The sequence below is a fragment of the Paenarthrobacter sp. TRD_SC_7 genome, from assembly GCF_056156245.1.
In genome coordinates this window covers 3,007,166-3,466,626 of record NZ_CM149587.1, presented here as the reverse complement: position 1 = coordinate 3,466,626, position 459,461 = coordinate 3,007,166, and the positions used below count along the sequence as shown (strand labels likewise).

At 62.5% G+C, this 459,461-nt stretch carries 411 protein-coding genes, 11 tRNA genes, 3 rRNA genes, 2 pseudogenes and 2 riboswitches (2 of these 429 running past the window's edge); of the genes and pseudogenes, 288 read left to right on the top strand and 139 right to left on the bottom strand.

What is annotated here, in order from left to right; all coding sequences use genetic code 11:
- The 19 genes and pseudogenes from AC0J5Z_RS16650 to AC0J5Z_RS16560 all read left to right on the top strand — a co-directional run.
- Positions 1–561: the 3' portion of an SDR family oxidoreductase gene (locus AC0J5Z_RS16650; RefSeq protein ID WP_475034350.1), read on the top strand. Its footprint begins 330 nt before the window's first position; the window shows 561 of its 891 coding nt (coding positions 331–891); its start codon lies beyond the left edge, outside the window; its stop codon occupies positions 559–561.
- 68 nt (positions 562–629) lie between these two features.
- Positions 630–1,580 (top strand): biotin--[acetyl-CoA-carboxylase] ligase, encoded by a 951-nt coding sequence (locus AC0J5Z_RS16645; RefSeq protein ID WP_475034348.1) that lies wholly within the window; start codon positions 630–632, stop codon positions 1,578–1,580.
- Positions 1,573–2,166, top strand: a complete 594-nt coding sequence (locus AC0J5Z_RS16640) for a PH domain-containing protein (RefSeq protein WP_475034346.1) — start codon at positions 1,573–1,575, stop codon at positions 2,164–2,166. The genes AC0J5Z_RS16645 and AC0J5Z_RS16640 overlap by 8 nt, the downstream gene beginning before the upstream one ends.
- Complete coding sequence (locus AC0J5Z_RS16635) at positions 2,156–3,334, top strand: adenylate/guanylate cyclase domain-containing protein (protein WP_475034344.1); 1,179 nt, start codon at positions 2,156–2,158, stop codon at positions 3,332–3,334. Before AC0J5Z_RS16640 ends, AC0J5Z_RS16635 begins: the two co-directional genes overlap by 11 nt.
- A gap of 352 nt (positions 3,335–3,686) precedes the next feature.
- Complete coding sequence (locus tag AC0J5Z_RS16630; RefSeq protein ID WP_475034341.1) at positions 3,687–9,776, top strand: Ig-like domain-containing protein; 6,090 nt, start codon at positions 3,687–3,689, stop codon at positions 9,774–9,776.
- Positions 9,777–9,841: 65 nt separating this feature from the next.
- Positions 9,842–10,813 carry an AAA family ATPase gene (locus AC0J5Z_RS16625; protein WP_475034339.1) on the top strand — a complete coding sequence of 324 codons (972 nt, stop codon included), beginning with the start codon at positions 9,842–9,844 and terminating at the stop codon, positions 10,811–10,813.
- A 63-nt stretch (positions 10,814–10,876) separates the two neighbouring features.
- Positions 10,877–12,280, top strand: a complete 1,404-nt coding sequence (locus AC0J5Z_RS16620) for a DUF58 domain-containing protein (protein ID WP_475034337.1) — start codon at positions 10,877–10,879, stop codon at positions 12,278–12,280.
- Positions 12,277–14,778: a transglutaminase-like domain-containing protein gene (locus AC0J5Z_RS16615; RefSeq protein ID WP_475034335.1), complete on the top strand. Its 2,502-nt coding sequence runs from the start codon at positions 12,277–12,279 to the stop codon at positions 14,776–14,778. Before AC0J5Z_RS16620 ends, AC0J5Z_RS16615 begins: the two co-directional genes overlap by 4 nt.
- Positions 14,768–16,183, top strand: coding sequence for an RDD family protein (locus AC0J5Z_RS16610; RefSeq protein ID WP_475034333.1), 1,416 nt, complete (start codon positions 14,768–14,770; stop codon positions 16,181–16,183). The genes AC0J5Z_RS16615 and AC0J5Z_RS16610 overlap by 11 nt, the downstream gene beginning before the upstream one ends.
- On the top strand, positions 16,180–17,106 hold the full coding sequence (locus AC0J5Z_RS16605) for a PP2C family protein-serine/threonine phosphatase (RefSeq protein WP_475034330.1): 927 nt from the start codon (positions 16,180–16,182) through the stop codon (positions 17,104–17,106). Before AC0J5Z_RS16610 ends, AC0J5Z_RS16605 begins: the two co-directional genes overlap by 4 nt.
- Positions 17,093–18,787: an FHA domain-containing protein gene (locus tag AC0J5Z_RS16600; RefSeq protein WP_475034327.1), complete on the top strand. Its 1,695-nt coding sequence runs from the start codon at positions 17,093–17,095 to the stop codon at positions 18,785–18,787. Before AC0J5Z_RS16605 ends, AC0J5Z_RS16600 begins: the two co-directional genes overlap by 14 nt.
- On the top strand, positions 18,784–20,508 hold the full coding sequence (locus AC0J5Z_RS16595; protein ID WP_475034323.1) for a serine/threonine-protein kinase: 1,725 nt from the start codon (positions 18,784–18,786) through the stop codon (positions 20,506–20,508). Before AC0J5Z_RS16600 ends, AC0J5Z_RS16595 begins: the two co-directional genes overlap by 4 nt.
- Positions 20,509–20,556: 48 nt before the next feature.
- A complete protein-coding gene (locus tag AC0J5Z_RS16590; RefSeq protein WP_475034321.1) occupies positions 20,557–21,261 on the top strand; it encodes a hypothetical protein in 705 nt (234 codons plus the stop codon).
- On the top strand, positions 21,258–25,700 hold the full coding sequence (locus AC0J5Z_RS16585; RefSeq protein ID WP_475034319.1) for an FtsK/SpoIIIE domain-containing protein: 4,443 nt from the start codon (positions 21,258–21,260) through the stop codon (positions 25,698–25,700). Before AC0J5Z_RS16590 ends, AC0J5Z_RS16585 begins: the two co-directional genes overlap by 4 nt.
- Positions 25,701–25,787: 87 nt before the next feature.
- Positions 25,788–26,396, top strand: coding sequence for a hypothetical protein (locus AC0J5Z_RS16580; RefSeq protein ID WP_475034316.1), 609 nt, complete (start codon positions 25,788–25,790; stop codon positions 26,394–26,396).
- Positions 26,397–26,438: 42 nt separating this feature from the next.
- Positions 26,439–28,727, top strand: a complete 2,289-nt coding sequence (gene ligA / locus AC0J5Z_RS16575) for an NAD-dependent DNA ligase LigA (protein WP_475034314.1) — start codon at positions 26,439–26,441, stop codon at positions 28,725–28,727.
- Positions 28,724–29,548, top strand: coding sequence for an inositol monophosphatase family protein (locus AC0J5Z_RS16570; RefSeq protein ID WP_475034312.1), 825 nt, complete (start codon positions 28,724–28,726; stop codon positions 29,546–29,548). The genes ligA and AC0J5Z_RS16570 overlap by 4 nt, the downstream gene beginning before the upstream one ends.
- Positions 29,549–29,558: 10 nt before the next feature.
- Positions 29,559–29,720 (top strand): hypothetical protein, encoded by a 162-nt coding sequence (locus AC0J5Z_RS16565; protein ID WP_475039849.1) that lies wholly within the window; start codon positions 29,559–29,561, stop codon positions 29,718–29,720.
- Positions 29,680–29,853: pseudogene (locus tag AC0J5Z_RS16560) on the top strand (AAA family ATPase); the annotation flags it as partial. The gene AC0J5Z_RS16565 and the pseudogene AC0J5Z_RS16560, both read left to right, overlap by 41 nt.
- Here the strand turns inward: AC0J5Z_RS16560 and AC0J5Z_RS16555 are convergent.
- Entirely contained in the window at positions 29,852–31,219 is a 1,368-nt protein-coding gene (locus AC0J5Z_RS16555) for an LLM class flavin-dependent oxidoreductase (RefSeq protein WP_475034310.1), read from the bottom strand. The pseudogene AC0J5Z_RS16560 and the gene AC0J5Z_RS16555 overlap by 2 nt on opposite strands.
- A gap of 298 nt (positions 31,220–31,517) precedes the next feature.
- On the opposite strand from AC0J5Z_RS16555, the gene AC0J5Z_RS16550 reads away from it, so the two are divergent.
- Entirely contained in the window at positions 31,518–32,030 is a 513-nt protein-coding gene (locus AC0J5Z_RS16550; protein WP_475034308.1) for a GNAT family N-acetyltransferase, read from the top strand.
- Between the two features lie 57 nt (positions 32,031–32,087).
- On the top strand, positions 32,088–32,468 hold the full coding sequence (locus AC0J5Z_RS16545) for a RidA family protein (RefSeq protein ID WP_475034306.1): 381 nt from the start codon (positions 32,088–32,090) through the stop codon (positions 32,466–32,468).
- A gap of 69 nt (positions 32,469–32,537) precedes the next feature.
- On the opposite strand, the gene AC0J5Z_RS16540 is transcribed toward AC0J5Z_RS16545, so the two are convergent.
- Both AC0J5Z_RS16540 and AC0J5Z_RS16535 read right to left on the bottom strand, forming a co-directional pair.
- Positions 32,538–33,197 (bottom strand): response regulator, encoded by a 660-nt coding sequence (locus AC0J5Z_RS16540; protein ID WP_475034304.1) that lies wholly within the window; start codon positions 33,195–33,197, stop codon positions 32,538–32,540.
- Entirely contained in the window at positions 33,190–34,881 is a 1,692-nt protein-coding gene (locus AC0J5Z_RS16535; protein WP_475039750.1) for a sensor histidine kinase, read from the bottom strand. The genes AC0J5Z_RS16540 and AC0J5Z_RS16535 overlap by 8 nt, the downstream gene beginning before the upstream one ends.
- Positions 34,882–35,079: 198 nt before the next feature.
- Here AC0J5Z_RS16535 and AC0J5Z_RS16530 point away from each other — a divergent pair, with 198 nt between their 5' ends.
- The 5 genes from AC0J5Z_RS16530 (at position 35,080) to AC0J5Z_RS16510 (ending at position 41,213) form a co-directional block, all read left to right on the top strand.
- Complete coding sequence (locus AC0J5Z_RS16530) at positions 35,080–36,582, top strand: CitMHS family transporter (protein ID WP_475034302.1); 1,503 nt, start codon at positions 35,080–35,082, stop codon at positions 36,580–36,582.
- A 603-nt stretch (positions 36,583–37,185) separates the two neighbouring features.
- Positions 37,186–37,482 (top strand): Asp-tRNA(Asn)/Glu-tRNA(Gln) amidotransferase subunit GatC, encoded by a 297-nt coding sequence (gene gatC / locus AC0J5Z_RS16525; RefSeq protein ID WP_017199363.1) that lies wholly within the window; start codon positions 37,186–37,188, stop codon positions 37,480–37,482.
- Between the two features lie 5 nt (positions 37,483–37,487).
- On the top strand, positions 37,488–39,041 hold the full coding sequence (gene gatA, locus AC0J5Z_RS16520; protein ID WP_475034300.1) for an Asp-tRNA(Asn)/Glu-tRNA(Gln) amidotransferase subunit GatA: 1,554 nt from the start codon (positions 37,488–37,490) through the stop codon (positions 39,039–39,041).
- Complete coding sequence (gene gatB, locus AC0J5Z_RS16515) at positions 39,041–40,549, top strand: Asp-tRNA(Asn)/Glu-tRNA(Gln) amidotransferase subunit GatB (protein ID WP_089594286.1); 1,509 nt, start codon at positions 39,041–39,043, stop codon at positions 40,547–40,549. Before gatA ends, gatB begins: the two co-directional genes overlap by 1 nt.
- Before the next feature lie 106 nt (positions 40,550–40,655).
- Positions 40,656–41,213 (top strand): DUF5666 domain-containing protein, encoded by a 558-nt coding sequence (locus tag AC0J5Z_RS16510; RefSeq protein ID WP_475034298.1) that lies wholly within the window; start codon positions 40,656–40,658, stop codon positions 41,211–41,213.
- Here the strand turns inward: AC0J5Z_RS16510 and AC0J5Z_RS16505 are convergent, their stop codons facing one another.
- Positions 41,214–42,224: a formylglycine-generating enzyme family protein gene (locus tag AC0J5Z_RS16505; protein WP_475039748.1), complete on the bottom strand. Its 1,011-nt coding sequence runs from the start codon at positions 42,222–42,224 to the stop codon at positions 41,214–41,216. It lies immediately after the preceding gene.
- A gap of 244 nt (positions 42,225–42,468) precedes the next feature.
- On the opposite strand from AC0J5Z_RS16505, the gene AC0J5Z_RS16500 reads away from it, so the two are divergent.
- From AC0J5Z_RS16500 to AC0J5Z_RS16480, 5 genes are all read left to right on the top strand, one after another.
- Positions 42,469–43,503 (top strand): ABC transporter permease, encoded by a 1,035-nt coding sequence (locus AC0J5Z_RS16500; RefSeq protein ID WP_475034296.1) that lies wholly within the window; start codon positions 42,469–42,471, stop codon positions 43,501–43,503.
- 30 nt (positions 43,504–43,533) lie between these two features.
- Complete coding sequence (locus AC0J5Z_RS16495) at positions 43,534–44,457, top strand: carbohydrate ABC transporter permease (protein WP_475034294.1); 924 nt, start codon at positions 43,534–43,536, stop codon at positions 44,455–44,457.
- A 94-nt stretch (positions 44,458–44,551) separates the two neighbouring features.
- Positions 44,552–46,210, top strand: a complete 1,659-nt coding sequence (locus AC0J5Z_RS16490; RefSeq protein ID WP_475034292.1) for a type 2 periplasmic-binding domain-containing protein — start codon at positions 44,552–44,554, stop codon at positions 46,208–46,210.
- Between the two features lie 55 nt (positions 46,211–46,265).
- Positions 46,266–47,309, top strand: coding sequence for a LacI family DNA-binding transcriptional regulator (locus AC0J5Z_RS16485; RefSeq protein ID WP_475034290.1), 1,044 nt, complete (start codon positions 46,266–46,268; stop codon positions 47,307–47,309).
- A gap of 16 nt (positions 47,310–47,325) precedes the next feature.
- Positions 47,326–48,519, top strand: coding sequence for a Gfo/Idh/MocA family protein (locus tag AC0J5Z_RS16480; RefSeq protein WP_475034287.1), 1,194 nt, complete (start codon positions 47,326–47,328; stop codon positions 48,517–48,519).
- A gap of 10 nt (positions 48,520–48,529) precedes the next feature.
- Here AC0J5Z_RS16480 and AC0J5Z_RS16475 read toward each other — a convergent pair whose 3' ends face one another.
- Positions 48,530–49,456: a LysR family transcriptional regulator gene (locus tag AC0J5Z_RS16475; protein WP_475034284.1), complete on the bottom strand. Its 927-nt coding sequence runs from the start codon at positions 49,454–49,456 to the stop codon at positions 48,530–48,532.
- A 108-nt stretch (positions 49,457–49,564) separates the two neighbouring features.
- Between AC0J5Z_RS16475 and tdh the strand changes: the two genes are divergently transcribed.
- A complete protein-coding gene (tdh, locus tag AC0J5Z_RS16470) occupies positions 49,565–50,611 on the top strand; it encodes an L-threonine 3-dehydrogenase (protein ID WP_475034282.1) in 1,047 nt (348 codons plus the stop codon).
- 47 nt (positions 50,612–50,658) lie between these two features.
- Positions 50,659–51,852, top strand: a complete 1,194-nt coding sequence (locus tag AC0J5Z_RS16465; RefSeq protein WP_475034280.1) for a glycine C-acetyltransferase — start codon at positions 50,659–50,661, stop codon at positions 51,850–51,852.
- Positions 51,853–51,965: 113 nt separating this feature from the next.
- On the opposite strand, the gene AC0J5Z_RS16460 is transcribed toward AC0J5Z_RS16465, so the two are convergent.
- Positions 51,966–52,682, bottom strand: coding sequence for an AAA family ATPase (locus AC0J5Z_RS16460; RefSeq protein WP_475034278.1), 717 nt, complete (start codon positions 52,680–52,682; stop codon positions 51,966–51,968).
- 121 nt (positions 52,683–52,803) lie between these two features.
- On the opposite strand from AC0J5Z_RS16460, the gene AC0J5Z_RS16455 reads away from it, so the two are divergent.
- Positions 52,804–53,901, top strand: coding sequence for an NAD(P)/FAD-dependent oxidoreductase (locus AC0J5Z_RS16455; RefSeq protein ID WP_475034275.1), 1,098 nt, complete (start codon positions 52,804–52,806; stop codon positions 53,899–53,901).
- Positions 53,902–53,912: 11 nt separating this feature from the next.
- On the top strand, positions 53,913–55,145 hold the full coding sequence (hutI, locus tag AC0J5Z_RS16450; RefSeq protein WP_475034272.1) for an imidazolonepropionase: 1,233 nt from the start codon (positions 53,913–53,915) through the stop codon (positions 55,143–55,145).
- A gap of 65 nt (positions 55,146–55,210) precedes the next feature.
- On the opposite strand, the gene AC0J5Z_RS16445 is transcribed toward hutI, so the two are convergent.
- Complete coding sequence (locus tag AC0J5Z_RS16445) at positions 55,211–59,608, bottom strand: endo-alpha-N-acetylgalactosaminidase family protein (RefSeq protein ID WP_475034270.1); 4,398 nt, start codon at positions 59,606–59,608, stop codon at positions 55,211–55,213.
- 275 nt (positions 59,609–59,883) lie between these two features.
- Between AC0J5Z_RS16445 and AC0J5Z_RS16440 the strand changes: the two genes are divergently transcribed.
- From AC0J5Z_RS16440 to AC0J5Z_RS16420, 5 genes are read left to right on the top strand one after another with little or no spacing between them, the layout of a single operon-like run.
- The gene (locus AC0J5Z_RS16440) at positions 59,884–60,801 is read left to right on the top strand and encodes an SIS domain-containing protein (protein ID WP_475034268.1); all 918 of its coding nucleotides are present in this window, start codon (positions 59,884–59,886) and stop codon (positions 60,799–60,801) included.
- Between the two features lie 9 nt (positions 60,802–60,810).
- On the top strand, positions 60,811–61,746 hold the full coding sequence (locus AC0J5Z_RS16435; protein ID WP_475034265.1) for an ROK family protein: 936 nt from the start codon (positions 60,811–60,813) through the stop codon (positions 61,744–61,746).
- On the top strand, positions 61,743–62,711 hold the full coding sequence (locus AC0J5Z_RS16430; protein ID WP_475034263.1) for a 1-phosphofructokinase family hexose kinase: 969 nt from the start codon (positions 61,743–61,745) through the stop codon (positions 62,709–62,711). Before AC0J5Z_RS16435 ends, AC0J5Z_RS16430 begins: the two co-directional genes overlap by 4 nt.
- Positions 62,693–63,547 (top strand): class II fructose-bisphosphate aldolase, encoded by an 855-nt coding sequence (locus AC0J5Z_RS16425; protein WP_475034261.1) that lies wholly within the window; start codon positions 62,693–62,695, stop codon positions 63,545–63,547. Before AC0J5Z_RS16430 ends, AC0J5Z_RS16425 begins: the two co-directional genes overlap by 19 nt.
- Before the next feature lie 23 nt (positions 63,548–63,570).
- Positions 63,571–64,362: a DeoR/GlpR family DNA-binding transcription regulator gene (locus AC0J5Z_RS16420; protein ID WP_419201601.1), complete on the top strand. Its 792-nt coding sequence runs from the start codon at positions 63,571–63,573 to the stop codon at positions 64,360–64,362.
- 26 nt (positions 64,363–64,388) lie between these two features.
- Here AC0J5Z_RS16420 and AC0J5Z_RS16415 read toward each other — a convergent pair whose 3' ends face one another.
- A complete protein-coding gene (locus AC0J5Z_RS16415) occupies positions 64,389–65,069 on the bottom strand; it encodes a histidine phosphatase family protein (RefSeq protein ID WP_475034259.1) in 681 nt (226 codons plus the stop codon).
- An 88-nt stretch (positions 65,070–65,157) separates the two neighbouring features.
- Between AC0J5Z_RS16415 and AC0J5Z_RS16410 the strand changes: the two genes are divergently transcribed.
- Positions 65,158–65,931, top strand: coding sequence for a CPBP family intramembrane glutamic endopeptidase (locus tag AC0J5Z_RS16410; RefSeq protein WP_475034256.1), 774 nt, complete (start codon positions 65,158–65,160; stop codon positions 65,929–65,931).
- Positions 65,932–66,049: 118 nt separating this feature from the next.
- Here AC0J5Z_RS16410 and AC0J5Z_RS16405 read toward each other — a convergent pair whose 3' ends face one another.
- Positions 66,050–66,688 (bottom strand): VOC family protein, encoded by a 639-nt coding sequence (locus AC0J5Z_RS16405; protein WP_026005588.1) that lies wholly within the window; start codon positions 66,686–66,688, stop codon positions 66,050–66,052.
- Between the two features lie 202 nt (positions 66,689–66,890).
- Here AC0J5Z_RS16405 and AC0J5Z_RS16400 point away from each other — a divergent pair, with 202 nt between their 5' ends.
- Together AC0J5Z_RS16400 and metX are read left to right on the top strand one after the other, a co-directional pair.
- On the top strand, positions 66,891–68,231 hold the full coding sequence (locus AC0J5Z_RS16400) for a bifunctional o-acetylhomoserine/o-acetylserine sulfhydrylase (protein WP_475034254.1): 1,341 nt from the start codon (positions 66,891–66,893) through the stop codon (positions 68,229–68,231).
- Between the two features lie 162 nt (positions 68,232–68,393).
- Positions 68,394–68,510: riboswitch (SAM riboswitch) on the top strand.
- Between the two features lie 15 nt (positions 68,511–68,525).
- Positions 68,526–69,647: a homoserine O-acetyltransferase MetX gene (metX, locus tag AC0J5Z_RS16395; RefSeq protein ID WP_475034252.1), complete on the top strand. Its 1,122-nt coding sequence runs from the start codon at positions 68,526–68,528 to the stop codon at positions 69,645–69,647.
- A gap of 38 nt (positions 69,648–69,685) precedes the next feature.
- Here the strand turns inward: metX and AC0J5Z_RS16390 are convergent, their stop codons facing one another.
- The 3 genes from AC0J5Z_RS16390 to AC0J5Z_RS16380 all read right to left on the bottom strand — a co-directional run bounded on the left by AC0J5Z_RS16390 (position 69,686) and on the right by AC0J5Z_RS16380 (position 72,245).
- On the bottom strand, positions 69,686–70,120 hold the full coding sequence (locus AC0J5Z_RS16390) for a hypothetical protein (RefSeq protein ID WP_475034250.1): 435 nt from the start codon (positions 70,118–70,120) through the stop codon (positions 69,686–69,688).
- Positions 70,121–70,182: 62 nt separating this feature from the next.
- A complete protein-coding gene (locus AC0J5Z_RS16385; protein WP_475034246.1) occupies positions 70,183–71,358 on the bottom strand; it encodes a winged helix DNA-binding domain-containing protein in 1,176 nt (391 codons plus the stop codon).
- Positions 71,359–71,402: 44 nt separating this feature from the next.
- Positions 71,403–72,245 (bottom strand): SGNH/GDSL hydrolase family protein, encoded by an 843-nt coding sequence (locus AC0J5Z_RS16380; protein ID WP_475034244.1) that lies wholly within the window; start codon positions 72,243–72,245, stop codon positions 71,403–71,405.
- Positions 72,246–72,315: 70 nt separating this feature from the next.
- Here AC0J5Z_RS16380 and AC0J5Z_RS16375 point away from each other — a divergent pair, with 70 nt between their 5' ends.
- Positions 72,316–72,966 carry an alpha/beta hydrolase gene (locus tag AC0J5Z_RS16375; protein ID WP_475034242.1) on the top strand — a complete coding sequence of 217 codons (651 nt, stop codon included), beginning with the start codon at positions 72,316–72,318 and terminating at the stop codon, positions 72,964–72,966.
- 8 nt (positions 72,967–72,974) lie between these two features.
- Here the strand turns inward: AC0J5Z_RS16375 and AC0J5Z_RS16370 are convergent, their stop codons facing one another.
- On the bottom strand, positions 72,975–73,202 hold the full coding sequence (locus AC0J5Z_RS16370; protein WP_062067368.1) for an RNA-binding S4 domain-containing protein: 228 nt from the start codon (positions 73,200–73,202) through the stop codon (positions 72,975–72,977).
- A 23-nt stretch (positions 73,203–73,225) separates the two neighbouring features.
- Here AC0J5Z_RS16370 and AC0J5Z_RS16365 point away from each other — a divergent pair, with 23 nt between their 5' ends.
- The 9 genes from AC0J5Z_RS16365 (at position 73,226) to AC0J5Z_RS16325 (ending at position 83,281) form a co-directional block, all read left to right on the top strand.
- Positions 73,226–74,230 (top strand): DMT family transporter, encoded by a 1,005-nt coding sequence (locus AC0J5Z_RS16365; RefSeq protein WP_475034238.1) that lies wholly within the window; start codon positions 73,226–73,228, stop codon positions 74,228–74,230.
- A gap of 113 nt (positions 74,231–74,343) precedes the next feature.
- Complete coding sequence (locus AC0J5Z_RS16360) at positions 74,344–75,729, top strand: glycine--tRNA ligase (RefSeq protein ID WP_475034236.1); 1,386 nt, start codon at positions 74,344–74,346, stop codon at positions 75,727–75,729.
- Between the two features lie 2 nt (positions 75,730–75,731).
- Entirely contained in the window at positions 75,732–76,694 is a 963-nt protein-coding gene (locus AC0J5Z_RS16355; RefSeq protein ID WP_475034234.1) for a GNAT family N-acetyltransferase, read from the top strand.
- 147 nt (positions 76,695–76,841) lie between these two features.
- Positions 76,842–78,347, top strand: coding sequence for a YibE/F family protein (locus tag AC0J5Z_RS16350; protein ID WP_475039746.1), 1,506 nt, complete (start codon positions 76,842–76,844; stop codon positions 78,345–78,347).
- 113 nt (positions 78,348–78,460) lie between these two features.
- Positions 78,461–79,642, top strand: a complete 1,182-nt coding sequence (dusB, locus tag AC0J5Z_RS16345) for a tRNA dihydrouridine synthase DusB (protein WP_475034231.1) — start codon at positions 78,461–78,463, stop codon at positions 79,640–79,642.
- A 65-nt stretch (positions 79,643–79,707) separates the two neighbouring features.
- Positions 79,708–81,024 (top strand): deoxyguanosinetriphosphate triphosphohydrolase, encoded by a 1,317-nt coding sequence (locus AC0J5Z_RS16340; RefSeq protein ID WP_475034229.1) that lies wholly within the window; start codon positions 79,708–79,710, stop codon positions 81,022–81,024.
- A 58-nt stretch (positions 81,025–81,082) separates the two neighbouring features.
- Entirely contained in the window at positions 81,083–82,966 is a 1,884-nt protein-coding gene (gene dnaG / locus AC0J5Z_RS16335) for a DNA primase (RefSeq protein ID WP_475034227.1), read from the top strand.
- A gap of 53 nt (positions 82,967–83,019) precedes the next feature.
- A tRNA-Asn gene (locus AC0J5Z_RS16330) sits at positions 83,020–83,092 on the top strand.
- A gap of 116 nt (positions 83,093–83,208) precedes the next feature.
- Positions 83,209–83,281: transfer RNA gene (locus AC0J5Z_RS16325), tRNA-Asn, on the top strand.
- Positions 83,282–83,329: 48 nt separating this feature from the next.
- On the opposite strand, the gene AC0J5Z_RS16320 is transcribed toward AC0J5Z_RS16325, so the two are convergent.
- From AC0J5Z_RS16320 to AC0J5Z_RS16300, 5 genes are all read right to left on the bottom strand, one after another.
- Positions 83,330–83,737, bottom strand: coding sequence for a hypothetical protein (locus tag AC0J5Z_RS16320; protein WP_475034224.1), 408 nt, complete (start codon positions 83,735–83,737; stop codon positions 83,330–83,332).
- A gap of 44 nt (positions 83,738–83,781) precedes the next feature.
- Entirely contained in the window at positions 83,782–85,065 is a 1,284-nt protein-coding gene (locus AC0J5Z_RS16315; protein ID WP_475034222.1) for an alpha/beta hydrolase, read from the bottom strand.
- 22 nt (positions 85,066–85,087) lie between these two features.
- A complete protein-coding gene (locus tag AC0J5Z_RS16310; protein WP_475034220.1) occupies positions 85,088–87,598 on the bottom strand; it encodes a bifunctional lysylphosphatidylglycerol flippase/synthetase MprF in 2,511 nt (836 codons plus the stop codon).
- Between the two features lie 123 nt (positions 87,599–87,721).
- Entirely contained in the window at positions 87,722–87,901 is a 180-nt protein-coding gene (locus tag AC0J5Z_RS16305; RefSeq protein WP_017199401.1) for a glycine zipper domain-containing protein, read from the bottom strand.
- A gap of 23 nt (positions 87,902–87,924) precedes the next feature.
- Entirely contained in the window at positions 87,925–89,154 is a 1,230-nt protein-coding gene (locus AC0J5Z_RS16300) for a multidrug effflux MFS transporter (protein WP_475034218.1), read from the bottom strand.
- A 172-nt stretch (positions 89,155–89,326) separates the two neighbouring features.
- Between AC0J5Z_RS16300 and AC0J5Z_RS16295 the strand changes: the two genes are divergently transcribed.
- From AC0J5Z_RS16295 to AC0J5Z_RS16270, 6 genes are all read left to right on the top strand, one after another.
- Entirely contained in the window at positions 89,327–90,175 is an 849-nt protein-coding gene (locus AC0J5Z_RS16295; protein ID WP_475034216.1) for a phage holin family protein, read from the top strand.
- Between the two features lie 46 nt (positions 90,176–90,221).
- The gene (locus AC0J5Z_RS16290; protein ID WP_475034214.1) at positions 90,222–90,845 is read left to right on the top strand and encodes a CDP-alcohol phosphatidyltransferase family protein; all 624 of its coding nucleotides are present in this window, start codon (positions 90,222–90,224) and stop codon (positions 90,843–90,845) included.
- Positions 90,845–91,750: a DMT family transporter gene (locus tag AC0J5Z_RS16285; RefSeq protein ID WP_475034212.1), complete on the top strand. Its 906-nt coding sequence runs from the start codon at positions 90,845–90,847 to the stop codon at positions 91,748–91,750. Before AC0J5Z_RS16290 ends, AC0J5Z_RS16285 begins: the two co-directional genes overlap by 1 nt.
- 106 nt (positions 91,751–91,856) lie before the next feature.
- The gene (locus AC0J5Z_RS16280) at positions 91,857–93,053 is read left to right on the top strand and encodes a glycosyltransferase (RefSeq protein ID WP_475034210.1); all 1,197 of its coding nucleotides are present in this window, start codon (positions 91,857–91,859) and stop codon (positions 93,051–93,053) included.
- A gap of 85 nt (positions 93,054–93,138) precedes the next feature.
- Positions 93,139–93,212: transfer RNA gene (locus tag AC0J5Z_RS16275), tRNA-Ile, on the top strand.
- A 191-nt stretch (positions 93,213–93,403) separates the two neighbouring features.
- Positions 93,404–94,594 (top strand): acyl-CoA dehydrogenase family protein, encoded by a 1,191-nt coding sequence (locus tag AC0J5Z_RS16270; RefSeq protein ID WP_475034207.1) that lies wholly within the window; start codon positions 93,404–93,406, stop codon positions 94,592–94,594.
- 23 nt (positions 94,595–94,617) lie between these two features.
- Here AC0J5Z_RS16270 and AC0J5Z_RS16265 read toward each other — a convergent pair whose 3' ends face one another.
- Positions 94,618–95,112 carry a M23 family metallopeptidase gene (locus AC0J5Z_RS16265; protein ID WP_475034205.1) on the bottom strand — a complete coding sequence of 165 codons (495 nt, stop codon included), beginning with the start codon at positions 95,110–95,112 and terminating at the stop codon, positions 94,618–94,620.
- A gap of 407 nt (positions 95,113–95,519) precedes the next feature.
- On the opposite strand from AC0J5Z_RS16265, the gene rpsB reads away from it, so the two are divergent.
- The 6 genes from rpsB to AC0J5Z_RS16235 all read left to right on the top strand — a co-directional run bounded on the left by rpsB (position 95,520) and on the right by AC0J5Z_RS16235 (position 100,406).
- Positions 95,520–96,389, top strand: coding sequence for a 30S ribosomal protein S2 (rpsB, locus tag AC0J5Z_RS16260; RefSeq protein WP_475034203.1), 870 nt, complete (start codon positions 95,520–95,522; stop codon positions 96,387–96,389).
- A 121-nt stretch (positions 96,390–96,510) separates the two neighbouring features.
- Positions 96,511–97,347 carry a translation elongation factor Ts gene (tsf, locus tag AC0J5Z_RS16255; RefSeq protein WP_011774217.1) on the top strand — a complete coding sequence of 279 codons (837 nt, stop codon included), beginning with the start codon at positions 96,511–96,513 and terminating at the stop codon, positions 97,345–97,347.
- A gap of 121 nt (positions 97,348–97,468) precedes the next feature.
- Positions 97,469–98,206: a UMP kinase gene (pyrH, locus tag AC0J5Z_RS16250; RefSeq protein ID WP_014921238.1), complete on the top strand. Its 738-nt coding sequence runs from the start codon at positions 97,469–97,471 to the stop codon at positions 98,204–98,206.
- A 102-nt stretch (positions 98,207–98,308) separates the two neighbouring features.
- Entirely contained in the window at positions 98,309–98,866 is a 558-nt protein-coding gene (frr, locus tag AC0J5Z_RS16245) for a ribosome recycling factor (RefSeq protein WP_419202457.1), read from the top strand.
- Complete coding sequence (locus tag AC0J5Z_RS16240) at positions 98,866–99,801, top strand: phosphatidate cytidylyltransferase (protein WP_475034200.1); 936 nt, start codon at positions 98,866–98,868, stop codon at positions 99,799–99,801. The genes frr and AC0J5Z_RS16240 overlap by 1 nt, the downstream gene beginning before the upstream one ends.
- Positions 99,802–99,821: 20 nt before the next feature.
- Positions 99,822–100,406, top strand: a complete 585-nt coding sequence (locus AC0J5Z_RS16235; RefSeq protein ID WP_475034198.1) for a DivIVA domain-containing protein — start codon at positions 99,822–99,824, stop codon at positions 100,404–100,406.
- Positions 100,407–100,417: 11 nt separating this feature from the next.
- Here the strand turns inward: AC0J5Z_RS16235 and AC0J5Z_RS16230 are convergent, their stop codons facing one another.
- From AC0J5Z_RS16230 to AC0J5Z_RS16210, 5 genes are read right to left on the bottom strand one after another with little or no spacing between them, the layout of a single operon-like run.
- Complete coding sequence (locus AC0J5Z_RS16230; protein ID WP_475034195.1) at positions 100,418–101,116, bottom strand: hypothetical protein; 699 nt, start codon at positions 101,114–101,116, stop codon at positions 100,418–100,420.
- Between the two features lie 48 nt (positions 101,117–101,164).
- Positions 101,165–102,631 (bottom strand): sodium/solute symporter, encoded by a 1,467-nt coding sequence (locus tag AC0J5Z_RS16225; RefSeq protein ID WP_475034192.1) that lies wholly within the window; start codon positions 102,629–102,631, stop codon positions 101,165–101,167.
- Positions 102,628–102,990 (bottom strand): DUF485 domain-containing protein, encoded by a 363-nt coding sequence (locus tag AC0J5Z_RS16220; protein ID WP_475034190.1) that lies wholly within the window; start codon positions 102,988–102,990, stop codon positions 102,628–102,630. The genes AC0J5Z_RS16225 and AC0J5Z_RS16220 overlap by 4 nt, the downstream gene beginning before the upstream one ends.
- The gene (locus AC0J5Z_RS16215) at positions 102,987–103,706 is read right to left on the bottom strand and encodes a LytR/AlgR family response regulator transcription factor (RefSeq protein WP_475034187.1); all 720 of its coding nucleotides are present in this window, start codon (positions 103,704–103,706) and stop codon (positions 102,987–102,989) included. Before AC0J5Z_RS16215 ends, AC0J5Z_RS16220 begins: the two co-directional genes overlap by 4 nt.
- A gap of 20 nt (positions 103,707–103,726) precedes the next feature.
- Positions 103,727–104,926 (bottom strand): sensor histidine kinase, encoded by a 1,200-nt coding sequence (locus AC0J5Z_RS16210; protein WP_475034185.1) that lies wholly within the window; start codon positions 104,924–104,926, stop codon positions 103,727–103,729.
- A 209-nt stretch (positions 104,927–105,135) separates the two neighbouring features.
- On the opposite strand from AC0J5Z_RS16210, the gene AC0J5Z_RS16205 reads away from it, so the two are divergent.
- Together AC0J5Z_RS16205 and AC0J5Z_RS16200 are read left to right on the top strand one after the other, a co-directional pair.
- Positions 105,136–105,516, top strand: coding sequence for a DUF485 domain-containing protein (locus AC0J5Z_RS16205; protein ID WP_017199418.1), 381 nt, complete (start codon positions 105,136–105,138; stop codon positions 105,514–105,516).
- A complete protein-coding gene (locus AC0J5Z_RS16200) occupies positions 105,513–107,132 on the top strand; it encodes a solute symporter family protein (RefSeq protein ID WP_475034182.1) in 1,620 nt (539 codons plus the stop codon). The genes AC0J5Z_RS16205 and AC0J5Z_RS16200 overlap by 4 nt, the downstream gene beginning before the upstream one ends.
- Before the next feature lie 70 nt (positions 107,133–107,202).
- Here AC0J5Z_RS16200 and AC0J5Z_RS16195 read toward each other — a convergent pair whose 3' ends face one another.
- From AC0J5Z_RS16195 to AC0J5Z_RS16175, 5 genes are all read right to left on the bottom strand, one after another.
- Positions 107,203–108,222 carry a PHP domain-containing protein gene (locus AC0J5Z_RS16195; RefSeq protein WP_475034180.1) on the bottom strand — a complete coding sequence of 340 codons (1,020 nt, stop codon included), beginning with the start codon at positions 108,220–108,222 and terminating at the stop codon, positions 107,203–107,205.
- 73 nt (positions 108,223–108,295) lie between these two features.
- Positions 108,296–108,901 carry a hypothetical protein gene (locus AC0J5Z_RS16190; protein WP_475034178.1) on the bottom strand — a complete coding sequence of 202 codons (606 nt, stop codon included), beginning with the start codon at positions 108,899–108,901 and terminating at the stop codon, positions 108,296–108,298.
- 43 nt (positions 108,902–108,944) lie between these two features.
- Complete coding sequence (locus AC0J5Z_RS16185) at positions 108,945–109,352, bottom strand: DUF4383 domain-containing protein (protein ID WP_475034176.1); 408 nt, start codon at positions 109,350–109,352, stop codon at positions 108,945–108,947.
- A 146-nt stretch (positions 109,353–109,498) separates the two neighbouring features.
- A complete protein-coding gene (locus AC0J5Z_RS16180) occupies positions 109,499–110,221 on the bottom strand; it encodes a hypothetical protein (protein ID WP_475034174.1) in 723 nt (240 codons plus the stop codon).
- 144 nt (positions 110,222–110,365) lie between these two features.
- Entirely contained in the window at positions 110,366–110,836 is a 471-nt protein-coding gene (locus AC0J5Z_RS16175) for an Lrp/AsnC family transcriptional regulator (RefSeq protein WP_475039744.1), read from the bottom strand.
- 195 nt (positions 110,837–111,031) lie between these two features.
- On the opposite strand from AC0J5Z_RS16175, the gene pdhA reads away from it, so the two are divergent.
- The 3 genes from pdhA to AC0J5Z_RS16160 are packed head-to-tail and all read left to right on the top strand — an operon-like array spanning position 111,032 to position 114,653.
- Complete coding sequence (pdhA, locus tag AC0J5Z_RS16170; protein ID WP_475034172.1) at positions 111,032–112,201, top strand: pyruvate dehydrogenase (acetyl-transferring) E1 component subunit alpha; 1,170 nt, start codon at positions 111,032–111,034, stop codon at positions 112,199–112,201.
- The gene (locus tag AC0J5Z_RS16165) at positions 112,201–113,211 is read left to right on the top strand and encodes an alpha-ketoacid dehydrogenase subunit beta (RefSeq protein WP_475034170.1); all 1,011 of its coding nucleotides are present in this window, start codon (positions 112,201–112,203) and stop codon (positions 113,209–113,211) included. The genes pdhA and AC0J5Z_RS16165 overlap by 1 nt, the downstream gene beginning before the upstream one ends.
- Positions 113,208–114,653: a dihydrolipoamide acetyltransferase family protein gene (locus AC0J5Z_RS16160; protein WP_475034168.1), complete on the top strand. Its 1,446-nt coding sequence runs from the start codon at positions 113,208–113,210 to the stop codon at positions 114,651–114,653. Before AC0J5Z_RS16165 ends, AC0J5Z_RS16160 begins: the two co-directional genes overlap by 4 nt.
- Before the next feature lie 94 nt (positions 114,654–114,747).
- Here the strand turns inward: AC0J5Z_RS16160 and AC0J5Z_RS16155 are convergent, their stop codons facing one another.
- From AC0J5Z_RS16155 to AC0J5Z_RS16145, 3 genes are all read right to left on the bottom strand, one after another.
- Complete coding sequence (locus tag AC0J5Z_RS16155) at positions 114,748–115,620, bottom strand: NAD-dependent epimerase/dehydratase family protein (RefSeq protein ID WP_475034165.1); 873 nt, start codon at positions 115,618–115,620, stop codon at positions 114,748–114,750.
- Positions 115,621–115,984: 364 nt separating this feature from the next.
- Positions 115,985–117,766 (bottom strand): HNH endonuclease signature motif containing protein, encoded by a 1,782-nt coding sequence (locus AC0J5Z_RS16150; protein WP_475034163.1) that lies wholly within the window; start codon positions 117,764–117,766, stop codon positions 115,985–115,987.
- 78 nt (positions 117,767–117,844) lie between these two features.
- The gene (locus AC0J5Z_RS16145) at positions 117,845–118,477 is read right to left on the bottom strand and encodes an SACE_7040 family transcriptional regulator (RefSeq protein WP_475034161.1); all 633 of its coding nucleotides are present in this window, start codon (positions 118,475–118,477) and stop codon (positions 117,845–117,847) included.
- 140 nt (positions 118,478–118,617) lie between these two features.
- Between AC0J5Z_RS16145 and AC0J5Z_RS16140 the strand changes: the two genes are divergently transcribed.
- The 7 genes from AC0J5Z_RS16140 to AC0J5Z_RS16110 all read left to right on the top strand — a co-directional run bounded on the left by AC0J5Z_RS16140 (position 118,618) and on the right by AC0J5Z_RS16110 (position 126,556).
- On the top strand, positions 118,618–120,228 hold the full coding sequence (locus AC0J5Z_RS16140) for a carboxyl transferase domain-containing protein (protein WP_475034159.1): 1,611 nt from the start codon (positions 118,618–118,620) through the stop codon (positions 120,226–120,228).
- A 2-nt stretch (positions 120,229–120,230) separates the two neighbouring features.
- The gene (locus tag AC0J5Z_RS16135; RefSeq protein WP_475034157.1) at positions 120,231–122,435 is read left to right on the top strand and encodes an acetyl/propionyl/methylcrotonyl-CoA carboxylase subunit alpha; all 2,205 of its coding nucleotides are present in this window, start codon (positions 120,231–120,233) and stop codon (positions 122,433–122,435) included.
- Positions 122,432–123,595 carry an acyl-CoA dehydrogenase family protein gene (locus tag AC0J5Z_RS16130; RefSeq protein ID WP_475034154.1) on the top strand — a complete coding sequence of 388 codons (1,164 nt, stop codon included), beginning with the start codon at positions 122,432–122,434 and terminating at the stop codon, positions 123,593–123,595. Before AC0J5Z_RS16135 ends, AC0J5Z_RS16130 begins: the two co-directional genes overlap by 4 nt.
- A 20-nt stretch (positions 123,596–123,615) precedes the next feature.
- Positions 123,616–124,398, top strand: coding sequence for a CoA transferase subunit A (locus AC0J5Z_RS16125; protein WP_475034152.1), 783 nt, complete (start codon positions 123,616–123,618; stop codon positions 124,396–124,398).
- A gap of 2 nt (positions 124,399–124,400) precedes the next feature.
- Entirely contained in the window at positions 124,401–125,153 is a 753-nt protein-coding gene (locus AC0J5Z_RS16120) for a CoA transferase subunit B (RefSeq protein ID WP_475034150.1), read from the top strand.
- Positions 125,150–125,635, top strand: coding sequence for a MaoC family dehydratase (locus AC0J5Z_RS16115; RefSeq protein ID WP_475034147.1), 486 nt, complete (start codon positions 125,150–125,152; stop codon positions 125,633–125,635). Before AC0J5Z_RS16120 ends, AC0J5Z_RS16115 begins: the two co-directional genes overlap by 4 nt.
- 66 nt (positions 125,636–125,701) lie before the next feature.
- Positions 125,702–126,556 (top strand): HpcH/HpaI aldolase/citrate lyase family protein, encoded by an 855-nt coding sequence (locus AC0J5Z_RS16110; protein ID WP_475034143.1) that lies wholly within the window; start codon positions 125,702–125,704, stop codon positions 126,554–126,556.
- Positions 126,557–126,614: 58 nt separating this feature from the next.
- On the opposite strand, the gene AC0J5Z_RS16105 is transcribed toward AC0J5Z_RS16110, so the two are convergent.
- The 6 genes from AC0J5Z_RS16105 to AC0J5Z_RS16080 are packed head-to-tail and all read right to left on the bottom strand — an operon-like array spanning position 126,615 to position 132,826.
- Complete coding sequence (locus AC0J5Z_RS16105) at positions 126,615–127,736, bottom strand: Gfo/Idh/MocA family protein (RefSeq protein ID WP_475034141.1); 1,122 nt, start codon at positions 127,734–127,736, stop codon at positions 126,615–126,617.
- A complete protein-coding gene (locus tag AC0J5Z_RS16100; protein WP_475034138.1) occupies positions 127,721–128,422 on the bottom strand; it encodes a ThuA domain-containing protein in 702 nt (233 codons plus the stop codon). Before AC0J5Z_RS16100 ends, AC0J5Z_RS16105 begins: the two co-directional genes overlap by 16 nt.
- A gap of 9 nt (positions 128,423–128,431) precedes the next feature.
- A complete protein-coding gene (locus tag AC0J5Z_RS16095) occupies positions 128,432–129,652 on the bottom strand; it encodes a Gfo/Idh/MocA family protein (RefSeq protein ID WP_475034135.1) in 1,221 nt (406 codons plus the stop codon).
- A 12-nt stretch (positions 129,653–129,664) separates the two neighbouring features.
- Positions 129,665–130,564 carry a carbohydrate ABC transporter permease gene (locus AC0J5Z_RS16090; RefSeq protein WP_475034131.1) on the bottom strand — a complete coding sequence of 300 codons (900 nt, stop codon included), beginning with the start codon at positions 130,562–130,564 and terminating at the stop codon, positions 129,665–129,667.
- The gene (locus AC0J5Z_RS16085) at positions 130,564–131,502 is read right to left on the bottom strand and encodes a carbohydrate ABC transporter permease (RefSeq protein WP_475034127.1); all 939 of its coding nucleotides are present in this window, start codon (positions 131,500–131,502) and stop codon (positions 130,564–130,566) included. The genes AC0J5Z_RS16090 and AC0J5Z_RS16085 overlap by 1 nt, the downstream gene beginning before the upstream one ends.
- Before the next feature lie 4 nt (positions 131,503–131,506).
- Positions 131,507–132,826, bottom strand: a complete 1,320-nt coding sequence (locus tag AC0J5Z_RS16080) for an extracellular solute-binding protein (protein ID WP_475034125.1) — start codon at positions 132,824–132,826, stop codon at positions 131,507–131,509.
- A gap of 281 nt (positions 132,827–133,107) precedes the next feature.
- On the opposite strand from AC0J5Z_RS16080, the gene AC0J5Z_RS16075 reads away from it, so the two are divergent.
- Positions 133,108–134,175: a LacI family DNA-binding transcriptional regulator gene (locus tag AC0J5Z_RS16075; RefSeq protein ID WP_475034123.1), complete on the top strand. Its 1,068-nt coding sequence runs from the start codon at positions 133,108–133,110 to the stop codon at positions 134,173–134,175.
- Here the strand turns inward: AC0J5Z_RS16075 and AC0J5Z_RS16070 are convergent.
- Positions 134,147–135,607 (bottom strand): lipase maturation factor family protein, encoded by a 1,461-nt coding sequence (locus tag AC0J5Z_RS16070; protein WP_475034121.1) that lies wholly within the window; start codon positions 135,605–135,607, stop codon positions 134,147–134,149. The genes AC0J5Z_RS16075 and AC0J5Z_RS16070 overlap by 29 nt on opposite strands.
- Before the next feature lie 103 nt (positions 135,608–135,710).
- Here AC0J5Z_RS16070 and dxr point away from each other — a divergent pair, with 103 nt between their 5' ends.
- From dxr to AC0J5Z_RS16045, 5 genes are read left to right on the top strand one after another with little or no spacing between them, the layout of a single operon-like run.
- Positions 135,711–136,895, top strand: a complete 1,185-nt coding sequence (gene dxr / locus AC0J5Z_RS16065; RefSeq protein ID WP_475034118.1) for a 1-deoxy-D-xylulose-5-phosphate reductoisomerase — start codon at positions 135,711–135,713, stop codon at positions 136,893–136,895.
- A 32-nt stretch (positions 136,896–136,927) separates the two neighbouring features.
- Positions 136,928–138,259, top strand: coding sequence for a M50 family metallopeptidase (locus AC0J5Z_RS16060; RefSeq protein WP_475034116.1), 1,332 nt, complete (start codon positions 136,928–136,930; stop codon positions 138,257–138,259).
- Positions 138,260–138,302: 43 nt separating this feature from the next.
- Positions 138,303–138,596 carry a YciI family protein gene (locus AC0J5Z_RS16055; RefSeq protein WP_475034114.1) on the top strand — a complete coding sequence of 98 codons (294 nt, stop codon included), beginning with the start codon at positions 138,303–138,305 and terminating at the stop codon, positions 138,594–138,596.
- Positions 138,597–138,645: 49 nt separating this feature from the next.
- A complete protein-coding gene (ispG, locus tag AC0J5Z_RS16050; RefSeq protein WP_011774258.1) occupies positions 138,646–139,812 on the top strand; it encodes a flavodoxin-dependent (E)-4-hydroxy-3-methylbut-2-enyl-diphosphate synthase in 1,167 nt (388 codons plus the stop codon).
- Positions 139,775–140,653, top strand: coding sequence for a GNAT family N-acetyltransferase (locus tag AC0J5Z_RS16045; RefSeq protein ID WP_475039741.1), 879 nt, complete (start codon positions 139,775–139,777; stop codon positions 140,651–140,653). The genes ispG and AC0J5Z_RS16045 overlap by 38 nt, the downstream gene beginning before the upstream one ends.
- Positions 140,654–140,666: 13 nt before the next feature.
- Here the strand turns inward: AC0J5Z_RS16045 and AC0J5Z_RS16040 are convergent, their stop codons facing one another.
- Genes AC0J5Z_RS16040 through AC0J5Z_RS16030 form a run of 3 tightly spaced genes read right to left on the bottom strand, consistent with a single transcriptional unit; the run spans position 140,667 to position 142,797 of the window.
- The gene (locus AC0J5Z_RS16040) at positions 140,667–141,278 is read right to left on the bottom strand and encodes a TetR/AcrR family transcriptional regulator (RefSeq protein ID WP_475034112.1); all 612 of its coding nucleotides are present in this window, start codon (positions 141,276–141,278) and stop codon (positions 140,667–140,669) included.
- Positions 141,275–142,018, bottom strand: coding sequence for an ABC transporter permease (locus AC0J5Z_RS16035; protein ID WP_475034108.1), 744 nt, complete (start codon positions 142,016–142,018; stop codon positions 141,275–141,277). The genes AC0J5Z_RS16040 and AC0J5Z_RS16035 overlap by 4 nt, the downstream gene beginning before the upstream one ends.
- A gap of 8 nt (positions 142,019–142,026) precedes the next feature.
- Positions 142,027–142,797: an ABC transporter ATP-binding protein gene (locus tag AC0J5Z_RS16030; protein ID WP_475034106.1), complete on the bottom strand. Its 771-nt coding sequence runs from the start codon at positions 142,795–142,797 to the stop codon at positions 142,027–142,029.
- Positions 142,798–143,285: 488 nt separating this feature from the next.
- On the opposite strand from AC0J5Z_RS16030, the gene AC0J5Z_RS16025 reads away from it, so the two are divergent.
- Together AC0J5Z_RS16025 and AC0J5Z_RS16020 are read left to right on the top strand one after the other, a co-directional pair.
- The gene (locus AC0J5Z_RS16025) at positions 143,286–145,097 is read left to right on the top strand and encodes a proline--tRNA ligase (protein WP_475034103.1); all 1,812 of its coding nucleotides are present in this window, start codon (positions 143,286–143,288) and stop codon (positions 145,095–145,097) included.
- On the top strand, positions 145,094–145,891 hold the full coding sequence (locus AC0J5Z_RS16020; RefSeq protein ID WP_475034099.1) for a sulfite exporter TauE/SafE family protein: 798 nt from the start codon (positions 145,094–145,096) through the stop codon (positions 145,889–145,891). The genes AC0J5Z_RS16025 and AC0J5Z_RS16020 overlap by 4 nt, the downstream gene beginning before the upstream one ends.
- Positions 145,892–145,912: 21 nt before the next feature.
- Here the strand turns inward: AC0J5Z_RS16020 and AC0J5Z_RS16015 are convergent, their stop codons facing one another.
- From AC0J5Z_RS16015 to AC0J5Z_RS16005, 3 genes are read right to left on the bottom strand one after another with little or no spacing between them, the layout of a single operon-like run.
- Entirely contained in the window at positions 145,913–146,920 is a 1,008-nt protein-coding gene (locus AC0J5Z_RS16015; protein ID WP_475039738.1) for an aminoglycoside phosphotransferase family protein, read from the bottom strand.
- A 49-nt stretch (positions 146,921–146,969) separates the two neighbouring features.
- Complete coding sequence (locus tag AC0J5Z_RS16010) at positions 146,970–147,698, bottom strand: VIT1/CCC1 transporter family protein (protein ID WP_475034097.1); 729 nt, start codon at positions 147,696–147,698, stop codon at positions 146,970–146,972.
- 51 nt (positions 147,699–147,749) lie between these two features.
- Positions 147,750–148,919 (bottom strand): DUF4439 domain-containing protein, encoded by a 1,170-nt coding sequence (locus tag AC0J5Z_RS16005; protein WP_475034094.1) that lies wholly within the window; start codon positions 148,917–148,919, stop codon positions 147,750–147,752.
- A gap of 30 nt (positions 148,920–148,949) precedes the next feature.
- Here AC0J5Z_RS16005 and AC0J5Z_RS16000 point away from each other — a divergent pair, with 30 nt between their 5' ends.
- Positions 148,950–149,561, top strand: a complete 612-nt coding sequence (locus AC0J5Z_RS16000) for a ribosome maturation factor RimP (RefSeq protein WP_475034091.1) — start codon at positions 148,950–148,952, stop codon at positions 149,559–149,561.
- A complete protein-coding gene (gene nusA, locus AC0J5Z_RS15995; protein WP_475034087.1) occupies positions 149,561–150,541 on the top strand; it encodes a transcription termination factor NusA in 981 nt (326 codons plus the stop codon). Before AC0J5Z_RS16000 ends, nusA begins: the two co-directional genes overlap by 1 nt.
- A 101-nt stretch (positions 150,542–150,642) precedes the next feature.
- On the opposite strand, the gene AC0J5Z_RS15990 is transcribed toward nusA, so the two are convergent.
- Complete coding sequence (locus AC0J5Z_RS15990; protein ID WP_475039846.1) at positions 150,643–150,906, bottom strand: hypothetical protein; 264 nt, start codon at positions 150,904–150,906, stop codon at positions 150,643–150,645.
- Between AC0J5Z_RS15990 and AC0J5Z_RS15985 the strand changes: the two genes are divergently transcribed.
- The 4 genes from AC0J5Z_RS15985 to AC0J5Z_RS15970 all read left to right on the top strand — a co-directional run bounded on the left by AC0J5Z_RS15985 (position 150,826) and on the right by AC0J5Z_RS15970 (position 155,246).
- Positions 150,826–151,080: a YlxR family protein gene (locus AC0J5Z_RS15985; protein WP_238324636.1), complete on the top strand. Its 255-nt coding sequence runs from the start codon at positions 150,826–150,828 to the stop codon at positions 151,078–151,080. The two genes, AC0J5Z_RS15990 and AC0J5Z_RS15985, sit on opposite strands and share 81 nt — an antisense overlap.
- A 152-nt stretch (positions 151,081–151,232) precedes the next feature.
- Positions 151,233–154,094 (top strand): translation initiation factor IF-2, encoded by a 2,862-nt coding sequence (infB, locus tag AC0J5Z_RS15980; RefSeq protein WP_475034083.1) that lies wholly within the window; start codon positions 151,233–151,235, stop codon positions 154,092–154,094.
- A gap of 77 nt (positions 154,095–154,171) precedes the next feature.
- Positions 154,172–154,675, top strand: a complete 504-nt coding sequence (rbfA, locus tag AC0J5Z_RS15975; protein ID WP_475034078.1) for a 30S ribosome-binding factor RbfA — start codon at positions 154,172–154,174, stop codon at positions 154,673–154,675.
- An 88-nt stretch (positions 154,676–154,763) separates the two neighbouring features.
- Positions 154,764–155,246 carry a nucleoside deaminase gene (locus tag AC0J5Z_RS15970; protein ID WP_475034074.1) on the top strand — a complete coding sequence of 161 codons (483 nt, stop codon included), beginning with the start codon at positions 154,764–154,766 and terminating at the stop codon, positions 155,244–155,246.
- A gap of 13 nt (positions 155,247–155,259) precedes the next feature.
- Here AC0J5Z_RS15970 and AC0J5Z_RS15965 read toward each other — a convergent pair whose 3' ends face one another.
- On the bottom strand, positions 155,260–156,414 hold the full coding sequence (locus tag AC0J5Z_RS15965; protein ID WP_475034070.1) for a pyridoxal phosphate-dependent aminotransferase: 1,155 nt from the start codon (positions 156,412–156,414) through the stop codon (positions 155,260–155,262).
- A gap of 34 nt (positions 156,415–156,448) precedes the next feature.
- Between AC0J5Z_RS15965 and truB the strand changes: the two genes are divergently transcribed.
- From truB to AC0J5Z_RS15925, 8 genes are all read left to right on the top strand, one after another.
- Entirely contained in the window at positions 156,449–157,372 is a 924-nt protein-coding gene (truB, locus tag AC0J5Z_RS15960; RefSeq protein ID WP_475034066.1) for a tRNA pseudouridine(55) synthase TruB, read from the top strand.
- Positions 157,373–157,374: 2 nt separating this feature from the next.
- Positions 157,375–157,728, top strand: coding sequence for a hypothetical protein (locus tag AC0J5Z_RS15955; protein ID WP_475034062.1), 354 nt, complete (start codon positions 157,375–157,377; stop codon positions 157,726–157,728).
- A gap of 2 nt (positions 157,729–157,730) precedes the next feature.
- The gene (locus AC0J5Z_RS15950; RefSeq protein WP_475034060.1) at positions 157,731–158,174 is read left to right on the top strand and encodes a hypothetical protein; all 444 of its coding nucleotides are present in this window, start codon (positions 157,731–157,733) and stop codon (positions 158,172–158,174) included.
- Positions 158,175–158,262: 88 nt separating this feature from the next.
- Entirely contained in the window at positions 158,263–159,246 is a 984-nt protein-coding gene (locus AC0J5Z_RS15945) for a bifunctional riboflavin kinase/FAD synthetase (protein ID WP_475034057.1), read from the top strand.
- A gap of 159 nt (positions 159,247–159,405) precedes the next feature.
- Complete coding sequence (gene rpsO / locus AC0J5Z_RS15940) at positions 159,406–159,675, top strand: 30S ribosomal protein S15 (protein ID WP_017198030.1); 270 nt, start codon at positions 159,406–159,408, stop codon at positions 159,673–159,675.
- Between the two features lie 241 nt (positions 159,676–159,916).
- Positions 159,917–162,169, top strand: coding sequence for a polyribonucleotide nucleotidyltransferase (locus tag AC0J5Z_RS15935; RefSeq protein WP_475034054.1), 2,253 nt, complete (start codon positions 159,917–159,919; stop codon positions 162,167–162,169).
- Between the two features lie 89 nt (positions 162,170–162,258).
- Entirely contained in the window at positions 162,259–163,602 is a 1,344-nt protein-coding gene (locus AC0J5Z_RS15930) for a M16 family metallopeptidase (RefSeq protein ID WP_475034052.1), read from the top strand.
- An 88-nt stretch (positions 163,603–163,690) separates the two neighbouring features.
- A complete protein-coding gene (locus AC0J5Z_RS15925; RefSeq protein ID WP_475034050.1) occupies positions 163,691–164,152 on the top strand; it encodes a DUF1579 family protein in 462 nt (153 codons plus the stop codon).
- A gap of 17 nt (positions 164,153–164,169) precedes the next feature.
- Here AC0J5Z_RS15925 and AC0J5Z_RS15920 read toward each other — a convergent pair whose 3' ends face one another.
- From AC0J5Z_RS15920 to moaA, 3 genes are all read right to left on the bottom strand, one after another.
- The gene (locus AC0J5Z_RS15920; RefSeq protein ID WP_475034048.1) at positions 164,170–164,463 is read right to left on the bottom strand and encodes a hypothetical protein; all 294 of its coding nucleotides are present in this window, start codon (positions 164,461–164,463) and stop codon (positions 164,170–164,172) included.
- A gap of 96 nt (positions 164,464–164,559) precedes the next feature.
- Positions 164,560–164,826, bottom strand: coding sequence for a MoaD/ThiS family protein (locus tag AC0J5Z_RS15915; RefSeq protein WP_475034043.1), 267 nt, complete (start codon positions 164,824–164,826; stop codon positions 164,560–164,562).
- 4 nt (positions 164,827–164,830) lie between these two features.
- On the bottom strand, positions 164,831–165,970 hold the full coding sequence (moaA, locus tag AC0J5Z_RS15910; protein ID WP_475034041.1) for a GTP 3',8-cyclase MoaA: 1,140 nt from the start codon (positions 165,968–165,970) through the stop codon (positions 164,831–164,833).
- Between the two features lie 134 nt (positions 165,971–166,104).
- Between moaA and AC0J5Z_RS15905 the strand changes: the two genes are divergently transcribed.
- Genes AC0J5Z_RS15905 through AC0J5Z_RS15865 form a run of 9 tightly spaced genes read left to right on the top strand, consistent with a single transcriptional unit; the run spans position 166,105 to position 173,747 of the window.
- Positions 166,105–166,875, top strand: a complete 771-nt coding sequence (locus AC0J5Z_RS15905) for a response regulator transcription factor (RefSeq protein WP_475034037.1) — start codon at positions 166,105–166,107, stop codon at positions 166,873–166,875.
- A complete protein-coding gene (locus AC0J5Z_RS15900; protein WP_475034034.1) occupies positions 166,862–168,115 on the top strand; it encodes a sensor histidine kinase in 1,254 nt (417 codons plus the stop codon). The genes AC0J5Z_RS15905 and AC0J5Z_RS15900 overlap by 14 nt, the downstream gene beginning before the upstream one ends.
- A complete protein-coding gene (locus tag AC0J5Z_RS15895) occupies positions 168,112–169,692 on the top strand; it encodes a molybdopterin-dependent oxidoreductase (RefSeq protein WP_475034032.1) in 1,581 nt (526 codons plus the stop codon). The genes AC0J5Z_RS15900 and AC0J5Z_RS15895 overlap by 4 nt, the downstream gene beginning before the upstream one ends.
- Positions 169,693–169,751: 59 nt before the next feature.
- Positions 169,752–170,978, top strand: a complete 1,227-nt coding sequence (locus AC0J5Z_RS15890) for a molybdopterin molybdotransferase MoeA (protein WP_475034028.1) — start codon at positions 169,752–169,754, stop codon at positions 170,976–170,978.
- Entirely contained in the window at positions 170,966–171,505 is a 540-nt protein-coding gene (gene moaC / locus AC0J5Z_RS15885) for a cyclic pyranopterin monophosphate synthase MoaC (protein WP_475034025.1), read from the top strand. Before AC0J5Z_RS15890 ends, moaC begins: the two co-directional genes overlap by 13 nt.
- On the top strand, positions 171,502–171,999 hold the full coding sequence (locus AC0J5Z_RS15880; RefSeq protein WP_475034021.1) for a MogA/MoaB family molybdenum cofactor biosynthesis protein: 498 nt from the start codon (positions 171,502–171,504) through the stop codon (positions 171,997–171,999). The genes moaC and AC0J5Z_RS15880 overlap by 4 nt, the downstream gene beginning before the upstream one ends.
- Entirely contained in the window at positions 171,989–172,444 is a 456-nt protein-coding gene (locus tag AC0J5Z_RS15875; protein ID WP_475034019.1) for a molybdenum cofactor biosynthesis protein MoaE, read from the top strand. Before AC0J5Z_RS15880 ends, AC0J5Z_RS15875 begins: the two co-directional genes overlap by 11 nt.
- 51 nt (positions 172,445–172,495) lie before the next feature.
- A complete protein-coding gene (dapB, locus tag AC0J5Z_RS15870; RefSeq protein ID WP_475034017.1) occupies positions 172,496–173,254 on the top strand; it encodes a 4-hydroxy-tetrahydrodipicolinate reductase in 759 nt (252 codons plus the stop codon).
- A 4-nt stretch (positions 173,255–173,258) separates the two neighbouring features.
- A complete protein-coding gene (locus AC0J5Z_RS15865) occupies positions 173,259–173,747 on the top strand; it encodes a hypothetical protein (RefSeq protein WP_014921283.1) in 489 nt (162 codons plus the stop codon).
- Here AC0J5Z_RS15865 and AC0J5Z_RS15860 read toward each other — a convergent pair.
- Positions 173,723–174,958 (bottom strand): heparan-alpha-glucosaminide N-acetyltransferase domain-containing protein, encoded by a 1,236-nt coding sequence (locus AC0J5Z_RS15860; RefSeq protein ID WP_475034015.1) that lies wholly within the window; start codon positions 174,956–174,958, stop codon positions 173,723–173,725. The genes AC0J5Z_RS15865 and AC0J5Z_RS15860 overlap by 25 nt on opposite strands.
- An 89-nt stretch (positions 174,959–175,047) precedes the next feature.
- Between AC0J5Z_RS15860 and AC0J5Z_RS15855 the strand changes: the two genes are divergently transcribed.
- The 8 genes from AC0J5Z_RS15855 (at position 175,048) to AC0J5Z_RS15820 (ending at position 183,643) form a co-directional block, all read left to right on the top strand.
- Positions 175,048–175,383: a hypothetical protein gene (locus tag AC0J5Z_RS15855; RefSeq protein ID WP_475034013.1), complete on the top strand. Its 336-nt coding sequence runs from the start codon at positions 175,048–175,050 to the stop codon at positions 175,381–175,383.
- Between the two features lie 23 nt (positions 175,384–175,406).
- Positions 175,407–176,267 (top strand): carbon-nitrogen hydrolase family protein, encoded by an 861-nt coding sequence (locus AC0J5Z_RS15850; protein ID WP_475034011.1) that lies wholly within the window; start codon positions 175,407–175,409, stop codon positions 176,265–176,267.
- A 58-nt stretch (positions 176,268–176,325) separates the two neighbouring features.
- Positions 176,326–177,258, top strand: a complete 933-nt coding sequence (gene dapA, locus AC0J5Z_RS15845) for a 4-hydroxy-tetrahydrodipicolinate synthase (protein ID WP_475034008.1) — start codon at positions 176,326–176,328, stop codon at positions 177,256–177,258.
- 6 nt (positions 177,259–177,264) lie between these two features.
- Positions 177,265–178,956, top strand: a complete 1,692-nt coding sequence (locus AC0J5Z_RS15840; protein ID WP_475034006.1) for a ribonuclease J — start codon at positions 177,265–177,267, stop codon at positions 178,954–178,956.
- Positions 178,957–178,968: 12 nt separating this feature from the next.
- Positions 178,969–181,920, top strand: a complete 2,952-nt coding sequence (locus tag AC0J5Z_RS15835; RefSeq protein ID WP_475034003.1) for an FtsK/SpoIIIE family DNA translocase — start codon at positions 178,969–178,971, stop codon at positions 181,918–181,920.
- Positions 181,921–181,959: 39 nt separating this feature from the next.
- Complete coding sequence (gene pgsA, locus AC0J5Z_RS15830) at positions 181,960–182,562, top strand: CDP-diacylglycerol--glycerol-3-phosphate 3-phosphatidyltransferase (RefSeq protein WP_475034000.1); 603 nt, start codon at positions 181,960–181,962, stop codon at positions 182,560–182,562.
- On the top strand, positions 182,559–183,071 hold the full coding sequence (locus AC0J5Z_RS15825; protein WP_475033996.1) for a CinA family protein: 513 nt from the start codon (positions 182,559–182,561) through the stop codon (positions 183,069–183,071). The genes pgsA and AC0J5Z_RS15825 overlap by 4 nt, the downstream gene beginning before the upstream one ends.
- Before the next feature lie 137 nt (positions 183,072–183,208).
- Positions 183,209–183,643, top strand: coding sequence for a helix-turn-helix domain-containing protein (locus AC0J5Z_RS15820; protein WP_014921288.1), 435 nt, complete (start codon positions 183,209–183,211; stop codon positions 183,641–183,643).
- A gap of 87 nt (positions 183,644–183,730) precedes the next feature.
- Here AC0J5Z_RS15820 and AC0J5Z_RS15815 read toward each other — a convergent pair whose 3' ends face one another.
- Positions 183,731–184,270 carry a MarR family winged helix-turn-helix transcriptional regulator gene (locus AC0J5Z_RS15815; protein ID WP_475033991.1) on the bottom strand — a complete coding sequence of 180 codons (540 nt, stop codon included), beginning with the start codon at positions 184,268–184,270 and terminating at the stop codon, positions 183,731–183,733.
- A gap of 41 nt (positions 184,271–184,311) precedes the next feature.
- Between AC0J5Z_RS15815 and AC0J5Z_RS15810 the strand changes: the two genes are divergently transcribed.
- From AC0J5Z_RS15810 to dapF, 6 genes are all read left to right on the top strand, one after another.
- Complete coding sequence (locus AC0J5Z_RS15810) at positions 184,312–184,536, top strand: DUF3046 domain-containing protein (RefSeq protein ID WP_475033987.1); 225 nt, start codon at positions 184,312–184,314, stop codon at positions 184,534–184,536.
- Between the two features lie 259 nt (positions 184,537–184,795).
- Positions 184,796–185,839 (top strand): recombinase RecA, encoded by a 1,044-nt coding sequence (recA, locus tag AC0J5Z_RS15805; protein ID WP_011774305.1) that lies wholly within the window; start codon positions 184,796–184,798, stop codon positions 185,837–185,839.
- Entirely contained in the window at positions 185,829–186,371 is a 543-nt protein-coding gene (locus AC0J5Z_RS15800; RefSeq protein WP_475033982.1) for a regulatory protein RecX, read from the top strand. The genes recA and AC0J5Z_RS15800 overlap by 11 nt, the downstream gene beginning before the upstream one ends.
- A complete protein-coding gene (gene miaB, locus AC0J5Z_RS15795; protein ID WP_475033978.1) occupies positions 186,371–187,954 on the top strand; it encodes a tRNA (N6-isopentenyl adenosine(37)-C2)-methylthiotransferase MiaB in 1,584 nt (527 codons plus the stop codon). The genes AC0J5Z_RS15800 and miaB overlap by 1 nt, the downstream gene beginning before the upstream one ends.
- 19 nt (positions 187,955–187,973) lie before the next feature.
- The gene (gene miaA, locus AC0J5Z_RS15790) at positions 187,974–188,900 is read left to right on the top strand and encodes a tRNA (adenosine(37)-N6)-dimethylallyltransferase MiaA (protein WP_475033975.1); all 927 of its coding nucleotides are present in this window, start codon (positions 187,974–187,976) and stop codon (positions 188,898–188,900) included.
- A gap of 46 nt (positions 188,901–188,946) precedes the next feature.
- Positions 188,947–189,915, top strand: coding sequence for a diaminopimelate epimerase (gene dapF, locus AC0J5Z_RS15785; RefSeq protein ID WP_475033970.1), 969 nt, complete (start codon positions 188,947–188,949; stop codon positions 189,913–189,915).
- Here the strand turns inward: dapF and AC0J5Z_RS15780 are convergent.
- Positions 189,896–190,510 carry a class I SAM-dependent methyltransferase gene (locus tag AC0J5Z_RS15780; protein WP_475033967.1) on the bottom strand — a complete coding sequence of 205 codons (615 nt, stop codon included), beginning with the start codon at positions 190,508–190,510 and terminating at the stop codon, positions 189,896–189,898. The two genes, dapF and AC0J5Z_RS15780, sit on opposite strands and share 20 nt — an antisense overlap.
- A gap of 522 nt (positions 190,511–191,032) precedes the next feature.
- On the opposite strand from AC0J5Z_RS15780, the gene hflX reads away from it, so the two are divergent.
- Entirely contained in the window at positions 191,033–192,595 is a 1,563-nt protein-coding gene (gene hflX / locus AC0J5Z_RS15775; protein WP_475033965.1) for a GTPase HflX, read from the top strand.
- Entirely contained in the window at positions 192,588–194,648 is a 2,061-nt protein-coding gene (locus tag AC0J5Z_RS15770; RefSeq protein ID WP_475033962.1) for an ATP-dependent DNA helicase, read from the top strand. Before hflX ends, AC0J5Z_RS15770 begins: the two co-directional genes overlap by 8 nt.
- Positions 194,649–194,697: 49 nt before the next feature.
- Here the strand turns inward: AC0J5Z_RS15770 and lexA are convergent, their stop codons facing one another.
- Positions 194,698–195,441, bottom strand: coding sequence for a transcriptional repressor LexA (gene lexA, locus AC0J5Z_RS15765; protein WP_141283908.1), 744 nt, complete (start codon positions 195,439–195,441; stop codon positions 194,698–194,700).
- 348 nt (positions 195,442–195,789) lie between these two features.
- Here lexA and AC0J5Z_RS15760 point away from each other — a divergent pair, with 348 nt between their 5' ends.
- From AC0J5Z_RS15760 to AC0J5Z_RS15725, 8 genes are all read left to right on the top strand, one after another.
- Complete coding sequence (locus AC0J5Z_RS15760) at positions 195,790–196,149, top strand: LysM peptidoglycan-binding domain-containing protein (RefSeq protein ID WP_017197998.1); 360 nt, start codon at positions 195,790–195,792, stop codon at positions 196,147–196,149.
- Positions 196,150–196,227: 78 nt separating this feature from the next.
- Positions 196,228–197,346 (top strand): histidinol-phosphate transaminase, encoded by a 1,119-nt coding sequence (locus AC0J5Z_RS15755; RefSeq protein WP_475033960.1) that lies wholly within the window; start codon positions 196,228–196,230, stop codon positions 197,344–197,346.
- A 46-nt stretch (positions 197,347–197,392) separates the two neighbouring features.
- Complete coding sequence (gene hisB / locus AC0J5Z_RS15750; RefSeq protein WP_024820376.1) at positions 197,393–198,019, top strand: imidazoleglycerol-phosphate dehydratase HisB; 627 nt, start codon at positions 197,393–197,395, stop codon at positions 198,017–198,019.
- Entirely contained in the window at positions 198,016–198,759 is a 744-nt protein-coding gene (gene hisH, locus AC0J5Z_RS15745) for an imidazole glycerol phosphate synthase subunit HisH (protein WP_475033956.1), read from the top strand. The genes hisB and hisH overlap by 4 nt, the downstream gene beginning before the upstream one ends.
- Complete coding sequence (locus tag AC0J5Z_RS15740; RefSeq protein ID WP_475039844.1) at positions 198,760–198,918, top strand: hypothetical protein; 159 nt, start codon at positions 198,760–198,762, stop codon at positions 198,916–198,918.
- Positions 198,919–198,966: 48 nt separating this feature from the next.
- On the top strand, positions 198,967–199,710 hold the full coding sequence (gene priA, locus AC0J5Z_RS15735) for a bifunctional 1-(5-phosphoribosyl)-5-((5-phosphoribosylamino)methylideneamino)imidazole-4-carboxamide isomerase/phosphoribosylanthranilate isomerase PriA (protein ID WP_475033953.1): 744 nt from the start codon (positions 198,967–198,969) through the stop codon (positions 199,708–199,710).
- Positions 199,710–200,621, top strand: coding sequence for an SseB family protein (locus tag AC0J5Z_RS15730; RefSeq protein ID WP_475033950.1), 912 nt, complete (start codon positions 199,710–199,712; stop codon positions 200,619–200,621). The genes priA and AC0J5Z_RS15730 overlap by 1 nt, the downstream gene beginning before the upstream one ends.
- A gap of 51 nt (positions 200,622–200,672) precedes the next feature.
- Positions 200,673–201,977 carry an MFS transporter gene (locus tag AC0J5Z_RS15725; protein ID WP_475033948.1) on the top strand — a complete coding sequence of 435 codons (1,305 nt, stop codon included), beginning with the start codon at positions 200,673–200,675 and terminating at the stop codon, positions 201,975–201,977.
- A gap of 99 nt (positions 201,978–202,076) precedes the next feature.
- Here the strand turns inward: AC0J5Z_RS15725 and AC0J5Z_RS15720 are convergent, their stop codons facing one another.
- Positions 202,077–202,475 carry a DUF1844 domain-containing protein gene (locus AC0J5Z_RS15720; protein ID WP_475033946.1) on the bottom strand — a complete coding sequence of 133 codons (399 nt, stop codon included), beginning with the start codon at positions 202,473–202,475 and terminating at the stop codon, positions 202,077–202,079.
- A gap of 350 nt (positions 202,476–202,825) precedes the next feature.
- On the opposite strand from AC0J5Z_RS15720, the gene infC reads away from it, so the two are divergent.
- The 5 genes from infC to AC0J5Z_RS15695 all read left to right on the top strand — a co-directional run bounded on the left by infC (position 202,826) and on the right by AC0J5Z_RS15695 (position 206,985).
- Positions 202,826–203,920: a translation initiation factor IF-3 gene (infC, locus tag AC0J5Z_RS15715; RefSeq protein ID WP_475039736.1), complete on the top strand. Its 1,095-nt coding sequence runs from the start codon at positions 202,826–202,828 to the stop codon at positions 203,918–203,920.
- A gap of 117 nt (positions 203,921–204,037) precedes the next feature.
- A complete protein-coding gene (gene rpmI / locus AC0J5Z_RS15710) occupies positions 204,038–204,232 on the top strand; it encodes a 50S ribosomal protein L35 (protein WP_011774324.1) in 195 nt (64 codons plus the stop codon).
- A 119-nt stretch (positions 204,233–204,351) separates the two neighbouring features.
- Positions 204,352–205,020 (top strand): 50S ribosomal protein L20, sunset domain variant, encoded by a 669-nt coding sequence (gene rplT / locus AC0J5Z_RS15705; RefSeq protein WP_475033943.1) that lies wholly within the window; start codon positions 204,352–204,354, stop codon positions 205,018–205,020.
- Positions 205,021–205,046: 26 nt separating this feature from the next.
- On the top strand, positions 205,047–205,958 hold the full coding sequence (locus tag AC0J5Z_RS15700; protein ID WP_475033940.1) for a TrmH family RNA methyltransferase: 912 nt from the start codon (positions 205,047–205,049) through the stop codon (positions 205,956–205,958).
- A gap of 100 nt (positions 205,959–206,058) precedes the next feature.
- On the top strand, positions 206,059–206,985 hold the full coding sequence (locus tag AC0J5Z_RS15695; RefSeq protein WP_475033938.1) for a cation diffusion facilitator family transporter: 927 nt from the start codon (positions 206,059–206,061) through the stop codon (positions 206,983–206,985).
- Between the two features lie 105 nt (positions 206,986–207,090).
- Here AC0J5Z_RS15695 and AC0J5Z_RS15690 read toward each other — a convergent pair whose 3' ends face one another.
- Positions 207,091–208,299 (bottom strand): MFS transporter, encoded by a 1,209-nt coding sequence (locus AC0J5Z_RS15690; RefSeq protein WP_475033936.1) that lies wholly within the window; start codon positions 208,297–208,299, stop codon positions 207,091–207,093.
- A gap of 134 nt (positions 208,300–208,433) precedes the next feature.
- Between AC0J5Z_RS15690 and AC0J5Z_RS15685 the strand changes: the two genes are divergently transcribed.
- Positions 208,434–208,868: a (deoxy)nucleoside triphosphate pyrophosphohydrolase gene (locus tag AC0J5Z_RS15685; protein ID WP_475033934.1), complete on the top strand. Its 435-nt coding sequence runs from the start codon at positions 208,434–208,436 to the stop codon at positions 208,866–208,868.
- A 57-nt stretch (positions 208,869–208,925) separates the two neighbouring features.
- On the opposite strand, the pseudogene AC0J5Z_RS15680 reads toward AC0J5Z_RS15685, so the two are convergent.
- Positions 208,926–210,015 (bottom strand): annotated as a pseudogene (locus AC0J5Z_RS15680) (Rv2578c family radical SAM protein).
- Between the two features lie 92 nt (positions 210,016–210,107).
- Between AC0J5Z_RS15680 and pcp the strand changes: the two are divergent.
- Positions 210,108–210,749, top strand: coding sequence for a pyroglutamyl-peptidase I (gene pcp, locus AC0J5Z_RS15675; RefSeq protein ID WP_475033932.1), 642 nt, complete (start codon positions 210,108–210,110; stop codon positions 210,747–210,749).
- Here the strand turns inward: pcp and AC0J5Z_RS15670 are convergent.
- Together AC0J5Z_RS15670 and AC0J5Z_RS15665 are read right to left on the bottom strand one after the other, a co-directional pair.
- Positions 210,746–211,375 (bottom strand): SIMPL domain-containing protein, encoded by a 630-nt coding sequence (locus AC0J5Z_RS15670; RefSeq protein WP_475033930.1) that lies wholly within the window; start codon positions 211,373–211,375, stop codon positions 210,746–210,748. The genes pcp and AC0J5Z_RS15670 overlap by 4 nt on opposite strands.
- A gap of 2 nt (positions 211,376–211,377) precedes the next feature.
- Positions 211,378–211,824 carry a hypothetical protein gene (locus tag AC0J5Z_RS15665; RefSeq protein ID WP_475033928.1) on the bottom strand — a complete coding sequence of 149 codons (447 nt, stop codon included), beginning with the start codon at positions 211,822–211,824 and terminating at the stop codon, positions 211,378–211,380.
- A gap of 98 nt (positions 211,825–211,922) precedes the next feature.
- Between AC0J5Z_RS15665 and AC0J5Z_RS15660 the strand changes: the two genes are divergently transcribed.
- From AC0J5Z_RS15660 to AC0J5Z_RS15640, 5 genes are all read left to right on the top strand, one after another.
- Entirely contained in the window at positions 211,923–212,777 is an 855-nt protein-coding gene (locus tag AC0J5Z_RS15660; protein WP_475033925.1) for an LppM family (lipo)protein, read from the top strand.
- A 155-nt stretch (positions 212,778–212,932) separates the two neighbouring features.
- The gene (gene pheS, locus AC0J5Z_RS15655; RefSeq protein ID WP_475033921.1) at positions 212,933–213,994 is read left to right on the top strand and encodes a phenylalanine--tRNA ligase subunit alpha; all 1,062 of its coding nucleotides are present in this window, start codon (positions 212,933–212,935) and stop codon (positions 213,992–213,994) included.
- Between the two features lie 2 nt (positions 213,995–213,996).
- The gene (gene pheT / locus AC0J5Z_RS15650) at positions 213,997–216,540 is read left to right on the top strand and encodes a phenylalanine--tRNA ligase subunit beta (RefSeq protein WP_475033918.1); all 2,544 of its coding nucleotides are present in this window, start codon (positions 213,997–213,999) and stop codon (positions 216,538–216,540) included.
- 185 nt (positions 216,541–216,725) lie between these two features.
- On the top strand, positions 216,726–217,592 hold the full coding sequence (locus tag AC0J5Z_RS15645; protein WP_475033916.1) for a trypsin-like serine peptidase: 867 nt from the start codon (positions 216,726–216,728) through the stop codon (positions 217,590–217,592).
- A 131-nt stretch (positions 217,593–217,723) separates the two neighbouring features.
- A complete protein-coding gene (locus AC0J5Z_RS15640) occupies positions 217,724–218,377 on the top strand; it encodes a 4'-phosphopantetheinyl transferase family protein (protein WP_475033913.1) in 654 nt (217 codons plus the stop codon).
- Positions 218,378–218,380: 3 nt separating this feature from the next.
- On the opposite strand, the gene AC0J5Z_RS15635 is transcribed toward AC0J5Z_RS15640, so the two are convergent.
- The 4 genes from AC0J5Z_RS15635 to AC0J5Z_RS15620 all read right to left on the bottom strand — a co-directional run bounded on the left by AC0J5Z_RS15635 (position 218,381) and on the right by AC0J5Z_RS15620 (position 225,933).
- The gene (locus AC0J5Z_RS15635; RefSeq protein WP_475033908.1) at positions 218,381–219,715 is read right to left on the bottom strand and encodes a M1 family metallopeptidase; all 1,335 of its coding nucleotides are present in this window, start codon (positions 219,713–219,715) and stop codon (positions 218,381–218,383) included.
- Positions 219,716–219,727: 12 nt separating this feature from the next.
- Positions 219,728–223,639, bottom strand: coding sequence for a Pls/PosA family non-ribosomal peptide synthetase (locus AC0J5Z_RS15630; protein ID WP_475039734.1), 3,912 nt, complete (start codon positions 223,637–223,639; stop codon positions 219,728–219,730).
- A gap of 154 nt (positions 223,640–223,793) precedes the next feature.
- Complete coding sequence (locus tag AC0J5Z_RS15625) at positions 223,794–224,759, bottom strand: quinone oxidoreductase family protein (RefSeq protein WP_475033905.1); 966 nt, start codon at positions 224,757–224,759, stop codon at positions 223,794–223,796.
- Positions 224,760–224,844: 85 nt separating this feature from the next.
- Complete coding sequence (locus tag AC0J5Z_RS15620) at positions 224,845–225,933, bottom strand: fatty acid desaturase family protein (RefSeq protein ID WP_475033903.1); 1,089 nt, start codon at positions 225,931–225,933, stop codon at positions 224,845–224,847.
- 167 nt (positions 225,934–226,100) lie between these two features.
- Here AC0J5Z_RS15620 and argC point away from each other — a divergent pair, with 167 nt between their 5' ends.
- From argC to AC0J5Z_RS15575, 9 genes are all read left to right on the top strand, one after another.
- Positions 226,101–227,132: an N-acetyl-gamma-glutamyl-phosphate reductase gene (gene argC, locus AC0J5Z_RS15615; RefSeq protein WP_475033900.1), complete on the top strand. Its 1,032-nt coding sequence runs from the start codon at positions 226,101–226,103 to the stop codon at positions 227,130–227,132.
- On the top strand, positions 227,129–228,295 hold the full coding sequence (argJ, locus tag AC0J5Z_RS15610; protein WP_475033898.1) for a bifunctional glutamate N-acetyltransferase/amino-acid acetyltransferase ArgJ: 1,167 nt from the start codon (positions 227,129–227,131) through the stop codon (positions 228,293–228,295). Before argC ends, argJ begins: the two co-directional genes overlap by 4 nt.
- 10 nt (positions 228,296–228,305) lie before the next feature.
- A complete protein-coding gene (argB, locus tag AC0J5Z_RS15605; RefSeq protein WP_475033895.1) occupies positions 228,306–229,250 on the top strand; it encodes an acetylglutamate kinase in 945 nt (314 codons plus the stop codon).
- Positions 229,247–230,587: an acetylornithine transaminase gene (locus tag AC0J5Z_RS15600; protein ID WP_475033892.1), complete on the top strand. Its 1,341-nt coding sequence runs from the start codon at positions 229,247–229,249 to the stop codon at positions 230,585–230,587. The genes argB and AC0J5Z_RS15600 overlap by 4 nt, the downstream gene beginning before the upstream one ends.
- Positions 230,584–231,591: an ornithine carbamoyltransferase gene (gene argF, locus AC0J5Z_RS15595; RefSeq protein WP_475033889.1), complete on the top strand. Its 1,008-nt coding sequence runs from the start codon at positions 230,584–230,586 to the stop codon at positions 231,589–231,591. Before AC0J5Z_RS15600 ends, argF begins: the two co-directional genes overlap by 4 nt.
- Positions 231,591–232,127, top strand: coding sequence for an arginine repressor (locus AC0J5Z_RS15590; RefSeq protein ID WP_011774347.1), 537 nt, complete (start codon positions 231,591–231,593; stop codon positions 232,125–232,127). Before argF ends, AC0J5Z_RS15590 begins: the two co-directional genes overlap by 1 nt.
- Before the next feature lie 71 nt (positions 232,128–232,198).
- Positions 232,199–233,404, top strand: a complete 1,206-nt coding sequence (locus tag AC0J5Z_RS15585; protein WP_091466547.1) for an argininosuccinate synthase — start codon at positions 232,199–232,201, stop codon at positions 233,402–233,404.
- Complete coding sequence (argH, locus tag AC0J5Z_RS15580) at positions 233,401–234,816, top strand: argininosuccinate lyase (protein WP_475033887.1); 1,416 nt, start codon at positions 233,401–233,403, stop codon at positions 234,814–234,816. The genes AC0J5Z_RS15585 and argH overlap by 4 nt, the downstream gene beginning before the upstream one ends.
- Positions 234,817–234,902: 86 nt before the next feature.
- Entirely contained in the window at positions 234,903–235,640 is a 738-nt protein-coding gene (locus AC0J5Z_RS15575; RefSeq protein ID WP_475033885.1) for a maleylpyruvate isomerase family mycothiol-dependent enzyme, read from the top strand.
- A gap of 111 nt (positions 235,641–235,751) precedes the next feature.
- On the opposite strand, the gene AC0J5Z_RS15570 is transcribed toward AC0J5Z_RS15575, so the two are convergent.
- Positions 235,752–237,320 carry an AlkA N-terminal domain-containing protein gene (locus AC0J5Z_RS15570; protein WP_475033883.1) on the bottom strand — a complete coding sequence of 523 codons (1,569 nt, stop codon included), beginning with the start codon at positions 237,318–237,320 and terminating at the stop codon, positions 235,752–235,754.
- 83 nt (positions 237,321–237,403) lie between these two features.
- Between AC0J5Z_RS15570 and AC0J5Z_RS15565 the strand changes: the two genes are divergently transcribed.
- From AC0J5Z_RS15565 to xerD, 15 genes are all read left to right on the top strand, one after another.
- The gene (locus AC0J5Z_RS15565; protein WP_475033881.1) at positions 237,404–238,069 is read left to right on the top strand and encodes a DNA-3-methyladenine glycosylase; all 666 of its coding nucleotides are present in this window, start codon (positions 237,404–237,406) and stop codon (positions 238,067–238,069) included.
- Between the two features lie 132 nt (positions 238,070–238,201).
- Complete coding sequence (locus AC0J5Z_RS15560; protein WP_475033877.1) at positions 238,202–240,430, top strand: HelD family protein; 2,229 nt, start codon at positions 238,202–238,204, stop codon at positions 240,428–240,430.
- Between the two features lie 37 nt (positions 240,431–240,467).
- The gene (gene tyrS, locus AC0J5Z_RS15555; RefSeq protein ID WP_475033873.1) at positions 240,468–241,778 is read left to right on the top strand and encodes a tyrosine--tRNA ligase; all 1,311 of its coding nucleotides are present in this window, start codon (positions 240,468–240,470) and stop codon (positions 241,776–241,778) included.
- A gap of 840 nt (positions 241,779–242,618) precedes the next feature.
- Positions 242,619–244,141: ribosomal RNA gene (locus AC0J5Z_RS15550) — 16S ribosomal RNA — on the top strand.
- Between the two features lie 559 nt (positions 244,142–244,700).
- A 23S ribosomal RNA gene (locus AC0J5Z_RS15545) occupies positions 244,701–247,856 on the top strand.
- Positions 247,857–247,997: 141 nt separating this feature from the next.
- Positions 247,998–248,114 (top strand): 5S ribosomal RNA (rrf, locus tag AC0J5Z_RS15540).
- Together the 16S, 23S and 5S rRNA genes form the textbook arrangement of a ribosomal RNA operon.
- Positions 248,115–248,440: 326 nt before the next feature.
- A complete protein-coding gene (locus tag AC0J5Z_RS15535; RefSeq protein WP_475033869.1) occupies positions 248,441–250,300 on the top strand; it encodes a hypothetical protein in 1,860 nt (619 codons plus the stop codon).
- Positions 250,293–251,279 (top strand): HAD-IIA family hydrolase, encoded by a 987-nt coding sequence (locus AC0J5Z_RS15530; RefSeq protein ID WP_475033866.1) that lies wholly within the window; start codon positions 250,293–250,295, stop codon positions 251,277–251,279. Before AC0J5Z_RS15535 ends, AC0J5Z_RS15530 begins: the two co-directional genes overlap by 8 nt.
- Before the next feature lie 9 nt (positions 251,280–251,288).
- A complete protein-coding gene (locus AC0J5Z_RS15525; protein ID WP_475033862.1) occupies positions 251,289–251,573 on the top strand; it encodes a hypothetical protein in 285 nt (94 codons plus the stop codon).
- Positions 251,574–251,576: 3 nt separating this feature from the next.
- Positions 251,577–252,389 (top strand): TlyA family RNA methyltransferase, encoded by an 813-nt coding sequence (locus AC0J5Z_RS15520; RefSeq protein WP_475033858.1) that lies wholly within the window; start codon positions 251,577–251,579, stop codon positions 252,387–252,389.
- A 12-nt stretch (positions 252,390–252,401) separates the two neighbouring features.
- Complete coding sequence (locus tag AC0J5Z_RS15515; protein ID WP_475033854.1) at positions 252,402–253,442, top strand: NAD kinase; 1,041 nt, start codon at positions 252,402–252,404, stop codon at positions 253,440–253,442.
- A 3-nt stretch (positions 253,443–253,445) separates the two neighbouring features.
- Positions 253,446–255,185: a DNA repair protein RecN gene (recN, locus tag AC0J5Z_RS15510; protein ID WP_475033851.1), complete on the top strand. Its 1,740-nt coding sequence runs from the start codon at positions 253,446–253,448 to the stop codon at positions 255,183–255,185.
- A gap of 128 nt (positions 255,186–255,313) precedes the next feature.
- Positions 255,314–257,059, top strand: coding sequence for a CTP synthase (locus AC0J5Z_RS15505; protein WP_402937540.1), 1,746 nt, complete (start codon positions 255,314–255,316; stop codon positions 257,057–257,059).
- A gap of 27 nt (positions 257,060–257,086) precedes the next feature.
- Positions 257,087–257,749, top strand: a complete 663-nt coding sequence (locus AC0J5Z_RS15500; protein WP_475033847.1) for an NUDIX domain-containing protein — start codon at positions 257,087–257,089, stop codon at positions 257,747–257,749.
- A gap of 2 nt (positions 257,750–257,751) precedes the next feature.
- A complete protein-coding gene (gene xerD, locus AC0J5Z_RS15495; RefSeq protein ID WP_475039732.1) occupies positions 257,752–258,711 on the top strand; it encodes a site-specific tyrosine recombinase XerD in 960 nt (319 codons plus the stop codon).
- Positions 258,712–258,754: 43 nt separating this feature from the next.
- Here xerD and AC0J5Z_RS15490 read toward each other — a convergent pair whose 3' ends face one another.
- On the bottom strand, positions 258,755–259,519 hold the full coding sequence (locus AC0J5Z_RS15490) for a hypothetical protein (RefSeq protein ID WP_475033845.1): 765 nt from the start codon (positions 259,517–259,519) through the stop codon (positions 258,755–258,757).
- Positions 259,520–259,575: 56 nt separating this feature from the next.
- Here AC0J5Z_RS15490 and AC0J5Z_RS15485 point away from each other — a divergent pair, with 56 nt between their 5' ends.
- A complete protein-coding gene (locus AC0J5Z_RS15485) occupies positions 259,576–260,070 on the top strand; it encodes an 8-oxo-dGTP diphosphatase (RefSeq protein WP_475033843.1) in 495 nt (164 codons plus the stop codon).
- Positions 260,071–260,154: 84 nt separating this feature from the next.
- Here the strand turns inward: AC0J5Z_RS15485 and AC0J5Z_RS15480 are convergent, their stop codons facing one another.
- From AC0J5Z_RS15480 to AC0J5Z_RS15445, 8 genes are all read right to left on the bottom strand, one after another.
- Complete coding sequence (locus tag AC0J5Z_RS15480) at positions 260,155–261,294, bottom strand: bifunctional 2-methylcitrate synthase/citrate synthase (RefSeq protein ID WP_475033841.1); 1,140 nt, start codon at positions 261,292–261,294, stop codon at positions 260,155–260,157.
- 77 nt (positions 261,295–261,371) lie between these two features.
- Positions 261,372–262,277 (bottom strand): methylisocitrate lyase, encoded by a 906-nt coding sequence (prpB, locus tag AC0J5Z_RS15475; protein WP_475033838.1) that lies wholly within the window; start codon positions 262,275–262,277, stop codon positions 261,372–261,374.
- Complete coding sequence (locus AC0J5Z_RS15470) at positions 262,278–263,798, bottom strand: MmgE/PrpD family protein (RefSeq protein WP_475033380.1); 1,521 nt, start codon at positions 263,796–263,798, stop codon at positions 262,278–262,280.
- A gap of 40 nt (positions 263,799–263,838) precedes the next feature.
- Positions 263,839–264,495, bottom strand: a complete 657-nt coding sequence (locus tag AC0J5Z_RS15465; protein WP_475033377.1) for a GntR family transcriptional regulator — start codon at positions 264,493–264,495, stop codon at positions 263,839–263,841.
- Positions 264,496–264,564: 69 nt separating this feature from the next.
- The gene (locus AC0J5Z_RS15460; RefSeq protein WP_475033834.1) at positions 264,565–265,653 is read right to left on the bottom strand and encodes a class I SAM-dependent methyltransferase; all 1,089 of its coding nucleotides are present in this window, start codon (positions 265,651–265,653) and stop codon (positions 264,565–264,567) included.
- Positions 265,654–265,788: 135 nt separating this feature from the next.
- Complete coding sequence (locus tag AC0J5Z_RS15455; protein ID WP_475033830.1) at positions 265,789–267,429, bottom strand: LuxR C-terminal-related transcriptional regulator; 1,641 nt, start codon at positions 267,427–267,429, stop codon at positions 265,789–265,791.
- A gap of 57 nt (positions 267,430–267,486) precedes the next feature.
- A complete protein-coding gene (locus tag AC0J5Z_RS15450) occupies positions 267,487–268,200 on the bottom strand; it encodes a response regulator (RefSeq protein ID WP_475033826.1) in 714 nt (237 codons plus the stop codon).
- A complete protein-coding gene (locus AC0J5Z_RS15445; RefSeq protein WP_475033823.1) occupies positions 268,197–269,843 on the bottom strand; it encodes a sensor histidine kinase in 1,647 nt (548 codons plus the stop codon). The genes AC0J5Z_RS15450 and AC0J5Z_RS15445 overlap by 4 nt, the downstream gene beginning before the upstream one ends.
- Before the next feature lie 139 nt (positions 269,844–269,982).
- Between AC0J5Z_RS15445 and AC0J5Z_RS15440 the strand changes: the two genes are divergently transcribed.
- The 10 genes from AC0J5Z_RS15440 (at position 269,983) to AC0J5Z_RS15395 (ending at position 279,743) form a co-directional block, all read left to right on the top strand.
- Entirely contained in the window at positions 269,983–271,329 is a 1,347-nt protein-coding gene (locus AC0J5Z_RS15440) for a cation:dicarboxylate symporter family transporter (protein ID WP_475033818.1), read from the top strand.
- Positions 271,330–271,580: 251 nt separating this feature from the next.
- Complete coding sequence (locus AC0J5Z_RS15435) at positions 271,581–272,480, top strand: ParA family protein (RefSeq protein ID WP_475033814.1); 900 nt, start codon at positions 271,581–271,583, stop codon at positions 272,478–272,480.
- A gap of 6 nt (positions 272,481–272,486) precedes the next feature.
- The gene (locus AC0J5Z_RS15430; RefSeq protein ID WP_475033810.1) at positions 272,487–273,404 is read left to right on the top strand and encodes a segregation and condensation protein A; all 918 of its coding nucleotides are present in this window, start codon (positions 272,487–272,489) and stop codon (positions 273,402–273,404) included.
- Entirely contained in the window at positions 273,397–274,053 is a 657-nt protein-coding gene (scpB, locus tag AC0J5Z_RS15425; protein WP_475033806.1) for an SMC-Scp complex subunit ScpB, read from the top strand. The genes AC0J5Z_RS15430 and scpB overlap by 8 nt, the downstream gene beginning before the upstream one ends.
- 152 nt (positions 274,054–274,205) lie before the next feature.
- Positions 274,206–275,417 (top strand): pseudouridine synthase, encoded by a 1,212-nt coding sequence (locus AC0J5Z_RS15420; RefSeq protein ID WP_091466587.1) that lies wholly within the window; start codon positions 274,206–274,208, stop codon positions 275,415–275,417.
- 3 nt (positions 275,418–275,420) lie between these two features.
- The gene (locus tag AC0J5Z_RS15415; protein ID WP_475033802.1) at positions 275,421–276,527 is read left to right on the top strand and encodes a prephenate dehydrogenase; all 1,107 of its coding nucleotides are present in this window, start codon (positions 275,421–275,423) and stop codon (positions 276,525–276,527) included.
- On the top strand, positions 276,527–277,240 hold the full coding sequence (gene cmk, locus AC0J5Z_RS15410; RefSeq protein ID WP_475033797.1) for a (d)CMP kinase: 714 nt from the start codon (positions 276,527–276,529) through the stop codon (positions 277,238–277,240). The genes AC0J5Z_RS15415 and cmk overlap by 1 nt, the downstream gene beginning before the upstream one ends.
- Positions 277,230–277,964 carry a lysophospholipid acyltransferase family protein gene (locus AC0J5Z_RS15405; protein ID WP_475033795.1) on the top strand — a complete coding sequence of 245 codons (735 nt, stop codon included), beginning with the start codon at positions 277,230–277,232 and terminating at the stop codon, positions 277,962–277,964. Before cmk ends, AC0J5Z_RS15405 begins: the two co-directional genes overlap by 11 nt.
- Before the next feature lie 10 nt (positions 277,965–277,974).
- Positions 277,975–279,525 carry a ribosome biogenesis GTPase Der gene (gene der / locus AC0J5Z_RS15400; protein ID WP_091466594.1) on the top strand — a complete coding sequence of 517 codons (1,551 nt, stop codon included), beginning with the start codon at positions 277,975–277,977 and terminating at the stop codon, positions 279,523–279,525.
- A gap of 141 nt (positions 279,526–279,666) precedes the next feature.
- Positions 279,667–279,743, top strand: a tRNA-Pro gene (locus AC0J5Z_RS15395).
- Positions 279,744–279,796: 53 nt separating this feature from the next.
- On the opposite strand, the gene AC0J5Z_RS15390 is transcribed toward AC0J5Z_RS15395, so the two are convergent.
- Entirely contained in the window at positions 279,797–280,288 is a 492-nt protein-coding gene (locus AC0J5Z_RS15390; RefSeq protein WP_475033791.1) for a tyrosine-type recombinase/integrase, read from the bottom strand.
- Between the two features lie 21 nt (positions 280,289–280,309).
- Between AC0J5Z_RS15390 and AC0J5Z_RS15385 the strand changes: the two genes are divergently transcribed.
- The 4 genes from AC0J5Z_RS15385 (at position 280,310) to AC0J5Z_RS15370 (ending at position 282,454) form a co-directional block, all read left to right on the top strand.
- Positions 280,310–280,750 carry a hypothetical protein gene (locus tag AC0J5Z_RS15385; RefSeq protein ID WP_475033789.1) on the top strand — a complete coding sequence of 147 codons (441 nt, stop codon included), beginning with the start codon at positions 280,310–280,312 and terminating at the stop codon, positions 280,748–280,750.
- Positions 280,751–280,875: 125 nt separating this feature from the next.
- Positions 280,876–281,268: a hypothetical protein gene (locus AC0J5Z_RS15380; RefSeq protein WP_475033786.1), complete on the top strand. Its 393-nt coding sequence runs from the start codon at positions 280,876–280,878 to the stop codon at positions 281,266–281,268.
- Positions 281,269–281,357: 89 nt separating this feature from the next.
- A complete protein-coding gene (locus AC0J5Z_RS15375; protein WP_475033783.1) occupies positions 281,358–281,492 on the top strand; it encodes a hypothetical protein in 135 nt (44 codons plus the stop codon).
- A 638-nt stretch (positions 281,493–282,130) separates the two neighbouring features.
- Positions 282,131–282,454: a hypothetical protein gene (locus AC0J5Z_RS15370; protein ID WP_475033778.1), complete on the top strand. Its 324-nt coding sequence runs from the start codon at positions 282,131–282,133 to the stop codon at positions 282,452–282,454.
- Between the two features lie 318 nt (positions 282,455–282,772).
- Here AC0J5Z_RS15370 and AC0J5Z_RS15365 read toward each other — a convergent pair whose 3' ends face one another.
- The gene (locus AC0J5Z_RS15365; RefSeq protein ID WP_475033775.1) at positions 282,773–283,219 is read right to left on the bottom strand and encodes a MarR family winged helix-turn-helix transcriptional regulator; all 447 of its coding nucleotides are present in this window, start codon (positions 283,217–283,219) and stop codon (positions 282,773–282,775) included.
- Positions 283,220–283,393: 174 nt separating this feature from the next.
- On the opposite strand from AC0J5Z_RS15365, the gene AC0J5Z_RS15360 reads away from it, so the two are divergent.
- Positions 283,394–284,602, top strand: a complete 1,209-nt coding sequence (locus tag AC0J5Z_RS15360) for an MFS transporter (RefSeq protein ID WP_475033773.1) — start codon at positions 283,394–283,396, stop codon at positions 284,600–284,602.
- 73 nt (positions 284,603–284,675) lie between these two features.
- Here AC0J5Z_RS15360 and AC0J5Z_RS15355 read toward each other — a convergent pair whose 3' ends face one another.
- Entirely contained in the window at positions 284,676–285,257 is a 582-nt protein-coding gene (locus tag AC0J5Z_RS15355) for a hypothetical protein (RefSeq protein ID WP_475033771.1), read from the bottom strand.
- A gap of 117 nt (positions 285,258–285,374) precedes the next feature.
- Between AC0J5Z_RS15355 and gcvH the strand changes: the two genes are divergently transcribed.
- The 5 genes from gcvH (at position 285,375) to AC0J5Z_RS15330 (ending at position 288,442) form a co-directional block, all read left to right on the top strand.
- Positions 285,375–285,761 carry a glycine cleavage system protein GcvH gene (gene gcvH / locus AC0J5Z_RS15350; RefSeq protein ID WP_017200815.1) on the top strand — a complete coding sequence of 129 codons (387 nt, stop codon included), beginning with the start codon at positions 285,375–285,377 and terminating at the stop codon, positions 285,759–285,761.
- Between the two features lie 138 nt (positions 285,762–285,899).
- Complete coding sequence (locus AC0J5Z_RS15345) at positions 285,900–286,376, top strand: FHA domain-containing protein (protein WP_011774388.1); 477 nt, start codon at positions 285,900–285,902, stop codon at positions 286,374–286,376.
- Positions 286,377–286,396: 20 nt separating this feature from the next.
- Entirely contained in the window at positions 286,397–287,113 is a 717-nt protein-coding gene (gene ftsR / locus AC0J5Z_RS15340; RefSeq protein ID WP_475033769.1) for a transcriptional regulator FtsR, read from the top strand.
- The gene (locus tag AC0J5Z_RS15335; protein ID WP_214822604.1) at positions 287,113–287,613 is read left to right on the top strand and encodes a bifunctional nuclease family protein; all 501 of its coding nucleotides are present in this window, start codon (positions 287,113–287,115) and stop codon (positions 287,611–287,613) included. The genes ftsR and AC0J5Z_RS15335 overlap by 1 nt, the downstream gene beginning before the upstream one ends.
- A 235-nt stretch (positions 287,614–287,848) precedes the next feature.
- Positions 287,849–288,442, top strand: a complete 594-nt coding sequence (locus AC0J5Z_RS15330; protein WP_011774391.1) for a MerR family transcriptional regulator — start codon at positions 287,849–287,851, stop codon at positions 288,440–288,442.
- Between the two features lie 93 nt (positions 288,443–288,535).
- On the opposite strand, the gene AC0J5Z_RS15325 is transcribed toward AC0J5Z_RS15330, so the two are convergent.
- Entirely contained in the window at positions 288,536–289,345 is an 810-nt protein-coding gene (locus tag AC0J5Z_RS15325; RefSeq protein ID WP_475033767.1) for a ParA family protein, read from the bottom strand.
- A gap of 302 nt (positions 289,346–289,647) precedes the next feature.
- Between AC0J5Z_RS15325 and AC0J5Z_RS15320 the strand changes: the two genes are divergently transcribed.
- Complete coding sequence (locus AC0J5Z_RS15320; RefSeq protein ID WP_475033765.1) at positions 289,648–293,043, top strand: pyruvate carboxylase; 3,396 nt, start codon at positions 289,648–289,650, stop codon at positions 293,041–293,043.
- Positions 293,044–293,125: 82 nt separating this feature from the next.
- Here the strand turns inward: AC0J5Z_RS15320 and AC0J5Z_RS15315 are convergent, their stop codons facing one another.
- A complete protein-coding gene (locus AC0J5Z_RS15315; protein ID WP_475033763.1) occupies positions 293,126–294,937 on the bottom strand; it encodes an AMP-dependent synthetase/ligase in 1,812 nt (603 codons plus the stop codon).
- A 187-nt stretch (positions 294,938–295,124) separates the two neighbouring features.
- Between AC0J5Z_RS15315 and AC0J5Z_RS15310 the strand changes: the two genes are divergently transcribed.
- Positions 295,125–296,183, top strand: coding sequence for an ROK family protein (locus AC0J5Z_RS15310; protein ID WP_475033760.1), 1,059 nt, complete (start codon positions 295,125–295,127; stop codon positions 296,181–296,183).
- Positions 296,184–296,213: 30 nt separating this feature from the next.
- Here the strand turns inward: AC0J5Z_RS15310 and AC0J5Z_RS15305 are convergent, their stop codons facing one another.
- From AC0J5Z_RS15305 to AC0J5Z_RS15295, 3 genes are read right to left on the bottom strand one after another with little or no spacing between them, the layout of a single operon-like run.
- Positions 296,214–296,768 carry a hypothetical protein gene (locus AC0J5Z_RS15305; protein WP_475033757.1) on the bottom strand — a complete coding sequence of 185 codons (555 nt, stop codon included), beginning with the start codon at positions 296,766–296,768 and terminating at the stop codon, positions 296,214–296,216.
- On the bottom strand, positions 296,755–297,558 hold the full coding sequence (locus AC0J5Z_RS15300) for an alpha/beta hydrolase (protein WP_475033755.1): 804 nt from the start codon (positions 297,556–297,558) through the stop codon (positions 296,755–296,757). Before AC0J5Z_RS15300 ends, AC0J5Z_RS15305 begins: the two co-directional genes overlap by 14 nt.
- The gene (locus AC0J5Z_RS15295; protein ID WP_475033753.1) at positions 297,555–298,343 is read right to left on the bottom strand and encodes an alpha/beta hydrolase; all 789 of its coding nucleotides are present in this window, start codon (positions 298,341–298,343) and stop codon (positions 297,555–297,557) included. Before AC0J5Z_RS15295 ends, AC0J5Z_RS15300 begins: the two co-directional genes overlap by 4 nt.
- A 110-nt stretch (positions 298,344–298,453) precedes the next feature.
- Between AC0J5Z_RS15295 and AC0J5Z_RS15290 the strand changes: the two genes are divergently transcribed.
- Positions 298,454–299,245, top strand: a complete 792-nt coding sequence (locus tag AC0J5Z_RS15290; protein WP_475033751.1) for a lysophospholipid acyltransferase family protein — start codon at positions 298,454–298,456, stop codon at positions 299,243–299,245.
- Positions 299,246–299,311: 66 nt separating this feature from the next.
- On the top strand, positions 299,312–300,715 hold the full coding sequence (locus AC0J5Z_RS15285) for a class II 3-deoxy-7-phosphoheptulonate synthase (protein WP_475033749.1): 1,404 nt from the start codon (positions 299,312–299,314) through the stop codon (positions 300,713–300,715).
- A 79-nt stretch (positions 300,716–300,794) separates the two neighbouring features.
- Here AC0J5Z_RS15285 and pknB read toward each other — a convergent pair whose 3' ends face one another.
- Both pknB and AC0J5Z_RS15275 read right to left on the bottom strand, forming a co-directional pair.
- Complete coding sequence (pknB, locus tag AC0J5Z_RS15280) at positions 300,795–302,867, bottom strand: Stk1 family PASTA domain-containing Ser/Thr kinase (RefSeq protein WP_475033747.1); 2,073 nt, start codon at positions 302,865–302,867, stop codon at positions 300,795–300,797.
- A gap of 74 nt (positions 302,868–302,941) precedes the next feature.
- Positions 302,942–304,279, bottom strand: a complete 1,338-nt coding sequence (locus AC0J5Z_RS15275) for a lytic transglycosylase (protein ID WP_475033745.1) — start codon at positions 304,277–304,279, stop codon at positions 302,942–302,944.
- A 257-nt stretch (positions 304,280–304,536) separates the two neighbouring features.
- On the opposite strand from AC0J5Z_RS15275, the gene AC0J5Z_RS15270 reads away from it, so the two are divergent.
- Positions 304,537–304,890 (top strand): Rv2175c family DNA-binding protein, encoded by a 354-nt coding sequence (locus AC0J5Z_RS15270; RefSeq protein WP_475033741.1) that lies wholly within the window; start codon positions 304,537–304,539, stop codon positions 304,888–304,890.
- Positions 304,891–304,992: 102 nt separating this feature from the next.
- Here the strand turns inward: AC0J5Z_RS15270 and AC0J5Z_RS15265 are convergent, their stop codons facing one another.
- Both AC0J5Z_RS15265 and AC0J5Z_RS15260 read right to left on the bottom strand, forming a co-directional pair.
- The gene (locus AC0J5Z_RS15265) at positions 304,993–306,087 is read right to left on the bottom strand and encodes a polyprenyl synthetase family protein (RefSeq protein WP_475033738.1); all 1,095 of its coding nucleotides are present in this window, start codon (positions 306,085–306,087) and stop codon (positions 304,993–304,995) included.
- Positions 306,084–306,374 carry a hypothetical protein gene (locus AC0J5Z_RS15260; RefSeq protein ID WP_475033735.1) on the bottom strand — a complete coding sequence of 97 codons (291 nt, stop codon included), beginning with the start codon at positions 306,372–306,374 and terminating at the stop codon, positions 306,084–306,086. Before AC0J5Z_RS15260 ends, AC0J5Z_RS15265 begins: the two co-directional genes overlap by 4 nt.
- Between AC0J5Z_RS15260 and AC0J5Z_RS15255 the strand changes: the two genes are divergently transcribed.
- The 24 genes from AC0J5Z_RS15255 to dnaE all read left to right on the top strand — a co-directional run bounded on the left by AC0J5Z_RS15255 (position 306,373) and on the right by dnaE (position 333,796).
- Positions 306,373–306,642: a hypothetical protein gene (locus tag AC0J5Z_RS15255; protein ID WP_475033733.1), complete on the top strand. Its 270-nt coding sequence runs from the start codon at positions 306,373–306,375 to the stop codon at positions 306,640–306,642. The two genes, AC0J5Z_RS15260 and AC0J5Z_RS15255, sit on opposite strands and share 2 nt — an antisense overlap.
- 92 nt (positions 306,643–306,734) lie before the next feature.
- Positions 306,735–307,997, top strand: coding sequence for a DNA polymerase IV (gene dinB / locus AC0J5Z_RS15250; RefSeq protein WP_475033731.1), 1,263 nt, complete (start codon positions 306,735–306,737; stop codon positions 307,995–307,997).
- A 238-nt stretch (positions 307,998–308,235) separates the two neighbouring features.
- A complete protein-coding gene (locus AC0J5Z_RS15245; protein WP_017200835.1) occupies positions 308,236–308,604 on the top strand; it encodes a DUF3040 domain-containing protein in 369 nt (122 codons plus the stop codon).
- Positions 308,605–309,048: 444 nt separating this feature from the next.
- The gene (mraZ, locus tag AC0J5Z_RS15240; protein ID WP_144652803.1) at positions 309,049–309,480 is read left to right on the top strand and encodes a division/cell wall cluster transcriptional repressor MraZ; all 432 of its coding nucleotides are present in this window, start codon (positions 309,049–309,051) and stop codon (positions 309,478–309,480) included.
- Between the two features lie 167 nt (positions 309,481–309,647).
- The gene (gene rsmH / locus AC0J5Z_RS15235) at positions 309,648–310,646 is read left to right on the top strand and encodes a 16S rRNA (cytosine(1402)-N(4))-methyltransferase RsmH (RefSeq protein WP_475033729.1); all 999 of its coding nucleotides are present in this window, start codon (positions 309,648–309,650) and stop codon (positions 310,644–310,646) included.
- Positions 310,643–311,299: a cell division protein FtsL gene (ftsL, locus tag AC0J5Z_RS15230; RefSeq protein WP_475033727.1), complete on the top strand. Its 657-nt coding sequence runs from the start codon at positions 310,643–310,645 to the stop codon at positions 311,297–311,299. Before rsmH ends, ftsL begins: the two co-directional genes overlap by 4 nt.
- Positions 311,300–311,341: 42 nt before the next feature.
- Complete coding sequence (locus AC0J5Z_RS15225; RefSeq protein ID WP_475033724.1) at positions 311,342–313,138, top strand: peptidoglycan D,D-transpeptidase FtsI family protein; 1,797 nt, start codon at positions 311,342–311,344, stop codon at positions 313,136–313,138.
- Between the two features lie 102 nt (positions 313,139–313,240).
- Positions 313,241–314,887, top strand: a complete 1,647-nt coding sequence (locus tag AC0J5Z_RS15220; RefSeq protein WP_475033719.1) for a UDP-N-acetylmuramoyl-L-alanyl-D-glutamate--2,6-diaminopimelate ligase — start codon at positions 313,241–313,243, stop codon at positions 314,885–314,887.
- A gap of 6 nt (positions 314,888–314,893) precedes the next feature.
- Complete coding sequence (locus tag AC0J5Z_RS15215) at positions 314,894–316,384, top strand: UDP-N-acetylmuramoyl-tripeptide--D-alanyl-D-alanine ligase (protein WP_475033717.1); 1,491 nt, start codon at positions 314,894–314,896, stop codon at positions 316,382–316,384.
- Entirely contained in the window at positions 316,381–317,490 is a 1,110-nt protein-coding gene (gene mraY, locus AC0J5Z_RS15210; protein ID WP_475033715.1) for a phospho-N-acetylmuramoyl-pentapeptide-transferase, read from the top strand. Before AC0J5Z_RS15215 ends, mraY begins: the two co-directional genes overlap by 4 nt.
- Positions 317,472–319,061: a UDP-N-acetylmuramoyl-L-alanine--D-glutamate ligase gene (gene murD, locus AC0J5Z_RS15205; protein ID WP_475033713.1), complete on the top strand. Its 1,590-nt coding sequence runs from the start codon at positions 317,472–317,474 to the stop codon at positions 319,059–319,061. The genes mraY and murD overlap by 19 nt, the downstream gene beginning before the upstream one ends.
- A 2-nt stretch (positions 319,062–319,063) precedes the next feature.
- Positions 319,064–320,365 (top strand): putative lipid II flippase FtsW, encoded by a 1,302-nt coding sequence (gene ftsW / locus AC0J5Z_RS15200; RefSeq protein ID WP_475033709.1) that lies wholly within the window; start codon positions 319,064–319,066, stop codon positions 320,363–320,365.
- Between the two features lie 6 nt (positions 320,366–320,371).
- A complete protein-coding gene (murG, locus tag AC0J5Z_RS15195) occupies positions 320,372–321,490 on the top strand; it encodes an undecaprenyldiphospho-muramoylpentapeptide beta-N-acetylglucosaminyltransferase (protein WP_475033707.1) in 1,119 nt (372 codons plus the stop codon).
- Positions 321,487–322,857 carry a UDP-N-acetylmuramate--L-alanine ligase gene (gene murC / locus AC0J5Z_RS15190; RefSeq protein WP_475033705.1) on the top strand — a complete coding sequence of 457 codons (1,371 nt, stop codon included), beginning with the start codon at positions 321,487–321,489 and terminating at the stop codon, positions 322,855–322,857. The genes murG and murC overlap by 4 nt, the downstream gene beginning before the upstream one ends.
- Positions 322,850–323,716 (top strand): cell division protein FtsQ/DivIB, encoded by an 867-nt coding sequence (locus tag AC0J5Z_RS15185; RefSeq protein WP_475033703.1) that lies wholly within the window; start codon positions 322,850–322,852, stop codon positions 323,714–323,716. Before murC ends, AC0J5Z_RS15185 begins: the two co-directional genes overlap by 8 nt.
- A gap of 216 nt (positions 323,717–323,932) precedes the next feature.
- Positions 323,933–325,153: a cell division protein FtsZ gene (gene ftsZ / locus AC0J5Z_RS15180; RefSeq protein ID WP_011774419.1), complete on the top strand. Its 1,221-nt coding sequence runs from the start codon at positions 323,933–323,935 to the stop codon at positions 325,151–325,153.
- 25 nt (positions 325,154–325,178) lie between these two features.
- Positions 325,179–325,916, top strand: coding sequence for a purine nucleoside phosphorylase YfiH/LACC1 family protein (locus tag AC0J5Z_RS15175; protein WP_475033701.1), 738 nt, complete (start codon positions 325,179–325,181; stop codon positions 325,914–325,916).
- Positions 325,909–326,667 (top strand): YggS family pyridoxal phosphate-dependent enzyme, encoded by a 759-nt coding sequence (locus tag AC0J5Z_RS15170; RefSeq protein WP_475033699.1) that lies wholly within the window; start codon positions 325,909–325,911, stop codon positions 326,665–326,667. Before AC0J5Z_RS15175 ends, AC0J5Z_RS15170 begins: the two co-directional genes overlap by 8 nt.
- Positions 326,668–326,753: 86 nt before the next feature.
- Positions 326,754–327,290, top strand: a complete 537-nt coding sequence (locus AC0J5Z_RS15165; RefSeq protein WP_011774422.1) for a cell division protein SepF — start codon at positions 326,754–326,756, stop codon at positions 327,288–327,290.
- Between the two features lie 107 nt (positions 327,291–327,397).
- The gene (locus tag AC0J5Z_RS15160; protein WP_475033696.1) at positions 327,398–327,685 is read left to right on the top strand and encodes a YggT family protein; all 288 of its coding nucleotides are present in this window, start codon (positions 327,398–327,400) and stop codon (positions 327,683–327,685) included.
- Positions 327,686–327,841: 156 nt separating this feature from the next.
- Positions 327,842–328,540, top strand: a complete 699-nt coding sequence (locus AC0J5Z_RS15155) for a DivIVA domain-containing protein (protein WP_475033693.1) — start codon at positions 327,842–327,844, stop codon at positions 328,538–328,540.
- 113 nt (positions 328,541–328,653) lie between these two features.
- On the top strand, positions 328,654–329,262 hold the full coding sequence (gene lspA / locus AC0J5Z_RS15150; protein WP_475033689.1) for a signal peptidase II: 609 nt from the start codon (positions 328,654–328,656) through the stop codon (positions 329,260–329,262).
- The gene (locus tag AC0J5Z_RS15145; RefSeq protein WP_475033684.1) at positions 329,255–330,181 is read left to right on the top strand and encodes an RluA family pseudouridine synthase; all 927 of its coding nucleotides are present in this window, start codon (positions 329,255–329,257) and stop codon (positions 330,179–330,181) included. The genes lspA and AC0J5Z_RS15145 overlap by 8 nt, the downstream gene beginning before the upstream one ends.
- Positions 330,182–330,238: 57 nt before the next feature.
- Positions 330,239–333,796 carry a DNA polymerase III subunit alpha gene (dnaE, locus tag AC0J5Z_RS15140; RefSeq protein WP_475033681.1) on the top strand — a complete coding sequence of 1,186 codons (3,558 nt, stop codon included), beginning with the start codon at positions 330,239–330,241 and terminating at the stop codon, positions 333,794–333,796.
- A 33-nt stretch (positions 333,797–333,829) separates the two neighbouring features.
- Here the strand turns inward: dnaE and AC0J5Z_RS15135 are convergent, their stop codons facing one another.
- On the bottom strand, positions 333,830–334,330 hold the full coding sequence (locus AC0J5Z_RS15135; RefSeq protein WP_475033677.1) for a flavin reductase family protein: 501 nt from the start codon (positions 334,328–334,330) through the stop codon (positions 333,830–333,832).
- A 113-nt stretch (positions 334,331–334,443) separates the two neighbouring features.
- Here AC0J5Z_RS15135 and AC0J5Z_RS15130 point away from each other — a divergent pair, with 113 nt between their 5' ends.
- The 3 genes from AC0J5Z_RS15130 (at position 334,444) to nrdR (ending at position 337,020) form a co-directional block, all read left to right on the top strand.
- Complete coding sequence (locus AC0J5Z_RS15130; RefSeq protein WP_475033675.1) at positions 334,444–334,977, top strand: hypothetical protein; 534 nt, start codon at positions 334,444–334,446, stop codon at positions 334,975–334,977.
- Positions 334,978–334,981: 4 nt separating this feature from the next.
- Positions 334,982–336,346, top strand: a complete 1,365-nt coding sequence (gene hisD, locus AC0J5Z_RS15125; RefSeq protein WP_475033673.1) for a histidinol dehydrogenase — start codon at positions 334,982–334,984, stop codon at positions 336,344–336,346.
- 173 nt (positions 336,347–336,519) lie between these two features.
- On the top strand, positions 336,520–337,020 hold the full coding sequence (gene nrdR / locus AC0J5Z_RS15120) for a transcriptional regulator NrdR (RefSeq protein ID WP_475033671.1): 501 nt from the start codon (positions 336,520–336,522) through the stop codon (positions 337,018–337,020).
- A gap of 61 nt (positions 337,021–337,081) precedes the next feature.
- Here nrdR and AC0J5Z_RS15115 read toward each other — a convergent pair whose 3' ends face one another.
- The 3 genes from AC0J5Z_RS15115 to map all read right to left on the bottom strand — a co-directional run bounded on the left by AC0J5Z_RS15115 (position 337,082) and on the right by map (position 339,626).
- The gene (locus AC0J5Z_RS15115) at positions 337,082–337,861 is read right to left on the bottom strand and encodes an SDR family oxidoreductase (RefSeq protein ID WP_475033669.1); all 780 of its coding nucleotides are present in this window, start codon (positions 337,859–337,861) and stop codon (positions 337,082–337,084) included.
- Positions 337,862–337,871: 10 nt separating this feature from the next.
- Entirely contained in the window at positions 337,872–338,675 is an 804-nt protein-coding gene (gene ppgK, locus AC0J5Z_RS15110) for a polyphosphate--glucose phosphotransferase (RefSeq protein ID WP_475039730.1), read from the bottom strand.
- A gap of 72 nt (positions 338,676–338,747) precedes the next feature.
- Positions 338,748–339,626: a type I methionyl aminopeptidase gene (map, locus tag AC0J5Z_RS15105; RefSeq protein ID WP_475033667.1), complete on the bottom strand. Its 879-nt coding sequence runs from the start codon at positions 339,624–339,626 to the stop codon at positions 338,748–338,750.
- Positions 339,627–339,734: 108 nt separating this feature from the next.
- On the opposite strand from map, the gene AC0J5Z_RS15100 reads away from it, so the two are divergent.
- Complete coding sequence (locus tag AC0J5Z_RS15100; protein WP_011774435.1) at positions 339,735–339,899, top strand: SPOR domain-containing protein; 165 nt, start codon at positions 339,735–339,737, stop codon at positions 339,897–339,899.
- Here the strand turns inward: AC0J5Z_RS15100 and panB are convergent.
- Positions 339,896–340,801: a 3-methyl-2-oxobutanoate hydroxymethyltransferase gene (gene panB / locus AC0J5Z_RS15095; protein ID WP_475033663.1), complete on the bottom strand. Its 906-nt coding sequence runs from the start codon at positions 340,799–340,801 to the stop codon at positions 339,896–339,898. The genes AC0J5Z_RS15100 and panB overlap by 4 nt on opposite strands.
- A gap of 190 nt (positions 340,802–340,991) precedes the next feature.
- Here panB and glnA (AC0J5Z_RS15090) point away from each other — a divergent pair, with 190 nt between their 5' ends.
- Positions 340,992–342,332 (top strand): type I glutamate--ammonia ligase, encoded by a 1,341-nt coding sequence (gene glnA / locus AC0J5Z_RS15090; RefSeq protein WP_309074347.1) that lies wholly within the window; start codon positions 340,992–340,994, stop codon positions 342,330–342,332.
- Between the two features lie 9 nt (positions 342,333–342,341).
- Complete coding sequence (locus AC0J5Z_RS15085; protein ID WP_475033659.1) at positions 342,342–345,353, top strand: bifunctional [glutamine synthetase] adenylyltransferase/[glutamine synthetase]-adenylyl-L-tyrosine phosphorylase; 3,012 nt, start codon at positions 342,342–342,344, stop codon at positions 345,351–345,353.
- On the opposite strand, the gene AC0J5Z_RS15080 is transcribed toward AC0J5Z_RS15085, so the two are convergent.
- Complete coding sequence (locus tag AC0J5Z_RS15080; protein WP_475033656.1) at positions 345,350–346,831, bottom strand: arylsulfatase; 1,482 nt, start codon at positions 346,829–346,831, stop codon at positions 345,350–345,352. The two genes, AC0J5Z_RS15085 and AC0J5Z_RS15080, sit on opposite strands and share 4 nt — an antisense overlap.
- Before the next feature lie 64 nt (positions 346,832–346,895).
- On the opposite strand from AC0J5Z_RS15080, the gene AC0J5Z_RS15075 reads away from it, so the two are divergent.
- The 4 genes from AC0J5Z_RS15075 to AC0J5Z_RS15060 all read left to right on the top strand — a co-directional run bounded on the left by AC0J5Z_RS15075 (position 346,896) and on the right by AC0J5Z_RS15060 (position 349,507).
- Entirely contained in the window at positions 346,896–347,465 is a 570-nt protein-coding gene (locus AC0J5Z_RS15075) for a GNAT family N-acetyltransferase (protein WP_475033654.1), read from the top strand.
- An 81-nt stretch (positions 347,466–347,546) separates the two neighbouring features.
- A complete protein-coding gene (locus AC0J5Z_RS15070) occupies positions 347,547–347,762 on the top strand; it encodes an AsnC family protein (RefSeq protein WP_475039728.1) in 216 nt (71 codons plus the stop codon).
- Positions 347,763–348,107: 345 nt separating this feature from the next.
- Positions 348,108–348,458, top strand: a complete 351-nt coding sequence (locus AC0J5Z_RS15065) for a hypothetical protein (RefSeq protein ID WP_475033650.1) — start codon at positions 348,108–348,110, stop codon at positions 348,456–348,458.
- Positions 348,459–348,961: 503 nt separating this feature from the next.
- Positions 348,962–349,507, top strand: coding sequence for a hypothetical protein (locus AC0J5Z_RS15060; RefSeq protein WP_475033646.1), 546 nt, complete (start codon positions 348,962–348,964; stop codon positions 349,505–349,507).
- A 4-nt stretch (positions 349,508–349,511) separates the two neighbouring features.
- Here AC0J5Z_RS15060 and AC0J5Z_RS15055 read toward each other — a convergent pair whose 3' ends face one another.
- From AC0J5Z_RS15055 to AC0J5Z_RS15045, 3 genes are all read right to left on the bottom strand, one after another.
- Positions 349,512–349,655, bottom strand: a complete 144-nt coding sequence (locus tag AC0J5Z_RS15055) for a hypothetical protein (protein WP_475033644.1) — start codon at positions 349,653–349,655, stop codon at positions 349,512–349,514.
- A 710-nt stretch (positions 349,656–350,365) separates the two neighbouring features.
- The gene (locus AC0J5Z_RS15050) at positions 350,366–350,758 is read right to left on the bottom strand and encodes a hypothetical protein (protein WP_475033642.1); all 393 of its coding nucleotides are present in this window, start codon (positions 350,756–350,758) and stop codon (positions 350,366–350,368) included.
- A 119-nt stretch (positions 350,759–350,877) separates the two neighbouring features.
- The gene (locus tag AC0J5Z_RS15045; RefSeq protein WP_475033640.1) at positions 350,878–352,899 is read right to left on the bottom strand and encodes an alpha/beta hydrolase; all 2,022 of its coding nucleotides are present in this window, start codon (positions 352,897–352,899) and stop codon (positions 350,878–350,880) included.
- A 96-nt stretch (positions 352,900–352,995) separates the two neighbouring features.
- On the opposite strand from AC0J5Z_RS15045, the gene AC0J5Z_RS15040 reads away from it, so the two are divergent.
- On the top strand, positions 352,996–353,217 hold the full coding sequence (locus tag AC0J5Z_RS15040; protein ID WP_475033638.1) for a helix-turn-helix domain-containing protein: 222 nt from the start codon (positions 352,996–352,998) through the stop codon (positions 353,215–353,217).
- 12 nt (positions 353,218–353,229) lie between these two features.
- Here AC0J5Z_RS15040 and AC0J5Z_RS15035 read toward each other — a convergent pair whose 3' ends face one another.
- Complete coding sequence (locus AC0J5Z_RS15035; protein WP_475033636.1) at positions 353,230–353,838, bottom strand: HEPN domain-containing protein; 609 nt, start codon at positions 353,836–353,838, stop codon at positions 353,230–353,232.
- A gap of 1,157 nt (positions 353,839–354,995) precedes the next feature.
- Here AC0J5Z_RS15035 and AC0J5Z_RS15030 point away from each other — a divergent pair.
- Positions 354,996–355,244: a hypothetical protein gene (locus AC0J5Z_RS15030; protein ID WP_475033634.1), complete on the top strand. Its 249-nt coding sequence runs from the start codon at positions 354,996–354,998 to the stop codon at positions 355,242–355,244.
- Between the two features lie 108 nt (positions 355,245–355,352).
- Here AC0J5Z_RS15030 and AC0J5Z_RS15025 read toward each other — a convergent pair whose 3' ends face one another.
- Both AC0J5Z_RS15025 and AC0J5Z_RS15020 read right to left on the bottom strand, forming a co-directional pair.
- Positions 355,353–355,619 (bottom strand): hypothetical protein, encoded by a 267-nt coding sequence (locus AC0J5Z_RS15025; RefSeq protein ID WP_475033632.1) that lies wholly within the window; start codon positions 355,617–355,619, stop codon positions 355,353–355,355.
- Between the two features lie 157 nt (positions 355,620–355,776).
- The gene (locus AC0J5Z_RS15020; protein WP_475033630.1) at positions 355,777–356,001 is read right to left on the bottom strand and encodes a hypothetical protein; all 225 of its coding nucleotides are present in this window, start codon (positions 355,999–356,001) and stop codon (positions 355,777–355,779) included.
- Between AC0J5Z_RS15020 and AC0J5Z_RS15015 the strand changes: the two genes are divergently transcribed.
- A complete protein-coding gene (locus tag AC0J5Z_RS15015; RefSeq protein WP_475039726.1) occupies positions 355,912–356,193 on the top strand; it encodes a tyrosine-type recombinase/integrase in 282 nt (93 codons plus the stop codon). The two genes, AC0J5Z_RS15020 and AC0J5Z_RS15015, sit on opposite strands and share 90 nt — an antisense overlap.
- A 121-nt stretch (positions 356,194–356,314) precedes the next feature.
- Here AC0J5Z_RS15015 and glnA (AC0J5Z_RS15010) read toward each other — a convergent pair whose 3' ends face one another.
- Positions 356,315–357,739, bottom strand: a complete 1,425-nt coding sequence (glnA, locus tag AC0J5Z_RS15010; RefSeq protein ID WP_090825712.1) for a type I glutamate--ammonia ligase — start codon at positions 357,737–357,739, stop codon at positions 356,315–356,317.
- Between the two features lie 312 nt (positions 357,740–358,051).
- On the opposite strand from glnA (AC0J5Z_RS15010), the gene AC0J5Z_RS15005 reads away from it, so the two are divergent.
- Complete coding sequence (locus tag AC0J5Z_RS15005; protein WP_475033625.1) at positions 358,052–358,489, top strand: RDD family protein; 438 nt, start codon at positions 358,052–358,054, stop codon at positions 358,487–358,489.
- A 75-nt stretch (positions 358,490–358,564) separates the two neighbouring features.
- On the opposite strand, the gene AC0J5Z_RS15000 is transcribed toward AC0J5Z_RS15005, so the two are convergent.
- The gene (locus tag AC0J5Z_RS15000; RefSeq protein WP_475033620.1) at positions 358,565–359,326 is read right to left on the bottom strand and encodes a DUF4191 domain-containing protein; all 762 of its coding nucleotides are present in this window, start codon (positions 359,324–359,326) and stop codon (positions 358,565–358,567) included.
- A 313-nt stretch (positions 359,327–359,639) separates the two neighbouring features.
- Between AC0J5Z_RS15000 and AC0J5Z_RS14995 the strand changes: the two genes are divergently transcribed.
- The 3 genes from AC0J5Z_RS14995 to AC0J5Z_RS14985 are packed head-to-tail and all read left to right on the top strand — an operon-like array spanning position 359,640 to position 364,379.
- The gene (locus AC0J5Z_RS14995) at positions 359,640–361,664 is read left to right on the top strand and encodes a CDP-glycerol glycerophosphotransferase family protein (protein WP_475033616.1); all 2,025 of its coding nucleotides are present in this window, start codon (positions 359,640–359,642) and stop codon (positions 361,662–361,664) included.
- Positions 361,664–363,538, top strand: coding sequence for a hypothetical protein (locus AC0J5Z_RS14990; protein WP_475033614.1), 1,875 nt, complete (start codon positions 361,664–361,666; stop codon positions 363,536–363,538). Before AC0J5Z_RS14995 ends, AC0J5Z_RS14990 begins: the two co-directional genes overlap by 1 nt.
- Positions 363,522–364,379, top strand: coding sequence for an acyltransferase (locus AC0J5Z_RS14985; RefSeq protein ID WP_475033612.1), 858 nt, complete (start codon positions 363,522–363,524; stop codon positions 364,377–364,379). Before AC0J5Z_RS14990 ends, AC0J5Z_RS14985 begins: the two co-directional genes overlap by 17 nt.
- A gap of 51 nt (positions 364,380–364,430) precedes the next feature.
- Here the strand turns inward: AC0J5Z_RS14985 and lipA are convergent, their stop codons facing one another.
- Together lipA and lipB are read right to left on the bottom strand one after the other, a co-directional pair.
- On the bottom strand, positions 364,431–365,438 hold the full coding sequence (gene lipA, locus AC0J5Z_RS14980; RefSeq protein WP_475033610.1) for a lipoyl synthase: 1,008 nt from the start codon (positions 365,436–365,438) through the stop codon (positions 364,431–364,433).
- Positions 365,435–366,103, bottom strand: coding sequence for a lipoyl(octanoyl) transferase LipB (gene lipB / locus AC0J5Z_RS14975; RefSeq protein ID WP_475033608.1), 669 nt, complete (start codon positions 366,101–366,103; stop codon positions 365,435–365,437). The genes lipA and lipB overlap by 4 nt, the downstream gene beginning before the upstream one ends.
- A gap of 149 nt (positions 366,104–366,252) precedes the next feature.
- On the opposite strand from lipB, the gene AC0J5Z_RS14970 reads away from it, so the two are divergent.
- The gene (locus AC0J5Z_RS14970; RefSeq protein ID WP_475033606.1) at positions 366,253–367,881 is read left to right on the top strand and encodes a serine/threonine-protein kinase; all 1,629 of its coding nucleotides are present in this window, start codon (positions 366,253–366,255) and stop codon (positions 367,879–367,881) included.
- 24 nt (positions 367,882–367,905) lie between these two features.
- Here the strand turns inward: AC0J5Z_RS14970 and AC0J5Z_RS14965 are convergent, their stop codons facing one another.
- A complete protein-coding gene (locus tag AC0J5Z_RS14965; protein WP_475033604.1) occupies positions 367,906–368,805 on the bottom strand; it encodes a TIGR01777 family oxidoreductase in 900 nt (299 codons plus the stop codon).
- An 85-nt stretch (positions 368,806–368,890) separates the two neighbouring features.
- Here AC0J5Z_RS14965 and AC0J5Z_RS14960 point away from each other — a divergent pair, with 85 nt between their 5' ends.
- The gene (locus tag AC0J5Z_RS14960) at positions 368,891–372,412 is read left to right on the top strand and encodes a S41 family peptidase (protein WP_475033602.1); all 3,522 of its coding nucleotides are present in this window, start codon (positions 368,891–368,893) and stop codon (positions 372,410–372,412) included.
- Between the two features lie 98 nt (positions 372,413–372,510).
- Here AC0J5Z_RS14960 and AC0J5Z_RS14955 read toward each other — a convergent pair whose 3' ends face one another.
- A complete protein-coding gene (locus AC0J5Z_RS14955) occupies positions 372,511–372,939 on the bottom strand; it encodes an OsmC family protein (protein WP_475033600.1) in 429 nt (142 codons plus the stop codon).
- A gap of 133 nt (positions 372,940–373,072) precedes the next feature.
- Here AC0J5Z_RS14955 and AC0J5Z_RS14950 point away from each other — a divergent pair, with 133 nt between their 5' ends.
- A complete protein-coding gene (locus tag AC0J5Z_RS14950; RefSeq protein ID WP_475033598.1) occupies positions 373,073–373,456 on the top strand; it encodes a VOC family protein in 384 nt (127 codons plus the stop codon).
- A gap of 110 nt (positions 373,457–373,566) precedes the next feature.
- Here the strand turns inward: AC0J5Z_RS14950 and AC0J5Z_RS14945 are convergent, their stop codons facing one another.
- From AC0J5Z_RS14945 to AC0J5Z_RS14930, 4 genes are all read right to left on the bottom strand, one after another.
- Positions 373,567–373,920, bottom strand: coding sequence for a hypothetical protein (locus tag AC0J5Z_RS14945; RefSeq protein ID WP_475033596.1), 354 nt, complete (start codon positions 373,918–373,920; stop codon positions 373,567–373,569).
- 149 nt (positions 373,921–374,069) lie between these two features.
- Entirely contained in the window at positions 374,070–375,800 is a 1,731-nt protein-coding gene (gene sucB, locus AC0J5Z_RS14940; protein WP_475033594.1) for a 2-oxoglutarate dehydrogenase, E2 component, dihydrolipoamide succinyltransferase, read from the bottom strand.
- A gap of 111 nt (positions 375,801–375,911) precedes the next feature.
- The gene (gene lpdA, locus AC0J5Z_RS14935; protein WP_475033592.1) at positions 375,912–377,294 is read right to left on the bottom strand and encodes a dihydrolipoyl dehydrogenase; all 1,383 of its coding nucleotides are present in this window, start codon (positions 377,292–377,294) and stop codon (positions 375,912–375,914) included.
- Positions 377,295–377,592: 298 nt separating this feature from the next.
- Positions 377,593–379,116 carry a leucyl aminopeptidase gene (locus tag AC0J5Z_RS14930; RefSeq protein ID WP_475033589.1) on the bottom strand — a complete coding sequence of 508 codons (1,524 nt, stop codon included), beginning with the start codon at positions 379,114–379,116 and terminating at the stop codon, positions 377,593–377,595.
- Between the two features lie 333 nt (positions 379,117–379,449).
- On the opposite strand from AC0J5Z_RS14930, the gene AC0J5Z_RS14925 reads away from it, so the two are divergent.
- From AC0J5Z_RS14925 to AC0J5Z_RS14910, 4 genes are all read left to right on the top strand, one after another.
- Positions 379,450–380,388, top strand: a complete 939-nt coding sequence (locus tag AC0J5Z_RS14925; protein WP_475033586.1) for a proteasome assembly chaperone family protein — start codon at positions 379,450–379,452, stop codon at positions 380,386–380,388.
- 35 nt (positions 380,389–380,423) lie between these two features.
- Positions 380,424–381,779, top strand: coding sequence for an MFS transporter (locus AC0J5Z_RS14920; protein ID WP_475033583.1), 1,356 nt, complete (start codon positions 380,424–380,426; stop codon positions 381,777–381,779).
- 89 nt (positions 381,780–381,868) lie between these two features.
- Positions 381,869–383,122 (top strand): DUF4192 domain-containing protein, encoded by a 1,254-nt coding sequence (locus AC0J5Z_RS14915; protein ID WP_475033581.1) that lies wholly within the window; start codon positions 381,869–381,871, stop codon positions 383,120–383,122.
- Positions 383,123–383,367: 245 nt separating this feature from the next.
- Complete coding sequence (locus tag AC0J5Z_RS14910; RefSeq protein WP_475033576.1) at positions 383,368–384,681, top strand: RNA polymerase sigma factor; 1,314 nt, start codon at positions 383,368–383,370, stop codon at positions 384,679–384,681.
- Between the two features lie 166 nt (positions 384,682–384,847).
- Here the strand turns inward: AC0J5Z_RS14910 and AC0J5Z_RS14905 are convergent, their stop codons facing one another.
- Positions 384,848–385,069: a DUF7455 domain-containing protein gene (locus AC0J5Z_RS14905; RefSeq protein WP_018778705.1), complete on the bottom strand. Its 222-nt coding sequence runs from the start codon at positions 385,067–385,069 to the stop codon at positions 384,848–384,850.
- A 257-nt stretch (positions 385,070–385,326) separates the two neighbouring features.
- On the opposite strand from AC0J5Z_RS14905, the gene AC0J5Z_RS14900 reads away from it, so the two are divergent.
- A complete protein-coding gene (locus AC0J5Z_RS14900; protein ID WP_475033571.1) occupies positions 385,327–387,435 on the top strand; it encodes a DNA gyrase/topoisomerase IV subunit B in 2,109 nt (702 codons plus the stop codon).
- Here AC0J5Z_RS14900 and AC0J5Z_RS14895 read toward each other — a convergent pair.
- The 3 genes from AC0J5Z_RS14895 to AC0J5Z_RS14885 form a co-directional block, all read right to left on the bottom strand.
- Positions 387,432–388,643: an MFS transporter gene (locus tag AC0J5Z_RS14895; protein WP_475033567.1), complete on the bottom strand. Its 1,212-nt coding sequence runs from the start codon at positions 388,641–388,643 to the stop codon at positions 387,432–387,434. The genes AC0J5Z_RS14900 and AC0J5Z_RS14895 overlap by 4 nt on opposite strands.
- A 121-nt stretch (positions 388,644–388,764) precedes the next feature.
- Positions 388,765–389,769 (bottom strand): M56 family metallopeptidase, encoded by a 1,005-nt coding sequence (locus tag AC0J5Z_RS14890; RefSeq protein WP_475033563.1) that lies wholly within the window; start codon positions 389,767–389,769, stop codon positions 388,765–388,767.
- A gap of 5 nt (positions 389,770–389,774) precedes the next feature.
- Positions 389,775–390,161, bottom strand: coding sequence for a BlaI/MecI/CopY family transcriptional regulator (locus AC0J5Z_RS14885; RefSeq protein ID WP_011774471.1), 387 nt, complete (start codon positions 390,159–390,161; stop codon positions 389,775–389,777).
- A 280-nt stretch (positions 390,162–390,441) separates the two neighbouring features.
- Between AC0J5Z_RS14885 and AC0J5Z_RS14880 the strand changes: the two genes are divergently transcribed.
- The 4 genes from AC0J5Z_RS14880 to AC0J5Z_RS14865 are packed head-to-tail and all read left to right on the top strand — an operon-like array spanning position 390,442 to position 397,621.
- Positions 390,442–392,046 (top strand): cytochrome ubiquinol oxidase subunit I, encoded by a 1,605-nt coding sequence (locus AC0J5Z_RS14880; RefSeq protein WP_475033560.1) that lies wholly within the window; start codon positions 390,442–390,444, stop codon positions 392,044–392,046.
- A gap of 18 nt (positions 392,047–392,064) precedes the next feature.
- A complete protein-coding gene (gene cydB, locus AC0J5Z_RS14875) occupies positions 392,065–393,147 on the top strand; it encodes a cytochrome d ubiquinol oxidase subunit II (protein WP_475033558.1) in 1,083 nt (360 codons plus the stop codon).
- A 7-nt stretch (positions 393,148–393,154) separates the two neighbouring features.
- Positions 393,155–396,601 (top strand): thiol reductant ABC exporter subunit CydD, encoded by a 3,447-nt coding sequence (gene cydD / locus AC0J5Z_RS14870; RefSeq protein WP_475033555.1) that lies wholly within the window; start codon positions 393,155–393,157, stop codon positions 396,599–396,601.
- 9 nt (positions 396,602–396,610) lie between these two features.
- On the top strand, positions 396,611–397,621 hold the full coding sequence (locus AC0J5Z_RS14865) for a GNAT family N-acetyltransferase (protein ID WP_475033553.1): 1,011 nt from the start codon (positions 396,611–396,613) through the stop codon (positions 397,619–397,621).
- A gap of 3 nt (positions 397,622–397,624) precedes the next feature.
- Here the strand turns inward: AC0J5Z_RS14865 and AC0J5Z_RS14860 are convergent, their stop codons facing one another.
- Entirely contained in the window at positions 397,625–398,143 is a 519-nt protein-coding gene (locus AC0J5Z_RS14860; protein ID WP_475033550.1) for a DinB family protein, read from the bottom strand.
- Positions 398,144–398,272: 129 nt separating this feature from the next.
- On the opposite strand from AC0J5Z_RS14860, the gene AC0J5Z_RS14855 reads away from it, so the two are divergent.
- Positions 398,273–398,656, top strand: a complete 384-nt coding sequence (locus tag AC0J5Z_RS14855; protein WP_475033548.1) for a VOC family protein — start codon at positions 398,273–398,275, stop codon at positions 398,654–398,656.
- Positions 398,657–398,744: 88 nt separating this feature from the next.
- Here the strand turns inward: AC0J5Z_RS14855 and AC0J5Z_RS14850 are convergent, their stop codons facing one another.
- On the bottom strand, positions 398,745–401,261 hold the full coding sequence (locus AC0J5Z_RS14850) for a DNA gyrase/topoisomerase IV subunit A (RefSeq protein ID WP_475033546.1): 2,517 nt from the start codon (positions 401,259–401,261) through the stop codon (positions 398,745–398,747).
- 55 nt (positions 401,262–401,316) lie between these two features.
- Between AC0J5Z_RS14850 and AC0J5Z_RS14845 the strand changes: the two genes are divergently transcribed.
- The 4 genes from AC0J5Z_RS14845 to AC0J5Z_RS14830 are packed head-to-tail and all read left to right on the top strand — an operon-like array spanning position 401,317 to position 406,764.
- Positions 401,317–404,004 carry a bifunctional acetate--CoA ligase family protein/GNAT family N-acetyltransferase gene (locus AC0J5Z_RS14845; RefSeq protein ID WP_475033544.1) on the top strand — a complete coding sequence of 896 codons (2,688 nt, stop codon included), beginning with the start codon at positions 401,317–401,319 and terminating at the stop codon, positions 404,002–404,004.
- A 57-nt stretch (positions 404,005–404,061) separates the two neighbouring features.
- On the top strand, positions 404,062–404,787 hold the full coding sequence (locus AC0J5Z_RS14840) for a DUF5998 family protein (protein WP_475033542.1): 726 nt from the start codon (positions 404,062–404,064) through the stop codon (positions 404,785–404,787).
- Positions 404,784–406,013 carry an alkaline phosphatase family protein gene (locus tag AC0J5Z_RS14835; RefSeq protein WP_475033540.1) on the top strand — a complete coding sequence of 410 codons (1,230 nt, stop codon included), beginning with the start codon at positions 404,784–404,786 and terminating at the stop codon, positions 406,011–406,013. Before AC0J5Z_RS14840 ends, AC0J5Z_RS14835 begins: the two co-directional genes overlap by 4 nt.
- Positions 406,006–406,764, top strand: a complete 759-nt coding sequence (locus AC0J5Z_RS14830) for a thymidine kinase (protein ID WP_475033537.1) — start codon at positions 406,006–406,008, stop codon at positions 406,762–406,764. Before AC0J5Z_RS14835 ends, AC0J5Z_RS14830 begins: the two co-directional genes overlap by 8 nt.
- Positions 406,765–406,787: 23 nt before the next feature.
- On the opposite strand, the gene sepH is transcribed toward AC0J5Z_RS14830, so the two are convergent.
- Complete coding sequence (gene sepH, locus AC0J5Z_RS14825) at positions 406,788–408,134, bottom strand: septation protein SepH (protein WP_475033535.1); 1,347 nt, start codon at positions 408,132–408,134, stop codon at positions 406,788–406,790.
- Between the two features lie 302 nt (positions 408,135–408,436).
- On the opposite strand from sepH, the gene AC0J5Z_RS14820 reads away from it, so the two are divergent.
- On the top strand, positions 408,437–408,736 hold the full coding sequence (locus AC0J5Z_RS14820; protein WP_011774483.1) for a DUF4193 domain-containing protein: 300 nt from the start codon (positions 408,437–408,439) through the stop codon (positions 408,734–408,736).
- Positions 408,737–408,775: 39 nt separating this feature from the next.
- On the opposite strand, the gene AC0J5Z_RS14815 is transcribed toward AC0J5Z_RS14820, so the two are convergent.
- Positions 408,776–409,273: a DUF3093 domain-containing protein gene (locus AC0J5Z_RS14815; protein ID WP_475033533.1), complete on the bottom strand. Its 498-nt coding sequence runs from the start codon at positions 409,271–409,273 to the stop codon at positions 408,776–408,778.
- A gap of 147 nt (positions 409,274–409,420) precedes the next feature.
- On the opposite strand from AC0J5Z_RS14815, the gene dut reads away from it, so the two are divergent.
- The 4 genes from dut to AC0J5Z_RS14795 all read left to right on the top strand — a co-directional run bounded on the left by dut (position 409,421) and on the right by AC0J5Z_RS14795 (position 411,942).
- Positions 409,421–409,915 (top strand): dUTP diphosphatase, encoded by a 495-nt coding sequence (gene dut / locus AC0J5Z_RS14810; protein ID WP_475039723.1) that lies wholly within the window; start codon positions 409,421–409,423, stop codon positions 409,913–409,915.
- A 119-nt stretch (positions 409,916–410,034) separates the two neighbouring features.
- A complete protein-coding gene (locus AC0J5Z_RS14805) occupies positions 410,035–410,793 on the top strand; it encodes a DUF3710 domain-containing protein (protein ID WP_475033531.1) in 759 nt (252 codons plus the stop codon).
- Positions 410,794–410,896: 103 nt separating this feature from the next.
- The gene (locus AC0J5Z_RS14800; RefSeq protein ID WP_475033528.1) at positions 410,897–411,163 is read left to right on the top strand and encodes a hypothetical protein; all 267 of its coding nucleotides are present in this window, start codon (positions 410,897–410,899) and stop codon (positions 411,161–411,163) included.
- Positions 411,160–411,942: a DUF3159 domain-containing protein gene (locus AC0J5Z_RS14795; protein WP_475033526.1), complete on the top strand. Its 783-nt coding sequence runs from the start codon at positions 411,160–411,162 to the stop codon at positions 411,940–411,942. Before AC0J5Z_RS14800 ends, AC0J5Z_RS14795 begins: the two co-directional genes overlap by 4 nt.
- On the opposite strand, the gene AC0J5Z_RS14790 is transcribed toward AC0J5Z_RS14795, so the two are convergent.
- Both AC0J5Z_RS14790 and AC0J5Z_RS14785 read right to left on the bottom strand, forming a co-directional pair.
- Complete coding sequence (locus AC0J5Z_RS14790) at positions 411,909–412,646, bottom strand: potassium channel family protein (RefSeq protein ID WP_475033524.1); 738 nt, start codon at positions 412,644–412,646, stop codon at positions 411,909–411,911. The two genes, AC0J5Z_RS14795 and AC0J5Z_RS14790, sit on opposite strands and share 34 nt — an antisense overlap.
- A complete protein-coding gene (locus AC0J5Z_RS14785) occupies positions 412,646–413,317 on the bottom strand; it encodes a potassium channel family protein (protein WP_475033521.1) in 672 nt (223 codons plus the stop codon). The genes AC0J5Z_RS14790 and AC0J5Z_RS14785 overlap by 1 nt, the downstream gene beginning before the upstream one ends.
- A 114-nt stretch (positions 413,318–413,431) precedes the next feature.
- On the opposite strand from AC0J5Z_RS14785, the gene AC0J5Z_RS14780 reads away from it, so the two are divergent.
- From AC0J5Z_RS14780 to AC0J5Z_RS14745, 8 genes are all read left to right on the top strand, one after another.
- Positions 413,432–415,408 (top strand): APC family permease, encoded by a 1,977-nt coding sequence (locus AC0J5Z_RS14780; protein WP_475033519.1) that lies wholly within the window; start codon positions 413,432–413,434, stop codon positions 415,406–415,408.
- Positions 415,405–416,772 carry a class I SAM-dependent RNA methyltransferase gene (locus AC0J5Z_RS14775; protein WP_475033516.1) on the top strand — a complete coding sequence of 456 codons (1,368 nt, stop codon included), beginning with the start codon at positions 415,405–415,407 and terminating at the stop codon, positions 416,770–416,772. Before AC0J5Z_RS14780 ends, AC0J5Z_RS14775 begins: the two co-directional genes overlap by 4 nt.
- Positions 416,773–417,012: 240 nt before the next feature.
- Positions 417,013–419,820 carry an aconitate hydratase AcnA gene (gene acnA, locus AC0J5Z_RS14770; RefSeq protein ID WP_475033514.1) on the top strand — a complete coding sequence of 936 codons (2,808 nt, stop codon included), beginning with the start codon at positions 417,013–417,015 and terminating at the stop codon, positions 419,818–419,820.
- A gap of 185 nt (positions 419,821–420,005) precedes the next feature.
- Positions 420,006–421,979, top strand: coding sequence for a 1-deoxy-D-xylulose-5-phosphate synthase (dxs, locus tag AC0J5Z_RS14765; RefSeq protein WP_475033512.1), 1,974 nt, complete (start codon positions 420,006–420,008; stop codon positions 421,977–421,979).
- Positions 421,976–422,545, top strand: coding sequence for a DUF402 domain-containing protein (locus tag AC0J5Z_RS14760; RefSeq protein ID WP_475033510.1), 570 nt, complete (start codon positions 421,976–421,978; stop codon positions 422,543–422,545). Before dxs ends, AC0J5Z_RS14760 begins: the two co-directional genes overlap by 4 nt.
- A complete protein-coding gene (locus AC0J5Z_RS14755) occupies positions 422,542–423,102 on the top strand; it encodes a hypothetical protein (protein ID WP_475033508.1) in 561 nt (186 codons plus the stop codon). Before AC0J5Z_RS14760 ends, AC0J5Z_RS14755 begins: the two co-directional genes overlap by 4 nt.
- Positions 423,103–423,132: 30 nt before the next feature.
- On the top strand, positions 423,133–423,351 hold the full coding sequence (locus tag AC0J5Z_RS14750) for a helix-hairpin-helix domain-containing protein (protein ID WP_475033506.1): 219 nt from the start codon (positions 423,133–423,135) through the stop codon (positions 423,349–423,351).
- 62 nt (positions 423,352–423,413) lie between these two features.
- Positions 423,414–424,397, top strand: a complete 984-nt coding sequence (locus tag AC0J5Z_RS14745; protein WP_475033504.1) for an aldo/keto reductase — start codon at positions 423,414–423,416, stop codon at positions 424,395–424,397.
- Between the two features lie 92 nt (positions 424,398–424,489).
- Here the strand turns inward: AC0J5Z_RS14745 and AC0J5Z_RS14740 are convergent, their stop codons facing one another.
- The 9 genes from AC0J5Z_RS14740 to AC0J5Z_RS14700 all read right to left on the bottom strand — a co-directional run bounded on the left by AC0J5Z_RS14740 (position 424,490) and on the right by AC0J5Z_RS14700 (position 434,655).
- A complete protein-coding gene (locus tag AC0J5Z_RS14740; protein ID WP_475033502.1) occupies positions 424,490–426,634 on the bottom strand; it encodes a 3-hydroxyacyl-CoA dehydrogenase NAD-binding domain-containing protein in 2,145 nt (714 codons plus the stop codon).
- Complete coding sequence (locus tag AC0J5Z_RS14735; RefSeq protein WP_475033500.1) at positions 426,631–427,902, bottom strand: thiolase family protein; 1,272 nt, start codon at positions 427,900–427,902, stop codon at positions 426,631–426,633. Before AC0J5Z_RS14735 ends, AC0J5Z_RS14740 begins: the two co-directional genes overlap by 4 nt.
- Before the next feature lie 196 nt (positions 427,903–428,098).
- Positions 428,099–429,460 (bottom strand): HRDC domain-containing protein, encoded by a 1,362-nt coding sequence (locus AC0J5Z_RS14730; RefSeq protein WP_475033497.1) that lies wholly within the window; start codon positions 429,458–429,460, stop codon positions 428,099–428,101.
- Positions 429,461–429,540: 80 nt separating this feature from the next.
- Positions 429,541–430,197, bottom strand: coding sequence for a DUF3000 domain-containing protein (locus AC0J5Z_RS14725; protein WP_475033495.1), 657 nt, complete (start codon positions 430,195–430,197; stop codon positions 429,541–429,543).
- A 70-nt stretch (positions 430,198–430,267) separates the two neighbouring features.
- Positions 430,268–431,341 carry a threonine aldolase family protein gene (locus tag AC0J5Z_RS14720; RefSeq protein ID WP_475039721.1) on the bottom strand — a complete coding sequence of 358 codons (1,074 nt, stop codon included), beginning with the start codon at positions 431,339–431,341 and terminating at the stop codon, positions 430,268–430,270.
- Positions 431,342–431,384: 43 nt separating this feature from the next.
- The gene (locus tag AC0J5Z_RS14715; RefSeq protein ID WP_475033493.1) at positions 431,385–432,113 is read right to left on the bottom strand and encodes an SDR family NAD(P)-dependent oxidoreductase; all 729 of its coding nucleotides are present in this window, start codon (positions 432,111–432,113) and stop codon (positions 431,385–431,387) included.
- Positions 432,113–433,480, bottom strand: coding sequence for a DUF6421 family protein (locus AC0J5Z_RS14710; protein ID WP_475033491.1), 1,368 nt, complete (start codon positions 433,478–433,480; stop codon positions 432,113–432,115). Before AC0J5Z_RS14710 ends, AC0J5Z_RS14715 begins: the two co-directional genes overlap by 1 nt.
- Positions 433,481–433,690: 210 nt before the next feature.
- Positions 433,691–434,149 carry a peptide-methionine (R)-S-oxide reductase MsrB gene (gene msrB, locus AC0J5Z_RS14705; RefSeq protein WP_475039718.1) on the bottom strand — a complete coding sequence of 153 codons (459 nt, stop codon included), beginning with the start codon at positions 434,147–434,149 and terminating at the stop codon, positions 433,691–433,693.
- 14 nt (positions 434,150–434,163) lie between these two features.
- Positions 434,164–434,655, bottom strand: coding sequence for a hypothetical protein (locus AC0J5Z_RS14700; RefSeq protein WP_475033489.1), 492 nt, complete (start codon positions 434,653–434,655; stop codon positions 434,164–434,166).
- 123 nt (positions 434,656–434,778) lie between these two features.
- On the opposite strand from AC0J5Z_RS14700, the gene AC0J5Z_RS14695 reads away from it, so the two are divergent.
- A complete protein-coding gene (locus AC0J5Z_RS14695) occupies positions 434,779–436,047 on the top strand; it encodes an alpha/beta hydrolase family protein (RefSeq protein ID WP_475033487.1) in 1,269 nt (422 codons plus the stop codon).
- 39 nt (positions 436,048–436,086) lie between these two features.
- On the opposite strand, the gene ybaK is transcribed toward AC0J5Z_RS14695, so the two are convergent.
- The 3 genes from ybaK to AC0J5Z_RS14680 form a co-directional block, all read right to left on the bottom strand.
- The gene (gene ybaK / locus AC0J5Z_RS14690) at positions 436,087–436,593 is read right to left on the bottom strand and encodes a Cys-tRNA(Pro) deacylase (protein WP_475033485.1); all 507 of its coding nucleotides are present in this window, start codon (positions 436,591–436,593) and stop codon (positions 436,087–436,089) included.
- 34 nt (positions 436,594–436,627) lie between these two features.
- Positions 436,628–437,089, bottom strand: a complete 462-nt coding sequence (locus AC0J5Z_RS14685) for a SufE family protein (protein ID WP_192812000.1) — start codon at positions 437,087–437,089, stop codon at positions 436,628–436,630.
- Between the two features lie 91 nt (positions 437,090–437,180).
- On the bottom strand, positions 437,181–438,107 hold the full coding sequence (locus AC0J5Z_RS14680; RefSeq protein ID WP_475033483.1) for a sulfurtransferase: 927 nt from the start codon (positions 438,105–438,107) through the stop codon (positions 437,181–437,183).
- 208 nt (positions 438,108–438,315) lie between these two features.
- Here AC0J5Z_RS14680 and zapE point away from each other — a divergent pair, with 208 nt between their 5' ends.
- Complete coding sequence (zapE, locus tag AC0J5Z_RS14675; protein ID WP_475033481.1) at positions 438,316–439,356, top strand: cell division protein ZapE; 1,041 nt, start codon at positions 438,316–438,318, stop codon at positions 439,354–439,356.
- A gap of 19 nt (positions 439,357–439,375) precedes the next feature.
- On the opposite strand, the gene AC0J5Z_RS14670 is transcribed toward zapE, so the two are convergent.
- The 9 genes from AC0J5Z_RS14670 to AC0J5Z_RS14630 all read right to left on the bottom strand — a co-directional run bounded on the left by AC0J5Z_RS14670 (position 439,376) and on the right by AC0J5Z_RS14630 (position 443,340).
- Positions 439,376–440,593: a benzoate/H(+) symporter BenE family transporter gene (locus AC0J5Z_RS14670; RefSeq protein WP_475033479.1), complete on the bottom strand. Its 1,218-nt coding sequence runs from the start codon at positions 440,591–440,593 to the stop codon at positions 439,376–439,378.
- Positions 440,594–440,712: 119 nt separating this feature from the next.
- Positions 440,713–440,946 carry an antitoxin gene (locus AC0J5Z_RS14665; RefSeq protein WP_309076278.1) on the bottom strand — a complete coding sequence of 78 codons (234 nt, stop codon included), beginning with the start codon at positions 440,944–440,946 and terminating at the stop codon, positions 440,713–440,715.
- Positions 440,947–441,042: 96 nt separating this feature from the next.
- Entirely contained in the window at positions 441,043–442,497 is a 1,455-nt protein-coding gene (locus AC0J5Z_RS14660; RefSeq protein ID WP_475033477.1) for an amino acid permease, read from the bottom strand.
- A gap of 178 nt (positions 442,498–442,675) precedes the next feature.
- A tRNA-Gly gene (locus tag AC0J5Z_RS14655) sits at positions 442,676–442,751 on the bottom strand.
- 57 nt (positions 442,752–442,808) lie between these two features.
- Positions 442,809–442,883: transfer RNA gene (locus AC0J5Z_RS14650), tRNA-Val, on the bottom strand.
- Between the two features lie 23 nt (positions 442,884–442,906).
- A tRNA-Gly gene (locus AC0J5Z_RS14645) sits at positions 442,907–442,979 on the bottom strand.
- A 57-nt stretch (positions 442,980–443,036) separates the two neighbouring features.
- Positions 443,037–443,111, bottom strand: a tRNA-Val gene (locus AC0J5Z_RS14640).
- 39 nt (positions 443,112–443,150) lie between these two features.
- A tRNA-Cys gene (locus AC0J5Z_RS14635) sits at positions 443,151–443,221 on the bottom strand.
- Positions 443,222–443,267: 46 nt separating this feature from the next.
- Positions 443,268–443,340: transfer RNA gene (locus AC0J5Z_RS14630), tRNA-Gly, on the bottom strand.
- Between the two features lie 249 nt (positions 443,341–443,589).
- Between AC0J5Z_RS14630 and AC0J5Z_RS14625 the strand changes: the two genes are divergently transcribed.
- The 16 genes from AC0J5Z_RS14625 (at position 443,590) to hisF (ending at position 455,547) form a co-directional block, all read left to right on the top strand.
- Positions 443,590–443,664, top strand: a tRNA-Val gene (locus AC0J5Z_RS14625).
- A 131-nt stretch (positions 443,665–443,795) separates the two neighbouring features.
- Entirely contained in the window at positions 443,796–443,963 is a 168-nt protein-coding gene (locus AC0J5Z_RS14620; RefSeq protein WP_475033475.1) for a hypothetical protein, read from the top strand.
- A 12-nt stretch (positions 443,964–443,975) separates the two neighbouring features.
- Positions 443,976–444,869 (top strand): cytochrome, encoded by an 894-nt coding sequence (locus tag AC0J5Z_RS14615; protein ID WP_475033473.1) that lies wholly within the window; start codon positions 443,976–443,978, stop codon positions 444,867–444,869.
- Positions 444,870–444,919: 50 nt separating this feature from the next.
- The gene (def, locus tag AC0J5Z_RS14610) at positions 444,920–445,492 is read left to right on the top strand and encodes a peptide deformylase (protein ID WP_178995478.1); all 573 of its coding nucleotides are present in this window, start codon (positions 444,920–444,922) and stop codon (positions 445,490–445,492) included.
- On the top strand, positions 445,489–446,409 hold the full coding sequence (gene fmt, locus AC0J5Z_RS14605) for a methionyl-tRNA formyltransferase (protein ID WP_475033471.1): 921 nt from the start codon (positions 445,489–445,491) through the stop codon (positions 446,407–446,409). Before def ends, fmt begins: the two co-directional genes overlap by 4 nt.
- A complete protein-coding gene (locus AC0J5Z_RS14600) occupies positions 446,406–447,974 on the top strand; it encodes an RsmB/NOP family class I SAM-dependent RNA methyltransferase (protein WP_475033468.1) in 1,569 nt (522 codons plus the stop codon). The genes fmt and AC0J5Z_RS14600 overlap by 4 nt, the downstream gene beginning before the upstream one ends.
- A gap of 71 nt (positions 447,975–448,045) precedes the next feature.
- Positions 448,046–448,720 (top strand): ribulose-phosphate 3-epimerase, encoded by a 675-nt coding sequence (gene rpe, locus AC0J5Z_RS14595; protein WP_475033466.1) that lies wholly within the window; start codon positions 448,046–448,048, stop codon positions 448,718–448,720.
- Between the two features lie 78 nt (positions 448,721–448,798).
- Positions 448,799–448,955, top strand: a riboswitch (FMN riboswitch).
- Positions 448,956–449,044: 89 nt separating this feature from the next.
- Positions 449,045–449,749, top strand: coding sequence for a nicotinamide riboside transporter PnuC (gene pnuC, locus AC0J5Z_RS14590; RefSeq protein ID WP_475033464.1), 705 nt, complete (start codon positions 449,045–449,047; stop codon positions 449,747–449,749).
- Between the two features lie 41 nt (positions 449,750–449,790).
- Positions 449,791–450,885: a bifunctional diaminohydroxyphosphoribosylaminopyrimidine deaminase/5-amino-6-(5-phosphoribosylamino)uracil reductase RibD gene (ribD, locus tag AC0J5Z_RS14585; RefSeq protein WP_475039716.1), complete on the top strand. Its 1,095-nt coding sequence runs from the start codon at positions 449,791–449,793 to the stop codon at positions 450,883–450,885.
- Positions 450,885–451,514 carry a riboflavin synthase gene (locus AC0J5Z_RS14580; protein ID WP_475033462.1) on the top strand — a complete coding sequence of 210 codons (630 nt, stop codon included), beginning with the start codon at positions 450,885–450,887 and terminating at the stop codon, positions 451,512–451,514. The genes ribD and AC0J5Z_RS14580 overlap by 1 nt, the downstream gene beginning before the upstream one ends.
- Positions 451,511–452,203 (top strand): 3,4-dihydroxy-2-butanone-4-phosphate synthase, encoded by a 693-nt coding sequence (gene ribB, locus AC0J5Z_RS14575; protein WP_475033460.1) that lies wholly within the window; start codon positions 451,511–451,513, stop codon positions 452,201–452,203. Before AC0J5Z_RS14580 ends, ribB begins: the two co-directional genes overlap by 4 nt.
- Positions 452,200–452,904 (top strand): GTP cyclohydrolase II, encoded by a 705-nt coding sequence (ribA, locus tag AC0J5Z_RS14570; protein WP_475033457.1) that lies wholly within the window; start codon positions 452,200–452,202, stop codon positions 452,902–452,904. The genes ribB and ribA overlap by 4 nt, the downstream gene beginning before the upstream one ends.
- Before the next feature lie 17 nt (positions 452,905–452,921).
- Positions 452,922–453,407 carry a 6,7-dimethyl-8-ribityllumazine synthase gene (ribH, locus tag AC0J5Z_RS14565; protein WP_475033455.1) on the top strand — a complete coding sequence of 162 codons (486 nt, stop codon included), beginning with the start codon at positions 452,922–452,924 and terminating at the stop codon, positions 453,405–453,407.
- Between the two features lie 107 nt (positions 453,408–453,514).
- Entirely contained in the window at positions 453,515–453,778 is a 264-nt protein-coding gene (locus AC0J5Z_RS14560; RefSeq protein WP_018778638.1) for a phosphoribosyl-ATP diphosphatase, read from the top strand.
- A gap of 85 nt (positions 453,779–453,863) precedes the next feature.
- On the top strand, positions 453,864–454,724 hold the full coding sequence (gene hisG, locus AC0J5Z_RS14555) for an ATP phosphoribosyltransferase (RefSeq protein ID WP_017197405.1): 861 nt from the start codon (positions 453,864–453,866) through the stop codon (positions 454,722–454,724).
- Between the two features lie 46 nt (positions 454,725–454,770).
- Positions 454,771–455,547 (top strand): imidazole glycerol phosphate synthase subunit HisF, encoded by a 777-nt coding sequence (gene hisF, locus AC0J5Z_RS14550; RefSeq protein WP_475033453.1) that lies wholly within the window; start codon positions 454,771–454,773, stop codon positions 455,545–455,547.
- Positions 455,548–455,603: 56 nt separating this feature from the next.
- Here the strand turns inward: hisF and AC0J5Z_RS14545 are convergent, their stop codons facing one another.
- On the bottom strand, positions 455,604–456,248 hold the full coding sequence (locus tag AC0J5Z_RS14545; RefSeq protein WP_475039711.1) for a TIGR03085 family metal-binding protein: 645 nt from the start codon (positions 456,246–456,248) through the stop codon (positions 455,604–455,606).
- A gap of 89 nt (positions 456,249–456,337) precedes the next feature.
- Here AC0J5Z_RS14545 and hisI point away from each other — a divergent pair, with 89 nt between their 5' ends.
- The 5 genes from hisI to trpC all read left to right on the top strand — a co-directional run.
- Positions 456,338–456,754 carry a phosphoribosyl-AMP cyclohydrolase gene (hisI, locus tag AC0J5Z_RS14540; protein WP_475033451.1) on the top strand — a complete coding sequence of 139 codons (417 nt, stop codon included), beginning with the start codon at positions 456,338–456,340 and terminating at the stop codon, positions 456,752–456,754.
- 58 nt (positions 456,755–456,812) lie between these two features.
- Positions 456,813–458,396, top strand: a complete 1,584-nt coding sequence (locus tag AC0J5Z_RS14535) for an anthranilate synthase component I (RefSeq protein WP_475033449.1) — start codon at positions 456,813–456,815, stop codon at positions 458,394–458,396.
- A complete protein-coding gene (locus AC0J5Z_RS14530) occupies positions 458,393–458,998 on the top strand; it encodes a Trp biosynthesis-associated membrane protein (RefSeq protein ID WP_475033447.1) in 606 nt (201 codons plus the stop codon). Before AC0J5Z_RS14535 ends, AC0J5Z_RS14530 begins: the two co-directional genes overlap by 4 nt.
- A 133-nt stretch (positions 458,999–459,131) precedes the next feature.
- On the top strand, positions 459,132–459,404 hold the full coding sequence (locus tag AC0J5Z_RS14525; RefSeq protein ID WP_475033444.1) for an HGxxPAAW family protein: 273 nt from the start codon (positions 459,132–459,134) through the stop codon (positions 459,402–459,404).
- Between the two features lie 2 nt (positions 459,405–459,406).
- Positions 459,407–459,461: the 5' portion of an indole-3-glycerol phosphate synthase TrpC gene (gene trpC, locus AC0J5Z_RS14520; RefSeq protein ID WP_475033440.1), read on the top strand. 764 nt of this gene lie beyond the right edge of the window; the window shows 55 of its 819 coding nt (coding positions 1–55); its start codon is at positions 459,407–459,409; the stop codon falls past the right edge of the window.

Below are 459,461 nucleotides of genomic sequence, written 5' to 3'. Positions count from 1 at the left end.
CGTTTCGGGGGAATCGACGTCGTCGTTAATAACGCCTCGGCGATCGACCTTTCCCGCACTGACGCCGTGGACATGAAGCGCTACGACCTCATGCAGGACATCAACGTCCGCGGCACGTTCCTGCTGTCCAAGCTGGCGCTGCCCGCCTTGCGGGAGTCCAGCCACGGCCACATACTCACGCTGTCCCCGCCCCTTAACCTGGACCCCAAATGGGCAGGGATGCACTTGGCCTACACCATGGCCAAGTACGGTATGAGCCTCACCACCTTGGGGCTCGCCGAAGAGCTGAAGAACGACGGCGTGTCGGTTAACTCGCTCTGGCCATGCACACTCATCGACACGGCCGCGATCCGGAACATGCCTGGTGGGCAGCAAATTGTGCAGGCCGCACGCGGACCGGAAATCATGGCTGATGCCGCCCATGCAGTGCTTACGGGTTCGGGTGCGACCGGCAATTTCTACACGGACGAAGAGGTCCTGCGCGCTGCCGGCGTGTCGGACTTCGCTCCTTACAGCCTCGGCGCGCCCGAAGACCGCCTGGTACCGGACATCTTCCTCTAAGCGGATTCCCAGCCGTTTTTTCAGGGCAGCCATCATCCGGGGGCGCCGCAACTGGATAGGATTCAGCTATGGATGCCGACAAGCCAGACAGCAGCGAACCCAAGGCCCCGTCCGGGCAGTCCCGGTCTTCGGTGCACCATGAGGCGTTGGGCCGTGGGGCGCTCGACCGTGAGGCGTTGCTCCAGCCGGACTTCCTGTCGGCCACGGGCATCTCCCAGCTGAACATTGTCGAATCCACGGGCTCCACCAATCAGGACCTCGTCCGGGCTGTGACGGTGGAGCCGAAGAAGTGGGCCGACCTTGCCGTATTGACCGCCGAACACCAGACAGCGGCGCGCGGACGGCTTGACCGCCACTGGGAATCACCCGAGCGGTCGGCGGTTTCCGTCTCCATGGTGCTGCGTCCCGTCACGGCAGAGGGCATGCCGGTCCCAACGCAGAGCTACTCTTGGCTTTCCCTGCTTGCTGCAGTTGCCTTGCGGGAGGCCCTGCAGGAAACGGCTGGCATTACCGCGGAGATCAAGTGGCCCAACGACGTGCTGGTCAACGGCAGAAAGGTCGCCGGCATCCTGGCACAGATGACTCCTTTGGGCGACGGCTCCGTGCCGGCGGTCATTCTGGGCGTTGGCCTCAACGTGTCTTTGGCCGAGGACGAACTTCCGGTTCCCACGGCAACCTCGCTCGCCTTGGAAGGGGCCGCGACGACGGACCGCACCGCGCTGCTGAAGAGCTACCTTTCCCGCTTCGCCAGGCTTTACCGCAGCTTCTGCAACTCCGAAGGAGACCCTGCGGCAGGATTGGTGGGTGGCCCTTCGCTGCACAAGCGCGTTGAGTCTGCCATGGTGACGTTGGGCCGCGAAGTGAGGGCGCACTTGCCGGGGGACCACGAACTCGTGGGGCATGCCTCGCGCTTGGACGAGCACGGCTCGTTGCTGGTGGTGGACCATGGTGGCAGGGAACACGTAGTTACAGCCGGAGATGTGGTGCACTTGCGCGCCACAGAAAGCGGTTATGCGTAAAGAGTTACTTCCGGGGGAGCAGGTCATCACGATCACCCGCCAACAGGCCCGGTCGCTGTTCTTTCCGGTGCTGGCCCTCATTGCCGTTCCTGCTCTAGCCGGCTTCGCCTGTGCATGGATCGTCAGGGAAAACCCCCAGCGCCTTGCGCCGTTCATTACGGCGGAATGGACGCCGTGGCTCATAGGTACTGTGGTTGTGGTCGCAGGATGGTTCCTCGCCGTGTACAGCCTCAAGCGAGTGTTGCGGTGGCGGTCGATCAAGTACATCCTGACGAGCAGGCGCGTACTTGCCAAGAACGGAATGTTTCGGCGGAGTGATTGGCAGGTATCGCTGATGGCCATACGCAACGTGGGTGTCCAGCAGAACATGCTCCAACGGGCATTGCACTCCGGGAATATATCCTTGGATACCGGGCACTCCGGAATAGCCGTCCTGGTCGATGTTCCCGAAGTAGGAAAGTTCCGGGGCTTCATTCTTGACGCGATGGACGAACTCCCGCAAGGTGAGGTTTTTGAGGGTGAGGTACTGAGGGATTTTGAAGAGTTGCCGTGGGAGTTGAGAGAAGGTGGAAGAGATGAGCGTTGAGGATCAGCAGTCCGGCGAGGACCTGGACCAGGAGTTCGACGCCGTACCGGAGCCTTCCGTGGACGAGGACACTGAGGCCGGGCCTGCTCCGGCGTCGGTGCAAACAAGTCCTCCCACTGGTGTGATGTCCGCGGAGCGCTTAGCTATTAAAGCGCTTGAGGCGAAGCTTCTTGGCGGCGAACGCAAGCTCCGGCGTCGTGAAGTTGCAGCCGGCGCGGGCGTGTCCATACTGTCCGCACGCAAAATTTGGCGCGCGCTGGGATTCCCGAACTTTGGGGACGAGGATGTCGCCTTCACCGAACGCGACCAGGCTGCCTTGTCCAGCATCCTGGACCTGGTCCGGGCCGGCCTCCTGACAGAGGAAGCTGCCATCTCGGTGACGCGTTCCATCGGGCAAATGACGGACCGCATGGTGGTCTGGCAGATCGAAGCCTTGGTGGAGGATATGGTTTCCGAGCAGGGAATCCCTGACGCCGTCGCCCGCAAACAACTGGTGGGGCAGCTGCCCGCACTGGTGGATTCCCTCGAAGAGATCCTGGTCTATTCCTATCGCCGCCAGCTCAATGCGGGTGTCCAGCGCCTTGCCGTTCGGGCGGAAGCGGGGCTGCAGGCCAGCGAGGAAGGCCGCGAGGGCGACGAAGACGATTCACCATTGCCCTTGGCCCGGGCCGTAGGATTCGCCGACCTTGTTTCCTACACCAGCCTGTCGCGCCGCATGAACGAGAAAACGCTCGCCCAGCTGGTGCAGCGTTTTGAGAACAAATGCGCCGAGATCATTTCCGTGGGTGGCGGCCGGCTGGTTAAGACAGTGGGCGACGAAGTCCTGTATATCGCCGAAACCCCTGCGGCCGGAGCCGAAATTTCCTTGGCCTTGGCCCAAGCCTTCACTGAGGATGAGATCCTGCCGCAGTGCCGCGTATCCATGGTGTGGGGCCGCATCCTGTCCAGGCTTGGCGATATCTATGGGCCCACCGTCAACCTCGCAGCACGGCTGACCACGCTGGCTCAGCCCGGGACGGTGCTCGTGGACGCTATGACCGCCGCTGCCTTGGGCCAGGATGACCGCTTCGTCCTGGTTCCCCAGAAGTCGGAGAACGTCCGTGGCTTCGGTGAGATCCATCCCGTGATGCTCGCCCGAGGGCGCGGCAAGGGTTTGGTTCTGGACTAAGCCCCTGCACGCCCTGAGAACTGCACGCTCCGAGAACTGGCGTCACGACTTAGCAAAACGATGGATTAACCCGGTACGCTGCACAACTGTATGTTCCTCTCGCCGGCTGAGCGCGAGCGGGTCCGGGTAGTTGTCCCCATCGCCCTCTCGTTACTGAGGCCGTAGGCTGTCAACGCCAAGGGATAGCCCGGTCTCGGGTTTCCTTGGCCGGCCGTGGGGCGCGTGGGATAGTCTTAGGGACTGAAATTCCGCCGCCGTATGGGGGTACTGCGGAATGTACGGCCGCCGGCAGATGCCGGTTGGCCTGGAAGCCACCGGGGGCGGCTGAAAAACAAAAGGGAATTCTGGGACTGTGACAACTTTCTTCGGCAAGCTGGGGCTGAAAAAGCGTCAAAACAAGAAATTCATAGCGGGGACTGCTGCGACTGCGGCAGGCGCTTTGCTGATTACGGGGGCAGTGCTGTACCCGGGGTTCAAGACCACCGAGGTGGACTTGAACGACGGCGGCGTGTGGGTTGTGAGCAAAACCAAGAACGCTGTGGGTCGATTGAATTACCCGTCCCGCGTCTTGGACGGCGCGGTGACGCCGGCAACTACCACTTTCGACGTCCTGCAGCACGACGGCAACGTCTTCGTAGACGATGAGTCGGGTTCCACCATCAATCAGGTATCGGCCGCCAACCTCAAGCTTGGCGGTGACAAGCAGCTGCCGTCGTCGTCGCAAGTCAGCTACGGCTCCACCGTACTTTCGGTGACTGATCCCGCACGCGGCAAAGTGTGGGCATTGTCGCCTTCCACGGTCAACGGCTTCGACGAAGAGGGTACAGAGCCGGTACTGACCGGCGACCCGGGCATGGTGTCGGCCGTGGGACCTGACAACCGGATTTATACGGCGGACCCTGGCAAGGGCGAAATCACTGTCACCACTGTGGACGCCAATGGTGAACGGACTGATTCGCAGGTCAGCAAGATTGACGAGCTCAAGGGCGCCGGCGACCTTCAACTGGCCGTGGTGGGCGATAAGCCCGTGGTCCTTGACGCCGCCTCCGGAAACCTCTTCCTGCCGGGCGGCCGCAAGCTGCAACTTCAGGATGCCCGCGAAGCCAAGCTCCAGCAGAGCAGCGAAGACAGCAGCTACGTGGCCGTCGCAACCCGGAAAGCCCTGCTGAAGCAGCCCCTGGACGGGTCCACTGCTGCAACGGTTAACGCTGACGGCGAAGGCGTTCCCGCGGCTCCCGTTCAGGTCAGCAAGTGTGTTCACTCAGCGTGGTCCGGCGCCAACAAATACGTCCGCGACTGTGACAACGACGCCGACGACAAGAAAAACGACGTCCCCAAAGCCAGCGCCTCCCCAAGCTACGTTTTCCGCGTGAACAGGGACTTGGTTGTCCTCAACGACGTGAACTCGGGCAGCGTGTGGCTGGTCAACCAGAACATGCAGCTGGTGAACAACTGGGACGATGTTGTCCCGCCCAAGAACCAATCCGATGACCAGGACCAGGAGTCCGCGGACAACAACACCATCAACGTTCTCCCGGACCGCACCAAGCCCAACCGTCCGCCCGAGACCAAACCGGACGAGTTCGGTGTCCGGCCGGGCCGGACCTCCATCCTGAGCGTGCTGGATAACGACTCAGATCCCGACGGCGATGTCCTCACCGCGTCGGTGGGCGCCAACGGCCCCAAAATAGGAGCGCTGGAGAATATCTACGGAGGCTCCGCCTTCCAGATCAAGGTCCCGGCAGATTCCAAGCCGGGAACGGAAGTCTTTGACTATAACGCCGCCGACGGCCGTGACTTGTCCTCCGGCGGCAAGGTCACACTGCGCGTTGTACCCCCGGAAGAGAACAAACCGCCGTTCTTCAAGCGAGGCGAGCCCACCACCATGCTGGTGGAGCAGGGCAAGTCCGTCAGCCAGAACATCCTGACCGACTGGATGGACCCCGACGGCGACGACCTCGTCCTGTTGGATGCAAAATCCGACAACGACCAGGACCAGGTGAAGGTTCGCCGCGACGGCCTGCTCACTTACCAGGATTCCGGCGCAGCGCCGGGCAAGAAGAACGTCACCATCACGGTGTGGGATGGCAGGGCCACAACCACTGGGCGCATCGTGGTCAACGTGCAACCGCCGGGTGCCCTCGCACCGGTAGTCAATGCGGACCACGTCACCGCGGTTGTTGGCCAGGACCTGGTCATCGCACCTTTGAAGAACGATGTGGACCCCAACGGTGGCGCCCTTCGCGTTGCCCACGTTGAGGCTGCCGGCCCAGCAGAGCTCGGTCCGGTAACCGACGGCGGTACCTTCACCTTCCGTAGCACCACCCCCGGCCCGATCTACTTGACGTACATCGCCAGCAATGGACCCCAGAGCAGCCAAGGCCTCATCCGTGTGGACGTGGAGTCCGGCAAGGACGCCGGAGCTCCTGTAGCCGTCCATGACGTCGCGCTTCTCCCTGTGGGTGGCAGCGTGCTGGTTGATCCGCTGGCCAACGACTCCGATCCTTCCGGCGGCGTGCTGGTCCTCCAATCCGTTACCGTGCCCGATGGTTCGTCGGCCTCGGTGAGCGTGATCGACCACAGCGTCCTTCGCGTTACCGACGTCCTCGGCGCCAAGGAACCGTTCGTCTTCAGCTACACCATGTCTAACGGCCGCGCCTCAGCCACCGGCACGGTGGGCGTCGTCCCGGTGCCGGCTCCCGCCGTCGTCGAGGCTCCCCAGCCCAAACCAGACGAAGTCAACGTCCGCGTGAACGACGTCGTGACCATTCCGGTCCTGGACAACGACACCCACCCGCAGGGCGAGGAACTGTCCGTGGATCCGGTGCTGGCGCAGAGCATTCCAGAGGAAGACGGAAAGGCGTTCATTTCGGAGAAGACACTTCGCTTCATCGCTGGGCCCACGCCCAAAACCGTGCGCGCCATCTACAACGCGGTGGATCCGCAGGGACAGAAGAGCGCAGCAGCGGTGACCATTCACATCCTTCCGTTGGAAGGTACGCAGAATTCGCGTCCGCAGCCGCAAAACCTGACGGCACGCGTCGTAGCCGGTGGCAGTGTCCGGATCCCGGTTCCGCTGGACGGCATAGACCCCGACGGCGACTCGGTCCAGCTCACCGGCATCGACAGCACACCCACCATGGGAACCGCGACGGCGGGAAGCAGCTTCATCGATTTCGTCGCCGCTGGTGATGGCGCGGGTACGGACACGTTCCGCTATAAGGTGATCGACCGCCAAGGTGCGGTCAACACGGGAACGGTGACGGTCGGCGTCGCGCCCCGTGGGGAAGACAACCAGAAGCCTGCTCCCGTGGATGACGAGGTCAAGGTTCGTCCGGGCCGCCAGATCGCTGTGGACGCGACCGCGAACGACACCGACCCCGATGGCGACATCATTCGGATCCTGACGGACAGCATCGAGGCTGATGCAGGTCTCGACGCCAAGGTCAGCCAGACCAGTGGCCGCATCCTGGTGACCGCTCCCGCCGCAGAGGGCACCGTCAACGTCCGTTACTCCGTAGCTGACGACCGGGATGCGGTGGGGCAGGCCAGCATCAGGGTGGTGGTCCAGAACGACCTACCGCTCCAGGCACCGATTGCCCGCGACGACCGCGTGACATCGGCGCAAACACTCGGTAAGACGGCTGTGGATGTTCCTGTCCTGAAGAACGATGAGGATCCGGACGGCGTGGGGGAGAACCTCAAGGTCGCTACCGGTCTGGACACGGCACGTCCTGGTCCCGATGGCAACGTCATTGTTGACCTTACCGAGCAGCCGCAACTGGTGCCCTACACCGTGGAGGATGTGGATGGCCAGAAGTCCACAGCCATCATCTGGGTTCCCGGTATAGGCCAGCAGGTCCCCACGCTCGCCAAGGATGAAGTGGTGGAGCTTGTCTCAGGTCAGTCCGTCACGGTGAACCTCGCGGAGTGGGTCAAGGTCCGTGAGGGACGCTCACCACGCCTGACCCAGACGGACCGCATCAAGCTCATCGGTGCCGACGGCAGCGATCCCGTAGCCAACGGTGGCACTGCCCTGAAGTACACGGCCGGTGCGGAGTATGTTGGCCCCGGTTCCATCAGTTTCGAAGTTACTGACGGAACAGGTCCGGACGACCCCAACGGCCTGAAGTCGACGCTGAGCATCCGAACCAAGGTTCTGCCCGACCCCAACAAGAACAACCCGCCCGTCCTGTTGGGGAGCGACGTGGAAGTTCCCAAGGGTGACTCTGCAAGCCTTGACCTGGAGAAGCTGACGTCGGATCCGGACGCGGATGACGTGCAGAACATGAGCTACGAGCTGGTGGGCGCAGCCCAGGGCGGCTTCAAAGTGAACGTGGAGGGCAAGACGCTCAAGGTCTCGGCCGAGGACTCCGTACAGATCGGGCAGTCGGGCACCGTTCAGGTGAAAGCAAAGGACCGCCGCGGGCTGGAAGCCGTGGCCTCCTACAAGCTTTCCCTGTTGGCGTCCAACAGGCCCAAACCGGTGGCGAACGATGATCTCGAGCCTGAAGCACAGTCGGGGAAACCCGTGACGGTCAACGTGTTGGCAAATGATTCCAATCCGTTCCCGGACACCCCGCTGAAAATCGCCTCCGCGGTTACTGAGACGGGCCAAGGTACTGCTGAAATCAGCGGAAGCGATGTGACCGTCACCCCAGCCGGGGGCTTCACGGGCACCATGGTGGTTGCTTACACCGCAGAGGATAAAACCGGCGAGATCTCCCGGTATGCCACTGCCCGCATCCGTTTGACGGTCAAGGACAAGCCTGCAGCGCCTACAACGCCACTAGCGCAATCTGTGGGCGACCAAACTGCCCTGCTCACATGGAACGCCCCCGCTGATCGTGGCTCGCCCATTACCAAGTACACGGTGTATGGCGAGAACGGCTTCAAGCAGGACTGCCCCGCGAATACCTGCACGTTGACCGGCCTGACCAACAACGTGAAGTACCACTTTGCCGTCACGGCCACCAATGCCATCAACGAGTCTGAGCGCTCGCCGGTTTCGGCCGAAGTCCGTCCGGACGTCAAGCCCGACACACCGGTTGCACCGACGCTGAAATTTGGCGACAAGCAGCTGTCCGTGGCGTGGGTTGCTCCGGCAAGCAAGGGCTCGCCCATCAAATCCTACGATCTTGAGATCTCGCCTGCTCCTGCTGGCCAGAACCCGCAGATCCAGAACCTCACTGGCAACAGCCACGTGTGGACGGGCCTGACTAACGGCGTGGCCTACAAGGTCCGGGTCCTGGCCAGGAATGACGCCAAGGAACCCTCGGAATGGAGCCCTTACTCAGCTGCGGAGACGCCGGCCGGTGTTCCGGCCGCGCCTGCCGCTCCGTCGGTTTCTGGCGCTGGGTCAGTTGGCACGCAAAGCCAACTGCAGGTCAGCTGGAAGGCGCCGAACAATAACGGTGACGCTGTTTCTGCCTACACCTTGACCACCTACCGGGGCGGCGCCGTGGTGGGTACCCAGTCGGTGGGAGCAACCTCGCAGAACGTCACCGTTGCTAATGCCGAAGCGGACTACACGTTCACGGTCTCAGCGACGAACAAGGCCGGTGTCAGCGGTGTCAGCCAGCAGTCCGCGCCCATTCGGGCCGCAGGAAAGCCAGGCACCGTGGGCAGTGGTTCGGTGACAGCAACCGGTGCAAGCGGACAACTACGGGTGACGTTCACGCCACTCACCGCCGCTGAACGTAACGGTTCCCAAGACAACGAAATTACCTATCGCTGGCAGACCGCCAATGGTTCCGGCCCCATCGGACGCGGGGGCGGCGACATCGGCGGCCAGCCGAACGGCACCAACGTCGTCGTGAATATCATTGCGACGTCCGTGAAGAACGGAATGTCCGGCGATGCGAAGAATATCGGACAGGCGAACCCCTACGGTCCGCCGAACGCACCGAACGTCAGTGGAGGCAAGTCGGGTAAGGGTGACGGCCAGGTGCACTGGACTTGGAACAACCCGAATATGAACGGGCGTCCCCTGGACCACTACGAGGTAAGCCTGGACGGCGGCGGATGGACCGGCGTGGGTCAGGCAAACAGCTTCGATGCACCCGGAGGAGGCTGGGAGAAGACCCGCCAAATCCGGGTCAGGGCCGTCACGGTCGTGGCTGGGCCCAACAGCAGCCCAGTCAACTCAACCAGCGGCGTCGATCCCACTCCGCCGCCTCCGCCGCCCGCACCGTCCCAGATCCAGGCGCACAACAGCACCTGCCCGGGAAAGCCTGGTCAAACGGATAGCTACAATCCGAGCGGCCCCTCGTGTGGAGTCGGCTGGGTGGAGCGTTCCTGGGGCAGGATTGACGTCACCTGCAGGCAGGACATCTACCGCAACGGGACGGCTTGGTACAAGCTCAAGGGCTCACCAAAGGATGGCTGGTTCGTCAAGCCCATCACGGTGGATCTTTACGGCCCCGTTCCGCCGCCCTGCTGAGCCATCGGCAAAATCAAACGATTACTTCAACCCACACCCCGAATATCCAAGGAACAGGATCACCGATGACCATGACAAACGAGCAGGCCGCGTGGTTTGCAGAAACGTTCGAGAAGCTCGTTGCCAACGTTGGCAAGGCCGTGTTGGGCAAGGAACACGTCATCCGGCTGACGTTCACGGCGATGATGGCAGAAGGCCACGTCCTGTTCGAAGACGCACCGGGTACGGGCAAGACCTCGCTGGCCCGTGCCCTGGCCGCAACTGTCCAGGGTTCGCACAACCGTATCCAGTTCACGCCTGACCTCCTGCCGTCTGACGTGACGGGTGTGACCATCTACGACCAGAAGACCCAGAAGTTCGAGTTCCACAAGGGCCCGGTGTTCAACAACATCGTCCTGGCCGACGAAATCAACCGTGCCTCCCCGAAGACGCAGTCCGCGTTGCTGGAAGTCATGGAGGAATCCCGTGTGACCGTGGACGGCACCACGTACGAGGCCGGCCGCCCGTTCATGGTCCTGGCTACCCAAAACCCCATCGAACAGGCAGGCACATACCGTTTGCCGGAGGCGCAGCTTGACCGCTTCCTCATCAAGACTTCCATCGGCTACCCGGACCACGCTTCCACCGTTCGGTTGCTGGGCGGGGCGAACCTGAAGGATCGCTCGAAGGACCTCACACCGTTGATCACCACCCAGGCAGTGGCTGACATGGCGGACCTGGCAGCCACCACCCACGTGGACACAGCGGTACTGGAGTACATTTCGCGCCTGTGCGAGGAAACGCGCAATGCCAGCGAAACGCGCCTTGGTGTTTCCGTCCGTGGCGCCCTAGCCATGGTCCGCGCCGCAAAGGTGTGGGCAGCCAGCCAGGCACGCAACTTCGTGCTTCCGGATGACATCAAGGAACTCGCCCCCGTGGTGTGGACGCACCGCTTGGTGATGGACCCCGAAGCTGAATTCTCCGGCGCAACACCCGAGGTGGTACTCACTCGCGTCCTCGCCGACGTCGCCGCCCCGCAGCAACGCGCCAGCGCGTAGCACGGCGCCAGCGCGTAGCACCACGAAGCCCCACCGGACCCCAGCTCAAACAAAGGCCTCCACATGTCCTCCAGCACACCCCTGAACAGGGCTGCTGACTCGTTCAAGCGCGCTGCGTCTGCGCTTGGCGGCAAGATGCGCTCCCTGCGCGGCCCTGGCAACGAACAGGGCAACCGCCCCGGCCCGTCAAGTAAACGCGGCAACGCCGGCAAGCTCCACCCCGCAGCGGTATGGTCGGAAGCCGCCGGGACCGCCGGCGATTTTCTCGCGCCGGTGTGGGACAAGGTCCGGGCTGTGTGGCTGAGGTTCGTCTGGCCCGTCCTCGCGGTGGTGAGCCTGCTCGGCTGGGTAGTGCTGGCTGCTTCGATCGGGCTCTGGTGGGCAGGGCAGGCCTGGGGTTGGCAGGAAGCCAAGTCCGCTGCCTTGGTGGCTTTTTTGCTGTTCCTCCTGGCTATCGGCTTCATCGTGGGCCGCTCGGCATATGGCGTAGTTCTGGACCTTGCCCGCACCCGGGTGGCCGTGGGGGACGATGCAGTGGGCAGCATTGCAGTATCCAACGTTTCCACGCGGCCACTGTTGCCCGCGGCGCTGGAGCTGCCCGTCGGTTCCAATACCGCCGTTTTCCATTTGCCCCGAATGAAGCCGGCTCAGGTCCACGAGGACCTGTTCACCATCCCCACGGCCAGGCGCGCAGTGATCGTGGTGGGTCCGGTCCGTTCCGTGCGCGCCGACCCCCTCCATCTGCTGAGGCGTCGCGTGATGTGGACAGAACCCGTGAACCTGTTCGTCCATCCCCGCACGGTATCGCTGGGCAGTTCGGCCGCGGGCTTCATCCGGGACCTTGAGGGCATGCCCACCACCGAGCTGTCCAGCGCGGATGTGTCCTTCCACGCCCTGCGCGACTATGTTCCCGGGGACGATCGCCGCCACATCCACTGGAAGACGACGGCCCGCACCAACAAGCTCATGGTCCGCCAGTTCGAGGAAACCCGCAGGGCGCACCTTGCCATTTCGCTCTCCATCAACACGGATGAGTATGGCTCCGAGCCGGAGTTCGAGATGGCCATTTCAGTGGCGGCATCCATTGGCCGGCAGGCCATCCGTGAACAGCGCGAGCTGGACGTCCTGACCCAAAAGGGACCGCTCCGCTGCGAAACCGGACGCAACCTGCTGGACGACACCACAAAGATTGTCGGGGCACCCATGCGCAAGACCGCCGTCGACCTGGCCCGCACCCTTTCAGACACGGTCCCCAACGCCTCCGTGGTGTTCTTCGTGGTGGGAAGTCACGTAACGGCCACGCAGCTCCGGTCGGCAGCCGCGTCCGTGCCTCCCGGTGTGCGGAGCTTGGCCGTCCGTGTCCAGCCCGGTGCCGCGCCGTCGAGGGCCAACATCGCGGACCTGACGGTCCTCACGGTCGGGGACCTGGACGATCTCGCCATTGTTCTTCGAAAGGCGGCAGCATGAGCACCGCGCCCAACCTCCGTGTGCGTCCCCGCGCAGCTAGGGGAACCCGCGCAGCTAGGGGAACCCGGTCCGCCGCCCGCGCCACCGGAGCGATTTTCGACGACGGCCGGCCACTGTGGCATTTCGCCATTGACTGCGGCGCGCTCCTGGTGTTGCTGTTCCTTGGCCTCCTCGGTTTCACCCTGAGCTTTGGGGCAGACGCTCATTTCCTTGTGGCAGGTCAGGGTGGTGTGCTGCTGGGGCTTGGCATCGCTGTGCTTAACGCGCGCTTCCGCCTGGGGCTGCTCATCACAACTGCGCTGGCCTTCGGTGCCTATATGGTCTTCGGATCGGCGCTGGCCGTGCCGGATTCGGCAGTGTTCGGTATCCTGCCCAGCCTCGACTCCCTGCGCACGCTACTGCTGGGCATCGTGTTTGCCTGGAAGGACATGCTGACCGTTGGTGTTCCCGTGGGGACAGCGAACGGCATGCTCATTGTGCCGTTCCTAAGTTCACTCGTGGCTGCGCTGGCCGCCGGTCTGCTCACCTGGCGTCTGAAGAGCCCGTACTGGCCGCTTCTTCCAGTGCTGGTCCTCTTTGTCACGGGCATCGCCTTCAGCACCAGCGCCGGGTTCCTCAACGTGGAGCGCGGCGTCTCGCTGACCATTGTGTCCATCGTCTGGGCAACGTTCCGCCGCGACGTGCTGCGGCAGAGAAGCACCAGGACCGTTTCGGCCAACAGGCCGGGTTCCGACGCCGCCACGGCCCGCCGCGGCCAGCTCCGCCGTCTGGGGACTGCTGCAGCCGTGATCGCCGTCGCAGTGGGCGTCACTGCCATCGCGTCTCCGCTGGTAACCGCCAGCGACGACCGGAAGGTTCTCCGCAACACCATCGTTCCGCCTTTCGACCCCCGCGACTTCATCACCCCGCTGGCGAGCTTCCGCAATTTCGTCAAGGACGAGAAGGACAGCACGCTGTTCACGGTCAAGGGGCTGCCCAAGGACGCCCGTATCAGGCTGGCGGCCCTGGATGCCTTCAACGGCGTGAACTACACCATGGATCCCAGCAGCTCCGGCAACTTCAGCAAAGTGGGCGATGCCCGCTCACTGAACACGCTGGCAGACTCGGGAAGCCCGGTGGAGGGCACCAACTACACGCTGGACATCACCATCGAGGACTACCATGGCTACTTTGTGCCGGGCGGCCGGCACACTACAGGTATGAGCTTCGCGGATGCTTCCGGCGCAGCGTCCGGCCTCTACTTCAACGCCGGTACGGACACCGCGGTGACCACCAAGAGCCTGGTCATGGGTGACAAGTACACAGTGCAGGTCTCGGACCCCGGGACTCTGGAGCACGGTCAGCTCACGCAGTACGACTTCGCGAAACTGACGCTGCCCGAGGCGGAAGAAGTGCCACCAATCGTGGCTTCGCAGGCGAACCAGCTTTCGGCGGATGCACCTACGGCCATTGACAGGGTCCGGCAGATCGAGGCCCACTTCCAGAAGAGCGGTGCTTTCAGCAACGGTTTGGTAACCGAAGGGCAGCTACCGAGCCTGCCCGGTCACAGTGCCGCCCGCGTCCGCAACATGCTCTCCGCCAAGCAGATGCTGGGCGACGACGAACAATACGCCGTGTCCATGTCCCTCATGCTCCGCCACCTTGGCATTCCGTCCCGTGTGGTCATGGGGTTCTATCCGGACCCCAAGAGCCCCGAAAACGGCGCGGGCGACATCAAGATCACGGGTAAGGACGTCCACGCCTGGGTTGAGGTGGCGTTCGACCGAGTGGGATGGGTTGCCTTCGATCCCACCCCGCCCAAGGACAACGTTCCCATCCCTCCCGACCCGGAGAACAAGTCCAAACCCAAGCCGCAGGTGCTCCAGCCGCCGCCCCCGCCGCAGGAACCAGCGGACCTGCCGCCGGACTCCACACCGGACGCACTGGACGCTGACGAGAAGAAGAACAACCCGTGGCTCTTCTGGGGTCCGCTGCTGGCGGCCATTGGCGTGGCGCTGATTCCGCTGGGGATCCTCGCCTTGCCGCTGCTGCTGATCCTTCTGCTGAAATCACGACGCCGGAAGGCGCGTTTCCGTGATGGCCACCCCGCCCAGCGGGTCGGCGGAGGGTGGAACGAAGTGCTGAGCCTGGCCACCGACATGGGTGCCTCGATCGACACGAAGTCCACCAGACGCGAATCGGCCACGGTCATCGCTGATGCGTTCCCGACTACCGGGACTACCACCACGATGCTTGCCCACCGTGCCGATGCCGCTGTGTTCGGCGCGGGCCAGCCCAGCGAACACGAGGTCAAGGAGTACTGGGAGATCGTGGATTCGTCGCTGACCGAGATTACTGGAAGCGTCGGATTCTGGAAGCGGCAGCAGGCACGGTTCTCGCCGCGCTCCTTGCTGTCCGATGGCCGTGTTGCCCTACGTTACCGCCAACAGGCGCCCCCAGACCCAGCCAAGCGCAGCTTCACGTTGCCATTCAAGAAGGACACCACCGATGAGCAATGAGAGAGAACTTTGCCCGGCATGCCGGCACGGGGTCCGTCCAGGCGCTACGTTCTGCACTCAGTGCGGTTCACCGCTGAACAACCGTGGTGCCCGCAAGGAAGGCAACATCAACCATGCCCGGAAGGCCGCCTTGGAGTTCGCCAACCGGCAGGGCCTGCCCGATCCCGGTAGTATCTCGGTAGTGTCGGCGCCGGCGTCGCCGGTGCAGCACGGAACAAAAACCACGCCGGACCGTATGCCGGGGCCAGGGGGAGGGACCACGATGACCACCAAGCTCGAATTGGCGCCCGCCTCTGCCGGGAAGCGCCTGGGCGCAGCTGTGCTGGACTGGTTGGGTCCCGTTGCCGTGATCGCCACCACTTTCGCCATTGGTGTTGCCGGCATCACGCAAACCCGCAGGAGTGGCTTCATCGTCTATGACACGGGTCTTCTGGTCCTCTTGGGCAGCATCGGCCTGGGCCTGACGGTCGTTTACACCTTTGTCCTCCTTGGAATTGAGGCAAAGTCCGGAAACACCATCGGCAATCAGCTCATGGGCATCCGGAGTGCGGACTCCGACGGCTACGCGCCCGGCGCTGGTGTAGTTTTTGTTCGTGGGATCCTCACTGGTGGCCTCTTGGTGCTGGGGTCGATCGTTGCCGTCATCCTGTCGGCGCTCGGATTAATCGGACCGGTTCTGCGGATCGCCTTGCCGCTGATGTTCCTCGGTGTTGTTTGGGCCTTCCTTGTGGTCATCTCCAACGCTTGGGACAGCAACGGCAAGCTGCGGGGCTGGCACGACAAAGCGGCGAAGGCCTTGGTGTTCGATGTGAACGCCGGTCGTAATCCGGTTACCACGGGAGGTATCCAGGGCCCGTACAGTTTCGCACCGATGGATCTCCCGCCCGTTCAACCCGTCGCTTCGCCGGTCCCTTCCGGACCCGCACCGGGCGCCCGTCAGAACGCGACCGTACAGGTAGCTCCGGCACAGACCGCAACCGTGACGGTCGCACCACAGCAGGCCCCCGAGGCTGCAGCCCACCCGGACGACGACGTGGAACGCACCCAGATGCGTCCCGGCGCAGCCCGCGCCCAAGCCGTCCTGCGGCTCCGGATTGACGATGGCCAGGACATCCAGCTGGGCGGGTCAGTCCTCCTCGGCCGCAATCCGGCGCCGCAGCCCGGGGAATCCGTGGAACAATTGCTGCCCGTGTCAGACCCCGGCCGGTCCATTTCCAAAACGCATCTGCATCTGCGCGTCGATGGCGACGGCGTCTGGGTCACGGACCGTAATTCCACCAACGGCAGCGCTGTCACCACCCCCGACGGCATCCAGACCAGGCTCAACCCGGGCGAAGCAAGCTTTGTCCGTCCCGGTTCCACCGTTCACTTTGGGGACCGTTCCTTCCACCTAGGACAAGCATGAACTCACAGCCGGCCACCCCCGCCAACGCCGAAGCCGGTCCCGACGCAGGCGGATCCTCTTTTCGACTCAGTTATGGATACGGAACGGACCGCGGACTTCGGCGCGAACTGAACGAAGACTCGTTCATTGCATCGGACCCCGTCTTTGCTGTAGCTGATGGCATGGGCGGACATGAGGCGGGGGAGATTGCCAGTGGCATGTGTGTCCGGGCCTTGGGCAGTTCCCCTGAATTGGCTGCCGGCGTGCGCACCGCTTCAGCTTCGGACCTTCAGTCATGCCTGTTGAAGGCCGATGCCGCCATCCGCAACGCAACTGGAGCCCGCGCGGGGACCACGCTGTCCGGGGTTGTGGTGGTGGAACAAATCGGACTGCCCTACTGGCTTGTGATGAACATCGGTGATTCCAGGACTTACCGCCTCAGCCAAGGGGAGTTCACTCAGGTGAGCGTTGACCACTCCGAGGTGCAGGAGCTGGTGGATTCCGGGGATATCACCGCGGAGCAGGCTACCGTCCACCCACGCCGCCACGTTGTTACCCGTGCCCTGGGCACCGGCGACGAAACCGAAGCTGATTTCTGGTTGCTTCCCATCCAGGAAGGTGACCGGATCATGGTCTGCTCGGACGGTCTCAACGGCGAACTGGGTGACGACCATATGTTCCGCGTCCTCAGCACAGTCGCCCATCCGCAGGATGCCGTGGACGCGCTGATCCAGGCCGCCCTGCGTAGCGGTGGCCGAGACAACGTCACAGTCATAGTCGTGGACGCCAAGAACGTCTTGAACGACGCCGGCATCGCCACCACTGCGCCCCGCCCCGAGGTTGCGTCCGAGGTTGAAGAAGACACCCTTCCCCGGGCCTGGGTGAATGGCACGGAAGAGGTTGCCGGGGCTGACCAGGAGGAAGGCGTCGATGGCAAGCAGTAGCCACCTTTCGCTGACCCGCTACCAGCAGGGTGAGTGGTTCGGCATTGTGCGGAACGGAACCGTGGTGCTCCTTGGCCCCGACACCCCGCCCGCACTGATAGACACCGTCTGGGAGTTGCTGGCATCTGCGCCTGAGGCCCACGAAGTCCTCCATGTGGTGACGGACGCCTTTGGCGTTTCCCTCAGCCGCATCCCGCCCTTCGGAATCATCGACTCAAAAGACGCACTCCGTGTGTTCCTTCGGGGAGACCTCGAACTGCATGCGCAGTTGGGTGCGGGCGAGGAACGCCTCACGGGGCGGGACGTCACCACTTGGACTGAACGCCGGCTGGCGGATGCCACGTCCTACAACGTCCGGATCGGGAACAGCTCCGCCTCGCAGCACGGTATTCCGACGTCGGGTGGAAGCCTGCCGCTGAACGGCTCGCCCTTGAACAGTCTCCCCTTGGGAGAAGGCGTGGTATTCCTGGCCTCGCTCGAGGCTTCGGCCCGAGCTGCCGGCCACACGGACAGCGAACCTGAAGTCCGGCCCGTAGCCGTGTCCGACGAGACCATGATCGGCTACGCAGAGGCAGACATTGGTCTGACGATCGCACCTGGCCACATGATTCTTACTCCCGAGCCTCCCCTTCCGGAGGAACCGGCGGCAGAGGAACCGGCGACATCCGGGGTGCCCGGCCACACGAGTACCCCCGACCCGGTACTTCCCTCGCTGGAGAACACCACGAACTATGACCATTTGTGGGACAAGACGGTGATGCGCAACATTGAGGACGCCGCCGTTCGCACGGACGAAGGGTCTGACGATCACGACTCACCTGCTTCGACGACGCCGGAAGCCCCATCACCTTCGGCATCGCCTTCCCAGGCACCGGAGCCACCGTCTCTGACTTCGCCAGCTGAAGCAACAGGCAACGAACCCTCCCAGGGAGGGTTCGCCGTCGGACCACCGCAATCGAGCGGTCTGATCGAGTCCGTCCCGTGGGTGCGCAGCAGTTCCTCCACCGTTGAACCGGGCAGTGACCAGGAAGCAGTTCCGCCCAAGCCCGTTGGCGATTCCGCGGCCCAGGTACCGGCCGCTTGGTTGTCGGCTCCCGCCGCCTTGGCAGTGGCCGAGGACTCAGACCATGACGGACAGACCATCATGAAGAGCAGCCTTCGGGCTGAGGACGAAGCGGGCGCCAAAGCTGTTGTTGGGCGCGTGGAAACCCCCGCCGTCAACGGGCCGAGCGTTCTGGCACGGATGTGCTCCCAAGGGCACGCCAATCCGCCGACGTACCCGGAGTGCTCGGTGTGCGGGGTTGCGGTCTCCGGTGACGCCGTCCACGTCCCACGTCCTCGCTTGGGCAGGATGCGGCTATCCACGGGTGAGTTGATTGATCTTGACCAGTCGCTCATCATCGGCCGGCAGCCGTCGGTTTCCCGTGTGCAAGGCGGCACCATGCCGCGCCTGGTTCAAGTGGACAGCCCCGGAGGGGACATTTCCCGCTCCCATGTGGAGGTCCGGCTTGAGGGTTGGCACGTCATGTTGTGCGACCTTAAGGCAACCAACGGAACCGTGCTCATCCGGGAAGGCCAGGCACCCCGCCGGCTTGCCCAAAACGAGATGGCCATCCTGCTGGACGGCGATATCGCCGAGCTGGGTGACAACATTTCACTGCGTTTCGAGGAGATTCTTTGAGTTCCAAGAGGCCCCCCGCGCCGCCTCCACCCATCCCGGGTTTCACGTACATCAGCCTGCTCGGCTCCGGTGGCTTCTCGGATGTGTACCTTTATGAGCAGGACCGGCCGCGCCGAAAAGTAGCGGTCAAGGTGCTGTTGTCCGACCTCAAGACTGAAGGGGCCCGTCGCCGCTTCGAGTCCGAAGCGAACCTCATGGCACAGTTGTCGTCGCACCCTTACATCGTGACGATCTTCGAAGCCGAGATTACCGAGAGCGGACACTCGTACCTCGCCATGGAGTACTGCTCCCGGCCGAGCCTCGACGTCCGCTATCGTCGCCAGCGATTCAGCGTCGATGAAGTCCTGGCCGTCGGGATCCAGGTGGCTTCCGCCGTCGAGACCGCACACCGGGCCGGCATAGTCCACCGGGATATCAAGCCTGCCAACATCCTGGTCACCGATTACAACCGGCCTGCCCTGACGGACTTTGGCATCTCCGGAACCATCGGCGCGGACACCGAGGACGACGCCGGCATGTCCATCCCTTGGTCTCCGCCCGAGCAGTTCCGCGGAGGTGCCGTAGATGGCGTTCCTGTTGATATTTGGGCACTGGGCGCTACGCTGTACACGCTGCTGGCGGGTCGTTCGCCGTTTGTACTTCCAGGACAGGACAACTCGCAGCGGGAACTGATCTCCCGCATTACCAACTCACCCCTGCCCAGGCTTGGCCGTGCCGACGTTCCGGAATCACTGGAACTGGTTCTGGCCACCTCCATGGCGAAGTCACCGGAATCACGTTATTCGTCGGCCCACGCTTTCGCGTTGGCGCTCCAGCGGATCCAGACTGAACTGAACCTCTCCGTCACGCCTTTCGAGGTGCTTGAAGAGCCAGGGCACGGCGACGATCAGCATCCAGACGACAACTTCGAGGAAACCCGGGTCCGGAGCATCGCCTCTATCGATCCTGATGCTTCGGGAACGGCCACCACAGGATCGGCGCCCACGTTCCCTGCACGCACCTTCCCGTCCACCGTTCCGAGCAGCCCTCCACAGCCCACCAACCCTCCGCAAACTGTCCAGTCCCAGGCACCACAGGGGGCTCCGCCAGGGTTCCACGCACCTGCGCCGGGATCGTACACGGCCCCCGGAAGTCGTACCGCTCCTGCCGAGCCTGACACGGCAGAGTCCACTGTCCTGCGCGGCTGGCAGCCTTCGCGTGCACAGGACTATGTAGGCGCGACGATCAGCCGTTCCAACGTTCCCACCCAAGGCTCAGGTGCCACGCAGGAGAACGCCCTGCCGGTGGATCACAGCAAACGGAATCTTTGGCTGGCCGCAACCGGTGCAGCCGTGCTGGTGGTCGCCATTGTGGTGGGCGTGGTGTTGGGCGCGCAGGCGCAGCCGAAGGTATCACCTACGGAAACGGCGTACCAAGAGCCGGCCGACCCCTTGGACGACGGCGGCGTTCCGGACGTGGAAGGCCTGGTGGGCACGCGGGACACCGACAAGCCAGACTTCGCTGATTTCCGGTGGAAGAACCCGCAACCCAAGCCCGGCGACACGTACAAGTGGCGTTACCGGACCGTCCTCATCCCGGAAGGCGAATACGACTCCGTAACAGAGCCCCACGCACGAGCCTATTTTGGCGGGGAGGAGCAACTCTGCGTCCAGGTAATTATTGTCCGTGCTGACGGTACTGCCTCGCCCGGAGGCACGGGATCAATCGGCTGCGTGGACTAGGAGCCGGTACATGAGACTTATTTACCGCCGACTGAGGAGGCACAGATCATGGGGGATCTAGCAATAGATTTCTGTGGGGAATGGTACGAACCATCCGACGAGGACATCTTCGACATTGGTCGCGAAGGTGACCTGGAAGTGGACGACAACCCCTACCTGCACCGACGCTTCCTGCAGATCGCCCGCTACGACGGCATGTGGTGGCTCAGCAACGTCGGGAGCATGCTATCCGCCACCATTGCTGACGGCTCCGGCGGCATGCAGGCCTGGTTGGCGCCCGGGGCAAGGATCCCGTTGGTGTTCAGCCACACCAACGTGATTTTCACCGCCGGCCCAACCACCTATGAGTTCGCTGTTCACTTGAAGACGCCCTCCTTCCGGCACGAAGCACGCGACGACGACCAAGCGGGGGACACCACCATCGGGCCCGTGGTCTTCACCGATTCGCAAAAGGCGCTCATCGTTGCCTTGGCCGAGCCAATGTTGCGACGCGATGGAACCGGCTTCAGCTCCATCCCGTCCTCCGCCGAGGCTGCCAAGCGACTTGGCTGGGCACTGACCCGTTTCAACCGCAAGCTGGACAACGTCTGCGACAAACTGGACCGGGTAGGCGTAGTGGGCCTGCGCGGCGGGGTTGGAAAACTCGCCACCAACCGCCGGGCGCGTTTGGTGGAACACGCCGTGACGTCGCATCTTGTGACCCCGGCTGACCTGCATCTCCTCGAAAAAATGAGTGGAGTCGACGAAGGATGAAGTTCCGCCTGACCTTGCGGCGTGACCCTGCGGAAGCAAAGAACCTCGCCGTAACGGTGGACGGTCGTGCCACCGTGGCTGACATTGCCACCGAACTTTGGGCTGCCGATCCAGCACGAAAGGGGACTGAACCGCCGTCGAACCTGTCCATCAGCGTGGACGAGGCGTTCGTTGGCGGCGGGCTCTCAGGGCACGTCCTCAGGCCGACGGACAACCTGCTGGAGTCCGGGCTGCGGCCAGGTTCCAAGGTCTCGCTCGCGCAGGTCAGCGAGCAGTTCGCGTCCAACGGCCACAGCAGGGGCCCGGCAGCGGCGACGTTGCGCGTGATGTCAGGGCCCGACGTCGGACGCGAATTTTCACTGCCTTTCGGCACCAGCTACATCGGCCGGGACCGTGACGCCGACATCCGTTTGTCGGACCCGCTGACGTCCAAGCGCCATGCGCGGATCACGGTGGGCGAAACCGTGGAAATCGTGGACACGAACTCCGCCAACGGCCTCCTCATGGACGGGCTGCCGGTAACCCGGGCAACACTCGAATCCTCCGACACCGTTACTTTGGGCGATACTTCCGTGGGCGTCGTTGCCCTGTCCCGAAACCACAGCGGTGCTCCGTCGTCGCCGCTGGTGGATTTCAATCGCTCGCCGCGTGTGCTGCCCAGGTTCGAGTCGCCCAAGCGCGTGCCGCCTGCGGGTCCGAAGCGCCCGGAACACCAGCCCTTCCCTTACATCATGCTGATCGCGCCGCTCCTGATGGGCGGCGTGCTCTTCGCTTTCACGCAAAACCTGCTCTCCGTGATTTTCATGGCGATGATGCCGCTGTTCATTGTCGGGCACTATGTGGACCACAAAATGCAGAGCAAGCGACAGGCCAAGGAAGGCCACAAACAGTTCAAAGCCGCCATGCTGGCGTTCCGTGAGGACATCGACAAGCAGCAGAACATTGAGCGCGCTGTCAGGCTCCAGGAAGCACCGTCCGTGAGCGATACGGTTGATGCGATTTACAAGCTCGGGCCCCTTCTGTGGACCCACCGCCCGGAGCATCAGCACTTCCTGGGGGTTCGGTTTGGACTGGGCTCCGCACCGTCGCGCATCCAGTTCGACGAACCAGGCGCCAACGAAACCGAACCGCAGTACATGCGGGAAATCCAGGAGTGCCTGCAGCAGGTCCGGGTCATTGAAGGCGTTCCGATCGTGTCGCAGCTGCGCACCTCGGGTTCCTTTGGCGTGGCGGGGGACCGCAGCGTGGTGGACGACGTGGCCCGCGGCATGGTGCTCCAGTTGGTGGGACTCCATTCGCCGGCCGAAGTTGTCCTCACGGCATTGACCTCGGCACGTTCCCGTGAGCGCTGGGACTGGCTGCAGTGGCTCCCGCACGTTGGTTCAGGCCACAGCCCCCTATCCGGCGATCATCTAGCTGCCGGCCCCGGTGCCGGTGCTGCCTTGTTGTCCCGACTCGAAAACCTCGTGGAAGAGCGCGAATCCTCGGCCAGGGAGCCGGGCCCGCATCCGCGTCCCGGACTCAAGAACGAGCAAGAAGAAGTTCCGGGGCCCGTGGTTCCAGCCGTCCTGGTGATCGTTGAAGACGATGCCCCTGTGGACCGTGGCCGCCTCACGCGGTTGGTGGAACGCGGCCCCGACTACGGTGTGCACATTATGTGGGTGGCGGCCAATGTGCAGTCACTTCCCGCAGCATGCCGTGATTTCCTCTCGGTGGACGGTGATCACGGCACCACCACGGGCCAGGTCCGCTTGGGCCGCCACACGTACCCGGTGAGCTGCGAAAGCCTCGATGCGGACCTCGCCACGCAGCTGGCGCGCATGATGTCGCCGCTGGTGGATGTTGGAAACCCGCTCGACGACGACTCCGACCTCCCGCGGGCCGTCTCCTATGCCACGTTGATCGGCAAGGAACTGATGGACAACCCACAGGCCGTGGCCGAGCGTTGGCAGGAGAACAACTCTGTCCACGCCACGGCCGTGCCCAACCGGAAGGACAACGGCAGCCTCCGCGCGCTGGTTGGTTCCAAAGGTGTGGAGCCGTTCTACCTCGACCTCAAGAACGAAGGTCCGCACGCACTGGTCGGCGGAACCACGGGTGCCGGTAAATCCGAGTTCCTCCAGTCCTGGGTGATGGGCATGGCGGCCGCCTACAGCCCGGACCGTGTCAGCTTCCTGTTCGTGGACTACAAGGGCGGCGCCGCATTCGCCGACTGCCTGCACTTGCCGCACACCGTTGGCCTGGTGACCGACTTGTCCCCGCACCTTGTGCGCCGTGCGCTGACTTCGCTTCGCGCTGAGCTGCACTACCGCGAAAGGCTCCTGAACCGTAAGAAAGCCAAGGACCTGCTGGCGCTGCAACGCGAAGCCGATCCCGAGGCGCCCCCGTACCTCATCATCATCGTGGACGAATTCGCGGCGCTGGCCACCGAAGTTCCCGAGTTCGTTGACGGTGTGGTGGACGTCGCCGCCCGTGGCCGTTCCTTGGGCCTGCACCTGATCCTGGCCACGCAGCGGCCCGCCGGTGTCATCAAAGACAACCTACGCGCCAACACCAACCTCCGTGTCGCTTTGCGCATGGCCGACGAAGTGGACGCTACTGACATCCTGGGTGTTCCCACCGCGGCTTACTTTGATCCGTCCATCCCGGGCCGCGGTGCCGCGAAGACCGGCCCCGGCCGGATCCAAGGCTTCCAGACCGGGTACGCTGGCGGCTGGACGACGGAAAAGCCGCAGCGTCCCCGGATCGACATCGTGGAGATGGCGTTCGGATCCGGTCCCACGTGGGAACCGCCCGTGGTGTCTCAGGTGGAAGAAGAACCTGCCGGACCGAACGACATTGCCAGGATGACTGGAAACATCATCCGGGCAGCTGACGTACTGTCCATTGAGCCTCCCCGGAAGCCCTGGCTCAACGAACTCGCCACTACCTACGATTTCTCCAAGCTTCCCAACCCGCGGACCGATGTGCGGCTCCTGCTGGGCGTGGCAGACGACCCCGCCCACCAGGACCAGCCCACTGTGTTCTACGAGCCGGACAAGGACGGCAACATGGCCGTCTACGGCACGGGCGGATCCGGTAAGTCGGCGGCGCTGCGCGGGATTGCCATCGCCGCGGCTGTCACGCCGCGTGGTGGGCCGGTGCACGTTTACGGCATCGACTGTGGTTCTTCGGGACTCAAGATGCTTGATGGCCTTCCCCATGTTGGCGAGATCATCAACGGCGACGACGTGGAGCGCGTTGGGCGGCTGCTGCGCTGGCTCAAGGAAGTGGCGGATGACCGGGCAGCACGGTTCGCTGAGGTCCGGGCTTCCACGATCGTCGAATACCGGCAGTTGGCCAACCGGCCGGAAGAGAAGCGGATCTTCATCCTGGTGGACGGCATGTCTTCCTTCCGTGAATCCTACGAGTACAGCAATTTGTCCGCGCTGTGGGACATCTTCCTGACGCTGGCAACTGACGGCCGTCCCCTCGGCATCCACTTGGTTGTCAGCGGCGACCGCACCAACTCCGTTCCGGCGTCGCTCCTGGCTTCCATCCAGAAGCGGCTTGTGCTTCGCCTCAGCTCCGAAGACGACTACATGACCCTGGACGTCCCCAAGGATGTCCTCAACGCAGCCTCGCCTCCCGGGCGTGGTCTGTTGGACGGGCTCGAAGTCCAGCTCGCCGTGCTGGGAGGGAACTCGAACCTCGCGCTCCAGGCCCGGGAAGTGGCCAAGCTCAGTCAGGCGATGCTGCGCCAGGGCCTCGAGCAGGCGCCGCAGATCCAGCGGCTTCCGGAGCTGGTGGACCTGGACATCCTGCCCACCGGCGCTCCCGACAACCCTGTGATAGGCGTCGACGACGAGACGCTGGGTTCGGCGGCCATTGCGGCCAAGGGTTCGCTCCTACTCGCTGGTCCTCCGGGTGCCGGGCGAACAGTAGCCCTGGTTACCCTGGCGTACGCCTTGAGGCGTTCCAACCCGCGCACGGACCTGATCTACATCGGTTCCCGCCGCTCGGCTGTGGCGTCACTGAATATCTGGAGCAGGTCACTGGTGGGTCCCGACGAGGTCTCGGACGTGGTGGATGACCTGATCGACAAAGCCTCGGACAACCCTGGCACCATGGCCATCTTCATCGAGGGCCTGACAGAGTTCACTGACACCCTGGCGGAGTCTGGCGTGGGACGGCTGGTCACTGCCGCCATCAAGGCCGATCAGTGGGTGGTGGGCGAGTCCGAGACCTCTACATGGTCTCAAGCCTGGTCCCTTGCGCAGCCGTTCAAATCCGGACGCCGCGGGCTCTTGCTCAACCCCGGAGATGTGGAAGGCGACAGCCTCCTCAACACCTCCTTGGGCCGCATCAGCACTGACTTCATTCCGGGCCGTGGATACATCGTGGGACGTGGGAAGGTACGCAAACTGCAGATCGCGATGCCGCCGGAGAACCGAAGCTAGGATTTGCGGCGGTGCGGGCGATATAGGAGGATTCTCGAAACACCCCCAAAATCGGGACGCCCCAACGTCCCAGCTGAGGTTGACTTCATGCGACACCCCGTTGTGCCTGCCTTTCTCTTGGCCGCTGGCTTGCTCCTTGCGCCAGCTGCCGCTGCCCACGCTGCTCCGTGCGCGGAAGGTAAGGCCACGTGCGCTCCGGTGGACGCTCCAACGGATCCTACGCCCACCCAGCCCAGCCTGGCTCCGGAAGCGGACAAGAAACCCGCGCCGCAACCGGAGCCAACCCGGGTCCGTGAAACCGGGAAAGCGCCGGCGCCAGCCGCGCCGCAGCCCACGGTCGAAGCGCCACGGCCTGTGGTCACCCAAGCCCCTGTGACCGTGGTACCCCGGTCGGCCGCTCCGGCGTCGAGCTCGTCCGAACCAACCCCGGCCACAGAAACCACGGTGGCGTCAGCCACGCCGTCGGCTTCCCCTTCGGCCAGCCCCAGCTCCGCGAGCCCCAGCCCGTCCAAGTCGTCCAACTGGAATACTCCCGTGGATAAAGGCCAGGAGACGCAGGCCGCCGTGATGGCCACCAACTCCATCGAGGGGCCCAACATGCTGGGCCTGTTCGGCGTCCTGGGCGGCGTCCTGGTGGTGGGCTTGGGCGGACTGGCGTTCGCGCTGTGGAGCAAGAACAGGCTCTCGTCGCACTAGCCGCACCGCAATAATGTCGTTGGCTTGCGGCAAGATAGACATGTGAGCACACCAGAAACTGCGAATCCGGTAGAAACCACAGGTGAAGAGGCGGCTGCAGCCGTCGTGGAAGCAGAGGGGACTCCGCCGTCGGAGTCGCTGCGCGATGAGTACGAGCAACTGGCCGACCTCGTCCGCAAGTACCGCTATGCCTACTACCAGGAAGACTCACCCACGGTATCCGACGCCGAGTTTGATGAACTCTATCGGCGATTGGAGGAGCTGGAAGCACTTCACCCGGAACTTGTCTCGAATGACTCTCCCACGCAGGAAGTGGGCGGCGAAGTCTCCTCGGCGTTCGCTGCAGTGGAGCACTTGCAGCGGATGTATAGCCTGGATGACGTCTTTTCGCTGGACGAGCTGGAAGCGTGGGTCCGGAAGGCCGAAGCATCCGTGGCGAAGCTCGGAGATTCCGTCCCGCCCATCGCCTGGTTGACCGAGTTGAAGATTGACGGCCTCGCCGTAAACCTGCTCTACCGGGATGGCAAGCTGGTCCGCGCGGCCACTCGCGGTGATGGCACTACTGGGGAAGACATCACCCACAACGTCCTGACCATTAAAGAGATCCCGAGGGAACTCAGTGGGACTGGATACCCGTCGGAAGTGGAAATCCGGGGCGAGGTATTCATCCCTTCCAAGGCATTCGTTGAGTTCAACGAAACCCTCGTGGCCGCCGGCAAAGCTCCACTCGCCAACCCCCGCAACGCAGCAGCCGGTTCGCTGCGCCAAAAGGACCCGGCAGAAACCGCCAAGCGGCCCCTGAGCATGTATGTGCACGGCATCGGTGCCCGCGAAGGACTGGAAGCCAAGAGCCAGTCCGAAACGTACAAGCTCCTGGAGGCCTGGGGGCTGCCGACCAGCCCGTACCTCAAGGTTTTGGACTCTTTTGAAGCCGTCCTTGAGTTCATCGCGCACTACGGCGAGCACCGGCACGACCTCGCTCATGAGATCGATGGCATCGTGGTCAAGATCGACGACTTCGCCACGCAGCGCGCCCTCGGCTACACCTCGCGGGTCCCCAGGTGGGCCGCTGCGTATAAGTACCCGCCCGAAGAAGTCCACACCAAGCTCCTGGACATCGCCGTCAACGTTGGCCGCACCGGCCGGGTGACTCCTTTCGGCCTGATGGAGCCCGTGAAGGTGGCAGGCTCCACGGTGGGCATGGCTACGCTGCACAACCAGGATGTGGTCAAGGCCAAGGGCGTCATGATCGGCGACATCGTGATCCTGCGGAAGGCCGGCGACGTCATCCCGGAAATCGTGGGCCCCGTGCTGGCCCTGCGCGACAAACAGGACCCCCCGGTCCGGGAATTCGTCATGCCCACCGAATGCCCGTCCTGCGGTACCCCGCTGGCGCCGGCCAAGGACGGCGACGTCGACATCCGGTGCCCCAACGCGAAGTCGTGCCCGTCACAACTGCGGGAGCGTGTGTTCCACCTCGCGGGGCGTGGCGCTTTCGATATTGAAGCGTTGGGTTGGGAGGCGGCCATTGCGCTCACTCAGCCGGCAGAGCCCCGGACGCCCCCTCTGACCAGTGAGGCCGGTCTGTTCAGCCTGACACGCGAGGACCTGGCTGACGTCCTGATCCGCAGGGAGAAACGCTCCAAGGGTGTGGGCACGGGAGAGTACGAACTTGTTCCGTACTTCTACACCAAGGGCACGGCCAAGTCTCCGTCCAAGCCAACGGCAACCACGGAGAAACTGTTTGTGGAGTTGGAGAAAGCCAAGAAGCAGCCGCTCTGGCGTGTGCTCGTAGCGCTCTCCATCAGGCACGTCGGACCTACGGCTTCGCGGGCACTGGCCACGGCTTTCGGCAGCATGGATGCCATCCGTAACGCCACGGAAGAGCAGATGGCCCATGTGGACGGAGTTGGCCCCACCATTGCGGTGGCCCTCAAAGAGTGGTTCGCCGTGGACTGGCACAACGAGATCGTGGACAGCTGGGCTGCTGCTGGTGTGCGGATGGAGGACGAACGGGACACCTCCATGCCGCGAACCCTTGAAGGCCTGACAATCGTCGTTACCGGTACTTTGCCCAACTTCAGCCGCGACGAAGCCAAGGAAGCCATCATCATCCGTGGGGGGAAGGCCTCAGGCTCTGTTTCCAAGAAGACCAGCTACCTGGTGGCCGGCGAAAGCGCTGGAACCAAGCTGGATAAGGCGGAGCAGTTGGGTGTTCCCGTGCTGGACGAGGACGGTTTCCGCGAACTCCTTGCCAACGGACCGGCGCAGTCCGGGACGGAATCCGAAACGGCAGCGGATGAAGCAGCAGTGGAAGCGGCCTCCGAATGACGGACGTGAACGAGCTGCTGGCCGTAGCCAAACGTGCTGCTGCCGCGGGTGCTGCCGTGCTCGCGCAGCGCTCCGTCAGCGGTACAGGCGGCGATGGGTTGGAAACTACCAACAAGGGAGAGGCCGGAGACTGGGTCACGGCTTTCGATGTCGCGGCGGAGAACGCGGTCCGCGAAGCCATTCTTGCCGAGCGGCCACATGACACCATTACGGGGGAGGAGCACGGCACGACTCGACCCGAAGAGCCTTCGGGGTACCGCTGGTCCATCGATCCCCTGGATGGAACCACCAACTTCATCCGCAACATCGTCTACTACGCCACCTCGGTTGCCGTGGCGGATGCCGACGGCGTCTGGTTGGCCGGCGTCGTTCACGCTCCCGCGCTGGGACGCGTCTACTTGGCGGCCCGCGGACAGGGAGCCTGGCTTGAGGTTGGCGGCCCTGCCACCAGGCTGGCAGGTCCCGTCCCGGGACGCACGGGACTGATTCTAGCCACGGGATTCAGCTACGATCCCACTACCCGCGCAGACCAGTCAGCCGGGCTCGCAGAGCTCATGGACGGATTTGCTGACGTCCGGCGTCTGGGCTCCGCGGCCTTGGATCTCTGTTTGGTGGCAGACGGCACCTTCGACGCCTATGGGGAGCGCGGCCTCAACGAGCACGACTTCTCTGCAGGCGCCTTGATTGCAGAAGAGGCGGGTTGCTGGGTGCGCCGGCCGCGCTTGGAGAGCCCACTTGATGGCGGTCCAAGCACCGAGGACCGTCTGGCGGCGTGGATGTGCGCCGGGGCCTTGGAACTGTCCGGCAAATTCCCCTTGTGAATACCAGACAGTGACCAAAGCACTCGCGATCACCAACTACCGTTCCATCCGGGATCTGGCAGTCGAGCTGCATGGCCTGGACATCGTGACCGGAGCCAACGGAAGCACAACTTGGAACACGCACCCCTGTGCTGCGGCAGCCGGGCATGCTCCGGCCCATGAAAGCCGCTGAACTTTCGGATGGAACGCTTCGCTTCCTTCTGCTCACCGCAGCATTGCTGACGCCGCGGCCCCCGGAGCTCATGGTCCTGAACGAACCCGAGACCAGCCTCCACGTTGACCTGATGCCGGCACTGGCCGGACTCAGAATGCGGAGCCGATGGACGTGAGCTCCTGCGCGGCGCTCCCGGCGTAGCGGTTCTCCGGACGCGCAAGCCCGTAGTGTCCCCGCAGTGTGGACGCCGTGTATTCGGTCCGGAAGAGCCCACGCCCCTGCAGGATGGGCACCACGTGGTCTACAAAGATTTCAAGACCGGAAGGAAGTACGGGCGGCATGATGTTGAAACCGTCAGCGGCGCCGGCGTGGAACCAGTCCTGGATAGCATCGGCCACCTGTTCGGGCGTGCCGGAGAAGGTCCGGTGACCGCGTCCGCCGCCCAAACGCCCAATCAACTGCCGGACAGTGAGCTGTTCGCGCCTGGCCAGCTCCACAATCAGGGTGTAGCGGCTCTTGGCTCCCTCGATCTCATCCTCTGAGGGCAGGTCAGCAGGTAGCTGGCGGTCCAACGGAAGGTCCTCGGGAGATAAGCGGAGAGTCTTGGCCAGCTGCTCCCGCGCATACTCGGGCTTGATGAGTTGGTCCAGTTCACGCTCGAGTTTGAGGGCTTCAGCCTCGGTGGAGCCGATCACCGGAACTATTCCCGGCAGGATCTTGATGCCCTCCGGATCGCGTCCGGCAGCCGCAGTGCGTGCTTTCAAGTCGTTGTAGAAGGCTTGGGCGTCGGCCAGCGTTTGATGCGCTGTGAAGACGGCTTCCGCGTACTTAGCCGCCAGGTTTTTGCCGTTTTCCGAGGACCCCGCCTGCACGATCAACGGGTGGCCTTGCGGGGAGCGGGGGACGTTCAGCGGACCGCGGACACGGAAGTGCTTCCCTTCGTGGTCAATGGTGCGGATCTTGGTATCGTCACCCCAGACGCCGTCGGCTTTGTCCGCCAGGATGGCATCGTCTTCCCAGCTGTCCCACAGTTTTTGGGCCACTTCAATAAACTCTGCGGCCCTCTCATAGCGGACTGCGTGTGCTGGCTGGTCATCCACGCCGAAGTTTCGGGCGGCGTCGGGCCCGGCCGTGGTGACGACGTTCCAGCCGGCGCGGCCTCCGCTGACCCAGTCAACGGATGCGAAGCGGCGGGAAAGGTTGAAAGGATCGTTGTAGGTGGTGGACGCGGTGGCGATCAGGCCTATCTTTTGAGTCGCTGCGGCGAGGGCTGTCAGCAGCACAGTGGGCTCCAACTTCCCGGCCGGGCGCCGGCCCACCTCTCCGAAGAGGACGGGGGAGTCCGCGAAGAAGATGGAGTCCAGCTTTCCTCGTTCGGCCGTGCGGGCGAGATGCTGGTAGTGCTCTACCTTGGTGGGGGCAAGGGGGTCGCTCTCAGGAAGACGCCACGATGCTTCGTGATGCCCGGTGCTCATCAGGAACGCGTTGAGGTGCAGATGGCGGTCTGGCGGGGTCATGGTTTCTCCTCGGAGTCAGGACAGTTTGGGGCCGGTGTGTGGCAACTCAAGCACGCGTCCAAGGACGTCCGCCAGCAGCCCGACATGTCTCCGCAACAGCACGAAACCGGGGTTCACCGCGAGCAACGGAACTCCATCCGACGCCACGGGAGGCAACACAAAAGCCGCCCCACGGCACCGCACGTGAACAGCGCAAGGCAACCATCCGGCGTCGTGCGTTCCCAACGTGACTGATAGTTCCATCACGGAAAGGGGCATTTGGCGCCGTTGGTGGGTGAAGCCCGACTACCATTGGTAGGTGCTTTCGCCGATTACCGTCCGTCCTGCCCTGCCCGAAGACTACGACGCCGTTGCCCGCATTACGCAGGACTCCTACGTCACCGCGGGGTACTATGGCGACGCCGATCACCCGTACCTGCAGAAGCTCCAGGACGTGGCCGGACGCGCGGAGCACGCAGAGATCCTGGTGGCAGAGCGCAACGGTGAGGTCATCGGCTCTGTGACGGCAGCCCCTGCAGGTGGTGGCTTCTCTGACATTGGCCTTGATGACGAACTGGAGCTCCGAACCCTGGTGGTGGACCCGGCAGTCCAGCGCTCGGGGGCGGGCCGCGCCTTGGTGCAGGCCGTCGTCGACCAAGCCAAGGCCATGCACGGAATCAACGCCGTGTCCCTGACTACCGGAGCCACGTGGGAAAGCGCCAACGCCCTCTATGCCCGGACAGGTTTCGCCCGTGCCCCGCACCGCGACTGGTTCGTTCCCGGCACCGACATAAAGCTGTTCGTTTACCGGCTGGACCTCCCGCAGTCATAAAGTTTCCTTCGTAAACGCCGGTCACCGGACCGTGCGAAGGCGACAGGAAGGCGCGGTATGCGCAAGACATTCGGCACGGGTTCGGTCTGGGAACAGACACTGGGTTACTCCCGCGCAGTCCAGGTGGACAACACACTTTTCATTTCTGCCACGGCTGCTTCTGGTCCTGACGGAATTGTCGGCGATGACTTCTACTCTCAGACCAAGTACATCCTCGAGAAGCTCGGCGCCGTTCTGGAAGAGGCCGGGTTCTCCTACGAGGACGTGGCCCAGTCCAAGCTCTACCTGACGGACATCAGCAAATGGGAAGACGCCGGCCGCGCGCACGGTGAGGTCTTCGGTGAGATCCGTCCGACGCTCGCCCTGGTGCACGTCCTGCCGTTCCTCGATCCCCAGATGCTGGTTGAGATCGAACTCGTGGCGCAGAAGTCCGCGTAGTCACCCAACTGAGTCGCATTTGTGCGCGTTTTGAGCCCTCAGAACGCGCACAAATGCGACTTACTTGGGTCAGGCGGGGACGCCGTAACGGTGTTCCGGGCGGCCTGTGCTTCCGTAGCGCAGTTGGATCTCGACGGCGCCATCGTCCGCGAGCGAGGACAGGTACCTTTGCGCTGTTGCCCGGGACACGCCCACCCTCTCCGCAACCTCGGCAGCTGAATATTGCTCACCGGGTAGCAACGATTCCAGGACCGCCGCCTCGGTGGCGGACCGCGCCTTTGCCGACGGTGTGACATCGCCGGGAATCAGCGACCGCTTGGCGCGTTCAATGGTGATCTGGTCAACGGCAGTCTGCTGCCCCAGAATCCGGCGATACCGCGCGTAGGACCGGAGCTGTTGGGACAGGGACTCGGCGGTGAACGGCTTCAGCATGTACCCCAAAGCGCCGCGGCGTAGGGCCACCTTGATGGATTGCGCATCCGAGGCCGCAGTCAGCATGACGGCATCGACGTCCAGCTGACCCAACAGGTCCAGGCCGGAGCCATCCGGCAAATACACGTCCAGCAGCACCAGATCGGGCCGCAGGCTGTGGATCGCCTGCAGCGCTTGGGACACAGAACCGGCCGGTGCCAAGGCCATAAAGCCGGCCACGGAATCCACATAGGCTGCATGGAGTCTTGCCACGTGGAAATCGTCATCCACGATCAATACCCGCAAATCCTCAGCCACTGCTGTCCTCCCTCAACGTTGAGCCCACACCGGCGTCTGCGGAATCCATGACGCCGGGGATGGTAGCCATGAACACGGCGCCCGGACCGCCGTGGCTGCCAGGCTCCAGGACGCGGACATCGCCGCCACGTCGCCGCGCGAGCTGCCGCACCAACGCCAGTCCCAAACCTTGTCCAGCCCCCGAGCGTACCGGTTGTTCCGACGTCGTAAATCCTTCGGCGAAAACCTCTTCCGATTCCAAGCTCCCCAGGCCGTCGCCTGAGTCACCCACCACGATGTGCAGGGTCCCGCCGGTTCGGGTGACGTCGTCCAGCAATTCGACCTCCACCCAGCGGTCCGCTGAAGAACCGGCGACGGCGGCATTCACGGCATTGTCGATCAGGTTGCCGAGCACTGTGGTGACGTCCTGTGGATCGGCGACGTGCCCACGGACCAGTGTTTCGGGTCCGATGCGGAGGGCCACTCCGCGCTCAGATGCTTCCACACTTTTCGCGCCTATGAACGCTTGCAAGTACGTGTCCTGGAGCAGCTCGGCCTGCTCCACCGGGAACTTCAACGGGCCTGTGGCGGAAATTCGGGCCAGATACTCCTTGGCTTGATCATGCTGGCCGATGCTCATGAAACCGGCAATGGTGTGCAGCTGATTGGCAAACTCGTGGCGTTGGGCGCGGAGGGCTGTGGACATGGTTCCCACAGCATCGAGCTGGCGGGTGAGTTGCTGCAATTCCGTACGGTCGCGCAGCATGACCACCCAGCCGAGGTCCTCCTGCCGGTGCCACGCCTTGCGCGCGCTGGCCACCAGGACACGTCCGCCGGCCACGATTTCCACGGCTTCGGCGTCGCGTGCTGCCGGCTGGGTGAGGTGCTTGAGCTGTTCAGGCACGGCTGCGGAGGCCCACTCTTTCCCGGTGGCATCCTCAATGCCCAAAAGCCGGGCGGCCGCTGCGTTGAAAACCGAGATACGCCCGTCCGCGGCGATGCCGATCACGCCATCATCCACGCCTTGGAGCACGGCCACTTGGTCGTGCACCAAGGTGCTGATTTCTTCCGGTTCCAAGCCGAGAGTGAGCCGTTGCAGCCTGTGCCGGAGCAGGAAGGACGCCAGGACGCCGGCAAACAGCGCCCCGCCAGCGGTGAGTGCAATGGGCACGATGTCGCGGGCCAGGCTGTCGCTCAGCGATTCCACGGAATAGCCAACGCTGACCTCGCCCACAATGGTGTCGGGGCTCTCCGGCGCGTACACCGGCACCTTCGCACCAGCCGATGGTCCCAATGTTCCCGTGTTGCGGGTGGTGATTTCCTGGCCACCCAGCGCCACCGAGGGATCCGTGCTGACGCGTTCACCCAGCCGTGCAGTCTCCGGGTGGGCCAGCCTCAGCCCGGTTTCATCTGTGATGACTACGAATAATGCGCCGGTCCGCACCCGCACCGCTTCGGCCGCAGCTTGAAGAATACCGGTAGCAAGGACATCCGGGGGAGGCGTTCCTTCTTCTTTGCTGATGGCATGGACGCTGGACCTGATATCCGGATCCGCCGCGACCGTCCTGGCAAGGGTGAGTGCTTGGTTCTCGGCTTCGGTGCCGATCCGTTCATACACCAGCCAGGCGTGGACGGTGCCGCTAAGCAGGACCACCAACAAGACAACACCCAACTGGAGGAGAAGGGTTTGGGTGGAGAAACGCATGCTGACCCGACTGTTGCGCGGCACCTTCACTCCTTTCCTCCAGCTCCATTGAAGCATTGAGCACAATGCGCAAAACGTTCGCAACGAGCACTATTCCTAACAATTCCCGGAAACCCCCGCCCGTGACGGACGCCACCATATCGTCTGTAGTGCGCATCACACCGACGTGGCGCCATTCACAGTAGTAAGGAGCCGGCCGTGCTGGTTTTGCTTGGATTCGCAATGATTGCGGTATTCATGGTCCTGATCATGACCAAAAAATTGACGCCGGTACTGGCGCTGATCATCGTCCCCACCGTCTTCGGCCTGTTCGCCGGGGCGGGCCTCGGCATCGGCGACATGGTGATGGACTCGATGAAGTCCATGACGTCCACGGCCGCGCTCCTTATGTTCGCCATCATCTACTTCGGCCTGATGATCGACGTCGGACTGTTCGATCCCTTGGTGAAGTTCATCCTGCGCAAGCTGGGCAACGACCCCGCCAAGGTTGTCCTCGGCACCGCCATCCTGGCAGCGGCTGTCTCCTTGGACGGCGACGGCTCCACCACCTTCATCCTCACCACGGCGGCCATGCTCCCGGTCTACCTGCGGCTCAAGATGAGCCCGGTCGTCCTCACCTGCGTGGCTGGCCTTGCCAACGGCACCATGAACATCCTGCCGTGGGGTGGCCCCACCGCCCGCGCCGCCACCGCACTGCACTTGGACGTCAACGACGTCTTTGTCCCCATGGTCCCGTCCCTCATCGTTGGCCTCATCGTCGTGCTGGTCTTCGCTTGGCTGCTCGGCCTGCAGGAACGCAACCGCCTCCGCACCACCGCTCCGGAGATCTGGGGCGACGTCACCGATCCCTCTGAAGCGTTCGACGGCGGCACTGGCCGCGGCGGTTCGGTTGCGGCTGGCTCCGGGTCAGGCTTCGGCGCCGGCCGCTTCGGGTTTGGCCGCACCGGCTCAACCACAACTGCGGGCAAGCCGGGCACCCGCGGAGGTTCCGGCGTCGCTGTTCTTGAAGACCCGGCCACACTGGTGGACGATCACGACACCGCCATGGCAGATACTGCGCTGGACCCCAACCGCACCACACTGCGCCCCAAGCTGTTCTGGTTCAACCTGGGCCTGACCGTCGCCGTCATGGTGGTCCTGGTGGCCAATATCGTTCCGCTGCCGTTCGTCTTCATGGTGGGCTCCGCGATCGCCCTGCTGGTCAACTTCCCCAAGGTCAAAGACCAGGGCGCACAGCTGATCGCCCACGCACCGTCCATAGTCGCCGTCGTCAGCATGGTCATGGCAGCCGCAGTGCTCACAGGCGTCCTCAACGGCACGGGCATGGTCAAGGCAATGTCCGAGTGGCTCGTCCGGATCATTCCCGCGGAGATGGGCCCGTTCATGGCAGTGATCACCGGCCTGCTCAGCATCCCGATGACGTTCTTCATGAGCAACGACGCCTTCTACTTCGGAGTCCTGCCGGTCCTCTCCGAAACCGCAGCCCACTACGGCGTGGACGCAGTGGACATGGCCCGCGCGTCCATCACCGGGCAGCCTTTCCACCTGCAGAGCCCCTTGGTTCCGGCGATCCTCCTGCTGGTCTCCCTCGCCAAGGTTGATCTGGGCGACCACCACAAGAAGGTCCTCTGGCGCACGGCAGTCATCTCGGTGGTCATGCTGGCGGTAGGAGTCCTGACCGGAGCAATCGGCATCGGCTAACCCGCCGGCCAGCACCCAACGCCGGATGTGCCCACAGCGCAAACCGGCCCAAGCATCCTCCGGAGGGCGGCCTGAAATGGCCGCCGTCCGGTGCGCAAGGACCCAGACATCCTCCGCGTGCTGCTCCTTCGTCGCTTTGACGCACGCTTCCGGATGCCTGGATCCTTTTTGCGTGAGGGGGCGCCGGCTTCAGTCCGCGCAGCGAAGAAAGTTCCATCCCGTGTTGCGAATCAAGCCCACCCAGCCCACGGCCCTAACCCAACGGGAAAGCAAAATCCGACATGATCCGCTCGGCTGTCTTTTTGGGTGTGGGGGTCCCGAAGTGGGGTGGGCACTGACCGCGAGGTGAGATGGGCAGGGAGGCGGCGCGCGGGGACATCGCGACGGCTGCGTCTAAGCTGGGCCCACGCCGTCCGGGTTCCCTGGCCGAGCTTGCGAGGTTAGGGAGACGGTGGGGCGGCACGAGCGAGCAGCCAAGGGATCGTCCCCGGCAAGCCGCAGTTAGGCGAGCAGCCGCCCTGCGCGTCAGCGCATCAGTTCGAAGGCGACCCACAGCCAAGTAGACTGGTCCGGAAAACCATTTGAACTTTGCAGGGGAGATCCATGGCTGCGATCAACCGTGACGACGTCGCGCATCTTGCGCGTCTGGCTCACATTGAAATGAGTGCCGAAGAACTGGACAGGATGGCTGTTGAGCTTGCTGTCATCGTGGATTCGGTGAAGAGCGTGAGCGAAGCTGCGGGGGAGGATGTCCCGGCGACATCGCACCCGATTCCGTTGACCAATGTGTTCCGTGAGGACGTTGTGGGGCACACGTTCACGGCTGAGCAGGCGCTGTCCGGCGCTCCGGATGCTTACGAGAACCGTTTCAAGGTCCCGGCAATCCTGGATGAGGACTAATCACTATGACTGAGCTGAAGAACGAACTCATCCACCACTCCGCTGCCGATCTCGCTGCGAAGCTGGCTGCCCGCGAGGTTACCGCCGTCGAGGTGACGCAGGCGCATCTTGACCGCATTGCCGACGTCGATGGTCAGGTCAACGCGTTCCTGCACGTGAATACCGAAGAGGCTTTGGCTGTTGCAGCCGAGGTTGACGCTGCCCGTGCTGCCGGCGGATCCGCTGCCGAGGAACTGCACGCCCTTGCTGGTGTGCCGATCGCGGTGAAGGACCTCATTGTCACGATCGGCCAGCCTACTACGGCTGGTTCGAAGATCCTTGAGGGCTGGCACAGCCCGTATGACGCCACGGTTGTGAAGAAGCTGCGCGCGGCCAAGATGCCGATCCTGGGTAAGACCAACTTGGATGAATTCGCCATGGGTTCCTCCACGGAGCACTCTGCGTACGGCCCCACCCGCAATCCGTGGGACCTGGACCGCATTCCTGGCGGTTCGGGCGGCGGCTCCGCTGCCGCCGTCGCCGCTTTCGAAGCGCCCCTGGCGCTCGGCACCGATACCGGTGGCTCGATCCGCCAGCCAGGTGCTGTCACCGGAACTGTTGGCGTGAAGCCGACGTACGGTGCTGTTTCCCGTTACGGTGCCATTGCCATGGCGTCGTCCCTGGACCAGATCGGCCCGGTTTCCCGTACGGTGCTGGACTCTGCTCTGTTGCAGGAAGTCATCGGCGGCCACGACCCCTTTGACTCCACGTCGCTGACCGATCCGTTCAACGATCTTGTTGCTGCCGCGCGCGTAGGCAACGTTGCCGGCATGAAGATCGGCATCGTGAAGGAACTTCACGGCGAGGGCTACCAGGCCGGCGTCGAGAACCGTTTCAACGAGTCTCTGGAGCTGCTGAAGGACGCCGGCGCTGAAATCGTCGAGGTTTCCTGTCCCAACCTGAAGTACGCCTTGGGGGCGTATTACCTGATCATGCCGTCCGAGGTGTCGAGCAACCTTGCCAAGTTCGACGGCGTCCGATTCGGCATGCGCGTCCTGCCCAAGGACGGTCCCATGACCATCGAGCGTGTCATGGGTGCTACCCGTGCCGCCGGCTTCGGCGACGAAGTGAAGCGACGCATCATCCTGGGTACGTATGCGCTGAGCGCCGGCTACTACGACGCTTACTACGGCTCAGCACAAAAGGTCCGTACGCTGATCCAGCGCGACTTCGACGCCGCCTTCGCCAAGGCCGATGTCCTGATCTCGCCCACAGCGCCCACCACGGCGTTCAAGCTGGGGGAGAAGCTGGACGATCCGCTGGCGATGTACCTGAACGACGTCGCCACGATTCCCGCGAACCTTGCCGGTATCCCTGGCCTGTCCCTGCCGGGTGGCCTGGCTGACGAAGACGGCCTGCCCGTTGGTATCCAGTTGTTGGCTCCTGCCCGGCAGGATGCCCGCCTGTACCGCGTGGGCGCTGTCCTCGAATCCATCCTTGAAGAGAAGTGGGGCGGCCCGATGCTTGCGCAAGCTCCCGTTCTTGGCTCTGCCACAACCACCGCCGGAGGTTCCAACTAATGTCCGTCGATGCAACCCTGAGCTTCGAAGAGGCCATGGAGAAGTACGATCCCGTCCTGGGTTTCGAGGTTCACGTGGAGCTCAACACCAAGACCAAGATGTTCTCCTCCGCGCCCAACGTCTTCGGTGACGAGCCGAACACGAACGTCAACGAGGTTGACCTGGGCATGCCCGGCGTCCTGCCGGTGGTGAACAAGACGGCCGTGGAGTCCTCCATCAAGATCGGCCTTGCCTTGAACTGCAAGATCGCCGAGTCCTGCCGCTTCGCCCGGAAGAACTACTTCTACCCGGACACCCCCAAGAACTTCCAGACTTCCCAGTACGACGAGCCGATCGCCTATGACGGTTACCTCGACATCGAGCTCGAGGACGGCACGGTCTTCCGGGTGGAGATCGAACGCGCCCACATGGAAGAAGACGCAGGCAAGCTGACCCACATGGGTGGTGCTGCGGGCCGCATCCAAGGCGCCGACTACTCGCTGGTGGATTACAACCGTTCGGGTGTGCCGCTGGTTGAGATCGTCACCAAGCCGATCGAGGGCGCCGGCAGCCGTGCGCCTGAACTGGCCAAGGCCTATGTCGCGGCAGTTCGCGAGATCGTGAAGAACCTTGGTGTTTCCGATGCCAAGATGGAGCGCGGCAACGTCCGTTGCGACGCCAACGTTTCCCTGCGCCCGCACGGCCGGGAGCGGTTCGGCATCCGTTCGGAGACCAAGAACGTGAACTCGCTGCGCGCCGTCGAGCACGCCGTCCGTTACGAGATCCAGCGCCACGCTGCCGTCCTCGATTCCGGCGAGCCGGTCATCCAGGAGACGCGACACTGGCACGAGGACACTCGTTCGACGACGTCGGGCCGGCCCAAGTCCGACGCTGACGATTACCGCTACTTCCCGGAGCCGGACCTGGTTCCCGTCGTCGCCTCCCGTGAGTGGGTGGAGGAACTCCGCGCCACCCTTCCCGAGCCGCCGGCCGAGCGCCGCAAGCGCCTCAAAGAAGCTTGGGGCTACTCGGATCTGGAGTTCCGCGACGTTGTGAACGCCGGCGTCATGGACTCCATCGAGGAAACCATCGCAGCAGGTGCCTCTGCGGATGTTGCCCGCAAGTGGTGGATGGGTGAGATCGTAGGCCGCGCCAAGGTTGCCGACGTCGATCCTTCCGAGCTTGGTGTCACACCGCAGGTCATCGTCGAGCTGAACAAGCTGGTTGAAGACGGCAAGATCAACAACAAGATGGCCACCCAGGTCCTGGACGGCGTGCTCGCCGGCGAAGGCACCCCGGCGGAGATTGTCGAGAAGCGCGGCCTCGCGGTTGTGTCCGACGACGGTCCGCTCCTGGAAGCCATCGACGCAGCGCTGGCAGCCCAGCCTGACGTGGCGGAGAAGATCCGTGGTGGCAAGGTCCAGGCCATTGGCGCGATTGTTGGCGGCGTCATGAAGGCCACCCGTGGCCAGGCCGACGCCGGACGTGTCCGCGAACTCATCCTGGAGAAGCTCGGCGTCGAGGGCTAAGTCCCGCAGTTTGATGCCCAGGTAGCTCGCAGTTGTGGTTGTTTGAAAGCTCAGAACAGCCACAACTGCGAGCTGCTTTTGTGTGGAGAGGGCGCACAATGGATGCATGGCCACTCTCAAACCGGGCCTTCGCAAGGGCCTTCTTGCCGGCGGGATCGCTGTCGCCCTGACCGGCGGCGGGGCCGCCGCTGTGTGGGCGGGCACCCAACCCAGCCCTTCGCCGTCGAGCTCTTCTACTTCTCCCGGCTCTTCCGCATCGGGGAAGGCCAAGGCCACAGAAGGCCGTGGGCAGGCTATCCACGGCGAACACGTGGTGAAGCAGCAGGACGGGAGCTACCGCACCGTGGTCACGCAGGCCGGAACCGTCGAGTCGGTCAGCGAAACCGAGATGACCGTGAAGAGCGAAGACGGATTCACCCAGCGGTATTCGATCAACGCCGATACGCGGATTGCCAAGGTCCCGGCTGATCTCTCGGAACTCCGGAACGGCAGGGGCAAGCCCACGTTGCCGTCGGCCACGGCTGCCGACCTCAAGACCGGCGACAAAGTAAGAGTCCGCGGTGCCAAGGACGGCGACGCCGTGACAGCGACGCGGGTAGTATCCGGCGAGTTGCCGGCCGGCGTCAAGGGCCACGGATTAAAGCGCGGACACGGCCCCAAGTAGTTAGAGCGCCACAGTCCTGAAGCCCAGGTTGCCGCTGGCTGAGTCCGGCGTGTTTGAGCTCCGTGCCGCGAGGCGGTAACGGTTGCAGTACGAGTCGTGGCAGAGGTACGAACCACCCCGCATCACTCTCCCGCGGCCTATGGTGGGTCCTTGCGGGTCTTCCACCGTTCCCGCAGCCAAGCACGTTTTGTAGTACTTGGGCAGGAACCAGTCGCTGCACCACTCCCAGACGTTCCCGCTGGTTTGGTAAAGCCCGTAGCCGTTAGGGCTGAAGGACATGGCGGGCGCGGTGGTGAGGTAACCGTCGTCCACCGTGTTGTGGGACGGGAATTCGCCTTGCCAGATATTGCAGTTGTGAGCGGCTTCGCCCGGGACATCGTTGTGCAGGTCATTTCCCCATGGGTAGCGCTGCCCGGACAGCCCGCCGCGGGCTGCGTATTCCCACTCGGCTTCCGTGGGTAGCCGGCGGCCGGCCCATTCGCAGTAAGCCAAGGCATCGTTGTACGACACATGGGTGACGGGGTGGTCGGGGATGCCTGCCCAGCTTGAGAGGGGCCCGGCTGGGTGCGCCCAATCGGCGCCACGGACGTTGAGCCACCACGGGACGTTGTTGACCCTGTTGAGGATGTCCTGATTGTCAGCTTTGACGGCAAGGTGGAACACCGCTGATGTTCCAAAGATCTCCGACTCGGTGCGGTGCCCGGTGGCGTCGACGAATTCAGCGAATTCCTGGTTGGTGACCGTCGTGGCGCTGATCCGGAATTTTGAGACGGACACTTCGTGCACGGGTGACTCACCGTCGCCGTCGTAGCCCTCGTTGAAGGGATCGCCCATGGGAAAGGTTCCAGCGGGGATCGCGACGTCGACTGCTTTTCTTGAAGGTGCGGCACCGTTGGGGGAAGGCTCGACGGCGGTTTCCGCCTTTGGGTGATCGCCGACCGTTCCCAGGAGCGTCAGTCCCGCCCCGGGACGGGTGCGGGCGTTGGCACCTGGGCTACAGCAATCCGCCATGTCAACCTTCTGTCCGAATTCCACCTGCTAGTACTTTAGCGGCGTACCGATGCCCGCAAAACGCTCGCTGCACCACAATCTTACGTGCGGTCGCCACCCCGTCAATGATGAAAACTGATTTCTGCGGTCAGTTTCGATCATGATCTTGCAAAAAGCGATACCGGTCACTTATGGTTTGTTAAACGGTTAACGAGCGTGGTGGGAATCACATTGAGGGTTCCGGCTCAGCACTTGAGGAGACAGCATGAACTCGACGACGGAACAGGCTCCGGCATTGCCCGAAGCCCGCCGAGTCCCGGCCCGGGCAGGTGGGAACGCCCCCGCCCCCGGTCTGAAGAAACGGAAGAGGAGCAAGGTCCCGCAGCAGAGTTTCCGGTCCCGTCTGCGACGCGACAAGCAGATGCTCCTCATGATGGTCCCGGGTGTGGCCTTCCTGCTGCTCTTCTTCTATATCCCCATCCTGGGCAACGTCATCGCGTTCCAGGACTACCAGCCCTATCTGGGCATCGGTGACAGCCTTTGGGTGGGCTGGCAGAACTTCGTGGACCTGTTCGGCAACCCGGACTTCATCCACGCTTTCTGGAACACCCTCTACCTGGCTGCTTGGCAGCTGGTCTTCCTTTTCCCGGTGCCGCTGGTGCTGGCCTTGATTGTGGATTCGCTGATCAGCACCCGGGTCCGGCGCGTCTTTCAAAGCATCGCATACCTGCCGCACTTTCTTTCCTGGGTATTGGTGATCGCTTTCTTCCAGCAGATGCTCGGCGGCGCAGGCTTTGTCAACAACCTGCTGCGGGACTGGGGCACGGAGCCGATTCCCTTCATGACCAACCCCGAGACGTTCCCGGTCATGGTTGTGGTCCAGATGATTTGGAAGGACGCCGGCTGGGCAATGATCATTTTCCTGGCAGCCCTTGCCAGCATCGATGCCTCACTCTACGAAGCTGCGGCGGCTGACGGCGCCGGCCGCTGGCGCCGGATGTGGCACATCACCCTGCCCGGCCTCCGGCCCGTGATCGTCCTCCTCCTCATCCTCCGCATTGGCGACATTCTTTCTGTCGGATTTGAGCAGTTCATCCTGCAGCGGGATGCCGTGGGAGCAGGAGCCGCGGAAGTGCTGGACACCTTCACCTACTACACCGGCGTAGTGGGAGGCGGCTGGAGTTCAGGCGCAGCAGCCGGCCTGGCCAAGGGCGTGGTCAGCGCCTTGTTGATCTACGGCGCGAACAAACTTGCCCACCGCTTCGGCGAAGACGGAATTTTTGCAAAGCAGTCCCGCTAGCCCGCGCGGCTGCCGCACAAGGAGAACCCCATGGCAACAACACATTTCACCAGAAAACCCCGGGAACTGACGTACAACCCCAAGCGCCCTGTGTGGAAGGAAAAGCCTTCCGCGCTGTATCAAACGGTCAAAGCAGTTGTCTTGATCGTGTTCAGCTTGTCCATCCTGACACCCATCCTGTTGGTGGTGTCCACGTCCCTCACTGATACCGAGCAACTCGTGAAGGCGGGCGGGTTCGTGCTCTGGCCCGAACGTCCAACGCTGGAGGCCTACGCCACGATCTTCAAGGGCCCCATGGTGCTGCAGTCACTCGGGGTCAGCATGCTGGTCACCGCAGTCGGCACCATCCTGGCACTGTTCGTGACCATCACCATGGCCTACGCCACCAGCCGCACGGTCCTGTTTGGCCGGCCGGTTATCCTCGCTGTCCTGTTCACGCTCCTGTTTGCGCCAGGCCTCATCCCCTCCTTCCTGATGATCCGCCAACTCGGTCTGCTGGACTCGTTGTGGTCGCTGATCCTCCCGGGCATCTTCGGAGCCTTCAACTTCGTGGTGATGCGCTCGTTCTTCATGAACATCCCTGGCGAACTGATCGAAAGTGCCAGGATCGACGGCGCAAACGACTGGCAAATCCTGTGGCGCATCGTGATGCCGCTGTCCAAAGCCGTGATCGCCGTCGTCGGGCTGTTCTACGCCGTCGGTTTCTGGAACTCATTCTTCAACGCCCTGCTCTACATCAACGATCACAGCAAATGGCCCATCCAGTTGCTGCTCCGCAACTTCGTGGTCCAAGGCAGTGGCGCAGCGGACCAGCTGGGAATCACCACCACACCGCCGCCGCAGTCCATCCAGATGGCGGTGGTCGTGGTGGCGCTCGTCCCGATCCTGATGGTCTACCCGTTTCTCCAGAAGCACTTTGCCAAGGGCGTCATCACCGGCGCCGTCAAGGGCTAGCCCAAAGCCAGCCAACACTCGCAAGCTCAAGCCAGCCAGACCCAAAAGCTCAAAATCCTCAGAAATGAAGCAAATAACCAGAAAGGGTTATGCCATGACGAGCACTACCTCTCAGGCTGGATTCAGCCGCCGCGGTTTCCTTGGCCTCGCAGGCCTGGCCGTGACCGCTGCAGGCTTGTCCGCCTGCGGTGGTGGCGGAGCCGCGAGCAACGGAGGCGCCGCTGCCTCCGCCTCGGTCAAGCTGCCAACGTACAAGGAATTCACCGGCGTCACCCCGGACATCGCGGGCAACGCCAAGGGCCTCCAGGCCGGCTACTTCAAACTGCCCACTGCTGTGCAGTCCGTCAAGACGCCGCCGCTCAAGGGCAAGGTCACAGGCCTGACCGAAACCTTCGACACCATGAGCCCGGGCCTGAAGGACAACCCCTTCTGGCAGCGCCTCAACGCCAAGCTCGGCGGCGACCTGGAGCTGCAAATCGCCGAAGACATCGGAGACGGGTACCCGGCAAAGTTCGCCACGGTCCTGGCCAGCAACGATCTTCCGGACATGATGTGGGTGCCGCCGAACCAAGGCATCCCCAACGTCGGGCCGATGCTCGAAGCCAAGTTCCAGGACCTGACGCCGTACCTCTCCGGTGACGCCGTCCTTGAATACCCCAACCTGGCGGCGCTGAAGCCCGATTCGTGGAAGACCGCCGTCGTGAACGGCAAGATCTGGGGAGCTCCCATCCCCAGCACCCCCTTCGGCCAGGTGTATGTGGGCAACCACGACGTGTGGGCCCAGGTGGGTGGCTTCGAAGCGGGCAGTGCTGACGAATTCCTGGAGAAAGCCAAGGAGCTGACCCGGCCGGGCGAACAGAAATACGCGCTGGAACCCGCCTACATCAATGCCCTCCACATGGTCACCGAATGGTTTGGCGCCCCGAACAGCTGGGCCGTGAACAAAGACCGCACCCTCACTCACCTGTACGAGACTGACGAATATATGGCCGGCGTGGAGTTCACGGCCAAAATGTTCGCAGCGGGCGTCTTCTACCCGGATTCCAAGGCCACGGACATCCGTTCCCGCGTTGCCAACGGCAGCGTGGCCGCGCAGGTAGTGGTGGGCCCACACGATATCCGTAGCTACCGTGCCCTGAACAAGGACGCCCAATTCGACGTCCTGATCCCGTTTAGTGCCGACGGTAAGGTCAAGCCCGTGTACGACATGGGTTACGGAACGGTGGGCTTCACCCCGTTCAAGAAGGCTGAAAAGGGCAAGATCCGCGAGCTGCTGGCCCTGATCAACTACTTGTCGGCCCCGTTCGGGACGGTTGAGTACATGCAGAAGAACTTCGGCGAGCTCGGCCAGGATTACACCATCGACGCCTCCGGCAACCCGGTGCGTACCGAGACGGGAACCATCAACGCACCCGGCCTGGTCTCGGCGCTGAACATCATGTCCAGCCCGGAAAACGTCATCTTCAACCCGGGCTTCGATGACGACACCCGATACGTCAGCCAGCAGGAAGAAAAGCTGCTCGAGTTCGCATGGCGCAATCCCACCAACGGTTCCTACTCGGACACCAACGCCAAGGTGGGCGCCAAGATCACCAAGCAGCTGCGCGACAAAGTAGTGGACATCATTACCGGCCGCGCCAAGATCGACGAGCTAAAGGACGCGGTCAAGCGCTGGAAGAGCGAAGGCGGCGACAAGATGCGCGATGAGTACCAGGCCGCGTTGGACCCCAACGCGCCGGTATTCAGGAGCTAGCCTCAAACCAACAACGAATCAACGCGCAAAAACGTAGAACACAGCAGGGGGAACCATGGCAAAAGCGAGCAGCACCGGAGTCAGGCCGACCATCCGAATGGTGGCCGAATTGGCAGGCGTCTCCACGGCCACGGTTTCCTACGTACTGTCAGGTCGCCGGGGCGATGGCGGACCAGGGGTCTCGGATCCGACGGCGGAAAAGGTCAAGGCAGCTGCGGAGCGGCTCGGCTACCGCCCCAACCAGGCGGCCCGGGCCATCCGGACGGGCCGCACAAATACGGTGATCCTGTCATTGACCATGCTGTCCGATCCGTGGTCACTGTCCGTCATCGAGGCTGTACAGAAGGCAGCAGTTCCGCTGGGCATCACACCGATGATCCTGGGCGACGCCGATTGGGTCAAAGTACTCGGCACGCACAATGCCGATGCTGTGTTCGTGGACGCAGTCCGTCCTGACCAGCGGGACGCCCTGCGCAAGCTCGCCGAGCATGGAACCACATTGGTGGTCTTTGATGAAGAGGTACAAGCGGAAGGCTTTGACGTCATCCGTTCCATCGCCGGGCCTGGCTGCCGTATGGCCGTGGAGCACCTGCTCCACGGCCATCGGAAGGTCGCCTGCCTGACCCCGGCAACAGCCGCAGGCACCTCTGGCGGGACCCGGTACCGGGCCTACTCGGATGCTCTGGCCGCGGCACAAATCCGGGAACGCGACGACTATGTTGGCCTGTTCGATGGCACCAGTGCGGGGGCCTATGCAGCGGCAACCCGGGTGCTCAGCATGCCGGACCGGCCAACCGCCATCTACGCCACCACGGATTACGCCGCAGTCAGCGCCATCAACGCTGCCCAGCGTTTGGGCCTCGCCGTTGGAACTGACGTTGACATCATCGGTGTGGGCAACACCGTGGAAGGCGAACGGATGTCGCCATCCCTCAGCACTGTGGGTCCCGTCGATTTCTTCGACAAACTCGCCAGGCTGCTCCTGCGGCGGGCAACAGGGCACACAGCGCCGGAGCCGCCCGGCGTCCTCAACTTCCCCTGGCACTTGTTCGTGCGCGAATCGGCGCCGCACCGCAGTGCCGCAACCAGACTTTACTAAGAACAGCAGAAGGAAATTGCACACCATGGAAAAGGATTTGAAGGTCGGCATCGTGGGTTTCGGCCTGCGTTCAGGGCTGTGGAAGCACGCCCACAAGCCGGGCCAAGGCTCGGAGGTCACCATTGTTTGTGACCTCAGCGAACGTGGCCGGGCAGACGCTGCAGAACGCATTCCGTCAGCCCGCGTTACTGGGGACCTGGAGGAATTGCTGACCAGCGGAATCGACGCCGTCCTGGTCCTGACCCCCGATAACCAGCACGCCGCCGTCGCCATCCGAACACTCAAAGCGGGCATCCCCACCTTCTGTGAGAAGCCACTGGACATCACAGTGGAGGCGGCGGACCTGATCCTTAAGACGGCCTACGAAACCGGCACGCGCCTGTATGTCGGCCACAACATGCGCCACATGCCCGTTGTAGTGCAGATGCGCCAACTCATCGAAGAAGGGAGGATCGGCGACGTCAAGGCCGTTTGGTGCCGCCACTTCGTCGGCCACGGAGGCGACTACTACTTCAAGGACTGGCACGCCCAGCGCGCCAATGTCACCTCGCTGCTCCTACAAAAGGGTGCTCACGACATCGACGTAATCCACTGGCTCGCCGGCGGGTACACCAAGCGGGTTGCCGCCGTCGGAGATCTCGCTGTCTACGGCGACGTCGCCAACCGTGCTGACAACACGGGCAAGCGCATGGGGGACTGGTTCTCCTTGGACAACTGGCCGCCCACCGAGCAGAAGGACTTGGCCGAGTCGATCGACGTCGAGGATATCTCCATGATGAACATGGTGCTGGATAACGGCGTCCTGGCCTCGTATCAGCAGTGCCATTTCACGCCCGACTACTGGCGCAATTACACCGTCATCGGCACCAAGGGGCGGATCGAGAACCTTGGCGATGGGCCAGGCGAAACCATCAACGTGTGGACCAGTCGGTCACCGGGCTATGCCGCTCCGGACGAGGTCATCACCATCCAGGACGGCGAAGGTGGCCACGGCGGCGCGGACCCGCGCTTGATCGAGGAATTCCTGCGCTTCGCGTCCGAAGGCGGCAAAACGCAGACCAGCCCCATCGCCGCCCGCCAGGCTGTGGTGGCCGGCATCCTCGCGGCCGAATCACTGCGGGGGGACGGCTCAGCGCGCGAGGTGCCCGAGCTCCCTGCCGAGCTGGTGGAGTACTTCGATGCCGGCCAGCCCGCCCTGGTCCGCGACTGACCGCGCTTGGTTAGCGGGCGCTGGATAGCTCGATAAGCTCGGTCATGACGGTTTGAAGTGACTCGCAAACCGTCATGACCGATTTTCGTTTCATTGTTTCTGGCCGGGCCAGGATGTCGATCTTGCGCACCGAATTCACGCCGGAGAGCGGACGCAAAACGACGCCTGCGTCCAATACACGGCGGGCCGTGAAGCGCGGCAGCAACCCGATCGCACCACCCGCGGAGACGAGCGCAGCAACAGTTGAGTAGTCGTTGATGCGGTGCAGCACCTCTGCAGGCCGCCCGCTGACAGCCACGACGGCGGCGAGGACGTCAGCGGGGGAGTAGCCATCGCGGCTGGTCACCCAAGGTTCGTCAACGACGTCGGACGGTTCCAGTTCGCGCCGGTTTGCCAGCGGGTGGGCCGTGGGGAGCGCGATGTCCAAAGGCTCGTCCGCGAGCGGAATCACCGCCACTTTGTCCCCGGGCCACGGCGGGCTGTTATCCATCCGGTGCGCCAAAACCAAGTCGTACCGTGCCGCCAACCCCGGGAAGTCTTCCTGGGCCACGTCTTCATCGGACAGTCGCAGTCGGGGTGACTTCCCGCCGTCGGACGCCAACAGTGCCGCCAACGGGGCAAACAGCGCCTGCCCCGCACTGTGGAACGCGCTCACGCTGACCGGCGCGTCGGGAGCATCGTGATAGGCGCCGATGGCTGCCCGCGCGTCTGCCATGGCATTCACGACGGCGGCACCCGCCTCGGCGAGCACGCGGCCTGCATCGGTGAGCACCAGAGCCCGGCCCTCCTTGCGCGTCAACGGCACGTCCACGGACTTCTGCAGCAGGGCAAGCTGCTGGGAAACGGCCGACGGCGTCACCATGAGTGTTTCGGCCACGGCCTTCACGCTGCCAAGGTCGCCAAGCTCCCGGAGCATCTGCAGCTGGTGGATTTCCATTAGCAAATCCTAAATCGTTGATTGAGAAGAATCTAGTTGTGCTAAATCGTGGGCGGGGCTCTAATGGACTCAGCAGCAGTGCAGCAGCCCCAGCCAGTGAGGAATTCCATGAAGGCTCTCTACAAATCCGGACCGCACGCAGGGTTCGAACTCGTCGAACGTCCCGAGCCCGAAGCGGGGCCCAGCGACGTCAAGATCCGTGTGATGACCACCGGTATCTGCGGCACCGACCTCCACGTCCAGAGCTGGGACGCCTGGGCGCAGGGCATCATCGAAACACCGCTCATCGCCGGCCACGAGTTCTACGGTGAAGTCGTGGAAATCGGCGAGGATGTCCGCGACGTTAAGGTGGGGGACAGGGTCTCCGGTGAAGGCCACGTGGTGTGCGGAATCTGCCGCAACTGCCGTGCCGGTCGCCGCCAGATGTGCATCCACACCGTCTCCGTTGGTGTCCAGCGCGATGGTGCGTTCGCCGAATACGTCGTTATTCCGGAGACGAACGTCTGGGTCCATCACGATGAATCCGTCACCCCTGAACTCGGCGCGATTTTCGATCCCTTCGGGAACGCCGTCCACACTGCCCTCAGCTTCCCGCTGGTCGGCGAGGATGTGCTCATCACGGGCGCGGGACCCATCGGCCTGATGGCCATCGCGGTCGCCCGCCACGCAGGTGCACGCAAGATCGCCATCACGGACGTCTCCGCTCCGCGCTTGGAACTGGCCCGGCAGATGGGCGTGGACCTCGCCGTCGACGTGTCCAAGATGCGCGTCCGCGAAGCACAGCAGGAACTGGGTATGCGCGAAGGGTTCGACATCGGACTGGAAATGTCCGGACACCCCACGGCACTGCCTGAGATGATCGACAACATGAACCACGGCGGACGCATCGCCATGCTGGGCCTCCCCAGCCAGTCCATCGACATCGACTGGGGCAAGGTAGTGACCCACATGCTCACGCTTAAGGGCATCTACGGCCGCGAAATGTTCGAGACCTGGTACGCCATGAGCGCCATGCTGTCCTCCAACCCTGTGCTGCACCGCAACATCTCAGCCGTCGTTACGGACAAGCTGTCCGCAAAGGACTGGGAAAAGGGCTTCGAGATTGCCCGCAACGGCACCGGCGGCAAAGTGGTCCTGGACTGGACTGAACTGTAACCCGGACCGAACTGTAACCCGGATCCCAAAAAACTCTAGGAGCACCCATGTACTCAGCCATCAAAGACCAACTGCAGGGCGAACTGGACGAGATCCGCACAGCCGGCCTCTTCAAGACCGAACGCCACATCGATTCCCCGCAGGCAAGCCACATCGCCGCCGGCCAGCTCGGCCAGCCGGCCAACAAGGTCCTGAACTTCTGCGCCAATAACTACCTGGGTCTGGCCGACCACCCTGACATCATTGACGCCGCAAAGTCCGCCATGGATGAGCGGGGCTTCGGAATGGCGTCCGTGCGCTTCATTTGCGGAACCCAGGACCTGCACCTGGAACTCGAAACCCGTGTCTCCACATTCCTGGGGACCGAGGACACCATCCTCTTCTCCAGCTGCTTCGACGCCAACGGTGGCGTGTTCGAGTCCCTCTTCGGCCCCGAAGACGCCATCATCTCGGACTCCCTCAACCACGCGTCAATCATCGACGGCATCCGCCTGAGCAAGGCCAAGCGCTTCCGCTACGCAAACCAAGACATGGCAGACCTTGAAGCCAAGCTCGTAGAGGCACAGGGGTCGCGCCGGAAGATCATCGTCACGGACGGTGTCTTCTCCATGGACGGTTACCTTGCACCACTCGAAGCCATCTGCGACCTCGCCGAGAAGCACGATGCATTGGTCATGGTGGACGACTCCCACGCCGTTGGCTTCATGGGCCCCACCGGCGCAGGCACCCCCGAGCACGCTGGTGTTTCCGAACGCGTGGATATCTACACGGGCACCTTTGGCAAGGCCCTCGGCGGAGCCTCGGGTGGTTACGTTTCCGGCCGCGGCGAAATCGTCGCCATGCTGCGCCAGAAGGCCCGCCCCTACCTGTTCTCCAACTCCCTCGCCCCGGCCATTGTTGCGGCCACTATCAAGGCGATCGAGCTCGTGCAGGAATCCGGAGAGCTCCGAACCCACCTGTTCGAGAATGCAGCGCTGTTCCGTCGCCGCATGAGCGAAGAAGGCTTCGAGCTCCTTGACGGCGAACACGCCATTATCCCCGTGATGTTCGGCGACGCCGTGGTGGCTGCCAAGGTCGCCGACGAAATGCTCAACAATGGCGTCTTCGTTACAGCCTTCAGCTTCCCTGTGGTGCCGAAGGGTGTGGCCCGGATTCGCGTGCAGCTTTCCGCTGCCCACAGCGCGGACGACGTCGAAGCGTGCGTTCAGGCGTTCGTCAAGAGTCGCGCCGCGGTCGCCTAGGCAAAACCTTCTCTCACATCCCTCGGGCTTCCGGCCGGATGCTCTCTCACATCCCTCGGGCTTCCGGCCGGATGCTCTCTCACTTTCTTCAGAAAAGTAAGAGAGCATCCGCCCTAAAGGTGCCGAAGGTATCTTTCCGGGGCGTCCAAGAATGAGCGCCAGTTGGTGATCAGATCCAGGTCGGCCCATTGCCTGGGACGTAACCCCCACTGCCCGACTTCGAGTATTTGGGCGCCCGGAAGTGCGGCAAGCAGGGGCGAGTGCGTTGACATGATGACCTGGGACTTGCCTCCAACCAGCAGCTCCTTGAGGACCGACAGCAGGCTGAGGCAGCCATTGAAGGACAACGCTGATTCCGGCTCGTCCAATACCCATAATCCGTGTCCGCGAAACCGGTCGACAGCGAGCTCGAGGAACGATTCGCCATGGGACATGTCGTGGAAGGGCAGGTCGCCGTACATGCTGGGGTTCTTCTCCAGATAGGTGAAAAAACCATGCATCGTCTCAGCCCGGAGGAAGTAGCCCCGCCGGCTGCTTCCGGCGTTGCGGATGAGTTGCAGGTGGTTGCCCAATTCGGATTCCGTGGACCTTGTGGTGTGCCGGGCGCCCGTTGAGCCGCCCTCCGGTGACAAACCGTATGCCAAGGCGATGGCCTCGACCACTGTGGACTTACCAGAACCGTTTTCGCCTACGAGGATGGTTGCAGGAGTCAGATCCAGACCTTGTTCCAGAAGCTGCGTTACCGGAGGCAGGATGGCCGGCCAACGGCTGCGGTCCAGCGCGTTGGCGGGATCTTCTGCCACTCGTCGAATGGGATGGTTGAGGTGCATGCCGTCATTGTTGCAGCCCTGGCCGACGTTGAGGCCGCCGGGAAGGGCGTGGGATGTGAGAGGGCGTTCGCCGGGAAGGGCGTGGGATGTGAGAGAGCATCGGGTCTGACAGGATGGAGCCATGGCTTCGAATTATGACGTGGTAATCGTTGGCGGCGGCATTGGCGGACTGTCTCTGGCCGCGGCGCTCGCAGGCAAGTGCACTGTGGCCCTCGTCGAGGCTGAGCAGTCCCTGGCTTTCCATACTTCCTCACGTTCCGCCCGGCAACTGATCCCCAGCTACGGTCCGGCCGTGGTCCAAGCCCTGACCATCCGCACGCTCGAGATGTTGGCAGCCCGGGACGCAGAGGCAGCAACGCCGATCCTCACTCCAAGGGGCTTCATGCTTGTAGGCGATGAGGACTCCGTGCGCGCCGAGGCGAGTGGAAACATGCACCCCATCCCGCACGATGAAGCCATGCGTTTGTGCCCGGCCCTGAATCCCGATTCATTCACCGCCGCAGGACTGGATAACGGCTCCTTCGGCTGCGATGCCCCGCTGTTGCTGGAGGAACACCGGCGGACGGCCGAGGCCGCAGGCGTTGACATCATCACCGGAGCCAAAGTGCACTCGGCCCAGCGGCTGGGGAGCGGCTGGCAGCTGGGCGCGGGCACCGAAGGGTTCCAGTCCGGCGTCGTGGTCAACGCGGCAGGTGCCTGGGCGGACGAGCTGGCCGTCATCAGCGGCGTGGAGAAGTTAGGGCTGCAACCGTACCGGCGGACCGCCGCGATTGTGAACGTGGAGAACCCGTTGACGCCGGAAACGCCGATGGTGTGTGCCGCTGATGACACGTTCTACTTCCGCGCTGAGGGCAACCAGGTGCTGATTTCGCCGTCGGAAACCGTGCCAAGCGGAGCCGAGGATGCCAAGCCCTACGCCGGTGACGTGGAGAAGCTGATCAACAAACTCAACACCGTCACGTCCTTGGGGATCCGCTCCGTAGACCGCGCCTGGACGGGCCTCAGGACAGAAGCGGCTGACGGAATCCCCGTGGTGGGTTTCGACGCCGAAGCGCCCGGCTTTTTCTGGCTCGCCGGACAAGGAGGCTACGGTTTCCAAACGTCATCCGCCATTGCGGAGTTGGCGGCCGCACTCATCCTCGGCGAGGTAAAGGACGACAGTCCGGAATCCCGGACAGCGGAGCAGCTCTCGGCAGTACGCTGGTCCATCCGGCGCTGAACAATAGGGACATGAGCGGAAACACGAACGGACACAGCACACTCATCGCCAACATTGGTGAGCTAATGACCCAGGACCTGGAGCGCCGGGTTCTCAAGGACGCAGCGATCGTGTTCGAAGGCGAGCGCATCGCGTGGATAGGGTCCAGCAAGGACGCCCCGTCAGCTGACGAAAAGATCGACGCCGAGGGCCGCGCCATCCTGCCTGGTTGGGTCGACTCACATTCCCACTTGGTGTTCGCAGGGGACCGAACCGCTGAGTTCGAGGCCCGCATGGCCGGCGAAAGCTACAGCGCCGGCGGGATCGCCGTGACCACTGTTGCCACGCGCAGCGTCAGCGACGACGAACTTACCCGCCTTGTGCGGGACCGCGTGGCTGAGGCTGTCTCGCAGGGAACCACTTACCTGGAGAGCAAGACCGGCTACGGATTGGACGTCGAGAACGAGGCCCGAAGCGCCCGCATCGCCGCAGCCGAAGTGGACGAGGTCACCTACCTCGGCGCGCATTTGGTCCCCAACGGTTCCGATCCCGAGGAATACACGGACCTGGTTTGCGGGCCAATGCTCGAGGCCGTCCTGCCGCATGTCCGCTGGGCTGATGTCTTCTGCGAGCGCGGTGCGTTTACTGAGGACCAGTCGCGTCGGGTCCTCACTGCTGCCCGCAACGCGGGTCTGGGGCTAAGGGTCCACGGCAACCAGCTTGGTGAAGGACCTGGCGTTGCACTCGCCGTGGAGTTCGCGGCCGCGAGCGTGGACCACGTGAACTACCTTTCGGACAAGGACGTCGCGGCGCTCGCGGGAACGTGGGACGGCTGGGATCCGGCTACGGGGACCGGCACGAAAGGCACGGTCGCAACCTGCCTTCCTGCCTGTGACCTGTCCACACGCCAGCCTCTGGCACCCGGCCGTGAACTGATGGACGCCGGCGTGCAGATCGCACTGGCTGCCAACTGCAACCCAGGCACCTCCTACACCAACTCCATGGCGTTCTGCGTGACTACAGCTGTGCTCCAGATGCGCTTGAGCGTCCACGAGGCCGTTCGTGCGGCGACATACGGCGGCGCCTTGGCGTTGGGCAGGGAGTCAGGGAACGACGTCGACGGCGAACGGGCGGTGGGTTCGCTCGCCGTCGGACATCGCGCTGACCTGCACATGTTGAAGGCGCCGTCGGCTACGCACCTGGCTTACCGTCCTGGAATCCCGCTGACGCACTCGGTGTGGCGGGCGGGCGTGCGCGCCGTCTAGGAAACAACAAAGAAGGGCGGTGTTCCGGTGGGAATACCGCCCTTCTTTGTGGGGGATGGAAGGGACTAGGCGCAGCTGAACTTCGCGTCCGCCCAATCACCCCAGTCGTCGCCAGCGTCGTCGCCGTTCTTGTCGGCGATCAACTCGACGTTCTGGACACCTGTGATGTCCACGGTGAGGGGAAGTGCGGCTGAGTCGGCGCTGAGGACGGGAGTCCGCAGCAGCTCCCGCCCGTCGCCCTTCACAATAAACACCACGGAACCGTGCAGGCCCTTGTTCAGCTTGGCGTCGTCCACTCCCGCCACGGCGGTGAAAGCGTTGCACTTGGCCTCGGTGGCGATGCTGATTTGTGAATCGGCGTGGACGCCGATTCCCTTCGGGTACACGACGCCGTCGAGCCGCAAAGCTGGTCCGTCACCGGCGTTCTGCTCACCGTTGGCCCGGTCCCGTTCCGCGGGGCCCCAGCCGTTGGTGCTGCCGATCCAGGGCAGGTCTGAGGCGAAAACGGTTCCTGACAGGACGGGCGCCGGCGGTTCCTGGGATGTGGAGGAACAGGTGAACCTGGCATCGGCCCAGTCAGCGTGGTCGTTGCCGTTGGAGTCCCCGGCGTCATGGGCTACGAGCTCCACGTACTGGGCGCCGGTGACGTCCACGGTGAGTGGCAGGGGAGCGCTGGCAGCCCCCAGTACAGGCGTGGTCACCTTGGTGTTGCCGTCAGCCACCACGGAGAACTTCACACTGCCACGCGTCGGCTGGGCGTCGTCGATGCCCACTGTCGCGGTGAAGGCAGTGCAGTAGCCGCCGAGGTAATAGCGGACCGTGCCGTTGGCGTGGGCTCCCAATCCCTTGGCGTAGATCGTGCCGTTCAGGGTGAGCGGCGTACCGTCGCCGGCCCCGGTGCCGCCGTTGGACTGGTCCTTCTCCACTGGACCCCAGCCATTGGTGGCGCTGACCCACGGGTGGTCGCTGGCGAACACGGTGGTCTGCGGCGGCTTGGGCAGCGTCCGGACGGTGGTGGTGGTGCTGATGGTGCGGCTGCCGGCCGGCTTGCTGCCTGAGGAAACAGCGGTGTAGTTGGCTTTGGCGGTGATGGGGTAGTCACCATCGGCTGAAGCCGGTGCGGTGATCTTCCACGTGGTGGTGAGTGTTCCTCCGGCGGGGAGGGTTGCAGCCGTTGCCGGAGTGGAGGGGGTCGACGTCCACCCCTCCGGCAGGTCGAGCGCAACGGCGAGGCCGCTGATGGCAGCAGGCTCGTCGGAGGCAAACGTGGTGACGAAGTCCTGCGCCTTCCCCTGCTGGATGGCATCACCCTGAAGTTCGGCCGAAAGTTGCGCGCAGGCCGGGACAGCGTCCGAGGCGCCCAGGTCCTCCACCAGGAAGTTGTCCAAGGTGAAGTCCGAACCATTTGCGCTGCCCGTGCGCTGCAGCCCCACAAAGTAGTCTCCGCAGAAACCGGTGTCGAGGATCTGCTCGAAGCGCGTGGTTGAGGTTTTCGCATCGATGGCCTGGTTGCCAGTTACTGCCGGACCTGCCTGCGAATCATAACCGGAAACCCAGGCGTATTGCCCTGCCTTGGAGTTCTGGTAGTCGAAGGACACCTTGTACTTGTGGCCCGCCTGGAACGGCACCCTGGCCTCGGTGGTGCGGTAGACCATGCCCGGTCCGCCGTTGGGTGCGCGGTTTTCGTCGTGTGCGATCAGAGACCACGTCCCGTCCAGCACTTCGTCGATCACATTGGTGTGCCAGCCCTTCTGGGTGAAGGGTTCGTTACGTTCGGCGATGTGCGTACGCGGGTCCGTCGAGCCGCCGGCGTCGCCCTTCACGAAGGGTCCCCAGCCCTGATCCACGTTTTCGAAGTCCTCGCCCAGCACGCCTGTGGTGGCCACCCGGGTGGTCTTGACCGCCCTGAAGTCATCCACGCGGACTGTTGCATCGCCGTCGGCCGCCGTGACGGTGACTTTCGCTGCGGTATTGTTCCGCGGCACGTCTACGAGCACCCGTACACGCTGGAATGCAGTCCCGTGCTTCTCGTCACCAGCCACGTAGTTTTCGGCGTTGGACGAATCGATGGTGACGCTTTCGGTCTCACCGTTGATATCGACTGAGAGCGTGGTGGGCCGGGTCTTGCCGGGCTGGATTTCAACCCATGCGCTAACGGATTGGGTTCCGGCGTCCAGATTTATGTCCTGGCTGATCGACGACGGCGTTGCGCCCATCTCGGCGAAGCGGCGGCCTTTGTCGTCGCGAACCTGGGCGACGATGCCGGCGGGGTTCCACGGGGAGAGGTCTGCGCTGTTGAATCCGGGATCGTTGAAGGCTGTGCCTTCGCCGAAGGCGGCATCCTTGGGCAGATCTGCCTTGTTGTTCTTGGGAGCCAGGACGTAGGGCTGTTTGGCGTCCGCGGTGACGGTGACCTGTCCGTTGATCACAGGGACGTCGGCCACCTTCACGCGTCCGTTGTCGGTCAACTTGAACAGTTCAAGCGAGCCGGACTTCGCGAACTCATGGGTGAGTGTCCACGTGCTCGCGCCACCGGCGGGGTTGTAGTGGTAGAGCTTGTCAGCCTTGGCGTTTTCCTTGGAGGACCATGGCAGCAGATATGTTCCACCCTGCAACACGGAGGTTCCGCCCACGGTGATGTTGCGTTCTTCGGCGGTGTTTCCGGTGACAGCTACACCGTCGGCGAGGTCGATCCGCTCAGCGGTCCACTTGGTGATCTGGTGGTGCTGCAGGAACTTCGCCGGCACGTTGGCGGTCCACACGTTCTCGCTGAAGGCGTTGAAGTCGTTCTGTCCGGTCCAGCCTTCGAACTCCACAATGTGGCTCACGCCGAGCTTGGGGTCCGGGTTCCAGACATCTGACTGTGTGTTGTTGATGAAGCGGAGGATCCGGGAGTTGATGCCCTTGTTGGTGGAGCCGCCGTACTTTTCGTCATTTGCCCAGTGGGACCACGTGTTGTTCCGGGACAGATGGTCAGCCCATTCGGAGCCCACCCGGAAGCCATTCTTCACCAGCTCCTGCTGCAGCCTTTCGGCGAGCCAGCCGAACTCGTAATAGACGTCCACGTAGACGAAGTCCAGGTTCTTGTCCGTGGCCTCGCGAAGCTCCTTGATGCGCTGGGCCAGCTTGCCGGAGTTGATGTCCTCGCGCTGGTTCATGTAGTACGACTGGTCCAGCCAGTTCCAGCCCAAGCCCCTGTCCGCCCGGAGGAGATCTTCGCTGAAGGACTTGGCCTCAGGATAGATCTCGGTGGCATTGATGTGAACGCCGAAGCTGGCATTCCAGTCCTTGCCCTCCTTGACCAGCGTGTTCAAGTCCTTGAGGCCGCCGGCGCGGGTGTTGAAGTTGTTGCCGTAATCGGTGTTGGCGGAGTCGTGGCCCTCGCTGGTGTAGCCCTTGAGCATGGCCACCTGGCCGAGCCCGTCCGTTGCCAGGGAGATGCGTTTGACGTCGTCCAAGGTCCGCAGGAAGGGGTGGGTTGCCTGCGAGGCGAAGTTGAACGGGATATGGGTGATCACGTTGTCCGGGGTCTGTTCGCCCTTGTTGGGGCTGACCTGGATGGACCTCATGGCGATCGCGGCGTCCTGCCAGTCCACGCCGCCGTCGGCGTTGGCGTCAGGGGTGATGGCCAGGCGCGTCCAAGGAAGCTCCTCGGTGGCGGTTGCCCCGTCGGCGCGGTACAGCCATTGGCCGCTGGCAAGCCCCATGGTCACTCCGCCGGCACCGTCGCTGACGGCTTGGCGCCAGAAGCGGCCCCGGTCCTTGGCTCCGGGGCCGGAAGAGGTGTCGTAGAGGGCGTTGGATTCGACGGCGGCACCCAGGGTTGCTGTGTTGGCCAGCGCGTAGGCCGAACTCTTGGCAGCGGCATCCAAAGGAGTCGACGCGGTGATAGGCGTGAATTCGTCTCCCGTCACGCTCCGGTCCACGGAAAGGTTGGCCGTGGACACCTGGGCGCCGGGCTGCGTGGAGCCTACCGTAACCAGGTTGAGGCGGGGGAGTTGCAGGGTCTTCACCAGGTACTCCGTGGAGTCCTTGATCTCGGTGACGTTGAACGAGACCACGTTCTTCTTCACGGACAGCCGGGCCTTGATGACAGTGTTGCCGAAGTCGGGCACAGTGAGGACGTAGTCCCGTGCGTCTTTTCCAGAGGCGGCGGATGTTCCGGAGACCGTGTACTCCGCGCCATTGAGGGTGACCGTGCTTAGCCGCGTTGTGGTGCCGTCGAGGCGCGCCTTGGTGGCGGCGTCTGTATAGCCGAGGACCTGCGGGAATGTGGTGGCGACGTCCACGCGGAGATTGCCGGACGTGATGGTGGCAGTGTCTGCGGCGCTGACGATGTCTGCCGGTTGGGTAGACAGTGCCGCGGTGGCGGGCTGAAGAGCTGCCGGCCCTAGTGAGGATGAGGCGACGACGCAGGCCAAGCTCAACGAGGCAAGGCGTCTGGAGGAGGACAAGCCGGGCATTATGCTCCTTCTTGATTTTTCCGAGCGAGTAACGATCATGTTCTTGCGGACTCGTCCAACACTGCTGCATGAGACAGAAGTTGACAAGAGTTAACAAGCAATTAACTAAATTGCACATCTCAGCACACGCTTTCCTTGATCTGAGTACCGCGTCGGCCGCGCACAGTTAATGAGCGGTCTTCGCCCAGGAATGATCCTTGTGAGATCGAAAATGATCGTTTAGTGTTTCTATAGATCAGAAAACGTCATTAAGCTGAGCGGGAGCGGAACAAACGATGAGCGAGAACACACTGGGCGCCTTCATGGACGAAGAGCTGGTTTCCCAGCCCGAGGTCTGGCAGCGGGCAGTCGAGCAGGCCCGCGCCGAACAACTGCTTCCCGCAGACGGAAAACGCATCGCAGTGATCGGCTGCGGCACGTCCTGGTTCATGGCCCAGAGCTATGCTGCCGCCCGCGAATCCGCCGGCAAGGGGGTAACGGACGCGTTCGCTGCATCCGAGGCTTTCCTGAACAGCAACAGTGCCGATCGCCAGTACGACGCCGTTGTGGCCATCACGCGGTCAGGCACCACCACTGAGGTGCTGGAGATCTTGTCTGAGCTGAAGGGGATCGTCCCCACCGTTGCGATCATCGGGGACACCTCCTCGCCGATCGTTGAACTGGCAGGCGCCGTGGTTGGCCTCCAATACGCCGATGAGCGTTCCGTGGTACAGACCCGCTTCGCCACCACAGCATTGGTCTACATGCTGACCAGCCTTGGTATCGATGTGCAGCAGGCAATTGAGGATGCCCGTGATGCAGTGACTGCTCCCGTCTCCCAAGAATTGTTGGATGCGGAACAGTTCACCTTCCTCGGCACCGGCTGGACGGTTGGACTGGCCCACGAAGCCGGCCTGAAGATGCGCGAAGCCGTGCAGGGTTGGACCGAGTCCTACCCGGCAATGGAATACCGGCACGGTCCCATCTCCATAGCTGCCCCCGGCCGCGTCACCTGGCTGTTCGGAACCCAGCCCGAGGGCTTGGACAGTGATATGGCCGTCACCGGCGCCCTCTACATCCACACGGACAAGCACCCGCTGGCTGAACTGGCTCGTGTCCACAAAGTCACCCTGGAGCGTGCACGCGTCCGGGGACTGAATCCGGACCTGCCCCGCAACCTGACGCGCTCCGTTATTCTCGACGCCTCCGCCTAGGCAACCGACATGGTCCTCGGAGCCGCGGAATCAGCGGTCCTGTCATTCGACGTCGGCGGGACGGACATCAAGGCTGGATTGGTGGACGCCCAGGGGACCGTCCTGGGCATGCGCCGCGTCCCTACGCCGTTGGATCCGGCCCGCCCCGGCGAAGCGGTCCTGGACAGGCTCGCTGAGCTTGCTGCCGAGCTGGCTTCCGAGTTCCCGGGCTCACCCGCCCGGGCCGCCGGCATTATTGTTCCCGGAATCGTGGACTCCGTGGCCGGTGTGGGTATCTACTCCGCTAATCTCGGATGGCGTAACTTCCCGTTCACGGCCGAAGCTGAAAAACGGCTCGGGATCCCGGTGGCGTTCGACCACGATGTCCGTTCCGCAGCTGCCGTGGAACACAGCTTCGGCGGTTCGAAGGAATTCAACGACGTTGTGGTGATGGTGGTGGGAACCGGCATCGCCGCTGCCGTCTTCTCAGGCGGTAGGGCTGTCACTGCGGGAGGTTTCGCCGGCGAACTCGGCCATGCCCAGGTTCCGGACCCCGATGCTGCCCCTGGCGCCGCGGGCTCCACGATCCTGGAAGCGGTGGGCTCAGCCGGGGCCATCGCCAGGCGTTACCATCAGGCGTCCGGAGACAGGGTGGACGGCGCTCGCGGGGTACTGCGCAGGGCAAGCGCAGGGGATGCCATCGCTGCCCGCGTTTGGGCCGACGCCGTGGATGCCCTGGCCTTCACCATCTGCCAGTGCGTGAACATCATTGGAACAGAAGCCGTGGTGATCGGCGGAGGCCTCGCTGAAGCAGGCGATGACCTGCTCGAGCCGCTTCGTAAGCGGGTTGACGGGATTCTCGACTTCCAGCGTCGGCCCCATCTCATCCGAGCCCAGCTGGGACAGGATGCCGGCTTGCTCGGTGCTGCCCTGAACGCCCGGGCACTCTTGGGCGGCGCACGATGAAGCGGGCAAACATGAACCGTGTTATCACCGTCACTCCCAATCCGGCCATCGACATGACCTACACCGTTCACGGGATCACCGAGGGCTCAAGCCACCGCGTGCCCACGCCCCTAAGCCGTGCCGGAGGCAAGGGAATTAACGTAGCCCGTGTCACTCACCAGCTCGGATACCCCGTGCTCGCCATTGCACCCACCGGCGGTGCTGCAGGGCAGACCCTCGCAGCTGAACTGTGGACCAGCGGCGTACCGCACACCCTGGTGGGAGTGGCCGCCGAAACCCGCCGAAGCATCGCGCTGGTGGACACTGTCGCAGGGGAAACATCCATCTTCAATGAGGAGGGCCAAGCACTCCTGCCGGATGACTGGCGCTCACTCCGGATGGCCGTAGTTGAGGCCGTGAGCGGAAACCGGAACCTGCCGGCCTCCGTCCTGGTCGGTTCGGGAAGCCTGCCGCCGGGCGCTCCCGCTGATTTCTACCCGGAACTGGTGCGCCTGGCCCACGACGCCGGTATCCCCGCCATTATCGACACCTCAGGTCCCGGGATCATCGCCGCAGCCAAAGCCGGCGCCGACATCCTCAAACCGAATCATCACGAGCTGGCCGATGCGACGGGGGAGTCCAGCCTGGAGGCAGCCGCTCTTGCACTGATCGACATGGGTGCCCGCACGGTCCTCGTCAGCGCCGGCGCTGACGGCATGCTCGCCTTCGACCACGCAGCCCCGGGCGGCTACTGGAGCGCCCGCCTGCCGGAAGCGCTCAGCGGCAACCCCACAGGGGCGGGCGACGCCGGTGTGGCCGCTGCCGCCGTCGCACTCGCCGAAGGCATCACCGAGCCCCGTGAGATTCTTCGTCGGGCCACCGCCTGGTCAGCCGCGGCCGTGCTCATGCCTGCCGCGGGTGAAATCTCGCCGCGGTACCAGGACCTTCAAGACCAATTGATCGTGACATGGAAGGAGACCCGGTGACCCTGGTCAACACGCGGGAACTCATGGACAGGGCCGCCGCCGCAGGCACAGGCCAAGGCGCATTCAACATCATCCATATCGAAACTGCCGAAGGCTTGGTGGCAGGGGCCGAAGCGGCCGGTGTTCCACTAATTCTGCAGATTTCCGAGAACTGCGCCACGTACCACGGTGGACTCGAGCCCATTGCGTCGGCAGCCCTGGCAATCGCCCGGTCAGCCGCCGTGCCCGTTGCCCTTCACCTGGATCACGCAGAATCCGAAGACCTCGCCCTTGCAGCAGTGGACCTTGGTTTCGGTTCCGTCATGTACGACGGCGCCCATTTGCCGTACGAGTGGAACGTGGAAGTCACACAACGCGTGGCCAAGTACGCCCACGAGCGTGGTGTCTATGTGGAGGCCGAGCTCGGAAAAGTGGGTGGCAAGGACGGAGCCCACGCTCCCGGTGTCCGAACAGACCCAGCCGAGGCCCACGCATTCGTCGAGGCAACAGGAGTGGACGCGCTGGCCGTTGCTGTCGGCTCCTCCCATGCCATGACCGAACGCAGCGCCGCCCTGGACCTGCAGCTCATCACCAGGCTGAAGACCGCGGTGGGAAAACCACTGGTCCTCCACGGCTCCTCCGGTGTGACAGATGACATGCTTATAGCCGCTATCCGAGCGGGTATGACTAAGATCAACGTATCCACACATTTGAACGGGTTCTTTACCCGCGCCGTCCGTGAGTACCTCGATGCCAACCCTGCAGTGGTGGATTCCCGGAAATACATCAAGGCCGGCCGGGATGCCCTTGTGCTGGAGTCCGCACGTATGCTGACGCTGTTCGCCAAAGCGAATTAGCTGGAACCCGCGAAAGGCTTGTCATGACCCGCACCGATCGGCTCACTGCCATACTCGACCTCCTGGCCGAGTCCGGCCATGTGGAAGTCGAGGACATCGTGACCCGCCTGGGCGTATCACCTGCCACGGCCCGCAGGGATCTTGACAGCCTTGCCAAACAGCGGTTGCTCAGTCGCACCCGTGGTGGCGCAACAACGGGGTCCGTTGCCTACGACCTGCCGGGCCGTTACAACCGTGACGACCATGCTGAGGCGAAGCAGGAGATCGCCTTGGCCGCTTCGGCGTTGATCCGCCCTGGTGCCGTGATTGGCCTCAGCGGCGGAACCACCAACACCGCGTTGGCGCAGTTGCTGTCCACCCGCGAGGACCTCAACGCACCTTCAAACCGGCCGACCCTTACCGTGGTGACAAACGCGATCAACATCGCCTCGCAGCTTGCGGTCCGTCCGAACATCAAGATCATGGTCACCGGCGGCATCCTCAACCCGCGCTCCTATGAGCTGGTGGGTCCCTACACCGACGTCATCATGCAAAAGGTTGCCTTGGATATTGCATTCATCGGCGTCAACGGCGTGGACCCGGACCTCGGCCCCACCATTACCGACGAAGGCGAAGCCATGGTCAATACCGTGATGGCACGCCGTGCCACGGAGTCCTACGTCGTGGCAGACTCTTCCAAAGTGGGCCGCCGCTCCTTTGCCGCCATGGCAGGCTACGACTTCAGGCACCTCATCACGGACTCCGGCATCAGCGCGGAGCACAAAGCTGCGTTCGAAGCCAAGGGCACGGAAGTCATCGTGGCACCTGCTGGCTGAGGTTGCGCCCGCCACGGCTTGCCCGGCTAGAAACGCACCCTCGGCGCGTGCAGCACTGAGTCGTCTACTTCGCGGGGAACCCACTGGCTGAACGGTACATCCAGGCTGTACTGGTCGTCGTCGTTCTTGATCAGGGTGCGCAGCTCGGCGTTGTCGGGGTTATTGAGCGACTCGAAGTACTCCACCGTCCAGTGAAACCAGCGCATGCAGAACAAGCGCATAGTCAGCCCGTGCGTGACCAGGAGCGTGTTCGGTGCGTAAGTGGGCTTCTGCCAGTGCCGGTACAGCGTCTCCATGAAGGATGACACCCGGTCATAGACATCCGAGCCGGACTCGCCCTCACGGAACCGGTAGAAGAAATGGCCGTAGAGGTTACGCAGTTCTTTTTGGTCCTCGATCTCTCCGGCGATCTGGAAGTTGGCCCAGTCCTGCTCGCGAAGCCTGGGTTCCTCAATCACCCGCTCGATCAGGGGACCGAGGTTCATGGCTTCGAGTGTCTGGTAGGCGCGCAGGTAGGGGGAAACGTACACGCAGACTTGCTCTCCATCGAGTTTCCGGCGTAAGTCCTCCCCGGCAAGCCGTGCCTGCTCCACACCGCGCTCCGTCAGCGGGATCCGGTAGTCCGGTACACGGTTATAGATGGACGTGTCGGCGTTCGCGGCAGATTGGCCGTGCCGGATCATGAAGATTCTCTCAGGGGCACCCATCCCACCAAGCATAGGGTGCTGCCACGCGTGGTCCGGCAAGGTGGCCGGTTCCCGGCAAAGTGGCAGGTAGTGAGGGCAAGATAGGTACATGTTCCTTGCTTCCCGCCGCCGGCTGCGCGCCGAAGTACTTATTGTGCTGGGCTTGTCCCTGGGGCAGTCAGCCGTCTACTCCGTAGTGCAGCTGCTGGACAAGATGACGCGTGCACCGTTGGCCGATGCCACGTCAACCCTGAACAGGTCGCAAAGCACGCGCGAGTACTTTGACCTCACGTACCAACTGCTGGACATCGTGTTCGCTCTGGTGCCCGTGGCCTTGGTGTTCTACTTCCTGTCCACCAATGCACCCGCCGGCAGGGAAGGCGCGGGCGGCTCGGCATTCGCCCGGCTCGGGTTCAATTTCGCCCGGCCCGGAAAGGACCTTCTCCAAGGTGTTGGCTTGGCCGCTGCGATTGGCATCCCCTCACTCGGCCTGTACGCCGCCGGCCGGGCCATGGGAATCACCACGGCAATTGTCCCCAGTGGCCTCGACGCGTACTGGTGGACTGTGCCGGTGCTGATCCTCTCCGCCATGCGTCACGCGATCGTGGAAGAAGTGATCGTGGTGGGATACCTCATGGACCGCTTCGGCAAATTCGGGTGGAGCATGCCGGTGGCAATTGTGGTCAGTGCCGTCCTGCGGGGAAGCTACCACCTGTATCAGGGCTTCGGGCCGTTCATAGGGAACGTAGTCATGGGCCTGGTGTTCGCATGGATCTATACCAAGACCAAGCGGGTGATGCCCCTGGTGATAGCCCACGCCTTGCTGGACATCGTGGCGTTCGTTGGATTCAGCCTGTTCGGCAAGGCAATGGGACTTGGCTGACCTTAAAAGTATTCGGCCGCCATCGGTGGGTGACGTCGTTGGCACCCGCTGATGGCGGCCGAAGCTAAGCCCGGACATGACTGGCCGGGGCCGGGACCAGCCCGGATGGATGGAACGGTCAGATGGTGACGGCTCCGGAGGCGGTTTCGAAAGTGACAGCCAAGATGCCAGGAGTGCCGTGCGGTGCCATCCACTGGACCGCCACGTCCTCAAGCGGCTTTTCCACCGGCTCGCCCAACCACTCGGTGACGCGTTCAGCCGAGCCCGCAATGGTAAGGCTGGACATCTTGACGTCGCTCTCGTAGATCCTGGACGGGTGCAGCGAGGGATCGCCCTCCCACTTGAGCAGGTACGGGACCTGGGGATCGGCGATCAAGCCGAGGATGCCGATCTGCTGCCACACCAGTTCGCGGCCGTCAGGGAACTTGCGGTTGCCCGGAACGGCGGAGCGGCCAAGGCGGTCTTCGAACGGTGCCAGGTCATCAACAGCGACGCACCAGCCCATCCATCCTCCACCGGCAGCCGAGCGGGCACGGACGGCCTGGCCAAAGGGTGCTTTGTCGGAAGCGGGGTGGTCCAGGACCTCCACCACTTCCAGGTATTTGTTATCCGCAAGGGGAATGATCATGTTCCGGGTACCGAAGCGCGGGTGCACTCCGCCCCGGACAGCGTCCACTCCCAATGCCGCGGAAATTCGTTCGGTAGTGGCCAAAAGGCCATCTCGTTCACAGGCGTAAGAGACGTGATCCATGCGCATGGCTTCATCTTGGCACTTTGTGATCGGGGTCTCAGCTAAGTCAAGCCTAACTAAGGTGGGATGTGTATAACCGGCGACGGTTGCCGTCATGGGGGACGCGAAAAGACCGAAAGATTCCACCGGCGTCATAAAGCTGTCCTGGCCTCCGGACAATTCCTAGACTGGCCCCAGCTCACACCGCATCACATTGCCTGCCGAACCCATGCGTCACGAACAGGAGAACTCCATGTCCCAAGGATGGTCTTTCGAAACCCGCCAGATCCACGCAGGCCAAGAGCCTGACGCCGCCACCGGAGCGCGCTCGCTTCCGATCTACCAGACCACGTCCTTCGTGTTCCCCAGCGCCGAGAGTGCGGCCAACCGCTTTGCCTTGGCCGAGCTCGCCCCCATCTACACCCGGATCGGCAACCCGACGCAGGATGCTGTGGAGCAGCGCGTCGCGAGCCTTGAGGGCGGACTGGGTGCCCTCTTGCTCAGCTCAGGACAGGCCGCGGAGACGTTCGCCATCCTCAATATCGCCGAGGCCGGCGACCACGTCGTAGCGAGCCCCAGCCTGTACGGCGGCACGTACAACCTGCTGGCGCACACGCTGAAGAAGTTCGGAATTTCGGTCACGTTCGTGGAGGACCCGGACAACCTGGACCAGTGGCGTGACGCCGTCCAGCCCAACACCAAGCTGTTCTTCGGTGAGGTCGTGTCCAACCCCCGCCAGGACGTGCTGGACATCGAGGGCATCGCCCGGACCGCACACGAAGCCGGCGTGCCCCTCATCGTCGATAACACCCTGTCCACGCCCTACCTGATCCGTCCCATCGAATGGGGAGCGGACATCGTTGTCCACTCCGCGACCAAATACCTGGGCGGTCACGGTTCCGCAATCGCCGGTGTGATTGTGGACTCCGGCAACTTCGACTTCGGCAAGGACCCCGAGCGCTTCCCTGGATTCAATACCCCGGACCCCGGCTACAACGGTCTGGTCTACGCCCGGGACCTCGGCAAGGACGGTGCGTTGGGCGCCAACCTCTCCTACATTCTCAAGGCCCGCGTCCAGTTGCTTCGCGATCTCGGCTCTGCCGTGTCCCCATTCAACGCCTTCCTCATTGCCCAGGGCCTGGAGACCTTGAGCCTGCGCGTGGAACGCCATGTTGCCAACGCCACCAAGGTGGCCGAATGGCTTGAAAACCACGACGACGTCGAATCGGTCGCCTATGCGGGCCTGCCGTCCAGCCCGTGGTATGACCGTGGCCGGAAGTACGGCCCCAAGGGCACAGGCGCCATCGTTGCCTTCAACATCAAGGGCGGCGTCGAAGCCGGCAAGCGTTTCGTGGACGGACTGGAGTTGCACTCGCACGTCGCCAACATCGGCGACGTCCGCTCCCTGGTCATCCACCCGGCGTCGACTACGCACAGCCAATTGACGGTGGAACAGCAGCTCGCAGCCGGCGTCAGCCCCGGCCTGGTGCGGTTGTCCGTGGGCATCGAGCACGTGGATGACATCATCGCCGACCTCGAAGCCGGCTTCCGGGCCGCCAAGGGCGCCTAACGCCGCGGCTCAAAGTCTCAGCCCGGCTGCCGCCCGCGTCGACGATTATTCGCCGGGCGGCAGTTCCTGGTGCCCGTTCGTGAACGAAGACACCCCAAACCGTCACACTGTTGTCACATTCTTCGCCAGAACCGCCCTCCATTTCCTAGACTCTTCGTATTAGGTCATGAGTGCCAGCACACAGCCCCGGCTTGCTGGCCGGCAACCCTCCTCCGCGGCGGGGTGCCCCGGGTGAAGACCTGGCCTGTTCGCACGCAAGGCGACGGGCAAGCGCGAGGTTAAGGTGTCAAAGGAATGACCATTACTGCTACAGCCCTCCCAAAATCCGGAGAAGAAGACGGAACCGTCAAGTACGCCGGCATCGGTCCGCTGGAACTTGAAGCCGGCGGATTCCTCCCCGACGTTGTCCTCGCTTATGAGACCTGGGGGCAGCTGAACGCCGATGCCTCCAATGCCGTGCTCATCCAGCACGCGCTGACGGGCAGTACACACGTAGCCCGTGGAGCCACCGACGAGGAAGGTTGGTGGGAGCAACTCGTTGGACCGGGTGCCACCATCGACACCAACAAGTTTTTTGTCATCTCCATCAACATCGTGGGCGGCTGTTATGGCAGCACCGGCCCATCATCGGGAGCGCCGGACGGACGTCCTTGGGGCTCACGTTTCCCGTTGGTCACGCTGCGCGACAGCACGGAGGCTGAGGCGCGCCTCGCCGATGCCCTGGGAATCGATGCCTGGCACGCCGTGTTGGGCGGTTCAATGGGCGGCGCCAGGGCCCTTGAATGGGCTGTGACGTTCCCTGGGAGGGTGAAACGGTGCGCCGTCATCTCGGTGGGCGCCTACAGCACGGCCGAGCAGATTGCCTTCGCGCAGGCCCAAACCTTGGCCATCAGGCAGGACCCGAACTTCAATAATGGCGACTATTACGGCGGAACTGCCCCTGAACATGGATTGGCACTGGCCCGGCGCATCGCCCACATCACCTACCGCTCAGCCTTGGAACTGGACTTCCGCTTTGGCAGGGAAGCCCAACACCAAGAGACGCCGCTCGCCGCCGCAGTGTTGGGGGAGCGTGGCCGCTACCAGGTGGAAAGCTACTTGGACCACCAAGGAACAAAGCTGGTCCGCCGTTTCGATGCCAACAGCTACATCGCCATCACCGAAGCCCTGATGTCCCATGACGTCACGCGTGGCCGCGGCCCGCTGGAGCAGGCGTTGTCGCGAACTACGGCTGAGTTCTTCGTGGCGGCGGTGGACAGCGACAGGCTCTACTTCCCGGCACAGTCGCGGGAACTTGCCGCGGCGCTCCCTGGCGATGTGCCGGTCCACCTCATTGAGGCGCCGATTGGACACGATGGCTTCCTCACCGAAATCGGCCAGCTGTCAGCGCAGCTCCGCGAAGCGTTCTTCGCCTAAGCCTCAAGGCTGATCGATGCTGCTCAATCCAGGGCAGCTTAGCCGTTCATGATTTCGCCGCGCTGCTTCATGTAATCCTCCATGGCGATCTCGCCGTTGCTGAATTTCGCGTCCAGCTCGGCCAGCTTCCGCGCGCGGTAACCTTGCGGCTCCGAAGCGCCCGCTGAGGGGAACGGTGCAGGGGATGAGGGGTTCGACGGCGGCCCGGCCTGCGGCGTTTCATCCGCGGGTCGGATGACGGTCGGCTCGGACGGGGACCCGGGGTAATTCTGCGTTGGGTATCCCTGACCTGGATAATTCTGCTGCGGGTAATTGTGCGGCGGATACCCTGGGCCGGGCAGATTCTGCTGCGGGTAGCCGGGGCCGCGGAAGTTGTCATTCTGGATCCGACGCGCCCGGGAGCGGTTATACATGCGGATCCCGAGCGGAATCAGCCACGAGCAGACGATGATCCAGAAGATCAGATTGTTCACAGTGCAGGCCTCCTAGGTCTCATCCCAGCTTAGTCCTGCCCAGCGAAACCAATACGGCTACCTCAGACCAGCTTGGTCTCCATGCCGAGGAACCGGCCGTAGCGGTCCACCTCGGACTGCAAAGCCGCCTGCTCCTCCGCAGTTGCCGGCCTGTTCATCCGGACGTCCAGTTCGCAGGTTCCCCCGGAGAATCCGTGGCGCCACCATCCGGCCAACCTGCCGTCCAGCAGGACCACATGCATGGGGCCGTTGTCCTCGGGGAAGTACGGCGCCGTTCCGCCAAGGAAGTGCCGGGACTGTGAGTAGCCCATCACATATTCGTCGTAGCACTGGATGAGGTCAATGCGGGGGAGCCCGGAGTCATCAGCCTGCGGAGGGTCGTCTACGGTGGTCAAAGTCTCCACTTCCTCCGAGGCCAGGTGAAACTCGAGATCATCAAAATGGACAATGCCCAAGATCCCGGGCGACATGTCACCCGCCACCTCGATTCCCCTCTTTACGTCCTTCATGGTCAACCCGGACCATGCCGCACAGTCTTTGACGGAGGCGGGTCCCCGGCTGGTGAAGTACCGGAGCGCCAACCATCCAAGAGCCTGTTCGCGGACCTCCCCGGTCAGGGGTGAAAGGACCGGGTGCGGAACCCGTTCGTCGAACAGGGCATACGTCTGTTTCAGGGCGCCCCCTGCAGAGCGGACAGGGGAGCCGCTGACCAGGACACCGCTGATTTCCGCGTGCATGAGGTGGTAAATGAAGCCCAGCCCCTTGCTGGGAAATCCGGACTGTCCCAGGACTTCGGCCAGTTCCTCCCTCGTCTTGTGGGCTCCGTCCGCCACGGCAGCGGCCAGGAGCCGGCCGCTCTTGGCAGCAGAGTCCTTGTCGATTCCTGTTTGGCGGTACATGCCCTTGTTGCCTTGCTGCAGGCGATCCGCGGACAATGCCATCAACCAGCCGAGGTCGTCCCGGTGCACAAAGTGCCATGTGGGCCGGAGGATATGCGTCCGCAGGATGGTTCCGTCGGCTACGGCCTTTTCAATGTCTGCCGCCGTGACCATCGATGAAGCGCTGGCGGAGCTTCTCTGCGCAAGCGTCCACCTCGCATAGGGAAACTCCTGGGACTGGACGGCCAGGAGATTGCGGACCACATCCCCGGGACTCCCGGCGTAGGGCGCCCGCAGTTGCTGCCGCCGTAACCGAATCTTCCGAATAGTCTCCGAATGCATCGAGCTGTCACCCGGCACGGCGGACCTCACGAAGCATGGACATCACAGCAGCCGGCGTCACGTCAGCGGCGCGGCAGCAAAGTGCCCGTGGAGCCGAAGACGGGTCCCGGCGTCGGACGCTTTGGCGTGATGCCGTCGCCTGAGGACTGGTGCCGAAGCCGCCGGATCACCCACGGGACAAAGAACTCCCGAGCCCAAACGAGGTCGGAGGATCGGGCCTCACGCCATGTGCGCGGCGGAAGGGCCTTGGGCATCAGGGGCTCCAGCGTGTGTTGGACGTTCAGTGCCTCCAGGACCATCATGGCGATGGTGTGGTGGCCCAGCGGCGAGAAATGCAGGCGGTCCACATCCCACATCTGGGGATCCGCCAACTGCCGCAAGGACCACATGTCCGCAATGATGGCGTCGTGGCGTGCGGCCACCGTCCGGAGATTCTCGTTATAGATGGCCACCTTGCCGCGAATGCGCCCCAGGACTGATGCTGCCGTGTCCGGACCATTGAACAGCACCACGGTGGCGCCGCCCGAGCTCAGCTCTGCGACCGCGGCATCGAGCTTTTCGGCCAATAGGTCAGGATCGCCTCCGGGGCGGATGAGGTCATTTCCGCCGGCGGAAATCGACACGAGGTCCGGCTGCAACTCAAGGCAGGTGCCTACTTGTTCGTCGACGATCTGCTGCAGCAGCCGGCCACGAATAGCAAGGTTGGCATAGGCGAAATCTTCTTGCCCGCGGCCCAGCTCCTCAGCAACCCGGTCCGCCCAGCCACGGTACCCGCCGGGGTTCATGGGCTCTGGGTCGCCGATGCCTTCCGTGAACGAGTCACCAAGTGCCACATAACGGCTCCAAGGGTGGCTTTGAAGGGGCTCGCCGGGTATCAACGAATGATTGTTCTCACTCACGCTCATATACTGCCCCGTGACGGCGACCCTACGCCACCGTAGGTTGTTACTGGTGGGTAACTGCAAGAATGGACCCATGACTGAAGCACCCACGTTTCCCGCGCCCGTTGTCCTCTGGTCCCACGACGAAGCCGAGCGTGCCGGCAAACCACTGCTGGTCCTCCTGCACGGCTACGGCTCCAACGAGGACGACCTCTTCAGCCTGGCCGGATTGCTGCCCGACGGCTTTGTGGTGGCTGCCCTTCGCGCACCGATGCCCATGGGGCCGGGCTTCACCTGGTTCCCGCTGACAGCGTCCATCGACTATTCGCTGGAAGCCGTGAAGCTCGCTGCCGAGTACGCCCTTGAATGGCTGGACACAGTCAAAGCAAACCACTCGTCGGTGACGTTGCTGGGCTTCTCCATGGGTATGGCGATGGCGACCACAATGCTCCGTTACCGTCCCGCGGACTTCGCTGCCGTCGTCGGGCTTTCAGGCTTCGTGATCGACGCCGGCGCTGACGCCGCCTTCCGGGATGACGAATTGGACGGATCCATGCCGATGTTCTGGGGCCGTGACCAGCAGGATCCAGTGATCACCCAGGACAAGATCGAATACACCATGGGCTGGGTGCGCAAGCACGTTGACCTCACCAAGGTGCTCTACACGGGGATGTGGCACGGCATCAACCAGCAGGAGATCGGGCACGTGGGCGAATTCCTCACCCACAAGGTCCTGACTGACTAAGGGCCGCGTTAGGCGGCGGTGATCCGGACCGTCTGGCCGTTGACGGTCACGGTATCGCCGACGTGGAGCTGGCGTCCGCGGCGGTCATCGATTTCGTTGTTGACTTTGACCAGGCCGTTCTTGATGAGCTCCGTGGCTTCAACGCCGTCCTCCACTAAGTTGGCGAGCTTCAGCAGCTGGCCGAGTCGGATCATGTCGTCGCGGATGGGGATCTCTTCAATTTCGGGGTTGCTCATACAGCAATGATGCCTGAAGTAGTGTGGTGACGGTGCCGCAGCCTTCTCCCCGTCCCAACCTTCCGCTGGTCATTGGCCTCCCTATTGCAGTAGCAACGGGATTGGTTATCCCGCTTCAAGGGAGGATCAACGGGGCCCTCGGCGCCAAGCTGGACGACGGCATTGCCGCAGCTGTGGTGAGCTTCACCACAGGACTCCTCCTCATCAGTGCAATCTCTTTCGCCACCCCCAGGGGCAGGGCAGGGCTCCGGCGCATCATTCCTGCGGTCCGGAACCGGAGCTTCCCCCGGTTCTATGTCATGGCCGGTGCCATCGGGGCGTTGTTCGTCTTTGCCCAGTCCTTCACTGTTGCCCTGCTGGGGGTCGCGTTGTTCACTGTTGCCGCCGTCACCGGGCAGACGTTGAGTGGACTGCTCGTGGACCGCATGGGCATCGGCCCGGGAGGAAAACGTGCCATCACGGGAGTCCGGGTCCTGGGCAGTGTCCTGACCGTGGCCGCCGTCGCCTGGGCTGTTTCGCCACGGTTCGGCGGCGATGCCGACATCGCCTCGCTCTTGCTGCCCGTCCTCCTGCCCCTGGCCGCCGGCTTCTTCATGAGCTTCCAGCAGGCCATGAACGGAACCGCCACAGTTCACTACGGGACGCCCATCGCTGCCACGTTGGTCAACTTCATTGCCGGGTCGCTCATTCTGTGGATCGCGTGGGTCATCAAGCTGACTGTGGCCGGGCCGGGAAATCCGCTTCCCGGCGAGTGGTGGTACTACCTCGGTGGTCCCATGGGCTGCCTTTTCATCGGGCTGGCGGCCCTGCTGGTCCGCAGCCTCGGCGTCCTGATCACTGGGTTGGGCATGATCGCGGGTCAGCTGGTGGGATCGCTGGTGCTCGACGTCGTGATCCCCAGTCCCGGCGCGGTGGTCGCCTTGCCCACGGTGCTGGGTACGGTCCTAACGCTGGCCGCGATCATCGTGGCCACCTTGCCATGGCCCAAGGGAGCTTTCGCACGAAGCGTCTCTTCCAAAGGCCGGTAGGGTAGGAATCAACAAACTTTCCCCCAGCACCCCGCCGGACAACCTCGTCCGGATTCCGGGGCAAACCACCGCGGACCGCACCCAGCGGCCCTGTAGAACAAATGGAGTTACCCATGGCAGCAAAATCCGTCCTTGACCAGGTCATTTCCCTCTCCAAGCGGAGGGGCTTTGTCTTCCAGGCCGGTGAAATCTATGGTGGCTCCCGTTCTGCGTGGGACTACGGTCCCCTCGGTGCTGAACTGAAGGAAAACATCAAGCGCCAGTGGTGGCAGAGCATGGTCCGCGGCCGCGAGGACGTTGTAGGCCTGGATTCCTCCGTCATCCTTCCCCGTCAGGTATGGGAAGCTTCCGGCCACGTGGAGGTCTTCTCGGACCCGCTCGTTGAGTGCCTTTCCTGCCACAAGCGCTACCGTGCAGACCACCTCGAAGAAGAGTACGAGGAAAAGAAGGGTCGCCCGGCGGAAAACGGCCTGGCCGACATCGCCTGCGCAAACTGCGGCACCCGTGGCGAATGGACTGAACCGCAGGAATTCTCCGGCCTGCTGAAGACCTTCCTTGGCCCCGTGGCCAGCGACGAAGGCATGCACTACCTGCGTCCCGAAACGGCACAGGGCATCTTTGTGAACTTCAACAACGTGCTCACCACGTCCCGGAAGAAGCCGCCGTTCGGCATCGGCCAGATCGGCAAGTCCTTCCGCAACGAGATCACCCCGGGCAACTTCATTTTCCGTACCCGCGAGTTCGAGCAGATGGAGATGGAGTTCTTCGTCGAACCCGGCACGGACGAAGAGTGGCACCAGTACTGGATGAAGGAGCGTATGTCCTGGTACACGGACTTGGGCATCCGTGAAGATAACCTCCGCTTCTTCGAGCACCCGTTGGAAAAGCTCAGCCACTATTCCAAGGGCACCACGGACATCGAATACCGCTTCGGTTTCCAGGGCTCCGAGTGGGGCGAGCTCGAGGGCATCGCCAACCGCACGGACTTCGATCTCTCCACGCATGCCAAGGCCTCCGGCACGGACCTGAGCTACTTCAACCAGGCCACCAACGAGCGCTACACGCCGTTCGTCATTGAGCCCGCCGCCGGCCTGACCCGCTCCTTCATGGCCTTCCTGATCGATGCGTACACCGAGGACGAGGCCCCCAACGCCAAGGGTGGCGTCGACGTCCGCACCGTGCTGAAGCTGGATCCGCGCCTGGCCCCGGTCAAGGCCGCCGTCCTGCCGCTGAGCCGCAACGAGGACCTGTCCCCGAAGGCCAAGGCGCTCGGCGCGCAGCTGCGCAAGAACTGGAACATCGATTTCGACGACGCCGGTGCCATCGGCCGCCGCTACCGTCGCCAGGACGAGATCGGTACCCCGTTCTGCATCACCGTGGACTTCGACACCCTCGAAGACCAGGCTGTCACCATCCGTGAGCGCGACACCATGAGCCAGGAACGCGTTTCCCTGGACAAGGTTGAGGGCTACCTGGCAGCACGCCTGATCGGCGCCTGATCGTGGCTTTGGAATACCGCGAATGGAAAGAAGGCGACGACCTCGCCCTCCTGGAAATATGGGGCGGCCCGGAGACACTTCCCGCGGAGCAGTTCCGTGCAGCCCTGGCGCCGTCCAGCAACCAGCCATGGCGCCGCTGCATTGTGGCTGAGGACGTGGTGGACGGTGTACGGATTCCCGTTGCTGCCGGCGTGGTCCACGAGGCATCCCTGCACCCCGAACGACTCTGGGCGTACATCGAGGTCGCCAAGGACCACCGCCGTGAAGGGGTCGGCGCCACCCTCTTGACCATGCTTCGCCGCGAAGCCGGGAACTCGCCGTCGGGCGTTTCCAAGCTCCGCAGCAAAGTGGAGCCGGACACCCCAGGTGCGGCCTTTGCCGCAGCGGCGGGACTCGCACCCATCCAGCGTTCGCAGCTGGTGGTGGTGGAACCTGAACCCCTGTCATTGCCGCGGTTCGGCGATGGTTCCGAGGAAGCCGCTTCCGAGCGCGTGGAGGACCTGGCTACGGGTTCCGTTGAGCTGAGTGATGTTGTTGGTAAGTACTACTCCCACGTGCACCATTGGGACAGCCCCGGGGTGCTCAGCATCGCCACGGTGCAGCGGCTGTTCCTGCACGACCTGACTGGCGCCCACGGCGCAATCGTCCTGCGCGCGCCCAAGGCGAGTGCTTTTGGCCAAGGCGTTCCGGCGAGCCGTAAGGGCAAAATCCAGGCGTTCGCCATCAGCTACGCCCAGGGCAACTCGGACGAGCCGTCGGATGTTTTCCTGGGGCACGATCCCGAGCTATCCGCCGAGGATGCGGCTTTTGCAGTGCGGGACCTCTTGGCGCTCATTGCCTACCAGCACCCGGTCCTGCTGGAAGTGGACGAATCCATGACGGCCCTGAGGAGTGTCCTTGAGCCACTGCTGGAATCAGGCAAGGCCCATGTCCGGGGCGCGGACACCCTGATCGTCAGCGACTGACCACGGTTTCCACACTCCAGGATCCCACGCCGCCCGTAACCTCCGGGCGGCGTGGGATCGTGCGTTTAAGCTTCACGGAACGTGAGCGTCCTGAGTCTGCGGTTGGCCCGGGCCCGCGTAGGGTTAAGGCATGAGGTTTTGCTGCTGATGGGCCACGATCACTCCCACGGTCATTCTGAAAGTTCCGAGCCAACACCGCAGGCTCTTGCGTCGCGGAAGAGGGCCAACTGGATTCTGGCGGCCATACTTGTTCCGCTGGGCGTCCTGACCCTCGTGGCCATGATGGTCATGTGGCCCTCAGGCAGCCGGGAGGGTATCTCGTTCTCGAGCCCCTACCAAGCTGCGCCCGGGGTCACCTTCGACACCGGCCGGATCCAAAGCGTGGTGGTGGAAAGCTGCACGCAGACGGGCCAAAGCAACACTGGCCAGAGCGACACGGGCCAGACTGACACTGGCCAGACTGACACTGGCCAAAACAACCAGGCCGGCGGATCCCAGTGCACGTTCGCCTTTACGGAGCCGGATAACGGCGGGGACGTGGTCAAGGTGGTCATCAACCCTGACGTCGCCATGTCCCACGGCGTGGACGTCGGGGACTCCATCCGGTATCTCAACCTGTCCGCGGTCCAAGGTGCAAACGCCGGAACCGGCGCTCCTGCCTACGTTTTCGTGGACTTCGTCCGCAGCATTCCCATCGCTCTCCTGGCCGTCCTCTACGCAGCGGTTGTCATCGCAGTGGCCCGTTGGCGTGGCTTCCGGGCACTCCTTGGCCTGGTGGGTGCCTACTTTGTCCTGGTCAGCTTCATCCTGCCCGGTTTGGTGGAGGGCAAGCCGCCACTGTTGCTGGCCTTGGTGGGTTCCACGGTGATCATGATCGGGGTGTTGTACTTCGCACACGGATTCTCGGCGCGAACGTCCACGGCCTTGCTGGGCACGATTTTCGGGTTGAGCATCACGGCCCTGCTAGCGGCCTGGGCTACGGACGCGGCCAATCTGGCCGGCGTGGGGAACCATGACGCCTCAACGCTGGTGAACATGTCACCCCAAATTTCGATCTCCGGGATCATCCTCTGCGGCCTCATCATTTCCGGCCTTGGGGTTCTCAACGATGTCACCATCACGCAGTCCTCCGCGGTGTGGGAGCTCTACGAACTCGCACCCAACACCAGTGCCCGCCAGCTGTTCTCCTCGGCCATGAGGATCGGCCGGGACCACATCGCTTCCACGGTCTACACCATCGCCTTCGCCTACGCAGGCGCCGCCCTTCCTATCCTCATCATCGTGATGTTGTATGACCGCCCGCTCGATGAAGCCCTGACCAGTGCCGAACTGTCCGAGGAAGTCATCCGTACCTTGGTGGGCTCCATCGGCCTTGTCCTCGCCATCCCGGTCACTACTCTGATCGCAGTCCTCGTGGTCAAGGCCACCGGCATGAAGCGCCTTGCCGGAGCGGGCGGACCGTCTGTTAGCGCCGACGACCTCAACGACACGGGCGCGCTGGCAGCAGCGGCCGCCGTCGTGGGTTCCGGCTCGCAAGACAAGCACGACGCCGGTTCACGTCTTGACGCTCCCGGCGAGCCCGCACGCCCGGGTAGCCGCCGTGCACAACGGGAAGCGGAGCGACGGGGCGAAGGCGCTGACGGGACCACCTGACGCCGGTTCCTGATCTCGTTCGCCAGACCCGCCGGACTACGCGATGATGGGCGAACACACCAGGGTTTCGGCAAGCTGTCCGCCGATTTGCCCCACTTTGCAACAATGGATAGGTGACTGTAGTAGCGACGCCCCCTGCACCAAAGCTTGAGCTCCCGCCTTTAAAGCTCGGTGGGATCACCGTGGACACCCCGGTAATCCTTGCCCCCATGGCGGGCATCACCAACTCTGCCTTCCGCAGGCTCTGCCGTGAATACGGTGGCGGCATGTACGTGGCTGAGATGGTGACGTCGCGTGCCTTGGTGGAGCGGACGCCGGAATCGTTGCGCATCATCTCGCACGATGAAGACGAAAAAGTCCGGTCCGTGCAGCTCTACGGTGTTGATCCCGTGACGGTAGGCGCCGCAGTGCGCATGCTCGTGGAAGAGGACCGCGCGGATCACATCGACCTCAACTTCGGCTGCCCCGTGCCCAAGGTCACCCGGCGCGGTGGCGGTTCGGCCCTGCCGTGGAAAATCGATCTCTTCACATCGATCGTCCAGACCGCGGTCAAGGAAGCGTCCAAGGGCGATATTCCCCTGACCATCAAGATGCGCAAGGGCATCGACGAGGACCACCTGACATACCTCGACGCCGGTCGCATCGCGCGCGACGCAGGAGTGGCCGCTGTTGCCCTCCACGGCAGGACCGCAGCCCAGTTTTACTCCGGACAGGCCGACTGGTCCGCCATTGCGCGCCTTCGCGAGGCTCTGCCCGACATCCCGGTGCTGGGCAACGGCGATATCTGGTCCGCCGAGGACGCAGTCCGCATGGTGCGCGAGACCGGCGTCGACGGCGTGGTTGTGGGCCGCGGCTGCCAGGGCAGGCCATGGCTGTTCGGTGACCTGCAGGCCGCCTTCGAAGGCAGCGACCAGCGGCACCGCCCGGGTCTCCGCGAAGTTGCCGAAGGCGTCTATCGTCACGCCGAGCTCATGGTGGAAACGTTCGGGAACGATGAATACAAGGCACTCCGCGAGATCCGCAAGCACATGGCCTGGTACTTCAAGGGCTACGTAGTGGGCGGCGAGCTCCGCGCCAAGCTGGCCACCGTACCCACCCTCGAGGTGCTGCGCGAATACCTTAATAAACTGGACATGGACGCGCCCTACCCGGGAGTCGATTCCGAGGGACCCCGCGGCCGCGCCGGTTCGCCCAAGAAGCCTGCCTTGCCCAAAGACTGGCTGGTGAGCCGTCAGCTGAACGCTGAACAGAGCGCGGATATCTCGGCCGCGGAGCTGGACGTTTCGGGCGGCTAGCCTCACACGTGTAAGACTGACTCAAAGAAGCTCCACACCCCGGCGCTTGAAGGAGGCAGATACCCATGGGAACCGAAGCAGTGCTTGGCCACAACGGCGCCAGCCACGATTATGTGCTGGCCATTCCCGGATACGCCGAGGCGGACTCAGCCCGGTGGGTCGAAGAGCCACGCAAGAGCAACTATCGCTCGGATTTTGAACGGGACCGTGCCAGGGTCCTGCATTCTTCAGCCCTGCGCAGACTGGGCGCGAAGACGCAGGTAGTTGCCCCGGACACAGACGACTTTGTCCGAACCAGGCTGACCCACAGCCTGGAAGTGGCTCAGGTAGGCCGTGAGCTTGGCCGCTCCTTGGGTTGCGATCCTGACGTGGTGGATACTGCATGCCTGAGCCACGATCTCGGTCATCCGCCCTTCGGCCACAACGGTGAGTCCGCGCTGAACGAAGTAGCGCACACCATTGGTGGTTTTGAAGGCAACGCCCAGACCTTGCGGCTGCTGACCCGGCTGGAACCCAAAGTGCTTGCCGAGGACGGTCGACCGGCGGGTCTCAACCTGACCCGCGCCAGCCTGGATGCCGCGTCCAAGTACCCGTGGTCCGCCGTCGACGCCCCCGTCATCCATGGCCACCGCACCAGTAAGTTCGGGGCCTACGAAGACGACCTCCCCGTGTTTGAGTGGCTGCGTGAGGGTGCGCCTGGCAACCGTTCCTGCATTGAGGCCCAGGTGATGGACCTCGCAGATGACATCTCTTACTCGGTCCATGACGTCGAGGATGCAATTGTCGCCGGCCATTTCCAGCTCAAATGGATGGAAAACCCGGACCACCGTGCGCGCGTCGTGGGCTACACCAAGCAGTGGTACTTGCCGCATAACGATCCCGCTGAAATTGATGCCGCCCTGGCCCGGCTGGAGGCCACCAAGGTGTGGGTTCGCGAAGCTGATGGCAGCCGGAAATCCATGGCCGCCCTGAAGGACATGACCAGCCAGTTGATCGGCCGGTTCTGCCAGAGTGCAATGGAAACAACCCGTGATCATTTCGGACCAGCCAATCTGACCCGCTACGACGCTGAACTCATGGTCCCCGAGGACACTGTGGCCGAAATTGCAGTCCTCAAGGGCCTGGCCACCACTTTCGTCATCTCCACCGACCACCGCCAACCGGTGTACGAACGCCAGCGCGAGGTACTCCACGCGCTGGTGGGGGTTTTGAACGCCACAGGCGACCGCCACCTGGAGCCGATGTTCGCCGCAGACTGGCGGGACGCCGTCGACGACGGTGCCCGGTTGCGCGTCGTGATCGACCAAGTGGCGTCGTTGACGGACGTGTCCGCGCTGGCCATGTACGAGCGCCTCGTGGGCAGCCTTCCGTCCCTTTGGTAACAGTTCTGCCAGTCCGTTAACGGAGGGGACTCCGAGGCCGAGCGACTAGGATGGTCACGTGGCTGGCCTGATCAAACGTGAAGATATCGACGAAGTACGCCAGCGCACGGATATCAAGGAAGTCGTTGACGGTTACGTCACCCTCAAGGGCGCCGGGCTAGGCAGTTTCAAGGGTCTGTGCCCCTTCCACGATGAACGCTCGCCTTCCTTTACTGTTCGCCCGCAGGTGGGCAGGTACCACTGCTTCGGCTGCGGCGAGGACGGCGACGCCATCTCCTTTGTGCAGAAGATGGACCACAGTTCCTTCCACGAGGCCGTCGAGAAACTTGCCGCCAGAATCGGTTACGAGCTGCGCTACGAAGACGGCGGCACCGGTCCAAGTCGCGAGGAAGTGGGCAAACGCCAGCGCCTATTGGACGCCCACAAGATCGCCGATGAGTTCTTCCGCGCCCAACTGCTGACCCCCGGCGCGGCCGAGGGGCGCAACTTCCTGGATGGCCGTGGCTTTGACCGCGCCGCTGCCGAACATTTTGGCGTGGGATACGCGCCCCAGGGCTGGGACGCCTTGCTCAAGCACCTCCGCGGCCGTGGGTTCACTGATGCTGAGTTGAAGCTCACAGGAATGTTTTCAGAAGGTAATCGGGGCATTTACGATCGCTTCCGCGGCAGGCTGATCTGGCCCATCAGGGACATTGCCGGCGACACCATTGGTTTCGGTGCCCGGAAACTGTTTGAAGACGACCAAGGGCCGAAATACCTGAACACCCCGGAGACCACGCTCTACAAGAAGTCCCAGGTCCTCTACGGGATCGACATCGCCAAGCGGAACATCGCCAAGGAACGGCAGTTGGTGGTCGTTGAGGGGTACACCGACGTCATGGCCTGCCACCTCGCAGGAGTCACGACGGCGGTGGCCACCTGCGGCACTGCCTTCGGTACCGAGCACATCAAGGTTGCCCGGCGGCTGCTCTCGGACGACGGCAGCGGGGGAGAGGTCATCTTCACCTTCGACGGGGACGCAGCAGGCCAGAAGGCGGCTCTGCGGGCTTTCGAGGAAGACCAACGCTTCACCGCGCAAACGTACGTCGCAGTGGAGCCCTCAGGCGCCGACCCTTGTGATCTTCGCCAACTCAAGGGCGACGCCGCGGTGCGCGAACTCATCAGCACCCGCAAGCCACTCTTCGAGTTCGCCATCCGGGCAACACTCCGCCGCCACAATTTGGACACCGTGGAAGGCCGTGTGGCGGCCCTGCGGGAAGCCGCCCCGGTGGTGGCGCAGATCAGGGACTCCGCTACGAGGCCCGGGTACACGCGCAACCTGGCCGGCTGGTTGGGCATGCCCATCGAGGAAGTCAGCGGTTATGTTGGGGCGGCCGCAAAGCGTGCCGGTTCCGGCGGCAGTGCGTCCGGCCCGGGAGGACAACTGACGACGGCGGCAGCACCGCCGTCGAGCGGTCCCGTCTTCCAACGGCCTGACCCCAGGGACCCCGTAGCCGGTATGGAACGCCAAGCGCTTGAGGTTGTCCTCCAAGAGCCGGGGGTGCTGGGCGGGGGAGCCTGGGAACGTTTCGAGGCTTCGCATTTCACCACGCCTGCTTATGCAGCTGTCCACACTGCCGTGCGGGCTGCCGGCCTTGCCCATTCGGCTGATCCAGTGGCGTGGGTAGAACAGGTCCGCCAGGAAGTTCCCGAGCCCTTGCAGCCTTTGGTCTCAGAGCTCGCGGTGACGCCCCTGCCAGCGAGTACCCCCGAGGCCATGCAGCGATACTGCCGCGACATACTGGCCCGCCTCTTCGAACTGCAGATCACCCGTATCAAAGCAGACAAGATGGGGCAGCTGCAGCGCTTGGACGCGGGAGCCAACCCGGAGGAATTCCAGCGGCTGAACCGGGAGCTGATGCAGCTTGAAATGGAGCGCAGGGCGTTGCGTTCAGACGGCTGAAAGGGCCGATTTCGTTTTCCGGCGGGCCCCTGTTAAGCTAGTAACCGCTTCATTCCTCCGTAGCTCAATTGGCAGAGCATTCGACTGTTAATCGAAGGGTTACTGGTTCAAGTCCAGTCGGAGGAGCGCACAATACCCCCGTTCCAGTCTTTCGGAACGGGGGTATTTTTGTACCCCCAGGGGGTATACGGTGCCGATTTCGCATTCCGGTAGAACCTTTGCTAAAGTCATAACCGCTTCATTCCTCCGTAGCTCAATTGGCAGAGCATTCGACTGTTAATCGAAGGGTTACTGGTTCAAGTCCAGTCGGAGGAGCATAAGGACCCCGTACCAGCTTCACTGCTGGTGCGGGGTCCGCTTTTTTCAGACGAAATCCATCTCCACTTGGAGAAAACGGGCGGCCTCGGCTACGGCGGCCAAGAACGAGTCCTGCTCCGTAGGCGGAGTCCTGGGCTCGCGGGGATGCCACTCGTGGGGCGCCGTGTAGACGCGGGTGAAGCCGCCACCTGGTGGGGCGTAGAAGATGCCGAAGCGCTGGACCGGCCATTCAGGCGAGGTTTCCGGTGCGACCAGCAGCGCGGCGTCCGTCTCGGGGTTGTACCACTGCGCAATGGGGCGGCGACGGTCGTCCGTAAAAAGCCCGGCGGCGTAGAGGGCAGCCGACTGCGGACTGGTTACCGAGCACAGCCGGTCCCACCACAGCTCCAGGATGCGTTCATCCCGACGCTGCCACGGTGCCGGAAGCGGCTGCAGCTCTTGCCAATGTGGCACACCTCAACTTTATCGCCGCTATGTGGCCCGCAAAAGGGGAAGTGCTACCGGGACAGCCCCAGCCTCGGATAAAGCACTTCGAAGCCTTTAGTCAGGCCCGCGTTCAGCGCCAGGCCCACGTGTCCGCCGTTGGGCACCTCGTAGTATGTCACCGTCATCCCTGCATTCCGTGCCGCTGCAGAGACCGCCTTCGCGGCAGCCACGTAGGTGGCGTCGTCGGAGCCCACAGTGAAAACTGCCGTTGTGTTGGGCATTTGCTTGCCCTTCATGATGTTGATGGGCTTCTGGGCGTCATAGGCAGCTTGGTTGCCGTCGAAGATTGCTGCCAGATTGCCGGCAGGATCCTCTGCGCCTGGGAACTCTTCGCCGGAGATGTCCACCACGTTGCCCCACATCTCCGGGTATTTGACCGCGAAGGAAATGGCACATTGGCCTCCATTGGAGTATCCGGCAATGGTCCAGTGCTCGCGGTCAGGGAGGATGTTCAAGTTGGCTTTGGCCCAGTTCACTACGTCCTCGTTGATGTACTTCTCCACGTTGCCGTACTTGGAGGTGTCCAAGCAGAGGGTGTCATTCTGGTCCGGGCCGATCTGGTCTGCGACGATCGCGATTGGGGCCAGCCCGTTGTTCTTTTCCGCGAACTCGTCCAGGGCGGCGGAGACGTATTGCGGATCGGGAAGGCCCGGTTGGCCCATCATGAGGACGAACAGAGGCAGCCGGGGCGGGTTGTCCGTCAGTGCCGCGGGAGGCAGATATATGCCGGCCGGTCGGGCATTGAAGCCCGAGGCCGTGCCCGGAATCACTTGGGTGCCGACTTCGCCCTTGACCGGCATTGTGGCTGGGGGCTTCCAGTTCTGCCAGAGCGGACCTGCCGGAATGGATGCGTCCGGATTTGGCTTATTCAGTTGGATGGCATCTTCCGTGGAGATCCCCAACGCCGAGCCCAACGTCTTGTTCAGTCCGAACTCCGTGTTGATGCCAAGGGCGGCGACCAGGAGGAACACGGGGATGGATATTGCTGCCGCCACTTTGCGCCACCTCCGGCTATGGCGGAAGCTGACCACAGCGAGCCCAAGGGCGGCGAAGCAAGTGATCGCCCAGAACCACACACGAGGAGTAAGCCCCACGTGGAAGACGTCCATAACGTCCTCCACGATCCACACTGTCAACCAGCCCAACAGGGCCGCGACCACGATGGCCGTGATCGCGGTGAGGGTCCAGCGAGCCGACGGCCTGAGGAACAGCAGAAGAAAAAACACGACGCCGATCCCTCCGGCAATCGTCATGACAACAGGCCCGCTGATCTCAAGCTTCAGGATCTCGTTCATGGTTAAGAAGTCCGCTCCGGCTTCATGCGGCGGGCTCCTTGGCTACCATTTGCCGCAGCAGTCCCGCACTTTGTGCGGGGGAGAGTCCCGGCAGGTAGGCGGAACCCAGAGCAATACCGATGGACGGCAAGGCCAGCGGGTCCTGGTAATACATGTACAAGGTCCGGTGCTCGGGCTGGAACCGCGACTTAAAGGCGGCCAACGACTTGAAGCCGTACATGGGTTCCAGGGCATTCCCGAGGAGCGCAAGGACGCGGTCAAGGGTGCTGCGGTCCCCGGCGCCGTCTCCGTCGCCGGGGTCGGCTCCTGCGTTGGCGAGCGGAGAGCCGGACAAGGAGATTTGGGGTACTTCTTCCTTGAAGTGGGTCACGGCAGAGGCGATGAGGAATTCCATGACGCCCTTGAAACCCGTGGTGCGGCGACGCATGAAGTCCAACGTCCAACCCGAGATGACGCCTTCGCTGAACACGGGCAGCCAGCTGGTGACTCCATGGACCAGGCCGTCGTCGTCAACGGCCACACAGCAGAGCACCTCGGGATCTTTGAGCTCATTCAGGCCACCCAAGGTGAAGCCCATCTCAGGAAGTGCTTTGTCTGCCACCCATTCTTCGGAGATCTCAGCCAATTGGGCCCGGATTCCCGGCGGCATCTCAGGGTAGTGGTACCAGTGATCCTTGATGGACAGCTTGTCGGCCCGGTTCAGGGCGGTGCGGACGTTCTGCCATTCCTTCCCTTTGAACGTCATGGCCTGAACGTTGAGGAGCGTCTCTTCCGCCACTTCCAGTTTCCGGTAGCCGTGGGGGAGGAGCGGGGCATCGAGCTCTGCGGTGGCCGAATAGAAGCACGGGATGAGTCCCAAGCTGGTGCAGTGTTTCAGGAAGCCGGTGGCTGCATCGGCGTGGTGCTCTTCGGCGCCGAAAGGACCTGCAACTGTCAGTGCCACGCCGTTGTGGACCTGGTACGCAACGCCTGCTTTCCTATCCGGTGTGAACCAGTACTGGTTGTTGTCCCACAGCGCCATCCAGGACAACGTGCCGCCACCATCATGCAACAGCTCCCTCGTGTGCCCCAGGTCTGCTGCCGGGTCGGTCGCGAGCATCCTGAAACGCCGGAAGTTGTTCAGGACCAGTACCAGGATGCACAGCCAAATGATGTCCCCGCCAAGGCCGTACAGCACAGTACTCAGCAGGCCTTGGGGGAGAGCCACTACAAACGGGACAGGGAAAGGAACCAGGATGTGTGTCAGCTGCCCGGCAAGGTCCAACAGGGTAGAGCGGCCCGGGTTGCCTTCAATGAACCAGCAGGCCACATAGAAGATCACGGCGGCAACGGCCAGAATGAGCGACGTCCGGCCAAGGACCCGATAACCGGCATCGCTCGACTCGACGCGGAACTTATGTCGATTTACCAGCAGCAGCGCCACGATGATGACAGGGGCGAGGACCGCGGGAACCGCATACAGCAGGAGGTACGCGAAGTCGTCGTCGCCCAACGTAACGTCCGGATCAGTAGCGTACTGGAGGATGGACAGTACGGTCACGGCGGCCAGATAGAACTGGATAACAAGCGTCAGCCGGTACGCGAGCCGGCGTCCACGCCGGAGCCCCTCGGCACAGACAAGCAACAGCAGAACTGGAATCAGTGTCAGGATTGCCGCTCCGAAGCTCTGGACCCCGACGATGCGCTGCAAGGTGACACAGTTGTTGTCGTTATTGCACGCTTCCTGAACCTCATCGGCGTTGGGACTGGCCTGGAGCATGACCTCGGAGACTACGGAGAGGGGCCCGATTTCCCAGGTACCGGTCAGCTGAGTGAGTAAAGGTCCGACGGCGAAGACGCCCACCACGGTGCCCACCAGGAAACGAGACTCACGAAGGCTCGACGAATGCAGCGATCCTGCCCGCCGGCGTAGCACCAGCGACTGGATGGCCCAACCCGCCAGAATGCCGGTCACGGCCCCGGCGAGTGCCTGCAGGGTTTGGGCAACCCCAACGAACAGCACAAACATCAGCGTGGCGGCCAGCAACCACGTCCTCAGGCGACGACGCCACAGTGCCTCGAGTGCCGCCGTCGAGCATCCCAACGCAGCGGCAGCGCCACCATAGGCGCCCACTACATATTCGCCGCCAAGGAAACTTAGCCACTGGTCGCTGGCATCCGTCCCGAAGGCTACCAGCGCCACCAGAACCAAGGCGCTGAGGGCTGAACCGGCTACGAAGGCAGCCAGGGCCAACGAAGGGCCCATAACACGCTCTGCGATGCCGACACCCACCAGGATCGCCGCCGTACAGGCGAGGTAGTCCAGCAGGGAGGAGGCAAAGAACGCTGAGGTGAAGATGGACCACCATGGTCCTGGCTCCACTGCCAAACCGATTCCCACCTGATCCAACAAGGCTTGGCCGGGACCGTTGATGAGGCTGGCGGAGACGGTGCCCAGAACCCAGAGGAGCACTACCAGCGCCAGCGTAACGGGCAATCTCCGCACGGTTGCCAGGCCGCGCACGCTGCCCCGAATTCCCACAGCCGTGCTCATGTGATGTCCCCTTCACCGGTTCAGCACCGGTTAACCCCGGCTGGCCACCATTCTGCCCTGCATGAGGCAGTTAGGGGAGGGGCTGGTGACTCGCTGCGTAGGCGGTCGCCTGCGGAGGCTGGACTAGTCCCGCTTCCAGGGGCCGGGATTCACGCGGTACAGCACGGCGGCGCCGATCACGGCACCCAAAATGGCACCGAACAGCGCGCTTCCTGCGGCGCGTCCAAGGAGGGCGCCGGCAACGGCGCCCAGCAAAGCGCCCAGAAAAAGGCCCCTGCCGTTGCGGTGCGGTTTGTTAGTCATGGTCACAGCCTACGGTGCTGGTTCTAATGGATGGACGGAACAGACCGGGGCCGGACAACCAGCCATAGCGCGGCGATCGCGCCGGTGATGCAGGCGGCCATGACGGCGCCCATGGGGACGGCGGAACTGACGCCCAGCCAACCGACAACGGGCGGGACAATTCCGGCCATCATGAACTGGGACGCGCCCAGGAGCGATGCAGCGGTGCCTGCTTGCGCGCCGTGGTTTGCCAAGGACAGGACCTGTACGCACGGGAACATGAAGCCGGTTGCGCAAATGTAGAACCACAACGGAATGAGGATGCCCCACAACCCGGCATGGAACACGTCAAGCACCACGATCAGGAGGGCGGTGAACAGCATGAAGACCGTTGCCCCGGCCACGATCCATTGCGGGGCGACCCGCCGGATCAGGCGCGAGCTGATCTGAACGCCAGCCACGATACCCAAGGAGTTGATGCCAAACAGGATGCCGTATTCCTGCGGCGAAAAACCGTAGACGTTCTGGAAGAGGAAGGTTGAAGCGGAGAGGTAGGCAAACAGGCCGCCGAAGTTCAGGCTTCCTACGAGAACCATGCCCACGAAAATCCGGTCGGAAAGAACCGCCTTGTAACGTTGCCTCACTGTGAAGGCGGACTTGCCGCGCTGTTCAGCAGGAAGGGTCTCCCGGATGAAGAAGATGGAGGCCAGGATCACCAGCAGGCCATAACCGGCCAGGAAGTAGAAAATGCCAGGCCAAGGGAAGACCAGCAGCAATTGTGAACCGATGACCGGGGCAAGAATAGGAGCGAGACCGTTGACCAGCGACATTCGGGAGAACATGCGGACCATGGAGTAGCCGTGGAAGAGGTCACGGACCATGGCCATGGCCACCACGCCGCCTCCGGCAGCGCCGATTCCCATGAGCACGCGGAAAATGGAGAGCATCCCAATGTCTGTGGCCAACGCCGCACCGAGGGAGGAACCGATGTGAACGGCCGTCGCTAGGATAAGGGGCAGCCGACGCCCCACTTTGTCACTGAAGGGACCTACCAACAGCTGACCCAGTCCGAAGCCAACCGTTGTGCCGGTCAGTGTGAGCTGGATTGCCGCTTCCGAGACGTCGAAACTCTCTTCCAAGGCGGGGAATGCCGGAAGGTACAGGTCGATGGTGAAAGGACCCAGGGCAGTCAGGGCACCCAGAAGGAGAATGTAGACAAGTTTTTCGCGTCGGCTCAGAGAATCGCCCGGAGCAATTGGAGGGGTCACGATCATCTATCCTATGGCCCAGATCATATTTATTGGCTGTATGACAGGCGCGCCGCAGCGTGATCCCGAAAGTTCAGCAGGAACCTGAATGATAGCTTTGAGGACAGGTGTCCGCGGCGATAGTTTTCCGCTGCGTTCGCCCTACACGATGCCCAGAGGAAGCAGTTAGGCGGAACCCATGAGTGGACGTCACACCGGCCGGACCAGTCAAGGACCAGCCATTCGTACTTTGCCGAAGACCCTCAAGCTCGTAGCAAGGCTGGCTCCGAGGCAACTCAACGACGAAATCGCTTTGGCGAAGGTAGAACTCAAGCGAAAGGCCACGCAGGTTGGCATCGCTGGCGCTTTCTTTGGAGTAGCGCTTGTCTTCCTGGCGCTCTTGGTGATTGCGCTGGTTGTCGCAGCGATCCTCGGGTTGGCCACCATCATGCCCGGCTGGCTCGCGGCTTTGATAGTTGCAGCATTCTTCCTGCTGATTGTGGCAATCGCATCCTTGATCGGCATAGCCAAATTCAAGAAGGCCATGCCCTTGGTCCCCGAGGACACCATCCGGGGCATCAAGCACGATCTTGGGATTGCCAAGGAAGGTTCTGACTTCGACGAGTCGATCCTGGATCCCAATTCGCCCGCCGCCAAGGCAGCCAAGGCTGAAAAGGAAGCAGCCGCAGAGAAGGCCAAGGCAGAAAAGGCCGCGAAGGAAGCCGCCAAGGAAGCAGACGCCGTCAAGGCGCCCACTGAAGCTGAGCTTCGCTCGCGCCTGAAGAGACGCCGTGAACATCTGACCGGCGTCCGCGATGAGCTCGGTGAACAGTTGGACGTCAAGAAGCAGGGCCAGGCTTTGCTGGAAAGCGCCAACGGTAAGTTCCAAGAGGGCAAGGAATTCGCTGCAGCAAAGTTTGCCGACCTCGGAGACGCCGTACCTGAAAGCCTCACCGAAAGGCTCGCCGCCCGGTGGAAGGACCTCGCAGCTTTCGCCACCGCTGCCGTGGTCTTCGTTGTTGCGCTGAGGAAGTTGCTGAAGAAGTAGCGGGTTTCCGAGGCACCAAAGACTGAAGACGAGGAAGGGGGACAAGTTGAGATTGATCGGAGCCGGGTCGCACCCCGACCGTCCGCAGGTTGATCACGACCTCATCTTCACTGTCCCCAACATCCTCACAGTCCTTCGCTTCATGGGTGTGCCCCTGTTTGTCTGGCTCGTATTATCGGAGCAGGAGTACGGTTTCGCGGTCCTGGTGCTCGTCATCATGGGCAGCACTGACTGGGTGGATGGCTACATCGCCAGACGCTTCGACCAGACCTCCAAGCTGGGCCGGATCCTGGATCCCATGGCTGACCGGGCCGCGCTGCTGGCTGTCGCGTTCACTCTGGCGATTGCCGGCGTCGTGCAGTGGTGGTACCTGGCCGCGCTGTTGGTGCCGGACGCCGTCCTGGCCATCGCATCCTTGATCTACTTCCGCAGCCACCCGGACCTTCCGGTGAGCATCATCGGAAAAATCCGCACGGCGTTGCTGCTGGTCGGCACGCCCTTGCTTGTCCTGTCCAAGCTGCCTATTGCTTTTACCGAGGTCTACTTCGTGGCTGCTTGGACTTTCCTGGGCTTCGGGCTGATCGGCCACTGGGTTGCGGCCTACAACTACTTCTGGGCCATCTTGCGTAAGGGTAAAGAACTGAAAACCGACGACGGCGGGCACAGCTGATGGTCTGGCTGGCAGTTTTCCTCGCGCTCCTGGGCGCTTTTTTCCTCGCCATCGGCGCCCAGCGGCAAGGCAGCGCGGTCAAAGCGGATACTGGCGGCCTTGCGCTCAGTTCCAACGGTTTCCTGCGTCTGCTGCGCAACCCGAGGTGGATGCTTGGCCTGTTGTTCCTGACCCTCGGAATGGTGCTGAATGCCATCGCCTTGGTGTCCGCGCCTCTGACCGTGGTGCAACCGATCGGTGCCATTGCGCTGGTCATCACCACCGTGGTCAACGCCAAGGACCAGGGCTTGAGCATCAACCGGGCAACAGTCGTGGCCATCAGCGCCTGCGTCACGGGTTCAGCGTTGTTCGTCTTGTTGGCAGTCCAGGTCACCCAGGAAAACCATCACGTCAACGCTGAGGACGAACTGACGATTGTTCTCCTGCTTGTCCTGGCCGTGGGAGTCTTCGGAACGTTGGCGGTTCTTTTCAAACACCGCATGAGTGCCTTCATCTACATTTTGGGGGCAGGTGTCCTGTTCGGCTTCGTTGCCGTCCTGACCCGCATCATCGGCAAGCATCTGCTCGATCCCAACGGGTTGTTCCTGCTGAACGTCCAGTGGTACACCCTCATAGCCATCGTGGTCGCCGGGGGACTGGGCTCATGGTTCGTCCAGAGTGCATACTCAGGGGGGCCGCCGGATCTGGTCATCGCCGGACTGACCGTTATCGACCCGATGGTGGGCATCGCAATCGGTATTGTGATCCTGGGCGAGCTTCGTCCAGATGTCCACGCCGTGATGGCCATCGCCATGGCTGCGGCCGCTACGCTTGCTATCGTGGGGGTTATTGCCCTGAGCCGGCACCATCCGGAAGTCACCAAGCGCAAGAAGGACGCGAAGGCGGCTGCCAGCCGGAAGGCCTAGGGCAGTTCTTACCTTGCGCCACCGCTATTGCGGGCGGCAACCCGGCGACACCGCAGCATTGCCACAAGCAATGCTGTCCGCACCGTGACCATCAGGAGTTCTCCACGTGACCATTCCCGACACCAACAAGCCCCTCACTATTCTGATTGCCGCGGATACCTACCCGCCGCACGTCAACGGTGCCGCCCAGTTCGGCTACCGCCTGGCCAAGGGGATGACGGCACGCGGGCACAACGTGCACGTGTTGGCCTGCCGTCCGGACACAGGCAAGAGCTACACCGAGTTCCGCGACGAAGCCACCGTTCACCGGCTCCGCTCCCATGGCGTCTTCACCCACGAGTACTTCCGGATCTGCTTCCCGTGGGAAATCAAGAAGGAAATCAGCCTTCTTTTCGACAAGGTCAAGCCGGACGTCGTCCATATCCAGAGCCACTACATGATCGGCGAGCACGTCCTCTACGAGGCTGATAAGCGCGGCATCCGCATTGTAGCCACCAACCACTTCATGCCCGAGAACCTCAACCCGTTCCTTCCGTTCCCGCAGTGGTTCAAGGACATCGTTGGCAGGATTTCCTGGAAGGACATGGGCAAGGTCATGGGCAAGGCCGATGTGGTGACCACGCCCACGCCGCTCGCTGCCAAGGCCATGCACCAGCACGCTTTCCTGCGGAAGGTCCTGCCCCTGTCCAACGGCATCGACTCTTCTGCGTATGAGTTGCAGCCGGGTGAGGTCATTGAACCGCACGCCAACCCCACGGTCCTGTTCGTGGGCCGTCTTGCCGAAGAGAAGCACATCAACGTGCTGATAGATGCAGTGGCCAAGACCCCGCGCGAACTGAACGTAAACCTGGAGATCGTGGGTGGTGGCGAAGTTCGTCCTGCCCTCGAAGCCCAGGCCACGAAGCTTGGGCTGGGGGACCGGGTGAGGTTCCTCGGGCTAGCAAGCGACGAGGACCTGCGTGAGGCGTACATCAAGGCCGATATCTTCTGCATGCCCGGTACTGCGGAGCTCCAGTCACTGGTGACCTTGGAAGCCATGTCGGCTTCTACTCCTGTGCTGCTGGCCAACGCCATGGCGCTGCCGCACCTGGTTCGTGACGGGGAGAACGGATACCTCTTTACCCCCAACGACAGTAACGAGCTCGCGGCCAAGATCGCCAAGCTGGTGGAACTTCCCAAGGACGAACTTGCTGCCATGGGCAAGCTAAGCCGGGAGATGGTGGAACCGCACAGCATCAACGGCACGCTCCAAACGTTCGAGGACCTCTACCGCGGAGCTTCCTACGAGGACAAAGTGGTGTGACAGAAGCACTCCTCTTTAGCTATTAGTATTGCTAGAGTGCTTTGCCCGGTTCCGCTGTTTTCCATGCGGCCGGTCCGGGCATCTTGGGGCTATAGCTCAGCTGGTTAGAGCGCGGGACTCATAATCCTAAGGTCCTCGGTTCAAGTCCGAGTAGCCCTACATTTCACGCGGGAGCCGTGGCCGACAATTAAGACGTCGGCCACGGCTCTTTTGCGTCCGTACTCCAATGCGGTATGTTACTGATCAGTAACTTACTACTCGCCGGTAACTTTGCTGCCCCGATGCCCTTGGGTGCAGCGCGGGCCGTCCGGAGCTTATGTGGTCGCAGGTGACCACCTGAAGGAGCGAATATGTCCAACGCTGCATTCGACGCCACCAACCTTCCGTATGCCGACGGCGACTTCTACGCCTTCGAGCAGATGCTGACAGGAAAAGAGCAGGACCGCCTGGCGGAGGTCCGCGAATTTCTGGCCCGTGAGGTCAAGCCCATCGCTGTGGACTGCTGGAACCGTGGCGAATTTCCCATGGAACTCATCCCCAAGCTCGGCGAGCTCGATCTTGTCAGCCCCGTTCGTCGTCAGGGTTACTCAAACCTGTTCGCCGGCATGCTCCACGCTGAAGTGACCCGCGCGGATGCTTCGATTGCTACCTTCATGGGTGTCCATGATGGCCTCTTCACGGGCTCCATCGAGGCCCTTGCCTCGCAGGAGCAGAAGGATGCCTGGCTGCCGGACATTTACTCCCTGAAGAAGATCGGCGCCTTCGGCCTGACCGAGCCCTTGGGTGGCTCGGATGTCGCTGGTGGAACGCGCACCACCGCCAGGCGCGACGGTGAGAACTGGATCCTCAATGGCGCCAAGCGCTGGATCGGCAACGCCACCTTCTCCGACTGGGTAGTCATTTACGCCAAAGATGTGGCTGACAATCAGGTCAAGGCATTCCTGGTGGACACCACCGTGCCGGGCTACTCGGCCAGCAAGATCGAGAACAAGATCTCCCTGCGTACGGTGCAGAACGCGGACATCCTTCTGGACAACGTGGTGGTTCCGGACTTCTTCAAGCTTGCCAACGGCAACAGCTTCCGCGATACCAACAAGGTCCTCAAGGTGACCCGCCTTGCAGTCGCCTGGCAGGCCGTTGGATTGCAGATGGCTGCCTTCGATGTCGCCCGCAGCTACGCTGTGGAGCGTCAGCAGTTCGGACGCCCGCTGGCGGCGTTCCAGTTGGTGCAGAACCAGCTGGTTCAGATCCTCGGAAACACGGTGGCCTCAATGGGCATGATGGTTCGCCTGGCCCAACTCGAAGACGCCGGTGTGGCCAGGGACGAACAGTCGGCTCTGGCTAAGGCTTTCACTACGGCACGCATGCGCGAGAGTGTTGCGCTGGGACGCAGCATCCTGGGTGGCAACGGCATCGTCACCGACTATGGCATGGCCAAGATCTTCTCCGATGCCGAGGCCATCTACTCCTACGAGGGCACGCACGAGATCAACACCCTGGTGACGGGCCGTGCCATCACAGGAGTTTCGGCCATCGTCTAGACGTTTGTTGACGTGGCGGGGGCTCAGTGGAGCGGCAGCAGGATTGACGGGCGCCTGTCCGCCACGAAGCCCAGCGGATTGACGTAGTCCTCACCGCGCCGCACGCTCCAATGCAGGCAGGTAGCGCTGCCACAGTGTCCGGGCATCAGGGTGCCGATGACCTGACCCTTGCGCACAGCGTCACCGGCTTTGAGTTCACTGGTCACGGGTTCGAAGCTGCTCTTGAGGCCATCGCCTTGATCGATGGTCAGTACCGGACGATCGACCACGACGCCGGCAAAGGTCACCACACCATCCGACGGCGCGGTGACCCCAGCGCCGTCGGGCGTTGGCCCTAAGTCCACGCCGCGATGCCCGCTGAGCCATGGCTTGTCCGGCGGATCAAACGTCCGCAGGACGGAAGGCTTGGGGGAGAGCGGCCAGCTCCACCGGGCCTCTGGCGTGGGCGTAGTGCCGGGCGCCCCTCCCAAGGCGACGAGGGCAAGAGTCGTGGATATTGTGAGCTTCGAAAGGACCATGAACCCAGCCTCCCGTGACGACGAATCCGGGGCGATCCCTGCCCTTCCGTATGTGGACAACGGGTGGTTGCGCGCGGTCAAACTGGTGGGGTCGCTGTAGTACACTTGGTGGAGCAGTTTGCTGTGCCCTCAAGCTAGTTCAGGAACATGTCTCATTCAGATATGTGAGGGTCCCAGGCTGACTACGCGTATCCAGCCCTCCACCAGCGAAGCCTCACGGCTTCATGCTGCGGAGGATTGCGCCTCTTGCGGTCCGGCTGAGCCTTTGGTTCCACGCAGGATGAGAAGTGCAATGGATGCCAGGAGCCACGCCCATCCGGGCAAAGGCTAAACAACCGTCAACTATTGGCAGGGTAAGAGAGCCCCATGGGCTCTCTCATGAATGACCTGCCGGAAGGAGCGTCGGCATGCCCGTCGTAACTATGCGCCAGCTGCTTGACAGCGGCGTCCACTTTGGACACCAGACCCGTCGTTGGAACCCGAAGATGAAGCGCTTCATCTTCACGGAGCGCAACGGCATCTACATTATTGACCTCCAGCAGTCGCTGTCCTACATCGACCGCGCCTACGAGTTCGTCAAGGCTACTGTCGCCCACGGCGGCACCGTCCTGTTCGTCGGCACGAAGAAGCAGGCTCAGGAAGCAATTGCCGAGCAGGCTACCCGCGTTGGCCAGCCGTACGTCAACCAGCGTTGGTTGGGCGGTATGCTCACCAACTTCCAGACCGTTGCCAAGCGTATCCAGCGTATGAAGGAACTCGAAGAGATCAACTTCGACGACGTCGCAGGTTCGGCTTACACCAAGAAGGAGCTCCTGCTCCTCAAGCGCGAACTCACCAAGCTTGAGTCCAACCTCGGTGGTATCCGCAACCTGACCAAGGCTCCCTCGGTTCTCTGGGTTGTTGACACCAAGAAGGAACACCTTGCTGTTGACGAAGCCAAGAAGCTGAACATCCCGGTTGTTGCCATCCTGGACACCAACTGCGATCCCGACGAAGTTGACTTCCCGATCCCGGGTAACGACGACGCAATCCGCTCCGTCAACCTGCTCACCCGCGTTGTTGCCGACGCCGTAGCTGAGGGCCTCATCGCCCGCAACCAGCGCGCAACCGGCACCACCGAAGCTCCGGAAGAGCCGCTGGCCGAGTGGGAGCGAGAGCTCCTCGAAGGCAGCAAGGCTGAAGAAGCGGCAGCAGTTGAGGCTCCGGCCGCAGAAGCTCCCGCAGCAGAAGCTCCGGAAGCAACTGAAGCTGCAGCCGGCGAAGCCGAAGCCAAGTAAATCTGGACCTTCCCCGATGCTGGAAACAGCGTCGGGGGCAACTGACAGGATGGCGGCTCACACGGTGGGCTGCCGTCCTGTCAGTCCGTAAACACACAAATTTCTAGACAGAGGGGTTCACATGGCGAACTACACTGCTGCTGACATCAAGGCACTGCGCGAGCGCACCGGCGCCGGCATGATGGACGTCAAGAAGGCTCTTGACGAAGCCAACGGTGACGCTGAGAAGGCCATCGAGATCATCCGCATCAAGGGCCTTAAGGGTGCTACCAAGCGCGAAGGCCGTTCCACTGCTGAAGGCCTGGTTGCCGCCAAGGTCAACGGCGGCGTTGGCGTGATGATCGAGGTTAACTGTGAGACCGACTTCGTCGCCAAGGCTGACAAGTTCATCCAGCTGGCTGACAAGGTCCTCAACGTTGCAGTCGAGTCCGGCGCAGCCGACCTCGAGACCCTGCTGGCTACCGAGGTTGACGGCAAGCCGCTGTCCGAGGTTGTTGTCGAAGAAGGCGCTGTCCTCGGCGAGAAGGTTGTTGTCCGCCGTATCTCCCGCGTTGAGGGCACCACGGTTGACGCTTACCTGCACAAGACGTCCAAGGACCTCCCGGCCCAGGTTGGCGTCCTGTTCGCTGTCGACGGTGAAGGCGAAGCCGCTGCCACCGCCGCACACGACATCGCTGTCCACGTTGCAGCCATGGCTCCGAACTACCTGACCCGCGAGGATGTCCCGGCCGAACTGGTCGAGTCCGAACGCCGCATCGCAGAAGAGACCGCAAAGGCTGAAGGCAAGCCCGAAGCTGCCCTTTCGAAGATCGTGGAAGGCCGCGTGACGGGCTTCTACAAGGGTGAAGTTCTGGTTGACCAGGCATTCGCCAAGGATTCCAAGAAGACTGTTGCACAGGTCCTCGAAGAAGCCGGCGTCAAGGCAACCGCAGTAACCCGTTTCCGCGTCGGAAACTAGTAATTCATGAAAAGGGGTGGTCACTTCGGTGGCCGCCCCTTTTTCATGCACCCGTCCGGGTAGTACCTGCGCGGACCCACAGCACGATAATCTAGCCAGAGTCCACCAACGGGAAGGCACCATGGAAACCGTCAACACTGCTATCCAGCCCGAGAAGACCCGTCGACGTGTACTTCTGAAACTTTCCGGCGAGGTCATCGGCGGGGGCAAGCTCGGCGTCGATCCTGAGACCGTCCGCGCCATCGCCAAGCAGATCGCGGCAGCGGTCACCGAGGTAGAAGTGGCCATCGTTGTCGGCGGCGGTAACTTCTTCCGCGGCGCCGAACTGTCGCAAAGCGGTATGGACCGCTCCCGCGCCGACTACATGGGCATGCTGGGTACCGTGATGAACTGCCTGGCCCTGCAGGACTTCCTGGAGCAGGCCGGTGTAGAGACCCGGGTCCAGAGCGCCATCACCATGGGTCAGGTCGCTGAGGCCTACATTCCCCGCCGCGCCATCCGCCACATGGAAAAGGGTCGCGTGGTCATTTTCGGCGCAGGCGCAGGCTTGCCCTACTTCTCCACGGATACCGTAGCGGCGCAGCGTGCCCTCGAAGTACACGCAGACGTGGTCCTCATGGCCAAGAGCGGTGTGGACGGCGTTTACACCGCCGACCCCAAAAAGGACCCCACCGCCGAGAAGCTTGATGTCCTCAGCTACGACGACGCCTTGCGCCGTGACATCCGGGTCATGGACCAGACTGCAATGACCATGTGCAAGGACAACAGTCTTTCCATGGTGGTCTTCGGCATGGAGGGTGAGGGTAACGTTACCCGTGCCATCCTCGGCGAAACGCTGGGAACCCTGGTTACTCCCTAGCAAGGGCTAGGATATTTCTAGGACCGTCCGCCCCTGGTGGCGGATCTTTACTGTGCATTGCGGCCTGCAGTTGGGCAGCAACTATTTTCTGAGGAGAAACCCGTGATCGAAGAGACCTTGCTCGAAGCCGGCGAGAAAATGGATAAGGCGGTGGAAGTAGCCAAGGACGATTTCGCCTCGATCCGTACCGGCCGCGCCAACCCGGCCCTCTACAACAAGGTGATCGTCGAGTACTACGGCACACCTACTCCGCTGCAGCAGCTGGCCTCCTTCGGTGTGCCGGATGCCCGGACCATTCTCATCACGCCCTACGACAAGACCGCACTGCGTGACATCGAGAAGGCCCTCAGCGACTCTGAGGTCGGCGCCAACCCATCCAACGACGGCAACGTCATCCGCGTGACCATCCCGGAGCTCACCAAGGAGCGCCGCAAGGAGTACGTGAAAATCGTCAAGGGCAAGGGTGAGGACGCCAAGGTCTCCATCCGAAGCATCCGTCGCAAGGCCAAAGATTCCCTGGACAAGCTCGTCAAGGACGGCGACGCCGGAGAAGATGAGGGTGCACGCGCTGAAAAGGAACTCGACGCCCTGACGAAGCAGCACGTTGACAGCATCGACGAACTGCTCAAGCGCAAGGAAGCCGAGCTGCTCGAGGTCTGATGAACCAGGCTGAGCCGGCGCCCGCTGAGCGGGTCCCGACACGCGATACCCCCAAGCGCGCCAGACGCGTGCGGAAGAACCCCACACCCAAGGCAGGCCGGAATCTTCCGGCCGCCATCGGCGTCGGTCTTTCCATGCTTTTGGCCGTTTTGGGAGGGTTGCTTTTCCTCCCGCTGGGATTCGTTCTGCTCACCACCGCTTTCGCGGTACTGGGTGTTTGGGAAGTCTTCCGGGCGCTTGAGGCGCAAGGGACCCGGATGCCGATCATTCCTGTGATGGTCGGCAGCCTGGTGATGCCGGTATCGGCCTACTTCGGCGGACTGGAGGGTTTGCTGTTCACCATGACGGCGAGCTCCGTGGCCGTTCTGCTGTGGCGCTCCATTGAGAGCGCCGCAGGTGCGCCCCGCAGCGTGTTCGCCGGCGTATTCACGCTGGCGTGGATTCCTTTCCTCATCAGCTTTGCGGCGTTGCCGCTCCACGCCACCGGGGGTGCCACCCCCGTCGGGTTCTGGCCGGACGGGATACCCGACGGCGCATGGCAGATCGCGTCGATGTTGCTGCTGGTAGTCTCCAACGACACGTTCGGCTACATCGTTGGTGCTACCTTCGGGAAGCACCCCATGGCCCCCAAGATCAGCCCCAAGAAGTCCTGGGAGGGCTTCGCGGGATCGGTCGGTGGGGCCATGGTCATCGGCGTCCTCGCGTGTATCTTCCTACTCGACAAGCCATGGTGGGTGGGGCTGGTGCTGGCCGTTGGCATGGTGGCCGCATCAACCGCCGGAGACCTCGCGGAGTCCATGGTCAAGCGCGAACTGGGCGTCAAGGACATGAGCAGCATCCTGCCCGGCCACGGTGGCGTGATGGACCGCCTGGACTCTATTGTGTTCGCAGCCCCTGTAGCCTATGTTCTGTTCGCGCTGCTGAGCGGCGTCTGACAACCAATGAAGGAAAATTAGTGGCCTTGGATATTCGACGCCAGATTCCCGCAACGTTCGATCGCGTGGAGCGCAGCAAGTACGGCTATAACGCCAAGCAAGTGGACGAGTTCCTCCAGCGAGCCAGGACATCGTTCGAGAACCCCGTCGGCACCGCAGACCAACTGGCAAGCGTGGATGTCCGGGCTGTAGCTTTTGACCCCGTCAAGGGTGGCTACGACGCTCACAGCGTCGATGCTGCGCTGGACCGCCTGGAGGACGCTTTCGCCCGCCGGGAGAGGGACGATCTCATCAACCAGCAGGGCGAAGAGGCTTGGCTGCGACAGATCGGCAAGCTCTCCGGCATCCTGCGCGGCAGGCTTCACCGGCCCGACGGCGAGCGGTTCCGCCGCCCCGCCCGGAAGGGGACCCGCAGCTACAACGTCCAGGACGTTGATGCCCTGTGCGCCGAGCTGATCGGGTACCTTGAGCACGATCAGGCCTTGAGCGTGGACACTGTGCGCCGAGCTGTTTTCCGCGCGGCCAAGGGCGCAGAGGGCTACGAAGAGGCCCAAGTAGACGCTTTCCTGGCGCGTGTCGTAGAGCTCATGGCGGCGATCGACTAAAGACCAGCCGATCAAGCCTGCGGGGGAGTGGGCGAGATCGGGGGATTGTGCTGGTAGGCCTGGTCGTAGGCCCGCTTGCCCGCAAGCATCGACGCCGTGAAAAATGCCAATGCCACGAAGACCGCGATGGAAACGAAGACGGCTATTGGAAGTCCCAGTGCCAGGAGCGCGGAACCCGACCATAACGCCAGCAAGGCCGAGTTCGCTGTCATCATGAAGATCATGCTGCTGCCTGCCAGCTGGCTCAGCGAACTCCGGGGGCCCAGAAAGTAGTATGTCTGGTCGGAGCCGGCCAAATCATCGTGGTAGCCCGCCATGAGATAGCGGGCCATCCCCGGATCGAGTTCAACGTAGGCAGCCCGCAGCCTGTTCATGGCGATCACGTACATCAAGTCCTCCATGCCGACGTTCAGTACGCGGACCTGTGTCAGTAAACCGACCATGACGTCAATGCTGAGGATGGTCAGCGCGAAGGCCCTGAACGCATCAGAAAACTGGGTGGCGTTGCCCACCAGCGCCAGGCTCAGGAGGCTGGCAGAGGTGAACGTCAGGAACATGCTGATGCGGGTGAGGACTTCGCCCTGGGTGGTGCTCCTGGAAGCGAGCAGGCTCCAGTGTTCCGTGGCCAGCAATTGCGCGCGGACGCTGGGGGATAGCTCCGGTGTGGGCGCCGGCGGTTCCGGACTGGCGGCACCCGGTTCCTCGGACATGGCGTCATTGTCCACCCTGCAGAGGCCGTGGACAACGGCCTATTGCCGCTATCTCTCCGTGGCTACCGGTCGCTCTGGCACATGTAGGCGTGACATCACGCGGTTCACCGAGGCCGGCACGCGGTTCTTCGTCACGATTGACACGGCGACGGTCGCCGCGAACGCGGCCGGGACGCTCCACGCCGCGGGCTGCGCCAGCCACGCGGGCGCGTTCCCTGGGCCCATGAGGGTGCCTGCCACCATGGCGCCGCCACAAAGGACCGCACCGGTCAGCATGCCAGCGATAGCGCCCGCATCGGTCAGACCGCGCCACCAGATCCCCAGGACCAGCACCGGGCAGATGGTGGATGCCGTGAAAGCGAAGACCAAGCCCACACTTCCAGCGAGCGCAAGGGTGTCAGTCATGAGGGCAAAACCCAAAGGCACGACGGCGGCGAGCACCGCTGCGAGGCGGAAGCCCCTGACGCTTCCGCCAAAGAGGTCCTGGCTGATGACTCCGGACAGGGAAACCACCAGCCCGGACGTGGTAGAAAGAAACGCGGCGAAGGCACCGGCTACAACCAGGGCGGACAGCAGATCACCCGCAATACCTCCCACAATCCTGCCGGGCAGCAACAAGACCAGGGCATCGGCCTGGCCGGACTGCGCGAGCTCTGGTGCGAACATCCTTCCCACGGCGCCGGAGAGCGTGGGAAACAGATAGAAGACGGAGAGCAGCCCCAGCACAATCAACGTTGTCCGGCGGGCCGATTGGCCGTCAGGGTTGGTGTAGAACCTCACCAGCACGTGCGGCAGACCCAGTGTGCCGAACAACAGCGCCACCAAGAGGGATATGTGTTGGTAGGCCCCGGCAGCGCCTTGGCCGGTGGGGTTGATGGGCAGGGGCGCCTGCGGCTGTGCGCCGTTGCCTGCCAAGGCCAGCAGGACGAACACCACAGGCACTGCCAAAGCAGTCAGCTTTAGCCAGTACTGAAAGGCCTGAACAAAGGTAATCGAGCGCATGCCACCTGCCACCACCGTGAGGCACACAACCAGCACCACCGCCGTCGAACCTACCCACGACGGCAGGCCGGTGGTGATCCGGATAGTGAGCGCCGCGCCGTGGAGTTGCGGAACGATGTACAGCCAGCCGACGGCTACCACCACGAGGCTCGTCACGCGGCGGACCAGCTTGGAATCCAATCGGGCTTCGGTGAAATCCGGAATGGTGTATGCGCCGGAGCGCCGCAGGGGGGCGGCCACGAAGAGCAGCAGCATCAGGTAACCGGCGGTGTAGCCCACGGGGAACCACAGCGCGTCGGTTCCTGAAAGCAGGATCAGCCCCGCGACGCCCAGGAAGCTGGCTGCGGACAGGTACTCGCCGCCGATCGCTGACGCGTTCCACCACGGCGGGACGGTTCTGGAGGCGACGTAGAAGTCGCCGGTGGTACGTGAGATACGCAGGCCGTAGAAGCCAATGACCGCCGTCGCGATCGATACAGCGAGAAAAGCGAAGAGACCAACGGCAGGGTTCACTTGTCCTCCACAAGGTCCCGGTAGCGCGCCTCATTGCGGGCTGCCGCACGATTGTAGAGCCAAGCGCTCAGCCCGATCACGGGGTAGATGCCAGCGCCCAGCACCAGCCAATCCAAGGGAATGCCGAAGATGCGGGTCTCCGCCACCCCGGGTCCATAGACCAGGAACAGTGCGATCACGGCGAGAATGACCAGGAACCCACAGGCCACCACCAAGGCCAGCCGCAATTGGGAGCGGATGAGCGAGCGGATGAAAATTCGCCCGGCGTCGGAGTCCTCGACAACCTCCCGGGGGTGCGGCGGCCTGCCTGGTGCCGCCGTGGCCAACTGGCGCGGGGCGGTGACGCGGACACGTGTCATCCTTGTGGCCGAATGCGGGTGGACTGCAGCTTGTCCCTGACCGATGGCAGGTGCCGGCGACTGATGGGCAGCTCGGCGCCGGCTACCGCGACACTCGGCCCGGTCGCGGAAAGCTTGAGGTGCTGCACGTGGTTCAGTGCGATCAGATACGAACGATGGATCCGGATGAACCCCGCATCCGCCCATTTCTGTTCAAGATCGCTAAGGGGAACACGGATGAGGTAGCTGGCCTCGGCGGTGTGCAGTCTTGCGTAGTCGCCTTGGGCCTGAACATAGGTGACGTCGTCACGGCGGATCATGCGGGTGGTGCTGCCGAGGTCCACAGTGATCATCTCCGGCGCGGGAGCTCCGTCCTTGATGAGCTCGCTGATCCGGTCCACCGAACGGGAAAGCCGTTCCGCCCGGAGGGGCTTCAGTAAGTAATCGATGGCCGCGAGGTCGAAGGCTTCCAGCGCGCAGTCCTCATCAGCGGTGACAAACACGACGGCGGGTGGACTGCTGCTGCGGGAAATGGCGCGTGCGATGTCCAAGCCGGAGAGTGCCGGCATATGGATGTCGAGGAAGACAGCGTCAACGGACTCGGTTTCCAACGTCCGCAGCGCCTCGGCGCCGGACGATGCCCGGTGAATGGCACCAATCCGCTCATCCCGTCCCAGGAGGAAGGCGAGCTCCTCCACTGCAGGCAGTTCGTCATCAGCGACGAGCACGTTGATCATGATTAAAGACTAACCGCCGCTCAGGCATCGTGTCCGGGTTGGGATTTCGGCACCCGCATGGTGATCATGGTTCCTTCTCCCGGGGCCGTGTCGATGACAAGTCCGTGCTCGTCGCCATAGACCTGCCGCAGGCGGGCGTCCACATTGCGAAGTCCCACATGGTCGCCGTCGGTGTACCCGGCGAGCACAGACCGCAGATGCTCCGGGTCCATGCCGACGCCGTCGTCCTCGATGGTCACTTCGGCGAATGCTCCGGAATCATTCGCGCAAATAGTGATGTGTCCAGGGCCTTCCTTGGCCTCCAAACCGTGCCGGACGGCGTTTTCCACCAATGGCTGAAGGCTGAGAAACGGGATGACCGTGCTGAGGACCTCTGGAGCGATCCGCAGGCTCACCTGGACCCGCTCGCCGAACCTGGCCCGCTCCAGCAAGAGGTAGCGATCAATGCAGCGGAGCTCCTCCGCCACTGTGGTGAAGTCCCCGTGCCGACGGAACGAGTACCGGGTGAAATCGGCGAATTCCACCACGAGCTCCCTGGCCCGGGCCGGATCGGTGTTGATGAACGAGGCAATCGCATTCAACGAGTTGTAGATGAAATGCGGGCTGATCTGGGCACGCAGTGCCCGGACCTCAGCCTCCATCAAGAGGGTGCGCGACGATTCCAGCTCTGCAAGCTCCAGCTGCGCGGCAATCCAGTCGGCCACCTCGCTGGTTGCCCTCACCAACCCGGCCCCGGCCGTAGGGGCAAGTGCGGCCACTGAACCAACAACCCTGGACCCAGCCCGGATCGGTGCTATAACAGCGCTGAAGTCGTGGTTGCCGTGATCCTGCTTGGCGGATGTGGGCTGACCGACAGAAACCACCACCGTGCGCCCAGTGGTCAAAACCTCCGCTGCGAACCTCATCCAAGAGGGCCGTAGTTCCTCAACTGCGCCATCCCAGGCGAGCACGGAGTCCGTGTCCGTGATGGCCAAGGCATCGCACCGCAGCAGAGCCCGCAGCTGCTTGCTGGCCTTGCCTGCGCTGGCGGGGTGGAGACCTCCGCGAAGGTGTTGCCCTGCCTTGGAAGCTGCGTGAAGTGTGTTGTAGGTCGCACGCTCGGCGTCCGTGCCCAGGTCGCGGAATGAGCGGATCACCTTAAGGCCAACACCCACGACGACGGCGACGGCCAGCACGATCACTGCGATCGCGGCTGCGGTAAAAAGAGGGGAATCCGGCATAAGGCCAGCGTAGCCGGACGCGCTGCCCGCGCCCCGCGCGATTTGCCGGATGCTCCCTCGCGGACACCGTTTGGCGCAGTGTCACAACCGTTGAGCGACGGCAGTGATCAATTCTCTGGAACAGGTACCGGGCCGTGTTCGATAGTGATTGCAGTCACATTGGCAATGCGTGTGGAGCTGATGTGGACACATCACAATCAGGAGGAACCATGGGTAATGAGGCCCAACCCCAGGACGCAACGGCGTCCGTGGACTTCCAGGAAGTCCAACAGACGGAACGGTTCAAGACACTGCGCAAGCGGCATCGCAGCTTTGTCTTCCCGATGGCAGTCGTATTCCTGCTCTGGTATTTCGCTTACGTTCTCTTGGCCGACTATGCGGTGGGCTTTATGTCCATCAAGGTTTGGGGCAACATCAACGTCGGCCTGATTCTCGGCTTGCTTCAGTTCGTCACCACCTTCGGCATCACGGCTTGGTACGTGAGCTATTCCAACAGGAAACTGGACCCGATCGCTGCGGAAATCCGGAACGAGATCGAGGGCCACGAATTCGATAAGGACGGCAATGTGATCAGCGGGGCAGCCAAATGAACACCATGGTCCCGGCAGCGGTCAACGTCGAAGCGCTGAAAGATACCACTCTGCTCAACATGGGCATCTTTGCCCTCTTCGTAGCGGTCACCATGGTGATCGTCTTCCGGGCAAGCCGGAACAATAAAACCGCGGCAGATTACTACGCGGCCGGACGGTCGTTCACCGGCTCCCAAAACGGCACGGCCATAGCCGGCGACTACCTCTCGGCGGCATCATTCCTCGGTATTACGGGCGCCATCGCCATCAACGGCTACGACGGGTTCCTGTACTCCATTGGCTTCTTGGTCGCCTGGCTGGTCGCCCTGCTATTGGTGGCTGAACTGCTCCGCAACACCGGCAAGTTCACCATGGCTGATGTTCTGTCGTTCCGCTTGCGCCAGCGCCCTGTCCGAATCGCAGCGGCACTGTCCACCTTGGCCGTCTGCTTCTTCTACCTCCTCGCCCAAATGGCAGGTGCAGGCAGCCTGATCTCCCTCCTGCTCGGCATCAGCGATTGGGGTGGACAAGCTCTGGTGATTATCGTCGTCGGGGCCCTCATGATCATGTATGTGCTCATCGGCGGCATGAAGGGCACTACTTGGGTGCAGATCATCAAAGCCATCCTGCTGATTGCCGGCGCCGGGGTGATGACGGCGATGGTGCTTGCGATCTATGGCTTCAATCTTTCCAGCCTGTTGGGTTCCGCAGCTGAAGTTGCCAACAACCCGGCCGTCCTGAACCCGGGCCTGCAGTATGGCAAGACCGAAACGTCCAAGCTCGACTTCATGTCTCTTGGCCTTGCCCTGGTCCTCGGAACCGCGGCACTGCCGCACGTCCTGATGCGCTTCTACACCGTCCCCACGGCCAAGGAAGCCCGAAAGTCCGTGGTGTGGGCGATCTGGCTGATCGGCCTGTTCTATCTCTTCACCTTGGTACTGGGCTACGGTGCAGCAGCCCTGGTAGGTGCTGAGACCATTAAATCCGCACCAGGCGGCGTCAACTCCGCCGCACCGCTGCTGGCCTTCCACCTTGGTGGACCGCTGCTCCTGGGCTTCATTTCGGCGGTGGCCTTCGCCACTATCCTGGCAGTGGTGGCCGGTCTGACCATCACGGCGGCGGCATCCTTCGCCCATGACATCTACGCCAATGTCATTGCCAAGGGCAAAGCCGATGCGACTACCGAGGTGAAGGTGGCCCGGCGCACGGTACTGGTGATCGGAGTCCTTGCCATTCTGGGTGGCATCTTCGCCAACGGCCAGAATGTGGCCTTCCTGGTGGCTCTGGCCTTCGCAGTTGCAGCTTCGGCGAACCTGCCCACCATCGTCTACTCCCTGTTCTGGAAGAAGTTCACCACCCAGGGCGCGGTCTGGAGCATGTATGGCGGCTTGGCAGCGGCAATCTTGCTGATTACGTTCTCGCCTGTAGTTTCGGGCGCCAAAACCTCCATGATTCCGGGAGCAAACTTTGCCCTCTTCCCGCTGAGCAACCCGGGCATCGTGTCGATCCCGCTGGCCTTCTTCCTAGGCTGGCTCGGAACGGTCCTGGACAAGCGGCGCGAAGATCCGGCCAAGCAGGCGGAAATGGAGGTGCGCTCGCTGACCGGCGTCGGTGCAGAGAAGGCCGTAGACCACTAGCCCCGCCAAGACAACAAGAAGGCTCCTCCTGCGAATAGCCGCAGGAGGAGCCTTCTTGCGTGCCGGTCTGTCACTTCTTCAGGCTCAGCCACTCCTTCAGCTGATCCAGCGGCCACGTGGTGACAATGCGTTCTTTTGGCACGCCAAGGGCTTCGGCGCGCTCCGCCCCGTACTGCAGGAAATCGAGCTGGCCGGGAGCATGGGCGTCGCTGTCGATGCTGAACAGGCAACCGGCGTCGAGGGCCATTTTGATGAGGTTGTCAGGCGGATCCTGCCGCTCCGGTCGTGAATTGATTTCAACCGCGACACCCCACTCGGCGCACTCTTTGAACACTTTTGCGGCGTCGAACTCAGACTCAGGCCGGGTGCCGCGCGAGCCTTGGACCAGTCGGCCCGTGCAATGCCCCAAGACGTTGGTGTGGGGGTCGCTGATGCCGCCCAACATTCGTGTGGTCATGGTCTTTTTGTCGGAGCGAAGCTTTGAATGGACGCTGGCCACCACTACATCCAACTTGTCCAGCATGTCCGGTGTCTGGTCCAGGGTTCCATCCTCAAGGATGTCCACCTCGATGCCTCTGAGCAAGCGGAAGCCGTCCTGTGAGGCGTTGATGCGTTCCACCACGCCCAGTTGTTCCTCGAGCCGTTCGACGCTGAGGCCATTGGCGATGGTGAGGTTGGGGGAGTGGTCCGTCAGGGCAAGATACTCGCGGCCGAGGGTGCGGGCTGCGGCAACCATGGTTTCGATGGGTGAGCCGCCATCAGACCAGTTGCTGTGACTGTGAAGGTCTCCGCGCAGCGCGGCCCGCAGAGTGTCACCTCCGGAGGCCAACGCTTCTGTCCCGCGCGTCCGCAGATCGGCCAAGTAGTCGGGGACACTGTCCTCCAGGGCCTGCGTGATGACTTCCGCGCTCCGGCTTCCGACGCCTTTGAGGCTTGTTATCCGCCCGCTGCTGACCAGCTTCGCCAGCTCTTCCGGCGGAAGCTGCCGAACGGCGTCGGCTGCTTTGCGGAAGGCTTGGACCTTGAAAGTGGGGGCTTGGCCGCGTTCCAGCCAGAAGGAAATTTCGTCGAGCGCCTCGATGGGATCCATGCCACCATGATCCACGAACCAGGCGCACCATCAACAGTGGGCAGTGTTAATGGTGCGCCGGTCCAGTCGCCGCCTAGTGGTGGCGACCCGGGTCCAGGGCGGGATTGGAGCCCTGGCCGTTCTTTCCGTCCGGTGCCTGGCCGTGCTCTCCATGCGGGACGGCGTGCTGCCCGGCCATCGAGGCTGCCAGGCCGGGTGTTGCCACTGTTGCAACAACGACGGCGGCTCCGAACGCGGCTGCCAGAAGCCGCCCGGTCCTTGGCTGGCCGTGGGCGCCGCCGTCGTTGGTCTTGTGCTGCCGCCTCAACCAGCCCGCTCCGGCAAGTGCCATGAGCGTCAGGCCTAGGGCGGCAAGGTGGCTCACGTCGAGTGAGCGCTGGGTGGAGACGCCGGCCGCCATGACTGCGACATGCGCAACGGCCGCCGCTGCCAAGGCTGGAACCGCATACCGAGCGAAGACGAGGGAGTTGCGGTGCAGTCCCCACAAGGACCAAGCCAAGAAAGCCAGGCCAGCCGCGAGAGTTGAAATACCTGCAACCACCAAGCCGGGTGTCACCGAGTCAGGTCCGGTGAGGTACCCGGCAGCGAGCGAAAGCTCAACCATCCCGGCGGCCATTGCAGCGAAGTACACGAACAACAGGGTGGCTGCCCTGAGCGTGGGTTGGTTTCTGCTTTCCATGGTTCTTACCGTCCTCTCGCTCTCTTAGGCGCGTAATAGGTGATCAGGCGCGGGCGGAAGCTACGGCAGCCTTATCCTGGGACAGCGCGACACCCAGCAGGACCACTGCGCTGGCAAGGTGCAGCACGTTGTCTGCACCGTTGAGGGCAATGATGTTCAGCGAGCTGCCAACGAGGAAGAGGCCGACGATACCCACCAGCAGGTAGACGCCTCCAACGGCGGTGTTAATGGACTTGGACAGCGTGACGCTGTTCATGCCGGCGTAGAGAAGGGCAGCGCCAATGGCCAGGTGAATGATGTTGTGAAGCGGGTTCACGGCAAAGATGATCAAGTTGGCGCCCTCGGTGGCGAAGAAGCCGATTCCCGAGGTGACGAAGAATCCGAGCACGCCTACCAAGAGGTAAACGGCTCCGAAAATGGTGGCGATCAAGCGATTGGGCGAAGTACGCATTGGTCCGAACCTTCCGGTGATGGCCGGGAAATCCGGCCGTCCTGCGGAGCCCCGGCTGGGGCTCTCAAGCAGTGATTCGGACCATTCGTGCAGGTGGATGGGTGTTGGACCGGATTACTTTTTCCGAGGCCTACAAACCCCGATGCCTATGGGCGGAGGCGGATGCTGCTCATCTTGAGGTCGTTGGTGCCCTCGAAGACGTACTGGAGATCGATGGCCTTGCCGTCGCATTGCAGCTTGCCGGCGAGGTCTGCTTTGTTGTTTCCGTTCTCCGAGTTCACGCTCACGGAGTTGTAGTTCGGTTTGCATGTGCTGTCCAACTCAAGGCTGGCAATGCCGTCCACGAAGGATTGTTTGTCCAGTTCGTCCTTCAAGGGCTGGCTAAGGTAGTTGTCATATGCCTGCTCTGTTTGCCCGGACACCACCAAATTGGTGAACTCGTCCGCCAGGGACCTGGCTTTGGATGTTGCGTTGCCCACGAGGTTGACGAGCACCAGAACTCCCACCAGGGCCAGCACGATGACGCCCGCAACAACACTGAGGACGATCCATAGAACTTTGCGGCTCTTCTTTGGTGGCTGCTGGCCGTATTGACCCGGCGGGTACTGGCCGGGTTGGTACTGACCCTGCGAATAAGGATTTTCGCCCTGCGGGTATGGGTTCTGGGCGTAAGGTCCCTGGCCTGGGGCCGCGTACTGCTGGTTGCCTTGTGGAGAAGCGGACGACGGCGGCTGTTGCCACTGCGGGGAACCGCCGTTCTGTGGTGTGGCTCCGTTCTGTGGCGTGTGCCCGGGTCCAGGCGGAACCGGAGGCGGGTTATACCCGGGTTGGTTGTGGTTTGGCTGGCTGGGTTCTTGCGGATTGCTCACGGTAGTGCCCCTTTCGGCAGCCTTCGGCAGCGCCACCACCTGGCCGGGGCCTGGGCGGTCCCCGATGCGTCCTCTTGCATCAAATCGCATGTCCGCTTCCGGGGGCAAGGGTGCGCCAGGAATAACTCCAGGTAGCGAGGGAATTCAGGCCTCCGTGCGCCGTCCCAGCAGTGGTTGCACCCGGTAGGGGATCATTTCCCGCATGGCCAGGGCCGTATCCGTCCGGTCCACACCGTCGCAGCCGAGGATTTTCCCATTGATGCGGTAGAGATCCTCCGCATCCAAGGCAACAACACGCAGCAAAAGGTCCGCCGATCCCGTCAGTCCGAACCCTTCCAGGATCTCCGGAATGTCAGCCAGGTCCTGTGCAAGAGAGGCCAATTTCTGCTGCTGTACATGGACGGTGATGAACGCCGTTAGCGGGTAGCCGAGGGCCACCGGGTTGATCCTCCGCTCGAATGAGAGGAACGCGTGCTTCTTCTCGAGCTGGGCCATGCGGGCCTGCACTGTATTGCGGGACAAACCCAGCTTTTGCGCGAGTGCCACCACCGTCCCGCGGGGGTCTTTGGCCATGGCCGAAAGCAGTCGGGTGTCAGTGCCATCCAAGGGTTGCATAATGCGCAAGATTAGCACGGGTCTGCACCCTATAACAGGGCAGAATGTTCAACTTCAGCCGAGGTAGTTGTACCCGATGCGCGTTGTGAGTAGGGTCACAATTAACTCCAGCGAAGGTGCCGGAGGGCCGGTGTGCGGCAGGACCACAAGTCCCGCCAGCGCCGACGAAAACGAGCCGGAAGGTTGCGATCACCTGTGTTGACGGATCAGGCGGGCAAAGGAGTGCACCATGACACTCCGGGCCCAGGACATAGTGCACAAAATCCCTTGAGGACTGGCGGCGATCTGCTCCAGTTGGTGTCGCCGGAAGGCGAGCGCATCAGCCATCCCGAGTTTGATATCTGGGTCAAGGACATCAGCGACGAACACCTGTGCTCCTTGTATGAGGACATGACGGTCATTCGCCGAATTGATGCGGAGGCTACGGCGCTCCAGCGGCAGGGAGAGCTCGCATTGTGGCCCCCGTTGCTGGGACAGGAGGCCGCCCAGATCGGCTCAAGCCGCTCGCTGCGGGACGACGACTTCGTCTTCCCGAGCTACCGCGAAAGCGGGGTGGCTTATGTACGTGGCGCCCACCTTTCCGAAATTGCCAGGGTGTGGCGTGGCAATGCCTCTTATGGTTGGGATCCCCTGCGCATCAACTTGGCGACGCCCCAGATCATCATTGGTTCCCAGAGCTTGCACGCGACCGGCTATGCCATGGGTGTCCAGTTGGATGGTGCCAACACTGCGGTCCTTGCCTACTTTGGCGATGGTGCCACGAGTGAAGGCGACGTGAACGAGGCTATGGTGTTCGCCGCGAGCTACCAGGCTCCCGTAGTGTTCTTCTGCCAGAACAACCATTGGGCAATTTCCGAGCCCGTCCGCGTACAGTCCCACGTTCAGCTGGCTGACAGGCCCACCGGATTCGGTATCCCGAGCATGCGGGTCGATGGCAATGATGTCCTGGCTGTTATGGCTGCGACTCGTCTGGCCTTGGACCGGGCGCGCAAGGGCGGGGGACCAACTTTCATTGAAGCTGTGACCTACCGCATGGGCCCGCACACCACCGCCGATGACCCCACCCGTTACCGTGACCCCATCGAGTTGGAGGATTGGGCCGCCAAGGATCCAATCCTGAGGCTGCGCAAGCTCCTGGAGGCCAAGGGCCTGCTGTCGAAGGATGTGGAAGCCCGCGTCAAGGCCAAGGCCGATGCCGTGGCCGCGGAACTTCGGGCCAGCTGTATCGATATGCCGGACCCGCAGCCGTTGGACGTTTTCAACCACGTCTACAGCACCCCCAATTCCTGGATTGAACGCCAGAAGGACCATTACTCGCGCTACCTGAACAGTTTCAACCAGCCAGTCGAGGAAGGTGCACTCTGATGTCCAAGCTCACTTTTGCCCGGGCCATCAATGCCGGCCTCCGGAAGTCCCTCGAAAACGATCCCAAAGTAGTCCTCATGGGAGAAGACATCGGCTCGCTAGGAGGCGTCTTCCGCGTCACGGATGGGCTGCAGAAAGATTTCGGCAAGCACAGGGTGATCGATTCGCCGCTGGCTGAGTCCGGCATCATCGGCACCGCGGTCGGCTTGGCCTACCGCGGATACCGGCCCGTGTGCGAGATCCAGTTCGATGGTTTCATCTACCCGGCGTTCGACCAGATCGTCAGCCAGGTGGCCAAGATGCATTACCGCACGCAGGGCCGCGTCAAGATGCCCATTACCATCCGTGTTCCGTTCGGTGGCGGCATCGGGTCGCCGGAGCACCACTCCGAATCGCCGGAGGCGTACTTCACGCACACCTCCGGCCTCAGGGTTGTAGCTGTGTCGAATCCGCAGGATGCCTACACGATGATCCAGCAGGCCATCGCGTCCGATGATCCCGTGCTCTACTTCGAGCCGAAGCGGCGTTATCACGATAAGGGCGACGTGGATGAGACCCTTGACCTCTCCACAGCCCTTCCGCTGGACAAGGCTTCCGTGGTCAGCCCCGGTTCTGATGTCACGCTGGTTGCCTACGGTCCTCTCGTCAAAACGGCCAAGGACGCTGCCATGGCCGCGGCCGACGAAGGCATTTCGGTGGAAGTTATCGATCTCCGCTCGCTGGCCCCCGTCGACTACCCCGTAGTCGAGGCTTCAGTCCGCAAGACCGGACGACTGGTGATCACCCATGAGGCGGGTCAATCCGGAGGCGTGGGTGCAGAGATCGCTGCCAGTATCACCGAACGCTGTTTCCATTACCTGGAGTCTGCTCCTGTCCGAATTACCGGCTTCGATGTTCCGTACCCGTATTCGAAGCTCGAAATGCACCACTTGCCGGATCTGGACAGGATTCTCGACGGCGTGGACCGCGCCCTTGGCCGCAGCAACTCGCTGAGTGGACTGGAAGGATGACCGCCACCATGATCAAGGAATTTAGGCTGCCGGACCTTGGCGAGGGCCTGACCGAATCCGAAATCCTGAGCTGGAAGGTAGCGGTGGGGGACACCGTCACTCTGAACCAGGTCATCGCCGAGGTTGAAACCGCCAAGGCCGTTGTCGAGTTGCCCTCTCCCTTCGCAGGAGTGGTGGCAGAACTTCATGAGTTGCCCGGCACTGTGGTGGAGGTTGGTAAGCCGATCGTTTCGTTCGAGGTTGACGACGCCGGGTCCTCCAACGGGGGCGGCGCGCCGGTTGCCGGGGACGGGTCCACTGGTGCCGGGTCCGTTGGTGCCGGGTCCGTTGGTGACCGGGCCGCCGTCGAGACATCTGCGAATGGGGCGCCTGCCACTGGGGCCGCTGAAGCGGTGGGAACTCCCGCTAAACGTGAGCCGAACCTGGTGGGGTACGGCGCCGTCGTCGAACATAGTGGCCGTCCCGCTCGCCGCGCCCGCGGGCAGGTCCAGAACGTGACACCCCCAACGCCAGAGGCTCCGGCGATCGCCGAGCCCGTAGTGTCTCGTCAGTCAGAGGCTGAAGCTTCTGAGCGCCCGCGTTCAACCCCGCCAGTGCGTAAATTGGCGCGCGACCTTGGCATTGAACTGGAACTCGTTTCCGGAACCGGACCGGGCGGGCTCATCACCCGCGAGGATGTTCAGAACTTCTCCGGTACGCAGGAAGCTCCAGCTGAAGCTCCAGTTTCTGCTGCACAGGGTGAGCGGGAAACCCGAACGCCCATTAAGGGTGTTCGCAAGTTCACGGCCGCAGCCATGGTGCAGAGCGCGTTCACTGCCCCGCATGTGACGGTGTTCCTCACGGTGGACGTCACGGCAACCATGGAATTGCTGGCGAGACTCAAGGGCAATAAGGCGTTCGAAGGTTACAAGCTGACGCCGCTGACCATTGCGGCAAAGGCGGTCCTGGTGGCGCTGCGGAACAACCCGTCGCTGAACTCGCGTTGGGATGAGGCGAGCCAGGAAATTGTCCAGTTCAATTACGTGAACCTGGGCATCGCGGCCGCAACGCCCCGGGGCCTGACCGTCCCCAACATCAAGGACGCTGACCGGATGACGCTGCGGGAGCTCTCAACGGCACTGACTGAACTGACTGATACCGCGCGTGCCGGCAAGACGTCGCCGTCGGAGTTGTCGGGCGGCACCATTTCCATCACGAACATCGGCGTGTTTGGAATTGACGCCGGGACTCCCATCCTGAACCCCGGCGAGGCTGCAATCGTGGCCTTGGGCGCTGTGCGGAAGGCGCCGTGGGTTGTTGACGACGAACTCGCCGTTCGGCAGGTCATGTCGCTCAGCCTGTCCTTCGACCACCGCTTGGTGGATGGGGAGCAGGGTTCACGATTCCTTGCGGACCTCGGCTCAATCCTGGCTGACCCCGCCATGGTCATGACCATGATCTGACGCACCCGAAGCAGCGCCGGCCCATCCCTTTACGAGTGCTTGCAGGAAACTGCAGTTAAGGGGTGGGCCGTCGCGTGTCAGCCGGTGGGCGGCGTCAGTCTTCGGTTGGCGTGGTGCGGTTGGAGTGGACGTTGCGCCAGCTATGCTCGGGCTCAAAGCCCAAGAGCCTGCGAGCCTTGTCGATGGACAGCATGGTTTCGTGCTCGCCCAGTTCCTTAAGGACCTCGACGCCGGGGAAGACTTCGGCTGCCAATTCGGCGCTGCTTCGACTCATCACGGTATCGGCGGCGGCAATGATGAAGGTCTCGAAGCCCGGTTCCCCATGCTCCAGGGACCGCACCACGGCAAGGGCGCCATCCCGGGCGTCAATGTAGCCCCAGAGGTTCCATTTCCGGAGCGTTGCGTCGTCGTCGAAGGACGGGAAGACGTCGTAGTCCTCGGGGTCCATGACGTTGGAGAAGCGCAGCGCCGTGATGCTCAGCTCCGGATCCCAGCGCGTCATTTGGATGGCCATCTGCTCCTCCAGGTGCTTAACCAGCGAGTAGGTGCTTTCCGGTCGGGCCGCATACTCCTCATCCACGGGAATGTAGGGAGGTTCGATGTCGAAGGGGAGTCCCAGCACGGTCTCGCTGGAGGCATAGACCACCTTCTTGATGCCCGCCCTCCGTGCCGCTTGGAACACGTTGTAGGTGGACACCATGTTGTTTTCAAAGATTGCAGCATCGGGGGCCAGCCCCGGTGCTGGAATGGCTGCCAAATGAACTATCGCGTCCAAGCCGTCGTGTTGATCATCCAGGCCCAAGACGACATCCAAGACCTGGCCGTAGTTTCGGAGGTCAACGTTGACGTAACCCCGACCGCGCGTGCCTGCGCGGTCCATGTTGAGCACCTCGTGGCCGTCCTGCGTAAGACGTCGGACCACGCTCCTACCCAGTTTTCCGCTTCCGCCGGTTACGGCAATCCTCACAGTGCACTCCTCGATAGTGGCTGGTACCGAACCTTGTTGCTTTATGGATTCAGTATGGGTTCGAGCTTCAGCCTAGGCGGCGCGGCCGCAGAAAACAGCCTGTCAGGCTGGCCCTGGGAGTCCTAGGAATATAGGAACGCCCCAAGGCTATACGGATTGCCTGTGCTGGTTGCAGGTCGGGACGTGTTGGTTGCAGGGCGCAGCGCCCTTCTGTGCTTCGCCTCGCGGGCGGGCACCCGGCACCCATCTGTGCTTCGCCTCGCGCCCGGGCACCCGGCACCCTTCCGCGCATCGGCACCCGGCACCCTTCCGCATACCAGGCAGCTGTCCCCCGACGCCCCGGTCACGACGCTTGCCAGGGTCACTATGTTCTGTGGGGTGTGTGGTGGTGGTTGCGTCGGGGTGTTTGGTTGGGGTCGAGGTGGGGTGGGGGGATGAACCAGGGGACGCCGGTTGTCATGTCGATGCGCCAGTTTTCTTTGTGGATGAGGTGGTGGTGGTGGCTGCAGAGCAGGGTGCCGTTGTTGGTTGATGTGGTGCCGCCGTGGGACCAGTAGGTGGTGTGGTGGGTTTCGCACCAGGGTGCGGGCATGGTGCAGTCGGGGAAGGCGCAGCCTTGGTCGCGGGCGGTGATGGCTTTGCGGATGTGGGGTGGGAAGATCCGGGTGGTGCGGCCGATGTCCAGGACGCGGGAGTCGCTGCCGAGCAGGACGGGGATGATGTCGGCGTCGCAGGCGATTTTGCGGATGGTGTTCGGGTGGATGGGGCCGGTGAACGTCGCTGTCCCGGTGCTGAGCCGTTGGTGGTCGTTGAGTCGTTCGAAGAGGTCGCGGTGGTCGATGGTGACGGTGAGTTGGGGTCGGAGGCCGCCGTTGGAGGGCAGTTTCCCGGTGCTCATCGCGACGGCGCAGGCGCCGACCAAGCCGTCGAGGAGTTTCTGTGCCCGGGTGCGACGGTCCAGGACCGGGCCGGCTTCGGTGTTTTGGAGTCTGGGGTTGGTGGCGGTGTTCATGGCCGTGGCCAGGGTTTCGTATTGTTCGGCGGTGGCGAAGATTTCGAGGTGGTGGAGTCCGTGGCGGCGTCGACGGCGGAGGAACGCGCCTTGGAGTTGGCGGCGAACTTCCTCGGACGGTTCGGCGCCGTCCTGGTCGATTCTGTCGGTCCAGCGTTTGGCCATTTTGGTGACGAAGTCCGGGTCGGATTCAACGGCCGTGGCGGTGAGGGCGTGTTCCATCCGGGTGATGGTGTCTTCATCGGTGAGTTGCCGGACAGTGTCCAGGGCGGTGCTGATGATCGTCGCCGACCGGGTAGGCACCAGGGCTGAGGAGAGGGCTTCGGCCAGCATTTCGCGCCGGGCCGGGATCTGTTGCCCGGCCAGTCCAGCCTGCGGAAGGACATCGGGTGCGAGGGCGAGCCTGCGCCGGGCTTCACCGATGCTGATCCGCAACCGGGCCCGAAGGAACTCAGCGGCGTTCCGGTACCCGTCATCCAAAGGGCTCACTGTTGAAGCGGCGGCCCGTCCTCCAGAACCCTCGCCGACTACGGAACCGGCCTCATCCACGGAAGGTGCCGCGTTAGTGGAGCGTGCTTCACCAGCGGCAGCTGATGCCGGGTTGGGTTCTGGCTCCGGTTCAGACCACCCCGTCCGCCATCCCGGCGCGGCCCCAGACAACCCGGGTCCTGCTTGCTGTGCTTCTTTCCGGGTCCGTTCCACCGCCTGCGCCGCGACGACCTGCAAGTACTCCAACGACCGGGACATCTCCTCGACCCTGCCCGCAAAATCAGCGGCCTCAACAAAACCAAACAACCGCGCCGCATCGGCTGCAGCCGACAACCGCGTGGGGTCTATCAGGGCCGCGCCGTCTTCAAGAAGCGCCGCCAGGTCCAGTCCGGTGGCCGTGGATCTGTCGCCCGTGGTTCCCGAAGTCCGGGCGAACTTGGCCTTGCCGTTGAGCAGCGCAGCGTCGTTTCCCGGCCCGGCGCCGTGGAAGCGGCCGATCACGGTGACGTGCGCCGTCGAATCCTTAAACCCGGCCTTGACCAAGTGCGGCTTGATGATAAAGCGCCGTGACCGGGCCGCGGCCAGGGCAGCAACAACAGGGGACGTTTCCGTCCGAAGTGCTGTCAACTGCCCCATCTCTTCCATGAATAAATCATTTCATCGGGGTCCGACATTTTATGAGGAACCTGGAAGACAGCTCCAACCTCCGGGCAAAACCAACAATCAGACCGAAGTCAGAGCTGCCAATGCCATCTGTTCCAGGATTGGCCTGGCTGACTTCACAGCGATCTTCCTGCCGTGGTGGCGCACCGAGTGGGGTGTGGAGTTGATCAAACCAAAGGCCGCATGCGCCCGGACACGGAGGCCGGAGACATCTGCGTCTGTGTGAATGCGGGCCAGGACGTCAACCCACGTTTCCACGTAACTGCGCTGGAGGGACCTGACTTCTGCCTGGTCGGCGTCGCTCAAACTTCCGAAGTCCCGGTCTTGGACGCGGATGACGTCAGGATTGCTGAGGGCGAAATCGACCTGGAACTGGATGAGTCCCTTCAGCGCGGTCCGGGGATTGTCCGCTTCCGACACCACCCGCAAGCCGCCATCCAAGAGGTCCCGGCTGACGCTGAGTAGTAGCTCTCCGAGGACCGCTTGCTTGCCGGGAAAATGCCGGTAGACGGCGGGCCCACTGACGCCTGCTGCTGCTCCGAGGTCCTCGAGCGACACGCGGGTAAAACCGTTCTCCGCAAAGAGTCCGGCAGCAGCGGACAACAGGGCCAATCTGCGGAGCTCCTTCGCCTGGCCGCGTTGCGTGGCGGCGGCGCGGGTGCCGTTGATGCTTGCTTCCTGACCTGCGGTCACATCTTCCTCCTTGCGCCAGTCCAGGCCCAGCGCTTGCGGGACCGCCTGTGCTGGACATCACAGTTAATAAAGACTAACCTAAATTTCAGTTACGTGGCACTAACCGAAATGGCCTGCGGCCGGGAATGGAACAGGGGTCAATGGAGACAATTGCCAGTCTGACGGGAGCCGCCAGCGGCACCTTTGAGACCAACCAGCAAGCGCAACTGGCCTTGGTGGAGGAACTGAGGGAGCGCCTGGCGACGGCGGCCCTTGGCGGCCCTGCCAAGTCCCGGGAGCGGCACATCGCCCGCGGGAAACTTCTGCCGCGGGAACGCATTGACTACTTGCTCGATGACGGCAGCCCGTTCCTCGAGATCGCACCCTTGGCTGCGAATGGCATGTACAACGACGATTCGCCGGGGGCCGGGGTTATTGCTGGCATTGGCCTGGTCCAAGGCCGCCATGTCCTGGTGATCTCCAATGACGCCACGGTCAAGGGCGGCACTTACTATCCCATGACCGTGAAGAAGCACCTCCGGGCTCAGGAAATCGCCCTGGAGAACAAACTTCCCTGCATCTACCTCGTCGATTCCGGAGGCGCGTTCCTCCCCAAGCAGGACGAAGTCTTTCCGGACAAGGAGCACTTCGGTCGGATCTTCTACAACCAGGCCAAAATGTCCGCGGCCAAGATCCCGCAGATCGCCTCCGTCATGGGATCCTGCACGGCTGGCGGTGCGTATGTACCCGCCATGAGCGATGAGACGGTCATCGTCCGGAACCAGGGCACCATCTTCCTGGGTGGGCCTCCCTTGGTCAAAGCAGCCATTGGCGAGATCGTCACCGCCGAGGAACTGGGCGGCGGCGATGTTCACTCCCGGATTTCCGGGGTCACGGACCACCTGGCCGAGAACGACCAACATGCCCTGGAGATTGTTCGCGACATCGTGGCGACGTTGCCGAAGCCGGCGCAGCCGGCATGGGACGTGTCCGACCTCGTCCTGCCGCCCGTCGTCGATCCTTCAGGGATCTACGGTGTGGTTCCCACGGACGTCAACGCCCAATACGATGTCAGGGAAGTCATCGCAAGGCTGGTTGATGGATCCGAATTCCACGAGTTCAAGAAGTACTACGGCACCACCTTGGTGACCGGATTCGCACACCTGCACGGCCATCCGGTGGGCATCGTGGCCAACAACGGTGTCCTTTTCAGCGAATCGTCCCTGAAGGGCGCCCACTTCATTGAGCTCTGCGATCAGCGCGGCATTCCGCTGATCTTCCTCCAGAACCTCTCGGGGTTCATGGTGGGCAAGGACTACGAGCAAGGCGGCATCGCCAAGAACGGCGCCAAGATGGTGACCGCGGTCGCCACAGCCCGGGTGCCCAAGCTGACGGTCGTCATCGGTGGCTCCTTCGGCGCAGGCAACTACTCCATGTGCGGCAGGGCCTACTCGCCACGGTTCCTGTGGATGTGGCCCGCGGCCCGCATCTCGGTGATGGGTGGAAACCAGGCCTCCAGCGTCCTGGCCACCGTCAAGAGGGATCAGTACGAGGCTGCCGGCCAGGAATGGTCCGCGGAGGACGAAGAAGCCTTCAAAGCTCCCATCAAGCAACAGTACGAGGACCAAGGAAGCCCCTATTACTCCACCGCAAGACTGTGGGACGACGGCATTATCGATCCTGCTGACACACGGCGTGTCCTGGGAATGGCCCTGGACGTCGTTTCCCGCCAACAACTGCCCGAGACCTCCTTCGGCCTCTTCAGGATGTGACCATGACTCTGCCAACAACAGCCACGGCTCCGCCTACTGCTGGAGCCCGAACCTTTAGCACCGTCCTCGTTGCCAACCGCGGTGAGATCGCCTGTCGCGTCATACGGACCTTGAACGACATGGGCATCCGCTCCGTTGCCGTGTACTCGGACGCCGACAAAGACGCCAAGCACGTGGCCCTCGCCGATACCGCCGTCGCCATCGGTGGCACGGCACCGTCGGAGAGCTACCTGAAGATCGACGCCATCATTGACGCGTGCCGTCGAAGCGGGGCGGAGGCAGTCCACCCGGGCTACGGCTTCCTGTCCGAAAATGTCGAGTTCGCCAAGGCGCTTGACGCAGCGGGCATCACCTTCATCGGGCCGGGAATTGGTGCCATTGAAGTAATGGGCGACAAGATCCGGTCCAAGAACCACGTGATGGCCTACGACGTTCCGTGCGTACCGGGGATAGCAAAACCAGGACTCACCGATCAAGAGCTGATTGAGGCAGCCCCGGGAGTCGGTTTCCCGTTGCTGATCAAACCCTCCGCAGGTGGTGGCGGCAAGGGCATGCACGTGGTGGAACGGGCTGAGGACCTGGCCTCCACACTGGTGACCGCTAGGCGCGTGGCAGCCTCCGCTTTTGGCGACGACACCCTCTTCCTGGAGCGGCTCATCCGGGCTCCCAGGCACATCGAGGTCCAAATCCTGGCGGACAACCACGGTAACGTCACCCACCTCGGAGAGCGCGAGTGCTCACTCCAACGGCGCCACCAGAAGGTCATTGAGGAAGCCCCGTCGGCCCTCTTTGAATCGTTGCCGGACGGCGCCGAGGAGCGCGCCCGCATTGGTGAGGCGGCTTGCAATGCAGCGCGTTCGGTCAACTACAGCGGCGCGGGAACCGTCGAATTCCTGGTATCCGACGAACATCCGGATGAGTTCTTCTTCATGGAAATGAACACCCGGTTGCAGGTGGAGCATCCCGTCACGGAGATGGTCACGGGCATCGACCTCGTGGAATGGCAGGTAAGAATCGCCGCGGGTGAGGTCCTCGCGGTAGCACAGTCCGACGTCGAGCTTAAAGGCCATGCGGTGGAGGCGCGGGTTTACGCGGAGGTGCCCGAGCGAAACTTCGTGCCGTCAATGGGGCGCGTCGTGGCGCTCGCCGAGCAGGGCGCGGCGGATCCAACCGTGTCCGGCCAGCAGCAAGCCCACGCCAACGTGCGGATCGATTCTGCCATGCGGAACAACCTGCAGATCACGGGCGACTACGATCCGATGCTCGCCAAGGTCATCGCGTGGGGTGAGGACAGGGCTGAGGCGCTGGACACCCTGGACGCGGCGCTTGGACGCTACACGCTGCTGGGCGTGGACACGAATGTGGAGTATCTGCGCCTGCTGATCAATGACCCCGAGGTCCGAGCCGGGCACCTCGATACCGGGCTGATCGAGCGCCGGCTGCCGTCGATGGATTTCAGGCACGTTGGTCCCCGCGAACTGATCGCCGCCGCGCTCACGCTGTGGCTGGAACGCAGGGGCTCGGCGCCCGCAGGTGACGTGTGGAAAACTCCCGACGCCTGGCGCCTCGGTGGTCGCGGCGCGTGGACAACCACGTTTGGTGTTCCGGGCCGAGGGATCGCGACGGTGTCCATCACAGAACAGGCGTCTTCCACCCAAAAAGAATCCACCGTGACGGCAACAGTCGACGGCGCGGACCCGGTCAGCGTCCGGGTGGCCGAGCGCAGCGGCAACAGCATCGTCGTGGAGTTCGACGGCGGCCTGTTCACCTTCGCGGTTGGGGCGGTGTCCGGTGTGCCGGGCAGTGTCCGCGAACTGTACGTGGGCAATGATGGCTGGTCCTGCAGGCTCGAGGTCCTGGACCGGGCAGAGCGTCTGCGGCGAATGCTCGCCGGCATCCAGCGTGAGGAAGGGGCTGCGGACCCGGAGGTGCGCTCGCCGATGCCCGGAACAGTAGTGTCCGTGTCTGTCTCCGACGGTGAATCCGTCCAGGAAGGTCAGGCGCTCTTGGCCGTCGAAGCCATGAAGATGGAGCACCAACTGGTGGCGTCCGTAGCAGGAACCGTCCACCTCACCAGCAAACCCGGCGACCTGGTCAAAGCAGACCAGGTGCTCGCCACCATTCACGTAGCCGGCGCCGCTGATGAGGCGGCCAACACCGGCAAGAACACAGACCAGACCAGTACAGACAAGGAAGTCCAGCCATGAGCACGTTTGAACTCAACGAGGAATACCAGGACCTCAGCGACTCCGTCCGCGAGTTCGCCGACGAGGTAGTGGCCCCGGTGTCCGCCAAGCACGACGAAGAACACAGCTTCCCCTACGAGGTTGTGAAGCAGATGGGGGAGATGGGCTTGTTCGGCCTGCCGTTCCCCGAGGAGTTCGGCGGGATGGGCGGAGACTACTTCGCCCTTGCCTTGGCATTGGAGCAGTTGGGCCGTGTCGACCAGTCGGTGGCCATCACCTTGGAAGCCGGCGTATCGCTGGGCGCTATGCCCGTGTACCGCTTCGGGACGGATGCACAGAAGGAAGAGTGGCTGCCGCAGTTGGCATCCGGACGTTCCTTGGCCGGGTTCGGCCTGACCGAGCGTGAAGCCGGTTCCGATGCAGGCGGCACTAAGACCAACGCTCACTTGGATGACGGCGAATGGGTCATCAACGGCAACAAGGAGTTCATCACCAACTCCGGCACCGACATCACCACGCTGGTCACCGTCACGACAGTCACGGGCCAGAAAGAGAACGCGGACGGCAGCACCAAGAAGGAAATCTCCACCATCCTGGTCCCCACGGACACGCCCGGGTTCACCGCAGAAAAGCCCTACAACAAGGTGGGCTGGAACGCCTCAGACACCCACCCGCTCACGCTGGACAACGTCCGCGTTCCCGAAGCGAACCTCCTGGGCGAGCGCGGCCGCGGCTATGCCAACTTCCTCTCCATCCTGGACGAGGGCCGCATCGCGATTGCCGCGCTGGCCACCGGCGCAGCCCAAGGTTGCGTGGATTTGTCCGTGAAGTACGCCAAGGAACGCAGCGCGTTCGGGCAGAACATCGGCAAGTACCAAGCCATCCAGTTCAAGATCGCCCGCATGCAGGCAAGGGCCCACACCGCCCGCCTGGCGTACTACGACGCCGCCTCCAGGATGCTCGCGGGCAAGCCGTTCAAGACCGAAGCGGCCATCGCTAAGATGGTCGCAGGCGAGGCAGCCATGGACAATGCGCGGGATGCCACCCAGGTGTTCGGCGGCTATGGTTTCATCAACGAATTCACGGTGGCACGCCATTACCGCGACTCCAAGATCCTGGAGATCGGTGAAGGCACCACCGAGGTCCAGTTGATGCTCATTGCCCGCGAGCTGGGTCTGTAACCGTACGGGAAGGATCAAGGATGATTGACAAGGTTGTTGCGAGTGCCGCGGAAGCGGTGAAGGACATCCCGGACGGAGCTTCGCTCGCGGTGGGAGGTTTCGGCTTATGCGGTATCCCCGTCTCCCTGATCGATGCCCTCCACGGCCTAGGCACCACCGATCTTGAGACGGTCAGCAACAACTGTGGGGTGGACGACTGGGGCTTGGGCATCCTCCTCAAGGACGGCCGCATCCGGCGGACCATCAGCTCCTACGTGGGCGAGAACAAGGAATTCGCCCGGCAGTATCTGGCGGGGGAGCTGGAAGTAGTCCTTACTCCACAGGGGACCTTGGCCGAGAAGTTGCGTGCCGGCGGCGCGGGCATCCCGGCGTTTTACACCAGGGCCGGTGTGGGAACCCAGGTGTCCGAAGGCGGCCTTCCGCAAAAGTACGACGCCGAAGGGAATGTTGCTCTGGCCTCTTCGCCGAAGGAGGTTCGCACCTTCAACGACGCCGATTACGTCCTCGAAGAGTCCCTGACACCGGACTTCGGCTTGGTCCATGCCTGGAAGGGTGACCGCCACGGGAACCTTGTCTTCCATGCAACGGCGATGAACTTCAACCCTCTCTGTGCCATGGCGGCCAGGACCACCATTGCCGAAGTGGAGGAGCTGGTGGAACCGGGCGAACTGGACCCGGAGCACATTCACACACCCGGCATCTTCGTGCAGCGCGTGGTGGTGGCACCTTCCAACGAGAAGCGGATCGAGAAGCGGACCGTGGCGTTATCAGCATCGGCAAGCAGCCAACACGCAGGAGCGTAGACATGGAATCGAATAGTCTCCACGACATCCCGCCCCGCCCGGAAGCCGTGCGCCACGAGTACCGCCGTGCCGACGTCGAACATCACGAGGCCAAAGGCTGGACCCGCAACGAACTGGCCGCCCGCGTTGCCAAGGAGCTTAGCAACGGCCAATATGTGAACCTCGGAATCGGGATGCCCACGCTGATCCCCAACTACATCCCCGACGGCGTGGAGGTCATCCTTCATTCCGAGAACGGCATTCTGGGCGTGGGACCCTACCCGGCCGAGGACAAGGTGGATCCGGACCTCATCAACGCCGGCAAGGAAACCGTGACCACCAATGCGGGGGCCGCGTTCTTCGATTCGGCGTCGTCCTTCGGGATGATCCGCGGCGGCCATGTGGACGTGGCGGTCCTGGGTGCCATGGAGGTGGCCGCGAACGGTGACCTGGCCAACTGGATGATCCCCGGCAAGATGGTCAAAGGCATGGGTGGCGCCATGGATCTGGTGTTCGGCGCCAAGAAGGTCATTGTCATGATGGAGCACGTGGACCGCAGCGGACGGCCGAAAATCGTTCAGGACTGCACGCTCCCACTCACGGGGAAAGGGTGCGTGGACCGCATAATCACTGACCTGGCCGTCATCGACGTCGTCAAGGACGAAGGAGATCCGCGTCTGGTCCTCCGCGAGCTGGCCCCCAACGTGACGTTGGACGACGTCCTGGCCGCAACCGGCGCTGAATTGTTCGAAGAAGATCAGGAACTCACCGTATGACGCGGGTGGTGGAGCAGCGCGGGCTGTACTTCGATGAACTTGAAGAGGGCGTGATCTACGCACACAAACCTGGACGTACTGTCACCGAGACGGACAACGTCCTCTTCACCACCATGACCATGAACACCCAGGCGCTGCACCTTGACGCGGCGTGGAGTTCCGGGCAGCCGTTCGGGCAGCGCCTGATGAACTCAATGTTCACCCTGTCCACCATGGTGGGGCAGTCCGTGACCCAGCTGACGCAGGGGACCATCATTGCGCAGCTGGGGCTGACCGATGTCACCTTCCCTCACCCGCTGTACCACGGAGATACGCTGTACACGGAAACGGTGATAACGGGAAAACGGTTGTCGTCCTCCCGCCCGGGTCAAGGCGTGGTGACCATGCAGCACACCGGCCGCAACCAGGACGGCGCAGTGGTGGCGTTGGCAACCCGGACGTGCCTGATGTGGACCAAGGAAGCGCACACTGCGCAGGCTTGAAACACGGTGCAGTCCTAACAGCACCCCTTCCAAAATCTCTGTCGGACACCAGCAGCAAGGACCTCCATGCCTTCTTACGACGCGACTCCGTTCACCATGGGTCCGGCCCTCTTGTTCTGCCCTGCCGACCGGCCGGAGCGTTTCGGCAAGGCCGCTGATCGATCCGACGCCGTCATCCTGGACCTGGAAGATGCCGTAGCTCCTGCGGACAAGCCGCGGGCCCGCGAAGCGATTCTCAAGCAGCTCAGCACCGACGGACTGGAGCCAAGCCGCACCATCGTCCGGATCAATCCCGTGGGCACGCCCGAGTTCGAGCTCGATCTCGAGGCCTTGGCGAAGACGCCCTACCGCACGGTCATGCTGGCCAAGGCGGAGACTGCGGAGCAGCTCAGGTCCGTGGCCGACTATCAGGTCATCGCGCTGTGCGAGACTGCGGCGGGTATCGTCAACGCCTCCGCTATCGCCGCCGAACCGAACGTTGTGGGACTCATGTGGGGTGCCGAGGACTTGTTGGCTTCCCTGGGTGGTCTCTCCAGCAGGAACGACGACGGCGGGTACCGGGCTGTCGCGCTGCACTCACGGTCCGCTGTGCTGCTTGCCGCCAAAGCTGCGGGCAAGGAGGCCATCGACTCTGTGTACGTGAACATTCCGGACCTCGAGGGCCTGTTGGCCGAGTCCGGGGACGCCGTTGCCAGTGGCTTCGGAGCGAAAGCTTGCATCCACCCCAACCAAGTGGCAGTAGTCCGTGAGGCTTACGCGCCCACTCCCGAATCCGTAGCCCAAGCCACCGAGCTCTTGGAAGCAGCAGCGTCTGCGGGCACGGGGGTGTTCCAGTTCAAGGGCAAGATGATCGACGGACCCATTCTCAAGCACGCCGAAGCGACTCTTCGCCGGGCCGGGCACCCGCGAGTTGCCAGCTAACGCCCATGTTCCGGGGAAACATGGGCATTAACTGGCATCTCGGCGGGCGGCCAGAGCGCTAGGCGCGCACCGGCGTCGAGAGTTCCGTCAGCTCAACAACGGCGGGTCGGGAGGCAGTGCTCTTGATGGCGACCGCCTGCCCGCTCTTTGCGGATTCCAGCACCGACTCCATGACGTCCAGCGCATGGAAAGCCAGTTGGCCGCCGGCACGGGGTTCCTGTCCGGCCGGCGTCGCGGCGAGGTCGGCAATTCCAAAGCCGCGCCCTGAATCCACGTAACCGGCAGAGACGGGGAGCGTCTCCCAATCCTCGGCGCCGAGTGCGAACAACTGCACGTCGCCATCGAAATGATTGGGGTCCGGGACTATCAGCGAGCCCGTCTCGCCATGGATCTCGATGTTGGGGCTCTTGGTTTTCACGGCGTCGAAGCTCATGAAGAGGGTGGACAAAGCACCGGACGCATGGGCCAGGACGCCGGTGACATGCGAGTCGATATCCACCGGGACTTTTTGGCCCTCTCGAGGGCCCGAACCGATGGTGCGTTCGCTGCGTGTATGGCTGGCGGCGCCCACAACTGACACGACAGGTCCGAGCAAAGTGACCAGCGCCGAGACGTAGTAGGGGCCCATGTCCAGCAGCGGACCACCGCCGGGCTGGTAGTAGAAGTCCGGGTTCGGGTGCCAGCGCTCATGACCCGGAGTTGCCATGGTGGCCGTGGCGGAGATCGGCGCGCCAATCAGGCCATCATCAATGGCTTTGCGTGCAGTCTGGACACCAGTCCCGAGGACGGTGTCCGGTGCGCAGCCCACCACCACTCCCGCCGCCGAGGCTGCCTCGAGTACCTCCCTGGCCTCTGCCGTGGTGGCAGCCAGCGGCTTCTCACCGTAGACGGACTTGCCCGCGGCAATCGCCTTGAGCGCGATATCTGCATGCGCGGAGGGGATGGTCAGGTTCAAGACGAGGTCAACATCGGCGGCGGCCAGGAGGTCGTCCACGGTCAGCGCCCGCACGCCTGGGTACGAGTCGGCGACAGCCTGTGCCCGTGCCGGATCAAGGTCCGCGACGGCCACCAGATTGATGAAATCCAGTCGGCGGAAGTTGCTCAGGTACTGGGCGATGATGGCGCCACAGCCAACGATCCCTACGTTCAGCGGCTTGGCCTGGGTTATCGAGACGCCCACAGCATGCCCCTTTCGATGATGGTGCGGACGTTGCTGTCCTGGAGGATTTCCACACGGTGGCCCGGGGTGCACACAAAGATCTTGCCCTTGCCCCACTGGCGGGTCCAGATGGCCGGCGAGGTGACTTCGCGGTTCCAGGGGTCCCATTCACGAACCTTCTGGGTGGTTGTGGCCAACACATCGATGTAGTCGTCGGACAGGACCCAGTACTGTTCCGTGACGAGGTCGAAATCGCTGATTCCCCGAGTGATGGGGTGGTTGGATGCGGCAGGAAGCATGTTCACGGTGTAGGGGACGTAGTTGTCCGATTGCTCGCCGATCCGCTCCTCAGCGTGCTTGCCTGGGTGGCAGGCAAACTGGCCGCCGATTAGATGCAGGTAGTCGGAGTTGTTGCGGTAGGAATCAGCGATCCCGCCGTGCCAGCCGGCCAGGCCAGTGCCGTTTTCGACCGCGGCGCGCAGGCCCTCGAACTCATCCTTCTCGATGGTGGTCATGGTCATGCATTGCACGATCAGGTCCACGCTGGCCATATATGCGGGGTCGGCGTAGATCTTGGATGATTCCTCCACCCGGACGCCGTAGCCGTTGTCCTTGAGGTAGGGAATGAACAGCTCGGTGGCTTCCACCGGCTGGTGTCCGTCCCAGCCGCCGCGAACCACCAGTGCTGTCTTGTTGTTGCTTGTCATGTTTTCCTTTCAGACTTTCTGCCAGCGGCTGGAATTGTCCGCGCTCGCCTCGACGGCCGCCAAGACCTTTTGGACCTGCAAAGCGTCAGCGAACGACGGCGAGGGCTGCTCGCCCGCGCCGATGGCAGTCACGAGGTCAACCACCTGGTGCGTGAAGCCGTGCTCGTAGCCGAGGCCGTGGCCGGTGGGCCACCAGTTGGCTGCGTAGGGATGCGACGGTTCGGTGACCATGATCTTCCGGAAGCCGGCGTCGGGTTCCAGCGCCGAATCGTAGAACTGGAGGGAGTTCATGTCCTCGAAGTCGAAGGCAATGGACCCTTTGGTGCCGTTGAGTTCCAAGCGCATTGCGTTCTTGCGTCCCAAAGCGAATCGGGTGGCCTCGAAAATGCCGATGGGACCAGGGGAGCCGCCGTTGCGCGAGCCTGCGTCAGCGCCGTCGTCGTGCCTGGCCTCAAAACGGGCGGTGAACAGCGCGGCGTCGTCCACCGTCACTGGACCGCGTGAACCGTCCGCACCGCCGTGACCCCCGAGGCCAACAAAGTCGCCACCTACCGGGCGCTCTTTCACGAACGTCTCCAGCAGCGCCGAGACTCCGGTGATGTTGAGTCCGGTGATCCATTGCGCGGCGTCGATGCTGTGCGCGCCGATGTCACCCAGGGATCCGGAGCCGGACTTGGACCTGTCCAGCCGCCACGTCAGCGGAGCATCGGCATCACTGAGCCAGTCCTGAAGGTACTGGGCGCGGACATGGCGGATCCCGCCCAAGCGACCGTCATCCACCATCCGCTTGGCCAATGCCAGGGCAGGCGTGCGTCGGTAACTGAAGCCGCACATGGAGAACACCCCGCGTTCGGCAGCTGCCTGGGCTACCGCCGTCATCTTTTCGGCTTCTTCCACCGAGTTGGCCAACGGCTTTTCGCACAGGACATGCTTGCCGGCTTCGAGCGCTGCGATAGCTATCTCCGCGTGGGTGTTGCCGGGAGTGCAGATGTCGATGAGATCGATGTCGTCGCGCTCAATGAGCCGGCGCCAATCGGTCTCAACGAAAGCCCAGCCGTATTTATTGGCTGCTGCCCGTACGCCTTCCGTGTTTCGGCCCGCGACGGCGGTCAGTTCCGGGTTGAGGGGGAGATCGAAGAAGCGCGGCGCGGTCCGCCAGGCATGTGAGTGGGCGGCGCCCATGAAGGCATGGCCCACCATGCCGACACGCAGGGGTTGAGGGTCTGTCATTGGAAATCCTTTCTACTTGCTGAAGCCTGCAGTCAGGCCGCTGAGCAGCTGCCGCCGTGCCACTACGTAAATCACCAGCAGCGGGAGCGTAGCCAGTACGACGGAGGCGAGTACCGCCGGGATGTTGACGCTGAACTCACCCTGGAAGGTCCACAGTGAAAGCGGCAGAACCCGGGTGTCCGGGCTTTGCGTAAGAATCAGCGGGAACAGGAATCCGTTCCACACATGGAGTGCGTTGTAGATGCCAACCGTGATGACGGCAGGTTTGGTCATCGGCAAAGCGAGACGCCACATCATGGCCCAGTCAGAGCAACCGTCCAGGCGCATCGATTCAAAGAGTTCGTTGGGCACATCCCGCATGAAGTTGGACAGGATGAGCACGGACACGGGGATCGCGAACGCAATGGAGGGCAGGATCAGCGCCAACAAGGTGTCGTACATATGGGCCTTGGTGATCATCCAGTAGATCGGGATGATCGTTGCGTGCAGCGGAATGGCCAGGCCCAGGAGGAAAACGTTGTTGGTCCAGCTGAGGAACTTTCCCCTGCCCCTAACAATGGCGTAGGCGGCCATGAAAGCGACGAAGAGTGCCGGAACCACGCTGCCGATTGTGACGATGAGGCTGTTGGTGAAGTACTTGGCGAAGTCGTTCTCCAGGACGAGCTTGTAGTTGTCCAGGGTTGGCTCTGCAGGTGGCAGCATCGGGTTGGACGTGAAGAACCCCGCCTGGTTCTTCAGGCTGGTGATCACCACGTAGTACACCGGCACAATGATGACCGCCAACCAGAGCCAGCCGCCCAGGCCGCCCAGGATATTTGGCCGCGAACGGCCAAGCTTCGGGGGCCGACGGCGGGTGGTCACCGGTTCAGGCAGCGCTGCCGGTGCTGTGGGGAGTTGGGTGGTGGAAGCCATTACGCACCTTCCAGTTGGCTGGCGTTGCGGTTCTTGCCGCCGAGTCGTTGAAGGAACAGTGCCAAGGCCAGGCCGATGACCACCAGGATGACTCCCAGGGCGCTCGCCGCTCCCATGTCGTTCGCCTTGAAGCCGGTGAGATACATGTGCAGGGGCAGGAGTCGGGTGGAGTAACCCGGCCCGCCGGCAGTCAGCACGAAGATCAGGTCGAAGTAGGCCAGGGAGCCCACCACCATGAGGGTGGAGGAGGTGATCATGGTGTACTTCAACTGCGGCAGGGTGATGTTGAAGAACTGCTGGACCCGGCCGGCGCCGTCGATCTGCGCAGCCTCGTACAGCGAGGCAGGAATCTGCCGTACGCCGCCTTGGTAAATCAGGGTGTGGAACGGCACGAACTGCCAGGCGATGACGAACACCACCACAAACAGCACCAGATCCGAGTTGCCCAGCCAGTCCTGGGCGAGGAACGGAAGACCCAGGCCGGGCCCGAGTCCGAAGTTCGGATCCAGCAGCGCTTTGAAGGCTATGGCCACGGCGGCAGAGGAGAGCAGCAGCGGCACGAAGTAGAGGACGGCCAGTGCCGCGCGGTACTTCTGGTTGGCCGCAGTGAATACGCCGAGCAAAAGACTGATGGGTGCTTGGACAATGAAGGAGAAAAACATGATCTTGGCCGTCACCAACAAAGCGTTGCCCGTGACGGGATCGGCCAGGACGGTGTTCCAACTGGACAGGCCGTCGAGCTTGATCTCGCCGAGCCCGTCCCAGCGGGTGAAGCTAAGGAACAGGACTCCCAGGAGCGGGAGGATGGCGAAGAGCATGAAGAAGGCGAGCGCCGGTACGGCCAGCCACCCCGACGGACCCTTTTCCAGGGTCCGTCGGGTGCCTGTGGCGCGATCCGCGCCCACTGACCGTTGTGGAGTGGTGGAAGTTACGGACACCGTGTTACTTCCCGATCGTCGCGTTCATGGTGGAAGCGAACTGCTCCGGAGTGATCTTCTTCAGGAAGATCTGGTCGAGGTTGGCCAGCATGGCATCTCCCTGCGCAGGGCTGAGCGCCTGGTCCCAGGACAGGGTGAAGTCCGGGGCGTCCTTGGCCAGGCCATAGACGTAGCTCAGGAAGTCCTTGTCAGGGGAGGCAGCGAGCTTGTCTTCGATGCCGTTGACCACAGGAACAGCCCCTGAGTCGATCAGGCTTTGAACGTTCTCATCCGTGAACATTCCGTCTTTGACGTACTCCAGCGCTGTCTTCTTCTGGTCCTCGGTGGCCTTGGAGGATACGGACCAGAAATTGGACGGGTTACCCACAACGTTCGCAGGGTCACCCTTGCCGCCCTCAACGGTGGGGAAGGGGGCGTATCCGAGCTTGCCGCTGGAGACGAAGTCGGCGGCGTCCTTCTTCATGCCTTGGTAGATCCAGCTGCCCTGCAGGATCATGGCGGCCTTGCCTGTGTACAGCAGCGCCTGGTCCGCGTTGCTGTCAGCGGCAATGGAGGAGAAGCCGTTGATGAAGCCGCCGGCGTCTACCAGTTCCTGGATCTTGGTCAGGGCCTCGATCACTGCGGGGTGGGACCACGCTTCCGGCTTGTTGGCTGCGATGTTGGCGAAGACTTCAGGGCCGCCGATACGGTCAACAAGGTATTCAAGCCACATCAGGTCCGGCCATTTGGACTGGCCGCCCAGGGAGAAAGGTGCCACGCCGGCTTCCTTGAACTTGGGCACCAGCGCCATGAGCTCATCCCAGGTCTTGGGCGCGACAGCCCCGATCTTGTCGAAGACTTCCTTGTTGTAGTAGAGCACCACGGGCTGCACCTTGTTGTTGGGCAGTGCATAAGTCTTTCCGTCGATCACGCCGCTTTCGAGGATGGAGGGAAGGTAGCGGCTCTGGACGTCCGGGTTCTCTTTAAGGAATCCCGTCAGATCATCCACTTGGCCGGCATCGACGTAGGACTTGAGGACCCCTCCGCCCCAGCCGTAAACCAGTGTGGGTCCTTGACCGGCACCGACGGCGGTACGGACCTTGGTCTTGTAGGCATCGTTGGCGAAGAAGTCGAGCTTGATGGCGGAGTCCGGGTGTGACTTGTTCCAGGAGTCAATGGATGCTTGGAACACGGGCTGGTCACCACCGGTGAGTCCCCACATGGTTGCTGAGTCCGCCGAGGCTCCTGTTCCGGCCGGGCCCGAGGACCCGCAGGCTACGAGCGCGATCGACATAGCGGCTGCAGAAACGGCCATTCCGGCGGTGCGCAACTTGAGATTATTCATGTGCAGTTTCCATTCGTCCTTCGGGCTCGACGCTGATTGCCCGGTTGTGCGTGTAAAAAGCCACACTCCGGTGAGGGGATCGACTGCGATCATCCGCATCCATTGATATTTCGAAATATTTCGAACATCTTTTCGGAAGTGCCCACCAAATTTAGCCGTGACCCGCATCACCGTCAAGAGCTATCTGCACCGAATTTAGAGGAACTTGAGCTTCCATTGACGGATGTCGCCGCAATCCCGCATACTGTAATCGTCCGAAATATTTCGAAAGCAGGAGCACTGTGGCACAAGATCTCCGCCCGTCCAAGCTCACCCTTGCAGCGGTGGCAGCCGAGGTAGGTGTCTCCGCGCCCACCGTTTCCAAGGTGGTCAACGGCCGTGAGGACGTGGCAGAAGCCACCCGGGCCAGGGTTTTGGCGGCTTTGCAGCGCACCGGCTACAAGTCGCCGCTGCAACGTAAGAGCATCCCCGAACATCGTGCAGTGGAAGTCGTCTTCGATTCCTTGAATTCCGCTTACGGGGTGGAAGTCCTTAACGGGGTCATGGAGCACGCGGCAGTCTCGGACATGGAGGTGATCCTCTCCATCACCGGGAGGCAGGCGGGCTCGCCACTTGGGCCTGAGGAACGGGCGCAACGCCTGATCGACGAAGGCCGTGCCGGCATGATCGTGGTGACCTCCGCTTTCGGTGCCGCGCAGTTGGAGGCCTTCAAGCGGCGCCAGATCCCGATCGTGGTGGTGGATCCGCTCAATCCGCCACCCGCTGACGTCTTCAGTGTTGGCGCCAGCAATTGGGCCGGCGGCAAGGCTGCGGCAACACACCTGCTGGAGTTGGGGCATCGAAGAATCGCCTACATCGGCGGTCCATCCACTGCGGAGTGCAGCCAAGCCCGCCTGCACGGTTACATGGCTGCCCTGATGGCGGAGGGAGTGGCCGTGGACCACGAGTACGTTTCCGATGGTCCCTTCAAGCCGGAAAACGGGGTGCGCGCCATGAAGGCACTGCTGGCGCTCGACAATCCACCCACGGCGATCTTTGCCGGCAGCGACAGCATCGCGCTGGGGGTGCTCGCTGAAGCGCGGCGTCAGAACGTGCGCATCCCCGAGGAAATGAGCCTGGTCGGCTTTGACGGCACCCACCAAGCCGAGGAATCGGTGCCTCCGCTGACGTCAGTGTCCCAACCCTTGCAAGAGATGGGAAGGTCGGCCCTGAGCTTCATCCTCCGACAGAAAAATGGCGAGGAAATCGACTCGCGACGAGTGGAGTTGGCTACACACCTTGTTGTCCGCGAGTCCACCGCTGCACCGCGGGCGTCGAACGCTAAGGCAGCCGCCGCCGTCGAGCACTGAGCGAGAGCGGCGGGATGGCGTCATACAGCAGCATCCGTACCCAACGTTCGCCCGTTTCGCGGAACTCCGCACGGCTGGCGAAACGGTAAAGGTAGCTGCGCGCCCGCACCCAACGTGGACGCTCGCCGTCGAACGGGTCATCACGAAGCAGCCCAAGCGTCGGTTTGTCAGCCTCCAACAGTTTGTTGAGGAATGCGTAGAACCAGTCCTCGTGGACGGTCCGTAGCGGCAGGAACCACATGAGCCAATCCAAGCGCAGATGGTAGGGCGCCCATTGCCGGGGGAGTCGCCGAACGTCACCGGGCTTGCCCTTAAAGCCGTACTCCAGCCATTGCTCATCCGGTGCGTCGGGCGACTCATCCAGTGTGCCCTCCACCACGATCTCAATCCGCTGCTTCGTCACCGTCCCGAAAGCTCCATAGGCGTTGACCAGGCGCCACCGGTTGAAGCTGGCGTTCATCAACTGCTGGCTGGAGAAGAGATTGAGGAGCGGGCGGTAGCTGAAAACCAGCAACAGAACAGTCACAAGCACGACGACGGCGAGCCACCACACGGGGGTATCGGCACCCTGGTGCCACTCGAGCGGGATGAACGGAAAAACCGCATGGGCCACGGGATCACTGACGGCAGCAAAAGCCAGGACGATCGCCACCCAGTTCAGCCAGGCAAAGTTCCCGGTACCCACCAACCACAGCTGCGTCCCGATGACGATGCCCGCGGCAATACTGGCCAGCGGCTGCGGCGCGAACAGGAAGAACGGCACCACCAACTGCGCGAAATGGTTGCCCACCACTTCCACCTTGTGCAGCGGACGCGGCAAAAGGTGTGCCTGCCTGCTGAGCGGGCCTGGCATTGGCTGAGTTTCATGGTGGAAGAACATCGCCGTCATGTCGCGCCACTCGCGGCCGCCCCGGATCTTGATCATCCCGGCACCGAATTCAAGCCGGAATACCAGCCACAAAATGAGAATGAGGATGGTTGTGGGCGGCGGAGTCTGGTCCGAGCCAAGGAACGCCACCGTGAATCCGGCCTCAAGGAGGAGGATCTCCCAGCCGAACCCATAGAACGTCTGGCCGACATTGACGATTGACATGTAGAGGAGCCACAAGGCGAGGAATGCCAGCATGGGCAGCCACGGAGGACCCGTTTGGGGGAGGCCGATGACCAGGGCTGCGGCTATGACAATGCCTGCCCAGCACACCACCCTCAGCAGCACGTCAGAGTAGTGCCACCGGAAGAGTGTGGGCCTGGCCAGCCGGCGGACCATGTCCAGGAAAGCCGGTACGGGCAATAGTCCACGCTCGCCGAGGAGGGCAGGAAACTGGTTCAACGTTGAGAGGAAGGCAACCGCATAGAGCGCGGCTATGCCGCGCTGCAGCACCTGCCGGGCGAACTCGTAGTCCCGGGCATCAAACCAGGACAGCCACTCCACGATTCCACGGTACGCGCGGGAAGGCGGCGGTCAAGCGGTCAGGGTTTCCACTTACGCCTCATTCCGGTCGCGACCTCCGTGTGGTGACTGGGATACTTAAGCAATGCAGCCGCGTAAGATCGTCATCCTCGGGTCCACCGGTTCCATCGGCACACAGGCGATTGACGTCGTCGATGCTGCCCCACATCGTTTTGAGGTGGTGGCGCTCAGCGCCGGCGGAGGAAACCTTGGACTCCTCGCGCAGCAGGCCGTCCATACCAGGGTGCAAGCCGTGGGGATTGCCCAAGGAGATCCAGCAGCGCTGCGGCAATTAATTGACGCCGCGGCCGCCGGTGCCGGTTTGAGCAGCTTCGCTCCGGAGATCTTCGTTGGGCCGGACGCCTCCACACAGATCGCAGCCATCGAGTGCGACGTCGTCCTCAACGGAATCACCGGCTCAATTGGCCTGGCACCAACACTGGCTGCGCTGGGAACAGGAGCCACTTTGGCCCTGGCCAACAAGGAGTCCTTGATCGTTGGAGGCGCCCTGGTAAAAGCCGCAGCAGGCCCAGGACAGATCGTCCCTGTTGACTCAGAGCACTCCGCCATTGCGCAGTGCCTGCGTTCGGGCACCGACCAGGAAGTTGAAAAGCTGATCCTGACGGCATCCGGTGGCCCGTTCCGCGGCCGGACCCGGGAACAGCTCCACGACGTCACGCCCCAGGAGGCGTTGGCCCACCCCACCTGGGACATGGGCCTCATGGTCACCACCAATTCAGCCAGCTTGGTCAACAAAGGCTTGGAAGTGATTGAGGCACACCTTTTGTTCGATGTTCCCTTGGACAGGATCGATGTCGTGGTTCATCCGCAGTCGGTGGTCCATTCCATGGTCCAGTTCGTGGACGGCTCCATCATTGCGCAGGCTTCGCCGCCGGACATGCGGCTGCCGATCGCGCTCGGGCTGGGCTGGCCGGACCGCGTGCCACGCGCTGCGCAGGCATGCGACTGGACCCAAGCCACCAGCTGGACCTTCGAACCCTTGGATACCGTGGCGTTCCCCGCCGTGGACCTCGCCAAGGACGCTGCCAAACAGGGAAGTACGTACCCGGCAGTGTTCAACGCGGCCAACGAAGAAGCCGTAGAGGCCTTCCATGCCGGACGCATCCGCTTCACAGACATTGTGGATACCGTTGAATCCGTCCTCAGCGAACATTCAGGCTCCTCTGAGCTAACAGTGGAGTCCGTGCTGGATGCTGAGAGGTGGGCACGCGCCCGTACCCTTGATCGTTTAGCCAGCAGCGCCCTGTAGCTCACAACCCTTATGGAAGCAGTCCCACCGGCATGAGTCCCGTCCTTCTCTTCATTCTCGGAGTCGTCTTCGTCGCGATCGGCGTAGCTGTTTCCATTGCGCTTCACGAGGTGGGCCACCTCGTTCCTGCCAAACTGTTCAAAGTGCGCGTCACCAAGTACATGATCGGCTTTGGACCCACCCTGTGGTCCAAGAAGAAGGGCGAAACCGAGTACGGCTTCAAAGCGCTTCCGTTGGGCGGTTATGTGTCCATGATCGGCATGTACCCGCCGAACAAGGAAGACGGCGCCGTCCGTCCCTCAAGTACAGGCATGTTCCAGACCCTGGCCACTGAGGCACGTTCAATGGCGCACGAGGAAGTGGGGCCCGGGGACGGGGACCGCGTCTTCTACAAGCTTCCTGTTTGGAAAAAGATCATCGTCATGCTCGGCGGTCCTGCCATGAACATGCTGATCGGGTTGATACTGCTGGCTGTCCTGCTCATGGGCTTCGGCATGGCCACAGCAACCACCACCATCGCGGACGTTTCCAAGTGCCAGGTTGCCGCGGGGGAGACCGTGGACCCCGACTCGGCCGATTGCAAACTGACTCCGGCCGCGGCCGCAGGCCTCCAGCCGAACGACACCATCACTTCCTTCGACGGAAAAGCTGTCACCAGCTGGGACGAACTCACCAGTTGGATCCGTGCGTCCGCCGGAAAAGAAGTGCCCATCACTGTGGAGCGCAACGGGTCGACAGTGGAAACCACCGTGACGCCCGTACTCTCCTCGCGGCCAGTGGTGGGCGCCGACGGCAGGCCCGAGCAGGATGCCAACGGGGTGCTGAAATACCAGGAAGTCGGATTCCTTGGGATCGGAGCCCAAAGCGAACTGGTTCCGCAACCGGCATCGGCCGTTTTGCCCATGGCCGGAGAGAACATCAAACAGATTTCCGGTGTGATCTTCAACCTGCCGGCCAGGGTGGTTGGGGTGGCGAAAGCAGCCTTCAGCGAAGAGCCCCGCGATCCCAACGGGCCCATCAGCGTGGTGGGTGTGGGCAGGGTTGCCGGCGAAGTCGCGGCCATGGAAGAGGTGCCCCTGCAGGCCCGCATCGGCACTCTGATCGGTTTGCTGGCCGGTCTCAATTTTGCCCTGGCCATCTTCAACCTCATCCCTCTTTTGCCCCTCGACGGCGGCCACGTGGCCGGCGCGCTCTACGAAGGAGCGCGACGCCGGGTAGCCAAGCTGCTGGGCAAACCGGACCCAGGCGCTTTCGACATCGCCAAGCTGCTGCCGGCCACGTACGTCGTCGCAGCGCTCCTGATGGCCATGGGCGCACTCCTGATCTACGCGGACATCGTGAAGCCCGTGAACATTTTTGGCTGACCCGTGAACATTTTCGGCTGAGCGGGCGGGATAGGCTAAGTCCATGACTGTTTTCGCTGTTGAGTACGTATTCGTCGCCGATTCCGGCGCCCTCCGCGACGAAGCCCGCCCCGCACACCGTGCCTGGCTCGGCGAACTGGCCGAGGAAGGCAAATTGCTGGCCAGTGGCCCTTACGGTGACGGCGCTGGCGCGCTGCTGATCTTCAAGTCTGCTGAAGAAACCGAACTCAATGACCTCCTCAAGCAGGATCCGTTCGCAGAAGCCGGAGTAGTCGCCGGCATCCGCACCACGGAATGGGCGCCCATCATCGGTGTCCTGGCTGCCCACGCGTCCTAGTCCGGACGTCGTCCACCAAAAACGATCCACCCCAACCCAAGGAGTCCACGTGACCTCGGTCAGCCTGGGAATGCCAGCAGCCCCACCCCCCGTCCTTGCCCCGCGCCGTAAGACGCGGCAGATCAAGGTAGGGTCCGTTGGCGTCGGTTCCGACTCGCCCATCAGCGTGCAGTCCATGACCACCACCCCCACCACGGATATCAATGCCACGCTCCAGCAGATCGCTGAACTGACGGCGTCCGGCTGCGACATCGTGCGCGTTGCCTGCCCGTCTGCCGACGACGCCGAGGCATTGCCGATCATTGCCCGCAAGTCCCAGATCCCCGTGATCGCGGACATCCACTTCCAGCCGAAGTATGTCTTTGCCGCGATCGAAGCCGGATGCGCCGCGGTCCGCGTGAACCCGGGCAATATCCGTAAGTTCGATGACCAGGTCAAGGAAATCGCTGCAGCGGCCCGTGACCATGGAACGTCCATCCGGATCGGCGTCAACGCAGGGTCCCTGGAACCCGGCATCATGAAGAAGTACGGCAAGGCCACTCCGGAGGCACTTGTTGAGTCCGCTGTCTGGGAAGCCTCGCTGTTCGAAGAACACGGCTTCCACGACTTCAAGATCTCCGTCAAGCACAACGACCCCGTGATTATGGTGGCCGCGTACGAGATGCTTGCCGAGAAGGGCGACTGGCCTTTGCACCTCGGCGTGACCGAGGCCGGTCCGGCATTCCAGGGCACCATCAAGTCGGCAACGGCTTTCGGTGCACTCTTGTCCCGCGGCATCGGCGACACCATTCGTGTTTCACTCTCGGCTCCGCCGGTGGAGGAAATCAAGGTGGGCAACCAGATCCTGCAGTCCCTGAACCTGCGCCCACGCAAGCTGGAAATCGTGTCCTGCCCGTCCTGTGGCCGCGCCCAAGTGGACGTGTACACGCTGGCCGAGCAGGTAACCGCAGGCCTGGAAGGTATGGAGATTCCGTTGCGCGTTGCCGTCATGGGTTGCGTCGTCAACGGGCCCGGTGAGGCCCGTGAAGCGGACCTCGGTGTGGCCTCCGGAAACGGCAAGGGCCAGATTTTCGTGAAGGGCGAAGTCATCAAGACTGTGCCTGAAAGCGAAATTGTTGAGACACTGATCGAAGAGGCCATGCGCATCGCCGAAGAGATGGGGGAGGCCGATGGCGAAGATGCTGTCAAGGGTAGCCCCGTGGTTAGCGTCTCGTAACGAGAACGGCTTGGGAGTCAGGGTGCTCGGCGGTGCCGACACCCTGGCTCTTCGCGCCCTGGCCAGCGAAGACGTGGTGGCCAACGTCTTCATCCTCGCCCACTTGGAAAGCACCGGGACAGCAGCGCCCACCAGCGGCGGTGCCTGTATTTTCGGAGTTTTCGACGGCGAGACACTCCTTGGCGCGTGCTGGGCGGGGGCAAACCTGGTCCCTGTGGAACTCGATCCCGGCCTGGCCGGATATGTGGCCACAGCGGCCCACGAGACAGGCCGTCGCTATGCGTCCATCTTTGGTCCGGCGGAAACAGTGCTTGCCCTCTATGCGCGATTCGAGCAACTAGGCCACGGTGCCCACGAGATTCGCTCCCGGCAACCGTTGCTGACCATCACAGGTACACCGGTCATCCGCGCCAACCCTGCCTTGACATTTGGCACCATGACGGACTTCGATAGCATCCTCCCAGCCTGCGCCGCCATGTTCGAAGAAGAGGTGGGCTACTCACCTTTCCTCGGAGGCCAGGAGTTTTACAGCAGGCGCGTTGCGGGGCTCATCCGTGAGGGTCATTCGCTGGTCCACATCGATGCCAACGGCACTGTCGTGTTCAAGGCCGAGCTGGGGGCAGTCACGCGGGACGTCACTCAGGTCCAAGGCGTATGGATGAATCCCGAGTTGCGTGGACGTGGCCAAAGCGGCGGTTACATGGCCGCCGTCGTGAACCTCTCTCGGACCTTCGCCCCGGTGACGAGCCTGTACGTGAACGACTACAACGCCAAAGCCCGCGCTACGTATGAGCGGGTTGGCTTTGAGCAAGTCGGCACCTTCGCAACGGTCCTGTTTTAGCCACAACTGCCAGCTACCTGGGGGAGTCCAGGTCTCCTGTGAGGTAGCGCTGGATGTTGGGTGCAACGAAGCGGACCACATCTTCCTGATCTGCTGAGGCCAAGGGCTCGAGCCGGATCACGTAGCGGACCAGCATCAGCCCCACCACTTGTGTGGCCACAAGATTGCCGCGCACGCGTACTTCTTCGGCCGACCCCGGCAACCCCGCCATGATCCGGGACAGGATGGTGCGGTTTACCATTTCGCGCATGAGCGCCGTCTTGGCCTTGGAGCCGATGGTTCCCCGGACAAAGGCCACCAGGCCATGCTGGGCCGGGCCTTCCCACAGCCGCAGTACGGCACGGACAATCGCTTCGCCTCGGGCGTCCGGGGCCAGGGTTTCGACGCCGGCAAGAACCTCCGCCGGGTCAACGGGCAACTCCACGCTGGCGGCAAAGAGCTCGTCCTTGCCTTCGAAAAAGTGGTGCACCATGGCCGGATCCACCGATGACTCCCGGGCTACTTGCCGCAGGCTTGTCCCTTCGAAGCCCTGTTCGGCGAACAGTTTCCGTGCAGCTGCGAGGATGGCTTGCCGTGAATGATCTCCTGCGCTTCGGCGGCCCCGACGCGTCTGCGGGAGGCTCATCGGGTTTGCCGCCGAAGGGTCAGTGATGCCAGGACCAGGACTCCTACAACAATCCCGCCCATGATCAGGGCGTCCTGCCACATGGCGGCCGTGGCGTCGGCATTTCCGGCGATCTCCTTCAGGGCATCCACGGAGAACGTCAGGGGCAGAACACTGGAGATCGCTTCCAGGACCTCGTTCATATCGTCCCGGGCCACGAACAGGCCGCACAACAGGATCTGCGGCACCACCACCACCGGCATGAACTGCACCGCTTGGAACTCGGTGCGGGCAAACGCCGAACACAACAGCCCAAGGGCGACTCCCAGGACGGCATTGATGACGGCGATCATCACCACGAGGCCGGGGCTTCCCTTGATGTCGAGGTCAAAGATCCAGTACGCCACAGCCGTCGCCACCAAGGACTGCAGGGCGGCCATGATGGAGAAGGCCAGGGCATAGCCGAACAGCAGGTCTGCCTTGTGGATCGGTGTGGTCAGGAGTCGCTCGAGGGTCCCGGAGGTGCGCTCCCGCAGCATGGTGATGGACGTGACCAGGAACATCACCACGAACGGGAAGATGGCCAACATCATCAGGCCGACACGGTCAAAGGTGCGGGGGAACCCCGGTGGAAGTGTTTCGTTCTCGAAGAGGAAATAGACGGCCGTCAGCAGCAGCGCGGGGACCACGAGGATCAGCGCGACGCTCCGGTGGTCGTGCCGAAGTTGCCCCAGGACGCGGGTGGCGGTGGCAAGTGTCATGCGGAGATTCATGACGTCACCTCGCTTTCTTCCTGGCCGCGATCAGCGGCTTTGATGATGGCCAGGAACGCCCGCTCCAGATCATCGCTCCGGCCGCGCTCGGCAAGTTCTGCGGGAGTGAGCTGCGCCAGCAGCAGCCCGTCGCGAAGGAGCAGCAGCGACGAACAATGGGATGCTTCCTCCATGACGTGGCTGGATACCAGCAGGGTTGTTCCGGCGGCAGCCATGGCGGCGAAACGCTCCCACAATTCGGCGCGGAGTACCGGATCCAGCCCCACGGTGGGCTCATCCAGGATCAGGAGCTGTGGACGGGCCACCAGCGCACATGCCAGGGATACGCGGCTGAACTGCCCGCCGGACAGGTCGGCAGCCTTCTGTCGGGCGAACTCTTGAAGCCCGACGGCGGCAATCGCCTCCGCAGTGTCTGCCGCCGTAGCGCCGTGCATGGCACCGAAGTACCGAACGTTTGCTTCGACGCTGAGGTCCGCGTAAACGCTGGCACCTTGGGTGACGTATCCGACGTCGTGCCTGAGCGGCGCGCTGCCTGCCGGACGGCCGAGGACAGTCACGGTTCCCTGGGTAATCCGCTGGACACCGACGATCGCCCGCATGAGCGTTGTCTTGCCGCTGCCGGAGGGGCCCAGGAGTCCCGTAATCCGGCCAGCCTCAACCTTGAAGTCGAGGCCTCGGAGGATCTTGGTGCGCGCACGGGATACATGAAGCGCCGTTACTTCAATGGCCGCTGGAACGGATGGCAATGCGGGCCTCCGATGGCTCATAAATTCACCAACTGATGAATTAAAACTAGATCTGCTGAACACGAGCGTCAAGGGTCGTCATCACGGAGGTGGAAACAATCCTTGAAAATGTGTCCGCGATCACATAGGTTCTTCCCAAGCCGTGTCGTTGGGGTGCGGGTGGTAGCAGGGGGGAATCATGATCAAGACCTTTGAGGTCGCAATCGGCGGCCAAACCACCCATGAGCTCGGCAGTGACCAATGCTTCCCAGTCGCAGGCGATCCCGTTCCGCTGGAGGGGACGGCGATCTAGTCCCCGGACAGAGTCTGCGGCCGGCCGGCCGCTGAGCCACGCCATCGCAGGATGACCAGCCGGTAGCGGCCAGGGGCTTCCAGACGCGACGGCGTGGCTCTTCTGTGTTCAGGCTGTCCGGACGCCATGCGGGCCCGTTCAAGCGGCCCCGCCGTCAGCCGGTAGATTAGTAGGCAGTTGTTTTTGCCACATCTGCCATAGAAACGGATACGTACCCGTGGTCCTTCGCCTTTCCCAGCTGTTCCTGCGCACCCTGCGTGAAGATCCCGTCGACGCCGAGGTCGCCAGCCACAAGCTCCTGGTCCGCGCCGGCTATATCCGCCGCGCCGCACCCGGCATTTACACGTGGCTGCCGCTGGGGCTGAGCGTCCTGCGAAAGGTGGAGGACATCATCCGCCAGGAAATGTCCGCCATTGGAGCCCAGGAAGTCCACTTCCCTGCGCTGCTTCCCCGCGAGCCCTATGAGGCAACCAACCGCTGGACCGAATATGGCGAAGGCCTGTTCCGCCTCCAGGACCGCAAGGGCGCGGACTACCTCCTTGCCCCCACGCACGAGGAAATGTTCACTCTCTTGGTCAAGGATCTGTACTCCTCGTACAAGGACCTGCCGCTAAGCCTCTACCAAATCCAGAACAAGTACCGCGATGAAGCCCGTCCCCGGGCAGGGCTCCTCCGTGGCCGGGAGTTCATCATGAAGGACTCCTACTCGTTCGATGTTGACGACGCCGGCTTGGACGCAAGCTACGCCGCGCACCGCGGTGCGTACCTGAAGATCTTTGAGCGCCTCGGCCTGGAGGTCATCCCGGTGGCCGCCACCGCTGGCGCCATGGGTGGCTCCAAGAGCGAGGAATTCCTGTTCCCCACCGAGATCGGCGAGGACACGTTCGTCCGCTCGGCCGGTGGCTACTACGCAAACGTCGAAGCCGTGACCACCGTGGTTCCCGACGAGATCGACTTCACCAACGCCCCGGCCGCCGAGGTCCTGGACACCCCGAACACGCCCACTATCGATACTTTGGTGGACGCCGCCAACCAGCTTGCTCCCCGCAGCGAGTCCGACGGCGGCGCCTGGACTGCCGCTGACACGCTCAAGAATGTTGTCCTTGCCGTCACGCTGCCCACCGGTGAGCGCCAGATGGTGGTCATCGGTGTTCCCGGCGACCGCGGAGTAGACCTCAAGCGCGTGGAAGCCAATATCGGTTCCCACTTGCCGATCGCCGGTGAAATCGGCCTCGAAGCTGCCAATGAAGAAGACCTCAAGAAGCTGCCGTGGCTCGTGAAGGGCTACATCGGTCCAGGCCTGTCCCTGGACGAGCCTGTCCTTGGTCTTGAGGGATCCTCCAAGGTGCTCTTCCTCGTGGACCCCCGCGTCGTCTCCGGCACCAGCTGGGTTACCGGTGCCAATGCCGAGGGCAAACACGTCTTTGGATTGGTTGCAGGACGCGACTTCGCCTGGGACGGCGTCATTGAGAGCACCGAAGTGCGTGCAGGTGACCCCGCCCCGGACGGATCAGGACCGCTGGAAACCGCGCGTGGCATCGAAATGGGCCACATCTTCCAGCTGGGTCGCAAGTACGCTGAGGCCCTCGACCTGAAGGTCCTGGACCAGAACGGCAAGCAGCAGGTTGTCACCATGGGCTCCTACGGCGTTGGCGTGACGCGTGCCGTGGCCGCTCTTGCCGAAGCCAACCACGACGACCGTGGCATTGTCTGGCCGCGTTCGGTCGCCCCCGCAGATGTCCACGTCGTGGCGGTCGGTCGTGGCGATGAGATCTTTGAGGCCGCGGAAAAGCTCTCGGCCGAACTTGAAGCCGCCGGCCTTGACGTCATCTTCGACGACCGCCCGAAGGTTTCGCCCGGCGTAAAGTTCGGCGACGCCGAGCTCGTCGGCGTGCCCACTATCGTGGCCGTCGGCCGGGGTCTTGTGGACGGTGTGGTGGAAGTCAAGGACCGTCGCAGCGGTGAAGCCGAGAACATCTCGGTGGACAAGGCCGTGGATTACGTGGTCAACGCTGTACGAACCCGGTGATTTCCGGCTTCGAATCGATCCAGCTCACCACTCTCATCCTGATTGTGGTGGCTGGATTCGCAGCTGGCTGGGTTGATGCAGTAGTCGGTGGCGGGGGACTGATCCAGCTCCCCGCCCTGCTGCTGGTTCCTGGCATCACGCCTGTCCAAGCCCTGGCCACCAACAAGATGGGGTCCATTTTCGGGACCACCACCAGCGCCATTACGTACTACCGCCGCGTGGGGCCTGACCTCAAGACGGCTATTCCCATGGCGGTCATCGCGTTGGCCGGGAGCTTCGGCGGGGCCATCCTGGCGGCCTCCCTGCCTGCCAGCGTTTTCAAGCCCATCATCGTACTTGCGCTGATCGCCGTCGCCATCTTCACAGCCTTGCGTCCCAGCGCCGGTGAGCTGACGGCGCTGCGCCACGACGGCCATAAGCACTACGTGATGGCGTGCCTGATCGGTGCCGTGATCGGCTTTTACGACGGCTTGATCGGCCCAGGTACAGGCTCATTCCTTGTGATTGCCCTGGTTTCGGCCATGGGTTATGCCTTCCTCGAAGCCAGCGCCAAAGCGAAGATCGTCAACATGGCCACGAACGCGGGCGCGTTGATTTTTTTCCTCCCTCATGGCTCCCTGCTGTGGGGCGTGGGCCTCGTCCTTGGCTTGGCCAATATGGCCGGAGGCTACCTGGGTGCCAGGACCGCAGTAGCCAGGGGGAGCAAGTTTGTGCGCCTTGTTTTTCTGATTGTGGTGGCGGCACTGATCATTAAACTCGGCGTGGACGTTTGGAACGAGAACTTCGCAGCGTAGGGCTGCCGCGTTTGGCTCTAGTCAAGCCGCTCCGCCGGGATCGGGGAGATCGTGCGCCCGCGGCAAGGCCTCGAGCGTGCTGCCGGCCAGGGTGCTTGCCACCCACAGGGAGCGGGCAAGGTCACCGCCATGTCCGGGTTTCGCGGCGTACCACAAAGCGTTCTGCACCTCGCGCGCGATGCTCCATTGCCGGGCAACCTCTGGATCAAGGCCAGCGGCACGGCTGAAGTCATGACACCGCTCCAGCAACCCGGCTTCCGGGTCCGTCCGCGGAAGGTCGTGGATACGGTTCCACAGGATCGGGGCGACGGCGAACTCCGCCTCGCCAATCTGTGGTTGAGGATCGATGGCCAGATAGTCTCCGCGGAGGGACAGTCTTTCGACACCTGTGGTGGCAAGAATGTTCATGAAATGAAGGTCTGTATGCACCAGGACATCAGTGCCGGAGCGGCGTCCGACGGCCCCGCGCGTCTGGCAGACCTCCAAGGCCGCCTCCAGCAGCCACCTCGGGAAAGGGCGGTCCAATCGATCCCATTCCGCGGGGAGTTCATCGCTCCACCGTTCGGCGGTTGCAGCAATATGGTCGAAAGCCCGCCATTCACGTCGTTCATCGGGCTGTATGGAGAGCTCGCGCATGATGGCGCCCCACACGTCCCTGGCTTCCTCCAGCGGGACGTCCTGGAGCCAATGGAAGGCATCCAGGCGTTCGAGCAGCATGGAGCAACTTGCGTCGTCGGACGCGAGGAGGCGGACCGCGCCGTGGCCATCCCAAAGGGCCAGGGCATGGCGCTCCACCAGTGCTTCGTCATGGGGAAACGCGATCTTCAGGGCTGCGTGCGTGCCGCTCTGAATAACGGGCACCACCAAGGCTCCATGGCCATTCCAAGGCTCGGCACCTGGCGCCAGGTCCACGGAGAGCTGCCAGCGGTCAAGGGCCTCAGAGATGAGACCCGGGAGGCTGGCCAGCCAGTCCCTGCCCGCTGAGTCGCGGTTGTACCGGGCGTGGAGGTCGCCCGGAATGGGAATCATCGCGTGAAGGGTCACGCCATCAGCCTAACTCCGCATCAACGCGTGCCCCTTAGAAAACGCCGCTTGCGCCCAACAGGGTTCCGATCGAGAACGTTGCAGCCAGCGCCAGGGCCCCGCCGAGCACCACCCGAGCGGCTGCCCGGAAGCGGGAAGCGCCGCCGATCCATGCACCAACCGCGCCCGTGATCGCCAACGCCAGCAAGACTGCAACGAATGTCAGTGGTACCCGCATTTCCGGTGGAGGCAGCAGGATGGCCAGCATGGGCAGCACCGCTCCCAAGGTGAATGCCACGGCGGAGGCCAAGGCTGCGTTCCAGGGGCTGACGATGTCGTTTTCGTGGATATTCAGCTCGGCCGAGAGGTGGGCGGCCAAGGCGTCATGTTCGGTCAGCTCCTGGGCAACGGTCCGAGCCGTCTTGGCGCTGAGTCCTTTGGACTCGTAAATGGCGGCCAACTCGTTGAGTTCATCCTCGGGTTGCTCCGCCAGTTCACGTTTCTCTTTTTCGATCAGCGCTTTTTGGGTGTCGCTCTGGCTGCTGACGGACACGTACTCACCCAAAGCCATGGAAATAGCGCCACCCACCAGGCCGGCGGTGCCTGCCGCAAGTATGCTGCCTGTGCTGGTCGTGGCACCTGCCACGCCCACCACGATCGCAGCGACGGACACGATGCCATCATTGGCGCCCAGGACCCCGGCCCGCAACCAGTTCAACCGGTGGGCCAGATCGTCCCGGTGAGGTTCGTTCTCATGCGTGGTGGCAGTTTCTGTAGAAGCCATGCATCAAGCCAAGCACTGGCAGGCTGCCCTGACCAGCATGGCTAGGCTGGCCTATCCGCCGCTGGAAGTCGACGTCGCAGTGGACGTCGGCAAGGGAGGCAGCTCGCCGGCGTCGAGCATGAGTCCCGGCAACGCAGGCAGGGGCGCGCCCCATGCTGCGCTCCTGCGGGCGGCGGCCAGGAGTCCGTCAACGGCCCACGTCCGGGTCTCATCCGTAGACAGCGCAACAAGATCGCCAAAACGAGGCAGTGTCGCAGCTTCCACGGAACCCAGGAAAGCGCCAGGGTCATGGGCGAACTGTTCCGGCAACCGATAGCCCGCCTCGCTTGTGGGCGCGTCTGCGCAGTTGGCGCTGGTGAGTGATTCTGCCTGCTGGAGCAGCACCTCGTGCACTTGCAAGTACTTGGCAGCAGCCGCCGAGTTCGAGTTGTCCAGCCGCTTCAGTGCTACCTGGTAAACGTAGATTGCTTCTTGCTGCGAGCGAACCATCGCGGCCAGGGCGGTGTCGGTCGTGGCGACCGTCGACTCCGGGGTAGGGCTGACCGACGGGCAGGAGGCCGCCAAGGGCGTTGCCGCAGGAGCTTTGGTTTCTGACGCCGCTGTCTGTTGTGGCAGCGGCAGGTGCCACTCCGCGGCGAGCCTTTCGGCCTGAAGCAACTGGGCGGATCCGACGGCGGCAAGCAGGCGGGCGATCCCGCCGTCGGCCTCGCGGGTATCGTCCAGTCGCTTCCGCCCGCTGCCGGTCAACCGGGACAGGAAGGATCCGCGGCTGCTTTCCGTGGCGGCTGCACTTTCCCGGACAGTCGTGGCCGCATGGCCGGATGCGGTGGCGCTGGACGTCGCGCCGCTCGGGTCAAGCAAGGCCTGTGCGTGGGTTGTCAGCAAAGTCACAGCAGCGGCGAGTGTTGGCTTCCCGGCTTCAGCGTCCGCCGCCTCCGCCAGTTTGGCGGCTGATTCCCGCAGGAGCAGCGTGTCCTCCAGCGCCGCGAGGCGGGCGGTTTCGGAGAAGGGGACCTCCGGGGGAGTCCCGGAATCACGCGGAATAAGCACCATTCCGGTCCCGGCAACAAGCAGGGCCACCACGGCAACCAGCAAAACCCGGCCCCAGGGTAGTGTTCGTCGTTTTTCGCTTGTCTGCCCGTTCACAACAGACCATGGTGTCACGTGGACGGGGAAGTCCGTGCACCATGTTCCCGGGAAAATCGTTAGGCTAGTAGTCACAACAACATCTATCGGGAGGCGGCGGGCAACGTGAGTGACTCGGAAGCCACGACTTCAACAGACCGTTCTGAATCGAACTCAACGGCCACCATCCACAACCCGGAAGAGAGCAGGCTTAGGGCGCTGCTTGAACCGGCTGTCCTTGCCAGCAGGCTCTACCTCGAGGATGTTTCCATCCACGTTGCCGGTTCACACCGCACGGTCCACGTTGTAGTGGACCTTCCGCAGGAAGAGACGGGGGGCGTCAGCCTTGACGCCATTGCGGACGTCTCACGCGGACTGTCCGATATTCTGGACAACGATCCCCATGACGACGGACGTCCATACGACCTTGAGGTTTCCTCCCCGGGAGTAGGCCGCCCCCTGACCGAACCGCGTCACTGGCACCGAGCCCGCGGCCGCATGGTCAGGGTCAACGTCATCCAAGGCGATAACCTCCTGGGTCGTATCAGCTCGGTAGGGGATGATGCTGTGACGCTCATCCCCGAGCACGAGGTCAAGAAGGGCATGAAGCCCAAGCAGGGCGAACCCATCACTATTCCTTTCGACAGGATCCGCCAAGGAAAAGTCGAGATTGAATTCAGCCACCTCCACGAGGCTGCGCTGGAAGACGAGCACAACGGACCTTCCGAGGAGGCCTAATGGATATTGACATGAGCGCACTGAGACTCCTGGAGCGTGAGCGTGAAATCCCGCTGGATCTCCTGATTCCCACCATCGAGCAAGCGCTGCTGGTGGCGTACCACAAGACGCCCGGTGCCTTCGAAAAGGCCCGCGCGGAGCTGGACCGCAAGAGCGGTCACGTGACCATCTGGGCCACGGAAATCGACGACGACGGCGAGCCCATCGGCGAGTTCGAGGACACTCCGGCTGGTTTCGGCCGTATCGCTGCCAGCACGGCCCGCCAGATTATCCTGCAGCGCCTTCGCGACGTAGAAGACGACAACGTGCTGGGCGAGTTCAAGGGCCGTGAAGGCGAGCTTGTGGCCGGCATGATCCAGCAGGGCAACAACCCGCACATGATTCAGGTCAACCTTGGAACCGTGGAGGCATTGCTGCCGCCGCCCGAGCAGGTTCCGGGTGAGAAGTACCTCCACGGAAGCCGCTTGCGTGCCTTCGTCGTGGACGTACACCGCGGTGCCAAGGGCCCGTCCATTACGTTGTCCCGCTCGCACCCCGGCCTGGTCCGCAAGCTGTTCGAAATGGAAGTTCCGGAAATCGCGGACCACTCCGTGGAGATCGTGGCACTGGCCCGTGAAGCCGGTCACCGCACCAAGATCGCCGTCAAAGCCAACACTCCCGGTGTCAACGCCAAGGGTGCCTGCATCGGTGAAATGGGTTCCCGTGTCCGCGCGGTCATGACCGAACTTAACGACGAAAAGATCGACATCGTCGACTTCAGCGACGACCCCGCGACCTTCATCGCCAACTCGTTGTCGCCGTCGCGAGTGAATTCCGTCACTATCACTGACGAAGCCACCCGCTCGGCCCGCGTAGTAGTGCCGGACTACCAGCTTTCACTGGCGATCGGCAAGGAAGGCCAGAACGCGCGGCTCGCAGCCAAGCTGACCGGCTGGCGCATCGATATCGTTTCGGACGCTGCTCCGGCCAAGACGGACTAGCGGTTCAACCGGCGGCCCACCCCGCCGGTTCCGCGCCGCGCTGGCGGCGTACTTGGTTTCGGGACTCCGGGGCCGGGGGGCTAGACTAGATGGAACCGGGCTTACGTCCGGTATCCGCGCGCTTTGGCGTGCCTCAGCTGCATCCGCAGGACCGGGGCCCGTCGGGTGCCAGTAGCGTAAGGCAGGTTGGACACGTCGTGGCTGAACTGCTTGAACATGGCCACGGGCCTGTTCGCACGTGCATCGGATGCCGGAAGCAAGGCTCCCGGTCCGAGCTTGTCCGGCTGGTCGCCCAAGGCAGCGGTTCGTCCGCTGTCCTGGTGGATGAACGACGCCGGATGGCCGGCAGGGGTGCGTGGCTGCACCCCAGCGAAAAGTGCTTGGCATTGGCGATCAAGCGGCGAGCTTTCGGAAGGGCCCTTGCGGGTGCTTCCGATACAGGCGCCGTGGAGAGATACCTGATGCCCGGTACGCCACTTGTGGAGGCCCAGGCCGCCGCAGGAAAACCGTCCAAACCTGAAAGCGGGTCAGAAAACTGATGGAAACCCGATGAGTTCCCAGCGATGAGTGCGTAACGATGACAACTTTGTTGCGCTCTGCAATGGGCCTTTCAATCGCGCAAGCGGCGAAGGCCCGCAGTAAGAAGTAGACGGTTCGTGCCTGGCTCGGTGCGGACCGAGACAGGAGAAATGTGGCCAAGGTCCGCGTACATGAGCTCGCCAAAGAGCTCGGTATTACTTCCAAAGATGCAGTAACCAAACTGCAGGAATTGGGCGAATTCGTTCGCTCCGCCTCTTCAACTATTGAGGCCCCCGTCGTGAAGAAGCTTCGCGATGCCTACCCGGGTGCCGGCGCTGCCAAAGCCGCCGCACCCGCTGCAGCTCCCAAAGCTCCCGCAGCATCCCGTCCGGCAGCTCCGGCACCGGGTCCTGCAGCGCCGAAGGCTCCGGCCCCGGCACCTGCAGCCCCCGCTCCGGCGGCTCCGGCGGCCGCTGCTCCGGCAGCACCTGCCCCGGCAGCCCCTGCGGCTCCTGCCGCGTCCACCCCGGTTTCGGCCAAGCCCGGCGCCCGTCCTGCTCCCAAAGCAGAGACTCCGGCTCCGGCCCGTCAAGGTGGCCAGGCTCCGCGTCCCGGCGGTCCCCGTCCGGGCAACAACCCGTTTGCTACGTCCCAGGGCATGCCCCGGGGCCGAGGTGGCGACGGAGACCGTCCGCCACGTCCGGGTAACAACCCGTTTGCGCCGTCCCAGGGCATGCCCCGAGGCGAACGCCGCAACGATGGCGAACGCCCCGGTGGTCCGCGTCCTGCGGCTGGCGCCGGCGGACCCCGTCCCGCAGCAGGTACCGGCGGACCCCGTCCGGGCGCACCGCGTCCCGGTGCACCCCGTCCGGGCGCTCCGCGTCCCGCCGGCGGTCCGGGTGCCGGAAACCGTCCTACCCCGGGCATGATGCCCAACCGCACTGAGCGTCCGGCTCCCGGTGGCGCAGGCCGTCCGGGTGGCGCAGGCCGTCCCGGTGGCGGACCCGGTCGTCCCGGTGGCGCACCTGGTGCAGGTACCGGTGGCGGAGCTCCCGCCGGCGGTGGCTTCGGCAAGGGTGGCCGCGGTCGCGGTGGCACCCAGGGTGCCTTCGGCAAGGGCGGCGCCGGTCGTGGCAAGCAGCGCAAGTCGAAGCGTGCAAAGCGCCAGGAACTGGAGCAGATGAGTGCTCCGTCACTGGGCGGCGTATCAGTACCCCGCGGTGATGGCGAGACCATCATCCGCCTGCGTCGCGGCTCGTCCATCACGGACTTCGCCGAGAAGATTGACGCGAACCCCGCATCGCTGGTGACCGTGCTGTTCCACCTCGGTGAGATGGCTACGGCTACGCAGTCCCTCGACGAGGACACCTTTGGTTTGCTTGGCGCAGAACTTGGCTACAAGCTGCAGGTTGTCTCGCCGGAAGATGAAGAGCGCGAACTGCTCGACCAGTTCGACATCAACATCCAGGACGAACTCGACGCCGAAGGCGACGATGTCCTCGAGGCCCGCGCGCCGGTTGTCACGGTCATGGGTCACGTTGACCACGGTAAGACCCGCCTGTTGGACGCCATCCGCAACTCCAACGTTGTGGCCGGCGAGCACGGTGGTATCACCCAACACATCGGTGCTTACCAGATCAGCCACATCCACGAGGACAAGCCTCGCGACATCACCTTCATTGACACTCCCGGTCACGAGGCCTTCACGGCCATGCGTGCTCGTGGTGCCAAGGTCACCGATATCGCGATCCTGGTTGTCGCAGCCGACGACGGCGTCATGCCCCAGACGGTGGAAGCACTTAACCACGCACAGGCAGCCAACGTGCCGATCGTTGTCGCAGTGAACAAGATCGACAAGGAAGGCGCCAACCCTGACAAGGTCAAGGGCCAGCTCACCGAGTACGGCCTGGTTCCCGAAGAATACGGTGGCGACACCATGTTCGTTGAGGTCTCTGCACGCCAGAACCTCAACATCGACGAACTGATCGACGCCGTCCTGCTGACGGCCGATGCTGCCCTGGATCTGCGCGCCAACCCGGACAAGGACGCTCGAGGCATTGCCATCGAAGCGAACCTCGATAAGGGCCGCGGTGCTGTCGCAACCGTCCTGGTGCAGTCCGGTACCTTGGCCGTGGGCGACACGATTGTGGCCGGTACGGCTCACGGCCGCGTCCGTGCCATGTTCGACGAGAACGGCGAGGCACTTGATGTTGCGCTGCCGTCCCGCCCGGTCCAGGTCCTCGGCCTGTCCAACGTGCCGCGTGCAGGTGACACCTTCCTGGTGACTCCGGACGAGCGTACGGCCCGCCAGATCGCTGAGAAGCGTGAAGCTGCCGACCGCAACGCCGCACTGGCTAAGCGTCGCAAGCGCATCAGCCTGGAAGACTTCGACCAGGCCGTTGCCGAAGGCAAGATCGACACCCTCAACCTCATCCTCAAGGGTGACGTGTCCGGTGCCGTGGAAGCCCTCGAAGACGCCTTGCTCAAGATCGACGTCGGAGACGACGACGTTCAGCTTCGTGTCATCCACCGCGGTGTGGGTGCCATCACGCAGAACGACGTCAACCTCGCCACGGTGGACAACGCCATCATCATTGGCTTCAACGTCAAGCCGGCAGAGCGTGTTGCTGAACTGGCCGACCGTGAAGGCGTGGACATGCGCTTCTACTCGGTCATCTACGCAGCAATCGATGACATCGAGATGGCTCTTAAGGGCATGCTCAAGCCGGAATACGAAGAAGTCCAGCTCGGTACTGCCGAGGTTCGCGAAGTCTTCCGTTCTTCCAAGTTCGGAAACATCGCCGGCTCGATCGTCCGCACGGGCATCATCCGCCGTAACACCAAGGCACGTGTCAGCCGCGACGGCAAGGTCATCGGTGACAACCTCACCGTTGAGACGCTCAAGCGCTTCAAGGATGACGCCACCGAAGTCCGTACCGACTTCGAGTGTGGTATCGGTCTTGGCTCCTTCAATGACATCACTGAAGGCGACATCATCGAGACCTTCGAAATGCGCGAAAAGCCGCGCAGCTAGGTTCCGTTTGGAACGGGTCCGTCGGGTAACCCCGGCGGACCCGTTCCGTCCCCTTTTCTACTTTCCAGGAGGAAGTCATGGCTGATCCCGCACGCGCTGCCAAGCTGGCACAGCGGATAAAGGTCGTCGTCGCTGAGGCCCTTGGACGCCGGGTCAAGGATCCGCGCGTCGAGTCCATCACGGTCACGGACGCCCGCGTCACCAATGACCTTCAGCACGCCACCATCTACTACACCGTTTTTGGTGACGACGTAGCCCAGGCCGATGCCGCCAGGGCGCTGGAGAAGGCCAAGGGTGTGTTGCGGCAGGAAGTCGGCCGTAACATCACTGTTCGCCTCACTCCGACACTCGAGTTCGTGGCTGACCAGATTCCGGTCAATGCCTCGAACCTTGAAGAGCTGCTGCGTGAAGCCAAGCGTCGCGACGCAGAGGTAGCCGCTTTGGCTGCCAGCGCCAAGCACGCAGGCGACGAAGACCCCTACAAGGGCGATTCGCCGGAGGACATCGAAGAGGACGACTTCGACGAAGAGGACACTGACCTCTCCGGCGATAACGAACTCGACGAAGACGCCAGCCGCTAGAACATTCTTTGAGATTTTGTACAGCTGATGCCCTTAAGAGGCCTTCTTAGGGGCATTTGCTGTACTCAAACTCGCTATGATCGGGAGCATGTCGGCGCACAGTGCTCAGCAACGTGATGAATACCTGAACCTGGCCATCAAGCTGGCCGTGCAAAACGTTTCCGACGGCGGCGGCCCTTTCGGCGCCGTCGTGGTCACCCCGGACGGAAGTGTCCATGAGGGAGTCAACCGGGTGACCCGGGACCACGATCCCACGGCACATGCTGAGGTGGTGGCGATTCGTCGTGCCGCAGCCGCAACCAAGAGGTTCGACCTCGCGGGGTCCGTTCTCTATGCCAGCTGTGAACCCTGCCCGCTGTGCCTATCGGCCACGCTCTGGGCAAGGATTGGCCGCGTCTATTTCGCTGCGGACAGGCACGGCGCGGCCCGGGCCGGCTTCGACGACGCCGTGTTCTATGAGTACTTTGCCGGCACCAGACCGGAACTGCTGCCCGTGGAGCACGCCGAGTTGGCCGCATCCGATGAACCATTTCAGGCTTGGCGGAACCACGCCCGCCGGACGGCCTACTGAAGGCTAACGAAAACTAGGCCCTGGCTGGGAGCCGGTTGACGCCGTCGAGCAGGTCTTGTTGCCCGCCGCATAGCGCGATCCTGATCCAGCCCTCTCCGATCGAACCGAAGGCCGTACCCGGCGCGAAGGACACTCCGGAATCCGCCAGGAAGTCCCGCACCCAGGCCCTGACGTCCCCGCGGCTCACATGCGAGACGTTAGCCCAAAGGTAGAAAGCCCCCTGTGCGCCCAGAAACGGGATTCCCTTCTCCGCCAGCACAGCCGATGCTGCATCCCGATTGCTGCGGTAATGGTCGCGCGCCTGGGAAACATAATCCTGCGGGCCTGTCAGCGCGGCTAATGCGGCGTACTGCGAAGGGGACGCGACGCAGGACACGATGGACTCCATCACGTTGTTCATCTTCTGCTCCAACCCCGGCGGGCAGATCAACGCGCCGATTCGGAGGCCCGTCAGCCCGTATGTTTTGGACAGGGTCAGGGAGGTGAAAACCCGGGCTTCGCCGGGGACGGCACTGTCGAAGCGGGCAGGGCTGACATGGGGGACATCGAAAGTGAAGGATTCATAGCATTCGTCCGAGATGATCCAGAGGTCGTGGCGGACGGCCAGCTCCACCAGCTGGCGCGTGGATTCCTCGCTGAACACGGCACCCAAGGGGTTGGATGGGGAGTTCAGCATGATGACACGGGTACGTGGCGTGATGAGGGCATCTATGTCCTCAATGCGCGGCTGGAAGTCGTTCTGCGGGTACAGCGGGTACTGCACTGGCACGGCGTGCAGCAGCCGGCTGGTCATGGCGAAGGTGGGGTATCCGGGGTTCGGGATGAGAATCTCGTCTCCGGGGGAGAGGAGGAGGCTCATGGCAAAGTGGAGTCCCTGCTGGGCGCCGTCCACCACATAGACCCGTTCCGCTCCGATATCGACGCCTTGCAGCTCACGGAAGCGCGCGGCAAAGGCTTCACGGAGGGCAGGAATTCCGGCGTTGGGTGTGTAGTTGGTCTCATCCCGGTCCAGGCAGTCAATGCCGGCGTCGAGGATGTGCCGGGGTAATGCAAAGCCCGGTTCCCCGATGCTAAGGACGATTGCTCCGGGGGTGGACCAGGCAGCTTCGGTGATCTCGCGGATCTGGTTCACGGGGACGTCGCGGACGTGCGCGGCAAGCTCAGGCATGGGAGCCATCCTAGCCACCCATATACTGGTAAGCGTGCTTTCTGGACTGGTAATCGTTGACAAACCGCAGGGATGGACCAGCCATGATGTGGTTGGCCGGATGCGTCGGCTGGCCGGCACCCGGAAAGTGGGCCATGCCGGCACGCTTGATCCCATGGCAACCGGCGTTCTGGTGCTCGGCATCAACAAGGCCACGCGCCTGCTGACCTACATCGTGGGCACGTCCAAGACGTACACCGCCACGATCAGGCTGGGCGAAACCACCATCACCGACGACGCCGAGGGCGAGGTCACGGAGGCCCGCAACGCAGCGGACATTACCGACGACGCCGTCGCCGCCGGTGTTGCCGCGCTTACCGGCCCGATTCAGCAGGTTCCCAGCAGCGTCAGTGCCATCAAAGTCAATGGCGAACGCTCCTACGCCCGGGTCCGCTCGGGCGAAGAGGTCAAGCTCGCGGCCCGTCCGGTCACCATCCACCGCTTCGATGTCCACTCCATCACCAAGATCGACGGCGGCAGGGTTGTTGACGTCGACGTCACCGTCGAATGTTCTTCCGGCACGTACATCAGGGCATTGGCCCGGGACCTCGGCAATGCCTTGGGTGTAGGGGGACACCTCACAGCCTTGCGTAGGACACAAGTGGGCCCGTACTCCCTGGACCAAGCACGCACGCTGGAGGAGCTGGCAGAAGAGCTCGAGATCCTGGAAATGTCCCTGGCGGCACGTTCGCTGATGCCCAACCGGGAGCTGAGCGAGGAAGAAACCATCGAGATCTCCTTCGGCCGCCGCATCGCTGCCGGACCGGGAGCAGGAACACCGGACGCCGCTACGGCCGAGAAGCCCGCCGCAGCGTTCGCGCCGTCGGGGGAGCTGGTGGCCCTGCTGGCCGATACCGGTAGCTTCGCGAAACCCGTCCTGGTCTTCGCGCCGGGAACTGGAACAGGGCAGGCAAAATAGGCATGGACGGATACTTTTACGCCATCCTCATCGTTGGACTGGTGTCCACGATCATGTGCGTTGTGGCCGGCTTGATGAAGAAAGCCCCGAACGACCCCACGATCTTCTCCGTACTCGCCGTTGAGCTTGTACTGGTGGTGTATCTGGTGGGCTCGATCATCCGCGTTGCCATGGGGGAGCAGATGGCCGGTGAAGCATGGGAGTTCTGGGGCTACCTCATTGTTGCCCTGATGATTCCTCTGGGGGCGGTCTATTGGGCCATCCTTGAACGAACCCGCTGGAGCAACTTCGTCCTTGCGGCGGTGGGCATAACCGCATTGGTGATGGCTGCCCGCATGAACCAGATCTGGTACTGACCTTGAAGGAAGAACACAACGTGACTGGAACCGAGACAAACTCTGCGAGCCAGCAGAAGGACACCCGGAACACAGGGCCCGGACGTTTGCTGATCGCGGTCTACGCCGTGTTCGCGTTGTCGGCGACGGCTCGTGCCGGCTACCAGATCGCCACAAAGTTCGCCGAAGCACCGTTGGCGCATATCCTGTCGGCGTTCGCCGCCGTCGTCTATATTGTGGCCACTATCTCGCTTGCGAAGCCGGGCCGTACCTGGTTCAAGGTTTCCTTGGCCGCTGTGCTCACCGAGCTTGTGGGTGTGCTGGTAGTCGGAGCGATCAGCCTCTTTGATCCGGTCGCTTTCCCGCACGACACTGTGTGGTCCCTGTTTGGGCGTGGTTATGGCTTCGTCCCGCTGGTCCTGCCGATCCTTGGCCTTCTATGGCTCAACAAGCGCCGACCGTCCTGAGGCAAACACGCTAGCGGGTAACCTTAGAATGTTCCGGCGCCGGGAGGCTGCCGGGAGGAACGAACATCTGCAGTAAAAGGCGAGGTTGATGGTCCACATCTGGAACGATCCCACCGAAGTCCCCAAGGACTTCGGACCTACTGTCGTTACCATCGGGAACTTTGACGGCGTCCATCGTGGCCACCAGCACGTTCTGTCGCAGTTGACCAATACCGCAAAGCGGCACAACATCCCGTCGGTGGCCGTGACGTTCGATCCCCATCCCGCCCAGGTGCACAGGCCGGATTCTGCGCCGGAGCTGATCATGGGGCTTCAGGATAAACTGGATGCCCTCGGCGATACCGGGGTGGATGCCGTACTGGTGATGAAGTACACCCCTGACCTCGCTGCGATGACGCCTACGGAGTTTGTCCGTGAGATCCTCCTCGAGGGACTCCATGCCGCACACCTCGTTGTAGGCCACGATCTCCGATTCGGAGCCGGCAATGCAGGCGACGTTGTCACCATGCAGGAGCTGGGTGATCAGCTCGGCTTTGGGGTGCAGGTGGTCAATGAATACGGCGCGGGAGGCTTCCCGGTCCACGACGACGGCGATACCGACCGCCGCTGTTCCTCCACCTGGGTGAGGGAGGCCTTGTCCGAAGGCGACGTAGTTACAGCTGCCGCCGTGTTGGGCCGGCCCCACCGCATGCGTGGGGAAGTGGTGCACGGAGCTGCCCGCGGGCGGGATCTCGGATTCCCTACGGCAAACCTTTCGCACGATTCCACCGGCTACGTCCCGGCGGACGGCATCTATGCGGGGTGGCTGATTGACCAGGCCGGTACACGCTGGCCCGCCGCCATCTCCGTTGGTTCCAACCCCACGTTCGATGGCGTCAGCCGACAGGTGGAGGCACATGTTATCGACCGTCCTGAAGAGAACGTGGAAGACTTCGACCTCTACGGACAGACTGTTGCCGTTGAATTTACGCAGCGCCTACGTGGCATGGTGGCTTACCGGGGAGCGGAAGCGCTGGTCGAACAAATGTGCTTGGACGTAGCCCAGGCGCACGAGCTGTTGACCCGGCACTAGGGGCATTTCGACAACACTGCTGACGTGCCGGTAAACTGATGAGTGGATCCGGCTGCAGTCCGTGGCGGCTGGACCTGTTTTTGTGTGCGGCAACGTACCAAGGACAACCCGTCAGCGAGGCGCTGCACCGGGAGGCACGGCACAACTCTAGGAGTTCACGTGGCACTTGACGCCGCTGTAAAGCAGTCCATCATCAAGGAATACGCAACCTCTGAAGGCGACACCGGTTCGCCCGAGGTGCAGGTTGCAGTCCTGACCCAGCGGATCAAGGATCTGACTGAGCACATGAAGGAGCACAAGCACGACTTCCACACCCAGCGCGGTCTGCTGGCCATGGTTGGTCGTCGCAAGCGCATGCTTTCCTACCTGAAGAACACTGACATCGCCCGCTACCGTGCGCTCATCGAGCGTCTCGGCCTGCGCCGCTAGTCTGCCTTTAGGGGCGGCCCGCTCCTTTTCGGAACGGGCCGCCTTCTTCACCAACAACTAAAAACAGGAATCAACCGCATCGCGCATTCGCGGTCCTCGGTAGTGATTCCCGGGAAAACCATCTGTGACGATGGCGCCCGTGGATCTCGATCGATGACCGGGTGTCGTACAGGCCAGGAAAAAAGAAGAGGCCTGGGTTGGTGCGGCGGACTTCCGCTAACAGAAACGGAGGTGACTCTCTATGGAGGGTCCCGAAATCCAGTTCTCCGAAGCCATCATCGACAACGGACGTTTCGGCAAGCGAGTTATTCGCTTCGAAACCGGCCGCCTTGCCAAGCAGGCAGCCGGCGCGTCGATGGTCTACATCGACGAAGACACCGCACTGCTGTCGGCAACCACAGCAGGCAAGCAGCCGCGCGAAGGTTTCGACTTCTTCCCGCTGACGGTTGACGTTGAAGAGCGTATGTACGCTGCCGGCCGTATCCCGGGTTCGTTCTTCCGCCGCGAAGGCCGTCCGTCCACCGAAGCCATCCTGGCTTGCCGCCTGATGGACCGCCCGCTGCGCCCCGCCTTCGTGAAGGGCCTGCGCAACGAGGTCCAGATCGTGGTTACCGTTCTGGCCATCAACCCGGATGAGCTTTACGACGTCGTCGCCATCAATGCGTCCTCGATGTCCACGCAGCTTTCCGGTCTCCCGTTCTCCGGCCCGATCGGTGGCGTTCGCGTCGCCCTTATCGCCGACGAGCAGGGTTCGCAGTGGGTCGCTTTCCCCAAGCACTCCCAGCTTGAGAACGCCGTGTTCAACATGGTTGTTGCCGGCCGCATCACCGGTGACGACGTCGCCATCATGATGGTTGAAGCCGAAGCCACGGACAACTCCTGGAACCTCATCAAGGAACAGGGCGCAACCGCTCCTACCGAAGAGGTTGTTTCCGAGGGCCTCGAGGCTGCCAAGCCGTTCATCAAGGCACTCTGTGAAGCACAGGCAGACCTGGCAGCCCGCGCTGCCAAGCCCACGGTTGAGTTCCCGGTCTTCCTGGACTACCAGGACGATGTTTACGCCGCTGTTGAAGCCGCTGCCGCTGACAAGCTGGCCGCTGTTTTCCAGATCGCTGACAAGCAGGACCGCGACAACGCCTCCGACGAGCTCAAGGACGAAGTCATCGGTTCACTCGCCGGAAACTTCGAGGGCCGCGAGAAGGAACTGTCCGCAGCTTTCCGCTCGGTCACCAAGCACGTTGTGCGCCAGCGCATCCTCAAGGACCAGGTCCGCATCGACGGCCGTGGCCTGACGGACATCCGCCAGCTGACCGCCGAGGTAGAGGTTCTGCCCCGCGTTCACGGTTCGGCCATCTTCGAGCGCGGCGAAACCCAGATCATGGGTGTCACCACGCTGAACATGCTCAAGATGGAACAGCAGATCGACTCGTTGTCGCCGGTAACGCGTAAGCGCTACATGCACAACTACAACTTCCCGCCGTACTCCACCGGTGAGACCGGCCGCGTCGGTTCCCCGAAGCGCCGCGAAATCGGCCACGGTGCACTCGCAGAGCGCGCCCTGGTTCCGGTTCTGCCTACCCGCGAAGAGTTCCCGTACGCCATCCGCCAGGTATCAGAGGCCCTGAGTTCCAACGGTTCCACGTCCATGGGTTCGGTGTGTGCTTCGACGCTTTCCATGCTCAACGCCGGTGTGCCGCTGAAGGCAGCTGTTGCCGGTATCGCCATGGGCCTGGTTTCTGACCAGGTTGACGGTCAGACCCGCTACGCAGCGCTGACCGACATCCTCGGCGCCGAAGACGCTTTCGGCGACATGGACTTCAAGGTTGCAGGTACCTCTGAGTTCGTCACGGCCATCCAGCTGGACACCAAGCTCGACGGCATCCCCGCTTCCGTGCTGGCAGCAGCACTGAAGCAGGCCCGCGAAGCCCGCCTCCACATCCTTGAGGTCATCAACGCAGCGATCGACACCCCGGATGAGCTCTCCGAGTTCGCCCCGCGGGTTATCGCCGTCAAGATCCCCGTGGACAAGATCGGCGAGGTCATCGGCCCCAAGGGCAAGATGATCAACCAGATCCAGGAAGACACGGGCGCGGACATCTCCATCGAAGATGACGGCACTGTCTACATTGGCGCCACCAACGGTCCGTCTGCAGACGCAGCACGTTCCGCCATCAACGCCATCGCCAACCCGCAGGTACCGGAAATCGGTGAGCGCTACCTGGGTACGGTCGTCAAGACCACTACCTTCGGCGCTTTCGTTTCCCTCACCCCGGGCAAGGACGGACTGCTGCACATCTCCGAGCTCCGCAAGCTGGCCAACGGCAAGCGAGTGGACAACGTTGATGACGTCGTCTCCGTGGGCCAGAAGGTCCAGGTCGAGATCACCAAGATCGACGACCGCGGAAAGCTTTCCCTCTCCCCGGTTGTTGCCGAGGAAGAAGGAGCAGCCTCCGAGGACGCTCCAGCCGAGGCCGCTGAAGAGTCCGCAGAGTAGTCTGTAAGCAGTACATCCGGCAGGGCCGGTGGGCTTGAAAAAGCTCCACCGGCCCTTCCGGCCTTAACTCGAAAACCCGAAAGGTCTTGATGACTGTCGTACCCTTGCCGCTGGAGCAGACCCTTCCCGGTGGCGAACTGATCCATGGTGCCGAGGGCGGTTCCGTCGTGCGGCGCTCCGTCCTTCCCGGCGGCGTCCGCGTCCTGACCGAGGCGATGCCCGGTCAGCGTTCGGCCACCATAGGTTTCTGGGTGGCAGTGGGTTCGCGCGATGAGGCGGACGGCCAGCATGGTTCCACACACTTCCTTGAGCACCTGCTGTTCAAGGGCACCAAGAGACGCACAGCCTTGGAGATCGCGTCCGCCTTTGACGAGGTGGGCGGCGAATCCAACGCGGCGACGGCCAAGGAAAGCACGTGCTACTTCGCCCGCGTCCTGGACACGGACCTCCCCATGGCAATAGATGTCATCGCTGACATGATCACCGGCGCGGTCCTCGATCCTGCGGAACTGGAGCAGGAGCGCGATGTCATCCTCGAGGAAATCGCCATGGACAGCGACGACCCCACGGACGTCGCCCACGAAAAATTCGTGGCAGCCGTCCTCGGCAACCACCCGCTGGCACGCCCCATCGGGGGAACCCCGGATGCCATCAAAGCTGTGGCAAGGGATTCGGTTTGGGCGCACTATCAGCGCTACTACCGCCCGGAGGAACTGGTCATCACCGCAGCCGGCGGCTTGGATCACGACGTCGTCTGCCAACTCGTTCTGGATGCTCTGCAAGCTGCCGGGTGGCAGCTTGACGCCGAAGCCGCGCCCGTAGAGCGCCGGGGTACTGACCGGGCCGTCATCACTGGCACGTCAGGATTGCACGTGGTCAAGCGTCCCGTGGAGCAAGCCAACATCATCGTGGGTTGCCCCACGATCGTTGCCACGGATGACCGCCGCTTCGTTATGAGCGTGCTGAACGCCGTACTGGGCGGTGGCATGTCGTCCCGCCTGTTCCAGGAGATCCGTGAGAAGCGCGGCCTGGTGTACTCCACGTACTCGTTCACTGCAGCGTATGCGGACGCCGGATACTTCGGAATGTACGCCGGCTGCACGCCTTCCAAGGTTCGCCAGGTGTTGGAACTCCTGGGCCTTGAGCTGGATAAGCTCGCCAAGGAGGGCATTACAGACGAAGAGCTTCGAAAGGCTGTAGGACAGCTCAGCGGCGGGATTGTCCTCGCCCTGGAGGACACCGGTTCGCGGATGTCGCGACTTGGCCGGGCGGAGTTGGTGTCTGGAGAATTCCAGGACATTGACGAGACCCTCGCACGCATCAAGGCCGTCACGGTGGAGGACGTTCAGGAACTTGCCCGCGAACTCGCAGCTGCGCCCCGAACCATCACCGTTGTTGGTCCGTTCGAGGAAACCGAGACCTTCGGCCTTTAGGTTCCCGACCGGAATCTCTGGACTCCCGCACTGTAAACAGGGCAGCATGATCACACGATGATGCTGCCCTGACTACATTGGAGACGTGATGGATCTGCCCTCAAGTGGCCATGCTGCAGAGCTGCTGCGGGATTTCATCGGTCATTGGCGGGGCATCACGGAGATCGCCTCGTCGCCGTGGGGAACTGCGCGGACAGCTGAGGCCGAGGTGGTGTTCACCAAGGCCGCTGGCGGATATGCCGTGGTCCAGAGCTACAGGCACCGCGAAGCGGACGGTGCGCACTTCGAAGGTCATGGCATGTTCACTGTTGACCGGGACCACGGCGACACGCTCTGGTACTACGTGGACAGCATGGGTCGGCCGCCAGCCAGCCCGGTCCGTGGGACATGGAATGCGGGCACCCTGACCCTGGACCGTCGAACGGCCGACGGCGTGGCCAGGCACACATTCCGCGTTGAAGGTGGCGTTCTGGTGCACACCGCAGACTTGAGGCTCGAAGGAACTGCCGAGTTCAGCCCGTTGCTGAAGAGCGTTTTCCGGAAGGCGTGACCCACGCGTCCGCCGGACTAGTAATTTCCGGTATAAACGGCTTCCATGATGCGCGTCTTGGGATCGCCGACGAGGGCGGGGGCGCGTTCGGTCGAATTCCATACGGTGGACTGTAAGCGTCCCAGCATGGCCTCGGCTTCTTCGAAGGATTCAAAGTCGAGTTCCACAACAACCACGCCGGAGTCTTCCGCAGGCCTGCTGACACGGAACTGTTGAACTCCGGAGCCAGCCCTGTCCAAAGGATCGCGGTCGAAGGCGGCCTTCCACATGTCGAAATCCTTGATGCCGTGCTCAATCTGGAGCGTGTACATGGCGGTTCCTTCCCGGACTATGCCTGATGACGCTTCCAGAGTAGGACTCCGCTGCGGGAGAAGATATGCCGGGACCCTGTTTGCTTGGTCCGGGCCCTAGCCCCCGGCGAAAGGAGGCAGGACGTCAATGACGTCTTCGCTTCCCAGGGGAGCCGTACGGTCCCGGACAGCCACTTCGTTGCGGAGGAAACTGCTGCGCGCCACGATCCTGGCGAGTGTCGGCGTGCCTTCGGGCGGCTGAGGACGTTCGACGCCGAGGGCAGCTTCCAGCAGCGTCTCCAGGCTGGTGCCCTCCGGAAGGACGTGAAGTTCTTCTTCGACACCGGCGGCCGCGCGTGCGGCAGCGAAGTAACGGACAAGCAAGGGTTCAGCCTCCGATTGCGCTCATGCTGCGGTCCGGCTGGACGAAGTCCACTGCGCCGAGACCGGTGTGGTCCATGCCGTGTGCCTTGGGCTTGACCCACATGGCGTCCTGCCAGCGCGACGCCAGTTCGTCATCCGTGGCACCCTCACGAAGAAGGCCCAGGAGATCAAATTCTTCGCGGGAGAAAAGGCAGCTCATGATCTTGCCCTCCGCAGTGATGCGAGTACGGCGGCAGTCGGAGCAGAACGGTTCAGTGACCGAGGCGATGATGCCGACTGTACCGAGGACTGGACCCGTCGCTGCGCCTGTTGCCGTGTCCCGGCGTCGTACTTCAAAGCGTTCGGCGGGGGCGCCGTCCCGATCGCGTGGGTCGTTGTCCAGAACGAAGTCGCGGGAGAGCAGCTCACGAATCTCGGCGGCCGTGATCATGTTGCGCCGGGTCCATCCGTGGTCGGCATCCAGGGGCATCTGCTCGATGAATCGAAGTTCGTAGCCCCGGCCCAGGGCCCACGCCAGGAGGTCCGGCGATTCGGCGTCGTTGATGCCGCGCATCAACACAGCGTTCAACTTCACCGGACCCAACCCGGCTGCCCAAGCGGCATCCACGCCAGCCAGGACGCGGTCCAGGAAGGGGCGTCGGGTGAGTTTGGTAAACGTCTCCTCGTGGAGCGAATCGAGGGAGACATTTATCCGGGTAAGGCCCGCGGCCTTCAGCGCTGCGGCCTTCTTATCAAGTCCCACGCCGTTGGTGGTCATGGAAATGGGGAAGTCCGGGTGGTCCTTCCGGATACCGGCAATAATGTCCACCAAGTCGGCGCGGACCAAGGGCTCGCCGCCGGTGAGGCGGAGCTCCCGCACGCCAAGGGCGTTGACGCCGACCCGGACAATGCGGATGATTTCGTCCCTGGTCATCACGGCTTGTTTTGAGAGCCATTCCAGCCCCTCGGCAGGCATGCAGTAGGTACAGCGCAGATTGCACTTGTCCGTCAGGGACAGGCGCATATCCGTCGCTCGCCGACCATAGCGGTCCCACAGCCCGACGGGTGAGCCTGCGGGACGTGGGGGCGGAACTGCCACGCCGCTTTCCGTGCTGCCTACGACACCGCCCGAAGAGGGTACCGGCATGCCCAGCTGAACACTCATAAATTCAGGCTACGCCACCACGGCTGGATCAGTGACACCCATTACAGTCATTCAGTTCTTACGGATTCCATACACTTGTGCCCTCAGGGCCCGGATCGGGTGCTGCGCAACGTCCGCAAACCTATGCTGAAAGCGTGACCACTAATACGGCATCATCAGCGGAGCCCGGGAATCGTCGCATCCTCCTGGTAGAGGATGAGCAGACCATAGCCGACGTTGTCCGCGATTACCTGCTGAAAGCAGGATTCCAAGTGGACATGGCGGGGGACGGCTTCACCGCCCTCAAGCTGGCAGCCTCGCGCCAACCCGATCTTGTAATCCTGGACCGCATGCTGCCGGGACTGGACGGTGTTGAGGTGTGTCGCCGACTCCGCCAAAGCATGAGCGTGCCGGTCATCATGGTCACGGCCCTGGGAACCGAAGATGACCGGATTCTGGGCTTGGAAATGGGAGCAGACGACTACGTCACCAAACCCTTCTCTCCCCGTGAACTGGTCCTCCGGGTGAAGTCGGTACTGCGCCGGAGCATCAAGGAATTCACGCCCGAACCGCCTGTGGAAGCCGCAGGACTCGAACTCCATCCCGCCTCGCGGACGGTCACCCACCGTGGAGTTCCTCTGGCGCTGACGGTCCGTGAATTCGACCTCCTGGCTTTCCTGATGCGAAGGCCCAACCAAGTCTTCAGCCGTGAAGAACTTATCAAGGCTGTATGGGGATGGGACTTCGGTGATCTGTCCACGGTAACGGTTCACGTCCGGCGCCTGCGGGAGAAGATCGAAACCAACCCCACCAAACCCGAACTGCTCAAGACCGTATGGGGCGTCGGCTACCGCTTCGACGGCGTGCGGTCCGACGCCGCCAATGTGAGCCTGGACGGTAAAGAGGGTGGGCATGGAAAGCAGTGAGCTATGGACCATCCTCGCGTGGGTCCTGCTCTGGGCGGTGCTCATCGGGGCCACCACGTGGGTGCTTCTCCGGCTGCTTCGCCGGGCCTCGGTACTCGCCCAGATCTGCATGGTAGTGGTGGCCACCGTTGCCGTACTGGTGGCGGGAATGGTCAGTGCTTTCAACGCGATGTTCATTTCCGCCAGGGACCTCGAAGTCATGTGGTACATCCTGGCCACTGCCTCGGCTGTTGCCGTTGCTCTGTCCCTCATGCTCGGTGCCGGCGTCTCCAGGAACGCTGCCCGCCTGGTTGAGGCTGCCCGGCGCCTGGGGCGTGGCGAAACCCTGGAACATACCGTGGCGGGGGGCCGGGGAAGTGCTCCCGCCATGACGTCCGAACTCGCCGAACTGGCCCAGGAACTTGAGGCCAGCAGCCGTAGCCTGGCCGAATCCCGGGAACGCGAGGCCGCCATTGAGACGGCCCGACGGGAGCTTGTGTCGTGGATTTCGCATGACCTCCGCACGCCCTTGGCCAGCATGCGCGCCATGACCGAAGCCCTTGAGGACGGCATGGCATCAGATGTGCAGGGTTATTACCGGAAGATCATCGGGCAGACCGAACAAATGACGGCCATGGTCAACGACCTCTTGGAACTGTCCAAGATCCAGGCGGGCACTCTCCGCCTGCGCGCTGAACCCTTGGACCTTTACGACCTCGTCAGCGACGCGCTCTCGGACCTGGCGCCCCTGGCCGCGAAACGCGGCATCAGGCTCGACGGCGGTGGGGACCGTGAGTGCATGGCCGTCGCCGACGGACCAAGCCTCGCCCGGGCCGTGCGGAACATACTCCTCAACGCCATCATCTACAGCAAGCCGGGCAGCGACGTCCATATCAGTGTCGGACGGGACAGTGTTGGACGGAACGGCGGGAACGCCGTTATCGCCGTACAGGACCAATGCGGCGGCATCCCGGACGAGGACCTCCCTCACTTGTTTGAAACGGGCTGGCAGAAAGACCCCGCCCGCCGCACCACGGAAGCCCTGCAAGGCAGCTACAGCGGTGCCGGTATCGGCCTCAGCATGGTGGCCGGCATCGTCAAGGCGCATGGGGGATCGGTCACCGTGGACAACGTCGACGGCGGTTGCCGCTTTGCGTTGTCGCTCCCGGCTGGGGCACCCCCAACGGAGTCATCGGCTTCAGCGACACCTCCCGCCCACCAAGCCATCGCAACTGATAACCGCCTTGGAGGCACGTCATGAGCACGCTCGCACCCGGTACCACCAAGCAGCGACGCCTCACGGGGATGCCAGCGCTGTGGGCAGCTGCCGCCGGGGTGGCCGCCGGTGCCGCCGGGATCGCGGCAGGGGAACTGACAGCTGGCCTCCTGAGCCCTTTGGTTTCGCCGGTCACGGCCCTTGGTGGAGCGGTGATCGACGCCGTGCCGCCAGGGGTCAAGGATCTGGCAGTGCAGTTATTCGGTACCGCAGACAAGATCGTGTTGGTCGCTTGCATCGTAGGAGTGGCAGGAATTCTGGCAGCGCTCGCCGGTGTCCTGGAGCATCGCCGCAGCGGCCGGGGCCTGGCCCTCGCCGGAGTGGCGGGCGCTGCAGGGCTGACCGCCGTCGTGACCCGCGCACAGGCCACCCCCCAAGCAGCCCTTGCGCCGGTCGTTGCCGCGGTTGTCACCATGCTGCTTCTGCGAACGCTCGTGCGTCGGCTTGCAACCTGGGCTCCGTCGGAAGAAGCTCCCGGCCGTGAGGAAGCGCCACTGGCCCGGCGAAGCTTCCTGAACGCCCTGGCTGGAACCTCCTTGGCCGCCGTCGTAGCCGGAACGGTGACCGCCGTCCTCACCAGGGCGACTGCGGTGGCGTCCGGGTTCCGGGGCTCCATGACGCTCCCGGAACCTGCCACACCGACGCAATCCATCCCGGCCAGCGCGTCCCTGTCCGTGGATGGCATCAGCCCTTTGGTCACCCCGAATGCCGAGTTCTACAGGATTGACACTGCATTGACGGTCCCGGCCATCGACCCCCCTGCCTGGAAACTGAGGGTCACCGGGATGGTGGAACGCGAAGTCGAAATCGACTTCGCTACCCTCCTCGCCAAGCCCATGACAGAACGCCACATCACCATCGCCTGCGTGTCCAACAACGTAGGTGGCGACCTCATCGGCAACGCTCTCTGGCTGGGTTGGCCTGTTCGCGAACTGTTGGCGATGGCCGGACCACAGCCCGGGGCAGACATGGTCCTGTCCACCAGTAACGACGGCTGGACGGCCAGCACACCCTTGGAGGCCCTCACTGACGACCGTGACGCGCTCCTGGCCGTCGGCATGAACGGTGAGCCGCTTCCCTTGGAACACGGATTCCCGGTGCGGATGATTGTGCCGGGACTTTATGGCTTTGTTTCTGCCACCAAATGGTTAACCGAACTGAAAGTCACACGTTTTTCCGACGATGCCGCGTACTGGACGACTCGGGGTTGGAGCGATCGCGGGCCCATCAAGACGCAATCGCGCATCGATGTCCCCCGCAACGGCCGTAGCGTCCAAGCGGGCAAGGTCCAATTCGGAGGCGTGGCGTGGGCCCAGCACAGGGGCATCAACCGCGTAGAGCTCCGCGTCAATCGCGGACCATGGCAGCCGGCTACGCTGGCCGGCGCGATCTCGACCGACACTTGGTACCAGTGGCAATCGGGCATCGACCTGACGCCAGGTGAGTACGAAGTGCAGGTCCGGGCCACCGATTCCACGGGTCAGCCCCAGACCGAAGACAAAGCACCAGTAGCTCCCGATGGCGCCACGGGCTATCACACTATCAACGTCAAGGTGGGCTGAGGCCCTAGTCTGGGTACGTCCGGAGAATTTCCCGGAAGCCAGCGTGTCGACACAGGAGGATGTCCGTGCCCAGATCTGTTGCAGTCCACCGCCAGGCAGTGGTGGAACTGCTGACCGGCGTCCTTGCGGGCAAGGGCAACATCACCCTGCCACTGCTGGAGGCGCTGGGTAAAGCGCTCGCCGTCGATGTCTACGCGCCGCTCTCCTTACCCCCGTTCGCCAATTCCCAAATGGACGGTTTTGCCGTCCGCTCAGCAGATATTCCCGACGGCGGTGCGGAGCTCCGGGTAGCGGAGCCGGTTCCGGCAGGCGCCGCGCCAGAAGCACTGAAGCCCGGCTTTGCCGCCCCCATCATGACCGGGGCCATGATCCCCGAGGGGGCCGACGCCGTCGTGCCCATTGAAAAGGCGACGCCGAATTCTTTCCCGGACCCTGCCGCAGTGGAGGCTGTCGTAGAACTGCCTCCGGTCGCTCCCGGCACCTACGTCCGGGACAGCGGCAGCGACATCGGGAAGGGCACACTGGCGCTGCCCGCCGGTACCCGGATGGGACCCGCGCAGTTGGGGCTTTTGGCGGCGTTGGGACTGACAATCGTCGAAGTCCGCGAACCTTGGTGCGTCCTGCTGGTCACCACCGGGGACGAGGTAGTGGAACCGGGGGAAGAACTCACGACCGGCAAAATTTTCGATTCCAACGGAACACTGCTTGAAGCCTCCATGCGACAGGCCGGCCTGGACGTGGTCCGCACTGGAATATCCGATGACGACCCCTCCAAGCTGCTGGCGGTGCTCCGCCGTCACACCGCGCAAGCAGATAGCCGCGTCGATGTCATTGTCACCACCGGGGGAGTGAGTAAGGGAGCCTACGAAGTGGTCCGCCAAGCCATGGCGAACCAGCCGGTGGATTTCCTGCCGGTGGCCATGCAGCCAGGAGGACCGCAGGGATTGGGCACCTTTGACGGTGTTCCGTTCCTTGGCTTTCCGGGAAATCCGGTCAGCTGCCTGGTGTCATTTGAGATGTTTCTCAGGCCGGCCCTTTCGCAGGTACTGGGAACGCCCGCGCCGAGGCCGGTGCTGAAGGCCCGCTTGGACGAATCGCTGGCCTCGCCGGAAGGCAAACACCAGGTCCGTCGGGGGACCGTGGACGCGGACGGAACGGTCCGGATGGAAGGTGGGGCGGGTTCTCACCTCGTCCATGCCTTGGCCCGGGCGAACGCCCTGGTTCAGATACCCGACGACGTCACGGAACTCACCGACGGAGACGAAGTGGAAGTATGGATGCTGTGAAGCAAACTCCCGCGACTACAGAACACTCCGGCGGCCTGACCCACCTCAGGCAGGACGGCACTGCACAGATGGTGGATGTCTCCGAAAAAGCCGTCACCACGCGTGTTGCAACTGCCACGGCCACTGTCCGCAGCACGCCCAACGTCCTGGCCCTGCTGGGTGCCGGTGAACTGCCCAAGGGCGATGCCCTCGCCGTGGCACGCGTTGCAGGGATTATGGCGGCAAAGAAAACACCCGAGCTGATTCCGTTGTGCCATCCGTTGCCGATCTCCAAGGTCACCGTGGACTTCGAGCTGGGCACCGACTCGGTTGAAATCCTGGCGACCGTCAAGACCAGGGGCGTGACCGGCGTCGAAATGGAAGCCCTGACGGCGGCCTCGGTGGCGGCCTTGAGTGTCTACGACATGATCAAAGCCGTGGACAAGCATGCAGTGCTGACCGATATCCGCGTGCTGGCCAAGAGCGGCGGGAAAAGCGGCGACTGGGACATCTCCGGAGAATCAACCGTAGAGGGGGCCGGCGCATGAGCGCGTGCGAGCCGAACGCTCCGCGGAAGGCCGGCGTCGTCATAGCATCAACCCGCGCAGCCGCAGGCGTGTATGCCGACGAAACGGGTCCGATTATTCTTGATTGGCTTAGCGAGCACGGCTTCGATACCTTTCCCACCATGGTGGTGCCGGACGGTGAGCCGGTCGGCGCTGCCCTGAGGGCGCTCCTGACACAGGAGCCTGCCGTGGTCATCACCAGCGGTGGAACGGGTCTTAGCCCGGATGACCGCACACCCGAAATGACGCTGCCGCTCCTCGAACGCGAGATCCCGGGCATCATGGAGGGTATCCGGCGCGCCGGTGCCGCCAAAACCCCCATGGCCATGCTGAGCCGTGGCCACGCCGGGGCGGCTGGAAAGACCTTTGTCATCAACCTGCCCGGATCCCCGAAGGGCGTCATGGACGGTTTGGCTGTCCTGGACCCTGTGATCGGGCACCTCTGCGAGCAATTGGAAGGAAGCCATGGGCACTGAAACAAACTTTGAAGTGGTCAGCGCTGTCCTCAGCGCGGAGCCCATTTCCGTGGGCCAAGCCATCAAGGCGGTTGAATCGGATACCGCCGGGGCGGTGGTCAGCTTCAGTGGCGTCGTTCGGAATCACGACGGCGGCAAAGCTGTGGACCGGCTGAGCTACAGCGCTCATCCCACGGCGCATCAGGTGATGTCGGACGTCGTGGCGCAGCTGGTCGCTGAGCACTCCGGAGAAGCTGCACAACCCGTTCGGATCTGGGCAGCCCACCGCATCGGCATGTTGGAGATCGGTGATCCCGCGCTGGTGTGTGCGGTGGCTGCTGCGCACCGCGGCCAAGCATTCGCCGTGTGCTCCGAGCTCGTGGACCGGGTCAAAGAGCAGGTCCCCATTTGGAAGGAACAGTTCTTCACTGACGGCACCGTGGAATGGGTGGGAGCAGGGGAGTAGGCCGGAGTAACGGTTCCTGCCGGGCTCCGGCCCGGCGGTAGGGTTAACGGCATGACCGAACAACTTGCTGTTGCAGTGCTGGGCGCCCACGGGCGTATGGGAATTGAAGCCGTTAAGGCTGTTGACACAGCCGAAGACATGAAGCTCGTAGCGGCTCTGGGCCGCGGCGATTCCCTTGAGAAACTGCTCGACGCCGGTGCACAGTACGTTGTTGACCTGACCGTTCCGGACATTACCGAGACCAACGTTCGATTCGCCGTCGAGCACGGCATCCACGCCGTTGTAGGTACCACTGGTTGGGATTCCCACCGGCTTGATTCCTTGCGCAGCCTCTTGGAGCAGAAGCCGGACACCGGCGTTTTGATCGCCCCGAACTTCGCCCTCGGATCGGTTCTTGCGTCCGCGTTTGCTGCGAAAGCGTCGCAATATTTCGAGTCCGTGGAAATCATCGAACTGCACCACCCCAACAAGGTGGATGCTCCATCCGGCACCGCAGTGCGTACGGCGCAGCTGATCTCCGAAGCGCGCCAGGAAGCGGGCGTCCCGGCGAGCCCGGACGCCACGGAAACATCGTTGGACGGTGCCCGGGGCTGCGACGTGGACGGGGTTCGTGTCCACAGCGTTCGCCTCCGTGGGCTGGTGGCTCATCAGGAAGTGCTTTTTGGCGGTCCAGGCGAGCAGCTGACGCTGCGCCACGATTCGTTCGACCGCGCCTCCTTCATGCCCGGCGTCCTGCTGGGGCTTCGGAAAGTTGCAGCCAACCCAGGCCTCACCGTGGGCCTGGACGGCTACTTGGACTTGGGGCTCTAGGACCATGGGCAATTTCTGGACTTCCTTGAAAAAGAACCGCACCAAAATCTGGGTAGGAGCCATCACCCTGCTGTTGGTGCTTTACCTGGTGGTTTCCGTGCAGCGCTCGTTCCTCTTGCTCGGCGACCCCAACCTGGTAGCCAAGGGGATCGGTGCGGCCTATCTGGTCCTGCCGGTGGTGGGCGCATGGGCACTCATCCGTGAGCTGCTTTTTGGTGCCCGTACCGAGCAGATGGCCAAGGTCCTGGAGGCCGAGGGCGGGTTGCCGGTGGATGATCTTCCCCGCACTCCGGGCGGGCGAATAGTCCGCGCTGCTGCTGACGCCGAGTTTGAGAAGTACCGGGCAGAGGCCGAAGCCGCTCCGGAGGACTGGCGCTCCTGGTTCCGGCTGAGCTGCGCTTACGATGCCTCAGGCGACCGCAAACGTGCCCGTGCGTCCATGCGTGATGCCGTGAAGCTCTTCCGCTCTCAACCCACTGCAGCTGGCCGGTGACTGCCCAGGCTTGATGCGGTGTGGGCGACCCATTCCAGTGGTCCACGGCGTCGGAGAACGGCGAAACAGACGCCAATGACAACGGCAGCGAGTGCTTGGGCCCAGTACATGCCTTCGTCGGTCCACCCCGTTGGCAGGGGCTGGTTGGTGAAACCGGCCACAAGCCAGACATGGGCTGAGTAGAGGGTCAGTGTCATGGCCCCCGGCCCGCTCAGCAGGATCAGGAAGTTGACCTTGATCCGCTCCGCCAGGGTACCAAGCAGCAGGAACAAACCCACCACTGCTGCAGCCACGCCTCCGCTGTGCAGCAGGTCCAGGGTGGTCCCTGCGTGCGGGGCTGCTGTCGCCAGCCACCACCAGGAGCCTGTCTGTTCGAGGCCGGTGACGTTGACCTGAAGCATGCTCTCCAGCGGGTATCCCCTGGTCACCGGGAGGCCTGAAAGTGCAGCCCGTCCGCCCCACGATTCCATGGCCAGGATACCGACGACTTTGGCCAAGCCAGCCACCGCGATCCCGCAAGCCAGCAGCAGCACCTGGACTTTCGCCGTCATCAGCGCCAACCGGCCGATCACCAGTCCGATCAGCAGATACGAGATCCACTGGAACACTGGGTAGTAGCCGGTGAAGAAGAGGTCGGCGAGGAGGCGTACGGGCGTCCCGACATCCTCCCAGTTCGGGTTGTGACCCAACTTCAGGGGCGGGCTCGCATCCAGCAGCAGAGGTCGGACCAGATACGCCAGGAACGGGGACAGCAGGAGCCAGCCAAGCGCCCAGAAACAGAGCGCCTTGAGCCGAAGGCCAAGGAACGGCAGGGTGCACAGGAACAGGGCCGCGTAGTGAACCAGAATTACGGCGACGTTGACGTCCAGGCCCCCCAGCATCAGTCCGACGACGGCGATCACCAGGGCGCGCATGGCAACTCCACCCCGGGCGGCCCACAGTTCCGTGCCGCTGCGAGGCTCCTTTTTTCCTGTGCTGAGCGCCAGCCCGACGCCGGCAAGTACCGCGAAGAGGGCCGCGGACCGGCCTGAGAACACCAGCCCCACAAACGTTGGCTCCCACTGCGGGGAAGACCCGAACGTCGGCATCAGGTGCGTGGCCATCATCCCCAACAGGGCCGCGCCCCTCGCTGCATCTACCCCCGTAAGCCGGGAGGAGACCGCTCGGCCGCCGCGTGCCTTCCGCATCTGGGCCGGCTCTTGCGAAGTCATGCAGCGATCGTCTCATAAGCCCCTGTGCGGCAACTGTGATGTGGCACGAACCCCTTGTATTCGAATATATGTTCGAATAGCATTGCCGCATGAGTGATGTTCCCAGGCCACCGGAAGGCCTCCAAGGACCCATGAAAGCGATGAGCCCCGGCGTCGTCGATTTCCTGTTCAGGCAGCTCGTGGCCGGCGAGCCTCCGGAAGACACCCAGTGGCGGGGCGAAGGTACTGCCCTGGCTGAGCAGGCACCGGGAGCCGAACTCGCCCGCCGGTTGTCCGAGACGGACTTGACGTCGTTGACGCCCCTTGAACTTTTTGAGTATGTTCGCGCCTCGCAGCGCTTGGTCGCGTGGGCGGAGCAACTCAAGGAGCGGGCCGTGGCGCACTACTGTGCGGAGGAGCCTACGCGGGCAGCTAAACCCGCGTGACGGGTGCCGAATAGGATGGCAGGGTGACCCATGAACCGCAAGCGGCCCTAAGTCCCCGCCCCCACCCGCAACCCGTCGAAGAAGCGCGGACCCCGGCCACGCTGCTGGCCGCCGTCGTCCAGTATGAAGCACTCCGTGCCGAATGCGTGGGAGAGGCCGTGGCAGCAAACGTTGCAGCCCATGTAGAGCTTGTGGAGCGTGCCCGGGCGGAAGGAGCGCGCTTGGTGTTGTTTCCTGAGCTCTCGCTGACAGGGTATGAATTGAACGCGTTCACCGGGCCTGGAGCGCCGGGCCAGCCATCTCCCTGGCTGGACAAACATGACGCAAGGCTCCAGCCACTTCAGGAAGCCTGTTCACGCACAAAGACAACGGCCGTTGTCGGGACTGCCTGGCGGGAGGCAGACTCAACGCCCCGATTGGCGTCACTCATTGTCGGCCCTGATGGATCCTTGCGTCCCGTATTCAAGACCCATCTGCACGGAGCAGAGCGTCAATTGTTCGCCCCGGGGGCCGGCCCCGGAATGATCACAGTTGACGGGTGGCGGATTGCGCTCGCAGTCTGCGCTGACGCGGCGTATCCCTCACACGCTGCCGCTGCCGCCGGGGCGAAAGCGGACGTGTATGCAGTTTCCGCGCTGTACACGCGCGGTGAGGAACTTCGTCTTGGACTTCATATGGGTGCCCGTTCCATGGACAACAGGATGTTTGGGCTCCTGGCAAACTTGGGTGGGGAAACACCGCTGGGCGCATCGTGCGGGCTTAGCGGTGCCTGGAGTCCGGATGGCACATTGGCGGCCCAAGTCAGAAGCATCGGCACGGAAACTGTCATGGCAAAATTGGAGCGGTCCCGCCTCGAGCGCTACAGGTCCGTCGCTGGTGAATGAGGACCATCACGCGGAACCCATTCTTCCAACAAGCCTGCGACAGGGTAACGTTTTTCGTATGTCTGACTTGCGCGCCCCCGCTCCCGCCCTTGGTACCCTGCTGACCGCCATGGTCACCCCGTTCACTGAGGACGGCAAGGTGGACTACGATCAAGCCGCAGCGCTGGCAGAGAAGCTGGTTCAGGATGGTTGCGATGGACTCGTGGTTACCGGTACCACTGGAGAGACCTCAACCCTCACGGACGATGAGAATCTCGGTATGTTCCGGGCGGTTAAAGAGGCCGTTGGTGGCAAGGCCGCCATTATTGCCGGGACCGGCACCAACGACACCGCCCACTCCGTGCACCTCTCGCAGCGTGCCGCAGAACTCGGCGTCGATGGTCTCCTGATCGTCACGCCCTACTACAACAAGCCCAGCCAGGCGGGCGTTCGTGCGCACTTCGAGACCATCGCCTCGGCCACGGACCTGCCCGTCATGCTCTACGACATTCCGGGTCGTTCCTCCATTGCAATCGCTCCCGAGACCATGATTGGGCTGGCCAAGCACCAGAACATCGTGGCCGTCAAGGACGCCAAGGCGGATTTCGCCGCCGCGACGCGGGTCATGGCTGAGACCGACCTCGTGTTCTACTCCGGTGATGACGGATTGACGCTGCAGTGGATGGCGCTCGGCGCCGTCGGCTTGGTGGGCGTCACCACCCACGTCGCAACGCGCCGCTTCCGCGAGCTGATCGACGCCGTCAACGCCAGCGACCTCGCCAAGGCAAGGACCATCAACTTTGAACTGGAACCCGTCATACGCGCAACCATGACGCGGGTCCAAGGCGCTGTAGCCGCCAAGCAGATTCTCAAGTGGCAGGGAGTCCTGCCCAACTCGGTTGTCCGTTTGCCCCTCGTGGAGCCGGACGCGGCCGAGATCGAAATCATCCGCGGGGATTTGGCGGAAGCCGGAATGGACTTCGACGTCCAGGACGGTTCCGCCGGAAAGTAGCAAAACATGACCCAAACCGCCCTTCCCGGACTGGTTACTCCGCCGAAACTGCCGAAAGGCACGCTGCGGATTGTCCCGCTCGGTGGCCTGGGAGAGATTGGCCGAAACATGGCGGTCTTCGAAATCGACGGCAAACTGCTGGTCGTTGACTGTGGCGTGCTCTTCCCCGAGGAGACCCAGCCTGGCGTTGACTTGATCCTGCCTGATTTCTCCTACATTGAGGACCGCCTGCAGGACATCGTAGGCGTCGTGCTGACCCACGGACACGAGGACCACATTGGCGCGGTTCCCTACCTCCTGCGCCTCAAGGCCGACATTCCGCTGATCGGATCCCAGCTGACCCTTGCCCTGGTGGAAGCCAAGCTTCAGGAACACCGGATCAAGCCGTACACGCTGACCGTCACGGAGGGGCAGGTGGAGCAGTTCGGCCCGTTCGAGTGCGAGTTCGTGGCAGTCAACCACTCCATTCCGGATGCCTTGGCAGTTTTCATCCGCACAGAGGGTGGCACTGTCCTTCACACGGGCGACTTCAAGATGGACCAATTGCCGCTGGATGGCCGTATCACGGACCTTCGGCACTTCGCCCGCTTGGGTGAAGAGGGCGTGGACCTCTTCATGGCAGACTCCACCAACGCGGACGTGCCGGGCTTCACCACTGCCGAGAAGGAAATCGGCCCCACCTTGGACCGGTTGTTCGGACTGGCCAAGAAGCGCATCATCGTTGCCTCCTTCTCATCCCATGTTCACCGTGTTCAGCAGGTTCTGGATGCCGCAGCCAAGCATGGCCGCAAGGTGGCCTTCGTTGGCCGTTCCATGGTCCGCAACATGGCCATCGCAGCCAAACTCGGGTACCTCGATGTCCCGGAAGGCATCCTGGTGGACATCAAGAACATCGACAACATGCCTGACGACCGCGTGGTCCTCATGTCCACCGGCTCGCAGGGCGAGCCGATGGCTGCGCTCTCCCGTATGGCCAACGGTGACCACCGTGTGATTGTTGGCCAGGGCGACACCGTCATCCTTGCCTCCAGCCTCATCCCAGGCAATGAAAACGCCGTCTTCCGTATCATCAACGGCCTCCTCAAGCTCGGCGCCGATGTCATTCATAAAGGCACTGCAAAGGTCCACGTGTCCGGGCACGCAGCCGCCGGTGAACTGCTCTATTGCTACAACATCCTCGAGCCCCTCAACGCGATGCCGGTCCACGGTGAAACCCGCCACCTGATTGCCAACGGCAACATTGCGCTCGAATCGGGCGTTCCGTCCGAGGGCATCATCCTGAGCGACAACGGCACAGTTATCGACCTCAAGGACCACAAGGCGAACGTGGTCGGCCAAGTGGAAGTTGGCTTCGTCTACGTAGACGGATCCAGCGTGGGCGAAATTACCGATGCCGACCTCAAGGATCGTCGCGTCCTGGGGGATGAGGGCTTCATTTCCGTTATCACGGTCATCAGCCGCACCACGGGCAAGATTGTGTCCGGCCCGGAGATCCACGCCCGTGGCGTGGCCGAGGATGACTCCGTTTTTGACGAGATCATTCCCAAGATCAACGCTGCGCTCGAAGAAGCTGTGCTTAATCACACAGACCACACCAACCACCAGTTGCAGCAGGTGGTCCGCAGGATCATCGGCACGTGGGTCAACCGTAAGCTTCGCCGCCGTCCCATGATTATCCCGGTAGTCCTGGAAGCGTAGCCGCCTGGCAACATGAATGCCCAAGGGGGCCTGAAATCCGCGGATTTCAGGCCCCCTTGGGGTAGCGTGGCACGTATGGCGACCCGTACTACCTCCACGCCACGAGGCAGCTCCAGCAGTAAATCCGGCGGCACAGGCCGGAGCGCAGCCGCACCCAAAACCAGCGGAGCTGCCTCCAAAACCAGCGCAGCCGCGAGCAAAAGCGGGCGTGGCAGCACTGCCCGCACCAAGCAAGCGGCCGCCGTCGAGCCCCAAGCACCGCTGCCGCTGCGCATGCTTTCAGGTTTCTGGCAGGGTATCGGCCATGTCGTAGGTGCCGGGGTCCGGCGAATCGGCTATGACGTCAGCGATCTCGACCCCGCGGACCGCCGGGACGGTGCAGCCCTCTTCAACCTGGTGTTGGGCATAGCGATCGCCACATTCGCCTGGTGGGGTCTGACCGGGTGGCTCCCCGACATGGTTTACAGCGTGGTCAACGGCACGTTCGGCTGGATGTCCCTGATCCTGCCCTTTATGTTGTTCGTCTGTGCTTTCCGCCTTTTCCGAAAGCCACAGGACGGTCGTGGAAACAACCGCGTGGGCATTGGCTTCATGATCATGACACTGGCCGGTTCGGGCCTGGCCCATGTCATCGGTGGCCTGCCCACAGTTGCAGATGGGTTCGACGGCCTGCGCAAGGCGGGCGGAATGCTCGGCTTCCTCGCGGCCGCGCCTTTAGCTGCAATCCATGCGGCCGTTCCCATTGTTCTCTACGGACTGTTGGCGTTTGTGTCCTTGCTGATCGTCACGGCCACGCCATTTGGTGCCATTCCATCCCGGATCAGGGGCGCTTATGAACACCTTATGGGCGTTGACCTCATGGACGAGTCCGGCAAGGACGCCCATGACCGCAGCTACCTCTATGAAAACGAGGCTGCCGCCAAGCCCAGGAAGAAGAAGCGTATGCGCTTCTTCGGCAAGGACGAGGAAACAGATACGAGCTTGGAAGGCTACGTCGGGGACGAGGCTTTCGAGCACGCAATAGTCGACGACGACGAAACTCCAGGTGCGTCCGCACCGCGAGTTCCGCCGGGCGTGCGTCGTCCAACGCAGGCAGAGATCGCCGTCGGGAAGATCAAGGCCGCCCAGGGCTTGGGCGCCACACCCGGAATCGACAACCCCACCGAAGCCATCCCGATCCTTACTCCGGAGATGGCCGCACCCGCGCCTCCGGTTGCGCAGGTTCCCGCGAAGCCTGCAGGGGCGCCCCTCCCTCAGACGCCCATCCCGCAGCGCACCGAGCAATTGTCCTTGGCCGGCGATGTCACCTATACCTTGCCGGCATCGGACTACCTGACGCCGGGTTCCATTCCGAAGGAGCGCACGGAAGCCAATGACGCCGTCGTCGCTGCACTGACGGACACCCTGACGCAGTTCAACGTTGAGGCCGCGGTGACGGGCTTCAGTCGCGGTCCCACCGTGACGCGCTATGAGATCGAGCTGTCTCCGGGTACCAAAGTGGAGCGCGTCACTGCTCTGTCCAAGAACATCTCCTACGCCGTGGCGTCGAGCGATGTGCGCATCCTGAGCCCGATTCCCGGAAAGTCCGCCATCGGCATCGAGATTCCCAACACCGACCGCGAAACGGTGTCTTTGGGCGACGTGCTGCGGAGCCAGAACGCCCGTCGGACAGACCACCCGATGGTCATGGGTGTCGGCAAGGACGTTGAGGGTGGCTACGTGGTGGCCAACCTCGCCAAGATGCCTCACTTGCTCGTCGCCGGTGCCACCGGCGCTGGTAAGTCGAGCTTCGTGAACTCCATGATTACTTCCATCCTCATGCGTGCTACGCCGGATGAAGTGCGCATGGTCATGGTGGACCCCAAACGCGTGGAACTCACGGCGTACGAGGGCGTACCCCACCTCATCACGCCCATCATCACCAACCCCAAAAAGGCCGCCGAAGCCTTGCAATGGGTGGTTCGAGAGATGGACGCCCGCTACGACGACCTCGCCAACTACGGCTACAAGCACATTGACGACTTCAACAAAGCGGTCAGGGCAGGCAAGGTTGTGCCGCCGGTGGACTCCAAGCGCGTGATCAAGCCCTACCCATACCTGCTGGTGATCGTTGACGAGCTCGCCGACCTCATGATGGTGGCTCCGCGGGATGTTGAAGACTCGATTGTCCGCATCACCCAGCTGGCACGTGCCGCCGGCATCCACTTGGTGCTGGCAACGCAGCGCCCGTCCGTGGACGTTGTGACGGGCCTGATCAAGGCGAACGTCCCATCCCGTATGGCGTTTGCCACGTCGTCCGTTACGGACTCCCGTGTTGTGCTGGACCAGCCAGGCGCCGAAAAGCTCATTGGACAAGGCGACGCCCTGTTCCTTCCCATGGGTGCTTCCAAGGCCATGCGTGTCCAAGGTGCCTGGGTTACTGAATCCGAGATCCATAAGGTGGTGGAACACGTCAAGGGACAGCTGCAGGCCGTCTACCGTGACGACGTCGCTGCCGAAGCGCCAAAGAAGCAAATCGACGATGACATTGGTGACGACCTCGAGGTCTTGCTCCAGGCAACGGAGCTGGTGGTTACCACGCAGTTCGGCTCAACGTCCATGCTCCAGCGAAAGCTTCGTGTGGGCTTTGCCAAGGCCGGCCGCCTCATGGACCTCCTCGAGTCCCGCGGCGTTGTGGGTCCTTCGGAGGGTTCCAAGGCGCGCGACGTCCTGGTCAAGCCCGATGACCTCGCTGCCGTTCTTGCAGCGATGAAGGGCCAGGAATCGCCAGCTGCGCCCGACGCTCACACAGCGGCGTTGAGCGATAACGCGAACTCGAACATCGCCGTCGGAGGTTATGCCGAAGACCTTGTCCAGTCTGACCTGGACAACCGGACGCAGGCCATCGACTACTACGACGGCGCCGATGGCCCCAATGATGACGAAGAAGGCGGCGAAGACGCCTGGTCCCTCACGGGACGGTAGGACCAAATTGGGTAGTCCCAAAGACGGTAGCCTAGAGGGGTGACTACAGCCGAGGGTGATAACGCGACTTCCAACAGCTCCGACGTCTGGAACCTGCCTAACATCCTTACGATGCTCCGCATCGTCCTGGTTCCATTCTTTGTATGGTTCCTCGTGGCCGATGACGGCGAGTACGGGATCTGGCGCTGGGCTGCTGTTGTCGCCTTCGCTGTCGCCATCTATACGGACAAGCTCGACGGCGACATCGCCAGGGCGCGGGGCCTGATCACCAATTTCGGCAAGATTGCCGATCCCATCGCCGACAAGCTGCTTATCGGTTCCGCGCTGGTTCTCCTATCCATCCTGGGAGAGTTGCCCTGGTGGGTCACCATCCTCATCCTGGTGCGGGAATGGGGGATTACTGCCCTTCGGTTCGTCGTTATCAAGTACGGCGTCATGCCGGCTTCCCGCGGTGGCAAGCTGAAAACAGTAGTCCAGACCGTGGCCATATTCCTCTACATCCTGCCGCTGAAGGCGATCGCTCCCTGGCTGGGCGACGTCGCCTTCTGGGTGATGATGGTGGCGCTGGCCATCACCTTGTGGACCGGCGTCGAATATGTCATCCAAGCGCTGAAGCTTCGCGCGGCCGGGCGGCGTGCATGACGCTCAATGACGGCGCTTCCGCCGCCGCGCAAACGTCGACGGCGGCAGTCGCTATCGCTATCGGTAACAAGCTCACGGTGGCTACGGCCGAGTCACTGACCGCCGGGATGGTGGCGGCAACGCTGGCCAACACGCCGGGAGCATCAGGGATGCTGCAAGGCGGCGTGATCGCCTACCAGAACTCGGTGAAGACCGGTGTCCTGGGGGTTTCGCAGGAGCTGCTTGCGGCCGCCGGCTCCGTTGATGGGCAGGTGGCCGAGGCAATGGCCGACGGCGCCCGGCGCGTCTGTGGCGCCGATCTCGGGATTTCGACCACAGGTGTGGCCGGACCTGAGCCGCATGACGGCAAATCAGTAGGCACCGTGTTCATCGGGATTGCCGGCAAATCCCGAACCGAGTCGTTTGAGTACAGTTTTTCGGGTGACAGGCATTCCATCAGGGAGCAGGCTTGCGAGGCCGCCCTGGCGCGTCTGCTTGCTGCGCTGAGTGACGTTGGTTACCGTTCGTAAAGTAGTCGGGAACAAAAACTGATTGCCAATAGTTGTGTCATTGTGTCGCTTCGGAAGAGCCGGGGCGCCTAGGATGTAGAAACCAACCCGGTCCGCCAGCCAGCGAACCGGATGAATCAGGGAGCAAGGCGATACAGATGGTAAAGCAGCCCGTATCCGTAAACGGCGTTGTCCGCTGGAAGGATGTGGGCTTGGCTGATCAGGCACAGAGCGAACAGAAGGAGCGCAAAATGGTTGTACTACGCCACGAGATCGGTGATGTACTGCGCGATGTCCGCCAGCGTCAGGGCCGTACCCTCCGCGAGGTTTCGCACAGCGCCCGCGTCTCACTTGGCTACTTGAGCGAAGTTGAACGCGGCCAAAAGGAGGCTTCCTCCGAGCTCCTGTCTTCTATCTGCACAGCCCTGGATGTTCCGTTGTCCCACATGCTTCGCGAAGTCAGCGACCGCGTGGCCGTCGCAGAAGGTGTTGCAGTTCCGGACACCGTTCCGCAGGAATTCTCCCAGCGCTACGGTCGCGATCTGGACCTCACGGACGATTTCCCGCAAGGAATGCTCTCCGGAGCCCGGTGACCGTTCCACCAGAACCATGGAAAAGGTCCCCAGCCTCAGGCTGGGGACCTTTTTCGTTAAGCTTGCGGGATGTCCGGCAGGTGCTGCTCAAACGCCCGCGGACTTGTCCTCGGCGTCGATTCCTGGTTCCTTCACGTTGAGCACGCCGTCGCCGTAAATGGCGTTAAGCCGACCCATGTAATCTGCCAACGTCTGCACGTCCTCCAGCGGCCATTCGCCGAGTCGTTCACGGAACACCTGCCTGCGGGCATCTTGAACCTGGTGCATCTTCTCTTCGCCCTTATCCGTCAACCGGATGGCCTGGGCCCTGCCGTCCTGGGGATCCGCTTCCTTGTAGACGAGGCCAATGCCCTCCAGGAAGGCGATCTGGCGGCTCACGGAAGGCTTGCCTACCCCGATGCAGGTGGCAAGGTCCGTCAGCCGGATGGGCCCTTCCCTGCGGATGACTGTAAGGAGCCCATAGGCGGCAGGTTCCATGTCCGGGTGGACTTGGCGTGACAACTGATGGGAGATCGAACGGGCGCGGCGCCAGAGCAGGCTCAGCTGGTGTTCCACCTGCTGGAGGGCGTCGTCTACGGCGTCGCCTGGCACGGCCGGACCTGGCGTGCTCTGGAGAGGATTGCTCATGGCAACCATTCTAGAGTCCGGCGCCATGAGAGACTCTATCCGTGAGGGCAAGTGACTTTTGGCGATTGATGGACGACGAATTCGGGGCAGGCTACTCCCGGGTCCTGGCCAATTCCCTGGTACTCGCAGGAGTTGGCGGGCGGACTGCCGTCGAGGCATTGGCCTCCGGCTATCAACCTCGCGAGGTCTGGTTGGCCGTGTGCGAGGTCCAGGACGTTCCTCCCGAACGCAGGCTTGGCAGGGACATCAAACCGGCTGCCAACTGAACTCCGGCACGTGATGCTGGCGGCCGCGTGGTTGGGACACGCCGGGGCGTTGTTCGAATATCTGTTCGGATGGGGATATGCTCCTGTCAGAGGAAAATTGATCTCGAAGGACGCATTCCAGAGCTTCCGGCAGCCCCCGGTTATCCACATAGCCAGCGCCGGCTACTAAAAATGTCAGAGCACCGTAATAGCGTCAGACATGACAGGAAAGCGGCCTTTCGGGCCACTCCACAGCGAGAAAGCATCAGAGGTGTGAACCATGGCGGCAACCCCGGATCGTGAAAAGGCGCTCGAAGCAGCGCTTGCCCAGATCGACAAGCAGTTCGGCAAAGGCTCCATCATGCGCCTGGGTGATGACACCCGCGCCCCGATTGAGGTCATTCCGACCGGCTCCATTGCATTGGATGTCGCCCTTGGCATTGGCGGCCTGCCCCGGGGGCGCGTGGTGGAAATCTATGGTCCGGAATCCTCGGGTAAGACCACCGTGGCCCTTCATGCTGTTGCCAACGCACAGCGCGCAGGTGGCATCGCAGCGTTCATTGACGCCGAGCACGCACTTGACCCGGACTACGCCGCCAAGCTTGGCGTGGACACGGATGCACTCTTGGTTTCCCAGCCGGACACCGGTGAGCAGGCATTGGAGATCATGGACATGCTGGTCGGCTCCGGCTCGCTGGACATCGTGGTCATTGACTCCGTAGCTGCCCTGGTACCCCGCGCCGAAATCGAAGGCGAAATGGGCGACTCCCACGTTGGCCTCCAGGCTCGACTCATGAGCCAGGCCCTGCGTAAGATCACGGGCCGCCTGAGTCAAACCAAGACCACCGCCATTTTCATCAACCAGTTGCGTGAAAAGATCGGTGTGTTCTTCGGATCCCCGGAAACTACCACCGGTGGTAAGGCCTTGAAGTTCTACGCCTCAGTGCGAATCGACGTTCGTCGCATCCAGACCCTCAAGGAAGGTGCTGACTCCGTCGGTAACCGCACCAAGGCAAAGATCGTCAAGAACAAGATGGCTCCGCCCTTCAAGATCGCCGAGTTCGACATTATTTACGGTCAGGGCATCTCCCGCGAGGGCGGCATCATTGACATGGGTGTGGAGCACGGCATCATCAAGAAGTCGGGCTCGTGGTTCACGTACGACGGCGATCAGCTGGGCCAGGGCATGGAGAACTCGCGTCGATTCCTGCGTGACAACCCTGAGCTCGCCCAAGAACTGGAGCGCCTCATCAAGGAAAAGCTTGGCGTGGGCGTCGTCAAGACGGAAGAAGATTCCCCGAAGCTGAAGGCCGTTGACGGCTAGGAAGGGGCCGGATCCGGATTCGTCCGTTGCGGCCGATCCTGAACCTGATCCCGAATCCGTGGCGCGTGCCATCGTCCTGAGGCAGTTGACGATGGCGCCGCGGAGCCGGCTGCAACTGTCGCGGAAACTCGCTGAACGAAACGTTCCCGAGCACGTGGCGGAGGCAGTTCTGGACCGCTTCGAAGAAGTTCAGCTGATCGATGACGCTGAGTTCGCCAGGATGTGGGTCCGCAGCCGTTCGCAGAGCAAGAAGCTTGCCAAAGGCGCCATTCGTCGGGAACTGGTAGACAAAGGCATCGAACTGGATGCGGCAGAGGAAGCCCTGTCGCAACTCAGCGACCAGGACGAGGAATTGGCTGCCCGGGAGCTCGTTCAGCGCAAGTTGCGGCCCAGCATGGATCTGTCAGATCGGGCTGAGCGGGACAAGTACACCCGCCGGCTGGCATCCATGCTGGCACGCAAGGGGTACGCCCCTTCCATGGCGTTCAGGATCGTCGGTGAGGTGCTGGCAGAAGCCGGTACCCTTGAGTAGTGAGTTTGACCATTCCTTCCCCAACAGCTGCCACCACTCCTTCTGCTGAGCCCGGGACTACTGCCGAGCCCGGGACTACAGCTGAGTCCACGACTGCTGCTGACACCAGGACCTATCAGGTTCGGACTTTCGGCTGCCAGATGAACGTCCATGATTCAGAGCGCATGGCGGGACTCCTTGAAGAAGCCGGTTACGTGCCCGCTGACGGTGATGTGGCCGACGTCGTGGTCTTCAACACGTGTGCTGTCCGGGAGAACGCGGATAACAAACTCTACGGAAACCTTGGCCAGCTTCGGCAGGTCAAAGAGGCGAACCCCGGCATGCAGATTGCTGTAGGTGGTTGCCTGGCCCAGAAGGACCGCGAAACGATTGTCAAGAAGGCGCCGTGGGTTGACGCCGTGTTCGGAACGCATAACGTGGGAGCTCTCCCGGCGCTGCTGAACCGTGCCCGGCACAACAATGAGGCACAACTCGAGATCCTTGAATCCTTGGATGTGTTCCCGTCTACGCTCCCCACCAAGCGCGACTCCGTGTATGCAGGGTGGGTTTCGATCTCTGTGGGTTGCAACAACACCTGCACGTTCTGCATTGTGCCCTCGCTCCGGGGCAAGGAGAAGGACCGGCGCCCCGGCGAGATTCTGGCGGAAATCCAGGCTCTCGTGGATGACGGGGCTGTGGAGGTTACGTTGCTTGGCCAGAACGTGAATTCCTACGGTGTGGAATTCGGTGACCGCCAGGCGTTCTCCAAATTACTGCGTGCCTGCGGTGAAATCGAAGGTCTGGAACGGGTTCGTTTCACCAGCCCCCATCCCGCCGCATTTACGGATGATGTCATAGATGCCATGGCCGAGACACACAACGCCATGCCCCAGTTGCACATGCCGCTGCAGTCCGGCTCGGACAAGGTATTGAAGGACATGCGCCGTTCGTACCGTTCCAGCAAATTCCTGGGGATCCTGGACAAAGTGCGGGAACGCATCCCGCATGCTGCCATCACTACCGACATCATCGTTGGCTTTCCGGGCGAGACCGAGGAAGATTTCCAAGCGACCCTGGATGTCGTGGAGAAGTCGCGGTTTGCGTCCGCCTTTACGTTCCAGTACTCCAAGCGGCCCGGGACGCCGGCTGCAGAGCTTCCGGAGCAGCTCCCCAAGGCCGTGGTGCAGGAGCGCTACGAACGCCTCACGGCGCTGCAGGACCGTATTGCCGCAGAAGAGAACGCCAAACAGTTGGGGCGGAAAGTGGAGGTCCTGGTCACAGCGCAGTCAGGGCGGAAAGCCGGTGAAACACACCGGTTGTCCGGCCGATCCAAGGACCAGAGGCTGGTGCACTTCTCCGTACCGGCCGGTGCCGAGACCCCGCGCCCGGGGGATTTCGTCACGGTGACAATCACCGATGCCGCTGCATTCCACCTGATAGCTGATCCGGTAAGTGCAGACGACTACGTTTTGCGCCGCTCCCGTGCAGGTGATGCCTGGGACCGCTCGCAGGCAGACTCGTGCGGTGTCCCCGCGGCAGGAACGGCGTCCGGCAAGGCCGGTGTGTCGTTGGGCATGCCGTCGTTGCCGGTTCGTCGCGCTTAGCGCCGGAACGCAGGATCACGTGTCGTTCTCCAGCCAGCTACCTCCTCAGCCTGTCATCGCCGTTGTTGGGCCCACAGGTTCTGGTAAGTCGGATCTGGGCGTCAACCTGGCCCTGGCCTTGAACGGCGAGGTGATCAACGCCGACGCCTTGCAGTTTTACCGTGGCATGGATATCGGAACTGCCAAGATCACCGTGGGAGAGCGCAAGGGCGTGCCACACCACTTGCTGGACACCATGGACGTCACGCAGGAAGCCAGTGTGGCGGACTTTCAAATTGAATGCCGCGCAGCCATCAGTGACATCCACTCACGGGGAAAGCCTGCCATCCTTGTGGGCGGATCCGGGCTGTATGTGCGCGCCGCCCTGGACGTGCTGGAATTTCCGGGCACTGATCCGGCGCTCCGCAGGCGTTTGGAACAAGAGTGCGAAACCAAGGGGCTTGCGCCGCTGCGGGCACGCCTTGAGGAAGTCGACCCCGTCTCGGCTGCCCGCCTTGGAGACGCCCGACGCGTGATCCGGGCTTTGGAAGTACACGGTCTCACTGGCCGCCCTTTCAGCTCGTTCATGCCGCAGCGCGAGTATTTCCAGCCGGCTCTCCAGATCGGCCTGGAGGTCGATCGGGAGCAACTGCGGGAACGCCTGGCACTGAGGGTGCATCGGATGGTGGACGCCGGTCTCCACCAGGAAGTTGAACGGCTCGACGCCGCGGGGTTGAGGAAAGGCAAGACAGCTTCCCGCGCTTTGGGGTATGCCCAATTCCTGAAGGTTCTGGACGGCGACATGACAGCCGATACTGCAGTTGAGGAAACCATCGTGGCCACCAGGCAATTCGCGCGGCGCCAGCTGACGTGGTTCCGGGCAGATCCACGCATCACGTGGCTCGATTGGGAGGATCCAGACTTGGTTGCCAAGGCGGTCAAAGCGGCCGGCGCGGCCACGAAGTAACCGCTGCAATTTCTGGCCAAACAGGCGCGGCAGGTAGCCTAGTTGCATGGATGAAACCGCCGCAGTTCCCGCCCAGCAGCCCGCAGCTGCCGGTGCTCCAGTGACACCTTCCAGCCTCGCCGGACTGGCGTTCTCCAAGGGGCACGGAACGGGCAATGACTTTGTCCTGATTGCTGATCCCGGCGACGCCCATGAGATCACCGCCGAGCAGGTGGCACAGTTGTGCGACCGCCATGTGGGCATCGGGGGCGACGGCCTGATCCGGGCGGTCCCGTCCCGCTTTCTTCCGGAAGGCCGCCTTTCCTTGGAACAGGATCCTGAAGCAGAGTGGTTCATGGACTACCGCAACGGTGATGGTTCTCTCTCCGAAATGTGCGGCAACGGCGTCCGTGTCTTCGTTCATTTCCTGATCGCTGAGGGGTTGGTGGATCTGGGGCCCGGACAGACCCTCACCATCGGCACTCGTGGCGGCGTCAAAAAGGTTGTGCGGACCGTCAACGGGTATGCCGTGGATATGGGGCCATGGGAGTTCATCTTTCCTCAGGAAGCCACCAGCAAGGCCATGGATGCACTCGTCAGTGCCGACGGCCTCGAAGTCGCAAGGCCCGGCCTTTCAGTCAGCATGGGCAATCCCCACACGGTAGTTGCCCTGGCGGAACTCAGCGAGCTTTCAGCCACACAGCTGTTCAAAGCCCCCGTGGTGGATCCCAAGCCCGTCAATGGAACCAACGTCGAATTTGTTGTTCCCGCCGAGCCGCTGGTGGAAGACGGCGTAGGAACCATCACCATGCGCGTTCACGAGCGCGGCGTGGGGGAGACGCAGTCGTGCGGCACCGGCGCGTGCGCCGCAGCCGTCGCGATTCGTCACTGGGCGGGTGATACGGCCCCCAACGACTGGCACGTCAAGGTACCGGGCGGCGTCGTGGGGGTAAAGTTCTTCCCCGGTGCCGGCGGCCGCGAGCATGTAGAACTTAGTGGCCCGGCCGTCATCGTGGCTACTGGGACGCTTTCCTGACACGGATGATCCTGAACGTCTTGGAGGTGCTTTCACGGGAGACCGTGTAGGAGCTGTCCAGTTCGTTGGCGAGCCACCGCTGGAGGGAGTCGGATCCCAGGTTCTTCTGAACAACCAGCCAGGCGTTACCACCGGGGGCCAGTCGAGGCAGCCACGTCAGCAGCAGCGAGTGAAGTTCGTCCTTGCCGATGCGGATGGGCGGGTTGGACCAGATGGTGTCGAACTCGACGGCGGGGTCTACCTCGTGCGGGAGGCTGGCCGTGACGTTGGTGAGGCCGAGCGCGGCTGCGTTCTCGTTGGTCAGCGTGATGCAACGCTCATTCACGTCCACAGCATGGACATGGGCGTGTGGCGCCATCAGGCCCAGGGTGAGGGCAATCGGACCCCAGCCGCAGCCGATGTCCAGCAGGTGCCCCTTTGGTGACGGCGGGGGAACCTCGGAGAAAAGTACCGCCGTGCCTTTGTCCACGCCGTCGGGACTGAAGATGCCCGACGAGGTCTGCAGCCGGCGCGTGGCTCCTGCGAGTTCCACTGTGAGTGGCTTGCGCGTGAACGGTCCGGCCGGTTGGGCGGTGAAATAGTGTGCGGACTCCATAATTTGCCAGATTAGTTGGCTATCGTCGGCTTGGGAAACCGCCTCCGTCCACAGCGGGGTTGACAGCGGCTGCTAAAGTGGAACGCATGTTCTTGATCTTCGAGTAATCAGCCGAAACACGCCTGAGTCATCAGGCGTTTCACGGCACCGCCCGCGACGCAGGCCCCGCTTGGCAGTTCAGCCTGGCCCGGCCTTTCCGCCCGGCAGGTTCCCTATGGCTCAGTCCGGTAATTCCTCCCTCTGGAGCCGGGCGCTCTGAAGATACCGCCCCGTCCCACATTCGCAATGGACCGCTATGTTCTGTGCGGGCACGCGTGGGGCAGGCAGAGCATTCTCCTTTTGGCCAAGGACCTCCCCGCGGATTCAACCACGCCACATAGCAGCAGTCCTGCCTCCGTAAGGCGCCGGCTGCTCAGTACACAGGAGGCCCTTTTGGCCGATGCCCGTCAGCCCAGCGCGAATAGCGCCCCATCGAGCACCAAACAGCACTATTCTGGAATTGCCGAACAGTCTAAGGAGACCATGACCACCCAGAAGCACTCCGGATCCGATTCCGACGCCCAGGACATGAGTCCTGAACAAATCCAGGCCGTCATCGACCGGATTCTTTCCAAGGATGTACCTGCGCAGGCATCCGACGACAACGACGCCAACGGTGTGTTCGGCAAGGCGCAGGCGATTACCACGCTGGACCAGGAACACAGCATTTACGACGGCGACCAGGAAGATTTGGCTGAACGCCGCGCCCTTCGCCGTACCGCGGGACTGTCCACCGAACTTGAAGACGTCACTGAGGTCGAGTACCGGCAGTTGCGCCTTGAGCGCGTTGTTCTGGCAGGCCTGTGGACCGAGGGGACTCTTGCTGATGCGGAGAACTCCCTCCGCGAGCTCGCGGCACTGGCAGAGACGGCCGGATCTGAGGTGTTGGACGGCTTGGTTCAGCGCCGGCAGAAGCCGGACCCCGGGACCTTCCTTGGTTCCGGTAAAGCGCAGGAGCTCAAGGACATCGTCGCCGCCACCGGCGCAGACACCGTGGTGGTGGATACTGAGCTCGCGCCCTCGCAGCGACGCGGCCTTGAAGACATTGTGAAGGTCAAGGTCGTTGACCGGACCACACTGATCCTGGACATCTTTGCCCAGCACGCCAAGAGCCGCGAAGGCAAGGCGCAGGTTGAGCTCGCCCAGCTTGAATACCTCCTCCCGAGACTTCGTGGTTGGGGTGACTCCATGTCCCGCCAGGCCGGTGGCCAGGTGGGTGGAGCAGGCGCTGGAATGGGCTCTCGTGGTCCTGGTGAAACCAAGATCGAGCTCGATCGACGTCGAATCCGCACCCGCATGGCCAAACTGCGTCGGGAAATCGCCGCGATGAAGCCTGCGCGTGAGACCAAGCGTGCCAACCGCCGTCGTAATGCTGTTCCGTCTGTTGCCATCGCCGGGTACACGAACGCCGGCAAGTCGTCCCTCCTTAACCGCCTCACTGACGCGGGTGTCCTGGTGGAGAACGCACTGTTCGCCACCCTGGATCCCACGGTCCGTAAGGCGCAAACGCCGGACGGCATCGGCTATACCCTCGCGGATACAGTTGGGTTCGTTCGTTCACTCCCGACGCAGCTGATTGAGGCTTTCCGGTCCACGTTGGAGGAAGTTGCGGATGCGGACCTGATCCTCCATGTGGTGGATGCATCGCACCCCGACCCTGAGGGCCAGATAGCAGCGGTAAGGGCCGTTTTCACCGAGGTTGATGCCCGCAAGGTTCCCGAGATCATCGTCCTGAACAAGGTGGACGTCGCCGATCCCTTCGTGGTGGAGCGCCTTAAGCAAAAAGAACCCCGCCACGCTGTGGTGTCCACCCGCACGGGCCAGGGCATCGCGGAACTGCTGGAGGACATCAGCCGGTCCATTCCCCGGCCCGGCGTGCGCCTTGAACTGCTCATTCCCTACGACCGCGGGGAACTGATCAACAAATTGCACAGTTCCGACTCGGAAATCCTCAGTACTGAGCATGAGGAGAACGGGACCCGCGTGGTTGTCATGGTGCGCGAAGGCCTGGCCGCTGAACTGGAGTCATTCGTCAGTAATGGTTGAGAAAGTGGCGGCGGACGCCGTCGAATCGGTGGGGGAGAAGATCACCCTCGAACTGTTGGATCGGGCTGTTGCCGGAATGGGCGGACAAAGCCGTGCCGGCCAGCACGAAATGGCCAAGCATGTCACCCGGGCCATCGAGACCGGGGAGCATCTGCTGGTCCAGGCGGGAACGGGAACGGGTAAGTCCTTGGCTTACCTGATTCCGTTGATCGCCCATTCCATGGACAGCGACAAACCGACTCTCGTGTCCACCGCCACCTTGGCACTCCAGACGCAGATCGTTGGCCGGGACCTTCCACGGCTGCTGGAGACCATTAACCCTGCCCTTGAACGCCCGGTCAACGTGGCGCTGGTCAAGGGCAGGGCCAATTATGTGTGTCTGCAGAAGCTCGAAGGCGGGTTCCCCAGCGAAGAACCTTCCGAAGGGCAGCTGTTTTCCCTGGGCGAGGACACCAGCGTGCCTCACTTCGCGGCCTCCATGGGTGGGCCGCAATCCCAGTTGGGTAAAGAAGTAGTCCGCCTCCGGGAATGGGCGGAGAAAACCGTTACCGGAGACCGCGACGAGCTCATGCCCGGCGTCACCGACAGGGCCTGGCGGCAAGTATCCGTGACGTCCATGGAGTGCCTCGGCGCCCAGAAGTGCCCCCTGGCAGAAGAGTGCTTCAGCGAGCTGGCGCGCTCCAGGGCAGGCGAGGCCGACGTCGTGGTCACCAACCACGCCATGCTGGCCGTCAGCGCCTTTGAAGGGCTTGCTGTGCTGCCTGAGTATGACGTCGTGGTGGTGGACGAGGCGCACGAGCTTCAGGACCGGGTGACCGGAGCTGTTTCCGGCCAGTTATCAGTGGCCATGGTCCACGCAGCGGCATCGAGTGCCCGCAAGCACACAGCCATCACGGTCGACGCCCTCAACGCTGCAGCGGAGCGGTTGGATATGGCCATCGCCGGCGTGCCCAACGGGCTGTTGGCCAATGGCCTCAACGACGAACAGCTCGATTGCCTGGACCAGTTGCGGGATGCCACGCGCGCTGCCCTCTCGGATTCGAAGACGGATTCGTCAAACACAGTCGACGGCGGACGGCAGCTGGCGCGTTCACGGCTCATGCTGATCCTGGAATTGTGCGAGCGAATGCTGGCCGCCAAGGAGAACCGTGAAGTGGTCTGGTTCTCCCGGAACAGCACGTTCGACCCGCAGCAGGGCTATTCACAACCGGACGAAACTGCCCCGGCCTTGATCAACATCGCGCCGCTCAGCGTTGCCGGACGGCTTCGCGAAGGCCTCTTTGCCGGCCACACCGTGGTGCTGACCTCCGCCACGCTGGCCATCGGCTCGGCTTTCGAACCGGCAGCAGGTGGCCTCGGCCTCATCGGCGACGGCGCCCCGAGCTGGACCGGGATCGATGTGGGTTCGCCCTTTGACTATCCCAAACAGGGTGTCCTGTATGTGGCGAAGCACCTTCCAAAACCCGGTCGTGGTACTTCGCCCGAGGCGCTCGACGAATTGGAAGACCTCATCCGCGCGTCCGGCGGGGGAGCCCTGTGCCTGTTCTCGTCACGGCGTGCGGCCGAAGAAGCAGCCGATGCCATGCGGCTCCGGTTGGACGTGGATATCCTCTGCCAAGGCGAATCCACTATGGCGGCCCTCGTAAAGCAATTCGCGGATGAGCCTGACACCTGTCTCTTCGGAACCATGTCACTGTGGCAGGGCGTAGACGTTCCGGGTGGCTCATGCCGCTTGGTGGTAATTGACCGCATTCCCTTCCCGCGGCCCGATGATCCCCTGATGACTGCGCGATCCCGGGCAGTCGCGCAATCAGGTGGGAATGGCTTTATGGCCGTATCAGCTACGCATGCTGCCATTCGACTGGCGCAGGGTGCTGGCCGCCTGATCCGCTCCACGGGTGACAAGGGAGTTGTAGCGGTGCTCGACTCACGGCTATCGACGGAACGCTATGGAGGCTTCCTGCGTGCCGCCCTGCCGCCGTTCTGGGCGACAACGGACCGCTCAGTGGTGCGTGGCGTTTTGGAGCGTCTGGGGTCAGCTAAAGCCCCGTAGGGCGCCTGCTCCCGTTGGAGACCTGCTGGTGTCCAGGGGGAGCAAACGCCTAGAGGGAGCGCAGTACCGAAACTACCTTGCCCATGATGGTGGCTTGATCGCCGAGGATGGGTTCGTACTGGGTGTTTTGCGGGAGCAGCCATGTATGACCGTCCCGCTGCCGGAAGGTCTTCACGGTTGCCTCGTCATCCAGCAGGGCGGCGACGATGTCGCCGTTGATGGCGTCGTTTTGGCGACGGACCACCACCCAGTCACCGTCACAGATGGCGGCATCAATCATGGAATCGCCGGCTACCTTCAGCATGAACAATTCGCCATGCCCCACAAGTTGCCGGGGGAGCGCAAGCACGTCTTCCACTGTCTGGTCAGCCAGGATCGGACCACCGGCTGCGATGCGGCCAACCAGCGGAACCATGGCGGTATCGCTGGCACTAGCGAGCTCAGTTACGGCAAGGCCACCCGCGCTTCGAAGGGTGGTAGGCGCTTCCACGCCCGGAATGGGCCCACCATCAAGGGTCAACGGCATCAGGACTTCCATGGCGCGGGGACGCTTGGGATCCCTGCGGAGATAGCCAAGCTTCTCCAATTGTGACAACTGATGAGTGACGCTCGACAAACTCGCCAGACCCACAGTGTCACCGATCTCACGCATGCTGGGCGGGTAACCGTTGTCATTGACCGACCGCTGGATGGTCTCCAGGATCTTCTTCTGCCGGACAGTCAGGCTCTTGGGACTCTTTTGAGGCTGCTGGCTCCGCAGGGGTGCCCCGCCGCCTGTGGCTTTCGCTGCCATGTTCGCCAATGCCTTTCCATTCCGCCCCGAAGGTTGCCGGGGATGTTGGGTCTGCAAAAAATGTCAGACCCTCCTGTTCCACTGAAACAGTGCTGCTTCTTCACTCAAACGTAGGGCAGGCACAAGCGTTTATCAAACATTTGTTCTAGCGAGTCTCGACACCGTTCGTTGATAAGTGCTAAAAATGTCATAGCAAGGTTCGAATATGTGTTCTATAAACCTGATACTGAAGCCGGATGTTCGAACAGAGTGTTCGAACATCCGGGATCTGAGGACGGGAACGCAAAGAATTGGCCGCCAAGCTCCGGGCACCCCGGAACCTGGCAATAGCTCAGAAGGGCTCAGCTCATGTCCGCAATCACTACGTTCGCTGATTTCCGCACCACTCAGGCACCCGCTCGCCTGCGTCTCACCCGACGGGGACGGATTGTCTTCTTTGGCATCCCGGCAATGCTGTTGGTGGCGGCGCTGCTGACCCTCGCCGGTTTCATCAACTCCCCGGCCAAGGCGTCGGACTCCCAGTCCCAATTGCGTCCGCCCGTTGCAGTCACCGTCACTGTCCAGCCGGGTCAATCCCTTTGGGGCATTGCCGGCGCGGCCGCTCCGGAGCGGGACCCGCGTGATGTCATCGCGGAGATCATCCAGCTGAACGACCTCCGTGGCGGCCGCATTCTGCCCGGCCAACAGCTGTTCGTCCCTGCAAACTGAGTCGTCCACCGTCCGCAGGTACCGATCGCCTGGCGTCACAGTTAGTCGGCAGTCCCGGCCGCCCCTTAAACTGTGTTGGTGAGTGACCAGCTTGAGCGACTTGACCGACTTCCCCTCCGGACCAACCTGCGTGGACTGAGCCCCTATGGCGCACCGCAGCTTGATGTCCCCATCCTGCTCAACGTCAACGAAAACACTCATGGTGTACCGGCGGATGTCCAAGCCGCCATCACCGAGGCTGTCGCCGCTGCGGCCACAGGACTGAACCGCTATCCGGACCGCGAGTTCACTGAACTCCGAGAAGCCCTGGCCGAGTACCTTGGCCACGAACTTTCTCCGGACAACATCTGGGCCGCCAACGGATCCAATGAGGTCCTGCAGCAAATCCTCCAGGCATTTGGTGGACCGGGACGCAAGGCGCTCGGTTTCCCGCCCACGTACTCCATGTACCCCCTTCTGGCGAGTGGGACGGACACGGAGTACGTCCGCGGAGTGCGTGCTGACGACTACGGGCTGGACGCCGAATCGGCCGCCGCGCAGGTTCGGGAAACGGGTGCCAACATCGTATTCCTGTGCTCACCGAACAACCCAACCGGTACTGGGTTGAGCCTGGACGTTGTCGAGGCCGTCTATGAGGCCGGCGAAGCGAGCCAGGCCATTGTGATCGTGGACGAGGCTTACCACGAGTTCGCGCACGACAATACTCCGAGCGCCTTGACCTTGTTGCCTGGACGCGAGCGGTTGATAGTCTCGCGCACCATGAGCAAAGCGTTCGCCCTGGCGGGTGCCAGGCTCGGCTATATGGCGGCAGCCCCGGAAGTCACAGACGCCATCAGGCTGGTCCGCCTTCCGTACCACCTGTCTGCCGTCACGCAGGCAACGGCCCTCGCTGCGCTCAACCACCGCGAAGCCCTCATGGCTGACGTCGAGGACATCAAGGTACAACGCGACCGCATCGTTACTGAGCTGCTGCGCATGGGCCTCAAGCCCGCGGCGTCCGACTCCAACTACGTTTTCTTTGGCGGGCTCGAGGAGCCGCAAACGATTTGGCAAGGCCTGCTCGATGCCGGTGTGCTGATTCGCGATGTCGGCATCCCTGGACACTTGCGTGTAACCGCTGGAACCGAACCGGAAACCACCGCCTTCCTTGAGGCCTTGGAAGCACTGCTGGACGGCACGGCGCCACGGCGCGCCTAAACTTGTCCATAGACCCAACCCACCCTCCGTGTATAAGGACGTCCCAATGAGCGAAACCGGCGCCACGCCGACCGCTGCCCGCACCGCGCGCATGGAGCGCACCACCAGCGAGTCCTCCGTCCTGGTGGAGATCAACCTGGACGGTTCCGGTGTCTCGGACATCAGTACCTCGGTTCCGTTCTATGACCACATGCTGACGGCACTGTGCAAGCACTCCCTGATTGACATGACCGTTAAGGCAACTGGCGACACCCACATTGATGCGCACCACACCGTGGAAGATGTCGCCATCACCTTTGGCGAGGTCCTGCGCACGGCACTGGGCAACAAGGCAGGCATCCGTCGCTTCGGTGAAGCAACGGTTCCTTTGGACGAAGCCTTGGCACACGCCGTCGTTGATGTTTCCGGACGTCCCTACCTGGTGCACGGTGGAGAGCCGGCCGGTCAGGAGTACCACCTGATCGGTGGACACTTCACGGGATCGTTGACCCGCCACGTTTTTGAAGCCATCACTCTGCACGCCGGAATCTGCCTCCACATGAACGTCCTGGCTGGCCGGGACCCGCACCACATCGTTGAGGCCCAGTTCAAGGCCTTTGCGCGCGCGCTGCGTGCAGCCGTCGAGTCCGATCCCCGTGTGGAGGGCATCCCCTCCACCAAGGGCGCCCTATGAGCGGCCAGGTTCTGAAGAACGGGGCGGTGGCTGATGCCATTGCGTCCCTGAAGCCGGAGTCGCCGGAAGGCAAGCCCACCGTCACCGTACTGGATTACGGATCGGGCAACGTACGGTCCGCTGTCCGTGCACTTGAACGTGCTGGTGCCCATGTGGTGCTGAGCTCCAAGCCTGAGGATGTACTCAACGCTGACGGCCTGGTGGTGCCCGGGGTTGGGGCCTATGAGACGGTGATGAAGGAACTTAAGTCCGTCGATGCCATCCGCATGATCGGACGCCGGGTTGCCGGCGGCCGCCCTGTGCTGGCCATCTGTGTCGGCCTGCAGGTCCTCTTTGAAGCCGGTGTTGAGCATGGCACCGAATCCGAAGGTATGGCCGAGTGGCCGGGCAAGGTTGAGCTCCTTCCCGCTCCCGTAGTGCCGCACATGGGCTGGAACACCGTGGACGTTCCGGAGGGCTCCAAGCTCTTCGCGGGTGTCGAGCAGGAACGTTTCTATTTTGTGCATTCCTACGGTGTGCAGGAATGGAATTTCGACGTCGTTCAGCCCCGCATGGCTCCTCCCATGGTCACGTGGTCCGAGCACGGTGCTCGGTTCATCGCCGCCGTGGAAAACGGCCCACTCTGCGCCACGCAGTTCCACCCGGAGAAGTCAGGCGACGCCGGAGCCCGGCTCCTGCGAAATTGGGTGGATAGCCTCCGTAAGCGCGCTCCCGAAGCATCCGAAAGCGGTGCCGCCTAGATGTTGTGGTCGGTAGTGCTCATGGGCCTCGCCGGCCTGCTGGTGGGTGGGGGTATCTCCTTCCACCAGCAAAAGAAGCCGCGGTGGGTTTCCGTTTCTTTTTATGTGCTGGCCGGGATGTCCCTGCTGGCCGCCTATCTCCTGACGCTGGGTAACTGAACCAGTCGCTCAGCAATCCCGCGTCACCTTCGAACTCCTAGGACACACATGACCACCTCCGCCCAGTCCGTTCTGGAACTCCTGCCCGCCGTTGACATTGTTGACGGCCAGGCAGTCCGCCTCCTCCAGGGAGAAGCCGGCTCGGAAACCAGCTACGGTACACCCCTGGAAGCAGCCTTGAACTGGCAGAACGCCGGTGCCGAATGGGTGCACATGGTGGACCTCGACGCCGCCTTTGGCCGTGGAAACAACGCAGCGCTGATCAGCGACGTCGTGTCGCAGCTCAACGTCAAAGTGGAGCTCTCCGGCGGTTTGCGGGACGACGAGTCCCTGGAGCGTGCACTCGAACTGGGCGTCGCGCGCGTGAATCTCGGAACGGCAGCGTTGGAGAACCCTGACTGGACCCGGAGGGCAATCGACCGCTTTGGTGACAAGATCGCCGTCGGCCTTGATGTCCGAGGCACAACTCTTGCAGGACGCGGTTGGACCAAAGAGGGAGGCGACCTCTGGGAGGTTCTGGCACGTCTTGAAGACGCTGGATGTGCGCGTTACGTTGTCACCGACGTCACCAAGGACGGAACACTTCAGGGCCCGAACGTGGAACTCCTTCGCCGGATGGTGGAGAAGACGGGCAAGCCCGTTGTCGCCTCGGGCGGTATCTCCAGCTTGGAAGACCTGCGCGTTCTGCGTGAACTGGTACCGCTGGGTGTTGAAGGAGCGATCGTGGGCAAGGCTCTCTACGCCGGTGCCTTCACGCTGCCCGAAGCGCTGGACGTAGCCGGCCGCCGCTGATGCCCCACAACGCAGGACACCAGCACAACGGTCAGGGCCAGGGCAGGCGCGAGCTTCCCGGCCATATCGCGGCTGCATTGGCCGGTGCCGGGGGAGCTGCCGACTCTGCCGGCCAGCCTTGGTCGGGCAGGAGCCTCAGCGGCGACGATGCCAAAATCCACAACTTCGAGGACGACGACGGCTCGGCGGACCCCGGCTATGTAGCCGCCATCGCGGCACTGATCAACGGAACCGGCAGTGAGGCAGACGTCGTGGCCTCCCTGGCTACCGCCCGGGTTTTCGTTCCGGTTGTTGCCCAGCTGGCTGAGGAAGCAGAAGGCGTTGAGGGCCTCCACGCTGACAAGCAGGCCGATATGGCTTTGGTCACACTGAAGGCTCCCGATGGCCGCACGGCGATGCCGGTCTTTACCTCCGCATCTGCCCTGGAGGCATGGCATTCGGAGGCTCGCCCGGTGGCCGTTTACGCCGCGCGCGCAGCACTTTCTGCGGTATCCGAGGGTGCGCAGCTGTTGGTCATGGACCCCGGCTCGGAGTTCGCTTTTGTGGTGCGGAGGCCAGCAACGTGGGCACTTGCCCAGCAGAAGGACTGGACGCCGTCATACCTTGATGATCAACTGGAGGCTGCTCTCGTTTCAACGGTCTCGGCATTTCGGACGGTCCGTCGCCTCGAGACGCACCCCGGTGGTGGTGTTGCGTCCCTGACGGCCGACGGTCGTCAGGTGTCCGGCGGCGGTGCGGGGCCGGAACTGCGTGTGGTGCTCTTCCTCGAAGATGGACTCGACGCCGTGGCTGTGCAGACGCTCGTTGCCCGACTGAACGATGCGTGGGCACGGATGGATTCCTTTGCCGAGGGCGTTGATTCCATGGAAGTAAAACTGCAGCGCGCAGCACAGGAGCCCGCGCGGCATTAATGGCAGTGCCGGTTCCCCGGGGCTGCCCTGGGGAACAAGAGGAATTAGCCAGTGAACTTCGCTCTCTACAAAGAGATGCTGTCCATCCGCCCTGTCCGGCGTCTGCTGGTAGTTGGCATGATTGCCCGCATTCCACACTCAGCGGCGGGCGTGCTCCTCACGCTGCACATCGTGCTGACGCTGGGCCAAGGCTACGCTGCCGCCGGAGCGGCAGCGGCCGTCATGACCATTGGCATAGCGTTGGGTGCCCCGTGGCGTGGTCGCCGGGTGGACATGGTGGGCCTCAGGAAGGCTCTGATCCCTTCGGTTGTCTCCGAAACTGTCATCTGGTCGATAGTCCCGCACGTTTCGTACGAGTGGCTGCTGCCGCTGGTGTTCGTCGGCGGCCTTTTCACGCTGCCGATCTTCAGCGTTGTCCGCCAGTCACTCGGCGTCATGGTCGATGGCGAGCAGCGGCGCTCGGCGTTCGCCCTCGATTCCATCGCCACCGAGCTGGTTTTCATGATTGGCCCGGCTGTCGGCGCCATCGTTGCCACCAGCGGCTTCTCGGCAATCGGACTCACGGCAGTGGGAATCTCCGTCTCCGTGGCCGGGCTGTTCCTTATGTGGTTCAACCCACCCACTCGGAGCGAAGCGGCATACACTCCGCAGGAGTCCGCAGACCGGGCCGCGGCTGACCTCGCTGCTGCGGAGGCAGCAATGGTGGCGTCAGCGCCTGCCCACGTCCAGGAGGCGGCCTCGGAAATGGCGTCCGCAACCTCGCGTACAGCTGCCCTTCGGAATCGTGTCGCCAGGAACTTCACCTGGTTCACAGTTTCCGTTGCGGCACTCTTCGCGGTAGCCGCGGGATCCGGGATGGTGCTCAGTGGTTCCGATGTCAGCATCGTCGGGCTGCTGGAACGTGGTGGACACGAGAATGAAATCGGCATCGTGTTCTTCTTCTGGTGCGCAGCATCCGTGGTCGGTGGACTTATCTACGGGTCCATGAAGCGGTCCATCTCGCCATTGCTCCTGCTGCTGGGCATGGCCGCACTCACTATTCCCATGGGCTTCGCCCAAGACACCTGGACCCTCGCGTTCCTCTCGCTCCTGCCTGGCCTTTTGTGCGCCCCGGTTTTGTCGGCGTCGTCTGAGAAGGTGGCTGACCTTGTGGACGAGGAGCGCCGGGGTGAAGCGATGGGCTGGTACGGCTCGGCGCTGACTGCGGGTGTTGCCTTGGGCGCGCCTCTGGCCGGGGTCTTTATCGACACCGTTGGTCCGTCGGGTGGCTTTGCCGCCGTCGGCATCGCGGGCGTCGTTCTCTGCGCTACGGGACTCATCCTGACGTCCTTGCGCCGCCGCGCCGCCCGCGTCTGAAACCCTGACACGCTGGACCCTGCAAAGCCAAACAAGCAACGACGGCGGGCCGACCACACGTGGTCGACCCGCCGTCGTTGAATCTTGCGGTAGTTGGGGCTAGTTCACCGGTCCGGTGAACTTCTCGCCCGGGCCCTTGCCCGGGGCGTCAGGAATGAGTGAAGCTTCGCGGAATGCCAGCTGCAGTGAACGCAAACCATCGCGCAACGGGCCGGCGTGCTGTGAACCGATTTCCGGGGCAGCTGCTGACACCAGGCCGGCGAGGGCCGTGATGAGCTTGCGGGCTTCGTCCAAGTCCTTGAGGTCCTCGGCATTGGGATCATCGGCCAGACCCACTTTGACGGCGGCCGCGCTCATGAGGTGAACGGCGCCCGTCGTAATGACTTCCACGGCGGGAACTTCAGCGATGTCACGGATCTGCTGGGACACTCCGGCATCAACGGCGGGGGAGGCGTCTTCCCCATAGGAGTTACGGGGATTGCTGTCTTCAGTGCTCATACTGGTAAGCTTGTCACAGACCGACTGGAAGTCGTTATTCACAGTCAACATCTGCAGTTCTTGCTCCCGCCTTCCGCAATGTGCGCTTGGCGGGTTGTTTCTGTAGGATTGACTTTCAGTTTGCAAGCGGAGTTCTCTCCCACCCGCGTCAGCCGTTCCCTTCGGGGACAGGATCCCTTTCGGGACAAGAGGTTGCCGGGTACCTGGTCGGACACTACTGGAGGCATTGCTTCCGGGGGTGCGTACTTCCCACGGGAGGTGCAGCCGATCTTCGAGGCCTTCGATTGCACCAGCAATTGGGGGCCTTCTCTTTTTGCCGGTGACATCACCACAACCACAGGAGCTTTAACATTAGCGAGCCAAGAATCAATGAGCGTATCCGCGTCCCCGAGGTGCGGTTGGTCGGTCCTGCCGGCGAACAGGTAGGAATTGTCCGCATTGAGGACGCCCTGCGTCTTGCTGCCGAGTCCGATCTTGATCTCGTTGAAGTTGCCCCGCAGGCTAAGCCTCCTGTTTGCAAGTTGATGGACTTCGGCAAGTACAAGTACGAAGCTGCCGTGAAGGCCCGCGAGGCCCGCAAGAACCAGACCAACACGGTTCTGAAGGAAATTCGCTTCCGCCTTAAGATCGACAAGCACGACTACGAAACCAAGCGCGGTCACGCACTTCGGTTCCTGGGCGCCGGTGACAAGGTCAAGGCCATGATCCAGTTCCGCGGTCGTGAGCAGCAGCGTCCAGAGATGGGTATCCGCCTGCTGCAGCGTTTTGCTGAAGACGTTGCCGAGGTTGGCATCATCGAGTCCAGCCCGCGTATCGATGGCCGCAACATGGTCATGGTAATCGGACCGCTGAAGAACAAGGCTGAAGCCAAGGCTGAAGCCCGCCGCGCTACGCAGCGTGCTGAAGCCAAGGCGCAGAATGAGGCCAAGGCATCGGGACGTGTCGACACCATGGGCGAGCAGGCTCCTCTGACGCAGAGCCTCGCCGACCTTCTTCCCGAGGGCTTCAAGGTCACCGAAGAGGAGACCACGCAGGACACTGTCGAAGCCCCCGAGGCCCAGGCAACGGTTGCTGAGGAAGCTCCCGTTGCTGAGGAAGCTCCCGTTGCTGAGGAAGCTCCGGCTGCCGAAGAGGCCCCCGTTGCTGAGGAAGCTCCGGTTGTTGAAGAAGCTCCTGCTCCGGTTGTTGAAAAAGCACCCGTGGTCGAGGCTCCTGCAGCCAAGGCAGCTCCGGCCAAGGCAGCGCCTGCGCCGGCGAAGGCTGCACCGGCCGCCAAGGCAGCACCGGCAGAAGCGGCTCCGAAGCCAGCTGTTCCGGCAGCCGCCCCGAAGCCTGCAGTTCCTTCGGCTCCGAAGCCCGTCGCCAAGCCTGCGGCTCCCAAGCCGGCAGCTCGGCCGGCGGCCCCCAAGGCTGCGCCGAAGCCTGCATCACGCAAGACCAACTAGTTCAACGCCGAGGAGGCCCCGCCTCCATCGGCAAGCAACCAGCACGCCGGCCCTCGTAGGCCGGCTGCGCGAAAGAATCGCGGACTCGTCCGTGGATACGTAAGGAGATCGGTTCCCATGCCGAAGATGAAGACCCACAGCGGTGCTAAGAAGCGCTTCAAGCTGACCGGTACCGGCAAGCTGAAGCGTCAGCAGGCCAACCGCCGTCACTACCTTGAGCACAAGTCCTCCAGGTTGACCCGTCGCCTCGCCGGCGACAAGCTCGTCTTCAAGGGCGATGCCAAGGTCATCAAGAAGATGCTCGGCGTCTAAGTTCCAAGTTCTTTGGTTACTGCCATCCGGCAGGGACCGACTACACCAAAAGCCTTCTCAGGCCGGCCGGGTTTCCGGTAGTAGCAGCTTGGGATAAAGATTTCTGAAGGAGTACGCACGTGGCACGTGTGAAGCGGGCGGTAAACGCCCACAAGAAGCGCCGGGTTGTCCTCGAACGCGCAAAGGGTTACCGCGGACAGCGTTCGCGCCTGTACCGCAAGGCCAAAGAGCAGCTGCTGCACTCGTTTGTGTACAGCTACGGCGACCGCCGCAAGAAGAAGGGTGACTTCCGTCGCCTCTGGATCCAGCGCATCAATGCTGCATCCCGCGCCAATGGCCTCACCTACAACCGTTTGATCCAGGGCCTCAAGGCCGCTGAGGTTGAGGTTGACCGCCGCATGCTGGCCGAGCTGGCTGTCTCCGACGCCAACGCTTTCGCCGCTCTGGTAAACATTGCCAAGGCTGCACTTCCGGCTGACACCTCCGCGCCGGCCGTTGCTGCTGCTCCCAAGGCTGCGAAGGTTGCTCCGGCTGCTGCCACCGCAACGGCTGTCAAGGCTGTTGTTTCCGAGAAGCCGGCTATCGACGGCGCAGTTGCTGCTGATGGCGACGAGGCTCCGGAAGGCTATGCCATCAAGGGCAACGCCGAGTCCAAGAAGTACCACGTTCCGGGTTCCACCTGGTACAACACCACTGCTGCTGAGTACTGGTTCTCCACCGTTGAGGCTGCAAAGGCTGCCGGCTTTGAGCCTGCAGGTGGCGAAGCCCGCCAGCAGATCAAGAACTAGTCGCAACTGCCACTAAAGTTCTTTATATGAACGAAACCGGGCGCCCGCAAGACTTTCCGATGACCAACCCCCGAGCTGATCGGGTGAGGGACGTCGCCAAGCTTGCCGGGCGCCCGGCGCGTTTAAAACGCGGACGCTTTCTGGCAGAGGGTCCGCAAGCGGTGCGTGAGGCTTTGACCCTGCACCGTGAGCGCAGTGCGGCCGGACGACCCGCCGTCGTGCATGAAGTTTTCGCCAGCGAAACGTGCCTTGAGCGCCTTCCCGAACTTGCCGACCTGGCACAGGAAACGCTGCTCCGGCTTGCAAGTGACGAGGTCCTCGCAGCCATGGCTGACACCGTCAATCCACAGGGGATTGTGGCTGTGTGCAGCTTCGTGGACGTGAGCCTGGATGCAGTGCTCGACGCCGGTCCCCGCTTGATCGCGGTCATGTGCCAGGTGCGCGACCCCGGTAACGCCGGTACCGTCCTGCGAGCAGCCGATGCTGCCGGCGCTGACGCGGTTATCCTTACAGGCTCGAGCGTGGACATCTACAACCCCAAGGCTGTCCGTTCAACAGCGGGCTCTCTCTTCCACCTGCCGGTTGTGCTGGGGGCCGATGTTGAAGATTTGGTAGCACGCTGCCGGGAACGCGGTATCGGGGTCCTGGCTGCGGACGGCTATGGAACCGTCAACCTGGACAAACTGCAGGACGAGAATGCGGCGCGGAGACTTGGGAATGAATCCGTAGCTTCGGACTATGCGCTTGAGTCTCCAACAGCATGGCTGTTCGGCAACGAAGCACAGGGTTTGTCGGATGCGGAGCTTGCACTGGCTGATCATCGCGTGGCGGTGCCGGTCTATGGGGCCGCTGAGAGCCTGAACCTGGGTACGGCCGCCACTGTGTGCCTTTACGCCAGCGCACGCTCCCAGCAAGGCGTCCGAGTGGGGAATGTGTAAACAGCGCATCGCCGGGTACGGTATTGCATGCAAGATCAGACGATGACGACTCTTCTTGGCCAATTCCAATCTTTCCCGAACCCGAAGAGGTGAAGCTTTCGTGGCTGCAGGTGGCGGTACCAAAGCGATTGTGGCGGCCCTTGCCGCCAATTTGACCATCGCTGTATTGAAGTTCGTTGCATTTTTCCTGACAGCGTCATCGTCCATGCTCGCAGAAGCCATCCACTCGGTGGCTGACTCCGGTAACCAGATCCTGCTGCTCGTGGGAGGAAAGCGCGCCAAGCGGGCAGCCAGCCCGGAGCACCCGTTTGGCTATGGCCGCGAGCGGTACATCTACGCGTTCATTGTCTCCATCGTGCTGTTCAGCGTCGGCGGCCTGTTTGCCCTATACGAGGCCTGGGAGAAGTTCCAGCACCCGCACGGTATTGAGGGAGCTTTCTGGTGGGTGCCGTTGGCTGTCCTGGTCGGTGCCATCATTGCCGAGTCGTTCTCGTTCCGCACCGCGATCATCGAGTCGAACCACATCCGCGGCAAGCAGTCGTGGGTGAAATTTGTCCGCAACGCCAAACAGCCTGAACTGCCGGTGATCCTCCTGGAGGACTTTGGCGCTTTGCTTGGCCTGATCTTCGCACTCTTCGGCGTGAGTATGACGCTGATTACCGGTGACGGGGTCTGGGATGCACTCGGCACCGCAATGATCGGCCTCCTGCTGGTAGCCATCGCCGTGGTCCTGGCTCTGGAAACCAAGTCTCTGCTCCTGGGAGAGTCCGCCACCAAGGAAGATGTTCAGCATATTACCGAGGCTTTGGAAGCTGACGGCACCCGCATCATCCACCTCAAGACCCTGCACCTCGGTCCGGAAGAATTGCTGGTTGCCGCGAAGATCTCCATGGAGGCGTCCGAGACCGGAGAACAGATTGCCAGGGGGATCGACGACGCCGAGCAGCGTATCCGCGCGGCCGTTCCGATTGCGCGGGTCATCTACCTCGAACCCGACATCGAGCGGGTGAAGGCGCCTCGGGTTTAGGTTTTGGCGCCATAGGTTAAACGCAGATGGGCTCCGCTTTGGCGGAGCCCATCTGCGTTGTATCCGGCTATCTGGCCGTTCGCGCACACCAGTACTTCATGTGGATCAGGTGGCCAGCGGCCTTTTGCGCTCCAGCAGACCGCTCACCAAAGCCACTCCCAGGCCCAGGATGGCCAGGACCGCACCCACCAGGGCGGGAGCTACGTAGCCCCAGCCCCAGGCAATTACGGTGCCGCCCAGGAAGGCGCCGAGCGCGTTGGCGATGTTGAGGGCTGAGTGGTTCAGCGAGGATGCCAGTGATGCAGCGCCCGGTGCGGCGTCCAGGAGGCGGGTCTGCAATGCAGGAGTCAGCATGGAGCCCACACCCCCAACCACGAACGCCATGATGAAGGCAGCCCAGGCCCAGTGCGCAGCAATGGCGTAAACCACAAGAGCCACGGCGATTCCCGGCATGACCCGGTAGATGGTGCCCATTACGGACTTGTCTGCCAGGCGCCCACCGAAGATGTTGCCCACCACCATGCCCAGTCCATAGAGGGCCACAACGGCCGGAATCAGGTTTTCGGGTATTCCAGCCACGGACGTCATGGTGTGGGCGATGTACGTGTACACGGCGAAGAAGCCGCCAAATCCAATGATGCCGATCAGCAGCGCCAGCCAAACTTGGAGCCGCTTGAGGGCTCCAAGTTCGCGCCGGATGCTCGCTTCGGGGTGGGCCGCCTCGAAGGGGACGAACTTCCACACCATGGCAACGGTCAGCAGCCCGATGGCGCCCACAATGACGAAGAGGAGACGCCACCCGAAGGTCTGCCCAACCCACGTGGCCAAAGGCACGCCGATGACGTTGGAGACCGTGAGTCCTGCCATCACCATGGAGATCGCCCAGCCCCTCTTGGTAGGGGCGACGAGGCCGGCTGCGATGACGGCTGCCACGCCGAAGAATGCTCCATGGGGAAGGCCTGAAGCAAAGCGCGAGAGCAGCATGAAGCCGTAATCGGGTGCGATGAAGGACGTCAGGTTCGCCAGGGACAGGAACAGCATGAGGCCCAAGGCAAGGTGTTTTCTTGGAAGCTTCGCTCCGAAGGCAGCGAAGACCGGAGCGCCGATAACGACGCCCAGGGCGTAAGCCGAGATGAGGTTGCCGGCCTCGGGCGTGGTGATGCCCAGGCCTTCCTCGATTTCCTTCAACAGGCCCATCATGGCGAACTCGGTGGTACCGATGGCGAACCCGCCCATGGCCAAGGCCAGGATGGCCAGGCCAAGGTGTTTCCTTGCTGCTTTGGCGGTGACGGGTGGGGACACGGTGGTAGTCATATGCCTGCTTCTTGAGGATGCCTTGTGGGCTGGGGAACGCGGAGAAAATCCGATAACAAGTTTAGTCCCGGGCCCCGCGAGTTGGCGTCGCTATGTGACGATGCCCATTCATCGGGTGCCAATAGACTGTTCCGGTGACTGCACTGATTAACGTCGTAGGCGCCGCCGTCGTCGACTCCCTCGAAGCCCCCGCCCGCCTTCTTGTTGCGCGCCGCACGGCTCCGCCCCAGTTCGCGGGTATGTGGGAATTTCCGGGCGGCAAGGTGGAAACAGGAGAGGCTGCGGAGGCTGCCCTGCACCGTGAACTCGCGGAAGAGCTGGGAATTGAAGTGCAACTGGGGCCGGAGCTTGACTCTGGCAACACTGCTGGGTGGACGCTGAATGAGCACGCGTCCATGCGGGTATGGTTCGCCGAACTGACGGCGGGTGAGCCACGGCCGCTGGAAGATCACGACGAACTGCGCTGGGTGTCGTTGGCTGACTGTGACGAAGCTCTCCGCCTTCCGTGGATTCCGGCAGACCTTCCGATTGTTCGGGCTTTGCTTGATCGGGTAGTCGCTCCCGCGTGAGGACGGGGCAGTTCGACGAACTGGATAGCGGCGTCCTGGTGCCGGCAGGGCTTCACCTTAGAAGAGCGGTTGTTGTCCAGGGAGGGGAGCCGAGGCGCCTACGGCGGCGGTCGTCTGCCCCGCCGCAGGGCGAGCATTCCTATGGCTGAATCCCGACGTCCCGGTGAAGCCGTACTTCGCCTTGAAGTAGCTGATCCTGCCGGTGAGCCACGTGCGGTACTCCTTGGAGGCATAGGAGCCTTGGCCGTAGAGGCGTCGATACTTGCCCACCAGTTCGGGGTGCTGGGCGGCCAACCATTTCATGTACCACTCGCGGGTTCCGGGCTTCAGGTACAGGGCCCCGGCGGTGACTCCAGTGGCGCCCGCCTTGGTCAGCTCCGCGAACAGAGAATCGAGTGCCTCGTCCGAGTCCGTGAGCCACGGCAGGATAGGCATCGCCATGACGCCACAGCCCAGGCCGGCGTCGCGGAGCCGGGCTATGAGCTTGAGCCGGGCCTTGGGAGAAGGGGTTCCAGGCTCAATGAGTTCCGCAAGGTCCTGGTTGGTCATGGCCAGCGAGATGCCGAGGTCCACGGGGACTTGGGTAGCGGCGTGCTTGAGCAGGGGAATGTCCCTCGCCAGTAGCGTGCCCTTGGTCAAGATGGAGAAAGGCGTGCCGGAATCTGCGAGGGCCCGGATGATCCCGGGCATGAGGGCGTAGCGGCCTTCTGCGCGTTGATAGGGGTCCGTGTTGGTGCCGAGGGCAACTTGAGGCCGCTCCCAAGAGGGCTTGGCCAGTTCTTTGCGGAGAACCTCGGCCGCGTTGATCTTGACCACCACCTGCGAGTCGAAGTCCCGCCCGGCGTCGAATTCCAAATAAGTGTGGCTCTTGCGGGCGAAACAGTAGACGCAGGCATGGCTGCATCCACGATAGGGATTCACGGTCCACTCAAACGGCATGTTGGAACCGGAAGGCACCTTGTTGAGCACTGACTTTGCGGTGACCTCATGAAAGGTGACTCCGGAGAATTCGGGTGTCGAGATGGAACGCACAAGCCCGGCAAGCGGCAGCAAGGCATCCAAAGCCGGGGCAGGGCCCGGAGCCTTGATGCCACTGGTTTGACGCCGGTTCACGACTAGGTGAAAGTGCTTGTGCGTCCCATCTCATGGACTCCATTCGAATGTATGTTCGAACAATTGTCAAGGCTTCCGAAAGCTATGTCGGAGTAACAAGGGTTGGAGCATTGCTAAGGTTGGCCCATGATTCTGCTGACTGGCTTCGAACCGTTTGGCGAGGACAATGTGAATCCTTCGTGGTTGGCAGCGCGCCGGGCAGGGGAGTTGCTCGGCTCCCATGGCATCGCCGTTGAAGCCGTGGAGCTGCCGTGCGTCTTTGGGGAGTCGGTAACCGTCCTCACCGAGGCCATAGCTCGTCACAACCCGGACATTGTTGTCTGTATCGGCTTAGCGGGAGGCCGTGGACGGATTTCCCTGGAACGAATCGCCATAAATTGTGATGACGCCCGGATTCCGGACAACAAGGGCCAGCGCCCCATCGATGAGCAGGTGGTCCCGGGCGGGCCTGCAGCATACTTCTCAACTTTGCCTATCAAGGCCGCGCTCAGGAACCTTCAGGTCGCGGGCATCCAAGGTGAGGTGTCGCAGTCTGCCGGAACCTACGTGTGCAACCACATCTTTTACGCGCTGATGCATTCCCTCGCATCCAGGCCCGGCATCCGTGGCGGGTTCGTCCACGTCCCCTATCTGCCGGAACAGTTGCCGGAAGGCAGCCCGACCCCGTCCATGCCTTTGGAAGCGATGGCGGAAGGGATCGCCGTCGTTGTCCGGACGGCCCTGCACACACAGGCCGATGCGAAATTGTCAGCCGGGGCTGTCCACTAAACAAGTTCCCATTCCACTTTGATGCTGGCTGAGACTGACGACTCTCCAGCCTCCACGGGCATGGCCTCTGCGGTGAAGGAAGCCCTCACCATGCCGCCCAAGGGAATGGGTCCGCCGTGCAGGGGTTCCTGGGAAATGGACACCACCTTCCCAAGCCGGGAGGACGCCAGCGAAGCGTACTGCTCGGCTCGGGCCACGGCATCCTGCCACGCTGCCTCCTGAGCCTGGGCTGTGACTGAGGAGGCATTCGCAAAGCCCTGTTCGATCCCGTTGATCCGTATGTCGTCTCCGCCGGCCGCAACAGCGGCGGCAATAGCAGCGGGAGCATCCGCCTGGGAACGGATTCCCACCTGCAGGTTGGTCGAGGCCACGTATGCCGTCACCTTCTGGCCTTGCCCTTCCACCCAGACCAGGTCTGCCCGCAGGTTCAATCCGCTGGTCCGAACGTCTGCCTCGGAAACACCTGCTGCCCGCAAACTGGCTGCGACAGCGTTAGCCGCCTTGCCGGCGTCGTCATAGGCTTTCGCCGCTGTGTCCCGCCGCGTCTCCACGCCGAGCGTCAACGTCACAAGGTCCGGAACGGCCTTTGCGCTCGCGGTCCCGGTAACAGTGATGGTTCGGTTCATCCTTAGGCCTCGATTCGCTGGCCTGCAGGGCTGTCCTGCCGGCGGTGATGGGTGTCAATGTAGCCGCCGGCCACGAGTCCGGCCTGTCGTTCGAAGAAATTTCTCGACGCCGGATTCCCGCTGCGAAGCATGGACCAGCCGGCGGCGACGCCGTAGAGGGCAAGGAAAGGAAGTCCCAGGCAGTACGCGTACTGAGTGCTGTGCCGCTCCTCATGCCCCAAGAGCACAGTGTTGGTTCCAGCCACACCGTGTGGCGCCCGATACAGGATCACGTTCCCCAGCGTGAAGGCGCCGGCGTGGGGGAGCTTCCAGTTGTACCCGGCAGCGATGAGAAGCCCGCGCGGGCCGTGGGACACGGTGGAACGGGACGCTGCTGCTACCGCCAGTCCCAGCGGTGTGGACAGGTTCAGGACGTTTGCGATCTGCCGTAAGCGTTGCGCCGGAGTCATGAAGCCATGCTAGACCCGTCGTCTATGGAACGGCATGAGCGGCAGGGATACGCTGTTCGAGCACCCGTCGGTGCAGTGGACGAATGGGGGAAAGAAAGATGAACGTTAAGCGCGCCATGAGCGTCGTCGGTGTCTTGATCGCAGTAATGGTGGCACTGACCGGTTGCGTCAAGCTCAACATGTCCGTGAAGGTCAACAACGAAAAAAGCGTGGACTACGAGGTTGTCTACGCCATCCAGAAGTCGGTATTGGGGGACAAGTCCTTCGATGAATTCATGGAGTCCAACGGAAGCGGCAGCCAGCAGATGGACATCCCCGAAGGCGCCACCGTGGTGGACTACGAGGACGAAAAGTACAAAGGCAAACGGATCACCGCAGCCAACCTCGATCCCGCCAAACTCGCAGAGTCGTCCAATTCCGAAAACCCTTTCCAGCTCAAGAAAGAGGGCGACTTCTACGTCATCTCCATGGGCGGCGTGACGGGAACGGACAGCGGCGATCCGCAGGCATCGGCCATGGCGAAGTCCATGTTCGACGAAGCCTCCGTCAAGTTCACCTTCCCGGGCAAGGTAGTCGAAGCAAAGGGCGCCACCGTGGACGGAAACACGGCGACCTTCGACATGCTGTCCATCAGCGAGACAGCCGTCCAAGCCAAGGCCGAGGCCAACGCCGGAATTCCGATGTGGATCATCTGGATCCTCGTAGCTGTGCTGGTAGTCGCTGCTGCATTGGTTCTGCTGTTCGTCCTGTTGCGTAAAAGGGCAGCCCAGCAGGCTCCGGCGCTCGCAGGTGCAGCCTCGTATGGCCAACCAGGCTACGGACCTGAGCAGGCCGGATATGCTCCGCAACAGCCGGGATACGCGCCGCCGCAGCCACCAGCGCAGCAGCCCGGCCAGCACGACGACGGCCAGGTACCGCCGCCGCCCACCGCACCGCCCGCGTCGGGCGCCTAAGCGGGGGCGACGCACCGCCGTCGAACGCGGTTAAATCGCGCCTGTGAGGTTCAACTAGACTGAAGGGTAGTGCCTGCCGTCCGCGGTGAGCACTGCCCTTTAGTTTTGCAGGCCTGCCATGCTGGCCGCTCCCGACTCGTAGCTAAGAACAGTAGATGACTGACACTTTGCCAGGCGCTGCCATCCCGAATCCGCTGGATGAAGCCGCCATCACCGCCGCCGCCGAGGATGCCATTGCCGCTATTGCGGCCGCTTCCTCCCTCGAAGAACTCAAGGCTGTCCGCCTCGCCCACACCGGCGAGAAGTCGCCCCTGAGCCTGGCCAACCGTGAAATCGGTGGCCTCGCCAAGGAGCACAAGGCCGCCGCCGGCAAACTCATGGGTTCCTCCCGCGGCCGGGTCAACCAGGCGCTCGCAGCCCGGACCCAAGTTCTGGAAGCCGAGAATGACGCTCGCATCCTGGTGGAAGAAACCGTTGATGTGACTGCCGCGCCGCGTCGTCGCCGTGCAGGTGCCCGCCACCCGCTGTCCACGCTTCAGGACAGGGTTTCCGACATCTTTGTTGGCATGGGTTGGGAAATCGCAGAAGGCCCCGAGGTTGAGTCGGAGTGGTTCAACTTCGACGCCCTCAACTTCAAGCCGGACCACCCCGCCCGTGAAATGCAGGACACGTTCTTCGTGGAGCCTCCCGAAGCGCACCTGCTCATGCGCACCCACACGTCGCCTGTACAGGTTCGCTCCATGCTGGAACGTGAAGTTCCCATTTATGTGCTGTGCCCCGGCAAGGTCTTCCGTACTGACGAATTCGATGCCACGCACACGCCCGTCTTCCACCAGTTCGAGGGACTGGCGATCGACAAGAATTTGAGCATGGCGGACCTTCGCGGCACGCTGGAGCACTTCGCCCGACAGATGTTCGGCGACGAAGCCTCCATCCGCCTGCGCCCCAACTACTTCCCGTTCACTGAGCCGTCCGCGGAACTGGACATCTGGCACCCGGGCGCCAAAGGCGGCCCGCGCTGGATCGAGTGGGGCGGCTGCGGCATGGTCAACCCCAATGTCCTCCGGGCAGCCGGCATCGATCCGGACATCTATTCAGGTTTTGCCTTCGGCATGGGCATTGAGCGGACGCTCATGTTCCGCAACGAGGTCGGCGACATGCGCGACATGATCGAAGGCGACGTACGTTTCAGCGAGCATTTCGGGATGGAGATCTAACAGTGCGTATCCCACTTTCCTGGCTGCGTGAATTCGCGCAGGTTCCGGCCGATGCAACGGCCGAAGACGTCATGGCTGACCTGGTCAAGGTCGGTTTCGAAGAAGAAGAAGTTCACCGTCCCACGGACGAGCTCACGGGTCCCGTTGTGGTTGGTCAGGTGTTGAGCCTGGTCAAGGAACCGCAGACCAACGGCAAGACCATCAACTGGTGTCAGGTCCGCGTCGTTCCGGAGGGCCAGGAGCAGACCCTCACCGGCAAAGGCATCGATCCTTCCGGCGTTCAGGGCATCATTTGCGGAGCCCACAACTTTGTTGAGGGCGACAAAGTGGTTGTCACCCTCCCTGGTGCAGTGTTGCCCGGAAACTTCCAGATCTCTGCACGGAAGACCTACGGTCACCTGTCTGCGGGCATGATCGCCTCCGTCCGTGAACTCGGCATCGGCGATGACCACGACGGCATCCTGGTCCTCTCCCGTATAGGCCTGGACCCGGAAATCGGCACCGACGCGATGGAACTGCTGGGCCTGTACGACCAAGCAGCGGAAATCAACGTCACGCCGGACCGCGGCTACGCCTTCTCCATCCGTGGTGTCGCCCGAGAGTACGCCCACGCCACCGGAACGTCCTTCGTGGACCCGGCCTCCAAGGTCAGCGCACCGGCAAGCCTTCAGGGCGGCTACGGCGTCAAGCTCAACGACGACGCACCGATTTACGGCAAGCCCGGCTGCGACCGCTTCGTGGCCCGCACGGTCCGCGGCGTGGATGCTTCCCGTCCTACTCCGCCGTGGATGTCCGCGCGCCTTCGTTTGGCCGGCGTTCGGTCCATCTCGTTGCCGGTTGATATCTCCAACTACGTCATGCTTGAGCTTGGCCAGCCGAACCACTGCTACGACCTCGACAAGCTCGCGGGCGACATCGTGGTGCGTCGCGCAGTGGCGGGGGAGAAGATCACCACCCTGGACGACAAAGAGCGTACGCTCGACGTCGAGGACCTGCTGATCACGGACGACTCCGGCGCTATCGGCATCGCTGGTGTCATGGGTGGCGCCCACACCGAAGTTTCCGACTCAACCACGAACATCCTGGTAGAGGCCGCGCACTTCGACGAAGTCTCCATTGCGCGCTCACGCCGCCGGCACAAGCTTCCGTCCGAAGCCTCCAAGCGCTTCGAACGCGGCGTGGACTGGCATGTCGCCGACATTGCTGCCCAGCGCGTAGTGGACCTCCTGGTCGAGCTCGCCGGTGGTACGGCGGACGAGGCCGGGACCGACGTCGGAACCGCACCCGACGCCGTGACCATTGAACTGCCCGCAGAGTTCGCAGCCGCCCGTATCGGCATCAACTTCACCGAAGAGCAGATCACCACGTCCCTTGAAGACCTTGGCGCCGTGGTGGAAAAGTCCGACACCGGCTACCGGGTGACTGCTCCGAGCTGGCGCAACGACCTCGAAACCAAGGAAGACCTCTCCGAGGAAATCGCCCGGCTTGTTGGCTACGACAATATCCCGGCGACTCTTCCGGTGGCGCCTCCGGGCCGTGGCCTCAGTCGCAGCCAGCAGCAGAAGCGCCGTGTTGTCCAGGCACTGGCTGACGCCGGACTCACCGAGGTGTTGTCCTACCCGTTCGTCACAAAGGCGGCCAACGACACCTTCGGGGTTGCCGCCGAGGGTGAGGCACGTCCTGCGCTCAAGCTGGCTAACCCGATCAGCGAGGAACACGGCTACCTCCGTGCGTCCATCCTGCCGGGCCTGATTGAGGTTGCCCGTCGCAACCACTCGCGCGGTTTCCGCGACCTGGCGGTCTATGAGGCCGGTTCGGTCTTCCTGCCCGGCGAAAAGCTGGGTACGGAGTCCATTCCGCCTTTGGGCGTCAAGCCTTCCGATGAGGTTCTTGATGGACTGTACGACGGCGTCCCTCACCAGCCGCTGCACATCGCCGCTGTCCTGACCGGCCATGACTCCCCGGCAGCTGCGACGCATACGCCGCGTGCCTGGGATTGGGCTGACGCTGTGGACGTGGCACGGCTCATGGCGGATGTCCTGGGTGTGGAACTGGTTGTGAGCCAAGGCAGTCACCAGGCATTCCACCCGGGGCGGGCTGCCCGGCTCGCACTCCGGAACGGCGATGTGGTGGGCTACGCCGGTGAGCTTCACCCGAAGCTCCTTGCTGCCCACGATATGCCTGCTCGATCCGTAGCTGTTGAGGTCAACGTGGAAGCGTTGTTTGAGGCTGCGGCCGACGTGATCGTGGCCAAGCACATCTCGGGATTCCCCGTGGCGACGCAGGATGTTGCCTTGGTTGTCCCGCAGGACGTTCCGGCAGACCAGGTCCTGGCTGCCCTCCGCGAAGGAGCCGGAGTACTTCTTGAAGATGTCGCGTTGTTCGACGTTTATGTGGGTCCGGGTATCGAGGATGGAAAGAAGTCCCTCGCCTTCGGCTTGCGCTTCCGTGCCGACGACCGGACGCTGACGGCTGACGAGGCTTCCGAAGCGCGCGCAGCTGCTGTGGCTGTCGCAACTGAGCGCTTCGGAGCAGTCCAGCGCTGATCCCTACCGCGAACGATTGAGATCCCCGGGACCTAGTGGTCTCGGGGATTTCTTTTTATCGAGATTGGACTCCCAGCATCTTGACAGACTATTCACACATGCATGACAGTTTTGTCATGCACATGTGAAGCATGTGTATCACATCCCTCGTACGGTTCCTCAGGACCGTCCCTTGAAAGGTACCCATGAAAAAGCAGAACGTTGCTTTGCTTGTCGGGGCTGCAGTAATGGCTTTGACCTCGTCGCTTGGTGGAGCCGCAGTAGCGTCAGAGACGACGCCACAAGTAGCTGCCACAGAGGTGCAGCCCGTGTCGCACACGGTCGACCAGTCGCAGGTTTCCGGTTCCGCCGCCTCGCCGTTGGCGGACAAGTACACCATTGCCGCACCCTCCAAGAACGGCGGCGCTTCCACGGACTCTGTCATCGGCGCGGACGGCCGGGTCCGGATTACCAATACCACTGCGGCGCCCAACCGTTCCATAGTCCAGATTGAATTCAATGGTGGCTACATCTGCTCCGGCGCGCTCATTTCCGATGACACGGTACTGACTGCCGGTCACTGTGTGCACGAAGGCGGCACGGGATCTGAGGCCGACTACTCGTGGGGCGTCAAAGTTGCTCCTGGCCGCAACGGCTCAACCGATCCTTATGGCACGTGCGGGGCCACAAAAATCTACACGGACCAGCGGTGGATCGATTCGGCCAACACCAACGCAGACTGGGGAGTCATCAAGCTGGACTGCACCATTGGCAACACCACCGGGTGGCTCAACTACACCGGCACCACTGCCAGCCTGAACGGGACCAGCACGACGGTCCGGGGCTACCCGGGGGACAAAGCCTTTGGCACCATGTGGTCCATGACCGGCCCCATTGAGAGCACCACAACTGAAAAGGTCTACTACAAGATGGACACCTACGGCGGGCAAAGTGGCGCCCCCGTCTACAACAGCTCCAACACCATCATGGCCATCCACACCAACGGTGGCAGCTCCAACTCAGGCACGCGCATCACACCCACGCTGGCGAACTACCTCACCTCGGTGAAGTAGCCCGCCTGGGCTAAGCCGCCCAAAGTGTTCCCTGCAGCGTCCCCTTAGCTGCGGGGAACACTGCTGTCTGAGACAGGACACAGCAGCGTCAGGCTAGAGTTTGCTGGAGACAACGCTGGGAGGGAGGTCTGTTGCATAACCCTGTGCATGAGCTGCGCAAGCTTGCTGATGTTCGTGTTCCAAACGATTTCCTTCAGGAGCTCGGGCAGCCAGCCACGGAACGCGCGCTCCGGTTCGACAGCGCCAAAGACAGTCAAGAATTCGTTGCGGGCCGGCTCGCCTTGTGGCACTTCGCGGCATCGCTTCTTGAAGTGGATCCCGCCCGGCTCATACCGGACTACCGTTGCCCGCAGTGCGGCACCGGCCAGGATCACGGACGCCCCGGGTTCATGCTCGACGCCGGCCCCGCACCTCTGGCGCTCAGCGCCTCCAGAGCGTCGGGCTGGGTGCTGCTGGCCGCCGTCGTGCATCCAGCGGATGGACTCCGGCTGGGTGTGGACCTTGAAGCGGTAGACGGGGTTGGCTTCGGTGGCTTTGATGACGTCGCCTTGAGCGGGAACGAGAAACGATTCCTCTACGCGTTGCCGGAAGGGGAACGAACCAGGCAGCGCGCCCGTCTTTGGGCGCGCAAGGAAGCCTGGCTGAAGATGACCGAGGAAGGTCTGCGGCGGAACCCCGCAGACTTGGACGTACTGAATCGTCCAGGCTTGCGCGACCTCAGCGCCGCCACCGACGACGGCCTGAATTTACCCGAAGGTTTCGTGGCCGCCACCGCACTGGTGTGAGGACTACGGCAGTGGCGGCAGGGACGATTCGTACAGCCACGGCCGAAGGATTCCCGCGGCATCGAAGCCGGGAATGAACGAATCCGCGGCCTCAATGAACGTCTCGGTTGACACTGAGCTGTGGCGATTTGCGGCCGTCCAATGCTGAAGGAAACCGAAGAACGCTTCATCGCCGGCTGCCATCCGCACAGCATGAACCGCCAGGGCGCCACGCTTGTAGACCCGGTCGTCGAACATGAGCTCGGGACCGGGATCGCCGACGAGCAGGTCCTGGGGGCCGGCGTCGAGCCTCTTCCACGCAGCGGTTGCGCGTGCGGCAACCGTCATGGTCCGGGATTCCTCCGACCACAACCACTCGGCGTAGCAGGCAAAGCCTTCATGCAGCCAGATGTCTTTCCAACTGCTAACCGTCAGCGAATTACCAAACCACTGGTGGGAAAGCTCGTGCGCGATCAGGCGCTGTGCATCCCACGTGTCGCGCATATGGTTTCGGCCAAAGATGGAGACAGTCTGGGCTTCGAGAGGAATTTCCAACTCGTCCTCGGTGACCACCGAGGTGTAGTCGACGTACGGATAGGGGCCGAAGCAGTCCTCGAAGGTGCGCATCATGTCCGGCTGCCGCCGCAGGCCCTGGAGGGCGTCCACTGCCATCTCGGGCGTGACTGCCACGAATTGGGGGACCCTGTGGTGGGTATCGTCCACGTGCAAGGGAACCTTGACGTAGCGCCCGATCTGCACCGTGGCGAGGTAGGTGGCCATGGGTTCGGCTTGCTCGTAAACCCACGTTTCCCGGCTGGATTTGCGGGAATGCGAGACAAGCTTGCCGTTGCACACTGGCCGGTAATTGTCGTCGGTGGTCACCGAGATGCGGAAGCTCGATTTGTAGCGGGGATGGTCGTTGCAGGGGAACCACGAGGCTGCACCGTTGGGCTGGCCGGCGACAAGTACGCCGTCGTTCAGTTCTTCCCAGCCGACATCGCCCCAAAGGCCGCGGCGCGGCTGGGGATTACCGTCGTAGCGGATCTCAAGGGAGAACTGCTGGCCCGCCTTGAGCGGGGAGACCGGCGTCAGCACGAGGTGTTCGGCCCTGTGGCTGAACTTCTGCAGCTTCTTGCCGTCCAGCTGAACCTTGCTTGCCCGCAAGCCCACCAGGTCCAGGACGATCTGCGTGGCCGGTTCCAGCGCCGTGCATCGCAGGACAGCCTTGCCGATCAGCTTGTTGCTGCCCAGCCTGACGTCGAGGTCCAACTCGTACCTGTCTACCCGGTAGTCCGTGCTGCCGTGGTCCAAGGTATAGGGGTCGGCTTTGGTCGTGGGGGTAGTGATTGGTGCGGTCATGATCCGTCCAATCTACTTGAGGCGCGGCGCTTGTGCAGACGGACCCACCCACGGGCTCACCGGATTGCCCATCCAATACGTCCCGGCCGGGACGGTCTCGCCACGCATGACCAACGACGCCGGCCCAACAGTACCGCCGTCGCCGATACTCGCCGCGGGGAGTATGACGCCGTGCGGACCCATCGTGGCGCCGTTACCGAGCGTTACGGTGTCAAGGCTCATGACACGGTCGTGGAAGAGGTGCGTCTGGACCACGCAACCTCTATTGACGGTGGAGTTTTCGCCCAGGGTCACGAGGTCGGCTTCGGGGAGCCAGTAGCTTTCGCACCACGTTCCGCGTCCGATCTTGGCTCCGAGTCCGCGCAACCACCACACCAGGGCAGGAGTTCCGGCCGCAGAACGGGCGAACCACGGGGCGCTGACCATTTCGATGAAGGTGTCCACAACCTCGTTGCGCCAAATGAACGAACTCCATAGCGGGTGTTCACCCGAGCGGATCGTGCCCACCAAAACCCACTTGGCCACAATGGAGCTGAGCGCGGCCACGGCTCCCGCTGCCAACATGACCACGCCACCCAAGGCCGCAGCAATCCAATAGCCCCATCCGCGCGCTATCCAGTCCAGCACAAGCATCACGCTCACCGCGATGGCCACTGTGAGGATGACAGGGAACAGGCGGCAAAGTTCCCAGAGCGCCCTTGCAATCTTCAGCTTCAGCGGTGGACGGAAGGTGCGGGTCTGGTCGGCGTCGACGGCAGTCCGGCGCAACCTCACAGGCGGGCTACCAAGCCATGATGTGCCTGATTTCGCCTTGGCCGGCGTGGCGGACAGTACGGCGACGAGGGAGTTCTTGGGCACGTTCCGACCCGCGGCTGTCATGCCGGAGTTGCCCAGGAAGGAGCGTTTTCCAATCTTGGCCGGGGCGATCTTCATCCAGCCACCGCCCAGTTCGTAGGAGGCAACCATGGTGTCGTCGGCCAGGAATGCGCCGTCGCCGATGGTGGTCATCTTTGGCACGAGCAGCACCGTTGACGCCTCCACGTTCTTCCCCACCTTGGCGCCCAGGAGGCGCAACCACACAGGGGTGAAGAGGCTCGCATAGACCGGAAAGAGGAGGTCACGTGCCATGTCCAGGAGGCGCTCCGTGGCCCAAACCTGCCAGCCGATACGACTGCGAACCCGGTAGTAGCCCTCCTTGAGGCCCAAGCCCAAGAGCCTTGCAACTATCAGGATGAGGACCAGGTTGCCGAAGAACCACACCAGGGCCGCAAGTGGAACGGCCAAGGCGATCTCTGGAAGCGCTGTTTCCAACGACTTGTGACCCTGGATGAAAGCCAGGACCACCAGGGCTCCGGCGAACGCCGAGATATAGGGGATCAGTGCCAGCAGAGCCGAAGCGCTGGCAAACGCTGAGAACCAGAGTCGGTCAACGACGGGTCGCCGGCTGATTGTCTCCGGCCATTCGTGCTTTGCTTTTCCACGGCGTTCTGCGGGGCAGCCGGCCACGAGGTGCCCGGCCTTCACTTTGCCCAGTACCGCAGATCCGGCATCGACGTGGGCACCCGCACCGATGGTTGCTCCAGGCATCAGGGTGCTCCGTGCGCCCACAACTGCACCGGCTCCTACATGGATTTGGCCGATATGGACTGAATCGCCGTCCACCCACCAACCGGAAAGGTCCACTTCGGGCTCGATGTTTGCTCCGCTGCCCAGAGACAGCAGACCGGTAACCGGGGGCAACGAATGCAGGTGGACATCCTTGCCGATCTTGGCTCCGAGGGCCCGGGCGTAGTACGGGACGAACGGCGCGCTGGCCAGGCCGATGGCACCCGACAGGTCTTGTATTTGCTCGGCCAGCCACAAGCGCAGGTGGGTTTTGCCGGACCGCGGGTAAGTACCGGGCTGGATCCTGCCAAGCAGTACCCTGGCTGCAACCACGGAGATCGCCATCCGGCCCAAGGGGCTGACGAAGACCAGCCACGACGCCGCGATCCACCACCAGGAGACCACGGGGGCCGCAGCGAATCCGGCGAAGTCTGCCAGTAGTTTGTTGGCGGCCATGAGGTAAGTCAGCCAACGCATTCCCACGAGTATGTGCAGCGGCACGCCCATGAGGACCTGGAAGATTTGCGACTTCAAGGCGGTAGGACGGACGGTGCGCTCAGCAGCGGGCCCCGGCGAGCCGCCGTCGGGGAGTGATTGCCGCGCGGCGTCAATCAGGGCCCCAACGCGCGGCGTCGCGTAGATATCAGCGACGGTGATGGTGGGGTAACGGACGCGGAGGGCCGAAACGAGCTGGGCTGCGGCCAAGGACCCGCCGCCATGGGCGAAGAAGTCGGCGTCGAGTGAACTGACGGGGCTGCCCAGTACCGACTCCCACTGGTCCACCACCCATCGGGCGTCATCGGGCAGATTCAGCGGTGCGTTGCCGGCCTCGGTGGCGCCGGCCCCTGCCAGAGGCCAGGGGAGTGCGTGGCGATCCACTTTGCCGCTGGTTTTGGTGGGGAGGGATTCAACGGTGGTCAGCAAGGGGATCAGGGCAGCTGGGAGGCTTTCGCCAAGCAGCTTGCGGGCCTCGTCCATGTTTAACTCGTGACCGTCAACGGGAGCCAGGTAGCCCACCAGAATTTGGTTGCCGGCGGCCGTCGTCTGCACTGCAGCAGCAGCGCCAGCTATCCCCGGCAAGGATTGAAGCGCCGCATCTACTTCGCCCAATTCGATGCGGCGTCCGCCCAGCTTGACCTGTTCATCGGCGCGACCCATGAAGACCAGGCCCTCGGCTTCGAATCGCACCAAGTCACCTGAGCGGTACGCGCGATCCCATCCAAGTGTTGTCATGGGGGCGTACTTCTCGGCGTCCTTGGCGGGATCGAGGTAGCGGGCCAGCCCCACGCCGCCGATGATCAATTCGCCAATCTCACCTTCGGCGACCGGAAGCCCGCTGGAATCGACGACGGCAAGGTCCCATCCGTCCAACGGCAGGCCGATCCGGACGGGGCCCGGTCCGCCCAATGGAGCGGCGCAGGCAACGACGGTGGCCTCGGTGGGTCCGTAGGTGTTCCACACTTCACGGCCGTCGACTGCCAAGCGTTCGGCCAGTTCCGGCGGGCATGCTTCGCCGCCGAAGATGAGTAAGCGGACATTTTCCAGTGCCTCGGCCGGCCACAACGCAGCGAGGGTGGGCACAGTTGAAACCACGGTGATGCCGTGGTTGATGAGCCAGGGACCAAGGTCCATGCCGGTTCGAACAAGGGCTCGTGGTGCGGGCACAAGGCAAGCTCCGTGCCGCCAGGCCAACCACATTTCCTCGCAGGAAGCGTCGAAGGCCACAGAAAGGCCGGCGAGTACCCGGTCCTGGGGTCCGATGGGTTCAGCTTGGAGGAAGATCCGGGCTTCGGCATCAACGAAAGCTGCTGACGAACGGTGCGTGACTGCGACGCCCTTGGGAGTTCCGGTAGATCCCGAGGTGAAGATGATCCAGGAGTCATCGTCCAATCCGGGCGAGGCTGGCGTAGAGACAGCTTCCTTAGCCTGACCGAAGAGCTGGATGTCCAACCCCGCAGCGACGACCGCCCCTACCTTGGCTTCGCCGAAAACCAGCTTGGCTCGTTCGTCGGGGTCGTCGGCGTCCACAGGAACGTACGCGGCGCCGGCCATGAGGATTCCCAGGATAGCGATGTAGAGCTCATTGGTGCCGGACGGGATCCTGACGCCGATTTTGTCCCCTCGACCAAGTCCCGCACTGTTCAACTGCCCGGCGAAACCGCGAACGGCCTTGAGCAGCTCGGTGTAGCTCAACGACTTTTGCCCATCATCAAGCGCCGAAGCTTCGGGGAATGATGCTGCGCTCTCTTCCAAGATGTCGACGAGAGTACGCTCGGCGGGAGCCGCGGCGCCTCCCGGTAGCTGGGGACGGTACTTCATCAGGGCAGGCGTCGTACCGGCCCCAGCGGGATGTTCTGTGCTCACGACGTCAGCTTTCCGCAGAAAGATGAACAAAAGGTGTCTGACGTTTCCCACTCGTCACACTTTGTTGCACCATTGTTCGCTTTTTGCACATGTGGCGTTCAAAAGGGGATCAGGGAACCAGAAGGACTTTTCCAGTGGTGCGGCGGCCCTCAAGATCGCGGTGCGCCTGGGCGGCTTCCGCGAGCGGGTACGTTGCGCCCACCCTGACAGCGAGGGTGCCATTGGCGGCGGCGTCGAAAATTTCCGCTGAGCGCCACCGGCGCTCGTGGGTGTTCTGGACGAAGTGCGCCATGGTGGGCCTGGTGAGCGTGAGCGAACCCGCGGCGTTCAAACGCTGGGGATCGAACGGCGGCACCGGGCCGGAGGCCGCGCCGAAGAGCACCATTGCACCGCGGATGCGCAGGCTGTTCAGGGAATCATCGAACGTGTCCTTGCCGACGCCGTCGTACACCACGTTGACGCCCTCCCCATCGGTGAGTTCACGGACCCTGTCAGCGAAGCCGTCGTAGCGAAGTACTTCATCGGCGCCTGCCAGCGTAGAGAGATCGGCCTTCTCATCGGAGGAGACGGTGGTGATGACTCGGGCGCCGCGGGCTTTGAGCAGTTGGGTCAGCAGGAGGCCGACGCCGCCGGCGCCCGCATGCAGGAGGACGGTGTGCCCGGGCTCCACCCGGAAAGATGAATTCATCAGGTAGTGGGCGGTGATTCCCTGCAGCGGCAGGGCCGCGGCAGTGTGATCGTCGACGCCGGCCGGAACCGCAAGTGCCTTGCTCGCGTCAACGAGGGCGTACTCCGCATAGGTCCGGGTTCCCTCGGCCGTGGCAACGCGGTCGCCGACAGCAAATTCCTCGACGCCCTCTCCGACGGCCTCCACAGTGCCGGCAGCTTCGGCACCCGGAGTGAACGGATAGTCCACCTTGTAGGTGCCGCTGCGTTGGTACGTCTCAATGAAATTGACCCCGGCAGCTGCGACCTTGATCAACAGCTGGCCGGGGCCAGGAGACGGTGTTTCCACGGATGCGTACTCGAGGACCTCGGGTCCTCCGGACTGCTGTGCAACGATAGCGTGCGTCATGGTGGCTCCTTACTCCGGGGCGGGCCTTCCGGTGCCCGGTTTCAGAATCCATCCTAGGGAGGTTGGGGCCTCCGGTGTCGAACGCCTAGCGGCGTCCGTGCGTCGAAGCGACGGGGCAGTCGAAGCCGCGGCCTGCCGCCAGGCCTACGTCATTGAGGTACCTGACCACGATGCCGTAGGACTGCATCAGCGTGGTTTCGGTGTAGGGGATGGAGTGTTTGGCGCAGAACTCGCGCACGATTTTGGTGGCCTTGTACAAATGGGGGCGAGCCATGTCCGGGAACAGGTGGTGCTCCACCTGCCGGTTGAGTCCACCCAGGAGGAAGTCCATGAAGAGGCCACCGGAGATGTTGCGCGAGGTCAGGATCTGGCGGTTGAGGAAGTCAACACGGCTGTCCTTGGGAAGGACCGGCATGCCCTTGTGGTTCGGGGCGAACGACGCGCCCATGTAGAAGCCATAGACCATGATCTGCACGCCCAGGAAGGCGAACGCCATTCCGATGGGCAGGAACGTGAACGCCAGAACCGGGAGGGCGGCGAGCCTCGCGACGAGGATGGGCGTCTCTACCCAGCGGTGACGTACTTTCTGTTTGCCGAAAACAAAGCGAAGGGAGTCAAACTGCAAGCTCAAGCCGAGGAGCATCAGGAGCGGGAAGAAGAACCAGCCCTGCTTCTTGGTAAGGAAAGCCAAGCGGCCCTTACGTTCGGCTGCAGCGTCTTCGTGGAAGACCAAGGCGTTGTTCCGGATGTCCGGGTCCTTGGAAATGACGTTGGGGTGGTTGTGGTGGGCTCCGTGCTTCTGTTCCCACCAGGAGTAGCTGATGCCGGCCACGCCGGTGGCCAGGAGGCGGGCGGACCAGTCGTTGGCGCGACGTGAAGCGAAAATCTGCTTGTGACCTGCCTCGTGGGCAAGGAAGCTAAGCTGCGTGCACAGGATGCCTACGGCTGCAGCGATCAGGAGCTGGTACCAGGAATCGCCTATGAGTGCGAAGCCGAGCCAGGTGCCGGCCATGAGCAGTACCAAGGCCACGAAGACCCAGATGTAGAAGCCGCTGCGGCGTTCGAGGAGTCCGGCTGACTTGACGCTCTTGAGGAGCTCTGAGTAGCTCTGGACGACGGGATTTGGTTGAATTGCGCGAGCTTTGGGGCGCTCAGCGGTGGACGTGGGTGACATAAATGTGCCCCGTATCGCTAACGGGCAACGCTACAGCCGACGTTCGGACTGCACGGTTTGGTTCACCCTTCACTAAGCATACGGGTAATCTCCAAAATAATGAGACTGCTCACAACTGCATGCATAAATATCGGACAGGGTGAATATTCTTGCTGTACAATGGAGTCATGACTATTTCTGTTGCCGTCTCCGGTGCCAGCGGCTACGCCGGGGGAGAAGTCCTGCGCTTGCTGGCAGGCCATCCGAACGTCACCATCGGTGCGATCACCGCTCACAGCAACGCCGGTTCCAGACTAGGGGAGTTGCAGCCGCATCTCCACGGTTTGGCCAGTCGGATTCTGGAAGACACCACAGTGGAGAACCTGTCCGGCCATGATGTCGTGTTCCTGGCACTGCCGCACGGTGCCTCGGCCGAGATCGCTGCCCAGTTGCCAGAGGGGACGGTAGTGATCGACGCCGGTGCTGACCACCGCCTGCAGGACGCAGCGGCGTGGGAAAAGTTCTACGGTTCCTCCCATGCGGGCACCTGGCCTTATGGTCTCCCGGAGCTCCCTGGTCAGCGCGAAGCCCTCAAAGGTGCCACGCGCATCGCCGTTCCCGGGTGCTACCCGACGTCGGCCCTGCTCGCCCTGACGCCCGGGTTCGCCAACAGCCTCCTCCTGACGGACGACGTCGTGATTGTCTCTGCATCGGGGACCTCAGGCGCGGGCAAGGCTGCCAAAGTCAATTTGATTGGCGCTGAAGTCATGGGTTCCATGAGCCCTTACGGCGTCGGCGGCGGACACCGGCACACACCTGAGATCGAACAGGGACTGGCCAACGCGGCCGGCGAGTCGGTAACAGTCTCCTTCACGCCAACACTGGTTCCGATGAGCCGCGGCATCCTGACCACGGCGACCGCAAAGGTGGGCCATGGCGTCACGTACGCGGAGCTGCGCCAAGCCTGGACGGACGCCTACGACGACGAACCATTCGTGCACCTCCTTCCGGAGGGCCAGTGGCCCGCCACCAAGTCGGTTCAGGGCTCCAACCACGCAGTCATGCAGTTGGCTTTTGACGAGCACACCAACCGGGTCATCGTGACATGCGCTATCGATAACCTCACGAAGGGGACCGCCGGCGGAGCCGTGCAGTCCATGAATATTGCCCTCGGCCTGGATGAAACCGCCGGCCTGAACCTGCAGGGAGTTGCACCGTGACCATTACCGCCCCCAAGGGATTCCGCGCCGCAGGCATCAAAGCCGGCATCAAGGCTTCGGGTAACCCGGACCTTGCCCTTGTAGTCAACGACGGACCGCAAAAATCCGCCGCCGCCGTCTTTACCTCCAACCGCGTGGCTGCTGCACCGGTCCACTGGTCGCGTCAGGTGGTCAGCGACGGACGGGTGGATGCCGTGGTCCTGAACTCCGGGGGAGCCAATGCATGCACCGGTCCGCAGGGCTTCCAGAACACCCACGCCACGGCCGAGAAAGTGGCAGACGTGCTGGGAGTCTCAGCTTCCGACGTCGTGGTCTGCTCAACCGGCCTGATCGGCGAGCAGCTGCCCATGGACAAGATTCTTCCCGGCGTCGAGGCCGCTTTCCGCGAACTGTCGGAGGACGGCGGCTCCGCTGCGGCCACAGCGATCATGACCACGGACAGCGTGTCCAAGGAAGCGGTCTTCACGGGCACCGACGCCGAGGGCAAGCAGTTCACCGTCGGTGGCATCGCCAAGGGCGCCGGCATGCTGGCGCCGGGCCTGGCAACGATGCTGGTGGTCCTTACCACCGACGCCGAGGTTCCTGCGGATGAGCTCGACGTCGTCCTGCGCGACGCCACGCGCGTCACCTTTGATCGGGCGGACTCGGACGGCTGCATGTCTACCAACGACACCGTGGTGCTGTTGGCATCAGGGGCGTCCGAGGCGTTGCCGTCTGCCGAACAGTTGAGCGAAGCCGTCACGCAGGTCTGCGCCGAACTGGCACGCAAGCTCATCGGTGACGCCGAGGGCGCCAGCCACGACATCGCTATCCGGACGTTCAACGCCGCCAGCGAACGCGACGCCGAAATCGTCAGCCGCAGTGTTGCCCGCTCCAACCTCTTCAAAGCCGCCATCTTCGGCAAGGACCCTAACTGGGGCCGGGTGCTCTCGGCTGTGGGAACAACTGACGCCGTATTCGAGGCGGACCAACTCAACGTGTCCATGAATGGCGTACAGATCTGCCGCAAGGGCGCAATCGGCGATGACCGCAATTTGGTGGACCTCGAGCCGCGCGAAGTACTGGTTGAAATCGACCTGCAGGCCGGAGACGCCGAGGCCACCATTTGGACCAACGACCTCACGCACGATTACGTGCATGAGAACAGCGCATACTCGAGCTGAGCGGATGACTATGACTGCGCACACCCGCGAAACCACCTCCATGAGTGACGCCCAGGACAAAGCCGGGACACTGATCGAGGCCCTCCCGTGGATCCAGCGTTTTGCCGGTACCACCATGGTGATCAAGTACGGCGGCAACGCGATGGTCAACGATGACCTTCGTCGTGCCTTCGCGGAGGACATTGTGTTCCTCCACCACGTTGGCATCCACCCCGTAGTGGTCCACGGCGGTGGCCCCCAGATCAACTCCATGCTCGGCCGTCTCGGCATCGAGTCCGAGTTCAAGGGCGGCCTGCGCGTCACCACCCCTGAAGCCATGGATGTGGTCCGCATGGTCCTCACGGGCCAAGTAGGTCGCGAACTCGTCGGCCTCATCAACTCCCACGGTCCCTATGCCGTGGGCATGTCCGGCGAAGATGGCGGCTTGTTGCGCGCCGTCCGCACGGGCACCGTTGTGGACGGCGAAGAGGTGGACCTCGGCCTGGTGGGCGAAGTAGTGGGTGTGGACCCTGCCGGCATCAAGGACATTCTCGACGCCGGCCGCATCCCCGTGATTTCGACCGTCGCTCCGGAAATTCTCGACGACGGCAACGGTTCCGGTCCCACGACGGGACAGGTCCTCAACGTCAACGCGGACACTGCAGCCGCCGCCGTCGCATCCGCCTTGGGCGCCACCAAGCTTGTCATCCTGACCGATGTTGAGGGCCTGTACGCCAACTGGCCGGACAAATCGTCGCTGATCTCTTCGCTGACAGCTTCGGAACTCCGTGAGATGCTGCCCAAGCTCGAGTCCGGAATGATCCCGAAGATGGCAGCCTGCCTCAAAGCCATCGACGAAGGCGTGGAACAAGCGCACATCGTTGATGGCCGCCTCCCGCACTCGATGCTGCTGGAGACCTTTACGACCGCTGGCATCGGCACACAAGTAGTACCTGACGAGGAAGTGAACGCATGAGTACCGAACTGAGCCATTCGGCCGAAAGCCGCAGCAGCGATGGGGGGCCGGGTGTGGTCGGGCACCGCGAAGCGGGCGGGGCCCCCATCGCTGCGGAGGCTGCCGCAACCACGCTCGTTACCCAGAGCTCAGGCGCTGACTGGCTTGCCCGTTACTCGTCGTCCCTCATGGGTGTCTTTGGCACCCCGCAGCGGGTACTGGTTCGTGGCGCAGGTTGCCTCGTGTGGGACGCTGACGGCAAGGAATACTTGGACCTCCTGGGCGGCATCGCTGTGAACGCCCTGGGCCACGCGCACCCTTTCGTCACCTCCGTGATTTCCAGCCAACTGGCCACGCTCGGCCATGTCTCGAACTTCTTCACGAGCCCCACGCAGATCGCACTGGCGGAAAAGCTGCTGGCTCTCAGCAGTGCGCCGGCGGGGTCCAAGGTGTTCTTCGCGAACTCAGGCACTGAGGCTAACGAGGCAGCGTTCAAGCTGGCCCGACGGAACAACTCCGATGGAAAGCGCACCAAGATCATCGCCTTGGAGGGTGCCTTCCACGGCCGCAGCATGGGTGCTTTGGCCCTCACGGCCAAAGAGGCTTACCGCGCGCCCTTTGAACCACTTCCCGGGGGCGTGGTCCACCTTCCGTTTGGCGACATCGAAGCCTTGCGTGCCGCCGTCGACGATTCCACGGCGGCCGTCTTCCTGGAACCAATCCAGGGCGAAGCGGGCGTCCGTCCGCTCAGCGCCGAATACCTGCAGGCAGCCCGCGAGGTGACCACCGCGGCAGGCGCGCTGCTGATCCTTGACGAGGTACAAACCGGAATCGGCAGGACCGGCAAGTGGCTTGCCAGCGAAGACGCCGGAATTGTTCCCGACGCCGTCACGCTCGCCAAAGGCCTCGGTGGCGGCTTCCCCGTGGGGGCACTCATCACTTTCGGAAGTACGACGTCGGCCCTGCTCGCCGCCGGGCAGCACGGCACCACTTTCGGCGGGAACCCGGTGGCGACAGCCGCGGCGCTGGCCACTCTGCACGCAATCGAAAGCCAAGGTGTCCTGCAGAACGTGCTGACCGTCGGCGCTCACCTTCGTGAGGGACTGGCCGCCATCGAGGCTGTCACTGAAGTCCGTGGTGAGGGCCTGCTGATTGGCGTCGATGTGAATGCCGACGTCGCACCTGCCATGGTGACCGCAGCTTTGGATGCCGGCTTCATCATCAACAGCCCAGGCCCGCGGACCATCCGCCTTGCGCCGCCGCTGATCCTGACCATCGAGCAAGCGGACCGCTTCCTGGACGCTCTACCCACCCTGATCGCCACGGCTAAGGCCAACACCGCTAAGGATGCACAGTGACTTCTTCCACCACCACCCGTCACTTCCTCAAGGACACGGACCTGAGCCCCGCCGAGCAGGCTGAAGTCCTGGAACTTGCAGTCCGGATGAAGGCCGCGCCGTACAGCGTGCAGCCCTTCGCGGCCGAGGGCAACGGCCGTAAGACGGTGGCCGTGATCTTTGACAAGACCTCCACCCGCACGCGTGTTTCTTTCGCCACCGGCATTGCGGACATGGGCGGCAACGCACTGATCATCAACCCGGGTGAAGCCCAGATCGGTCACAAGGAATCCGTGGAGGACACGGCGAAGGTCCTGGAGCGTATGGTGTCCACCATCGTGTGGCGGACAGGTGCCCACTCGGGTTTGGTGGCTATGGCGGAGAACTCCAAGGTCCCCGTCATCAACGCCCTGTGCGATGAGTACCACCCCTGCCAGCTCCTGGCCGACCTCCTGGCCGTCAAGGAGCACAAGGGCGAGCTTGCCGGATTGAGCATGGCTTACCTGGGGGACGCCGCGAACAACATGGCCAACTCCTATCTGCTGGCGGGTGTCACCGCTGGAATGCATGTCCGGATCTCCGGCCCGGAAGGCTACCTCCCGGCCGCGGAGATCGTGGCAGCCGCAGAAGAACGTGCAGCTGAGACCGGTGGTTCCGTGCTGATCACCAGCGATGCCGCCGAAGCCCTCAAGGGTGCCGACGTCGTGGCCACGGACACCTGGGTCTCCATGGGCCAGGAAGCCGAGAAGGAAGCACGGATGCAGCTGTTCCGCGACTACTCCGTGGACGAGGCCGCCATGGCGCAAGCCGCGTCGGACGCCGTCGTGCTTCACTGCCTCCCGGCCTACCGCGGTTATGAGATTTCCGCCGGTGTCATCGACGGCCCGCAGTCGATCGTCTGGGATGAGGCTGAAAACCGCCTCCACGCCCAGAAGGCGCTGATGGCATGGCTGATGCACCGCTCCGGACTCGCTTTCGTGGACGGTCTGTCACCCGTTGAAGGTACCGGGGAGAGCACGTTCTAGTGTCCACCAATCCGTCCGTGCCGGGCGCCAGCCCAGCCACCAAGACTGCCCGGCAGGCGCGCATCACCGCGATCCTGACGGGTGAGTCCGTGCGTTCCCAAGCAGAGCTTGCAGCCCTGCTGGCGGACGACGGCGTCCAGGTCACCCAGGCCACCCTGTCCCGCGACCTCGTGGAACTGGGCGCGGTCAGGGTTCGTGGCAAGGAAGGCGCCCTGGTTTACGCCGTCCCCGGGGAGGGCGGCGACCGCAACGCCAAGAGCGGCGTCACCCAGGAAATCCTGGATGCGCGGCTGACGCGGCTTTGCGGCGAACTCCTGGTGACAGCTGAGGCCTCGGGCAACATCGTGGTCCTGCGCACCCCGCCGGGAGCTGCGAACTTCCTGGCCCTCGCTGTTGACCACTCGGTGATGCCGTCGGTATTGGGTACGATCGCAGGCGATGACACTTTGCTGCTGGTCGCACGGGATCCCGATGGCGGGGCGGAATTGGCAGCGCGGTTCCTGCGCATGGCTGAAGAAGCCGGCCCTGGCAACTAACTGATCTTTTTCACCATTGATTCACACAGCATTGATTCGAATGAACCAAGCAATAACAAAGGAGCACTCTCGTGACTGAGCGCATTGTTCTGGCCTACTCCGGTGGCCTTGATACTTCCGTAGCCATCGGCTGGATCGGTGAAGCCACCGGCGCCGAAGTCATCGCCGTGGCCGTCGACGTTGGACAGGGCGGTGAGTCCCTGGAGACCATTCGCCAGCGCGCCCTCGGTTGCGGCGCCGTCGAGGCCTACGTGGCCGACGCGCGCGACGAGTTCGCCAACGAGTACGCCATGCCCACACTGAAGGCCAACGCGCTCTACCAGGGCCACTACCCGCTGGTTTCGGCTATCTCGCGTCCGGTCATCGTGAAGCACCTCGTGAAGGCTGCCCGTGAATTCGGCGCCACCACCGTTGCCCACGGCTGCACCGGCAAGGGCAACGACCAGGTCCGCTTCGAGGTTGGCATCCAGACCCTCGGCCCGGACCTGAAGTGCATCGCACCTGTCCGCGACCTTGCCCTGACCCGCGACAAGGCCATCGCCTTCGCCGAGGAAAAGGGACTGCCGATCGAGACCACCAAGAAGAACCCATACTCGATCGACCAGAACGTGTGGGGACGCGCCGTCGAGACCGGTTACCTCGAGGACATCTGGAACGCTCCCACCAAGGACATCTACGACTACACCGCCACGCCGGAATTCCCGCCCGCGCCGGATGAGGTCACCATCTCCTTCCAAGCCGGTGTGCCGGTAGCCATCGACGGCGTCAAGGTCACCCCGCTGCAGGCCATCCAGGAACTGAACCGCCGTGCAGGCGCGCAGGGCGTTGGCCGCATCGACGTCGTCGAGGACCGCCTTGTAGGCATCAAGTCCCGTGAAATCTACGAAGCCCCGGGTGCCATGGCGCTGATCACTGCGCACAAGCACCTCGAGGACATCACCATCGAGCGCGAGCAGGCCCGCTTCAAGGCCACCGTTGGCCAGCGCTGGGCCGAGTTGGTCTACGACGGCCAGTGGTTCTCCCCGCTGAAGCGCTCCTTGGACGCCTTCATCGAAGACACGCAGCAGTACGTTTCAGGTGACATCCGCATGGTCCTCCACGGTGGCCAGGCAATCGTCAACGGTCGTCGCTCCGAGACCTCGCTGTACGACTTCGACCTCGCCACCTACGACACCGGCGATACCTTCGACCAGTCCATGGCACGCGGCTTCATCGAGCTGTGGGGCATGTCCTCCAAGGTTGCCTCCGGCCGCGACCTGCGGGTTGCAGGGGAATGACAAGCGCAACCAACGAAGGCGCACTGTGGGGCGGCCGGTTCGCCGGCGGCCCCGCGGATGCGCTGGCCGCACTGAGCAAGTCGACCCACTTTGACTGGCGGCTCGCACGCTACGACATCGCCGGTTCCAAGGCCCACGCACGCGTGCTGGCCAAGGCCGGGCTGTTGGACGACGCAGAGCTGGAAGGCATGCTCGCCGCCCTTACCCAGCTGGACGAGGACGTCGCGAGCGGCGCCTACCTCCCGGCCGAGAGCGACGAGGACGTTCATGGTTCGCTGGAGCGTGGCCTGATCGAGCGTGCCGGAACCCAACTTGGCGGCAAGCTCCGCGCCGGCCGTTCCCGCAACGATCAAGTGGCCACTCTTGGCCGCATGTTCCTGCGGGACCACGCCCGGATCATCGCGGGTGGCGTCCTTGCCACCATCGACGCGCTGGTTGAGCAGGCAAAGGCTCACCAAGGCGTTGCCATGCCGGGTCGGACCCACTTGCAGCATGCCCAGCCTGTCTTGCTGAGCCACCACCTGCTGGCCCATGCCTGGGCACTGCTGCGCGACGTGCAGCGTCTCCAGGACTGGGACAAGCGCGCCGGTGTTTCGCCGTATGGTTCGGGTGCGCTGGCCGGTTCGTCCCTGGGGCTGGACCCGGAGGCTGTAGCCGCTGATCTCGGTTTCTTCTCGGCAGTCCACAACTCGATCGATGGCACCGCCTCACGCGATGTCTTCGCCGAGTTCGCCTGGGTATGCTCCATGATTGGCGTGGACCTGTCCCGCATCTCCGAGGAAGTCATCTTCTGGGCAACCAAGGAATTCTCCTTCGTGACGCTGCATGATTCGTACTCCACAGGGTCCTCGATCATGCCGCAGAAGAAGAACCCGGACGTCGCCGAGCTCGCACGTGGCAAGGCAGGCCGCCTCATCGGCAACCTGACTGGCCTCCTCGCGACGCTCAAGGGCCTGCCGCTTGCGTACAACCGCGATCTGCAAGAGGACAAAGAACCGGTCTTCGACGCAGCCGACACCTTGGAGCTCTTGCTTCCGGCCGTGTCCGGCATGATCGCCACGCTGAAGTTCAACACGGAGCGCATGGAATCACTGGCCCCCCAAGGCTTCGCGCTGGCCACGGACATTGCTGAATGGCTCGTCCGACAGGGCGTTCCCTTCCGTGAGGCCCATGAGCTGTCCGGCGCTGCCGTCAAGCAGGCCGAAGGCCGCGGCGTGGAACTGTGGGACCTGACGGACGAGGAATACGCAGCCATCTCAGAGCACCTCAGCCCCGAGGTGCGCACTGTCCTGAGTACGGAAGGTTCGCTCAACAGCCGCAACTCACAGGGCGGAACGGCACCAGCCGCCGTCGAACGCCAACTGACGGCCCTCGAAGCGGAACTGGACGCAGCGCGTTCCTACGCAGGCTAAAACCACTCACGAGGTGGCACTTCGCACCAATGCCTCAGGGCGTTACTGTCGTGAAGTGCCACCTCGCTGTGCGTTAACATGGCGCTATGACCCAGATCACCCCTGAGACGCTGCCCGCAGAGCTTCACAAAGCCGCCGACACCGTCACTCGCCTCCTGTCAAAGATGGACGAATCGTCCGTCGCTGAGCCGTCGGAACTTCCCGGCTGGACCCGCGGCCACGTCCTTGCCCACCTCGCGGGCATCTCCAACGCGATGGCCCGGCAACTTCAGTACGCGCGCCGCGGCGAGACCGTGGAGCTTTACGACGGCGGCATGGACGGCCGCACCAAGGCGATAGAACTCGCGGCAGGGCACGGCCTCGCCCAGCACACGGAGTCCGTCACCATTTCCCTGACCGCAGCGATCGCGGCATTCGACGCCTTGGGCTCGGACGACTGGCAAGCGCGCATCTCCTATCGGGACGGCACGGTGTTCGACGGCGGGTTGGCACTGTGGCGCGAACTCACCATCCATGCCTCGGACCTGGGGTTGGGTTACGGGCCGGAGACGTGGAGCCGTCCGTTCTGCGAGCACCTCATAGGATTCCTCGCTGCACGTGTCCCGCAGTCCTTTAAATTTGTCCTGCAGCCCACCGGCCTGCCGCAACTGAGCATCGGTAGCGGCGGAACCTCCATAGCCATCACTGGCATGCTGACCGATATCGCAGCGTGGCTTGCTGGCCGCGAGCCCAGCCTTGGAAGCCTCAGGGCCACCGCAGCCGCTGACGGAGTGGACTTGCCGGAACTGTTGCCCTGGCCGGCCGCCCAGCCTGCAACCCGCTGAAACGCGGTCGCTCTCTCACTTCCCTCGGGCTTGAGCTGGTCGCTCGCTCACTTCCCTCGGGCTTGAGCTGGTCGCTCTCTCACTTCCCTCGGGCTTGAGCTGGTCGCTCTCTCACTTCCCTCGGGCTTGAGCTGGTCGCTCGCTCACTTCCCTCGGGCTTGAGCTGGTCGCTCCCTCACTTTCAGGGAGCAATTTGCTCCGGGTCTTCGCTGCCGCTGCCCGCCACAAATGCATGGTGGCGTACGAACGCCACGGGCTGACTTCCCTGAAATCCGCGCTGAGTCCAGTGCCCGCGGGAAGGGCCTTCACGCCATTCCTTACTGCGGCATCATTGGCCAGGAACACATCCGGAGCGCCAAGCACGCGCATGGCAACATACCCCACAGTCCACGGCCCCACGCCGGGTAACGGAAGCAGTTTGCCTTCGAGGCTGGCGTAGTCGTCGCCGTAGCCGAACTCGAGTGCCCCGCTTGCTATCGCTTCGGCCGCAGCCACGATGGAGTCGATCCGGCGCTGAGGTCCCCGGAGCAGGGCACGGCCGTGCTCGGCGACTTCTGCCACCGTCGGGAACAGTCGTTCCAAACCGGGAGTGACGCCATCGGCGGGTGAGCCGGCCGCCGACAGCTGGGTGAGGGCCGTTCGGGCAGCGGCGACGGTGATCTGCTGTCCGATCATGGCCCGGATGAGCAGTTCATGGGGATCCACCGCCCCCGGCACCCGGATCCCCGGGAGTGCGGTGACGCTGGCCGTAAGCCGGGGGTCCCTGGCCAGGGCGTCATCGATTGCCTGTGGATCGGCGTCCAGGTCGAACAACCTGCGGACCCGGCTCAACAGTGCTGGGAGGTCGTGGAGGTCCACGGCGGTGGCCGTCAGCTGTAATGGCTTGCCAGGTGTTGACGGGCTGTAGGCGATCGAGAAGGACGCGCTGCCTCGGGGGAGCCGGAGCGTGCGTGCGTAGCTCCTGCTTCCGTCGGCGTCAGCTGCTGCCACTTCAATGCCCGGCACCGCGCGAACTGCCAGGAAGTCGAAAATGCCCGGGTCGAATGGTTCCCTGTAGGGCAGGTTCAGCGTCAGCGCAGCTGGCGCTGCCCCCGCACCTTGGGTACCTCGGCGAAGGCTGGACTTCGCCCCGGTGGCACGCACCGCCGTCGGCGTCATCGCAAACACCTCGCCGATGGTGTCGTTAAATTGCCGCACGCTGTTGAACCCCGACGCGAACGCAACGTCGGCCAAGAGCATGTCGGTGGAGACCAGCAGAGTCCTGGCAGTCTGTGCCCTGCTTGCCCGTGCCAATGAGAGGGGGCCTGCGCCGAGCTCGTTGCTGAGGATGCGGTTGAGCTGTCGCGCGGAGTACCCCAGCCGCTGCGCAAGGCCGTCGACGCCCTCACGGGTGATCACGCCGTCGTTGATCAGCCTCATCGCGCGGCCCGCGATGTCGGAACGGAGGTTCCACGCGGGCGTTCCGGGGACGGCTTCGGGGAGGCATCGCTTGCAGGCGCGATACCCGGCTTCGTGAGCCGCTGCCGAGGTCTCGTAGAAAGTGACGTTCTCAGCTTTGGGGGTGCGAGCGGGGCACGACGGCCGGCAGTAGATGCCGGTGGAGCTCACGGCTGTGAAGAATTGACCGTCAAACCGGGTGTCACGGGCGTCGATCGCCCGGTATCGCTGCCAGAAGTCCATGGCTTCATCCTGCCAGCCGTCCGAGGCCTGTGCTAGCGGAAATCGGACATAGCCGTTCGTGGGTTTCTTGCTAGGGTCTGGGCATGACTTCTTCGAAGGAAAGCGGAAGAAGCGCCCCGGAAGTGCGCAAGTTCCTCGAGGGCGACCCCCGTGTCATCGCTCCGCTGATACTTGGCGCGGTGCTGACCCATCACTCGGAAGCCGGTCCTGTTTCGGTCAGGCTCACCGAGGTGGAGGCCTACATGGGGCCGCGCGATTCAGCACACCCTGACCCCGGCTCACACACGTTTGGTGGTCCTACCGCCCGGAATGCGCCTATGTTCGGGCCGCCGGGGTTCTTGTACGTCTACTTCACCTACGGCATGCACTACTGCGCCAACATTGTCTGCGGTCCCGACGGCGCAGCGTCAGCATTGCTCCTGCGCGCCGGCGAGATAGTGGATGGGGACGCGCTCGCCGCGGTTCGCAGGCCAGCTTCCAAAGCACACAAGGACCTGGCCAGCGGACCTGCCCGGCTCGCCTCCGCGCTGGGACTTACGACGGCGGACACTGGCCGTGACGCCCTCGCCTCACCGTTCAGCCTGTGGTTGCCGGCGACCCCCGCGGCGTCTGTTGCGAGTGGACCGAGGGTGGGCGTAGCGGGCCCGGGCGGAACCACTGAATATCCGTGGCGGTTCTGGATTGAAGACGATCCCACGGTGTCCAGGTACAAGGCGGCACGGCCCCGGACCCGCAGCGCTGCCGGGTGACTTTCAGCGCTGGCAGCACGGCGAAACATGAACTTTAGGTGACGCAGTCCGCTATATGACCTGTACCCCCCACGTTTACCAAAATCGCTGTAGAATGGACGGTCTGTCTTTTGCGATAGGGGTTACGGTTCGATGCACGACGCTGATTTGGTCCACGAGCAGGAATATGTTGCCGGGCTGTACGCCCGGCTTGATGAGCTGCGCGCCGAAAAGCGCGCCCAGCTGGCGCAGGTGCGCAAGGCCGGCGCGGTGGGAACCATGCAGAACGTCTCAGAACGTGACGCGTTCGCGGCACTGTACGAAGACCGTCTGGCCCAGCTCGACGCCGTCGACGACCGCCTGGTCTTTGGCCGCCTTGACCTCGACTCCGGCGAGGCTCAGTACATTGGCCGCATCGGGCTGTCCACGGCCGATCTGCAGCGCCTCATGGTCGACTGGCGTGCGCCGGAAGCCGGACACTTCTACCAAGCCACCGCGTTCGACCGTCAAGGCGTGCGCCGTCGCCGCCACCTGATCCTTCAGGGGCGCGACGTGAAGGCAATTGAAGACGACGTCCTGGACGCCGGGATGCTCGCGGACAACGACTCGCTTCAGGGCGAAGGCGCGCTGCTTGCTGCGCTGAACTCCAAGCGCACTGGCCGCATGTCGGACATCGTGGGCACCATTCAGTCGGAGCAGGACCGGATCATTCGTTCCTCCATTTCCGGCGCACTGGTAGTCCAGGGCGGTCCAGGAACAGGTAAAACGGCCGTAGCCCTGCACCGTGCGGCCTACCTTCTGTACACGCACCGCGAGCGGCTCAAGAGCGCCGGCGTCCTACTCGTCGGACCGTCGTCGTCCTTCATGCACTACATCGAACGAGTGCTGCCGTCGCTTGGCGAGACCGGTGTGGTGATGGCGAGCCTCGGACGCCTCATGCCCGGGATTCACGCCGTTCCCGAGGAAGATGCGGATGTTGCCGCCCTTAAGGGCAAGCTGGACATGGCAACTGTGGTGGCAAATGCCGTGGCCAACCGGCAGCGGACGCCTGCGGAGGACCGCATCCTCGAAGTTGATTCGCGGAAGCTGACACTGACGGTTCGTCAGGTCCGCCGTGCCCGGGAAAAAGCCCGCGCCACAGGCAAACCGCACAACGAAGCGCGCCTCACGTTCGTCAAGATCCTCCTGCGCGAGCTCACGGAACAGCTGACGGACCTCGTAGAGGAAGGCAACATCGGCAACAACGCCGATCGCGCCTACCTGGCCGAAGACGTACGGTCGGCCCGCGACGTGCGTATTGCACTAAACCTTTGCTGGATGCCGATGACGCCTGAGAAGCTCATTTCCGAGCTCTTCAGCAAGCCGGCCATCCTTGAAGCCTGCACACCACACCTGACGCCGGAACAGCGCGTTCTGCTGCAGCGTCCTGTGGATGCGCCGTGGACGGAAGCGGATGTTCCGTTGCTGGATGAGGCTGCAGAGTTGCTGGGTGAGCTGGATCCGGCCGCAGGCAGGGGGCTGGCCCAGCAGGAAGCGGACCGTGCCCGTGATCTCGCGAACGCCAAGCAGACCCTCGCCAACATGGAAGCGATGGGCGTGGACGTCTTGGTGACGGCTGAAGAGCTCGCCGAACAGAATCAGGAACGCGAGGGGCGGCTGACTGCTGCGGAACGAGCCACGAGCGACAGGTCATGGGCCTTTGGCCACATCGTGGTTGACGAGGCCCAGGAACTCTCGCCCATGCAATGGCGGCTCCTTGTACGGCGTTGCCCGCTGAAGTCCTTCACCATCGTGGGTGACATTGCACAAACGAGTGCAGCGGCCGGTGCCAATTCGTGGCAAAGCGCGCTGGCGCCGTCGTTCGGGGACCGCTGGACGTTGGAAGAACTTACCGTGAACTACCGCACGCCGTCGCAGATTGCCGAGGCCGCTGTCCGCATGGCCAACCGCGCAGGGCTGGTTGTCTCGGCCCCCAAAGCCGTACGCGAAGGCAAATGGTCACCCATCGTGGACCATGTGGGGGCGGGCGACATCGTCAAGCGCTTGGTAGAGGTCCTGCCGGAGGAAGTGGAAGCGATCGACGGCGGCCTGCTGGCTGTCATCGCCGACGGACCGCTGCTGCCGCAGGCCACAGCCGCGCTGCGCGAGGTCTACGGACGCCGCATCGGCAGTGGCGCTGGCAGCTACCAGCAGGACATTGTGGTGATCAGCCCCAAGGAAGCCAAGGGCCTGGAATTCGACGGTGTTGTGGTCCTGGAACCGGCCGCCATGCTGAACCACGAGCACGGCAAGGTAGGCGACCTCTACGTCGCCATGACCCGTGCCACGCAACGCTTGCGCCTCATCGCGGCCGCGCCGGTACCCGCCGGCATCGAGCGCTAGGAAAAACGGACCCTGCAATCCTGCTAACTTAGATCTCGTGTCACACGTAAACAACCTCGAGTCCCAGCACAACGATCCCGCCTTTGCCAACGTTTGGCAGGAGCTCAAGTGGCGCGGCCTTGTCCACGTTTCCACTGATGAAACTGAACTGGAAAAGCTGCTCGCCGGGGACCCGATCACGTATTACTGTGGCTTCGATCCCACTGCGCCATCGCTGCACCTGGGCAATCTGGTGCAGTTGCTGGTGATGCGTCGCCTGCAGTTGGCCGGCCACAAACCGCTCGGATTGGTGGGCGGTTCCACCGGCCTGATCGGTGACCCCCGTCCGACGGCGGAGCGCACCTTGAACACCAAGGACACCGTCGCGGAGTGGGTTGGCTACCTTCAGGGTCAGGTGCGACGTTTCCTCAGCTTCGAGGGCGAGAACTCAGCCCGCATGGTCAACAACCTGGACTGGACGGCCCCGCTCAGTGCCATCGATTTCCTCCGGGAGATCGGCAAGCACTTCCGCGTGGGCACCATGCTCCGCAAGGATGCCGTGGCCTCACGCCTGAACTCCGACGAAGGCATCAGCTACACCGAGTTCAGCTACCAGATCCTGCAGGGCATGGACTACCTCCAGCTCTTCCGCGACTACGGCTGCGCCCTGCAGACAGGTGGTTCGGACCAGTGGGGCAACCTCACCAGCGGTACTGAACTCATTCGCAAAGTGGAGGGCAAGAGCGTCCATGCCCTGGGCACGCCGCTCATCACGAACTCCGACGGAACGAAGTTCGGCAAGAGCGAAGGTAACGCCATTTGGCTGGACCCGGAAATGTGCAGCCCGTACACGTTCTACCAGTTCTGGCTGAACACCGCAGATGCGGACGTGGTTGATCGCCTCAAGGTGTTCACTTTCCTGTCGCGCGCGGAGATCGAGGCACTTGGCCAGGCCGTGGAGGAACGTCCCTTTGCCCGGGAAGGTCAGAAGAAGCTTGCATTCGAGGTGACCTCCCTGGTGCATGGCGTCGACGCAACCGAGAAAGTCATCGCCGCTTCGGCTGCGCTTTTCGGGAACGGCGACCTCACGGTACTGGATGAGCGCACCCTCGAAGCAGCCACTGCGGAACTTCCCTCCGCGACCATAGGCGCCGACGGCCTCGGCATCATCGACCTGCTGGTCGCCTCGGGGCTGTCGGACAGCAAATCGGCCGCGCGCCGGACTGTCGGCGAAGGTGGTGCGTACGTGAACAACACCAAGGTGTCCGATCCCGATGCCGTCATTGCCCGCGACGAACTTCTTCACGGCCGCTACTTGCTCCTCCGCCGGGGCAAGAAGAACCTGGCGACTATTGAGGTTTCCGCCTAGGTTTCCTTGAGTAATCCAGTTCCGAAAGGGCCGGCAACCGCTAAGGTTGCCGGCCCTTTCTGCGTTTAAGCGTGCGTGTCAGTGGGGGAAGCGGTGGTCATCCTCTGCGCGCTCGGTCGTTCCTCCCTTAGACGCGCGCTGCCGGATGACCTCCGCCTTTGTCCGACCCTCTCTCACATCCCTCGGGTTTGGGCCGGATGCTCTCTCAGGTCTCGCGGGTTTGGGGTGGTCGCTGTCTTACTTGGGAAGGTTCGACGGCGGTGGTTTGGTTTTTGCGTTTTGGTGGCCCTTTTGTGGGGTTGGGTGGTGTGACGGGCTTCACTGAAACTTGTTGGTGGTGTTTTGGTGTTGTTTTGCGGTGTGGTGGGGTTGTTTGTCTTGTGTTTGCGGGGGTTTTGGGTGGTGTTGGGGTGGATTTGGTGTGGGGGTTGGGCGCGTGTAAAGTTATTCGAGTCGCCGCCGCTGATGCGGAAAGATGGCGACCGACTCCCTTCAAATCACCGGTTCCGGTAGTGCTTTTGTGTGCTTCTGGTTGGTGGGGGAGGCCCGGGTTTGGTTTGCTTTGTGCGGCTGGTTCGGGTAAGTTTGAAAAGTTGCTCCGGAGCGATCCTGGGACCCTGTTGGGGGTTTTGGTGGTGCCGGTAGTGTCTGTTGTTTGAGAACTCAATAGTGTGCCAAGTTTGTTGATACCGATTGTTTTTCAATTGGTTGAAATTATGGCTGGACCCTGCGCACCCCCGTGTGTGGTGGTCTGGTTTTCAGCTGGTTTCGAATTTTGTGCAGCCGCGTTTGCCGTTATTTCCGGTGGGTGTGGTTGTGTCTGTTTGGTTTTGTTTTACTTCAACGGAGAGTTTGATCCTGGCTCAGGATGAACGCTGGCGGCGTGCTTAACACATGCAAGTCGAACGATGATCCCAGCTTGCTGGGGGATTAGTGGCGAACGGGTGAGTAACACGTGAGTAACCTGCCCTTGACTCTGGGATAAGCCTGGGAAACTGGGTCTAATACCGGATACGACCATCTGGCGCATGTCATGGTGGTGGAAAGCTTTTGTGGTTTTGGATGGACTCGCGGCCTATCAGCTTGTTGGTGGGGTAATGGCCTACCAAGGCGACGACGGGTAGCCGGCCTGAGAGGGTGACCGGCCACACTGGGACTGAGACACGGCCCAGACTCCTACGGGAGGCAGCAGTGGGGAATATTGCACAATGGGCGAAAGCCTGATGCAGCGACGCCGCGTGAGGGATGACGGCCTTCGGGTTGTAAACCTCTTTCAGTAGGGAAGAAGCCGCAAGGTGACGGTACCTGCAGAAGAAGCGCCGGCTAACTACGTGCCAGCAGCCGCGGTAATACGTAGGGCGCAAGCGTTATCCGGAATTATTGGGCGTAAAGAGCTCGTAGGCGGTTTGTCGCGTCTGCTGTGAAAGACCGGGGCTCAACTCCGGTTCTGCAGTGGGTACGGGCAGACTAGAGTGCAGTAGGGGAGACTGGAATTCCTGGTGTAGCGGTGAAATGCGCAGATATCAGGAGGAACACCGATGGCGAAGGCAGGTCTCTGGGCTGTAACTGACGCTGAGGAGCGAAAGCATGGGGAGCGAACAGGATTAGATACCCTGGTAGTCCATGCCGTAAACGTTGGGCACTAGGTGTGGGGGACATTCCACGTTTTCCGCGCCGTAGCTAACGCATTAAGTGCCCCGCCTGGGGAGTACGGCCGCAAGGCTAAAACTCAAAGGAATTGACGGGGGCCCGCACAAGCGGCGGAGCATGCGGATTAATTCGATGCAACGCGAAGAACCTTACCAAGGCTTGACATGAACCGGAAAGACCTGGAAACAGGTGCCCCGCTTGCGGTCGGTTTACAGGTGGTGCATGGTTGTCGTCAGCTCGTGTCGTGAGATGTTGGGTTAAGTCCCGCAACGAGCGCAACCCTCGTTCTATGTTGCCAGCGCGTGATGGCGGGGACTCATAGGAGACTGCCGGGGTCAACTCGGAGGAAGGTGGGGACGACGTCAAATCATCATGCCCCTTATGTCTTGGGCTTCACGCATGCTACAATGGCCGGTACAAAGGGTTGCGATACTGTGAGGTGGAGCTAATCCCAAAAAGCCGGTCTCAGTTCGGATTGGGGTCTGCAACTCGACCCCATGAAGTCGGAGTCGCTAGTAATCGCAGATCAGCAACGCTGCGGTGAATACGTTCCCGGGCCTTGTACACACCGCCCGTCAAGTCACGAAAGTTGGTAACACCCGAAGCCGGTGGCCTAACCCTTGTGGGGGGAGCCGTCGAAGGTGGGACCGGCGATTGGGACTAAGTCGTAACAAGGTAGCCGTACCGGAAGGTGCGGCTGGATCACCTCCTTTCTAAGGAGCTGCTAACAGCTGTGTTGTTTGCCTGCATGGGTGAATGACGGGTTGTCAGTGTTGCCCATTGCGCAGGCGTCTGTTCTGCGGTGGGTGCTCATGGGTGGAATATCAACGAATCAAACTTGTTTGGCATGGCCTTTACCGGTTGTGTCCTGGTGTCAGTACGGCAGCATCTGTGTCCCTTTTTGGGGGTGTGGTGTTGTCAGGAAAGCTGCCGGGGCGTGCGGTTGTGGGGGTTGTGTTTGGCGCACTGTTGGGTCCTGAGGCAACAGGACCTTTTTGCAGCAATGCAGGGGGCACTTCTGGTGTTTCTTTTGTTCCTGCTTCCGGTACTTGCCATCTGTCCGCTTTTGCGGGGTGGTGGTGGTCTGGTTGACGGGGTTGTTGTTTGAGAACTACATAGTGGACGCGAGCATCTAGAACACACACGGTGGCTGATCGTCTTTACCTTTTGGGTGGGGTGGTTGGTGTGTGTGTTCTTACAGCAATTTCTTATGAATGAACCTTGGGCCTGTGTGGCGCATGGTTCTCTCGAGTAAGTTTTTGATCTTTGTGTGGTCAAGTTTTTAAGGGCACACGGTGGATGCCTTGGCATTAGGAGCCGAAGAAGGACGTAGGAATCTGCGATAAGCCTGGGGGAGTTGATAACCGAGCGTTGATCCCAGGATGTCCGAATGGGGAAACCCCGCACAACGCTGTCAAAAGTGATTGTGTGACCCGCATCTGAACACATAGGGTGCGTGGGGGGAACGCGGGGAAGTGAAACATCTCAGTACCCGCAGGAAGAGAAAACAATAGTGATTCCGTTAGTAGTGGCGAGCGAACGCGGATCAGGCTAAACCGTTTCCATGTGTGATAGCCGGCGGGCGTTGCATGGGCGGGGTTGTGGGACTTTCCGTTCTGGTTCTGCCGGACCAGTGAGGTGAGGTGCAGGCATAGGTGAACGGTCTTGAAAGGCCGGCCAGAGAGGGTGTGAGCCCCGTAACCGTAATGTTGTGCACGGCCTGGGGAGTATCCCAAGTAGCACGGGGCCCGAGAAATCCCGTGCGAATCTGTCAGGACCACCTGATAAGCCTAAATACTTCCTAATGACCGATAGCGGACCAGTACCGTGAGGGAAAGGTGAAAAGTACCCCGGGAGGGGAGTGAAACAGTACCTGAAACCGTGTGCTTACAATCCGTCGGAGCAACCGCGAGTGATCGCATAGTAGTTGTGACGGCGTGCCTTTTGAAGAATGAGCCTGCGAGTTAGTGTTACGTCGCGAGGTTAACCCGTGTGGGGTAGCCGTAGCGAAAGCGAGTCTGAATAGGGCGAGTGTAGTGGCGTGATCTAGACCCGAAGCGGAGTGATCTACCCATGGCCAGGTTGAAGCGACGGTAAGACGTCGTGGAGGACCGAACCCACTTCAGTTGAAAATGGAGGGGATGAGCTGTGGGTAGGGGTGAAAGGCCAATCAAACTCCGTGATAGCTGGTTCTCCCCGAAATGCATTTAGGTGCAGCGTTGCGTGTTTCTTGCCGGAGGTAGAGCTACTGGATGGCCGATGGGCCCTACAAGGTTACTGACGTCAGCCAAACTCCGAATGCCGGTAAGTCAGAGCGCAGCAGTGAGACTGTGGGGGATAAGCTTCATAGTCGAGAGGGAAACAGCCCAGACCACCAACTAAGGCCCCTAAGCGTGTGCTAAGTGGGAAAGGATGTGGAGTTGCGAAGACAACCAGGAGGTTGGCTTAGAAGCAGCCATCCTTGAAAGAGTGCGTAATAGCTCACTGGTCAAGTGATTCCGCGCCGACAATGTAGCGGGGCTCAAGTACACCGCCGAAGTTGTGGATTTCACATAATGCCCTAGCCTTCGTGGTTCAGGGGTGTGGAGTGGTAGGGGAGCGTCGTGTGGGCAGTGAAGTCGCGGTGGAAACCAGCGGTGGAGCCTACACGAGTGAGAATGCAGGCATGAGTAGCGAAAGACGGGTGAGAAACCCGTCCGCCGAATGATCAAGGGTTCCAGGGTCAAGCTAATCTGCCCTGGGTAAGTCGGGACCTAAGGCGAGGCCGACAGGCGTAGTCGATGGACAACGGGTTGATATTCCCGTACCGGCGAAAAACCGCCCATGCCAAGCGGGGGATACTAACCGCCCGGAGCCTGCCCGCCCACCCTTGTGGTGTGTGGGTTTTGGCCGAGCGCGGGACCTGATCCCGGGAGGTAAGCGTATTAACAGGTGTGACGCAGGAAGGTAGCCGGGCCGGGCGATGGTTGCCCCGGTCTAAGGATGTAGGGTCAGGGATAGGCAAATCCGTTCCTGTGTGTTCAATCACGGTCCTGAGATCTGATGGGACCCCCGTATGGGGGGATCCGGTGATCCTATGCTGCCAAGAAAAGCATCGACGCGAGGTTTTAGCCGCCCGTACCCCAAACCGACACAGGTGATCAGGTAGAGAATACCAAGGCGATCGAGAGAATTATGGTTAAGGAACTCGGCAAAATGCCCCCGTAACTTCGGGAGAAGGGGGGCCTGCCCCGTGATGGAGACTTGCTCTCCGTGAGCGGGTGTGGGCCGCAGAGACCAGGGGGAAGCGACTGTTTACTAAAAACACAGGTCCGTGCGAAGTCGCAAGACGATGTATACGGACTGACTCCTGCCCGGTGCTGGAAGGTTAAGAGGACCGGTTAGCCCCTTGCGGGCGAAGCTGAGAATTTAAGCCCCAGTAAACGGCGGTGGTAACTATAACCATCCTAAGGTAGCGAAATTCCTTGTCGGGTAAGTTCCGACCTGCACGAATGGAGTAACGACTTCCCCGCTGTCTCAACCATAAACTCGGCGAAATTGCAGTACGAGTAAAGATGCTCGTTACGCGCAGCAGGACGGAAAGACCCCGAGACCTTTACTATAGTTTGGTATTGGTGTTCGGAGTGGCTTGTGTAGGATAGGTGGGAGACGTTGAAACCCGGACGCCAGTTCGGGTGGAGTCATCGTTGAAATACCACTCTGGTCACTTTGGACATCTAACTTCGGCCCGTGATCCGGGTCAGGGACAGTGCCTGATGGGTAGTTTAACTGGGGCGGTTGCCTCCTAAAAAGTAACGGAGGCGCCCAAAGGTTCCCTCAGCCTGGTTGGCAATCAGGTGTCGAGTGTAAGTGCACAAGGGAGCTTGACTGTGAGAGAGACATCTCAAGCAGGGACGAAAGTCGGGACTAGTGATCCGGCGGTACATTGTGGAATGGCCGTCGCTCAACGGATAAAAGGTACCTCGGGGATAACAGGCTGATCTTGCCCAAGAGTCCATATCGACGGCATGGTTTGGCACCTCGATGTCGGCTCGTCGCATCCTGGGGCTGGAGTAGGTCCCAAGGGTTGGGCTGTTCGCCCATTAAAGCGGTACGCGAGCTGGGTTTAGAACGTCGTGAGACAGTTCGGTCCCTATCCGCTGCGCGCGCAGGAAATTTGAGAAGGGCTGTCCTTAGTACGAGAGGACCGGGACGGACGAACCTCTGGTGTGTCAGTTGTACTGCCAAGTGCATCGCTGATTAGCTACGTTCGGATGGGATAACCGCTGAAAGCATCTAAGCGGGAAGCTCGCTTCAAGATGAGATTTCCATACACATCATGTGTGAGAGGCCCCCAGCCAGACCACTGGGTTGATAGGCCGGATGTGGAAGCGAGGACTAACGACTCGTGAAGCTGACCGGTACTAATAGGCCAACAACTTACACCACACAACACACTGCACGCGTCCACTATGTGGTTCCCGAACAACAACCGTTCCAGGAACCAAACAACTACATAACAACACCACAGTTGTAACCAACAGATTTCCCACCACCAGGGCCCGAACCCTGCTGGACGGGTAACAGAGTTACGGCGGTCATAGCGTGGGGGAAACGCCCGGTCCCATTCCGAACCCGGAAGCTAAGACCCACAGCGCCGATGGTACTGCACCCGGGAGGGTGTGGGAGAGTAGGACACCGCCGGACAACCATTCACGGGAAGCCCCGACCACCAGGTCGGGGCTCCCCGCATTTAACAACCAAAACCCGAAACAGAAGCCTGCCAAGAGTGGCTGTTCCCATGCTTGAGTCCAGTCGTTACGCGAGGTATTTCGGTGGCTCCGGGCTTGTGAGACTTCCCACGGGATGCCCCAAAGGGACCCTGGGCGTTCGGTCGCTGTGGCGGGGTCGAATAGAATTGAACCAGATATACGAGTCGGCAGCCGAGCGCTGCCGGCGGCGTGACAACGAAATAAGGGTTATGAGCGACTACGCACGCGCCAGTGGTCGGCTCGCAACAGGAGGAATCCACCATGGCTGAGCACAACGGCGGCAATCGCGGCGGCAATCGCGGAAACTTCGGAGGGAACCGGGACGACCGCGGTTCGTACCGCGCCAACAACAACTCCGGCGGCGACCCTCGTGGTTTCCGTTCCAGGGAGAACCGCGACGGCAATGACCGTCCGGCCCGTGATGGTGAGCGTCGTCCCTTCAACAATGACCGTGGGGGTCGTCCGGCACGCGACGGTGAGCGGCGTTCCTTCGGCGGCGACCGCGACCGTAAGCCGTTCGCTGACCGTGGTGATCGTCCGGCACGCGACGGCGAACGTCGTCCCTTCAACAACGACCGTGGCGACAGGCCTGCCCGTGATGGTGAGCGTCGTCCCTTCAACAACGACCGTGGCGACCGCAAACCCTTCGGCGACCGCGGCGACCGTCCGGCACGCGATGGCGAACGTCGTCCCTTCACCAACGACCGTGGCGACCGCAAGCCCTTCGGCGACCGCGGTGACCGTCCGGCACGCGATGGCGAACGTCGTCCCTTCACCAACGACCGTGGCGACCGCAAGCCCTTCGGCGACCGCGGTGACCGTCCGGCACGCGATGGCGAACGTCGTCCCTTCAACAACGACCGTGGCGACCGTAAGCCCTTCGGTGACCGCCCCGAGCGTGGACCGCGGAACTTCGATGGCCCCCGCCGCGATAACGATGACCGCCGCTCCTTCGGCGGCGACCGCGACCGCAAGCCCTTCGGCGACCGCGGCGACCGTCCGGCCCGTGATGGCGAACGTCGTCCCTTCAACAACGACCGTGGCGACCGTAAGCCCTTCGGTGACCGCCCCGAGCGTGGACCGCGGAACTTCGGCGGTGACCGCAACGAACGCGGCGGTGCATGGGAAGAACGCCCTGCCCGGGTTCCCAATGCCAAGGACATCCGCAGCGCCAACCGTCCCGACCGCGAACGTTCTCCAGAAATTGACGAGGACGTCACGGGCAAGGAACTCGACCGCGCCACGGGCCACCAGATCAAGACCCTCGAGGAGCAGAGCGCAGGGTGGGTCGCAAAGCACCTGGTCATGGCTGGCCGCCTGATCGACATTGAGCCCGAACTGGCTTTCCAACACGCCCTCGCTGCAAGCCGCCGCGGCGGACGCCTCTCGGCGGTCCGCGAGGCTGTCGGTCTGACCGCTTACGCTGCGGGTCACTATGGAGAAGCGCTGCGCGAATTCCGTACGTACCGCCGCATCAGTGGATCCAACGTGCACCTGCCGGTGATGGCCGACTGCGAGCGTGGCCTGGGCCGCCCTGATCGCGCCCTTGACATGGTCCGCTCTCCCGAAGCCCAGGATCTTGATGCTCCGGGCAAGGTTGAGCTTGCCATCGTGGCCTCAGGTGCACGTGCTGATCTGAAGCAGCTTGATGCTGCTGTCAGCGAGCTCGAGATTCCGCAGCTGGACATCAACCGTGCCTTTTCCTACAGCCCCCGACTGTTCCGTGCTTACGCTGAGGCATTGACCGCAGTTGGAAGGACCGAGGAAGCGGACAAGTGGGCCCGCCAGGCGCTCGTGGCTGAGAATGCTCTGGGTGTGGGCGACTTTGCTGAGCCCGAGATCCTTGATCTTGGCTGGGACGAGCAGGAAGAAGCCGCCGCCCGCAAGCCACGCTTCGAGAAGCCGGCCCCGGATGCCGACGTCGTGAAGCCTGAAACGGAGACGGTCATCGTTGAGGCCGCAGCCGCTGATGTTGAGCATGATGACGTTGAGCTTGATGACGTCGAGTCGGATTACTTCGAATCCGATGACGCTGAATCTGACATCGATTCAGCGGACGAAGACGCAGAAGCAAAAGACGAAGACACCGAGAACGAGGGCTCCGACTCCCAGCATGGCTGATTCACTGATCTCATCGTTTGATGCTGTCCTTTCGGATCTGGATGGAGTGGTTTATGCAGGACCGCACGCCATTCCCGGGGCTGTGGAGTCATTGCAGCGTCTCGAAACCGTGGGTGTCGGCCTGGGTTACGTGACCAACAATGCCTCGCGCACCCCTGCCCAGGTCGCGGCGCATCTGCGTGAGCTTGGTGCGCCGGCTGAGGACCATCAAGTGGTTAGTTCCTCCCAGGCGGCAGGGGAGCTTTTGGCCTCCATGCTGCCTGCGGGGGCTCATGTCCTCATCACTGGCAGCGCGGCATTGGCCCATGAGATCGAACTGGTGGGACTCAAGCCGGTGCACAGTGCCGCCGAATCCCCGGTTGCCGTCGTCCAGGGATTCAACCCGGAGATTGGGTGGAAGGATCTGGCGGAGGCTTCGTATGTCGTAGCCGGGGGTGCCATGTGGTTTGCCACCAACACGGACATGTCCATCCCGCAGGCCCGCGGCATGGCACCGGGTAATGGAACGCTGGTTGCCGCGGTGGCGGCTGCCACGGGTAAGACGCCGTTGGTGGCAGGCAAGCCCGAAGCGCCCCTTTTCCACGCGGCAGCAAAACGGCTAAACGCCGATCGTCCGCTGGTTGTGGGCGACCGTTTGGACACGGACATTCTGGGTGGTAACCGCGCAGGATTTGCGACGGCGGCTGTCCTCACCGGTGTGGACACCACCCACACCATCATTGCGGCCCGCACTGACGAACGTCCGGATTACCTGCTGGCGGACCTTGAGGGCCTTTACGCGCCGTATCCGGAGGTTGTCAGCGACGCCGGTACATTCCGTTGCGGTGCAGCCACTGCAGTTGCCGGGGACGGGACCGTCACGGTGACTGGCCTTGAGAGTGATCTTGACGCATGGCGCGCGGCGTGCGCGGCATGGTGGGCAGTGGTTCCCGACACGGACGTTGCGCAGGCGCCGCAGCTGGAATGGCGAAATCACTAGACTGGTGCGATGACCGAGCCCCAACACTCAGAGCGTCAACACTTAGAGGCGGAACATCCTGAGCCGGAGCGACCTGCGGTCCAGTGGCCTGACGCCGCAAACCCCACAGGTGATCCGCTGGTGGACAGGGCACTCGGCCTGCTGGACGACGTCGCTAAATTGCCCGTGCCGGACCATGGCGAGCTGTACGCCGGTATGCATGACTCCTTGTTGGAAGCCTTGGATGCCGAACCCGGGCTTCCTGCAGTCCCCAAAAGCACCCCCAGCGATCCCTGCCCGGAAGGCGACAGCTAACGTATGTCAAGACTTGATCAGGAACTCGTCACCCGTGGGCTGGCGAGGTCCCGTACCCATGCCGCCAAGCTCATAAGTGACGGCAAGGTCAGCTCGGGCGGCAATGTCCTCGTCAAAGCCTCGCACCACGTGGATGCTACGACGGAGTTGGATGTCGAGTCCCACTTGGAGGACATCTACGTCAGCCGCGCCGGGCATAAGCTGGCCGGCGCGCTGAAGGCGTTTCCCGCCGTCGTGGTTTCCGGAAAGCGGTGTCTCGACGCCGGTGCCTCCACGGGTGGTTTCACTGACGTCCTGCTGCGGCAAGGTGCCGCCCAAGTGGTGGCGGTGGACGTGGGGCACGGCCAGCTGGTGACGCACCTTCGGGAGGATCCCAAGGTGGAGGTCCACGAAGGCCTCAACGTCAGGTATATGACGCCGGAGCAGATTGGCGGTCCGGCACAGCTGACGGTTGCTGACCTGTCCTTTATTTCGTTGACGCTGGTCCTATGGCCGCTGGCGCAGTGCACCGAGCCGGGCGGCGATTTGGTCCTTATGGTCAAACCGCAGTTTGAGGTTGGCAAGGAGCGTCTGAGCCGAACCGGCGTGGTGTCCTCAGAGAATGAACGGCGCCGGGCGGTGGCACAGGTCGCCCGCGCAGCAGTGGATGCAGGCCTTGAACTTCAGGACCTGGCAGCCAGTCCGCTTCCCGGGCAGGACGGAAATGTTGAATACTTCCTGTGGATGACGCGCAGGATGTCCTCGGTGTTGCCTAAGATCGAAGAGCGGGACGAGGACGTTGCTGCATTGATCAGGAAACTCTGGCCGAACCACTAGAAAGCAGATTCGATGAGCAGGCGTGTACTTGTCCTTGCCCACACTGGGCGGGAGGAATCGCTGCGCGCAGCGTGGGATGCCTGTACGCAACTGCATGCCTCTGGTCTGGTTCCCGTGCTGCAGAAGTCCGAACTTGCAGATATCGAACGGTTCTTTGGTGCCCTCGATACGCCCATCGAGATCCTCAACGATCACGTCAATCTGGAGGACGTGGAACTCGTGATGGTCCTGGGCGGCGATGGCACCATACTCCGCGCAGCTGAGCTGGTCCGTGAAGTCGATGTCCCGCTGCTGGGCGTCAACCTGGGTCATGTGGGTTTCCTCGCGGAAAGTGAACGCGCCGATCTGGCCCAGACGGTGGAGTGGATAGCCAGCCGTCAGTACACGGTGGAAGAACGCATGACCATCGATGTCCAGGTGTGGGTCAAGGGCCAGAAGATTTGGCACACGTGGGCTTTGAACGAGGCTGCCATTGAGAAGGCCAACCGTGAACGCATGTTGGAGGTTGTCACCGAGGTTGACGAGCGTCCTTTGACGTCGTTCGGCTGTGATGGTGTTGTCCTCGCGACGCCCACGGGTTCCACGGCCTACGCTTTTTCGTCAGGTGGCCCCGTCGTGTGGCCCGAAGTTGAGGCTTTGGTCATAGTTCCCATCAGCGCCCACGCACTTTTTGCCAAGCCCTTGGTGGTGTCACCCCGTTCCAAGTTGGCCGTCGAGATCATGAACCGGACAGACGCCTTGGGGGTCCTCTGGTGCGATGGCCGGCGATCGGTGGATCTCCCGCCGGGAGCGCGCGTTGAAGTAACGCGCTCGGCAACCCCGGTGCGGCTGGCACGGACGCACAAGACACCGTTCTCGGCCCGGCTTGTCCGCAAGTTCCAACTTCCCATCCACGGCTGGCGCGGCCCGGCGCCCCGGAGCGGCGAAGTGCACACTGGACCCATCCCTGTCATCCGCACCCTGTCACCGGCACCGTTGCCCAGCCCCCGGGACTCCGGAACGTCCCAGGACCTGGGGCACGGTGAGCCATCAGACCCCACGAATGCGAAGTGAACCATGCTCGAAGAACTCCGAATCCGTGACCTCGGCGTCATAACCGACGCCGCCCTGCCGCTGGGCCCCGGCCTGAGCGTCGTCACCGGCGAAACCGGTGCAGGCAAAACCATGGTGGTGACCGCCGTCGGACTTCTTCTTGGTGCCCGTTCGGACGCCGGCGCCGTTCGGAGTGGAGCCAAATCCGCGTCGGCGGAAGCTGTGCTGAAGCTCGATCCCGCGCACAGTGCGGTAGCCCGCGCCCAGGAGGCCGGCGGCGAGGCGGAAGAGTTCGACGGCGTTGCTGAGCTCCTGCTGGCCCGCACCGTTGGTGCCGACGGGCGTAGCCGGGCTTATGTTGGTGGGCGTGCGGCACCGGTGGGGGTATTGGCCGAGTTGGGCGAAAGCCTGGTGGTGGTCCATGGACAGTCAGACCAGATCCGGCTCAAGAGCGCTACCGCGCAGCGGCACGCCTTGGACAGATTTGCCGGAGCACCCCTCGCCAAGACGCTGGGGGAGTACCAAGGGCTGTTCAACCACTGGAAGGCCATCCAATCCGAACTTGAAACGCTGCGCAGCGAAGCCCGGGAGCGTTTGCGGGAGGCTGAGTCGCTGGACGCCGCCCTCAAGGAGATTGATGAGGTAGATCCCCAGCCGGGTGAAGACGAGACGCTCAAGGCCGAGGCCGTAAAACTGGCCAACGTCGAAGAACTGCGCTTGGCGGCAGCTGCGGCCCATGAGTCCCTCATTGCCGAAGAATTCGGAGACGCCGGCGACGCAACCACTATGGTGGATGCTGCGAAACGGACACTGGAGCACGTGGCCGAGCACGACGAGGAACTTCGATCCGCAGCCACCCGGCTGGCGGAGGTCGGCTTCCTCCTTAATGACATCGCCGCCGAGTTGTCCAGCTACCAGGCAGCGCTGGACACGGAAGGCCCTGAGCGGCTCTCCGAGATCGAGGAACGCCGGGCTGCCCTTGCCAAGCTGATCCGCAAGTATGCCCCGAGCATCGATGAAGTGCTTGAGTGGGCAGCTACAGCGAGGACCCGGCTTGACGAGTTGCAGGATGATTCCAGCCGCATCGAGTCCTTGGACGCCGAGGTTGCTTCCGCTGAGGCAACCCTGCGCAAGCTGGCGGCGGCCATCACCAAGTCGCGCCTCAAAGCTGCCAAGGACCTGTCAGCCCGTGTCAGCGCTGAGCTGAAGGCCTTGGCCATGGCCGACGCCTCTCTGGTCATCGAGGTGGATGGCAGCGGCGCGTTGGGCCCGTGGGGCACCGATGAGATCGCCTTCCTCCTCCAGCCTCACTCCGGTGCTCCAGCAAGGCCACTGGGCAAGGGTGCCTCCGGCGGTGAACTCTCCAGGGTCATGTTGGCGATCGAGGTAGTGCTTGCCGCGGTAGATCCTGTCCCGACGTTTGTCTTCGATGAGGTGGACGCTGGAGTTGGTGGGCGTGCTGCCGTCGAAATCGGACGCAGGTTGGCCATGCTCGCCCGGCACGTCCAGGTCTTGGTGGTGACGCATCTGCCACAGGTAGCGGCCTTCGCAGATCAACACATCCGCGTGACGAAAACTTCCGTGCGCGGCACTGATGGGAAGACAACCACCGGCTTCACATCCAGCGACGTTCAGCTTCTTAGCGACGACGAGCGGGTCAAGGAGCTTGCCCGCATGCTGGCCGGCCAAGAGGATTCCGAAAGTGCACAGGCGCACGCCCAGGAATTGTTGGACGACGCGAAGCTCCTGCCGCAGCGCGCCTAGCGCAGCGGGCGAGTGCGAGCACAATCACATCAGTGCGCTTAATCCCGCCCGGGTCTTGCTTGGAATGCGGTGGTGAGCAACTATTGACCATTTGGGGAATCCGAACGGACGCTTGGAAGGCGTAATTGATGATAAGCTCGAATTCCGTGGTGCAGCGATCAAATTCCCGTGTAAATTCCCGGTTCCCGGGCTCGTCCAAGACGACCAAACACATCTTCGTCACCGGTGGTGTGGCGTCCTCGCTCGGTAAGGGTCTGACGGCTTCCAGCCTCGGTCACCTGCTGCGGGCACGTGGTTTGTCTGTAACTATGCAGAAGCTCGATCCCTATCTGAATGTGGATCCGGGCACGATGAACCCCTTCCAGCACGGCGAAGTATTCGTGACGGATGACGGCGCCGAAACCGACCTGGACATCGGACACTACGAGCGCTTCCTCGATGAAAACCTCGAAGGTTCGGCCAACGTCACAACGGGCCAGATCTACTCCACCGTCATCGCCAAGGAACGTCGTGGCGAATACCTTGGAGACACCGTCCAGGTCATTCCCCACATCACCGATGAAATCAAGCGCCGCATGCGCCTGCCTGCTGAAGGCAAAAACGCTCCGGACGTCATCATCACCGAAATCGGTGGCACGGTAGGCGACATCGAGTCGCAGCCGTTCCTTGAGTCCGCACGCCAGGTTCGCCAGGATGTGGGCCGCAATAACGTCTTCTTCCTCCACGTTTCCCTGGTCCCGTACATCGGCCCTTCCCAGGAACTGAAGACCAAGCCTACCCAGCACTCCGTGGCTGCCCTCCGCTCCATTGGTATCCAGCCTGAAGCAATCGTGATCCGCTCGGACCGCGAAGTGCCCGATGCCATGCGCGAAAAGATCGGCCGCATGTGCGACGTCGATATCGACGCCGTGGTTAACGCCGCTGACGCACCCAGCATCTACGACATCCCCAAGACCCTGCATTCACAGGGCCTGGACTCCTACATCGTCCGTGCACTGGACCTGCCGTTCAAGGACGTTGACTGGAGCAAGTGGGACAAGCTGCTTGAAGCTGTTCACAACCCCAAGCACGAGGTCGAGGTCGCCCTGGTGGGCAAGTACATCGACCTACCGGACGCGTACCTCTCGGTCACCGAGGCACTCCGCGCCGGTGGTTTTGCCAACGAAGCCAAGGTCAAGATCCGCTGGGTCCCCTCGGACGAGTGTGAAACCCTGGCGGGTGCCACCAAGTCCTTGGCCGGTGTGGACGCCATTTGCGTTCCCGGCGGCTTCGGTATCCGCGGCCTCGAAGGCAAGCTTGGCGCTTTGAAATTCGCCCGCGAAACCAAGCTCCCGGTCCTGGGCCTGTGCTTGGGCCTGCAATGCATGGTGATCGAATATGCCCGCAACGTGGTTGGCCTTGAAGGTGCTTCCTCCAGCGAGTTCGAGCCCGATTCGAAATACCCGGTCATTGCCACCATGGAAGAGCAGCTGGACATCGTCGAAGGCAAGGGAGACCTTGGCGGCACGATGCGCCTTGGCCTCTACGAAGCCAAGCTTGACGAAGGCTCGGTCATTGCCGAGACCTATGGCACCACCACCGTCAGCGAACGCCACCGCCACCGCTACGAGGTCAACAACAAGTACCGCGACCAGATCGCTGCCGAGGGCCTGGTGTTCTCGGGTACTTCTCCTGACGGCAAGCTCGTGGAGTATGTGGAGCTTCCCCGCGAAGTCCACCCGTACTACGTAGCGACGCAGGCGCACCCGGAGCTCAGCTCCCGTCCCACGCGCCCGCACCCGCTGTTCGCAGGTTTGGTCAAGGCTGCCTTGGAGCGTCGCGAAGGTGCCCCCGTGGCCACCAAGACCGGCGCCCGCACGGTAGCTGCCAAGTAAACGCTAGTACTAACGAAGGACGGCGCGATGCCCGGTATTTCTGAAACCCCCCGCACATCAAGGCAGGTTTCGGACATGCCGAGCCCGCGCCGTCTTTTGTCTACCAGCAAGGTGTACGAAGGGCGCATTTGGGACGTTGTCAGCGACTCGTTCCAACTCAGCGACGGCACTGACACTCTGGTTCGTGATTACATCGACCACCCGGGCGCAGTAGCGGTGCTTCCCATGAACGTCGACGGCGAGATTCTGCTGCTGAAGCAGTACCGGCATCCGGTCGCCATGGATCTGTGGGAGATCCCCGCTGGCCTGCTGGATGTCGAAGGCGAGGACTTCGTGGTGGGGGCGGCCCGGGAGTTGGCCGAGGAAGCTGACTTGGTTGCGGTCACCTGGAACGTCCTTGTGGACTTCTTCAACTCGCCGGGTTCGTCCAGCGAGGCCGTCCGAATCTATTTGGCACGTGGCCTCAGCGATGTCCCCGTGGCGGACCGGCACGTCCGCACCGATGAAGAGGCAGAAATCGAGCTCCACTGGGTGCCTCTCGACGACGCCGTGAAGGCAGTGCTGGAAGGCCGGCTGCATAATCCGTCGGCGGTACTGGGGATTCTTGCTGCCGCTGCCGCGAAGGCCGATGGCTTCACCAGCCTTCGGCCAGCCAATGCGCCTTGGCCGGCTCATCCGAGCCAGCGCTGAGCATGGCCGAGGCCGGCACTCGAACCGCCAACGGCGTTGACCGCGCAATAACGGACTATCTGCAACACGTCGGCGTGGAGCGCGGCTTGGCGGCGAACACCCTGTCCGCATACCGCAGGGACCTCGCCCGGTACTCGAACTTCCTTTCGGCCCAGGGTGTGGAACGCCCGGGAAACATCACGCGACATCACGTGACGGCCTTCGTCCAGGCATTGTCCGACGGTTCCGACGGCGCCGCCGCCCTGGGGGTCCGCTCTGCTGCACGCACGGTGGTTGCTGTGCGTGGCCTCCACAAGTTTTGGGCGCTGGAAGGAACCACGACGGCGGACCCCGCCAGCGATGTGCACCCACCAATGCCGGGCAAGCGGCTTCCAAAAGCCATCAGCGTTGGTGAAGTGACGCGCATCTTGGAGGCCGCCGGGTCGGATAGCGCTACTGGACTACGTGACCGCGCATTGCTTGAATTCCTATACTCCACGGGTGCCCGCATCAGCGAGGCCGTGGGGTTGGACGTCGATGACGTTTCCCTCGAAGACACCGGCGGTGACCCTGCCATCGTTCGGCTGTTCGGCAAAGGTTCCAAGGAACGCTTGGTGCCCCTGGGCTCTTACGGTGCCCGCGCCGTCGGGGCCTATGTTGTCCGCGGCAGGCCGCTGCTGGCGTCCAAGGGGAAAGGCACTCCGGCGTTGTTCCTCAACGCCCGGGGTGGCCGGATCAGCAGGCAGAGTGCTTGGACCATCCTCAAGACGGCCGCCGAGAAAGCCAACATCACCAAAGATGTCTCGCCGCATACGCTGCGCCATTCCTTCGCCACTCACTTGCTTGAGGGCGGGGCGGACGTCAGGGTGGTTCAGGAGCTGCTGGGGCACGCGTCCGTGACCACCACACAGGTCTATACCTTGGTCACTGCGGATACGTTGCGGGAAGTTTACGCAGCGGCGCATCCCAGGGCCCTCGGCTAGCCAGGGCGCTGGGATAAATCCAGACCCTAAGATGACGCCCGAGTTACTCGAGCACGTTCAGCGTCAGCTCTACGGCGTCCACGAACAATGCCAGCAGCGATGTCCCCAAGCCAGCTACCAGCAACAGCCCGGGGTGTGCGAGGCCAACCACCACGCGCTTGAGCCGGGGCCGTCCGCGGAGGAACTTCTTCGGGACGCGTGTTTTCAGCGGTATCTGCCGCCAGCCCCGCAACCGGCGCAGGAACCAGGCACAGCGCACAATGAACGCCATCCACAGGATGGAGAGCACCAAGGGAACCGCTGCCAGCATGAGGTTGAATCCCAGTGCCGTGACTTCCTTTTCGGAATCGCCAATCACGGACTGGACAGTGGTGGAGATGGAGGCGCTCATCACCACGGAGGCGGCCCACACCATGAATGCCGCCACCAGGGCGAGGAATCGGACGAAGAAGTGGCCCAGAACTGTCGCGTCCACAGCGCGGAGGTGGCTTCGCGGCGTGGCATGCAGCACCACAAGCGTGGAGATCAAGGTGGGCAGTGCGGCCACGAGGACCAGCAGGTACCAGGTCCAGCCGGCCAGGTCCACCACTTCGTCCAGAACGATAAGCCCCGCCCACACTACGGTCCAGGCCCAGCCCGCATAAAGCGGGTGTTTGACCAGCCACCGGGGAAGCCAGGCGTCCCGGTCAGGTTTAGCCGTGGGGACTATTTCGGCGGCACCGGCACCGGAACTGTCGCTGGACGGCGGCTCTCCAACGGCGTCGACGGCGGCCACCTTGGCTCGCCCGTTACCCCCACCTTCAGTCATGGGCTCACTGTAGCAATGGCGGCAGCGTCAGGGGAGATCAGGTTAAGGTAGGCAGCATGACTGCAGCCCACGTGACCTTGTGCTTCCTCCTCCGCGACGGCGCGGACGGCGAACATGTCCTGCTCGGGACCAAGAAGACAGGTTTTGGCCGGGGCAAGGTGGTGGGTGTCGGCGGACATGTGGAGTTGGGGGAGACGGCGTCTCAGGCGGCATGCCGGGAGGTCATGGAGGAAATCAACGTCGTCGTTCACGCGAAGGACCTGATACCCGCCGGAACCGTTGACTTTGTGTTTCCTGCCAGGCCCGACTGGAACATGGCCACTACGGTGTTCCTGACCCGGGCTTGGGAGGGAGATCCGTCGGAAAGCGACGAGATCGCTCCGGCGTGGTTCCCTGTGGCAGAGCTTCCTGTGGACCGCATGTGGGCTGATGCCGAACACTGGCTCCCCGCCATGATCTCCGGCCAGCGTATCGCCGTACGGGTGGCCTTGGCGGCAGACAACGAGAATGTGGCTGACGTCCACACGGTTGAGTGGGTGGACCCGGAATAACCGGTTCCAAACATCAACGACGGCGGTCCGGTCGCCTTTCGGTGACCGGACCGCCGTCGTACGTCTCGCTGGAAAAGCAGAGCGTTAGGGCACGTGCCGCTCTTCCGGCCCGTTGTATTCGCTCAGCGGGCGGATCAGTGAGTTCGAGGCCACCTGCTCCATGATGTGGGCGGTCCAGCCGGTGATGCGGCTGGCGACGAACAGCGGGGTGAACGTCTGGGTGTCGAATCCCATGAGGTGGTACGTGGGTCCGGCCGGGTAGTCGAGGTTGGGCTTGATGGCCTTGGCCTCGTCCATGGCCTGCTCGAGCCCGTTGTACAGGCCCAGGAGTTCGGGGCGTCCGTAGTGGGCGATCATCTTGTCCAGGGCGGCTTTCATGGTGGGCACGCGGGAGTCGCCGTGCTTGTAGACGCGGTGCCCGAAGCCCATGACCTTCTTCTTCTGGGCCAGGGCGTCTTCCATCCAGGCCCGGGCGCGGGTGGCGGCTTCCTCGAGGGATTCCTCGCTGCGGATGCCGATCTCATCGAAGGTGTGCATCACGGCCTCGTTCGCTCCGCCGTGCAGCGGACCCTTCAGTGCGCCGATCGCCGCGGTGACGGCTGAGTGCAGGTCAGCGAGCGTGGAGGTGACGACGCGGGCGGTGAAAGTGGAGGCGTTGAAGGAGTGCTCCGCGTACAGGATCATCGAGACGTTGAACGCCTCCACCACCTCCGGAACCTGTTCTTCGCCGAACGTCATCCACAAGAAGTTGGCCGAATAGTCAAGGTCCTCACGCGGTTCAACGGGTTCCTGTCCGCGGCGGCGGCGCTGGTCATAGGCCACCACGGCGGGCATGGCAGCCCACAAGTCGATGGCCTTCTTCATATTCGCTGCGGGGGAGGAATCCTCGGCCAGTTCGTGCCGGGCGCCCAGCACCGACGCTGCCGTGCGGCACACGTCCATTGGGTGCGCCGTGGTGGGCAGTGTATCCACCACTGACTTGACCACGGGGTCCAGTGCACGCCCTGCGCGCTCGCGGGCGGTGAATTCCGAGAGCTCTATTTCGTTGGGCAGTTCGCCGTTCCACAGCAGGTATGCCACTTCTTCGAAGCTGCATTTGGCGGCCAGTTCCTGGACTGGATACCCGCGGTACAGCAGCGAGTTGGTGTCCGGGTTGACCTTCGAGACGGCGGTGTAGTCCACCACGACGCCGGCAAGGCCTTTTTTGATGTCTTCAGCAGCCATGCTGAACTCCTTCGTTCATAATGCAAGCGGCCCGGAAGTCCCGGACTGCCTGCTTTCCCCTGTATGAATCCCGGGACCTAGCGGAGGCCAGGTACCTGGAAGTTGAAAACGCCGGTATCGAATTGGTTGTATGCCTCGTAGTCGACGAGTTCGTAGAGGCGCGCACGCGTGAGCATGTTTTCCACTTGCGCTTCTTGGGTCCCCGCAGCCTTAATCGATTCCAGAGTACGCTCTGCAGCGCGCATGGCAATGCGGAGGAGGGTGACGGGGTAGATGATCATGTTCACGCCGACGGTTTGGAGTTGGTTGACGGTGAAGAGTTCGCTTTTGCCGAATTCGGTCATGTTGGCGAGGATGGGCACGTCGACGGCGTCGCGGATGGCTTGGAACTCGTCCAGGTCGCGCATTGCTTCGGGGAAGATCGCGTCGGCGCCGGCGTCAACCAATGCTTTGGCCCGGTCTTGGGCTGCCTGGATTCCATCTGTGGCGCGGATGTCGGTGCGGGCCATGATGAGGAAGTTCGGGTCGCGGCGGGCGTCTGCTGCGGCGCGGATGCGTTTGGTGGCGGTGTCGATGTCGACGACGTTTTTGCCGTCCAGGTGGCCGCAGCGTTTGGGGTTGAACTGGTCTTCGATGTGGCAGCCGGCCAGGCCGGCGTTTTCGAGTTCCTGGATGGTCCGGGCCACGTTCATGGGTTCACCGAAGCCGGTGTCGGCGTCCACGAGGGAGGGCAGGTCGGTCATGCGGGCGATCTGCCCGGCCCGGGTGGCTACCTCGGTGAGGGTGGTCAGGCCGATGTCGGGCAAACCCAAGTCGTTGGCGAGGACGGCGCCGGAGATGTAGACCCCGGCGAAGCCCTTTTCCTCGATCAGCCGGGCGGAGAGGGGGTTGAACGCGCCCGGGAATTGCTGCACGGTCCCGGAGGCCAGCAGCTCCCGCAGCTTGAGGCGTTTCTGTTCGGGTGTGGTTGTGGAGTACAGCATTTAGAACAGTCCCTTCGGAGCTGCTTCGAGGTTGATGATGCCGGGGGCGGCGGTGATGTTCAGTTGGTCCAGTTCACCTGTCCCGAGTTCGGGGAGGCGTTCGACGGCGGTGAGGAACCGTTCGATTTCGGCGTCCTCGACGAGACCGGCGGCGAGGGTGCGGAACTTGTGGATGTACTGCTCCCGGGCGAAGGGCCGGGCACCGAGCGGGTGCGCGTCGGCGACAGCGATGTCATCGGTGATGACGGTGCCGTCGGTGAGGGTGATTTCGACGGTGCCGCCGAAGGCTTTCTCGGAGATGTCCAGGGAGTGGTAACGGCGGGTCCATTCCGGGTCCTCGACCGTGGTGACCTTCTGCCAGAGGTCCACGGTGTCCGGACGGGTAGCCCGTTCGGGGGCGTAAGAGTCCACGTGGTGCCAGGTACCGTCTTGGAGGGCGACGGTGAAGATGTACGGGATGGAGTGGTCCAGGGTTTCGCGGGACGCGGTGGGGGAGTATTTCTGGGGGTCGTTCGCGCCGGAGCCGATGACGTAGTGGGTGTGGTGGCTGGTTTTGATCAGCACGGAGGCCACGTTGGCGGGGTCGGTGGTTTCGGGGTGCTCGCGGTTGAGCTTGCGGGCGAGGTCGATCCAGGCCTGGGCCTGGTACTCGGCGGAGTGTTCCTTGGTGTAGGTGTCCAGGATGGCGCGCTTGGCCTCGCCGGGCAGGGGCAGGGGGACTTCGTAGGAAGCGTCCGGGCCGTCGAGCAGCCAGGCGATCACGCCGTCTTCGCCTTCGTAGATCGGCACGGGGGAGGTTTGGCCGCGCATGGAACGGTCCACGGCTTCGACGGCCATTTTGCCCGCGAACGCCGGTGCGTGGGCTTTCCAGGTGGAGATTTCGCCCTTGCGGGATTGCCGGGTGGCGGTAGTGGTGTGCAGGGCCTGGCCCACGGACTGGAAGATCGTCTCAACATCCAAACCCAACAACGTGCCGATCCCGGCCGCGGCCGAGGGGCCGAGGTGGGCGACGTGGTCGATTTTGTGCTGGTGCAGGCAAATGGCTTTGACCAGGTTCACCTGGATCTCGTACCCGGTGGCGATGGCACGGACCAGATCCTTGCCGTTGGAACCGACGTGCTGGGCGACGGCCAGGATCGGCGGGATGTTGTCCCCGGGGTGGGAGTAATCCGCAGCCAGGAACGTGTCATGGTAATCCAGTTCCCGCACCGCCACCCCGTTCGCCCAGGCAGCCCATTCGGGGGAGACCTGATCGGTGATACCGAACACGCGGGCGCCTTTGCCGTTCGCGGACGGGGCGTGGGTCAGGGCCTGGGCGCGGGCTGCGACAATCGGGGCCCGGTTCAGCGAGGCGATGGCGACGGAGGCGTTGTCGATGATCCGGTTGATCACCATGTCAGTGACCTCGGGCGTCACTTCGACGGGGTCGGCGGCGACCACGGCGATCTTGTGCGCCAACTGCTCCTCGCGGGGCAGGTTCTCTTCGGACTTGTAGACGCGGACGTGGTGGTTCTTGACCATGATGCTCCTTCTCGGCAGTGGTGTTTCCAGGCAGGTGACGCTAGGCAGGGTGTTTGAGGGCAGTGCTGTGGGTGGCTTTGACGTGGGTGAGGCTGCGGTGCAGGTGGACGGTGGTGGCCGCCTCGGCCAGCCGCGGGTTGCCCGCGGCGATGGCCTCCGCGATCGCGGCGTGCTCCGCTGCGGCGGCGTGGAGCCGTGCGGCGTCATCGGCCGCGAGCCTGCGGACCCGGACCAAATGGACCCGGAGGCTCCGCATCGCCTGGGCCAGGTAGGAATTGGAGACCGCAGCGTCAATCGCCTCATCCAGGCGGCCCACCAAGGCGTAGTACTCGTGCCGTGCCGGGTCGTCGTCCCGGAGCAGTTCAGGTGCCAGCAGCAGTTGGGTATGCAACTCGGCGAACACACCCGGCTCGCCGCGCTGGGCAGCCAGGGCAGCGGCCCTGACCTCAAGGGTTTCCCGCAGCTCGAACAACTCGTCGATGCTCTCCAGCGAAATATCGGTCACGACGACCCCGCGGCCCCCTGCCGCCGTCGTCAACCCCTCAGCAGTCAGCCGGCCCAACGCCTCCCGCACCGGCGTCCGGGACACCCCAAGACGCTCGGACTGCTCCACCTCCGCCAAGACGCTACCCGGCCGCAGGCGCCACTCAATGATGTCCTCACGAAGGGCCGCATAGGCCCGATCACTGGCACGCATGACCCCAGTGTATACACAAACGAATCATCCAGTCATCAAACTGGATAGATAATCATCCTGTGTATACATTCAGCTTCTTGCGATGTAGTACGCGTTGAACGGATCATCGTCGAGTTCCTTCACGTCCACCGAGCGGAAACCTGCGTCCCGAAGCATGGCCGATGCCCGCTGTATCCCCCATACCGTTCCAAGTCCCTCGCCTCCTTGGCCCAGCGAAACGGCCATGCAATGGAAGGTGGAAATGGTGTAGAGGAATGCGGCCCACGGAAGGCTTGCATTGTCCTCGAGTCGGCTGGAGGCCTTGATGTCCACCATGAGGAACGTTCCGCCCGGCTTGAGCGCCCTTCGGATGTTGGCGAGGACCTGCGTAGGGCTTGCTTGGTCGTGAATGGCGTCGAATGCCGCCACCAGGTCGAATTCGTCCGCGACGTCGAGGCGGGTGACATCCTGCAGGACGAACTGGACGTTGGTCAGTCCCAGCGATGATGCTTCGGCGGTGGCTGCTGCCAATGCCTCGGCCGAGAAATCGTAACCGGTGAAGGAACTCGCCCCGAAAGCAGCTCCCAGCAGATTCACCGCATGGCCTTCTCCACATCCGATGTCCGCGACGGAGATTCCGTTGCGCAGTGCCTCCACGCAGCCTGTCAGGGGAAGGATCGTCTCCACGAGTGATGCATCGTTCACTGCAGCGCTTTCAGAAGCCATGATGTGATGGAACCGGGGGTAATCCTCGTAGCTCGTTCCGCCGCCCGTCCGGAACGCATGGACGATCTTCGGGGCCACCTCGCCCATCAGCGGGACATACTGCAACGTTCGCGCAAGATTTTCGGTTCCTGCCCCGGTAACCACAGGCACGAATTCAGGGCGCAGGCGATACGTTCCATGGTCCGGGTGGTAGTCGACGAACCCGGCCGAGGTCATGCCGCCCAACCATTCCCGGACATAGCGTTCGTTGAGGCCGGCCGCATCCGCGATAAGGCTACTCTGGGCCGGCGGGAGGGCCGCCAGGGTCTCGAAAAGGCCGGTTTGATGGCCGACCACCACCAACAGGGCGATGGACGAATCGTTCAGGATCCCGATCAATCGGCCAGTGGCCTCTTCCACGGCCTCCTCCGGGGTCGTGGATGTTTCCCAATGCTCGGCCTGGTTGCTGCTCATGGCTTGTCCTTGATGATGCGGGGGTCGGCCTACCCGGCCCGTTATCCGTAACTTCAAAATAAGGCCGCGGAGCCTTGCAGCGCGCCCGGGAAAACCTGCATCTTTTCGAGTGCCATGGGCAAAAATATGCAGGACTCAACCCCGGGGGTGCTCGGGTATCCCGTGGTGACGAGCCCAAGCGGCGGCAGCGGTCCTGGAGTTGACGCCGATCTTGGTGAAGATGTTCGCCAGGTGACGGCTGGCTGTTTTTTCGGAGATGGTGAGGATCTGAGCTATATGCCTGTTGCTTGATCCGGACAGCACGCAGCCCAGTACTTCCATTTCCCTGGCGGTCAGCCCGTCCAGATCATGATCAACCGTCGGCGCGGCACTTGGGGCCGCGCCAAGCTGGGCACGGATGGCGGCGGCGGTTGCACGTTCGGCGTCGGCCGCGCCGGTCTCGCCAAGTGCCGCCCGTACTGATGACATCCGCTCATGGATCCGAGCCAGCTCATAGCGTAGATGCTGGGAGCGGTAGCCCTGTGCTGCCGCCTCGAGATCCGGCAGCGACTGGACCCAGCGGCGCTGGGCCATCAACAACGCACCCCTGGCATGATGCGCCCAGGCGAGCAATCCCGCCGTTCCGTAGAAAGCGGCAGACCCTTCCAATTCGCGGCAGTACACCTCAGCGCCGACAGTGTCCCGGGGTGCCAGCAACTCCACGAGCGGTAGCAGCAACCACGCCCGTCCAAGACGGCCACGGTCTGCCAACGCTGCGCGGAGGTCTGTGAGCGCCTCCTCGCCTTTTCCAGCATCCGCCAGCAGCAAAGCCGATCCTGGCTGAGCATCCACGCCGAGGGCACGCGCCATGGCATACGCCGCTTCGGCACCGGACCGGTTTCCCCGCCGTCGTCGAATATCGCCCAGTTCACAGAAGCAGTCGGCGGCGATCCAGGCATGAGCGTTACGGAGGCGCTCCGCGAGGTGCGCCAGTTCCTCCTCCGCCTGCTTCCAGCCGCCTTCGGCGCTGATCAGCTGCAGTTCGTGGACCCGGACGATTCCCGAGTACACGAAGGACGTTGATAGCCCGGCGCACCACGATGCCAGAGCATCGGTCCATGCCCTCATACGGGAGTAGTCGGCCAATTCGTAGCAGAGGTGGATGACGGAGCAGTAGATATCGCCGCCCCACTCCGCCGATACCTGGCCGGCCATGACGGGAAGCAGGGCTTGGTCGAGGTCTGCGAAGCCGCGCACCGCCTGCCCTTTGCGGACGGCGGCGAGACCGGACAACATGAACGCGAAACTCCCCAGCTCCGGAGCTTTCAACCTGCTGTTCATGGCCGTCAGCTGAAGGGAAGCAGCAAGGGCAGAGTCGGCATCTCCCTCGAGATAGATTGCGTCGTTGCCCTCCAAATACAGCAGGTAACCGTGTTCCGCGGACTCGGGAAGCGTGGCCAACAGACGCCGGGCCCGGTTCAGCCACGCTGAGGACACTGCGATGTTCCCCCGAACACCCCACTGCAACGACAACGTCAGGGCAGACTTAGCGGCGGCCTGGACCTGTTCACTTGCGACCAAGCGGTGAAAGACTACCTCGGACAGTGCCATGGAATCCTGAACATCGCCCAGCCACCATTTGGAGCGTGACAGGATTTCAAGGTCGTCCACACCCAGCGCGGTTTCCGCCGCAGCGTCTTCCATGACCCGACGCGCAGTATCCCAGTCTCCGCGGGCAAAGGCCTCGCGGGCGTTCACGAGTTGCTGCTGCGCTGGAATCATCGGCACTGGTGACATGGACTCTCCATGGGTTTGCACCAGCTTACTGCGGGAGGTAGGGGGAGCGGGAGGACCCTAACCGCGGTTCCAGCCGTATTCGTTTTCCGGTCGACCCGGGGTGCCGTACCGTGGCGCCCGGGTGACTGTTCCGGCGTCGGCAAGGTATTCCAAATACCGGCGGGCGGTGACACGGGACATCCCCAGCGCGTCCATGACCTCACTCGCGGACACGGGTTGCTGCCCCGCCCTCACCAGGTCCTTCACTGATTCCAGCGTTGAGCCGGATAGCCCCTTGGGCAGGGGCAGTTCCGTGGGAGCGCGAAGACTCGCGAACGCCTGGTCGACGTCACTCTGCGAGGCTCCTGCTTTGGAGATCCCGGACATCGAGCCCGCCAGCTGTTCGCGGAACGTCCGGTAGCTGCTGAGCTTGTCGGCAAAAGTGGCGTAGGTGAAGGGCTTGATGAGGTACTGCACAACGCCTATGGACACGGCGCTGCGCACGATGTTCAGTTCCCGTACCGCAGTGATGGCGATGATGTCGGCAAAGACTCCCGCGGAACGCATACGGCGGGCGACGTCCAAGCCGTGAAGGTCAGGCAGGTTCATGTCCAGCAGGACGAGGTCCACAGGGGAGCCGGACGCCGCGAATTCGCCCAGGATGCGCAAGGCCGATTGGCCATCCGGTGCCGTCCCCACCAAGGTGAAGCCGTCCAAGCGGCCAATGTAGACCGAGTGGGCGTCCGAGGCTATCGGCTCGTCCTCCACCACCAGGACGCGGATGTCAGTCATGCCTTCTCTTCCTCGGGAACCGGCGCGGGGAGCAGAACATGGAACTGTGCTCCGCCGGGATTGCTGATGGTCATCGTACCGTTGAGCCGCTCCACCGCCTGACGCACCAAGGCGAGGCCAACGCCCCGCCCATGGGCACCGCGCGGGTTTCCTTCCGGGGACTTCGTGCTGAAGCCGTACTGCAGCACGTCATCGACGGAGTCCGGATTGATGCCGCTGCCTGAGTCCCGCACCGTAAATTCGACGGCGGCAGGCCCGGCTTCCACGTCCAGCTCCACCTTGCGTGGAAAGTCGCCGGCAGCGGCAGCGTCAATCGCGTTGTCCAGCAGGTTCCCGAGAATGGTCACCAGGTCCTGGATCTCCAGGCCACGGACGCCGGAGCTCCCAGACGTCCGGACCACCAATTCCACCCCGCGTTCGTGGGCTTCGGCCGCCTTGCCCATCACCAAAGCGCTCATGACGGGCTCGTCCACGGAGGCCACCATGTCATCGGTGAGTTGCTGGCTGAGTTCAAGATCCTTGGTGGCAAAGTCCAAAGCCTGGGGCGTGCGGCCCAACTCCAACAGGGAAACGATCATATGGAGCCGGTTTGCGTGCTCATGTGTCTGGGCGCGCAGGGCATCGGAGAGCGTCTTCATCGTCTGGAGTTCCGTGCCCAGGGACTCGATCTCGGTTCGGTCGCGGATAGTGGCCACCGTGCCGTAGACGGCGGGTTTCTGCCGGCTGCGCTCAGGCACTGGTCCCACCGCAGGGGCCTGATTGACTACCAGGATCCGCGGACCGGTGAGGTGGATTTCGTCGTGTGCGGGCCTGCCGGATTCGAACAGCGCTCGCAGGCTGCCGTCGAAGGGAAGATCAGAGAGCTTCGGCGCCTCGGCAGGTACCCGGTCGGCGTCGGAAGGTTCCAGTCCCAGCAGCTCTGCGGCTTGGTCGTTGTACATCACCGCCTTGCCGTGAGTGTCAATCAGGATCACGCCTTCGCGGACGGAGTGGAGGACGGACTCGTAGTACGCGAACAGTTGTGCCAGCTGTTCGGGCCCCCAGCCGCGGGTAACCGATCGAAGGTATCGTCCAAGCAGCCACGACGCGAAGGAACCGAAGACCAACACCACCAAGGCGATTCCACCAATCACCCCCAGCCTCTCGGCAACGTCGGTGTCCACGGTGCGGACCGTGATGCCGGCAGCCACCAGGGCTTTGACACTTCCGCCGGCGTCCTTGACGGGAGCGATGGTTCTGACCGAAGGACCCAGGGTTCCTGCAGTAACTTCGGTGAAGGTTTCGCCACCGAGGGCTGGTTCGATCGTCCCGATGTAGGGCTTGCCCAGTTCCTCGGTCCGAGGGTGGGTCCAGCGTGTCCTGTCCGGAGCCATGATGGTGATGAAATCAGCGTCGGCGTCGTCCATGACTTCCCGTGCATAGGGCTGGAGGATGGCTGAAGGATCTGCCGTTGAAGCCGCCTCCAGGACAAGGGGGTTGTTGGCCAGGGAGGTGGCGATCGCCTGCATCCTCGCTCCTGCTTCGTCGTAAGCCCTGTCCCGGGCTTCCACAACGGAGAACGCGCCGAAGACCGCCGTCAGTACCAGGACGAACAATAGATTCGCCACGAACAAGCGCCGGGCGATGCTCCAGCTGTGAAACACGTGGGCCTCCCATGACCAATATGACCGCAACGGTGATGTGTGTCACCAACGGCTCAATGATGGATATCACACAAGGGCAGCGGATTGGACATCAGTGCAGGACCGCAGCGCCTTACACAGTATCCAGAAGGAGAATCCCATGACCTCTCAACGAGGAGAGTCGGCAGTAGCCGCCAAAGGTGGACGCAAGGGGCTCGACAAGTCGCATTACCTGTACATCGCGGTCATCCTGGCCGTAGTACTCGGCGCCGTGGTCGGCCTGATGTTCCCCGAGGTCGGCAAGTCCCTCAAGCCGCTCGGTGACGGCTTCATCAAACTCATCAAGATGATGATTGCCCCTGTCATCTTCTGCACCATCGTCCTGGGCATCGGTTCCATCGCCAAAGCCGCAACCGTTGGCAAGGTCGGGGGACTCGCCTTGGGCTACTTCGTGGCAATGTCCACTTTTGCCCTCGCCATTGGCTTGGTGGTGGGTAACCTGATCCACCCGGGCGATGGGCTCAAGCTGACCCCGTACGATCCCACCAAGAAGGCCGACACCAACAGCACGGTGGACTTCCTCCTGGGAATCATTCCCGGTGACATCCCTGTCCTGCCCACGCTTCTGGCTGCCATCCTGGTCGGTTTCGCACTGCAGAAGATGGGGAAGCAGGGTGCCCCCATCCTCACCGCCATCGGACACGGACAGCGACTTGTCTTCCGTATCCTCATCATGATCATGTGGCTGGCCCCCGTTGGAGCATTCGGTGCCATCGCCGCCGTCGTTGGTGCCACCGGCGCCCAAGCGATCCTCAGCATGTTCACCCTGATGCTGGCCTTCTACGTAACCTGCGCACTCTTCATCGTGGTCATCCTCGGCACGCTCCTCCGTGCAGTGGCTGGAGTCAACATCTTCAAGCTCATGAAGTACTTGGCCCGCGAGTACCTCCTGATCTTCTCCACCTCCTCCTCCGAGGCAGCGCTGCCCCGCCTGATCGCCAAGATGGAGCACCTGGGTGTCTCCAAGCCGGTTGTCGGCGTCACGGTTCCCACGGGCTACTCCTTCAACCTCGACGGCACCGCGATCTACCTGACAATGGCTTCGCTGTTCGTAGCCAACGCCATGGGAACGCCGTTGGATCTCGGCGCCCAGATCTCCCTGCTGGTCTTCATGATCATCGCCTCCAAGGGTGCTGCAGGCGTCACGGGTGCCGGCCTTGCAACCCTTGCCGCCGGCCTCCAGGCACACAAGCCGGAGCTCCTGGGCGGCGTGGGCATGATCGTAGGAATCGACCGCTTCATGTCCGAGGCCCGCGCACTGACCAACTTCACCGGCAACGCAGTTGCTACGGTCCTGATCGGTACCTGGGTAAAGGAAATCGACAACGGCCAGGTGGAGCGCGTCCTCTCAGGCGATGAGCCCTTCGATGAGCAGACCATGATCGCCCACGGTGGCGAGGAAGAGGTCGCCCCCGAAACCGGGACCCGCGAAAAGGCAACGGTCTAGAAGGGCCAGCCTCAGCGCAACCCAGTAAGCCAAGGCCGGCACCCCACGAGGTGCCGGCCTTCGCTTTTCCGCCGTCAAAGGACGGCCTGCCGGGCAACCTTCGACCTCAACCAGAGGGTAAAGGCTCACGAATTGTCCAATGTCAAGTTCCCCGAATAACCGTGTCGGCCACTGTAGCCTAAGGGGGTAGCAGCGCTGTCGCCGGGGGCGCAGCGGCAGGGAAGATCGTCGTCGAAAGAGTGGTTAGATACGTGAGCATCGAACGGGGAACAGCTACGCTGGAAGGCACCGAGCTCGATCTGGAAGACGCCATCATGGGGCCCACGGGCCGTCCTCACCGCGAATTCCCGGAACCTGCTCCACTGGCCTCCCACGGTCCGGCGAGAGTCATCGCCATGGTCAATCAAAAGGGAGGCGTGGGTAAAACCACGTCCACCATCAATCTCGCGGCGGCGCTCGCAGAGTACGGTCGGCGTGTCCTTTTGGTGGACTTTGATCCGCAGGGTGCACTTTCGGCCGGTCTCGGGGCCAACCCCCACGAGCTCGACCTCACCGTTTACAACGTCCTGATGGATCGCAAGGTGAACATCCGGGATGCGATTCAGCAGACCGGTGTTGAAGGCGTCGACCTCCTGCCCGCCAACATCGACCTCTCCGCTGCTGAAGTCCAGCTCGTCAACGAGGTGGCCCGCGAGCAAGTCCTGGACCGCGCACTCAAGAACGTCGAGGATGATTACGACGTCGTACTGATTGACTGCCAGCCGTCGTTGGGCCTGCTGACAGTGAACGCGCTGACTGCAGCCCATGGCGTCATCATCCCGTTGATCTGCGAGTTCTTCGCCTTGCGCGCCGTTGCGCTGCTGGTGGAGACCATTGAGAAAGTACAAGACCGCCTCAACCCGCGCTTGCAGGTGGATGGCGTGCTGGCCACAATGTACGACGCCCGCACCCTTCACAGCCGTGAAGTGATCTCGCGCCTGGTTGAAGCTTTCGGTGACAAGGTCTTTGAGACTGTCATCAAGCGTTCCATCAAGTTCGCCGACGCCACCGTGGCCGCCGAGCCAATCACCAGCTACGCCGGCAACCACATCGGCGCCGACGCTTACCGCCGCCTTGCCAAGGAACTGATCTCGCGCGGCGGCGCGCCCTAGCGGACGGTGGGACCGTCACTCGCCCCGACCGCCGAAGCGGAAACCTCCGCTGAAGCGGAAGCGCCCGACGCCGGTACCTCCGGAGCCCCTAAAGCCGGCTTCGAGGTACGGCTGGCAAACTTCACCGGCCCCTTTGATCTCCTGCTAGGCCTCATTTCCAAACACAAACTGGACATCACCGAGGTGGCGCTTGCAACCGTCACCGATGAGTTCATCAAGTACATCCGCCGCCTCCAGGAGCTGGGGGAGGACTGGGCGCTGGATGAAGCCAGCGAATTCCTGGTTATCGCTGCAACCTTGCTTGACCTGAAGGCGGCCCGGCTCCTGCCTGCAGGTGAGGTGGAGGACGCAGAGGACATTGCGCTCCTGGAGGCAAGGGACCTGCTCTTTGCCCGGCTCCTCCAGTACAAGGCCTTCAAGCAGATCGCAGGGATCCTTGGCGGGACACTGGAGCAGGAAGCCCGCCGGTACCCCCGCCAAGTCGCGTTGGAAGGCCATTTTGCCGCGCTGCTTCCCGAGCTTGTGTGGCGGCACACTCCGGAACAATTCGCCGAACTTGCTGCCAAGGCGCTCAAGCCCAAAGATGCTGCGCCCGAGGAAGTGGGCTTGGGCCACCTTCACGCACCTCCAGTGAGCGTTAAGGAACAGGCTGAGATCATGGGCTACCGCTTGAAGCTGGGCGCGCCGCTATCCTTCCAAACGTTGATTGCCGATGCCGAGACCGCGTTGGTGGTGGTGGCACGCTTCCTGGCGTTGCTGGAGATGTTCCGTGACCGGGTGGTTGCCTTCGAACAGCCCGAACCGCTGGCTGAGCTGACGGTTCGGTGGACAGGTGATGATGCCGGCTGGGACGGTTCCAGCCTGAGCGAGGAGTACGAATCAGGAACAGAAGCGGATCGAAGCGGGGAAAACGCCAGTGAGTGAACACGAAACGCTCCAAGACGGGTTGGCTGAACTGGAGGCCCTGCCCGGCGGTGCGCGGGCGGCATTGGAGGCGGTCCTTATGGTCATTGATGAGCCGGCCACCTCGGAGGAGCTGGCCGCCGGACTCAACGTGACGGTCGCCGTCGTCGAGGATTTGCTGCAGGACCTGCAGCGGGAGTATAGGGGCTATACTGTTAAAGCCCCGGACGTGGATGCTGTCGGCTTTGCCGCTGCCAGTACTGCACCCCGGGGTTTTGAATTGCGGAACGTCGCCGGTGGGTGGCGGATCTATTCACGGTCGGAATTTGCCGACATCGTGGGCAGGTTCGTCCTCGAGGGCCAGACCACCAGGCTTACTCAGGCAGCGCTTGAGACCCTGGCGGTGATTGCTTACCGGCAGCCGGTCTCCAGGGCCCGGGTGTCTGCCATTCGCGGCGTCAACGTCGATTCCGTAGTCCGGACGCTTACCCAAAGGGGTTTGATCGAGGACTCCGGAAACGATCCCGAATCGGGAGCTGTCCTTTACCGGACAACCTCGTACTTCCTGGAACGGATGGGCATCGGTTCAGTGGCTGAACTGCCACAGCTCTCGCCGCACCTTCCGGGTTTGGAAGGGATCGACGAGTACTACGACGCAAGCCGGATGTAGCCACGGCCCACACCGGCACTGCAGGACAACTTCATACTGATTCACGGCACCTGACCAAGGTGCACAGCGACAAGGGGGCAGACGATGTCTGCCCGGCTGGCTAGTGTTGATTCCAACACCAATTGCCGGCCATTACTACACAAGGACGGGTCATGACACAGGCGGGACGCCAGAGTTCACCACGTAACAGTTCGGGACGCAACAGCTCCGGACGCAATGAGGCCAAGGGCGGCACCGGCCGCTCCAACGCCGGCGGCTTCTCGGGCCGCGGCGGCAGCGCCGGCGCTGGAAAGCGCAACTTCACCCAGGGCGAGGGACGCCCCTTCAAGGCATCGAAGCCGCGCGAAGCGGCCCCTTTCGATCCTGACAACCCCACAACTGCGGGCGATTACGATCGCGGCCAGGCAGCCAGGCCGGCAAAGCCCTTCCGCAAGCCAGGCTCCAACAAGCCCGGCTTCGGCAAAGCCCCGGGCACTCCGGGCGCCCTGAAGCCCAAGGCGAAACCTGCACGGCAGTACGGCTCCAAGGCCTTCGGCAGCGAACGCTTCGGCCAGAACCTGGGCCCCATCCGGAAGCCGGGTCGCAACCGCGGTCCGCGCCAGGAAGTCCCGCAGTCCGACCTTCACGACGTTGACGGCGTCCGCCTGCAGAAGGTCATGGCACAGGCTGGTGTGGCTTCACGCCGGGTATGTGAGGAAATGATCCTTGAAGGACGCGTCGAGGTTGATGGCGTGGTGACCACCGAACTTGGCATGCGCGTGGACCCGACGTCCGCCGTGATCCACGTTGACGGCATCCGGATCCAGCTCGACGAAACCCTCGTCTACATGGTTTTCAACAAGCCCAAGGGCGTCGTTTCCACCATGGAGGACCCCGAAGGCCGTCCCTGCATCAGCGACTTCCTCAAGAACAACAAGAACAAGGGCGAACGCCTGTTCCACGTTGGCCGCCTCGATGTCGCCACTGAGGGACTGCTGCTCCTGACGAACGACGGCGAACTCGCCAACCGCTTGACGCACCCTTCGTATGAGGTACCCAAGACGTACCTGGTCCAGGTGCGTGGCCCGTTCCCTCAAGGCGTGGGCGCGAAGCTGAAGAATGGCGTCGAGCTTGAAGACGGCGTAGCTGCTGTGGACTCCTTCCGCTTGGTGGACTCCACGCCAGGCCACGTCCTGATCGAGGTTGTCCTTCACTCGGGCAAGAACCGCATTGTGCGCCGCATGTTCGACGCCGTCGGGTTCCCGGTGGAGCGTCTTGTCCGCGTCAAGGTGGGCCCCATTGGCTTGGGCGACCAGCGCCAGGGCAGCATCCGCAACCTCGGCAGGCAGGAAGTCGGACACCTCCTGGCATCAGTGGGGCTCTAGGGCATGTCGGCATTCGGTACGCACGGCCGGGGCCATCTTGATGGCCCGGTCGTCGTTCTCGGTACAGGCTTGCTTGGGGCCAGCATTGGCCTCGGCCTGCGCGGACGCGGTGTCCCCGTTTTCCTTTTCGATCCTTCGCCCACCAACCAGGCGGTCGCGGTGGATATCGGTGCGGGACGGCCATTGGGGGAGTTGGATGAAGAACCGCAGCTGGTAGTTGTCGCGGCCCCGCCGGACGTGACCGCCGACGTCGTGCAGAAGGCACTGGCAGACTACCCGTCCGCCGTCGTGGTCGATATTGCCAGCGTCAAGGCGGCGATCCAGGCACAGCTGCGGGAACGCGGCGTGGACCTTGCCCGCTATGTGGGTACCCACCCCATGGCAGGCAGGGAGAAGTCCGGCCCGGTTGCGGCCAGGGGAGAGCTTTTCACCTCCATGCCCTGGGTGCTTTGCCCCTCCGAAGAAACGTCGGATGCTGCACTTCAGGCTGCACGTTCACTTGCGGGGGATCTGGGAGCGATCGTTTCCCGGTTCACCGCGGACGAGCATGATGAAGCCGTGGCGTTGGTGTCGCATCTGCCGCAGATCATGTCGTCGCTTCTGGCGAGTCGTCTGCAAGGCACGCCATTGCATGCCCTTTCCTTGGCGGGCAACGGACTTCGGGACACTACCCGCATTGCAGCAAGCGATCCCACCCTCTGGGTACAGATCCTGGGCGGCAACGCGGAAAAGGTGGTGTCCATCCTGCACGGTGTGCGCGAGGACCTGAACCGTTTGATCGGTACCTTGGAGGATCCGCTTGCACCCGGTGCACGGCTTGACCTTGCCCAGCTCATCAGCGAGGGGAATGCAGGCCAGGCCCGGATCCCGGGCAAGCACGGCGGACCTCCCCAGGCGTACTCGTGGCTCACCATCCTGGTGGATGATAAGCCCGGCCAGATCGCGCACCTCCTCACGGAGATCGGCGAGATCGGGGTGAACCTTGAAGACCTTCGGCTCGACCATTCGTCGGGACAGAACGTGGGCATGGTGGAGCTTTCCGTGCTTCCCAGCAAGCATGACCTCCTTGTTGAAGCTTTGACTGACCGTGGATGGCGGGTACTCCAGTAATGACGCGTGAATTCTTTGGCCCGGAGACAGTGGCCCGGCCTGGCAAGCCGCTCGTGATCGCGATCGACGGTCCTTCGGGATCGGGCAAGTCCAGCGTCAGCAAGGAAGTTGCCCGGCGCTTGAAGCTGGCGTACCTCGATACTGGTGCGATGTACCGGGCACTGACGTGGTACTGCCTGAAGACCGGTGTTGACCTCCAAGATGGCGCGGCGGTGGAACAGGCGTCCAAGATCATGCCGCTGGAGATCAGCACCACGACTGCCACGGAGTATGTGGCGGTTGATGGAACGGACATCACGGACGAGATCCGGGAACCTTTGATCTCGTCGTCGGTCAGTGCCGTCGCCACGACGCTCGGTGCCCGCACTGAGCTGATCCGTCGCCAACGCGAGCTGATCGACCAGCACCACCGCCGCATGGTGGTGGAGGGACGCGACATCACCACCGTCGTCGTCCCCAATGCCGAGGTCCGTATGCTCTTGACCGCGAGCGAGGAAGCCAGGCTCCGGCGTCGAGGGATCCAGTTGGGCGGCACGCAGACCAAGGAACAGCTGAACGCCCAGGTCATCCAGCGTGACGCCAAGGACTCCACCGTAGTGAACTTCACGCAAGCGGCCGACGGTGTGGTGACGCTCGATTCCTCGGATCTCAACTTTGAGGAAACCGTCGAAACCGCCTTGGCGATCGTGAGCAAGGTTATCTATGGTGACTGAGAATCAGCTCCCCTCCGCAGGGAGCAGGCTGTGGAGCCGGCCGGTTGGTTGGTTCCTGGATCACGTCATCTACCGGACCATCGTGGCGGGCAAAAGCAATGTTCCCGCTGCCGGACCCGTGATATTTGCCGCGAACCACATCAGCTTCCTGGACGGGCCCGTGATGTACGGTGCGTCGCCGCGCCCTATGCACATCCTCGTTAAAAAGGAGATGTTCAAAGGCTTCCTGGGCTCTGTCCTGAGGGGATCCGGACAGATTCCAGTGGACCGCGCCGGTGACCGCACCGCCCTGCATGTCGGCAGGAAACTGCTCGACGCCGGTCGTTGCGTAGGGATTCTCCCCGAAGGAACCCGGGGGAGCGGCTCTGCCGAAAGCATCAGCAATGGAGTTGCATGGCTCGCCCTCAACTCGGGAGCTACCGTCATCCCTGTGGCCATTCTCGGAACCCGACAGGGTGATGAGCATCGAGACCATATCCCCAAACCCCGCCGCAAGCTGCATGTCAGCTTCGGTGAACCCATCACGGTGAAGCGCCGGAAGGGCGAACCCGGGCGTGTTTCAATGGACAGGGCGGCTGCGGAGATCCGTGAAGCCCTGGCCGAACACGTCCAGGACGCTATCCGGGCCACAGGCCAGGACCTTCCCCTGGAACCTGCGCCCGGCGAACCCACTTCGCAGCACCGCCATACAGCAGTAGCCGGGACGCCGGCAGACCACCACTAAGGAAAGTGCAATGAGCGATACGACTCAAAAATCCGGCCTCCACGGAGCCGGCGACGACGAATACACGCCCACCGGCACCGACCAGGTGGCGGAAAACCTGGCGGCCCTCGACGACGACGAGGCCGAGCTCCGCGCGGCCACCCTCCGGGCCGGCCTGGAGGACTACGAACTCGACGAAGAAGATGCTGCGCTGCTCAGCGGCGAATACGGCGATGAAGGCGACGAAGGTCCCCTCAAGCTGGACCCGGTTCTGGCCATCATCGGACGCCCGAACGTGGGCAAGTCCACCTTGGTCAACCGCATCCTCGGCCGCCGCGAAGCCGTTGTTGAGGACACCCCGGGCGTTACCCGCGACCGCGTCATGTACTCGGCGCGCTGGAACGGCCGCAACTTCACCCTGGTGGATACCGGTGGTTGGGAGCACGACGCCAAGGGCATCCACGCCCGCGTAGCAGAGCAGGCCGAAATGGCCGTTGAGCTTGCTGACGCCGTGCTTTTTGTCGTTGACTCTGCCGTTGGTGCGACCGCCACTGACGAGGGCGTCATGAAGATGCTCCGCAAGAGCAAGAAGCCGGTCATCATGGTGGCCAACAAGGTGGACGACTTCGCACAGGAAGCCGATTCCGCTGCGCTGTGGGGATTGGGCTTCGGCCAGCCGTACCCGGTTTCGGCCCTGCACGGCCGTGGCGTTGCCGACCTCCTGGACCACGTCATGGACACCCTGCCCGAGTACTCGCTGGTGGACGGCGTGGAGCGTTCCGGCGGTCCCCGCCGTATCGCCCTGATCGGTCGCCCGAACGTCGGTAAGTCCTCGTTGTTGAACAAGCTCGCCGGCTCCGAGCGTGTTGTGGTGGATCCGCTGGCTGGCACCACGCGTGACCCGGTTGACGAGTTCATCGAACTTGGCGACCGCACGTGGCGCTTCGTGGATACCGCAGGTATCCGCCGCCGCCAGCACATGGCGCAGGGCGCCGACTTCTACGCGTCGCTGCGTACGCAGGCCGCGCTCGAAAAGGCGGAGGTCGCCGTCGTGCTTCTTGCCGTCGACGAGGTCCTCAGCGAGCAGGATGTCCGCATCCTCCAGCTGGCCATTGAGTCCGGCCGTGCGCTGGTGCTCGCGTTCAACAAGTGGGACCTGCTGGACGACGAACGCCGCCGTTACCTCGAACGCGAAATCGAGCAGGACCTGGCGCACGTTGAATGGGCTCCCCGCGTCAACATCTCTGCCAAGACCGGCTGGCACAAGGACCGCCTGGTCCCTGCGCTGGATATCGCGCTGGAGAGCTGGGACCGCCGCATCCCCACCGGACGCCTCAACGCGTTCCTGGGCGAACTCGTGGCAGCGCACCCGCACCCTGTCCGTGGCGGAAAGCAGCCGCGCATCCTCTTCGGCACCCAGGCATCCAGCCGCCCGCCGAAGTTCGTTCTGTTCACCACCGGCTTCCTGGACCCCGGGTACCGTCGTTTCATCACGCGTCGCCTCCGCGAAACGTTCGGCTTCGAGGGCACGCCCATCGAGGTCAACATGCGCGTGCGCGAGAAGCGTGGCAAGAAGCGCTAAATGAGACGGGCATCACAGCACACTTTGGCTGTGATGGCGTCTCCGACCTCCAACTTCGTGTAAGCTTTTGGAGGTGGTTCGGCCGGACTGCTTAGGTGAGACTCTTCGGAGGAAAACTTAGGCGGAGAACGGTAGAACCAGCGGGCTGTAGCGCAGCTTGGTAGCGCACTTGACTGGGGGTCAAGGGGTCGCAGGTTCAAATCCTGTCAGCCCGACCAGCAATAACCGCTCCATCACTGGGAAGTATCCCGGAGGTGGGGCGGTTTTTTGTTTAAGCTCCACTCGAAACAGAGGCTTGTGTGTGCAGCGTGTGTGCACCACCTTTCTTGGCTGGCACCATCGCCGCCGCCCTCTCCGCCGCGTTTGAAGCAGCCGAACCGATGAGGTGCCCGTACGTGTCCGATGTGATTGTGATTGATGAGTGCCTGAGCAGCTTCTGAACAATGGCGATGTCTTCACCGGATGAGAGAAGCAGGGAAGCGTACTCGTGCCGCTGACCGTGGAAAGTCAGCTTGGGAAGCCCTGACTGCACCCGCAGCTTCTCGAATAACGCTTCGATGCCAGCAACTGCTGGGTCGCTCGCCGGCGTGGGTAGTGTGAACCGGATAATGCCACCTGTTTTCGCCACCGCATCGTAAGTTCCCGCGGGCATTCCAGTTCTGGTGGGCACAGGAGCAGGTGCTGCGCTTCTCGTCGGCCCCTGAGTGGCTAAGTCGTGGGGGCTGCCCTTCGCAACGACGTAACAGGGTTCAACGCTGTTCATGAAAGCCTCGGCAACACTGCCATGACAACAGCCGTTGGGCACTCCATGGGTTCCCTCGGGGCCATGGAGGCAGCAAAACCTGGGCTACCGGTCGATAACCTCGTTCTCGTCGGTGACGTTGGTGCCCCTGATAACGTGACCTCCGTGAACGATCTCCACCTGAACCCCGGTGGCACCGTTTACCGGGGAACCTACACCGTGGACTACACAGCAGTGATCGGGCATGGTGCTGGCTCGTACCGCAAATACACCACCAACCCAGGGTTCGGGGCCGTCACCTTCGGCACAGACGGCGCCACAGCACCGGATGGCACCATCGAGCACCCCACGAAAACCCATGACGGACAAACCGGAGGCGAGAACGGCATCTACGGATACTTCGACAGGAGAACCGAGTCAAGCGTTAACCAAGCCAAGCTCTCTCTCGGTCTGCACGATCAACTCACGAATGCGAAACGATGACCACAAATCTTCACCCCCGTTACAGACGTGTCCTTCCCGCCGCAGCCATCATTCTTCTTCTCACCCTTGCAGGGTGCGGGACCACGACGACCACCAATCCTCCTACCAGCACCACGGAGCAAACCATGGGATCAGAACAAGCCCGCAAGGAATATCTCGACCTCTTCACCAAGATTCAAGCCCTCGCTCCGGGCGACTGGACAAAGGTCACGCCAGATAAACCCGGAGGGGTCTGTGATGGCCCTCTCGGCACTGAAGGCACCCAAATCTCTTTCGATGCCACCCGAAGCCCGCTGAGCCGGGAAGAAATGGACGCTCTCCACGACAAGGTCAAAACTGAGTTCGAAACCACAGGGTTCACCGTCACGCAACACACCGACGGAGGCGAAAACTTTGTCAGAAGAACCGACGTCTTCGGCCCCGAAAAGTCCGTCATGGGACTCACCACAGGCAAATACGGCATCGCCCTCGGCGGAAATACCCGTTGTTTTTCCGACCCGGAAGGCAAATTCCGCTAGGAGATCGGGCTGCGCGTCGCCGATTCACGATGCTCAGTTCCTGCGGTCCGGACCGCTGCATGTCCGCCCCTCCGCGTACTGTCTGCGTCATGGCGAAGTTTGACCGTGAAAGTTTCCAAAAGATGATGGCTGAACTCAACGCTGAGGACCGCGCCGGCGTGGTTGTCCGTTCACCGTACGAGGACATGGAACCGGATCCGGAGTACCTGCCGCAGCCCATGTGATGCACATTTTTGCAGAGCGACTTGCGCGAGTGTGCAGATGTGTTAATGTAATTGCAGATCAGACGTGATGGTTTGATGAAAACGCTTTGAAGGGTCCGTTGCCGTGGTAGGCGCGGACCCTTCGGCGTTTCCGAGTATGTTTCCGGCAGAATAGGCCGCATGGAACCTGGAGAGTTGTGGGCCTACCGGAAACGCGCCGTCGATCCCTTGGAACCCGTGACCTACCTACGGCGCCGGCGCGGCGATCAGCCCAAACATAAATACTCGCTGGTTCGATTCGAAGCAGAAGACGCTGACGGCCGCGAAGAATGGGTGGCTGACGGACGGCTCAAGTGCCCTTGGGAGGGGCCGAGGAATACGTGGCACGCGAGCTGCGCTGGGCCGCGATAGGTGAGGCTTCACGCGAGAACGACAGCCTAACGATGGCGGTGGGCCTAGCTCTTGATGAACTCTTGCCGCAGAGGTTCGTTGGGCACTCAAATTACAGGCGACAACCAGGCGGTGTATTTGTATTCCAAAACCTAGGGGAGCTGTCAGATCAGCTCGGAATCCCGGACAACGTGTTGACCGGATCTAGGACCGCATTCCAGGAGTCTGGTTCATAGGTGCTTCCATTACAGGCAGCCAAGACCGTAGCGATGAAATTGGCACAGCTCAACCCAGGTGTCGTCATCCGGCTGGCAGAGGACACCGAAACAAAACTGGCAGAAGAAGAATGGCACGACCAGTTCAGAAAACCACTCAACAACCAGCAGCAGGACTGGCGCAACTCTCGGCACGAGCAATGCCGACTCTGGCGCGAATGGGTGGGAGAGCAAAACAACGCACTCAGGAGGGAGGCCGTGGAGTCCAGAGCGGAGGTCGAGCGCCTTCGTTCCCTCGTTGAGCAAGCCATCACTAAGTTGGAAACGAATGGGCACAAGCACTCAGCCGCAATGCTTAGGCGAAGCCTCGCAGGTTAGTCCGCCCTTGTGTGTGCAAACGTGTGTGCACACTGTCGGATGCGCAGGAGATTCGGGGTTCACGGTCGGAAACGACACCCCTCTATATATAAGGACAGAGGCCACCATGCATACCCCGCGGATAAATGGAGACATGGTGGCCTCGTTACTGGGGGTCAAGGGGTCGCAGGTTCAAATCCTGTCAGCCCGACCAGCAAGGCCGGAATCACGTGGAAACACGGGATTCCGGCCTTTGGTCGTTAGCCGCCTGGGAGTCCCGGGCTTGTTCGTTGCCCCCACTGTTCAAAGCCGGGTGCAACGAACATGACCCAGCGTCGGTTAGACCTTCTGCAGTGCGCCGAGCGCTTTCACCAGCGGTTCAAGCTCAGGTACGGACTCGGCCGCATCGAGTGCCGACGCCAACGTTTCGTCATGCACAGGCTTCGCCGCTTCTAGAAGCTTCTGACCGGCCAGCGTCAGCTCGGTGTAGATGCCGCGCCGGTCATCGGCGCACAGGATGCGCGTGAGCAGGCCCCTGTCCTCAAGGCGATTGACCAGGCGGGTGGTAGCGCTGCTGGACAGGGCGGTGGCGCGTGCCAGCTGCTGCATCCGCATGTGCCAGCCATCCTGGCGACTCAGTGCATCCAGCACCGTGTACTCAACCACAGACAAGTCGCTGGAAGCCTGGAGCGCCTTCTCCAGTTCCGCCTCGATGCTTCCGTGCAGGGCGGCAAGGGTTCGCCAGCCCTGTGCCCGTACTTCTACGGCGTCATCCTTGATGCCCATGTCTGCTGTGCTCCTGCCTTGATGTCGTGTGGATCGCGACGCTTTTCTAAAGTAGTTGCTTGCGCAAGTATCTAGCGTGTGCAACTATATATAGAGCGTCTGCAACTAATAGTCTACGGTTCCCGACGACGCACTTCCACTCCCCGTCGGGACCTCCCACCTAAGGAGTTCCACATGCCCGCAGGGTTGATTGCCCTTGCCCTCGGCGGATTCGGCATCGGACTGACCGAATTCGTGATCATGGGCCTCTTGCCCGAAGTTGCTGCCGATTTTCAGGTCAGTGAGGCTTCGGCAGGCTGGTTCATCTCCGGCTACGCCCTCAGTGTTACCGTCGGCGCACTGCTGGTCACGGCCGCAGTCACCAGGCTGCCGCGCAAGCCGGTCCTCATCGGCTTGCTGGTACTGTTCATCGCCGGAAATTTCCTGTCCGCGATCGCCGACAGCTACACTGCCATGCTGATCGGCCGGATCGTCGCCGCACTCTGCCACGGCGCATTCTTCGGCATTGGTTCCGTGGTGGCTGCGAGCCTTGTACCGGCCCACAAGAAAGCCGGAGCCATTGCCATCATGTTCACTGGCCTCACGGCGGCCAATGTCATGGGGGTACCCTTCGGAACGCTGCTTGGCCAGAACTTTGGATGGCGCTCAACCTTCTGGGCCATCACCGCTATCGGTGTTATCGCGCTCCTCGGCATCGCGCTCATGGTGCCCCGGGCCACCACGGAGACGACCAAGGGTCTTCGCAGCGAGCTGGGCGCGTTCAAATCCGGTCAGGTGTGGCTCTCCCTCATCGTGACCATCCTCGGGTTCGGCGGTATGTTCGGCGCCTTCACCTACATCGCCTTCACGCTCACTGAGGTTTCCGGATTCGAATCCGGAGCCGTGCCTTGGCTCCTGGTGCTCTTCGGCGGGGGTCTGTTCGCGGGCAATTTCCTTGGTGGCAAGGCCGCCGACAAGGCTTTGGACAAGACTCTTGTCGTCATCCTCGCCGGCCTGGTTGTGGTGCTGGTCTTCTTCGCCCTCACCGCGAGCAGCAGCGTGGCCACGCTGGTCTCACTGGCTCTCATGGGCGGCTTCGGTTTCGCCACCGTTCCGGGTCTCCAGATGCGCGTGATGCACTTCGCCGCCACGGCGCCCACTTTGGCATCGGGCGCAAATATCGGCGCATTCAACCTCGGCAACGCACTCGGGGCCTGGCTGGGGGGCGTTACCATCACCGCCGGCCTCGGCTACACCTCGCCCATCTGGGCTGGAGCCGGAATTACCGTTGCCGCGCTGCTGGTCATGCTGGCGGCTGCTGCAGCCGCAAAACGTGGGGGAGCGGTGGCACCCGCCGCAACTCCCGACGTCGAACGCGAACCGCGCGAGGCGTCCATCGCCTGACGCCTGGCTTCAAAGCCGGGCCACAAAGTTGAGAAAGCCCGTCACGAGCCTTCCGTGGCGGGCTTTCGGCGTCCTAGGCGCTGGGGGTGGTGTCCTGCGCTTGTGCTTCGGCATTCTTCGCAGCCCTGACGCGTTGGTTCTCTGCTTGCCTGAGAACTTTCATTTGCTTGCCCCTACGTCGCCACAGGGCCCAGAGAATAGTAACCGCAATGAAGACGACCACGGCGGCAACAGCGGAAATGGCTGTCCACGTTGTGAAGAATCCTGCATCCACGCTCAAGGTCCGCTGGCCGGCGTGAGCTGACTCCGTGCTGCCGAAGGCGATTCCAGCGGTGAGCAGGTTGGGCGTGGCGATGGCGACGGCCACCAGGACAATGGCGATTTTCCAGGGCCAGCCCACTGCTTTTCGGGTAGCCTGCCACGCCACCAGGAGCGGAATGAACGTGAAAACGAAGCCGTAGAACATACCCACCAGGACGCTGGCTCCAAGATCGCGCCGGATCTGTCCGGCGATGACATCGGACCACCATCGGGGGAGGATGGCCCCGAGAATGAAGTATGCGGCCACAGCGACAAGCACTGCCACCAGGACCAGGATTATCTTTACGCCCCAATTGCGCTTTTTCTGAGCTGGTACTTGTGCTTGTTCGGTCATGGGTCAATCATGGCAGAGACCCCATAAGGTACAGGGGAAATATGCCTATACTTTCAGCGGTGGCCATCAGCACAGGCCGCCGTCGAGGTTCGTAAATGTCCCGATGAAAGGCCACCAGTGAGCAATATTCCGGAAGAACTTTCCTACACCGCAGAACACGAATGGGTTACCGCTCCAGATGCCGACGGCGTAGTGCGTATTGGCATCACCGATTTCGCGCAGGACGCTTTGGGTGACGTCGTCTATGCCCAGATGCCTGAGCCTGGGACGAAAGTCACCGGCAATGAAGTTGTTGGGGAAGTAGAGTCCACCAAAAGCGTCAGCGACATCTACGCTCCGGTGACCGGAGAAGTCACCAATCGAAATGACGCCCTGGACACTGATCCGGCCTTGATTAACTCGGACCCGTACGGCGAGGGATGGTTAATTGAAGTAAAGCTTGCAGAAGCTGATGCAGTGGATTCCCTGCTCAGTGCATCGGAGTACGAACAACAGGTAGGCTAAAGTTATCTGGCCCGTCAGGTTGCTTTCCCATAAGCCGGAAAGCGGGACGGCGGGCCAGCAACCGATTTGCCCGGCGGTACCGGGAGGCGGAAGTGGCTGGCAGGGTTTGGAACTGCTGGCGGATGAGGAGGAAATTCCATGGTTGGCGGCGAACAGAATCAAGCCAATGTCGGGAACGGCGCGGAGGAACAGCCCACGTCGGAGACCACCTCGATCAGCATTACGCCAACGTGGGACGAGCCGAGCATTGCCCCCAAGTTGGCTCCTGAAGAGCGTGCATCCGTAGACGCGCTTCCGCCGAACTCGGCCCTGCTCATTGCGCACAGTGGGCCCAACGCCGGAGCTCGTTTCCTGCTGGACGCGGATACCACCACGGCCGGCCGGCACCCGGATGCTGACATCTTCCTGGACGACGTCACAGTGTCCCGCAAGCACGTTCAGTTCATCCGGACCGCGTCCGGGTTCGAGCTGGTGGACATGGGGAGCCTCAACGGGACTTACGTTAACCACGATCGCGTCGACCGCGTGCAGCTGAAGAGCGGCAACGAGGTACAGATCGGCAAGTTCCGGTTGACCTACTACCTGAGCCCTGTTCGCGCAGCAGGCCAAGTCTGACGGGGTATCTGCCTGTGGCTATGGCCCAGCAGGACCGTCGCGGACCGCAGGTCCTGAATATAGGGGAAGTCCTTGCCCAGCTGAGTGACGACTTTCCAGGTATGACGGCGTCCAAGATTCGTTTCCTTGAGGAAAAAGGCCTCATTAATCCGAAGAGGACTCCTGCCGGCTACAGGCAGTACGCGGATAGTGATGTTGAGCGGCTCCGTTTCGTCCTTGCCCTTCAGCGCGATCAGTACTTGCCACTGAAGGTCATTAAGGATTATCTCGATGCCATCGACCGCGGTGAGAGACCTGAGAACCTCCCGGCAGGTGTCACCGTGTCACCCAGGGCGGTCTCCGCGGAAATGGCAGCCGAAGTGCAAGGCCGCGCCCGCGCACTCACCGAAGAGCAGCTGCGTGCCGAATCGGGCGCCAGCGTGCCCTTGCTTGAATCACTGCTGAGTTTCGGCCTTATTAGTCATGTGGGCGGCAAGTTCGACGAACACGCGCTCCAGGTGGCGCGGGCCTGTGTTCAGTTGGAAGGACACGGCCTCGAGCCCCGGCACCTTCGTCCCTTCCAAGCTGCAGCTGAGCGGGAGTTCGGTCTCGTGGAAAGGGCCGTTGCGCCTTTGACGTCGCGGCGGGACGCCGCTTCGCAGGCGCGGGCCGCTGAGGCTGCCCGTGAGATCAGCGATCTCTGCCTCACCCTGCACAGGGCTCTGGTCCACGACCGTATCTCTCGGATGGACAGCTGATGATCGAAGTTGAAATCGTCGGTGTCCGGATCGAACTGCCGTCCAACCAGCCGCTGGTACTCCTTCGGGAGATCAACGGTGAGCGGCATGTTCCCATCTGGATCGGTACTCCTGAAGCCAGTGCCATTGCGCTGGCACAGCAGGGGGTTGTCCCGCCCCGGCCCATGACGCACGACCTCCTTGTGGATGTTGTCGAATCCCTGGGCCATTCCATCATCAGCGTGAACATTGTGGCTGTGGAAGACAATATCTTCTACGGACAGTTGCAGTTCGACGACGGCACGGTAGTAAGTTCGCGCGCTTCGGACGCGTTGGCCCTTGCCTTGCGGGCAAAATGCCGCATCTGGTGTGCCGATGCGGTCATGGAGGAAGCCGGAGTCCGCATCACCGAGCACGATGAAGGCGAAGACTCAGAGCCGGATCCTGTGGACGAAGAGCGCGAGATGCGTCGGTTCCGCGAGTTCCTGGATGACGTGGAACCGGAAGATTTCGAAGGTTGAGTCACCCTAAGCCTAAAGTTGAGGGTGAAACTTTCGACACGACCGGAATTTGAGGCCAAGGTCTTTGACCTCGGCCCTCCACGGGCCTAACGTCGAAGATATCAAGTTCCCGTTGCATACACTGCCTGCGCAAGTCACACTGGAAGGTGCGGACTTGAAGGAATTACACTGCTGCATTTCGCTGTTGTATCAGGGTATGCACCGTCCCCAAGGGAACTGAGAACAAGGAGGTCACGTGAGTCCGAAAGGCGAAGCAGGCGAGCTGAAGCAGTCCTCTGCCGGCATTGCTGCGCCCGCATCCGGCGCCCAAGGTTTGCTCTTCACAGAGGACCTTCCTGTGCTGGACGAGGACGCGGGCTACCGCGGTCCTACCGCATGCAAGGCTGCAGGCATCACGTACCGCCAGCTCGACTACTGGGCACGTACGGGCTTGGTTGAGCCTGCTGTCCGTGGTGCTGCCGGCTCTGGCTCCCAGCGGCTCTACGGCTTCCGCGACATCCTGGTTCTCAAGGTGGTCAAGCGACTCCTTGATACTGGCGTGTCCCTCCAGCAAATCCGCACCGCCGTCGAACACCTTCGCGAGCGAGGCGTCGAAGACCTCGCGCAGATCACGCTCATGAGCGACGGCGCCAGCGTCTACGAATGTACATCGGCTGATGAGGTCATCGACCTCGTGCAAGGCGGACAGGGCGTCTTCGGCATCGCCGTTGGGCGCGTATGGCGGGAAGTTGAGGGAAGCCTGGCCGCGCTTCCGAGCGAGCACGCCGCGGAGCAGTCCTTTCCCGACGACGAACTGAGCAAACGGCGTGTAGCGCGCCGCATCGGCTAATCGGCCGGTCCACCGGATTCGAACCAAAGAAGAAGGCCTCGTCCCTGCAGGGAGGAGGCCTTCTTCTTGCGTGGTGCGTGTAAGTAGGGGAGCTCAGCGCTGGCGTCGGTCCCGTAATGAGGACTGTCCAGCGAGGAGGCTCTCAAGCAGGGCATCGAAGAGCTTGGCGGCGTTCTTGGCCGAGTCGCCGGGCCAGTGGTGGACGGAATGCGCGGCGCCTTGGATCTGCTGCCAGTTGGCCTGTTCCGGAATATGGGGTGTCAGCAGCAGTTCACCGAACATGGATTCCATTTCAGCCAAGCGGAAGGTGTGCTCCGCAGACCCGGTGCGTACCCGGTTGGCCACGATCCCTGCCGGGGCCAGATTGGGAGCGAACTCCTGCCTGAAGAGCTGAATGGCCCGCATCGTCCGTTCCGTGCCGGCCACGGAGAAGAGCCCGGGCTCGGCCACGAGGACCACGCGGTCGCTGGCGCTCCACGCCATGCGCGTCAGTCCGTTCAGGGATGGTGGGCAGTCCACCAGGACGAGTTCGTACTTGGTGGCGCCTGCCAGCACGCCTGACAGCCTGCGGAGGTCGCGTCGGCCCAGGTCCGGGCGGTCATAGATTCCAGTGAAGGCCGATCCGGCCGCGACGTCCAATGTGCCGTCGCTTGAACCGTTCGAGACCCAGCTGCTGCCTGCCACATTGTTGGGGAGGTTTGCTTTGCGGGGGCTCTTCAGCATCCGACCGATGTCGAGTTGCCCGCCAGGCTGAACGCCGAGTGCCGTGGTGGCGTCGGCGTGTGGATCGAGGTCCACCACCAATGTGGGTATGCCGGCTGCGAGGGCCGCGGACGCCAGACCGGTGGTGACGGACGTCTTTCCCACTCCACCTTTGAGGCTGCTGATGCTGACTACTTGCACTTGAAAACCCAAAACCTAACGCCGGTTGCCGTATCGCGCTGATTCGCTCCGGAAGCGCCGGAGCCGGGGCTTGCCGAAGCCCCCTCAACATCATATGGTGCATCGCGGCCGATTCCCGCTTTCTACGCGCCCGGCCGCAAGTGGCAACCCTGGGCAATAGCATGCAGGTGGATCGCGCGCACGCATATACAGCTCAGATGACGATTCCTTTGTGATGGTTGCCACAAAGATTTGTGTTTGATGCTGGCGGCACTACACACTGTGACCACCGACCGATCCACCCGCAATGATGCAGGAGAAGTATGTTTTCGAAAATTCTGGTGGCCAATCGCGGCGAAATCGCGATCAGGGCGTTTCGCGCTGGTTATGAACTGGGCGCCAAGACCGTAGCCGTCTTTCCGCACGAGGACCGTAACTCGATCCACCGGCAGAAGGCCGACGAAGCTTACCTGATCGGCGAGGTGGGCCATCCCGTCCGCGCCTACCTGGACGTCGAGGAGGTTGTCCGCGTCGCCAAAGAAGCCGGCGCTGACGCCATTTACCCCGGCTATGGCTTCCTCTCGGAGAACCCGGACCTCGCCCGTGCAGCCAAGGCAGCAGGCATTACCTTCGTGGGCCCGCCCGCGGAGGTCCTGGAGCTCGCAGGTAACAAGGTTGCTGCCCTGGAAGCCGCCCGCAAGGCCGGCGTCCCGGTCCTGAAGTCGAGCAAGCCCTCCAAGGACCTTGACGAGCTCATCGCTGCGGCTGACGAGATCGGCTTCCCGATCTTCGCCAAGGCTGTCGCCGGCGGTGGCGGACGCGGAATGCGCCGTGTGGAGACGCGCGAAGCCCTCCCCGAGGCATTGCAGTCCGCCATGCGGGAAGCTGACGCAGCCTTTGGCGACCCCACCATGTTCCTTGAGCAGGCAGTGCTGCGTCCCCGCCACATTGAAGTGCAGATCCTGGCCGATGCCGAAGGTAACGTCATGCACCTCTTTGAACGTGACTGTTCACTGCAGCGCCGCCACCAGAAAGTGGTGGAAATCGCGCCTGCGCCGAACCTGGACGAAAATATCCGCCAGGCTCTCTACCGCGATGCTGTCGCCTTCGCCAAGGCCTTGAACTACGTCAACGCCGGAACTGTGGAGTTCCTGGTGGACACGGAAGGGGAGCGCGCCGGCCAGCACGTCTTCATTGAAATGAACCCCCGCATCCAGGTCGAGCACACCGTCACAGAGGAAATCACCGACGTTGACCTCGTGCAGGCACAGATGCGCATCGCCTCGGGGGAAACCCTTGCGGACTTGGGGCTGAGCCAGGATTCAGTGTCCATCAAGGGTGCTGCCCTGCAATGCCGCATCACCACCGAAGACCCCTCCAACGGCTTCCGCCCGGATGTTGGAAAGATCACCGGCTACCGTTCTGCCGGTGGCGCCGGCGTCCGGCTCGACGGCGGAACGGTCTACTCCGGTGCCGAGATCAGCCCGCACTTCGACTCCATGCTGGTGAAGCTGACCTGCCGTGGCCGTGATTACCCCGCGGCCGTAGCCCGCGCGCGTCGTGGCTTGGCTGAGTTCCGTATCCGTGGCGTGTCCACCAACATTCCCTTCCTGCAGGCTGTTCTAGCGGATCCGGACTTCAATGCCGGAAACGTGGCCACGGACTTCATCGACAAGCGCCCTGAACTGCTGAAGTCGCACATTTCTGCGGACCGCGGCACCAAGTTGCTCACCTGGCTGGCCGAGGTCACCGTCAACAAGCCAAACGGCGAGCTCGCTGTCCACTCGGACCCTGCCAGCAAACTTCCCGCGATCGATGGGCCGGTCCCCACCTCGGGTTCGCGCCAGAAGTTGATCGAGCTTGGGCCTGAGGGCTTCGCCAAGGCGCTTCGGGAGCAGCAGGCGCTTGCCGTCACGGACACTACGTTCCGCGACGCCCACCAGTCGCTGCTGGCAACACGCGTACGCACCCGCGACCTTGTAGCGGCAGGCCCGGCCGTGACGGCACTTATGCCGGAGCTGCTTTCCGTGGAGGCCTGGGGCGGTGCAACGTACGACGTCGCGCTGCGCTTCCTCGGTGAGGACCCGTGGGACCGTTTGGCTGCTTTGCGCAAGGCGCTGCCGAACACTTGTATCCAGATGCTCCTCCGCGGACGCAACACCGTGGGCTACACCCCGTACCCGGAAGAAGTGACGGAGGCTTTCGTCAACGAGGCCGCCGCTACGGGCATCGACATCTTCCGTATCTTTGACGCCCTCAACGACGTCAACCAGATGGCCCCCGCCATTCGGGCCGTACGTGCAACCGGGACGGCCGTCGCGGAGGTGGCACTTTGCTACACGGGCAACCTCCTGGACCCGAAAGAGGACCTGTACACGCTCGACTATTACCTGGACCTGGCCCAGAAGATCGTCGACGCCGGTGCACACATCCTTGCCATCAAGGACATGGCGGGCCTCCTGCGTCCGGCTGCTGCCGCCAAGTTGGTTTCAGCACTTCGGGAGCGCTTCGACCTGCCTGTGCACCTGCACACTCACGACACCGCAGGTGGTCAGCTTGCCACCTTGTTGGCCGCTGTTGACGCGGGCGTGGATGCCGTTGATGTCGCAGCTGCGTCCCTGGCCGGCACTACAAGCCAACCCGCCGCGTCTGCACTCGTGGCAGCCTTGGCCAACACACCCCGCGATACCGGGCTCAGCCTGGCCAATGTCGGCGCGCTGGAGCCCTACTGGGAAGCTGTCCGCCGCGTCTATGCACCCTTCGAATCCGGTCTCCCGGGTCCCACAGGACGCGTCTACCAGCACGAAATCCCCGGCGGACAGCTGTCAAACCTTCGCCAGCAGGCCATCGCTTTGGGCCTCGGGGAGCAGTTTGAAGCCATCGAGGACATGTACACGGCGGCTGACCGCATCCTTGGCCGCTTGGTGAAAGTCACGCCATCTTCAAAGGTGGTGGGCGATCTCGCGTTGCACCTGGTGGGGCTTAACGCCGATCCGGCGGACTTCAATGAGAACCCGCAGAATTACGACATCCCGGACTCCGTCATCGGCTTCCTCTCCGGCGAACTCGGTGATCCTCCCGGAGGCTGGCCTGAGCCGTTCCGCACCAAGGCCCTTCAAGGCCGCAGCATCAAGGTGCGCGACGTCGATATCAGCGCCGAGGACAGTGCAGCGCTCAAGGGTGACTCCAAGACGCGACAGCACACTCTGAACCGTTTGCTCTTCGCAGGACCCACCAAGGATTACCTGAAGAGCGTTGACACCTACGGCAACATCTCCGTGCTGGACACCCGTGACTACCTGTATGGTCTACAGCAGGGCGCAGAGCACGTCATCGAGCTCGAGAAGGGTGTCCGCCTCATTGCCCAGCTTGAGGCCGTCTCCGAAGCCGACGAGAAGGGCATGCGCACGGTGATGTGCACGCTGAACGGCCAATCCCGTCCGGTGGTTGTCCGGGACCGTTCGGTGGTCAGCAACGTCAAGGCAGCAGAGAAGGCAGATCCGGCGCAGCCTGGCCAGGTTGCCGCCCCGTTTGCAGGCGCAGTCACCGTAACGGTCAAGGTGGGCGATGTCGTCAATGCCGGCGACACCGTTGCCACCATTGAGGCGATGAAGATGGAAGCATCCATCACGACGCCGGTCGCGGGCACGGTCTCACGCCTCGCCATTTCCTCGGTAGAGCAGGTCCAAGGTGGCGACTTGCTGCTGGTGATCGGCTAGTCATCTACCCAAAAAAGTACCCCGTCCGGAAGAATCCGGACGGGGTACTTTTTTGTGACTCCTTATGGCTAAGGCACGGTGCTTAGGACGCGCGGGGTGCTGAGTACATTTCCTCAATCACGGCGTCGAAGTCCTTCATGACCTGTGCACGCTTGACCTTGAGGGATGGAGTCAGGTGACCTGAGGCTTCAGTGAAGTCCGCTGGAACGATCCTGAAGGACTTGATGGCCTCAGCCTGGGATACGGACTGGTTGGCCTTGCTGATGAGCTCCTGGACTGCTGCTTTCACCACGGCATGGTTCGTCGCCTCGGCGAGCGTGGTGCTGGAGGGAAGCCCGTGGCGGTCCAACCAGCCCGGAAGCGCTTCCTCGTCCAGCGTGACAAGGGCGCCGATGAACGGACGGTTATCGCCCACCACCAGCACCTGGGAAACCAGCGCATCCGCCCGGATCTGATCCTCCAGCAGGGCAGGAACCACGTTCTTTCCGCCTGCAGTGACGATGATTTCCTTCTTGCGGCCCGTGATCTTGAGGAACCCGTTGCTGTCCAGTTCGCCAATATCGCCGGTGCGGAACCATCCGTCAGCAAAGGTTTCGTCCGTGAGGTCTTCACGCTTGTAGTAACCCCGCATGACGCAGACACCCTTGGCAAGGATTTCGCCGTCGTCAGCGATCTTGACTGAATTGCCCGGCAAGGGGGCACCTACCGTGCCGATCTTGATCTGGGACGGCGTGTTCACCGAGATGGGCGCCGTGGTTTCGGTCAGGCCGTAGCCCTCCAGGATCTGCAGGCCAATGCCTTGGAAGAAGTGGCCCAGGCGTTCACCCAACGGACCGCCGCCAGAGACGGCGTGCGCAACGTGGCCGCCCATCGCCGCACGGAGCTTCCCGTAGACGAGTTTGTCGAACAAGGCGTGCTTGAGCTTCAAACCAAGTCCCAGGGAACCGGACTCACGTGCTTTGGAGTAGGCGATTGCGGTATCCACTGCGTGGTGGAAGATGGCTCCCTTGCCGCCATCCTCTGCCTTGGTCAGTGCCGAGTTGTAGACCTTCTCGAAGACCCGGGGCACAGCCAGGATGAACGTCGGCTGGAAGCTCTGGAGGTCGGCCAACAGGTTCTTGATGTCCGGCGTGTGCGCCACCTTGACGCCGCCGGCCACGGCAAGCACGGAAATGAAGCGTGCGAAAACGTGCGCCAAGGGGAGGAACATGATGGTCTTGGCAGACTCGTTAATGATCTCGGGCAATGAAGCGCGGGCGTTCTCGGAGAGCTCCACGAAGTTGCCGTGGGTCAGTTCGCAGCCCTTGGGCCTGCCGGTGGTACCGGAGGTGTAGATAATCGTGGCGAGATCCTTGAGGCCGGCTGAGGAACGGCGGGATTCGAGTTCGTCGTCGGGGACGCCTGCGCCTGCAGCACGCAGGGCGTCGAGTCCTGCGCCTTCCAGCTGCCAGACGTTGGTCACGGTGGTGATGTCCTCTGCGGCCACAGCCTGGCGGATAACGTCCTCATGGTGCGCTGCTTCGCCAAAGGCTGCCACAGCGCCTGAGTCGCCCAGGTTCCATGCCACTTGCGAAGGCGACGACGTTTCGTAGATCGGGACAGAGACGGCTCCGGCAAACCAGATGGCGAAGTCCACAAGGGACCATTCGTACCGTGTGCGGGACATGATGCCCACACGATCACCTACGCCGACCCCACTGGCGATGAGGCCTTTTGCCAAAGCCCTCACGTCCTGTAGGAAGTCCTTGGCACGGATGTCCTGCCACTGCCCATTGCCGTCCAACTTGGAAAACAGTGCAGGGTTGGATGCTTTTTCTGCCTCTCGGATCACGAGGTCCGTGATGTTGGTTTCGGGGGCGATGTTGACGAGGGGAGGAACACTGATTTCACGCACGGTAGCTCCTTTGATATCCACGGGCCACGAGGGGCTGCTTCCACTCTAGTATGCCCGCTCGCGGAGGTGTGTTCTATTTCACCTACTGGCGAGTAACTTTACGGATGAGCCGTCATTTCAAGCAACTCGACGCCGTCCATACCTTCGGATGCGGGTGCGGCTCTGTCCTGCGGAATAGGATGATGGGATGCCCGCACTACGGTCCAGTTCCCTGGTCAGACCCAAGCCACCGGCCTCTGCCTGGAAGGACGTGCCGTGGGCTGCCCGCCGCAGCCATTTGGGCCGCCGGGGCCTGGCGATCGGGATTGACATCGGCGGCACCAAGGTTGCCGCCGGTGTTGTGGATGCCGAGGGCCGGGTCCTCGCCGAGGCCCGCAGGTCCACGCCAGGCGCGGACCCCCGAGCCGTCGAGCAGACCATCGTGGAGCTGGTGGACGAACTCAGCGCAGGACACAGGATCGCTTCCGTGGGTATTGGTGCCGCGGGATGGATGGACCTCGACGGCGGGACCGTGCTGTTCAGCCCCCACCTGGCGTGGCGGAACGAGCCGTTGAGGGAGAGTCTCCAAAAGTTGTTGAGGCGTCCCGTTCTGCTCACGAACGATGCCGATGCCGCGGCGTGGGCGGAGTGGCGCTTTGGCGCAGGGCAAGGTGAAAGCCGCTTGGTGTGCATCACTCTGGGTACGGGCATTGGCGGCGCCATGGTCATGGACGGCCGGGTGGAACGGGGACGCTACGGCGTGGCCGGCGAATTCGGGCACCAGATCATTTTCCCCGGGGGCCACCGCTGCGAATGCGGTAACCGCGGCTGCTGGGAGCAGTATGCCTCCGGCAACGCCTTGGGGCGAGAAGCCCGGCAGCTCGTGCGAACCAATTCCCCCGAGGGCGTGGCTCTCCTGGAGAAGGCGGGCGGGATTGCAGACAGCATCACCGGGGCCGCCGTTACGGCGCTGGCGCTCGACGGCGATGCGACGTCGAGGGAACTCCTGGTGGACCAAGGTGAATGGTTGGGGCTTGGGTTGGCCAACCTCGCAGCGGCACTGGACCCCGGGATGTTCGTAATTGGCGGAGGACTGTGTGATGCAGGGGAGTTGCTCGCCGCACCCGCTCGTGAGTCGTTTGCGAAGAACCTTACGGGGCGGGGTTTCCGGCCCATGGCGAGGATTGAACTTGCGGCCCTCGGCCCCAGTGCCGGCATGATCGGCGCGGCAGACCTTTCCCGGGTCAGCGGCCGTGCGCGTAGCTAAGCTTCCCCGCTGAAAACGGGACGTGGGCACCTAGATGCGGGCGCCGTCGTCGTCCTCATTCTTCTCCTGCGGAAGCCGCATGATGAGGTACACAACGGACGCCACGAATATGGCGACAATGCCCAGAATTGCTGTTAATGGCGCTGACCGCCAAAACATGGCGGTGAAAAGGAGGGCGATTGGTCCGCCCACGGCACCAACCCATGCCAGCATGACCAGCGGCTCGGTTCCCGCCAGGCTTGGGGGCTCTTCGGGAACGAAAGCGTGGTCCTCGTCTTCGACTTCGTAGTCACGTGGTCCGGACGGCCAGCTAGCGGCTTCGGCGTCTGCAGGGACTGCTGCCGCATCAGGCACCGGTTCGGGGGCCGGGGCGGACAACCCAAGCGGATCGAAATCCTTGAAGGTCCTGCCGGGCTCGCGTTGCATATGCCCGGCTTCCGGGTCCGGATCCTCATGGCCAGCCGCAGGCGGTTCCCCTGCTGTACCTGACTGTGTGGCCTCCAACCGGGCCACCAGATCCAGCCACACGGCGTCGTCGTCCTTGTTGGCGCTTTGATCAGCAGAATTGGGATCAGGCCTGTTCATGGGCTGTGTCCTTTTCGGGGGAAAGCCCGTGTCCGGCCAGGGCCGCTACGGTCTTTTGAATGAATTCGATAGTCCCGGCGAAAATCTCCGGCGCGTCATTGTCAAGGGTGGCCACATGGTGGCTGTTGTGGAGGTAACTGACGTCAACCGGCGCCTGCACCCGGGAACGGAGGAACTCCAGGCTTGCGTTCGAGATGACGTTGTCCACCGTGGATTTGTAGACCCGCACGGGTGAGCTGATGCGGGGCAGGATGGCCGCTGTGTCCTTGTACATCTTCTTTAGTTGGTGAGCGGCCGCAACGGGTGTGCGGGCGTAGGCACCTTCGTCCTGGTCCGGTTTCAGGATGTCGTTCGCGATGGCCGGAGTTGTCTTCACCACATACTTGAGAGCAGCGACGATGACAGCCCGGGGATCGTCGAGGACCAGCCCGGGGTTAACTACCACCGTCCCTGCAACAGGGCGCGTGGCTGCTATCCGCAAGGCGAGGGTTCCGCCCATGGATAAACCGGCAGAGAAAACGTAATCGCATTCTGAGGCCAGCTCCAAGTAGGCATCATCCACGGCACGGTGCCACTCCCGCCATGAGCGGGTGGACATGTCCTGCCAGGAGGTGCCGTGACCTGGCAGCAACGGCAGTCTGACGGCGTAGCCGGCCGCAGCAAGATGTTCGGCCCACGGCCTGACGCTGTGCGGGCTTCCTGTGAACCCGTGGGACATGACGACACCAACGCGCGGTCCGGCCCCATTCCAGCTGCTGTGGAACGGCGAAAAGTCCGGGAGCATTTTCATGATGACTCTGAGGCTACTCTGTCGCCGGCATGCTGGCGGAAAAAGCGGGCTGATTCTTCAAAAATGGTGGGTGCATCAACGTCCAAGGTGGCTACGTGTCCGCTGCGCGGAAGGGTGACCACCTTCAGGCGGGAGGAGTCGATGTGCTTGCTGATAGTGGCCACTGAGCTCGGGGGAATGACACCGTCCACCGAAGACTTGAACACCAGCGCCGGAGCCTGTACCTCGGGCAATCCCCGGGTTGCCGCGCGAAAGAGCTTCTTGAGTTCGTGAACCGACTTCAACGGTGTCTTGGAGTAGTCTCCGTCCTCAGTTGTTACCGGCGCGGGGGTGTCCTCCACTATGGGGGTGGTAGTGCGCATAACGTACTTAAGGGCTCCGATATACCTCACCCGGCGGTCATAGAAGCTCAGCCCCGGGTTCACCAGGACCAGCCCGGGAACTTCATGGCGGGACGCCACATGAAGAGCCACGGCTCCGCCCATGGACAGGCCTGCCACGAAACACGTTTCGGTCTTCGCCGCAAGGTCCAGGTAGCTCTGCTCGAAGGTCCGGTACCAGTCTTGCCATCGTGTGGTGGCGAGGTCCTGCCAACTGGTGCCATGCCCGGGAAGGAGGGGCACGGACACTGCGAAGCCCTGCTTGGCGAGATACTCGGCCCAAGGGAGAACGCTGAGGGGGCTTCCGGTGAAGCCGTGGCAGATCGCCACTCCAATTGATGCGTTGGCTCCGTGTCCGGCGTGGTGGAAAGCGAGCGGCGCGGCGGGTGTGTTGCGTTCCGTCATGCGTCCATCGTGTCACTGTTCCGGACATTTCTCACTGGAGTAGGGTTGCTGTTGAGTGCCGGCCGGGTTGCCCGGGTGCATGCCAACCAATCGGCCGTGAGAGGACAAACGTGTTCTATTGGGTCATGAAGAGGATCTTTCTCGGTCCCATCCTCAAGCTCCTGTTCCGTCCCTGGGTGAAGGGACTGGACAACGTTCCTGAAAGCGGAGCTGCCATTTTGGCCTCCAACCACTTGTCCTTCTCGGACTCCATCTTCCTGCCCCTGATGGTTCATCGTCCCGTAATTTTCCTGGCCAAGTCCGAGTACTTCACAGGAAAAGGGCTCAAAGGACGGCTCACTGCGCTTTTCTTCAGGCTCAGCAACCAACTGCCGATGGACCGTTCCGGAGGGGCGGCGTCGGAGATGTCGCTGCAGGCAGGCAAGGACGTCCTGAACTCCGGGGGCCTGCTGGGGATCTATCCGGAAGGCACCCGCAGCCCGGACGCCCGGCTCTACCGCGGCAAAGTGGGCGTGGCCAAGCTGGCGCTGCAAACACGTGTCCCGGTGGTGCCTGTGGCCATGATCGGGACGGAGAAGGTCCAGCCCATCGGCAAGCGACTGCCGAACATCCGTCGGATCGGCCTTATCTTCGGGCAGCCTTTGGACTTCAGCCGCTATTACGGCATGGAAGATGACCGTCTGGTCCAGAGGGCTGTGACCGACGAAATCATGTACGAGTTGATGCGGCTTTCCGGTCAGGAATACGTGGACGAGTATGCAGCGGTGGTTAAGGCCCAGTTAGCCGGCAAAGGCCCGGAGCCCGTCCATAAAATTGAGATTGCCGAAGACGCCGCCGCAGACATTGCAGAGGATAGGGATGAACCCCGGAGTGACGCGAACGGATCAGCGGAGAAACTGTGACGTAGGCGGCAGCATCGGTTACGGCTGCAGTCCCTCAACCTTGCCGCGGGCTACTACTCTTGAAGGGTGACTGAGCTAACCGCGAACACCGCACCCTCCGCAGCAGATCCTCTCGCCAGCACCGCCCAGAGCGGGGCAGCAAACTATCCCGGGCTTGACGCCTGGCGGGACCTGCCGATTTCCCAGCAGCCCTCATGGTCGAACGCTGATGTCTTCAAGGCTTCCGTCAAGGAACTCTCCGTCGTGCCGCCGCTGGTCTTCGCTGGAGAAGTGGACGTGCTTCGGGAGCGCCTCGCGGCGGCTGCCCAGGGCAAAGCCTTCCTCCTGCAGGGCGGCGATTGCGCGGAAACCTTCGAGGCCGCCACCGCGGACAAGATCAGCGCCCGGGTCAAAACCATCCTCCAGATGGCCGTGGTGCTCACTTACGGCGCTGCCATGCCTGTCATCAAGATGGGGCGCATGGCCGGCCAGTTCGCCAAGCCGCGTTCTTCCAATGACGAGACCCGCGACGGAGTAACTCTTCCCGCTTACCGGGGCGACATCGTTAACGGTTACGAGTTCACGCCGGAATCGCGGGCACACGACGCCGGACGGATGCTTCAGGCGTACCACACCTCCGCGTCCACACTGAACCTTATCCGTGCCTTCACGCAGGGAGGCTTCGCGGACCTTCGCCTGGTTCACCAGTGGAACAAGGGGTTCACCGAGAACCCGGCACACGCGCGCTACGAATCGCTGGCGCGGGACATCGACCGTGCCATCAGCTTCATGGACTCCTGCGGTGCTGACTTTGAGGCACTCAAGCGGGTGGAATTCTTTGCCAGCCACGAGGCCTTGCTGCTCGACTACGAGCGCGCACTGACACGCATCGATTCACGTACCGGCCTGCCCTACGACACCTCCGCGCACTTCCTGTGGATCGGTGAGCGGACCCGCGAACTGGACCACGCCCACGTGGACTTCCTTTCCCGCGTGCGGAACCCCATCGGCGTCAAGCTTGGCCCTACCACCAGCGGCGATGACGCCCTGCGACTCATCGACAAACTGGACCCCAACCGCGAACCAGGCCGCCTCACGTTCATCACCCGCATGGGCGCCGGCAACATCCGCGAAAAGCTGCCGGCTGTCGTCGAGCGCGTCACCGCATCCGGCGCGCAGGTGCTGTGGGTGACTGACCCGATGCACGGCAACACAGTCACGTCGCCGAACGGCTACAAGACGCGCAACTTCGACGACGTCATTGACGAAGTGCGTGGGTTCTTCGAGGTCCACCACTCCCTGGGAACAGTTCCCGGTGGCCTGCACGTCGAAATGACGGGCGACGACGTCGCAGAGTGCTTGGGCGGCGCCGATCCGATCGACCAGGACGCGTTCCTGGACCGTTATGAGTCCGTGTGCGACCCCCGGTTGAACCACATGCAGTCCCTTGAAATGGCGTTCCTGGTCGCAGGAGCCCTGTCCAAGCGGTAACAACTGACAACAAAAGGCGTGGTCCGGATTCATCCGGGCCGCGCCTTTTGTTGTGGTTGGAAATGTCTGGGTCGGATTGCTAGACGACAGTCAGCGTCACCACTGAGTCCTCGGGTATCTCGGTATTGACTGGGTTCTGGTCCCGGACGGTGCCGAAGAAGCCACCCAGAACCTTATTGACCTCAACTTTGAAACCAAGCTTCTTCAGTTCCTTTTCGGCCTCATCGGCCTGCTTGCCGATGAAACTCGGGACCTTCACCAACTTGGGTCCCTTGGACACTGTGAGCGTCACCGCTTCGCCCCGGACAAGGGTGCCAGTGGCCGGTACCTGGGAAACAACAGCGCCCTTGGGGACAGTCTTGTCATTGACCGTCTCCGGAGCGATCACGGCTACGAGCCCGGCATCCTGAAGGGCCTTAGCGGCTGCGTCCTGGGCCAGTCCGCGCACGTCGGGAACAGGAATGGGTTGGGGCCCCTTGGAGACCACCAGCGACACAGGGGTGCCATGCCGCACTTCGGTGCCTTTGGCCGGATCCTGGGAAATCACGACGCCTGCGGGAATCTTTTCGTCGAAAGCTCCGGTGACGTTGCCGAGGGCCATTTCGGCGGCATTCAAGGCAATCTTGGCCTCGTCCAGACTTCCACCGGTCAACCCCGGCAGGGCGAATAGCTGGGCACCCTTGGAAACGAAGAGTGTGATGGGTTGAAACTTCCGGACCTCGGCTCCGGATTCAGGCTCGGTTCCCACGGCCAGGCCCGGCAGGATGTCGTCGTCGAAGACGTCCTGTGGCTCCGACTGAAATCCGGCAGTGCGGAGGAGTTGCTGCGCCTCCGCCACGGTTTTGTTTTTGACGTCGGGGACGGTCCCCGGGGATCCGGGTCCCATTCCGAAGAACCAACCTGCCGATGCTGCAAGCGTTGCAAGGATAACAATCACGATGGTCCAGATGACGCCACGGCGTCGGGGGTTGCCCTCGCGCAGCGGGCGACTTGGCGTGGCCGCTGCTCGGGCCCGGTCTTTGTTCTCTTGCCGTTCGAGTCTTTTCAGCTCCCGCTTGCCGGGCTGGCGCACGTTCTGATCGTTGCCCGGACCAGCTGAGGTGGCTTGTGGCGAGTGCAGGCCTGGACCACCGGCCGCCATAATGGTGGTGGGGTTGCTCTGGTGGGAAATCAACTCTGTGGGTGAGGAAGTGGAGGCAATGGCTTCCGTGGGGTTCCCGCCCGGAGCGCCCAGCGCAGCGGTTGCAGTGGTGGGCGCGGGGGAGCCGGGCAGCCGGGAAGACGCCTGCCTACGGTCCAGCTGCTCGTCTGTCAGCGTGGTGCGGATATGACGGAGTTCGGTCAGCAAGGCAGTGCCGTCAACGGGCCTGTTTTCCGGATCTGTCGCCGTGCACCACTGAACCAGCTCGTCCAGGTCTTCGGCGAGGCCGGGAGCGGCCTCCGAAGGGCGCCCCACCACGGCATTGACGTGCTGGTAAGCCACTTGGATGGGGGAGTCCCCGGCATACGGCTGTTTGCCCGTCAACATCTCGTAGAGCATGATGCCGGCGGAGTAGATGTCGCTGCGGGCATCCGCGGGCTGGCCGAGCACCAGTTCGGGAGCCAAATAGGCCACAGTGCCTATCAGGGCACCGGTGCTGGTGTTGGCCGAGATCGCCCTGGCCAATCCAAAGTCTCCCACCTTGATGCGTCCGTCGTCCGCAATGAGGACGTTCTCAGGCTTGATGTCGCGGTGTATCAGGCCTGAACGGTGTGCGGCAGCCAGGCCCTCAATGACAGGATCGATCAGCGCCAGGGCGAGGCGCGGGGGCAGGGCGCCTTGTTCTGTGAGGGTGTCACGAAGGGTATGTCCCTTGACGTACTCCATGACCAAATAGGCGATGTGGCCATGCTCGCCTTGATCCAGCACTCCAACGATGTGGGGGTGCGAAAGGCTCGCAGCCGCCTTGGCTTCGCGGCTCAGCCGCTCCAAGAACGTGGGATCGTTGGCCAAATGCGGGTGCAGGACTTTGAGGGCCACGTCACGCTCCAGGCGCTGGTCCGTGGCCAGGTAAACAGTGGACATTCCGCCGCTCGCCAAGCGGGAGCGGACCGTGTATCGGCCGTCCACACTGGTCCCGATGAGGTGGTCCTGCGTTGGTTCTTGCACCATACGATCCTAATCGAGGCAGGGAAGGGGCCCGAATCCACGTGGGATGCGGGCCCCTCCGAGGTGCAGTTGAAAGCCTAGCCGAAGGTGCGCTGGCGGGCCTTGATCGATTCGACGTAGCGCTTGGTGTCCTCGTACATGCCGTACTTGCTGACCGAGTACTGGCCTTGGTAGTAGCCGGCAATCGCCGTGTCCAAATCCTTGCTGGTAGCGATCAGGACCCGAATGATTGCCACACCTGCAGTGGCGTTATCGTACGGATCCAGGAGGTTGAGCTTGCGACCCACCAGATCGGAAGCCCACTGGCCGGAAGAGGGAATAACCTGCATGGTGCCAATGGCATTGGCAGGCGAGACCGCCCGCTGGTCAAAGCCTGATTCCTGTTCGGCGAAGGCCAAAGCCAAAGAAGGGCTGACTCCCATGCGCCGGGCCGTGTCAGCCACGATGCTCTTCATTTCGGCACGGCTGGGCACCGGTGAGGCGTTAAGCAGGGCCTTGTTCTCATTGGCTGAGCTGACAACAGCCGGAGGGTATGTGAAGCCCAGGAAAGTGCTGGGTACCAGTGGCTTCGTATCCCCGGCGGGCTGCAGGCCAGCACCGGGGATGGTGAGCTTCTGGCCGGGATAGATGACGGTGGTAGCTGTCACGTTGTTGTTGGCAGCCATCAAGGCAGCCAGGGAAACCCCATGGCGGGAAGCGATGGAACTAAGGGTATCGCCTGCCTTGATGGTGTAGGAACCTGTTCCAGCCAGCGGGGCGGGTGCAGGTGCCGGTGCTGTGGGCGCTGATGGGGAGGATCCGCCACTGACCTTGATCTTCTGCCCCGGATAAATGATGGAGCTCCCGTTGAGCCCGTTCCAGCTGAAGATGCTGGACAGCGGAACGCCGTGTTTGGCTGCAATGGCGCCCAAGGTGTCCCCCGAGACAACGGTGTAGACGGCTGCGTTGCTCGGTGCGCTGGGCGCGCTGGGGGCGGTCGGGGCTGGCTGCGCGGGTGCTGGCGTAGGTGTGCCCGTGAGCTTGATGGTTTGGCCCGGGTAAATCAGCGTGGTGGCAGAGAGCTTGTTCAGCTGAAGAACTGCCGCCGTGTCCAAATTGAAGCGTCGCGCGATGGCGCTGATGGTATCGCCGCGCACGATCGTGTACGTGTTCGGAACGGACGGAGCCATGGGGCGCAGGGCGGCAGGGATGGTGGTTGCAACGGCCTGCGCGGGAATGACGGAGCCCACGTTGACTGCTTGCGCTTTCATGGCCGCAGCGAGCGTGGCAGGAATCTTTCGAGGCTGCGGTGCCGGTGTTGCCATGGACGGTTGGGCCAAGGCAAGCGAGGACAAAACCACGGCGGGAAGCGCAGCCGTGGTTGCCGCGATGACCGGCATGCTCATGGTTCGTTTCGGCGAGCGGGGCGTCGTCATGAAATGTGTCCTCATCTCAAACAGCGGGGGCGAGTGTTAGCGCTGTTGTCAGTGTTACCAGTGTTGCTGATGTTATCAATGATGCAAATGTGATCAGTGTGAATCTCTCACACTTAGTCGATCAACACAACAATTCCTGTCAACCCAGATAAAAGAACCCATTTGATGCGGCAGAAATGGCGACTGACCGGTGGTTCGGGTGTATCGGCGTCGGCTCCGGCTAGGCGCAGGGCGGGGCGACGTGGCAACCTTGATCCGTGAGTAATGTAGAAAGCCTTGTTTCCGACTGGCTGCCGCTGCCGGATGTCGCCGATTTATTGGACGTTTCCATCACCAAAGTCCACGGACTTCTGGATGAGCGTGCGCTTGTCGCCATCAGGCGGGGAGAACGGAACATCCGCTCAGTCCCGGCCCTCTTTGTCCAGGACGGGCATGTTGTAGACAGCTTGAAGGGAACCATTGCGGTTCTCAGCGACGCTGGTTACAGCGACGAAGAACTGATTATCTGGCTGTTCACCCCCGACGAGTCGTTGCGGGGGCGACCCATTGACGCCCTGCGCGAGGGGCGTAAGACAGAGATCAGGCGTCGCGCCCAATCATTGGCCTGGTAACAGCGCCCCCTGCGGGAGGCCGGACAAAACGCAGACGACGGCGGGGCTCCACCGCCGTCGTCGCTGTATGTCCTCCAGGTGTCGGCAATACGAGCCTTCGGGTCAGGCCGCCCGGCTGACAGCGGCTTCGGCCAGCTGACGCAATGCCACCAGCGGCAGCTCCTCAAGGGGCAGGCGTTCAAGAGCGTCGAAGGCTCTGTTGCTGAGCTTGGCGATCAGTGATTCCGTGGCTTCCAAGGCTGCGCAGTCAACAATGATGCGCCGTATTTCAGCTACCTCGTCCCCTCCGAGGTCAGGGTTGCCGAGCATGCGGTCAAGATATTCGGCCTCGGCCGGGGGTGCTTGGTTGATGGCAAAACCAACCAGGACGGTGCGTTTGCCTTCGCGAAGGTCGTCCCCAGCGGGTTTGCCGGTCGTTTCGGGGTCGCCAAAGACTCCCAGGACGTCGTCCCGCAGTTGGAATGCCTCACCCAGTGGCAATGAGAACTCCGAGTAACCTTTGAGCAGCCCTGCGGGTGCACCGGCCAACGCTCCACCCAACGCCAGCGGATGTTCAGTGGAGTATTTGGCGGATTTGTACCGAATGATGGATTTCGCGCGCTCCACAGATCCGGCCCGGTCTCGAACGGGGCCGGCCACTTCTTCCAGGATGTCGAGGTACTGGCCTGCCATCACTTCTGCGCGCATCACGTTGAAGATTCGCCGCGCAGAACTTCCGGCTGCCGCCCGGGTGCCGATTTCCGTAAAGGATTCCTCGCTGAAGGAAAGGCAGAGATCGCCGGTCAGGATTGCTGCTGCGTCCCCAAAACGCCCACTGTCCAGCGCCCAGCCATTCATTTCATGGAGCTGGCTGAACCGTTTGTGCACGCTTGGACCGCCGCGGCGGGTGTCGGAGCGATCAATGATGTCATCGTGGATCAGGGCCGCTGCCTGGAAAAGCTCCAGGGCGCATCCGGCAGTGACAATGTCCGGATCATCGGCAGGGCCGCCGGCACCCCTCCAGCCCCAATAGCACATCAGCGCCCGTAGACGCTTGCCTCCGGTCACCAGATTGGAAATCGATCCAATGAGCGGAGCGACGTCCGGAGAAACCGACGCCATGAGGTCCTGTTGCCCTGACAGGAACCCACTCAGCTTGCCGGCAACACCGTTAATGAACTGCGTCTGTTCCGAAGCGACGGGGGAGGCGGCCGTCACTTGACGGACCCGGCCGCCACGTTGGCGCCGATAGTGAATGTTGAAACGCCTTCTTTTTGCCTGATGGAAACGTTCACCGTTTCGCCGTCACCGCGGATGAAGTCCAGGGAAGTGACATTGCCAACAGCGGAGGGCCCGGGGACAAGTTTGAATCCTTGGGCCTCCATGGAGGTTTTGTAGTAGTCCATAACCCCCTCCGGTGGGGCTTTTATCGTCCCCACGAGAGCCACGGTGGCTACTGAAGTGCTCTTGTCCACGCTGCTTGAGCGGACGGAGGTCTTGGGCATGACCGGAATGAGTTGCTCTGGAAAGCCGGGAACAAGGGCGTTCACCGTTGCGGTGGCGTCCGGTGCAGGTGGGGCTGTCTCCGTGAACGCCGTGGTTTCCGGCGAGGCTGTTGAGTTGGAAGCAGACGATGACGGGGTTGACGTCACCGCGGACGACGGCGAGGAAGCGCCCGTTGCGGACGGCGCCGCCGAACCGCCGGGCGGGGGTGTGCATGCAGACGCCGCCAGGGCGACACTGACTGCGAGCAGGGCAAACCCTCGCGATTGAGGAGTTCCAAAGAGCTTCACAGGGTATCCTTCCTGGGGCTGAGCCGGATTGTGCCTCCAGTTTAGTCAGTGGCCGGGCATAGTATTGCCGTTGTGAGGCAAGAAGCATTTGGTGGCGCTGAAAGTGCCGGCAGCAAGCCCGCCCGCAGCGCCGGAGATGCCCTGCGGGAACTGCGGCGAACCAGCATACTTCACGTGGATATGGATGCTTTTTTCGTCTCCGTGGAGCTCCGCAGCCGTCCCGATCTTCGCGGGAAGCCGGTCATCGTTGGTTTCCCAGCGGAACGGTCCGTGGTTCTTTCCGCTTCCTACGAGGCCCGGGCCACGGGCGTGAAGTCCGCCATGCCGATGTCCATTGCCATGAGGCGGTGTCCAGCCGCGGTGATCATCAACCCCCGGCACACCGAGTACTACGAGGTCTCCGCTCAGCTCATGGAGATTTTCGCCTCCATTACGGACTTGGTGGAGCCGCTCAGCGTTGACGAAGCCTTCCTGGACGTGGGCGGGGCCATTCGCCGGCTTGGATCACCCTTGGACATCGGTCATCTCATCCGCCGCAGGGTTCAGTCGGAACTTGGAATCACGGCATCTGTAGGTATCGCCAGCACCAAGTTTGTGGCCAAGATCGCATCCACTCGTTGCAAGCCCGACGGTATCCTGCAGATCGATGCCGAGGACTCCATCCCCTACCTTCACAGTCTTCCCGTCGGTGCCTTGTGGGGCGTTGGTGGAAAGACTGCCGACGTGTTGTCCCGCCTGGGCATTAGCACAGTCGCGGATGTCGCAGCCACGCCCGTGGCGTCGCTCAGGAAGGTTCTGGGCGCCAGTGGTGAGCACGTTCACCGGCTCTCCATGGGCATTGACCCGCGGCCGGTAACTCCAGCCAGGATTGAGAAGAGCATCGGGGCAGAGGAGACGTTCTCCGTCGATACGGCGGACGATGCCTTATTGCACAGGGAATTGCTGCGTCTGTCGCACCGCACTGCCATCCGGCTCAGGAGCTCCGGGATGCTGGCAAGGACTGTGGCATTGAAGCTGCGGTACGCGGATTTCTCCACGGTGACGCGTAGCCGCACCGTGCACGCTCCCGTGGACAGTGCGCAGCTGATTTACCAGGTGGCCGTGCAGCTCCTTGAGTCGTTGGGCACGCGGTCCATGAGCGTTCGATTGGTAGGTGTGCGGGCAGAGCAATTGGAACCAGCGGGTCAGACTTCCTTGCAGCTGAGCCTGGATCGGCGGGACGACAACTGGCGGGCAGCCGAACAAGCCCTGGACCGTGTCTCGGAGCGCTTTGGGTCCAAAAAGCTCCTTCCGGCCCGGCTCCTGGAACCTGGCAAGCCTCCAGCGGACGCCTGAGGCCCACGCGGTTGCCCGGCGGGACTCAGGGCGTCTTTCAGAACGGCGTCGGACAAACTATCCTATTTATTACAGAGATTTAGATCGTCTGGACAAACTGTTTCCTGAACAGTCGGCCCCAAGATGCCCGCTGAACCAAGAGGGATTTTTGGGGAACGATTTTCTTGGTCTGATCGTTTTGGAAACAGACGCACAGGACGCGTTACGTCCAGACGCTGGCTGACTAAAGGAGGTCGCGATGCCCCTCTCGGAGCATGAACAGAAGCTGCTTGAGCAACTTGAGAAGCAACTTCATGAGGACGATCCGAAGTTCGCCAACACCATGGGTTCGGATCCCATCCGCAGCTGGTCTACCCGGCATGTGATCATCGGTGTGCTGGGCGCTATTGCCGGTATTCTTCTCCTGCTTGTTGGCGTATCAATGCAGGCGATACCTGTGGGTGTCCTTGGTTTCATCGTCATGGGTGCTGGCGTCTACTTTGCCACGTTGCGTGGCGCGGCCTTCGGTAAAGCCAACAAGGGGAAACCTGGCAAGACCAAACCAAAGAGCTCGTTCATGAGCAGCCTGGAAGAACGCTGGGACGAACGGCGTCGCGACGACAATTGATTGTCCCTTCCGGACCCGCGGCCGGCACCCGAGGCCTCTCCTGAATCAACTACGCCCCTAAACTTCCACCGGGGATAACGAAAGACCCGCACTGCGGGTCTTTTCGCGTTTAAAGGGCGGAGGTTCTTGAACGGGAGGCCGCTCCACTTCCCACCCCTTTCTCCATATTTCGCCACGTTGGTCCGGATCAGGCCCGGTAGTTCCAGCGTCTGGCCGTGAAATCCGCGACTCAGGCCCCGGGGCCCCTGTCCCTTGCTTCGCGTCCTCCACTTTCCGCCATCACCCGAAATCCGCGCGAGTTCGGGCCTTATGAATCTCAAAGTGGTGGAGAAACGCACTCTATTGCGTTGACTGTGGGGCATTGTGGAGTAAAGTGGAGAGCATAAGAGGGTAGTGGCAGTGTTGGGTATGTGCGGGCACCTTGATTGAGGGGCGGTGGGGCCAGTGTTTCTTGGCACTCACTCGCCGCGTCTCGATGAAAAGGGCCGAATCATCCTCCCCGCCAAGTTCCGCGAGGAACTTGCCGATGGATTGGTTCTCACCAGAGGCCAGGAACGTTGCATCTACGTCTTCAGCCAGAAGGAATTCGAGCGCATTCACGAGTCAATGCGGGAGGCGCCACTGTCTTCCAAGCAGGCACGTGACTACATTCGGGTTTTCCTGTCTGGAGCCTCTGATGAGGTACCTGACAAGCAGGGGCGCGTGACGATTCCGCCAGCGCTCCGGGCTTACGCGGGACTCGGTCGGGAATTGGCAGTCATTGGCGCCGGTACCCGGGCGGAGATCTGGGATGCCGAAGCTTGGAACGAGTACCTCAACGAAAAGGAAGCAGCCTTCTCGGAAACGGATGACGACAACTTGCCCGGGTTCATCTGACCGGTTGCAGGAAGCCGTAGTCCAGCTTCTTGAATGGGATCTCCAGCCGCCCATTGAACTGTCTTCCTGGCTCACCTTCCCCTGAGCCAGGCCGGCGGAACGATAGGCGCGGATGGGGATCCGATTCAAGAATCAGTATGTAAGCGATTGAGGAAAGAGGAGGCAGCGTGGAAGAGCAGGACGCGGCAAAGCCCACATCGGAGCGCCACGTGCCCGTCCTGAAAGACCGCTGCATCAACCTGCTTGCTCCTGGGTTTGAGGCTGCCAGGAAACGCGGGGAAAGACCTGTCGCCATCGATGCAACCCTTGGCATGGGGGGTCACTCCGAGGCCATGTTGCAGCGTTTCCCCGACCTTCATCTCGTTGGCATCGACCGCGACGAAGAAGCCCTGGCCTTGGCCGGCGCCCGGCTGGAGCCGTTCTCAGACCGTACCGATCTTGTTCACGCGGTTTACGACGAGATTGAGGACGTCCTGCTGGACCTGGGCATACCGGAAGTCCATGGCATTCTCATGGACCTTGGCGTCTCGTCCCTGCAACTGGATGAGCGTGAGCGCGGTTTCGCTTACTCCTACGATGCTCCCTTGGACATGCGGATGGACACCAGCCGCGGCCAAACGGCAGCCGATGTGGTCAACAATTACAGCGAAGACGAACTGGTACGCATTATCCGCAAATGGGGCGAAGAGAAATTTGCCGGTCGGATCGCCAACCGGCTCGTGAACGCTCGCGCGGAGAAGCCCTTCGCAACCACGGGGGAACTTGTAGAGCAGATCCGCAGCGTCGTCCCCGCCGCAGCAGCGAAGAGTGGCGGACACCCCGCGAAGCGAACGTTCCAGGCTCTGCGCATTGAGGTCAACGAGGAACTCGATGTCCTGGAACGCGCGGTTCCGGCAGCGGTGGCCGCAACGGCCATGGGCGGGCGGATCGTCGTGATGTCCTATCACTCGCTTGAAGACAAGATCGTCAAGTCCGTTTTCCAGTCCGGTTCCAAATCCTCGGCACCACTCGGCTTCCCGGTTGAGCTTGAAGAACACAAACCCGAACTGAAGACCATCACTAAGGGCACGGAAGTGCCTACGGCAGCAGAAATCGCTGAAAATCCCCGCGCGGCGTCTGCCCGGTTGAGGGCAGTGGAGCGTATCAAACAGAGGAGAGACGCATGAGCAACGCCGTAGCGAAGACTTTGCCCTCCACAGTGGGCAGCACCGCCCGTGCGCTTTCGGTCCCTGCGGAAAGGCCCGACACCGCTCGCAAGGCCCGCACTCCTCTTTCCCTGGTACGCAGCGCACCGGGCAAGCGAAGGACACCTTTCGTGGTCCTATGCTTCGTGGCGATGGCGGCCGCGCTGCTGACGGTCCTGGTGTTGAACATCTCTGTGTCCACGGCCCAGTACCAGTTGGTGCAGCTAAAAGCCGAAGCTGCCACCCTGAACAAGGAAAACCAGGACCTGACACAGAAGAAGCAGAACTTCGAAGCTCCGCAGAACCTCGCTGCGAAGGCTGCAGAATTGGGAATGGTACCTTCCACCGTTAAGGGCCAGATCGATCTGAACACCATGGCGGTCACCGGAAAGGCTTCACCGGCGGTCAAGGGAGATAATCCTGGAGCCTTGCTCGCGGCTCCGGCTGTTGAGGGATTGATTGATGTGGTTCCGTCGGTGACTACCAAGGATCCGTTGGAAAGCCGCAAGCCGGATGCAACTCCGGTGGCCCCGGCTGCAACGCCCTCAACTCCGGCGGCCCCGGCAGCTGCCCCGCCGGTTGAGCTTCACGGGGGATCGGTACCGGCTCCGCAGCAAAAGGCGCCAGGGCAGTAGACCGTCAGTCCACCGAAGCAGGGCCAGCAGCAAGGAATCAACGTGGCAAAGAACCCCGGCACATCAAAAAAAACGAAGACGCCGGCGGCCAGAAAGAGGTTGCGCGTTGGCCTCGGCATCATGCTGACCCTGCTTCTGGTGGTGGGCGGCAAGTTGTTTATGGTTCAAGGCCTGGACATGGGCGGGATGGCTGAAGCTGCCCTTGCGAGCCGGCTTACGCCGCAAGTGCTCCCAGCTGAGCGGGGGCAGATTGTGGATGCCAATGGCACGGTGCTGGCCAGCAGCGTGATTCGCTACAACATCGTGGTAGACCAGACCGTGAATACGAGTACGGAAACTTTCCACCGCTTCAATGAGAAGACCGAGAAGCTGGACGAGATCACCCGTGATCAGGGAATTGCCGATTTGGCCAGCCTTCTGGGGGCGGACGAAGGCACTATCCGTGAGTCACTGACCGGAGAAAAGCAGTACTTCGTGGTGGCGAAGGACGTCAAGCCGGAACTGGAAGACCGGATTTCGAAGCTCTATATCCCGGGCCTTAGCGCGGAGGGTGTCAGCAAGCGTGTTTATCCCAACGGCAGCGTAGCCGGCGGGGTGATTGGTTTCCTCGAGGATGGAACCAACGGACAGGCCGGCATCGAACAAACCCAGAACGAAATTCTCCGTGGTGCTGAGGGCAAACGCGTCTTCGAAATCGGAGCGGACGGCCTCAGGATTCCGGTGGCCACTGATGAATTGACGCCCGCCGTGGATGGTAGTGATGTCAAGCTGACCATCAACACGGACGTCCAGTACTTTGCGCAGCAAGCCATCCAGAGCCAGGTCAACAAGATGAACGCCGAGTGGGGCTCCATCATTGTGATGGACACCAAGACGGGCAACCTCATTGCCCTCGCGGACACCAACGCGCCGGACCCCAATGACCCCGGGAAAGTGGATGCCAAGGATCGAGGCGTCAGGTCCGTGACGGCCGCCTACGAGCCCGGTTCCGTGCAGAAGATGATTACCGCTGCAGCTGTGATTGAGGAGGGTAAGTCATTCCCCCTGGACCACTTCACCATCCCGTCGTCCTACACCATCGACGGACAAAAATTCACCGATGCGTTCGAGCACGGCACCGAAGAACGAACTCTTGCAGGCATCCTGGGCTGGTCCATGAACACCGGTACCGTAATGGCGGGCAGCCGACTCACCAAGGAACAACGGTACGACTGGTTGAAGAAATTCGGCATCGGCGAGCAGACGGACATCGGACTGCCCGCGGAAGCCACAGGCATACTGGCCAAGCCCGAGCAGTGGGACGACCGTCAGCAGTACACGGTGCTTTTCGGGCAAGGCGTATCCCAATCGACACTCCAGACTGTGCGCGCGTTCCAAAGCATCGCCAATGATGGCGTAATGCTGCAGCCCAGGCTCATTGACAGTTACGTTACTCCGGAGGGCGAAGAGCAAAAGGTTCCTGCCAAGGACTCCCGCCAAGTGGTATCCAAGGAAACTGCCCAGCAAGTTCGTGACATCCTTGAAAGCGCCGTGACTGAGGGGCAGATCAAGGACGCTGCCATTGACGGCTACCGTGTCGGAGCCAAGACGGGAACGTCCCAAGCTCCCCGCGAGGACGGCCTGCCCGGATTTGACGGCTTCACCGCCTCAATGGTGGGCATGGCACCCATGGATGACCCCAGGTTCATCGTGGAGGTGGTCCTTCAGCGCCCCAAGGGAAACATCTACGGCGTCACGAACGGTCCCGTGTTCCGTTCAGTGATGGCACAGGTCCTCCGGACCTACAACGTGGCGCCGTCCACGGGAACGCCCGCGCGGTTGCCCCAGTTCGTCAAGTAAGCTTCTTGGGCGTCTGTTTCGGCCAAAAATCGATCCACCACTAACGGCCCGGGCGCCGCTGGCCCCAAGCCGGTCGTTCCACGAGCACCAACGGAGAACCACGTGTCAGACCACAATGAGGCAGCTATCAACGCCACGACGCCGGATGCCGGCCAGACCGGCTTTCGTCCCGCATCCGTGGCCGCAGTGCCGTTGGCAACCATCGCGGACGCACTCGGTGTCGCGGCTCCCGATGCCAGCCAGGACAGGGGAGTGACAGGCATTACGCTCAACTCCAGGGCCGTCGAAGCAGGCGACCTCTATATGGCGTTGCCGGGAGCCTCCCGCCACGGTGCCGACTTCGTTCCGCAGGCAGTCGAGGCCGGGGCGGTTGCCGTCGTCACGGACGACGCCGGGGCCCGCCAGCTTGCGCTGGCAGGTGAGCAGCCTGTGCCGGTACTTATCGTCCCTGAGCCGCGAACCGCCGTCGGGCGCTTGGCCGCACTGATCTACCGCAGCCAACCTGCGGATGGCGTCCACCCGACGCTGTACGGCGTCACCGGTACCAACGGAAAGACCACCACCACCTATTTCATTAACTCCTTGTTGCGTGCCTTGGATAAGAAGCCGGGCCTCATCGGAACCATCGAAATCGTTGCAGGTGGAGAGCCCATCCCCAGCCTCCTGACGACGCCGGAATCCACCGATGTCCATGCCCTGCTTGCGCTGATGCGCGAACGAAACCTGGACGCGGCATCCATGGAGGTCTCGTCCCACGCCATCTCCTTCCACCGTGTGGACGGGGTGATGTTCGACGTCGCTGGTTTCACCAACCTCACCCAGGACCACCTGGACCTGCATGGCAGCATGGACGAGTACTTCCGCACCAAGGCTGAGCTCTTCACTGCCGAAAGGGCCAGGCACGCTGTGGTCACGGTCGACGACGACTGGGGACGCAAGCTGGCAGACACAGCCGACATCCCGGTCACCACCCTCTCAACCAAGCCCCTCGATCGAGGCAGCGCCAATGCCGACTGGAAGGTTGCGTCCATCACGGCGCGCGGCCTGGGCTCGGAATTCGAACTCAGGCACGCCAACGGACGAACCTTGCGCATCCACACCGGCCTGCCGGGAGATTTCAACGTGGCCAATGCAGCCTTGGCCACGCTCATGGTCCTGGCATCCGGCGTGGACGAAAACACCCTCCAAGATGCCTTGGATGCGCACGATCCGTTCACCGTCGCAGTGCCCGGACGCATGCAGCTTGTCTCTGCAGAACCTGCCTCCGTTGTTGATTTTGCCCACAATCCTGACGCTCTGTCCCGTGCTTTGGAAGCCGTTCGCTCACCGTTGGAGGGATCCCGCGTCATCGTGGTCTTCGGCGCAACCGGCCAGCGCGACCAGGGCAAGCGTCCCACCATGGGAGCCATCGCTGCCCGCCTTGCCGACGTCGTGATCATCAGCGATGACGATCCCCACGACGAAGACGCGGCAGCAATCCGCGCGGATGTCCTGCGGGGCGCCCACGAGGCCCGGGACTCCGAGAACCTGGACAGCGAAATCATCGAGTCCTACCCGAGGGATGCCGCCATCCGGCTCGCTGTCGACATGGCAACCAGCAAGGACACCATCCTCGTCGCCGGGCGTGGCCACGAGGTGTGGCAAGAGGTCAAGGGTGTGAATCTGGCCTTGGACGACAGAGTGGAGTTGCGGGCCGCCTTGACATCCAAGGGATTCAGCGTTTCAGCGGACCAGCGGATAGAGTCCTAAACCGAGATGATTGCACTTACTGCGGCGGAGCTCGCCGACATCACCCATGGCCGATTGACCGGAGATCCGGATGTCGTGCCCACTTCCGTCGTCACTGATTCACGGGAAGCGACGCCCGGATCGCTGTACGTGGCCAAGCCCGGCGAGCACGCCGATGGTCACGACTTCGTCGACGCCGCTTTCGAACGAGGCGCGGTCCTGGTTCTTGCCGAACGCGAAGTGGCCGATGCTGACGGCCGCCCCTATCCCGCCGTCGTGGTTGAGGATGCCGTGGTGGCCATGGGTGCCCTTGCAGCAGAGTCCGTCCGCCGTATCCGTGCTGAGCGTCAGCGCCGTGGGGAGGACTTTACGGTCATCGGCATCACAGGATCAGCGGGCAAAACCACCACCAAGGACCTCCTTGCCGGTGTGCTGTCCACCGCCGGAGCCACGGTGGCGCCGCAGGGGTCCTACAACGGTGAGGTGGGCGTCCCGCTGACGGTCTTTGCCGCTGACGCCAACACCCGCTTCCTGGTGATCGAAATGGGTGCCACGGGCCTGGGCCACATCAAGTACCTGGCAGAGATGGTCAAGCCGGACATTGGCGTGGTCCTGGTGGTTGGTACGGCCCACGCCGGCGAATTCGGTGGCGTGGAGAACATCGCCAAGACCAAAGGGGAACTGGTCGAAGCCCTCAGCGAGCACGGTACGGCTGTGATCAACCTCGATGATGGCCGGGTTGCTGCCATGCGTACCCGCACCAGGGCCAAGGTTCTGGGCTTCACGGCTTCGCCCGCCACTACCGAAGAGGTAGAAGCCCGCAACGTTGTGGTCAACGAGCAAGGATTCCCTGACTTTGATCTGGTGCTGCCCGACGGCGGCCCGTCCGTTGAGGTGCGAAGCCGCCTGATCGGTGGCCACCACGTCACAAATCTTTTGGCAGCAGCCGCCGCAGCGTTTGCCGCAGGCATTCCGGCCGCTGACATTGCATCCTCACTTAGCTCCCAGTCGGCAGCCAGCCGGTGGCGGATGGAGCGAACTGAACGTGAAGACGGCGTCACGGTCATCAACGACGCCTATAACGCCAACCCGGAATCCATGCGGGCTGCCCTGCGTACGCTGGCTGACCTTGGGCAAGGCAGAAGGACCTGGGCCGTTCTTGGAGCCATGCTCGAGCTGGGGGAGGACTCCATCCGCGAGCACACCGCCGTGGGAACCCAAGTGGTGCGGCTGAACATTTCCAGGCTGGTGGTGGTGGGACGTGAAGCCCGTGCCCTCTACATCTCCGCCATCCAGGAAGGTTCCTGGGGTGACGAGTGTTCGTTCACGGAGACCGTGGAAGAAGCCTACGAACTGCTTCAACATGAACTGGAACCCGGAGACCTGGTGCTCTTCAAGTCCTCCAACGGTGTGGGACTGCGGCATTTGGGTGATCGGATAGCATTACCTCCACGGGCCGAGCCCACCGGAGAAAACGCGGCCGAAGCTGCCGCAAGCGAAGGGAACGAGCTGCTGTGATTGCACTTTTGATCGGCGCAGGCGTCGCCCTTCTGGTGGCCCTGATAGGGACGCCCCTGTTCATCAGGTTCCTCGTGGCCAAGAGCTACGGACAATTCATCCGGGACGACGGACCCACTTCCCACCACACCAAGCGCGGCACCCCCACCATGGGCGGAACCGTGGTGGTGGCCGCCGTGCTCATCAGCTACTTCGTGACACACCTGATCATGTGGATGATGAACCCGGACTCGGCCGGGCCATCCGCGTCGGGACTGTTGCTGCTGTTCCTCATGGTGGGCATGGGCTTTGTAGGTTTCCTCGATGACTTCATCAAGATCTCCAACAAGCGAAGCCTCGGCCTCAACGCACGCGCCAAGCTGATCCTCCAGGCGGCCGTGGGCATCATCTTTGCGGTCCTGGTCCTCCAGTTCCCCAACGAGAATGGCCTGCGTCCTGCATCTACCCAGATCTCCCTGGTGCGGGATATCCCTTGGCTGGACCTCGCCTTCGGCGGCACAGTGGTGGGCGCCATCCTCTTTGTGCTGTGGTCCAACTTGATCATCACCGCGGCCACCAACGGCGTTAACCTGACCGATGGCCTGGACGGGTTGGCAGCCGGGGCATCAATCATGGTCTTCGGCGCTTACACCATCATGGGGATCTGGCAGAACAACCAGGCTTGCGGATCACCACGGGAAGCCGGCAGCGGTTGCTACCAAGTGCGCGACCCCATGGACCTTGCCTTGCTGGCAGCAATTCTCAGTGCTGCCCTGGTGGGATTCCTGTGGTGGAATACATCACCGGCCAAGATCTTCATGGGTGACACAGGATCCTTGGCCATCGGTGGTGCGGTTGCGGCTTTCGCCATCCTGTCACGCACCGAACTTCTGCTGGCCTTCATCGGTGGCCTCTTTGTCCTGATCACCCTGTCAGTCATCATCCAAGTGGGCTTCTTCAAACTCAGTGGCGGCAAACGTGTCTTCAAGATGGCCCCGCTGCAACACCACTTTGAATTGAAGGGCTGGGATGAAGTTACCGTCGTGGTCCGGTTCTGGATCCTCGCAGGGCTCTTCGTGGCTGCCGGCCTTGGAATTTTCTATGCTGAATGGGTGGTGCTGCTGTGAACGAAAACCCGGATACGACGCCGTCGAACGCCGGCAGGCTCAACGAACTCACTAGCTGGGATGCTGACTGGGCCGGTCTGCGCGTCGTGGTAACAGGCATTGGCGTCTCCGGCTTCTCAGCTGCCGACACCCTGATCGAACTTGGCGCCAAAGTGGTGGTGGTTGACGCCGCCACCAGTGCAAAGGCCAAAGCCCAAGCCGACACCCTGAAAATTGTGGGGGCCGTTGATGTGCTGTTGGGGGAGGAAGCCGTTACGGCACTCCCGGTGATCGATGGAACTTTCCCCGAGCTTGTGGTGACCTCGCCGGGTTGGCGCCCCGACCAAGCCCTGCTTGCCGCGGCGAAGCGGAAGCACATCGCTGTCTGGGGCGACGTGGAGCTCGCGTGGCGTCTTAGGGAGCGGGCAGGACGCAAGACGGCGGACTGGCTGACGATCACCGGCACCAACGGCAAGACCACCACGGTGGGCATGGCTGAATCCATGCTGCAGGCAGCCGGACTTAAGGCGATTGCAGTGGGAAACGTCGGCACTCCTATTCTTGACGCACTCCGGGATCCCGTGGACTACGACGCTTTCGCCGTTGAACTCTCCAGCTTCCAGCTGCACTGGAGCCACTCGTTGTCTCCAGTGGCAAGTGTTTGCCTGAACGTTGCCGAGGACCACGTCGATTGGCACGGCTCGTACGCCTCGTACCTCGCGGACAAAGCAAAGGTGTACGAGAACACTCAGAAGGCCGCCATCTACAACGCGGAACAAATCGAAACCGAGCGAATGGTGGAGAACGCCGACGTGGTGGAAGGGTGCCGCGCCATCGGGTTCACCACCAATACACCGGCAGTAAGCATGCTGGGTGTGGTGGACGGCCTGCTAGTTGACCGGGCCTTCATAGCTGAGCGCAAGGACTCCGCGGCAGAACTTGCAGCGATGTCCGATCTTGGTCCGGTGGCACCTCGCCACATGGTAGCCAACGCCCTCGCGGCGGCGGCCCTGGTCCGCGCCTACGGGATTGAACCAGCCGCTGTGAAACAGGGCCTGGCCAACTACCTGCCAGGCGCCCACCGCATCCAGTTGGTGGCCAGCCATAACGACGTCCTGTGGATCAACGACTCCAAGGCAACCAACCCGCACGCGGCCTCCGCTGCACTCTCGGCCTTTCAGCAGGTTGTGTGGATTGCCGGCGGTCTCTCCAAGGGCGTCAACTACGACGACCTCGTCAAAGAGCACGCACCCAGGTTGAAAGCCGTTGTGCTCATCGGCACCGACACCGCGGCGTTGGAGGGCGCCCTCCAGCGACACGCACCCGATGTCCCCGTGATGGCGCCGCCCAAGGGCGACACTGAAGGAGTGCAGACCGCAGCCGGAGACGCCGCCTCGCCAATATACGGTGAGACCATTATGGCCCAGGCCGTGGCATCGGCGGCTGGAGTGGCAAAGCCCGGCGATACCGTGCTGATGGCACCGGCGGCTGCATCCATGGATCAGTTCTCTTCCTACGCTCACCGTGGCGACGCTTTCGTCCTGGCAGTTCGCGAGCTTGTGGAAGGGCAGGCACCGACCACCGAGGAGTAACAATGGTCAGCACGCCCACCCGCACCCGCGGCAAAGAACCCCGGGACGGGAAGTCCAAGGCCGCGTCTGTTGATGGCAGCCGCCCCAAGGGGCTCCGCGGACACCTGCGCAGCTTCTGGGAGAGCCTTGAAGGCAAGGGCAAAGCCCCCAACAGCTCCACGTATTACCTGATCCTCGGCTGTGCTCTCGCGTTGACGGCCATCGGCATCATGATGGTGTTGTCCGCCTCCAGCGTCGAAGCCATCTCCGAGGGCAAGTCGCCCTACGCCGACGCCCTCAAGCAGGCGGTCTTCGGCGTCGTTGGACTCATTGCGATGTATGTCATTTCACGGACCAACGTGAATTGGATGAAGAAACTGTCCTGGTGGGCGCTGGCGGCGGTGATTGTCCTCCTTGCCTTGGTTCAAGTCATGGGCAACACTGTCAACGGCAACAAGAACTGGATCGACATCGGCGGTGTCACCCTCCAGCCCTCCGAGATGGCCAAGCTGATCCTCTGCGTCTGGATCGCTGCCGTTCTGGCGCGGAAGCAGAAGCTCCTTCACCGTTGGATGCACGTCATCATTCCAGTGGTCCCTGGCGCGGGCCTTGTGATTGCCTTGGTGATGTTGGGCAACGACCTCGGAACAGTCATCGTCATTGCGGCGATCACCGCGGCCGGGCTTTACTTCGCCGGCGTACCTGGCCGCATGCTGGCCATCGCCGGCGCGGTGGGTGCGCTCGGCGCCGTCCTTGGCACCATCAGCAGCTCCAATCGGATCTGCCGCATTACTTCATGGCTGGGAACGGCCTCCCAGCAGTGCACCGAGCAGTTCGACTTCGATTTCCAATCCACCAACGGCATGTACGGCCTTGCGCAAGGCAGCTGGACCGGGTTGGGCCTCGGCCAAAGCCGGCAGAAATACAATTGGCTGCCAGAGGCCCACAACGACTTCATCTTTGCCATCATCGGCGAGGAACTCGGCCTCGTGGGAACCATGGTGGTCCTGGTCCTGTTCGCGATTCTGGGCATTGCCATTTTTCGTGTGGTGGTCAGGCAGACCGATCCTTTCCAGCGCACTCTTGCGGGTGGAATCATGGTGTGGCTGCTGGGCCAAGCAAGCATGAACATGGCCGTGGTGACCCAACTCCTTCCCGTGGTCGGGGTGCCGCTTCCATTCATCTCCTATGGTGGCTCCGCGTTGATCATGTCCCTCTGCGGCGTGGGCGTAGTGTTGTCTTTGGCCCGCGGCCAATTGCCAGTGCAGCAGCGTTCAGGCTTCCTGCCGCGCCTCATGTCCAAGACCGCACGAAAGCGTACCTAGCACTTCATGACTTTTGATTCCGCCAACGTATCCAAGCCTTTGTCCGTCGTCCTCGCCGGCGGCGGAACTGCCGGTCACGTCAGCCCGCTGCTGGCTATTGCCGATGCCATCAGGGACAAGCATCCGGAGGCCGCCATCCTTGCTGTTGGCACGCCGTCGGGCATGGAAACCCGGCTGGTCCCCGCGGCCGGGTATGAGCTCGCCACCATTGACCGTGTCCCGTTTCCACGGAGGCCGTCGGCAGACCTCGTTAGGTTGCCTGCCCGTTTGAACGGAGCGGTTCGGCAGGCACGGCGCATCTTGGAAGAAGCCCGCGCGGATGTCCTGGTGGGGGTGGGAGGGTACGTCTGTACGCCGATGTACCTTGCTGCCCGGAAACTCCGGATTCCCATTGTCATCCACGAGGCCAACATGAAGGCTGGCCTGGCCAATCGCGTCGGCGCCCGGTTCACTAATCATGTTGCCGTGGCATTTGCCGGTACCCGCTTACGGGGTGCACGCCACGTAGGCATGCCCATGCGGCGCGCCATTTCAGGATTGAACAGAGCCGTCGCCGCTCCTGCGGCAAAGGCTGCGCTCGGATTGGATGCCCACCGTCCTGCGCTGATTGTCACCGGCGGCTCCTCAGGGGCATTGAGCATCAACCGCGCCATCACTGCCGCATTGCCTTCGCTGACGGCCGCCGGCGTACAGACGCTGCACATCACGGGCATCGGCAAAGCCGTCGAGAATAACGACGGCGGCCTTCTCGCCGCTGACGGCTATCGGCAGGTCGAGTACGTGGATGGTATGGAGAACGTCTACGCGGCTGCCGACGTCCTCCTTGCCCGTGCCGGGGCCGGAACCGTCAGCGAAGTAGCGGCGGTTGGAGTCCCCGCGGTGTTTGTGCCCTTGCCTGTTGGCAACGGAGAGCAGGCACTGAACGCAGCCCCCTTGGTGGCCGCCGGCGGTGCCATGATGGTGGATGACAAAGACCTCAGCCCTGAATGGCTCCGGAGCGAATTGATTCCGCTTCTGACAGACGGCCGCAGGCTCCGCGAAATGGCCCGGAAATCCGAGGCCCTTGGTATCAGAAACGCCGATCAGCGCATGGCTGATCTTGTCTTGGAAGCGGTATCCGCATGACCACCAGCATTGCCCGGCTCGAGTCCCTAGGACGTGTCCACTTCATCGGAATCGGCGGAGTGGGCATGTCCGCAGTCGCACGCATCATGGTGTCGCGGGGTGTCCCGGTCAGCGGAACCGATGTCAAGGATTTGCCGGTCATGCGTGACCTCTCCTCGGCGGGCGCCCGCATTGCCGTGGGTTACGACGCAGGAAACCTGGGCGACGCCCAGACCATCGTGGCCGGCTCGGCCATCCGGGCGGACAATCCCGAGCTGGTAGCAGCACGTGAGGCCGGGCTGCCCGTGCTGCACCGCTCAGAAGCCTTGGCCGCCACCATGGCTGGCCACCGGGTGGTCACCGTAGCGGGTACCCACGGCAAATCCACTACCACCTCGATGGTCGCCGTCCTCCTGAAGGAAGCCGGCTTGGATCCCTCCTTCGCAATTGGCGCGAACGTTCCGGCACTTGGCGTTAACGCAGCACACGGGGGATCCGACATTTTCGTTGCAGAGGCCGATGAATCGGATGGGTCGTTCCTCAACTACCGGCCGTTGATTGCCGTGGTCACCAACGTCGAGGCCGACCACTTGGATCACTACGGGACGCCGGAGGCCGTCTTCGCTTCCTTTGATGACTTTGCGGCGCTCCTGCCTGCCAGTGGCGTCCTGCTGGCATGTGCCGACGACGCCGGAACCCGGGCCTTGGCAGAGCGCACAGCGTCCAAGGGGACCACGCGGGTGCTGACGTACGGAACATCCGACCAAGCGGACATCCGCCTTCATGACGGCGGTCCGGGCGATGTTTCGGTGGCCTTCGACGGTGACGTTCATCGGCTCGAATTGCAGGTTCCCGGGCGGCACAATGCCCTGAACGCGGCAGCTGCGTTCGCCGTCGCCGTCGAACTCGGTGTGGAACCTGAAGCTGCTGCGGCAGCGCTGGGCCACTTCACGGGCGCGTCGCGGCGCTTTGAGCTCAAAGGCCAGGGGAGGGGAGTGCGGGTCTATGATGACTACGCCCACCATCCCACGGAGGTGCGCGCAGCATTGTCGGCGGCACGTTCCGTGGCCGCCGGCAACAAAGTGCACGTCCTTTTCCAGCCGCATCTGTTTTCACGGACCCGTGAGTTCGCCAAGGAGTTCGCGGCTGCACTGGACCTGGCGGACAACGCGTTGGTCCTTGATATCTATCCTGCGCGCGAGGACCCCATCCCTGGTGTGACCAGCACTCTGATTACCGACCACTTGGTGAACGGTCGACTGGTTTCGGCCGATGAAGCTGTTGACGCCGTGATCGCTGTCGCAAGCGAAGGCGACGTCGTCCTGACGGTCGGCGCCGGAGACGTCACTGCCTACGGGCAAGTGATCGTGGAGGCGTTGGGTGGCTAGCACCCGCAAGCCCACGTTCAAAGCAGGGACGGACCCGCGGCAAAGCAAGGCAGGCCGTGCCCGGGGCGACTCAGCGGAGGTCATCAGTGCACAGCGTTCCGTTGAACCGGAAGCGAAGACCTCGGAGAAGCCGGCGGGCAACGTCATTGCATTTCCTGAGCCGAAGAACCGCCGCCAGCGACGACTCGTGCTCGGGACACTGTCGATTGTGGCTGTTGTGGTCGGTGCATTGATTGCAGGAGCTGTATTTTCGCCGGTGCTGGCAGTCCGAACCATCACCGTGGACGGCACTACGTTGCTGACACCGGATGCGGTGCAGAAAGCACTGTCCGGCCTCGAAGGCAAACCGTTGCCGCAGGTAAGCGAGCAGGAAATCAACGAGCTCCTGAAACCACTTGTCCAGGTCCGTTCGGCCACCATGGAGGCGCGGCCGCCGTCGGAGTTGCTGGTGCACGTGGACGAACGCGTCCCGGTGGCACTGCTGAAGCAAGGTGACTCTTACGTAATGGTGGATGTGGACGGCGTGCAGCTCGGTGCAACGAAGGACTTGACCGCCGTAGCACTGCCGTTGATCGACGCCGGAGTCGGCACGACCAACACGGAGTTGTTTAAGGCGATTGCTGCTGTGTTGGACACCTTGCCCGCGGATATCCTGGCCAGGATGTCCACTGCCTCCGCAGCATCCGCGGACGCCGTTGAGCTGAAACTGGTGGACGGAAAGACGGTAGTGTGGGGCAATGCCGAGGACAGGGAACTGAAGTCGAAGGCACTTGAGGCGCTCCTGAGGATGCCGGCGGACCCAAAGGTCCCTGTCAGTGTCTACGACGTCAGTGTTCCCCGGCATCCATTCACAAAGTAAGCAGCATTGAGAACGTAACCTGCGGCCGGCGGTGGCCTTATTTCGCGACAATCACACGACACGCGCTAGCGGAGATTGCATGTGGGAAGCAGAGGAAATACCGTCGCAGTAGAGTTACTTGACATAACTATAACCTTCAACTAGAGGGTTAAGGTCCAAGGATTCAAGTTGGACTCGATCAGTTTCGCTATAGGACACAAGCAAGGGGCACGAAACGTGGCAGCACCGCAGAATTACTTGGCCGTCATCAAGGTCGTCGGCATCGGCGGCGGTGGCGTGAACGCAGTCAACCGCATGATCGAGGTGGGCCTTCGGGGAGTCGAGTTCATCGCCATCAACACCGACGCGCAGGCGCTGCTCATGAGCGACGCCGACGTCAAGCTCGACGTCGGACGTGAACTCACGCGCGGCCTCGGCGCCGGGGCAAACCCCGAGGTCGGCAAGCAGGCCGCAGAAGACCACGCTGACGAGATCGAAGAAGTTCTCCGCGGTGCTGACATGGTCTTCGTCACTGCCGGCGAGGGTGGTGGCACCGGAACCGGTGGCGCCCCCGTGGTCGCGCGCATCGCCCGCTCCCTCGGTGCGCTGACCATTGGTGTGGTGACTCGTCCGTTCACTTTCGAAGGCCGACGCCGCGCAGGCTCTGCCGAGGCCGGTATTGACGCCCTCCGCGACGAAGTAGACACCCTGATCGTCATCCCCAACGATCGTCTCCTGTCCATCAGCGATCGCAACGTCTCCGTCCTGGACGCCTTCCGCTCCGCGGACCAGGTGCTCCTTTCCGGTGTCCAGGGCATCACCGACCTCATTACCACTCCGGGCCTGATCAACCTGGACTTCGCTGACGTCAAGTCAGTCATGCAGGGCGCAGGATCGGCCCTGATGGGCATCGGTTCCGCCCGAGGCGAAGACCGTGCAGTCAAAGCTGCGGAACTGGCCATCGCCTCGCCGCTGCTGGAGGCTTCCATCGACGGTGCCCACGGTGTCCTGCTTTCCATCCAGGGCGGCTCGGATCTCGGGCTGTTCGAAATCAACGAGGCCGCGCGCCTGGTGCAGGAAGTGGCCCACCCTGAGGCGAACATCATCTTCGGTGCCGTCATTGATGACGCCTTGGGTGATGAAGCCCGCGTGACCGTCATTGCTGCAGGCTTCGACGACGTCAAGGCAACTTCGCCTTCCATGGACCAGTCGCGTCCGGCGCAGAATCCCGTACCCTCGGACCGTCCTGCTGCTCCGAGCAGCGCACCGTCCAGCGCTGCTGCACCGCAGCACGCCACGGCAGGTATCGGCGCTGCAGGCTTGAGCAACTGGGGCCAGCAGCGTCCTTCGGCGTTGCCCGCTGACTCCGGCTTCGACGTCGACCTCCCCGCAGTGGTTGAACCCGACCTTTCGGGCAGCCGCTCCGATGACCTCGACGTTCCCGACTTCCTGAAGTAAGCCACGTTCGGAGAGTCAGTTCCCGGTGTTTTGGTGGCGAAATGAAGTAAGGCCCGGCGTCTCTGTAGCCTTCACGGATACGGGCGCCGGGAACCTGGCTCTCCATGTGGGGGATAATCACTCCGACGTGATGGCCCGTCGTGCCCGGTTGGAACACGCCGTTGGCCTGGATGCCGTTAGTCCGGATTCAGTGCAGTTCCAGTACATGGATCAGGTCCACGGCAACAACGTTGAGTTCATCGCCGCACACGGTCCTGGACCTACTGCCGACGCCATGGTCTCTGCCACGGCGTCGCCCGCGGCCTCCCGGCAGGCAGCCCAGCCCCTGGCTGTTATGGTGGCGGATTGCGTGCCCGTTGTGTTCGTCGGGTACGACGCCGGTAGTAACCCGGTCCTGGCTGCTGCCCATGCAGGGCGCCCCGGTGTCGCTTCGGCCGTAGTACCTGCCACAGTCGCAGAAATGCGACGCAGGGGAGCTGTGGAGATTAGTGCGTGGCTCGGGCCGTCCATTTGTGGATCCTGTTACGAGGTCCCCGAACAGCTGCGTGCTGACGTCGCAGCGAAGATTCCCGAAACCTGGTCTTCCACATCGTGGGGAACGCCTGCCCTTGACTTGCCGGCCGGTGTTCGGGCCCAGTTGGCTGCACTGAATGTGACCGTGGAGTATTCGGGAGAGTGCACCCTCGAAAACGACTCCCTTTTTTCATACCGGCGGGACTCCCGAACCGGTCGATTTGCAGGTTTGGTGTGGACGCATGAATAGCCTTGGATACGACAATGAACAGCGGCAGGATTCGGGTGGCGACGCCCGTACCGCTGAGCTCGCTGACCGGCTCGGACTGGTCCGGCAGCGGATAGAGGCAGCCGTCCACGCCGCGGGGCGAACTGATCAGCCGAGGCTGATTGTCGTGACCAAGTTCCACCCGGCGGCTGACGTCCGCCGCTTGGCCACCCTTGGCGTTACGGACGTCGGCGAGAACCGGGACCAGGAAGCCGCGTCCAAAAGTGTGGAGCTCGCCGACGTTGACGTCAGATGGCACTTCATCGGCCAGCTTCAGAGCAATAAGGCAAAGTCCGTGGTCAAATATGCCGCTTCAGTCCAGTCCATAGACCGCCCGCAGGTTGTTGACGCTTTGGCCAAGGCCGTCGGCCGGGAAAGGGATGCCACGGGGCGTAGCGACCTCGACTGCTTCATCCAGGTCAGCTTGGATGACGACGCCGGCGCGCACCGCGGCGGTGCAAGTCCGTCCGACGTCGAGGTACTTGCAGGAAAAATCGAGTCAGCGGACGGGCTCCGGTTGTCCGGGCTGATGGCCGTGGCGCCTCTGGGTGCCGATCCGGAAGCTGCCTTTGAGAAGCTCGCGGGTATTTCCGCGGCCCTTCGCGTCGCTCATCCGGCTGCAACGGGTCTTTCTGCCGGGATGAGCCAGGACCTGGAAGCAGCGGTGAAGTTCGGGGCGACACACCTGAGAATTGGCTCCGATATTCTCGGTTCCCGTCCGGCCGTGGGGTAGCGTCAAAGTATTGGAATGACGGGCCGGGGTTCCAATAATGTCAAGTCATGGCGGCCCGCCTACTGCAGAAATGATAGGAGTGCACCATGGCTGGCGCTCTGCGCAAGACAATGATCTATCTTGGGCTCGCCGACGGCGATGAACACTACGAATCTGAGCAGTCCGTCGCCACGCACCACGATGAAGAACGCCCCCAGGCACAGGAACGGGAAGAGCGCCGTGCGCCTGCTCCCGTCCGGGAAGTTGTCCGTGAAATGCCCACTGTTGATGCCGAAGAGGAATACCGCGCACCCGTGACACCCATCAAGCGTGCGGCGTCCAGCCGCGAAGATGCCTCGGGCCTGAGGCAGATCACCACCGTTCACCCCCGCTCTTACAACGATGCCAAGGTCATCGGTGAGAGCTTCAGGGATGGCATTCCCGTCATCATGAATGTCACCGACATGGGTGAAGCCGATGCCAAGCGCCTCGTGGACTTCTCTGCTGGTCTTGTCTTTGGCCTGCACGGCAGCATCGAGAGGGTGACCAACAAAGTCTTCCTGTTGTCGCCGTCGTACGTTGAAGTCATCGGAGATGACAAGAAGGCCAGCGAAACGCAGGCCAGCTTCTTCAACCAGAGCTGACAACAGACTTTTCGCAGATGCCAGGCGGGTCAACCTGCCTGGCATCTGTGTTGCAATAGTAGGGACCGATCCGCATTCCGGAACAAGTGGGAGATCTGAGCTAACTCGTGGGCATTGTTTTCGGCCTTATCTATGTTGTGTTGTTGCTGTTCTTCATTGCCCTGATCATCCGACTCATCTTCGAATGGGTGCAGATGTTCGCCCGCCAGTGGCGGCCCCGGGGTGTGGCATTGGTTACAGCCCATGTAGTGTACTCCGTCACGGATCCTCCGCTTGGTAGGCTCCGGAGGCTCATACCACCCCTCCAACTGGGCGGAATATCCTTGGATTTGGGCTTCCTGATCCTGATTATTGCCGTCAGCATTGCCATGGCAGTAACCAGCAGCCTGGCGTAACTGCTCCGCGGAACCCGGGCCACCGATGGTCCATAGGCCGCAAATTCTCCAAATCAACACGATGGTGTTGAATTGGAGGAACAAGATGATATTTAGGTACCGTAGTTTTGAACGGCCGGAAGGCCTACTGACTAACTAGACCAACGAGGTGACCAGATGGCTTTGACGCCAGAAGACGTTGTCAACAAGCGCTTTCAGCCGACCAAGTTCCGCGAAGGCTACGACCAGGACGAGGTAGATGACTTCCTCGACGAGATCGTGGTGGAACTTCGCCGCTTGAACCAGGAGAACGACGAACTTCGCAAGAAGCTCGGCGAGTCCGGATCGGCTGTTCCTGCTGCAACTGCTGCGGCTCCGGTCGTCGAGAAGGTTCCGGCCCCGGTCAAGGTTGACAAGGAAGCCGAGGCAAAGGCGGAAGCCGAAGCCAAGGCTGCTGAAGCTGCCAAGAAGAAGGAAGCCGAGCAGGCTGCTGCTGCTGCAGCAGCTCCCAAGGCACCCGCCGCAAGCAACGGCGTCACCCCTTCCGCTGAATCCGCTGCAGGCCTGCTTGCCATGGCACAGCAGATGCACGACAAGCACGTTTCCGACGGTGCGCAGCAGAAGGAAAAGATCATTGCCGAGGCTCAGATTGAGGCTTCCAGCCTCGTCAACGACGCCCAGGAGAAGTCCCGCAAGATCCTTGGTGCCCTCGAGCAGCAGCGCTCCGTTCTTGAGCGCAAGGTTGAGCAGCTCCGTGGCTTCGAGCGCGACTACCGCTCGCGCCTGAAGGCTTACATCGAAGGCCAGCTCCGTGACCTCGACGCCCGTGGTTCCGTTGCTGCCCCTGAGGTTGGCGAAGCAACCGCCGACGTTTAGCAAGTATTCTGAAAGCCGGTGGCTGAGGACTCCTCGGCCGCCGGCTTTCGCTGTTAAAACTGACATCAGCCAAAACCGACAGCAGCCCGCAACGCTTCCCGAATGAAAGCACTATGACCGACGACTTCACCGCTGACGCCACTCAGCCGGCGCCCGCCGAGCGCCGTAAGTGGCGTCCTGCCATGCTTTGGCTCTTTGCCGGCTTCGCCGTGTTTGCCTACGTTTTTGACCAGCTCACCAAACTCTGGGTCACCAGCACCATGGTGGAGGGTGAGCGCATTCCTGTGCTGCCTCCGCTGCTGCACTGGTACTACATCCGTAACTCCGGGGCGGCATTTTCCATAGGCGAGAATGTGACGTGGATCTTCACGATCGTCATGGCAGCCGTCTCCGTGGCGATCCTCTTTCAGCTGCGAAAGTTGGGTTCCGCCTGGTGGGCGCTTTCGTTGGGACTGTTGCTGGGAGGTGCCCTCGGCAACCTGACCGACCGCTTGTTCCGGGAGCCATCTTTTGCCATGGGCCACGTGGTGGACTTCATCCAGTTGCCAAACTTTGCGATCTTCAACATCGCAGACTCGGCGGTGGTGTCCGGCGTCGTAATTATCTGCCTCCTGACGCTGCGAGGTGTGGGGATGGACGGGACGCGCCAACTCGCTGTGCACAAGCCGGCCAAGGATGCCAAGCCTGCCGGTGGCACTACCGGGGAGCCTGCTGGTGAGTAAATCCGTGGTGGTCCCCGAAGAGCTGGCCGGGGTTCGCGTTGACGCCGGACTGGCGCAGCTTCTGGATATCTCCCGGTCCGCGGCAGCGCTGCTGATTTCGGAGGGAAACGTCACCAGCGGCGGAGTTGCACTGGGTAAATCGGCAAAGCTCGCTGCCGGCGCGTTGCTTGATGTCACGGTTCCCGAGCGGCCGGATCCCTTGGAAATCGTGGAGGAAGTTGTGGAAGGCCTGAAGATTCTGCTGGACGACGAGGATTTCGTTGTCATCGACAAGCCTGTGGGGGTTGCCGCCCATCCCTCACCCGGCTGGGTGGGCCCCACGGTGGTGGGAGGCCTGGCTGGCGCCGGATATAGGATCTCAACCTCAGGGGCGCCGGAGCGGGCGGGAATCGTCCACAGGCTCGATGTGGGCACGTCGGGTGTCATGGTTGTGGCAAAGACCGAGCACGCTTACACGGTGCTGAAGAGGGCGTTCAAGGAACGCACCGTTGAGAAGGTTTATCACGCAGTGGTTCAGGGACTACCTGATCCGCTCGAGGGCACCATTGATGCGCCGATTGGGCGCCACCCGGGCCATGATTGGCGATTCGCCGTCATCGAGGACGGTCGGCCGTCAGTAACCCACTACGAGGTCTTGGAGGCCTTTGGCAAGGCGACGCTGGTGGAGGTGCATTTGGAGACGGGCCGCACTCATCAGATCCGCGTCCACTTCTCAGCGTTGCGGCATCCCTGTGCCGGAGATCTCACCTATGGAGCGGACCCGCGACTCGCAGCGAACCTCGGGCTCACCAGACAGTGGCTGCACGCCCGTCAGCTTGGATTTACCCACCCCCGCACGGGAGATTGGGTTGAAGTCAGCAGCGAGTACCCGGCCGACCTCCAGTACGCCTTGGATCTGCTCGCCACCGGCTCCGCCTAGGCAGACTTCGTCGCCCGGGTCCTATATCTGTCTGACCCGGGACGGTAGACTGTCGTGGTGACTTCCAGCAATGATTCGTTCGTCCACCTGCACACCCACACCGAATACTCCATGCTGGATGGAGCTGCCCGGCTCGGAGAGTTGTTCGATGAAACCGAACGGCTGGGGATGCCTGCCTTGGCCACCACGGACCACGGATATTTGTTCGGTGCATTCGACTTCTGGCGCAAGGCCACGGACAAGGGCATCAAGCCAATCATCGGCGTCGAGGCGTACGTAACCCCGGGTACCGCCCGCGGGGACAAGGAGCGCGTGCGCTGGGGCGACGAAAGCCAGCGCAAGGACGACGTCTCGGGTGGTGGCTCATACACCCACATGACGCTTTTGAGCTACAACAACGTGGGGATGCGGAACCTGTTCAGGGCTTCTTCCATCGCCTCCTTGGACTCCGTCTTTGGTAAGTGGCCGAGGCTGGACCGGGAACTGCTCAACACCTACTCCGAAGGCCTGATCGCCACCACAGGTTGCCCTTCCGGGGAGGTCCAGACCAAGCTGCGGCTCGGCCTCTACCGCGAGGCTGTCGAGGCCGCAGCAGAGTTCCGCGACATTTTTGGAGCGGAAAACTACTTCTGCGAGCTGATGGACCACGGACTGGACATTGAACGGCGCGTTACCGGCGACCTCCTGCGCCTGGCCAAGGAGCTCAACCTCCCGCTGGTGGCCACCAATGACCTCCACTACACGCACGAACACGATGCGAAGGCCCACGAAGCCTTGTTGGCTATCCAGTCCGGTTCCACGCTCCTGGAACCGACGTATGACAACGGCGGTTCCCGCTTCGCGTTCTCCGGCAGCGGTTACTACCTGAAGTCTCCGCAGGAGATGCGGGAGCTGTTCCGCGATCACCCGGAGGCCTGCGATAACACGCTGCTCATCGCCGAGCGCTGCGAAGTTTCGTTCAACACCGGCGCCAACTACATGCCGCGCTTCCCTTGTCCTCCCGGGGAAGACGAGACCTCCTGGCTGGTCAAGGAAGTAGATGCCGGCCTGAAGTACCGCTATCCCCAAGGCATTCCGGACAAGGTCCGCAAGCAAGCCGACTACGAGCTCGGCGTCATTACCTCCATGGGATTCCCCGGGTACTTCCTGGTGGTTGCCGACTTCATCAACTGGGCCAAGAACAACGGTATCCGCGTTGGTCCCGGCCGTGGATCCGGTGCAGGCTCCATGGTGGCCTACGCCATGCGCATTACAGACCTCGACCCCCTGCAGCACGGCCTGATCTTTGAACGCTTCCTCAACCCGGACCGCGTTTCCATGCCCGACTTCGACGTCGACTTCGATGATCGCCGCCGCTCCGAGGTGATTGACTACGTCACCAAGAAGTATGGCGACGAGCGTGTGGCCATGATCGTCACGTACGGCACCATCAAGACCAAGCAGGCGCTCAAGGACTCCTCGCGCGTGCTGGGCTACCCGTTCAGCATGGGTGAGACGCTGACCAAGGCACTTCCTCCTGCCGTCATGGCCAAGGACATTCCCTTGGCGGACATCCAGAACCCGGAATCCAAGCGTTACAGCGAAGCCGGGGATTTCCGGCAGCTGATCGCCACCGATCCCGAAGCCGCCAAAGTCTTCGAAACCGCGCTGGGCATCGAGGGCCTGAAGCGCCAGTGGGGTGTTCACGCCGCCGGCGTCATCATGTCCTCCGACCCCATCATCGACGTCATTCCCATCATGCGCCGTTTCCAGGACGGCCAGGTCATCACCCAGTTCGACTATCCGACGTCCGAAGGCCTCGGCCTGATCAAGATGGACTTTCTGGGCCTCCGAAACCTGACGATCATTTCGGATGCCCTGGAAAACATCAAGATGAACCGCGGCGTTGACCTGGATCTGGAAAACCTGGAACTTGACGATGCTGCGTCCTACGAGCTCTTGGCGCGCGGTGACACCTTGGGTGTGTTCCAGCTCGACGGCGGACCCATGCGGTCCCTGCTCAAGCTCATGAAGCCTGACAACTTCGAAGACATCTCCGCAGTCCTTGCGCTGTACCGGCCCGGGCCCATGGGCGCCAATGCCCATACCGACTACGCCCTGCGGAAAAACGGGATCCAGGAAGTTATTCCCATCCACCCGGAGTTGGAAGAACCGCTTAAGGAAATCCTTGGCGGCACCTTTGGCCTGATCGTGTATCAGGAGCAGGTCATGGCCGTGGCCCAGAAGCTGGCTGGCTACTCGCTCGGCCAAGCGGACATCCTCCGCCGGGCCATGGGTAAGAAGAAGAAGTCCGAGCTGGACAAGCAGTTCGCCGGCTTCTCCCAAGGCATGCAGGACAACGGCTACTCCATGGCCGCCGTCAAAACGCTGTGGGACATTTTGCTCCCGTTCTCCGACTACGCCTTCAACAAGGCCCACTCGGCTGCCTATGGCGTTATCTCTTATTGGACGGCCTATTTGAAAGCGCACTACGCGCCGGAATACATGGCTGCCCTGCTGACATCCGTGGGTGATGACAAAGATAAGTCCGCCATCTACCTCAACGAGTGCCGTCGGATGGGCATTACGGTCCTCCCGCCGGACGTCAACGAATCGTCGCTGAACTTCACCCCAGTGGGAACGGACATTCGCTTCGGGATGGGCGCCATCCGCAATGTCGGCGTCAATGTGGTGGATGCCATGGTGGCCGCCCGCAATTCCGAGGGCAAATACACATCGTTCAAGGATTTCCTCCTGAAGGTGCCGGCTGTGGTGTGCAACAAGCGCACCATCGAATCCTTGATTAAAGCCGGAGCGTTCGATTCGCTGGGCCATCACCGGCGTGCTTTGGCGATGATCCACGAAGAAGCTATCGATTCCGTGATCACACTCAAGCGGAACGAGGCCATTGGCCAGTTCGATCTCTTCGCGGGCTTTGAAGACCAAGAGCCCGAGGCTTCGCTGACGACGGAAATCCCGGACCTGCCCGAGTGGGAGAAGAAGGACAAGCTGTCCTTTGAACGGGACATGCTGGGCCTTTACGTTTCAGACCATCCCCTGCAGGGGTTGGAGGGCGTCCTGAGCCAGCACGCGGAACAGTCCATTACATCGATCATCGCCGAGGATGGACCGCACGACGGCGCAATAGTCACCATTGCGGGCATGATCACCTCGCTGAGCCGCAGGATCGCCAAGGCCAGCGGAAACGCCTATGCCCGGGCAGAGATCGAAGACCTCGGTGCTTCCATGGAGGTCATGTTCTTCGGCCAGGTGTACGGGCCCATCGCGTCGGTCCTGGCAGAGGACTTGATCGTTGTGGTCAAGGGCCGGCTGCAGCGTCGAGATGACGGAGCGGTCACTTTGAACTGCATGGAGCTTTCGGTCCCGGACCTCAGCGAAAGCGTGAACGGTCCCGTGGTGATCACCATTCCTACGTTCAAGGCCACAGAGGCAGTAGTGACGGACCTGCGTGATGTACTGCGCACCCACCGAGGGAATTCAGAGGTCAGGCTCAAGCTGATGGGCGACACGAAGGTGGAAGTCATGGGCTTGCCCGTTCATATGAGGGTGAATCCCAGTCCGTCACTCTTTGGTGACCTGAAAGTCCTGCTGGGTCCGGCCTGCCTGGATAACTAGGTTTTCAAGAATTAACTGAGTCTCCTGAGTTAACTAGATCTCGTAGTCGAGCGGTGCAGGTTTACTGTAGCCGCCGCTGTGGTAAAGCAGGGGAGTGCCGTCTTCCCCAACCTGGCCATCGACAACCTCCACCACCACGACGGCGTTGTTCTCGAAAGACAGGCGCATTTGGATCCTACCCACGAGCCAGCCGCTGACGTCCTTGAGGATGGGCACGTCGTGGGGGCCCGGCTCCCAGTGGTCGCCGTCGAACCGGTCGCGTGTCCGTGCGAAGCGATTGGCGAGGGCTTGGTTTTCCAGCCCCAGCATGTGGACTCCGATGTACTCCGCGTTGGCAACAGCCGGCCAGGAACTGGAGCTCCTGGCCATGTTGAACGTGAAGCGGGGAGGCTCGGCGGACAGCGAGGCTACGGACGTGGCGGTGAAGCCGAAGGGGCTTCCGTTGAGGTTCGCCGTGATGATGGCTACTCCAGCGGCATGCCGACGGAACATCTCCCGGAAAGTCTGCTCGAAGCCGGATTGTTCGCTTGCCACGTCGGTTTTTCTCCTGAATTGGGGGCCGTGCTTCTTCCCTTCAGGGTATTCCTCCCATACTGCGAGCCCCACATTTTGTTGAGTCGGCATGAACCTTTGTTAATGTGAGTTGCATGACCGAGCCCACCGTGCACGTCCCAGTTGTTGCAGAACCCGTGTCCGCCTCCAAGCCGCGGCGTTCGAAGGACGTCCTTTGGTTGACCCTTCCGGCGGCCTCGGGTGTGGTTGCCGGAGTGATCTGGTGGCTGCTTGCTCCGGGTGGACTGAACCTGGTCTCGGGCAATCCGGATATGGCGAATGCGGCCAATCCTGATTCCTGGCTCCCGCGGGACTTGGTCCTCGCAGCCCTGATGCTGCTGGCAGGGTGTCTCACCGGCGTCATGCTGGACGGAAAGCTGCAGGGCGACGGTGCCGGTCGGCGCTTGGCTTTCGCTCTCATTGGCGGTGCTTTGGGGGCTCTCATCGCCTGGCTGGTTGGGCTGCTCGCCGCCCAGCTGCTGGGGCCAGCGCCGGATCCTGCCCTTGGCCCCGGGTTTGGCTTCACGCTTCGCTCCTACGCTGTGCTGGTTCTATGGCCCGCTGCCATCGCATTTATCACGTTCGTGCTGGCGCTGCTGGGGGTTCTGTCAAAGAAACCCGTAAAATAGCCGGGTGACCACTTCCTCGGATACCTCCGCCCCCTCCACTGACGCCCTTAATTTCCGGAGCATCGATTTCCGGGGCCGCCACCTTTCCCTGGCGGAGCTGCGCGCAGCAGTGCCAAGGGCACAGCATCAGACGATGGCGGACGCGGAGCAGATGGTCCTGGACATCATTTCCGACGTCCGCGGCCGGGGCTTTGCCGCTTTGGGCGAACTGGCAAGGAAATTCGACGGCGTGGAACAGTCCCACCCCCGGGTCCCGGCGGAGGCGCTCACCCAGGCGCTGACCGAACTCGATCCAAGGGTCCGTGCCGCCCTGGAGGAGTCCATCAAGCGGGCCCGGCAGTTCGCAGACCAGCAGCGTCCGGCCAATGTGGATGTACAACTTGGCGACGGTGCCGTTGTCAGCCAGAACTGGATTCCAGTGGGGCGCGTGGGGCTTTACGTTCCCGGCGGCCTCGCCCCCTTGGCGTCATCGGTCATCATGAACGTCGTCCCTGCGGTGGCTGCCGGCGTCGAGTCCATTGCATTGGCCTCCCCACCGCAGAAAGACTTCGGAGGCCTTCCGCACCCCACCATCCTGGCCGCGGCAAAGCTCCTGGGCATTGACGAGGTCTACGCCATCGGTGGTGCGCAGGCGATCGTCTCCTTTGCTTATGGCGTCCCGGGAACCGGGGACGAACTGCCCATTGAGCCTGTTGATGTCGTCACGGGCCCCGGCAACATCTTTGTGGCTACGGCCAAGCGACTCGTCAAGGGTGTTGTGGGCATCGACTCCGAGGCCGGAACCACGGAGATCGCCATCCTCGCGGACTCCACAGCGCAGGCTCCTCTGGTGGCCGCCGACCTCATCAGCCAGGCAGAACACGATCCCAAAGCTGCTTCCGTCCTGGTGACGGACTCCGCAAACCTGGCTGACGCCGTCGTGCTTGAACTGGCACGGCAGGCTGCCGCAACCAAGCACAGTTCCCGCGTCCTTGAGGCCTTGTCCGGGCCGCAGTCCGGTGTGGTGCTGGTGGATGATCTTGAGCAGGGGATCGCGGTCTGCAATGCCTACGCCGCTGAACACTTGGAAATCATGACGGCGGACGCAGCCGCCGTTGCGTCCCGGATCCGCAATGCCGGAGCGATCTTCGTGGGTGATTTCAGTCCGGTAAGCCTGGGGGACTACTGCGCAGGCTCCAACCATGTGCTGCCCACCAGCGGGACGGCCGCTTTCTCCTCGGGGCTCAACGTCACTACGTTCCTACGCGCTGTCCAAGTCATCAACTATGATCGCGCAGCCCTGGAGCAAGTCAGCGGACACATTGAGAGCCTGTCGGGCGCCGAGGACCTTCCAGGGCACGGCGATGCTGTCCGGATCCGCTTCGCATAGGGCGTAACCACTACATATACGGGTGCCCACCACTACATGTAGTACTTACACGCTTGTCATTACGGTACGGCGGGCCGTAAACTGGTGCCGGAAGTGAATCTTCCGGCACCTTTTGCGTATTCGGCATTCTGCTGGGTCCGGGTCCGTGCCGGAGCTGTCAGGGGAGGCCCAGCGTGTATTGTCCGTTCTGCCGGAATCCCGACTCCCGCGTCGTCGACAGTCGCATGGCAGACGACGGCTCGTCCATTCGCCGCCGCCGCCAGTGCCCCGAATGTGGACGCCGGTTCACCACAGTAGAGACCACCAGCTTGTCCGTTATCAAGAGGTCGGGAGTCGGCGAGCCATTTAGCCGGATCAAGGTCATCAGCGGCGTCCGTAAGGCGTGCCAGGGCCGTCCGGTCACCGAAGATGATCTTGCCATGTTGGCCCAGGAGGTCGAGGAGAACATCCGTTCCTCAGGCGCGGCAGAGATCGACGCCCATGAGGTAGGCCTGGCCATTCTAGGTCCGCTGCGCAAGCTTGATGAGGTGGCATACCTCCGCTTTGCGAGTGTCTATCAGGCTTTCGAGTCCTTGGAGGACTTCGAGTCGGCCATCTCGCTGCTCCGCCATGAAGCAGAGACGGCGAAGGCGGCCTCCAAGGAAGCCACGCGTTCCGAAAAGAGCCAACTCTAGCTCCGGTGGCGGCAGCGGAGGGGAAGCCGCAGCCGCCACCGGCACCACGCCGGGGCCGGGACTAACGCCCGCCGGACACGGGGAGGACTGCTCCGGTTACGTAGCCGGCCTCGCCCGACATCAGCCACATCACGGCCGCAGCCACCTCTTCCGGCTCTGCTCCGCGACCCATCGGAATCGTTGGATTCAGCCTCGCAACGCGATCCGGCATTCCTGCCGCAGCATGAAGTCCGGTGTTGGTGCTTCCTGGCGCCACGGCGTTGACGCGGACACCCTGTTTGGCCACTTCCGCGGCCAAACCTACCGTCAAGACATCCACTGCGCCCTTGGTGGCCGCGTAGTGAACCCAGGTTCCGGGGGAGCCGGCCTTGGTGGCTGTGGAGGAGATGTTCACGATGGATCCGCCGCGGCCGCCGTTGTCCGTTGAAAGCCTCCGAACTGCCTCCTGGCACATGAAGATCATTCCCGCGACGTTGACATCCACAACCCGCTGCACCGTCTCGACCGGTACGTCGACGAGGGTGCCGATCAGGTTCCCCGTGATAGCGGCGTTGTTGATGACGGCGGTCACAGGACCCCGGCCTGCGGCTTCGTCGAACAGACGTCCGACGTCGGCGGGTTGGCTGATATCTGCCTGCACGGCACGTGCCTTACCGCCTTGAGCCAGGATGTCATTGACCACTGCCGCTGCGCCGTCGGCATCTTCGGAGTAATTAACTATGACGTGGTACCCGGCGCCTGCCGCGGCCTGCGCCACGGCGGCACCGATCCCTCTGCTGGCGCCGGTGACGATCGCGACTTCAGGTTCATTGTGCCGGCGGGTGGTCTTGCCTTCTGTCATGCCGCGACTACTACTTCGCAAGCTTGTGGTGCAACGCGACTTCGAGTGCGGCGCCCACGATGCCGGCGTCGTTCTTCAACTTTGCCGTGACGATTTTGGTTCGCAGCTGAAGGTGCGGGAAGTACTCGTCCGACCGCTTCGAGATGCCGCCGCCCACGATGAAGAGCTCGGGCGAGAACAGGAACTCCACGTGCTGGAGGTAGCGGTTGAGGAGGACACCGTACTCATCCCAGCTCAGGCCATCGCGTTCGCGTGCCACAGCTGATGCCTTGGTCTCGGCGTCGTGCCCGTCCACCTCGAGGTGGCCGAGCTCGGCATTGGGAACCAACTGGCCGTTGAAGATGAAGGCAGACCCAATACCGGTTCCCAGCGTGATCACCAAGACAGTGCCGTCCACCCCTTCGCCGGCGCCGTAGCGGGCTTCCGCCAGCCCTGCTGCGTCGGCATCGTTGATGACCTCGACAGGACGGCCGAGGCGCTTGGTGAAGGTGGCATCGATGTCGGTGCCGAGCCAGGTCTTGTCCACGTTTGCTGCCGAGTTGACCACACCATGCTGGATAATGCCGGGGAAGGTCACACCCACCGGCGCATCTGCGGCGGGAGCATCTGGACGGCTGGAGAGTTCCTCAACGATTTGGGCGACCACTTCGGCTACGGCCTCCGGAGTTGCGGGCTGCGGAGTGGGCACGCGGAAGCGGTCGCCAATCAGCTTGCCCTTCTTCAGGTCGACGATGCCGCCCTTGATGCCGGTGCCGCCGATGTCGATACCGATCAACGGGGCGTTCTTGTGGGTCTTCTCATCCTTCTTGGACAATGCATTTCCGATCATGGCAGGAGGGGATGGGCATGGCGCAGCCGCCCAGGCTGCGTGGACCTTCCGGAGAGCTCAGGGAAGGGTAAGGATTTCCGCGCCGGTCTCGGTGACCAGCAGGGTGTGCTCGAATTGGGCCGTGCGTTTGTGGTCCCTGGTGACAACCGTCCAGTCGTCGGCCCACATATCCCATTCGATGGTGCCGAGGGTCAGCATGGGTTCGATGGTGAAGACCATGCCCGCCTCGATCACGGTGTTGTACGCCGGGGCTGCGTCGTAATGCGGAATGATAAGACCCGTATGGAAGGCCTCACCTACGCCGTGGCCAGTGAAGTCCCGCACCACGCCATAGCCGAAGCGTTTGGCGTAGGACTGGATGGCACGGCCGATTACGTTGATTTCGCGGCCGGGGGCCACGGCCTTGATGGCCCGGTTGAGCGACTCCTGCGTACGCTCAACCAGCAGACGGGATTCTTCATCCACGTCGCCAACCAGGAAAGTGTAGTTGGTATCCCCATGCACACCGCCGATGAAAGCAGTGATGTCAATGTTCAGGATGTCGCCATCCTGCACCACTGTTGAGTCCGGGATCCCGTGGCAAATGACCTCGTTGAGGGAAGAGCAAAGGGATTTGGGAAAGCCCCGGTAGCCAAGCGTGGACGGGTACGCGTTGTGGTCAAGGAGGAACTCATGCCCAACCTTGTCCAGTTGGTCCGTGGTGACGCCAGGCTGGATATGCTTGCCGACCTCGACGATGGCTTGTGCGGCTATTTTGCCGGCAACCCGGATCTTCTCAATGGTCTCCGCGGACTTCACCTCGGAGCCCGTGAACTTGGTGGGTGCCTTCTTGCCGACGTACTCGGGCCGGGGAATCGACGCCGGGACGGGTCGTTCAGGGCTGATGGTTCCCGGGGTGAGGGCGCCAATGGGTGCAGTCGAAGCAAGAGAAGGCATAGATTGATCATATAAGGCACACAAGAGACGTAAGTAACATAGCGTGGCCGGGTTCCTGTGACCCCGCCAACGTTACGCGTCGCAGGGCTCGAGGATCGAGGAGGAGATGTGACGGAGTACTGGTACAACGTCAAGACGCACGAGATCGAAGAAGACGCGATGTCCGATTGGACCCAGCTGATTGGCCCCTATAAAACCAGGGAAGAAGCCGAGCACGCCTTGGAAAAGGTCAAAGCACGCAATGATGCCTGGGACGCCCAGGACGACGACTAGAAGGAGTGTTCCGGTCCGGGGAATTGCCCGGACCGGACATCCTCACCGTAGGCGGCGGCGGCATCGCTCAACGTGGTGCGAAGGTCTGCGTACTGCTTGACGAACTTGGCCATTTTGCCGCCCCGAAGACCTGCCATATCCTGCCAAACGAGAACCTGCCCAGTGGTGCTCTTGCCGGCGCCGATACCGACGGTCGGCACCCGCAATGCGGCGTCGACGGCTGCCGCAGTGTCGGCAGGGACCATTTCCATAAGGACGCTGAAGGCGCCCGCGTCCTGCAGGGCGAGGGCGTCGTCCACGAGCCGCTGAGCGTCATCGCCGCGGCCCTGGACGCGGTATCCGCCGAGGGAATGTTCGCTTTGCGGGGTAAAGCCGATGTGGGCCATGACGGGGATGCCCGCTTGGACCATGGCCTTGACGGTGTCCGCGTAATAAGCGGTTCCCTCAATCTTGACCGCATGCGCCAGCCCTTCCTTGAGGAATCGGACGCCGGTGGCTACTGCCTGCCCGGGGGAAACTTCGTAGCTGCCAAACGGCAGGTCCGCCACGATCAGCGCCCGCTTTGCCGCCCTGCTGACTGCCCGCGTCAGGGGAAGGAGCTCGTCCACGGTGACGGGAAGGCTCGTCTCGTTGCCGAACACATTGTTGGAAGCGGAGTCGCCCACCAGGAGGACTTCGATTCCTGCCTGGTCAAAGATCTCCGCCGTGTACTGCTCATATGCCGTCAGCATCGCGAAGTGCTCGCCGTTGTCCTTGGCCTGCTGCAGGTGGTGTATCCGGACCCGGCTGATGGGCTTCCTGCCTGCCGCCGATGGCACTTGGGCCGCTGCTGCTGGGCCGGTGCCGTAGGGTGCGGGAACTTCGGCGGGCGTAGTGGACTCAGGGAGGTTGCTCGGGGCCATGGATAGAGCCTAAGCGGTGCCGACGGCGGCTGCCACCAGTGTGCCCGGCGTCACCTTATGTAAACGCTGTGTTACGCGCAGCTACTGCTGCGGCATTAGCACGGAACTCTTAGTAGAGTGAAGGCTGAGCTGTCGTGGCTTCTATCCAATGAAACCAGCGGCATGGACACCGAATCGGAAAAGAGGCCCTATGGACCGCCAGCAAGAGTTCGTTCTGCGGACGATCGAAGAGCGTGACGTGCGCTTCGTACGCTTGTGGTTCACCGACGTCGTGGGTTCCCTTAAATCGGTGGCGCTTGCGCCCGCCGAAGTTGAGGGCGCCTTTGAAGAGGGCCTTGGCTTCGACGGTTCAGCCATTGAGGGCCTTGCCCGCGTGTTTGAGTCGGACATGCTCGCGCAGCCGGACCCGTCCACGTTCCAGATCCTGCCGTGGCGTGGCGAGACCGAGCAGACGTCGCGCATGTTCTGTGACGTCCTCACTCCCGACGGTGAGCCGTCTGCCGCGGACCCCCGCAACGTCCTCAAGAGGACCCTTGCGAAGGCCGCTGACATGGGCTTCACCTGCTACACCCACCCTGAGATTGAGTTCTACCTGCTGAAGTCCAAGGACCTGGGCCCTGACGGCGCTCCTGTTCCCGTGGACGAAGGCGGCTACTTTGACCACGTACCGGGCGGCGTAGCGCAGGACTTCCGCCGTACTGCCGTCACCATGCTCGAATCCGTCGGCATCTCGGTGGAGTTCAGCCACCACGAGGGCGGTCCGGGCCAGAACGAAATTGATCTCCGTTATGCGGATGCCCTTCAGACAGCGGATAACATCATGACGTTCCGCACGGTCATCAAGGAAGTCGCCCTCCAGCAGGGCACATACGCCACCTTCATGCCCAAGCCGTTCACAGACCACCCTGGTTCGGGCATGCACACCCACTTCTCGCTGTTCGAGGGCGACACCAACGCGTTCTTCGAAGCCGGTGCCGAGTTCCAGCTGTCCAAGACGGCGCGCCAGTTCATTGCCGGAATCCTCAAGCATGCTCCTGAGTTCACAGCCGTCACTAACCAGTTCGTGAATTCCTACAAGCGCCTCTGGGGTGGCGGCGAGGCACCGAGCTACTTGAGCTGGGGTCACAACAACCGCTCGGCCTTGGTGCGCGTTCCGCTGTACAAGCCCGGCAAGGGCCAGTCGGCACGCATCGAGTACCGGGGCATCGACAGTGCAACAAACCCTTATCTGGCCTACGCCGTGCTGCTTGGTGCCGGCTTAAAGGGCATCGAGGAAGGGTATGAACTTCCGGCCGCAGCCGAAGACGACGTATGGTCGTTGACCACCGCGGAGCGCAGGGCCATGGGGCATGCGCCGTTGCCGGCGAGCCTCCACGATGCAATCCGCGCCATGGAGGAATCCGAGCTTGTGGCCCAGATCCTGGGGGAGCAGGTGTTCGAACACTTCCTGCGCAACAAGCGCGCAGAGTGGCAGGACTACCGCCTCCAGGTCACCCCGTATGAGTTGCAGCGCAACCTCGGCATTCTCTAGGCCTGGCCAATGAGCCTTGCGCGTCGGCTCATTTCAGCCGGATTCAGTGACCTTGAAAAGGGCGAACGGTTCCTCGCCGCCCCGGAGCTTGACGGGATCGACGAGGACGCCTTGTTCGCCGGGCTGTCCTTGTCAGCAAGCCCGGACACCGCTCTCCAGTCACTGGTCCGGCTTATCGAGAAGAATCCGGGGCTAAAGAAGCTGGCCGCGGCTGATCAAGACACCAGTGAGCCCATGTACCGGCTCCTGGGTGCCTCGGAGGCCCTGGGGGAGTTCCTCATGCGGCGTCCGGAGCATCTGGATGTCTTCGATGTCCGGGCCAGTCCGGAGCCGCTCCAGGCCTCCAACGAAGAGCTCCGGGCATTGCTGCTTCGCTCCGTGAAAGCCGAGCCCGGTGCCCAGAGGCCGGTGGCCGGAATCACCGGCCTGCCAGCGTACGCGGCCTTGCGGAGCGCGTACCGGCGCGGTTTGACGGAGCTCGCCATCAAGGACATCTGTGCGGCGTCACCAACAGACTTCATGCCCGCAGTCGGTGCCGAGTTGGCCGATCTCGCCGGTGCTGCCATTGAAGCCGCCCTCGCGGTATCCCGGGCCGAAGCTGCAGCCCAGTTCGACGCGGCGGAGATTGCCGACGTCGGGCTTGCCGTCATTGGCATGGGTAAATGCGGCGCCCGGGAGCTGAACTACATTTCCGACGTCGATGTCATTTATGTCATCGAAGCAGGGGAGTTGGACGACGCCCGCGCGTCCACCATCGGCACCGCCCTGGCCTCCGGCATTTCCAGGGCGATCTCTTCTTCCGCGCCCGAACCAGGGCTGTGGGAGGTCGATGCGAATCTCCGCCCGGAAGGTAAGTCCGGACCCTTGGTTCGCACTCTTCCTTCACATTTGAGCTACTACGCCCGGTGGGCGGAAAGCTGGGAGTTCCAGGCACTGCTGAAGGCTCGGACCATTGCAGGCGACCGGGAACTGGGCCAGCGCTACGAGAAGGCCGTGGAGCCCCTTGTCTGGGCGTCCGCAGGCCGTGAGGGCTTTGTGGAATCCGTCCAGGCCATGCGCCGCAGGGTGACCGATTACATCCCGGCGGCAGAGGAGCAGCGCCAGATCAAACTGGGGCGCGGTGGCCTCCGCGACGTCGAATTCACCGTCCAGTTGCTCCAGCTGGTGCACGGAAAGTCCGACGAATCACTTCGGTGCAGGGACACCACGTCTGCCATTGCGGCCTTGTCCGCCGGAGGTTACATCGGCAGGACGGACGCAGCTGCCTTCGACAACGCATACCGTTACCTGCGCCTGCTGGAACACAGAATCCAGCTTTTCCAGCTGCGTCGGACCCACCTCATGCCTGTGACCGAGGATGCCCAGCGCTTCCTTGCCAAGGCAGTCCTGGGGCCGTTCGCACGCGAGCGACCCCATCCTGACCAGCTGATGGCCACTTGGCAAAAGACCAAGAAGGCCGTCCGTGAGCTGCACGAGCGGATTTTCTACCGGCCGCTGCTCAACACCGCGGCAAAGCTGAGCAGCGAAGACGCGAAGCTCAGCCCGGAGGCCGCCCAAGGCCGTCTCGCCGCGCTTGGTTATGTGGACCCCCAAGGCGCCATGCGGCATATCGAAGCACTCACCGCGGGCGTTAGCCGGCGTGCGGCATTGCAAAGGCAGCTCCTTCCGATCCTTTTGGGGTGGCTCGCCGAGGGCGTTGATCCCGACGCCGGGCTGCTCGCCTTCCGCAGGGTCAGCGAAGCCCTCGGAACCACCCACTGGTATCTGGGGCTTCTCCGGGATTCCCAAGCGGCAGCCGAGCGGCTCTGCCAAGTACTTGCTAATTCCCGGCTGATTTCGGACTTGTTGGAAGTCTCTCCAGAGTCCGTTGCCTGGTTGGGGAGCGACAAGGAACTGGCGCCGGTTCCTTTTGGAGCCCAATGGCAGGAGATCCAATCCAAGCTTTCCCGCCATGCGGATCCCGAGAGCGCCATGAGGCTGATCCGGCTGATCCGGCGTCGTGAGATACTGCGCACCGCGATTGCGGATAGCGCGGGCTTGCTGGACCAGGATGCCGTCGGAATGGCTTTGGCCGAGACAGACCGGGCAGCGGTTCTAGGGGCGTTGCATGTAGCGGAGTCCGTTGTGGCTGCGACCGGTCCACTGAAGACTGATGTCCTGGTGGTGGCGATGGGTCGGCAGGGTGGCCGGGAGATCGGCTACGGTTCGGATGCGGACGTCATCTACGTCCACCGCGCCCGTCCCGGGTTCACCGACGCTGAGGCCCAGGAACAGGCGACGGCGATAGTCGCAAAGGTTTCCAGCTTCCTCACCCAGCCACTCAAGCCCGCGATCATGGCCGAACGAGTGCTCATGGTGGACGCTGACCTCCGGCCAGAGGGCAAGAACGGTGCTATGGTGCGGTCCCTGGAGTCGTATGCGGAGTACTACCGACGGTGGTCGCTGATTTGGGAGGCGCAGGCCCTTCTGCGGGCCCGGCCGATGGCAGGCTCGGACGAGTTGGCTGCTGACTTCGTAAAGCTCATAGATCCCATCCGTTATCCGGAGCAACTCGCGGAGCAGGATGTCCGGGAGATACGCCGCGTCAAGGCCCGTGTGGAGTCCGAGCGCCTGCCTCGTGGCGCTGATCCTGCCCGGCACGTCAAGCTTGGCCGGGGAGGCCTGAGTGACGTTGAATGGCTGGTCCAGTTGATCCAACTCCAGCACGCGGGAAAGCACCCTGAACTGCGGACTTCGTCAACTCTGGAAGCCTTGGATGCTGCGGAAAAGTTGGAATTAATCGCCGAAGACGACGCCGCGCTCCTGCGGGAAGCGTGGCGACTCGCAAGCCGCATCCGGTCCGCAAATGTCATTGTGACGGGACGGGCCTCGGATCTCCTGCCATCATCGCGAAAAGACCTCGAGGCTGTGGCGCGCTGGTGTGGATACGAACCCGGGAACGCGGGGGGCTTCGAAGAGGACTACCTGAGGCTCAGTCGTCGGGCCAGGGGCGTCTTTGAGAAAGAGTTCTACGGCAACTAAGGCGTGGCCGCGGCGGCCTTTTCCCGGGCATGCCGCAACATGGCAACAACCGGGGCTCCGGGAACCAGGACGTCGTCCACCACGTATCCCTCTTCGCGGTCCCTGAGGGTTTCCACCATTCGTTCGCGCCATGACTGCAGGTCACCGAGGTGGGCAGGGTCATCGGCGAGGCTGTTCCGTTCGTGAGGATCCGCGTCGAGATTGAAAAGTTCTTCAGTCCCTTCGCCGGAACCCCAAATGTATTTGTGGTGGCCATCTGTCAACCAATGCAGGTTCTGGCCCCAGTACACGTGCTCGCCGTGAAGGACTTCCCTGACAGCTTCGTTGCTCTCGCCCCGGACGATCCTGGCCAGTGATTGTCCGTCCACGGAATCCGGGATGGGCAGTCCCGACAGGTCCAACAGGGTGGGCATGATGTCCCTGAGCTCCACCACGTGATCGACCACCGTTCCACGTGCGGCCTGCGTGGCGGACGGTGAATCGGCGATGATGAACGGCACGCGGGCGGATCCTTCGTAGGGAACAGCCTTCCGGAACATATGGTGGTCGCCCATCATTTCGCCGTGGTCGCTGGTGAAGGCGATCACAGTGTTTTCGTGCAGGCCGAAGTCAGCCAGGGACTCCTTGATGCGGTTGACCTGCAGGTCAATCTGGGCCATCAGGCCGTAGTAGCCCGCTCTGGCTCTATGCACCACGTGGTCAGGAATCCTGCCGTAGCTGGCCTGGTAATTTCCGTCCTGCCGATGATCGTCCCAGTGCTGCTCCCAGTTGCCTTCGACAGGTTTATACGGCGGAATGTTGAGGTACTGCTCGAAAGCCCATGACGGCGGATCGTACGGCGGGTGCGGGCGGTGAAAGGATAGGTAGAGGAAGAAGGGCTTTACGGGATCGCGCCGGTGCATCCATTCGATGGCTTGCGTTCCGATCCAATGCGTTGGATGTACGTTCTCCGGCTTGTCCCAGGGGCGGGCAACAACCGAATTGCAATTCACGCCGTGGTCGAAGTACTCGGCGTCCGGACCCATCCCTGGTTGCCGTCTGAGCCAGGGCACGTAGTCGTCGAACATGGCGAAGTGCTGCTGGTGTTCCTGCCTCGCATGGTGGAGGTATCCGTCGTGCAGGATAACGTCATCAAAGCCGAGCCGTGAGCGTTCCGGCCATACATGCATCTTTCCGATGGCCTGTGTGTGATAGCCGCCCTTCCTGAATTCTCCCTGCACCGTCACCGGGTGGACTGCATGAAAAGGCACGCCGTCGTTGTAGCCAACCCGGCCGTGTCGTTCCTGCGACTGGCCGGTGAAGAGTGCCGCCCGGGCAGGGACACATGACGGTGTAGCAGAATAGCCCTTGGAGAACCGGACACCGTTCCGGGCAAGGTCGTCGAGGTGGGGTGTCTCCACATAGGGGTGGCCGTCCGAGGACAAGCAGTCGCCTCTCCACTCATCGACGCAAATGAGGATGACGTTGGGCTTGCTCATCGGAAGTGGTCCCTTGATCGTCGGAAACGGTTGAGACACAACCCTAATAGGAGAACTTCTGCGAATGCTTGAATATGACTCGGATGGCGTGTTTTCGATCGAAAGTGAGCAAGATGAGCGGGGTGATGTCTGGCTGATTCCCCTCAAAATGCTCGACGACGACGCCCGCGCCATTCAGCTTGGCGCGGTAGCTGACTTGGCCGTGGACGCCAAGCAACGGGATTTCGTAGGGGATCCCCTGCGTATGATGCTGATCTCCTTGGAAGAAGAATCCCGGCTCCCGTACGTGATTGAGTCAGGAGGGGTCGCTGTTGGCGTGCTGACCCTGCAGTTCGGCGCGGCCAAGCTCGCGGGTTGGCCCGATGACGAGTCGGTGTGGTTGTTGAGGGGATTCCTTATTGACTCAAGAAGTCAGGGGCGCGGCCTCGGTACCTTGGCTGCGCGGGCCGCAGTGGAGGAAGCGCGCAAACTGACGTCCAGGCTGGGTGGCGGGCAGGCCGGCGTCGTGCTTTCCGTCAACGAGCGCAATCCGGCAGGGCTGGCCGCGTATACGAAAGCAGGTTTCGTGGACTCGGGACGCTATCTGGGTGGGAACGCGGGTCCGCAGCGGACTATGTACAGGGCCTTCGCATGACCGCGGCATGCGACCGCCTGTTCGGCTTCTTGACGTCAACCAAGATTGACGTCAGCCCTGGTGTCAACTATGGTTGACGGCATGGAGGTGGACTGGATGAAAACGTTAGTGGGATCGATGGACGGCATGGGCCCGGCTGAGGCGCTCTATGCTGTTGCGGAGCTGCAGAAGGAAGTAGGCCGGAGGGAGGCCTCGCTGGTGAGGGCCGCCCGGCAATCAGGCTTGTCCTGGGAAGCGATCGCGCTCTGTCTGGGCGTGAGCAAGCAGGCGGTGCATAAGAAATACGGCAAAAAGTAGCGAATCCAAGTAGTCGTCCCATTTGGGCGGTGCAGAAACGAGTACACACTACTCGTGCTCCCGAGTGGCTCCAGAGTGCAGCATATCCGGTATGACAACGTATGTGATTGAATCAGCGGCCCTGCTCCACCGCTGCCAGTGCTGCGGAGAAGAAACCGATAGCGTGTTTTGCGCCGACTGCGCAGCACCGGAAAAGCCGGGCCAAACGCCAACTACCAGATACTGACGTCCGGAGTTGTGGCCGACCGCAGGCACTCCTGCGGTCCATGACGTGCCGGGATGACCAACAGCTCAGTATCCTTATAGACTTCCTCTGTCACTGTTCTCAACGCATAGGGGAAGTACATGGAATACAACGGAAATCCGTCTGAGAAGGCCATTCCTGCCGGAGAACTGGACAGGCGTCACGTGGGCCATTCTGTGAGCTTCCAGCCCAATGACTTTACCGTCGTCTTCGGCACGATCGCGGGCATCGCAAGGACCGAGGCTCTTGTGTACCTGTCCCTCGACGGGGTTGCCGGTGGTACTCACCTGAAGGACGAATACGACCTGCCCATCGATAAGAATGTGTACCTTCAGTTGGACCCGCTGGGCAGCGCGGAAAAGGGACTTTCGGAGGCCGCCAGTTTCGTTAAGGACAAGCTGGATGAGATCACCAAGAATCTCAGGGACCGCGACCAAGGAAAATCCGAGTAGTCCGCACCCACAAGGAAGGCCAGCCTCAGTCGGTAAAGACTGAGGCTGGCCTCTTTTGTTATATCTTGGTGCTAGACGCCGTAGTAGAGCTCGAACTAAACGATGCTGATGGGCGGGTGTTGGGAGGCGCGAAAAACCTCTAGATTCCGCAGTTTAGGTGACTGCTAGTGATTGTCTGAGCTTGGCCTATTTAGAACGTTTTGCGGACTCCGTGCGGACTGAGCCCTTAGCTTGAGCGCGCTTGGCCCGCGTCCCCACGTTCGGCCTCTTGCGAGGTGAGGCAGGAACCACATCCTTGCGGTTCATTTGCTGAATTGCCGCGATGTCTTCGAGCGAAAACCGAATCTCTGCGCCAAGCATGATGTGAGGCCAGCCCTGAGCACTTCTGAGGCGGAAGATCGTGAGATTGGTGCAAGTCGACCGGAGGTGATCTGCAAAAAAGTGCAGTCCTGGATTGGGTTGCCGTCTGCACACCGACATATATCCACGGATAGGGTGGTGCGATGGACACTTCCACTCGACTCAATGACCAGCTCAAAGCTCACAGCCTCTCGTGGGCCGAGGGCATGGACTCACTAGATTTAAGGCCGCAATTAGATCCTGTATTAGACGAGCTGACTGCCATTATTGGCGATGAAGTGCCGGCGTTGGCTAGCGGCCTGCTGGTCCGCAACGTTAATCATGGCCTGCGAGAATTCGAAGATTCAGGCAATTTGATCTTCCCCGAGGTGCCCAACGTCTATGACGTCATCGTGGTGACAGATCGCCTCATCATCCTCACCTGGGGCTATCTCCGGAAAGGCTCAGCTTCCGCTGAGCGGGAGCTGACAACCGTTAGAGCACGCAAGAATATCTCTCAAGTCACGGTCCAAATCGTTCCCGGTCAAGAACGCTACCCAGGCTGCATAGCCACTCATCATGACGTAGCCCTGAACTTCGTGGATGGGGCCGAATTGAAGATCCCCAATGCAGAGGAGGATCTGACACCGGCAGGCGTAGCCGCACTGTCCGCGCTGATTCCCGAATTCTATGCGGACATGTCTGCGTGAGCGGTCAAAACTCCGGGTCTGGCTCCATCTCCTCATACGGGCTACGCACAACCACGTCGGAACGGTCCGCAGCGCTCAGCTCGGCCATCATCTTCTGGAAACCATCACGGTCAAACTCCGCCATGACGCAGACAGTACGCGCAGGCACGGACAAGGTTAGATGTCACACCCTAGGCCCCGGGAGGCCAAATGAGTTCCACCGTTACCGCTGACCCCTTTCGTCAACGGCAGTTCAAGGTCCTAGTACTGGGCATCATTATGTCTTCGCTCGCACTGACTGGTTGCGCAGGAGCAAACGGGTCTGCAGATGCCGGCGCTCCCTCATCGGCAACGTCTACACCAACCCCCCACACCGGCTCCCACCGCTTCCGTCGAACAGTTCGCAAGCATCATCACCGAACGTGAAGAAGCGTGGAGGGAGTACGAAGACAACATCGTAGCCTGCGCTCTAGCATCAATAGGGGACACTGCCATAGATTTCGCCAAGCGGACCACCTGCGGGTACACGGTGAGCACGGTTGCCTTGACAGCGAAGCAAGCCGCTGTGCAAATCCGAAAGCTACCTGCTCCGCCTGCAGAGTTGCAGAGCCTTGCCGCGCGTACTCTTACCAACTTGGATGTTCTGGCGAAGAACCCAGCCCCAACAGCCTGCGAGGACAAGCAAAGCGAAGCATGCGATGCAGCAATTACTCAGGCCAATGGGAAATCCGGCCGCTTATCACCGTTCTTGACGCGTGGAGACCGTACACCCGCTAAACGGCGCAGGGAGTAAAGCGGCTCGGCTCTTATGGGTCCCCCGGTATTACACCCCGAGACACCACCCTGGCCAAGCCGTCACCTTTCCGTGCAGCTGGACTTCTAGCGGAACTTGCCTTCCGGATCGGGAACACAACGGGTATTTCCGCCGAGTGTGGACCCGAAGCTACTTGATCCAAACTGCATGGAGAATTTGCCATCACCGAAGCCAGTGGTCGTCTGGTCACGATTAGCCCCCGAAGGTTGAGTATGAACGACTCTTAACCCTTGGGTCCCAAACAGTTCTTTTACCGCCTCATGTATCGCCTCAGCCTGATCTTGTGCAATTGCACCGTGCGTGCTGTCGTAGTTGAATCGGGTGCCCTCAGTGCCGTCGGGGAGGGGGCAAGCTAGTCCCGGTTTATCCGAAGTGACTTTTGTCCACTCACCAGGGACGAGGGCTTGAATCTTGGTGAAGAGGTCGAGGTACTCTTCGCGGGCTTCTTCTGGTCCCATGGTCTGCTCCGCAGTGGTGGTAGGGGGCTTGGTGTCAGGGGTCGTCCCGCAGCCAATCAATGCAGCGAGGACGACTAGGACAAGGCCCTGGATGAGAAATCTTCGCGAAGACATGATGATCATCGTTTCACATTCGTGAGTTGGTCATTCAAGCCGAGAGCGATCTTGGCTTGATTGTTGGCTGACTCGGTGTTGCGATCAAAGTATCCGTAGATGCCGTTCTCGCCTCCGGTTTGTCCATCGTGGGTTTTTGTGGGGTGCTCGATGGTGCCATCAGGTGCTGAGGCGCCGTCTGTGCCGAAGGTGACGGCACCGAACCCGGGGTCTTCGGTGCTTTTTCGCTGCCAGCCGAGCCCGTGCCCGACTGTAGCTACGTGGTCCCAGTCGTAGCTTCCCCGGTAAACTGTGCCGCCGGGATTCAGGTGGAGATCGTTGACGGAGGACACGTTATCAGGGGTACCAACGTCACCGACGAGGATAAGGTTATCGACCGGTAGCCCAGCCTTTGCTGCCTCCATGGCTCCGAGGGAACCCATGGAGTGCCCAACGGCTGTCGTCATGGCGGTGCTGTCGAGGGCTTGATGAACAGCGTTGACACCTGTCACGTCGTTGCGAAGGGCGGCCCCAACGACTTTGGCCTGATCGTTGCTGAACACACCCAGGTCCTTGGCTGGTTCAACACCAATCCAGGCGACCACGGCGATCCGGTCAGAATCTATTCCATTACGCGACGCGAGCGTCCGCTGATCGAGACGCTGGTCAGCCGCTTGCAGAGTCTTCGCTGTCATGTCATGGCCAACGGTGGTATTCAATCCGGGGATCTGGTAGGTGACGTTCTGGGCGGCGTCAAGGTCTCCAACGGAGATGGACGCGCCTAACCCGGTTTCGGACCCTTGCTTTAGGCCATAGGGAATGAAGCTCACGAGTTGAAAAGCCGATGACTCGTCATCGACGTCGGCGACTTTGGTGGTGCCGTCGGAGTTGTAGAGCGATTGCCAGATCTTGTTGACCATGCCTTCCTGGGATGCTTCATCAACTTCTCCGCCATGTTTTTGGCGGTACGTCTTCCAGTGGTCGTGCATCTGCGTTAACTTTTTCCGGTTGGCGAGGTTCCGGGCGGTCGCGGTGATTCCGTTCAGGTTCCCGATGACCCCGGGCAAAGTATCGATCAGGAGTTGCTGTTTTTCCCCGATGGTTACTGTTCCCGTTTTGGGGTTAACCGTCTGGCCGAGCCCGGCCCACCACTTGGTTGTCCGGACAGGGTCCAGTCCTGGTTGACTCAGGAGAGTCTGGAGCCGGGCGGCGCCGCCATTACCGAGCCAGGTTTTGAGTTGCGCGGCGCTCATAGCCCCGATGTCGTTCAAACCTACTTGCCCGGGTGGTGCGTACTGTATGAGAGCCCCGTTCAAGGCAGTGTCAGCCAAGAATCCGCTGCCGGCGTTCTCGAACGCGGTGGCGATCTGGTCAATCCAATCCGCATCAGCGGCGTTGATTTCCAGCAACTGCTCAAAACCAGTCACGAAGGTGGTGGTGCCGCTGTTCACCCAGGAACACGACGCAGTGAATCCACTCCACGCGTTCCGGACGCGACTGAGTTCTTCATTCAGGGTGTTCGTGGACGTACGGGACAGGGACGCGAACCCGCGCAGTTTTCCAGGGTCAGCCGAGGCCGTTTCGGCTCCTGACCCGCCGGCGAACCGAGCCCGGGCACGCGCCGAGAACGCAGCTGAAATCGTCGGTGCCGCGACCGGTGCCGCCTCGGGCATCGGGTCAACGATCATGGTTGCGAGGGCCACGGATTTGTGGACAATATCCCCGGACATGACTTCTTGTTTGCGGACACCGTCGCGTTGCTGCCAGGCATCCATTTCCTTCTGCCGCGATTTCTCTTCCTGAGCCCGCAGTTTCGCGTCGCGGACGTCATCAGCCAGAGCAGCCAGAACACCCGCAAGCCTGCCGCGATCGTCGGACCTGATGCCACAGGCCTCCTCGAACAGGCGCGCATAGCCGCCCTTGAAGTCCTGCATCACCTGATCAATGGCGCCGTTCAGGAACCCGCCCTCGCCACGCAGGACCCGCTCAGCAGAGTCAGCAGCATTAATTAGCGCGTCAGCAGCCCCGTCTTCAAAAGCAATCCCCATGCCCGCCCCCAAACGAGAACAATAAATCCAACGACTAGCATAACCTCTTATGGTTGTGCGACAGGCTCCATAGCCGTAGGACTTTAGGATGGGTGCATGCCCTATGAAATCAAGAAGCCCCGATTCCTAACGATTGAGCAGGTCGCGGAGGAGCTGGCGACCAGTGACGTTCAGATCCGCGCAATGCTCAAGACCGGCCAGCTCAAAGGCATCCAAATCGGGGGCCGCAATGCCTGGCGAATCGGGCGGCAGGACCTTGAAGCTTCATCCAGGACGCCTACCGGCAAGTCAGCGAACGAATCGCAGCGGGGAACTTAGAAGAGGATGCAGCTAGCTGATAGCTGGCGAGTTGAGAAACGCCTCGTAGGCCGAGAAGACTTTCCAGTAATCTTCACGGTCGATATTTGCGAGTGCATACATGAACTTGTCCAAGTCTTGGAGCGCTGACCGTATCAGGGCGTCGTCCACTAATTCCAGAAGCAGGAGGATTCTAAGGGCCCATCGGATTGACACGGACAGTACGTAGTACCGGGAGATCTCTTCTTCGCCAAATTCGTCATCCTCCGGGAGCCCGTGGCTTTGTACGTTCCGAACATCCTTCGTAGCCTTGATCCAGCTTTCCAGCGATGGGCCTAGCAACCCTGTCGCAATTCTGTTCACCCGCGGCAGCATTTCAGTCAGCCGCTCAGCGTACGAGAGCTGATCCACGTGGCTCATAGCTTCGTTGTAAGCCCTTTTCGCCACTGAAGCATCGGCGACGCCCTCCAACGCAACTACGGCCGCATTAGTTGCCTGGCTTTTGACCTTTTCCAGTTTGTTTCTCGATAGAGGAGGGTTAAATCGATTGGCGTCAGGCACCAGCCTTCGGTGCAAGCCTTCCAGTGCTGTTGCAAGCATCTGTGCGTCTACTTGGAGCACACCTCTGTCTTCGGTAGCCACGAAAGGGATCGGGCCGAGCTTTTTAGCTTTCGATAGCCACGCGGCTACAACCTTCAAGTCCAACTTGTTGAGGGGTAGTAATGAACGTGAGGCAACCGGGGGCGCGTCTTGAACGAATTCCCAATCGCACCACCCTTTAGCCTGCATGTGCACTTGAGTCACGCAGACACCCGTTGGTGATCCTGTCCAGAGGTGGAAGAGGGCAGTCAGAAGCGTGGGGAACCGCTGAGTGAGACTGTGCACCGTGTGACGAGACGAGGGCTCCCAAGTCAGTCCGGGTCTGTTGCCATGTGACCAAGGACTGAGCCGCCCTTCAGCCAGTGTGATCGGTTCGTCGTTTACCCAGTCTCCGCGTGACAGGGAAAACGAGAGTCGGACTGCCTCTGCATGGCTGTTCGGTCCATCGACGTGTACGCCCCAAAGAATGGACTCTGTTTCGTACACCTGGAGCGGCGCAAACCTAGTACCCAGATCCACGCTCATGCGTGCATCGAGGACAGTGAATGGACTTCCGTCCTCAAGCCCCCACAGCGGGCGGGGCTCGAAGTCTTCTACAACCCCCCCCGGCGATTGCCGAGGTCAAAGGTCACGTGATCGCTTGTGCGGCGGAGGCTCACCTGTTGCGGTTCCTCAACCCACTTTTCGGGACGCAACCGAAAACACTGGTCCTCTAGGCTCAGAGTTGCCGGGGTAGTCGGCTCTTGACCCGGTGTCCCCAGTAGAACCTGTCGTTGCTGAATCAGCTTAGGCCGTGTCTCTGCATTCATGGTCACGTGTGGATCATACGTGCCGGATGCCTTCCCTCGGTCAGTCGATGGGGCGAGGGATTCGTTGTCTTTTCCGCGCTGCAACTCCATCACATTGTGTCACCGACGCTTCACAGGCTATTTCCGAAGCCCGGATGTGGATGGCGCAGGGCCGGACATCGCTTGTTAGTGGCGTTGTCCGGCCCTTCCCGCGGAACCGAGGGCAGCCCCGGCCAAAGTGGGGGAAACGATGGCCGTTGCGAGGATCCGGTGAACTCAGTAAAGACCAGCCCCATAGGGCCCGCACGCGTAGTCAGTACTCAACTTTCGAGGCAAAAGCTGAGCTGCTACCGGCTCAAGTACCTAGCGAACCTATACAAGTACTTAGACCGACTGGGTTAGCATCTTGCCATGACTAGTGACCCCGTGCATGATCGCCTGTTTGCCGCTGAGCAAGACTCCAAAGAGCACCTCGATTCTCTGTTAAAGGAGAAGGGGGACAAGCTCGGGATCGACGCAACGACAGAGCCCGTACCGGTAGACCCAGGGGACGCGGAAATTATCGACACAGCCGACCAGCACCACGGCGCCCGCCTCCAAACTCAGGTTCATGACGCAATCGAGTGGGGAGTCAGCCCCACGGACGACGCGCAGTCATAGATGCGCTGATGGAGGCGAATGACCAAAGCTGGCGGTGAGTGGCTGCGGTGCGGTGCGGGTGGTGCACCACCCAGTCACGGACGGCACCAGCACGCGCGGTGTATAAGGCTATATACGGAAACCCCCAGCGACAAACCTGATAGCCTCCTCAGCCGTGTGCGACATGATCGTTCCGTCCATTGACCCGCCCCTTGGCCCCGCCCAATAGCTGGGATCGGGAGCGTCATCCTTGGTGAGGATGCCGAATTCATCCCATCCTCCGTCCCACACCTTGCGGATCATCCACTCCTTAAGCGCCGCGTCCTGGTTTATGGCTTGGTAGGTGTACCCACCGACATCGACGCTCGCATACATAATCTCGTCATCCCTACTCATGGCATGTCCTTCCAGGCTCCGGCCGCCCTTCGGCCTCTGCCTATCTCCAGCATGTCAAAGAGGTCCGACAGGCTTCCTACGGCTCCGGCGCGTGCGGATGCGCTGGAGGAGGAAATGGGCTCCACGCCATCAAGGGATCAGATTGAAGTATGGACTCTTATTCGTGGTGACCATTCTCAACAGGTAGTCCTTGCTTTGCGACAGAGGCCCCCGTTTGCTCGGCAGCGATCATCACGGCCGCATCAATGGTTCCCAGCTTCGAGCTTAGATACTTCTCTGCCAGCCCGCAGATATCGTCCCACTCGTCCGCCTCGACTTCCGCGAAGCTCGAAGTACTGTTGTTGGCCTGCCAGAAGGGTTCCGCTTCCACGACCTCAGGCATTACTTCGCCTCACTGCTTATCGCTCAAGGGCTTGATGTGAAGGTTGTTCAGAAAAGCCTTAGGCATTCGTCAGCGAAAACAACGTTGGACACCTACGGGCACATGTGGCCTGACAAGGAAGACACGGCGCGTGCTGCTGTTGCTGGCGTCCTTGCGGAACCGCTCAGTTCGCGGGCGGAGAAGCACGTATAAGCGCCTAGCTATTAGCGACGAAAAGGCCGTCCCAGGTAGTGAAACCCGGGACCGGCCTTTTCTGTGTCTCGCTTCTTGCGGACTGTCTGCGGACTATGCCCGCTTTTGCCGCATGATCTAGCTAGACGCCGTAGTAGAGCTCGAACTCGTAGGGGTTCGGGCGCAGGGACAGCGGGCGGATCTCATTCTCATACTTGTAGTCAATCCAAGTATCGATGAGGTCCTGGGTGAAGACGCCGCCGGCCTGGAGGAACTCGTTGTCCTCGCGAAGGGCCTCGAGTGCTTCTTCCAGGGAGCCCGGAGCCTTGGGGATGTCCTTGGCTTCCTCGGCCGGGAGCTCGTAGAGGTCCTTGTCGATGGGAGCCGGGGGTTCAATGCGGTTGCGGATGCCGTCGATGCCGGCCATCAGCTGGGCAGCGAACGCCAGGTACGGGTTGGACGAGGGGTCCGGAGCGCGGAACTCGATGCGCTTGGCCTTCGGGTTGGTGCCCGTGATCGGGATACGGATACCGGCCGAGCGGTTGCCCTGCGAGTAAACCATGTTCACGGGAGCTTCGAAGCCCTTGACCAGGCGGCGGTAGGAGTTAACCGTCGGGTTGGTGAAGGCCAGCACTGCGGAGGAGTGCTTCAGCAGGCCGCCGATGTACCAGCGTGCGGTGTCGGAGAGGCCTGCGTAGCCCTTCTCGTCGTAGAACAGCGGGTCGCCGTTGCTCCACAGCGACTGGTGGCAGTGCATGCCTGAGCCGTTGTCGCCGAAAACCGGCTTCGGCATGAACGTGACGGACTTGCCCCAGGCGTCAGCCGTGTTTTTGATGACGTACTTGAACTTCTGCAGGTCATCAGCAGCCGCGGTCAGCGTGGTGAACTTGTAGTTGATCTCAGCCTGGCCGGCGGAGCCAACTTCGTGATGGGAGCGCTCTACCTCAAGGCCGGCCTTGTCCAGTTCCACGCACATGGCGTCGCGCAGGTCAGCTTGCTTGTCGGTGGGGGAAACCGGGAAGTAGCCGCCCTTGACGGGGGTCTTGTAACCGAGGTTTCCGCCCTCTTCCTTACGGCCGGTGTTCCAGTGCGCTTCTTCGGAGTCGATCTTGTAGAAGCTGCCCTGCGGGGAGGACTCGTACTGGATGTTGTCGAAGACGAAGAACTCGGCTTCGGGGGCGAAGAATGCGGTATCGGCGATGCCGGTGGATGCCAGGTACGCTTCAGCCTTCTCTGCCACGCCGCGGGGATCGCGGTGGTAAGGGTCGCCCGTACGGGGGTTCACGATGGAGAAGTTCAGCGCGAGCGTCTTCTCGATGCGGAAGGTGTCGATGAAGGCCGAGGTCACATCCGGGATGAGCTGCATGTCGGACTCAGCGATGCCCTGGAAGCCGCGGATGGAAGATCCGTCGAAGAGCTGACCGTTGACGAAGAAGTCGAGGTCAACGCTCTTGGCCGGCACATTGAAGTGCTGCTGGACACCAGGAAGGTCGGTGAAGCGGATATCGACGAATTTGACGTCTTCGTCTTTGATGAACTTGAGGACTTCGTCCGCAGTCTTGAACATCTATGCTCCTTATGCATATCAAGTAACAGGCCCGGAAGGCCGCGTGGTGCAGCCCATACCAAATGCTTCGGAGACACAAAAAGATCCCCGTGCCATGGTGGCTGGCAACTCATACCACCTTAGGGAGATGGGATTTCCCGGGGGTGTCAGTATTGTTTCCGGCAGGTTACAGAATCATCTGTCGTGTAAACGGTAGTCGGCTTCCCGGTGTCCGGTCCATGCGGGTCCGGTGGGCGAACACCCGGACGATACGCGGCCACATCGGCTTGCCGACGGTCGGTCGCCAGGCATACCAGCCGTTAGGCTTGGAGTGTGGTAGATCGAAAAGACATTGGCTCCTGGCTGAGCGGACCGGACACTTCCGGAATCTCCAAGTATCCCGGCGAACGGCTGGGATTGCCCGAGTCCGGCCCCGGCTCGATGGCGCGCGCTGGACGGCGCATCCTGGGCATAGCCGTGGACTGGACCATCGCCTTGGTGATCAGCAATTTCGCCTTCGGGGGCGACCCATGGGCAACATTGGCCATCTTTGCCGTGGAACAGATCCTTCTGATCGGCACGTTGGGATACAGCATCGGTCACAGGATCGCAGGTATCCATGTGGTTCGCCTGGGCGGCGGTCCTGCAGGCCCGCTGGCCGCTGTGGTGCGGACCCTCCTGCTGTGCCTGGTGATTCCGGCGGTCGTTTTCGATCCCGACCAGCGCGGCCTGCATGACAAAGCCATGAACACCATCCTCATCAGGATGTAACGCTGGCTTTCCGCTGACGCAAGCCAAACGAACACCGCCCCTGTCTCTGGACAGGGGCGGATTTTTGGTATGGGATCAGCGTCCGCGTGCGGCCTTGCGGTCCGGGCGGGCCTTGTAGGGGTCGATGCCCTTGGGGATCGGCAGGCGGTTTCCGAGGGAGTTGATGCGCTTGGACACTGCGTTGACTTCAACCTTGGTGAGTTCGTTCTTAAGCTTGCCCATGGTCTTAGCCAGCTTGTTCAGGGGCACCTGGCCCTCTCCGCGACCGGATTCCAGCACGTGGATGGTCACGTTGGGCAGAATACGCGCAAGGCGCTTGCGTTCTGCATCCACCAAAGGCTTGACGCGGTGGGAGGGACCTTCACTGACCAGGATGACGCCTGGGCGACCAATCGCCATAAAGACGGCGTCCTGCGTGCGGGGGTTGACGGCAACAGGCTGATCCTGGGTTACCCAACCGCGACGAAGAGTACCCAGGGCTGCGCCGGACGCGCCGGGCTGGTTCTCAATCTGCGCGAAAGCCGCTTTTTCGGCACGGCGGGAAAGAATAAATACTGCCGCGAGCAAACCCAGCGGGATGCCAATGATCAGGCCGGTAACCCAGTTCTCCAGCAGGAAACCGATGAGGAAGGCCACTGCAACCACTGCGAGGAACGCGAGCACCATGATCCACACGACCTGAGGATCGTTCCGCCGCGTCATCTTGAAGACTTCAGCGATCTGCTTCAGCTGGCTAGGCTTCTTTGCCTTGGCTTCCTTGGGCTTGCGCTGGAACAGCCCACGCTTGGGTGCGTCGGCCGAGGGGGTCGATTTGCTGGAATCAGGGGAGTTCGCCATAGTGCCTTAATTCTACGTGATGTACGCCCGGACACTGGACGCGTAGGTGGACGCCATCGAGTCGCGGTGGCCTGAGTTCAGCCCGAATACGGGAGTGGGTGGCCGGGAATCCAAAGTGTTGGTGATTCTTTTTTCAAATTCCCGTCACGATTCCGCCTGGGTCGGCACTCACCTTTAGTGAGTTCCTCGCGCCGAAGACTCGATCCTGTGTTGCCGCGAATTGCCTTGGCGACGGGCACCCCTCATCGAGGAACCAGTCGGGGTCCTCCTCGTTAGCGCGCCTTCTACACGTTCGACCCCCCATAGGAACCAAATGCCCGATTTGCCGCCACTGCTCACTATTGTCCTTGAGGAAACCGGACAGCTTGATCGTGAGTCAGCCATGTATCGACGACTGATAGCTGCTCGTTTGCGCCTGGAGTCGCAATTTGCCCTCCTCCATGTCGGGGAGCCGCTGACCACGGCCGTTATCGCAAGGCTTTGCCAAGAGATCGGGAGCAAGTACGTCATCTTCATGAGGACCTCGCATCTGCTGTCCGCGAATTACGTCGCCACCTTCTTCGAATACCTCAAGACACGGACCGTCTATCTCGCTGAGCCCGTGATCTATACGGGAGCCATCCCAAAGAACGTGGCCGGAACCAAAATCGACGACGCCTACCACTACTCCCGGGACACTGACGTCTTTGGCTGTGCCTTCAACACGAGGAGGTTGTCCGACGCGCTGGAGGCACTGGGCGATGTGGATCGTTCGGCCATCTACACCAGCTACCGGATGTATTGGTCCGTAGCAAAGGTCAGGCAGCTGACCACAGGCTTCTCCATGGCATCGGACACCAAGGCAGCGACAGGACTCCGGATTCCCGGAGACGCACGCCGCTTGATGCCGGTGATACCCGCTGCATCCATGGAAATCAGGCTGCAGGTCCTGCGCTACGTTGTGCTTTTCCTGCGAGGCATGCGGGGACAGAAAGCAACCGCTGTCAGCTTGAGTCACCTCCGGGACCTGATCCGCAGTTTTGAGCTGATTGAGGTGCTGGGAATGGCAGAGCCCCTGCAGCCCTTCGAAGTGGCATGGATCCGTTGGCTGGATGATCCTGCCGCCAACAAGCAGTTCTACAAGCAACTAAGCGACAAAGATGCGTACTTGGTGTTCCGCCAAAAAACTGGAAATACCGAAACCGAGCTGCCACTGTATGAGTTGCTCTTCCACGAAGAGATTCTCACCATCGGTAAGTGCTATCTGGCACGTAACCTCCGGTCCGGCCACGCCAGGCCCGGCAGCTACAACTTCTACAACCGGCGGATCACTCCTTCTTCCACGATTTTGTTCTTCGATCGGCCTCTTCAAGCCGACGACAACGCCGAGCACCTCTACGAATACTTCACAAGGACGCATCCCGAGTTCAGCAATACATACTTCGCGATCAACCCCAAGTCGCCTGATTGGGCACGGCTTGAAGCCAAGGGCTTCAAGCTGATCCCCATCTTCACGAAGGAGTTCTACGAGAAATTCCTTGTTTCGGACCTTGTGGTGTCTTCCCAGATCTACAACATCAGGTACAGGGGCAAGTCTTTCGCCAACTCCCGCTTCGTTTACCTCCAGCACGGCATCCAGCTCAATGACATGTCCGATTGGGTTCTCTCCAAGTACTTCGACGTCTTCGTCGCCACAGGCCGTATCGAAGCGGACTACATGAGGAAACTGGCCCCGGTGGAGACGCTGAACTCCGGGTTGCCCCGTTACGAGTCCTTGGCCCGTGACGAGGACGGAGGGCAGCATCTTCTTTTCATGCCCACGTGGCGGTTCAACCTGCATCAGTCATCGTCCGAGCACTTTGCCCAGTCCACGTACTTCCGTGCCATTGACAAGTTGCTTTCGGATCCCGGGCTGCTGAAATTCCTCGAGGACACAGACCGCGTCATGCACGTAAAACTCCACCCCAACGTGGAAAAGCGCGCCAGCCAGTTCAGGTTCTCGGAACGGGTTGTGAAGTCTGAACTGAGTTACCGGGAGGCCATACGCTCCGCTGAACTGGTCCTGACGGATTACAGCTCAGCCGCCCTTGACGCTGCCTTTGTGGGCACCCCCATCGCGTACTACCACTGGGATGCAGACGATTTCTTCAGGGACCAGCCCTACGAGAGCCGCTTGGACTACGTCGAAGACGGGCTGGGTCCCGTGTTCAGCGGGCACTCCGAGGTGGTGGACCACATTGTCCAGGAAAGATTCGCCTTACCGGACCCAAGGTTCAAGCACCGGCGTGAACGCTTCTTCGAAGGCGTGGATCCGGCACGGATCAACGAAAAAATTGTGGAAAGGATGTTGAGTCTCTGATGACGTTGAGACACGGCTTCAAACGGAGCATCACCGATGCCGGCCGGGCAGCTGCCTACTCGCCGGCCGGCTTGGAGTTTGCCAGGGCGCTATTGGCATTCCGCGCTGATTCGCCCGTGCGAAAGATCATCAAAGCCAGGGGCTTGGAGGGGAGAATACGCCGGATCGCTTCTGAAAGCCTCCCGCAGGGTATGTACTTTGCAAAACTGACCATTAACGAGTGGGAGGGATGGAAGGGTAAGCAGTTCCGGCTCTTCCAGGACGGCGAGGTGGTTTATGGAAACACGGTTGAGCCGCCGGCGCGGGGCTTTCCGCTTGAGTACCGCAACATCATGGTCAGTTCGGACGATGTCTCCCGCTTCGCCGTCGATATTGACGCCCCTTTCGAGTTGAAGATCGGGCGGGGGGCATTCACCACGCCTCAGCAGCTCACATATGACGACCAGTACGGTGTGGAGCAGCACGGCGACGTCTACTACTCCTTGCGTGGCAATACGACCAACCCGAAAAAGATGCTCATCACCTTTCCGGGATTTGGCCCCTCAACCACCCGGATTTCCTACGCGGTGAGTTACCTCAAGGACCTCACGGACACGGATCTGCAGGACACCCTGATGGTGTGCTTCCAGGACCGCTACTTGGTTGCCGGTTCCTACATGATGGTCGACAACGCCGGGAGGCTGCTTTACGACCGTGTTGTTGGAGCAATTGAAGGGCTGCGGAGCCGGTTCCATATCGACCAGGCGGGAATGCTGCTCTTCGGTGCCTCCAAGGGCGGCACCATCGCCATCCAGTACGCCAAGGACTATCCAGGGGCCGGATTGCTGCTTGCAGTGCCGCAAATGAACCTGCCCTATTACTTCAACAAGCCGTTCTTCAAGGACAACCTTTTTCGGAACCAGGCTTTGCGGAATACCGAACAACCAGAGGACCGCCTCCGGGGATATTTCGCGGAGGGACGCAAAATAGACTACTTCTATACGAATTCGGACGAACTCAGCAACCACTCGCTTATCGAGCTGGTCAGCGACGTAGCCAACCTATCCAAATACCGCATCAACGGCGAACATTCCGATGTAGCCCGGGCGGCTCTGCCGGCCATGCTGGGTATCATCCGGAGGTTCCTCAACGGCCCCGTTCATGAACAGTTCGCTTGCGAAGAAATGCGGACCTTCCGCTATGGCCAGAACCTTCAAGTCCAAGTCCGGGTGGATCCTGATGCGTCAAGGGTGGCCGGAGCCAACTGGTTCATTCGAGGAAGCTCGGGCAGAACGCGCTTCCTGCAGCTCATGACTGAACACTCCTACGACTTCGTTAAATACACCGCCGGCGAGCAGAGCCTCTTCCCGGCCTACGATCCGATCGACCAGCTCACACAGGTGATCGCCATGGAAGCCAATGGCACTACATGGGCCGGAACCTTGCCGGAACCTGTGAAGCCTGGGTCGCGCATACCAAAGCAGGAGCTGAGTTCCGAAGCGCTGGCCCTCCACGCGGAAACTGTGCGCGAGTACGTAGTGCTCGACGGCGATTCGTTCGCCCGCTTCCGGTATCGGTGCCGCCGTCTGGCCGCTGACGGCGACACCATGGAAATACACTTCGTATCCGACGCCGAAGTGGACATTGCTGGGATCGAAGACAGCAGCAGACGGATTTCCTGCAGGGCAGTTGTCCAACCCCTTGATGGCTGGTCCATGGCTGACCTTGTCGCCTTGAGATTCGTCATCGCCGCAGGGGTTCAGCGCTTGCTCATCGTTGTCCATGGCCACAGCTACGACGAAGCGTCCGAAGTCCTGTCGGCAGTGGAATGGGAAGACACCAGCATTGTCATCAGCGCATCAGAGGAGGTCAGCAGCTTTGCCGGACAGCAGTGATTCGACAAGCAAAGGCAAGGCGCAGAAGAACCAGATCATCCGCTCCTATGCGGACGTTTCCGGGGTTCAGGACAACGTGGTGCATCTCCAGGACACTCCCGGTTCCGAATTCACGTCATCCACCATAGAATTCGCCGGAACCGGAAACGTCCTGTTCGTCGAGGATGGCACCCGGTTGCGGAATACGAGGCTGCGCTTCCTGGGAAACGATGCCGTCATCCACCTGCGAAAGTCCCACGGATTCCTCAGGTTGATTGCCACCGTATTCGAAGAGTCCGTTTTCTACCTGGGGCCAGGAGCAACCTTCACGTCGGAAGCGCGGTTTCTTCCTACCGAGCGCAAGCACGTGATTGTGGGCAGGGACGCAATGTTCTCGTCGCGGGTTGCCTTCAGGACCGCTGATCCCCACTTGATCTACTCCGTGGAAAGCCACGAACGGGTAAACCCGAGCGAATCCATCTGGGTGGGGGACCATGTGTGGCTCGGGGAAGACACGCTTCTCCTCAAAGGCGCCAAGATTGGCTCGGGCAGCATTCTTGCTGCCCGGGCCTTGATTACCAAGAAGGTCCCGTCCAACTCGACTGCCGCGGGCGTGCCAGCCCGCATAGTCAGCAACGGGATCTTCTGGACGCGACCTTCCGTGCATGGCTATACCGAGGCCCAGACCGGGCAGAGCCTGGTCCATGCGGGAGATGATTTCATCTTCGGCGCCGACGGAAATGTGGCGGACGTCCAGGGTCTGGAAAGCGAATTGGACGCGGCGACTTCCGGTATAGGAAGGGCGGCCTGGTGCTTCCAGTTGGATCAGATGGACGGAAAGAACCGGTTTTATATCGCCTGAGCCAACTCAGCCGCGCCTCTTGGGTTTCGCGGCGCGGCTGAGAATGGGTTGCTAATTGTGGGCGGCGAGGATGGTGGAGGCTTCCTGGCGGGTGGTGCCGGAGGACTCGATGTGGGCCAGGGCGGCCGGGATTTCCCAGCCCTTCTTACGCATCGCGGTGGCCCACAGGCGCCCGGCACGGTACGAGGACCGCACCAACGGGCCGGACATGACACCGAGGAACCCGATTTCTTCGGCTTCGTGCTGGAGGTCAACGAATTCCTGCGGCTTGACCCACCGGTCCACCGGCAGGTGCCGCTCGGACGGGCGCAAGTACTGGGTGATCGTGATCAGGTCACACCCGGCCGCGTGCAAGTCTTTCAGTGCTTCGGAGATTTCCTCGCGGGTCTCGCCCATGCCAAGGATCAGGTTGGACTTGGTCACCATGCCCAAATCCCGGCCCTGCGTGATCACATCCAGGGACCGCTCATACCGGAACGCCGGACGGATCCGCTTGAAAATCCTCGGCACGGTCTCGACGTTGTGCGCGAACACCTCGGGCTTGGAATCACAGATCGCCGCGATGTGCTCGGGTTTGCCGGAGAAGTCAGGGATCAGCAACTCCACCCCGGTGCCCGGATTCAATTCATGGATCTTCCGAACCGTCTCGGCGTACAACCACACGCCCTCATCGGCCAGGTCATCACGGGCCACCCCGGTCACCGTGGCGTAGCGCAACTGCATGGCCTGCACGGAGCGGGCCACCTTGGTGGGTTCGAACATGTCCACCGGGGACGGTTTGCCGGTATCGATCTGGCAGAAATCACAGCGCCGGGTGCACTCGGACCCGCCGATCAGGAACGTCGCTTCCTTGTCTTCCCAGCACTCGAAAATGTTCGGGCAACCGGCCTCTTCACAGACCGTGTGCAGGCCTTCCTTCTTCACCAGGTTCTTGAGCTGAACGAACTCCGGCCCCATCTGGACCTTGGCCTTGATCCACTCGGGCTTGCGTTCAACCGGGACCGCCGAGTTACGCTGCTCAACGCGCAGCAACTTACGGCCTTCAGGTGCCAAGGTCACTGGAGTGCTCCTTCGGGTGTGGAAACGAGTGCTTCTTCGTGCTTGCTGAATTCTTCAACGAAGCGGTCAACGATGTCGGCGGGGTTGATGGTCCGGCCGGTTTCCAGCGACATGGTGGTGACGCTGGCGTCGGTGATTCCACACGCAATGATCTGGGCATAGGGTGCTAGGTCATTGCTGCAGTTGATGGCCACGCCGTGCATGGTGACGCCGTCCAGGACGCGGATGCCGATCGCGGCAATCTTGCGGTCAGGTCCCTTGTCGTCGGCAAGGATCCAGACTCCGGCCCGGCCCTTCACGGTGACGGCCTTGATGCCGTAGTCGTGCATGACGGCAATCATGGTGGCCTCAAGGCGTTCCACATAGTCGCGGATACCGGCGCGGTTCTTGAGCTTGAGGATGGGATACGCAATGAGCTGCCCTGGGCCGTGCCACGTCAGTTTTCCGCCTCGATCCACGGGAACCACGGGAGTGCCGTCAAAGGGGCGCTCGTGGTCCTCCGTGAGTTTGCCGGCCGTGTAGACGGCGGCGTGCTCAAGGATCAAGACGGTGCTGTTCTTCTCGCCCGCAACAACCTTGTTGTGGATTTCGCGCTGCAGGTCCCAGCCCTGCAGGTAATCAACAAAATCCGGGGCAAGACCCAGTTGTGAAAACTCAAGAGTCATGGGTTCAAGCTTAGACCCAGCAGGAGGCTGGCCATGGTTTTGTGGTGAAGCTCTCAGTCGCATCCCGGGCCGTTGAGGCCGGAGAACGGTCAAGCCGGTGCCTGTGGATAACTTCTGCGGAAAATCCGGCAGTCAGGTACACCTTGTTTATGGAAACTCTGGACACTCCCGCCACTGTGGCTCCCCGCATTCCGGGCTACGCGATCTCCCGCCCACTGGGCCACGGTAGTAGTTCTTCCGTTTGGCTTGCCACGAGGGATAAGGACGGTGGGCGGTTCGCGGTCAAATGCGCCAGGCCCGGTGCCGGTGCTGGCGGGGGAACAGCACAGGCTCAGGTTTTGGAGGACGTATCCCGTGAAATGAGGCTCCTCTCCGCCCTTAAGCACAAGCACCTCGTACGTGTTCACGAAGTCCTCCACGTGGGCGGCATGGGTGAGAGCACTCTTGGGATCGTCATGGACTATGCGGCGGGAGGCTCACTGGCCAACCTGATCTCCGCGAGGGGGAGGCTCAGGATCGGAGAAGCTGTGACCATCCTGACTCCCATTGCCCAAGCATTGGACTTTCTGCAAGCCAATGGCACGGAACACGGAGATGTGTCACCCGGAAACGTCTTGTTCACGGCCGAAGGGATGCCCCTGCTGGCGGACCTTGGCATTGCCGCAAAGGTGGGCGACAAGCCACAAAACCTGGGCGTCGGAACGCCTGGATTCATGGACCCCGCAGCTGAAACAACCGGGACCGGCGATGTTTCCCGGGACAACCTCCTACCTCAACGTGACGTCTATTCGCTCGGAGCAGTCGGCTGGTACTGCCTGACGGGGACAGCGCCGGAGCAGGAACAGGACCGCCCACCTCTGTCACTTCTGGTTCCTGAGGTGCCCATGGCCCTTGCCGCAGCCCTGGAGGCTGCATTGAACCCGGATCCCCGGAGTCGTCCGTCGGCCAGGGAACTTGGCACGGCAATCTACAGAAGTGCTGCTCCCGAGGCTCTGGACTTATCCGGAGCCGTGCATTCATCCGTTATTCCTGACTTGCTCACCCGGCGCGAGGCGTTGGGGCGTTCGCCACGCCGCGCAACCCATTGGTTAAGCACCTGGTGGAGACTGCTGCCGTTCATGCGCAAACCTGCGCCCCGAACGGTGAGCCGTTCGCGCCCGGCGCGTGGCAGGCTCAGGGACGGGTTCGGCCGCCGCTTAGTTCTCTTGGCGACGGTCGGGGCGCTGATTGGCGTAGCGGCATGGGTACTTTGGCAGCAGAACCGCCTGACGACGGCGATGGAGCACCAAGCAGCGATCGAAAGCGGCGTTGCCGACACCGGTCAGGCAACGGAACTTCCGAGCGCACAGGAGCTTCCGGCCGCACTCGTCCAAGGGCTTCAATCAGAGGATCCCTTAGTGGCCGTGCCGGCACTGTCAGCGGTGCGGGACATCGCGCTGGGGGAACGGCGCCTCGACCTTTTGGACTCGGTCAACGCACCCGGTTCGCAGGCCGAAGCGACGGATAAGCAGTTGAGCGACTACTTGCGGGACGCTGGAACGTCGTTTGCAGGACTCCAAACGACGTTGACAGACCTGACCGTGGAAGGACCCCCACAGTCAGATCACGTGCTGGTGGCGGTTACGGCCACCACGTCCGGCTATGAGGAAAGTCTGGCATCAGGGGCAATTGTCCGGACCGAGGATACCGGGACGCCGCAACGCCTCCTGGTGGACCTGGTTCGCTCGGACGGGCGCTGGTGGATTTCCGGAATTCTCGACCCCGGGTCCACACGGTGACAGCCAGCGCAGGCAAGGACGTTTTCAGCGGGCCTTTTGCGTGCGGAGCCATGCCATGGCGTCAGGGAGCGAGGGGTGCAGCCATTGGAAACCGGCTTCCTGCAACCGTGCGGGCTCCATTCGCTGGTTGGCCATGATGAGTTCATCTGCCAGGCCACCCAGAACCAGTCGTAGGGCGGGTCGGGGCACACGGCAGAAGGCCGGTCTGTGGAAGGCCTTGGCGAGGCCCGCGACAATCGCGTTCACATCCGCGCTCTCCGGCGCGCAAACATTCACCGGACCGTCAATTTCTGCTGTGAGCAGGTATGCGAGGGCGCCGGCTTCGTCCGCCAAGGTGATCCATGGCCAGTACTGGCGTCCGTTCCCAAATGGTCCACCCAGCCCGAGCTTCAATAAGGGAAGCAGTGGCCCGAGCGCGCCACCAGCTGTGCTGAGCACAACACCTGTCCGGGGCGCCACCACGCGAACTCCGGCCGGCGCAGTCCTGGCCATGCGCTCCCATTCAACGGAGAGTTGGCCCAACACTCCGTCGCCGGGGCCGGAATCCTCGGTCAAGGCCCCATCACGTGAGGCGCCGTAGTAGCCGGAAGCGGATTGGCTGATGAAGGTGGCTGGAGGTTTGCTGAGTCGTCGCATGGCAGCTGTCAGGGTCTGAGTGGGCCGGAGACGGGATTCTGTGAGGACCTTGATCCGGCGCCTTGTCCATGGACGGTCACCGATGCCTGCGCCGGAAAGATTGACCACAGCATCGGCGCCGTCCAAGACAGCCTCATCGAGCTCACCCATGGCTGGGTCCCACGTCCATTCAAGGGTGGTCCTGGCTGGACGCCGCACCAGCCGGATGACCTCATTGCCTTCAGCAGTCAAATGCTCGGACAAAGCCGTCCCGATCATTCCCGAAGCTCCGGACATCACGATTCTCATGACCCATCTCACCATGGCGAACGCTTGTGGTGGAAACGACAGCGGATGCCGCTTCGGACGGGTGCCTCTTGACTATGATCGAACAATGACCTCCTCCAGCTACCTCCGTTTCCCGCATGTGCACGGCGACCTGGTCACCTTTGTGGCCGAAGACGACATCTGGATCGCACCCGTCTCCGGCGGCCGCGCCTGGCGGGTTTCCTCCCAGCAACTGCCGGCAAGAAACCCACAGTTCACTCCGGACGGCAAGGGGCTGGTGTGGACCACTGTGGTGGGCACGTCACCAGAGGTGGTCACGGCAAACGTCGACGGCGGCGGGTACAGGCAGCTGAGTTACTTCGGGCACGGCACCACCAAGGTCAAAGGCTTTACACCGTCAGGGAACGTGGTGGTAACGAGCGCCTTCCAACAAGCGGAAAGCCGCCACACACACGCTTACAGCCTCCCACTGGACGGCGGCGCCGCCGTCGAACTTCCGTTCGGCCCGGTGGAGGCAGTTGCCTTTGGCCCCGAAATCGGTGACGAGAAGCCTGTGGTTCTGGCTAGTGTCCTTTCACGGGAACCCGCCTGGTGGAAGCGCTACCGCGGGGGCACTGCCGGGAAGCTCTGGATCGATGCCGACGGCAACGGCGAGTTCGAGCGATTGGTGCCGGCGATCGACGGAAACCTGACCGACCCCCTGTGGATCCAAGGGCGGATCGCCTTCCTGTCGGACCACGAGGGCTACGGGAACCTGTACTCGGTGCTTCCGGATGGTTCCGGACTGCGCCGGCACACGGACCACGAGGACTTCTACGTCCGGCACGCCAGCACCGATGGCACGCGGGTGGTCTTTGAATCGGCAGGCGAGCTCTGGATCATCCCGTCACTGGACCCAGACGCTGAGCCCGTCAAATTGAACATCACTCTTGGATCGGCATCACCCGGCCGCCGCCCCTCACCGCTGAAGACTTCCGCCCATTTGGGGGACGTCTGCCCCAACGTCACCGGAACTGCCAGCGCTGTGGAATCGCACGGCACTATCCACTGGCTCCGGCACAAGGACGGACCTTCGCGCGTAGTTGAGGCGACACCTGGCGTCCGAGCCCGCCTGCCCCGACCGCTCACTGATGGCCGGATAGCCTATGTTGCCGACCATGGAGGAGTCGAAGCGCTGTATATCAAGCGCATCGCCACCCGCCTGTCGGCCGTGGTTGAGGTTCCTAGAATAGTTGTTGAACAGCCCGATCCTGCCGCCGAAGAATCGGCTCCGCTCCCCAAGCCGGTCTCGGCGTCGAACGTGCTGGGGCAGGGGACAGCTTCCGCGCAGGCGACCACCAATGTCAGGCAGGCTTCCGTAGACCATGCGCAGGCCGGGGCGGGTGAGACCGTCAACGCGGAGCCATCCGCAGACACCGTGGGTGGCACGACGGCAACCACAGTTCCCGCATCAGCGGAAGACTCTGAGGATCTCCGCCTTGGATTTCCTACCCCTACCCGGACGAGTGCTTTGGAAGCCAGCCCGGATGGCCGCTGGCTTGCTGTTGGCACGTCCTTCGGTGATGTCTTCGTTGCCGACACCACGGCCGGCACGCTGACGCGGCTTGTCAGCGTTGGTGAAGGCAGCATCGACCAACTGTCCTGGTCCACCGACTCCCAGTGGCTTGCCTGGTCCGAGCCGGTGACGTCCTTCGGGTCGCGGAGCAAGCTCCGGATCGTTCGCCCGGCAGAGCCTGAGTCAGGCATCATCGATGTCACTGACGGCCGCTTCTGCGACGAGTCTCCAAGGTTCACCCCGGACGGAAAATTCCTGGCGTTCCTGTCCAACAGGAGCTTCGACCCCGTGTACGACGGTCACTCCTTCGACCTCTCCTTTCCAAGCCCCATCAAGCCGTACATGGTTGCCTTGGCAGCGGACACGCCTTCGCCGTTTGGCCCGTCCGTAGACACGCTTGAGGACGCATCATCCAATGCGCCAAAGTCCGACGACGGCGAAGCGCCTGCCGTCCGCGTAGACCCGGAGGGGCTTGCCCATAGGGTTATCGCCGTCCCGGTACCTCAGGGCAACTACTCCGACCTGGCCGTTGGTGATGGCGCGCTGTTGTGGCTCGATACTGAACTTTCGGGTGTCACGGGCGATGGGAGAGGGACCCTTCAGGATAAGAAGACGGCGCCGTCCTTGGTCCGTTATGACCTCGCCAAGCGCAAGCAGGCCACGCTCGTAAAGGCAGTGGACAGCTACCGCTTGTCGGGTGACCTCAGCCGCATCATCTACGTTCTCGACAAGCAAATTACGTGCGTCCCCGCTGACAACAAGGTGGAAGAGGACTCGGCAGAACTTGTCAAGGTGGAGCTCAACAGGGTCCGAGTCATCCTGGACCCCGTGGCAGCTTGGGGACAGGCCTTCGATGAGGCGTGGAGGCTGCAGCGGGACTTCTTCTGGACCGCCGATATGGCGGGCCAGGATTGGGACTCCGTATATAAGCGCTACCGCCCCATCGTGGACAGGCTCGGTTCCCACGATGACCTGGTTGACCTGCTGTGGGAGATTCACGGCGAGCTGGGGACGTCGCATGCCTATGTCAAGCCGGCCGCTGTCACCGAGCCCGGACGGAACGGCCAGGGCAGGCTTGGAGCTGAGTTCCAGCTGGGCACCAAGGGCTGGGAAATTACCCGGATCCTCGCCGGTGAGTCTTCCGACCCGCTGGCTACTTCGCCTTTGACCCGTCCGGGGGCGGACGCCAAGGTGGGCGACGTGCTCCTGGCGATCGACGGCGTCGAGCTTTCCGCGGTCCTGACGCCGGCAATGCAACTGGTGGGTTCTGCGGGCAGGACCGTTGAGTTGACGCTCTTGAACGGTGATGGCCATGGTGGCGCTGCCGGTGTCCAACGACGCGTTGCAGTGGTTCCCGTCCGTGATGAGGAACGGCTGCGATACCAGGATTGGGTCCGGGCCAACCGGCGCACAGTCCGTGAGGCCTCGGACGGCAAATTCGGTTACCTGCATGTCCCGGACATGATGGCCAACGGTTGGGCGCAGCTCCACCGCGACCTCGATACAGAGACTTCATTGGACGGCCTCATTGTGGACGTGCGGCGCAACCGCGGTGGACACACGTCTCAGTTGGTTGCCGAATTGATCGGGCGCAAAGTCACGGGCTGGAGTATGCCACGTGGTGAAAAGCCGCGGACATACCCGCACCACGCTCCACGTGGACCCGTGATCATCCTCGCCGATGAATTCGCCGGATCCGACGGCGACATCATCACCCAGGTGTCCAAGCTGAGGGGCATCGGCCCTGTCATCGGTACGCGGACGTGGGGTGGCGTAGTGGGCATCGACAACCGCTTCTCGCTTGCCGACGGCACCGGTGTCACCCAGCCTCGATACGCCACATGGTTCAGTGGCGGGATCGGATGGGACGTCGAAAACCGGGGTGTGGAGCCGGACATTGAGGTGGTGTTCCCGCCGCACGCGTACGCGGCCGGGACTGATCCCCAATTGGAATACGGAATTGGTGCACTCAAGGAAATGATTCAGGAGCTGCCCACTGATCGCCCTCCGTTGCGTGAGGGCTACCGCAAGGTCCGGCCGGCACCACTGCCATCGCGCCCCCAAAAGGGCTAGCAGGCAGGTAAGCATGGAAGAGCCCCGCCACCTTCCCTGATGGGAGGTGGTGGGGCTCTTCCATGCGTTCAGGGGTACTGTTCAGTCCTCGGGGGTGGCTACGCCGCGAGGGTGGCATCCAAGGTGATCTCGATGCTGGCCAGAGCGCCGGAAACGGGGCAGCCAGTCTTTGCGTCTTCGGAAATGCGGCGGAAGTCCTCTTCGGAGAGGCCGGGAACCTTCGCGGTCATGGTCAGGTGGCTGCCCGTGATGCCCGTGCCGGGAACGAAGGTAACGTCAGCTTTGGTCTGCACTTCTTCCGCGGTGAAACCCTCGCCGGCCAAAGCGTGGCTGAAAGCCATGGAGAAGCAAGCGGAGTGGGCAGCGGCAATCAGTTCTTCGGGGCTGGTCTTGCCGCCGGACTGTTCGGTGCGGGCTTTCCAAGTGACATCGAACGTGCCCAGTCCGGAGCTGTCCAGCGTTGTGTTGCCGGCGCCTTCAATCAGGGTGCCGTTCCAAACCGTGTGTGCGGTGCGTGTTGCTGCCATGTCCACTCCTTGGGGTCGTTGTGAGTCGGCTACCAGCCTTCGGCGGGTGCCACCGGGATCAATCCTATGGATTTGCCTGCCGGACCGCACGGCCATTCCGCTGACAGTGGATTGTGACCCCTAGACTGGCGAAATGGATACCGAAGAACGTGTACCTGCCGGACGCAACCGCGGCCCCCGAATCGCGTCCATCATGGTTAACGCCGTGGACGCCGCCCGCTTGTCTTCATTCTGGTCGGAGCTTCTTGACATGCCCGTCTCAGCGGAACATGAAGGGTTCATCTGGCTGCGGCCGGCTGAACCGGGCCTTCCGCAACTGGCATTTCAACAAGTCGCCGCACCCACTGAAGGGCGGCGCCGCCTGCACCTGGACCTTCACGACCCCGATCCTTCAGCGTTGCGACGCAAAGCCGAGACGTTGGGGGCTACTTTCGTGGAGGCGCACGACATCGGAGACTTCCACTGGGACGTCATGCAGGATCCCGAGGGCAACGAGTTCTGTATAGCACTGGAGTAGTCGCCCCGTAGAGACAGCGGCCCGTTAAAGACGGCAGCCGCTCCGCGTTGCTGAACGCAAAGCAGGACGGCTGCCGGTGCTTGAGGATCTGCCTGGGGATAGGTCCCGGACTAATTCCAGAGGGTAGCGATGGCGATGTTGACCAATGCCAGGCCACCCACGCCATGGGCCAGGCCCGTGGAAACCGGCTCGGCGTTCTTAACCTTGCGGGAGCCGATGACTGCGAGAACTGCTACGGCCACGCCAATGGCGAACTTGACGCCAAGCTTGAAATAGTTGGGATCGGCGTCCGGCATCAGGGGGAGCACACCCATCATGGCGATGCCAGTCAGGAGCTGAAGGAAGGCGCCGTCCCGCTGGCGCGGGTGGACGGTTGGCGCCTTCAGGGTGGCGATCCAGTAGCCCACAATCATGGCTGCGCCGACGATGTGCAAGAACACCAGAATGTTGAAGAGAATACTCATGGCCCTAGCCTATCCAGTTGGTTCTACGTCCCGTAGCAAAGCCACGCGGATGCTGTCACGTACGTGGAAAGCAAAAGGGCAGGTTATCCGGATTTTCCAGGTAACCTGCCCTTTTTGATTCTGCAAGTGGTGCTTATTGGCGATGGGTCTTAGAGACCGAGGTCTGCTTCGAAAGCACCTTCCTCAAGGCGGGCCTTGAGGGTCTGCAGGAAGCGACCGGCGTCCGCGCCGTCCACCAGGCGGTGATCGTACGTCAGGGACAGGTACATCATGGAGCGGATGGCGATCGAGTCGTCGCCGTTTTCGTCGGCAACTACAACGGCGCGCTTGACGATTGCACCCGTGCCAAGGATACCCACCTGCGGCTGGTTGATGATCGGAGTGTCGAACAGTGCACCGACTGAACCAATGTTGGTGATGCTGAACGTGCCACCGGACAGTTCGTCCGGGCCGATCTTGCCGTCGCGGGTACGGCCTGCAACGTCGGCGATCTTGCCAGCCAGACCGGCAAGATTCAGGTTGCCGGCGTCTGAGATGACGGGAACCAAGAGGCCCTTGTCGGTGTCGACGGCGATCGCCAGGTGCTCGGCGTTGTGGTAGGTGATTTCCTGCTTGGATTCATCGTAAGCAGCGTTCAACTTGGGGTGCTGCTTCAGGGCCTCGGCTACGGCCTTGGCGATGAACGGCAGGAACGTCAGCTTGACGCCATTCTGGGCCTGGAACGAGTTCTTGGCCTTAAGGCGCAGCTTGGCGATCTTGGTCATGTCGACCTCGTGCACCTGGGTCAACTGGGTGGAGACCTCAAGGGACTCGCGCATGCGGCGGGCGATGACCTGGCGGATTCGCGGGGCTTTCTCCGTGGTGCCACGCAGGGACGATGCGACCACCGGAGCGGCAGCCTTGGCAGCGGGAGCCGCGGCAGGAGCCGATGTGGCGGGGGCTGCGGCGGCCTGCTTGGCTTCAGCCGCTGCAAGGACGTCCTGCTTGCGGATGCGGCCTCCGACGCCGGTGCCGGAAACAGCGGCGATGTCCACGCCGTGCTGGTTCGCAAGCTTGCGCACCAGGGGAGTGACGTAGCCGGACTCCGAAGCGGGAGCTTCTGCAGCGGGAGCTGCGGCTGGCGCCGGTGCAGCAGCCGGTGCCGGCGCGGCAGCAGCGGCAGGAGCCTCGGCGGCAGGTGCTGCAGGTGCAGCCGGAGCGGCAGGTGCCTCGGCAGCGGGTGCTGCAGCCGAAGCAGGAGCCGAAGCAGGAGCAGCTGCGCCGGAGCCGATGACGGCCAGGACAGAGCCAACCTCTGCTGTCTCGTCCTCGCTTACGCGGATTTCCTGCAGGGTGCCGGCAACCGGGGAAGGAATCTCGGTGTCTACCTTGTCGGTGGAAACCTCGAGGAGCGGTTCGTCTACCTCAACGGTGTCGCCAACGGCTTTGAGCCAGCGGGTGACAGTACCTTCGGTGACGCTCTCGCCCAATGCGGGGAGTGTCACTTCGTGGCCTTCGCCCGAAGCAGCGGGTGCTTCAGCTGCCGGTGCTTCTTCAGCGGCGGGAGCGGCAGGAGCTTCTTCGGCCGGTGCAGCCTGCTCTGCGGGGGCAGCGGGGGCTTCCTCGGCCGGTGCGGCTTCAGCTGCCGGTGCGGCGGAGCCGGAGCCGTCGCCGATGCGGACCAAGGGGGCGCCTACTTCGGCCGTCTCGTCTTCAGCGACGAGGATTTCTTCGATGACGCCTGAGATCGGAGAGGGGATTTCGGTGTCTACTTTGTCGGTTGAAACCTCGAGCAACGGCTCGTCGATCTCCACCCGGTCACCAACCTGCTTGAGCCAGCGGGTGACGGTTCCTTCGGTGACACTCTCACCGAGGGCGGGCAAGTTAACGGATTCAGACATGTCGTCCCCGTTCTCCTTATTGATCTTTGTGCGGATGAATTCTGCTGGTTCGGATCGGGTGCACGCGGCATATTCCGCTGCATGCACCCGATCCGTGGGTCTTGGTAAGACTTAGCCGTGGAGTGCCTTGCCCGCGAGGGCAAGGTGGGCTTCGCCCAGGCTTTCGTTCTGCGTGGGGTGGGCGTGGACCAGCTGGGCCACGTCCTCCGGGTAGGCTTCCCAGTTCACGATCAGCTGGGCCTCACCGATCTGCTCGCCCATGCGGGAGCCGATCATGTGGATGCCCACTACGGGGCCATCCTTCTGGCGGACGAGTTTGACGATGCCACCGGTGCCGAGGATTGAGCTCTTGCCGTTACCGGCAAGGTTGTATTCCTGGGTCTGCACCTGGTCGTCGCCAAATTTCTCCTTGGCGGCCTTTTCGGTGTAGCCGACCGTGGCGATTTCAGGCTCGCAGTAGGTGACCTTGGGGATGTTGATGTCTTCGACGATTGCCGGGTTCAGGCCGGCAATTTCTTCGGCGACGAAGATGCCCTGCTGGTAGCCGCGGTGTGCGAGCTGGACGCCGGGGACGATGTCGCCCACGGCGTAGATGTTGCCAACGCCCGTGTGGAGGCGTTCGTTGGTGATGACGAAGCTTCGGTCGATGGTGATGCCGGCTTCTTCGTAGCCAAGGTTCGCGGTCACGGGACCGCGGCCAACGGCCACGAGCAGGAGGTCGGCTTCGAACGTCTGGCCATCAACCAAGGTGACCTTGACGCCGTCGTCGTTCTGCTCAACGCCCTGGAAGAAGATGCCGGTGGTGAACTTGATGCCGCGCTTCTTGAAGGCGCGCTCAAGGTTCTTGACGATCGAGGCGTCCTCGTTCGGAACCAGGGAGGGGAGGCCTTCGATGATGGTGACATCCACGCCGAAGGACTTCCAGACGGACGCAAACTCGACACCGATGACGCCGCCGCCGAGGACGATGGCGCTCTTGGGGATGTAGTCCATGGTGAGGGCCTGGTCCGAGGTGATGACCTTGCCGCCGATTTCCAGGCCGGGGAGTGAACGGGAGTAGGAACCCGTGGCCAGGACAATGTTCTTGCCCGTGTAGGAGGTGCTGTTCACGACGACGGTGTTGTTGCCCTGGAGCTTGCCTTCACCCTCGATGACGGTGATGCCCTTGGACTTGATAAGTCCCTGGAGGCCCTTGAACTTACCGGCGATGATGCCGTCCTTGTACGCGTTCACGGCCGACATGTCGATGCTGTCGAGCGTGACGTTCACGCCGTACTTGGCGGAATCGCGTGCATGGTCGGCCAGTTCGGCCGAGTGCAGGAGTGCCTTGGTGGGGATACAACCGTTGTGCAGGCAGGTTCCGCCGAGCTTTGCCTTTTCCACAAGGCCAACGGTGAACCCAAGCTGTACGGCCCGCAGGGCAGTGGCGTAGCCGCCGCTGCCGCCACCGAGTACCAGGATGTCGAATTCTTGCGCAGTTGCCTGATCGGCCACTAAAACGCTCCCTCGCGTGAATGATGACACGGGACTGCGTGCCATCTGGTCTTTGGAACTTGTTCTGCCGTGATTATGCCAGCACCTAAGTTCTCTTGCATTTGTGACTATCGAGTTCACCTTAGCGAACCACCTACCCATGCTCCACCCTCTGCGGGCGTTTGTGGAGCGCTTGTGTCGAGACTCACGTTCACTTGTGACACAGCGCTACACCCCGCATAATTCCGGGGTTGTGCGGGACCTCGCCAAGGATCCGGCAAGGGCCAGCGCAACCCCGGAAGGGCAGAGGAGAGTGGAGCTAGACGGAAACCGCCAAGAGATCCTCGGCGTAAGCAACCAAGGTGCGGACGGTGCATCCGGTTCCCTGCTTGGGCGTGTAGCCATACGGGGCACCGTTATTGAACGACGGACCGGCGATGTCCACGTGGGCCCACGGGATTTGCTGGCCGTCTCCGTTCTTGCCGACGAATTCACGAAGGAAGACCGCTGCGGTCATCATGCCACCGTTGCGCTCACCGATGTTGGCGAGGTCTGCCACCTGCGAGTCCAGGCTCGGCCGGAGTTCTTCGGGCAGCGGCATTGGCCAAACCAGCTCACCTGCCCTGTCGGCCGCGGATTTCAGCGCTGCCGTGACGGAATCCGATCCCATGACGCCGGCAGTGCGCAGGCCCAGGGCGATCAGCTGTGCACCCGTCAATGTTGCGACGTCAATGATGGCGTCCGGCTTCTCCATGCTCGCAGCGACGATGCCGTCAGCCATGACCAGACGCCCCTCAGCGTCCGTGTTCAGAACCTCGACTGTCTTGCCGCCGTAGATGGTGAACACGTCAGCAGGCCGTGCCGCGGCGCCTGAGGGCATGTTCTCTGCGATGCAGAGCCAAGCCGTCGCCTTGAGGGGCAGGCCAAGTGAAGCGATGGCCAGGACAGTGTTAAGTACGACGGCGGCGCCCGCCATGTCGCTCTTCATGTCACCCATGCCGAGGGCCGGCTTAATGGAGATACCGCCGGTGTCGAAGGTGATGCCCTTGCCAACGAGGGCAATCTTCTTTGTTGCCTTCGCCGGAGCGTATTCCACCTTGACGAGGCGCGGCTGGCGGGTGGACCCCTTGCCAACGCCGAGAATACCTCCGAAGCCTTCCTTTTCCAGGCGCTTTTCATCCCAGACCGTGATCTTGACGGGGAGGCCCTTGGCGAGTTCCTTGGCGGACTCGGCGAACGACTCCGGGTACAGGTGGCTCGGCGGCTGGTTGACCAAGGTGCGGGTCGCGTTCACGGCACGAGCGAGCACAATGGCCCGATCCAGTGCGGGCTGGGCAGACTTGGCATCGATATCGGACAAAATCAGGGCTTTGGCCACTGGCTCCTTAAGCCCATCCTTGCTGGAACGGTGCTCCGTGTAGGAGTACGCACCCAGGGCGGCTCCTTCGGCGACTGCCGCGACATCGGTGAGGCCCGCCGTCGGGAAGGCCAAAGTGACCGAAGAGGCACCGGCCAGCTGGCGAACAGCGGATCCCGCTGCGCGCCGCAGGGCTTCTTCGCTGAGGCTGCCGTCATCGGAGAGCTTCCCGACGCCTGCAAGGACAAGAATCCCCGAGCCTGTTTCCGGCAGGCCCGGAAGCCGGTGCGCCTGGTCGGCAGCGCCGGTGATCCCCAAAAGCTGCAGGGAACCCGCAACGGATTCGGCGGCTTTCGCGCTCAGCGGGTTCGATAGCAGTACCGGCCCGTCCGCGCCTTGCGCAACGCCAATCACCAGGGCGTCGCTGGGGGACTTTTTCAGGTCCTTGGCGATGATGCCCAGGATGATGTCAGTAGTCTTGACCACGAGGATGTGTCCTCACTTCTCTCTGCATTGCATGGCGGGGCCGCATGTTCGGCGGCCTGCCCCGGTACGCGCCCGACGTCTTCTTGCGACGGCGGCCTTGGTCTTCAGGGCCGGCATCGCAAAAGGACGTCGGCCCGATTCGATCGTAGTCTCTTGGACGCTGCGGACGGCAATTAAATGAGAGCTGCGGCACATCGGGGGCAGGAATGCCCATTGGCTGTGCAGTGTTGTATGGATTAATAGAGTCCCGCAGCCAAGCAATGGTGCCCAGTGGTGTCATGCGGCTGGTAGCCGGGACCTCCCCTAACTTTGTCATTGCGAAAGGAACACGCCGTGTTTGAACGGATATCCGGCTCTCTCCTGGACCCCGAAGCGCTGTATGCGCGAAACATTGAGACCTTCCACAGCCCTGAGCTTCGCGGGCTGAACATGGTCATGGGGTTCACGGGCTTTGCCGATGCCGGTCACGTGGTCCGGCAGATCAACGCGGAACTGTTGGACGAACTGGACGCTGAGGTGGTGGCCATGTTCGATGCCGACCAACTCATCGACTACCGTTCGAGGCGGCCCCACATCAGCTTCGTGGAGGACCATCTGCAGGACTACCAAGCGCCAAAGCTCGGCCTGTACAAGCTGAACGACGGCCTCGGCCAACCGTTTCTGCTGCTTGCCGGCTTTGAACCGGACCTGCAATGGGAGCGCTTCTCGCGGGCCGTCGTCGGAATTGTGGAAGAACTCGACGTCAACCTGGTGACCTGGATCCATTCAATCCCCATGCCGGTGCCGCACACGCGGCCTGTTGGGGTGACGGTCCACGGCAATATGCCCGAGCTGATCGAGGGGATTTCGAGCTGGAAGCCCACCGTAGATGTTCCCGCTGCCATCGGACACATCCTGGAACTCCGGCTCACCGAAGCGGAACGCAACGTGGCCGGCTACGTTATCCATGTCCCGCATTACCTGTCTGAAGCTGAGTACCCGCCAGCTGCCGTAGCCGGCTTGGAATACCTGGGGGCGGCAACGTCCCTCATGCTGCCAACGGACAGGCTCCGGGAAGCCGGGCGGGAAGTGGGCCGCCAGATCGCGGAGCAGATCGAGGCTTCTGAAGAAGTTCAGGCAGTAGTCACAAATCTCGAGACGCGCTACGACGAGAAATCCGAGGGCATCGTCCGCCGCTCGCTGCTGGCAGATGAGAATGATGAGCTGCCCAACGCCGAGGATATTGGAGCTGCCGTAGAGGCGTATTTGGCGCGTAAGGACTCGCCTCAATAAATCAGCTTTGAGCTTCTGACAGGCATAATTGTTGGGTGAACGCTCCCCGTGCCTGGCTCATCTGGACGATCGGCGTGTTCGCCTACCTAGTGGCGGTGGCGCAGCGAACCTCGTTTGGCGTCGCAGGGTTGGAAGCCACTGAGCGATTCCATGCCAGTGCCGCTGCCATCTCCTTCTTCACGGTGCTTCAACTCCTGGTTTACGCAGGGCTGCAGATTCCCGTCGGCGTCCTGGTGGACAGGTTCGGTTCGCGGGCTATGGTGGCCGGTGGTGCCGTGCTCATGGGATTAGGGCAGTTGCAGTTGGCCTTTGCGGACAATGTTCCCGGTGGCGTCTTGGGCCGCGTCCTGGTGGGTGCCGGCGATGCGATGACCTTTATTTCGGTGATCCGCCTGGTTCCGTTGTGGTTCGCTCCCGCCAAGGTTCCGCTGGTCACGCAGCTGACCGGCATGTGTGGCCAGCTCGGCCAGCTCTTCAGTGTTGTTCCCTTTGCGCTTCTCCTTCACGCGGCCGGATGGACTCCCGCGTTCCTCACTCTGGCGGGCATGTCCGTGCTGGCAGTGGTCCTCGTCCTCTCAGTGCTTCGGGACGCCCCACCCGGGCACCCGCCCCGGGAAGCCGGCCAGGGCCTCCGTGCCACCGGCATTTCGCTGTCCCGCGCGTGGAAACAGCCCGGAACCAGGCTGGGGCTCTGGAGCCACTTCACCGTGCAGTTCAGCGGGAACCTGTTTGCCATGACCTGGGGCTATCCCTTCTTGTTGTCTGCGCAGGGACTCGATGCGGGGACAGTCTCCGGCCTCATGGCACTGTTTGTGGCCACGGCCATTGTTGCGGGCCCTGGTTTTGGCCGGTTCGTCTCGAAACATCCCATGCGAAGATCGGCCATGGTCCTGCTGATCGCGCTGGCTACAGCCTTGGCTTGGGCTGCTGTGCTCATCCTTCCCGAGCGCGCCCCGCTGTGGCTCTTGGGCATTCTGGTAGTGGTGCTGGCAGTGGGCGGGCCCGGGTCCATGATTGGATTCGACTTCGCCAGGACATTCAATCCCTCGCACCGGATCGGCACGGCAACCGGCATTGTCAATGTTGGCGGTTTTATGGCGGCGCTCGTTGCTATTTACCTCATCGGTCTTGTACTCGACCTCCTGTATGCCGGCGGCTTCTCCGGCGGTGATCTGTACGGGCTTGCGCCGTTCCGTATTGCCCTCAGTGTTCAGTTCGTTCTGCTTGGCCTTGGTACGGTGCTCATCCTGGTAACACGACGAAAGGTGCGCCGTCAGATGGCATCCCAGGGGATCCACGTACAGCCGCTGATGGCCGCCCTCGCCAGGCAGCGTCGGGAACGGATCGAGCGGCGACGTGCCGCACGGCCCGTTTCTGCGGACGACCAGTAAAGCGGTCCGCGCCGCTTGGCTGCGGCAGCTTATCCACATAGGCATGATGGTCACTGTCTCCTCCGTCAGGACTTGAGCAGGGTGGAAACATGACTTCCAACAGAACGCTCAGCATCCACCAACCCGAAGACATTCTTGGCTACATTCCCCACATGTTGGGTTACTGGCCCGAGGACAGCCTGGTGGCCATCACCATGCAAGGGAAAGTCCTTGGAGCCACGCTGCGCGTGGATCTGCCGAACCTTGGTTCACTACAGGCCCGGTCACGTTTCGCAGACCAGATCCGTGCCTTCCTGATTGCTGACGAGGAAGCCAACGGGGTGGTGCTTGCCATCTACACTGACACGGGATGGGCTGACGGCAGTGTGGCCCGGCAAACAATTCCGCTGCTTGAGGCCCTTCAGCTAAGCCTCGATGAGGTTGACTTATCGGTTAGGGATGCGTGGCTGGTCGGCTCCGACTATTGGCGCAGCGCCTACTGCACAGATCTGGAATGTTGCCCGTTGCCCGGACTGCCCGTTGATCGCATCAAGAACAGCAGGCTCAGCGCAGAACTGGTGTACAGGGGGAGCTCCATAGGGCCGTCCCCGAGGAGCGCGCTCGAGAAGCCGCAGCCTGCAAGTCCCCGGGCGCTGGATCCTCTGGTGCTGGCAGCGGAGTCACGCTACGGAAAGCAGATTCTCGGGCGGTGGCGGAGTGAGCGCTGTCTGGACGCAGTCCTGGCCGTGTGGCATCACGTGCTGAACAGGAGCGAAGCAGATAAACCCCTACATCCCGGGGCCGATGCGGAAATCATGGGCTTCCTTAGAACCACCCTCCGGGTCCCTGCGTGGCGGGACGCTGTGGTTGTCATGGCGGCAGCAGGCAAGGAATCTGCAAAGTCCGGCGCTGCGGCCTTCGGACTTTTTGTCGAGGACGACGGCGACGCGCCATTCGACCCAAAAGAACTCGGAGTTCCGTGCCCTGCCGTTCCTGCTGCCGACGAACCTCATGAACGGAATACCTCCGGGGACGTCTTCACCTACGGCGATGTTCTGCTGGGTATGCAACCGGAAATGCCCTGCTGGAGCACCCTTGATGCATTGCAAAAGGTTCTTGCCGGATTATGCGTAGACGGCGAATCCGGCGTGGTGCCTGCAGCGGCGCTGACCCTGCAAGGCTGGATTTCCTGGTGCAAGGGGCGCGGATCGGTTGCCCATGCCTGCCTTAGCCGGGCAGAGGCCGCCCAACCGGGCTACCGACTGGCCGAACTCCTCATGGATCTTCTGGGGCAGGGCACCATCTGCACGTGGGCGCGGAGCTCCGTCACGGCATGGCGCGGGTTCAAGGACACGGTCGCGTAGAGAGTTGGACATTCATCAGGCGTGCGTTTCGCAAAACCGTGAGACAATGGATGCCGAGACCCGGTTGGGTCCGCGTTCGAATGCCTGAATTGGCCCCGTCATCGGGAACAATACAGTGTCGTCGGGAGTTCTCTATAGAGACTCTGCAGACGGCGATCGCATTTGAAATTGATCGCGGACTTGACAGGGTCATAGTGGTGTTGCCCGTATGGTGATTCCACAGACCGCCGCTAGAAAGGTTTTCTGTGACCCCGTCTTCCGTCGAGAAGGAACCCGCCGCCCAGGCCGAATTGTCCGCTGAGGAAAAGAAGGCGGCTACATCGGCAAAGCGCGCAGCGACACGTGCTGCCAACAAGGCCTCAGAGGGCGACTCTGACAAGCCGGCACCCAAGAAGCGTGGACCCAAGCCCGGTGCGAAGGCCGCCGCTGAAGCCGCGAACAAGTCCTCAGGCTCCGACGCTGAGGATTCCAGCAGCGAGGATGAAGACTTTGATCCCGCAGCTGCCGAGGAAGTCGAAGTCGGAGAAGATGACGTCGAGGACGGCGCCACGGCCGCCAAGGACAAGGCTGCTCCATCCGGCTCGGGATTCGTCTACTCGGATGCCGACGACGATGACGCCCCTGTCCAGCAGGTCATGTCCGCCGGTGCTACAGCCGACCCCGTCAAGGACTACCTGAAGCAGATCGGCAAGGTTGCACTGCTGAATGCCGAGCAGGAAGTTGACCTCGCGCTTCGTATTGAAGCCGGCCTCTTTGCCGAGGAAAAGATCAACGCTGACGACGGGTCCATGGATCCCAAGCTCAAGCGTGAGCTTGAATTCGTCATCCACGATGGCAAGCGTGCCAAGAACCACCTGCTCGAAGCCAACTTGCGCCTGGTCGTTTCCTTGGCCAAGCGCTATACCGGCCGTGGCATGCTCTTCCTGGACCTGATTCAGGAAGGCAACCTGGGCCTCATCCGGGCCGTGGAGAAATTCGACTACACCAAGGGCTTTAAGTTCTCGACGTACGCAACCTGGTGGATCCGCCAGGCAATTACGCGCGCCATGGCAGACCAGGCCCGCACCATCCGTATACCGGTGCACATGGTGGAAGTCATCAACAAGCTGGCCCGCGTACAGCGCCAAATGCTTCAGGACCTGGGCCGTGAACCGACGCCTGAAGAGCTGGCACTCGAACTGGACATGACGCCCGAGAAGGTTGTTGAGGTCCAGAAATACGGGCGCGAGCCGATTTCTCTTCACACCCCGCTGGGCGAGGATGGTGACTCGGAGTTCGGTGATCTGATTGAGGACTCGGAGGCTGTTGTTCCTGCCGACGCCGTCAGCTTCACGCTCCTGCAGGAGCAGTTGCACTCTGTTTTGGACACCCTGTCCGAGCGCGAAGCCGGAGTTGTGGCCATGCGGTTCGGCCTGACCGATGGCCAGCCGAAGACTTTAGACGAAATCGGCAAGGTCTACGGGGTTACGCGTGAGCGTATCCGCCAGATCGAATCCAAGACCATGTCCAAGCTGCGGCACCCGTCCCGTTCCCAGGTCCTGCGGGACTACCTGGACTAAACACTTCAGAGCCGTTGTTGAAGCGGCCCAGCCGGATCTCCGTCTGGGCCGCTTTTTCTTGTGCTCAACAAGCTGAACGCAACAAGCTGAACGCAACAAGGCCCCTCCCGGAACCGGGAGGAGCCTTGTCAGCTGATCAAAAAGGGTTTCCGGCTAGCCGGACTGCCTAGTCGACGGGGACGGGAGCCTTCTCGTTGAGGCGCTCGGTCTCATCGTGCCAGTCAGAAGTCATGGGCCGAAGCGTAGCTTCAACTGCACGTGCGTGGTGGCCGCAGAAGAGCAGCTCACCGCCGGAGGACTCGAGTACAACGCGGACGTACGCCTGGGCTCCGCAACGGTCACAGCGGTCAGCTGCGTTCAGCGTGCGGTCTGCAACTGCTGTTGTCATGTCGGCCTCCTTAGTAGTTCTGTACATCCATATAACCAGCATTCGACGCAGATCCATGGCAAGGATGGGTCACTTTCGCTGTCCGCGTATCACATGTGCGTAACGTAAGCGGGCAGGCTGCGCCCGTGCTGGAGTGGCAGACCATGCCTGATGCCTTCCCCGGCTACGCTGGTACGGGCAGTGTTTGCCTTGAAATACCAGCCAAAAACATGGCTGGGAAGCACCCCAGAGATATACCCCGAAGGAGCACACCGCGAGTGGCACCGAGTTCTGAATACAACGCCCGGCATCTGTCTGTCCTTGAGGGCTTGGAAGCCGTCCGAAAGCGCCCGGGCATGTACATCGGCTCCACAGACTCCCGCGGCCTCATGCACTGCCTGTGGGAAATCATCGACAACGCCGTGGATGAGGCCCTGGCGGGCTTCGGACATGACATCAAGGTGATCCTGCACGCCGACAACTCGGTGGAAATCCACGACGATGGCCGCGGTATTCCGGTGGACGTAGAGCCCAAGACCGGCCTCTCCGGCGTAGAGGTTGTCTTCACCAAGCTGCACGCAGGTGGCAAGTTCGGCGGCGGCTCCTACACTGCCTCGGGAGGTCTGCATGGCGTCGGAGCCTCTGTGGTGAACGCTTTGTCCAGTCGCCTCGATGTCCAAGTGGACCGCGGCAGCAAGACATACCAAATGTCATTCCGCCGTGGCGAGCCAGGCCGCTTCGTGGATTCCGGAGCGAAACCAAGCCCCAATGCACCCTTCGAGCCGTTCGTTGAGAACTCCGTGCTGGATGTGGTGGGCAAGGCAAAGCGCGGTGTCACGGGGACCCGCGTGCGTTATTGGGCGGACCGCCAAATATTCACCCCTGACGCCAAGTTCTCATACGACGAATTGGCGGCACGGGCGCGCCAGACATCCTTCCTTGTACCGGGCCTGAAAATCACGGTACGCGATGAGCGCAAGCTGGCCGGAACACCGGGGGAAGCCGCTGTCCATGAGGAAGTGTTCCATCACGATGGCGGCATCTCCGAATTCGTTGAGTTCCTCGCGGCGGACTCTGGAGTGACGGACGTCTGGCGCCTTCACGGTTCCGGAAAGTTCAAGGAAACCGTCCCTGTCCTCGATGAGAGCGGGCACAGCAAGATCGCGGAAGTCGAACGGGACTGTGAGGTGGACATCGCCCTGCGCTGGGGTATTGGCTACGAGACCACTGTGCGCAGCTTCGTCAACATCATCGCCACGCCCAAGGGCGGCACCCACCAGTCCGGTTTCGAAGCCGCCCTGCTGAAGACCTTCCGCAAGGCCGTGGAGACGAACGCGCGCAAGCTCAAAGCCGGTAACGACAAGATCGAAAAGGACGATATTCTCGCCGGGCTGACGGCCGTCCTGACTGTTCGGCTTGCAGAGCCGCAGTTCGAGGGACAGACCAAGGAGATCCTTGGTACCTCGGCGGTCCGGGCCATTGTGGCCAAGGTTGTTGAGAAGGAAATAAACGCAAGGCTGACCTCCGCCAACCGCAACGACAAAGCCCAGTCCGCGCTCCTGCTGGAGAAGATGGTTGCCGAGATGAAGTCGCGCATCTCGGCCCGCGTGCACAAGGAAACCCAGCGCCGCAAGAATGCCCTGGAAACTTCATCGATGCCCACCAAGCTTGCCGACTGCCGTACTGATGACGTTGCGCGCTCCGAGCTGTTCATCGTAGAGGGCGACTCGGCGCTCGGTACCGCCAAGCTTGCGCGTTCATCCGATTTCCAGGCCCTCCTGCCCATCCGGGGAAAGATCCTGAATGTCCAGAAAGCATCCGTTGGCGACATGTTGTCCAACGCTGAGTGCGCGGCGTTGATCCAAGTTGTTGGCGCCGGCTCCGGTCGCAGCTTTGACATTGACGCTGCCCGGTACGGCAAGATCATCCTCATGACCGACGCCGACGTTGACGGTGCGCACATCCGTACGCTGCTGCTGACCCTTTTCTTCCGTTACATGCGGCCCATGGTCGAGGCTGGCCGCGTGTTTGCCGCTGTCCCGCCCCTGCACCGCGTGGAAGTCATCAATCCCGGCCAGAAGGCCAATGAGATGATCTACACCTACTCGGAGGCCGAGCTTCACGTACTTCTTTCGAACCTTGCCAAGGACGGCAAGCGCTACAAGGAGCCCATCCAGCGGTATAAGGGCCTGGGCGAGATGGACGCTCAGCAGCTTGCTGAGACCACCATGGACCCGCGGCACCGGACCCTGCGCAAGGTGGGCATCGAAAGTGCCCAGCGTGCAGAGGAAGTGTTCGACCTCCTGATGGGCTCTGACGTGGCACCTCGCAAGGAGTTCATTATTGCCGGAGCGGCCACCCTTGACCGGGAGCGCATCGACGCCTAACCCCTGGTTGGCGGAACCGAGGCTTGGTGGATGGCCCCGAATGTGTGGGTGGTGGGAGCGGCGAATGTAGCCGCCCCCACCACCAAAGCCAATGCTCCCAGACCCCATGGCAGTCCGGCCGCCACGGCGACGCCGCCCACCAACAGCGGCCCCCCGGCGTCGCCAAGTTCACGGCCCAGTTCGGCGGATCCCATGGTTCTGCCAAGGCGTTCGGCCGGTGTCGCATCAGCCAGGTGGGCGAAAGCGAGTGGCGTCGATACGCCGATTCCCGAACCGATGAGCACGGCCGCGCAGTAGATCCAGGCTGCTCCCGGTAACAAGCCGGCTACCAGAATGCCCACCGCGATGGCGAGCAGGCCCGCTATCATTCCTGGCCTGTCGGCGAGTCTTCCATGATCGCGCAGCCGCCCGACGCGGGGCTGTATCAGCGCAGAAGTTACTGCCAGCACCGTGACAACGGCGACGCTGCCTGCTGTGCCAAGTCCCTCTTGTGCTGCCAGCGCAGGAAGAAAGCCAACGGCGGCCCCCAGTGCTCCCGTGGCAGCAGCCAGCACGAGGGTTGGTCCAAGGAATGACCGCTCGGTGCTTTGGCGCCACACATCGAGGATGGTGTACCTGGGGCGGGGAAGCGGCTGCAGGCGCGGGACGGAAGTAAGGGCCCAGACAGCCACCGCAAGGCCCAGGGCTGCCAAGATCCCGAAGAGGAGGCTGAAGCCGCCGGTGATGATGGCCAAGGCTCCCAGCAAAGGACCGATAGCGTAGCCGAGCCCCTTCCATGAGCCGTAGCGGCCGAAGTAGTGGCCGGTCTTGCCACCTGCGAGCCGGGCAACGCTTGCTGATGAGGCCGGTGAGAAGGCAGAAGCCGCCATCCCTTGCCCAAGGCGGGCGGCAGCGAGCATGACGGGCTGATCCGCCCCTAGACCAATCAGGGAGGCGGCAGAGAAAGCCACAAGCCCACCCACGATGACCGGTTTCGGTCCGATGCGGTCGCTGAGGGCGCCGAAAACGGGTTTGAGGAACACCTCTGCGACGTCGTACAAAGCCAGCAGGATGCCAAGAGCCAGCAAGCTCAACCCGATGTCAGCGCTCTCTGCCCCCAACCCCGCCGCGACAGCATGGGCGCCAAAGGCCGTGGTAAATCCCGCGGCGTAGAGGGGCCAACGATGGCTGGCTGCAACGGAAGGAGGAAGTGCTTCTGCGGCTTTCACACCCATGAATGTAACAGCTGCTATCGAAGCTGCCCGGCGGGAGGAAGGGAGAGAGTTCAAAGAAGGACAAAGCCTGGAGCGACGCGACGCTACCTCAAGAGGGGTCAAGCCCAACAGTCAGTTAACCCAGCAATCCAGGAACGATCAACAGGGCCGTGGGTACTGCGAGCAGTAGGGCCGAGGCCGCCAGGACCAGCGCCCGCGCAGCTTTGGTGAGGGGAGGCTTGGGGGAGAGCAGGCGGCTGACGCGTGACGCCGTCGTGCGTGGGGAGTCAGCGCCGCCGGTGGCGCTGACTGCATTGCCCTCGACGACGGCGCCCCCAACGCTGAGCGCCTGGCCGCCGCTGAGTGCCTGCCCGCCCAAGGCTGGCTGCGTGGTGCCGCTGGCAACGATCGCGATGGCCTTGATCAGGGTGCCTTTGCTTTCGGTGCGGAGTGCGACGTCGTCGGCCAGCATTTCGATCAGGGAGTTCACCGCGGTCTGGGCCAGACGGGTGGTGGGGAACCATGGCAGGGCCTGTCGCCAAGCAGCAAAGGCCCAAAGCAGGAGATCGTGGCGCTGGGACAGGTGTGCGTTCTCGTGAATCAGCACAGCCCGGAGTTCAGCTGGTTCCAGTGCTGCCATCAGGCCGTCGGAGAGTACCGTTATGGATCGGGCGCCGCCAGGCAGGCAGTAAGCAACGGGGGAGTCGTGGTTGATCACCACGGTGCCGGGGCCGTCGGCGGACGGTGATGCCAACAGGGCGAGCAGTTCGCGGTGGCGGCGGCGCTGGCGCTCAATCTTGTAATAGGTCAGCAGCAGGGTGAAGACCAAATGCGCGGTCAGCAGTGCCGCTGCGGAGAGCGCAAAAAGGTGCCAAAAGCCCAGCGCGGTGGTGGGTTCGTTATTGAAAACCATCCCAGCCAGGCTCTTGAGCCCGGCGATGAGATTGTCCCCGATAGGCTCCAGGCCATAGACGAGCATTGCCCCGATCATGGACAAGCCACCGGCCAGGGCGATCGCCTGCCACAGCACCATGGCGGTGAAAGGGGATCGTGCCGGCCACTGTGCGCGCGACAGGAGGACGGGTACTGGCCACGCCAGAATGATTGCCAGGACCGCAAGCAGGTATGAGGTCCAGAACATAGTGGCTAATTGTAGCCGAGCAGTTTGCGCAGGGTAGCGGCTTCACTTTCGGTGACGGAACCAATGAAGCGGGCCAGGACAGCCTCGCGGTCCGGAGCGGAGCCCAGGACTTCATGCATGAGTTCAGCGGTGTGGTCTGCACGGCTTGAGACGGCTTGGTAGCGGTGGGGCCGCGTTCCGCGTTCGCGCTCCACCAGTCCCTTTTTTTCCAAGCGTGAGAGCACCGTGAGGACCGTGGTCACTGCCAGGTCCTTGCCCTGATGGCCCGCGGTGCCGTCGCCGGCCTCGGAATCCTGCGCCAGAAGATCGCGCAGGGTGTTGGCAGTTGCAGCCTCCTGGCCTGCCCAGAGCAGATCCATCACTGCCCGTTCCAGTTCCCCAAGACTTGCCATCGATACGTCCCTACCTTCCGCTTTCCAGTGCAGGGTAGCTGCTGCCGGAAGCGCTCATCCAACATTCCACAATAAATCTACCGCTTTTCAGGCCTTCATTCTACGTGAGGTAGAACTATCGGCGCGCCGCGCCCGGAGGTGAACCCTTGCGCGTGGGTTACGCCACTTGAAGAATGGGTTTCGTTGCCCTCCATTTGTTCTACACTGTGTAGAAGAGAAGTTTTCTACGTGACGTAGAAGTAAGGTCATCGTACTTCGGTCCACCGCACAAAGGACAGCCATGGACGCCTTGGAAATCGCACGCTGGCAATTTGGTATCACTACCGTCTACCACTTCATGATGGTGCCGCTCACTATTGGCCTCGGCCTGGTGGTGGCTATCATCCAGACCATTTGGTTCCGCACCGGCAAGCCCGAGTATCTGCGGATGACCAAGTTCTGGGGGAAGCTCTTCCTCATCAACTTCATCATGGGTGTAGCCACCGGCATCGTCCAGGAGTTCCAGTTCGGCATGGCGTGGAGTGAGTACAGCCGTTTCGTAGGGGATGTTTTCGGTGCGCCGCTGGCCCTTGAAGCTTTGTTGGCCTTTTTCGTTGAATCCACCTTCCTGGGGCTTTGGATCTTTGGCTGGAAGCAGCTCAAGCGCGGCGTCCACCTGGCTTGCTTGTGGATCGCCGTGATTGGTTCGGTCTTCTCCGCGTACTTCATCATTGTGGCCAATTCCTGGATGCAGCACCCCGTGGGCGTTGAAATGGTGGATGGCCGGCCCGTGATGACCGACGCCTGGGCGGTGTTCACCAACAACACCGCGCTGGTGGCGGTGCCCCACACTCTCTTTGGTGCACTCGCTGTTGCCGGCGCCTTCCTGCTGGGCATTGCCTGGTACCACCTGTGGCGTCGCCGCCACGACGGCATCGACGTTGTGGGCGAGGACGGCAAGTTGGTTCCCGGCGAAGCAGCCATCCCGGGCCGCGACAAGGCTGATTACACCGTATGGATCAAGTCCCTCCGGTTTGGTGCTGTGGTGGCCATGATCTCCTTCGCGGGAACCGCCATCACCGGAGACCTCCAAGGCAAGCTGATGTTCGAACAGCAGCCCATGAAAATGGCCGCCGCGGAAGCTGCCTGCCATGACGGCACGGGCTTCTCGGTCCTGAGCGTTGGCAATCTGGGAGCCACCAACTGCGACGACATCGTGGCTGTCATCGAAGTACCCGGCATCCTCTCCTTCCTGGCCAAGGGCGACTTCACCACCGAGGTCAAGGGCGTGAACAGCCTGCTGGGTGAGTACAAGGAGAAGTACGGCACCCACCTGCCGGACAACCCGCTGTACGGTGAGCGCGCCGGACAGGAAATCCAATACGTGCCTGTCATGGAAGTGACCTACTGGGGCTTTCGCATGATGATCGGCTTCGGTGGCCTTGCCGCGTTCGCCGCTCTGCTGGCTCTCTGGGTTACCCGCAAGGGCGTGGTTCCCGAGTCCAAGTGGCTCATGCGTCTTGCCGTCTTGGGGATCCTTGCACCGTTCGGCGCAAACGCGGCAGGATGGATCTTCACCGAAATGGGCAGGCAGCCGTTCGTGGTGGCCCCGAACCCGGACATGAACGGCATTGACCAGGTCTTCATGTTCACCGCTGCAGCGGTATCGCCGGGGGTCAGCGCAGGTGAGCTCATGACCTCGCTGGTGGTCCTCACCGCCATCTATGCCGTGCTGTTGGTGGTGGAAGTGAAGCTCTTGGTCAAATACGTCCGCGGTGGCGTGGCCTCGGCGATGCCTGAACTGGCGCACGCGCACCACGGCGCCGACGACGACCAACCCGACAAGAATGACGACGGCACGGGTCCGGACAAGTCCGGAGACGACGTCCTGGCATTCGCCTACTAAAGCCAAGGGGTACTGACAATGGAACTGTTGCCAACCATCTGGTTCGTGGCCATCGCCGTGTTGTGGACCGGTTATCTCTTCCTGGAGGGTTTTGACCTCGGCGTCGGCATGCTCATGAAGCTGTTCGCCCGCCACAACACTGACCGCCGCGTACTGCTGAACACCATCGGCCCGGTATGGGACGGTAACGAGGTGTGGCTGCTCACCGCAGCCGGTGCCACCTTCGCAGCCTTCCCCCTCTGGTACGCCTCGCTGTTCTCCAGCCTCTACCTCCCGCTACTGGCAGTCCTGGCCGCCTTGATCTTCCGGGCAGTCGCTTTCGAATACAGGGGCAAGGTGGACTCCGAGCGGTGGCGCAACCGCTGGGACTGGGCGATCGCCGTCGGGTCCTTCGTGGCCGCGTTCGGCATCGGTGCAGCCTTGGCGCTCACCACTACGGGCTTGCCTTTGAATGCCAATGGGGACCGCATCGGTGGCCCGATGTCCTGGTTCAGCGGCTACGCACTCCTGGGCGGTTTCGGCGTGGTGGCGTTCGCCCTGGTACACGCCCTGGCTTTCCTGGCCCTTAAGACCGACGGCGACGTGCGGCATCGTGCCCGCCGCTGGTTTATTCGACTAGTGCCGTTCGCGGTGTTGCCGATGTTCGGCTGGATGGTGGCCGTCCAGTTCCTGAGCGGTAAGCCTTGGACCTGGGCTTTGGTGGCAGCGGCCATCGTCGCAGTAGTCCTGGCTTGGCGGCTGGCCCGTGTGGGGTCCGAAGGGCGCGCCTTCAGTGCCCTCGGCGCGTTCATTGTGTGCGCCACTGCCTCGATCTTCGGGGCAGCATTTCCCGTGGTCATCCCCTCCACCATCGATCCCGCTTTCAACCTGACCATCTCCAACGCATCGTCCTCCGACTACACGCTGGGCCTCATGAGCATCGTTGCAGCCGTTGGCCTGCCACTCGTGATTGCCTACCAGTCATGGACGTACTGGGTGTTCCGGCGGCGGGTAAGCGCAGCCCACATCCCCGAAGCCCACGGGTTCCTGCCGGCCATCGCCGCCAAGGTGATGATCCCCAAGGACAGCTCGCCAGCCACACCACGCAAGTCGGGAGAATAGCCGCCCCATGAAACCCGTGTTCCCTACCGGCCCGGCCACGCGATCGGCGCTCTACGCCATTGGCCTGATGTCCGCCCTCAAGGCGCTGTCCCTGGTGCTCATGGCCCAAGCCGTGGCGGGGATGCTGGCTGGGCTCGCCTCCGGGGGAGGGAACTCCGGCTCTGGGGACTGGAACAGCGGACTGATCTGGGGCGCGGTAGGAGCGGTCCTCAGGTCGCTGACCGTCTGGGGCCAAGGCATTGCGTCCAGGCGGGCCGCCCTGGGCGTCAAGGAGGAACTGCGGGCACGGCTGTTGAAGCGTTCGCTGTCCGACGGCGGTTCGTCGCCGGTAGCGGGAATGAACGACGGCGGCCTGGCGATCCTTGCGACGCGGGGATTGGACGCGCTGGACGACTATTACACCCAGTACCTTCCCGCGATCGTGAACTGTGCTACGGTCCCGCTGCTGATCGGGGCCCGGATCCTCTTTGCCGACTGGGTGAGTGCTGTGGTGATCGTGCTGACAGTTCCTTTGGTGCCGCTGTTCATGGTCCTGATAGGCAAGCACACCGAAGATACAGTCCGGGAGGCGCAAAGCACGCTCCGGAAACTGTCCGGTCACATCTTTGAGCTCGCCAAAGGCCTTCCCGTCCTGGTAGGCCTTGGGCGTGCCACCGAACAGCGAGCAGCCCTGGAAGATATTTCAGAGCAATACCGCACACGGACCATGGGCACGCTTCGCACGGCGTTCCTTTCCGCACTTGCCTTGGAACTCATTGCAACGATCTCGGTGGCCGTAGTGGCTGTGTTCATCGGTGTCCGGTTGGTGCATGGGGACATGGCTCTTGAAGCTGGCCTCCTGGCGCTGATCCTTGCCCCGGACTGCTATCTTCCGCTGCGGGAGCTCGGCACCGCCCACCACGCCAGCGATGACGGCCGGGCAGCCCTCGAAACCACCAACGCCGTACTGGACGCACCCTCATACGAGCGCCTGCAGGACGGTGGGCCGTCCAGCACAGAACCGTCCGGCACAGCCCAGACCGGGGTGGCGGTGAGCGGATTGTCGGTGACGTACCACGGAAGGTCCGCGGCCGCCGTCGGGCCCCTCAGCTTCACTGCAGCGCCGGGGCACGTCACAGCCCTCGACGGCGACAGCGGTGCCGGGAAGAGCACAGTCCTGGGCGTCCTTGCCGGGCTCATCGGTCAAGGACCGGGAGCCTCGGTCACAGGGACCATCTCCGGCGCGACCCCGGGGAGGGTGGCGTGGGTTCCGCAACACCCGGTCATGGCCACCGAAACTGTGCAGCAAGAGATTGTCCTCTATCTTGACGGATACCAAGGGAACGAAGCCGAGGCCGTGACCCGCGTCCTCCGGAAGACCTCCGCCGAACACTTGGCAGCCCGGAACCCAGCGGAACTGAGCCCCGGAGAATTACGGCGGATTGCGCTTGCCCGTGGATTGGCCCGGGTGGAAGCCGGCGCTGCACTCTTGCTGCTCGATGAGCCCACCGCCCACCTGGACCAGTACTCCGCCAGCGTGGTCCGTCGCGCCATAGAGTCGCTTCGTGGCAACGTCACCGTGATCCTGGTGGCCCACGACGCCGCCACCCGTGCGCTCGCCGATCACCTGGTACCTGTAGGGCGCAAGCACCAGCACCAGCACTCGGTACCTGCGGTGGCCAGCATGAGCACTCCGTGCGGGGGCGCCACACAAGCCAGCGCTGGTGCAGACCCTGCGAAAGCGGCTACGCCCCAGAGTGACCTCCATTCGGTTCCCACGACCAGCAGCCTGCATGATCTCCTGCGGACTCTGCGACCCGTACGTTGGAAGTTCGTTGCCGCAGGTGTCGTGGCCGTCCTGGCCGCCCTCTTCGCAGTGGCTCTGTCAGGTCTGTCCGGGTGGCTGATCATTCGTGCCAGCGAGCAGCCGCCTATTCTCTACCTCCTCGGAGCGATCGTCGGAGTCAGGTTCTTCGGCATTGGAAGGGCCGTTCTGCGTTACTGTGAGCGACTCTTGACCCACGATGCCGTTTTCGCTGCCATGACCCGACTCCGCGGTGTTCTGTGGGCATCGCTGAGCCGCAGCGCGCTGTCCCTCCGGCGCCTCCTCCAAGGCGGCAACGTGTTGGGCTCCATCGTGGACGACGTGGACACCCTCCGCGATCTTCTGCCCAGGGTTGTCCTCCCTCCCGTGACTGCCCTGGGAGTCGGGGCCGCGGCGATCCTGGCCACGGCAATCGTTTTGCCAGCGGCCCTGCCGGCGGTGGTGGCAGCCGCAGTCGTCGGCCTGGTCCTTGCCCCGACCCTTGCAGTCCTGGCTGACAGGAACGCAGCCAAGGCTGAACAGCAGATGCGTTCAGTGGTGCTTCGGGGAGTGGCCGCAGCCCTCGATGCCCGTGCGGAACTAAGCGCCAACGGTGTGGGGGAGCCGGTCCTCGGTGCACTGCGTGACAAAGACCGCACCGCCACCCTCTCTGCACAACGGTCGGCATGGGCTGAAGGGCTCGGCCAAGCAGTGATTGTCCTGGCTTGCTCGATGGCCGCGTTGTGGGCGGGCGTCCTGAGTGCACCCGCCGTACTGGAAGGTGCTGTTCCCCCGGAACTGGCAGCTGTCATTGTCCTCATGCAACTAGCCATGGTTGAACCCTTTGGTGGCATCGTTTCCGCTGTGCGCCAAGCCCCGGCGCTCGCAGCCGTCCTAGGGCGGGTGGCAGCATCCGGCGCTTTGGACACCCCGGATTCAATGAACCCTCCGGAAGAGCACGACGGCGGCACGCGTCGCCTGCCTGATCGGCCCGGCCGGGCGGGACTGGAGTTGCGGGGTGCGTCAGCGTCATGGCCGGGTGGCCCGAAGGTCTTTTCCGGTGTGGATGCTGTTGCCGAGCCCGGCCGCTGGCTTGCCGTGACCGGACCCTCAGGCGCAGGGAAGTCCACGCTCCTCTCCGTGCTCCTCGGATTTCTGCCGCTGACGGAAGGAACTGTGAAACTCTCCGGCACAGCGGCGTGGTGCCCCCAAGAAGCCCACCTGTTCGACTCCACTATTCGGGGCAACCTCTTGCTGAGCCGGCCGGCCGCAGAAAAGCCCAGCGAGGCCGAGATGCACAAGGCCCTGGCCGACGTCGGCCTTGACTCAGTGGTGGAAGCGTTGCCGGATGGGCTCGATGCCCGCATCGGTCCCGGTGGTTCTTTCCTGAGTGGTGGTGAACGGCAGCGGCTTGCAATGGCCAGGACGCTCCTGACCGGAGCTTCTGTCTTGTTGCTGGATGAGCCTACTGCCCACTTGGATGCGGGCTCTGCGCGGGAAATGATGGCCATTCTGCGCAACGGACTCAGGGACGTCACCGTTGTCCTGGTCACCCACGATCCAGAGGACATTGATCCGGCAGATGTGCGGCTCGAGTTGCCTGCGGCCCAAGCTGCCATGGCACAAATACAGCGCGCGTCGGAACTGGTGGGAAGGCCTACTCCTCAGTAGCCTGTTGGCATGCCTTTCGAAGCCGCAAGCCAAGTCATGCCCGACGCCGTTGCAACCGGCCTGAACTGGCGACCAGCCACCATGGAAGACCTCGATAACTGGGCAGGCCTGATTGCCCGGACTGCCGCCGTCGAGCAGCCCGTCTGGTATGAGAAGCGGGGCGACCTGGCCCACGTTCTGGAGTCCACCAAGAACCCGGCGGAGACAAGCACGCTGCTGGGGCTGGACTCCCACGGCGTGGCCCGCGCCTACGGGCGCATTGTCAAGAACCCCGCTGGCGACAAGGCCACCGGAATGGCGTGTGTCGACCCGGAGTGGCAACAACGAGGCATCGGCTCCGCCGTCCTGCTATGGCAGGAAGGACAAGTACGCGCCCGGTTCCAAGCCGATGAAGCTGCTGGTCACACAACGGCGCCGCCCCGTCTCCGTATCCAGACGGAGGAACAGCACGAGCATCAGGCAGCACTCCTTATGGGTCATGGCTACGGTGCCGTGCGCTGGTTCAACGAAATGCACCGGCCATTGTCAGGGCAACTGCCTGTTGTCCCGCTTGGTGCCGGACTTGAGCTCAAGACTCTGGAGCCATCGCTTTTTGAACCGGTGCGCCAAGCCCACAACGATGCGTTCAGGGACCACTGGGGGAGCGAGCCGCGGGATGAAGAATCGTGGCGCTTCACCATCGAGGAGCCTACCGCCCGGCACGACCTCGGTGCGGTGGTGATCGACCAAGCCACGGGCGAGGTCGCCGGTTACCAACTGACCAGCTTCGATCCCGATTCGGCTGCCGACCGCGGGTTCAAGGAAGGCTACACAGAGCTCCTTGGCGTGCGGCGTGCCTATCGCGGCCGGGGGATAGCCCAAGCGCTGCTTGCCGATGCCATGCAGCGATACGCTGCGGCGGGGATGGACGTTGCGTCACTGGACGTGGACTCAGCCAATCCCACCGGGGCCCTGGAACTTTATCTTGGCATGGGTTACACGCCGGTGAACCGGAGCATGACGTGGGAGAAGATGCTCTAGTTCCTAGCCGTCCACATCGTGAAGGTGGTGGACAACATCGTGGAGGAAGTACTGGGAGAACGTCAGTATGGTGAATGAGGATCCATTGCTGCGCGTTCCCGTGCGTTGCCAGTCGTCCTCCGTTACCCGGGCGAAGGATGCGGCAATCTCCTTGCCTTCTGCCTCGAGTTCGTCGGCCACCGTTCGCGGATCAGCGGTGCCGTACTCGCCGTCGATCGCGGCCTGGTCCTGGTCCCAGTTGGCAAACCGGGCGCCATCCTCGGTGAGCATCAGGTTGAGACGCTGGTCGAAGAGGCTGAAGACGTCCCGGACGTGGCATGCGTACTCGAGGTTGGACCATGTGTGGTCATTGGGACGTGTGGCTACATCCTCCCGGCGGAGCACGGCCCGCCACCGCGGGAGCATGTTCAGGATGGTGCCGGGCACGGTGGAAGGAGTCACCGTCGCGGAGTCGAAACCGCACTCGGGGCAGGGCTTCGAGAGCACCCAGGTCCAGTCTTTTTCATCAGGGATGATCGGCATGCGGCCAGTCTAAGCTGCTCCGGCCCGCACCCCTGCGCAGCCCACGAAATATGGTGTCGTTTTGCAATTACTTACGGACCCTCCCAAGAGTAAAGTTCGTTCCGGGGGGAGAGCCGGAAAGAGAAAACAATGCTCAAGGATCAGCAGGTTGGTGCCGTCCTACCGGCACAGGACATAGCCCGGGCACGCGCGTATTACAGCGAAAAACTCGGACTGGAACCCGAAAATCCGGACGACGACGACAACCTCCAGTACAGGTGCGGCGACGGAACCGGATTCTTTGTCTATCAGACGTCCAATGCAGGAACTGCGAAGAACACCCAGATGGGCTGGACTGTCAGCGATGTCAGGGCCACGGTGCAGGAGCTGCGCGGCAATGGAGTTGAGTTCGAAGACTACGATCTCCCGGGCATTAAGACAGATGACGGAATCGCTACGATGCCTGACGGAAGCGCCGCAGCATGGTTCCTTGACAGTGAGGGAAACATACTGAGCATCAACCAAACCGGCTAGCCCATGCCATGGCTTCACGGTCACGGCAGCACAAAGGCCGGAGGTATGGAACCCCCGGCCTTTGCCGTGCTGCTTGACGGTGGTGCCGCTATTCTGTGGCTTCAGCCCATGCCATGCTCGGGCCGATGGCTTCCACTGGCTGGGACAGCGGTACGCCGGATCCATCCCTGCGACCGTGTTCGTGGGGGAGTGCCCGTGCCACGCCTGCCGCCGAGGACGCCTTGGCCGGACCGTGCCCGGCCCAGGCCAGGAGCAGTGTGTCCTCACCCTTGAGGAAGCGGTGGACACGCACGCCGCCGGTGGCACGGCCCTTGGCGGGATATTCCTCGAAAGCAGTCACTTTCGCCGTTCCCGGTGCCGTCCCCGGGAGGGCGCCGTTGGTTCCGGCAATGGTCACCACGACGGCGGCAGGATCGGACGCGCGAACGGTACCGAAGTGGATCACTTCGTCCCCGACCGCAAGCTTGATGCCGGCCATGCCACCGGCCGTGCGTCCCTGCGGACGGACATTCGACGCACTGAACCGAAGCAATTGGGCCTGCCTTGTCACAAAGACGAGGTCGACGTCGTCCTCCTGCGCCGGTTCCACCGCGAGCACCGAGTCCTTGTCTTTCAGGGCGATGATCTCCCAGTCCTCACGGTTCAGCGGGTAATCCGGCTGCACACGCTTGACCACGCCCTGAACCGTGCCAATGGCAAGGACGGCGTCCAAGGGAACGAACGCCACCAAGGTTTCGCCCTTGAGCAAGGTGATGAAGTCTTTGGCCGGGACGCCACCGGCCAGGTTGGGGAGACCCGAGACCGGCGGCAGGACGGGCATGTCCACCACCTGGAGCCGCAGCATGCGGCCCTGCGATGTAACCGCACCGATTTCGCCCCTGGCGGTGGTCTTCACCACTGAACGGAAGACATCGTGCTTTGTCCGGGGACCGGCCTCGGCGAGCGGTTCCTGGTTGGACGTCCTGGCGATCTGTCCGGAGACGCTGAGCAGGGCCCAGCAGGGGTCGTCCGGAATCTCCAAGGGCAGCGCTGCCGCTTTGCCCTTGGGGCCGGGTACGGACGCTGCCAATGCCGCAGCGACGGTGGGGGAGACAGCTTCCGACTCCAAGAGCACCGTGCGCCGGGGCGTGCCATACGTTTCGGCAATAACGGCCAACTCGCCGGAGACAAGATCGCGGAGCAGCTCATCCGAGGCCAGGATGGCCTCAAGTGCCTCGATTTCGCGGCGGAGTTCGTCCTGTTCCTTCTCCAGTTCAAGGCGCGAGTACTTGGTCAACTGCCGCAGGCGCAGTTCCAGGATGTAATTGGCCTGGATCTCGGTGAGGTCGTAGATGGACATGAGCCGCTCACGAGCTGCCGAGGCTTCATCGGAGGAGCGGATGATCTGGATGACTTCGTCGATGTCCACGATCGCGATCAACAAGCCCTCCACCAGGTGGAGGCGGTCCTTCTTCTTACCCAGGCGGAAGGAGGTACGGCGGCGCACCACATTCAGGCGGTGTTCCACGTATACCTGCAGCAACTGCAGGAGCCCCAGGGTTTGTGGTTGGCCGTCCACCAGCGTGACGTTGTTGATGCCGAAGGAATCTTCCATGGGCGAATAACGGTACAGCTGCTGGAGGACGGCGTTTGGGTTGAAGCCGTTCTTCAACTCGATGACCAGTCGGAGGCCATGGTTACGGTCCGTGAGGTCGACGACATCGCTGATGCCGGTCAGCTTCTTTGCGTTGACGGCATCCTTGATCTTCTCGATGACCTTTTCCGGGCCCACCATGTAGGGGAGCTCAGTGACCACGAGGCCGGTACGGCGGGCGGATAGCTGTTCCACCTCAACCTTGGCGCGGGTCTTGAAGGATCCACGGCCCGTGGCGTAGGCGTCACGGATTCCATCCAGTCCTACGATGCGGCCACCCGTGGGGAGGTCCGGCCCCGGAATGAACCTCATGATCTCGTCCAGGGTGGCACCGGGGTTGGCGATCAGGTGGCGGGCGGCGGCGATGACCTCCACCAAATTATGGGGAGCCATGTTCGTGGCCATGCCCACAGCGATGCCCGTGGTGCCGTTGACCAGGAGATTGGGGAACGCTGCAGGTAACACGTCCGGCTGTGTCAGCTGGTTGTCGTAGTTGGGGACAAAGTCCACTACGTCTTCGTCCAGGTGTTCTGTCATGGTCAGCGCGGCGGCCGCCAACCGGGCCTCTGTGTAACGCGGTGCTGCAGGGCCGTCGTCGAGCGATCCGAAGTTGCCGTGGCCATCGATCAGCGGCAGGCGGAGGGAAAAGTCCTGCGCCATGCGCACCATGGCGTCATAAATCGCAGTGTCGCCGTGTGGGTGGAGCTTGCCCATGACTTCACCCACCACGCGGGCGCTCTTGACGTGTCCTCGATCCGGGCGGAGGCCCATGTCGGACATCATGTACAGGATGCGCCGTTGAACGGGCTTCAGTCCGTCGCGGGCGTCCGGGAGGGCACGCGAGTAAATCACCGAGTAGGCGTACTCCAGGAAGGAGCCTTCCATCTCGGACGTGACGTCGATGTCGACGATGTTCTCGGTGAAATCGCCGAGGGGCTCGGCTGTGCGTGCGGATTTTTGGCTGCGGGCCATGGGGTCGGTGGATCCTTGAAAGTCGTACTGCGGATGTTTTAGCTAGGCTAAGCCTATGGTGGATCAGCCCGGCGTCGGCATTTATCCGGAATATTGGGAAGCTGATGTCGTGCTGCGCGACGGCGGGACAGCCCACCTTCGTCCAATAAGACCCGAAGATGCCGATGCTTTGCAGGCGTTCCATGCGGGTCAGTCGCAGGCCTCCATCTACATGAGGTTCTTCTCCTTCAAACCAAAGCTCTCCGGCAAGGAAGTCCGGCGCTTCACGCAAGTGGACCACATCAACCGCGTGGCGTTCGTCATCACCATCGGCGGCGAAATCATGGGAATCGGCCGCTACGACCGGCTTGAGGACCCCACCGAGGCTGAGGTCGCCTTCAACATTTCCGACGCACACCAGGGGCGTGGGATCGGCTCCATCCTCCTGGAGCATTTGGCCGTTGCCGCGCGGGAAAACGGCATCCGCCGCTTCACGGCCGAGGTCCTGCCGGACAACCGGAAGATGCTGATGGTCTTCGCCGACGCCGGTTATGACCTCAAACGCCAATTCGACGACGGCGTGGTCAGCGTCGAGTTCAACATCGATCCCACGGAGAAATCACGGGCCGTGATGGAGTCCCGCGAGCACCGCGCGGAGGCGCGCAGCGTGCGCGACCTGTTGTCGCCGTCGTCAGTGGCTGTCATCGGTGCAAGCCGCAAGTGGGGGACGGTGGGCTACCAACTGCTCGAGCACATCATTGAAGGCGGCTTCAAGGGCCCGGTCTACGCCGTCAACCCGGAAGCGTTCGAACTCGCCGGAATGATCTCCTTCGGGAATTTGTCCGAGATTCCGGGACCGGTGCAGCTGGCCATCATCGCTGTTCCCTACGAGGAAGTAGCCAAGGTGGTGGACGACTGCGCCGCTGCGGGCGTCAAGGGCATTGTGGTGGCCACGGCCGGATTTGCCGATGACGGCGAGCGGGGACTCGCGCGACAGCACGAGTTGGTGCGGAGGGCCAGAGCGAACGGAATGCGCGTCATTGGCCCTGAGTCCCTCGGGATCCTGAATACGCACCCGGCGGTGTCGTTGAACGCTTCAATGGCGCCCACGATGCCGCCGAGGGGCAGCTTGGGCTTGTTCAGCCAGTCGGCCGCCGTGGGTGTGGCTGTTTACGCAGCCGCCAGCCGCCGACGGCTCGGGTTGTCGTCGTTCCTCTCTGCAGGAAACCGTGCCGACGTTTCAGGCAACGATGCCATGCAGTATTGGGAAGACGACGCCGACACCTCCGCGGTGGGGCTCTATTTGGAGTCCATCGGCAATCCCCGCAAGTTCTCCCGCCTGGCGCGCAGATTGTCCCGCAGCAAACCCGTGATCGTGGCCAAGTCCGACGTCACCGGCCTCAGCCTCCCGCCCGGCCACGAGGTCCGCACCACCCAGGCACCGCCGGCGGCAGTGGATGCGATGATGCGCCAGGCCGGCGTGATCCGCGTTGAGACCATCGAACAACTCATGGACATCGCCCAGATCGTGTCCTCGCAGGCGCTGCCCAAGGGGCCGGGCGTGGCGGTTTACTCAAATTCCGTCGCGCTGGCCAAAGTGGTTGCAGACAGTGCCGGCCCCCTCGGCCTGGATGTGGGCAGTTTGGTGACGGACATAGAACTCGACGCCGGCATGTCACTCGCGCTTCCGGCCCTCCGCGCAAGCCTCCGGAAAAGCCTCGCGGACCACTCCGTGCACGCCGTTGTGGCGGCCCTTCTCCCGGCCCGCGGGCTCACCGTGGAGTCGCTGGCAGGCGTCTTTGCCGAATGCGCTGCCGAGGCCGGAAAGCCTGTCGTGGCCGCGTTCACGGGAATCCTGGATCCCTCCGTGCACGTTGAGGGCATGGTGGGTGCCGAGGGCAAGCCTGTGCTGCCGTGCTACTCAAATGCCGGTGCCGCCGTGGCTGCTCTGGCCGCGATCGTCCGGTACGCGCAGTGGCGCGACCGTGACCAAGGGCTTTTTGTGGATCCTGAGGACTGCGACGCCGATGGCACAAGGGAAACGCTGGCCGCGATGCTTGCAGGCGTTACGGGCGAAAAGATCAGGAAGCTCGACGCCGGTGCTGCCGCGGCGCTGCTGTCGGGCTACGGGATCGCTGTTGTGCCGACGCTTGGATTTGGTACCGCTGATGAAGCCGTGCAAGCCGCCGAAACTGTGGGATGGCCGGTGGTCCTCAAGACCACCGATCCCGCGTTGCGGCATCGGCTGGACCTTGGCGGGGTTCGGCTGGATATTCAGGACGCGGAATCGCTGCGGCAGAACATCGCCCAAATGCGCAGGGCCTTGGAACCTTATGGATCGCCTTCACTTGAAGTACAGGCAATGGCACCTGTTGGGCAGGCCTGTACCTTCCGTGCGATGGAGGACCCCCTGCTGGGGCCGGTCCTGTCGTTTGGGCTCGCCGGCGATGCCGTGAACCTGCTGGATGACTGGGCCCATCGGGTGCCGCCGCTATCAGCAGCCGACCTGCACGATGTCATCCGCTCACCACGGGCTTCCCGGAAACTCTTCGGCTACCAAGGACTGCCCGCCGTCGATGTGGCAGCCCTCGAGGACATCGCAGCCCGGCTCGCCAAGCTCAAGGACGATCACCCCGGGATCGCGTTGGTGGAATTCAACCCCGTCTTGGCGGGTCCGTCGGGCGCCACCATCCTGGGCGCGGACGTGTGGATCGGCAACGCAGCACAGCGTACGGACAGCGCACGACGAGCGATGCGGGGTTAGCCACAGGACTGGAACGCGCGGTTAGGTAGTCACCAAGCGATCTGTGAAAATGGGGGAATGAGCACCCAGTCTCCGACGCCTCAATCCCGTCCGTCCAACGCCGGGCACCACACCTCCCATCATCACAGCTCGCAGGGACAGAGCCTGGACCAGGCGCTGCAGCAAGCAGGTTTTTACCCGCGGTTGGTGGCCGATGTTGTTGATGATGCCTTGGATGGCCGGGAGTGCCTTTCACACTTGGTCCACTTGGAGACTCACTTTGACCGTGCCGAGGTCCGCAGGCACATCACCGTGTTGGTGCTCACGGAAGACATGCTGGTGATCACCCATGTTGATGACCAGCAGTTGGATGAGGCCGGAGAGCAGATTGTTGCCCAAGTTTCCACTGAGTCAGTACCGGTGGCCCAGATCCGTTCGGTGGTCCTCAGCTACATGTATTCGCAGCCCCAGGATTACAAGCCGTCCGATCCTGTCCGTGAGATGACTGTGTCCATCGCGTGGTCCGGCGGGCAACGCCTGGATATGGGGCCGGCGAGCTGCGGGGATCCCCAGTGCGAAGCCGATCATGGCTACAGCGGAACCATCGCCCAGGAGGACATCGTGCTGCGGATCAGCGCTGAGGCAGACGGGCTCCAAGCGGTCCAGGACGCCAAGATCTTCGCCCGGGCACTGCGTGCGGTGAACACTGCCAACCCTTCCCCGGCCCAACATGCCAGCATCCCTGCACCGAGGCCACGTTCGGGCGTCTTCAGCAACCGCCTCAGCCGCGGACACCAGCGTTGAGGGAGACCGCACAGAACCCGGTGAACACGTCTTCGGGGATCACCCCGGCCCCAGACCTTCCATCGCCCCCGCTTTTCGGAAGCAAATCGATAGCCGAAGTTCTTACGAGTTCCGCCGCAGCCCTTGGAGTGCCCGGCTTCACCAACCACCTTCAGCTGCCATCAGCTCAGCGTGTCTGCGTGGTCCTTGCCGATGGGCTCGGCCGCAGCCTGCTGAAGCAGAAGGCCTCCCACACGCCCTTCCTCCGATCGGTCATGGCTGAGGGGCAACGCAACGTCCCGACGTGGATCGACGCCGCATTTCCCAGCACCACGGCAGCATCGCTTGCAAGCCTAGGCACCGGCTTGCCTGCCGGCCAGCACGGCATGGTGGGTTACGACGTCCTCGATCCCGCCCAGGACAAGGTTGTGAACCTGTTGGGCAACTGGGATTCCCAGGTGGATCCTGCGCAGTGGCAGCCTCACCCGACGGTCTTTGAGCGGTTAGCCTCCGAGCTGGACGTCGTGACCATCAGCCTGCCGCAGTTCGGCAACTCCCCGATGACCCAAGCAGCGCTGCGGGGAAGCCGCTTTGTTGGCGGTACCACCCTGCACGCCCGGACAGCCGCCGCCGCTGAAGCAATGTCCGGTGGCGGACGTTCCCTGATGTACTTCTACGCCAACGAACTCGACAAAGCGGGCCACCGCTACGGCTGCCAGTCGGACCGCTGGGAGCACCAACTCGAAGAGCTCGACTCCACGGTGAAGAGGCTTTCCGCCACGCTGCCTGCCGGCACCATCATTTTGGTGACCGGTGACCACGGCATGTTGGATGTCCCCGAATCGCAGAGGATCGACTATTCCGCTGATGAATCGCTGGTGGCCGGAGTCCGGCACACTGCCGGCGAGCCGCGCATGGTGCACCTCTATCTTGAGCCGGACGCCAGCGCTGCCCACCGGGAATCGCTCATCGACGCCTGGCGCCGCCGCTTTGGTGAGCGAATTTGGGCTTTTACCCGGCAGCAGGCCGTGGACGCAGGGTTGTTTGGCGAGGTACGCCCGGAGGTCGCTCCCCGCATTGGCGACGTCATGATCGCGGCCCGCGACACGTTGGCTTTGTATGACACTCGTCGTGCCCGCCCGGCATCACTGGATGTGGTGGGCCAGCATGGTTCCCTGACCAAGGCCGAACGCGAAGTGCCCCTGCTGTGCTTCGCCGCCGCCGGCAAGAAGGGCAAACGTGGCTGAGCTGGTCTTCTTCTCAGGGACCATGGACTGCGGGAAATCCACGCTGGCCCTTCAGATGGACCATAACCACCGTGCACGCGGCCGCGGAGGTGTTCGCTTCAGCTGTAATGACCGTGCAGGTGATTCAACGATCTCCAGCAGGCTTGGCCTTCAAACTGACGCCGTCGAGGTGGAAAGCGACACCGACTTCTGGGACGAAGTGGTGGCCCGGCGAACCAACGGGCTCCGCGTGGACTACCTCATCTGTGATGAGGCGCAGTTCTACTCATCCATCCAGGTGGAGCAATTGGCGCGGGTTGTGGATGAGATGGATGTGGACGTCTTCGCTTTCGGCATCACCTCTGACTTCCGCACCAGGCTGTTCCCGGGTTCGCAGCGACTCATTGAACTCGCCGACAAAGTGCAGGTGCTGCAAGTCGAAGCGTTGTGCTGGTGTGGCCGCCGGGCCACGCAGAACGCCCGCACGGTGAACGGCATCATGGTGGTGGAGGGTGACCAGGTGATGGTGGGCGACGTCGCACCGCAAAACAGCAGCGACGAGCCTGTGCCCGCGCAGGCTGCGGACACTGAGAATCCGCCCGCAGAGGCTGTGCCCGCTGACGCGGTGGGCTATGAAACCTTGTGCCGCCGGCACTACATGAGGCGCTTGACCGCTCATGGCGCAAACCTCATGGCAGGCGCAGACCAGCCGCTGCCGTTCGACATCGATGCCTGCCTCTGGCCCGGTGCCGGGGCCATTCGGCACGGCTAGCCCGATTCAGCTAGCCCGGAGGGCTAGTCGCCGCGTGCTCCGAAAACGATCTCGTCCCAGCTCGGGATGCTGGACCGCTTGGGGCGCGACGGCTGACGTTCCGCAGGGACATCAACATCCTTGCGCGCGCCGGCGTCTTTTTGGTCCTCTGCCGCCGTTTCGTCCTGAGGGACGTCATGGGCGGATTCCTCACGGGGGGAATCGTCTTCTACGCGGGTTTGCGGGTTGCTGCTGCCACCGAGGAGTTCGTCAAGCCCTGCGGGCTTGCGTCCCGCCAGGGAAGTGACAGGCCGGAGCGGGCTGGCTACGACCGTTATTTCACGTGTGTCTGTGCTGACGCCGTTGTGGAGTTTCAGCACGTCGTCGTCGCCGCCGTCGTCAGAGGATTCGAGGTGCCGGGGAGCCAGGCTCAGCCGCGAGAGCATCGAGGGGCGCCCGTCTTTGCGTGCCGGCTCGTCAACGACCGGAGCGACTGCTTGCACGTCTGCGCGGCCGGTTTCTTCGGCCGGGTCGTCAACTTCCTCTCCCGGGCGCGGGTGGGCTGCAGGAACGTTGCTCAGCAGCACAGCCAAGGCGTCGTCGCCGTCTTCGTCCACGCCAAGGCGTTGGCCACGCCGTGAACGCAGCATTTCCAGGAGGCTGTCCGATTCTTTTGCGGATGCACGCGCTGCTGTTTCGGCGTCGGTCTCAAAATCGAACGGCCTGTCCGAGACGGCAGCAAGCCGGCGAGCGGGTACGGGGCCGTCCAGCGGCTCAAGTTCGCTCAGTTGCTGGGCCCAACGGTTGGCATTATGTAGAGATTTGCGTTGGGGGCTGAAGGTCCACATGGCGGGAGGTTCCTCGCCGATACTTCCATGGGCGCCGGGCACAGTTTCGAAGCGTGCGACGACGGTCCAGGTACCGTCAGGGCGGCGCCACGAGTCCCAGTCCGCCGTGGAGGAATCGATGCCGTGCGCTGAAAGCCGGTGGTCAACCATCTCGCCGAGGGTGGCGGGGTTGTCTCCAAAAGCGGAGCGGTAAATGTCGTGGCCGGGAGCAGGTGAGGCAACTTCAATGTTGCGCGCCTGTCGCACTATGTACTCGCGCTCTGCAAGCACAGGGCCTTCATAGCGTTGGACGTTGGCAAGGGGAAGACCGGACAGCTCGGCAACTTCCGTGGCCGTGGCACCGCTGCGGATCCTGGCCTGGATGTCCCGGGGCGACATGGCAATCGGTGTGTTGGAGGCGCGTGCTGCCACCTGGGCAGGGGTGCGGCTCGCCGCGGCCCTCAAGGCCTCGTCGATTGGAAGCTGGAACATCGCACCACCCGGGCCGCTCAAGAGCAGATGCCCGCCGTCGTCGTGGACGCCTACCAGTCGTAGATCCTGCATAACACCCTCCACCACATGGCATAACTGACATTCGAAACTCTGCCACCCGCGGGGGTCTTTTCCTACTAGGACAAAGGGCGTGCCGTGATATTCCGCTGAAAGCCGGCCGAATCCGGAAGGCTTTCCAGCCAATTTCACATCAAGAGCGGGTGTATGGACTTTTCGGGCACGGGGGAGGACAATCTGGCCGAGATCGGGCACAAATCCGGGGCGTCCGGCGTTTGTACCCTTAGGCCGGCGGCGGGGTAGTTCCTGCGATCCGGTTTCCAACCCGGAACAGGTATGGAGGACGAAGAAGGACCATGGCCACGGATTACGATGCCCCTCGAAAGACCGAGGAAGATGTCAGCGAGGATTCCCTGGAAGAGCTCAAGACGCGCCAGTCGGGGAAGCAGTCCTCAGCGGTGGACGTCGATGAGACGGACCTTGCCGATGGCTTTGAGTTGCCGGGCGCGGATCTCTCGGGTGAAGAACTCCTTATTCAGGTCATGCCACCACAGCCTGACGAATTCACGTGTTTCAACTGTTTCCTGGTCAAACACAGGTCACAGATCGCGGCGGAAAGAGGCGGCCACCAGTACTGCACCGAGTGCGAGAGCTAGGCGCATGATCCCGCCAAGGAATTCCCGACTGAAAGCCTCTTAGCGTCGGGGCGTGGTCAGGGCAGCAACGAGCTCATCCGGCCGACGGGACGACGCCAGCCAGTAAGGCGTCCGATCCGCGGGGTCGGTGATCTCAATCTTGACCACCGGGTCAATCCAGCCACGGAAGCACATATAGGCGAGTCCATTCAGGCGGGGGCCCCGTTCAGCGGTGGCTTCCGCTTTTTTAAATGCCTGGACAGAACCTACGAATTTACGATCGATGCTCGCCCTGCCCACTCTGACGGTGTCAGCGGTGACAGTGATGGTGGGCGTGGACAGGACCAACATGATGGTCATAATGGCCAGCAGGACCAAGGCGGCGATGATGCCGGTAGCCGCGCTGATGGGACCAAACATCAGGACGCCTGCGCCAGACAGGCCAACAACCACAACCCAGATCCACACCGACGGCCACAACTTCTCGGTGTACAGGACCTCGGAGGCCGAAGGGGTGTTCCGGGCAGGCACAGGGGAGGACTGGTCAGGCGTAGGCATGGGTCCAGCTTATCGGGCCGGGGCCACTGGCTTCGCCGCCTTGCGCGCGCGGCCCGGCTTGGACCGGCCCGGGACGGACAAGTCCCAGTAGAATGGACCACTGTGAGCAACGAGACCGCAGTATTCAGTAAAGACGCCGCCTCCGCAATCGCGGACAGCAGCGAAACCAAAGCAGCGTACGGTGCCCCCACTTTGGAGGTGCAGCTGAAAATGCTCGACGCCGGGCTGGAAGCCCCGTCCTACGCCCACCCTGGCGACGCCGGTGCCGATCTCCGTGCCCGTGAGGATGTGCACCTCCCGCCCGGCGAACGGAAACTTGTTCCAACGGGTGTGTCCATTGCGCTTCCGGACGGATTTGTGGCTCTGATCCACCCCCGCTCCGGATTGGCGACCAAGCATGGACTCACGGTGGTCAACGCTCCTGGCACTGTGGACGCGGGCTACCGCGGCGAAATAGCAGTCACGCTCCTGAACACCGACCAAAAACATGCCATCGACCTCAAACGCGGCGATAGAATTGCACAAATGGTGATACAGCGCGTCGAATACGCGCGGTTCGTGACTGTTGACCAACTGGCCGATTCCGTTCGTGGAGCCGGCGGCTTCGGATCCACTGGCGGGTTCAACGTACCGAAGGCCTGAGGAAACTACTGGACCTGGCGTGTGCCGCACACCAACGCTTGACGCATTGGCACGGTTTAGCGAGGTTTAACGTGGTTGCGGTTTACTTGGGGATAGACCACTACTAAGGAGAAAACCCAATGCTTTTTGGGCGCGGCAAGAAGTCCAAGGACGAGCGGTCGGAAACCGCCGGCACCGTCGAGGAGTCCGGTGCCGAGGCACGAAGTTCAGAACCGAGCGGGGCCGGCACGCCCGGTGACCTCCGGCTTGGCAAGGGCCCGTTGGACATAGACGAGATCGAGAGCCGAGATGGCTACGTAGACCTCGGTGCGCTGCTGATCGCGCCGGCCGAGGGTCTCCAGCTGAGGCTCGAGGTGGAAGAAGCCACCCAGCGTGTGGTCGCAGTGACCATGGACCTCAACGGCTCCAGCCTGCAACTCCAGGCATTTGCGGCTCCGCGTTCCGAAGGCCTTTGGGACGAGATCCGTGAACAGATCAACCAGTCCGTTGCAAGCCAGGGAGGGGAAACCGAAGAGGTTTCCGGAGCCTTCGGCACGGAACTGGTGGCCAAACTTCCCGCCGAAGCAACTGACGGCAGCCGCGGTTTCCGTGCAGCCCGCTTCATGGGAGTTGACGGGCCACGATGGTTCCTCCGAGGTGTCCTTGGCGGGCAGGCTGCCTTGGAGCGTGATGCCGCGGCAGGACTGGAAGAGCTCTTCCGCCAGGTTGTTGTGGTCCGTGGCGACAATCCGATGCCTCCCCGCGAACTGCTGCAGTTGCGCCTGCCCAAGGACGCTGCGGTACCTGGCCCCGCCGGCGCTCCCCAAGGTGCCGTCCCCCCGGCGGACCCCGCCATGCAGCAGCCGGAGCGAGGGCCGGAGATCACCCAGATTGGCTGATTCCTCGGGCCGCAGCGGACTATCCGGTCAGAAGCCCTCCGGGCAAAGAGTTCGTGATCTTCCGGCCCGGGGTAGGGCGGTGTGCACCGGTTTCATCGAATCCGTGACGCATCAGCCGCCCAGCGAGCAACCGTTCTTCTCGGCCGTGGTGGTCGATACCTTGCGGCCCGGGGACCAGCGCGCTGCCGGTACCGGGGGAGCCCGGAAGCCCTATGACCGCCTCCGCGTCATCTGGCTGGGCAGAACCCGCGTTCCCGGCATGGAAGCCGGCGTGGAACTTCGCTTGAACGGCATGGTGACCCAAATTGACGGCCTTCCGGCCATGTTCAATCCCCGATACGAAATACTCTCCCGTCAGGAGCACCTATGACCGTGGCCAACGGATCTGAACCTAAGGACACAGGGCGCTCTGCGCCCCCGGACGACGAAGTTTCGCTGCCCGGCGCCGCTAAGGCCGGTCAGGACTCACCCAGTGTGTCCGACCTTGCTGCCGGATATGCCGAAAAAGCCGGACTTCACCGGAACAGCGCTGGTCACGTGGACATGTTGAAGTCAGCAGGCGGAGTGCAAGGCATTGCCGAGAGCATCCTCCCGGGCCTGGTATTCCTGGTGGCTTTCACCATCACGCGCGACCTCACGCCTGCCCTCATTGCCGCTTTGGCTGCGGCCGCCGTCTTTACGGTGGTTCGCCTGATCCAACGACGTCCCCTGACGCAAGCCCTGGCCGGCGTGGTGGGGGTCGGTATTTCGGCATGGCTGGCAAACACCACGGGTAAGGCCGAGGACTTCTACGTCCTCGGGTTCTTCACCAACATTGCGTATATCGCGGGCATGGTGCTTTCCATAGTGCTCAAGTGGCCGGTTGCGGGGCTGCTGTTTGGTTTCGTGCGCAACGAGGGACTTGAGTGGCGGAAGGATGCCGAAAGGCTTCGTGCCTACAGCCTGGGCACGTGGATCGTGGTGGCGGTGCTTGCCCTCCGCTTGGTGGTTCAGGTGCCGTTGTACTTCATGGGAGAGCCCGGACTGACAGCGTTGGCTACCACCAGGCTGCTGATGGGTGCTCCGCTGTACATCCTGGGCCTCTGGGTGGCCTGGCTGGTCACCAAGCCGGCACCTCAGCCGTCGAAGCCGTCGTCCTCAGCGGACTGATCGGCTGCTTCGGAAGAGCCCTCACGAGGTTCCTGGCCGTCGTCGGAAGCAGGTGACAACAGGGCCCGCAGGCCGTCCTCGGCCGCGATAGTGGTGACGAAGAAGAGTTCGTCACCGCCGTCCAGGACATCATCACGGGTGGGTGTGATGGGCGCTTGGTCGCGCAGGATGGCAACCAAGGTGGCGTCCTCGGGCCAATCAATGCCGCCCACGGTGCTGCCAATGACGTGGGAGTCATGCGGAACCGTGAATTCCACGATCGATGCCACGCCTGTCTGCAGGGTCAGCAGCCGCACGATATCCCCGATTTCAACGGCCTCTTCAACCAGCGCCGTCATGAGCTGCGGGGTATTTACAGCTACATCGACACCCCAGGAATCATTGAACATCCAGTCGTTCTTGGGGTTGTTGACGCGTCCAACGGTGCGGCCCACGCCGAATTCCGTCTTGGCAAGCAAGGACACCACCAGGTTCACCTTGTCGTCGCCGGTGGCAGAAACCACGACGTCGGCATCCTCCAGTTTTGCGTCCTGCAAGGTGCTGAGTTCGCAGGCATCGCCCACCAACCAGCGGGCACCTCGAAGCCCGCTGCGTCCGATGACTTCGGGCTTCAAGTCAATGAGGAGAATCTCGTGTTTGTGGGCCAGGAGCTCACGCGCAATGGACGAGCCGACGCTGCCTGCGCCAACAATGACAACTTTCACTAAGACTCCTTGGCGGGTGCTTTGGCGAGAATCCGGCTGATCTCGGAGGTTCTGTCCAGGCTCAACATCGCGTGGACGGTATCACCCTCCTGGTATGCGGTGCCGGCTTGGGGCAACAGGCCCTCGCCAAACCTGGTGAGGAAAGCGATGCGGATGCCGGCTGCGGACTCGATGGAGTCCATGCTGTGTCCGATCCACTCCTCGTGCAGATCTACTTCAGCCAGTACCAGGCGGCCTGATGGCTCCCGATAGTCACCGGCGAGGTGCTGCTCGGGGAGTATTCGGCGCAGGACCTGGTCGGCACTCCAGCGGACGGCTGCGACGGTGGGGATGCCGAGCCGCTGGTAGATTTCGGCGCGGCCGGGATCGTAGATGCGTGCCACCACATGGGCGACATGGAATGTTTCGCGGGCCACGCGCGTGGCAAGGATGTTCGAGTTGTCGCCGCTGGAAACGGCGGCGAAGGCGTAGGCCTCTTCGACGCCTGCTTGCTTCAGGGTATCCCGGTCGAAGCCGACCCCGGTGACTTTGCGCCCCGTGAAGGTGTTGCGGAGCCGGCGGAAGGCCCGCTCGTCCTGGTCGATGATGGCCACCGAGTGGCCGGCATCCTCCAAAGTGTGTGCCAAGGTTGCGCCAACACGGCCGCAACCCATGATCACGAAGTGAGCCACCGTGTCTCCTTATGTGTGTTGTCGATCCCGCTCGGTATGACTTTACCGGTGCACCGCGGGTAAGCAGGCGACAACCGTCATGACATCCCTGTGGATTCAGAGTAGCTTTGCGGAGTGCTGACAATTTTGAATGCCGCGAAGCGGGTGTTGGTGGGCCGGCCAGTCAGGAATGACCGCCTGTCCCACACCTTGTTGCCCAAACGCATCGCTTTGCCCGTCTTCGCCTCGGATGCCTTGTCCTCCGTGGCTTATGCCCCGGACGAGATCCTGCTGACTCTCGCCCTTGCCGGTGTGAGCGCCGTGGCCTTTTCCCCGCTCGTGGGCCTCGCCGTCATGGTGGTGTTGCTCACAGTGGTGGCGTCCTATCGTCAAAACGTCCATGCTTATCCGTCCGGCGGCGGTGACTACGAGATCGCGAATGTCAACCTCGGCAAGTACGCCGGACTCACCGTAGCCTCCGCCTTGCTGGTGGATTATGTGCTGACGGTTGCTGTTTCCATGTCATCAGCGGCCACGTACCTGACCACCGCCATCCCGGCACTGCATGGCCAGCAGGCACTTATCGCCACTATTGGCGTGATCATCCTGGCTCTGGTCAATCTTCGCGGAGTCAAGGAAGCCGGGACGCTTTTCGCTGTCCCGACTTACATCTTCATGGCGTCCATCCTTGGAATGACCGCGGTGGGTATCTTCCAGGCAGTCACAGGTACCTTGGGGGAGGCGCCTTCCGCCAACTTCACCATCGTTCCTGAGCCTGGATTCGATGAGGGCCTGGTAGGGCTGGCCGGGGCCTTCCTGCTTCTGCGTGCCTTTTCATCGGGCGCCGCTGCCCTGACCGGTGTCGAAGCAATCAGCAACGGGGTGCCGAATTTCAAGAAGCCGAAGAGCAAGAACGCCGCCACCACGCTGCTGCTTCTGGGTGTTATTGCGTCGGCCATGCTCGCGGGCATCATCTATCTGGCCAACGCTACAAAGGTCCACATCGTCCTGGACCCGGCGCGCGAATTCCTTGTAGATGGCAAGCCGCTGCCCGAGGGGTACATCCAGACCCCCGCCATCAGCCAGATTGCCGACACCATTTTCGGGTCCGGCTCCATCCTTTTCTACGTCGTGGTTGCGGCCACGGGCATCATCCTGGTGTTCGCTTCCAACACGGCGTTCAATGGCTTTCCCGTGCTGGGTTCGATCCTCGCCCAGGACGGCTACCTTCCACGCCAGCTCCGCACTCGCGGTGACAGGCTTGCGTTCAGCAACGGCGTCCTTGCGCTGGCTGCCGGGGCGCTGGTCCTGATTCTCGCGTTCAACGCAGATGTCACCAAGCTGATCCAGCTGTACATTGTGGGCGTCTTCATCTCTTTCACGGCCAGCCAACTCGGCATGATCCGGCACTGGGGCCGCGAATTGAAACTCGCCCGGGACAAAGCTGTCCGTCGACGCATCATCAAGTCGAGGACCATCAACATGCTGGGATTCGGGATGACTGCCCTGGTCCTCGTTATCGTCCTTGTCACCAAGTTTGAGCAGGGAGCCTGGATAGCCCTGCTCGCCATGTTCATACTCTTCCTCATCATGTGGAGTATCCGGGCCCACTATGACAATGTGGCCAAGGAGCTTGCCGTGGATGAGGACTCCTCACCGCGTGCACTCCCCACAAGGGTCCATGCGGTTCTCCTCGTTTCACACGTCCGCAAGCCGGTACTCAGGGCACTGGCATATGCCCGGGCTTCGCGGCCGTCGCGCCTGGACGCGGTGACCGTGGACATCAGTCCTGAAGAGACAGCCCAGACCGTTCACGATTGGGAGAAGCTGGAAATTCCCGTTCCCCTGACCGTGTTGGCCAGCCCCTACCGCGAAACCGTGACCCCCATCATGGACTACATCAAAAACATGCGCCGCGACTCACCGCGCGACCTGATCGTGGTGTACATCCCCGAATACGTGGTGGGCAAATGGTGGGAACAGCTGGTCCACAACCAAACAGCACTCAGAATCAAGACAAGGCTCCATTTCGAACCCGGAGTCATGGTTGCCAGCGTTCCGTGGCAATTGAAGTCGTCCGAAGAAGCAAAGGCACTGCAGGATACCCAATGACCTCCCAGAACAATTCCCATGACGCAGAACACGGCGGAAACCAGGGCGCGCCAGGCTCTGAAATGGTCGTAGAAATCGGCCCCATCGCCCACGGAGGGCACTTCGTCGCACGTCACGAAGGGCGCGTCATCTTCGTCCGGCACGCCATCCCCGGGGAGAAGGTCCGCATCCGGTTGACCGACTCCGGGGACTCGTCGCGCTTCTGGCGCGCCGACGTCGTTGAGGTCCTGGAACCCTCGCCCGACCGCGTTCCGCACTTCTGGAAGCAGGCGGATTCGATCGGCTCTTGGAGCCGCGGGGCTCCGCCGGTAGGCGGCGCCGAGCTCGGGCACATCTCACTGCAGCGCCAGCGGGCCCTGAAAGCTGAAGTGCTGGCCGAACAGCTCAAGCGACTTGCCGGTTTGGACCTCGCCACCGAGGTGGAGGCCGTGGGAGACAACCTCGACGGCGGACTCGGCTGGCGTACGCGCGCCAGCTTCGCGGTAACCCCCAAAGGTCGGTTGGGCATGCATGCGCACCGTTCAGACCTCGTGCTTCCCATCAAAGAGATGCCGTTGGCGCTTGCGGGAGTCAACGAGCTGAAGCTGTGGGACCTTGACCTGTCCGGCATCGCCCGTGTGGAAGTTGCCGTGCCCGCCAGCGGTTCGCGGCCCCTGATCCTGCTGGCTCCGGAAGAAACCACCAGCCCCAAGAGATTGCACAGCATCCTGTCGCAGTTGCCGCACGACGTCTCGGTTGCGAGCTTCGATCCCAGCAAGGGCGAGGTCCTGCAGCTGCGAGGGAGGACCTGGGTGCAGGAAACTGCAGCCGGCCATGAATACCGTGTGACCGGTGAGGGTTTTTGGCAGATCCACAAAGATGCCCCGGACACGCTGGTGGACGCCGTGACGGGCTATCTTTCCCACGGCGGGTACTTGCAGCCCGGCGCCGCCGTTGCCGACCTTTATGCCGGTGCCGGCCTGTTTACGGCACCTTTGGCGGACGCCGTCGGAGTCACCGGTTCGGTACTTTCCGTTGAAGGCGCACCGGGCACCAGCCGCGACGCCCGCAAGAACCTGCACGGCGCAGCCCAGGTGGAAATCGTGCAGGGACGTGTTGAGCGGGTCCTGCACCAACGTGCCCGCAGCTTTGACTCGCTGGTGCTGGATCCACCACGTGCCGGAGCCGGCAAGGCTGTGGTCAAGCAATTGATGGCCACGGGACCCCGCGCAATCGCCTATGTGTCGTGTGATCCAGCATCCTTCGCGCGTGATCTGGGTTACTTCCATCAAGGTGGTTGGCGACTTGAGTCGCTGCGGGCCTTCGACTTGTACCCGAACACCCACCATTTGGAAACGGTAGGGCTGATCGTCCCTGCCGAGTAGCGTGACGCGCAGCCTTCCATGGTGCAGCAGGCCGAACTGCATGTTTCCGCAGTGACGCCTGATCAGTGACGCTACGCGGGAGTATGCCACTACGATGGCTGTAGTAGTCCCGGTCCGCAGAAATCAACGCTGCGGGCGGGGGTGACCAAGAGAGATGCCGCCAGGCTAAGTAAGGTGCGCCTAACTGGCTAGCGGCCAACCACGCGACAAAGATGAAACTGTTGCGAGAGGAGTCCTGCCATGAGCACTGTGGACAGCTTCGGTTCCAAAGGCGTACTGAATGTAGCCGGCACCGATTATGAAATTTTCCGGTTGAACTCCGTAGAGGGCGCAGACAGCCTTCCGTTCAGCCTTAAGGTATTGCTTGAAAACCTCCTGCGGACTGAGGATGGCGCCAATATTACGGCGGACCATGTCCGCGCCCTGGCCGGTTGGGATCCCAATGCGGAGCCCGACACGGAAATCCAGTTCACCCCGGCCCGAGTCATCATGCAGGACTTCACTGGCGTTCCCTGCGTCGTTGACCTCGCCACCATGCGCGAAGCCGTCAAGGAATTGGGCGGCGATCCCAAGCGCGTCAACCCGCTGGCGCCTGCAGAAATGGTCATCGACCACTCCGTCCAGATCGACGCCTTCGGAAACTCCGGCGCACTGGAGCGCAACATGGAGATCGAATACCAGCGCAACGGTGAGCGCTACCAGTTCCTTCGCTGGGGCCAGACCGCCTTCGATGACTTCAAGGTTGTTCCCCCGGGAACGGGCATCGTCCACCAGGTCAACATCGAATACCTGGCGCGCACGGTCATGACCCGCGAGGTAGACGGCGTTGTCCGCGCTTACCCCGACACCTGTGTTGGTACCGACTCGCACACCACTATGGTCAACGGTCTGGGCATCCTGGGTTGGGGCGTTGGCGGTATCGAAGCCGAAGCTGCAATGCTCGGCCAGCCCGTCTCCATGCTGATTCCCCGTGTTGTCGGCTTCAAGCTCAAGGGCAGCATCCCTGCAGGTGCTACCGCTACTGACGTGGTGCTGACCATCACCGAGATGCTGCGCAAGCACGGTGTTGTTGGCAAGTTCGTTGAGTTCTACGGTGAAGGCGTTGCCGCTGTGCCGTTGGCCAACCGTGCAACCATCGGCAACATGAGCCCGGAGTTCGGTTCCACGGCTGCCATGTTCCCGATCGACGACGTCACCTTGGACTACTTGCGCCTGACCGGCCGCTCCGAAGCAAACGTCGCCCTCGTGGAGGCCTACAGCAAGGAACAGGGCCTCTGGCACGATCCCTCCCGCGAACTGCGGTTCTCCGAGTTCCTCGAGCTGGACCTGTCCACCGTTGTTCCCTCCATCTCAGGCCCCAAGCGTCCCCAGGACCGTATTGAGCTCACGGATGCCAAGGAACAGTTCCGCAAGGACATCCACAACTACGTCGCCATCGAAGACGGCAGCGTTGACGAGGCCCTGGATGAGTCGTTCCCGGCTTCCGATTCGCCGTCCTTCACGCATGCTGATTCGCACACCACGGAGACGGCACGCGTTGCATCCGCCGCCAACGGTGCGCATGGCCGCCCCTCTTCGCCGGTCAAGGTCACCACTGCCGACGGCCGCGAGTTCGAGCTGGACCACGGAGCAGTGTCGATCGCTTCGATCACCTCCTGCACCAACACGTCCAACCCGTCCGTCATGCTGGCTGCTGCCCTCCTTGCACGCAACGCCGTGGACAAGGGCCTGACCTCCAAGCCGTGGGTCAAGACCTCTGTTGCCCCGGGTTCGAAGGTCGTCACGGACTACTACGAGAAGTCCGGTCTGACCCCTTACCTGGAGAAGCTTGGCTTCTACATCGTGGGTTACGGCTGCGCCACCTGCATCGGTAACTCCGGACCGCTGGAGCCGGAAATCTCCGAGGCCATCCAGGCCAACGACCTCTCCGTCACCGCTGTCCTCTCGGGCAACCGCAACTTCGAAGGCCGCATCAACCCGGACGTGAAGATGAACTACCTGGCCTCGCCGCCACTGGTCATCGCCTACGCACTGGCCGGCACTATGGACTTCGACTTCGACACCGATGCCTTGGGAACTGATTCCGAGGGCAACGAGGTCTTCCTGAAGGACATCTGGCCGAACCCCATCGAGGTGCAGGAAGTCATCGACTCCTCCATCGACGAGGCCATGTTCGCCAAGGGTTACGAGGGCGTCTTCGACGGCGATGACCGTTGGAAGGCCCTGGACACCCCCGCCGGCGACACCTTCGCTTGGGCCGAGGATTCCACGTACGTGCGGAAGCCCCCATACTTCGAGGGCATGAAGGCACAGCCGGACCCCGTCAAGGACATCTCGGGCGCCCGCGTGCTCCTGAAGCTTGGCGATTCCGTCACCACGGACCACATCTCTCCGGCCGGTTCCTTCAAGTCGGACACACCTGCGGGCCAGTACCTCTTGGCCAACGGTGTGGAGCGCAAGGACTTCAACTCCTACGGCTCGCGCCGTGGCAACCACGAAGTCATGATCCGCGGTACGTTCGCAAACATCCGCATCAAGAACCAGCTCCTGGACAACGTTGAGGGTGGCTTCACCCGCGACTTCAGCCAAGAGGGCGCACCCCAGGCTTACGTTTACGACGCCGCCCAGAACTACCAGGCAGCAGGAACGCCACTGGTCGTCCTGGCAGGTAAGGAGTACGGCTCCGGTTCGTCCCGTGACTGGGCAGCGAAGGGCACGGCGCTGCTTGGCGTCAAGGCCGTCGTCGCCGAAAGCTACGAGCGCATCCACCGCTCCAACCTGATCGGCATGGGTGTCCTTCCCCTGCAGTTCCCCGCTGGGGAGTCGGCAGCTACGCTGGGCCTGACCGGTACAGAGACGTTCTCCGTTGAGGGCGTCACCGAGCTGAACAACGGCACCACGCCGAAGACGCTCAAGGTGACGGCCACGGCCGAAGACGGCACCGCCAAGTCCTTCGACGCCGTGCTGCGCATCGATACCCCGGGCGAGGCGGACTACTACCGCAACGGTGGCATCCTGCAGTACGTTCTGCGCCAGATCTCGGCATAACGGACCGGCTGGTTTCCAGCTGATTCATAAGCCGGACAGCCCCGGCTGGTCGCCCGACCAGCCGGGGCTGTTGGCGTCCCGGGAACAGCCCGGAGAACAACGCCGGGTTGAAAATCCCGGCGCAACGCGTAGTCCCGGGCACGCGCTAGAGTTAACAAGCACGTCATTCACCCTAAGGAGGGCCGTTGGGACTTTTGGAAACCGTCAAGGATCCACGGGACCTGGCCAAACTGTCCAGCACGGAGCTGGAACAACTGGCCGGGGAAATCAGGGAATTCCTGATCACCAACGTAGCCGCAACGGGTGGACACCTTGGTCCCAACCTGGGCGTTGTTGAACTCACCCTCGCTATCCACAGGAACTTTGAGTCCCCGCGGGACAGCGTGGTCTTTGATACCGGGCACCAGTCCTATGTGCACAAGCTGCTCACCGGACGCCAGGACTTCACTACGCTTCGTCAGCAAGGCGGCCTCTCCGGCTATCCGGACCGTGCCGAATCCGAGCACGACATCGTCGAAAGCTCCCATGCTTCCTCCTCCTTGTCTTGGGCAGATGGAATCTCGCGTGCCCGGCAGCTGACCGGCGAGGGCGACCGGTTCGTCGTCGCCGTAGTTGGCGATGGTGCGCTCACCGGTGGCATGGCGTGGGAAGCCATCAATAACATCGCCGCCGACAAACGGCGTCGCGTGGTCATCGTGGTCAACGACAATGGGCGCTCCTACGCTCCCACTGTTGGCGGCTTTGCCGACTACCTTGCATCACTGCGCCCCACCATCGACTCCTTGCGAACCACCCCGGCCTACGAGCGCATGCTGGACTGGTGGAAGAAGAAGTTGCAGAACGGCGGCCCCGCCGGGCAGTTCACCTACAAGAGCCTGCACGCCATGAAAAAGGGCATCAAGGACTGGTGGGCGCCCCAAGGCATGTTTGAAGACCTTGGCATGAAGTACATCGGCCCGGTGGACGGGCACAGCCTCCAGGCCATGGAACATGCCCTCAACACCGCCAAGGCATACGGCGGGCCCGTCATCGTGCACGCCATGACGGAGAAGGGTCATGGCTATGCTCCCGCCCTCGCCAATGAGGCAGACCAGTTCCACGCGGTAGGAATCATCGACCCCGAAACGGGCGAGCCCACGGAAATGCCGGGAGCCAGGTCCTGGACCTCGGTATTCGCGGAAGAAATCGCGGACATTGCGGATGAGCGCCCCGACATCGTGGGCATCACCGGCGCCATGCTTATCCCCGTGGGATTGCACAAGTTCGCTGAGCGCCATCCAGAGAGGGTGATCGACGTTGGCATTGCAGAACAGCATGCGCTGACGTCCGCCGCGGGAATGGCGTTCGGCGGTCTCCACCCGGTGGTGGCGGTTTACGCCACCTTCCTGAACCGCGCCTTTGACCAGCTCCTTATGGACGTGGCACTGCATAAAGCCGGCGTCACCATCGTCTTGGACCGTGCCGGGGTGACCGGCCCGGATGGCCCCAGCCACCACGGGATGTGGGATATGGCGATGGTTCAGATCGTGCCAGGGCTTCATCTGGCTGCTCCCCGTGACGCCACCCGGCTCCGCGAGGAACTGCGTGAGGCCGTCGCCATCAACGATGCACCCACTGTGGTGCGGTTCTCCAAGGGCAGTGTCGGTTCCGAAATTGAAGCTATCGAGAGGCTTCGCGACGGCGTGGACATCCTTGCGCGGCGCCCGGAGGGTTCCACCGAAAACGATGTCCTGATTGTCAGTGTCGGCGCCATGTCCGAACTCGCACTCGATGTCGCTACCCGCTTGGGCGCCCAAGGCATCAGCTCCACGGTGGTGGATCCGCGGTGGGTCCTGCCCGTCCGGAAATCGATCATCGCCCTCGCCGCCCGTCATCGCCTGGTGATCTGCATCGAAGACGGCGTGCGGGCAGGCGGCGTGGGATCCCGTATCCGGCAGGAAATGCGGGCTGCCGGTGTGGACACCGCCTTGAACGAAGTGGGCCTGCCGGTGGAGTTCCTGGTGCACGGCTCACGCAGCCAGGTCCTGGAGCGCGTGGGACTCACCGCCCAGAAAATAACGCACGACGTCGTAGCCCAGGTTTTGGGGACAAAGGTCCCGTTCGCCAGGCCCCTCCCGGGCCAGGAACACCCCACCACCGGCAGCCTGCCAACGCTGTGACGGACGATCGCACGCCGGGCGCACTGCAGCCCGGTGACCTCGTGGTGTCGAGGAACAGGAAATGGGACGGCAAAGCCCACTGGGTAGTGCCTGGCCGCTACCTTGGTGAAGACATTCACGGTTGGTGGATATTTCAGGGAGCCGGTGAGTTTTGCGCCCGCCCGGGGGCAGCTTTCTATACAGCGTCAGATGCAGTTCTGTTGGTCCCGCGGACTGGTGAGTTTGTAGCCACGTTCTACGACGACAGTTATCCCGGCGACTTCCGGATCTACGTTGCCCTGGCCACGGCCCACGCTTGGAACCCCATCAAGAAGGGTGTCACCGAATTCCACATGATCGACATGGATCTGGACGTTATTCGTTCCACCGAGCATGGGGTGTTCGTGGATGACGAAGACGAATTTGAGAATCATCGGATGGCCATGGGCTATCCGCAACGGACGGTGGACACAATGCGCGCAGAATGCGCAGCCCTCTTTGAGGCAGTAGACACCATGAAAGCACCTTTCGACGTCAATGGGCCCACCAGCACCAACGCCGAGTGGTTCAGGAAAGGACGAGAATGAGCGGCATCATCCGTGCGTACAAGCGCGACGACGAAGGAGTACTTCACTTCCGGGAGGCTTGGTACGACGACGAAGACCAGCAGTTCGTGGTCAACCACGGTTTGGTGGGCCACCAAAGCAAGACCGACGAAGCGAACGTTGACGACGACTCTTCGGTGGATGGCCTGATGGCGGCTTTTGCCGCGCAATGCGAGGAAGACGGCTACGCCGAGATTCCCGAGTCCGAACAGTTCTGGGTCGTTGCCCAGATTGCGTTGAAGACCAAGGAAGGCACCGAACGTGACCGGCATCTTGAGCGGAAGGCCAAAGCTGCACTCACCGGTGAATTGGCATGGCGGGGTTTGGGCACCGTGGACCGTTCGGAAATCGGCAATGGCCGTCTGAACATCTTCTGCCTCTGCCCGGACGTCAACAAGGCAGTGAACGCCATAAAGATCTGCGTCCGTGGTGAGGATCTGGACTTCACCAAGCTCACCGTGGCAGCAGCGCCCCACAGCGACCCCACCGCGTTCCGGGTGAAGCACTCGCCCAAGCAGGGTGTGGGCTTTACTCTCTAAGTAGCACCCAACGCATCAGGAGGGATCTCCATGTCGTCCAAGAGCAACTGGCCCGGACACACGCCGCTGCCCAAAGGTCTCGCCGCGCCGGCGAGACGGGCCCTGGCCCATGAGGGGATAGAGACGCTGGAGCAGTTGGCGGAGTTCGGCGAACTGGAGACTTCGAAGCTCCACGGCATGGGTCCGGTGGCCATAGCACAGCTTGAGGATGCCATGGAGGAATCGGGCATCTCGTACGGCAACCGCTAGCTTGGATGCGTTTGTTGCCTTGGGTGACCAACTGCGCCGGGCCGTCCGTATAGGCTGAATCCATGACTGAATATCGACGCCTTGGCCGTTCCGGACTGACCGTCTCAGCCGTAGGGCTGGGCTGCAACAACCTGGGCCGCGCCAATACCCCCACGGAGTCCCAGGAAGGCACGGACGCTGTTGTCCACGCCGCGTTGGATGCCGGGGTTACCTTCTTCGACGTCGCCGATGTTTACGGCCGTGAGCCCGGCCTGAGCGAAATCATGCTGGGTAAGGCGCTCAAAGGTCGCCGCGATGACGTGGTCATTGGTACCAAGTTCGGTATGGATATGCGCGGAGTCAACGGCAACGATTTCGACGCCCGTGGTTCGCGCCGGTACATCGTGAAAGCCGTCGAGGGATCCCTCCGGCGCTTGGATACTGAGTGGATCGATCTCTACCAGTTCCACACACCGGACCCGCGTACTCCCATCGAGGAGACTCTGGCAGCCTTGGATGACCTTGTGTCCAGCGGCAAGGTGCGGTACATCGGCCATTCCAACTTTGCCGGCTGGCAGATTGCAGAAGCTGAGTACGTAGCACGACAATCACAATTAGGCGGCGCCCGCTTCATCTCGACGCAGAACCACTACAACCTTCTTGACCGGCGCGCCGAACTTGAAGTGCTTCCAGCGGCCGGGGCCTTCTCCTTGGGTGTCCTGCCGTACTTCCCCTTGGCCAACGGGCTGCTCACTGGAAAGTACTCCGCGGGGAAAGCTCCGGAAGGCTCACGATTGAGCCACACCCGGACCAACCTGGTGCACGACGCGGACTGGGAACAACTTGGCCGCTTCGGTCAGTTCGCGAAGGAACGGGAGATCAGCGAGCTTCAGTTGGCTTTCTCTTGGTTGGCCGCGCAGCCCGGTGTCAGCAGCGTCATCGCGGGCGCCACCCGCCCGGAGCAGATCCGTGAGAACGCCGAAGCCGTGTGCTGGGTCCCCACTCTGGAGGATCGCGAGGAGCTGGACGGGATCTTTCCACGGGCGCCGAAAGTGGCGCTCTTCTAGCAGGACACGCAAGCCCGACACAGAAGACGGGCCGTGGCCGGAGCAATCGCTCCCGGCCACGGCCCGTCTTCTTGTTTACGGGTTCCTGAGGCTTAGGCGGGTGCTGATGCAACGCCCGGGGCGAGGAAGCGCTTGCCATTGACCCGCTCGGATGCGCCCACCCGGTCAAGATACGGCGTAATGCCGCCCAGGAACATCGGCCAACCGGCGCCCATGATCACGCAGAGGTCGATGTCTTCGGGTCCGGCGACGACGCCTTCTTCCAGCATCAGCCCGATTTCCTCGGCCAAGGCGTCCTGGGTGCGCCGGAGGACTTCCTCGCCCGTGGACGGCGTGTTGCCGAAGGACATGAGGGCCAGCGTCTCAGCCGGGATGACAGGCGTCCCATCGGGCCCCGGGACCCAGAGGCTCTTCACTCCGTTGTCGATGAGCTTGTGCAGGTTCTGCGAGACCTGGAACCGGTCGCCGAACGCGGCGTGCAGGGACTCTTGGACGTGCTGGGCGACCGGCAGGCCAACCATGGCACTCAGAGTGAACGGCGACATCGGCAAACCCATGGGGCGAAGGGCCGTATCGGCCACCTCCGCCGGAGTTCCTTCGTCGAACGCTGCGATGACTTCACCCATAAGGCGGAGCAGGATGCGGTTGACCACGAAGGCCGCAGCATCCTTGACCAGCACGGCAGTCTTCTTGAGTCCCTTGGCGAGTTCGAAGGCGGTGGCCAGGACGGCGTCGTCCGTCTTGGGTGCCCGCACGATCTCCAGGAGCGGCATGACAGCCACCGGGTTGAAGAAGTGGAAGCCCACCAGGCGTTCCGGGTGCTTCAAGTCTTCGGCCATGGCAGTGACGGACAGTGAGGACGTGTTCGTGGCCAGGATGCACTCGGGAGAAACGATCGCTTCAACCTCGGCGAAGACTTGCTTCTTGATGTGCAGTTCTTCGAAAACGGCTTCGATGACGAAGTCGGCGTCCGTGAAGGCTTCCTTGGAGACGGAACCCGTAATGAGCGCTTTGGTCCTGTTGGCGGCGTCGGGCTTGATCCGCTTCTTCGCGAGCATCTTGTCGACTTCGGCATGGACGTACCCCACTCCCTTGTCCACCCGTGCCTGATCGATGTCAGTCATGACTACGGGGACTTTCAACTGCCGGGCGAACAGCAGTGCCAGCTGGCTTGCCATGAGCCCTGCACCCACCACGCCGATTTTGGTGACCGGGCGGGCAAGCTTGCGGTCAGGGGCGCCCGCAGGACGCTTGGAGCGTTTCTGGACGAGGTCCAGGAAGGCGTACACCGTGGAGCGGAACTCGTCGGTTTGCATTAGCCCTGCGAGGGTCTCGCACTCGAGTTCAGCCGACTCGGCTTGGGTCATGGTGCGGTTGGCCTCCATGACGTCCAGGACCTTGCCCGGGGCGGGGGAGGCGTTGGAGGTCTTGGACTCCACGAAGGCTCGTCCTGCTGTCACCGCGGCTGCCCATCGAGCAGCGATTGCGTCATCGGCGGCATCAACCGCGTTCTTCCGCTCAGGAGTCTCGTCGCCGGTGATAACCCGTGCCGCCCATGCGAGCGACTGCTCCACGAAGTCGGCCGGTTCGAAAATGGCATCGGCCACGCCGAGCTCGAACGCCTGCGGTCCGGTGAGGGTCCGGTTGTTGCTGAGGGGATTCTCGATCATTACCTTGACGGCGTTCTCGGGACCGATGAGGCGCGGCAGGATGTAGACGCCGCCCCAACCCGGTACGAGGCCGATGAACGCTTCAGGCAGGGCGAGGGCGCCGGCACCTGTGGAGACGGTCCGGTACGTGGACTGCAGGGCGATCTCCAGCCCGCCGCCCAGGGCAAGGCCATTGATGAAGGCGAAGCTCGGTACCCCGAGGTCAGCCAGTGTGCTGTAGACGGCATGGCCGAGCTGAGCCATCCAGAGGCCATGCTCACGTTCCTTCAGTGTCTTTACGGCGGAAAGGTCCGCGCCGGCCACCAGGAAGTACGGCTTGCCCGTGACGCCGACGCCAACGATTTCTCCACGCGAGGCCCGCTCTTTGAGCTTCTCCAATACGCCGCCGAGTTCAACCAGCGTGTTGGGACCCAGCGTAGTGGGCTTGGAGTGGTCCAGACCGTTGTCCAAGGTGATCAGTGCGAAGGTCCCGGCGCCGCCCGGCAGTTGGATGTCCTGTACATAGGAATGAGTGACTACTTCGTCAGGGAACAGGGCGGCGAGCTTCTGGAATTCGGCGGCGCTCATGCGGCGGCTCCTTCGGTGGTGGCTGTGGTGGCCTGGTCGGCGGTGAACGATTCGTAGTCTGCGTGATGCGGGTTCTCCCAGATCACTGTTGCGCCCATGCCCAATCCGATGCACATAGTGGTGATGCCATAGCGAACCGTGGGATCTTCCTCGAACTGCCGCGCGAGCTGGTTCATCAGGCGGACGCCAGAGGAAGCAAGTGGATGTCCGACGGCGATCGCCCCGCCGTAGCGGTTGACCCGGGGATCGTCATCGGCGATGCCAAAGTGGTCCAGGAAGCTCAGGACCTGGACGGCGAAGGCCTCGTTGATTTCGAAGAGGCCAATGTCTTCAATGCCCAACCCTGCGTTCTTGAGCGCCTTTTCAGTGGCCGGGACCGGACCGATGCCCATGACTTCGGGTTCGACGCCGGCGAAGGCGTAGGAGACGAGGCGCATCTTGACGGAGAGGCCAAGTTCTTCAGCTGCCTCCGCAGATGCGAGGACGGCAGCGGTGGCGCCGTCGTTCAATCCTGCAGCGTTGCCTGCGGTCACGCGACCATGGGCACGGAACGGTGTCCGCAATTCGGCCAGGTCAGCCACGGTGGTACCGGGCCGCGGGGGTTCGTCCGTGGTGTGGAGGGCCCAGCCCTGGCCGGGCTTCATGGTGGCTACGGGGACGAGGTCATGCTGGATTTGTTCATTGGAGTACGCCGCGGCGAGTTTGGCCTGGGAGGCCACCGCATAGGAGTCCGTGCGGTCCTTGGTGATGGAGGGAAAACGGTCGTGGAGGTTCTCGGCCGTGTTGCCCATGTTCAGCGCTGCCGGGTCCACAAGCCGCTCGGACATGAAGCGCGGATTCGGATCGGCGCCTGCGCCCATGGGGTGGTTGCCCATATGCTCGACGCCGCCTGCAATGACCACATCGTAAGCGCCGAAACCGATGCCGCTCGCCGTCGTCGTTACTGCCGTCATGGCACCTGCGCACATGCGGTCGATGGCGAAGCCGGGCACCGTGCGGGGGAGTCCTGCCAACAGCGCCGCTGTGCGGCCGATGGTGAGCCCCTGGTCCCCGGTCTGGGTGGTGGCAGCGATGGCGACCTCATCTATCCGGTCCGCGGGAAGTGAGGGGTTTCGCCGCATCAGTTCGCGGATGCACTTCACCACGAGGTCATCGGCGCGGGTGCCCGCATAGATGCCCTTTTCACCGGCCTTGCCGAAGGGTGTGCGCACACCGTCCACGAAGACGACGTCACGGACGTTCCTCTGAGCACTGCGTGATGGACTCATGTATTAACTCCTCGTTGAGACATGGCGCCGAATCCCGAGTCACGGGTGCTTCGGCTGGCATTGATGCAATGTTACTCGTGGGTAACTTAGCTTGCAAGGCCCGCGACCCAGGCGTGGCCTACCTGTCCTCGGGGACGCGAAAGGCCTGCCACCACGAACCACGGTTCGGATGACAGGCCTCAAGGCGGGCGGGAGCTCAGCCGGCATTGCTGGAAGGCTGCGCGTCCTTGGATGCTTGGGCTACCTTCGGCTTGGACTCTTTGCCGGGAAGCGGAGCCGGGTTCAGGCACGCTTCGGTGAGTATCGGAGCGGCGAAGGAGATTTGCCACTCGCGCGCACCGAGGGACCGCAGTTCTGCAGCGACGGACTCCAGGGAAACATCAGCCGGAGGCCGCCAGGCAACCCGCCGCAGATAATCCGGCGTCAGCAGGTTCTCCACCGGCAGCTTCAGCTCATCAGCCTTTGCCTGCAGGGCTGGCCGGGCGGTGGCCAGACGTGCTGCAGCCTCGGGATCCCGGTCCACCCAGACCCGGGGCGGCGGCGGCGCGTTAGTGGGCAGGTGCAAGGGTGGGAGATCCGTGAGAGTCCGGGCGTGGGTGATGCAGCGCAGCCAGCGCGGGGCTTCCCTCTGGGCAGACCGGCCGTGGAATCCTTTGGTGGCCAGCAGCTGCGGCACCGTGGTGGGCATCGCTTTGGCTGCGGCCACCAGCGCGGAGTCAGGGATGAGCCGGCCAGGCGCTACGTCGCGTTTGCGTGCCAGTTGGTCCCGCTCCAGCCACAGTTCACGAACGGCGGCCAGCTGGCGGCGGTCCCGTATCTGGTGGAGTCCGGAGGTTTTGCGCCACGGATCGACACGCGGGGCTGAGAGGCCTGCGGCGAGGATGCCCGCAAACTCCTGTTCGGCGTATTCGAGCTTGCCGTCGGCCTCCAGCAGCTCTATGAGTTCCTCGCGCAGCTCTGCGAGGACTTCGACGTCGAGCGCCGCATAACGCAGCCAGGGTTCCGGCAAGGGGCGGGTGGACCAGTCGGCCGCTGAGTGCTCCTTGGCAAGACCAAATCCGAGAAGCTGTTCAATGACGGCGGCAAGGCCCACTCGCGGGAGTCCCGCGAGGCGGGCGGCGAGTTCGGTATCGAAGAGTTTGTCCGGCCACATGCCGAGCTCCGAGAGACAAGGGAGGTCCTGTGACGCCGCGTGGAGGATCCATTCGACACCTTGAAGTGCGTCGTTGATGATGTCCAGGTTGTCGAAGGGCTCTGGATCGATCAGCCAGGTGCCGGCGCCTTCACGGCGGATCTGCACCAGGAAGGCCCGCTGGCCGTAGCGGAACCCGGAAGCGCGTTCTGCGTCCACTCCGGCAGGTCCTGTTCCGGCGGCGATGGCGGCCGCACAGCGCTCCAGCCCGGACGGGGTATCGATGACCAAGGGTACGCCCTCGCGGGGAGTATCGAGATCGATGATTTCAGGGACGTGGCTGTCGAAGCCGTCTACCTTGATGTGGATGGTGGGATCAGCAACCGGGTCGCCGGCCGTGGTGTTTTCCGGATATTCAGGGGTCATGGTGGCTTAAGCTTACCGATTCCGGCCACAGCGGCGTGCTGCCGGGCCATTGTGGACCCTCGCCGAAGCGTTTCCCACGGTCAATTGAGCCTCCTGTTGGGCAGTCCGGTAACGCCTGGCGGCAGGGGTGGCAGCCCGGCGAAGGTGCAGACCATGTCGGACCACGCCTCCAGGTGGGCTTGAACATCCTGGCTGGCGGGTGTCCAGGAGGCGCGGAGTTCGATGTCTATGGTGTCGGGTCGTTCGGCCAAGGTGCCGAAGCTTTCGGAAAGGATTCTTGTTGCTGTGCCCCCGGCAGCGCGATAGGGGGCTGCATGGTTCTCCAAGGCGTCCACGAGCCACGTCCAAGCAACAGAGCCGAGCATGGCGTCGTTCCCCATTTCTGCATCCATTTGCGCCCGAATGTAGGTGACGATGCGGAACTCGCCTTCCCATACGGCCGAACCGTCGGGGTCGTAAAGGAGGATGAAGCGGCCAGTGGCCAGTTCGTCGTCCTCTTCGCTTGGTGGACTGCTGCCTTGGTTCGCGGCGAAGGCCTTGGCCGCCGGTCCATGGACGGGGACCTGGCGGGTTGCCGCGGTGGGGCTGAAAACTTCAGCTCCCAGGGCAACTGCGTAGGGAGCCAGGCGGGCAGGTGCAGGGATCTCGTCAAGGCGGAGTTCGCTGCGGCATTGTGCTTTTCGTAGCGATCCCAAGGCGGAGAGAAACTCCGAGGGAACCTGTGCGAGGGCGTTCACCCTCGCAGATTATGCGTCCGGGGCAGCGATTCTGTGCAGGCTCGCCGCCCCGGATTGCACGTGTTATGCGTCAGGCCAGCTCACGCTTAATCGCTGCCACGAAGGCATCGATGTCTTCCTCCGTGGTGTCGAACGAACACATCCACCGCACTTCGCGGCGGGCTGCGTCCCAGTCGTAGAAGGCGAAGGACTCCCGCAGCTTGTCCGCCACGCCTTCGGGAAGGATGGCGAAGACGCCGTTGGACTGCGTTGCCTGGGTTGGCTCCACGCCGTCGATCGCTTCTACGGCCGTGCGGAGCCGGGCCGCCATGGCGTTGGCGTGGGCGGCAGAACGAAGCCACAGGCCGTCCTCCAGCAAGGCGATGAACTGCGCGGAGATGAAACGCATCTTCGAAGCGAGCTGCATGTTCATCTTGCGGAGGAACTTCAGGCCGTCAGCTGCCTCCGGGTTCAAGGCCACCACGACTTCACCAAAAAGAAGGCCATTCTTGGTGCCGCCGAAGGACAGGATGTCCACGCCGGCGTCGCGGGTGAATGCTCGGAGGGGAACGTTCAGGTGGGCGGCGGCGTTCGCCAGCCGGGCGCCGTCCATGTGAAGCTTCATGCCCTTGGCATGGGCATGCTCGGCGATAGCCCGGACTTCCTCCGGCGTATAGCAGGTACCAAGTTCTGTGGTTTGGGTGATGGAGACAACCAGCGGTTGTGCTCGGTGCTCATCGCCCCAGCCCCAGGCTTCCCGGTCGATCAAATGGGGCGTGAGCTTGCCGTCCTCGGTGGGAACCTGCAGGAGCTTGATCCCGCCCACCCGTTCCGGTGCACCGTTCTCGTCCATATTGATGTGTGCTGTAGAGGCGCAGATCACTGCTCCCCAGCGGGGAAGGAGGGACTGCAGGGCCAGGACGTTGGCGCCAGTGCCGTTGAAGACCGGGAACGTCTCAATGCCCGGGCCGAACTGTTGCTCCAGCACCTCCTGCAGCCGTGCCGTGTACACGTCCTCGCCGTAGGACACCTGATGCCCGCCGTTGGCGGTTGCCAGCGCAGAGAGGATCTCCGGGTGCACGCCGGAGTAGTTGTCCGATGCGAACCCACGAACCTCGGGGTTATGCAGTTGACCCGTTCCGGGGGTCTCGGTGGCGCTGTGGATTGCCTCTGTTGTGCTCGTCACTTGTTCATTCACGCTTTCCAGTCTATTTGGCCAGCAGGATGCGCTGGCCGTTGAGGGTGGCGGCCGGTTGTTCAAAAAGCCCGACGGCGGCAGCGGCCAATTCTTCGACGTCCGTGAATCCGGGGAATCTCCTTTCGGGATGAGCCTCCCGCATGGCAGCGTCGACGAGGGCTTTCACCACGAAAACAACTGCCGCGCTGTGCTGTTCGGTGGGAGCATCCTTGCTGGCCGACTGCGCCCGGCGGAAACCGTCGGCTACTGCCAACGTCCAGGCTTCCGCAGCCGCCTTTGCCGCAGCGTAGCTGGCGGCCGCTGCCGTTGGAGCAGATGCGGTGGTTGACGACACCATGGCAAGCCGACCGAGGGGAGATGCTTCGAGTTGTCTGTAAAAGACCCGGGAGACGTTGCGGAGTGTGGTGACAGCGCTCCGTTCCATGGACTCCCAGTCCTCGTCCGTTTGGTCCGCTATGCCTTTCGCGCCGCGCCAACCGCCCACGAGATGGATCACGCCGTCGATGCCCTCGATGCCGAGGTCGCGAACGGTGAGCGCAAGTTCCCGTACGGACTCGAGGCTGGCGAGATCGCATGCCAGGGGGGTCGCTCCATGGCCGGCTTCAGTTGCGGCCGCTTTGATCCGGACATCGTCCGAACCGACAGTGAGCACCCTGTGACCGGCGGCCCCCAACGCACGCGTCACGGCGATGCCCGAAGCGCTGCTTCCGCCGGTCACCAGGATAGTCAGTGTGGTCATCAGGCCGCCGTCGAGCCAGTGATGCCGGTGGTGGACTCGATGACGGGGCGCATCTTCTTCTCCAGTGCTTCGTAGAACATGGACAGGGGGAACTCGTCGTCCAGGACCTGGTCTGTGAGGCCGCGGGGCGGACCGTCCAGAGGCAGCGACTCGGGGCCCTTGGCCCAGACAGAAGCCGGGTGGGGAGTCACTGTGCTCGAAATGAGCTCGTATGCCGCCAGCCAGTGGGCAGCCTTGGGGCGGTCGATCGAGCGCCAGTACAGCTCTTCGATTTTGGCGCCGAGTTCCACCACGACCGAGGCAGCTTCGTCCCAGTCGATGGAGAGCTTGCTGTCTGTCCAGTGGAGCACGTGGTGCTGGTGCATCCACGCAAACAGGAGTTGGCCGCCGAGGCCGTCGTAGTTGCGGACGCGGCTGCCTGTGATGGCGAAACGGAAAATCCGGTCGAAAATCACTGCGTATTGGACGAGCTTTGCATGCTTGCGGGCATCGGGGTCGGCTTCTTCGTCTCTTTCAATGCGTACGGACTCACGGAACGCGGTCAGGTCGCAGCGCAGCTCCTCCAGGGAGTAAAGGAAGAACGGCATGCGCTGCTTGATCATGAACGGATCGAAGGGAAGGTCCCCGCGCATGTGGGTGCGGTCGTGGATCAGGTCCCACATGACAAAGGTGCGCTGGGTCAGCTCATGGTCCTCGATCAGCTGCGCCGCGTCCTCGGGAAGTTCCAGGGAAGTGGTTGCCGCGGCTGCCTTGAGGACGCGGCGGAAACGGGCGGCCTCGCGGTCGGCGAAGATGGCGCCCCACGTAAAGGTGGGGGTCTCGCGGACGGCGACCGTCTCCGGGAAGAGTACAGCGGAGTTGGTGTCGTACCCGGGGGTGAAATCTACAAAGCGGATGGGGACGAAGAGCTTGTTGGAGTACTCGCCCGCCTCCAGGCCGTCAATGAACTCTGGCCAAATAACCTCGATCAGGACTGCTTCGACCAGCCTGTTGGTGCTGCCGTTCTGTGTGTACATGGGGAAAACCACCAGGTGCTGGAGGCCGTCAATGCGCTGTTCCTGGGGCTGGAACGCTTGAAGGGAGTCCAAGAAGTCCGGCACTCCAAAGCCGCCCTGGACCCACTTGGCGAAGTCTTCCACCAGGAGCTCCAGGTAGCGGGCATCGTGGGGGAAGTGCGGGGCCAAGGCCGTGATGGCGTTGGTCACCGTGGAAACGAGACTGGCCGCCTCAGTGTGAGCTGCAGAATCAGGAATGGAGCCGTCCTGCTCCTGGTGTGCCTGCAGTGCTGTGGCCGCAGCCTTAAGGGTCGTCCATTCGGCGTTGTCTGCGGTGACACGCGGGAGGATGTCGGTGGTGATAGTGGTCATGGAGCTCGGCCCTTTCCAAGTAGTTATTACTTCTGGGCCGAGCGTAGCAAGAGAAAAGCATCGCTAATCCAAGAATGCTATGAGCGTAAGAAACTCTTGGGCATCCGGTGTTGAGAAGCGGGTTAAGGTCCAGTCGGCGGATAGAGAGGCGCCCCATGACATGGCAGGCGTCCCGGACGGGCGGGCAAGCGCCGGCCCGTCCGGAAGTGCTTAGCTTTCTTCCGGCTTCACCAAGCGCAGCGAAACGGAGTTAATGCAGAACCGCTGGTCCGTGGGTGTGCCGTAGCCCTCGCCCTCGAAGACATGCCCCAAGTGGGAATCGCAGTTGGCGCAGCGGACCTCCACGCGATCCATTCCCATGGTGCGGTCATGAAGATACCGGACCGTGCCTTCAGCCAGCGGTGCCCAAAACGACGGCCAACCACAATGGGAATCGAACTTCTCCCGGCTCGTGAACAACTGGCTGCCACAGGCGCGACATTGGTAGACGCCTTCCGTGTGGGTGTCCCAGTACTCGCCCGTGTAGGGCCGTTCAGTTCCCGCCTGCCGGAGGACACGGTATTCCTCCGGCGTTAACTCCTCGCGCCACTGGGCATCGCTTTTCTCCACGGGCACAGAAGTATCCTCGGGCGCAGAGGTTGTCTTGCTGGTGTTGTCAGGAGTGTTCATGTCTTGTGCAACGCTCACGAGTCGCCGATAAATCCCGAACCGGCATACAAGTGGAGGACCGGAAGCCCAAGTTGATCCTGGGCTTTGTTGGCCCAGTCGGTATGGAACGTATCCGCGATCGCATGTGGTCGGGTAATGACCACAGCCTGGGCTGCATCCACGGCCCGGACTTTCGCCACCAAGCCGGCAACGGCACCGCCGTCGACGACTTCTCCCGTGACGCCTCCGCCCAAGCCGGCCAACGCCGCCAGGGACGCAGTCAACGTCTCCGAGGCCTCCGCACGCTCAACCTCAGGGTCCGGATGTTGTGCAGTGAGCTCCCGGAACGCCTTGGCGATATCAAGCAACGACAGATTCTCGAGGAAGTCCACCAGAAGATGTCGTTCGGTGTTAGAGGGGACCAACACAACAAGGGGCGCGTCGCCGCCGTCGATCAGTTTGGCGATGTTAACGCGGTCGTCGGGGCCAAGGGGCTCTTCAGTCAGGATGACGATGGGATCACTCATGGCTACAGCGTAGTCCCGGGGACCCGCAGTCCGCAGACTTTTGGACCCCGATTCCGCCTTGCCAGTGCGCCGCGCGGTCCACGCCTGCACCATGCAGTGCCGGGGAGCAGCAACAATGGAACCATGGCATCGACTACCCCGCCAGCGAGCGACGCTGCAGACACGAAACTCTCCCTCCGCACCAAATGGGCCATTGCCGGCTTCCTGGCAGGGGGTACGGTGGCCGGTTTGGTAGGGGCAGGGTCCTCGGCGCTCGCCGTTTATTTTGCCCGCCGTGTCATCACCCCTGCCGCCCGGCACGAGGACCAGGAAGTCCTTGCCGTGATCCGCGGTGACAAGGGACCGCAGGTCATTCTTGCGGCCACCCCTGACACCATCATCGACGGCGTCTTCAGCCTCTTCTTCGCCGGCGGCCAAGGACACGCGAGAATCGGCCGGATTGTGTCCTATTCGCCCGCCGAACAGACAGTCCTGCGTGAGGTCGAAGAAGTCTATAGCGGCGGTCTCTCGGAGGCCCGCCGCGCCTGGTGGAGCGGGGCAACGTATCCGGATCCCGCCGCCATCGGCCTTGCGGCCGAGGATGTGGAGATAGAGATCGACGGCGGGAAGGCACCTGCCTGGTTGATCCGCGCCGAAGCGTCGGCTCCTGCACCGGTCTGGGCAATCATGGTCCATGGCCGCGGAGCCACGCGCTTGGAAGGACTCCGCGCCGTTCGCACAGCACGCGAACTTGGAATGGACAGCCTGCTGATCTCCTACCGTAATGACGGCCTTGCCCCCTCCGCACCGGATGGCCGGTATGGCCTCGGATCCACGGAATGGCGTGACGTTGAGGCCGCTATCGAATATGCGCTGGACCATGGTGCGCAGGAGATTGTTCTGTTCGGTTGGTCCATGGGCGGGGCGATCAGCCTCCAAACAGCAGACCTGTCCAAGCACCGCCACCTCATCCGGGCGCTGGTACTGGATGCCCCGGTCATCAATTGGGTCAATGTGATGGCCCATCACGCCGAGATGAACAGAATCCCCTACAACGTGGGCCGTTATGGGCAAATGATGCTGAGCCATCCACTGGGGCGCAGGCTGACCGGACTATCTGCTCCCGTGGATTTGAAAGCCATGGACTGGGAAGCGCGGGCAGTCGAGTTGCGGACCCCCACCTTGCTGATCCACAGCGTGGACGACGACTACGTGCCCTTCGGGCCGTCCGCCAGCCTTGCGGAAAAGAACCCTGAGATGGTCACGTTTGAGCCGTTCGACGGCGCCCGGCATACCAAAGAGTGGAACGTTGACCCTGAGCGGTGGGAGCGCGTGGTCCGCGCCTGGCTGCAGAGGCAATTTGCTCCGCGAAACAACCCCGGTCAGACGAGCGCCACCGGGCAGCCTGGCTGAGGCGCCTGGCAGTGGCGAGTGGACCAGGGCGGTTTTGGGTCAGCCCTTGACGCTCGATGCAGTGCCGATGGGAGCCGTGATGGCTTTGGTGAGCCGGATGAGATCGGCCGGAGCCAACTCAATGTCCAGTCCACGTCGGCCTCCTGACACAAGGAGGGTAGCCAAGTCCACAGCAGACTCATCAAGGACCGTGGGGGAGGCCTGCCGCTGTCCCAGCGGGGATATCCCTCCCAGCACATATCCAGTGCGCCGTTCGGCGGCCTTGGGATCGGCCATTGCCGCCTTCTTGGCTCCGAGGGCTGCAGCGACGGACTTTAGGTCGAGATTTCCGGACACAGGAACGATGGCCACAGCCAGGCGGTCTCCGACCTCCACCATGAGGGTCTTGAAAACCCGTTCGGGTTCGATGCCCAGGGCTTCCGCGGCCTCCAGGCCGTAGCTGGCCGCCGATGGGTCGTGGGCATAAGGGTGCAGCACGAAGGGAACGCCGGCCGCTGCAAGTGCTGCAGTTGCCGGCGTTCCCTGTGAAGCCATCTTCTTGCCCATGCCGTGTGGCGGTACCTTTCAGTGTTCCAGCCGGTCAGTGTTCCAGCCGGCTGGCGGCTGCGACTTTTCGCTTGATACGGCCGAGCATGGCGGTCATTCCCCGCATGCGCAGGGGAGTGATGGCCCGGGTCAGACCCAGCAACTCAGGCATGTCGTCGGGTACGGCCAGGATTTCCTCGGCAGTCAACCCATCCAGGCCCTCGTGCAGGACCCCTGCGAAGCCCCGGGTGGTAGGCGCCTCCTGAGGAGCTTTGAAGAAGAGCCGGTAGGCGCGGGCGCCGCCGTCGGGATTTTTCTCGGACTCGATAGTGAGAAACAACGGTGACTGGCACTCCACAACCTGTTCCAGCAGTTCCGGGTGGTCCTTCAAGCGCTCCGGAAGCTCCGGCAAACCCCTCGAGAATTCGAGCAGGAGTTGCAGGCGGTCAGGCTCCGTCAGTGCCTGGAAGTCATCGACGATTTCCGCCAGGGCGGTGGGCAAAGTGTTCGTACTCATCACTTCCAGCTTACGCAAAACAGCGGTCAATGCATCTTGTGTGGCCGAACACTACGGATGCCTTGATCCCTGCCTTGGTGTTGACGAGCCCCTAGTTGCTGACGAGGGAGGCAGGAACGGAACCGCGCTCGGCGCCTTTGACGATGGGAACCCGGACTGCATTGCCCCACTCGGTCCAGGAGCCGTCATAGTTGCGGACGGTGTCGAAGCCCAGCAAGTACTTCAGCGCGAACCAGGTGTGGCTGGAACGTTCGCCGATGCGGCAGTAGGCCACCACGTCATCGCCGGGTTCCAGGCCGGCCTCGCCGAGGTACAGGGCTTCCAGCTCTTCGCGGCTCTTGTAGGTTCCGTCTTCAGCCGCGGCGCGTGCCCACGGGATCGATGCGGCCGTGGGAATGTGGCCGCCGCGCAGTGCACCCTCTTCCGGGTAGGCCGGCATGTGCGTGCGCTGTCCCGTGTATTCCTCAGGGGAGCGGACATCGATGAGGGGGTTGCCCAAGTGGGCCAGGACGTCTTCCTTGAACGCACGGATGGGGGCATCATTGCGCTCCACCTCCGGGTATTCGCCCACTGAGGGTTGGGGGACGTCGGTGGTCAGCTCGCGGCCTTCGGCGATCCACTTATCGCGGCCGCCATCGAGGAGGCGGACGTCCTCGTGGCCGAACAGCGTAAAGACCCAGAGCGCGTAGGCAGCCCACCAGTTGGACTTGTCACCGTAGATGACCACGGTGCTGTCGCGGGAGATGCCCTTGGAGGCCGCCAGGGCGGCAAAAGCGGCGCCATCCACGTAATCGCGGGTGACCTCGTCATTCAGGTCTGTGTGCCAGTCGATCTTGACGGCGCCCGGGATGTGGCCGGTTTCGTAGAGGAGAACGTCTTCGTCGGACTCGACAACCACAAGCTTGCCGTCGGCAATGGCGCCGTCTGCAAGGGCTGCCGCGAGCCACTCAGTGGACACGAGGCGTTCAGGGTTCGCGTACGCTGCAAACTTTTCGTTCTGTTCAACTGGGTAGGACATGGTGATGGCCTTTCACTGACAACGGTCGGAGCCAGGCCGCGGAAAGTGGTGCAGGTGCCGGCCGGGCGTGCTCCAACACTAACCACGGCCAGCGAGGAATGCTTCCCTGTGGTCATACGGTGAAACATGGGCTTGGTCACGTGACGGTTTCCGAGTGTCCGATGCCGGTATTCTTGCTGGGGACCTAAAACCGAAGGAACGGACCACCGTGGTAAAGATCGAACAACTGGCTGCCCGAACGCCGGCAGTCTCTGTGGAGGAACTCCTCAAGGGTTTCTACCCGTCTCCGCGATTCGGAGAGGTATCGTTCGACAGCTACCGGCCGGATCCTTCCCAGCCGAGCCAGGCAAATGCAGTGAAGCTGCTTTCCGCATTTGCCGACGGCGTGGGAGCCGATGACGGTGGCGGCCTCTTCAAGAAGTTGTTCGCCAAGAAGGCTCCGGCAACGAGGGCGGGAATCTACCTCGACGGTGGTTTTGGTGTGGGTAAGACCCACCTCTTGGCTTCTCTGTGGCACAGGTCACCCGGGCCCAAGGCTTTCGGGACGTTTGTGGAATACACCAACCTTGTGGGTGCCTTGTCCTTCCGTAAAACGGTGGAAGCCCTGAGCAGCTACAAGCTTGTGTGCATCGACGAATTCGAACTTGATGATCCCGGGGACACCGTGCTCATGTCCCGGCTCATGCGTGAACTGGCCGACGCCGGCGTGAAGCTGGCAGCCACGTCCAACACGCTTCCCGGTTCACTGGGTGAAGGGCGCTTTGCCGCGGTGGACTTCCAGCGTGAAATACAGGTTCTCTCGGACCAGTTCGACGTCGTGAGGATCGACGGCGAAGACTTCCGTCACCGTGGTTTGCCCGCCGCTCCCGCACCGCTCAAGACCCAAGAGCTCAAGCACCGGATGCGTGCTGAATTCGACGGAAAGACCGTGGCTGTGGATGATTTCCGCACCCTCGTCAACCACCTGGCCGCGGTCCACCCCAGCCGGTACCGGCAGCTCATCTCGGGTGTGGAGGCGGTGGTGTGGAACGACGTCGAAACCATTACCGAACAGGCAGTCGCCCTCCGCTTTGTGGTTCTTGCGGACCGGCTCTACGACAAAGATGTGCCGATCCTGGCCAGTGGCGTACCTTTCGACCAGCTCTTCACCGAAGAGATGATGACCGGTGGATACATGAAGAAGTACTTCCGTGCTGTCTCCAGGCTGACGGCTCTTGCCCGTGAGGCCCAGAACCACGAGCCTGCCTGACCAGGGGTTACTGCCTGGGTCAGGCTTTCTGAACGGGTTCGCGGCTCTTCAGGATCCAGCGAACCAGGATGCCACCTGCCAACGCCCAAAAGGCCGCGCCAACGCCAGCGAAGCTCAGGCCTGATGCTGCCAGCAGGAAGGTGATGCAGGCCGGAATGCGTTCCTCGGCTACCGCCAGGGCCGACGAGATGGACGAGGCCAGCGTCCCCAACAGGGCGAGACCGGCCACGGCCTCAAGAAGTCCGGGCGGGGCTGCAGCCACCACCGTGACCAGCGCTGCTGAGGCAGCGGCCAGAATCAGATAGGCAAAGCCTGAGACGAACGCGGCGATCCAGCGCCGGCCATGGTCCTTGCCCGCCTCCTCACCGGCGGCCAGTGCTGCGCTGAGCGCGGCCAGGTTGATCGCATGCCCTCCGAATGGTGCTCCGGCGATGGTTCCAGCCCCGGTCACCAGCATCGACGGACGCCATGGAGTGGTGTAACCGAACGACTTGAGGACAGCGACGCCGGGAATGTTCTGTGACGCCATGGTGACGATGAACAAGGGCAGCGCCAAACCCACCGCAGCCTCCACGGTAAATGCCGGCGTGGTCCACTCCAGCCTTGGCAGGAGGCTGCCGCCGGGAATGTGAACGCCGTTGGACACGATGTGGACGCCGATAACCGCCAGCGCGACGAGCAGCGATGCAGGCACCGACCAACGTGGTGCGAATTTCATCAAGACCACCCAGCACACCACCACTGGTGCGATGAACAGCGGAGCCGATCCCATCGATTTGAACGGCGCAAGGCAAAGGGGGAGCAGCACGCCGGCGAGCATTGCCTGTGCCAGCGCGGTGGGGATCGTCGCCATGATCCTCCCCAAGACGGGAAGGAGCCCGGTCAGGACGATCAGCACCCCGACGATCAGGAACGCGCCCACGGCAGCCGGCCAGCCGCCGTCGACCATTCCAGCGGAGGCGAGCAACGCCGCCCCGGGAGTGGACCACGCCAGGGTAATTGGCATCCGGGACCGCCACGACAAGCACAGGATGCCCAGGCCAAAGGAGAGCGTTAGCGCCAGCAAGCCGCTGGATGCTTGGGCCTGGTTCGCACCCACCGCCTTCAATCCCGCCAGCACTACGGCGAACGACGAAGTGAAACCCACTAGGGCGGTGACGATGCCTGCTGTGACGGGTGGTCCCAGTGTCTCCTTGGCGTCGTGGCTTTGGTCGTTAGAGGTGGAAGCTGAAAGCATAAGGTCAAACGTACCGGACCAGCCGGTTAGCGGCTGTCCGTTAAACGCCAAGGGCACCGGTGGCGCCTCGCGGCGGGACCGGTGCCCCCTTGACGTATCTGGTACGGCGGCTCAGGCAGCTACGGCTGCTTCGGCTCATCCGTGACGGGAGCCTGTCCAGGCTGACCGTCGTTCTTGGCCACGAAATCGGAAGCGGCATTCTGGACTTTGTCGACGTGACCGGCGTATTTGCCGCCCGTCTTCTGGTCCACAAAATCCCCGGCCTTGTCGATGCCATTCTTGATGGCTTCTTCGTTGCCTTGAATGAGACCCTGAGCCTTGCCCTTCAGGTCGTCAATTAAACCCACGGGCACCTCCCTTCCATTCGCGGAGCCAGTTCGCTCCTCCGCGTCCGACCCTAACACCAGTTCTCCGGGGTGCCAAGGGTTCAGCGGCGGCCTGTGGACGAACTACGCCAACGGCTTATTTTCGACCTTGTGGCGCGGGCTGTCCGGGTTCATGAGGGAGTGCCTGCGTCCATAGGCGAAGTAGATGATCAGGCCGATGACCAGCCAGGCACCGAATCGCAACCAGGTTTCCCAGTGGAGCTGGAACATCAGGAAAGCCGATGCCAGGACACCGAACGCGGGGACGACGGGCATGAACGGTAAACGGAACGTGCGCGGAGCGTTGGGCTTGGTGTAGCGGAAGACGATCACTGAAACGCAGACCACCACGAAGGCAGCCAGGATGCCGATGTTGGTGAGGTCGGCAACTTCCTTGATGGGGAATACACCGGCGAGGAATGCCGAGGCAACGCCTGCGATCCAAGTCACGCGCTGCGGAGTCCCGTGGCGGTCAGTCTTGGCAAACCAGCCGGGAAGCAGACCGTCGCGGCTCATGGAGAACCACACGCGGGTGACACCCAGGAGGAAGGTGAGCATCACGGTGAGGATGGACAGGACAGCGAACACCGAAATGATGGTGGCGATGACAGGCAGGCCGACGCCCGTGAACGCCGAAGCGAAGCCGGCTGTGGGATCGATGTCCTTGTAGTTCTGCATGCCGGTGAGCACGAGTGTTGCGGCCACGTAAAGCAGCATGGCCACGATCAGGGAGAGGATGATGGCCTTGGGCATGTGCTTCTTGCCGTCCTTTGCCTCTTCCGCAGCGGTGCTCATTGCGTCATAGCCGAAGACGGCGAAGAAGACGGTAGCGGCACCGGCCAGGACCGGGCCGAAGCCACTGGGCATGAACGGGTTGTAGTTCTCGGTGTTGATGTAGAAAATACCCAGGCCGATGATGAACAGGATCAGGATGACCTTGATGGCAACCGCTACCAGTTCAAACCGGCCAAACGCCTTGGTGCCCCGGCTCAGGATCCAAGTGACCAGGAGGCAGACGAGGATCGCCGGCAGGTTGATGATGCCGCCCTTGCCTTCATCAGCGGTGGACGTCATCCACGTGGGCATATGGATTCCGATGCCGGACAGGAAGGCATCGAAGTACCCGGAGATGCCGATGGCCACCACAGCCACGATGGCGATGTACTCAAGCAGGAGATCCCAGCCGATGAACCAGCCGATGATCTCTCCCAAGGCAACGTAGCCGTAGGTGTAGGCCGATCCGGCGCGGGGAATCATGCCGGCGAATTCGGCGTAGGACAACGCTGCTGCACCGGAAGCGAGACCGGCGATCAGGAACGAGAAGAGCACGGCAGGGCCGACGCCCGGGTTGCTCTCGCTGCCATGGGCTACCAGCCCGGCCAACGAGAAGATGCCGACGCCGATAATTCCGCCGACGCCGATGGCCGTCAGTTGCCAGAGGCCAAGACTCTTAAAGAGCCCGCTGTGTTTGTTTTCTTCCTCGATATCGTCGATGGGCTTGCGCCTCAGGACGGACTTGGAAGCCGTCAGTTGGTTCATGGGGGTACTCCTGCCAGTTGGCGTGGAACGGTGATGATCTCGCAGTACATTATGCGAGCCGAATCACATTAGATAAAGCGACTTCTTCTGAGGGGTATCGGTTACTTCCAATAATCAATTGAGTATTGGCCGAATCCAGGCATAAAAAAAGCAGCTCCGGGGAGCTGCCTTCTCTCTTTGGAGCGGACGACGAGATTCGAACTCGCGACATCCACCTTGGCAAGGTGGTGCTCTACCAGCTGAGCTACGTCCGCACATGCTGCCTGCCGGGCTGATGCCTGGCCTTCAACAACAAACAAGTTGCCTTGTTCTGGTGGGCGATACTGGGATCGAACCAGTGACCTCTTCCGTGTCAGGGAAGCGCGCTACCGCTGCGCCAATCGCCCGTTACCGGGTCCTTCATAAGGAGAGCGGACGACGAGATTCGAACTCGCGACATCCACCTTGGCAAGGTGGTGCTCTACCAGCTGAGCTACGTCCGCACATGCTGCCTGCCGGGCTGATGCCTGGCCTTCAACAACAAACAAGTTGCCTTGTTCTGGTGGGCGATACTGGGATCGAACCAGTGACCTCTTCCGTGTCAGGGAAGCGCGCTACCGCTGCGCCAATCGCCCATGCATCCAGCCAGCAGCTGGAAGACATGGTTTTCACCGAGGTGGGTACGGGATTCGAACCCGTGTATACGGCTTTGCAGGCCGCTGCCTCGCCTCTCGGCCAACCCACCGTGTAAGCAGGATTCCGAGGAATTCTTGCCTTGACAGTGCCTTGCGAGCGGACGACGAGATTCGAACTCGCGACATCCACCTTGGCAAGGTGGTGCTCTACCAGCTGAGCTACGTCCGCAGTGTCGTTTCGGCGGGCAGCCATGCAGGCATTCCGTCGCTTTCCGACGAGTAAAAACTCTATAGGAGGTTGCAGGAAACTCCAAATCGGTAGCCTGCTTTTGATCGAGGAGCCCGCTGGATCCTTGTATTTACGCGGATCTGGGTGAGTTTCATGGCTGTAATTCCACTCTTGTAGTTCTGGGTGAGGCTAGGGGTAATGATCCGTTTTGCATTCCGGCAATGGTCCGTTAGTGTTTTCTATGCACCTGGGCGATTGGCGCAGTGGTAGCGCGCTTCGTTCACACCGAAGAGGTCACTGGTTCGAACCCAGTATCGCCCACCACCTGTTTGCAGTGGTTAAACCCCGTTTGGACTGATTGAGCCAGTCCGGACGGGGTTTTTCTTTGCAGCATGCTCGTGTGGCGGATTGCGGGTTTCTGCGTCACGAACTGCGTTGATGCGACACACATCAGCATGCGCGAACAAGAAGACTCGGAATCACCTGCGGCCTCCACGGAACCTGCCACGCCCTTCGCGGATCTCGCTCCGACCGCCCCGATCCTCGCCGGCAAGCTCGCCAGGCTCCCTCCTGAGCAACTGGCGTTGATCTTCCCGCGGATGAATTCTGTCGGCCCTCTATGACACAGTCTTTGTATGACTGCTCCACTGCTTGCCCACGCTACTGACTACGGCCGGATGTACGCCCGCTCCACAACTGAGCAATTTTCCGTGCCGTCGATTACTACGGTGATCGGACAACAGGCGCACGCCTTGGACGGATGGTTCAGTTACATGGGGGCGAGCAGCCTGGCCGCGGATCCTGAGCTTCCCTCGATTCTCGGGAGCCCGGCGAAAATCCGTCAGGCCATCAACAAGGCGTCCAAAGCCGCGGAGGTTTACCGGGATGCGGCGGCCGCGCGCGGTGACCGCGTCCACACGTACTGCGAACAGGTAGCGTTGCGGGCGATGGGGCGCCCTCACCGAATGCAGGAATGCAGGGACGACCTCGCTGCCCACGGTGAACAGGCCTTTGCCGCGCGGTTTGACGAATGGTGGGAGCTCTACCGGGTGGAGCCCCTGGCGCCGGAGATCACTGTGTGGAACAAAACAGTGGGTTATGCCGGGACGTTGGACCTCGTAGCCCGGATCAACGGTCGCATCTGCCTGATTGACTACAAAACCAAGGGGACTACCAGGGACGGGACAGTCAAGGCCCTGGATGACAAAGTGGTCATGCAACTCGCGGCGGGGATGAAAGCCGAGGAAAGCCTGGTGGATCCTGTTGCAGGTGAATGGGAGCCTTGGAAATACGGAGACAGCCCCATGCTGCTTGCGGTGGCCATCGGTGAGACCGAAGTCAGGCCGCAGCGGGCCAACCCGGACATCCTCAAGCATCATTGGTGGAAGTTCTGTGCCCTGCGGCGGGTGTGGGAGATGTCAGCGGACGTTGTCGCAGCAGGGCAGCCATTGCTGCCTGTTGCTCCGCCGGTCTTCGCGTCAGCCGGAGCGGCACCGACACCGGCCTTGTCCTCAACTAAACTGGCTTAGGCTCCGCAACAACCGGAACCTGGTTTGACGATCGTGAGGACTGACAGCAGATGGCAATTTTGAGTATCCGAATCATCGGGGACCCGGTGCTGCGCACCGTAGCTGACCCCGTCACCGATTTCGGTCCGGAGCTCGCCAAGCTGGTAGCTGACATGACGGAAACCATGGAGGACGTTGAGGGCGCAGGTCTCGCCGCGCCGCAGGTGGGCGTCAGCCAGCGCGTGTTTACCTATCGCATCGGGGGAGTGGAAGGCCACATCATCAATCCGGTCTTGGAAAACAGTGAGGACTTCCAGCCGGACGAGGTAGAGGGTTGCCTTTCCATTCCCGGCCTGGGCTTCCCTGTGCGTCGCTTCCGGGCTACCCGGGCAACCGGCGTGGACCTGAATGGCAATCCGGTCTCGGTAGAGGCTGAAGGTATGCTCGCCCGCTGCTTCCAACACGAGACAGATCACCTTGATGGTGTCTTGTACACAGACAGGCTGGAAGGCGACGACCGTAAGGCCGCCCTCCGCGCCATCCGGAATGCCAACTACCACGCGATTACCGAGCAAACCACGTCCAAGCGCGCCAATTCCGTCGGGTCCAGTTTTGGCGGCGGAAGCTTCGGGGCGCCCGAGTGAGGGTACTCTTCGCCGGAACGCCGTCTGTGGCTGTGCCGTCCCTTGACGCGCTGATCAAGGCCGGCTTCGACGTCGTGGCGGTTCTCACCCGGCCGGACGCGCCCGTGGGCCGCAAACGTGTCCTGACTCCTTCGCCTGTGGCTGCCCGGGCGATGGAACTCGGTATCCAAGTCATTCGCGCGGCAAAGGTTGACGCCGACACGACGGCCAGAATCGCGGAGTTCGCTCCCGACGTCGCCGCCATCGTTGCTTACGGCGGCATCGTTCCCAAAGCTGCTTTGGGTGTCCCCCCACACGGCTGGGTCAATCTGCACTTCTCCCTACTTCCGGCTTGGCGCGGCGCGGCCCCCGTACAGCGTTCCATCATCGCGGGCGACGACGTCACCGGGGCGGCCACCTTCCAGCTCGAAGAAGGCCTCGATACTGGGCCCGTATTCGGGACGTTGACCGAGACAGTTCGTCCCGAAGATACCGCGGGCGATCTCCTCGAGCGACTGTCCATAAGCGGCGCGGTTCTGCTGAGCCAGACCCTTTCCGCCATTGATGCGGGTCAGGCTGCTCCACAGCCTCAAAACGGGGAGATCTCCCTCGCGCCCAAACTGACGCTCGATGACGGACGCCTGGACTGGCAGCAGCCGGCCCTTGCCTTGAACCGCCGTGCCCGCGGAGTTACTCCTGAACCCGGCGCATGGACAACCTTGGAAGGCCAACGGGTCAAACTTGAACCAGTAGCTCTCCGTCCCGAAATCAAGGACCTTCCTCCGGGAAGCATTCGGGTGGAGGGCAAGTCGGTTCTGGTGGGTACAGGTTCCCATGCAGTGGAGCTTGGCCGGATCCAACCGGCTGGTAAGAAAATGATGTCGTCGGCCGATTGGGCCCGCGGCTTGGCGACACCCGAGAGAGTGGTATTCGAATGAGCGAGTCCGGCCGCCGAGGCCCCAACAACAGCGGGAGCCGGGACGGCGGCGGGGCGGGAAACCGAGACTCGCGGGGCAACCGTGGAGCCCGTGGCGAGAGCAAGCGCGACGCCCAGGGCCGGGAGCGAAACAGGGGACCGCAGAGGGGCTTCACGAACAACGCCCCGTCGCAGCGTACGCGCCGCGCAGATCCAGCCAGACTGGTTGCTTTTGAAGTGCTCCGCGCGGTTGCTTCCGAGGATGCCTACGCAAACCTTGTGCTTCCGGCGCGCATCCGGGAACACCGGCTGGACCGTCGGGATGCCGGCTTCGCCACTGAGTTGAGCTACGGCGCTTTGCGTGGCCAGGGTACCTACGATGCCATTCTTGCCCGTTGCGTGGACCGCCCGTTGGAGCAACTGGATCCTGCAATCCTGGATGCCCTGCGGATCGGCGCGCACCAGCTGCTCTCCATGCGCGTTCCCGCCCATGCCGCGCTGGACCAGACTGTCGGCTTGGCACGCGCGGTCATCGGTGCCGGCCCGTCGGCCCTTATTAATGCGGTACTTCGCAAGGTCACTGCCCACAGCATGGCCGAGTGGTTGGAGATCCTGCTGGATGACGAATCCGACGAAACCAAAATCGCTGCCTTGCGCCATGCGCACCCTGAATGGATTGTTCGGGCACTACGCCAATCTTTGGTGAACCATGGTCGCCCCAAAACCGAGATTGATGCCCTGCTGGAGGCAGATAACGCGGCCCCGGTGGTCAACTTGGTGGCCTTGCCCGGACTGGGCAATCTCGACGAGGCTTTCGATAATGGAGCGACCGCCGGTGAGTTGGTGGAAGATTCGGCTCTGTCCGCTGGCGGTGACCTCGGCCGTTTCGAATCGGTCCGGCGCGGAACCACGCGTGTCCAGGACGTCGGATCACAGCTTGTGGCGCGTGCGTTGGCCGGAGTCGAGCTGGGGGAGTCGCCTGAACGGGGTGAGCGATGGCTGGACTTGTGCGCCGGCCCCGGGGGTAAGGCGGCTCTTTTGGCTGCCCTGGCGTACCGTGACGGCGCAACCCTCCTGGCCAACGAACCTGCACCGCACCGGGCCAAACTTGTTCAGCAAGCACTCTCGGCTGTTCCCAACGAGGCCTGGGCAGTGCGGACCGGCGATGGTCGTGAAGTGGGTGCAGAGCAGCCCGAGACTTTTGACCGTGTCCTCGTGGACGTACCATGCAGCGGTCTTGGAGCCTTGCGACGACGACCCGAATCGCGGTGGCGCCGCTCGCCCAAGGACATCGGCGATTTGGGGCCGCTGCAGCGTGATTTGCTGAAGTCCGCGCTTGATGCCGTCAAGCCCGGCGGCGTGGTGGCGTACGTGACGTGTTCGCCACATCCGGCTGAAACCACAGCTGTTGTTACTGACGTGCTGGCCAGGCGTGGGGACCTTGAACTCCTCGACGCCGGACAAGCGTTGGACGATGTCAGCCTCACCGGTAGCCTCGGCGCCGGTCACGAGCTCACTGCCCAGTTGTGGCCGCACGTTCACCAGACGGATGCCATGTTCATGGCGATCATCCGTAAAAAGCCGTAGTCTCCAAAACCTAGCCGCAGGGGTCGGTTCTTTGCCCCTCTGCGGACTATCACCGACCCGAAGGGGCTGCCTTGTCTCAGTGCTGTATCAACCCGAGCATCCTTTCAGCGGATTTCGTCAACCTTGAGGCGGAACTCCAACGGATCAGCAATGCGGATGCCGTCCACGTGGACGTCATGGACAACCACTTTGTACCCAACCTGACGCTCGGGTTGCCGGTGGTGCAGAGAATTCAAGCCGTCAGTCCGGTTCCGCTGGACGCGCATCTGATGATTTCCGACGCCGACCGCTGGGCACCCGCTTACGCGGATGCCGGTGTCGCTTCGGTGACGTTCCATGCCGAGGCAGCCATGGCGCCCGTCAAGCTTGCCCGCGAGTTACGTGCCCGCGGGTCCAAGGCAGGTATGGCCCTGCGCCCGGCCACGCCCGTTGAGCCCTACCTGGACATGCTTAGCGAGCTGGACATGCTGCTGATCATGACGGTGGAGCCCGGATTCGGGGGGCAGTCATTCCTGGACATCACCTTGCCCAAGATCCGTCGTGCCCGCGCGGCAATCGAAGGCTCGGGCATCGGCGTTGCCATCCAGGTGGATGGCGGCATCACTGAGGAAACCATTGTGCGGGCTGCTGAGGCAGGGGCCAACGTGTTCGTTGCGGGCTCGGCAGTCTATGGGCATCAGGACCCTGCAGAAGCCATCGACCGGCTCCGCGCGGCGGGCCAGGCGGCTTCCGCGACGAAAGCCTGACGACCGTCACCACATGTTACGAAGATGGCCCGGGAATAGCCCGGACATCTTGGTAGTTGTGGCAGAATAACAACACACATACGTGCTCCGGGGTCGGTGTAAGTCCGAACCGGCGGTTATAGTCCGCGACCCGCGAGCCATTGGATACCCAAGAGATTGGGCACTCGGTGGCAGACGGTTGAACTGGTGAAATTCCGGTACCGACAGTTAAAGTCTGGATGGGAGAAGCACGTACAGTCATGCCTTGGGCGTTCTTTTGCGAACGCCCGGCATTGCGCTGTCGTACACCCCCGGAGTCATCGCGGCTTACTGGGAAGGAACGGCATGGACTTTCTGCGATGGCTCTTCGAAGCACAGATCCCCGTTGGAGGATCTGCTCTTGTCTTACGCGAAGTGCTTGGTAACATCTTTGGGCTCCTCAGCGCCCTCGGCGGTATGCGCCGCAAAGTCTGGGCTTGGCCAATCGGCATCGTCGGTAACCTCCTCCTGCTCACGGTCTTCCTGGGCAACGTCTTCGGCGCAGCAGCGCCAGCCACGTTGTGGGGACAGGCTGCACGCCAAATCATGTTCATCGCCGTCGCCATCTATGGCTGGTACCGGTGGCAGCAGGGCCGGCAATCAAGCACCCAAGGGCGCGCCATCGTCCCCGGTTGGGCCAGCAATAAGGTCCGCATCGCCCTGATCGGTGCGATGGTGGCCGGCACGGCAGCATTGACGCCCTTGTTCGATGCCCTTGGCTCCTACCCGCCCGTTTGGGCCGATGCTTGGACCTTCATGGGCTCCTTGTTGGCAACATACGGTATGGCCCGTGGATGGACCGAGTTTTGGCTGATCTGGGTGGCCGTTGACATCGTGGGCGTGCCACTGCTGTTCAGCGCCGGCTACTACGCCAGCGCGGTCATGTACCTGTTCTACGGCTTCTTCACCCTCACCGGGTTTTTCGTATGGTGGCAGGCCGAAAAGCGTGAACGTGCCGGCCGCGATACCATCCCTGCAGCCGTTGCCGTATCCGCGGGAGCTGTCCAGTGAGCTTCGCCAATTCGCCTTACACCGCTGCAGAGAGTGCGGCCATGGAGGCCGCATTGGCGGCGGCCCTTGCCGGTCCCCGGGGAGCCAATCCGTTGGTGGGGGCGGTGATCCTCAGTCCCGAGGGCGAGCAACTGGCAAGTGGTTATCACCGAGGAGCCGGAACGGCCCATGCTGAAGCCGACGCGATTTCCGAAGCCCGCAAGAGGGGTGTGGACACTGTGGGAACCACCATGGTTGTCACCCTGGAGCCCTGCAACCATGTGGGTCGAACCGGACCCTGCGCCCAAGCGATCATTGCCGCAGGAATCGCTAAGGTGATTTACGCCGTCGACGATCCCCATGATCCCGCCGCGGGCGGTGCGCGGACCCTCACTGCCGCCGGTGTTGAGGTCAGGTCCGGGCTGGAGAGCCGGAAGGCGCTGGACCTGAACCGTGACTGGTTCGACGCCGTTGCGGCCAAGCGTCCTTTCGTCACCTTGCATATCGCCCAGACCCTGGACAGCCGCATCGCGGCGGTGGACGGCACCAGCCAGTGGATTTCCTGCCCGGAGTCGCTCGCTGACAACCACGGACTGCGGGGACTTATCGACGCGATCCTGGTAGGCACCGGAACCGTGCTGGTCGACAACCCGCGGCTGACGGCTCGAACCCCGGAGGGCGAACTGTCGCCCCACCAGCCCATACGCGCCGTCATGGGCCTGCGGGAAGTCCCCGAAGATGCCGCAGTCCGCGGAACTGATGGGCGTTTCGTCCACCTGCCCACACGGGATCCGGCAGAAGCCCTGGGCATGCTGTTCGAACAGGGGGTCCGCCACCTCATGGTGGAAGGCGGCTCGTCAATTCTGAGCACGTTCCTCGCCGCAGACCTCGTGGACGAACTGATCGTCTATCTGGCCCCGACGTTGCTGGGATCCGGAACTCCGGCTCTGCACGACCTCGGTATCACCACGCTGGCAGACGCCCAGCACTGGTCTTGGGACGAAGCCGGTGGCGGCGCTGTGCGCATCCTCGGCAACGACCTTCGGCTCCACCTGCGGTCCCCACGGGGGGCAGCCAGCAGTATCAAGAATTCGATTCCGCAGAAGAATTTGGCTTCACACAGTGAAGCTGCGGAATATGTCACAGGAGGACACTGATGTTTACGGGAATCGTTGCTGAGCAAGGCACCGTGCTGGGGATTGAGCACGACGGCGACACCAGCGCCACACTGCGGCTGAAAGCGCCCACCACAGCCAGCGACCTGGGATTGGGCGGATCCATTGCCGTCAACGGGGTGTGCCTTACCGCAACCGCAATTGACGGCCAGGAGTTCAGCGTGGACGTCATGGGCGAGACCTTGGTCCGGACCACCATCGGCGAGCTTTCAGAGGGAGACGCCGTGAACTTGGAACGCTGCGTTCCGGCCGGCGGGCGGTTGGACGGCCATGTTGTCCAGGGCCATGTGGATGGTGTCGGTGAACTGCTGGAACGCGAGCCGCTGGGAAACTGGGACCGGCTGCGGTTCGGCGTGCCGGCCCCGCTGGCACGGTATATCGCCGAAAAAGGGTCGATCGCCGTCGACGGTGTCTCCCTGACCGTGACAGCGGTCAGTCCTGCTGCCGAAGCGGCACCGTGGTTTGAAGTGGGACTGATCCCCACCACCTTGGAAGAAACAGGCCTGGGCGCCAAAACGGTGGGAAGCCGTGTGAACCTTGAGGTTGACGTGCTGGCCAAGTACACCGAACGCCTGCTGTCCTTCGCGCCCGTCCAGGGAGGCGCACGATGAGCGCCCCCGCCAAGACAACTCCCGCCGGCCCTGGCCGCACCGGGCTCGATCCTGTTGAGTCAGCCATCGCGGCGATGGCCGCGGGCAAGGCCGTGATCGTGGTGGACAACGAAGACCGCGAGAATGAAGGCGATATCATCTTCGCTGCTAAGCACGCCACGCCTGCCCTCATGGGCTGGACTATCAGGTATTCGTCCGGCGTCATCTGTGTCCCCTTGGATGAAGAGCGTGCAGACACCCTCATGTTGCCGCCCATGGTGCAAATCAACCAAGATGCTAAGGGTACTGCCTATACTGTTTCCTGTGACGCCGCGATCGGAGTCAGCACCGGAATCTCCGCCACAGACCGGGCCTTGACGGCCCGGATTCTGGCGGATTCAAGCAGCACTCCGGCTTCCATCACCCGCCCCGGGCATATTTTCCCGTTGCGGGCAGTTAAAGGGGGAGTGCGTGAACGTCCAGGCCACACGGAAGCTGCCGTGGACCTGTGTCGTCTTGCCGGGCTGGCTCCGGTGGGCGTGATCGCAGAGTTGGTACATGACGACGGTGAAATGATGCGGCTGGACAGCCTGCGTGACTTCGCCGCTGACCATGGATGCCCCCTCATCTCCATAGAGGACCTGGTGTCATATGTTGAAGCGGTAGAGTCCCAGGCGGCACATGTTTCACAGGACGAGGAGAAGCGATGACCGCATCGACCACACGCAACAGCGACCATACCGGCCCCGCGCCGCACCCTGTGACGGGCGGGCCGATTGTGCAGCTGCCTACGGCTTTTGGTGACTTCGTGGCACAGGCGTGGACGGACCTTGAGACCGGCCACGAGCACATTGCCGTGAGTTCCCCCAACCCGCCCGCGGGCGGCCGTGCACCCTTGGTACGGCTGCATTCCGAGTGCCTTACCGGCGACGTGTTCGGTTCCTACCGCTGCGACTGCGGAGAACAGCTGGCCTTCGCACTGGAACTCATCCACGCAGAGGGCGGCACCCTGCTCTACCTGCGCGGCCAGGAGGGCCGTGGCATCGGGCTGGCCAATAAGATCAAGGCTTACGCGCTCCAGGAAGCCGGTTTCGATACTGTTGAAGCCAATGAGCAGCTGGGTTTGCCGGTTGACGCGCGCTCATACGCTGCGGCAGGTCAGATCCTGGCCGAGATGGGCCTCCACGAAGTCCGGTTGCTGAGCAACAACCCGGACAAGCAGCACCGCCTGGACAAGGCCGGGGTAACTGTTGTGGAGATGGTGCCCACCGAAGTGCCGTCGCGTGAACAGAACCTGCGCTACCTGCAGACCAAGAAGGACCGGATGGACCACAGGCTGACGCTCGATGTTGAGCCGGTCAGCAATGGCAAGACACCGGCACCCAACCCCTTTGACAACAACCAAGACTGATCGGATTCACAGCAAACATGAGCGGCCACGGCGCACCCACTATTGACCTCACCACCCTCAACCCCGGGGAAACCTCGCAGCTAAAGCTCGCCATTGTGGCGGCAAGCTGGCACACGCAGATCATGGACGGGTTGGTTGACGGCGCCCTGCGCGCAGCCAAGGAAGCCGGCATCGCGGAACCCACGCTGCTGCGGGTTCCGGGCAGCTTTGAGCTTCCTGTTGCTGCGGCCAGGCTCGCGCCGCACTTTGACGCCGTCGTAGCACTTGGCGTGGTTATCCGCGGCGGAACGCCGCACTTCGACTACGTCTGCCAGGCCGCGACGTCGGGACTCACCGACGTCAGTGTCCGCACCGGCGTACCGGTCGGGTTCGGCGTCCTCACCTGTGACACCGAGCAACAGGGCATCGACCGTGCAGGCCTTCCCGGTTCCAAGGAGGACAAGGGCCATGAAGCAGTGACCGCTGCCTTGGCCACGGCTGTGACCCTGAAGCAGTTCAGCTAGAAGCACTGGTTGCCGAGGGGGATGTGGGTGTGTCTTCACTCACATCCCCTTCGTCATGCAACGCCCCAACAAGCGGTGGCCGCCCCCGAGCAAGTAGTCTGGAGGGCGTGAAGAATTTCGAGACGCTGTTCGCAGAACTGAGTGAGAAAGCAGCGACCCGCCCGGCAGGCTCGCGCACGGTTGCCGAACTGGACTCCGGAATCCACGGCATCGGCAAGAAGGTGGTCGAAGAGGCCGCCGAAGTCTGGATGGCCGCGGAGTACGAATCGGACGAAGCCGCTGCTGAGGAAATCTCCCAGTTGCTCTACCACCTGCAGGTCCTCATGCTCGCCAAGGGCCTCAGCCTGGAGGACGTTTACAAGCATCTCTAGCCACGCCACTCCGCCTGCCTTTTGCGGAGCCCCCCTGCGTGGCCAAGGTGCCTGAAAACCTCCATTCCAAAAAGAAAGTCTCCTAATGCTCCGTGTAGCAGTCCCCAACAAGGGATCCCTGTCCGAAGCGGCCTCGGCAATGTTGTCCGAGGCCGGTTACCGCCAGCGCCGCGACACCCGCGAACTGGTCATGGTTGATCCTGACAATGACATTGAGTTCTTCTTCCTGCGTCCCCGCGACATCGCCGTCTACGTAGGCCAGGGAACCCTGGACGTCGGCATCACTGGCCGCGACCTCTTGCTTGACGCCAAGGTGGAAGCCGAAGAACTGCTTCCCCTGGGCTTCGCCCCGTCCACGTTCCGGTTTGCCGGTCCCGTAGGTGACTTCACCGGCGTCGAGCAGCTTGAAGGCAAGCGCCTGGCCACCAGCTACGACGGTCTCCTGCGCGACTACCTCGCCGAGCGCGGCGTGAACGCCAAGGTGGTCCGCTTGGACGGTGCCGTGGAATCATCTGTGCGGCTCGGCGTCGCGGACGCCATTGCCGACGTCGTTGAAACAGGTAATACCCTCAAGGCTGCCGGTATGGAGATCTTTGGCGATCCCATCCTGAAGTCAGAGGCGGTGCTGATCCGCCGCTCCGGCTCCGGTGGCGCCGCCAACGGGACGGCCAAGGAAATCGAGATCCTCATTCGTCGCCTGCAGGGCGTTCTTGTGGCACGTCAGTACGTGCTGATGGATTACGACATCCGCAAGGATCTGGTGGAAGACGCGGCAGCACTGACGCCGGGCTTGGAGTCGCCCACCGTTTCGCCGCTTCGCGATTCCGAGTGGGTTGCCGTCCGGTCCATGGTTCCCAAAAAGGAAACCAACCGCATCATGGACGAGCTTTACGACCTCGGCGCACGCGCCATCCTGGTCAGCAGCATCCACGCCTGCCGTATCTGAGCTGCTCATTGAAACAGCAGAGCCCAGCAGAAACTAGGAGCAGCACATGGCTGTAGCCGTACGCGTCATACCCTGCCTGGATGTCGACGCCGGCCGCGTCGTCAAGGGCGTCAACTTTGAAGGACTCCGCGACGCCGGTGACCCGGTGGAACTCGCCCACCGATACGACAATGCCGGGGCCGACGAACTGACGTTCCTGGACGTCACTGCGTCGTCCGGAAACCGCGAAACCACGTTTGACGTCGTTCGCCGCACCGCAGAGGAAGTGTTCATTCCCCTGACCGTGGGTGGAGGCGTCCGTGGTGTTGCCGAGGTGGACAAGCTCCTGCGCTTTGGTGCGGACAAGGCGTCCATCAATACCGCTGCCGTTGCCCGGCCCGACGTCATTGACGAAATCACCCGCCACTTCGGCTCGCAGGTGCTGGTGCTCTCCGTGGATGCGCGCCGTACGCGCGAGGGTGACCAGCCGACGTCGTCCGGTTTCGAAGTGACCACCCACGGTGGCCGCACAGGTACCGGAATCGACGCCATTGCCTGGGCCAAGGAAGCAGCCGATCGGGGTGTGGGAGAAATCCTGCTCAACTCTATCGACGCGGACGGCACGAAGGACGGATTCGATCTCGAATTGATTCGCCTGGTTCGTGCCGCGGTGAACATTCCGATCATCGCTTCGGGTGGGGCAGGAGTGCCTGCGCACTTCCCGCCGGCCGTGGAGGCAGGCGCTGACGCCGTACTGGCGGCATCCGTGTTCCACTTCGGCCCGGACGACATGATTGCCCAGGTCAAGACTGCGATTCGCGACGCTGGTTTCGAAGTCCGCTAGCTTTTAGGCTTAACCGCAAGGGAGGGTCACCGTGCAGGTGACCCTCCATTGTTGGTTTAGAGGCCGATGTCAGCGGACTGCAAGAGGGCGACGGCGTCCGGCTGGCCTTCGAAGGTAACGAGGGCCTGGCTGGTGCGGCCGTGCGCGTGCATGAGCAGTTCGCCGGGCTCGCCAACGATTGCTACGGAGACGGGGGCCCGCTTGGCTACGTGCCGGGGGCCGGTGGGCCGCACAAGCACGATGCCGAGGTCTACACCGCGGTATAGGAATGCGGCGCGTTTGATCAGTTCGTCCCAGAGGGCGTCCGAATAGGCCTGGTCGAGGGCCCGGGGCGCCCAGCGGTCGCCGGCGCGGCGAATATCCTCAGTGTGCACGAAGTACTCAATGAGGTTGGACGTCTCATCCAGTGCCTTGATCTTCAACGGTGAAAGGGCCGGAGGGCCTGCACGGAAGGTCTTGATGAGGTCGGCGTAGGCCTCTGAGCTCTTCAGCTTGGCTGCAAGTTTGGAGGTGGCTTTTTCGGATGCCTTGCCCAGGCTGGGGATCAGCAGGCCCAAGCCCACCGCAATCTTCCGTTCGCGCAGGTACAAGTGCGCGGCAAGATCCCGGGTCAACCACCCTTCACAGAGCGTGGGGGAGTCAGGCCCGGCCGCCAGCAGGGTTTCGGCCAGAACTTCTCGGGAAGGATCGACGAAATGCATCACTTGTGAAACTAGCACGATCGGAGCACTCTTGCGCGGTGGAACCGCCGCAGAATCCGGCTCCCGCCGAAGGCACTAGACTTGATCTGATGTCAGAGCAGTCCGCCCCCAGCCCAACTCCTGCCGCGGAGCTTTCCAGCGACCCCGCGAGCCCCTTGCCGCAGGAGATCGCCAGCGTCCTTAAACGGGATGCTTCCGGCCTCGTCGCAGCAATCGTTCAGCAGCACGACACCAACGAGGTCCTCATGCTGGGCTGGATGGATGACGAAGCACTCCACCGCACCATGACGTCCGGCAGGGTCACGTTCTACTCCCGTTCCCGCCAGGAATACTGGCGCAAGGGCGATACCTCCGGACACGTACAGTTCGTGAAGTCTGTCGCCCTTGACTGCGACGGCGATGCCCTCCTGATCCGTGTGGACCAGATCGGCGCAGCCTGCCACACCGGAACCCGGACCTGCTTCGATGGTCGCGACTTCACAGTCGTTACGGGCCACCGCGAATAAGGCACCCACCACTTTCCACTGACGCACCACCTCAGACAATAAGGCGGAGAACATAGCCATGCAGGACCTTGGAATCATCAGCCCGGGCCTGGAAGAGTTCCGCGAACTCGCCGTCCACAGCCGTGTCATCCCTGTCCGACTCAAGGTTTTGGCCGACGCCGAGACCCCCATCGGCCTTTACCGGAAGCTGGCCAAGGGGCAGCCGGGTACCTTCCTGCTGGAGTCCGCTGCGGTTGGCGGCGCCTGGTCCCGCTATTCCTTCATTGGTTCCAAGTCGCGTGCAACGCTGACCACCAAAGACGGGGAAGCCTACTGGATTGGTGAGCCGCCCGTTGGCGTGCCGGTTTCAGGCAACCCCGTCGAAGCTGTGCGCGACACCATTGCTGCGCTGCAGACCGATCGCTTTGATGGCCTGCCGCCATTCACCTCCGGCCTGGTTGGCTTCCTTGGCTGGGAAGCCGTGCGTCACTGGGAGCGCCTCACATCCCCGCCCGAGGATGACCTCCAGTTGCCGGAGATGGCACTGAACCTGGTCACCGACATGGCGGTGCACGACAATGTGGACGGCACCGTCCTCCTGATCGCCAACGCCATCAACTTTGATGACAGTTCCGAGCGTGTGGATGACGCCTGGCACGACGCCGTAGCCCGGGTGAAGGGACTGCTGGACCAGATCAGCACACCTGTCGCCCAGCCGGTTTCCGTGCTGGAAAGTGCAGCGCTGGACTTCGCCTCCAGCGTGCAGGAACGCTGGGACGAGGCCAAGTATTTGGAGGCCATTGACCGCGGCAAGGAAGCCATTGTTGACGGCGAGGTTTTCCAGGTGGTGATCTCCCGGCGCTTCGAGATGGAGTGCGCCGCCGACCCGTTGGATGTCTACCGGGTCCTGCGCAATACCAACCCCAGCCCGTACATGTACCTCTTCAGCCTGCAGGACGCGGACGGCCGGGAGTACTCAATCGTTGGTTCATCACCCGAAGCGCTCGTGACGGTGACCGGTGAGGAAGTCATCACCCACCCCATCGCGGGTTCACGCCCCCGCGGAAAGACGGTTGAGGTCGATAAGGCCCTGGCAACGGAACTGCTGGCCGATCAGAAAGAGCGCGCCGAGCACCTGATGCTGGTTGATCTTTCGCGCAATGACCTCTCCAAGGTATGTGTGGCCGGAACGGTGGACGTCACGCAGTTCATGGAAGTGGAGCGGTTCAGCCACATCATGCACCTCGTGTCTACTGTGGTTGGCGAGCTCGCCCCCCATGCCAAGGCCTACGACGTCCTCAAAGCGACCTTCCCGGCCGGCACACTGTCAGGAGCGCCGAAGCCCCGCGCGCTGCGGCTGCTCGACGAGCTCGAACCGCACCGGCGGGGCATCTACGGTGGAGTGGTTGGCTACCTGGACTTTGCCGGCGACATGGACATGGCCATTGCGATTCGGTCCGCACTTCTCCGTGAGGGCCGCGCCTACGTGCAGGCCGGTGGCGGAATTGTGGCTGATTCCCACAAGCCTTCCGAAGCGTTGGAGACGGTGAACAAGGCCGCGGCGCCGCTAAGGGCAGTCCACACCGCAGGGTCGCTGCAGAACATTGCCGCGGACACCGTGCGTAATGCGGACGTATCCGACGACGGGACGCCCGCCTCGTGAGCACGGCATCATCAGCGCCTTCCGTCAGGCAGTCGCCGCGCTGGGCGCGAAAATCAACGCTGGTCCTTACCACCACGGTCCTTGCGTTGGCAGTTTTCGGAGCCACGACGCAGACCTGGATCGAAGTCCGCCTGGATCCCACCGGTGCATCCAACAGCGACCTCCATGTCCAAGGAAGCAAGGCGGCCACGGCCGTCACGGCACTGGCCGTCGTCGCTTTGGCGGGTGGCTTGGCTGCGTCCATTGCCGGAAAGATTGCCCGCTGGATCATCGCGGTCCTCATCGCTTTGTCTGCCGCGGGGATCATCCTCGCGGCTGTCACGGTGACACTGGATCCCCTTGGAGCCGCACAAGGATCCATCGCTGCAGCCACGGGAGTCTCAGGCGGGCAGGCCGACGCAGTTGTCACTGTGTTCCCGGTCCTTGCCATCGCTGCTGGTTCCCTTCTGGCGATCTGCGCGATTGTCCTGCCGCCGGCCGGGCGCCACTGGACCTCGCGAACCAAGTACGACGCCGGGGCGAGGGGCAAGAAGAGCGGCAACGAACCGGTGGACGAGATCGACAGTTGGGACAGCCTCTCGCGCGGTGAAGACCCAACCTAAGCACTCGCGTAGGACTTTGGGGCGGGTCCGGCGCAACAAAGCCGGTACCCGGCTGGCATGAGGTCCGGCGATGTCTCGGCCGTCGTCAATAAATGGCAGAATGTAAGCAGTATTCATCCTGAGGAGATTTCACATGAGCAAAACCACAGCGTCCAACAACCAAGCGGAATCCACCATGGCCAGCCACGCTGACGCCATCGGCCACGGAAACAGCCCGGCTGCCTGGACGTGCGTACTTGTGATGCTGGTCGGTGCCCTGATTTCCTCCATCGCGTTCGTCATCGCCAGCACCCCGATCTTCGTCGGCGGACTGGTTGTCATGGTTATCGGCCTGATCGTGGGCTTTGTCATGCGCAAGGCGGGCTACGGAGTTGGCGGCAGCAAGCTGCAGAACAACGGCCACTAATCGTGACCGTTCTTGATGACATCATTGTTGGAGTCAAGGAGGACATGGAGGTCCGTC

Excerpts from the sequence above, each read along its gene's own strand:
- AC0J5Z_RS16645 (WP_475034348.1), top strand. The coding sequence starts at position 630 with ATGGATGCCGACAAGCCAGACAGCAGCGAACCCAAGGCCCCGTCCGGG.
- AC0J5Z_RS16640 (WP_475034346.1), top strand. The coding sequence starts at position 1,573 with ATGCGTAAAGAGTTACTTCCGGGGGAGCAGGTCATCACGATCACCCGC.
- AC0J5Z_RS16635 (WP_475034344.1), top strand. The coding sequence starts at position 2,156 with ATGAGCGTTGAGGATCAGCAGTCCGGCGAGGACCTGGACCAGGAGTTC.
- AC0J5Z_RS16625 (WP_475034339.1), top strand. The coding sequence starts at position 9,842 with ATGACCATGACAAACGAGCAGGCCGCGTGGTTTGCAGAAACGTTCGAG.
- AC0J5Z_RS16620 (WP_475034337.1), top strand. The coding sequence starts at position 10,877 with ATGTCCTCCAGCACACCCCTGAACAGGGCTGCTGACTCGTTCAAGCGC.
- AC0J5Z_RS16615 (WP_475034335.1), top strand. The coding sequence starts at position 12,277 with ATGAGCACCGCGCCCAACCTCCGTGTGCGTCCCCGCGCAGCTAGGGGA.
- AC0J5Z_RS16610 (WP_475034333.1), top strand. The coding sequence starts at position 14,768 with ATGAGCAATGAGAGAGAACTTTGCCCGGCATGCCGGCACGGGGTCCGT.
- AC0J5Z_RS16605 (WP_475034330.1), top strand. The coding sequence starts at position 16,180 with ATGAACTCACAGCCGGCCACCCCCGCCAACGCCGAAGCCGGTCCCGAC.
- AC0J5Z_RS16600 (WP_475034327.1), top strand. The coding sequence starts at position 17,093 with ATGGCAAGCAGTAGCCACCTTTCGCTGACCCGCTACCAGCAGGGTGAG.
- AC0J5Z_RS16590 (WP_475034321.1), top strand. The coding sequence starts at position 20,557 with ATGGGGGATCTAGCAATAGATTTCTGTGGGGAATGGTACGAACCATCC.
- AC0J5Z_RS16585 (WP_475034319.1), top strand. The coding sequence starts at position 21,258 with ATGAAGTTCCGCCTGACCTTGCGGCGTGACCCTGCGGAAGCAAAGAAC.
- AC0J5Z_RS16580 (WP_475034316.1), top strand. The coding sequence starts at position 25,788 with ATGCGACACCCCGTTGTGCCTGCCTTTCTCTTGGCCGCTGGCTTGCTC.
- AC0J5Z_RS16570 (WP_475034312.1), top strand. The coding sequence starts at position 28,724 with ATGACGGACGTGAACGAGCTGCTGGCCGTAGCCAAACGTGCTGCTGCC.
- AC0J5Z_RS16555 (WP_475034310.1), bottom strand. The coding sequence starts at position 31,219 with ATGACCCCGCCAGACCGCCATCTGCACCTCAACGCGTTCCTGATGAGC.
- AC0J5Z_RS16545 (WP_475034306.1), top strand. The coding sequence starts at position 32,088 with ATGCGCAAGACATTCGGCACGGGTTCGGTCTGGGAACAGACACTGGGT.
- AC0J5Z_RS16535 (WP_475039750.1), bottom strand. The coding sequence starts at position 34,881 with ATGCGTTTCTCCACCCAAACCCTTCTCCTCCAGTTGGGTGTTGTCTTG.
- gatC (WP_017199363.1), top strand. The coding sequence starts at position 37,186 with ATGGCTGCGATCAACCGTGACGACGTCGCGCATCTTGCGCGTCTGGCT.
- gatA (WP_475034300.1), top strand. The coding sequence starts at position 37,488 with ATGACTGAGCTGAAGAACGAACTCATCCACCACTCCGCTGCCGATCTC.
- gatB (WP_089594286.1), top strand. The coding sequence starts at position 39,041 with ATGTCCGTCGATGCAACCCTGAGCTTCGAAGAGGCCATGGAGAAGTAC.
- AC0J5Z_RS16510 (WP_475034298.1), top strand. The coding sequence starts at position 40,656 with ATGGCCACTCTCAAACCGGGCCTTCGCAAGGGCCTTCTTGCCGGCGGG.
- AC0J5Z_RS16505 (WP_475039748.1), bottom strand. The coding sequence starts at position 42,224 with ATGGCGGATTGCTGTAGCCCAGGTGCCAACGCCCGCACCCGTCCCGGG.
- AC0J5Z_RS16500 (WP_475034296.1), top strand. The coding sequence starts at position 42,469 with ATGAACTCGACGACGGAACAGGCTCCGGCATTGCCCGAAGCCCGCCGA.
- AC0J5Z_RS16495 (WP_475034294.1), top strand. The coding sequence starts at position 43,534 with ATGGCAACAACACATTTCACCAGAAAACCCCGGGAACTGACGTACAAC.
- AC0J5Z_RS16490 (WP_475034292.1), top strand. The coding sequence starts at position 44,552 with ATGACGAGCACTACCTCTCAGGCTGGATTCAGCCGCCGCGGTTTCCTT.
- AC0J5Z_RS16485 (WP_475034290.1), top strand. The coding sequence starts at position 46,266 with ATGGCAAAAGCGAGCAGCACCGGAGTCAGGCCGACCATCCGAATGGTG.
- AC0J5Z_RS16475 (WP_475034284.1), bottom strand. The coding sequence starts at position 49,456 with ATGGAAATCCACCAGCTGCAGATGCTCCGGGAGCTTGGCGACCTTGGC.
- tdh (WP_475034282.1), top strand. The coding sequence starts at position 49,565 with ATGAAGGCTCTCTACAAATCCGGACCGCACGCAGGGTTCGAACTCGTC.
- AC0J5Z_RS16465 (WP_475034280.1), top strand. The coding sequence starts at position 50,659 with ATGTACTCAGCCATCAAAGACCAACTGCAGGGCGAACTGGACGAGATC.
- AC0J5Z_RS16460 (WP_475034278.1), bottom strand. The coding sequence starts at position 52,682 with ATGCACCTCAACCATCCCATTCGACGAGTGGCAGAAGATCCCGCCAAC.
- AC0J5Z_RS16455 (WP_475034275.1), top strand. The coding sequence starts at position 52,804 with ATGGCTTCGAATTATGACGTGGTAATCGTTGGCGGCGGCATTGGCGGA.
- hutI (WP_475034272.1), top strand. The coding sequence starts at position 53,913 with ATGAGCGGAAACACGAACGGACACAGCACACTCATCGCCAACATTGGT.
- AC0J5Z_RS16445 (WP_475034270.1), bottom strand. The coding sequence starts at position 59,608 with ATGCCCGGCTTGTCCTCCTCCAGACGCCTTGCCTCGTTGAGCTTGGCC.
- AC0J5Z_RS16440 (WP_475034268.1), top strand. The coding sequence starts at position 59,884 with ATGAGCGAGAACACACTGGGCGCCTTCATGGACGAAGAGCTGGTTTCC.
- AC0J5Z_RS16435 (WP_475034265.1), top strand. The coding sequence starts at position 60,811 with ATGGTCCTCGGAGCCGCGGAATCAGCGGTCCTGTCATTCGACGTCGGC.
- AC0J5Z_RS16430 (WP_475034263.1), top strand. The coding sequence starts at position 61,743 with ATGAAGCGGGCAAACATGAACCGTGTTATCACCGTCACTCCCAATCCG.
- AC0J5Z_RS16425 (WP_475034261.1), top strand. The coding sequence starts at position 62,693 with ATGGAAGGAGACCCGGTGACCCTGGTCAACACGCGGGAACTCATGGAC.
- AC0J5Z_RS16420 (WP_419201601.1), top strand. The coding sequence starts at position 63,571 with ATGACCCGCACCGATCGGCTCACTGCCATACTCGACCTCCTGGCCGAG.
- AC0J5Z_RS16415 (WP_475034259.1), bottom strand. The coding sequence starts at position 65,069 with ATGGGTGCCCCTGAGAGAATCTTCATGATCCGGCACGGCCAATCTGCC.
- AC0J5Z_RS16410 (WP_475034256.1), top strand. The coding sequence starts at position 65,158 with ATGTTCCTTGCTTCCCGCCGCCGGCTGCGCGCCGAAGTACTTATTGTG.
- AC0J5Z_RS16405 (WP_026005588.1), bottom strand. The coding sequence starts at position 66,688 with ATGCGCATGGATCACGTCTCTTACGCCTGTGAACGAGATGGCCTTTTG.
- AC0J5Z_RS16400 (WP_475034254.1), top strand. The coding sequence starts at position 66,891 with ATGCGTCACGAACAGGAGAACTCCATGTCCCAAGGATGGTCTTTCGAA.
- metX (WP_475034252.1), top strand. The coding sequence starts at position 68,526 with ATGACCATTACTGCTACAGCCCTCCCAAAATCCGGAGAAGAAGACGGA.
- AC0J5Z_RS16380 (WP_475034244.1), bottom strand. The coding sequence starts at position 72,245 with ATGAGCGTGAGTGAGAACAATCATTCGTTGATACCCGGCGAGCCCCTT.
- AC0J5Z_RS16375 (WP_475034242.1), top strand. The coding sequence starts at position 72,316 with ATGACTGAAGCACCCACGTTTCCCGCGCCCGTTGTCCTCTGGTCCCAC.
- AC0J5Z_RS16370 (WP_062067368.1), bottom strand. The coding sequence starts at position 73,202 with ATGAGCAACCCCGAAATTGAAGAGATCCCCATCCGCGACGACATGATC.
- AC0J5Z_RS16360 (WP_475034236.1), top strand. The coding sequence starts at position 74,344 with ATGGCAGCAAAATCCGTCCTTGACCAGGTCATTTCCCTCTCCAAGCGG.
- AC0J5Z_RS16350 (WP_475039746.1), top strand. The coding sequence starts at position 76,842 with ATGGGCCACGATCACTCCCACGGTCATTCTGAAAGTTCCGAGCCAACA.
- AC0J5Z_RS16340 (WP_475034229.1), top strand. The coding sequence starts at position 79,708 with ATGGGAACCGAAGCAGTGCTTGGCCACAACGGCGCCAGCCACGATTAT.
- AC0J5Z_RS16315 (WP_475034222.1), bottom strand. The coding sequence starts at position 85,065 with ATGAACGAGATCCTGAAGCTTGAGATCAGCGGGCCTGTTGTCATGACG.
- AC0J5Z_RS16310 (WP_475034220.1), bottom strand. The coding sequence starts at position 87,598 with ATGAGCACGGCTGTGGGAATTCGGGGCAGCGTGCGCGGCCTGGCAACC.
- AC0J5Z_RS16305 (WP_017199401.1), bottom strand. The coding sequence starts at position 87,901 with ATGACTAACAAACCGCACCGCAACGGCAGGGGCCTTTTTCTGGGCGCT.
- AC0J5Z_RS16300 (WP_475034218.1), bottom strand. The coding sequence starts at position 89,154 with ATGATCGTGACCCCTCCAATTGCTCCGGGCGATTCTCTGAGCCGACGC.
- AC0J5Z_RS16295 (WP_475034216.1), top strand. The coding sequence starts at position 89,327 with ATGAGTGGACGTCACACCGGCCGGACCAGTCAAGGACCAGCCATTCGT.
- AC0J5Z_RS16285 (WP_475034212.1), top strand. The coding sequence starts at position 90,845 with ATGGTCTGGCTGGCAGTTTTCCTCGCGCTCCTGGGCGCTTTTTTCCTC.
- AC0J5Z_RS16270 (WP_475034207.1), top strand. The coding sequence starts at position 93,404 with ATGTCCAACGCTGCATTCGACGCCACCAACCTTCCGTATGCCGACGGC.
- AC0J5Z_RS16265 (WP_475034205.1), bottom strand. The coding sequence starts at position 95,112 with ATGGTCCTTTCGAAGCTCACAATATCCACGACTCTTGCCCTCGTCGCC.
- rpsB (WP_475034203.1), top strand. The coding sequence starts at position 95,520 with ATGCCCGTCGTAACTATGCGCCAGCTGCTTGACAGCGGCGTCCACTTT.
- tsf (WP_011774217.1), top strand. The coding sequence starts at position 96,511 with ATGGCGAACTACACTGCTGCTGACATCAAGGCACTGCGCGAGCGCACC.
- pyrH (WP_014921238.1), top strand. The coding sequence starts at position 97,469 with ATGGAAACCGTCAACACTGCTATCCAGCCCGAGAAGACCCGTCGACGT.
- AC0J5Z_RS16240 (WP_475034200.1), top strand. The coding sequence starts at position 98,866 with ATGAACCAGGCTGAGCCGGCGCCCGCTGAGCGGGTCCCGACACGCGAT.
- AC0J5Z_RS16230 (WP_475034195.1), bottom strand. The coding sequence starts at position 101,116 with ATGTCCGAGGAACCGGGTGCCGCCAGTCCGGAACCGCCGGCGCCCACA.
- AC0J5Z_RS16220 (WP_475034190.1), bottom strand. The coding sequence starts at position 102,990 with ATGACACGTGTCCGCGTCACCGCCCCGCGCCAGTTGGCCACGGCGGCA.
- AC0J5Z_RS16215 (WP_475034187.1), bottom strand. The coding sequence starts at position 103,706 with ATGATCAACGTGCTCGTCGCTGATGACGAACTGCCTGCAGTGGAGGAG.
- AC0J5Z_RS16210 (WP_475034185.1), bottom strand. The coding sequence starts at position 104,926 with ATGCCGGATTCCCCTCTTTTTACCGCAGCCGCGATCGCAGTGATCGTG.
- AC0J5Z_RS16205 (WP_017199418.1), top strand. The coding sequence starts at position 105,136 with ATGGGTAATGAGGCCCAACCCCAGGACGCAACGGCGTCCGTGGACTTC.
- AC0J5Z_RS16200 (WP_475034182.1), top strand. The coding sequence starts at position 105,513 with ATGAACACCATGGTCCCGGCAGCGGTCAACGTCGAAGCGCTGAAAGAT.
- AC0J5Z_RS16195 (WP_475034180.1), bottom strand. The coding sequence starts at position 108,222 with ATGGATCCCATCGAGGCGCTCGACGAAATTTCCTTCTGGCTGGAACGC.
- AC0J5Z_RS16190 (WP_475034178.1), bottom strand. The coding sequence starts at position 108,901 with ATGGAAAGCAGAAACCAACCCACGCTCAGGGCAGCCACCCTGTTGTTC.
- AC0J5Z_RS16185 (WP_475034176.1), bottom strand. The coding sequence starts at position 109,352 with ATGCGTACTTCGCCCAATCGCTTGATCGCCACCATTTTCGGAGCCGTT.
- AC0J5Z_RS16175 (WP_475039744.1), bottom strand. The coding sequence starts at position 110,836 with ATGCAACCCTTGGATGGCACTGACACCCGACTGCTTTCGGCCATGGCC.
- AC0J5Z_RS16165 (WP_475034170.1), top strand. The coding sequence starts at position 112,201 with ATGTCCAAGCTCACTTTTGCCCGGGCCATCAATGCCGGCCTCCGGAAG.
- AC0J5Z_RS16160 (WP_475034168.1), top strand. The coding sequence starts at position 113,208 with ATGACCGCCACCATGATCAAGGAATTTAGGCTGCCGGACCTTGGCGAG.
- AC0J5Z_RS16150 (WP_475034163.1), bottom strand. The coding sequence starts at position 117,766 with ATGGAAGAGATGGGGCAGTTGACAGCACTTCGGACGGAAACGTCCCCT.
- AC0J5Z_RS16140 (WP_475034159.1), top strand. The coding sequence starts at position 118,618 with ATGGAGACAATTGCCAGTCTGACGGGAGCCGCCAGCGGCACCTTTGAG.
- AC0J5Z_RS16135 (WP_475034157.1), top strand. The coding sequence starts at position 120,231 with ATGACTCTGCCAACAACAGCCACGGCTCCGCCTACTGCTGGAGCCCGA.
- AC0J5Z_RS16130 (WP_475034154.1), top strand. The coding sequence starts at position 122,432 with ATGAGCACGTTTGAACTCAACGAGGAATACCAGGACCTCAGCGACTCC.
- AC0J5Z_RS16125 (WP_475034152.1), top strand. The coding sequence starts at position 123,616 with ATGATTGACAAGGTTGTTGCGAGTGCCGCGGAAGCGGTGAAGGACATC.
- AC0J5Z_RS16120 (WP_475034150.1), top strand. The coding sequence starts at position 124,401 with ATGGAATCGAATAGTCTCCACGACATCCCGCCCCGCCCGGAAGCCGTG.
- AC0J5Z_RS16115 (WP_475034147.1), top strand. The coding sequence starts at position 125,150 with ATGACGCGGGTGGTGGAGCAGCGCGGGCTGTACTTCGATGAACTTGAA.
- AC0J5Z_RS16110 (WP_475034143.1), top strand. The coding sequence starts at position 125,702 with ATGCCTTCTTACGACGCGACTCCGTTCACCATGGGTCCGGCCCTCTTG.
- AC0J5Z_RS16100 (WP_475034138.1), bottom strand. The coding sequence starts at position 128,422 with ATGACAAGCAACAACAAGACAGCACTGGTGGTTCGCGGCGGCTGGGAC.
- AC0J5Z_RS16095 (WP_475034135.1), bottom strand. The coding sequence starts at position 129,652 with ATGACAGACCCTCAACCCCTGCGTGTCGGCATGGTGGGCCATGCCTTC.
- AC0J5Z_RS16090 (WP_475034131.1), bottom strand. The coding sequence starts at position 130,564 with ATGGCTTCCACCACCCAACTCCCCACAGCACCGGCAGCGCTGCCTGAA.
- AC0J5Z_RS16080 (WP_475034125.1), bottom strand. The coding sequence starts at position 132,826 with ATGAATAATCTCAAGTTGCGCACCGCCGGAATGGCCGTTTCTGCAGCC.
- dxr (WP_475034118.1), top strand. The coding sequence starts at position 135,711 with ATGCAGCCGCGTAAGATCGTCATCCTCGGGTCCACCGGTTCCATCGGC.
- AC0J5Z_RS16060 (WP_475034116.1), top strand. The coding sequence starts at position 136,928 with ATGAGTCCCGTCCTTCTCTTCATTCTCGGAGTCGTCTTCGTCGCGATC.
- AC0J5Z_RS16055 (WP_475034114.1), top strand. The coding sequence starts at position 138,303 with ATGACTGTTTTCGCTGTTGAGTACGTATTCGTCGCCGATTCCGGCGCC.
- AC0J5Z_RS16045 (WP_475039741.1), top strand. The coding sequence starts at position 139,775 with ATGCTGTCAAGGGTAGCCCCGTGGTTAGCGTCTCGTAACGAGAACGGC.
- AC0J5Z_RS16040 (WP_475034112.1), bottom strand. The coding sequence starts at position 141,278 with ATGAGCCTCCCGCAGACGCGTCGGGGCCGCCGAAGCGCAGGAGATCAT.
- AC0J5Z_RS16035 (WP_475034108.1), bottom strand. The coding sequence starts at position 142,018 with ATGACACTTGCCACCGCCACCCGCGTCCTGGGGCAACTTCGGCACGAC.
- AC0J5Z_RS16030 (WP_475034106.1), bottom strand. The coding sequence starts at position 142,797 with ATGAGCCATCGGAGGCCCGCATTGCCATCCGTTCCAGCGGCCATTGAA.
- AC0J5Z_RS16015 (WP_475039738.1), bottom strand. The coding sequence starts at position 146,920 with ATGATTCCCATTCCGGGCGACCTCCACGCCCGGTACAACCGCGACTCA.
- AC0J5Z_RS16010 (WP_475034097.1), bottom strand. The coding sequence starts at position 147,698 with ATGGCTTCTACAGAAACTGCCACCACGCATGAGAACGAACCTCACCGG.
- nusA (WP_475034087.1), top strand. The coding sequence starts at position 149,561 with ATGGATATTGACATGAGCGCACTGAGACTCCTGGAGCGTGAGCGTGAA.
- rbfA (WP_475034078.1), top strand. The coding sequence starts at position 154,172 with ATGGCTGATCCCGCACGCGCTGCCAAGCTGGCACAGCGGATAAAGGTC.
- AC0J5Z_RS15970 (WP_475034074.1), top strand. The coding sequence starts at position 154,764 with ATGTCGGCGCACAGTGCTCAGCAACGTGATGAATACCTGAACCTGGCC.
- AC0J5Z_RS15965 (WP_475034070.1), bottom strand. The coding sequence starts at position 156,414 with ATGCCTGAGCTTGCCGCGCACGTCCGCGACGTCCCCGTGAACCAGATC.
- AC0J5Z_RS15955 (WP_475034062.1), top strand. The coding sequence starts at position 157,375 with ATGGACGGATACTTTTACGCCATCCTCATCGTTGGACTGGTGTCCACG.
- AC0J5Z_RS15945 (WP_475034057.1), top strand. The coding sequence starts at position 158,263 with ATGGTCCACATCTGGAACGATCCCACCGAAGTCCCCAAGGACTTCGGA.
- AC0J5Z_RS15935 (WP_475034054.1), top strand. The coding sequence starts at position 159,917 with ATGGAGGGTCCCGAAATCCAGTTCTCCGAAGCCATCATCGACAACGGA.
- AC0J5Z_RS15930 (WP_475034052.1), top strand. The coding sequence starts at position 162,259 with ATGACTGTCGTACCCTTGCCGCTGGAGCAGACCCTTCCCGGTGGCGAA.
- AC0J5Z_RS15925 (WP_475034050.1), top strand. The coding sequence starts at position 163,691 with ATGGATCTGCCCTCAAGTGGCCATGCTGCAGAGCTGCTGCGGGATTTC.
- AC0J5Z_RS15920 (WP_475034048.1), bottom strand. The coding sequence starts at position 164,463 with ATGTACACGCTCCAGATTGAGCACGGCATCAAGGATTTCGACATGTGG.
- moaA (WP_475034041.1), bottom strand. The coding sequence starts at position 165,970 with ATGAGTGTTCAGCTGGGCATGCCGGTACCCTCTTCGGGCGGTGTCGTA.
- AC0J5Z_RS15900 (WP_475034034.1), top strand. The coding sequence starts at position 166,862 with ATGGAAAGCAGTGAGCTATGGACCATCCTCGCGTGGGTCCTGCTCTGG.
- AC0J5Z_RS15895 (WP_475034032.1), top strand. The coding sequence starts at position 168,112 with ATGAGCACGCTCGCACCCGGTACCACCAAGCAGCGACGCCTCACGGGG.
- AC0J5Z_RS15890 (WP_475034028.1), top strand. The coding sequence starts at position 169,752 with ATGTCCGTGCCCAGATCTGTTGCAGTCCACCGCCAGGCAGTGGTGGAA.
- moaC (WP_475034025.1), top strand. The coding sequence starts at position 170,966 with ATGGATGCTGTGAAGCAAACTCCCGCGACTACAGAACACTCCGGCGGC.
- AC0J5Z_RS15880 (WP_475034021.1), top strand. The coding sequence starts at position 171,502 with ATGAGCGCGTGCGAGCCGAACGCTCCGCGGAAGGCCGGCGTCGTCATA.
- AC0J5Z_RS15875 (WP_475034019.1), top strand. The coding sequence starts at position 171,989 with ATGGGCACTGAAACAAACTTTGAAGTGGTCAGCGCTGTCCTCAGCGCG.
- dapB (WP_475034017.1), top strand. The coding sequence starts at position 172,496 with ATGACCGAACAACTTGCTGTTGCAGTGCTGGGCGCCCACGGGCGTATG.
- AC0J5Z_RS15865 (WP_014921283.1), top strand. The coding sequence starts at position 173,259 with ATGGGCAATTTCTGGACTTCCTTGAAAAAGAACCGCACCAAAATCTGG.
- AC0J5Z_RS15860 (WP_475034015.1), bottom strand. The coding sequence starts at position 174,958 with ATGACTTCGCAAGAGCCGGCCCAGATGCGGAAGGCACGCGGCGGCCGA.
- AC0J5Z_RS15855 (WP_475034013.1), top strand. The coding sequence starts at position 175,048 with ATGAGTGATGTTCCCAGGCCACCGGAAGGCCTCCAAGGACCCATGAAA.
- dapA (WP_475034008.1), top strand. The coding sequence starts at position 176,326 with ATGTCTGACTTGCGCGCCCCCGCTCCCGCCCTTGGTACCCTGCTGACC.
- AC0J5Z_RS15840 (WP_475034006.1), top strand. The coding sequence starts at position 177,265 with ATGACCCAAACCGCCCTTCCCGGACTGGTTACTCCGCCGAAACTGCCG.
- AC0J5Z_RS15835 (WP_475034003.1), top strand. The coding sequence starts at position 178,969 with ATGAATGCCCAAGGGGGCCTGAAATCCGCGGATTTCAGGCCCCCTTGG.
- AC0J5Z_RS15825 (WP_475033996.1), top strand. The coding sequence starts at position 182,559 with ATGACGCTCAATGACGGCGCTTCCGCCGCCGCGCAAACGTCGACGGCG.
- AC0J5Z_RS15820 (WP_014921288.1), top strand. The coding sequence starts at position 183,209 with ATGGTAAAGCAGCCCGTATCCGTAAACGGCGTTGTCCGCTGGAAGGAT.
- AC0J5Z_RS15815 (WP_475033991.1), bottom strand. The coding sequence starts at position 184,270 with ATGAGCAATCCTCTCCAGAGCACGCCAGGTCCGGCCGTGCCAGGCGAC.
- recA (WP_011774305.1), top strand. The coding sequence starts at position 184,796 with ATGGCGGCAACCCCGGATCGTGAAAAGGCGCTCGAAGCAGCGCTTGCC.
- dapF (WP_475033970.1), top strand. The coding sequence starts at position 188,947 with ATGGATGAAACCGCCGCAGTTCCCGCCCAGCAGCCCGCAGCTGCCGGT.
- AC0J5Z_RS15780 (WP_475033967.1), bottom strand. The coding sequence starts at position 190,510 with ATGGAGTCCGCACACTATTTCACCGCCCAACCGGCCGGACCGTTCACG.
- hflX (WP_475033965.1), top strand. The coding sequence starts at position 191,033 with ATGACCACCCAGAAGCACTCCGGATCCGATTCCGACGCCCAGGACATG.
- AC0J5Z_RS15770 (WP_475033962.1), top strand. The coding sequence starts at position 192,588 with ATGGTTGAGAAAGTGGCGGCGGACGCCGTCGAATCGGTGGGGGAGAAG.
- lexA (WP_141283908.1), bottom strand. The coding sequence starts at position 195,441 with ATGGCAGCGAAAGCCACAGGCGGCGGGGCACCCCTGCGGAGCCAGCAG.
- AC0J5Z_RS15760 (WP_017197998.1), top strand. The coding sequence starts at position 195,790 with ATGTCCGCAATCACTACGTTCGCTGATTTCCGCACCACTCAGGCACCC.
- hisB (WP_024820376.1), top strand. The coding sequence starts at position 197,393 with ATGAGCGAAACCGGCGCCACGCCGACCGCTGCCCGCACCGCGCGCATG.
- hisH (WP_475033956.1), top strand. The coding sequence starts at position 198,016 with ATGAGCGGCCAGGTTCTGAAGAACGGGGCGGTGGCTGATGCCATTGCG.
- AC0J5Z_RS15740 (WP_475039844.1), top strand. The coding sequence starts at position 198,760 with ATGTTGTGGTCGGTAGTGCTCATGGGCCTCGCCGGCCTGCTGGTGGGT.
- priA (WP_475033953.1), top strand. The coding sequence starts at position 198,967 with ATGACCACCTCCGCCCAGTCCGTTCTGGAACTCCTGCCCGCCGTTGAC.
- AC0J5Z_RS15730 (WP_475033950.1), top strand. The coding sequence starts at position 199,710 with ATGCCCCACAACGCAGGACACCAGCACAACGGTCAGGGCCAGGGCAGG.
- AC0J5Z_RS15720 (WP_475033946.1), bottom strand. The coding sequence starts at position 202,475 with ATGAGCACTGAAGACAGCAATCCCCGTAACTCCTATGGGGAAGACGCC.
- rpmI (WP_011774324.1), top strand. The coding sequence starts at position 204,038 with ATGCCGAAGATGAAGACCCACAGCGGTGCTAAGAAGCGCTTCAAGCTG.
- AC0J5Z_RS15700 (WP_475033940.1), top strand. The coding sequence starts at position 205,047 with ATGAACGAAACCGGGCGCCCGCAAGACTTTCCGATGACCAACCCCCGA.
- AC0J5Z_RS15690 (WP_475033936.1), bottom strand. The coding sequence starts at position 208,299 with ATGACTACCACCGTGTCCCCACCCGTCACCGCCAAAGCAGCAAGGAAA.
- pcp (WP_475033932.1), top strand. The coding sequence starts at position 210,108 with ATGATTCTGCTGACTGGCTTCGAACCGTTTGGCGAGGACAATGTGAAT.
- AC0J5Z_RS15670 (WP_475033930.1), bottom strand. The coding sequence starts at position 211,375 with ATGAACCGAACCATCACTGTTACCGGGACCGCGAGCGCAAAGGCCGTT.
- AC0J5Z_RS15665 (WP_475033928.1), bottom strand. The coding sequence starts at position 211,824 with ATGACTCCGGCGCAACGCTTACGGCAGATCGCAAACGTCCTGAACCTG.
- AC0J5Z_RS15660 (WP_475033925.1), top strand. The coding sequence starts at position 211,923 with ATGAACGTTAAGCGCGCCATGAGCGTCGTCGGTGTCTTGATCGCAGTA.
- pheS (WP_475033921.1), top strand. The coding sequence starts at position 212,933 with ATGACTGACACTTTGCCAGGCGCTGCCATCCCGAATCCGCTGGATGAA.
- AC0J5Z_RS15645 (WP_475033916.1), top strand. The coding sequence starts at position 216,726 with ATGAAAAAGCAGAACGTTGCTTTGCTTGTCGGGGCTGCAGTAATGGCT.
- AC0J5Z_RS15635 (WP_475033908.1), bottom strand. The coding sequence starts at position 219,715 with ATGACCGCACCAATCACTACCCCCACGACCAAAGCCGACCCCTATACC.
- AC0J5Z_RS15630 (WP_475039734.1), bottom strand. The coding sequence starts at position 223,639 with ATGAAGTACCGTCCCCAGCTACCGGGAGGCGCCGCGGCTCCCGCCGAG.
- AC0J5Z_RS15625 (WP_475033905.1), bottom strand. The coding sequence starts at position 224,759 with ATGACGCACGCTATCGTTGCACAGCAGTCCGGAGGACCCGAGGTCCTC.
- AC0J5Z_RS15620 (WP_475033903.1), bottom strand. The coding sequence starts at position 225,933 with ATGTCACCCACGTCCACCGCTGAGCGCCCCAAAGCTCGCGCAATTCAA.
- argC (WP_475033900.1), top strand. The coding sequence starts at position 226,101 with ATGACTATTTCTGTTGCCGTCTCCGGTGCCAGCGGCTACGCCGGGGGA.
- argB (WP_475033895.1), top strand. The coding sequence starts at position 228,306 with ATGACTGCGCACACCCGCGAAACCACCTCCATGAGTGACGCCCAGGAC.
- AC0J5Z_RS15600 (WP_475033892.1), top strand. The coding sequence starts at position 229,247 with ATGAGTACCGAACTGAGCCATTCGGCCGAAAGCCGCAGCAGCGATGGG.
- argH (WP_475033887.1), top strand. The coding sequence starts at position 233,401 with ATGACAAGCGCAACCAACGAAGGCGCACTGTGGGGCGGCCGGTTCGCC.
- AC0J5Z_RS15575 (WP_475033885.1), top strand. The coding sequence starts at position 234,903 with ATGACCCAGATCACCCCTGAGACGCTGCCCGCAGAGCTTCACAAAGCC.
- AC0J5Z_RS15570 (WP_475033883.1), bottom strand. The coding sequence starts at position 237,320 with ATGGACTTCTGGCAGCGATACCGGGCGATCGACGCCCGTGACACCCGG.
- AC0J5Z_RS15565 (WP_475033881.1), top strand. The coding sequence starts at position 237,404 with ATGACTTCTTCGAAGGAAAGCGGAAGAAGCGCCCCGGAAGTGCGCAAG.
- AC0J5Z_RS15560 (WP_475033877.1), top strand. The coding sequence starts at position 238,202 with ATGCACGACGCTGATTTGGTCCACGAGCAGGAATATGTTGCCGGGCTG.
- AC0J5Z_RS15535 (WP_475033869.1), top strand. The coding sequence starts at position 248,441 with ATGGCTGAGCACAACGGCGGCAATCGCGGCGGCAATCGCGGAAACTTC.
- AC0J5Z_RS15530 (WP_475033866.1), top strand. The coding sequence starts at position 250,293 with ATGGCTGATTCACTGATCTCATCGTTTGATGCTGTCCTTTCGGATCTG.
- AC0J5Z_RS15525 (WP_475033862.1), top strand. The coding sequence starts at position 251,289 with ATGACCGAGCCCCAACACTCAGAGCGTCAACACTTAGAGGCGGAACAT.
- AC0J5Z_RS15520 (WP_475033858.1), top strand. The coding sequence starts at position 251,577 with ATGTCAAGACTTGATCAGGAACTCGTCACCCGTGGGCTGGCGAGGTCC.
- AC0J5Z_RS15515 (WP_475033854.1), top strand. The coding sequence starts at position 252,402 with ATGAGCAGGCGTGTACTTGTCCTTGCCCACACTGGGCGGGAGGAATCG.
- recN (WP_475033851.1), top strand. The coding sequence starts at position 253,446 with ATGCTCGAAGAACTCCGAATCCGTGACCTCGGCGTCATAACCGACGCC.
- AC0J5Z_RS15505 (WP_402937540.1), top strand. The coding sequence starts at position 255,314 with ATGATAAGCTCGAATTCCGTGGTGCAGCGATCAAATTCCCGTGTAAAT.
- AC0J5Z_RS15500 (WP_475033847.1), top strand. The coding sequence starts at position 257,087 with ATGCCCGGTATTTCTGAAACCCCCCGCACATCAAGGCAGGTTTCGGAC.
- xerD (WP_475039732.1), top strand. The coding sequence starts at position 257,752 with ATGGCCGAGGCCGGCACTCGAACCGCCAACGGCGTTGACCGCGCAATA.
- AC0J5Z_RS15490 (WP_475033845.1), bottom strand. The coding sequence starts at position 259,519 with ATGACTGAAGGTGGGGGTAACGGGCGAGCCAAGGTGGCCGCCGTCGAC.
- AC0J5Z_RS15485 (WP_475033843.1), top strand. The coding sequence starts at position 259,576 with ATGACTGCAGCCCACGTGACCTTGTGCTTCCTCCTCCGCGACGGCGCG.
- AC0J5Z_RS15480 (WP_475033841.1), bottom strand. The coding sequence starts at position 261,294 with ATGGCTGCTGAAGACATCAAAAAAGGCCTTGCCGGCGTCGTGGTGGAC.
- prpB (WP_475033838.1), bottom strand. The coding sequence starts at position 262,277 with ATGCTGTACTCCACAACCACACCCGAACAGAAACGCCTCAAGCTGCGG.
- AC0J5Z_RS15470 (WP_475033380.1), bottom strand. The coding sequence starts at position 263,798 with ATGGTCAAGAACCACCACGTCCGCGTCTACAAGTCCGAAGAGAACCTG.
- AC0J5Z_RS15465 (WP_475033377.1), bottom strand. The coding sequence starts at position 264,495 with ATGCGTGCCAGTGATCGGGCCTATGCGGCCCTTCGTGAGGACATCATT.
- AC0J5Z_RS15460 (WP_475033834.1), bottom strand. The coding sequence starts at position 265,653 with ATGAGCAGCAACCAGGCCGAGCATTGGGAAACATCCACGACCCCGGAG.
- AC0J5Z_RS15455 (WP_475033830.1), bottom strand. The coding sequence starts at position 267,429 with ATGTCACCAGTGCCGATGATTCCAGCGCAGCAGCAACTCGTGAACGCC.
- AC0J5Z_RS15450 (WP_475033826.1), bottom strand. The coding sequence starts at position 268,200 with ATGACTGACATCCGCGTCCTGGTGGTGGAGGACGAGCCGATAGCCTCG.
- AC0J5Z_RS15440 (WP_475033818.1), top strand. The coding sequence starts at position 269,983 with ATGACCTCTCAACGAGGAGAGTCGGCAGTAGCCGCCAAAGGTGGACGC.
- AC0J5Z_RS15420 (WP_091466587.1), top strand. The coding sequence starts at position 274,206 with ATGACACAGGCGGGACGCCAGAGTTCACCACGTAACAGTTCGGGACGC.
- AC0J5Z_RS15415 (WP_475033802.1), top strand. The coding sequence starts at position 275,421 with ATGTCGGCATTCGGTACGCACGGCCGGGGCCATCTTGATGGCCCGGTC.
- cmk (WP_475033797.1), top strand. The coding sequence starts at position 276,527 with ATGACGCGTGAATTCTTTGGCCCGGAGACAGTGGCCCGGCCTGGCAAG.
- AC0J5Z_RS15405 (WP_475033795.1), top strand. The coding sequence starts at position 277,230 with ATGGTGACTGAGAATCAGCTCCCCTCCGCAGGGAGCAGGCTGTGGAGC.
- der (WP_091466594.1), top strand. The coding sequence starts at position 277,975 with ATGAGCGATACGACTCAAAAATCCGGCCTCCACGGAGCCGGCGACGAC.
- AC0J5Z_RS15390 (WP_475033791.1), bottom strand. The coding sequence starts at position 280,288 with ATGAACAGCGTTGAACCCTGTTACGTCGTTGCGAAGGGCAGCCCCCAC.
- AC0J5Z_RS15385 (WP_475033789.1), top strand. The coding sequence starts at position 280,310 with ATGACAACAGCCGTTGGGCACTCCATGGGTTCCCTCGGGGCCATGGAG.
- AC0J5Z_RS15380 (WP_475033786.1), top strand. The coding sequence starts at position 280,876 with ATGGGATCAGAACAAGCCCGCAAGGAATATCTCGACCTCTTCACCAAG.
- AC0J5Z_RS15375 (WP_475033783.1), top strand. The coding sequence starts at position 281,358 with ATGGCGAAGTTTGACCGTGAAAGTTTCCAAAAGATGATGGCTGAACTC.
- AC0J5Z_RS15370 (WP_475033778.1), top strand. The coding sequence starts at position 282,131 with ATGAAATTGGCACAGCTCAACCCAGGTGTCGTCATCCGGCTGGCAGAG.
- AC0J5Z_RS15365 (WP_475033775.1), bottom strand. The coding sequence starts at position 283,219 with ATGGGCATCAAGGATGACGCCGTAGAAGTACGGGCACAGGGCTGGCGA.
- AC0J5Z_RS15360 (WP_475033773.1), top strand. The coding sequence starts at position 283,394 with ATGCCCGCAGGGTTGATTGCCCTTGCCCTCGGCGGATTCGGCATCGGA.
- AC0J5Z_RS15355 (WP_475033771.1), bottom strand. The coding sequence starts at position 285,257 with ATGACCGAACAAGCACAAGTACCAGCTCAGAAAAAGCGCAATTGGGGC.
- AC0J5Z_RS15345 (WP_011774388.1), top strand. The coding sequence starts at position 285,900 with ATGGTTGGCGGCGAACAGAATCAAGCCAATGTCGGGAACGGCGCGGAG.
- ftsR (WP_475033769.1), top strand. The coding sequence starts at position 286,397 with ATGGCCCAGCAGGACCGTCGCGGACCGCAGGTCCTGAATATAGGGGAA.
- AC0J5Z_RS15335 (WP_214822604.1), top strand. The coding sequence starts at position 287,113 with ATGATCGAAGTTGAAATCGTCGGTGTCCGGATCGAACTGCCGTCCAAC.
- AC0J5Z_RS15320 (WP_475033765.1), top strand. The coding sequence starts at position 289,648 with ATGTTTTCGAAAATTCTGGTGGCCAATCGCGGCGAAATCGCGATCAGG.
- AC0J5Z_RS15310 (WP_475033760.1), top strand. The coding sequence starts at position 295,125 with ATGCCCGCACTACGGTCCAGTTCCCTGGTCAGACCCAAGCCACCGGCC.
- AC0J5Z_RS15305 (WP_475033757.1), bottom strand. The coding sequence starts at position 296,768 with ATGAACAGGCCTGATCCCAATTCTGCTGATCAAAGCGCCAACAAGGAC.
- AC0J5Z_RS15300 (WP_475033755.1), bottom strand. The coding sequence starts at position 297,558 with ATGAAAATGCTCCCGGACTTTTCGCCGTTCCACAGCAGCTGGAATGGG.
- AC0J5Z_RS15295 (WP_475033753.1), bottom strand. The coding sequence starts at position 298,343 with ATGACGGAACGCAACACACCCGCCGCGCCGCTCGCTTTCCACCACGCC.
- pknB (WP_475033747.1), bottom strand. The coding sequence starts at position 302,867 with ATGGTGCAAGAACCAACGCAGGACCACCTCATCGGGACCAGTGTGGAC.
- AC0J5Z_RS15275 (WP_475033745.1), bottom strand. The coding sequence starts at position 304,279 with ATGACGACGCCCCGCTCGCCGAAACGAACCATGAGCATGCCGGTCATC.
- AC0J5Z_RS15255 (WP_475033733.1), top strand. The coding sequence starts at position 306,373 with ATGACCGGAATGAGTTGCTCTGGAAAGCCGGGAACAAGGGCGTTCACC.
- AC0J5Z_RS15260 (WP_475033735.1), bottom strand. The coding sequence starts at position 306,374 with ATGCCCAAGACCTCCGTCCGCTCAAGCAGCGTGGACAAGAGCACTTCA.
- AC0J5Z_RS15245 (WP_017200835.1), top strand. The coding sequence starts at position 308,236 with ATGCCCCTCTCGGAGCATGAACAGAAGCTGCTTGAGCAACTTGAGAAG.
- ftsL (WP_475033727.1), top strand. The coding sequence starts at position 310,643 with ATGAGCAACGCCGTAGCGAAGACTTTGCCCTCCACAGTGGGCAGCACC.
- AC0J5Z_RS15215 (WP_475033717.1), top strand. The coding sequence starts at position 314,894 with ATGATTGCACTTACTGCGGCGGAGCTCGCCGACATCACCCATGGCCGA.
- murD (WP_475033713.1), top strand. The coding sequence starts at position 317,472 with ATGGGTGGTGCTGCTGTGAACGAAAACCCGGATACGACGCCGTCGAAC.
- ftsW (WP_475033709.1), top strand. The coding sequence starts at position 319,064 with ATGGTCAGCACGCCCACCCGCACCCGCGGCAAAGAACCCCGGGACGGG.
- murG (WP_475033707.1), top strand. The coding sequence starts at position 320,372 with ATGACTTTTGATTCCGCCAACGTATCCAAGCCTTTGTCCGTCGTCCTC.
- murC (WP_475033705.1), top strand. The coding sequence starts at position 321,487 with ATGACCACCAGCATTGCCCGGCTCGAGTCCCTAGGACGTGTCCACTTC.
- AC0J5Z_RS15170 (WP_475033699.1), top strand. The coding sequence starts at position 325,909 with ATGAATAGCCTTGGATACGACAATGAACAGCGGCAGGATTCGGGTGGC.
- AC0J5Z_RS15165 (WP_011774422.1), top strand. The coding sequence starts at position 326,754 with ATGGCTGGCGCTCTGCGCAAGACAATGATCTATCTTGGGCTCGCCGAC.
- AC0J5Z_RS15155 (WP_475033693.1), top strand. The coding sequence starts at position 327,842 with ATGGCTTTGACGCCAGAAGACGTTGTCAACAAGCGCTTTCAGCCGACC.
- lspA (WP_475033689.1), top strand. The coding sequence starts at position 328,654 with ATGACCGACGACTTCACCGCTGACGCCACTCAGCCGGCGCCCGCCGAG.
- AC0J5Z_RS15130 (WP_475033675.1), top strand. The coding sequence starts at position 334,444 with ATGACCGAGCCCACCGTGCACGTCCCAGTTGTTGCAGAACCCGTGTCC.
- AC0J5Z_RS15115 (WP_475033669.1), bottom strand. The coding sequence starts at position 337,861 with ATGACAGAAGGCAAGACCACCCGCCGGCACAATGAACCTGAAGTCGCG.
- map (WP_475033667.1), bottom strand. The coding sequence starts at position 339,626 with ATGCCTTCTCTTGCTTCGACTGCACCCATTGGCGCCCTCACCCCGGGA.
- panB (WP_475033663.1), bottom strand. The coding sequence starts at position 340,801 with ATGGCCCCGAGCAACCTCCCTGAGTCCACTACGCCCGCCGAAGTTCCC.
- glnA (WP_309074347.1), top strand. The coding sequence starts at position 340,992 with ATGGACCGCCAGCAAGAGTTCGTTCTGCGGACGATCGAAGAGCGTGAC.
- AC0J5Z_RS15085 (WP_475033659.1), top strand. The coding sequence starts at position 342,342 with ATGAGCCTTGCGCGTCGGCTCATTTCAGCCGGATTCAGTGACCTTGAA.
- AC0J5Z_RS15080 (WP_475033656.1), bottom strand. The coding sequence starts at position 346,831 with ATGAGCAAGCCCAACGTCATCCTCATTTGCGTCGATGAGTGGAGAGGC.
- AC0J5Z_RS15075 (WP_475033654.1), top strand. The coding sequence starts at position 346,896 with ATGCTTGAATATGACTCGGATGGCGTGTTTTCGATCGAAAGTGAGCAA.
- AC0J5Z_RS15070 (WP_475039728.1), top strand. The coding sequence starts at position 347,547 with ATGGAGGTGGACTGGATGAAAACGTTAGTGGGATCGATGGACGGCATG.
- AC0J5Z_RS15065 (WP_475033650.1), top strand. The coding sequence starts at position 348,108 with ATGGAATACAACGGAAATCCGTCTGAGAAGGCCATTCCTGCCGGAGAA.
- AC0J5Z_RS15060 (WP_475033646.1), top strand. The coding sequence starts at position 348,962 with ATGGACACTTCCACTCGACTCAATGACCAGCTCAAAGCTCACAGCCTC.
- AC0J5Z_RS15050 (WP_475033642.1), bottom strand. The coding sequence starts at position 350,758 with ATGGGACCAGAAGAAGCCCGCGAAGAGTACCTCGACCTCTTCACCAAG.
- AC0J5Z_RS15045 (WP_475033640.1), bottom strand. The coding sequence starts at position 352,899 with ATGGGGATTGCTTTTGAAGACGGGGCTGCTGACGCGCTAATTAATGCT.
- AC0J5Z_RS15040 (WP_475033638.1), top strand. The coding sequence starts at position 352,996 with ATGCCCTATGAAATCAAGAAGCCCCGATTCCTAACGATTGAGCAGGTC.
- AC0J5Z_RS15030 (WP_475033634.1), top strand. The coding sequence starts at position 354,996 with ATGACTAGTGACCCCGTGCATGATCGCCTGTTTGCCGCTGAGCAAGAC.
- AC0J5Z_RS15025 (WP_475033632.1), bottom strand. The coding sequence starts at position 355,619 with ATGAGTAGGGATGACGAGATTATGTATGCGAGCGTCGATGTCGGTGGG.
- AC0J5Z_RS15020 (WP_475033630.1), bottom strand. The coding sequence starts at position 356,001 with ATGCCTGAGGTCGTGGAAGCGGAACCCTTCTGGCAGGCCAACAACAGT.
- glnA (WP_090825712.1), bottom strand. The coding sequence starts at position 357,739 with ATGTTCAAGACTGCGGACGAAGTCCTCAAGTTCATCAAAGACGAAGAC.
- AC0J5Z_RS15000 (WP_475033620.1), bottom strand. The coding sequence starts at position 359,326 with ATGGCGAACTCCCCTGATTCCAGCAAATCGACCCCCTCGGCCGACGCA.
- AC0J5Z_RS14995 (WP_475033616.1), top strand. The coding sequence starts at position 359,640 with ATGCCCGATTTGCCGCCACTGCTCACTATTGTCCTTGAGGAAACCGGA.
- AC0J5Z_RS14990 (WP_475033614.1), top strand. The coding sequence starts at position 361,664 with ATGACGTTGAGACACGGCTTCAAACGGAGCATCACCGATGCCGGCCGG.
- lipB (WP_475033608.1), bottom strand. The coding sequence starts at position 366,103 with ATGACTCTTGAGTTTTCACAACTGGGTCTTGCCCCGGATTTTGTTGAT.
- AC0J5Z_RS14970 (WP_475033606.1), top strand. The coding sequence starts at position 366,253 with ATGGAAACTCTGGACACTCCCGCCACTGTGGCTCCCCGCATTCCGGGC.
- AC0J5Z_RS14965 (WP_475033604.1), bottom strand. The coding sequence starts at position 368,805 with ATGAGAATCGTGATGTCCGGAGCTTCGGGAATGATCGGGACGGCTTTG.
- AC0J5Z_RS14960 (WP_475033602.1), top strand. The coding sequence starts at position 368,891 with ATGACCTCCTCCAGCTACCTCCGTTTCCCGCATGTGCACGGCGACCTG.
- AC0J5Z_RS14955 (WP_475033600.1), bottom strand. The coding sequence starts at position 372,939 with ATGGCAGCAACACGCACCGCACACACGGTTTGGAACGGCACCCTGATT.
- AC0J5Z_RS14950 (WP_475033598.1), top strand. The coding sequence starts at position 373,073 with ATGGATACCGAAGAACGTGTACCTGCCGGACGCAACCGCGGCCCCCGA.
- AC0J5Z_RS14945 (WP_475033596.1), bottom strand. The coding sequence starts at position 373,920 with ATGAGTATTCTCTTCAACATTCTGGTGTTCTTGCACATCGTCGGCGCA.
- sucB (WP_475033594.1), bottom strand. The coding sequence starts at position 375,800 with ATGTCTGAATCCGTTAACTTGCCCGCCCTCGGTGAGAGTGTCACCGAA.
- AC0J5Z_RS14915 (WP_475033581.1), top strand. The coding sequence starts at position 381,869 with ATGACTTCCAACAGAACGCTCAGCATCCACCAACCCGAAGACATTCTT.
- AC0J5Z_RS14905 (WP_018778705.1), bottom strand. The coding sequence starts at position 385,069 with ATGACAACAGCAGTTGCAGACCGCACGCTGAACGCAGCTGACCGCTGT.
- AC0J5Z_RS14890 (WP_475033563.1), bottom strand. The coding sequence starts at position 389,769 with ATGTTCTGGACCTCATACCTGCTTGCGGTCCTGGCAATCATTCTGGCG.
- AC0J5Z_RS14885 (WP_011774471.1), bottom strand. The coding sequence starts at position 390,161 with ATGGCAAGTCTTGGGGAACTGGAACGGGCAGTGATGGATCTGCTCTGG.
- AC0J5Z_RS14880 (WP_475033560.1), top strand. The coding sequence starts at position 390,442 with ATGGACGCCTTGGAAATCGCACGCTGGCAATTTGGTATCACTACCGTC.
- cydB (WP_475033558.1), top strand. The coding sequence starts at position 392,065 with ATGGAACTGTTGCCAACCATCTGGTTCGTGGCCATCGCCGTGTTGTGG.
- cydD (WP_475033555.1), top strand. The coding sequence starts at position 393,155 with ATGAAACCCGTGTTCCCTACCGGCCCGGCCACGCGATCGGCGCTCTAC.
- AC0J5Z_RS14865 (WP_475033553.1), top strand. The coding sequence starts at position 396,611 with ATGCCTTTCGAAGCCGCAAGCCAAGTCATGCCCGACGCCGTTGCAACC.
- AC0J5Z_RS14860 (WP_475033550.1), bottom strand. The coding sequence starts at position 398,143 with ATGCCGATCATCCCTGATGAAAAAGACTGGACCTGGGTGCTCTCGAAG.
- AC0J5Z_RS14855 (WP_475033548.1), top strand. The coding sequence starts at position 398,273 with ATGCTCAAGGATCAGCAGGTTGGTGCCGTCCTACCGGCACAGGACATA.
- AC0J5Z_RS14850 (WP_475033546.1), bottom strand. The coding sequence starts at position 401,261 with ATGGCCCGCAGCCAAAAATCCGCACGCACAGCCGAGCCCCTCGGCGAT.
- AC0J5Z_RS14845 (WP_475033544.1), top strand. The coding sequence starts at position 401,317 with ATGGTGGATCAGCCCGGCGTCGGCATTTATCCGGAATATTGGGAAGCT.
- AC0J5Z_RS14840 (WP_475033542.1), top strand. The coding sequence starts at position 404,062 with ATGAGCACCCAGTCTCCGACGCCTCAATCCCGTCCGTCCAACGCCGGG.
- sepH (WP_475033535.1), bottom strand. The coding sequence starts at position 408,134 with ATGCAGGATCTACGACTGGTAGGCGTCCACGACGACGGCGGGCATCTG.
- AC0J5Z_RS14820 (WP_011774483.1), top strand. The coding sequence starts at position 408,437 with ATGGCCACGGATTACGATGCCCCTCGAAAGACCGAGGAAGATGTCAGC.
- AC0J5Z_RS14815 (WP_475033533.1), bottom strand. The coding sequence starts at position 409,273 with ATGCCTACGCCTGACCAGTCCTCCCCTGTGCCTGCCCGGAACACCCCT.
- AC0J5Z_RS14805 (WP_475033531.1), top strand. The coding sequence starts at position 410,035 with ATGCTTTTTGGGCGCGGCAAGAAGTCCAAGGACGAGCGGTCGGAAACC.
- AC0J5Z_RS14795 (WP_475033526.1), top strand. The coding sequence starts at position 411,160 with ATGACCGTGGCCAACGGATCTGAACCTAAGGACACAGGGCGCTCTGCG.
- AC0J5Z_RS14775 (WP_475033516.1), top strand. The coding sequence starts at position 415,405 with ATGACCTCCCAGAACAATTCCCATGACGCAGAACACGGCGGAAACCAG.
- acnA (WP_475033514.1), top strand. The coding sequence starts at position 417,013 with ATGAGCACTGTGGACAGCTTCGGTTCCAAAGGCGTACTGAATGTAGCC.
- AC0J5Z_RS14755 (WP_475033508.1), top strand. The coding sequence starts at position 422,542 with ATGAGCGGCATCATCCGTGCGTACAAGCGCGACGACGAAGGAGTACTT.
- AC0J5Z_RS14750 (WP_475033506.1), top strand. The coding sequence starts at position 423,133 with ATGTCGTCCAAGAGCAACTGGCCCGGACACACGCCGCTGCCCAAAGGT.
- AC0J5Z_RS14745 (WP_475033504.1), top strand. The coding sequence starts at position 423,414 with ATGACTGAATATCGACGCCTTGGCCGTTCCGGACTGACCGTCTCAGCC.
- AC0J5Z_RS14740 (WP_475033502.1), bottom strand. The coding sequence starts at position 426,634 with ATGAGCGCCGCCGAATTCCAGAAGCTCGCCGCCCTGTTCCCTGACGAA.
- AC0J5Z_RS14735 (WP_475033500.1), bottom strand. The coding sequence starts at position 427,902 with ATGAGTCCATCACGCAGTGCTCAGAGGAACGTCCGTGACGTCGTCTTC.
- AC0J5Z_RS14730 (WP_475033497.1), bottom strand. The coding sequence starts at position 429,460 with ATGACCCCTGAATATCCGGAAAACACCACGGCCGGCGACCCGGTTGCT.
- AC0J5Z_RS14715 (WP_475033493.1), bottom strand. The coding sequence starts at position 432,113 with ATGACCACACTGACTATCCTGGTGACCGGCGGAAGCAGCGCTTCGGGC.
- AC0J5Z_RS14710 (WP_475033491.1), bottom strand. The coding sequence starts at position 433,480 with ATGACCACTATCACCACCGACATCCTCCCGCGTGTCACCGCAGACAAC.
- msrB (WP_475039718.1), bottom strand. The coding sequence starts at position 434,149 with ATGAACACTCCTGACAACACCAGCAAGACAACCTCTGCGCCCGAGGAT.
- AC0J5Z_RS14700 (WP_475033489.1), bottom strand. The coding sequence starts at position 434,655 with ATGAGTGATCCCATCGTCATCCTGACTGAAGAGCCCCTTGGCCCCGAC.
- AC0J5Z_RS14695 (WP_475033487.1), top strand. The coding sequence starts at position 434,779 with ATGGCATCGACTACCCCGCCAGCGAGCGACGCTGCAGACACGAAACTC.
- ybaK (WP_475033485.1), bottom strand. The coding sequence starts at position 436,593 with ATGGGCAAGAAGATGGCTTCACAGGGAACGCCGGCAACTGCAGCACTT.
- AC0J5Z_RS14685 (WP_192812000.1), bottom strand. The coding sequence starts at position 437,089 with ATGAGTACGAACACTTTGCCCACCGCCCTGGCGGAAATCGTCGATGAC.
- AC0J5Z_RS14680 (WP_475033483.1), bottom strand. The coding sequence starts at position 438,107 with ATGTCCTACCCAGTTGAACAGAACGAAAAGTTTGCAGCGTACGCGAAC.
- AC0J5Z_RS14670 (WP_475033479.1), bottom strand. The coding sequence starts at position 440,593 with ATGCTTTCAGCTTCCACCTCTAACGACCAAAGCCACGACGCCAAGGAG.
- AC0J5Z_RS14660 (WP_475033477.1), bottom strand. The coding sequence starts at position 442,497 with ATGAACCAACTGACGGCTTCCAAGTCCGTCCTGAGGCGCAAGCCCATC.
- AC0J5Z_RS14620 (WP_475033475.1), top strand. The coding sequence starts at position 443,796 with ATGCGCGAACAAGAAGACTCGGAATCACCTGCGGCCTCCACGGAACCT.
- AC0J5Z_RS14615 (WP_475033473.1), top strand. The coding sequence starts at position 443,976 with ATGACTGCTCCACTGCTTGCCCACGCTACTGACTACGGCCGGATGTAC.
- def (WP_178995478.1), top strand. The coding sequence starts at position 444,920 with ATGGCAATTTTGAGTATCCGAATCATCGGGGACCCGGTGCTGCGCACC.
- AC0J5Z_RS14600 (WP_475033468.1), top strand. The coding sequence starts at position 446,406 with ATGAGCGAGTCCGGCCGCCGAGGCCCCAACAACAGCGGGAGCCGGGAC.
- pnuC (WP_475033464.1), top strand. The coding sequence starts at position 449,045 with ATGGACTTTCTGCGATGGCTCTTCGAAGCACAGATCCCCGTTGGAGGA.
- ribD (WP_475039716.1), top strand. The coding sequence starts at position 449,791 with ATGGAGGCCGCATTGGCGGCGGCCCTTGCCGGTCCCCGGGGAGCCAAT.
- AC0J5Z_RS14580 (WP_475033462.1), top strand. The coding sequence starts at position 450,885 with ATGTTTACGGGAATCGTTGCTGAGCAAGGCACCGTGCTGGGGATTGAG.
- ribB (WP_475033460.1), top strand. The coding sequence starts at position 451,511 with ATGAGCGCCCCCGCCAAGACAACTCCCGCCGGCCCTGGCCGCACCGGG.
- ribA (WP_475033457.1), top strand. The coding sequence starts at position 452,200 with ATGACCGCATCGACCACACGCAACAGCGACCATACCGGCCCCGCGCCG.
- ribH (WP_475033455.1), top strand. The coding sequence starts at position 452,922 with ATGAGCGGCCACGGCGCACCCACTATTGACCTCACCACCCTCAACCCC.
- hisG (WP_017197405.1), top strand. The coding sequence starts at position 453,864 with ATGCTCCGTGTAGCAGTCCCCAACAAGGGATCCCTGTCCGAAGCGGCC.
- hisF (WP_475033453.1), top strand. The coding sequence starts at position 454,771 with ATGGCTGTAGCCGTACGCGTCATACCCTGCCTGGATGTCGACGCCGGC.
- AC0J5Z_RS14545 (WP_475039711.1), bottom strand. The coding sequence starts at position 456,248 with ATGCATTTCGTCGATCCTTCCCGAGAAGTTCTGGCCGAAACCCTGCTG.
- hisI (WP_475033451.1), top strand. The coding sequence starts at position 456,338 with ATGTCAGAGCAGTCCGCCCCCAGCCCAACTCCTGCCGCGGAGCTTTCC.
- AC0J5Z_RS14535 (WP_475033449.1), top strand. The coding sequence starts at position 456,813 with ATGCAGGACCTTGGAATCATCAGCCCGGGCCTGGAAGAGTTCCGCGAA.
- AC0J5Z_RS14525 (WP_475033444.1), top strand. The coding sequence starts at position 459,132 with ATGAGCAAAACCACAGCGTCCAACAACCAAGCGGAATCCACCATGGCC.